At 66.8% G+C, this 461373-nt stretch carries 416 protein-coding genes and 5 pseudogenes (1 of these 421 only partly in view); 190 read left to right on the forward strand and 231 right to left on the reverse strand.

The genetic code is table 11. The annotated features are described in order from the left end of the window. Positions 1-530: 530 nt before the first annotated feature. From LGM71_RS13885 to phnS, 7 genes are read right to left on the reverse strand one after another with little or no spacing between them, the layout of a single operon-like run. The gene (locus LGM71_RS13885; protein ID WP_124624158.1) at positions 531-1082 is read right to left on the reverse strand and encodes a phosphonate degradation HD-domain oxygenase; all 552 of its coding nucleotides are present in this window, start codon (positions 1080-1082) and stop codon (positions 531-533) included. Between the two features lie 4 nt (positions 1083-1086). Beyond that, a complete protein-coding gene (gene phnY, locus LGM71_RS13890; protein ID WP_226115157.1) occupies positions 1087-2541 on the reverse strand; it encodes a phosphonoacetaldehyde dehydrogenase in 1455 nt (484 codons plus the stop codon). Further along, positions 2538-3845 carry a phosphonoacetate hydrolase gene (gene phnA, locus LGM71_RS13895; protein WP_226115158.1) on the reverse strand — a complete coding sequence of 436 codons (1308 nt, stop codon included), beginning with the start codon at positions 3843-3845 and terminating at the stop codon, positions 2538-2540. Before phnA ends, phnY begins: the two co-directional genes overlap by 4 nt. Next, a complete protein-coding gene (gene phnV, locus LGM71_RS13900; protein ID WP_226115159.1) occupies positions 3842-4702 on the reverse strand; it encodes a 2-aminoethylphosphonate ABC transport system, membrane component PhnV in 861 nt (286 codons plus the stop codon). The genes phnA and phnV overlap by 4 nt, the downstream gene beginning before the upstream one ends. Continuing rightward, entirely contained in the window at positions 4692-5612 is a 921-nt protein-coding gene (gene phnU, locus LGM71_RS13905) for a 2-aminoethylphosphonate ABC transporter permease subunit (protein WP_059599125.1), read from the reverse strand. Before phnU ends, phnV begins: the two co-directional genes overlap by 11 nt. Then, on the reverse strand, positions 5590-6693 hold the full coding sequence (gene phnT, locus LGM71_RS13910; RefSeq protein WP_059680396.1) for a 2-aminoethylphosphonate ABC transport system ATP-binding subunit PhnT: 1104 nt from the start codon (positions 6691-6693) through the stop codon (positions 5590-5592). The genes phnU and phnT overlap by 23 nt, the downstream gene beginning before the upstream one ends. Before the next feature lie 34 nt (positions 6694-6727). Next, entirely contained in the window at positions 6728-7819 is a 1092-nt protein-coding gene (phnS, locus tag LGM71_RS13915; RefSeq protein WP_226115160.1) for a 2-aminoethylphosphonate ABC transporter substrate-binding protein, read from the reverse strand. Between the two features lie 256 nt (positions 7820-8075). Here phnS and LGM71_RS13920 point away from each other — a divergent pair, with 256 nt between their 5' ends. Then, positions 8076-9185, forward strand: coding sequence for a 2-aminoethylphosphonate--pyruvate transaminase (locus LGM71_RS13920; RefSeq protein ID WP_226115161.1), 1110 nt, complete (start codon positions 8076-8078; stop codon positions 9183-9185). Positions 9186-9290: 105 nt separating this feature from the next. Here LGM71_RS13920 and LGM71_RS13925 read toward each other — a convergent pair whose 3' ends face one another. The 3 genes from LGM71_RS13925 to aroQ are packed head-to-tail and all read right to left on the reverse strand — an operon-like array spanning position 9291 to position 11978. After that, on the reverse strand, positions 9291-10631 hold the full coding sequence (locus tag LGM71_RS13925; protein WP_124624172.1) for an MFS transporter: 1341 nt from the start codon (positions 10629-10631) through the stop codon (positions 9291-9293). 40 nt (positions 10632-10671) lie between these two features. Continuing rightward, a complete protein-coding gene (locus LGM71_RS13930; RefSeq protein WP_226115162.1) occupies positions 10672-11526 on the reverse strand; it encodes a shikimate dehydrogenase in 855 nt (284 codons plus the stop codon). Further along, a complete protein-coding gene (gene aroQ / locus LGM71_RS13935; protein WP_226115163.1) occupies positions 11523-11978 on the reverse strand; it encodes a type II 3-dehydroquinate dehydratase in 456 nt (151 codons plus the stop codon). Before aroQ ends, LGM71_RS13930 begins: the two co-directional genes overlap by 4 nt. Positions 11979-12235: 257 nt before the next feature. Between aroQ and LGM71_RS13940 the strand changes: the two genes are divergently transcribed. Both LGM71_RS13940 and LGM71_RS13945 read left to right on the forward strand, forming a co-directional pair. Continuing rightward, positions 12236-14128 carry a bifunctional sugar phosphate isomerase/epimerase/4-hydroxyphenylpyruvate dioxygenase family protein gene (locus LGM71_RS13940; protein WP_124624176.1) on the forward strand — a complete coding sequence of 631 codons (1893 nt, stop codon included), beginning with the start codon at positions 12236-12238 and terminating at the stop codon, positions 14126-14128. 297 nt (positions 14129-14425) lie between these two features. Next, positions 14426-14689, forward strand: coding sequence for a hypothetical protein (locus LGM71_RS13945; RefSeq protein WP_059599117.1), 264 nt, complete (start codon positions 14426-14428; stop codon positions 14687-14689). Positions 14690-14759: 70 nt separating this feature from the next. Here LGM71_RS13945 and LGM71_RS13950 read toward each other — a convergent pair whose 3' ends face one another. After that, on the reverse strand, positions 14760-15554 hold the full coding sequence (locus LGM71_RS13950) for an AraC family transcriptional regulator (RefSeq protein ID WP_059528381.1): 795 nt from the start codon (positions 15552-15554) through the stop codon (positions 14760-14762). Between the two features lie 669 nt (positions 15555-16223). Here LGM71_RS13950 and LGM71_RS13955 point away from each other — a divergent pair. Further along, on the forward strand, positions 16224-17360 hold the full coding sequence (locus LGM71_RS13955; protein WP_226115164.1) for a branched-chain amino acid ABC transporter substrate-binding protein: 1137 nt from the start codon (positions 16224-16226) through the stop codon (positions 17358-17360). Positions 17361-17680: 320 nt separating this feature from the next. After that, on the forward strand, positions 17681-18991 hold the full coding sequence (locus tag LGM71_RS13960) for an MFS transporter (RefSeq protein ID WP_226115165.1): 1311 nt from the start codon (positions 17681-17683) through the stop codon (positions 18989-18991). Positions 18992-19120: 129 nt separating this feature from the next. Here the strand turns inward: LGM71_RS13960 and LGM71_RS13965 are convergent, their stop codons facing one another. From LGM71_RS13965 to garD, 4 genes are all read right to left on the reverse strand, one after another. Beyond that, on the reverse strand, positions 19121-19558 hold the full coding sequence (locus tag LGM71_RS13965; RefSeq protein ID WP_124497162.1) for a DoxX family protein: 438 nt from the start codon (positions 19556-19558) through the stop codon (positions 19121-19123). A gap of 226 nt (positions 19559-19784) precedes the next feature. Next, complete coding sequence (locus tag LGM71_RS13970) at positions 19785-20240, reverse strand: RbsD/FucU family protein (protein WP_124624189.1); 456 nt, start codon at positions 20238-20240, stop codon at positions 19785-19787. 78 nt (positions 20241-20318) lie between these two features. Then, positions 20319-20711: a nuclear transport factor 2 family protein gene (locus LGM71_RS13975; RefSeq protein ID WP_124624192.1), complete on the reverse strand. Its 393-nt coding sequence runs from the start codon at positions 20709-20711 to the stop codon at positions 20319-20321. A gap of 181 nt (positions 20712-20892) precedes the next feature. After that, positions 20893-22446, reverse strand: coding sequence for a galactarate dehydratase (gene garD / locus LGM71_RS13980; protein WP_059599109.1), 1554 nt, complete (start codon positions 22444-22446; stop codon positions 20893-20895). 229 nt (positions 22447-22675) lie between these two features. Between garD and kdgD the strand changes: the two genes are divergently transcribed. Further along, complete coding sequence (gene kdgD / locus LGM71_RS13985) at positions 22676-23590, forward strand: 5-dehydro-4-deoxyglucarate dehydratase (RefSeq protein ID WP_059599108.1); 915 nt, start codon at positions 22676-22678, stop codon at positions 23588-23590. 135 nt (positions 23591-23725) lie between these two features. Here the strand turns inward: kdgD and LGM71_RS13990 are convergent, their stop codons facing one another. Together LGM71_RS13990 and LGM71_RS13995 are read right to left on the reverse strand one after the other, a co-directional pair. Further along, the gene (locus LGM71_RS13990; protein WP_124905015.1) at positions 23726-24277 is read right to left on the reverse strand and encodes a hypothetical protein; all 552 of its coding nucleotides are present in this window, start codon (positions 24275-24277) and stop codon (positions 23726-23728) included. A gap of 192 nt (positions 24278-24469) precedes the next feature. Continuing rightward, complete coding sequence (locus tag LGM71_RS13995) at positions 24470-26047, reverse strand: aldehyde dehydrogenase (NADP(+)) (protein ID WP_226115166.1); 1578 nt, start codon at positions 26045-26047, stop codon at positions 24470-24472. Between the two features lie 245 nt (positions 26048-26292). On the opposite strand from LGM71_RS13995, the gene LGM71_RS14000 reads away from it, so the two are divergent. Further along, the gene (locus LGM71_RS14000; RefSeq protein ID WP_124624201.1) at positions 26293-27690 is read left to right on the forward strand and encodes an MFS transporter; all 1398 of its coding nucleotides are present in this window, start codon (positions 26293-26295) and stop codon (positions 27688-27690) included. Positions 27691-27755: 65 nt separating this feature from the next. Here the strand turns inward: LGM71_RS14000 and LGM71_RS14005 are convergent, their stop codons facing one another. Together LGM71_RS14005 and LGM71_RS14010 are read right to left on the reverse strand one after the other, a co-directional pair. Next, positions 27756-28481, reverse strand: coding sequence for a site-2 protease family protein (locus LGM71_RS14005; RefSeq protein WP_226115167.1), 726 nt, complete (start codon positions 28479-28481; stop codon positions 27756-27758). After that, positions 28478-29440, reverse strand: a complete 963-nt coding sequence (locus LGM71_RS14010; protein ID WP_226115168.1) for a DUF2167 domain-containing protein — start codon at positions 29438-29440, stop codon at positions 28478-28480. Before LGM71_RS14010 ends, LGM71_RS14005 begins: the two co-directional genes overlap by 4 nt. A 268-nt stretch (positions 29441-29708) precedes the next feature. Between LGM71_RS14010 and LGM71_RS14015 the strand changes: the two genes are divergently transcribed. Together LGM71_RS14015 and LGM71_RS14020 are read left to right on the forward strand one after the other, a co-directional pair. Further along, positions 29709-30557, forward strand: a complete 849-nt coding sequence (locus tag LGM71_RS14015) for a helix-turn-helix domain-containing protein (RefSeq protein ID WP_226115169.1) — start codon at positions 29709-29711, stop codon at positions 30555-30557. 542 nt (positions 30558-31099) lie between these two features. Further along, positions 31100-32827 carry a YadA family autotransporter adhesin gene (locus LGM71_RS14020; RefSeq protein WP_226115170.1) on the forward strand — a complete coding sequence of 576 codons (1728 nt, stop codon included), beginning with the start codon at positions 31100-31102 and terminating at the stop codon, positions 32825-32827. An 87-nt stretch (positions 32828-32914) separates the two neighbouring features. On the opposite strand, the gene LGM71_RS14025 is transcribed toward LGM71_RS14020, so the two are convergent. The 6 genes from LGM71_RS14025 to LGM71_RS14050 are packed head-to-tail and all read right to left on the reverse strand — an operon-like array spanning position 32915 to position 39152. Beyond that, entirely contained in the window at positions 32915-34126 is a 1212-nt protein-coding gene (locus LGM71_RS14025; protein ID WP_226115171.1) for an acyl-CoA dehydrogenase family protein, read from the reverse strand. Further along, the gene (locus LGM71_RS14030; protein ID WP_226115172.1) at positions 34123-34980 is read right to left on the reverse strand and encodes a hypothetical protein; all 858 of its coding nucleotides are present in this window, start codon (positions 34978-34980) and stop codon (positions 34123-34125) included. The genes LGM71_RS14025 and LGM71_RS14030 overlap by 4 nt, the downstream gene beginning before the upstream one ends. Positions 34981-35034: 54 nt before the next feature. Continuing rightward, positions 35035-35691 carry a methionine ABC transporter permease gene (locus LGM71_RS14035; protein WP_047902352.1) on the reverse strand — a complete coding sequence of 219 codons (657 nt, stop codon included), beginning with the start codon at positions 35689-35691 and terminating at the stop codon, positions 35035-35037. After that, complete coding sequence (locus tag LGM71_RS14040; RefSeq protein ID WP_226115173.1) at positions 35684-36871, reverse strand: methionine ABC transporter ATP-binding protein; 1188 nt, start codon at positions 36869-36871, stop codon at positions 35684-35686. Before LGM71_RS14040 ends, LGM71_RS14035 begins: the two co-directional genes overlap by 8 nt. An 18-nt stretch (positions 36872-36889) precedes the next feature. Further along, positions 36890-38302, reverse strand: coding sequence for an LLM class flavin-dependent oxidoreductase (locus tag LGM71_RS14045; RefSeq protein ID WP_226115174.1), 1413 nt, complete (start codon positions 38300-38302; stop codon positions 36890-36892). Positions 38303-38312: 10 nt separating this feature from the next. Continuing rightward, on the reverse strand, positions 38313-39152 hold the full coding sequence (locus LGM71_RS14050) for a MetQ/NlpA family ABC transporter substrate-binding protein (RefSeq protein ID WP_226115175.1): 840 nt from the start codon (positions 39150-39152) through the stop codon (positions 38313-38315). A 422-nt stretch (positions 39153-39574) separates the two neighbouring features. On the opposite strand from LGM71_RS14050, the gene LGM71_RS14055 reads away from it, so the two are divergent. From LGM71_RS14055 to LGM71_RS14075, 5 genes are all read left to right on the forward strand, one after another. Beyond that, positions 39575-40939, forward strand: coding sequence for a 2-hydroxycarboxylate transporter family protein (locus LGM71_RS14055; protein ID WP_124624225.1), 1365 nt, complete (start codon positions 39575-39577; stop codon positions 40937-40939). A gap of 169 nt (positions 40940-41108) precedes the next feature. Then, positions 41109-43013 carry a sensor histidine kinase gene (locus tag LGM71_RS14060; protein ID WP_175816346.1) on the forward strand — a complete coding sequence of 635 codons (1905 nt, stop codon included), beginning with the start codon at positions 41109-41111 and terminating at the stop codon, positions 43011-43013. Beyond that, positions 43003-44364 (forward strand): sigma-54-dependent transcriptional regulator, encoded by a 1362-nt coding sequence (locus tag LGM71_RS14065; RefSeq protein WP_175816347.1) that lies wholly within the window; start codon positions 43003-43005, stop codon positions 44362-44364. The genes LGM71_RS14060 and LGM71_RS14065 overlap by 11 nt, the downstream gene beginning before the upstream one ends. A 25-nt stretch (positions 44365-44389) precedes the next feature. Continuing rightward, entirely contained in the window at positions 44390-44731 is a 342-nt protein-coding gene (locus LGM71_RS14070; RefSeq protein WP_059599091.1) for a DUF3579 domain-containing protein, read from the forward strand. 258 nt (positions 44732-44989) lie between these two features. Next, positions 44990-45841 carry an alpha/beta fold hydrolase gene (locus LGM71_RS14075; RefSeq protein WP_226115176.1) on the forward strand — a complete coding sequence of 284 codons (852 nt, stop codon included), beginning with the start codon at positions 44990-44992 and terminating at the stop codon, positions 45839-45841. A 99-nt stretch (positions 45842-45940) separates the two neighbouring features. On the opposite strand, the gene LGM71_RS14080 is transcribed toward LGM71_RS14075, so the two are convergent. After that, entirely contained in the window at positions 45941-46381 is a 441-nt protein-coding gene (locus tag LGM71_RS14080) for a PACE efflux transporter (RefSeq protein ID WP_124904989.1), read from the reverse strand. 98 nt (positions 46382-46479) lie between these two features. On the opposite strand from LGM71_RS14080, the gene LGM71_RS14085 reads away from it, so the two are divergent. After that, a complete protein-coding gene (locus LGM71_RS14085; protein WP_226115177.1) occupies positions 46480-47370 on the forward strand; it encodes a LysR family transcriptional regulator in 891 nt (296 codons plus the stop codon). A gap of 184 nt (positions 47371-47554) precedes the next feature. On the opposite strand, the gene opcM is transcribed toward LGM71_RS14085, so the two are convergent. Genes opcM through LGM71_RS14105 form a run of 4 tightly spaced genes read right to left on the reverse strand, consistent with a single transcriptional unit; the run spans position 47555 to position 54457 of the window. Next, complete coding sequence (gene opcM / locus LGM71_RS14090; RefSeq protein WP_226115178.1) at positions 47555-49090, reverse strand: multidrug efflux transporter outer membrane subunit OpcM; 1536 nt, start codon at positions 49088-49090, stop codon at positions 47555-47557. A 10-nt stretch (positions 49091-49100) separates the two neighbouring features. Continuing rightward, positions 49101-52301, reverse strand: coding sequence for a multidrug efflux RND transporter permease subunit CeoB (gene ceoB, locus LGM71_RS14095; protein ID WP_124624247.1), 3201 nt, complete (start codon positions 52299-52301; stop codon positions 49101-49103). Positions 52302-52347: 46 nt separating this feature from the next. Then, entirely contained in the window at positions 52348-53565 is a 1218-nt protein-coding gene (gene ceoA / locus LGM71_RS14100; RefSeq protein WP_059528484.1) for a multidrug efflux RND transporter periplasmic adaptor subunit CeoA, read from the reverse strand. A 31-nt stretch (positions 53566-53596) separates the two neighbouring features. Next, a complete protein-coding gene (locus tag LGM71_RS14105; RefSeq protein WP_059599086.1) occupies positions 53597-54457 on the reverse strand; it encodes an alpha/beta hydrolase in 861 nt (286 codons plus the stop codon). A gap of 173 nt (positions 54458-54630) precedes the next feature. On the opposite strand from LGM71_RS14105, the gene ceoR reads away from it, so the two are divergent. Both ceoR and LGM71_RS14115 read left to right on the forward strand, forming a co-directional pair. Further along, on the forward strand, positions 54631-55635 hold the full coding sequence (ceoR, locus tag LGM71_RS14110; RefSeq protein WP_226115179.1) for a putative multidrug efflux transcriptional regulator CeoR: 1005 nt from the start codon (positions 54631-54633) through the stop codon (positions 55633-55635). A gap of 417 nt (positions 55636-56052) precedes the next feature. Next, positions 56053-56349: a DUF4148 domain-containing protein gene (locus tag LGM71_RS14115; protein ID WP_226115180.1), complete on the forward strand. Its 297-nt coding sequence runs from the start codon at positions 56053-56055 to the stop codon at positions 56347-56349. A 228-nt stretch (positions 56350-56577) separates the two neighbouring features. On the opposite strand, the gene LGM71_RS14120 is transcribed toward LGM71_RS14115, so the two are convergent. The 3 genes from LGM71_RS14120 to selD form a co-directional block, all read right to left on the reverse strand. Continuing rightward, a complete protein-coding gene (locus LGM71_RS14120; RefSeq protein ID WP_059599083.1) occupies positions 56578-57657 on the reverse strand; it encodes a purine-nucleoside phosphorylase in 1080 nt (359 codons plus the stop codon). A gap of 241 nt (positions 57658-57898) precedes the next feature. After that, positions 57899-58489, reverse strand: a complete 591-nt coding sequence (locus LGM71_RS14125; protein WP_226115181.1) for a LysE family translocator — start codon at positions 58487-58489, stop codon at positions 57899-57901. Between the two features lie 70 nt (positions 58490-58559). Beyond that, positions 58560-59624 (reverse strand): selenide, water dikinase SelD, encoded by a 1065-nt coding sequence (gene selD / locus LGM71_RS14130; protein WP_226115182.1) that lies wholly within the window; start codon positions 59622-59624, stop codon positions 58560-58562. A gap of 114 nt (positions 59625-59738) precedes the next feature. On the opposite strand from selD, the gene LGM71_RS14135 reads away from it, so the two are divergent. Further along, entirely contained in the window at positions 59739-60575 is an 837-nt protein-coding gene (locus LGM71_RS14135; RefSeq protein ID WP_226115183.1) for a DMT family transporter, read from the forward strand. 96 nt (positions 60576-60671) lie between these two features. On the opposite strand, the gene LGM71_RS14140 is transcribed toward LGM71_RS14135, so the two are convergent. Then, on the reverse strand, positions 60672-62180 hold the full coding sequence (locus tag LGM71_RS14140; protein WP_059599079.1) for a PLP-dependent aminotransferase family protein: 1509 nt from the start codon (positions 62178-62180) through the stop codon (positions 60672-60674). Between the two features lie 126 nt (positions 62181-62306). Here LGM71_RS14140 and LGM71_RS14145 point away from each other — a divergent pair, with 126 nt between their 5' ends. Together LGM71_RS14145 and gabD are read left to right on the forward strand one after the other, a co-directional pair. Further along, positions 62307-63590, forward strand: coding sequence for a 4-aminobutyrate--2-oxoglutarate transaminase (locus tag LGM71_RS14145; RefSeq protein ID WP_124624267.1), 1284 nt, complete (start codon positions 62307-62309; stop codon positions 63588-63590). 100 nt (positions 63591-63690) lie between these two features. Beyond that, complete coding sequence (gabD, locus tag LGM71_RS14150; protein WP_059449015.1) at positions 63691-65160, forward strand: NADP-dependent succinate-semialdehyde dehydrogenase; 1470 nt, start codon at positions 63691-63693, stop codon at positions 65158-65160. A 117-nt stretch (positions 65161-65277) separates the two neighbouring features. Here gabD and LGM71_RS14155 read toward each other — a convergent pair whose 3' ends face one another. Both LGM71_RS14155 and LGM71_RS14160 read right to left on the reverse strand, forming a co-directional pair. Then, a complete protein-coding gene (locus tag LGM71_RS14155; RefSeq protein WP_226115184.1) occupies positions 65278-66822 on the reverse strand; it encodes a PAS domain-containing methyl-accepting chemotaxis protein in 1545 nt (514 codons plus the stop codon). Positions 66823-67226: 404 nt separating this feature from the next. Further along, positions 67227-68771 (reverse strand): PAS domain-containing methyl-accepting chemotaxis protein, encoded by a 1545-nt coding sequence (locus LGM71_RS14160; protein WP_226115185.1) that lies wholly within the window; start codon positions 68769-68771, stop codon positions 67227-67229. A gap of 536 nt (positions 68772-69307) precedes the next feature. Here LGM71_RS14160 and LGM71_RS14165 point away from each other — a divergent pair. Further along, positions 69308-69787, forward strand: coding sequence for a DUF523 domain-containing protein (locus LGM71_RS14165; protein WP_413226885.1), 480 nt, complete (start codon positions 69308-69310; stop codon positions 69785-69787). A 97-nt stretch (positions 69788-69884) separates the two neighbouring features. On the opposite strand, the gene pcaF is transcribed toward LGM71_RS14165, so the two are convergent. Then, on the reverse strand, positions 69885-71087 hold the full coding sequence (gene pcaF / locus LGM71_RS14170) for a 3-oxoadipyl-CoA thiolase (RefSeq protein WP_059599074.1): 1203 nt from the start codon (positions 71085-71087) through the stop codon (positions 69885-69887). A gap of 227 nt (positions 71088-71314) precedes the next feature. Here pcaF and LGM71_RS14175 point away from each other — a divergent pair, with 227 nt between their 5' ends. Next, positions 71315-72103, forward strand: a complete 789-nt coding sequence (locus tag LGM71_RS14175; RefSeq protein ID WP_059599073.1) for an IclR family transcriptional regulator — start codon at positions 71315-71317, stop codon at positions 72101-72103. A 91-nt stretch (positions 72104-72194) separates the two neighbouring features. Here LGM71_RS14175 and LGM71_RS14180 read toward each other — a convergent pair whose 3' ends face one another. Beyond that, positions 72195-73526 (reverse strand): MFS transporter, encoded by a 1332-nt coding sequence (locus LGM71_RS14180; protein ID WP_226115187.1) that lies wholly within the window; start codon positions 73524-73526, stop codon positions 72195-72197. A gap of 56 nt (positions 73527-73582) precedes the next feature. Next, positions 73583-74773, reverse strand: a complete 1191-nt coding sequence (locus LGM71_RS14185; protein ID WP_057925661.1) for a M20 aminoacylase family protein — start codon at positions 74771-74773, stop codon at positions 73583-73585. Positions 74774-75283: 510 nt separating this feature from the next. Here LGM71_RS14185 and LGM71_RS14190 point away from each other — a divergent pair. Beyond that, positions 75284-75862 (forward strand): peroxidase-related enzyme, encoded by a 579-nt coding sequence (locus LGM71_RS14190; protein ID WP_124624312.1) that lies wholly within the window; start codon positions 75284-75286, stop codon positions 75860-75862. Between the two features lie 128 nt (positions 75863-75990). On the opposite strand, the gene LGM71_RS14195 is transcribed toward LGM71_RS14190, so the two are convergent. Together LGM71_RS14195 and LGM71_RS14200 are read right to left on the reverse strand one after the other, a co-directional pair. After that, positions 75991-76866, reverse strand: a complete 876-nt coding sequence (locus LGM71_RS14195) for an SDR family NAD(P)-dependent oxidoreductase (RefSeq protein ID WP_124901679.1) — start codon at positions 76864-76866, stop codon at positions 75991-75993. A gap of 199 nt (positions 76867-77065) precedes the next feature. Further along, entirely contained in the window at positions 77066-77644 is a 579-nt protein-coding gene (locus LGM71_RS14200) for a TetR/AcrR family transcriptional regulator (protein WP_226115188.1), read from the reverse strand. Positions 77645-77846: 202 nt separating this feature from the next. On the opposite strand from LGM71_RS14200, the gene zwf reads away from it, so the two are divergent. Next, entirely contained in the window at positions 77847-79322 is a 1476-nt protein-coding gene (gene zwf, locus LGM71_RS14205) for a glucose-6-phosphate dehydrogenase (RefSeq protein WP_124624320.1), read from the forward strand. 101 nt (positions 79323-79423) lie between these two features. Here the strand turns inward: zwf and LGM71_RS14210 are convergent, their stop codons facing one another. Further along, entirely contained in the window at positions 79424-80368 is a 945-nt protein-coding gene (locus LGM71_RS14210) for a LysR family transcriptional regulator (RefSeq protein WP_226115189.1), read from the reverse strand. A gap of 101 nt (positions 80369-80469) precedes the next feature. On the opposite strand from LGM71_RS14210, the gene LGM71_RS14215 reads away from it, so the two are divergent. The 7 genes from LGM71_RS14215 (at position 80470) to LGM71_RS14245 (ending at position 86880) form a co-directional block, all read left to right on the forward strand. Further along, positions 80470-81672, forward strand: a complete 1203-nt coding sequence (locus LGM71_RS14215; RefSeq protein WP_059528553.1) for an MFS transporter — start codon at positions 80470-80472, stop codon at positions 81670-81672. A 28-nt stretch (positions 81673-81700) separates the two neighbouring features. Beyond that, complete coding sequence (locus tag LGM71_RS14220; protein ID WP_124624323.1) at positions 81701-82024, forward strand: MoaF-related domain-containing protein; 324 nt, start codon at positions 81701-81703, stop codon at positions 82022-82024. Positions 82025-82040: 16 nt separating this feature from the next. Then, positions 82041-83003, forward strand: coding sequence for an LLM class oxidoreductase (locus tag LGM71_RS14225; protein ID WP_226115190.1), 963 nt, complete (start codon positions 82041-82043; stop codon positions 83001-83003). Between the two features lie 149 nt (positions 83004-83152). Then, entirely contained in the window at positions 83153-83959 is an 807-nt protein-coding gene (dkgB, locus tag LGM71_RS14230; RefSeq protein ID WP_151049003.1) for a 2,5-didehydrogluconate reductase DkgB, read from the forward strand. 90 nt (positions 83960-84049) lie between these two features. Next, complete coding sequence (locus LGM71_RS14235) at positions 84050-85165, forward strand: alkene reductase (protein ID WP_059608111.1); 1116 nt, start codon at positions 84050-84052, stop codon at positions 85163-85165. Between the two features lie 20 nt (positions 85166-85185). Beyond that, positions 85186-86190 (forward strand): aldo/keto reductase, encoded by a 1005-nt coding sequence (locus LGM71_RS14240; RefSeq protein WP_151049005.1) that lies wholly within the window; start codon positions 85186-85188, stop codon positions 86188-86190. A gap of 171 nt (positions 86191-86361) precedes the next feature. Further along, positions 86362-86880, forward strand: coding sequence for a DUF3455 domain-containing protein (locus tag LGM71_RS14245; protein ID WP_226115191.1), 519 nt, complete (start codon positions 86362-86364; stop codon positions 86878-86880). Between the two features lie 137 nt (positions 86881-87017). Here the strand turns inward: LGM71_RS14245 and LGM71_RS14250 are convergent, their stop codons facing one another. Next, positions 87018-87683: an O-methyltransferase gene (locus LGM71_RS14250; protein WP_059608108.1), complete on the reverse strand. Its 666-nt coding sequence runs from the start codon at positions 87681-87683 to the stop codon at positions 87018-87020. Positions 87684-87776: 93 nt separating this feature from the next. Between LGM71_RS14250 and LGM71_RS14255 the strand changes: the two genes are divergently transcribed. From LGM71_RS14255 to LGM71_RS14280, 6 genes are all read left to right on the forward strand, one after another. Further along, a complete protein-coding gene (locus LGM71_RS14255) occupies positions 87777-88409 on the forward strand; it encodes a TetR family transcriptional regulator (RefSeq protein ID WP_226115192.1) in 633 nt (210 codons plus the stop codon). Positions 88410-88952: 543 nt separating this feature from the next. Then, positions 88953-90341: an NCS2 family permease gene (locus tag LGM71_RS14260; protein ID WP_124624344.1), complete on the forward strand. Its 1389-nt coding sequence runs from the start codon at positions 88953-88955 to the stop codon at positions 90339-90341. Between the two features lie 202 nt (positions 90342-90543). Next, the gene (locus LGM71_RS14265; RefSeq protein WP_226115193.1) at positions 90544-91137 is read left to right on the forward strand and encodes a hypothetical protein; all 594 of its coding nucleotides are present in this window, start codon (positions 90544-90546) and stop codon (positions 91135-91137) included. A 237-nt stretch (positions 91138-91374) separates the two neighbouring features. Beyond that, entirely contained in the window at positions 91375-92295 is a 921-nt protein-coding gene (locus LGM71_RS14270; RefSeq protein WP_185715840.1) for a LysR family transcriptional regulator, read from the forward strand. A 225-nt stretch (positions 92296-92520) separates the two neighbouring features. After that, complete coding sequence (locus LGM71_RS14275) at positions 92521-93303, forward strand: ABC transporter substrate-binding protein (protein WP_059528597.1); 783 nt, start codon at positions 92521-92523, stop codon at positions 93301-93303. A 258-nt stretch (positions 93304-93561) separates the two neighbouring features. Then, positions 93562-94677 (forward strand): succinylglutamate desuccinylase/aspartoacylase family protein, encoded by a 1116-nt coding sequence (locus LGM71_RS14280; RefSeq protein ID WP_059608103.1) that lies wholly within the window; start codon positions 93562-93564, stop codon positions 94675-94677. Positions 94678-94819: 142 nt separating this feature from the next. On the opposite strand, the gene LGM71_RS14285 is transcribed toward LGM71_RS14280, so the two are convergent. Next, positions 94820-95626: a MetQ/NlpA family ABC transporter substrate-binding protein gene (locus tag LGM71_RS14285; RefSeq protein ID WP_226115194.1), complete on the reverse strand. Its 807-nt coding sequence runs from the start codon at positions 95624-95626 to the stop codon at positions 94820-94822. A 307-nt stretch (positions 95627-95933) separates the two neighbouring features. Between LGM71_RS14285 and LGM71_RS14290 the strand changes: the two genes are divergently transcribed. The 4 genes from LGM71_RS14290 (at position 95934) to LGM71_RS14305 (ending at position 98382) form a co-directional block, all read left to right on the forward strand. Continuing rightward, positions 95934-97094, forward strand: a complete 1161-nt coding sequence (locus LGM71_RS14290) for a porin (protein WP_059467242.1) — start codon at positions 95934-95936, stop codon at positions 97092-97094. A gap of 221 nt (positions 97095-97315) precedes the next feature. Beyond that, positions 97316-97576 carry a DUF2866 domain-containing protein gene (locus tag LGM71_RS14295; protein WP_059528608.1) on the forward strand — a complete coding sequence of 87 codons (261 nt, stop codon included), beginning with the start codon at positions 97316-97318 and terminating at the stop codon, positions 97574-97576. Between the two features lie 123 nt (positions 97577-97699). Beyond that, the gene (locus LGM71_RS14300; protein ID WP_059680324.1) at positions 97700-98083 is read left to right on the forward strand and encodes a DUF6232 family protein; all 384 of its coding nucleotides are present in this window, start codon (positions 97700-97702) and stop codon (positions 98081-98083) included. Between the two features lie 71 nt (positions 98084-98154). Next, complete coding sequence (locus LGM71_RS14305) at positions 98155-98382, forward strand: hypothetical protein (RefSeq protein ID WP_059608121.1); 228 nt, start codon at positions 98155-98157, stop codon at positions 98380-98382. A 323-nt stretch (positions 98383-98705) separates the two neighbouring features. Here the strand turns inward: LGM71_RS14305 and LGM71_RS14310 are convergent, their stop codons facing one another. After that, positions 98706-99317 (reverse strand): trimeric intracellular cation channel family protein, encoded by a 612-nt coding sequence (locus LGM71_RS14310; protein WP_124901688.1) that lies wholly within the window; start codon positions 99315-99317, stop codon positions 98706-98708. An 8-nt stretch (positions 99318-99325) separates the two neighbouring features. Next, entirely contained in the window at positions 99326-101449 is a 2124-nt protein-coding gene (locus tag LGM71_RS14315; RefSeq protein WP_226115195.1) for a penicillin-binding protein 1A, read from the reverse strand. A 210-nt stretch (positions 101450-101659) separates the two neighbouring features. Here LGM71_RS14315 and LGM71_RS14320 point away from each other — a divergent pair, with 210 nt between their 5' ends. Beyond that, positions 101660-102454: an aminoglycoside phosphotransferase family protein gene (locus LGM71_RS14320; RefSeq protein WP_226115196.1), complete on the forward strand. Its 795-nt coding sequence runs from the start codon at positions 101660-101662 to the stop codon at positions 102452-102454. Between the two features lie 102 nt (positions 102455-102556). On the opposite strand, the gene LGM71_RS14325 is transcribed toward LGM71_RS14320, so the two are convergent. The 5 genes from LGM71_RS14325 to LGM71_RS14345 all read right to left on the reverse strand — a co-directional run bounded on the left by LGM71_RS14325 (position 102557) and on the right by LGM71_RS14345 (position 106584). Continuing rightward, positions 102557-103393, reverse strand: coding sequence for a bifunctional allantoicase/(S)-ureidoglycine aminohydrolase (locus tag LGM71_RS14325; RefSeq protein ID WP_226115197.1), 837 nt, complete (start codon positions 103391-103393; stop codon positions 102557-102559). Positions 103394-104096: 703 nt separating this feature from the next. Then, complete coding sequence (locus LGM71_RS14330) at positions 104097-104534, reverse strand: hypothetical protein (protein WP_059608095.1); 438 nt, start codon at positions 104532-104534, stop codon at positions 104097-104099. A 376-nt stretch (positions 104535-104910) separates the two neighbouring features. Continuing rightward, entirely contained in the window at positions 104911-105570 is a 660-nt protein-coding gene (locus LGM71_RS14335; RefSeq protein ID WP_226115198.1) for a methyltransferase family protein, read from the reverse strand. Positions 105571-105734: 164 nt separating this feature from the next. After that, the gene (locus LGM71_RS14340; RefSeq protein WP_006760791.1) at positions 105735-105899 is read right to left on the reverse strand and encodes a hypothetical protein; all 165 of its coding nucleotides are present in this window, start codon (positions 105897-105899) and stop codon (positions 105735-105737) included. Positions 105900-106164: 265 nt separating this feature from the next. Further along, positions 106165-106584, reverse strand: a complete 420-nt coding sequence (locus tag LGM71_RS14345; RefSeq protein ID WP_059608093.1) for an HIT family protein — start codon at positions 106582-106584, stop codon at positions 106165-106167. Between the two features lie 287 nt (positions 106585-106871). On the opposite strand from LGM71_RS14345, the gene LGM71_RS14350 reads away from it, so the two are divergent. Then, a complete protein-coding gene (locus tag LGM71_RS14350) occupies positions 106872-108038 on the forward strand; it encodes a hypothetical protein (RefSeq protein ID WP_226115199.1) in 1167 nt (388 codons plus the stop codon). Between the two features lie 193 nt (positions 108039-108231). Then, positions 108232-109635 (forward strand): serine hydrolase domain-containing protein, encoded by a 1404-nt coding sequence (locus LGM71_RS14355; RefSeq protein WP_226115200.1) that lies wholly within the window; start codon positions 108232-108234, stop codon positions 109633-109635. A 66-nt stretch (positions 109636-109701) separates the two neighbouring features. Here the strand turns inward: LGM71_RS14355 and LGM71_RS14360 are convergent, their stop codons facing one another. The 4 genes from LGM71_RS14360 to LGM71_RS14375 form a co-directional block, all read right to left on the reverse strand. Continuing rightward, positions 109702-110325: a glutathione S-transferase family protein gene (locus LGM71_RS14360; protein WP_059608091.1), complete on the reverse strand. Its 624-nt coding sequence runs from the start codon at positions 110323-110325 to the stop codon at positions 109702-109704. A 141-nt stretch (positions 110326-110466) separates the two neighbouring features. After that, positions 110467-110937, reverse strand: a complete 471-nt coding sequence (locus LGM71_RS14365) for a DUF2269 family protein (protein WP_226115201.1) — start codon at positions 110935-110937, stop codon at positions 110467-110469. Beyond that, positions 110934-112187 (reverse strand): SDR family oxidoreductase, encoded by a 1254-nt coding sequence (locus LGM71_RS14370; RefSeq protein ID WP_226115202.1) that lies wholly within the window; start codon positions 112185-112187, stop codon positions 110934-110936. Before LGM71_RS14370 ends, LGM71_RS14365 begins: the two co-directional genes overlap by 4 nt. Positions 112188-112331: 144 nt before the next feature. Next, a complete protein-coding gene (locus tag LGM71_RS14375) occupies positions 112332-112865 on the reverse strand; it encodes a GbsR/MarR family transcriptional regulator (RefSeq protein ID WP_006760784.1) in 534 nt (177 codons plus the stop codon). 205 nt (positions 112866-113070) lie between these two features. Here LGM71_RS14375 and fabV point away from each other — a divergent pair, with 205 nt between their 5' ends. Continuing rightward, on the forward strand, positions 113071-114273 hold the full coding sequence (gene fabV / locus LGM71_RS14380) for an enoyl-ACP reductase FabV (protein WP_226115203.1): 1203 nt from the start codon (positions 113071-113073) through the stop codon (positions 114271-114273). Between the two features lie 164 nt (positions 114274-114437). Here fabV and LGM71_RS14385 read toward each other — a convergent pair whose 3' ends face one another. Both LGM71_RS14385 and LGM71_RS14390 read right to left on the reverse strand, forming a co-directional pair. Further along, a complete protein-coding gene (locus LGM71_RS14385; protein ID WP_226115204.1) occupies positions 114438-115016 on the reverse strand; it encodes a hypothetical protein in 579 nt (192 codons plus the stop codon). A 178-nt stretch (positions 115017-115194) separates the two neighbouring features. Beyond that, positions 115195-115725 carry a GNAT family N-acetyltransferase gene (locus LGM71_RS14390; protein WP_226115205.1) on the reverse strand — a complete coding sequence of 177 codons (531 nt, stop codon included), beginning with the start codon at positions 115723-115725 and terminating at the stop codon, positions 115195-115197. A gap of 196 nt (positions 115726-115921) precedes the next feature. On the opposite strand from LGM71_RS14390, the gene LGM71_RS14395 reads away from it, so the two are divergent. The 3 genes from LGM71_RS14395 to LGM71_RS14405 all read left to right on the forward strand — a co-directional run bounded on the left by LGM71_RS14395 (position 115922) and on the right by LGM71_RS14405 (position 117344). Beyond that, positions 115922-116299 (forward strand): ArsR/SmtB family transcription factor, encoded by a 378-nt coding sequence (locus tag LGM71_RS14395; protein WP_124624388.1) that lies wholly within the window; start codon positions 115922-115924, stop codon positions 116297-116299. Next, positions 116262-116747, forward strand: a complete 486-nt coding sequence (locus LGM71_RS14400) for an SRPBCC family protein (RefSeq protein ID WP_226115206.1) — start codon at positions 116262-116264, stop codon at positions 116745-116747. The genes LGM71_RS14395 and LGM71_RS14400 overlap by 38 nt, the downstream gene beginning before the upstream one ends. A gap of 120 nt (positions 116748-116867) precedes the next feature. Next, on the forward strand, positions 116868-117344 hold the full coding sequence (locus tag LGM71_RS14405; RefSeq protein WP_226115207.1) for an SRPBCC family protein: 477 nt from the start codon (positions 116868-116870) through the stop codon (positions 117342-117344). Between the two features lie 25 nt (positions 117345-117369). Here the strand turns inward: LGM71_RS14405 and LGM71_RS14410 are convergent, their stop codons facing one another. The 4 genes from LGM71_RS14410 to LGM71_RS14425 form a co-directional block, all read right to left on the reverse strand. After that, positions 117370-118494 (reverse strand): amidohydrolase family protein, encoded by a 1125-nt coding sequence (locus LGM71_RS14410; protein ID WP_226115208.1) that lies wholly within the window; start codon positions 118492-118494, stop codon positions 117370-117372. A 1-nt stretch (position 118495) separates the two neighbouring features. Then, positions 118496-119800 (reverse strand): MFS transporter, encoded by a 1305-nt coding sequence (locus LGM71_RS14415; protein WP_226115209.1) that lies wholly within the window; start codon positions 119798-119800, stop codon positions 118496-118498. An 85-nt stretch (positions 119801-119885) separates the two neighbouring features. Continuing rightward, entirely contained in the window at positions 119886-121181 is a 1296-nt protein-coding gene (locus LGM71_RS14420) for a CaiB/BaiF CoA transferase family protein (protein WP_226115210.1), read from the reverse strand. Further along, positions 121178-122164, reverse strand: coding sequence for a hydroxymethylglutaryl-CoA lyase (locus LGM71_RS14425; RefSeq protein WP_226115211.1), 987 nt, complete (start codon positions 122162-122164; stop codon positions 121178-121180). Before LGM71_RS14425 ends, LGM71_RS14420 begins: the two co-directional genes overlap by 4 nt. Before the next feature lie 213 nt (positions 122165-122377). Here LGM71_RS14425 and LGM71_RS14430 point away from each other — a divergent pair, with 213 nt between their 5' ends. From LGM71_RS14430 to LGM71_RS14440, 3 genes are all read left to right on the forward strand, one after another. After that, positions 122378-123157: an IclR family transcriptional regulator gene (locus LGM71_RS14430; protein WP_124901804.1), complete on the forward strand. Its 780-nt coding sequence runs from the start codon at positions 122378-122380 to the stop codon at positions 123155-123157. Between the two features lie 133 nt (positions 123158-123290). Continuing rightward, on the forward strand, positions 123291-123929 hold the full coding sequence (locus LGM71_RS14435; protein ID WP_174906842.1) for a 2-hydroxychromene-2-carboxylate isomerase: 639 nt from the start codon (positions 123291-123293) through the stop codon (positions 123927-123929). Positions 123930-124457: 528 nt separating this feature from the next. Then, positions 124458-125153: a phosphatase PAP2 family protein gene (locus tag LGM71_RS14440; protein WP_059608079.1), complete on the forward strand. Its 696-nt coding sequence runs from the start codon at positions 124458-124460 to the stop codon at positions 125151-125153. A 136-nt stretch (positions 125154-125289) separates the two neighbouring features. On the opposite strand, the gene LGM71_RS14445 is transcribed toward LGM71_RS14440, so the two are convergent. From LGM71_RS14445 to LGM71_RS14485, 9 genes and pseudogenes are all read right to left on the reverse strand, one after another. Next, positions 125290-125949 carry a glutathione S-transferase family protein gene (locus LGM71_RS14445; protein ID WP_124624407.1) on the reverse strand — a complete coding sequence of 220 codons (660 nt, stop codon included), beginning with the start codon at positions 125947-125949 and terminating at the stop codon, positions 125290-125292. Positions 125950-126071: 122 nt separating this feature from the next. After that, positions 126072-127142, reverse strand: a complete 1071-nt coding sequence (locus LGM71_RS14450) for an MBL fold metallo-hydrolase (RefSeq protein ID WP_226115212.1) — start codon at positions 127140-127142, stop codon at positions 126072-126074. Positions 127143-127561: 419 nt separating this feature from the next. Beyond that, the gene (locus LGM71_RS14455; protein ID WP_226115213.1) at positions 127562-128407 is read right to left on the reverse strand and encodes a peptidyl-prolyl cis-trans isomerase; all 846 of its coding nucleotides are present in this window, start codon (positions 128405-128407) and stop codon (positions 127562-127564) included. An 81-nt stretch (positions 128408-128488) separates the two neighbouring features. Further along, on the reverse strand, positions 128489-130288 hold the full coding sequence (locus tag LGM71_RS14460; RefSeq protein WP_226115214.1) for a ShlB/FhaC/HecB family hemolysin secretion/activation protein: 1800 nt from the start codon (positions 130286-130288) through the stop codon (positions 128489-128491). Continuing rightward, entirely contained in the window at positions 130285-130425 is a 141-nt protein-coding gene (locus LGM71_RS14465; RefSeq protein ID WP_156429745.1) for a hypothetical protein, read from the reverse strand. Before LGM71_RS14465 ends, LGM71_RS14460 begins: the two co-directional genes overlap by 4 nt. 3 nt (positions 130426-130428) lie before the next feature. Continuing rightward, the gene (locus LGM71_RS14470; RefSeq protein ID WP_413226880.1) at positions 130429-132495 is read right to left on the reverse strand and encodes a filamentous hemagglutinin N-terminal domain-containing protein; all 2067 of its coding nucleotides are present in this window, start codon (positions 132493-132495) and stop codon (positions 130429-130431) included. Positions 132496-132512: 17 nt separating this feature from the next. Then, the gene (locus LGM71_RS14475) at positions 132513-133265 is read right to left on the reverse strand and encodes a hypothetical protein (protein WP_226115215.1); all 753 of its coding nucleotides are present in this window, start codon (positions 133263-133265) and stop codon (positions 132513-132515) included. Between the two features lie 453 nt (positions 133266-133718). Further along, positions 133719-142046 carry a filamentous hemagglutinin N-terminal domain-containing protein gene (locus LGM71_RS14480; protein WP_226115216.1) on the reverse strand — a complete coding sequence of 2776 codons (8328 nt, stop codon included), beginning with the start codon at positions 142044-142046 and terminating at the stop codon, positions 133719-133721. Between the two features lie 223 nt (positions 142047-142269). Next, a pseudogene (locus LGM71_RS14485) lies at positions 142270-142464 on the reverse strand (DNA adenine methylase); the annotation flags it as partial. Positions 142465-142586: 122 nt separating this feature from the next. Here LGM71_RS14485 and LGM71_RS14490 point away from each other — a divergent pair. The 4 genes from LGM71_RS14490 to LGM71_RS14505 all read left to right on the forward strand — a co-directional run bounded on the left by LGM71_RS14490 (position 142587) and on the right by LGM71_RS14505 (position 144710). Continuing rightward, positions 142587-142865, forward strand: coding sequence for a hypothetical protein (locus LGM71_RS14490; RefSeq protein WP_226115218.1), 279 nt, complete (start codon positions 142587-142589; stop codon positions 142863-142865). Beyond that, on the forward strand, positions 142862-143005 hold the full coding sequence (locus LGM71_RS14495) for a hypothetical protein (protein ID WP_226115219.1): 144 nt from the start codon (positions 142862-142864) through the stop codon (positions 143003-143005). The genes LGM71_RS14490 and LGM71_RS14495 overlap by 4 nt, the downstream gene beginning before the upstream one ends. A 480-nt stretch (positions 143006-143485) precedes the next feature. Next, entirely contained in the window at positions 143486-144391 is a 906-nt protein-coding gene (locus tag LGM71_RS14500; protein WP_059598957.1) for an HTH-type transcriptional regulator ArgP, read from the forward strand. A 106-nt stretch (positions 144392-144497) separates the two neighbouring features. Further along, positions 144498-144710 carry a DUF1059 domain-containing protein gene (locus tag LGM71_RS14505; RefSeq protein ID WP_059598956.1) on the forward strand — a complete coding sequence of 71 codons (213 nt, stop codon included), beginning with the start codon at positions 144498-144500 and terminating at the stop codon, positions 144708-144710. A gap of 110 nt (positions 144711-144820) precedes the next feature. Here LGM71_RS14505 and ltaE read toward each other — a convergent pair whose 3' ends face one another. From ltaE to LGM71_RS14520, 3 genes are all read right to left on the reverse strand, one after another. Next, positions 144821-145834 carry a low-specificity L-threonine aldolase gene (ltaE, locus tag LGM71_RS14510; protein ID WP_226115220.1) on the reverse strand — a complete coding sequence of 338 codons (1014 nt, stop codon included), beginning with the start codon at positions 145832-145834 and terminating at the stop codon, positions 144821-144823. 218 nt (positions 145835-146052) lie between these two features. Next, positions 146053-146580, reverse strand: coding sequence for a YMGG-like glycine zipper-containing protein (locus tag LGM71_RS14515; RefSeq protein WP_226115221.1), 528 nt, complete (start codon positions 146578-146580; stop codon positions 146053-146055). Between the two features lie 13 nt (positions 146581-146593). Beyond that, positions 146594-146917: a hypothetical protein gene (locus tag LGM71_RS14520; RefSeq protein WP_124901707.1), complete on the reverse strand. Its 324-nt coding sequence runs from the start codon at positions 146915-146917 to the stop codon at positions 146594-146596. A 491-nt stretch (positions 146918-147408) separates the two neighbouring features. Here LGM71_RS14520 and LGM71_RS14525 point away from each other — a divergent pair, with 491 nt between their 5' ends. From LGM71_RS14525 to LGM71_RS14535, 3 genes are read left to right on the forward strand one after another with little or no spacing between them, the layout of a single operon-like run. Continuing rightward, positions 147409-148830, forward strand: coding sequence for a cytochrome ubiquinol oxidase subunit I (locus LGM71_RS14525; RefSeq protein WP_124624418.1), 1422 nt, complete (start codon positions 147409-147411; stop codon positions 148828-148830). Between the two features lie 29 nt (positions 148831-148859). After that, positions 148860-149867, forward strand: a complete 1008-nt coding sequence (cydB, locus tag LGM71_RS14530) for a cytochrome d ubiquinol oxidase subunit II (protein ID WP_059598951.1) — start codon at positions 148860-148862, stop codon at positions 149865-149867. Further along, complete coding sequence (locus tag LGM71_RS14535; protein WP_059598950.1) at positions 149839-150018, forward strand: hypothetical protein; 180 nt, start codon at positions 149839-149841, stop codon at positions 150016-150018. Before cydB ends, LGM71_RS14535 begins: the two co-directional genes overlap by 29 nt. A gap of 103 nt (positions 150019-150121) precedes the next feature. Here LGM71_RS14535 and LGM71_RS14540 read toward each other — a convergent pair whose 3' ends face one another. From LGM71_RS14540 to LGM71_RS14565, 6 genes are all read right to left on the reverse strand, one after another. Next, positions 150122-150316 carry a YqaE/Pmp3 family membrane protein gene (locus LGM71_RS14540; protein ID WP_044848494.1) on the reverse strand — a complete coding sequence of 65 codons (195 nt, stop codon included), beginning with the start codon at positions 150314-150316 and terminating at the stop codon, positions 150122-150124. Between the two features lie 63 nt (positions 150317-150379). Next, positions 150380-150850, reverse strand: coding sequence for a TIGR00725 family protein (locus tag LGM71_RS14545; protein WP_409360394.1), 471 nt, complete (start codon positions 150848-150850; stop codon positions 150380-150382). Positions 150851-150920: 70 nt separating this feature from the next. Continuing rightward, a complete protein-coding gene (locus LGM71_RS14550; protein WP_226115223.1) occupies positions 150921-151751 on the reverse strand; it encodes an ABC transporter permease in 831 nt (276 codons plus the stop codon). Positions 151752-151761: 10 nt separating this feature from the next. After that, positions 151762-152850, reverse strand: a complete 1089-nt coding sequence (locus tag LGM71_RS14555) for an extracellular solute-binding protein (RefSeq protein WP_124901711.1) — start codon at positions 152848-152850, stop codon at positions 151762-151764. Between the two features lie 35 nt (positions 152851-152885). After that, a complete protein-coding gene (locus LGM71_RS14560) occupies positions 152886-153917 on the reverse strand; it encodes an ABC transporter ATP-binding protein (protein WP_226115224.1) in 1032 nt (343 codons plus the stop codon). 7 nt (positions 153918-153924) lie between these two features. Continuing rightward, positions 153925-154776: an ABC transporter permease gene (locus tag LGM71_RS14565; protein ID WP_059598945.1), complete on the reverse strand. Its 852-nt coding sequence runs from the start codon at positions 154774-154776 to the stop codon at positions 153925-153927. Between the two features lie 162 nt (positions 154777-154938). On the opposite strand from LGM71_RS14565, the gene LGM71_RS14570 reads away from it, so the two are divergent. Beyond that, a complete protein-coding gene (locus LGM71_RS14570) occupies positions 154939-155835 on the forward strand; it encodes a LysR substrate-binding domain-containing protein (protein WP_124901714.1) in 897 nt (298 codons plus the stop codon). A gap of 79 nt (positions 155836-155914) precedes the next feature. Here the strand turns inward: LGM71_RS14570 and LGM71_RS14575 are convergent, their stop codons facing one another. Then, entirely contained in the window at positions 155915-157591 is a 1677-nt protein-coding gene (locus LGM71_RS14575) for an alkaline phosphatase family protein (protein ID WP_226115225.1), read from the reverse strand. Between the two features lie 289 nt (positions 157592-157880). Here LGM71_RS14575 and LGM71_RS14580 point away from each other — a divergent pair, with 289 nt between their 5' ends. Then, complete coding sequence (locus tag LGM71_RS14580) at positions 157881-158102, forward strand: hypothetical protein (protein WP_059448952.1); 222 nt, start codon at positions 157881-157883, stop codon at positions 158100-158102. A gap of 69 nt (positions 158103-158171) precedes the next feature. Here LGM71_RS14580 and LGM71_RS14585 read toward each other — a convergent pair whose 3' ends face one another. Together LGM71_RS14585 and LGM71_RS14590 are read right to left on the reverse strand one after the other, a co-directional pair. Then, positions 158172-161966, reverse strand: a complete 3795-nt coding sequence (locus tag LGM71_RS14585; protein WP_226115226.1) for a DUF748 domain-containing protein — start codon at positions 161964-161966, stop codon at positions 158172-158174. 152 nt (positions 161967-162118) lie between these two features. After that, positions 162119-163558 (reverse strand): DUF1254 domain-containing protein, encoded by a 1440-nt coding sequence (locus tag LGM71_RS14590; protein ID WP_059598940.1) that lies wholly within the window; start codon positions 163556-163558, stop codon positions 162119-162121. A gap of 381 nt (positions 163559-163939) precedes the next feature. On the opposite strand from LGM71_RS14590, the gene LGM71_RS14595 reads away from it, so the two are divergent. After that, positions 163940-166753 (forward strand): heavy metal translocating P-type ATPase, encoded by a 2814-nt coding sequence (locus tag LGM71_RS14595; protein ID WP_226115227.1) that lies wholly within the window; start codon positions 163940-163942, stop codon positions 166751-166753. Positions 166754-166921: 168 nt separating this feature from the next. On the opposite strand, the gene LGM71_RS14600 is transcribed toward LGM71_RS14595, so the two are convergent. The 4 genes from LGM71_RS14600 to LGM71_RS14615 form a co-directional block, all read right to left on the reverse strand. Continuing rightward, a complete protein-coding gene (locus LGM71_RS14600; RefSeq protein ID WP_059598939.1) occupies positions 166922-167401 on the reverse strand; it encodes a GNAT family N-acetyltransferase in 480 nt (159 codons plus the stop codon). Between the two features lie 135 nt (positions 167402-167536). Next, complete coding sequence (locus tag LGM71_RS14605; protein WP_170296432.1) at positions 167537-167692, reverse strand: hypothetical protein; 156 nt, start codon at positions 167690-167692, stop codon at positions 167537-167539. A 175-nt stretch (positions 167693-167867) separates the two neighbouring features. Next, positions 167868-169301, reverse strand: coding sequence for a flagellar hook-length control protein FliK (locus tag LGM71_RS14610; RefSeq protein ID WP_226115228.1), 1434 nt, complete (start codon positions 169299-169301; stop codon positions 167868-167870). A 104-nt stretch (positions 169302-169405) separates the two neighbouring features. Continuing rightward, positions 169406-170104 (reverse strand): MgtC/SapB family protein, encoded by a 699-nt coding sequence (locus tag LGM71_RS14615; protein ID WP_124624448.1) that lies wholly within the window; start codon positions 170102-170104, stop codon positions 169406-169408. 105 nt (positions 170105-170209) lie between these two features. Between LGM71_RS14615 and LGM71_RS14620 the strand changes: the two genes are divergently transcribed. Next, positions 170210-171319, forward strand: a complete 1110-nt coding sequence (locus LGM71_RS14620; protein ID WP_151049288.1) for an AGE family epimerase/isomerase — start codon at positions 170210-170212, stop codon at positions 171317-171319. Here LGM71_RS14620 and LGM71_RS14625 read toward each other — a convergent pair. Next, positions 171292-172920: a methyl-accepting chemotaxis protein gene (locus LGM71_RS14625; protein ID WP_174906859.1), complete on the reverse strand. Its 1629-nt coding sequence runs from the start codon at positions 172918-172920 to the stop codon at positions 171292-171294. The genes LGM71_RS14620 and LGM71_RS14625 overlap by 28 nt on opposite strands. A 271-nt stretch (positions 172921-173191) precedes the next feature. Between LGM71_RS14625 and LGM71_RS14630 the strand changes: the two genes are divergently transcribed. Next, on the forward strand, positions 173192-173635 hold the full coding sequence (locus tag LGM71_RS14630) for a PaaI family thioesterase (RefSeq protein WP_059467287.1): 444 nt from the start codon (positions 173192-173194) through the stop codon (positions 173633-173635). A 274-nt stretch (positions 173636-173909) separates the two neighbouring features. Here the strand turns inward: LGM71_RS14630 and LGM71_RS14635 are convergent, their stop codons facing one another. The 5 genes from LGM71_RS14635 to prpB all read right to left on the reverse strand — a co-directional run bounded on the left by LGM71_RS14635 (position 173910) and on the right by prpB (position 181409). Then, positions 173910-174962 (reverse strand): CaiB/BaiF CoA transferase family protein, encoded by a 1053-nt coding sequence (locus tag LGM71_RS14635; RefSeq protein WP_226115229.1) that lies wholly within the window; start codon positions 174960-174962, stop codon positions 173910-173912. Positions 174963-175333: 371 nt separating this feature from the next. Beyond that, positions 175334-176524 (reverse strand): 2-methylaconitate cis-trans isomerase PrpF, encoded by a 1191-nt coding sequence (prpF, locus tag LGM71_RS14640; protein ID WP_174906861.1) that lies wholly within the window; start codon positions 176522-176524, stop codon positions 175334-175336. Positions 176525-176550: 26 nt separating this feature from the next. Continuing rightward, the gene (gene acnD, locus LGM71_RS14645) at positions 176551-179145 is read right to left on the reverse strand and encodes a Fe/S-dependent 2-methylisocitrate dehydratase AcnD (RefSeq protein ID WP_124624464.1); all 2595 of its coding nucleotides are present in this window, start codon (positions 179143-179145) and stop codon (positions 176551-176553) included. Between the two features lie 82 nt (positions 179146-179227). After that, positions 179228-180400 carry a 2-methylcitrate synthase gene (gene prpC / locus LGM71_RS14650; protein WP_226115230.1) on the reverse strand — a complete coding sequence of 391 codons (1173 nt, stop codon included), beginning with the start codon at positions 180398-180400 and terminating at the stop codon, positions 179228-179230. A 115-nt stretch (positions 180401-180515) separates the two neighbouring features. Beyond that, positions 180516-181409 (reverse strand): methylisocitrate lyase, encoded by an 894-nt coding sequence (prpB, locus tag LGM71_RS14655; RefSeq protein WP_059598930.1) that lies wholly within the window; start codon positions 181407-181409, stop codon positions 180516-180518. Positions 181410-181580: 171 nt separating this feature from the next. On the opposite strand from prpB, the gene prpR reads away from it, so the two are divergent. Further along, a complete protein-coding gene (prpR, locus tag LGM71_RS14660; protein ID WP_059598929.1) occupies positions 181581-183560 on the forward strand; it encodes a propionate catabolism operon regulatory protein PrpR in 1980 nt (659 codons plus the stop codon). Between the two features lie 52 nt (positions 183561-183612). On the opposite strand, the gene LGM71_RS14665 is transcribed toward prpR, so the two are convergent. Then, complete coding sequence (locus LGM71_RS14665) at positions 183613-184260, reverse strand: CGNR zinc finger domain-containing protein (RefSeq protein ID WP_226115231.1); 648 nt, start codon at positions 184258-184260, stop codon at positions 183613-183615. A gap of 100 nt (positions 184261-184360) precedes the next feature. On the opposite strand from LGM71_RS14665, the gene LGM71_RS14670 reads away from it, so the two are divergent. Then, positions 184361-184744, forward strand: coding sequence for a VOC family protein (locus LGM71_RS14670; RefSeq protein WP_059508454.1), 384 nt, complete (start codon positions 184361-184363; stop codon positions 184742-184744). 199 nt (positions 184745-184943) lie between these two features. Here the strand turns inward: LGM71_RS14670 and LGM71_RS14675 are convergent, their stop codons facing one another. Further along, the gene (locus tag LGM71_RS14675) at positions 184944-185792 is read right to left on the reverse strand and encodes an ureidoglycolate lyase (RefSeq protein ID WP_226115232.1); all 849 of its coding nucleotides are present in this window, start codon (positions 185790-185792) and stop codon (positions 184944-184946) included. A gap of 666 nt (positions 185793-186458) precedes the next feature. On the opposite strand from LGM71_RS14675, the gene LGM71_RS14680 reads away from it, so the two are divergent. Both LGM71_RS14680 and LGM71_RS14685 read left to right on the forward strand, forming a co-directional pair. Continuing rightward, positions 186459-187280, forward strand: a complete 822-nt coding sequence (locus tag LGM71_RS14680) for an IclR family transcriptional regulator (RefSeq protein ID WP_059598963.1) — start codon at positions 186459-186461, stop codon at positions 187278-187280. A gap of 252 nt (positions 187281-187532) precedes the next feature. Further along, on the forward strand, positions 187533-188084 hold the full coding sequence (locus LGM71_RS14685; RefSeq protein WP_059598926.1) for a hypothetical protein: 552 nt from the start codon (positions 187533-187535) through the stop codon (positions 188082-188084). A 682-nt stretch (positions 188085-188766) separates the two neighbouring features. On the opposite strand, the gene LGM71_RS14690 is transcribed toward LGM71_RS14685, so the two are convergent. The 5 genes from LGM71_RS14690 to LGM71_RS14710 all read right to left on the reverse strand — a co-directional run bounded on the left by LGM71_RS14690 (position 188767) and on the right by LGM71_RS14710 (position 194522). Continuing rightward, positions 188767-191124: a GNAT family N-acetyltransferase gene (locus LGM71_RS14690; protein ID WP_226115233.1), complete on the reverse strand. Its 2358-nt coding sequence runs from the start codon at positions 191122-191124 to the stop codon at positions 188767-188769. Positions 191125-191694: 570 nt separating this feature from the next. Continuing rightward, positions 191695-191991 (reverse strand): H-NS family nucleoid-associated regulatory protein, encoded by a 297-nt coding sequence (locus tag LGM71_RS14695; protein ID WP_059467298.1) that lies wholly within the window; start codon positions 191989-191991, stop codon positions 191695-191697. A gap of 103 nt (positions 191992-192094) precedes the next feature. Further along, a complete protein-coding gene (locus tag LGM71_RS14700; RefSeq protein ID WP_226115234.1) occupies positions 192095-192379 on the reverse strand; it encodes a hypothetical protein in 285 nt (94 codons plus the stop codon). A 61-nt stretch (positions 192380-192440) separates the two neighbouring features. Continuing rightward, positions 192441-192968: a BON domain-containing protein gene (locus LGM71_RS14705; protein WP_226115235.1), complete on the reverse strand. Its 528-nt coding sequence runs from the start codon at positions 192966-192968 to the stop codon at positions 192441-192443. Positions 192969-193034: 66 nt separating this feature from the next. After that, entirely contained in the window at positions 193035-194522 is a 1488-nt protein-coding gene (locus LGM71_RS14710; protein ID WP_151049304.1) for a sigma-54 interaction domain-containing protein, read from the reverse strand. A gap of 326 nt (positions 194523-194848) precedes the next feature. On the opposite strand from LGM71_RS14710, the gene LGM71_RS14715 reads away from it, so the two are divergent. Together LGM71_RS14715 and LGM71_RS14720 are read left to right on the forward strand one after the other, a co-directional pair. After that, positions 194849-196252 (forward strand): GntP family permease, encoded by a 1404-nt coding sequence (locus LGM71_RS14715; protein WP_059598922.1) that lies wholly within the window; start codon positions 194849-194851, stop codon positions 196250-196252. A 500-nt stretch (positions 196253-196752) separates the two neighbouring features. Further along, on the forward strand, positions 196753-197004 hold the full coding sequence (locus LGM71_RS14720) for a DUF4148 domain-containing protein (RefSeq protein ID WP_175816401.1): 252 nt from the start codon (positions 196753-196755) through the stop codon (positions 197002-197004). A 48-nt stretch (positions 197005-197052) separates the two neighbouring features. On the opposite strand, the gene LGM71_RS14725 is transcribed toward LGM71_RS14720, so the two are convergent. Together LGM71_RS14725 and LGM71_RS14730 are read right to left on the reverse strand one after the other, a co-directional pair. Beyond that, complete coding sequence (locus LGM71_RS14725; RefSeq protein ID WP_226115236.1) at positions 197053-198648, reverse strand: thioredoxin family protein; 1596 nt, start codon at positions 198646-198648, stop codon at positions 197053-197055. A 257-nt stretch (positions 198649-198905) separates the two neighbouring features. Further along, positions 198906-199406 carry a GNAT family N-acetyltransferase gene (locus LGM71_RS14730; RefSeq protein ID WP_226115237.1) on the reverse strand — a complete coding sequence of 167 codons (501 nt, stop codon included), beginning with the start codon at positions 199404-199406 and terminating at the stop codon, positions 198906-198908. A gap of 518 nt (positions 199407-199924) precedes the next feature. On the opposite strand from LGM71_RS14730, the gene LGM71_RS14735 reads away from it, so the two are divergent. The 3 genes from LGM71_RS14735 to LGM71_RS14745 all read left to right on the forward strand — a co-directional run bounded on the left by LGM71_RS14735 (position 199925) and on the right by LGM71_RS14745 (position 203956). Then, positions 199925-202294, forward strand: coding sequence for a phosphocholine-specific phospholipase C (locus LGM71_RS14735; protein WP_226115238.1), 2370 nt, complete (start codon positions 199925-199927; stop codon positions 202292-202294). Between the two features lie 236 nt (positions 202295-202530). Then, positions 202531-202800: a hypothetical protein gene (locus LGM71_RS14740; protein ID WP_226115239.1), complete on the forward strand. Its 270-nt coding sequence runs from the start codon at positions 202531-202533 to the stop codon at positions 202798-202800. A 163-nt stretch (positions 202801-202963) separates the two neighbouring features. After that, the gene (locus tag LGM71_RS14745; RefSeq protein WP_059528794.1) at positions 202964-203956 is read left to right on the forward strand and encodes a DedA family protein/thiosulfate sulfurtransferase GlpE; all 993 of its coding nucleotides are present in this window, start codon (positions 202964-202966) and stop codon (positions 203954-203956) included. A 66-nt stretch (positions 203957-204022) separates the two neighbouring features. On the opposite strand, the gene LGM71_RS14750 is transcribed toward LGM71_RS14745, so the two are convergent. From LGM71_RS14750 to LGM71_RS14780, 7 genes are all read right to left on the reverse strand, one after another. After that, a complete protein-coding gene (locus tag LGM71_RS14750) occupies positions 204023-205495 on the reverse strand; it encodes an OprD family porin (protein WP_124624493.1) in 1473 nt (490 codons plus the stop codon). Between the two features lie 160 nt (positions 205496-205655). Then, entirely contained in the window at positions 205656-206678 is a 1023-nt protein-coding gene (locus LGM71_RS14755; protein ID WP_226115240.1) for an ABC transporter ATP-binding protein, read from the reverse strand. After that, a complete protein-coding gene (locus LGM71_RS14760) occupies positions 206675-207667 on the reverse strand; it encodes an ABC transporter ATP-binding protein (protein WP_124901733.1) in 993 nt (330 codons plus the stop codon). Before LGM71_RS14760 ends, LGM71_RS14755 begins: the two co-directional genes overlap by 4 nt. A 1-nt stretch (position 207668) precedes the next feature. Further along, positions 207669-208571, reverse strand: coding sequence for an ABC transporter permease (locus LGM71_RS14765; RefSeq protein WP_059598914.1), 903 nt, complete (start codon positions 208569-208571; stop codon positions 207669-207671). Positions 208572-208584: 13 nt separating this feature from the next. Continuing rightward, positions 208585-209523, reverse strand: coding sequence for an ABC transporter permease subunit (locus LGM71_RS14770; protein ID WP_059598913.1), 939 nt, complete (start codon positions 209521-209523; stop codon positions 208585-208587). Positions 209524-209534: 11 nt separating this feature from the next. Then, a complete protein-coding gene (locus LGM71_RS14775) occupies positions 209535-211148 on the reverse strand; it encodes a peptide ABC transporter substrate-binding protein (RefSeq protein ID WP_124624504.1) in 1614 nt (537 codons plus the stop codon). Between the two features lie 177 nt (positions 211149-211325). Further along, the gene (locus tag LGM71_RS14780) at positions 211326-211907 is read right to left on the reverse strand and encodes a cupin domain-containing protein (RefSeq protein WP_059448921.1); all 582 of its coding nucleotides are present in this window, start codon (positions 211905-211907) and stop codon (positions 211326-211328) included. 497 nt (positions 211908-212404) lie between these two features. Between LGM71_RS14780 and LGM71_RS14785 the strand changes: the two genes are divergently transcribed. Both LGM71_RS14785 and LGM71_RS14790 read left to right on the forward strand, forming a co-directional pair. Then, positions 212405-213928, forward strand: coding sequence for a peptide MFS transporter (locus LGM71_RS14785; RefSeq protein WP_059680248.1), 1524 nt, complete (start codon positions 212405-212407; stop codon positions 213926-213928). A 120-nt stretch (positions 213929-214048) separates the two neighbouring features. Next, positions 214049-214255: a hypothetical protein gene (locus LGM71_RS14790; protein WP_059598910.1), complete on the forward strand. Its 207-nt coding sequence runs from the start codon at positions 214049-214051 to the stop codon at positions 214253-214255. An 87-nt stretch (positions 214256-214342) separates the two neighbouring features. On the opposite strand, the gene LGM71_RS14795 is transcribed toward LGM71_RS14790, so the two are convergent. The 3 genes from LGM71_RS14795 to LGM71_RS14805 all read right to left on the reverse strand — a co-directional run bounded on the left by LGM71_RS14795 (position 214343) and on the right by LGM71_RS14805 (position 217037). Then, positions 214343-215467, reverse strand: a complete 1125-nt coding sequence (locus LGM71_RS14795) for an OpgC domain-containing protein (protein ID WP_226115241.1) — start codon at positions 215465-215467, stop codon at positions 214343-214345. A 361-nt stretch (positions 215468-215828) separates the two neighbouring features. Next, positions 215829-216728, reverse strand: a complete 900-nt coding sequence (gene rarD, locus LGM71_RS14800; protein WP_059598908.1) for an EamA family transporter RarD — start codon at positions 216726-216728, stop codon at positions 215829-215831. Positions 216729-216740: 12 nt separating this feature from the next. After that, entirely contained in the window at positions 216741-217037 is a 297-nt protein-coding gene (locus LGM71_RS14805; RefSeq protein WP_012367074.1) for an acylphosphatase, read from the reverse strand. Between the two features lie 204 nt (positions 217038-217241). On the opposite strand from LGM71_RS14805, the gene hpnA reads away from it, so the two are divergent. Together hpnA and LGM71_RS14815 are read left to right on the forward strand one after the other, a co-directional pair. Next, complete coding sequence (gene hpnA / locus LGM71_RS14810; protein ID WP_124624515.1) at positions 217242-218249, forward strand: hopanoid-associated sugar epimerase; 1008 nt, start codon at positions 217242-217244, stop codon at positions 218247-218249. Positions 218250-218357: 108 nt separating this feature from the next. Then, positions 218358-219743 carry a phage tail protein gene (locus LGM71_RS14815; protein ID WP_226115242.1) on the forward strand — a complete coding sequence of 462 codons (1386 nt, stop codon included), beginning with the start codon at positions 218358-218360 and terminating at the stop codon, positions 219741-219743. Positions 219744-219848: 105 nt separating this feature from the next. Here the strand turns inward: LGM71_RS14815 and LGM71_RS14820 are convergent, their stop codons facing one another. Then, the gene (locus LGM71_RS14820; RefSeq protein ID WP_059680243.1) at positions 219849-221036 is read right to left on the reverse strand and encodes a glycosyltransferase; all 1188 of its coding nucleotides are present in this window, start codon (positions 221034-221036) and stop codon (positions 219849-219851) included. 418 nt (positions 221037-221454) lie between these two features. Between LGM71_RS14820 and ispH the strand changes: the two genes are divergently transcribed. Both ispH and hpnH read left to right on the forward strand, forming a co-directional pair. Beyond that, positions 221455-222396, forward strand: a complete 942-nt coding sequence (ispH, locus tag LGM71_RS14825) for a 4-hydroxy-3-methylbut-2-enyl diphosphate reductase (protein WP_059598904.1) — start codon at positions 221455-221457, stop codon at positions 222394-222396. A gap of 12 nt (positions 222397-222408) precedes the next feature. Next, positions 222409-223569, forward strand: a complete 1161-nt coding sequence (gene hpnH / locus LGM71_RS14830) for an adenosyl-hopene transferase HpnH (RefSeq protein WP_059528840.1) — start codon at positions 222409-222411, stop codon at positions 223567-223569. Between the two features lie 150 nt (positions 223570-223719). Here the strand turns inward: hpnH and LGM71_RS14835 are convergent, their stop codons facing one another. The 4 genes from LGM71_RS14835 to LGM71_RS14850 all read right to left on the reverse strand — a co-directional run bounded on the left by LGM71_RS14835 (position 223720) and on the right by LGM71_RS14850 (position 225245). Then, positions 223720-223980, reverse strand: a complete 261-nt coding sequence (locus LGM71_RS14835; protein WP_124624528.1) for a hypothetical protein — start codon at positions 223978-223980, stop codon at positions 223720-223722. A 181-nt stretch (positions 223981-224161) separates the two neighbouring features. Further along, a complete protein-coding gene (locus LGM71_RS14840) occupies positions 224162-224641 on the reverse strand; it encodes a hypothetical protein (protein WP_124624531.1) in 480 nt (159 codons plus the stop codon). Continuing rightward, complete coding sequence (locus LGM71_RS14845; protein ID WP_226115243.1) at positions 224638-224853, reverse strand: hypothetical protein; 216 nt, start codon at positions 224851-224853, stop codon at positions 224638-224640. Before LGM71_RS14845 ends, LGM71_RS14840 begins: the two co-directional genes overlap by 4 nt. Before the next feature lie 14 nt (positions 224854-224867). Next, complete coding sequence (locus LGM71_RS14850) at positions 224868-225245, reverse strand: hypothetical protein (protein WP_124624537.1); 378 nt, start codon at positions 225243-225245, stop codon at positions 224868-224870. 492 nt (positions 225246-225737) lie between these two features. Between LGM71_RS14850 and LGM71_RS14855 the strand changes: the two genes are divergently transcribed. Beyond that, positions 225738-226091 carry a DOPA 4,5-dioxygenase family protein gene (locus tag LGM71_RS14855; protein ID WP_059680239.1) on the forward strand — a complete coding sequence of 118 codons (354 nt, stop codon included), beginning with the start codon at positions 225738-225740 and terminating at the stop codon, positions 226089-226091. Positions 226092-226209: 118 nt separating this feature from the next. Beyond that, the gene (locus LGM71_RS14860) at positions 226210-226641 is read left to right on the forward strand and encodes a nuclear transport factor 2 family protein (RefSeq protein WP_226115244.1); all 432 of its coding nucleotides are present in this window, start codon (positions 226210-226212) and stop codon (positions 226639-226641) included. Between the two features lie 33 nt (positions 226642-226674). On the opposite strand, the gene trhA is transcribed toward LGM71_RS14860, so the two are convergent. The 5 genes from trhA to LGM71_RS14885 all read right to left on the reverse strand — a co-directional run bounded on the left by trhA (position 226675) and on the right by LGM71_RS14885 (position 231490). Next, the gene (gene trhA / locus LGM71_RS14865) at positions 226675-227295 is read right to left on the reverse strand and encodes a PAQR family membrane homeostasis protein TrhA (RefSeq protein WP_059448906.1); all 621 of its coding nucleotides are present in this window, start codon (positions 227293-227295) and stop codon (positions 226675-226677) included. 216 nt (positions 227296-227511) lie between these two features. Further along, the gene (locus LGM71_RS14870; protein ID WP_027781714.1) at positions 227512-227718 is read right to left on the reverse strand and encodes a YbdD/YjiX family protein; all 207 of its coding nucleotides are present in this window, start codon (positions 227716-227718) and stop codon (positions 227512-227514) included. 12 nt (positions 227719-227730) lie between these two features. Next, positions 227731-229809, reverse strand: coding sequence for a carbon starvation CstA family protein (locus LGM71_RS14875; protein ID WP_059815227.1), 2079 nt, complete (start codon positions 229807-229809; stop codon positions 227731-227733). A 282-nt stretch (positions 229810-230091) separates the two neighbouring features. Next, on the reverse strand, positions 230092-230520 hold the full coding sequence (locus tag LGM71_RS14880) for a PRC-barrel domain-containing protein (protein WP_059598897.1): 429 nt from the start codon (positions 230518-230520) through the stop codon (positions 230092-230094). 292 nt (positions 230521-230812) lie between these two features. Then, complete coding sequence (locus tag LGM71_RS14885; protein WP_311768934.1) at positions 230813-231490, reverse strand: response regulator transcription factor; 678 nt, start codon at positions 231488-231490, stop codon at positions 230813-230815. A gap of 397 nt (positions 231491-231887) precedes the next feature. On the opposite strand from LGM71_RS14885, the gene LGM71_RS33300 reads away from it, so the two are divergent. After that, positions 231888-232427 carry a transporter substrate-binding domain-containing protein gene (locus LGM71_RS33300; protein ID WP_319000387.1) on the forward strand — a complete coding sequence of 180 codons (540 nt, stop codon included), beginning with the start codon at positions 231888-231890 and terminating at the stop codon, positions 232425-232427. Positions 232428-232714: 287 nt separating this feature from the next. Here LGM71_RS33300 and LGM71_RS14895 read toward each other — a convergent pair whose 3' ends face one another. From LGM71_RS14895 to LGM71_RS14905, 3 genes are all read right to left on the reverse strand, one after another. After that, positions 232715-235093 carry an ATP-binding protein gene (locus LGM71_RS14895; protein ID WP_226115245.1) on the reverse strand — a complete coding sequence of 793 codons (2379 nt, stop codon included), beginning with the start codon at positions 235091-235093 and terminating at the stop codon, positions 232715-232717. Between the two features lie 493 nt (positions 235094-235586). Continuing rightward, positions 235587-236717 carry a 3-deoxy-7-phosphoheptulonate synthase gene (locus LGM71_RS14900; RefSeq protein WP_059528867.1) on the reverse strand — a complete coding sequence of 377 codons (1131 nt, stop codon included), beginning with the start codon at positions 236715-236717 and terminating at the stop codon, positions 235587-235589. A gap of 165 nt (positions 236718-236882) precedes the next feature. After that, positions 236883-238190 carry a lipase family protein gene (locus LGM71_RS14905; protein WP_226115246.1) on the reverse strand — a complete coding sequence of 436 codons (1308 nt, stop codon included), beginning with the start codon at positions 238188-238190 and terminating at the stop codon, positions 236883-236885. A 237-nt stretch (positions 238191-238427) separates the two neighbouring features. Here LGM71_RS14905 and LGM71_RS14910 point away from each other — a divergent pair. Together LGM71_RS14910 and LGM71_RS14915 are read left to right on the forward strand one after the other, a co-directional pair. Continuing rightward, a pseudogene (locus tag LGM71_RS14910) lies at positions 238428-238691 on the forward strand (hypothetical protein); the annotation flags it as partial. A gap of 32 nt (positions 238692-238723) precedes the next feature. Next, positions 238724-239146: a hypothetical protein gene (locus LGM71_RS14915; RefSeq protein WP_124901747.1), complete on the forward strand. Its 423-nt coding sequence runs from the start codon at positions 238724-238726 to the stop codon at positions 239144-239146. 81 nt (positions 239147-239227) lie between these two features. On the opposite strand, the gene LGM71_RS14920 is transcribed toward LGM71_RS14915, so the two are convergent. Continuing rightward, positions 239228-239938 (reverse strand): YceH family protein, encoded by a 711-nt coding sequence (locus LGM71_RS14920; protein WP_151049887.1) that lies wholly within the window; start codon positions 239936-239938, stop codon positions 239228-239230. Positions 239939-240349: 411 nt separating this feature from the next. On the opposite strand from LGM71_RS14920, the gene LGM71_RS14925 reads away from it, so the two are divergent. Together LGM71_RS14925 and hutC are read left to right on the forward strand one after the other, a co-directional pair. Then, positions 240350-241114, forward strand: coding sequence for an SDR family oxidoreductase (locus LGM71_RS14925; protein WP_226115247.1), 765 nt, complete (start codon positions 240350-240352; stop codon positions 241112-241114). Positions 241115-241158: 44 nt separating this feature from the next. Then, positions 241159-241896, forward strand: a complete 738-nt coding sequence (gene hutC / locus LGM71_RS14930) for a histidine utilization repressor (protein ID WP_226115248.1) — start codon at positions 241159-241161, stop codon at positions 241894-241896. 106 nt (positions 241897-242002) lie between these two features. Here the strand turns inward: hutC and LGM71_RS14935 are convergent, their stop codons facing one another. Together LGM71_RS14935 and LGM71_RS14940 are read right to left on the reverse strand one after the other, a co-directional pair. Further along, positions 242003-242851 carry a phytanoyl-CoA dioxygenase family protein gene (locus tag LGM71_RS14935; protein WP_059604797.1) on the reverse strand — a complete coding sequence of 283 codons (849 nt, stop codon included), beginning with the start codon at positions 242849-242851 and terminating at the stop codon, positions 242003-242005. 45 nt (positions 242852-242896) lie between these two features. Then, positions 242897-243682 carry an ABC transporter substrate-binding protein gene (locus tag LGM71_RS14940; RefSeq protein ID WP_124901752.1) on the reverse strand — a complete coding sequence of 262 codons (786 nt, stop codon included), beginning with the start codon at positions 243680-243682 and terminating at the stop codon, positions 242897-242899. Between the two features lie 592 nt (positions 243683-244274). Between LGM71_RS14940 and LGM71_RS14945 the strand changes: the two genes are divergently transcribed. Then, complete coding sequence (locus LGM71_RS14945) at positions 244275-245141, forward strand: LysR family transcriptional regulator (protein WP_226115249.1); 867 nt, start codon at positions 244275-244277, stop codon at positions 245139-245141. Positions 245142-245200: 59 nt separating this feature from the next. Here LGM71_RS14945 and LGM71_RS14950 read toward each other — a convergent pair whose 3' ends face one another. The 3 genes from LGM71_RS14950 to LGM71_RS14960 form a co-directional block, all read right to left on the reverse strand. Continuing rightward, positions 245201-245674: a nuclear transport factor 2 family protein gene (locus LGM71_RS14950; RefSeq protein WP_226115250.1), complete on the reverse strand. Its 474-nt coding sequence runs from the start codon at positions 245672-245674 to the stop codon at positions 245201-245203. Positions 245675-245741: 67 nt separating this feature from the next. Further along, entirely contained in the window at positions 245742-246926 is a 1185-nt protein-coding gene (locus LGM71_RS14955; protein ID WP_226115251.1) for an amidohydrolase family protein, read from the reverse strand. Between the two features lie 68 nt (positions 246927-246994). Then, positions 246995-248194: an amidohydrolase family protein gene (locus tag LGM71_RS14960; protein ID WP_226115252.1), complete on the reverse strand. Its 1200-nt coding sequence runs from the start codon at positions 248192-248194 to the stop codon at positions 246995-246997. A gap of 430 nt (positions 248195-248624) precedes the next feature. Here LGM71_RS14960 and LGM71_RS14965 point away from each other — a divergent pair, with 430 nt between their 5' ends. Continuing rightward, positions 248625-249239, forward strand: coding sequence for a glycine zipper 2TM domain-containing protein (locus LGM71_RS14965; RefSeq protein ID WP_059604781.1), 615 nt, complete (start codon positions 248625-248627; stop codon positions 249237-249239). 479 nt (positions 249240-249718) lie between these two features. Then, complete coding sequence (locus LGM71_RS14970) at positions 249719-250225, forward strand: GNAT family N-acetyltransferase (RefSeq protein WP_124901758.1); 507 nt, start codon at positions 249719-249721, stop codon at positions 250223-250225. 60 nt (positions 250226-250285) lie between these two features. Here the strand turns inward: LGM71_RS14970 and LGM71_RS14975 are convergent, their stop codons facing one another. Continuing rightward, a complete protein-coding gene (locus LGM71_RS14975; RefSeq protein ID WP_264160522.1) occupies positions 250286-250465 on the reverse strand; it encodes a hypothetical protein in 180 nt (59 codons plus the stop codon). Positions 250466-250847: 382 nt separating this feature from the next. Here LGM71_RS14975 and LGM71_RS14980 point away from each other — a divergent pair, with 382 nt between their 5' ends. After that, the gene (locus tag LGM71_RS14980) at positions 250848-252206 is read left to right on the forward strand and encodes an aspartate aminotransferase family protein (protein ID WP_226115253.1); all 1359 of its coding nucleotides are present in this window, start codon (positions 250848-250850) and stop codon (positions 252204-252206) included. Positions 252207-252263: 57 nt separating this feature from the next. On the opposite strand, the gene LGM71_RS14985 is transcribed toward LGM71_RS14980, so the two are convergent. The 5 genes from LGM71_RS14985 to LGM71_RS15005 all read right to left on the reverse strand — a co-directional run bounded on the left by LGM71_RS14985 (position 252264) and on the right by LGM71_RS15005 (position 258319). After that, complete coding sequence (locus LGM71_RS14985) at positions 252264-253481, reverse strand: serine hydrolase domain-containing protein (RefSeq protein ID WP_226115254.1); 1218 nt, start codon at positions 253479-253481, stop codon at positions 252264-252266. Positions 253482-253552: 71 nt separating this feature from the next. Beyond that, a complete protein-coding gene (locus tag LGM71_RS14990; protein ID WP_226115255.1) occupies positions 253553-254749 on the reverse strand; it encodes a serine hydrolase domain-containing protein in 1197 nt (398 codons plus the stop codon). Between the two features lie 65 nt (positions 254750-254814). Continuing rightward, positions 254815-256230 carry a dihydropyrimidinase gene (hydA, locus tag LGM71_RS14995; RefSeq protein WP_226115256.1) on the reverse strand — a complete coding sequence of 472 codons (1416 nt, stop codon included), beginning with the start codon at positions 256228-256230 and terminating at the stop codon, positions 254815-254817. Between the two features lie 10 nt (positions 256231-256240). Further along, the gene (locus LGM71_RS15000) at positions 256241-256969 is read right to left on the reverse strand and encodes an aspartate/glutamate racemase family protein (protein WP_059604763.1); all 729 of its coding nucleotides are present in this window, start codon (positions 256967-256969) and stop codon (positions 256241-256243) included. 51 nt (positions 256970-257020) lie between these two features. Then, entirely contained in the window at positions 257021-258319 is a 1299-nt protein-coding gene (locus tag LGM71_RS15005) for an MFS transporter (protein WP_124624587.1), read from the reverse strand. Between the two features lie 172 nt (positions 258320-258491). On the opposite strand from LGM71_RS15005, the gene LGM71_RS15010 reads away from it, so the two are divergent. Beyond that, positions 258492-259205: a GntR family transcriptional regulator gene (locus LGM71_RS15010; protein WP_151049866.1), complete on the forward strand. Its 714-nt coding sequence runs from the start codon at positions 258492-258494 to the stop codon at positions 259203-259205. 42 nt (positions 259206-259247) lie between these two features. Here the strand turns inward: LGM71_RS15010 and LGM71_RS15015 are convergent, their stop codons facing one another. Continuing rightward, positions 259248-260423 (reverse strand): M20 aminoacylase family protein, encoded by a 1176-nt coding sequence (locus tag LGM71_RS15015; RefSeq protein WP_226115530.1) that lies wholly within the window; start codon positions 260421-260423, stop codon positions 259248-259250. A gap of 38 nt (positions 260424-260461) precedes the next feature. Next, the gene (locus tag LGM71_RS15020; RefSeq protein ID WP_226115257.1) at positions 260462-261697 is read right to left on the reverse strand and encodes a diaminopropionate ammonia-lyase; all 1236 of its coding nucleotides are present in this window, start codon (positions 261695-261697) and stop codon (positions 260462-260464) included. Between the two features lie 180 nt (positions 261698-261877). On the opposite strand from LGM71_RS15020, the gene LGM71_RS15025 reads away from it, so the two are divergent. Further along, positions 261878-262354, forward strand: coding sequence for an Lrp/AsnC family transcriptional regulator (locus LGM71_RS15025; RefSeq protein ID WP_226115258.1), 477 nt, complete (start codon positions 261878-261880; stop codon positions 262352-262354). Positions 262355-262363: 9 nt separating this feature from the next. Here the strand turns inward: LGM71_RS15025 and LGM71_RS15030 are convergent, their stop codons facing one another. The 16 genes from LGM71_RS15030 to LGM71_RS15105 form a co-directional block, all read right to left on the reverse strand. Continuing rightward, on the reverse strand, positions 262364-262981 hold the full coding sequence (locus tag LGM71_RS15030; protein ID WP_059604755.1) for a PolC-type DNA polymerase III: 618 nt from the start codon (positions 262979-262981) through the stop codon (positions 262364-262366). A 227-nt stretch (positions 262982-263208) separates the two neighbouring features. Further along, a complete protein-coding gene (locus LGM71_RS15035) occupies positions 263209-264933 on the reverse strand; it encodes a tannase/feruloyl esterase family alpha/beta hydrolase (RefSeq protein WP_226115259.1) in 1725 nt (574 codons plus the stop codon). A 28-nt stretch (positions 264934-264961) separates the two neighbouring features. Beyond that, positions 264962-266110 (reverse strand): porin, encoded by a 1149-nt coding sequence (locus LGM71_RS15040; RefSeq protein WP_226115260.1) that lies wholly within the window; start codon positions 266108-266110, stop codon positions 264962-264964. Between the two features lie 66 nt (positions 266111-266176). Further along, positions 266177-267382: a 3-(3-hydroxy-phenyl)propionate transporter MhpT gene (mhpT, locus tag LGM71_RS15045; protein WP_226115261.1), complete on the reverse strand. Its 1206-nt coding sequence runs from the start codon at positions 267380-267382 to the stop codon at positions 266177-266179. Positions 267383-267524: 142 nt separating this feature from the next. Next, the gene (locus LGM71_RS15050; protein ID WP_413226881.1) at positions 267525-269432 is read right to left on the reverse strand and encodes a feruloyl-CoA synthase; all 1908 of its coding nucleotides are present in this window, start codon (positions 269430-269432) and stop codon (positions 267525-267527) included. Further along, complete coding sequence (locus LGM71_RS15055) at positions 269429-270877, reverse strand: aldehyde dehydrogenase (RefSeq protein ID WP_226115263.1); 1449 nt, start codon at positions 270875-270877, stop codon at positions 269429-269431. Before LGM71_RS15055 ends, LGM71_RS15050 begins: the two co-directional genes overlap by 4 nt. A gap of 47 nt (positions 270878-270924) precedes the next feature. Next, a complete protein-coding gene (locus LGM71_RS15060; RefSeq protein WP_226115264.1) occupies positions 270925-271755 on the reverse strand; it encodes a p-hydroxycinnamoyl CoA hydratase/lyase in 831 nt (276 codons plus the stop codon). 231 nt (positions 271756-271986) lie between these two features. Beyond that, a complete protein-coding gene (locus tag LGM71_RS15065; protein ID WP_059604738.1) occupies positions 271987-272502 on the reverse strand; it encodes a MarR family winged helix-turn-helix transcriptional regulator in 516 nt (171 codons plus the stop codon). A 171-nt stretch (positions 272503-272673) separates the two neighbouring features. Further along, on the reverse strand, positions 272674-273573 hold the full coding sequence (locus tag LGM71_RS15070) for an SMP-30/gluconolactonase/LRE family protein (RefSeq protein ID WP_226115265.1): 900 nt from the start codon (positions 273571-273573) through the stop codon (positions 272674-272676). A gap of 51 nt (positions 273574-273624) precedes the next feature. Next, entirely contained in the window at positions 273625-274644 is a 1020-nt protein-coding gene (gene araH / locus LGM71_RS15075) for an L-arabinose ABC transporter permease AraH (protein ID WP_124624613.1), read from the reverse strand. 32 nt (positions 274645-274676) lie between these two features. Beyond that, entirely contained in the window at positions 274677-276218 is a 1542-nt protein-coding gene (gene araG / locus LGM71_RS15080; protein WP_124624616.1) for an L-arabinose ABC transporter ATP-binding protein AraG, read from the reverse strand. Positions 276219-276238: 20 nt separating this feature from the next. Next, positions 276239-277252, reverse strand: coding sequence for an arabinose ABC transporter substrate-binding protein (locus tag LGM71_RS15085; protein WP_226115266.1), 1014 nt, complete (start codon positions 277250-277252; stop codon positions 276239-276241). 83 nt (positions 277253-277335) lie between these two features. Beyond that, positions 277336-278265 (reverse strand): Gfo/Idh/MocA family protein, encoded by a 930-nt coding sequence (locus tag LGM71_RS15090; RefSeq protein ID WP_124624621.1) that lies wholly within the window; start codon positions 278263-278265, stop codon positions 277336-277338. A gap of 24 nt (positions 278266-278289) precedes the next feature. Next, positions 278290-279219 (reverse strand): dihydrodipicolinate synthase family protein, encoded by a 930-nt coding sequence (locus tag LGM71_RS15095; RefSeq protein ID WP_226115267.1) that lies wholly within the window; start codon positions 279217-279219, stop codon positions 278290-278292. Positions 279220-279269: 50 nt separating this feature from the next. Then, positions 279270-280628, reverse strand: coding sequence for an MFS transporter (locus tag LGM71_RS15100; protein WP_059604721.1), 1359 nt, complete (start codon positions 280626-280628; stop codon positions 279270-279272). A gap of 184 nt (positions 280629-280812) precedes the next feature. Then, positions 280813-282564 (reverse strand): IlvD/Edd family dehydratase, encoded by a 1752-nt coding sequence (locus tag LGM71_RS15105; protein WP_059604718.1) that lies wholly within the window; start codon positions 282562-282564, stop codon positions 280813-280815. 114 nt (positions 282565-282678) lie between these two features. On the opposite strand from LGM71_RS15105, the gene LGM71_RS15110 reads away from it, so the two are divergent. After that, the gene (locus tag LGM71_RS15110; RefSeq protein WP_226115268.1) at positions 282679-283629 is read left to right on the forward strand and encodes a LysR family transcriptional regulator; all 951 of its coding nucleotides are present in this window, start codon (positions 282679-282681) and stop codon (positions 283627-283629) included. Positions 283630-283746: 117 nt separating this feature from the next. On the opposite strand, the gene LGM71_RS15115 is transcribed toward LGM71_RS15110, so the two are convergent. Beyond that, positions 283747-284223, reverse strand: a complete 477-nt coding sequence (locus LGM71_RS15115) for an OsmC family protein (protein ID WP_226115269.1) — start codon at positions 284221-284223, stop codon at positions 283747-283749. 135 nt (positions 284224-284358) lie between these two features. Here LGM71_RS15115 and LGM71_RS15120 point away from each other — a divergent pair, with 135 nt between their 5' ends. Next, positions 284359-285000, forward strand: coding sequence for a GntR family transcriptional regulator (locus tag LGM71_RS15120; protein WP_226115270.1), 642 nt, complete (start codon positions 284359-284361; stop codon positions 284998-285000). Positions 285001-285105: 105 nt separating this feature from the next. On the opposite strand, the gene LGM71_RS15125 is transcribed toward LGM71_RS15120, so the two are convergent. Beyond that, positions 285106-286140 carry a LacI family DNA-binding transcriptional regulator gene (locus tag LGM71_RS15125; RefSeq protein ID WP_151049209.1) on the reverse strand — a complete coding sequence of 345 codons (1035 nt, stop codon included), beginning with the start codon at positions 286138-286140 and terminating at the stop codon, positions 285106-285108. Between the two features lie 191 nt (positions 286141-286331). Between LGM71_RS15125 and LGM71_RS15130 the strand changes: the two genes are divergently transcribed. The 8 genes from LGM71_RS15130 to LGM71_RS15165 all read left to right on the forward strand — a co-directional run bounded on the left by LGM71_RS15130 (position 286332) and on the right by LGM71_RS15165 (position 295373). Then, positions 286332-287480 (forward strand): ABC transporter ATP-binding protein, encoded by a 1149-nt coding sequence (locus LGM71_RS15130; RefSeq protein WP_226115271.1) that lies wholly within the window; start codon positions 286332-286334, stop codon positions 287478-287480. Between the two features lie 9 nt (positions 287481-287489). Continuing rightward, a complete protein-coding gene (locus LGM71_RS15135) occupies positions 287490-289481 on the forward strand; it encodes a beta-galactosidase (protein ID WP_226115272.1) in 1992 nt (663 codons plus the stop codon). 63 nt (positions 289482-289544) lie between these two features. Continuing rightward, complete coding sequence (locus LGM71_RS15140) at positions 289545-290804, forward strand: ABC transporter substrate-binding protein (protein ID WP_226115273.1); 1260 nt, start codon at positions 289545-289547, stop codon at positions 290802-290804. A gap of 54 nt (positions 290805-290858) precedes the next feature. Next, the gene (locus LGM71_RS15145) at positions 290859-291803 is read left to right on the forward strand and encodes a carbohydrate ABC transporter permease (protein WP_059604694.1); all 945 of its coding nucleotides are present in this window, start codon (positions 290859-290861) and stop codon (positions 291801-291803) included. 17 nt (positions 291804-291820) lie between these two features. Next, on the forward strand, positions 291821-292672 hold the full coding sequence (locus tag LGM71_RS15150) for a carbohydrate ABC transporter permease (protein ID WP_059604691.1): 852 nt from the start codon (positions 291821-291823) through the stop codon (positions 292670-292672). 341 nt (positions 292673-293013) lie between these two features. Then, the gene (locus LGM71_RS15155) at positions 293014-293760 is read left to right on the forward strand and encodes an SDR family oxidoreductase (protein WP_226115274.1); all 747 of its coding nucleotides are present in this window, start codon (positions 293014-293016) and stop codon (positions 293758-293760) included. A gap of 153 nt (positions 293761-293913) precedes the next feature. Then, positions 293914-294768 carry a DJ-1/PfpI family protein gene (locus LGM71_RS15160; RefSeq protein ID WP_059604685.1) on the forward strand — a complete coding sequence of 285 codons (855 nt, stop codon included), beginning with the start codon at positions 293914-293916 and terminating at the stop codon, positions 294766-294768. Positions 294769-294890: 122 nt separating this feature from the next. After that, positions 294891-295373: a YybH family protein gene (locus LGM71_RS15165; protein ID WP_059604682.1), complete on the forward strand. Its 483-nt coding sequence runs from the start codon at positions 294891-294893 to the stop codon at positions 295371-295373. Between the two features lie 92 nt (positions 295374-295465). Here LGM71_RS15165 and LGM71_RS15170 read toward each other — a convergent pair whose 3' ends face one another. The 3 genes from LGM71_RS15170 to glcC form a co-directional block, all read right to left on the reverse strand. Next, positions 295466-296413 (reverse strand): GlxA family transcriptional regulator, encoded by a 948-nt coding sequence (locus LGM71_RS15170; protein ID WP_059604679.1) that lies wholly within the window; start codon positions 296411-296413, stop codon positions 295466-295468. A 144-nt stretch (positions 296414-296557) separates the two neighbouring features. Continuing rightward, complete coding sequence (locus LGM71_RS15175) at positions 296558-298033, reverse strand: nitronate monooxygenase (protein ID WP_226115275.1); 1476 nt, start codon at positions 298031-298033, stop codon at positions 296558-296560. 196 nt (positions 298034-298229) lie between these two features. Beyond that, complete coding sequence (gene glcC, locus LGM71_RS15180) at positions 298230-299000, reverse strand: transcriptional regulator GlcC (RefSeq protein WP_059604673.1); 771 nt, start codon at positions 298998-299000, stop codon at positions 298230-298232. 232 nt (positions 299001-299232) lie between these two features. On the opposite strand from glcC, the gene glcD reads away from it, so the two are divergent. The 8 genes from glcD (at position 299233) to LGM71_RS15220 (ending at position 309982) form a co-directional block, all read left to right on the forward strand. Next, complete coding sequence (glcD, locus tag LGM71_RS15185; RefSeq protein ID WP_226115276.1) at positions 299233-300732, forward strand: glycolate oxidase subunit GlcD; 1500 nt, start codon at positions 299233-299235, stop codon at positions 300730-300732. Next, positions 300732-301814: a glycolate oxidase subunit GlcE gene (glcE, locus tag LGM71_RS15190; protein WP_226115277.1), complete on the forward strand. Its 1083-nt coding sequence runs from the start codon at positions 300732-300734 to the stop codon at positions 301812-301814. Before glcD ends, glcE begins: the two co-directional genes overlap by 1 nt. A gap of 24 nt (positions 301815-301838) precedes the next feature. Continuing rightward, entirely contained in the window at positions 301839-303059 is a 1221-nt protein-coding gene (glcF, locus tag LGM71_RS15195) for a glycolate oxidase subunit GlcF (protein ID WP_226115278.1), read from the forward strand. 22 nt (positions 303060-303081) lie between these two features. Next, the gene (locus tag LGM71_RS15200; protein ID WP_059604661.1) at positions 303082-303486 is read left to right on the forward strand and encodes a GlcG/HbpS family heme-binding protein; all 405 of its coding nucleotides are present in this window, start codon (positions 303082-303084) and stop codon (positions 303484-303486) included. A gap of 36 nt (positions 303487-303522) precedes the next feature. Beyond that, positions 303523-305697 (forward strand): malate synthase G, encoded by a 2175-nt coding sequence (locus tag LGM71_RS15205; protein ID WP_151051586.1) that lies wholly within the window; start codon positions 303523-303525, stop codon positions 305695-305697. Between the two features lie 559 nt (positions 305698-306256). Then, positions 306257-307819 carry a sensor domain-containing diguanylate cyclase gene (locus tag LGM71_RS15210; protein WP_175816316.1) on the forward strand — a complete coding sequence of 521 codons (1563 nt, stop codon included), beginning with the start codon at positions 306257-306259 and terminating at the stop codon, positions 307817-307819. A 107-nt stretch (positions 307820-307926) separates the two neighbouring features. Then, positions 307927-309306 carry a cache domain-containing protein gene (locus LGM71_RS15215; protein WP_124901783.1) on the forward strand — a complete coding sequence of 460 codons (1380 nt, stop codon included), beginning with the start codon at positions 307927-307929 and terminating at the stop codon, positions 309304-309306. Between the two features lie 31 nt (positions 309307-309337). Beyond that, the gene (locus tag LGM71_RS15220; RefSeq protein WP_059604649.1) at positions 309338-309982 is read left to right on the forward strand and encodes a response regulator; all 645 of its coding nucleotides are present in this window, start codon (positions 309338-309340) and stop codon (positions 309980-309982) included. Between the two features lie 124 nt (positions 309983-310106). On the opposite strand, the gene LGM71_RS15225 is transcribed toward LGM71_RS15220, so the two are convergent. Then, positions 310107-310703 (reverse strand): phospholipid-binding protein MlaC, encoded by a 597-nt coding sequence (locus LGM71_RS15225; RefSeq protein WP_059467381.1) that lies wholly within the window; start codon positions 310701-310703, stop codon positions 310107-310109. Positions 310704-311030: 327 nt separating this feature from the next. On the opposite strand from LGM71_RS15225, the gene LGM71_RS15230 reads away from it, so the two are divergent. Further along, positions 311031-313664 carry an MMPL family transporter gene (locus LGM71_RS15230; protein WP_124901784.1) on the forward strand — a complete coding sequence of 878 codons (2634 nt, stop codon included), beginning with the start codon at positions 311031-311033 and terminating at the stop codon, positions 313662-313664. Then, positions 313657-314658, forward strand: coding sequence for a VacJ family lipoprotein (locus LGM71_RS15235; protein WP_226115279.1), 1002 nt, complete (start codon positions 313657-313659; stop codon positions 314656-314658). Before LGM71_RS15230 ends, LGM71_RS15235 begins: the two co-directional genes overlap by 8 nt. 120 nt (positions 314659-314778) lie before the next feature. Here the strand turns inward: LGM71_RS15235 and LGM71_RS15240 are convergent, their stop codons facing one another. The 5 genes from LGM71_RS15240 to LGM71_RS15260 form a co-directional block, all read right to left on the reverse strand. Continuing rightward, on the reverse strand, positions 314779-315435 hold the full coding sequence (locus LGM71_RS15240; RefSeq protein WP_059604817.1) for a phosphorylase: 657 nt from the start codon (positions 315433-315435) through the stop codon (positions 314779-314781). A gap of 54 nt (positions 315436-315489) precedes the next feature. Then, the gene (gene shc / locus LGM71_RS15245; protein WP_059604640.1) at positions 315490-317463 is read right to left on the reverse strand and encodes a squalene--hopene cyclase; all 1974 of its coding nucleotides are present in this window, start codon (positions 317461-317463) and stop codon (positions 315490-315492) included. A gap of 11 nt (positions 317464-317474) precedes the next feature. Next, the gene (gene hpnE / locus LGM71_RS15250) at positions 317475-318728 is read right to left on the reverse strand and encodes a hydroxysqualene dehydroxylase HpnE (protein WP_124629526.1); all 1254 of its coding nucleotides are present in this window, start codon (positions 318726-318728) and stop codon (positions 317475-317477) included. 4 nt (positions 318729-318732) lie between these two features. Beyond that, a complete protein-coding gene (gene hpnD / locus LGM71_RS15255; protein ID WP_059529130.1) occupies positions 318733-319581 on the reverse strand; it encodes a presqualene diphosphate synthase HpnD in 849 nt (282 codons plus the stop codon). A 257-nt stretch (positions 319582-319838) separates the two neighbouring features. Beyond that, positions 319839-320171: a hypothetical protein gene (locus tag LGM71_RS15260; protein ID WP_059604635.1), complete on the reverse strand. Its 333-nt coding sequence runs from the start codon at positions 320169-320171 to the stop codon at positions 319839-319841. Positions 320172-320383: 212 nt separating this feature from the next. Between LGM71_RS15260 and LGM71_RS15265 the strand changes: the two genes are divergently transcribed. After that, complete coding sequence (locus LGM71_RS15265) at positions 320384-321268, forward strand: alpha/beta fold hydrolase (RefSeq protein WP_124901787.1); 885 nt, start codon at positions 320384-320386, stop codon at positions 321266-321268. Between the two features lie 38 nt (positions 321269-321306). Here the strand turns inward: LGM71_RS15265 and LGM71_RS15270 are convergent, their stop codons facing one another. Genes LGM71_RS15270 through LGM71_RS15280 form a run of 3 tightly spaced genes read right to left on the reverse strand, consistent with a single transcriptional unit; the run spans position 321307 to position 323241 of the window. Continuing rightward, on the reverse strand, positions 321307-322257 hold the full coding sequence (locus tag LGM71_RS15270; protein ID WP_059604628.1) for a GGDEF domain-containing protein: 951 nt from the start codon (positions 322255-322257) through the stop codon (positions 321307-321309). Further along, a complete protein-coding gene (locus LGM71_RS15275; protein WP_226115280.1) occupies positions 322254-322880 on the reverse strand; it encodes a chemotaxis protein CheC in 627 nt (208 codons plus the stop codon). The genes LGM71_RS15270 and LGM71_RS15275 overlap by 4 nt, the downstream gene beginning before the upstream one ends. Continuing rightward, positions 322873-323241: a response regulator gene (locus LGM71_RS15280; protein ID WP_040138947.1), complete on the reverse strand. Its 369-nt coding sequence runs from the start codon at positions 323239-323241 to the stop codon at positions 322873-322875. Before LGM71_RS15280 ends, LGM71_RS15275 begins: the two co-directional genes overlap by 8 nt. Before the next feature lie 467 nt (positions 323242-323708). Between LGM71_RS15280 and LGM71_RS15285 the strand changes: the two genes are divergently transcribed. After that, the gene (locus LGM71_RS15285; RefSeq protein ID WP_226115281.1) at positions 323709-325952 is read left to right on the forward strand and encodes a hybrid sensor histidine kinase/response regulator; all 2244 of its coding nucleotides are present in this window, start codon (positions 323709-323711) and stop codon (positions 325950-325952) included. 45 nt (positions 325953-325997) lie between these two features. On the opposite strand, the gene LGM71_RS15290 is transcribed toward LGM71_RS15285, so the two are convergent. Then, on the reverse strand, positions 325998-326552 hold the full coding sequence (locus LGM71_RS15290) for an NADPH-dependent FMN reductase (RefSeq protein ID WP_124629522.1): 555 nt from the start codon (positions 326550-326552) through the stop codon (positions 325998-326000). Positions 326553-326925: 373 nt separating this feature from the next. Here LGM71_RS15290 and LGM71_RS15295 point away from each other — a divergent pair, with 373 nt between their 5' ends. Together LGM71_RS15295 and LGM71_RS15300 are read left to right on the forward strand one after the other, a co-directional pair. Beyond that, entirely contained in the window at positions 326926-327522 is a 597-nt protein-coding gene (locus LGM71_RS15295) for an RNA polymerase factor sigma-70 (protein ID WP_226115282.1), read from the forward strand. Beyond that, positions 327503-327742 carry a zf-HC2 domain-containing protein gene (locus tag LGM71_RS15300; protein WP_082728993.1) on the forward strand — a complete coding sequence of 80 codons (240 nt, stop codon included), beginning with the start codon at positions 327503-327505 and terminating at the stop codon, positions 327740-327742. Before LGM71_RS15295 ends, LGM71_RS15300 begins: the two co-directional genes overlap by 20 nt. A 213-nt stretch (positions 327743-327955) precedes the next feature. Here LGM71_RS15300 and arsC read toward each other — a convergent pair whose 3' ends face one another. Then, on the reverse strand, positions 327956-328312 hold the full coding sequence (arsC, locus tag LGM71_RS15305; protein WP_059604814.1) for an arsenate reductase (glutaredoxin): 357 nt from the start codon (positions 328310-328312) through the stop codon (positions 327956-327958). A gap of 956 nt (positions 328313-329268) precedes the next feature. Here arsC and parA point away from each other — a divergent pair. Continuing rightward, complete coding sequence (parA, locus tag LGM71_RS15310) at positions 329269-329931, forward strand: ParA family partition ATPase (RefSeq protein WP_040138954.1); 663 nt, start codon at positions 329269-329271, stop codon at positions 329929-329931. A gap of 23 nt (positions 329932-329954) precedes the next feature. After that, complete coding sequence (locus LGM71_RS15315) at positions 329955-331016, forward strand: ParB/RepB/Spo0J family partition protein (protein ID WP_059604607.1); 1062 nt, start codon at positions 329955-329957, stop codon at positions 331014-331016. A 90-nt stretch (positions 331017-331106) separates the two neighbouring features. Here the strand turns inward: LGM71_RS15315 and LGM71_RS15320 are convergent, their stop codons facing one another. Next, positions 331107-332471, reverse strand: coding sequence for a replication initiation protein (locus LGM71_RS15320; RefSeq protein ID WP_059604605.1), 1365 nt, complete (start codon positions 332469-332471; stop codon positions 331107-331109). 1821 nt (positions 332472-334292) lie between these two features. Here LGM71_RS15320 and LGM71_RS15325 point away from each other — a divergent pair. Then, positions 334293-335474 carry a DNA-binding protein gene (locus tag LGM71_RS15325; protein WP_226115283.1) on the forward strand — a complete coding sequence of 394 codons (1182 nt, stop codon included), beginning with the start codon at positions 334293-334295 and terminating at the stop codon, positions 335472-335474. Between the two features lie 139 nt (positions 335475-335613). Here the strand turns inward: LGM71_RS15325 and LGM71_RS15330 are convergent, their stop codons facing one another. The 3 genes from LGM71_RS15330 to LGM71_RS15340 form a co-directional block, all read right to left on the reverse strand. Further along, entirely contained in the window at positions 335614-336627 is a 1014-nt protein-coding gene (locus LGM71_RS15330; RefSeq protein ID WP_226115284.1) for a tyrosine-type recombinase/integrase, read from the reverse strand. Positions 336628-336729: 102 nt separating this feature from the next. After that, positions 336730-337107, reverse strand: a complete 378-nt coding sequence (locus LGM71_RS15335) for a DUF2471 family protein (protein ID WP_059604597.1) — start codon at positions 337105-337107, stop codon at positions 336730-336732. A 130-nt stretch (positions 337108-337237) separates the two neighbouring features. Next, positions 337238-337849 (reverse strand): helix-turn-helix domain-containing protein, encoded by a 612-nt coding sequence (locus LGM71_RS15340; protein WP_059680153.1) that lies wholly within the window; start codon positions 337847-337849, stop codon positions 337238-337240. Between the two features lie 161 nt (positions 337850-338010). Here LGM71_RS15340 and LGM71_RS15345 point away from each other — a divergent pair, with 161 nt between their 5' ends. After that, positions 338011-339210: a glycine C-acetyltransferase gene (locus LGM71_RS15345; RefSeq protein WP_226115285.1), complete on the forward strand. Its 1200-nt coding sequence runs from the start codon at positions 338011-338013 to the stop codon at positions 339208-339210. 13 nt (positions 339211-339223) lie between these two features. Further along, positions 339224-340252: an L-threonine 3-dehydrogenase gene (gene tdh, locus LGM71_RS15350; RefSeq protein WP_059529060.1), complete on the forward strand. Its 1029-nt coding sequence runs from the start codon at positions 339224-339226 to the stop codon at positions 340250-340252. A gap of 524 nt (positions 340253-340776) precedes the next feature. Here the strand turns inward: tdh and LGM71_RS15355 are convergent. Continuing rightward, positions 340777-341178 (reverse strand): hypothetical protein, encoded by a 402-nt coding sequence (locus LGM71_RS15355; protein ID WP_226115286.1) that lies wholly within the window; start codon positions 341176-341178, stop codon positions 340777-340779. Next, complete coding sequence (locus LGM71_RS15360; RefSeq protein WP_226115287.1) at positions 341175-341813, reverse strand: GNAT family N-acetyltransferase; 639 nt, start codon at positions 341811-341813, stop codon at positions 341175-341177. The genes LGM71_RS15355 and LGM71_RS15360 overlap by 4 nt, the downstream gene beginning before the upstream one ends. A 191-nt stretch (positions 341814-342004) precedes the next feature. Here LGM71_RS15360 and LGM71_RS15365 point away from each other — a divergent pair, with 191 nt between their 5' ends. Next, positions 342005-342619, forward strand: coding sequence for a TetR/AcrR family transcriptional regulator (locus LGM71_RS15365; protein ID WP_124901797.1), 615 nt, complete (start codon positions 342005-342007; stop codon positions 342617-342619). Positions 342620-342674: 55 nt separating this feature from the next. Next, positions 342675-343154, forward strand: a complete 480-nt coding sequence (locus tag LGM71_RS15370) for a DUF1348 family protein (protein ID WP_012365039.1) — start codon at positions 342675-342677, stop codon at positions 343152-343154. A gap of 443 nt (positions 343155-343597) precedes the next feature. Here LGM71_RS15370 and LGM71_RS15375 read toward each other — a convergent pair whose 3' ends face one another. Further along, positions 343598-344683, reverse strand: coding sequence for a tartrate dehydrogenase (locus LGM71_RS15375; protein ID WP_124901798.1), 1086 nt, complete (start codon positions 344681-344683; stop codon positions 343598-343600). 117 nt (positions 344684-344800) lie between these two features. Here LGM71_RS15375 and LGM71_RS15380 point away from each other — a divergent pair, with 117 nt between their 5' ends. Further along, positions 344801-345724, forward strand: a complete 924-nt coding sequence (locus LGM71_RS15380; protein ID WP_175816307.1) for a LysR substrate-binding domain-containing protein — start codon at positions 344801-344803, stop codon at positions 345722-345724. 176 nt (positions 345725-345900) lie between these two features. Here the strand turns inward: LGM71_RS15380 and argC are convergent, their stop codons facing one another. Then, on the reverse strand, positions 345901-346839 hold the full coding sequence (gene argC / locus LGM71_RS15385; RefSeq protein WP_226115288.1) for an N-acetyl-gamma-glutamyl-phosphate reductase: 939 nt from the start codon (positions 346837-346839) through the stop codon (positions 345901-345903). Between the two features lie 118 nt (positions 346840-346957). On the opposite strand from argC, the gene LGM71_RS15390 reads away from it, so the two are divergent. Next, positions 346958-347842 carry a LysR family transcriptional regulator gene (locus tag LGM71_RS15390; RefSeq protein ID WP_124629510.1) on the forward strand — a complete coding sequence of 295 codons (885 nt, stop codon included), beginning with the start codon at positions 346958-346960 and terminating at the stop codon, positions 347840-347842. A 62-nt stretch (positions 347843-347904) separates the two neighbouring features. On the opposite strand, the gene LGM71_RS15395 is transcribed toward LGM71_RS15390, so the two are convergent. The 4 genes from LGM71_RS15395 to LGM71_RS15410 all read right to left on the reverse strand — a co-directional run bounded on the left by LGM71_RS15395 (position 347905) and on the right by LGM71_RS15410 (position 351364). Continuing rightward, positions 347905-348369 carry a hypothetical protein gene (locus LGM71_RS15395; protein WP_226115289.1) on the reverse strand — a complete coding sequence of 155 codons (465 nt, stop codon included), beginning with the start codon at positions 348367-348369 and terminating at the stop codon, positions 347905-347907. 60 nt (positions 348370-348429) lie between these two features. Further along, a complete protein-coding gene (locus tag LGM71_RS15400; RefSeq protein ID WP_226115290.1) occupies positions 348430-349647 on the reverse strand; it encodes a patatin-like phospholipase family protein in 1218 nt (405 codons plus the stop codon). 129 nt (positions 349648-349776) lie between these two features. Next, on the reverse strand, positions 349777-350562 hold the full coding sequence (locus LGM71_RS15405; RefSeq protein ID WP_108064654.1) for a 3-hydroxybutyrate dehydrogenase: 786 nt from the start codon (positions 350560-350562) through the stop codon (positions 349777-349779). Positions 350563-350623: 61 nt separating this feature from the next. Beyond that, on the reverse strand, positions 350624-351364 hold the full coding sequence (locus LGM71_RS15410; protein ID WP_124627802.1) for an acetoacetate decarboxylase: 741 nt from the start codon (positions 351362-351364) through the stop codon (positions 350624-350626). A gap of 455 nt (positions 351365-351819) precedes the next feature. On the opposite strand from LGM71_RS15410, the gene LGM71_RS15415 reads away from it, so the two are divergent. After that, complete coding sequence (locus tag LGM71_RS15415) at positions 351820-352401, forward strand: phosphatase PAP2 family protein (RefSeq protein ID WP_124627801.1); 582 nt, start codon at positions 351820-351822, stop codon at positions 352399-352401. 26 nt (positions 352402-352427) lie between these two features. Here the strand turns inward: LGM71_RS15415 and LGM71_RS15420 are convergent, their stop codons facing one another. The 5 genes from LGM71_RS15420 to LGM71_RS15440 all read right to left on the reverse strand — a co-directional run bounded on the left by LGM71_RS15420 (position 352428) and on the right by LGM71_RS15440 (position 356650). Further along, positions 352428-352652, reverse strand: coding sequence for a hypothetical protein (locus LGM71_RS15420; RefSeq protein WP_059605810.1), 225 nt, complete (start codon positions 352650-352652; stop codon positions 352428-352430). A 119-nt stretch (positions 352653-352771) separates the two neighbouring features. Then, positions 352772-353593, reverse strand: a complete 822-nt coding sequence (locus LGM71_RS15425; RefSeq protein ID WP_226115291.1) for a siderophore-interacting protein — start codon at positions 353591-353593, stop codon at positions 352772-352774. 37 nt (positions 353594-353630) lie between these two features. Continuing rightward, entirely contained in the window at positions 353631-354341 is a 711-nt protein-coding gene (locus LGM71_RS15430) for a PadR family transcriptional regulator (protein WP_226115292.1), read from the reverse strand. Positions 354342-354723: 382 nt separating this feature from the next. Continuing rightward, positions 354724-355671: an aldo/keto reductase gene (locus tag LGM71_RS15435; RefSeq protein ID WP_226115293.1), complete on the reverse strand. Its 948-nt coding sequence runs from the start codon at positions 355669-355671 to the stop codon at positions 354724-354726. A gap of 358 nt (positions 355672-356029) precedes the next feature. Then, the gene (locus LGM71_RS15440) at positions 356030-356650 is read right to left on the reverse strand and encodes a LysE/ArgO family amino acid transporter (RefSeq protein WP_151048202.1); all 621 of its coding nucleotides are present in this window, start codon (positions 356648-356650) and stop codon (positions 356030-356032) included. A 106-nt stretch (positions 356651-356756) separates the two neighbouring features. Here LGM71_RS15440 and LGM71_RS15445 point away from each other — a divergent pair, with 106 nt between their 5' ends. Then, positions 356757-357650 (forward strand): LysR family transcriptional regulator ArgP, encoded by an 894-nt coding sequence (locus LGM71_RS15445; protein WP_059598694.1) that lies wholly within the window; start codon positions 356757-356759, stop codon positions 357648-357650. A 50-nt stretch (positions 357651-357700) separates the two neighbouring features. Here the strand turns inward: LGM71_RS15445 and fnr are convergent, their stop codons facing one another. From fnr to LGM71_RS15460, 3 genes are all read right to left on the reverse strand, one after another. After that, positions 357701-358447, reverse strand: a complete 747-nt coding sequence (gene fnr, locus LGM71_RS15450) for a fumarate/nitrate reduction transcriptional regulator Fnr (RefSeq protein ID WP_059447453.1) — start codon at positions 358445-358447, stop codon at positions 357701-357703. 216 nt (positions 358448-358663) lie between these two features. Beyond that, positions 358664-359131: a universal stress protein gene (locus LGM71_RS15455; protein ID WP_124627791.1), complete on the reverse strand. Its 468-nt coding sequence runs from the start codon at positions 359129-359131 to the stop codon at positions 358664-358666. A 337-nt stretch (positions 359132-359468) separates the two neighbouring features. Further along, positions 359469-359879 (reverse strand): DUF3005 domain-containing protein, encoded by a 411-nt coding sequence (locus LGM71_RS15460; protein WP_226115294.1) that lies wholly within the window; start codon positions 359877-359879, stop codon positions 359469-359471. A gap of 279 nt (positions 359880-360158) precedes the next feature. On the opposite strand from LGM71_RS15460, the gene LGM71_RS15465 reads away from it, so the two are divergent. Both LGM71_RS15465 and epsC read left to right on the forward strand, forming a co-directional pair. Next, positions 360159-360392: a hypothetical protein gene (locus LGM71_RS15465; protein WP_011659947.1), complete on the forward strand. Its 234-nt coding sequence runs from the start codon at positions 360159-360161 to the stop codon at positions 360390-360392. A gap of 137 nt (positions 360393-360529) precedes the next feature. After that, on the forward strand, positions 360530-361450 hold the full coding sequence (gene epsC, locus LGM71_RS15470; protein ID WP_059533573.1) for a serine O-acetyltransferase EpsC: 921 nt from the start codon (positions 360530-360532) through the stop codon (positions 361448-361450). Positions 361451-361565: 115 nt separating this feature from the next. On the opposite strand, the gene LGM71_RS15475 is transcribed toward epsC, so the two are convergent. From LGM71_RS15475 to LGM71_RS15485, 3 genes are all read right to left on the reverse strand, one after another. After that, a complete protein-coding gene (locus LGM71_RS15475) occupies positions 361566-362369 on the reverse strand; it encodes an SDR family oxidoreductase (protein ID WP_226115295.1) in 804 nt (267 codons plus the stop codon). Then, positions 362369-362998 (reverse strand): GTP cyclohydrolase I FolE, encoded by a 630-nt coding sequence (gene folE, locus LGM71_RS15480; protein WP_048250599.1) that lies wholly within the window; start codon positions 362996-362998, stop codon positions 362369-362371. The genes LGM71_RS15475 and folE overlap by 1 nt, the downstream gene beginning before the upstream one ends. 101 nt (positions 362999-363099) lie before the next feature. Next, on the reverse strand, positions 363100-364026 hold the full coding sequence (locus LGM71_RS15485; protein WP_059598699.1) for a LysR family transcriptional regulator: 927 nt from the start codon (positions 364024-364026) through the stop codon (positions 363100-363102). Positions 364027-364142: 116 nt separating this feature from the next. On the opposite strand from LGM71_RS15485, the gene pobA reads away from it, so the two are divergent. From pobA to LGM71_RS15520, 7 genes are all read left to right on the forward strand, one after another. Next, the gene (gene pobA, locus LGM71_RS15490) at positions 364143-365375 is read left to right on the forward strand and encodes a 4-hydroxybenzoate 3-monooxygenase (RefSeq protein WP_059598700.1); all 1233 of its coding nucleotides are present in this window, start codon (positions 364143-364145) and stop codon (positions 365373-365375) included. Between the two features lie 145 nt (positions 365376-365520). Continuing rightward, positions 365521-366234 carry a 3-oxoacid CoA-transferase subunit A gene (locus LGM71_RS15495; RefSeq protein WP_014900666.1) on the forward strand — a complete coding sequence of 238 codons (714 nt, stop codon included), beginning with the start codon at positions 365521-365523 and terminating at the stop codon, positions 366232-366234. A 19-nt stretch (positions 366235-366253) separates the two neighbouring features. Then, positions 366254-366910, forward strand: a complete 657-nt coding sequence (locus LGM71_RS15500; protein WP_012365076.1) for a CoA transferase subunit B — start codon at positions 366254-366256, stop codon at positions 366908-366910. 88 nt (positions 366911-366998) lie between these two features. Then, positions 366999-368372 (forward strand): 3-carboxy-cis,cis-muconate cycloisomerase, encoded by a 1374-nt coding sequence (locus LGM71_RS15505; protein ID WP_226115296.1) that lies wholly within the window; start codon positions 366999-367001, stop codon positions 368370-368372. Further along, the gene (gene pcaD, locus LGM71_RS15510; protein WP_226115297.1) at positions 368372-369157 is read left to right on the forward strand and encodes a 3-oxoadipate enol-lactonase; all 786 of its coding nucleotides are present in this window, start codon (positions 368372-368374) and stop codon (positions 369155-369157) included. The genes LGM71_RS15505 and pcaD overlap by 1 nt, the downstream gene beginning before the upstream one ends. A gap of 10 nt (positions 369158-369167) precedes the next feature. After that, entirely contained in the window at positions 369168-369554 is a 387-nt protein-coding gene (gene pcaC, locus LGM71_RS15515) for a 4-carboxymuconolactone decarboxylase (RefSeq protein ID WP_059598704.1), read from the forward strand. 163 nt (positions 369555-369717) lie between these two features. Beyond that, positions 369718-371076, forward strand: a complete 1359-nt coding sequence (locus LGM71_RS15520; RefSeq protein ID WP_124627783.1) for an MFS transporter — start codon at positions 369718-369720, stop codon at positions 371074-371076. Between the two features lie 123 nt (positions 371077-371199). Here the strand turns inward: LGM71_RS15520 and LGM71_RS15525 are convergent, their stop codons facing one another. Continuing rightward, positions 371200-371448 (reverse strand): hypothetical protein, encoded by a 249-nt coding sequence (locus LGM71_RS15525; protein WP_124903293.1) that lies wholly within the window; start codon positions 371446-371448, stop codon positions 371200-371202. A 109-nt stretch (positions 371449-371557) separates the two neighbouring features. Continuing rightward, positions 371558-372175 carry a LysE family translocator gene (locus LGM71_RS15530; protein WP_059684979.1) on the reverse strand — a complete coding sequence of 206 codons (618 nt, stop codon included), beginning with the start codon at positions 372173-372175 and terminating at the stop codon, positions 371558-371560. 998 nt (positions 372176-373173) lie between these two features. Here LGM71_RS15530 and thrS point away from each other — a divergent pair. From thrS to LGM71_RS33405, 10 genes and pseudogenes are all read left to right on the forward strand, one after another. Further along, positions 373174-374382 carry a threonine--tRNA ligase gene (thrS, locus tag LGM71_RS15535; RefSeq protein WP_264160523.1) on the forward strand — a complete coding sequence of 403 codons (1209 nt, stop codon included), beginning with the start codon at positions 373174-373176 and terminating at the stop codon, positions 374380-374382. A gap of 177 nt (positions 374383-374559) precedes the next feature. Further along, the gene (locus tag LGM71_RS15540) at positions 374560-375249 is read left to right on the forward strand and encodes a LuxR family transcriptional regulator (RefSeq protein WP_226115299.1); all 690 of its coding nucleotides are present in this window, start codon (positions 374560-374562) and stop codon (positions 375247-375249) included. Between the two features lie 231 nt (positions 375250-375480). After that, positions 375481-376257: a hypothetical protein gene (locus tag LGM71_RS15545; RefSeq protein ID WP_226115300.1), complete on the forward strand. Its 777-nt coding sequence runs from the start codon at positions 375481-375483 to the stop codon at positions 376255-376257. Positions 376258-376259: 2 nt separating this feature from the next. Further along, positions 376260-377183: a fatty acid desaturase family protein gene (locus tag LGM71_RS15550; RefSeq protein ID WP_226115301.1), complete on the forward strand. Its 924-nt coding sequence runs from the start codon at positions 376260-376262 to the stop codon at positions 377181-377183. Beyond that, a complete protein-coding gene (locus tag LGM71_RS15555; protein WP_226115302.1) occupies positions 377176-378549 on the forward strand; it encodes a peptide ligase PGM1-related protein in 1374 nt (457 codons plus the stop codon). The genes LGM71_RS15550 and LGM71_RS15555 overlap by 8 nt, the downstream gene beginning before the upstream one ends. Before the next feature lie 4 nt (positions 378550-378553). Beyond that, a complete protein-coding gene (locus LGM71_RS15560) occupies positions 378554-379765 on the forward strand; it encodes an MFS transporter (protein WP_185715879.1) in 1212 nt (403 codons plus the stop codon). Further along, complete coding sequence (locus LGM71_RS15565) at positions 379762-380916, forward strand: trans-sulfuration enzyme family protein (protein ID WP_226115303.1); 1155 nt, start codon at positions 379762-379764, stop codon at positions 380914-380916. Before LGM71_RS15560 ends, LGM71_RS15565 begins: the two co-directional genes overlap by 4 nt. Before the next feature lie 36 nt (positions 380917-380952). After that, positions 380953-381339 (forward strand): GFA family protein, encoded by a 387-nt coding sequence (locus LGM71_RS15570; RefSeq protein WP_226115304.1) that lies wholly within the window; start codon positions 380953-380955, stop codon positions 381337-381339. A gap of 10 nt (positions 381340-381349) precedes the next feature. Next, positions 381350-382240, forward strand: coding sequence for a gamma-glutamyl-gamma-aminobutyrate hydrolase family protein (locus tag LGM71_RS15575; protein WP_226115305.1), 891 nt, complete (start codon positions 381350-381352; stop codon positions 382238-382240). A 400-nt stretch (positions 382241-382640) separates the two neighbouring features. After that, positions 382641-382886, forward strand: a pseudogene (locus LGM71_RS33405) (hypothetical protein); the annotation flags it as partial. Positions 382887-384399: 1513 nt separating this feature from the next. On the opposite strand, the gene LGM71_RS33170 reads toward LGM71_RS33405, so the two are convergent. From LGM71_RS33170 to LGM71_RS15595, 3 genes are all read right to left on the reverse strand, one after another. Next, on the reverse strand, positions 384400-384645 hold the full coding sequence (locus LGM71_RS33170) for a chromate resistance protein ChrB domain-containing protein (RefSeq protein ID WP_319000390.1): 246 nt from the start codon (positions 384643-384645) through the stop codon (positions 384400-384402). A gap of 71 nt (positions 384646-384716) precedes the next feature. Next, positions 384717-385895 (reverse strand): chromate transporter, encoded by a 1179-nt coding sequence (locus LGM71_RS15590; protein ID WP_226115306.1) that lies wholly within the window; start codon positions 385893-385895, stop codon positions 384717-384719. After that, on the reverse strand, positions 385892-386869 hold the full coding sequence (locus LGM71_RS15595) for a chromate resistance protein ChrB domain-containing protein (protein WP_124627773.1): 978 nt from the start codon (positions 386867-386869) through the stop codon (positions 385892-385894). Before LGM71_RS15595 ends, LGM71_RS15590 begins: the two co-directional genes overlap by 4 nt. A 267-nt stretch (positions 386870-387136) precedes the next feature. On the opposite strand from LGM71_RS15595, the gene LGM71_RS15600 reads away from it, so the two are divergent. The 6 genes from LGM71_RS15600 to LGM71_RS15625 all read left to right on the forward strand — a co-directional run bounded on the left by LGM71_RS15600 (position 387137) and on the right by LGM71_RS15625 (position 394182). Then, the gene (locus tag LGM71_RS15600; RefSeq protein ID WP_124627771.1) at positions 387137-387409 is read left to right on the forward strand and encodes a metal/formaldehyde-sensitive transcriptional repressor; all 273 of its coding nucleotides are present in this window, start codon (positions 387137-387139) and stop codon (positions 387407-387409) included. A gap of 11 nt (positions 387410-387420) precedes the next feature. Then, positions 387421-388734, forward strand: coding sequence for a CDF family Co(II)/Ni(II) efflux transporter DmeF (dmeF, locus tag LGM71_RS15605; RefSeq protein ID WP_226115307.1), 1314 nt, complete (start codon positions 387421-387423; stop codon positions 388732-388734). 3 nt (positions 388735-388737) lie between these two features. Then, complete coding sequence (locus LGM71_RS15610; RefSeq protein ID WP_059508013.1) at positions 388738-388923, forward strand: DUF1289 domain-containing protein; 186 nt, start codon at positions 388738-388740, stop codon at positions 388921-388923. Positions 388924-388930: 7 nt separating this feature from the next. Continuing rightward, positions 388931-390136, forward strand: a complete 1206-nt coding sequence (locus LGM71_RS15615; protein ID WP_226115308.1) for an MFS transporter — start codon at positions 388931-388933, stop codon at positions 390134-390136. A 353-nt stretch (positions 390137-390489) separates the two neighbouring features. Further along, positions 390490-391797 (forward strand): dicarboxylate/amino acid:cation symporter, encoded by a 1308-nt coding sequence (locus tag LGM71_RS15620; protein WP_226115309.1) that lies wholly within the window; start codon positions 390490-390492, stop codon positions 391795-391797. 450 nt (positions 391798-392247) lie between these two features. Then, positions 392248-394182 carry an SMP-30/gluconolactonase/LRE family protein gene (locus LGM71_RS15625; protein WP_226115310.1) on the forward strand — a complete coding sequence of 645 codons (1935 nt, stop codon included), beginning with the start codon at positions 392248-392250 and terminating at the stop codon, positions 394180-394182. A gap of 25 nt (positions 394183-394207) precedes the next feature. Here the strand turns inward: LGM71_RS15625 and LGM71_RS15630 are convergent, their stop codons facing one another. Both LGM71_RS15630 and LGM71_RS15635 read right to left on the reverse strand, forming a co-directional pair. After that, positions 394208-394645: a GNAT family N-acetyltransferase gene (locus LGM71_RS15630; RefSeq protein ID WP_226115311.1), complete on the reverse strand. Its 438-nt coding sequence runs from the start codon at positions 394643-394645 to the stop codon at positions 394208-394210. 534 nt (positions 394646-395179) lie between these two features. Next, complete coding sequence (locus tag LGM71_RS15635; protein WP_011881216.1) at positions 395180-395335, reverse strand: DUF3309 family protein; 156 nt, start codon at positions 395333-395335, stop codon at positions 395180-395182. 208 nt (positions 395336-395543) lie between these two features. Here LGM71_RS15635 and LGM71_RS15640 point away from each other — a divergent pair, with 208 nt between their 5' ends. The 6 genes from LGM71_RS15640 (at position 395544) to LGM71_RS15665 (ending at position 401136) form a co-directional block, all read left to right on the forward strand. Beyond that, positions 395544-396218, forward strand: coding sequence for a histidine phosphatase family protein (locus LGM71_RS15640; protein WP_226115312.1), 675 nt, complete (start codon positions 395544-395546; stop codon positions 396216-396218). A 20-nt stretch (positions 396219-396238) separates the two neighbouring features. Then, entirely contained in the window at positions 396239-397270 is a 1032-nt protein-coding gene (locus LGM71_RS15645) for a phosphotransferase (protein WP_059604855.1), read from the forward strand. A gap of 66 nt (positions 397271-397336) precedes the next feature. After that, positions 397337-398101, forward strand: coding sequence for an SDR family oxidoreductase (locus LGM71_RS15650; RefSeq protein WP_059605181.1), 765 nt, complete (start codon positions 397337-397339; stop codon positions 398099-398101). A 7-nt stretch (positions 398102-398108) separates the two neighbouring features. Beyond that, the gene (locus LGM71_RS15655) at positions 398109-398867 is read left to right on the forward strand and encodes an SDR family NAD(P)-dependent oxidoreductase (RefSeq protein WP_059604859.1); all 759 of its coding nucleotides are present in this window, start codon (positions 398109-398111) and stop codon (positions 398865-398867) included. A gap of 39 nt (positions 398868-398906) precedes the next feature. Continuing rightward, entirely contained in the window at positions 398907-400151 is a 1245-nt protein-coding gene (locus LGM71_RS15660; protein ID WP_124627757.1) for an acyl-CoA dehydrogenase family protein, read from the forward strand. Between the two features lie 79 nt (positions 400152-400230). Continuing rightward, on the forward strand, positions 400231-401136 hold the full coding sequence (locus LGM71_RS15665) for a LysR family transcriptional regulator (RefSeq protein ID WP_059604864.1): 906 nt from the start codon (positions 400231-400233) through the stop codon (positions 401134-401136). 43 nt (positions 401137-401179) lie between these two features. Here LGM71_RS15665 and LGM71_RS15670 read toward each other — a convergent pair whose 3' ends face one another. From LGM71_RS15670 to LGM71_RS15690, 5 genes and pseudogenes are all read right to left on the reverse strand, one after another. Next, on the reverse strand, positions 401180-402307 hold the full coding sequence (locus LGM71_RS15670) for a J domain-containing protein (RefSeq protein ID WP_226115313.1): 1128 nt from the start codon (positions 402305-402307) through the stop codon (positions 401180-401182). 82 nt (positions 402308-402389) lie between these two features. Next, positions 402390-402536, reverse strand: a pseudogene (locus LGM71_RS15675) (GntR family transcriptional regulator); the annotation flags it as partial. A gap of 203 nt (positions 402537-402739) precedes the next feature. Continuing rightward, a complete protein-coding gene (locus tag LGM71_RS15680; RefSeq protein WP_226115314.1) occupies positions 402740-405112 on the reverse strand; it encodes a DNA polymerase II in 2373 nt (790 codons plus the stop codon). A gap of 216 nt (positions 405113-405328) precedes the next feature. Next, entirely contained in the window at positions 405329-406975 is a 1647-nt protein-coding gene (locus LGM71_RS15685) for an EAL domain-containing protein (protein ID WP_226115315.1), read from the reverse strand. A gap of 355 nt (positions 406976-407330) precedes the next feature. Then, positions 407331-407642 carry a hypothetical protein gene (locus LGM71_RS15690; RefSeq protein ID WP_059605184.1) on the reverse strand — a complete coding sequence of 104 codons (312 nt, stop codon included), beginning with the start codon at positions 407640-407642 and terminating at the stop codon, positions 407331-407333. A gap of 368 nt (positions 407643-408010) precedes the next feature. On the opposite strand from LGM71_RS15690, the gene LGM71_RS15695 reads away from it, so the two are divergent. Then, positions 408011-408292 carry a transcriptional regulator gene (locus LGM71_RS15695; protein WP_151047181.1) on the forward strand — a complete coding sequence of 94 codons (282 nt, stop codon included), beginning with the start codon at positions 408011-408013 and terminating at the stop codon, positions 408290-408292. A 69-nt stretch (positions 408293-408361) separates the two neighbouring features. Further along, positions 408362-408604 carry an energy transducer TonB gene (locus tag LGM71_RS15700; RefSeq protein ID WP_226115317.1) on the forward strand — a complete coding sequence of 81 codons (243 nt, stop codon included), beginning with the start codon at positions 408362-408364 and terminating at the stop codon, positions 408602-408604. Between the two features lie 194 nt (positions 408605-408798). Here the strand turns inward: LGM71_RS15700 and LGM71_RS15705 are convergent, their stop codons facing one another. Further along, on the reverse strand, positions 408799-409233 hold the full coding sequence (locus LGM71_RS15705) for a phosphatase (protein WP_059604883.1): 435 nt from the start codon (positions 409231-409233) through the stop codon (positions 408799-408801). Between the two features lie 324 nt (positions 409234-409557). Then, positions 409558-410916, reverse strand: coding sequence for an NAD(P)/FAD-dependent oxidoreductase (locus tag LGM71_RS15710; RefSeq protein WP_226115318.1), 1359 nt, complete (start codon positions 410914-410916; stop codon positions 409558-409560). 100 nt (positions 410917-411016) lie between these two features. Between LGM71_RS15710 and LGM71_RS15715 the strand changes: the two genes are divergently transcribed. Continuing rightward, a complete protein-coding gene (locus tag LGM71_RS15715; RefSeq protein WP_124627743.1) occupies positions 411017-411970 on the forward strand; it encodes a LysR family transcriptional regulator in 954 nt (317 codons plus the stop codon). A gap of 49 nt (positions 411971-412019) precedes the next feature. On the opposite strand, the gene LGM71_RS15720 is transcribed toward LGM71_RS15715, so the two are convergent. After that, a complete protein-coding gene (locus LGM71_RS15720) occupies positions 412020-412217 on the reverse strand; it encodes a hypothetical protein (protein WP_226115319.1) in 198 nt (65 codons plus the stop codon). Positions 412218-412409: 192 nt separating this feature from the next. Here LGM71_RS15720 and LGM71_RS15725 point away from each other — a divergent pair, with 192 nt between their 5' ends. After that, entirely contained in the window at positions 412410-413315 is a 906-nt protein-coding gene (locus LGM71_RS15725; protein ID WP_174910143.1) for an AraC family transcriptional regulator, read from the forward strand. A 197-nt stretch (positions 413316-413512) separates the two neighbouring features. Beyond that, a complete protein-coding gene (locus LGM71_RS15730) occupies positions 413513-414400 on the forward strand; it encodes an NAD(P)H-binding protein (protein WP_226115320.1) in 888 nt (295 codons plus the stop codon). A 34-nt stretch (positions 414401-414434) separates the two neighbouring features. Here the strand turns inward: LGM71_RS15730 and LGM71_RS15735 are convergent, their stop codons facing one another. Together LGM71_RS15735 and LGM71_RS15740 are read right to left on the reverse strand one after the other, a co-directional pair. Further along, a complete protein-coding gene (locus LGM71_RS15735; protein ID WP_226115321.1) occupies positions 414435-415637 on the reverse strand; it encodes a benzoate/H(+) symporter BenE family transporter in 1203 nt (400 codons plus the stop codon). A gap of 229 nt (positions 415638-415866) precedes the next feature. Next, entirely contained in the window at positions 415867-416892 is a 1026-nt protein-coding gene (locus LGM71_RS15740; RefSeq protein WP_226115322.1) for a fatty acid desaturase, read from the reverse strand. A gap of 313 nt (positions 416893-417205) precedes the next feature. Between LGM71_RS15740 and LGM71_RS15745 the strand changes: the two genes are divergently transcribed. Beyond that, positions 417206-418030: a phosphate/phosphite/phosphonate ABC transporter substrate-binding protein gene (locus LGM71_RS15745; protein ID WP_226115323.1), complete on the forward strand. Its 825-nt coding sequence runs from the start codon at positions 417206-417208 to the stop codon at positions 418028-418030. A 23-nt stretch (positions 418031-418053) separates the two neighbouring features. Here LGM71_RS15745 and LGM71_RS15750 read toward each other — a convergent pair whose 3' ends face one another. Beyond that, on the reverse strand, positions 418054-418794 hold the full coding sequence (locus LGM71_RS15750; RefSeq protein ID WP_226115324.1) for a GntR family transcriptional regulator: 741 nt from the start codon (positions 418792-418794) through the stop codon (positions 418054-418056). 1 nt (position 418795) lies between these two features. Then, entirely contained in the window at positions 418796-420481 is a 1686-nt protein-coding gene (locus LGM71_RS15755) for a sigma-54-dependent Fis family transcriptional regulator (RefSeq protein ID WP_124627820.1), read from the reverse strand. Positions 420482-420614: 133 nt separating this feature from the next. On the opposite strand from LGM71_RS15755, the gene LGM71_RS15760 reads away from it, so the two are divergent. From LGM71_RS15760 to LGM71_RS15840, 17 genes are all read left to right on the forward strand, one after another. Further along, positions 420615-421001, forward strand: coding sequence for a phenol hydroxylase subunit (locus tag LGM71_RS15760; RefSeq protein ID WP_226115325.1), 387 nt, complete (start codon positions 420615-420617; stop codon positions 420999-421001). Between the two features lie 16 nt (positions 421002-421017). Next, positions 421018-422013, forward strand: coding sequence for a phenol hydroxylase (locus tag LGM71_RS15765; RefSeq protein WP_226115326.1), 996 nt, complete (start codon positions 421018-421020; stop codon positions 422011-422013). A gap of 36 nt (positions 422014-422049) precedes the next feature. Continuing rightward, positions 422050-422319: an MmoB/DmpM family protein gene (locus LGM71_RS15770; RefSeq protein WP_059604920.1), complete on the forward strand. Its 270-nt coding sequence runs from the start codon at positions 422050-422052 to the stop codon at positions 422317-422319. A gap of 38 nt (positions 422320-422357) precedes the next feature. After that, positions 422358-423908 carry an aromatic/alkene/methane monooxygenase hydroxylase/oxygenase subunit alpha gene (locus tag LGM71_RS15775; protein WP_124627729.1) on the forward strand — a complete coding sequence of 517 codons (1551 nt, stop codon included), beginning with the start codon at positions 422358-422360 and terminating at the stop codon, positions 423906-423908. A 69-nt stretch (positions 423909-423977) separates the two neighbouring features. Then, the gene (locus LGM71_RS15780) at positions 423978-424334 is read left to right on the forward strand and encodes a phenol hydroxylase subunit P4 (protein ID WP_059604926.1); all 357 of its coding nucleotides are present in this window, start codon (positions 423978-423980) and stop codon (positions 424332-424334) included. A 25-nt stretch (positions 424335-424359) separates the two neighbouring features. Further along, positions 424360-425424 carry an NADH:ubiquinone reductase (Na(+)-transporting) subunit F gene (locus LGM71_RS15785; RefSeq protein WP_226115327.1) on the forward strand — a complete coding sequence of 355 codons (1065 nt, stop codon included), beginning with the start codon at positions 424360-424362 and terminating at the stop codon, positions 425422-425424. Position 425425: 1 nt separating this feature from the next. Beyond that, positions 425426-425782, forward strand: a complete 357-nt coding sequence (locus LGM71_RS15790) for a 2Fe-2S iron-sulfur cluster-binding protein (RefSeq protein ID WP_059604931.1) — start codon at positions 425426-425428, stop codon at positions 425780-425782. A 25-nt stretch (positions 425783-425807) separates the two neighbouring features. Then, positions 425808-426752 carry a catechol 2,3-dioxygenase gene (locus LGM71_RS15795; RefSeq protein ID WP_151047157.1) on the forward strand — a complete coding sequence of 315 codons (945 nt, stop codon included), beginning with the start codon at positions 425808-425810 and terminating at the stop codon, positions 426750-426752. 20 nt (positions 426753-426772) lie between these two features. After that, positions 426773-427222 (forward strand): GlcG/HbpS family heme-binding protein, encoded by a 450-nt coding sequence (locus LGM71_RS15800; protein ID WP_124627723.1) that lies wholly within the window; start codon positions 426773-426775, stop codon positions 427220-427222. Positions 427223-427282: 60 nt separating this feature from the next. Next, positions 427283-428794, forward strand: coding sequence for a 2-hydroxymuconic semialdehyde dehydrogenase (locus tag LGM71_RS15805; protein WP_124627816.1), 1512 nt, complete (start codon positions 427283-427285; stop codon positions 428792-428794). Between the two features lie 27 nt (positions 428795-428821). Continuing rightward, positions 428822-429604 carry a 2-oxopent-4-enoate hydratase gene (gene dmpE, locus LGM71_RS15810; RefSeq protein ID WP_059604944.1) on the forward strand — a complete coding sequence of 261 codons (783 nt, stop codon included), beginning with the start codon at positions 428822-428824 and terminating at the stop codon, positions 429602-429604. A 41-nt stretch (positions 429605-429645) separates the two neighbouring features. Further along, entirely contained in the window at positions 429646-430566 is a 921-nt protein-coding gene (locus LGM71_RS15815; protein ID WP_124903227.1) for an acetaldehyde dehydrogenase (acetylating), read from the forward strand. Positions 430567-430611: 45 nt separating this feature from the next. Then, positions 430612-431658, forward strand: a complete 1047-nt coding sequence (gene dmpG / locus LGM71_RS15820; RefSeq protein WP_226115328.1) for a 4-hydroxy-2-oxovalerate aldolase — start codon at positions 430612-430614, stop codon at positions 431656-431658. Further along, complete coding sequence (dmpH, locus tag LGM71_RS15825) at positions 431655-432443, forward strand: 2-oxo-3-hexenedioate decarboxylase (RefSeq protein WP_226115329.1); 789 nt, start codon at positions 431655-431657, stop codon at positions 432441-432443. The genes dmpG and dmpH overlap by 4 nt, the downstream gene beginning before the upstream one ends. A gap of 24 nt (positions 432444-432467) precedes the next feature. Continuing rightward, positions 432468-432662: a 2-hydroxymuconate tautomerase gene (locus LGM71_RS15830; protein WP_257129466.1), complete on the forward strand. Its 195-nt coding sequence runs from the start codon at positions 432468-432470 to the stop codon at positions 432660-432662. A 36-nt stretch (positions 432663-432698) separates the two neighbouring features. After that, positions 432699-433529 (forward strand): alpha/beta fold hydrolase, encoded by an 831-nt coding sequence (locus LGM71_RS15835; protein ID WP_124627715.1) that lies wholly within the window; start codon positions 432699-432701, stop codon positions 433527-433529. A 206-nt stretch (positions 433530-433735) separates the two neighbouring features. After that, a complete protein-coding gene (locus LGM71_RS15840; RefSeq protein WP_151047147.1) occupies positions 433736-435118 on the forward strand; it encodes an OmpP1/FadL family transporter in 1383 nt (460 codons plus the stop codon). A gap of 51 nt (positions 435119-435169) precedes the next feature. On the opposite strand, the gene LGM71_RS15845 is transcribed toward LGM71_RS15840, so the two are convergent. From LGM71_RS15845 to LGM71_RS15875, 7 genes are all read right to left on the reverse strand, one after another. Then, positions 435170-436948 carry a sigma-54-dependent Fis family transcriptional regulator gene (locus LGM71_RS15845; RefSeq protein ID WP_226115330.1) on the reverse strand — a complete coding sequence of 593 codons (1779 nt, stop codon included), beginning with the start codon at positions 436946-436948 and terminating at the stop codon, positions 435170-435172. Positions 436949-437158: 210 nt separating this feature from the next. Next, entirely contained in the window at positions 437159-438160 is a 1002-nt protein-coding gene (locus tag LGM71_RS15850) for a 2Fe-2S iron-sulfur cluster-binding protein (protein WP_226115331.1), read from the reverse strand. A 56-nt stretch (positions 438161-438216) separates the two neighbouring features. Then, entirely contained in the window at positions 438217-439203 is a 987-nt protein-coding gene (locus LGM71_RS15855; RefSeq protein WP_151047145.1) for an aromatic/alkene monooxygenase hydroxylase subunit beta, read from the reverse strand. A gap of 12 nt (positions 439204-439215) precedes the next feature. Further along, complete coding sequence (locus LGM71_RS15860; RefSeq protein ID WP_059604967.1) at positions 439216-439530, reverse strand: MmoB/DmpM family protein; 315 nt, start codon at positions 439528-439530, stop codon at positions 439216-439218. Between the two features lie 18 nt (positions 439531-439548). Continuing rightward, positions 439549-439884, reverse strand: a complete 336-nt coding sequence (locus tag LGM71_RS15865; protein ID WP_059604970.1) for a Rieske 2Fe-2S domain-containing protein — start codon at positions 439882-439884, stop codon at positions 439549-439551. Between the two features lie 7 nt (positions 439885-439891). Further along, positions 439892-440152, reverse strand: a complete 261-nt coding sequence (locus tag LGM71_RS15870) for a toluene-4-monooxygenase system B family protein (RefSeq protein WP_226115332.1) — start codon at positions 440150-440152, stop codon at positions 439892-439894. Between the two features lie 24 nt (positions 440153-440176). After that, a complete protein-coding gene (locus LGM71_RS15875) occupies positions 440177-441682 on the reverse strand; it encodes a toluene monooxygenase (protein WP_059604973.1) in 1506 nt (501 codons plus the stop codon). A gap of 340 nt (positions 441683-442022) precedes the next feature. On the opposite strand from LGM71_RS15875, the gene LGM71_RS15880 reads away from it, so the two are divergent. Further along, positions 442023-442412 (forward strand): LysR substrate-binding domain-containing protein, encoded by a 390-nt coding sequence (locus LGM71_RS15880; protein ID WP_226115333.1) that lies wholly within the window; start codon positions 442023-442025, stop codon positions 442410-442412. A gap of 29 nt (positions 442413-442441) precedes the next feature. On the opposite strand, the gene dbpA is transcribed toward LGM71_RS15880, so the two are convergent. The 5 genes from dbpA to LGM71_RS15905 all read right to left on the reverse strand — a co-directional run bounded on the left by dbpA (position 442442) and on the right by LGM71_RS15905 (position 447463). Beyond that, positions 442442-443839 (reverse strand): ATP-dependent RNA helicase DbpA, encoded by a 1398-nt coding sequence (gene dbpA / locus LGM71_RS15885; protein ID WP_226115334.1) that lies wholly within the window; start codon positions 443837-443839, stop codon positions 442442-442444. Continuing rightward, positions 443836-444033 carry a hypothetical protein gene (locus LGM71_RS15890; protein ID WP_059604979.1) on the reverse strand — a complete coding sequence of 66 codons (198 nt, stop codon included), beginning with the start codon at positions 444031-444033 and terminating at the stop codon, positions 443836-443838. Before LGM71_RS15890 ends, dbpA begins: the two co-directional genes overlap by 4 nt. A 381-nt stretch (positions 444034-444414) precedes the next feature. Continuing rightward, the gene (mqo, locus tag LGM71_RS15895; protein WP_226115335.1) at positions 444415-446097 is read right to left on the reverse strand and encodes a malate dehydrogenase (quinone); all 1683 of its coding nucleotides are present in this window, start codon (positions 446095-446097) and stop codon (positions 444415-444417) included. A 481-nt stretch (positions 446098-446578) separates the two neighbouring features. After that, positions 446579-446908 carry a hypothetical protein gene (locus LGM71_RS15900; protein ID WP_226115336.1) on the reverse strand — a complete coding sequence of 110 codons (330 nt, stop codon included), beginning with the start codon at positions 446906-446908 and terminating at the stop codon, positions 446579-446581. A 66-nt stretch (positions 446909-446974) separates the two neighbouring features. Then, the gene (locus tag LGM71_RS15905; protein ID WP_226115337.1) at positions 446975-447463 is read right to left on the reverse strand and encodes an Lrp/AsnC family transcriptional regulator; all 489 of its coding nucleotides are present in this window, start codon (positions 447461-447463) and stop codon (positions 446975-446977) included. A gap of 126 nt (positions 447464-447589) precedes the next feature. Between LGM71_RS15905 and LGM71_RS15910 the strand changes: the two genes are divergently transcribed. Further along, the gene (locus LGM71_RS15910) at positions 447590-448627 is read left to right on the forward strand and encodes a histone deacetylase family protein (RefSeq protein WP_124627815.1); all 1038 of its coding nucleotides are present in this window, start codon (positions 447590-447592) and stop codon (positions 448625-448627) included. A 70-nt stretch (positions 448628-448697) separates the two neighbouring features. Next, entirely contained in the window at positions 448698-449843 is a 1146-nt protein-coding gene (locus LGM71_RS15915; protein WP_226115338.1) for a branched-chain amino acid ABC transporter substrate-binding protein, read from the forward strand. Positions 449844-449904: 61 nt separating this feature from the next. Here LGM71_RS15915 and LGM71_RS15920 read toward each other — a convergent pair whose 3' ends face one another. From LGM71_RS15920 to LGM71_RS15930, 3 genes are all read right to left on the reverse strand, one after another. After that, a complete protein-coding gene (locus LGM71_RS15920; protein WP_226115339.1) occupies positions 449905-450780 on the reverse strand; it encodes a mechanosensitive ion channel family protein in 876 nt (291 codons plus the stop codon). A gap of 365 nt (positions 450781-451145) precedes the next feature. Further along, a complete protein-coding gene (locus tag LGM71_RS15925) occupies positions 451146-451880 on the reverse strand; it encodes a fucose-binding lectin II (RefSeq protein WP_124903207.1) in 735 nt (244 codons plus the stop codon). A gap of 197 nt (positions 451881-452077) precedes the next feature. After that, entirely contained in the window at positions 452078-452467 is a 390-nt protein-coding gene (locus tag LGM71_RS15930) for a fucose-binding lectin II (protein ID WP_059604998.1), read from the reverse strand. A 453-nt stretch (positions 452468-452920) separates the two neighbouring features. Here LGM71_RS15930 and LGM71_RS15935 point away from each other — a divergent pair, with 453 nt between their 5' ends. Then, on the forward strand, positions 452921-453325 hold the full coding sequence (locus LGM71_RS15935; protein WP_059605000.1) for a hypothetical protein: 405 nt from the start codon (positions 452921-452923) through the stop codon (positions 453323-453325). A gap of 113 nt (positions 453326-453438) precedes the next feature. On the opposite strand, the gene LGM71_RS15940 is transcribed toward LGM71_RS15935, so the two are convergent. Further along, positions 453439-454248: a TlpA family protein disulfide reductase gene (locus tag LGM71_RS15940; RefSeq protein WP_226115340.1), complete on the reverse strand. Its 810-nt coding sequence runs from the start codon at positions 454246-454248 to the stop codon at positions 453439-453441. A gap of 229 nt (positions 454249-454477) precedes the next feature. Continuing rightward, entirely contained in the window at positions 454478-455491 is a 1014-nt protein-coding gene (locus LGM71_RS15945; protein ID WP_226115341.1) for a hypothetical protein, read from the reverse strand. A 144-nt stretch (positions 455492-455635) separates the two neighbouring features. Here LGM71_RS15945 and LGM71_RS15950 point away from each other — a divergent pair. Beyond that, positions 455636-455773 (forward strand): annotated as a pseudogene (locus tag LGM71_RS15950) (class I SAM-dependent methyltransferase); the annotation flags it as partial. A 23-nt stretch (positions 455774-455796) separates the two neighbouring features. Here LGM71_RS15950 and LGM71_RS15955 read toward each other — a convergent pair. Further along, positions 455797-456273, reverse strand: coding sequence for a GNAT family N-acetyltransferase (locus LGM71_RS15955; RefSeq protein ID WP_059605006.1), 477 nt, complete (start codon positions 456271-456273; stop codon positions 455797-455799). A gap of 131 nt (positions 456274-456404) precedes the next feature. Between LGM71_RS15955 and LGM71_RS15960 the strand changes: the two genes are divergently transcribed. The 5 genes from LGM71_RS15960 to LGM71_RS15980 all read left to right on the forward strand — a co-directional run bounded on the left by LGM71_RS15960 (position 456405) and on the right by LGM71_RS15980 (position 461180). Beyond that, positions 456405-457883, forward strand: coding sequence for a PLP-dependent aminotransferase family protein (locus LGM71_RS15960; protein WP_226115342.1), 1479 nt, complete (start codon positions 456405-456407; stop codon positions 457881-457883). Positions 457884-458008: 125 nt separating this feature from the next. Further along, complete coding sequence (locus LGM71_RS15965) at positions 458009-458308, forward strand: ArsR/SmtB family transcription factor (protein ID WP_059464945.1); 300 nt, start codon at positions 458009-458011, stop codon at positions 458306-458308. Positions 458309-458328: 20 nt separating this feature from the next. Next, complete coding sequence (locus LGM71_RS15970) at positions 458329-459681, forward strand: pyridoxal phosphate-dependent decarboxylase family protein (RefSeq protein ID WP_226115343.1); 1353 nt, start codon at positions 458329-458331, stop codon at positions 459679-459681. Positions 459682-459821: 140 nt separating this feature from the next. Continuing rightward, entirely contained in the window at positions 459822-460289 is a 468-nt protein-coding gene (locus tag LGM71_RS15975; RefSeq protein WP_124627681.1) for a cupin domain-containing protein, read from the forward strand. Positions 460290-460358: 69 nt separating this feature from the next. Next, on the forward strand, positions 460359-461180 hold the full coding sequence (locus tag LGM71_RS15980) for an SDR family NAD(P)-dependent oxidoreductase (RefSeq protein ID WP_124903197.1): 822 nt from the start codon (positions 460359-460361) through the stop codon (positions 461178-461180). A 105-nt stretch (positions 461181-461285) separates the two neighbouring features. Here the strand turns inward: LGM71_RS15980 and surE are convergent, their stop codons facing one another. Then, on the reverse strand, positions 461286-461373 hold the 3' portion of the coding sequence (gene surE / locus LGM71_RS15985) for a 5'/3'-nucleotidase SurE (RefSeq protein WP_226115344.1). The gene runs 692 nt beyond the window's last position; 88 of the gene's 780 nt are visible here — the last part of the coding sequence; its start codon lies off the right edge, out of view; the stop codon is at positions 461286-461288.

Below are 461373 nucleotides of genomic sequence, written 5' to 3' on the forward strand. Positions count from 1 at the left end.
GAGCCAGGATCAAACTCTTCAGTTTAAACCTGTTACTGTTTTCGGTTCTTTCGAACCGGTCGCTCACTCAAAGCTGACAGGAATATGAATTGCTTCATAAACCTGACTTACTTTAGTGTGAGACTCTTGATACTTTCGCCATCTGATCCGAAGATCAGCTCGCTTCCATCAAGCGCCCACACTTATCGGCTGTTAATTTTTAAAGAGCATTTCTGAGAGAAACCTGAAGTTTCCCAGCAGCGCTGCGTTTTCAGCAGCAGAGAGACGAGATTATGAACCGTCTTTTTCAGTCAGTCAACAACTTTTTGAACTGCTTCGTTGCGACGACTGGGTTCAACTTCATGTGCGCCGGGGCTCGACAACCGACCCTCCATCGCACCGCTTCCCTTCTTCCCCCGCGCCGCGTTTCCGTTAGCGCGAAAGAGGCGTGATTCTAAGCAGCGCCCGGCAATCGCGCAAGGGGTTTCGTAAAAAATATAAGGCCCCGCACGCTGCCGCGTCCGGGGCCTTATATTGAAGCAGCCGAATCGTCAGGCCACACGCACTTGGCGCGCCACTATCTCCATATAGTGATCGAGACCAGGCGTCACCTTGCCCTCTTCCTTCGCGGTATCGTCCCAGCGGCGCAGACGCAGCGCGTCCTCCGCAAACGGGCGCTGCAGGAATGCCACCGTCTCATCTTCACTGAAGATACCGCCCTGCAGCGCGAGGCTACGCACCGAATCCGGCGACAGGCTCTCGAAGTAGCCGACGTCCGTGCGGCACAGGCAACGCTTCGCGTCGACATGCAGCCGGATCGGTTCCAGCACCGCGTCCGAAAACAGCGGCCGCAGGAACGGCAGCACGAAATACTGATGCAGATCGTCGATACCGCGCGCACTCGGCGTCTCGCCCTGGCGATTCAGCAGATGTCCCAGGTCGTGCAGGAACGCGGCCGCAACCAGCGCTTCGTCCGCGCCCGCCTCTTCCGCCAGCAATCCGCTTTGCAAGGCATGCTCGAGCTGCGTGACAGGTTCACCGCTATAGGCCACATGGCCGTGCTCGCGATACAACCCATGAATCTCTTCCACCGTCAGTGCCATCCGCTCACTCCCAAGGCAGCGAAAACGTCTTCAGGTTCGTGAAGCTCTTCATCGCCTCCTGAACGCCTTCCTTGTAACCGAGCCCCGAATCCTTGATCCCGCCGAACGGAGAAAGCTCGATCCGGTATCCCGGCACTTCCCATACATTCACGGTCCCGACGTTCAGCTCGTTCACGAAGCGCACGACGGCCGCCGTGCTGTCCGTACAGACACCCGACGACAGCCCGAATGCCGTCCCGTTGCTGATCCGGATCGCGTCGTCGATCGTGTCGAACGCGATGACGGGCGATACGGGGCCGAAGGTCTCCTCGCGCACGATCGTCATCGACGGATCGACGTTGTCGAGCACGGTCGGCGAATAGAGCGCCCCCCGACGCACGTTCCCGATCAGCAAGCGCGCACCCTGTGCGACCGCCTCGCGGACCCGCGCCTCGAACAGCCGCGCCGCCGCGCCGTCGATCACCGTGCCCATTTCGTTCGCGGGATCGAATGGATCGCCATATTTCCATGCACGCGTCTTCTCGACGAGCAACTCGGTGAATGCCGGCGCGATCGAGCGCTGTACCAGGATCCGCTTGACGGCCGTGCAGCGCTGCCCCGAATTCCGGTACGAGCCGAGCACGGCCAGCGATGCGGCACGCTCCAGATCGGCATCGTCAAGGACGATCAACGGATCGTTGCCGCCGAGCTCCAGCACGATGCGCCGGTAGCCGGCCCGCGCGGCGATCGCCTTGCCGATCGACACGCCGCCCGTGAAGGTAATCAGCGATGCCTGCGGATGCGTGACGAGCTCGTCCGCGATTTCGCGCGGGTCGCCGGTCAGCACCTGCAGCATCGGCTCGGGCAGGCCGGCCTCGTAGAGCAGGTCCGCCAGATAGAACGCCGACAGCGGCACCTTCTCCGACGGCTTCACGATCACGCGGTTGTTGGTCGCGATCGCCGGCGCAATCTTGTGCGCGACCTGATTCATCGGATGATTGAACGGCGTGATCGCGACGATTACGCCGTCGAGCGGCTGTCGCTGCGAAAACACGCGGCGCGCCTTGCCGTGGGGCGTCAGGTCGCACGAGAAACTTTGCGCGTCGTCGCGCAGCGCCTCGACCGACGCGAACTTCAGCACGTCGGCAACGCGGCCGATCTCGTAGCGCGAATCCTGTTTCGACAGCCCCGATTCGAGCGTGATCAGGTCGGACGCTTCCTCGGTACGTTCGCGCAGCAGCGCCGCCGCGCGTTCGAGAATCTGCGAACGCTCGTAACGCGTGAGCGCAGGCCGGTACGCCATCGCATAGTCGAACGCGGCGCGCACGTCGTCGACGCTCGCCAGCGGCACCGTGCCGACACGCATGCCGGTGTACGGATCGGTAACGTCGAGAACACGATCCCGCGTCGCACGCGTGCCGCACCAGCGCAGCGCCTCGGCGCGAAAGGCGAGGTGATCCTGTCGGGGATGAGCCATCATGACGCGACCCGGTTCAGCACGAAATCGAAGACGTCGAAATTGCGCGGACGACGTGCAGGATCGCCCCGCTCGATCCGACGGTTGAACAGCAACGGCACTTCCTGCTCGGACACGCCGCCATGCGATCGCAGCGGAACGGTCAGGCCGGACAGGTCGTGTTCGCGTTCGCGCGTGCCGAGCGTCATGTCCCGCCGCGCGATCACGACGAGGTCGCCGATCCGATCGGCCGGGAGCTCGAAGCGCGCGGCGGCTTCCGCGTTGTCAAGCACGAGCTCGACGCCGTCGATCCCGCCGACGCGCCACATCGCCTCGGTCCGGTCGACGCCGGGTGCCAGGTAGACGGTCGCGAACGAGCCAAGCGCGCCGTGGTGTACGACGTACGGATCGGTGATCGGCAGGATCACGCGCGCAGCCTGCGCGCCGTACCAGCCGTCGAACGCATCCTGCAGATAGATCACGTTCGGGCGACCGGTTGCGGGATCGTGCTTCGCGTTCATCCCGTGGTCGGCCGTGAGCCCGATTGCCCAGCCAAGCGCGTCGAGCTGCGCGAGATAGCCGTCCATCATTGCGTAGAACGCGTTTGCGCCGGCACTGCCCGGCTCGCACTTGTGCTGCACGTAATCGGTGGTCGACAGGTACATCAGGTCGACCTGCCGCGTCTGCGCAAGCCGCACGCCGGCCGCGAACACGAATTCGGAAAGCGCCGCGCTATAGACATCCGGCGACGGCAGGCCAACCCAGTCGAGTACGTCGACGATGCCGTTTTCCGCGAGATTCGCCTGCGCGGCCTTCTCCGCGGAAAAGCAGATGCCATTCATCTGCCAGCCTAGCAACCGGCGCAGCTTGTCCTTCGCCGTCACGACGGCCACCCGCGCGCCGGCGTCGGACGCCGCCGCGAGCAGCGTGCCGGCACGCAGATAGGCCGGGTCGTTCATCATCACTTCGGCGCCGCGCCCGCCGTCGGCGGCCGGATCCCAGAAATAGTTGCCGCAGATCCCGTGGACCGACGGCGGCGCGCCGCAGACGATCGACAGGTTGTTCGGGTTGGTGAAGGTCGGCACGACGCAATCGGCGCGCCACGCCGTGCCTTCCGCGATCATCCGGCCGATGAACGGCGCAACGCCCGCTTCCACCGCACGTTCGAGATAGTCGTACTCGCAGCCGTCGACACAGACGACCACGGTCGGCTCGACCGGCAGCCGGTAGCGCCGGCCGTTGACGTCGACGGAGCGTCCCGCGAGATTCGGCGATGCGCCGTTCGCCGACGCTTCACCCGGATGGCGCAATGCAAACGCGGCGTTCATGATGCCGCCCGCTTGCCGCGCGGCACACGCGCGGCGATCAGCAGCAGCGCCGCGAGCGACGCGCCGAGCATCAGCAGCGACAGCGCCGATGCCGGAAGGTAATAACCACGCTCGACCTGGCCGATCACGACGATCGGCACGGTCGCGAAACCCGGCGGGTAGACGGTCAGCGTCGCGCCGAGCTCGCCGAGCGACAGCGCGAAGCCGAGCGCGAGGCTCGCACGCAGCGCCGGCACGAGCTGCGGCAGCAGTACGCGGCGCAGCACCATCGCTGGCGGCGCACCGAGGCTCGCCGCGGCTTCGCGCAGCACGGTCAGCTCCGGGCGCAGCGCGGCGGCCGCGCAGCGGTAGCAGTACGGCAGAATCAGCGCGAGCTGCACGAGCACGACGATCGCGGCGGAACTCGACAGGTCGAGCGGCTTCTGGTGATACGCGATCAGCACCGCGAGTCCGAGCACAACGCTCGGCACGCCATTCGGCACCATCACGAGCGCATCGACAATAGCGCCGAGGCCGCGCCGGTCGCGCCCTTCGAGTGCGAGTGCGAGCCACAGCCCGAGGATCGTGCCGATCGCCGACACGCCGAAGCCGATCTCGAGGCTCGTCAGCAGCGCGTCGTATTCCGGCGAACCGAGCCGCTCGAACCAGCGCAGGCTGTAGCCGGCTGGCAGGATCGTGCCCGACCACTGCGTCGACACGCTCGACAGTGCAACGACGATGACCGGCAGCACGAACAGCCAGAAGCAGGCGAACGCGGCCAGCGCGAGCGCCGCGCGCGACGCATGCTTGAGCAGCGTGTCGCCCCAGCCGATCTGATGGCGCGGCACGGCTTGCCCGATACGGAATTCAGCGGACATCGTTTCCTCCCGTCGCACGCCGGTTTACCCGGCGATAAACCGCATAAAGCGCCAGCGACAGCGCGAGCATCACGACCGCGCCGGCCGACGCGGTCGGCAGGTCGAGGTCGACGGTCGCGCTGCTGTAGATCGCGACCGGCAGCGTCACGAGCCGCGCGCTGCCGAGCACGAGCAGAATCCCGAATTCGTTCAGCGTCAGCAGGAAACACAGCACGGTGCCGGCGGCGATGCCCGGCCACGCGATCGGCAGCACGACGCGACGTGCAAGCATCCAGCCCGACGCGCCGAGGCTGCGCGCGGCCTCGATCAGGCGCAGGTCGAGCGTCGCGAACGACGCGAGCGTCGGCCGCACGACGAACGGCGTATAGAACACGGTCTGCGCGAGAATCACGCCGCCGATGCCGAACAGGAAATCGAGCGGCGGGCTCTCGAGATGGAACAGGTGCTGCAGCGCGATGCTGATCGAGCCTTGCGAGCCGTACAGGAAGATCAGCGTGAACGCGACGAGGAACGACGGGAACGCGACGTACAGTTCCAGGAAGCGCGTGACGAGCGACGCGCCCGGAAACGGCTTGAAGAACAGTAGCGCGGCCAGCAGCACGCCGAGCACCGATGCGGTGCCGGCACTCGCGAACAGCACGCCGAGCGTCGTCAGCAGCACGTTGCGCGTATCGGGGTTGCCGAAGAACGTCCGGTACGCGGCAAAGCTCAGCCCGTGATCGCCCGATACGCTCAGCAGCACGAGCCGCACCAGCGGATAGACGACGAGCGGGCCGAGCACGACGATCGCGAGCACGGCGAGGTGCAGGTCGCCCATGCGCTTGCGGCGCCGCGCGGCAGCGGCATGCGCGGCGGCCGACGCGAGCACATGCGGCGGCAGGCCGGCTTCAGGGCTCGATAAGGACGACATCGTCTGCCTCGCAATGCAGGGAAACGCGCGCCCCGCGCTCGGGGGCCGCGCCGCGGCCGCGTTGCATCGTCACGCGCACGGGTTCGTCGGGCGCCGCATCGATCACGACCGCAATCGACAGGTCCGCGCCCTGCCATTCGACGGAAGACACCGTGCCGTGCAGGCCGCCCGCCGCGAGCGGCATCACGGTCAGGCGCTCGGGGCGCACGCACGCGACCTTGTCGCGCACTTCGTGACGCGGATCGCCGAGCGGAAAGATCACGCGCGGCGGCAGCAGGTTCGCCGGGCCGAGATAGCGCGCGACGTAGCCGTCCTGCGGCGCGTCGTACAACTGCTGCGGCGTGCCGAGCTGCGCGATGCGGCCGTCGCGCATCAGCAGCGCGCGGTCGGACAGCACGAGCGCGTCGTCGCGGTCGTGCGTCACGCAGACGACGGTCAGGTTCGGCAGGCGCTCGTGCAGCGCCTTCAGCTCGCTGCGCACCGACGCGCGCAGGTTGGCGTCGAGCGCCGACAGCGGTTCGTCAAGCAGCAGCACGTCCGGCTCGATCACGAGCGCGCGGGCCAGCGCAACGCGCTGCTGCATCCCGCCCGACAGCTGCGCGGGCAGGTGGTGGCCCGCATCGCCGAGTTGCACGAGCTTCAGCGCGTCGGCGACGCGACGCGTCACTTCGGACGAGGCCATCCCGCGGGCGCGCAGCCCGAATGCGACGTTCTCGAACACCGACAGGTGCGGGAACAGCGCGTAATTCTGGAACAACAGACCGAGATTGCGCTTGTGCGGCGGCGCATGGGTCAGGTCGCGTCCGGCCACGGTCAGCGTGCCGGTCAGGCCATCGGCCTTCACGAACCCGGCGATGAAGCGCAGCAGCGTGGTCTTGCCGCAGCCGCTCTTGCCGAGCACGGTCAGAAATTCACCGGCGCCGATCGACAGCGACAGATCTTCCAGCACAGTGCGTGCGCCATAGCGCACGCTCAGGTGTTCGATCTGCACGCCGCCCGGCGCGCCGGACCGCAGCGTGGCGTGCGGTTCGGCGGCGCCGAATGCGCCGGGATGGGTCAGGGTGGTTTCCACCGGGTTCATCCTCTTGCTCGCTAATACAGGCGGCGTGTGCCGATCACTTCGGCTTGACGACGTCGAGCTGCTTGCCCGAGCTGCCGATCACGTCCTTCTTCCAGCGCTCGATCCACACCGGCTTCTTCGCCATCACCTGGGTCCAGTCGACCGGGATCAGCTTCACGCCCGCGATCGCCTTCTTGACCGCTTCGCCGTTCTTGCCGGCCAGCGGCACATCCGTGCGGCCCGGGATGCCGTACATGTCCGGCACCTTCGACTGCACGTCCGTCGACATCAGGTAGTCGATCAGCTTCTTGCCGGCGTCCTGGTTCGGGCCGCTCTTGATCAGGCCGATGCCGTACGGCAGCTGGAACGTGGTCGGCTGGTCGCCGTCCTTCGCGGACAGGAAGATCGGCTTGACGGACAGCGCGCCGTGTTCGGCGTCGTCGAGGTCCATCTGCAGGTCGCCGTTCGCGACGCTGATCTCGTTGCGCGACAGCAGCACGTTCAGGTAGCCCGTGCCCTTCGTGTGGAACTTCACGCTCTGCGACAGCTTCGCCAGGTAGTCGAACGCCTTGTCCTCGCCCATCAGCGAGGTCGTCAGGATCAGCACGGCCATCCCGTCGCCGGCGGTCGCCGGGTTCGAGTACGCGACCTTGCCCGCGTAGGCCGGCGACAGCAGGTCGGCGAACGTCTTCGGCTGGTTCTTCACGACGTCCGGGTTGATCGCGAACGAGAAGTAGTTGTTCACGAACGTCGCCCACGTCCCGTCCTCGGCCTTTGCGATCGCCGGCACGTTCTTGTAGTTCACGCTCTGGTACGGCTGCAGCAGGCCCATCTGGCCGGCTTGCTGAATGAACGGCGGCAGCGTGACGATCACGTCGGCCTTCGGGGAATTCTTCTCGATGTTCGCGCGGTTGACGACCTCGCCGCTGCCCGCCGTCACGATGTTGACCTTGACGCCTTCCTTCTTCTCGAAGGCCGGCAGCACATCGCGATAGAGATTCTCGAGACCGTCCGCCGTATACAGCACGACCGCGTTTGCCGCATGTGCGGGCATCGCGGCGCCTTGCAGCAGACCGGCGGCGCAGGCGGCCAGCGCGAGCTTGCGGAACGCGCCGGCAGCGGCGCGCGAGGAATTCTGCAGTGTCATCTCACTTCTCCGTAGGCGGAACACCAAACGGCCGGGGCACGATCCGGCTCCTTTCAGTCGGACAGACCGACAACCGGCCTGCCTCGCTGCCGCGCTGCGGGTGGTCTCGCGCGGCAACCGAAGGATCACAGCGTTCGATGACAACGCCGTGACGAGTGCCACAATTTCCAAAAAATGACACATTTTGCCAATATCATGCAAGTCACCCGGAAATGCCGCCCCGGCGTTTCGCCCGACCTTTGCTGGAGAAAAAGCCATGCCCGACCCGATTCTGCTCACGCCCGGTCCGCTCACCACGTCCGCCACAACACGCCACGCAATGCAACATGACTGGGGCTCGTGGGACGCCGCTTTCAATCAACTGACGGCCGGTGTCTGCGCGGATCTCGTCGCGATCGCGCGCGGCGGCAACGAATACGTGTGCGTGCCGATGCAAGGCAGCGGCACGTTTTCGGTCGAGGCCGCGCTGGGCACGCTCGTGCCGCGCGACGGCGTCGTGCTGGTGCCGGACAACGGCGCGTATTGCGCGCGCATCCTGAGGATCCTCGGCCGGCTCGGCATCGAGGCGATCGCGCTGCCGTTCGATGAGGACGCCGCGGTCGACCCGGCGGCGATCGAAGCCGCGTTCGCGCGCGAGCCACGCATCACGCACGTCGCGCTGGTGCACCTGGAAACGAGCGCCGGCATCCTGAATCCGCTCGACGCGATCGCGGCCGCGTGCCGACGGCACGGCAAGCGGCTGATCGTCGACGCGATGAGTTCGTTCGGCGCGTTGCCGATCGCGCTGGCGGACAGCGGAATCGACGCGCTGATCTCGGCAAGCGGGAAATGCCTGGAAGGTGTGCCGGGGATGGGGTTCGCGATCGTGCGGCGCGATGTACTCGACGCGAGCGAAGGCAACTCGCCGTCGCTCGCGCTCGACTTGCATGATCAGCACGCATACCTGCGCAAGACGGGCCAGTGGCGCTTCACGCCGCCGACCCACGTGATCGCCGCGCTGCGCGCCGCGCTCGACCAGTACCTGGCCGAAGGCGGCCAGCCGGCGCGCGGTGCGCGCTATGCGGAGAACTGCCGGACCTTGATCGAATCGATGCGCGCGCTCGGCTTCACGCCGTTCCTCGACGCAAGCGTGCAGGCGCCGGTGATCGTCACGTTCCATGCGCCCGACCATCCGGCTTACGATTTCCGCCGCTTCTACGACGCAGTGCGCGACGCGGGCTTCATCCTGTATCCGGGCAAACTGACGCAACTCGAGACGTTCCGCGTCGGCTGCATCGGCGCGATCGGTGCCGGCGACATCCGGCGTGCGGTCGCGGCGATCGCGCAGGCGGTCGAATCGCTCGGGATTGCCGTGCAGCGCGCGTGAGCGCTGACGCATGCCCCGGCCCGCAAGCGGGAACGGCAGAAACAAAAAAGCCCGGCGACCCACGGGTCGCCGGGCGAACGCACCGAGTGTGCGTGGAGCCGGTACTTACAGTTCGATCCGCTTGATGTCGCCGACGACGAAGATATACGACAGCGCACCGATCAGCGCGATCACGCCGATGAACACGAGTGCGCCGACGAACGATCCGGTCGATGCGACGATGAAGCCGACGACGAGCGGCGTGATGATGCCGGCGAGGTTCGCCGCGAAGTTGAAGATGCCGCCGGTCACGCCCAGCAGGCCGTCCGGCGCGATGTCGGACACGAGCGTCCAGCCGAGCGCCGCCATCCCCTGCGCGAAGAATGCGACCGACATGATCGCGATCACGGCTTCGTTGCTCTTCACGTAGTTCGCGAGAATGATCGTCGACGCGAGCAGCAGGCCCGCGATGATCGGCAGCTTGCGCGCGAGGTTCGCGGACTTGCCGCGGCGCAGCAGCCAGTCGGAGAAGATCCCGCCGAACATCACACCGACCGACGCGGCGATGAACGGCATCACCGCGAAGAAGCCGATCTTCAGCCAGCCCATATGGCGCTCGGTCGCGAGATAGGTCGGGAACCAGGTCAGGAAGAACACGAGCGTCGAGTTGCCGGCGAACTGGCCGAGGCAGATACCCGCGAGCTGACGCTTCTTCAGCAGCCGGCCGGCCATCGACCAGCTGAACTTGGCCTGTGCGGGCTTGCCGCTCTTGTCCCCGTCCTTGCGCGCGCCGTGCACGAGACCGCCGCCCGCTTCGATGTACGCGAGTTCTTCCGAATTGGCGGCCGGATGGTTGCGCGGCTCGTGATAGAACTTCCACCAGACCAGACCAAACACGATGCCGATCGTGCCGACGACCCAGAACAGCGAGCGCCAGCCGAACGCACCCATCAGCGCGAACAGCACGGGGCTGAAGAACGCGAGACCGATGTACTCGCCCACGGTGTAGGTGCCGGTCGCCATCGCGCGCTCGTTCTGCGGGAACCACGTCGCGACGACCCGGCTGTTGGTCGGGAAACACGGCGCTTCCGTCACGCCGAGGCCGAGCCGGCATGCGAGCAACGTCCCGACACCGGGCACGAAGCCCTGCAGCAACGTGCACAGCGACCACAGCGTCATGGACCAGTAATAGGTGATCTTGCTGCCGAAGCGGTCGAGGAACAGCCCGCCGGGCACCTGCATCGCGACGTACGTCCACGAGAATGCCGAGAACATGATGCCCATCACCGCCGCGTTGATGCCAAGCTCCTTGGTGAGCTGCGGCGCAGCCACCCCCAGCACGGTACGGTCGAGATAGTTGATCATCGTGCCGATCGCGAGCAGCGCGAGGATCTTGTAGCGCGCCGAGGTCCGCCGGACCGTGCCGGCCGCCGCGGGCGCGGCGTTCGTGTGGGTGGTGTGCTGCATGGTCGTCTCCTGGTCTCTTTTTCAGCTAGTCGGTAAAAGGTCAGCGCGCGACGAGCGACTGAAAGTGTTCGAACATTCGCTCGTCGTCCGGCGTGCGTCCGGTGAAGATCTCGAACGCATCGACGGCCTGGTACACGGCCATCCCGCCACCCGGCAGCGTCGCGCAGCCGGCCGCGCGCGCGGCGCGGATCAGTTCCGTTTCGAGCGGGAAATACACGATGTCGGCAACCCACATTCCCGCGCGGAGCAACTCGGCCGGCAGCGGCAGGCCCGGATGCTTGGTCATGCCGGTCGGCGTGGCGTGGATCAGGCCAGTCGCGACATGCATCGCGGCCGCGAGATCGCTGCCCGGTGTAATCCGGGCGGCCGGGAAGCGCTGCTGCAGTTCGCCCGCGAGCGTGGCAGCACGCGTGCCGTCGACGTCGAAGATCGTCAGTTCGGCGGCGCCCATCTGCAGCGCAGCATGCGCGACGGCCGCACCCGCGCCGCCCGCGCCCAGCTGCACGACACGCTCGAGCGACACGTCGGGCAACCCGCGGCGGAACGACTTCGCGAAACCCGACCAGTCGGTGTTGTGGCCGATCCGCTTGCCGTCCTTGAACAGCACGGTGTTCACCGCGCCGAGCGCGCGCGCGTCGTCCGACAGCGAGTCGAGGTGCTCGATCACGCGCTGCTTGCACGGATGCGTGATGTTGAGCCCGTTGTAGCCCATGCGCTGCGCGGCATCGAGCAGTTCAGGCAGCGCGTCGGCGGTCACGCCGAGCACGTCGAGATCGATGCGCCGGTACACGTAGCCGAAACCCTGGCGGAAGCCTTCTTCCTCATGCATCGCGGGCGACAGCGAACCGCCGATGCCTTGGCCGATCAGGCCGATCAGAAAAGACGGGCGGCTCATCGTGCGGCTCCCTGCGCAAAAAGGGTCGACAGGCGCTGCAGCGCGAATACGTAGCCTTCGGTGCCGCAGCCGCAGATCACGGCTTCGGCCACCGCCGACACATAAGAGTGGTGACGGAATGCCTCGCGACGATGCACGTTCGAGATATGCACCTCGATCACGGGTTTCGCGATCGCGGACAACGCGTCGGCCAGCGCGACCGACGTATGCGTATACGCGGCCAGGTTGATCACGATGCCGTGCGTATCGTGACGCGCGGCATGCAGCCAGTCGATCAGCTGATGCTCGGCGTTCGACTGGCGGAAGTCGATCTCCAGCCCGAGCCCTTCAGCCGCCGTGCGGCAACGCTGCTCGACGTCGGCAAGGGTTTCCGCGCCGTAGATATGGGGCTCGCGGGTCCCCAGCAGATTCAGGTTCGGGCCGTTCAGCACCAGCACCTTGTGCTTGCTCATGGTGTTTCTGCTCCTAAAACAGGGGCGAATCGCTAGCCGACTGCGCCCCTTGACGTCAAGATTTGGCGCTAGTGTGCGCTTGCGCAAGCGCAATGTCTTTTCGGGTTTTCGCTAATTTGTACCATCTAGTTAGTTTGTATAATTCCCCATACTCCCATAGTAAATTCGGGATGTGGCGCCCGCAGGTAATTCAACGACTGGTTCATTCCGGCCCGATCCGGCCGACGCCACGCCCCGCTCATCCGCAGGATTCGCCCATGCAGCGCTCGATCGCCACCGTGTCACTGTCCGGCACGCTCGCCGAGAAGCTCGCCGCCATCCAGGCCGCCGGCTTCGACGGCGTCGAAATCTTCGAGAACGACCTCGTCTACTTCGACGGATCGCCCGCCGACGTGCGGCGCATGGCCGCCGATCTCGGCCTCGACATCGTGCTGTTCCAGCCGTTTCGCGACTTCGAGGGCGTGAGCCCGGCCCAGCTCGCCCGCAATCTCGACCGCATCCGCCGCAAGTTCGACGTGATGCACGCGCTCGGCACCGACCGCATCCTGGTGTGCAGCAACGTGTCGCCCGACACGATCGCGGACGATGCTTTGCTGGTCGACCAGCTCGGCGCGCTCGCCGAAGCCGCGCGGCAGGCCGGCGTGGTTGCCGCGTACGAGGCGCTCGCATGGGGCCGCGTCGTGAACCGGTACAGCCACGCATGGCAGCTCGTGAACGCGGTGAACAGCCCGCATCTCGGCCTCGCGCTCGACAGCTTCCATACGCTGTCGCTCGACGATTCGCCGGACGCGATCGCCGACATCCCCGGCGACCGGATCGCGTTCGTGCAGATCGCCGACGCGCCGAAGCTCGCGATGGACGTGATCGAATGGAGCCGCCACTTCCGCTCGTTCCCCGGCCAGGGCGACTTCGACCTCGCGCGCTTCACGGCCCGCGTGATCGAGTCCGGTTATACGGGGCCGCTTTCGCTCGAGATCTTCAACGACGGCTTCCGCGCCGCGCCGACCGCGATCACGGCCGCCGACGGCCACCGCTCGCTGCTTTATCTGGAAGAGCTGACGCGCGCGCGGCTCGCACAGGACGGCCGCGCGCCCGCCGCCGGCCAGCCACTGTTCGCGCCGCCGGCGCCGCCCGCGCACGTCGGGTTCCAGTTCATTGAATTCGCGGTCGACGCGCAGGCGGCGGCCACCGTCGGCGAATGGCTCGGCCGGATGCGGTTCCGGCTCGCGGGCCGTCATCGATCGAAGGACGTGACGCTGTTCCAGCACGGCGCCGCATCGATCGTGCTGAACGCCGAGCGCGACTCGTTCGCCGACGCGTTCTTCCAGCAGCACGGGTTGTCGCTGTGCGCGTCGGCGTTCCGCGTCGACGATGCGAAAGTGGCATTCGAACGCGCGGCCGGCTTCGGCTACGCGCCGTTTTCCGGGCGCGTCGGCCCGAACGAGCGCGTGCTGCCCGGCGTGCAGGCGCCGGACGGCAGCCTCGAATACTTCGTCGACGAGACGCCGAACGCGCCAACGCTATATGAGTCGGATTTCGTGCTGACCGACATCGACGGCCCGACCGAGGTCGGCCCGCTGACGGGCATCGATCACGTCTGCCTTGCGCTGCCGGCCGACGCGCTCGATACGTGGATCCTGTTCTTCAAGACCGCCTTCGGCTTCGAGGCCGAGCGCAGCTGGCTCGTGCCCGATCCGTACGGCCTGATGCGCAGCCGCGCGGTGCGCAGCGCCGACGGCTCGGTGCGGATCGCGCTGAATGCGTCGGTCGACCGCCATACGGCCGTCGCCGAATCGCTCGAACGCTATCACGGCACGGGGCTGAACCACGTCGCGTTCCGGACCGACGACATCGTGCAGACGGTCGCCACGTTCGCGGCCGACGGCGTGCCGTTCCTGCGGATCCCGCCGAACTATTACGACGACCTCGCCGCGCGCTACGCGCTGCCGGACGAGCTGATCGACACGCTGAGCGCTCACCATCTGCTGTACGACCGCGACGAAAACGGCGGCGAATTCCTGCATGCGTATACGGAACTGGTCGACAACCGCTTCTCGCTCGAAATCGTCGAGCGGCGCGGCGGCTACGACGGCTACGGCGCGGCCAACGCGGCCGTGCGGCTCGCCGCGCAGGCCCAGCGCAGGAAATAAGGAAGCAAGCGAATTTCGTGCAGGGGCGAATTGAACGAGAAAACCACGACGACCCCGCGACGGGCGTCGTGCGGACGCACCGTCGTGGTGAATGCCTCGGCGGTGCCCCGCCCGGCAAGGCAGGCTGCTCGGGGCCGGAAACGGGGCCGGAAGCGGCCGCCCGGCTGGGGTTACATCCCGTAACGCACGCCGCACTGCAGCATCCGCTCGGCCACCGCGGTTTTAAGAATCGCTTAAGTCTTCGACGGCACCATCCGCAACCAGTACCCGATGGTTATCTCGAAAAGGAGGACAGCGATGAGCGCCGTAGAAGCACCCGCGGGCCGCCCGGCCGCGCCCCCTGCAAAGAAGACGATGCTGCGCCGCCTGCTCAGTCATCACGAAATCGCGACGTTGCTCGTGCTGCTGCATGCGCCGATCGGCGCGAACGCCAAAGCCGAATTGCCTGCGCTGCAGGAAGCCGGTCTCGTCGAGATGGTCAGGCTCGACCCCGATACGGCCCCCAGCTTCCGGCTGACCGAAGACGGCACGGCCGTCCTGAAAGGGCTCGGCTACCGCTGAGCCACGGTTTTCACCGCTTCCCCGCATCGCCCCGATCCTTCAGACCCGCCGGCCCGCCCGGCGCGTCACTTCACCCTGCCCGATCCTGCAGCATCAGCCGGTATTCCGTCGGCGTCATGCCGACCGTCGCCTTGAACTGGCGCGTGAACGCGCTGTGATCCGTATAACCGCATAGCGCCGCGACGTCGGTCACCTTGTCGTGCGTGACGAGCAGCGCCGTGGCCGCGTCGAGCCGCGTTTTCAGCAGCACCTGGCGCGGTGTCAGGTGAAACACCTTGTGGAAGTAGCGTTCGAGCTGCGCGACCGACATACCGGCCATCTGCGCAAGCTGCTTCAGGTTCAGCGGCTGCACGTAGTGATCCTGGATGTGCTGCACCACGTCGGCGAGCTTGCTGTAGGCCGGATGCGACCCCTCGTGCGCCTTCAGGTCGCGCGAGATGCCCGCGAGACCGACCACCTTGCCGGCCGCGTCGCGCAGCGGCTCCTTGCAGGTCAGGCACCAGCCCGGCTGGCGGCCCGGATACAGATGCAGCTCGAGCTGGTCCATCAGCTGCTGGCCGGCGGTGATCGTCGCCATGTCCTGCTCGAAATAGGTCCGGCCGAAGCGGCGCGGAAACACTTCGTCGGTCGTCTTGCCGAGCAGGTCGCGCTTGTCCTTGTAGCCGCAGCGCATCGCCAGCGTGCGGTTGACGAGCGCGTAGCGGCCGTTCGCGTCCTTCACGAAGAATGCAACGTCGGGCAGCGCGTCGAACACCGGCTCGAGCAGGCGGAAGTGCGCGAGCATCGCGCCGAGATCGGCGTTGTCGGGCTGGTAGCGCAGCGTGTCGGACAGGCTCATGGGCGGTGCGGCAAGGAAGGTCGTCATCCCGGCATCTGCGAAGGGAGTGGCTGATGGCGTCGATTATAGGAGCGCACCCGAGAACACGTCGTGGCGATCTCGGGCAAGCGATCGGGCGGCTCGGCGAACGGCGGTCCGCGCAACGCGCCGCCGATCGGCGACGATCGGCGACGATCGGGGGGCCGCATGCGTCGGCGCATCGTACGCCGTGCTGTTGTGCGCGCAACCACTGCGCCGCGCGCTTGCCGGGCGGCGTCGAATACGCATCGGCCCGCTGCATGGCGCCGGGCATCGGTCGGCAACGTCGGCGATATCGATGCACCCAACTGACGCCGAGACAACCTGCGCCCGGACCCGCCATCCTAGAAATGCCGGCGCGTCACGTCTTGGCGCGATTGCGCGTTCTACATGACGATTTCAGCATATATCAGGGTTATCGACGATATGCCGAAATCGTCGCCGGTCGCGCACCGAACGCGCAAGACGCGCGCATTTTCGCTACCTAGACTTCAATCAACGGTTACGAGACGACATCCCGCCAACACCACGCACGCCGATTCCGGCATAACCCGCGCGGCGCATGGCACACCCCGCACGGCTGTCGCACAGGCCTGCAGACCGATACGTCTCGCCCGGTTTACCGCACCGGCCCGCTGGCCGGCGGCGGCCCAACCACGCCATCAAGGGGAAGTGAAAGTGAAGCTGAAGGTATCGCACGTCGCGCTGGCCGCTGCCTGCGCACTGTCGGGCGCACACGCCATCGCCGCCGACGTCGTCAAGATCGGTTTCGCCGCACCGCTGACGGGGCCGCAGTCGAACTACGGCACGGACATGCAGAAGGGCGTGCAACTCGCGATCGCCGATTTCAACGCGACGCATCCGACGATCGGTGGACAGCCGGTCACGTTCCAGCTCGACTCGCAGGACGACCAGGCCGACCCGCGCACCGGCACGACGGTCGCGCAGCGGCTGATCGACGACAACGTCCGCGGCGTCATCGGCCACTTCAATTCGGGCACGAGCATTCCCGCGTCCGACCTGTACGATCGCGCGGGGCTGCCGCAAATCTCGATGGCGACGTCGCCGCAATACACGGCGCGCGGCTACAAGACGACCTACCGGTTGCTGACGAGCGACGCGCAGGCCGGCCGCATCGTCGGCTCGTACGCGGTGAAGACGCTGCGCTTCAAGCGCATCGCGATCATCGACGACCGCACGGCCTACGGCCAGGGCATCGCCGACGAATTCGCGAAGGCCGTGCAGGCCGCGGGCGGCACGATCGTCAAGCGCGACTTCACGAACGACAAGGCGCTCGACTTCTCGGCGATCCTGACCAACCTGAAGGGCATCAACCCCGACGCGATCTTCTACGGCGGCGGCGACGCGCAGTCTTCGCCGATGATCCGCAAGATGCGCCAGCTCGGGATGAAGTCCGCCTTCGTGACCGGCGAGATGTCGCGCTCGCCGACGTTCCTGAAGGTCGGCGGCGACGCGGCCGAAGGCGCGATCGTCTACATGGGCGGGCTGCCGAAGGAAAAGATGCCGGGCTTCGCCGGCTACGCATCGCGCTACAAGGCACGCTTCAATGAAGACGTCATCACCTATTCGCCCTACTCGTACGACGGCACGATCGCGCTGCTCACCGCGATGAAGAACGCGAACTCGACCGATCCGAAGGTCTATACGCCGTATCTCGGCAAGGTGTCGATCAAGGGCGTGTCGGCGCCGAGCATCGCATACGACGCGAAGGGCGACCTGAAGGATGCGCCGGTAACGATCTACAAGGTCGAGCACGGCGCGTTCAAGCCGGTCGATACGATCGCCGGCAACTGATCGCGCAGTCCCTGTCACGCGCGGCGCGGCATGCGGTTCACCCGCCTGCCGCGCCGCGTGCGTTTCGGTTCGACGAAGTCCGAAGCATTCCTCGGCGCGGCACCGCGCGCGCGCATTTCGCGCTCCTGTAGAATCCCCCCACCCGCTTTGACGCTTCGTCTGCGTCGTGCCCCATCCCGGTGCGACGGTGCGTGTCGCGTGCCCCATCCGGCGCTCGGCACACGCTCGACGACGCAAGCCGCGCCTTGCCAGTCCATGCCGATAGCGGGTTCTGGAGACGCAGCACCGACAACAACATTCGAAAACCGATCGTCCTGACCATGCAAGCTTCCGAATTGAGCGGCGTGCCTCGCGCCGCCGAACGCGCGCTCACGCGCAGCGACTACAAAACTCTTGGCCTTGCCGCACTCGGCGGCGCCCTCGAGTTCTACGACTTCATCATCTTCGTGTTCTTCGCACCCGCGATCGGACAGCTGTTCTTCCCGCACGACATTCCCGACTGGCTGCGCCAGCTGCAGACGTTCGGCATCTTCGCGGCCGGTTATCTCGCGCGTCCGCTCGGCGGCGTGATCATGGCGCACTTCGGCGACCTGTTCGGCCGCAAGCGGATGTTCACGCTGAGCGTGCTGATGATGTCGGTGCCGACGCTGCTGATGGGCCTGCTGCCGACCTACGACTCGATCGGCATCCTCGCGCCGGTGTTGCTGCTGCTGTTCCGCGTGCTGCAGGGCGCGGCGGTCGGCGGCGAAGTGCCGGGCGCATGGGTATTCGTGTCGGAGCACGTTCCGTCGCGCCACATCGGCTATGCGTGCGGCACGCTGACCGCGGGCCTCACGGCCGGCATCCTGCTCGGCTCGCTGGTCGCCGCCGGCATCAACAGCCGTTACTCGGGCGCCGAAGTCACCGCATTCGCCTGGCGCATTCCGTTCCTGCTCGGCGGCGTGTTCGGCCTGTTCTCCGTCTACCTGCGCCGCTGGCTGCACGAGACGCCGGTGTTCGCCGAGATGAAGGCAAAGAAGGCGCTCGCGGCCGAGATTCCGCTGAAGGCCGTGCTGCGCGACCACGGCCGCGCGGTGATCGTGTCGATGCTGCTCACGTGGATGCTGTCGGCGGCGATCGTCGTCGTGATCCTGATGACACCCGCGCTGCTGCAGAAGCAGTTTCATCTGACGCCCGCGACCACGCTGTTCGCGAACAGCGTCGCGACGCTGTGCCTGACCGCCGGCTGCATCACCGCCGGCTCGCTCGCGGGCTGGATCGGCGCGAAGCGCGTGCTCGGCATCGGCGGCCTCGTGCTGGCCGCGTGCTACTACCTGCTGTTCGCGCAGGTCGCGGCCGACGCGTCGACACTGCCGCTGTACTACGGGATTGCCGGCTTCACGGTCGGCACGATCGGTGCGGTGCCGTTCGTGATGGTCAAGAGCTTCCCCGCGGTCGTGCGCTTCTCGGGCATCTCGTTCTCGTACAACGTCGCGTACGCGATCTTCGGCGGCCTGACGCCGGTGATCGTGTCGCTGATGATGAAGTCGAACCCGCTCGCGCCGGTCGTGTACGTCGCGACGATCTGCGTGCTCGGCGCGATCGCCGTGCAGTTCTCGAAGGATGCGAAGGACCTGAAGGACGCACGCTGAACGCCGGCGCGCACGCGTCGGCCGGATGAACAAAGGGCCGAATCCCGCGGCGTGCGGGATTCGGCCCTTTTGTTTTGGTTCAGCGCGGCGCGCGACGTGCGTGCGTCGCGCCGTTCAGCCCGGTTCGACTCAGCGCAGCGCGCCGTACGACGAACTCGGCCGGCGCAGCGCGTCGATGCTCGCGCCGCCCGCACCGGTCACGAACAGCAGCAGGAACCCGCCGGCGATCGCGACGTTCTTCCAGAAGTGGATCACCATGTCGTGCTGGACCGCGGCGTCCGTCGCATCCCAGAAATTGTGTCCCACCATCGCGGTCGCGATCGTATAGAACGCCATCAGCAACGCGAGCGGCTTCACCTTGTAGCCGACGATCAGCAGCAGGCCGCCGAGTGCCTCGATCGTGACGACGACCGGGCCCATCACCTGCGGATAGGGCACGTTCAGCCCATGCAGATAACCGATGAAATCGCTGTAGCCGAGCAGCTTCATCACGCCGCCCCACAAGAACAACGCCGCCAGCGCCAGGCGCGCGAAAAAAATGACGCCGGAATCGACGGAACGCGTCATGCCTCTCTCCTCGTATGCAGTTCGGCCGTCCGCGCGGGGCGTGCCCGTGCGGTTCGGAGCCGCGCGGCCCTTGTCGGGCCCGCGGCAAATGGGCCAGCATAGAGGGTCTTTTCGCGGTGTCCAAGAAAAAGGTTGTAGCAAATCTTTACGCTGCGGCGGCGACGCAAGCATGACGGCGCCATGAAGAACGACGCCCGGCCGTCGCCGCGAATAAAGGGAACAGGCCCTAACCGGCGTCGCTCAACAGCACGCCTTTCTTGAACAGGAAGCAGCCGTAGCCGCGCAGCTCGCCGGTGACGATCACCGCGTACGCCTGCTGCGCGCGCTCGTAGAACGCGAATCGATCGACGCCCGCGAGCGGCACGGCGCGCCCTTCCGCGCGATCGATTTCGGCCTGCACTTCGCGCTGCACGGGCGGCACCGCGGCGGGGTCGCCGACCACTTCCATCCGCCACGCGGGCGTATCGACGAACGTGTCGAGCGGCAGCACGGACAGCACCGCGCGCGCGACGCGCGCCGAGTCGGCGCCGTCGATGCGCAGCGCGCGGCCGACCACCGTGTGCTCGGCGACGGACTCCGCGGGAAAATTCGCATCGCAAATCGCCACTTCATCTCCGTGGCCCATCGCGCGCAGCGTGTGCAGGATGTCGGCGTGCAGCAGAGGATCGAGATTCTTCAGCATGTGGGCAAATCTCCGGGATCGGGAACGAATTGCATAAGTTACCCGATCCCGGCGACCACCGGGCGTGCATCGCTCACGTCACGATGCCGCGGCCGGCATTTCGTCGATGAAACCCGTGACCGACTTCAGGCGGCCCGACGCATCGACGGTGCCGAAATCCGAACCCTTCACGATCGCCGCGCCGTCGGGCGACACGAGCGCCCACGAGAAGCGCAGGTGCTGGCCGAAGCCGTCGACGTCGGTCGTGCGGCGGAACCGGAACGCGGGGAAGCGCGCCTGCACCGCGGCGATCATCGTGTCGATGCCCGCGTGGCCGTCGCCGGCCATCAGCGGATCGCGATAGGCCGCGTCGCTCGCGTAGGTCGCATCGATCAGCGCGCGCCGGCGTGCGACGTCGGGCTCGTTCCAGGCGTCGAAATAGCGGTCGATCAGGTCGGCGTGAGCGGACTGGACGGTTTGGGCGGTGTTCATGCGAGGCTCCTGGTCTGGATGAAGGAAGGACAGCGCCGCGGACGTTTCGTGTTCGCGTGCCGTCATCGTCACCTGCCTCGCATGGGCGGTCGATTACGTTCGAGGTAAGGAAATCGCGCCGCCGCAATCAAGAACGGGCGCTCGAAGGCGCCCGCATCGTCTGCCATCGCAACCGCGCGTGTCAGGTCACCGGCGCCGGGTTGAACAGCGTCAGCGCATTCGCGAGCTTCCATTGCTCGGCCCAGGTGCGGCGCTTGCCGCTCGCGACATCGAGCATCAGCCGGAACAGCTCCCAGCCCACGTCCTCGATCGAGGCCGCGCCGGTCGCGATCTGCCCCGCGTCGAGATCCATCAGGTCGTGCCAGCGGCGCGCGAGATCGCTGCGCGTCGCGACCTTGATCACCGGCACCTGCGCGAGGCCGTATGGCGTGCCGCGGCCGGTCGTGAACACGTGCAGGTTCATCCCCGCCGCGAGCTGCAGCGTGCCGCAGATGAAATCGCTCGCGGGCGTCGCCGCGTACAGCAGCCCCTTCTGCCGCGCCCGATCGCCGGGCCGCACGACGCCGGCGATCGGCGCGCTGCCCGACTTCACGATCGAACCCATCGCCTTCTCGACGATGTTCGACAGGCCGCCCTTCTTGTTGCCGGGCGTCGTGTTCGCGCTGCGATCGACACGGCCGCGCTGCAGGTAGCGGTCGTACCAGTCCATCTCGCGGATGATCTCGCGGGCGACGTCCTCGTTCGCCGCGCGCGACGTGAGCTGCGCGACCCCGTCGCGCACTTCCGTCACTTCCGAGAACATGATCGTCGCGCCCGCACGCACGAGCAGGTCGGCCGCGAAGCCGACCGCCGGGTTCGCGGTCAGCCCCGAGAATGCATCGCTGCCGCCGCACTGCACGCCGACGACGAGATCGGACGCCGGGCACGTCTCGCGACGGCGGCGGTTCAGCCGCTCGAGGTGCGATTCGGCCATCTTCATGATCGAGTCGATCATCGAGTTGAAGCCGACGTGCGCGGCATCCTGCAGGCACACCACGCCGCCGTTGTCCGTCGCGCCGTCGGCCGCCAGCGGAATCGCGCCGGGTGGCAGCAGGCGCTCGGGCTGCAGCTTCTCGCAGCCGAGGCTCACCGTCATCACCTCACCGCCGAAGTTCGGGTTCAGGCTGATGTTGCGCAGCGTGCGGATCGGGATGTCGGCATCGGGTGCATCGATCGCGACGCCGCAGCCATACGTGTGCTCGAGCCCGACCACGTCGTCGACATTCGGGTAGCGCGGCAGCAGTTCGTCCTTGATCCGCTTCACCGCATGCTCGACGACGCCCGACACGCACTGCACGGTCGTCGTGATCGCGAGGATGTTGCGCGTGCCGACCGAACCGTCCGGATTGCGGAAGCCCTCGAACGTATAGCCTTCGAGCGGCGCCAGCGGCGGCGCGGCACGGGTGGCGAGCGGCAGGTTGTCCAGCCCCGGCGGCTCGGGCATGCGCATCGTGCGCTCGTTGACCCAGCTGCCGCGGCGCAGCTCGGTGAGCGCGTAGCCGATCACGACGTTGTAGCGGACGATCGGGTCGCCGGCCGCAAGGTCGACCAGTGCCACCTTGTGCCCTTGCGGCACGCCTTCGCGCAGGGTCAGGCCGTCGGCGAACGTCGCGCCCTCGGGCAGGCCGCCGTCGTTGACGACGATCGCGACGTTGTCGTCGGGGTGCACGCGGATATAAAGCGGGGAAGCAGTCATCGGAATTCCTGGAAGGCCACCAGTCAAATCGTTAGTCATCATACGACATTCAACACCAACCGGGATGCTGAGTAAACCCTTATCCGGAAAGACCCTAACCCCCGCCCGCCAGCAAATCGCTTGCGTCACCTTTTGCCTCGTTGTACGATGACATACAACGACATCGCCAATATGGCTCGGATGCCGTACCCGACGAACCCAGCACTCGCGCTAGACGGACGACCCAACCATGACTTCACCGCAAGAACTCAAACAGATCATCTCCCACGGCCTGCTGTCGTTTCCGCTGACGGACTTCGACGCGGACGGCAGCTTCCGCCCGACCACCTATGCCGAGCGTCTGGAATGGCTGGCACCGTATGGCGCGACCGCGCTGTTCGCGGCCGGCGGCACCGGTGAATTCTTCTCGCTCACGCAGCGCGAGTATTCGGACGTGATCCGCGTCGCGACGGAAACCTGCAAGGGCAAGGTGCCGATCCTGGCCGGCGCCGGCGGCGCGACGCGCGTCGCGATCGAATACGCGCAGGAAGCCGAGCGCCTCGGCGCGAGCGGCGTGCTGCTGATGCCGCACTACCTGACGGAAGCCAGCCAGGAAGGCATCGCCGAACACGTCGAGCAGGTGTGCCGCGCGCTGAAGATCGGCGTCGTGGTGTACAACCGCGCGAATTCGAAGCTGAACGCCGACATGCTCGAGCGCCTCGCCGATCGCTGCCCGAACCTGATCGGCTTCAAGGACGGCGTCGGCGAAATCGAGAGCATGGTCACGATCCGCCGCCGCCTCGGCGACCGCTTCGCGTATCTCGGCGGCCTGCCGACGGCAGAAGTCTACGCAGCCGCGTACAAAGCGCTCGGCGTGCCGGTGTACTCGTCGGCCGTGTTCAACTTCATCCCCAAGACGGCGATGGCATTCTATGAAGCGATCGCGAAGGACGACCACGCAACGGTCGGCCGCCTGATCGACGAATTCTTCCTGCCGTACCTGCAGATCCGCAACCGTCGCGCGGGCTACGCGGTCAGCATCGTGAAGGCGGGCGCGAAGCTCGTCGGCCATGACGCTGGCCCGGTGCGCGCGCCGCTCGTCGACCTCACCGACGCCGAAATGGCCGAACTGGACGTGCTGATCAAGAAGATGGGCCCGCAGTAAGCGCGTACGGCCGGCGCGGCGTCTTCGACGGCACCGCGACCGGTTTGTTGCCCGTGTTGCATCGCGGCCGGCACCTGCCGGCCGCGGTCGTTTGCAGCGGCGGCCATGCCACGCATCCCGCCGCGATGCGCGCGGTCACATCTGCGCGATGACGCCGATGATCCGGTGACGCACGTTGCCGAGCTTGATCCGGGTCGCCTCGATCTGCCCTTGCGCGCCCGCACGCACGCGTGCGTTCGGCTCGTCACCGAGAATCTGCCCCAGCACGTCGCGATCGACGACCGCATCGAAGAACCGGCCGACCGTGATCGTTGCCGACTGCTTCGCGGTCAGAAGCGCGCTGTTGGCCTGCATCAGCGCTTCGGTGCGCAGGCCCTGGTCGTGTTCGTCGATGCCGCGGCGATGCTCGAGCGCGAACACCAGCGCTTCCATGTCCTGCCGGAAACGGCGCACGGCGAGGCCGAACATGAGCGAATGCGCGTCGGAGCCGGTAACGGGCCGCCCCTGGTTGATGGTCACGTCGAATTCGCTGCCGCCCAGGTCGCGCTGGAATTCCAGCAACGCATTCGCGAGCACGCGCCCTTCGCTGTACTGGCCGATCCGGCTGCGCACCGAATGCGCAACGTCGCCGATCGCCTTCCACAATCCGGCGGCGAACAGGTGGTCGCCGCGCTTGCTGATGTTCATCGGATGGTTCCCGCTTGGAATGTTGTGATCTCTCAGGCCCGCCTGCGGGCCGTGCGGCCCGAGGCCCCGCTACTGTAGGAGAAATTCCGGTGACGCGGAAGCCATCATGAAAAAAGCGGAGGCAGCCAGCCGGCCGCCCCCGCTTTCATTCCTTCAGCATGCGGCCCGGCTTCGCGCCGCGCCGCAGCACCGTCACTCCGCCTTCCCGTCCCGCAGCCGCGGAATGCCGAGCGGATTGCTTTCCTGCAGCCCCTCCGGCAGCAGGTCGTCCGGGAAATCCTGATAGCACACGGGCCGCAGGAAACGCTCGATCGCGGTCGCGCCGACCGACGTGACGGCCGGGTTCGACGTCGCCGGGAACGGCCCGCCGTGCACCATCGCGTCGCACACTTCGACGCCGGTCGGGTAGCCGTTGACGAGCAGGCGCCCGACCTTGCGTTCGAGGATCGGCAGCAGGCGGCGCGCGAGCGGCTTGTCGTCGGCGTCCATCTGCAGCGTGGCCGTCAGCTGGCCCTCGAGTGCATCGAGCACGCGTGCGACTTCGTCGAGATCACGGCAGCGCACGATCAGCGATGCCGGCCCGAACACTTCGTGGCCGAACGCCGGCTCGGCCAGGAACGCCTGCGCGGCGACTTCGTACAGCGCGCCGCCTGCCTGGCATTCGGTCTGCGCCGCCTCGCCCGCGCCGATTTCGCGCACGCCCGGCAGTTCGGCCAGCGTGGCGCTGCCATTGCGATACGCGTCGGCGATGCCGCGCGTCAGCATCACACCGGCAGGCTTCTTCGCGAGCGCCTGCGCGGCGACGGACTCGAAGCGGTCGAGGTCGGGACCGTCGACCGCCAGCACGAGGCCCGGGTTCGTGCAGAACTGGCCGGTGCCGAGCGTCAGCGAATCGACGAAGCCGGTCGCGATCGCGTCGCCGCGGGCGGCCAGCGCGGCCGGGAACAGCACGACCGGGTTGATGCTGCTCATTTCCGCATAAACAGGAATCGGCTGCGGGCGCGCGTTCGCGAGCTGCACGAGCGCCATGCCGCCCTGCCGCGACCCGGTGAAGCCGACGGCCTGCACCGCCGGATGGCTGACGAGCGCCGCGCCGATCACGCGGCCGTGGCCGATCAGCAACGAGAACACGCCGGCCGGCATCCCGCATTGCGCCACCGCGGCGCGAATTGCGCGGCCGACCAGCTCGGACGTGCCGAGGTGCGCCTCATGGGCCTTCACGATCACCGGGCAGCCGGCCGCGAGGGCCGACGCGGTATCGCCGCCGGCCACCGAGAACGCAAGCGGGAAGTTGCTCGCGCCGAACACCGCGACGGGCCCGAGCCCGACCTTCTGCAGCCGCAGGTCCGAACGCGGCAGCGGCGTGCGTGCGGGCTGCGCGGGATCGATCGACGCGGCGAGGAAGCGCCCGTCGCGCACGACGCGCGCGAACAGCCGGAGCTGGCCGACGGTGCGGCCGCGCTCGCCCTGCAGCCGCGCGACGGGCAGCCCCGTTTCGGCGTGTGCGCGCTCGATCAGCGCGTCGCCGAGCGCGACGATCTGGTCGGCGATCGCTTCGAGAAACGCCGCGCGGGCCGCGAGCGGCTGCGCGCTGTACGCATCGAAGGCGTCGCGTGCGAGTTCGCACGCGCGCTCGACGTCGGCCTGCGTCGCGACGCCGAAGGCCGGCGCATCGATCGGTGCGCCCTTCGTCGGGTCGAACGCGTGCAAGGTACCGGCCGAGCCGGCTACCGCTTCGGCGCCGATCAGCATCTCTCCAGTCAGTTGCATGGGGTGTGCTCCGTGTTTCGGGAATGATGGTTCATTGTAGCCCAACAGATACGATGTCTGCTGACAGCATTTCACAAATCGTGCCGCCCGTCGATCTTGCCACACCATGCATGAATCCCTTATTGATTCAGCTTTTGCCCACACTTTGACCAATTTGCATGGCTCCTCAAGGGAAAACCCGAGGTTTCTGAGCGCGACCAACCCTCATAAACTTCGATCCATGTTATACGACGACGTACATTAAAGTGCCCAATCAAACCGCTCCTCGCGATCTTCCGATCGACCTTGCGCGCACCGCGCGCCGCACCGCCGTGCGCTACTGGATCCTGGCGATGCTGTTCGTCGTCACGACGCTCAACTATGCGGACCGCGCGACGCTGTCGATCACCGGCACGCCGATCCGCAAGGCTTTCGGCATCGATCCGGTGACGATGGGCTACATCTTCTCGGCGTTCAGCTGGGCGTACGTGCTCGCGCAATTGCCGAGCGGCTGGCTGCTCGACCGCTTCGGCGCGCGCCGCGTGTATGCGACCAGCATCTTCCTGTGGTCGGCGTTCACGCTGCTGCAAAGCACGATCGGCCTCGGCGGCAGCGCCGCGTTCGCGGTGACCGCGCTGTTCGTGATGCGCTTCGCGGTCGGCATCGCCGAGGCGCCCGCGTTTCCCGCGAACGCGAAGGTCGTCGCGAGCTGGTTCCCGACCGCCGAGCGCGGCACGGCGTCGGCGATCTTCAATGCCGCGCAGTATTTCGCGGCGGTGGTTTTCTCGCCGCTGATGGCGTGGCTCACGCATGCGTACGGCTGGCACCACGTGTACCTGTGGCTCGGCCTCGCCGGCATCGCGCTCGCGTTCCTGTGGCTGCGCGTGATGAAGGATCCGGTCGACCATCCGGCGGTGAACCGCGCGGAACTCGAGCACATCGAGCAAGGCGGCGGCCTCGTGCGCACCACGGACCGATCGACCGGGGCGCGCGGCGCCGGCGCGGGATCGGCATCCGGAGGCCGCCGCGTCGCGGGCTGGTACTACGTGCGCCAGCTGCTGTCGAACCGGATGCTGCTCGGCGTCTATCTCGGCCAGTACTGCGTGAACGTGCTCACGTATTTCTTCCTGACGTGGTTCCCCATCTACCTCGTACAGGCGCGCGGAATGTCGCTGCTGAAGGCCGGCTTCATGACGTCGCTGCCGGCGATCTGCGGGTTCCTCGGCGGCGTGCTCGGCGGGATGCTGTCGGACATGCTGATCCGCCGCGGCGTGTCGCTGACGCTCGCGCGCAAGATCCCGATCGTCGGCGGAATGCTGCTGTCGATGGTGATCATTGGCTGCAATTACGTCGACAGCGAAGCGCTGGTGATCGTGCTGATGGCCGTGTCGTTCTTCGGCAAGGGAATCGGTTCGCTCGGCTGGGCCGTCGTCGCGGACACCGCGCCGAAGGAAGCGATCGGCCTGTCGGGCAGCCTGTTCAACATGTTCGGCAACACGGCCGGCATCGTCGCGCCGATCGCGATCGGCTACCTGGTCGGCGCGAGCGGCTCGTTCAACGGCGCGCTCGTGTTCGTCGGGCTGAACGCGCTCGTCACGGTGCTCAGCTATCTCGTGATCGTGAAGGACATCAAGCGCGTCGAGCTGCGTCATCGCGACGCGTGAGCTTCGGCCGGAATGGCGGGAAAACGACGGCGGCCGCGCATGAGCGGCCGCCGTTCTTACATCGCTCAGGCTGCAGAATGGGCGACGCGCAGCATGTCATGCACGCCGGACGTCATCAGCGCGAGAAACGCGAGCAGGCCGACGTAGAAAAGCGCGTAGGTCGTCTTCGTCTCGACCGACGTCGTGTAGTACGCGCGGTTCTCCGGCGCGTCGGGATCGTAGCGCCAGGCACGCTTCAACTGCGGCAGCGCGAGGATCGCCATCACGATCAGGAGCGGGCTCGGCCGGTACGCGAACAGCGCGATCAGCACGGGCACGCCCGCGAACCAGATGCGTGGCGACAGCACCGCCGTGATGCGCCCGCCGTCGAACGGCGACAGCGGAATCATGTTGAACAGGTTCAGGAAGAAACCCGTATAGGCGAGCGCGAGCAGCAGATTGCTGTCGTAGTGCCGCGCGGCGGCGTAGCAGGCCAGCGCGCCGAGCGTGCCGACGAATGGCCCGGCCAGCCCGACGTACGCTTCGGTTTCGGCGTCGTGCGGCATCTCCTTCAGCTGGATCCACGCGCCGACGAACGGAATGAACGTCGGCAGCCCGACGTCGAGCCCGCGCCGCTGCGCGGCCACGTAGTGACCGGCTTCGTGGACCAGCAGCAGCGCAACGAAACCGGCCGCGAAGCGCCACCCGTAGAACAGCGCGTAGACCGCGATCGACGCCAGCATGGTGCCCGCCGACACGAGCACCTTGCCGAGCTTCAGGCCGCCGAAGATCAGCAGCAGCAGCTTCGTCATTCCTTGCGCTCCGTGCCGGACACGGCGGCTGCGTCGGTTGCATCGGCAACGACCGGCACGGCGGCCGGCTTCGGCTTGCGCCCGAAGAAGCGCTTCAGCGCCGCGCCGCCCGCCAGCAGCGCGACCGCGCCGATCTTGAAGAACTTCACGGCGAACGCGCCGATCAGCGCGAGCAGCCCGAGCTTCTTCGCGCCGACGCCGACGATCAGCGCCGCGAGCCCGTACTCGGCGACGTGGTCGGTCGACTTGTTGAAATCGGCATAGCGCTTGCCGTCGTTGAAGCGGATGTTCGCGAGCAGGCCGTCGGCCGAGGCCTTGTACTTCGGCAGATCGGCGAGCGTCGACGCCATCGTCAGCGACAGGTAGCCGTCGCGGCCGAGCACGAGCGTCCGGTAGTTCACGCCATCGCTCTCCGCGTTCGCGGCCGCGCCCTTGTCGCGGATGATCGCGGACCACACGAGCCGGTGCGTGGCGGCGTCGTACGCGGGCACCTGCGCCCAGCCGACCACCTCGGTCTCGGGCAGCCCGCGCTCCTTGCGTGCCGGATTGTTTTCCTCGGTGCCGGCCTGCAGGCTCTTTAGCAATTCGTCGGGTTTCCAGTCCTTCGCGTCGTCGTCGCGGATGTAGCCGCTCGGCTCGAAGGACACGACCGAGATCCAGTCGGCGTCCGGGTCCTCGGGCAGCACGAGGCCGACCAGCTTCGATTCGTCGATCGAGTTGCCCATCGAGCGCAGGTAGCGGCCGGCTTCGGCGGCCGGCACGAACGATTCGCCTTCCTTCAGCTTCAGCACGGCTTCGTGCTTGACGTCGATATCGGCCGGCCCGTTCACGACGGCCTTGTTGGCGGCCGCGGCGGCGGCCCTCATTTCGACCTGCGCGGCTTCGGTCTGCGCATGGCCGCCGGTTGCGGCGAGCGCGAGCATCGCCATGCAGGCGACGCGGACGGCGAGTTTTTTCATTGTTGGATTCCCCTGGAATGCCTTGTTGTGAATGTGCGCGGCATCCGGCCCGGGGCGTTGTGGTCGCGGGTCCGGTACCGCCTCTCAGGTGGCACGGGGGCTATGGTATCGCAGCGTCGGGGCCGCGCCGGGCACGAAATGCGGGGGCGGAAGGGCGCCTCGGGCGGCCGCGGGCGGAGTCGGCGATGCACACCCGATATACATCGATCCGGAATGCTTACGTCGCAGGTAATGTCCGGGGCGCGCGGGATTGCCTATCATCCTCGTCATGAACTCGACCGCCGCCCTTCAATCGCTCCCCCCGTCAGCCGGCCGCGCGTCCGGCATCGGCTCGCTGCTGCGCACCTGGCGTCAACGCCGGCGCCTTAGCCAGATGGCCCTCGCGCTGGAGGCCGAGGTGTCCGCGCGGCACCTGAGCTTCGTCGAATCGGGGCGGGCACAGCCGAGCCGGGAGATGGTGCTGCATCTCGCCGAGCGCCTCGACGTGCCGCTGCGCGAGCGCAATGCGCTGCTCGTCGCGGCCGGCTATGCGCCGCTGTTTCGCGAGCGGCCCTTCTCCGATCCGCAGCTCGATGCGGCGCGCCACGCGGTCGAAGCCGTGCTGCGCGGCCACGAGCCTTACCCGGCACTCGCGGTGGATCGCCACTGGACGCTGCTCGCCGCGAACCGGATGCTCGGCGCGCTGGTCGGGCAGGCCGATCCGGCGCTCCTGCAGCCGCCCGTCAACGTGCTGCGCCTGAGTCTGCATCCTGACGGCCTCGCGCCGCAGATCGTCAACTGGCACGAATGGCGCGCGCATATCCTGCACCGGCTGCAACGGCAAATCGACGCGAGCGGCGACCGCACGCTGCACGCGCTGCGCGACGAGCTCGCCGCCTATCCGGCTCCGGCAGGCCAGCCCGACGATTTGCACGCGCGCACCGATTTCGCGGATATCGCCGTGCCGCTTCGGCTGCACACGGCGAGCGGCGAGCTGACGTTCTTCAGCACGACGACGGTGTTCGGCACGCCGGTCGACGTGACGCTGTCGGAACTCGCGATCGAGGCATTTTTCCCGGCGAATCCAGCAACAGTGGATGCGATGCGGGCGCTGGCGGACGCGCTGCCGGCGCAGTAACGCCACGACAACACAGACCAGGCGGTTTCGACGCACGGATACCTGCGTCGAGTGGACGGCCTGCAAGCGAAGGTCGATGCCGCCTGTCGCGTGAGCAAATGCGTTCGGGCAGCGCCGCCCTCTCCTCGTCACCGGCCCGCCCGTGATCATCGGGCAACCGGCTGCTCGGCGCGGGGAATCCCTTGCCGTTTCCTCATGCACATCCCCGAACGAATGTCCGCCGAAACATAGCGTTCAGCGGCTGCGGCAAACATGTGCGCCACTCAAACCCATCAAAATGCGTCGTCGCGACCCGAGCTTCGGATTCGCGAAGTTTTTGACGTAGCCGTGACGAAAGCAAGCAAGTAACCGCAATCCGTGCCCGGCTCCCGTCGCGTCGAGACCGACGAATGTTCAATTTTGTTAGTAGACCTTTCATTTTTACAGATCGAAAAATCGATGCCTGTCACGAAAGAGACGCGAACGAATCGATGCGACCGGGATATCGCGAGCGGAGCCATGCAAACCGCAACACGATTTTTACATCGAGCTCAGGAAAACAAATGAACAAGCATCAACGAGGGTTGGGAAATTCCGTACAACGCGCACCGCGCAAGTCGAAGGTCGCGCTTGCCGTCACGGTCAGCGCAGCCATGGCCGCATTCGCCGTTTCCGCGCCCGCGCGAGCCGACTATGTGCAGAACGGCACGTCGACCGAAACGTCGGCGGGCTGCGTCGGCAACATCGCCATTTCGGGCAGCAGCACGTATCCGGCCGCGGCAACCGGCTGCGACAACATCGCGATCGGCACGGCGGCCGTCGCGAATTCGGGCTCGTCGACCGGCGCCTATAGCGAGACCGTCGCGATCGGCCGCATGGCGGCCGCGACCGGGACGTTCGCGACGGCCGTCGGCGGAAACGCCGTGGCAACCGGGGACCAGGCGACGGCGATCGGGACGGCTTCGAGCGCGGTTGGCACCCAGGCCACGGCGGTCGGTAACGGCGCGATCGCGAACGGCGCCACGGCGTCCGCCTTCGGTCAGGGCGCATTCGCCGTCGACCAGTCGACAGCGGTCGGCCAAAGCGCGAGCGCCACCACGACGTTCTCGACCGCCATCGGCAAGGGCAGCATTGCAGCGGGCGGTACGGCCCTCGGCTTCCAGGCAAATGCCGGCGCGGCCGATGCGGTCGCGCTCGGTGTCGACAGCTCGGCATCCGCGACGGGCAGCGTCGCCATTGCCCGTGCGACGGCCTCCGCCGTGAACGCGGTCGCCATCGGCGAAGGGGCGAACGCCGCCGACGCGAATTCCGTCGCACTGGGCTCGAATGCGACGACGCGCGCCTATACGACCGTCAACAGCGTGGCGCTCAACGGCGTGACCTACAGCGGCTTCGCGGGCACGCCGGTGGGCGTGGTCAGCGTCGGCAGCGCGGGCGCCGAGCGTCAGATCGTGAACGTCGCGGCCGGGGCAATCAGCGCGACCAGCACGGATGCGGTGAACGGCTCGCAGCTCTTCTCGATCGCCAATCAGGTGTCGACGCTGACGGCGGACCTGGCCAATCTCACGACGACCGTCGGCAAGATCTCGTCCAGCGTCCCGAGCGGCACGGTGACGGACCCGACGGACACCGCGATCGGCCCGAATACGTCGGTCACCGCGGCGAACGGCACCGCGGTCGGCAACGGCTCGAACGTCTCGGGCGACAACGGTACTGCTGTCGGCGTCAATTCCACGGTCACCGCAACGAACGGAACGGCCATTGGTACGAATTCGAAGGTCACGGCGGCAAACGGAACGGCAATCGGCACGGGCTCGAATGTGTCCGGCACGGACTCGACCGCCATCGGCACGAACAGCCGGGCCACGGCGAACAACGCGGTGGCACTGGGCGCGAATTCGGTTGCCGATCGGGACAACACGGTGTCGATCGGTTCGCCCGGTGCCGAGCGTCAGTTGACCAACGTGGCGGACGGCACCGCGCCGACTGACGGCGTGAACGTGCGCCAATTGAACGGGGCGATCAACTCGGTGCGCGAGGAAATGTCGAAGTACCGCAAGGACGCGAACGCGGGTACGGCGAGCGCGATCGCGATGGCGAACCTGCCGCAAGCCGTGCTGCCTGGCGAGAAGGTCGTCGCGCTCGGCGGCGGCACGTACGGCGGTCAAAGCGCCATGGCGGTCGGCTTGTCCGTCGCGACGACGAAATGGCTCGTCAAAGGCTCGGTCACGACGGCGGTATCGGGTCACGGCTCGTTCGGCGCCGGCGCGGGCGTCGGCTACCGCTGGTAATCGGGCTGCGGCAGCGACGCGTCAGGACGCTGTTCCTGACGCCGGGCGGTCAGCCATCGGCGCCACGGCGCAGATGGCTGACCGTCGTCACGTATACAGCGACGCCTGCGGCAATTCCCCCGTCAACGCGAACCGGCCGACGTCGCGCAGCCGGTAGTCGAGCGGATCGTGCAGCGTATGCGTGCGCGCGTTGCGCCAGAAGCGGTCGAGGCCGAGCGACGCGGCCGTCGCGCGCGCGCCGCACGCATCGAACAGCGCCTCGCCGTTGTCGAGCGCCGCGCGCTGCGCGACGATCTTCGCTTCCGACACCGCGAGCGCCGCTTCGGCACGTTCGTCGGCCGTCAGCGCGTCGCGCCGCGTCCATGCGCGCTGCAACGCGACAGCCGCGCGATCGGCCAGCGACGCCGCCGCAACCGCCTGCACGCGCATGTTGCCGAAGCGCTGCAGCGTATAGGGATCGTCGCCCGCCTGCGCGACGCCCGAGTTGATCCACGGCCGGCCGTGCGCCAGCACGTATTCGCGCGCCTCGGCCAGCGCGCCTTCCGCAAGCCCGACGAACAGGTTCGTCAATACGAGCTGCGACACCAGCGTGCGCAGCGTCGCGCGCGGCGTCGGCGGCGTCTCGGACCGGTGCAGTACGTCGTCCGGCGCGAGCGTCACGCCGTCGAAGCGCACGCTGCCGCTGTCGGTCTGGCGCTGGCCGACCGGATCCCAGTCCTCGTTGACGGTGATCCCGTCGCGATCGGTCGGCACGACGCCGAATACGGCGCGGCCCGTTTCCGGATCGTGCGCGGAGACGGTCATCCGCTGCGAGCCGCGCGTGCCCGAGCAGAATCCCTTCACGCCGTCGAGCCGGTAGCCGCCGTCCGGCGTCGCGGTCGCCACCAGCCGCGTGTCGAGCGGGTTCACCGCATTGCCCCACCACCAGCGATGCTCGACCGTGCCGCGCAGAAAGCGTTCGCGCTGCGCCGCACCGCCCCACACGTCGACGCTCACCACCTGCAGGATCTGGAACCCGACCAGATGCGCGAGCGCGCTGTCGACGCGCGCGATCCGTCGGATCGTGTCGTAGATCGCGGGCCACTCGGCTTCCTGTCCGCCGAATTCGCGCGGCACCGCGAGCGTCAGCAGGCCTGCGTCGGCGAGCCGCTGCTTCTCGTCGGCCGCATGACCACCTGCGCGGTCGCGCGCGACGGCCGTCGCACGCAGCGCGTCGATCGCACGCGCCAGCGCATCGGCGTTGATCGCGCGTGCGTCGGCGTCCGGCGCCAGCTTCGCCAGGCTGCCACGATCGTTCATGCGACGGCTTCCTGTGCAAGCGATGCGTGCGCAACGGCGTCGTTCGACAGCGGCACCAGCGCGCCGAGTCGGCGGCCGGTCAGCCGCGACAGGATCTCGCGCCGCCAGTCGTCATAGATCGCGCGGTATTCGGCGATATCGGCACCGAACACCTGCGCGGTATGCGCGTATTCGTCGTGCAGATAACCGTCGAGCCGTGCCTGCGTTTCCTCGTCGGCCGCGATCACGCGATCGATCAGCACGTCGCGCTCGGCGGCCGGCAGCGTCTTCAACCTGTCGAACCACCACTGGACGATCTGCACGCGATGCCACTCCTCGTCCGGGCGAATCCGGTTTTCGCCATGCTCGCGCATCGCGCCATCCGCGATGCGGCCGGTCTTGCGCTGGATCCACAGCTTCGCGAGGATGTGCAGTTCGTAATGCCATTCGAACGCGAGAAAGCCCGCGACGTCGCGCACCGCGATATCGCCGATGCGTTCCCAGTGCGCGGCGACGAGCCGCTCGACTTCCGGCAGCGGATCGCGGCCGGTCAGTTGGGTCACGCGTTCGCGACCAATCACGGCGTGCGCGCCGTCGTCGCCGAGCTGACGCGACAGGATCAGCTGGAAGTGCGGGTCGTCGCGGAACAGCGTGTCGATCGCCTTCGCGACGACCTGAACGATGAACAGGTCGTGCGACGCCATCTTCGTGTAGTAGTCGGCGACGGCGGCCAGTTCGTCTTCATCGCGCGGCTCGCGCGGCGGTGTCGCCAGCTTGTCCGGGAAGCCGGGACGATGACGTCGCGCGACGTCCAGAAACAGCGCTTCCTCGAATTGTCCGTTCCATTCGCGCGGCGCGCCGGTGGGTAAGGTCATGGGTATCGTTCTCTCAGGGTCTTCAATGAAAAGAGCCGGCGCTCGTGGCGCCGCTCAGGTGCGCCGGGTCACGCGTCGGACCAGGCGGTCGCCCGTGATTTGCACGGCCGAAACGAGTGCGATCAGGATCACGATCACTGTCACCATGACGGTGGTGTCGAAGCGCTGATAGCCATAGCGGATCGCGAGATCGCCGAGCCCGCCCGCGCCGACGGCGCCCGCCATCGCGGTCGAGCCGATCAGCGCGACGACGGTGATCGTGAAGCCGCCGAGCATGCCGGGCAGCGCCTCCGGCAGCAGCACGTGCCACACGATGTGACGGCGTTTCGCGCCCATCGCGAGCGCGGCCTCGATCAGCCCGCGATCGACTTCGCGCAGGCTCACCTCGGCAATCCGCGCGAAGAACGGAATCGCGGCGATCGACAGCGGCACGACGGCCGCCCACACGCCGATGGTCGTGCCGATCAGCACGCGCGTGAACGGCAGCAGCGCGACGAGCAGGATGATGAACGGCGTCGAACGGAACACGTTGACGAGCGCGCCGAGCACCGCGTTCACACCGCGCCGCGCGTAGATGCCGCCGGGCGCGGTCGTCACCAGGATCACCGCGAGCGGGATGCCGATCAGCGCGGCGATCGCGGCCGACGCGGCGACCATCGACAGCGTGTCACGGATCGCGTCGAGCAGTTCGGGCCACCAGAGTTCAAACATAGCCGAGCACCTCCGCGTGGTTCGCGTGGCGGCGCGCGCGTTCGAGCAGTGCCGCGACCGCGCCGCCGCGAGCCGACGACTGGCCGGCGTCATCCGCGCGCGGTGTGGCCGCGATCACGAGCCGCCCCTGCGCATGCCCCTGGATCCGGTCGATCCCGCCGTGCAGGAAGCGCACGGAGCCGCCGAGCGCCGCCGCGAGCGCGCCGACGTCCGGCTCGCCGCCGCTCTCGCCCGTATAGCGGACGTCGAGCACCACCTGCGCGCCGTCGGGCAGCGCGGCCTGCTCGGGCAACGGCCGCACGCGCGCGGCCAGGTCGGCCGGCAGGTCGTGCACGATCGTGCTGAGCAGCGCACGGGTCGCGCCGTGGCGCGGATCGCCGAACACGCGCCACACGGGGCCCGTTTCGACGACCTCACCCTGTTCGATCACCGCGACCGTGTCGCACACCGCGCGGATCACTTCCATCTCGTGCGTGATCAGCACGATCGTCAGCCCGAGGCGGCGGTTGATGTCGGCAAGCAGCGCGAGGATCGACTGCGTCGTCTCCGGATCGAGCGCCGACGTCGCCTCGTCGCACAGCAGCACCTCGGGATCGTGCACGAGCGAACGGGCAATGCCAACGCGCTGCTTCTGCCCGCCCGACAGGCTGGCAGGATATGCATCGCGCTTCGCGGTCAGCCCGACGAGTTCGAGCAGCGCCTCGACCTTGCGCACGCGCTCGGCCTTCGGCACGCCGGCGATCTTCAGCGGCAGCGCGACGTTCTCGAACACCGTCTTCGCGGACAGCAGGTTGAAATGCTGGAACACCATGCCGGTGCAATGCCGCAGCGCGACGAGCCCATCCTCGTCGAGCGCGCCGACGTCGACGCCCTGCACGCACACGCGGCCCGAACTCGGCCGTTCGAGGCCGTTCATGAGCCGCAGCAACGTCGACTTGCCTGCACCGCTGCGGCCGATGATCCCGAACACCTCGCCGCGCCGCACGTCGAGCGTCACGTCGCGCAGCGCGGCGGCCTGGCCGCGCGGCGTCGCGAACACCTTGCCGACGTGCGCGAGCGACACGGCGACTCCGTCAGCACGTACGGCCGCTTCGTCATGCGCCCCATGTGCGTGCGCGCCTGTGCCGGCCCGCACGGCCGACGCCTCGATGAACCCCAGCGTATCGAACAATTGCGTCATCGCTTCGCTCCGTCACGTTCAGGCATGCGCGGGATGCGCGGGTTCGGGCACGGCGGCCGGCCGATGCTGCGCGCCGGTGTGCCACGCCGGCAGGCGCGCACCCGCGCCGAACAGCTTCTCGCGCAGCGTCGGGGCGGGATCGTAGTCTTCCTTGTAGATGCCGCGGCTCTGCAGTTCCGGCACGACCCAGTCGACGAAATCCTCGAACGACTCGGGCATCACGGTGCGCGTCAAATTGAAACCGTCGATGCCCGTCTCGTCGATCCACGACTGCAGTTCATCCGCGACCTGCGATGGCGAACCGACGATCGGCGCATAGCGACCGCCCAGCGACATCTGTTCGAGCATCCGGCGCACGGTCCACGTGCCGGTCGTGCTCTTGCGCGAGATCGCGTCGACGGCCGACTGGATCGAGTCGGTCTTCACGTACGAGATCGGCTCGTCGAGGCCGTACTTCGCGAAGTCGATGCCGGTCGAGCTCGCGAAATGCGCGAGGCCGGCTTCCGGGCTCGCGTAGCGCCGGTATTCGTCGAATTTCTCGCGCGCGAGAAGTTCGGTCTCGGCAGTGACGACGCTCACGCCGGCGAAAATCCTGATCGACGCCGGGTCGCGGCCCTGCCGTGCGGCAGCCGCGCGAATGTCGAGCGCGGCCGCGCGCGCGGCGGCCTTGCTCTGCCCGTTCACGAACACGCATTCCGCATGTCGCCCCGCGAACTCGACGCCGCGCGCGGACGAGCCGGCCTGGTACAGCACCGGCGTGCGCTGCAGCGACGGCTCGCTCAAGTGAATCGCGTCAACCGAATAGAACGGCCCGTCGTGCTTCACGCGCCGCACCTTTCCCGGCTGCGCGAACACGCGCGCGTGCGCATCGCGGATCACCGCGTCGTCGTCCCAGCTCTGTTCCCACAGCTTGTAGACGACATCCATGTAATCGTCCGCGCGTTCGTAGCGGTCGTCGTGGCCGATCTGCTGCGCGAGGCCCATCCCGCGCGCGGCGCTGTCGAGATAGCCGGTCACGATGTTCCAGCCGATGCGCCCCTTCGTCAGGTGGTCGAGCGTCGACATGCGGCGCGCGAACAGGTAAGGCGGCTCATAGGTCAGGTTCGCGGTCACGCCGAAGCCGAGATGTTGCGTGACCTGCGCCATCGCGGGCACGAGCAGCAGCGGATCGTTGACGGGCACCTGCACGGATTCGCGCAGCGCGGCGTCCGGGCCGCCGCCGAACACGTCGTATACGCCGACGATGTCCGCGAGAAAGATCCCGTCGAACTTGCCGCGTTCGAGCGTCCTCGCGAGATCGGCCCAGTAATCGAGATCGGTGTAGTGCGCGGAGCGATCGCGCGGATGCGTCCACAGCCCGTGGTTGATGTGCCCGACGCAGTTCATGTTGAACGCGTTGAGCAGGATCTTCTTGCGGTTCGCCGTCGTCATGTCGCCTCCGTCACCACGCGATCGCGTACAGCGAGCCGAATGCGTTGTCGAGCGCCCGGCGCACCGCCGGCGAGTGCTGGTAGATCGCGATGAACTTGCGGATGCGCGCGTCGTTCACGCTCTCCGGCCGCACGACCCACTGGATCGCGAAGTTCTTGTTCTCGGTGCCGTCGAACAACAGCGCGCTGTTCGGGTCGGTCGTGCCGGCGAGCTTGATGAAGCTCGGGTAGCCCTGCGCGAGGTCGACGTCGTCGAGCGTGCGCGCGAGCTGCGACGCTTCCAGCGGGATGATCTTCAGGTGCTTCGGGTTGGACACGATGTCGTGCGTCGTCGCGCGGTAGTCGGCGCCCGGCTTCAGCGTGATGAGGCCCGCGCGCTGCAGCAGCAACAGCCCGCGCCCGCCGTTCACCGGATCGTTCGCGATCGCGACGCGCGCGCCGTCCTTCAGCTCGTCGAAGCGCTTCACCTTCTTCGAATAGAGGCCGATCTTCATGATCGTGCCGGGCGCGATCGAGATGAAGTTGTAGCCGCCTTGCTTCTTCGCGTTCTCGAGAAACGGGATGTGCTGGAAGTAGTTGACGTCGATGTCCTTGTTCGCGAGCGCCGCGTTCGGCGTATTCCAGTCGGTGAATTCGACGATCTTCACGTCGAGGCCCTGCTCCTTCGCCTCCTTGGCGGCAATCTTCAGCGCCTCGATCTGCGGGCTCGTCGAGATGCCGACCTTCAGCGGCGCGGTGTCGGCGCGCGCGCCGTTCAGCAGCGCGACACCGAGCAGCGCGGCCGCCAGCAGGCGGGCCAGGCTGGCCACGCGGCCGGCGGAAAAGCGGGCGGAAAAAACGGGATGCAGCATGGAAACCACTCTCCTGTCCAAAGACGGTATCGACGGATGAGCGGCGCCGCGGCGAACGCGCGGGCGTTCTCCGGACAGTCGTCGTCGCATCGGAAAAAGATCAGCCGATGATAGAGAGCGGCGGGAGGGCGGTCTACGAAGCGATTGTGCGAAGAAAATCGCGTGCGGCGATATGGCGGGCGGCGGACATGGCCGGCTGCCCGGGCCGCCGCCAGGCCGAAATTTCGGCCTGCCCGCCGCGCCGATTCCGAAATCTCGGCCATCCCGTCTGGCAAACCCTTTCCGCAGACGAAATAAATCCCTTATGAATCAATGCATTGAAAATATTCCGGCAGGCCGGAATCCTGGCACGGGGGTTGCGTAATAGACGGCACACGATGCCGCGAAGCGATGCAGGCATTCCAAACATCAGGAGACACGTCTTGCAGACCTCTATCCATACCCCGTCCCAACCCGAGCCGATTGCCGCAGCCGGTCCCGCCACGCGCGAGCGCTTCTGGCCGGAAGGCTGGTGGAAGCTGATGGAAATCCGTATCGGCATCATCCCGCTGCCGGTCTACGTGATCCTGTTCGGGCTGATCGTCGGCTTCGCGGTGACGGGCAAGGTGCCCGGCGAGATCTCGATGGCGATCGCCGTGCTCGCGTTCTTCGGCTTCACGTGCGCGGAACTCGGCAAGCGCCTGCCGCTCCTGCGCAACATCGGCGCGGCCGCGATCTTCGCGACCTTCGTGCCGTCGGCGCTCACCTACTACCACGTGCTGCCGAAGCCGGTGCTGAACCTCACCGTCGAGTTCACGAAGTCGACGAACTTCCTGTACCTGTTCATCGCGTCGATCATCGTCGGCAGCATCCTGAGCATGGACCGGCGCGTGCTGATCCAGGGCTTCGTGAAGATCTTCATTCCGCTCGCCGCCGGTTCGGTCGCGGCCGCGATCGTCGGCACGGCGGTCGGCACCGCGCTCGGCCTCGGCGCGCGCCACACGCTCCTGTACATCGTCGTGCCGATCATGGCCGGCGGCGTCGGCGAAGGCGCGATTCCGCTGTCGATCGGCTATTCGGAACTGATGCACCTGCCGCAGGGCGAGATGTTCGCGATGGTGCTGCCGCCGGTGATGCTCGGCAGCCTGACCGCGATCATCCTGTCGGGCGCGCTCGACATGCTCGGCAAGCGCCTGCCGCACCTGACCGGCAACGGCCGCCTGCAGGTCGGCGAATCGGGCGACATGACGCCCGAGAACGAGGAAATCCGAGGCCACGTCGACGTCACGCACATCGCGGGCGCCGGCATCACGGCGATCACGCTGTACCTCGTCGGCCTGATGGCGCACAAGCTGTTCGGCCTGCCCGCGCCGGTCGCGATGCTGTTCCTCGCGGTGCTGGTGAAGCTCGCGCGCGCGGTGTCGCCGCCGCTGCAGGAAGGCGCATTCGTCGTCTACAAGTTCTTCTCGACCGCCGTCACGTATCCGCTGCTGTTCGCGATCGGCGTCGCGATGACGCCGTGGGACAAGCTGACCGCCGCCTTCACGATCGTCAACGTCGTCACGATCGTGTCGACCGTCGCGACGCTGATGGGCACGGGTTTCGTGGTCGGCCGCCTGCTGAAGATGTACCCTATCGACACCGCAATCGTGAACGCCTGCCACAGCGGGCAAGGCGGCACCGGCGACGTCGCGATCCTGACCGCCGCGAACCGGATGCAGCTGATGCCGTTCGCGCAGATCGCGACGCGCATCGGCGGCGCGATCGTCGTCACGGTGACGCTGATCCTGGTCGCGCACTTCGGATGACGCGCCGCTGCGCGCACCGTCGCGCAGGCTGCTTCGCACGCGCCGCCGCCGGCCTTGCCGGTGCGCGGCGCGCGTCGTTCGGGGCGTCGTTCGGGGCGTCGCTCCGGGCGGCCGGTCGCGGACGGCCGGTCGCGGACGGCCGGTTGCGGACGACCGGTTGCGGGCTTCGATGAGGGCGAACGTGCAGAAGAGCTTCAAGGGAATCCCGTGGTGGGGCTGGGCGTCGGCCGCCGTGCTGTATGTCGGCGTGGCGGGCGCGGCCGTCGATTTTGCGTGGGAACGCGCGATCGACGCGCTCGAGGAAACCGGCGCGCATCGGCTCGACCTGTATGCGTCGAGCCTGAAGAGCGAACTCGGCCGCTTCGAGATCCTGCCCGGCCTGGTCGCCCGTCAGGACGGCGTGCGCGCGCTGCTGCGGGCCGCGCCGCGAGACCGGCCCGCGCTCACGCACTCCGTGAACACGTATCTCGAAGCCGTGAACCGCGACGCGGGCAGCGGTGCCGTCGACGTGATCGACTTGCAGGGCGAAGTGATCGCCGCCAGCAACTGGAACGAGACGATCAGCTTCGTCGGCACCAACGTGTCGTACCGGCCGTACTTCAAGGATGCGCTGGCACACGGCAGCGGCCGCTTCTTCGGAATCGGCACCAACACCGGCGTGCCTGGCGTCTACTTCGCGAGCGCGGTGCGCGACGACGGCGTGCCGATCGGCGCGACGGCCGTGAAGATCAGCGTCGACCCGCTCGAGTCCGCGTGGCGCGCGCCGGGCGTCGCCGCGATGGTGGTCGACGGCAACGGCGTGGTCGTGATCTCGACCGAGCCGGCGTGGAAATTCACCGCGCTGCGTCCGATCACAGCGCAGCAGCAGCGCGACATCCAGGCGTCGCGGCAATACGCGGGGCGCACGGTCGACGTGCTGCCGTACCGCCACATCGGCGACCGCAGCGCCGCCGCCTGGTTCGGCACGTTCCCCGATCCGCGTCACACCGGCCGCAGCACACGCTATCTCGTGATGTCGCGGCCCGCGCCGCAGGCCGGCGATTCGCTGATGGTGCTGCTCGACATCGCCGGCGCGCGGCGCCAGCAGCAGACCGCGTTCGTTTTCGTCACCGGCGCGTTCCTGATCGCCGCGCTGCTGGTCGGCTACGCGATCCAGCGCCGCCGGGCGATCGTCGCGCGGTTGAACGCGCAGGACGCGTTGCGCCGCGCGAACGACCAGCTCGAACTGACCGTCGCGCAGCGCACGGCCGCGCTGACGGCCGCGAACGAGCGGATGCAGCGCGAGATCGTGGAACGCGAACGCACCGAGCAGCGGCTGCGCGATTCGCAGCAGGAAGTCGTGCACGCGGGCAAGCTCGCGGTGCTCGGGCAGATGGCCGCCGGCCTCACGCACGAGCTGAACCAGCCGCTCGTCGCGATCCGCACGCTGTGCGACAACGCGCGCACGTTCTTCGAGCGCGGCCAGCCGGCACCGGCGTACGCCAATCTCGAACGGGTCGGCAAGCTGGTCGATAGCATGGCCGTGCTCACCGGCGAGCTGAAGACCTTCGCGCGCAAGCCCGACGTCGAGCGTGTCGCCGTGTCGCTGAACGAAGCCGTCGCGCACGCGCGGCTCATCTACGATGCGCGGATCCGCGACGAAGGCGTGCAGCTCGAGGTGAACATCGCGCCTGGCACGACGGTGTCCGCGGAGTCGAGCCAGTTGCAGCAGGTGATCGTGAACCTGCTCGGCAACGCGCTCGACGCGGTGCATGACGCGCCCGTGCGGCGCATCGTGATCGAAGCCGCCAAAGCCGACGATGCGGACGATGCGGACGAAGGCGGCCGCGTGCGCTTCACGGTCGCCGACAGCGGCGCCGGCATCGCGCCCGAGGTGCTGCCGCACCTGTTCGAGCCGTTCGTCACCACCAAGCCGCGCGGCCAGGGCCTCGGCCTCGGCCTCGCGATCACGTCGCGCATCGTCGAGGCGTTCGGCGCGAAGATCGCCGCGACGAACCGCGACGCCGGCGGCGCGCAGTTCACCATCGAATTCGCGGCGGTCACGCCGCAACAAAGGACAGAGCATGGAAGATGAGATTCGCGTGCTGGTCGTCGAGGACGATGAAAACGTCCGGATCGGCGTCGAGCAGGCCGTCGCGCTCGCCGGGTTCCCGGTCGACGCATTCGCGTCGGCGGCCGACGCACTCGCGCACGTCGCGCCCGGCGCACCCGTCGTGATCGTGTCGGACGTGCGGATGCCGGGCATCGACGGGCTGCAGCTGCTCGAACGCGTGATGGCCGTCGATGCGCAGATTCCGGTCGTGCTGATCAGCGGCCACGCCGACATTTCGACGGCCGTCGGCGCAATGCAGGACGGCGCATACGACTTCATCGAGAAGCCGTTCTCGTCGGACGTGATCGCCGGCCGCGTCGCGCGCGCGGTCGAGAAGCGCAGGCTCACGCTCGAGGTGCAGGGGCTGCGCGCGGCGCTCAACAACTGGCAGGGCATCGAGGCATTCGTGCTCGGCAAGTCGCCCGCGATGGCCGACGTGCGCAAGAAGATCCTGCGCCTGGCCGATACGTCGGTGTCGGTGCTGATCACCGGCGAGACAGGCACCGGCAAGGAGCTGATCGCGCGCAGCCTGCACGACTTCGGCGGCCGGCGCGATGCGCATTTCGTTGCGCTGAATTGCGGCGGCCTGCCCGAGCAGGTGTTCGAGAGCGAGCTGTTCGGCCACGAGGCCGGCGCGTTCACCGGCGCGATCAAGAAGCGCATCGGCAAGATCGAATGGGCGCACGGCGGCACGCTGTTCCTCGACGAGATCGAGACGATGCCGATCCCGCTGCAGATCAAGATGCTGCGCGTGCTGCAGGAGCGCGTGGTCGAGCGGCTCGGCGCGAACGAACTGATTCCGGTCGATTGCCGCGTCGTCGCCGCGTCGAAGGCCGATCTCGCCGAACTCGCGGCCGACGGGCGCTTCCGCGCGGACTTGCTGTATCGGCTCAACGTCGCGCAGATCGAGCTGCCGCCGCTGCGCGAGCGGCGCGAGGACGTGCCGCTGCTGTTCGAGCATTTCGTGCTCGCGGCCGCGCGGCGCTTCGGGCAGCCGGCGCCGGTCGTCACCGCTGCGCAGGTGTCCGAACTGATGACGCACGCGTGGCCCGGCAACGTGCGAGAACTGCAGAACGTGGCCGATCGCTTCGTGCTCGGGCTGACCGGCGACAGCCTGCTGTCGTCCGGCGGCGAACCGGCGGCAGGCGGCACGCTTGCCGAGCAGATGGCGTATTTCGAGCGGATGCTGATCGAGGACGCGCTGCAGCGTCACCACGGCAACGTGGCGGACGCAAGCGTCGCGCTCGGCATGCCGAAGAAGACGCTTTATCACAAGCTGCGCAACCTGCGGATTCCCGCGCGCGGCGACGCGGCTGCCGACGGCGGCGAGTGACGCGAACGAGGATACGCACACCGCCATGGATCGCATCGACATCACCGAACACGGCCGCCTCATTGGCCAAACCCGCGGCCACCTGATCCGCGGCGTCACGCGCGCGCAGAAGACCTTCCGCCCGAGCGACTGGCCCGAACGGCTCGCGGGCGTCATCACGCTGTTCGTCGGCGAGCGGCGGCCCGGCTATCCCTGCGCGCTGTCGCGGCTCGCGATGCCGATCGTCGACGGCGGCGTCAAATGCCTGTTCGTGTCGGACGAATTGCGCGACGTATGCGCCGACGCGTTCGACTTCGCGATGCAGTTCGCCGCCGACAACGATCTTCCCGTCGAGCTTCAGACCGCGCCCGCGCTGGCGGTGCGGTAATGCGCGGGCCGCATTCGGCGGCCCTTCCCCCGCTTTTTCCCGTTCCGATGCACGCGTGCGCAGGCGTCGGCATGTGCTTTCAGCCGCGCAACCAATCGTCATACGATTGAAAGGTCCGACACATCCCCAAGCTGCGACAAGGGTTTTCAGCCCTGCCATCAATAAAATTGATCGTGACGATGAAAATTATGCGTTTTCCTTGCAGCTTGCCGTGAGGCATAGTTGCGACGTGATGACGCACCCATTGAGTTTTCAGTCATGAACATGCGAATCGAGCCGTCGGTGCTCGCGAACCCCGACCTGCAATTTGCGACGCTTTCGTCGGGCATCAGCCTGCCGTATGTCGAGCGGGGGAGCGGCGCGCCGATGGTGTTCGTGCACGGATCGTTGTGCGACTACCGTTACTGGGATCCGCAACTCGCGTCGCTGTCGGCCCACTACCGCTGCATCGCGCCGAGCCTCAGCCACTACTGGCCGGCCGTCGAAGCGGGCATCCAGGATGACTTCAACTGGCAGAACCACGTCGACGAACTCGCCGAATTCATCGACGCACTCGACCTCGGCCCCGTGCATCTCGTCGGCCACTCGCGAGGCGGCAGCGTCGCGTTCAACGTCGCCCGCCAGCATCCGCAGCTCGTCGACACACTCACGCTCGCCGATCCGGGCGGCCCGCTGCAGCAGCCGGGCGTGCGCGAAGCCGCGCTGCCGCCCGCCGCGATCGCACTGCGCACGAAGGCCGTGAACCTGATCGGGCAAGGCGAAGTCGAAGCCGGCCTCGAGATGTTCGTCGATTCGGTCAGCCTGCCCGGCGCATGGAAGAAGAGCACGTCGCGCTTTCGCACGATGGCGATCGACAACGCGAGCACGCTGCCGAAGCAGCTTCAGGATCCGCTGCCCGCGTATTCGCAGCACACGGCGTCGGACATCGCGTGCCGCACGCTGCTGATCGACGGCCAGCGCAGCCCGAAGATGTTCCGCAACAACGTCGACACGCTGTCGCAGTGGATCGGCGCTGCGCAACGGCAGACCGTCGCCGGTGCGTCGCACGGGATGAACGCGGCGAGCCCCGCGGTGTTCAACCGTTACGTGCACGAGTTCGTCGCCGCGTAACGCTAGCGGGCGGCATGCGCGCCGCCCGCGGCTCCCCTTTCTCATTCGAAGCGAAGCGATGCGGACTGCCTGCATCGCGTCGCTTCGTCCGCCTCCGCGTCACATGATCGGTTCGGGCTTGCGCGTCACCGCATCAGGCAACCCGAACACGCTGTCGAACGACCAGTTGTACGCGAACGTGAAGATCGGAAAAAACACGATCAGCACCGCGTCGTACAGGAACGCCTGCAGCAGCGACACGTCGAGCCACCACGCGATCAGCGGGATCAGGAACGTCACCAGCGCGACCTGAAAGCCGATCGCATGCACGACGCGCCGCGCAACGGTGCGCGTCGTTTCCGCACGCCGCCGCTCCCACGCCTCGAATCCCAGGTTGTACAGAAAATTGACGATGACGCCCGTCGTCGAGATCATCACGCCGAGCAGGCCGCTCGTCGTCGCGCTCGCGCCGCTCAGCATGCCGAGCACCGACGACGCGACGAGGATGCCGAGCACCTCGAACATCACGACGTAGACTATGCGTCTCTTCCATCCTTGCATGACCCACCACCTTCCTGTCGAACGAGGTGGCGAGACTACAGCGGGCACTTCGCCCGCAAAAGTCAGGTCCTTTCAATTTTTCTGACAGGAGGCCGCCGATGCTGACCAGCGACCATATCGACATGCTGCTGACGGTCATCGACAAAGGCTCGTTCTCGGCGGCCGCGCGCGCGCTCGGCCGCACGCCGTCGGCGGTCAGCATGGCGATCGCGAACCTCGAGGCCGAGCTGGACCTCGTGCTGTTCGACCGCGGCACGCGCGAGCCGACGCCGACGGCCGCGATGGCCGCGCTGCTGCCCGATGCGCGGTCGATCGCCGAACGGTTGCAGGCATTGCGCGCGCATGCGCAGCATCTGTCGGAAGGCGTCGAGGACACGCTGCGGCTCGGCCTCGCGGCGGAACTCGACGGCGCGCCCGTTGCGCGCGCACTGACCGCCGTCGCCGCGAAATATCCGGCGCTCGCGATCAGCATCGTCACCGCGCCGCAGGACGCGATCGTCGACGCATTGCATCGCGGCGCGGTCGATCTCTGCGTCGCGTATGGCGGGCTCGATCTTCATCCGCAGGAACAGATCCACGCGCTGTGGACCGAAACGCTGATCGCCGTCGCCGCGCCCGGTCATCCGACGATCGCCGAAGCCGCGCATCCCGAGGCGATCGAGCGGCTGTCGGGATTCCGGCAGATCGTGATCGCGGACCCGGAACGGCCGCTCACCGACGTGCGCCCCGTGATCGGCAACCGCACGTGGAAGGTGACGGACATGGCCACCGCGATCGCGCTCGTGAAAGCTGGGCACGGCTGGGCGAACCTGCCCGACTCGGTGATCGGCCAGTATGTCGCCGACGGCGAACTGGTACCGCTCGTGTTCGCGAACATCCGCAACGGGCTGCGGCTGCCCGTGTACCTGCGCCGGCCGAAGCACACGGGGCTCGGCAAGGCGGCCAGCGAACTGGTGCGGGCGCTGCGGGCTGAAGACAGTCGCAGCTGAACGGTGCGGCGAATCATCGCCGCACCGCGGGTCAACGCGTGGCGGCTCGACCGTTAGTTGCAGTCAACGTATCGTCGTTGCCCCGTTGATCGACCGATCCGCGTCGCCGCGGATCGGTTGTTTCGATCGTCGACCAAACACCGGTTTTGGTGACGCATGGCGAACCGCCACGCGCACCGACGCCTCAACGCACGGCGACTTCCTGCTTGGCCGTCGCCGTATCGCCGACCGCCGTCGGCGCCGCGCCCCACCCGCCGCCGAGCGCGCGGATCAGGTTGACGGTCGACACGGCCTGCGCACCGGTCAGCTGGTTCGCCTGCAATTGCGACTGCAGCACCGACCGCTCGCTGTCGATCACGTCGAGATACGCGACCTCGCCTTCCTGATACTGCGTACGCGACAGTGTCGCCGCACGACGCGACGCATTGACGGCCGCATCCTGCGCGCGGATCTGGTCGTCGAGCAGACGCAGATCGGCGAGATTGTCCTCGACCTCGCGGAACGCGACGAGCACCTGCTGCCGGTAGTTCGCGACCTGCTCGTCATACTGCGCGCGCGCCTGCTGCACGCCGGCCGCACGGCGCCCGCCGTCGAACAGCGGCAGCGTCAGCGCGGTGCCGGCGAACGGCCCGAGCAGGAACGTGCGGCTCGACCACAGGAACAGGTTGCCGAGCGTCGACGCTTCATAGCCGAACGCGCCCGTGATATCGAGCTTCGGGAAATACGCCGACTTCGCGAGGCCGATCCGCGCGTTCGCGGCCGCCATCGCGCGTTCCGCAGCCGACACGTCCGGGCGGCGTTCGAGCAGCGCGGACGGCAGGCCCGCGGGGACCTTCACCGCGACCGGCACGATCGGCGTCTCCTTGAACGCGAAGTCCGCGGGCGCCTTGCCGAGCAGGATCGCAAGCGCATGCTCGGACGCCGCGCGCCGGCGCGCGACGCCGACCGCATCGGCCTGCGCGCTCGCCAGTTCGTTCTTCGCACGCGACACGTCGAGCTCGCTGATGTCGCCTTCGTTGAAGCGGCGCTGCACGAGCTTCAGCGCCTGGTCGCGCAGTTCGACCGTGCGGCGGTACAGGTCCTGATCCGCGTCGAGCTGGCGCAGTTCGAAGTAGTTCTGCGCGACGTCCGCCTGCAGCGCGAGCTGCACCGAACGGAACAGCGCTTCGCTCTGCGCCTGGTCGGCACGCGACGCCTCGACGTTGCGGCTCACGCGGCCGAACAGGTCGGCCTCGTACGACACCGTGCCCTGCGCGCGCCACAGCGTCGCGTTGGTCGGGCCCGTGCCCTGCGGCTGGAACTGCGACGCCGACGACAGCCCTTCCCGCGTCGGCCCGAACCCGGCGCCGACCTGCGGGAACCACTGCGAGCGCGCGGTGCGGGTCGCCGCGCGCGCTTCCTCGACTCGCGCCGCCGCGGCCTTCAGGTTCTGGTTCGCGGCGAGCGCCTGCGACTCGAGCGAGTCGAGCACCGGATCGCCGAACACCTTCCACCATTCGCCGCGATGCTCGCCGTCCGCCGGTTCGGCGGTCTTCCACGTGCCGGCCTGTTCGCCGGCCGCGAGCGTCGGCGCTTCCTTGAACGCCGCGGGCGTCGACACGTCCGGGCGCTTGTAGTCGGGCCCCACCGCGCACGCGGCGAGCAGCGTCGCGAGCAGGGTGCTCGCGGCCGCCACCTTCGCGAAGCGCATCAGGCCATTCGTGTTGTGCATGTTGTCCATCTTGTTTTCCTCAAGCATCCGATGCCGGCACGCCCGGGGCCGTCACGCCGTAACCGGCCGAGTCCTTGCCCGCGACGTGGATCTTGCCGCCCGCGAGCGTGCGCAGCACGACGTAGAACACCGGCGTCAGCATCAGCCCGAACAGCGTCACGCCGAGCATCCCGAAGAACACCGCGACACCCATCGCATGCCGCATCTCGGAGCCCGCGCCCGTCGACATGACGAGCGGCACGACGCCCATGATGAACGCGATCGACGTCATCAGGATCGGGCGCAGCCGCAGCCGGCTGGCCTCGATCGCGGCCTCGAGCGGCGTCCTGCCGTCATGCTCCAGTTCGCGTGCGAATTCGACGATCAGGATCGCGTTCTTCGCCGACAACCCCACCAGCACCATCAAGCCGATCTGCGTGAAGATGTTGTTGTCGCCCTGCGTGAGCCACACGCCCGTCAGCGCCGACAGAATGCTCATCGGCACGATCAGGATCACCGCGAGCGGCAGCGTCAGGCTTTCATACAGTGCGGCGAGCACGAGGAACACGAGCAGCACGCTGATCGGGAACACATACATCGCCGAATCGCCGGCAAGAATCTGCTGGTACGTGAGGTCGGTCCATTCGAACCGCACGCCACGCGGCAGCGTTTCATGCGCGATGCGCTCGATCGCGGCCTGCGCCTGACCCGACGAGAAGCCCGGCGCCGGGCCGCCGTTGATGTCGGCCGCCGTGTAGCCGTTGTAGCGCACGACCATTTCCGGGCCGAACGTCGGCGTCACCGTGACGAGCGACGACAGCGGCACCATCTCGCCACGGTCGTTGCGCGTCTTCAGCTGCAGGATGTCGTCCGCGCGCTGGCGGAACGGCGCATCGGCCTGCACGCGTACCTGGTACACACGCCCGAAGCGGTTGAAGTCGTTCACGTACAGCGAGCCGAGATACACCTGCATCGTGTTGAACACGTCGGTGACCGGCACGCCGAGCTGCTTCGCCTTCACGCGGTCGAGATCGACGTTGAGCTGCGGCACGTTGATCTGGTAGCTCGTGAACAACGGGCCGAGTTCAGGCGCCTGCTGCGCGCGCTTGATGAAATCGTTGGTCGCATCCGACAGCTTCGCGTAGCCGACCGCGCCGCGATCCTCGATCTGCATCTTGAACCCGCCGAGCGTACCGAGGCCGAGCACCGGCGGCGGCGGGAACACCGCGACGAACGAGTCCTTGATCGCACCGTACTGCTGGTTCAGCGCACCGGCGATCGCACCGGCCGACAGCGCCTTGCCGTGCCGCTCCGAGAACGGCTTCAGCGTGACGAACACGATGCCCGCGCTCGAGCTGTTGGTGAAGCCGTTCACCGACAGCCCCGGGAACGCGACCGCGCTCTCGACGCCAGGCTGCTTCAGCGCGATCGAGCCCATGTCGCGGATCACCTTCTCGGTGCGGTCGAGCGACGCGCCGTTCGGCAGCTGCGCGAACGCGATCAGGTATTCCTTGTCCTGCGCGGGCACGAAGCCGCCCGGCACGATCTTCGACACGAGCACGGTCGCGCCCACCAGCACGAGGTATACGCCGAGCATCAGCGTCTTGCGCGACAGCACGCCGCGCACGCCGCGGCCGTAGTTCTCCGCGCCGCGATGGAACACCTTGTTGAAGCGCTTGAAGAAGCCGCCGAGCACGCGGTTCATCACGCGCGTGAGCCAGTCCTCCTTGTCGCCATGGCCCTTCAGCAGGATCGCGGACAGCGCCGGCGACAGCGTCAGCGAGTTGAACGCCGAGATCACCGTCGAGATCGCGATCGTCATCGCGAACTGCTTGTAGAACTGGCCGGTCAGGCCCGACATGAACGCGAGCGGCACGAACACGGCGACGAGCGTCAGCGCGATCGCGATGATCGGCCCGCTCACTTCCTGCATCGCCTTGTAGGTCGCCTGCCGCGCGTTCATCCCGCTTTCGATGTTGCGCTCGACGTTCTCGACGACCACGATCGCATCGTCGACCACGATACCGATCGCGAGCACCATCCCGAACAGCGACAGCGCGTTGATCGAATAACCGAAACCGAGCAGCAGCGAGAACGTGCCGATGATCGACACCGGCACCGCGATCAGCGGAATGAGCGATGCGCGCCAGGTCTGCAGAAACACGATCACGACGAGCACGACCAGCGCGATCGCTTCGAGCAGCGTGTGCACCACGGCCTTGATCGACGAGCGCACGAACTGCGTCGGGTCATAGACGATCTTGTAGTCGACGCCGGCCGGCATGTCCTGCTTCAGCTCGGCCATCGTCTTGCGCACTTCGTCGGAGATCTGCAGCGAGTTCGCGCCCGGCGACTGGTTGATCGCCATCGCGACGGCCGGCTTGTTGTCGAGCAGCGAGCGAAGCCCGTACTCGGACGCATCCAGTTCGATGCGTGCAATATCGCGCAGGTGCGTGACGCCGCCGTCCGGCGTCGTCTTCACGACGATGTCGCCGAACTCGTCTTCCGTCTGCAGACGGCCGCGCGCGTTCACCGACAGCTGCAGCGGCGTGCCGGGCAGCGACGGCGACGCGCCGATCACGCCAGCCGCGACCTGCACGTTCTGCTCGCGGATCGCCTGCACGACGTCCTCGGCGGACAACCCGCGCTGCGCGACCTTCTGCGGATCGAGCCACACGCGCATCGCATAGTCGCCCGAGCCCCACAGCTGCACCTGACCGACGCCCTGGATCCGCGACAGGCGATCCTTCACGTTGATCAGCGCGTAGTTGCGCAGGTAGGTCATGTCGTAGCGGTTGTCCGGCGAGATCAGGTGGACCACCATCGTCAGCGTCGGCGAGCTCTTCACCGTCGTGATGCCGAGCCGCTGCACGTCTTCCGGCAGGCGCGGCAGCGCCTGGTTCACGCGGTTCTGCACGAGCTGCGTGGCCTTGTCCGGATCGGTGCCCAGCTTGAACGTGACGGTGATCGTCATGTTGCCGTCGCTGTTCGCCTGCGACTGCATGTAGAGCATGTCCTCGACGCCGTTGATCTGCTCCTCGAGCGGCGACGCGACCGTCTCGGCGATCACTTTCGGGTTGGCGCCGGGGTACTGCGCCTTCACGATCACGGAAGGCGGCACGACTTCCGGATATTCCGAAATCGGCAGCAGGAACATCGCGATCACCCCGCCGAGCAGGATGATCACCGATAGGACTCCTGCAAAGATCGGCCGGTCGATAAAGAATTTGGAAATGTTCATGTGTGGCTCTGTCTGGTTGAACGCGGAAACCGTAGCGGCGGGCCGCTTACGATTCCGCCTTCGCCGGTGCGGCCGGCTTCGCGTTATCCGCGAGCGGCGCGGACGGCGCATCGCCGCCCGTCATCGGGACCATGTGCGGTTTCACCTGCTCGCCCGGCCGCACGCGCTGCGTACCGTTCACGATCACGCGGTCGCCGGCGGACAGGCCGCTCACGATCACGCGCCGGTTGCCGTGCTGCAGGCCCTGCTGCACTTCGCGATACGACACGCGCCCCTGCTGGTCGACGACGAACACGAACTTCTTGTCCTGGTCGGTGTTGATCGCCGCGTCGTCGACGAGCAGTGCCTGGTGCGGCGCGCTGCCGCCCACCTTCACGCGTGCGTAGAGGCCCGGGACGAGCGCGCCGTCCGCGTTGTCGAAACGCGCGCGCACGCGGATCGTGCCGGACGACGTATCGAGCCGGTTGTCGACCGAGTCGATCTCGCCGCTGCGCGAGTAGCCGGTTTCATTCGCGAGGCCGAGCTCGACCGGCACCTTGCGGCCGTTACGCGCGCCGTTGATGTATTGCAGGTAGGTCTGCTCGTCCGCGTCGAACGATGCGTAGATCGGCGACACCGACACCAGCGTCGTCAGCGGCGCGGCCGATGCACCGGCCGACACGACGTTGCCGAGCGTGATTTCCGCGCGCGACACGCGGCCCGACACAGGTGCGGTGATGCGCGTATAGCCAAGGTTGATGCGCGCCGTTTCCAGCGCGGCTTCGGCGGCCTTCAGGTTCGCGCTCGCCTCGCGCGCGGCGTTCTGCTTCTCGTCGTAGTCGCGCTTCGCGATCGCGTTGTCGCCGATCAGCCGCTGCGCGCGCTGCCAGTCGCTCTGCGCGTAGCCGTTGCGGGCCTGCGCGGCGGCGAGCTGCGCGGCCGCGCGGTCGGTTTCGGCCTGATACGGGCGCGGGTCGATCACGAACAGCACGTCGCCCTTCTTCACGAGCGCGCCGTCCTTGAAGTTCACCGCGACGATCGTGCCCGACACCTGCGGGCGCACGTCGACTTTCTCGACCGCCTCGAGGCGGCCCGAATAGCTTTGCCAATCAGTGACGGTCTGCGGCACGACGGTCGCGACGTCGACTTCCGGCAGCGGCGCCGCCGCTTTCTCGGGCGCGTTCGCGTTCACGCGCATCGCGCCGAACGTGCCGAGGCCGACGACGGCGAGCGTCACGATCGCCGCTGTCGCGATTCGGGAACGGGAGGTGCGTAGGATGGCCATGTGGATCTCCAATAAGCGTGGATTGGTGTGGTTATTCGGAACGATTCGGCTGGCGCGCCTGGAAGCGGCACTGGAAGAAGCGCACTGCTTCCTCGAGCGCGGCCTCGTGCATCGCGAGCGCCGCGTGCGTGACGTCCGGGTAGCGGATCACCTGCGTGAGCACGCCCGATGAAATCAGGCAGCCCGCATATTTCTCCGCTTCGACGTGCAGCACGTCGTTCTGCGCGGTGACGACGAGCGTGGGCGGCAGGCCCGCGAGGCGCACCGATTCGAGCGGTGCCGCGTACGGGTGCATGCGCTGCGCCGCCTGCGGCAGATAGGCGCGATAACAGGCCGCGCATTCGCGCGCGGTGATGTCCGACGAAAGGCGTTCGGCGTCGCCGATGCGCGTCATGCTCGGGTCGAGCATCGGCCCGAACAGCGCCTGCGCGGCGATCGACACTTCACCGCGATCGCGCGCGATGAACGCGAGACAGTTCGCGAGCTGGCCGCCCGCGTCGTGCCCCGCGACGCCAATCTTCTTCGGATTGCCGCCGAACGCGCGGGCACGCGTTGCGGCCCATACGGCGGCGCGATACGCATCCTCCGGCGCGGCCGGAAAAGGAAAGGCCGGCGCGAGCGAATAATCGACCGACACTACGAGAGCTGGTAAGCGTTCTGCTAAAAAGCGCGCGGCGAAGTCGGCGTCGTCGAGCGTGCCGCGCACGAAACCGCCGCCGTGGAAATAAAGCACTACTGGCAGCCCGGTCTTGTCCGGGCGGCGGTAGAGGCGCAGAACGATGTCCTGCGCGTAGCCGGGGATTTCCACCTCAGCGACCGTCAATGCCGCGCCGGCTCTGGCTTCGGCAGGCAATGCGGCTTTCAGGAATTTGCTGAATTCAGAAGCGTCCATGACGATGCAGCATCCATTTCGAGATGGAACGAATTCTGGGTCCGGCAGACATTGGGATAAATGCCTATAATCCGGCAACACAATTCAACACCCCCGAACAATCCCAGGCTGCTCCGCCTACAAAGCGGCGCAGCCTTGTTGTTCCGGCGGCAAATTAGATTGCGGAGGTTGTGATGGACCGGCTTCAGGCCATGCAGGTGTTTACGCGCGTCGTCGATACGAGCAGCTTCACCAAGGCAGCAGAAACGCTCAGCCTGCCGCGGGCGTCCGTCACGACGATCATCCAGAATCTCGAAGCATTCCTCGGCGTGCGCCTGATGCACCGGACCACGCGCCGGCTGTCGCTGACGCCTGACGGCGCCGCGTACTACGAACGCTGCGTGCGGATCCTCGCCGATGTCGAGGAAACCGAAGCAAGCTTCCAGAACAACAACCGGAAGCCGCACGGAAAGTTGCGTATCGACATGCCGGGCTCGATCGGGCGGCTGCTCGTGATCCCGTCGTTGTGCGAATTCCACACGCGCTATCCGGACATCGACCTGCAGCTCGGCCTGTCCGACCGACCGGTCGACCTGCTGCAGGAAGGCGTCGACTGCGTGATCCGCGTCGGTGCGCTGCAGGACTCGTCGCTCGTCGCGCGCCGCGTCGGCCTGTTCGAATGCGTGTCGGTCGCGTCGCCCGCGTATCTCGAGAAGCACGGCGAGCCGCAAGCGATCGAGGACCTGAGCGACCACAGGGCCGTCAACTACTTCTCGAGCCGCACGGGCCGCACGATCGACTGGACCTTCCTCACGGACGGCAAGGAAGTCGAGGTCAAGATGAACTCGATCGTGTCGGTCAACGACGCCGATGCGTACGTGACCTGCGGGCTCGAAGGCTTCGGCCTGATCCAGCCGCCGTTGTTCATGGTGCTGCCGCACCTGCGCGACGGCCGGCTCAAGGAAGTGCTGCCCGGCCTGAAACCGCTGCCGATGCCGATCTCGGTCGTGTATCCGCACAGCCGGCACCTGTCGCCGAAGGTGCGCGTGTTCGTCGACTGGGTCGCCGAAGTGTTCGACCGCTGCCCGCTGCTGAGCGGCAAGGGCAGCCTCGACGCGACGTGCAGCAAACGCACGTTCGAGGAAGCCGAGCGTGCACCGGCGCTCGACACGCCGGTCATCAACGAGTGGGTCGCGTAATCGCCTGAACCGCGGCGCGCGGGCTGTCCGGCCCGCGCGCCGCCCCGCCTTCGTGCCGCTTCGGTGTCACCTTCGTGCCACCTTCCTTGCCGCGCACCTCGCCTTTTCCGAATCCGCATCAGACCTTTGCGCCGCGTGCGGCAATCGTCCGCGCACGTCATCGCGCGAGCGGCGGCATACCGCCGCGAGGCCCGCTGCAGGCGGCTGCGGGCGATTTCGACGTCACCCTGACGACATTGCGAATCGCGATTGTTCCTCGAACACGACAAATCAATTCGCGTCTGCCGCATTTATCGCGTCCGAACAGATACCTAGAGTAAACCCTGTCGCGCACCCCGATGCGCATCGAACAGCCCCGTTTGACGGGGCCGGAGCGAGCGCTCAGGCGCCAACTCCGACCAACACAGGAGTTACGTCATGAACCGCCGCCATCTTCTCTCCGCCGTTGCCCTCGCACTCGCCGTGTCCGCACCGGCCTTCGCCGATACGAACACCCCGCACGCCGGCGACTACGGCAACACGTCGTGGTACACGCAGCACAACAACGGCCCGCGCACGCGCGCCGAAGTCAGCGCCGAAGTCGTGCAGGCTCGCCGCGACGGCACGCTGGCATGGCTGCGCAAGGCGAATTCGTATCCGCAAGGGCTCGAACTCGCGAAAGGCCCGTATCGCCCGATGCCGGAAAGCAACCAGCTCGCAGGCGGGGGCCGCTAAACGTCGGTCAACGTGCAACGCCGCGCAGCGGATGATCCGCCGCGCGGCGTCGCGATACCGCCGTCGAACACTCGATTAGTCAGTTAGTTGCAGGAGTCTGTGATGAACGACCAACTTCCTTCGCCGCTCGATCATTGGGACGACACCACGCCGGTGTGGACGCCGTTCCGTTCCACGCCGCAATCGCATTGACCGTCGCGCCGACGCCTCGTCGACAGCGTCCGGCCGTCAACGGCGCGGCACACCGTCGCGCCATTCGCCCCAGTGCGTGACGATGTCCTGCACGAGCGGGTTGCCGGCGCGATACAGGTTTTCGGTCGCCGGCGCGAAGCCGCCCTGGTCCGCGTAGTTCAGCAGGTTGTCCGCGCTCGTCTGCCCCGCATACGGCCGGTCGAAATCGGAGCCCGTGCGCAGCACCGCGACGCGCGACAGGTCGACCCGCTTCACGCTCGCCGCGCGCTTCAGCGCCTCATACGTCGCGTTGTCTTCCTGCGCGGTCATGCAGTAGGTGCCCTTGCCGTCGGTGAGGATCTTCGTCCACTGACGCGCGCGCTCGCCGATCAGCGTGCCCGAGAACCACGTATTGCCCGATGAGGTGTCGCACTGGATCACCGTCGGCGGCCGGTTCGCCGGCGCATACGTGAACTTCGCGCGCGCGGCCTGGGCCTGCGCGCTGTCGGCAAGCACGACGTTGCGCGACAGCGCATAGGCGGCGTCCGTCAGCTGCGGGTTGAGCTGGAATACTTCGGTGCGATAGTCGAGCGGCGGCTTGTCGTTCGGGCTCTTGGTATTGATGCCGAGAAAGCCGGTGTTCCAGCCGGCCGGAATCTCGCGCGCATCGAGCTCCCACTGCAGGCTGAAGTCGACCAGATATTTCGACCATGCGGCGGAACCGACCGTGCCTTGCGCGGGGTCGACGCCCGCGATGCCCGACACGAGGAAGTACGTGCGGCGCAGGTCGAAGCGCTGCGAGAACGTGAGCGCCATGATCGTCGCGGAGGCGTTCGCATAGCCCATGCCGGTCGTCACCACGCACACGTCCTGCTTGTTGCAGTGAACGGCCGGATAATCGGGCGACAGGCCGGGCACGGTGATGTCGCGCCACGGGCCGAGCCGGTCGAGCCATGCCTGGCCTTCCGGACCGAACATCGTGATGATCATGACCTTGACCGGGCGGCCCTGTGCACCGGTCTCGGCGAATGCAGCGTTGCCCGCGTCGTTGCCCTGGTTGTCCTGCGCGATCGACGGCGCAGTCGCACAGGCGGCAAGCGAGAATGCAGCGGCGGAAAGGATGGAGCGAGTCAGCATCGGCGTTCCTTGTTTCGGGGATGTTGGGTGAGAACGGCTCTCGGAGACTGCGCGAGGGAGTATAGAACGCGCATGCGCGAGGAGGAACCCGGCTACGAAACGGGCTGCGGTGTTTGGTCACGCGGTTCTTGCGCGCGTGGTTCGAACGATATCCGACAAAAAATCAGGAATGCCATTCGATTGAGCGACGCGACATTGCCGCTACCGATCGTGACGGACGACGGCACCCGATTCGCTAAAGCTAAACGCGCAGCATCCCCGCGACGCCATAACCGAGCACGACCAGCGCCGCCAGCACATGGCTCGCCACGAGCCATCGCGGCGACTTCACGATGCGCCCGATCGCGCTGCCGCCGAACGCGAACACGAGTTGTCCGACGAGACTGCCGGCAAACACGCACATGGCGCCGAGCAGCCAGTGCCGATGCGCGCCGGCCGCGGCAGTGGCATAGCCATAGAACAGCAGGATGGTCAGCGGATTCGCGAGCGTGACGAGGAACATCGACGTGAACGGGCGCGTGCCCGGCGGCGGGGCGGCGCCATCCAGCGTGCGGCGCCGATCCTTCAACGCCTGCCACAGCATGCGTGCGCCCATTGCGAGCAACACGAGCGCGCCGACGACGCGAAACAGCGGCAGGTACGATGCGAGCGTGCTCGCGAGCAACGCCCCGATCGTGAACGCGACGAGCGCATAGCAGCCGTCGGCCGACGCCACGCCGACCGCCGCGCGAACGCCGCTCGCGATGCCGGCGCGCATCCCGTAGTTCGCGATCATCAGCGCGACGGGCCCGACCGACAGCGCGATCGTCAGCCCGAACAGGAACTCGTTCATCGGTCGTCGATGCCTTCGAGGGAAGATCTCGATTCTAGCGACCGAAAGCGATCCGCAGTCAGGAAACGCGTCAGGCGACGTCGACGCGCGCGGGGCCGTCCACCATCTCGCCGATCACCGCCGCGCGGTCGAAACCGTCGGCGCGGAAGCATGCGAGCACGTCGTCGACCGCGTCCGGCGCGCACGCGACCAGCAGGCCGCCGGACGTCTGCGGGTCGGTCAGCAGCGCCTGCGCGACCGGCGGCAGCCCGTCGGCGAGCCGCACGTCGGCGCCATACGCGGCCCAGTTGCGGCCCGATGCCCCGGTGAACACGCCGTCGGCGACGAACGCCTCGACGCCCGCCAGCCACGGCAGCGACGCGTAATGCACGCGCGCGGTGAGGTGCGCGCCGCGCGCCAGTTCGAGTGTGTGGCCGAGCAGCCCGAAGCCCGTGACGTCGGTCAGCGCATGCACGCCCGGCAGCGCGGCGAGTTCGGTGCCCGGCCGGTTCAGCTTGGTGGTCGTCGCAACCATCTGCGCGTAGCCCGCGTCGTCGAGCTGGTTCTTCTTCAGCGCGGCCGACAGCACGCCGACGCCGAGCGGCTTGCCGAGCACGAGCACGTCGCCCGCGCGCGCGGCCGCGTTGCGCTTCACGCGCGACGGATGCACGACACCGATCGCCGCGAGCCCGTAGATCGGCTCGACCGAATCGATCGAGTGGCCGCCCGCGACCGGAATACCGGCATCCGCGCACACCGATTCGCCGCCGCGCAGCACGGCTGCGACCGTCTCGTGCGGCAGCACGTTGATCGGCATCCCGACCAGCGCGAGCGCGAGAATCGGCTTGCCGCCCATCGCGTAGACGTCGGACAGCGCGTTGGTGGCCGCGATGCGGCCGAAGTCGAACGGGTCGTCGACGATCGGCATGAAGAAGTCCGTGGTCGCGACGATCGCCTGTTCGTCGTTCAGCCGGTAGACGGCTGCGTCGTCGGAGGTTTCGGTGCCGACCAGCAGGTCCGGGAACAGCGCTGGCGGCGTGGCCCGCTTCAGCAGTTCGGACAGCACGCCCGGCGCGATCTTGCAGCCGCAGCCGCCGCCGTGGGACAGGCTCGTGAGGCGCGGAACAGCGGGCGGGGTGAGGGTGGCTTCGGTCATCGTCGGCATCCGGTGAATAACAACGCTCCATTATCGACAATTCCGCGCGAGCGCGCCGGATACCCACATAATTGACGGCGCTCGCCGCTCCCCCTCCCGTCCGCACCTTCGTTCATGGATCACCTGTTCATCGGCCTCGTGCTGTGCTCCGCGTTGCTGCACGCGATCTGGAATGCCTTCCTCCACGTCAGCGAAGACCGGCTCGTCCAGCTCGGCACGATGTCGCTGCCGTATCTCGCGTTCGGCATCGCAGGCGCCGTGCTGCTGCCCGCGCCGGCGCCCGCCGCCTGGCCGTATGTCGCGGCGTCGGCGGTGCTCGAGGTCGCGTACTGCTTCACACTGGCGCGTGCGTACCGCAACGGCGAGTTCGGGCAGATCTATCCGATCGCGCGCGGGATCTCGCCGCTGCTCGTGTCGGTGCTGGCGCTCGCGATGCTGCACGAGCGGCCGACGCCGTTCGGCTTCGCGGGCATCGCGCTCGTGTCATTCGGCATCATGTCGCTCGCGCTGCGGCGCGGCTTCCGGTTCTCCGGCGAAGGCGTGCCGTACGCGCTGCTCACGGGTGTGTTCATCGCCGCGTATTCGATCTGCGACGGGATCGGCTCGCGCGTGTCCGGCAGCGCGCTCGGCTACATCGCATGGGTGTACCTGCTGTGGAGCGTGCCGCAGCTCGTGCTCGTCTGCGTGCTGCGCGGCGGCCCGCGCGCGGTGCTCGGCTCGCGCACCGCGCTCAAGCAGGGCGCGATCGCCGGCACGATCTCGCTCGCCGCGTATGCGATCGTGATCCTCGCGTACCGGCACCTGCCGGTCGCGACGGTGTCGGCGCTGCGCGAGACGAGCTCGATCTTCGCGGTCGCGATCGGCTGGTTCGTGATGCGCGAGCGGCCCGGCGCGCAGCGGCTCGCCGCGTGTGTGCTGGTGGTCGCGGGCGCGGCGTTGATTCGGCTTTGACGTGCGGAAACGACGGGCCGGTACGGCGGAGACACTCATTGGCAAACCTGCCGACGCCCTGCCCCGCAACACGCGCATGCCGCCGTCCCGTTCTCGTCAGACCGTCGCGACGACCTGGTCGAACGCCCGCTCGTCGATCGCCTCGGCCAGCGTCGCGAACGCCGTCGCGATCTCGTCCTCCGGCACGCACGCATAACCGAGCAGCAAGCCCGATGCCGCACGTTCGCGCTGCGCGTAATAGCCGGACAACGGCCGCACGACGATGTTGCGTTCGAGCGCGGCCTGCGCGACCGCGCGATCGTCGACACCGTCCGGCAGCCGCGTGACGAGATGCAGCCCCGCGTCGCTGCCGAGCGCCTGAAGCGTGTCGCCGTAGCGGCGCGCGACCGCGTCGAGCAGCACCTCGCGGCGCTGCCCGTACAGCGTGCGCATCTTGCGGATATGCGACACGAAGTGCCCTTCCGCGATGAACTCCGCGAGCACCGCCTGCTGCAGCAGCTGACCTTCGCGATACAGCTCGGCGCTCGCGGTCGCGAAGCTCTCCGCGAGCGGCTCCGGCGCGACCAGGTAGCCGACCCGCAGCCCGGGGAACAGCGTCTTGCCGAAGCTGCCGACGTAGATCACCTGCCCGGCCGTATCGAGCCCCTGCAGCGACGCGAGCGGCCGGCTGCCGTAACGGAATTCGCTGTCGTAGTCGTCCTCGATGATCCAGCAGCCGTGCTGGCGCGCGTATTCGAGCAGCATCCGGCGCCGCGCGAGGCTCATCACCATCCCGAGCGGATACTGGTGCGACGGCGTGACGAGCATCAGCTTCGGCGGCTCGGCGAGATCGGCGGCCGACGGCGCGATCCCTTCGTCGTCGACCGGAATCGGCCGCGTGGTGAGCCCCGACACGTTCAGCACGCTGCGCACGCCCCAGTAGCACGGATCCTCGGTCCAGATCGCGTCGCCCGGATCGGTCAGCAGCCGCACCGCGAGGTCGATCGACTGGTGGATCCCGGTCGTGATCACGATCTGCTCGGGCGTGCAGCGCACCGAGCGCGACGTGCGCAGGTAGTCGGCCAGCGCCTCGCGCAACAGCGCGAGCCCGCCGCCCGGCGCGTAGGTCAGCAGATCCGGGCGCAGGCGCCGCCAATACTTGTTGTGCAGCCGCGTCCACACGCGCGCCGGAAAGCGCGACACATCGGGCACGCCCGGCATGAACGCGCCGCCCTGGCGCTTCGACACGCCCGCGCCTTCGACGAGCCGCGTGCCGCGCGAGGACAGCCGTCGCGCGGAAGAAGGCGCCACCGCCGGCCCGGCACCCGCGTCTGCCGGCGCGCCGACGATCTCGTCCGGCGCGCTGTCGGCGACGAACGTGCCGCGCCCCGTCGCCGAGTTCACATAGCCTTCGAGCGCAAGCTGTTCGTAAACCTGCGTAACCGTGTTGCGGGCGATCCCCAGCTCGGCCGCGAGCAGCCGCGACGACGGCACGCGCGTGCCGGCCGGCAGTTCGCGCGACAGGATCGCCTGCTGCAGCAGCCGGTGCAGCTGCCGGTAGATCGGCTGTTCGCCGCCGCGCACGAGGCGCTGCGCCAGCCAGTCCGACAACACGCTTGCGCGCATGATTGGCTCCTGAATATTTATTGAAATGGCTCTGATTGCCAGAGCCAAATGTGATTATAGTCGCCTCCATGGGCTGCCAACGCGGCCGTTTTTTATCCCACCGGACAGAACATCAAGGAGATGACCGTGAAGAATGCCGACCTGCAGGCCCGCAAGAACGCCGCCACCCCGCGCGGCGTCGGCGTGATGTGCGATTTCTACGCAGCCCGCGCCGAAAACGCGGAGCTGTGGGATGTCGAAGGCCGCCGCTTCATCGATTTCGCCGCCGGCATCGCGGTGCTGAACACGGGCCACCGCCACCCGAAGATCGTCAAGGCGATCGCGGATCAGCTGAACAGCTTCACGCACACCGCTTACCAGATCGTCCCGTACGCGTCGTACGTCGAGCTGGCCGAAAAGATCAACGCGCGCGCACCGGGCGACTTCCCGAAGAAGACCGCGTTCTTCACGACCGGCGCCGAAGCCGTCGAAAACGCGATCAAGATCGCGCGCGCGGCGACCGGCCGTCCGGGCGTCATCGCGTTCTCGGGCGGCTTCCACGGCCGCACGATGATGGGCATGGCGCTGACCGGCAAGGTCGCCCCGTACAAGCTGAACTTCGGTCCGTTCCCGGGCGACGTGTTCCACGCACCGTACCCGAACGCGCTGCACGGCGTGACGACGGCCGACTCGATCAAGGCGATCGAGATGCTGTTCAAGGCCGACATCGATCCGAAGCGCGTCGCCGCGATCATCTTCGAACCGGTCCAGGGCGAAGGCGGCTTCAACCCGGCGCCGGCCGAGTTCGTGCGCGCGCTGCGCAAGATCTGTAACGAGCACGGCATCCTGCTGATCGCCGACGAAGTCCAGACGGGCTTCGCGCGTACCGGCAAGCTGTTCGCGATGCAGCACTACGACGTGCTGGCCGACCTGATCACGATGGCGAAGAGCCTCGCGGGCGGCATGCCGCTGTCGGGCGTCGTCGGCCGTGCCGACGTGATGGACGCGGCAGCCCCCGGCGGCCTCGGCGGCACGTACGCGGGCAACCCGCTGGCCGTCGCCTCGGCGCATGCGGTGCTCGAGATCATCGACGAAGAGAAGCTGTGCGAACGCGCGACGCAGCTCGGCGACGTGCTGAAGGCGAAGCTGAATTCGCTGCAGGCCGACGTGCCGCAGATCGCCGACGTGCGCGGCCCGGGCGCGATGATCGCGGTCGAGTTCCTGAAGCCGGGTTCGGGCGAGCCGGACGCGGAATTCACGAAGCGCGTGCAGGCGCGTGCGCTCGAGCGCGGGCTGCTGCTGCTCGTGTGCGGCGTGTACTCGAACGTCGTGCGCTTCCTGTTCCCGCTGACGATCCCGCAGGCCGTGTTCGACGAAGCGCTCGTGATCCTCGAGGAAGTGCTGAAGGAAACGGTCGGCGTGCCGGCCTGAGTGCCCGTCCGCTTCAACTGAATGGGCCGCCGCCGTCGTGAAGACGGCGGCGGTCGTTTTCATCCGTCCTTATCCGTCCTTTTCAAAGCAGGCGAAGCATATGAGCACTGTTCAGGAAACCCTGGCACTGAAAGACCCGTCGCTGTTCCGTCAGCAGGCGTACGTCAACGGCGAATGGCAAGGCGCGGCGAACGGCGAGTCGTTCGAGGTCCGCAACCCGGCAACCGGCGGCCTGCTCGGCACCGTGCCGGCGATGGGCGCGGCCGAGACGCGCCACGCGATCGAAGCCGCGAACGCCGCATGGCCGGCGTGGCGCAAGAAGACCGCGAAGGAACGCGCGGCGATCCTGCGCAAGTGGCACGACCTGATGATGGAAAACGCCGACGACCTCGCGCTGATCCTGACCACCGAGCAGGGCAAGTCGCTGGCCGAAGCGAAAGGCGAGATCGGCTACGCGGCATCGTTCCTCGAGTGGTTCGCGGAGGAAGGCAAGCGCGTGTACGGCGACACGATCCCGACGCCGGCGAGCGACAAGCGCATCGTCGTGACGAAGGAAGCGATCGGCGTGTGCGCGGCGATCACGCCGTGGAACTTCCCGGCGGCAATGATCACCCGCAAGGTCGGCCCGGCGCTCGCGGCAGGCTGCCCGATCGTCGTGAAGCCGGCGGAAGCCACGCCGTTCTCGGCGCTCGCGATGGCCGTGCTGGCCGAGCGCGCGGGCGTGCCGGCCGGCGTGTTCAGCGTCGTCACGGGCGACCCGAAGGCGATCGGCGGCGAACTGACGTCGAACCCGATCGTGCGCAAGCTGTCGTTTACCGGCTCGACGCCGGTCGGCCGCCTGCTGATGTCGCAATGCGCGGCGACGGTCAAGAAGGTGTCGCTGGAGCTCGGCGGCAACGCACCGTTCATCGTGTTCGACGACGCCGATCTCGATGCGGCCGTGCAGGGCGCGATCGCGTCGAAGTACCGCAACAGCGGCCAGACGTGCGTGTGCACGAACCGCTTCTACGTGCATGAAGCCGTGTACGACCAGTTCGCGCAGAAGCTCGCGGCGGCGGTCGGCCAGCTGAAGGTCGGTCGCGGCACGGAGCCGGGCGTCACGCAAGGCCCGCTGATCAACGAAGCGGCCGTGCTGAAGGTCGAGGCGCACATCGAGGACGCGCTCGCGAAGGGCGCGACCGTCGTGACGGGCGGCAAGCGCCACGCGCTCGGCCACGGCTTCTTCGAGCCGACCGTGCTGACGGGCGTCACGCCGGCGATGAAGGTCGCGAAGGAAGAGACGTTCGGGCCGCTCGCGCCGCTGTTCAAGTTTGGCAGCGACGACGAGGTGATCCGCCTCGCGAACGACACCGAGTTCGGTCTCGCCGCGTATTTCTACAGCCGCGACATCGGCCGCGTGTGGAAGGTCGCCGAGGCGCTCGAATACGGGATGGTCGGCGTCAACACGGGCCTGATCTCGAATGAAGTCGCGCCGTTCGGCGGCGTCAAGCAGTCCGGCCTCGGCCGCGAAGGCTCGCACTACGGCATCGACGATTACGTCGTGATCAAGTACCTCTGTCTCGCCGTCTGACGGTTCGGGGCCGGTCGCGTCCGTGACCGGCCCTGACCGCCCGGCCGGAGCCGGGCGGTCACGACGCGGGCCGGTGCCCCCTCTCCGCCGCGCCCGCGTCACCTCCCTCCGCCGCCTTCAACGAAACACGTTCACCGCATCGACGAGTCGCGTCGCCTGCTGCTTCAGGCTTTCCGACGCCGCCGCGCTCTGCTCGACCAGCGCCGCGTTCTGCTGCGTGATGTTGTCTAGATGCACGACCGCCTGATCGACCTGCGCGACGCCCGTGCTCTGCTCGGCCGTCGACGAGCTGATCTCCGCGATCAGGTCCGACACACGCTTCACCTGCGTGACGATGTCCTCCATCGTCCTGCCCGCGCCGTCGACGATCCGTGCGCCCGATTCGACCCGCTCGACGCTCGCGCCGATCAGCGTCTTGATCTCCTTTGCCGCGTTCGCGCTGCGCTGCGCGAGCGCCCGCACCTCGCCGGCGACCACCGCGAAGCCTCGCCCCTGATCGCCCGCGCGCGCCGCCTCGACCGCCGCGTTCAGTGCGAGGATGTTGGTCTGGAACGCGATGCCGTCGATCACGCCGATGATGTCGGAAATCTTGCGTGAACTGGCCGTGATGTCGTTCATCGTCGTCACGACCTCGCTCACCGCCTGCCCGCCTCGCTCGGCCGCCTCGCTCGCGGAAACCGACAACTGGTTCGCCTGCAGCGCCGTCTCCGCATTGCTCGACACCGTGGCCGTCATCTCGGCCATCGACGCGGCCGTCTGCTGCACGCTGGTCGACGCCTGCTCGGTGCGCGCGCTCAGGTCGTTGTTGCCCTGCGCGATCTCGTTGCTCGCGCGCTGCACGTTGTGCACCTGCTCGCTGACGTCGTCGACGAGCCAGCGGAACATCAGCCCGAGCTGATTGATCGTGCGCAGCGTCATGCCGATCTCGTCGACGCGGTTCATCGCCACGCCGGTACGGCTCTCGCCGGACGCGACGCGCAACGCCTGGTCGCGCAGCTGCATCAGTGGACGCGCGATCTGCGCATCGAGCCACAGGCCAGCGGCCACCGACACGCCGGCCGTCGCGGCGGCAAACGCCGCGAGCCCGCCGCCGGCCAGCCCGCATGCCCAGCCCGCGCCGACGACGGCCGACGCCAGCACGCACAGCGTCGAATGCACGCGTGCGCGCACCGACATCGTCTGGAACAGCGACGCGACGCGCATCAAGCCGGTCCGGACGATCAGCCCCTTGTGGAACCGGCGATTGCCCGCCTTGCCTTCGCGGAACGCGCGATACAGCGCGTCGGCCGCGGCGATCTCGTCACGCGACGCCTTCGTGCGCACCGACATGTAGCCGGTCGGCTGCCCGTTGCGCATCACCGGCACCGTATTCGAACGGACCCAGTAGTGATCGCCGTTCTTACGGCGATTCTTAACAAGCGCGGTCCACGGTTCGCCGTTCTTCAGCGTCGCCCACATGTCGGCGAACGCCTCCTTCGGCATATCCGGGTGCCGCACGACGTTGTGCGGCTGGCCTTCGATCTCCTCGGGGGAAAATCCGCTGACCTGGATGAACGCGGCATTCGCGTATTTGATGTAACTGTCCGCGTCGGTGGTCGACATCAGCGTCGCGTCATCGGGGAATTCGAATTCGCGTTGCGTGACAGGCTGGTTATTGCGCATGGTGTGGAGTTCCCGGTTGCGGATCTTGCGTCCGCTTGTGGATTGGATCGAGACCGTACGCATCGCGGTCGTCCCGCATGCGTTCGATCACACTCCTGCGCTTTCGGCAAATCTGACGAAAACATTATGCCGACCACGGGTAAATATGCATTAATTTCGCACCATCTTGATTCAGCCGAAAATTTTGTTTACAGGTGAATCAAAAAAACCGTCTTATCAAATACTTGGCCGCGAATTGTCTGATTAATGTAAACATATCCTCCGCCCGGATCAGCGAATAAATCCGGGCTCGAAGATGAGAATTCTTCTCGTTCTATATATTCGAATCGAATCGAATCGAATCGGAACGCCGGGATTTAACCAGCTCGCCGCGACGGAACGCGCAGGCGCCCGCCCCCCGCCGATTATCGAAACACGTTCACCGCATCGACGAGCCGCGTCGCCTGCTGCTTCAGGCTTTCCGACGCCGCCGCGCTCTGCTCGACCAGCGCCGCATTCTGCTGCGTGATGTTGTCCAGATGCACGACCGCCTGGTCGACCTGCGCGACGCCCGTGCTCTGCTCGGCCGTCGACGAACTGATCTCCGCGATCAGGTCCGACACACGCTTCACCTGCGTGACGATGTCCTCCATCGTCCTGCCCGCATCGTCGACCCGCCGCGCGCCCGACTCGACCCGCTCGACGCTCGCGCCGATCAGCGTCTTGATCTCCTTCGCCGCGTTCGCGCTGCGCTGCGCGAGCGCCCGCACCTCGCCCGCGACCACCGCGAAGCCGCGCCCCTGTTCGCCCGCGCGCGCTGCCTCGACCGCCGCGTTCAGCGCGAGGATGTTGGTCTGGAACGCGATGCCGTCGATCACGCCGATGATGTCGGAAATCTTGCGCGAACTCGCCGTGATGTCGTGCATCGTCGTCACGACCTCGCTCACCGCCTGCCCGCCTCGCTCGGCCGCTTCGCTCGCGGACACGGCGAGCTGGTTCGCCTGCAGCGCGGTCTCGGCATTGCTGTCGACGGTGGCCGTCATCTCGGCCATCGACGCGGCGGTTTCCTGCACGCTCGACGCGGCCTGCTCGGTGCGCGCGCTCAGGTCGTTGTTGCCCTGCGCGATCTCGTTGCTCGCGCGCTGCACGTTGTGCACCTGCTCGCTGACGTCGTCGACGAGCCAGCGGAACATCAGCCCGAGCTGATTGATCGTGCGCAGCGTCATGCCAATCTCGTCGACGCGGTTCATCCGCACGCCGCGGCGGCTTTCGCCGGTCGCGACGTTCAGCGCCTGGTCGTGCAGCCGTTTCAGCGGACGCACGATCTGCGCATCGAGCCACAGGCCAGCGGCCACCGACACGCCGGCCGTCGCGGCGGCAAACGCCGCGAGCCCGCCGCCGGCCAGCCCGCATGCCCAGCCCGCGCCGACGACGGCCGACGCCAGCACGCACAGCGTCGAATGCACGCGTGCGCGCACCGACATCGTCTGCGGCAGCGACAGGATCCGCATCAACCCGGTCCGGACGATCAGCCCCCTGTGGAACCGGCGATTGCCCGCCTTGCCTTCGCGAAACGCGCGATACAACGCGTCGGCGGCGGCGATCTCGTCGCGCGGCGCCTTGGTGCGCACCGACAGGTAGCCGCGCGGCACGCCGTCGCGCATCACCGGCACCGCGTTCGCGCGCACCCAGTAGTGGTCGCCGTTCCTGCGGCGGTTCTTCACGAGCGCGGTCCACGGTTCGCCGTTTTTCAGCGTCGCCCACATGTCGGCGAACGCCTCCTTCGGCATATCCGGGTGCCGCACGACGTTGTGCGGCTGACCGACGAGTTCGTCGTTCGAGAAGCCGCTCACGTATTCGAACGTCGTGTTCGCATACGTGATGATGCTGTCGGCATCAGTGGTCGACATCAGCGTGACGTCATCGGGAAATTCGAATTCTTGTTGGGTAACAGGTTGGTTGTTGCGCATGCAAGGCTCCGAAAGGCGGATCCGTCTGCGGGATCCGCGCGGCGCGAAAATCACGCTCAGTAGCCGAAAAACGGTTTATCGCTTTACGACGGTCTCGTCCTTACTGTCGGCAACCACCGGGAAATCCTTAGTCCGAAAGCGCATGAAATATCGGATTCCATCATCAACATGATTTCGATCAAGTATTCCAGCGATAATCGCGTCCAGCGCTTCGCGGATACAGCCCGATGCTTGGTGGGATTACGTCGGGCGACGCATCGGTTCAGACAACCATTGCACACAGCGAAACGATTCGGCCTGATCGACTCCATTCAGCCGGCATATGAATTCGACGAAATAATCCGGCGATCAATGGAATCGGTCGTGTCGGAATGCGGTGGCGGACGTGCCGCTCGGCGCGAGATCATCCGTCATCCGTACGCGCGCGAACGCAACCCGTGCGTAGAATTTCCGCTCGCTCACCACCACCGCCCGCTCGGAGAACGACATTGCAGAACGCGTCGCCGCCACCCGCCTCGCCGAAGATCCTCGTCAGCATGTGCGTGCTCGGTCACCCCGTCCGTTACAACGGCTCGGCGAAGACCGCCGCGCACGAAACGCTCGCACGATGGCAGCGCGAAGGGCGCCTGGTGCCCGTGTGTCCGGAACTGGCAGGGGGATTGAGCGTGCCGCGTCCGCCCGCCGAAATCGCCGACGGGGAATCAGGGCAACGCGTTCTGTCGGGTGCCGCACGCATCGTCGACGTGCACGGCACCGACGTGACGGCGCCGTTCGTCGACGGCGCGCGCACCGCGCTCGCGCTGGCACGCGCGCACGACTGCCGCTACGCGATCCTGGCGGACGGAAGTCCGTCGTGCGGAAGCAGTTTCATTTACGACGGGCGTTTTGCGGGCCGGCGGCATGCCGGCGCCGGTGTGACGGCGGCGCTGCTGCGCCAGCATGGCGTCGAGGTGTTCGCGGACACCGAGATCGACGCGCTCGTCGCACGCCTCGCGCAACGATCGCAAGCTGAATGACGATGTGGCCGGCACGTTGATCGCGTGCCAGCCACATCGTTTGGAGAGGGAACCCGGTCAAGCGGCGTGAACCTCGCCGCGTGACCGGATGACGCGATCAGACGCGCTCGATCGCGATCGCGATGCCCTGGCCGACGCCGATGCACATCGTGCACAGCGCGAAGCGGCCGTTGGTGCGATGCAGCTGATACATCGCGGTCGTCACGAGGCGCGCGCCCGACGCGCCGAGCGGATGGCCGAGCGCGATCGCGCCGCCGTTCGGGTTCACGCGAGGATCGTCGTCGGCGACGCCCAGCATGCGCAGCACCGCGAGGCCCTGCGACGCGAACGCTTCGTTCAGCTCGATCACGTCGAACTGGTCGATCGTCATCCCGAGCCGTGCGAGCAGCTTCTGCGTGGCCGGCGCGGGGCCGATACCCATCACGCGCGGCGCGACGCCGGCCGTCGCGATGCCGAGCACGCGTGCGCGCGGCGTCAGGCCGAAGCGCTTCGCAGTGGCTTCGTTCGCGAGCAGCAGCGCGGCGGCGCCGTCGTTGACACCCGACGCGTTGCCGGCCGTCACCGAGCCGTCCGGACGCACGACGCCCTTCAGCTTCGCGAGCGTTTCGAGCGACGTTTCGCGCGGATGCTCGTCACGCGAAAAAACGACCGGATCGCCCTTCTTCTGCGGAATCGTCACCGGGACGATTTCCTCGGCGAGCGTGCCGTCCTGCTGCGCACGCGCGGCCTTCTGCTGGCTGCGCAGCGCGAACAGGTCCTGGTCGGCGCGGCTGATGTTGTAATCGACCGCGACGTTCTCGGCCGTCTCCGGCATCGAATCGACGCCATGCAGTTGTTTCATCAGCGGATTGACGAAGCGCCAGCCGATCGTCGTGTCGTAGATGTCGGCCTGACGCGCAAATGCGCTGGCAGCCTTGCCCATCACGAACGGCGCGCGCGTCATGCTTTCGACGCCGCCGGCCACCATCAGCGCGGCTTCGCCCGATTTGATCGCACGCGCGGCCACACCGACCGCGTCCATCCCGGAACCGCACAGGCGGTTGATCGTCGAACCCGGCACGCCCTCCGGCAGACCCGCGAGCAGCGCGGACATGCGCGCGACGTTGCGGTTGTCCTCACCGGCCTGGTTCGCGCAGCCGTAGATTACGTCGTCGATCGCCGTCCAGTCGACGTCGCGGTTACGCTCGACGAGTGCCTTGAGCGGCACCGCGCCGAGGTCGTCGGCGCGCACGCCGGACAGCGCGCCGCCGTAACGGCCGATCGGGGTACGAATCGCATCACACAGAAAAGCTTCGGTCATCAGTGTCTCCGGTCTCATGCAAGGCTGGGAAGTGAATGAAACGCGCCCCTTGCATTGCCCGCCGGGATGCGCCTAAATGTTCTATATACGAACATAAGATCGTGTATCGAACGTTCAGAGCATCATAGGGAGTGCGGGGACGACCTGTCAAGCGCCCGGTCCGCGGTGCGGTTGGCGTGTCAGGCCCCATGCGCTATCTTCTCGGCTGCACGACAATCCGACCGTTCATGACAACCGAAGACATCCAGACGAAACCGGGCGACTCCTATGTGCAGTCGTTCGCACGCGGCCTCGCGGTGATCCGCGCATTCGACGCCCAGCGCCCGGAGCAGACGCTCACCGAGGTCGCCTCGGCCACCGGGCTCACGCGCGCCGGCGCGCGCCGGATCCTGCTGACGCTGCAGACGCTCGGCTATGTCGAGGCCGACGGCCGGCTGTTCCGGCTCACGCCGAAGATCCTCGAACTCGGCTTCGCGTATCTCACGTCGATGCCGTTCTGGAATCTCGCCGATCCGGTCATGGAGCAGCTGTCCGCGCAGATCCACGAAAGCTGCTCGGCCGCCGTGCTCGACCGCACCGAGATCGTCTACGTGCTGCGCGTGCCGACCCGCAAGATCATGACGATCAACCTGTCGATTGGCAGCCGACTGCCCGCATACTGCACGTCGATGGGCCGTGTGCTGCTGTCCGCGCTCGACGACGCGGCGCTCGACGAAACGCTCGCGCAGAGCGGCATCCGCGCACACACGCCGCGCACGATCACCGACATCGGCGAGCTGAAGGCGACGATCGCACAGGTGCGCCAGCAAGGCTGGGCCGTGGTCGACCAGGAACTCGAAGTGGGCTTGATGTCGATCTCGGCGCCGATCCGCAACCGGCGCGGGCAGGTGATCGCCGCGATGAACATCAGCGGCAACGCGCAGCGGCACACCGCGAAGCAGATGGTGAAGGAGTTTCTCGGGCCGCTGCAGCAGGCCGCGCAAACGGTGTCGGAGCTGGTGGCACGGCGCGGATGAGCGAAGGGGCGCGCGTCGTACCTGAGGGTGGTGCGCGGGCGGTAAGCGCGTATCGCCGCTTGCCGCCCGTCGTGCCGCGCCATGCTTTGCGTCAGTCCATCGAATCCCGCGCCGTCTCGCGCAGCATCGCGACCGCGATCAGCGACAGCACCACGCACGCGGCCACGTAGCCGGCCGGCGCGAGCTTGCTGCCCGTCGTCTTCACGAGCCAGGTCGCGATCAGCTGCGCGGTGCCGCCGAAGATCGTCACCGCGAGTGCATACGCGATCGAGATGCCCGTCGCGCGCACGTGGCGCGGCAGCGATTCGCACATCAGCGCCATTTCGGATGCCGAACCGAGCGAATAGAACAGCAGCATCAGCGCGGTCAGCGGCAGGATCACCGGCAGCGTCGGATGATGGTTCATCAGCCAGAACGCCGGGAACAGCAGCAGGACCAGCACGCCGCGTCCGACGAAGATCGGCAGGCGCCGGCTGCCGAGGCGGTCCGACAGCCAGCCGAACAGCGGACACGTCACCAGCATCACGCAACCCGACGCCACGCCGACGAACATCGACAGCTTCATCGGCAGCCCGAGCGTATGGATCGCATAGGTCGGCATGTAGAACGTCAGGATGTAGGTCGACACCGTTCCGCCCATCACCGTCAGCATCAGCAGCAGCACCGTGCGCGTGTGCTGCGAGAACAGCTCGCGCAGCACACCGCGTTCGATCCCGTGATGGCTGTCGCCGGGCGCATCGTCCGCGAGCCGGCGGCGCAGATACATGCCGACCGGCGCGATCAGCACGCCCACGAGGAACGGCAGGCGCCAGCCCCAGCCCTCGAGCGCGTCCTTCGTCAGCGTGTTCGACAGCAGCGCCGCGAAGCCCGACCCCATCAACGCCGCGCCGCCCTGCGTCGCCAGCTGCCAGCTCGCGCGGAACGCGCGGTGCGACGTGCCGCCCTGCTCGATCAGCGTGGAAGTCGCCGCGCCGAACTCGCCGCCCTGCGAGAAGCCCTGCATCAGCCGCGCGCAGACCACCAGCAGCGGCGCGGCCACGCCGGCCTGCGCGTAGGTCGGCGCGATCGCGATCAGGCCGGTGCCGAGCGCCATCAGCATGATCGTCAGGTTCAGCGCGGCCTTGCGGCCCTTGCGGTCCGCATAGACGCCGAGCACGACGCTGCCGAGCGGCCGCGTGAAGAAGCCGGCGGCGAACGTCGCGACCGACAGCAGCAGCGACGTGGTCGGATCGCTCGACGGGAAGAACAGCTTGCCGATCAGCACCGCGAAAAAGCCGTACACGGTGAAATCGAAGAACTCCAGCCAGTTGCCGATCACGGCCGCCGCGATCGCGCCGCGCTTCGTGACGGCCGGTGCGCCGCGCGCATCGGTTTCGGCAGCCCCCGTCGACGCGGGGTGCAGCGCGAGATGGTCTTTCTGCATCGTTCGTTTCTCCTCTCAATGCGGCCGGAAGCGCCGGCCGCGCGCCGCCGCCGGGGTTACTGCCCGAGGTATCGCTCGACCAGACGCGTCCAGAACGCCGCGCCGATCGGCAGGTTGCGATCGTTGAAGTCGTACTTCGGGTTGTGCACCATGCAGCCGTCCTCGCCTTCGCCGTTGCCGAGCCGCACGAACGAGCCCGGCCGCTGCTGCAGCATGAACGCGAAATCCTCGCTGCCCATCAGCAGGTCGGCCTGCTCGACCACGTGCGCGTCGCCGACCAGCTCGCGCGCGACCTGCGCAGCGAAATCCGTTTCGGCATCCGTATTGACGACGACCGGATAGCCCTCGATGTACTCGACGTGCGCGGTCGCACCGTAACTCGCGGCCTGCGACTCGGCGAGCTCGACGATGCGGCGCTTGAGCAGCGCGCGCACGTCGGGGCTGAACGACCGCACGCTGAGTTCGAGGCGCGCGCCGTTCGGGATCACGTTGTTCGCGGTGCCCGCGTGCATCGAGCCGACCGTGACGACCGCCGGCTGCGACGGGTCGACGTTGCGCGCGACGATCGTCTGCAGCGCCATCACGATGCTCGCCGCGACGACCACCGGGTCGACCGTCAGGTGCGGCCGCGCCGCGTGGCCGCCGACGCCCTCGATCGAGATGATCGCCTTGTCGCCGGCCGACATGAACGGGCCGCGCCGCGTGAGGAACACGCCGGGCGCCGCGCCCGGATGGTTGTGCATGCCGAACACCGCATCGCACGGAAAGCGCTCGAACAGGCCGTCGTCGATCATCTTCTTCGCGCCGCTGTCGACGCCGTGCTCCTCCGCTGGCTGGAAATACAGGTGCACGGTGCCGGAGAAGTTGCGCGTCTTCGCGAGGTGTTGCGCGGCGCCGAGCAGCATCGTCGTGTGGCCGTCGTGGCCGCATGCGTGCATCTTGCCGTGCGTGCCGCTCGCGTACGGCAGGCCGGTCGCCTCCAGGATCGGCAGCGCGTCCATGTCCGCACGGATGCCGATGCTGCGCGTGCCGTCGCCGACGCGCAGCGTGCCGACCACCCCCGTCTTGCCGACCCCGCGCGTCACTTGCCAGCCCCATTGCTCGAGCTTGTCCGCGACGAGCGCGGCCGTCTCGTGCTCCTCGTACGCGAGCTCCGGATGATGGTGAATGTGATGGCGAATCTCGCGCAGCCCGCCGGCGGCGGGCATCAGATCCTCGATTTCGGTGAATCGGACGTCGGTGGTCATCAAGCGGCTCCTGCTGATCGTCAGCGTGTCAGCCGCACGCGAACGGTTGCGTGCGGGAAAGCGAGCCACTATAGCGAGCCGATATCGGTTCAATAAGATGCGGAATTTTTCACCGCGATAAGATTTATTAATCAGGGTTAATACGGGCACGGCGGAGGCCACTTCGCGTCCCGATCTCGTCGACGCTTGCGTGATGACCCTCGCAAACAAGCGCTGCTGGAGATTGCGTCTACCGGCTGCGTGGCCTCGGCACGAAAGGCATGAATTGGCCGAACGATCAAAAGAAAAACGCGGGATGAAAAGAAGTAATTTTCTTTACAATCATGGCCTTGGACCATCACGCAGGGAAGCACGTCATCCCGCGCGCCGACGAACCGATCGGCGACAAGATGCGCAGCCGCATCGTCGTGGACGTCAGCGCACGACGCCGGCAACGGCCATCCGTCGATTCGATTCAGGCCGGCGGCTCGTGCGTCGAGACCGCGCGTACCACTTTATCCAGGAGACCTCATGACCGCTGCAGACAACGCGCCCGTCAGCCGCTTCCCCGTGCCGGCACTCGAAGACCTGCCCGACGACATTCGCGAACGAATCGCGACCGTCCAGGAGAAATCGGGCTTCGTCCCGAACGTATTCCTCACGCTCGCGCATCGCCCGGACGAGTTTCGCGCGTTCATGGCATACCACGATGCGCTGATGGACAAGCCGGGCAACCTCACCAAGGCCGAACGCGAGATGATCGTCGTGGCCACCAGCAGCGTGAACCAGTGTCAGTACTGCGTGATCGCGCACGGCGCGATCCTGCGCATTCGCGCGAAGGATCCGCTGATCGCCGACCAGGTCGCGACCAACTATCGCAAGGCCGACATCACCGCGCGACAGAAGGCGATGCTCGACTTCGCGATGAAGGTTTCGCAGACCGCGCACCAGGTGGGCGAAGCGGACTTCGATACGCTGAAGTCGCATGGCTTCACCGACGAGGACGCCTGGGACATCGCGGCGATCTCGGCGTTCTTCGGGATGTCGAATCGCATCGCGAACGTGACAAACATGCGGCCCAACGCGGAGTTCTACGCGCTAGGGCGCTGAGGGCGGCCGGCAACGGCGATCGTGATCGAAGACCGGCGTGCATGCGACCGGGCGTCATCCGGTCGCCGCGCGTCGGCGAGGCGTCGGCGCGGCGCTCGAGCGAACCCGCGATGCCCCGGCTCCCAGACTCACCCGACCTTCTTCAACGCCTGCAGTCCCTCCGGCAACTTCGCGTCCGGGAACATCGTCGACAGCGTCGTATCGCGCCACCGCGCCGCCTCCTCTGCACGCTGCGCTTCCGCCTGCTCGCACACGAACAGCGCATCGCCGCCGAGCAGCAGACGCATCGGCACGTCGTCGCGACGCGACAACTCGACGATCAGCTTCGCGATCCGCGCCGGATCGCCGACCTCGTGGCCGCCGTACGCGCCGAGCAATTCGAGAATCTTCCCGACCGACGGCTGATAGTCGGGCAGCAGGCCGTCGACCTCGCGCTTCGCCTGCGCGGCCCATTCGGTGCGCATCCCGCCCGGCTCCAGCGTGCAGACGCGCACGCCGAACGGCGCGACTTCCTTCGACAGCACGTCGCTGAACCCGCCGACCGCCCACTTCGCGGCCTGATACGCGGACAGGCCGGGCGTCGACGTGCGCCCGCCGACCGACGACACCTGGAAGATGTGGCCCGCGCGCTGCGCACGCATCGTCGGCAACACCGCGCGCGTCAGGTTGACCACGCCGAACAGGTTCGTTTCGATCTGGTCGCGGAAGTCATCGGCGCCGATCTGCTCGAACGGCGCCGTATGACCGTAGCCCGCGTTGTTCACCAGCACGTCGATGCGGCCGAACGCGTCGCGGGCAGCCGCTACCGCGTGCGCGGCCGCCGCTGCGTCGGTCACGTCGAGTTCAATCGGCAGCAGCCGGTCGCCGTACCGTTCTTCCAGATCCGCGAGCCGCGCGGGATCGCGCGCACCGGCCGCCAGACGATCGCCCGCCGCCAGCACCGCTTCCGCGATCGAGCGCCCCAGGCCGCGTGCGGCCCCTGTTACCAGCCAGACTTTCGACATTTTCCACTCCTCGACAAGGTTGAAATCACAAAATGAATGATTACTCACTCATTAATACAGGCGCTGAAACGGTGACTTTCACCGTGCCGCGCCCTGCCTGAAACCGCCTTCCGCCGCGGCGGATGCGCCCGAACCGAACGCGCCGCCAATCACCCGTCTCCTGCCGTCCGCCAGGCAGCCCGCCCGGCGAGCCGTCCACTCATACTGCGTGCAACACGGCCCACAGCGCACGAAACCCCGCTTCCCGGTATCCGTCGGCCAGCGCCGGAGCGCGCGCGATCGATTCCATCGCCGTTTCCGCGATCGACGTGAACAGCGCCGCGCAGAACGCGTGCGCATCGTCGGCCTTCAGCCCGCCCGCAGCCGCAACCTGCGCGCGCAGCAGCGAGCTGATCGCGCCGAACCCTTCGGCCCCCGCCGCGCGATGCGCGTCGTCGATGCGGCCGCTCACGCCTAGCTGCTGCAGCGCGCGGCGCCCGTCCGGATTCGCGACGCCCCACGACACATAGCCGTTCCACGCATGCCGCATCGCCTGTTCGGCCGGCGCGTGTTCCGGAAACCCGGTCATCATCGCCTCGCGCATGTCGGCCTTCAGGCTCAGGTACAGCGCATTCAGCAGCGCATCCTTGGTCTCGAAATAGGTAAACACCGTGCCTTCCGCGACGCCGGCGAGCCGGGCAATGCGCGCGGTGGTCGCGATCGCGCCGTCCTCCGCGAGCGCGCGGGCGGCGGCGGCGAGGATGGCGTCGTGCTTGTCGGGACTGCGCGGTCGGGCCACGTTCGATTCCTTTAATGAGTGAGCGCTCAATCATAATCGCGGCATGCGTGCCATGCAAGTGCTGTTACGACACGGGAACACATACACAATCGATCAAAAGCGTGCACTATTAGCGTTTTCACGTACTGGCGCGCCAACGCACCGGCGCCCGGCGCTTCGACGTTCGTTCCACGCTCACACCGCTTCAGACCGCGATCCACTCATGACGAATAAGCCCAACCAGACCGAAGCCGACCAGCCCGTCGACATGATCATCTTCGGCGGCGGCGGCGACCTGGCCGCCCGCAAGCTGTTGCCCGCGCTGTACATGGCGCACCTGCACTGCAACCTGCCGCCGGAGACGCGCATCATCGCGGTCGGCCGGCGCGACTGGGGCATCGACGGCTATCGCAAGTTCATGGACGAGCAATCGCGCCCGTTCATCGACGACAAGGCGTTCAACGCCGACGCATGGGCCCGCTTCCTCGACCTGTTCAAGTACGTGCTGATCGACGTGAACGCGCCGGAAGACTATGCGCGCCTCGCCGAAGCGGCGCGCACCGACGCGATCCACGTGTTCTACCTGTCGACGTCGCCGGAGCTGTTCACGACGATCTGCGACAACCTGTCGGCCGCGCACCTCGTCGATGCGCGCTCGCGCGTCGTCCTCGAAAAGCCGCTCGGCCACGATCTCGCGTCGGCGCAGGCGATCAACGATGCGGTCGGCAAGCATTTCGCGGAATCGCAGATCTACCGGATCGACCATTACCTCGGCAAGGAAACCGTGCAGAACCTGATGGTGCTGCGCTTCGGCAACCCGATCTTCGGGCCGCTGTGGCAGGCGCCGAGCATTCGCAGCGTGCAGATCACGGTGGCGGAGACGGTCGGCGTCGGCAGCCGCGCGGGCTTCTACGACCATACCGGCGCGCTGCGCGACATGGTGCAGAATCACCTGCTGCAACTGCTGTGCATCGTCGCGATGGAACCGCCGGTGTCGCTCGACCCGGACGCGGTGCGCGACGAGAAGCTGAAGGTGCTGCGCTCGCTGCGGCCGATGGCGCTGTCGGACGTCGCGCGCGACACGGTGCGCGGCCAGTACACGGCCGGCGCGGTCGACGGACAGCCGGTCAAGGGCTATCTCGAGGAGGACAACGTCCCGGCGGACAGCCACGCGGAAACCTTCGTCGCGCTGCGCGCGCACATCAACAACTGGCGCTGGGCGAACGTGCCGTTCTTCCTGCGCACCGGCAAGCGGCTGCAGCGCCGCCAGTCGGAAATCGTGATCGAGTTCGCGGACATGCCGTTCTCGATCATCCCGAGCGGCCCGCGCCACTACAGCAACCGCCTCGTGATCCAGCTCCAGCCGGAAGAGTCGATCCAGTTGCAGATGCTCGCGAAGGAGCCGGGCAGCGGGATGAAGATGGTGCCCGTGAGCCTGAACCTCGACCTGCAGCAGGCGATTCCGGAGCGGCGCGCGGAAGCGTACGAACGGCTGCTGATCGACGTGATCCGCGGCCGCCTCACGCACTTCATGCGCCGCGACGAGCTCGAAGCCGCATGGTCGTGGGTCGAACCGATCCTCGACGGCTGGAAGCAGCTCGGCGATCGCCCGCGCCTCTACACCGCGGGCACGTTCGGACCAGCGGCATCGTCGGCGCTGCTGGCGCGCGACAACATGTCGTGGTCTGAGGAAGCGTAAGCCTTGCACGACGGCGTGCCCGCGGCGCAAGCGCCGTGCGGCACGCCGGGTGACGCCGGCGCCCGAAGCCGGTCGCCCGCGTCCCTTCCAGCGCGCCGCCGTTACAGCGGCCCCATCCACGCAGCCTTGCGCCGCGTCGCCCCATCGCTGCCGCTGCTCCCGCCGCCCAGCACCTCGATCATGTAATCGACGAACGACGCGATCCGCGATGAGATCGCAGTGTTCCGGTAATACACCGCGTTGATCGGCTGCTCGACCTCGAGCGTCTGCCGCGCGAGCACCTGCACGAGCCGGCCGGCCTCGCGATCCTGCGCGGTCATGAAGTCCGACAGGCACACCACGCCCGCACCCTCCAGCGCGAGCTGCCGCAGCGTCTCGCCGCTCGACGACCAGATGCCGGGCTCGATGCGGCTCGGCTCGCCGTCCGCGCCGAGGATCGGCCACACGTTCAGCGATTCGGGCTGCGTGAAGCCGAGCAGCGTGTGCTTGCCGAGATCCTCCACCTTGCGCGGCTGGCCGTGCGCTTCGATGTACGCGGGGCTCGCGAGGATGCGCAACCGGCTGTTGCCGATCCGCCGGCTGTGCAGCGTCGAATCCTTCAGGCGGCCGATCCGGATCGCGACGTCGGTGCGCCGCTCGAGCAGGTCGATGATCCCCTCGTTGCTGTTCAGCTCCAGCTCGACCTTCGGAAAGCGTTCACGGTAGCCGCGCACGAGCGGCACGATCACATGCAGCATGAACGGCGTCGCGGCGTCGACGCGCAGCCGCCCCGACGGCATCTCGCGCCGCGCGAGCATCTGCTCCTCGGCGTTCTCGACCGATTCGATGATCGCGCGCGCATCCTGCAGGAATGCGCGCCCCTCTTCGGTCAGTTCGAGCCGGCGCGTGGTCCGGCGCAGCAGCGTGGTCTTCAGCTTCTCCTCGAGCCGCGCAAGCGTGCGGCTCGCCGCCGACACGGTGACGTCGAGCTGCTGCGCGGCGGCGGTGATCGAACCGGTGTCGACCACGGCGGCAAAGGCTTGGAGTTCGTCGAGCGTGATTTTCATTGTTGACCTGAAATCAAAACAATTTGGTTTATAGACCAGTTTTTCAGCAAAAGTAAAGGCGGCACACTGCGATCCATTCTTACTGGAACCTGGATCCCGCCATGCCACTCGCCCTGCTTGCGCTGACCATCAGCGCCTTTGCCATCGGCACGACCGAATTCGTGATCGTCGGGCTGATCCCGACGATCGGCGCCGATCTCGGCGTCAGCCTGCCGTCGGCCGGCCTGCTCGTCAGCCTCTACGCGCTGAGCGTCGCGATCGGCGCGCCGCTCCTCACCGCGCTCACCGGCCGCGTGCCACGCAAAACGCTGCTCGCCGCGCTGATGGCGCTGTTCACGATCGGCAACCTCGTCGCCTGGCAGGCGCCGGGCTACGAATCGCTGATCGTCGCGCGCGTGCTCACCGGCCTTGCGCACGGCGTGTTCTTCTCGGTCGGCTCGATCATCGCGACCACGCTCGTGCCGAAGGACAAGGCCGCCAGCGCGATCGCGACGATGTTCAGCGGCATGACCGTCGCGTTCGTCGCCGGCATCCCGCTCGGCACCTTCATCGGTCAGCACTTCGGCTGGCGCGCGACGTTCCTGATCGTCGCGCTGTTCGGCCTCGTCGCGTTCCTCGGCGCCGTGGCCTTCGTGCCGCGCGGCCTTCCGCGGACGCCGCCGGCGCCGCTCGCCCGTCAGTTCCGCGTGCTGGCCCAGCCGCGCCTGCTGCTCGTCTATGCGATGACGGCGGTCGGCTACGGCGGCTCGCTGATCGCGTTCACCTACATGGCACCGCTGCTCGAACAGATTGCCGGCTTCACGCCGTCGCAGGTCAGCCTCGTGCTCGTCGGCTACGGCGTGTCGGTCGCGTTCGGCAACGTGTGGGGCGGCAAGCTCGCCGACCGCGTCGGCCCGGTCAAGGCGCTCAAGCAGATCTTCCTGCTGCTCGCGATCGTGCTGCTCGCACTGACCTTCACGGTGCACGTGAAGTGGCTCGCGGTGCTGACGATGCTCGCGTGGGGCGCGGTCGCATTCGGCAACGTGCCGGGCCTGCAGGTGTACGTCGTCAAGCAGGCGCGCCACTTCGCGCCGGACGCCACCGACGTTGCATCGGGCTTCAACATCGCCGCGTTCAACCTCGGCGTCGCCGGCGGCTCGTCGCTCGGCGGCCTGATCGTCGCGAACGTCGGCCTCGGCCACACGCCGTGGATCGCCGCCGTCGTCACGCTCGGCGCGTTCGCGCTGACCGCGCTGAGCGGCCGCCTCGATCGCGGCCAGGGCCTGCCCGAACGCACGGCCGAACCCGTCGAACTCGCCCATTGAACGTCACTTTCTGCAGGAGCCGCACAGCATGAACGCATCGACCCGACGTCCGCCGTTCGCCGGCAAGACTTTCGAAGTCCGTTACGACGGCCTCACCGCCCTCAACGCGTACGACGAGGACGGCCTCCACATGCGCTACGAGATCACCGAGGGCGCGTACGCCGGCGCGACGGGCGAAGTCGCCTTCACGTGGCAGCACGTCGCCGGCGAGACCTACGCGATCTCGTGGCAGGAAGCCGACCGCGCGACGGTCGTGCACCTCGACGATTTTGCCGCCGGCACGTCGCGCTCGTTCTTCACCGCGTCGTCGCTCGACTTCTACCGGCTCGAAGGCAGCCTGCGCGCGATCTGAACGGAGACGCCCGACCATGTCCACTTCACTCGACAAACTCGCCGAAGGCGGCTTCACCATCGGCATCGAACTGCCGCTCGACAACGACTGGTCGCCGGCCGGCGACGCGAAGCGCCAGCATGACGGCCGCCGCCCCGGCGTGCCCGACCTGGAAATCCACGCGGAGCTCGCGCAACTGGCCGACACGCTCGGCTTCCGCGCGCTCTGGGTGCGCGACGTGCCGGTGTACGACCCGTCGTTCGGCGACGCCGCGCAGGTGTTCGAGACCTTCTCGTATCTCGGCTACCTCGCCGGCATCACGCGCGACATCCTGCTCGGCACGGCGGCCGTCGTACTGCCGCTGCGCGAACCGCTGCTGACGCTGAAATCGGCCGCGACGATCCAGGAACTGAGCGGCGGCCGCCTGCTGCTCGGCGTCGCGAGCGGCGACCGGCCGGTCGAATATCCGCTGTTCGGCCGCGACTTCGCATCGCGCGGCGCCAACTTCCGCGACCAGATCGCGCTGCTGCGCGACGGCGCGCGCGCGCATCTGCCGCCCGGCCTCGACGTGCTGCCCGCCGCGCGCTCGACGGTGCCGCTGCTCGTCGCGGGTCTCGCGCAGCAGACGCCCGCATGGATCGGCGAGCACATGGACGGCTGCCTCGCGTATCCGGGCACGCCGGCCGATCACCTGCAGCGCGTCGCGAACTGGCGCGCGGTGGCCGGCAACAAGCCGTACGTGAGCTTCATCCACCTCGACCTCGCGGAAGATCCGCACGAGCCGCTGCAGCGGCACCGCTTCGGCGCGCGCGCCGGACGCATCGCGCTGACGGAGGAACTCGCAGCGATGCGCGCCGCCGGCGTGCAGCACATCGGCCTGCATTTCCGCCGCAACCGCCGCCCGCTCGACGAGACGCTGGCCGAGATCGCGTCGGACGTGCTGCCGGTGTTCCATGCGAATGCCGCGACCGATGCGAACGCGCTGACGGGCGCCGCCTGAGGCCGCCACGCCGCCAGCCAGCGGGATCCACGACCGATATTTGACTTGAAATCAAATATTTTTGACCTCTAAAGGCGTTTATCTCATCAGTCCAGGACGCCAGAATGATTTCCATACCGCAATCGCTCCACCTCTTCCAGGAACACATGATGAGCAACATTCCCGCATTCGGCCTCGGCACCTTCCGCCTGCAAGGCCAGGTCGTCATCGACTCGGTCCGCAACGGCCTCGAGGTCGGCTACCGCGCGATCGACACCGCGCAGATCTACGGCAACGAAGCCGAAGTCGGCGAAGCGATCGCCGCATCGGGCGTGCGCCGCGAAGACCTGTTCCTCACGACGAAGATCTGGGTCGACAACTACGCGCCGGAAAAGCTGGTCGCCAGCCTCGAGGAAAGCCTGCGCAAGCTGCGCACCGACTACGTCGACCTGACGCTGATCCACTGGCCGGCTCCGGAGAGCGGCGTGTCGGTCCAGGCATTCATGACCGCGCTCGCCGACGCGAAGGTGAAGGGTCTCACGCGCCGGATCGGCATCTCGAACTTCAACATCGAACTGACGAAGGAAGCGATCGCGGTGGTCGGCAAGGATGCGATCGCGACGAACCAGATCGAACTGAGCCCGTACCTGCAGAACCGCAAGCTGGTCGAATTCCTGAACGGCGAAGGCATCCACGTGACGTCGTACATGACGCTCGCATACGGCAAGGTGCTCGGCGACCCGGTGATCGGCGCGATCGCGCAACGTCACGACGCGACGCCGGCGCAGGTCGCGCTGGCCTGGGCCCTGCAGCTCGGCTACTCGGTGATCCCGTCCTCGACGAAGCGCGAAAACCTCGCGAGCAACCTGCTCGCGCAAACGTTGCGCCTGACCGACGAGGACATGGCGCAGATCGCCGCGCTCGAACGCAACGGCCGCGAAGTCGACCCGGTCGGCCTCGCGCCGAAGTGGGACTAAGGCCCGCTCCCGCTGATAACAGGCCCCGGCATCGCCCCCTCAATCGAACCGTCCGCGGCCAGCCGGCCGCGGCACCGACAGGAATCCATCATGACCCAGGACCCGCTTTTCCAACCGCTGCAATTCGGCTCGCTGACACTGCCGAACCGTATCGTGATGCCGCCGATGACGCGTTCGCGCGCCAGCCAGCCCGGCGACGAAGCCAACGAACTGATGGCCGCGTATTACGCGCAGCGCGCGAGCGCGGGCCTGATCGTCAGCGAAGGCACCTACATCGCGCCGCTCGGCAAGGGCTACGCATGGACGCCCGGCATCCACACGCCGTCGCAGGTCGCCGGCTGGCGCAAGGTGACGGACGCCGTCCACGCAGCGCATGGCCGCATCTTCGCGCAGCTCTGGCACGTCGGCCGGCTGAGCCACACGAGCCTGCTCGGCGGCCGGCAACCCGTTTCGTCGTCGCCGCTCCAGGCGAAGGGCGTAAACGTGTTCGTCGCCGGTGAGGACGGCAGCACGCCGGGCTTCGTGCAGGCGTCCGAGCCGCGCGCGTTGTCCGTCGACGAAATCGGCGAGATCGTCGATCAATACCGCGCCGCCGCGCGCAACGCGATCGAAGCCGGTTTCGACGGCGTCGAGCTGCACGGCGCGAACGGCTATCTCGTGAACCAGTTCATCGACTCGAACGCGAACACGCGCACCGACGCGTACGGCGGCTCGCTCGACAACCGGCTGCGCTTCCTGCGCGAAGTCGCGCAGGCGTTGATCGAAGGCACCGGCGACGCGTCGCGCGTCGGCATCCGCCTCGCGCCGCTGACCACGCTGAACGGCTGCGTCGACGACGATCCCGAGACGACCTACCTCGCCGCCGCGAAGCTGCTCGGCGAACTCGGTGTCGGCTACCTGCACATCGCGGAAGCCGACTGGGACGACGCACCACTGATGCCGGTCGAATTCAAGCAGCAGCTGCGTGCCGCGTTTCCTGGCGTGCTGATCTACGCCGGCGCGTACACCGCCGAGCGCGCGCGGGAAGCGATCGCCGCCGGCTGGGCCGACCTCGTCGCCTTCGGCCGACCGTTCGTCGCGAACCCCGACCTGCCCGAGCGCCTGCGCACCGGCGCCGCGCTCACGCCGCACGACCGCAACACGCTGTTCGGCGGCGGCGCACGGGGCCTGACCGACTATCCGACGCTCGCGCAGGCTGCGGCCTGACCGATCGACAGGAGTCCGACATGAGAATCACGTCCCCTTCCCGCCTGGGTTTCGGCACCGCGCCACTGGGCAACATGTATCGGGACATCCCGAACGAAGAAGCACTGGCCACCGTCGACGCGGCATGGGAAAGCGGTATCCGCTACTTCGACGCGGCGCCGCTGTATGGCGCCGGCCTCGCCGAGCTGCGCCTCGGTGAAGCGCTCGCCGGCCGGCCGCGCGATGAATATTCGCTAGGCACCAAGGTCGGCCGCCTCGTGCTCGACGAGCACGAGGATGCGTCGCAGCGCGATCTCGGCGAGAAGGGCGGGCTGTTCCGCCATGGCCTGCCGAACAAGATCGTCTACGACTACACGGAAGACGGCACGCTGCGCTCGATCGAAGCAAGCCTCGAGCGGCTGCGCACCGACCGCCTCGACACCGTGTGGATCCACGATCCGGCGATCGACTTCCACGGCGAGCGCTGGCTCGACGTGTTCGACGTCGCGATGTCGGGTGCGGCCAAGGCACTCACGCGGCTGCGCGACGAGAAAGTCATCAAGGGCTGGGGCCTCGGCGTGAACCGGATCGAGCCGTGCGAGCTCGCGCTCGAGCGCTCGGACCCGGACGGCTTCCTGCTCGCCGGCCGCTACACGCTGCTCGACCATGCCGGCGCGCTCGAACGGCTGATGCCGGAAAGCGCCGTGCGCAGCCTCGGCATCATCGTCGGCGGCCCGTACAACTCTGGCGTGCTCGCGGGCGGCACCCACTTCGAATACCAGCCGGCCACGCAGGAGATGCTCGACCGCGTCGCGCGCATCCGGCAGATCAGCGAGCAGTTCGGCGTCGATGTCCGCGCGGTGGCGCTGCAGTTCTCGCTCGCGCACCCGGCCGTCGCGGCCGTGATCCCCGGCGCGAGCCGGCCCGAGCGCATCGACGAGAACCTGCGGCTCGCGTCGGCGCCGATTCCGGCAAGCCTGTGGGACGCACTGAAGGCCGAGCGCCTGATCGCGGAACACGCGCCGACACCGGCCGGCGCGGCCTGAGCCGCTTGCGCGCGACCGCCGCGACGAGCGGCCGCGCACATCCATTCCCGTGCAATCGCGGCGGCTATCGCCGCGATTGCCATTTCCGAATTGCGGCCTGCGCAATCGCCGTCTAACGTTTACGAAATCGACTTCGCACGACCGTCACCCGACCTGAAAGGACGCTCCGCCATGCCAAGCCGCTTTCCGAAACGCGACATGCTGCGGGCCCTCGCGGCCGGCCTTTCGTTCGCGGCCTGCACCTTGCCGGCCCATGCCGAAGATGCAACCGGTCTCGTGCCGCCCCAGCCGGCGTCGCCCGTGCTGTCGACGACCGCGACCGGCGTGCAGATCTACGCATGCGAATACGACGCCGGGCACCGGCTCGCGTGGGCATTCCAGCGCCCGGAAGCGATGCTGTTCGACGCCACCGGCGCGCTCGTCGTCCGGCACGGCGCGGGGCCGTCGTGGGAATCGCTCGACGGCAGCCGCATCACCGGCAAGAAGCTCGCGGAAACGCCCAGCGCGCACCCGGGCAGCATTGCGCAACTCCTGCTCGCCGCGACGCCGGCAGCAGCCGGCATGCTCGCCGGCGTGCGCTTCGTACAGCGGCTCGATACCGTGGGCGGCACGCCGCCGGAGGCGACGTGTGCGATCGAACATGCGATCGGCCGCTTTCCGTATTTCGCGCGATACGTGTTCCTGAAGTAACGCGCGGCGGCATCCCGAAGCGCGGACGCCGCTACCGTGGTACTCACAAGTCCATTTGATCAGTCATCCTGCATTTACCGATCGTATGTCCGGTGTATTCATCGTCATCGATCGGGCCAGGACATGATGCGCGCGCGTCAGCGCGTGCGCATCGACAGCTCGACGTCGCCGCCAAACGGGACCGACAGATAGCCGTTTTCCGGCGCGCGCACGTAGGCGAGGTAGTCGGGACTGTATTGCGCGTTGTCGGCAATGACGAACGCGCCGGGCCGCAGCCGGCGCTCGACCAGCGCGAGCACCTCGGGATACAGCGCCTTCGCGCCGTCGAGCAGCAGCAGGTCGACCGTTTCGGGCAGATCGGCCGCCAGCGTGCGCAGCGCATCGCCTTCGCGGATCTCGACGAGATCGGCCAACCCGCCGGCCGCCAGGTTCTCGCGCGCCCGCGCGACCTTCGACGCCTCGAACTCGCTGGTGATCAGCCGGCCGCCGCCGTTGTCGCGCAGCGCGGCCGCGAGGTGCAGCGTCGAGATACCGAACGACATGCCGAATTCGACGATGGCGCGCGCGCCGTTACTGCGCGCGAGCATGTACAGCAGCGTGCCCGTCTCGCGCGACACCGCGAGCGGATAGTCCTTCAGGCGTGCATAGAAATCGGCGTAATCGGTCTTGCTGCGCATCAGCCGCGCGTGCTCGTCGTGCGTCAGGTCCGCGAAGTCCGGGCTCGACGCGGGCGACGATGCGTCGGCTTCGTCGAACAGGCGCGCGAGCAGCGACGCCAGCGGGTCGTGAATCAGGGTGGTCATGCGAATCTCCGGTGTCAGGTTGAGTGCGTCAGGGCGCCCGACTAGAATATGACGAACTATTCAGGTTTTACTATTCGCATTGGCAGACCCGTCATGACCGACCGCCGCAACGCCCCGATCGCCTCGCGCAGACTGCCTCGGCAGGCCCGCTCGACCCAGCTCGTCGATGACGTGCTGCAGGCCGCTATTCAGGTTCTGGCAACCGAAGGCGCGCAGCGCTTCACGATGGCGCGCGTCGCCGAGCGCGCCGGTGTGAGCGTCGGTTCGCTATATCAGTACTTCCCGAACAAGGCGGCCGTGCTGTTCCGGCTGCAGCACGACGAGTGGCGCCAGACGTCCGGGATGCTGCGCGGGATGCTGGAAGATCCGCGCAAGACGCCGCCCGAGCGGCTGCGCACGGCCGTCCATGCGTTCATCCGCTCGGAATGCGACGAGGCGCGAATGCGCATCGCGCTCGACGACGCCGCGCCGCTCTATCGCGACACACCCGAGGCGCAGGAAGCGAAGGCCGCCGGCAACCGGATCTTCAGCGCGTTCATGCTCGACGCGCTGCCCGACGCACCGGATGCCACGCGCGCGCTCGCGTGCGAGCTCATCACGAGCACGCTCACGAGTTCCGGCAAGGCGTTTTCGGAAACCGAACGCACGCCGGCGGAAATCGACGCGTACTCGGCCGCGATGGCCGACATGTTCTGCGCGTATCTCGCGCAGCTCGCGCGCGGCTGACGCAACGACGGCGACGACGGCAACGACGCACGCCAGCGCAGCACGCGCGCGGCCCCGGTATGATCCGGACTCACGTTGCGCACGGCGGCGCGGCGCGTCACGCGCGGCCGTATTCACGCACCTGCGCGGCCTCGATGAAAGACATTCGTAATATCCGATGCGTCACCCGCTCCGCTCCTGCCCGCCGATCCAGCATTCGAATAATCGCCTTAACGGATTCGAACTAGGCGTATACACGCGTTCCGCGACGACGAAGCCCCGTTGCACGCCGATATAAGCGCTGCGACATGCGCTGCATGCTCGTCCCCCAATGGGACGTGACGGGCCGTTCGCCTAACCTTCGCTACGGCAAAGCACACGTGACGGGGTCGACTACACCACGCGTCGTACGACGCGACACGCGCGCCCATCGACGCGCGGACGACGACACGAATCGCGCGTGATGCGTCCCCACGACGCTGCCGATAATTTCAACCAGATACGAGACACCCTGACGACGGCCTGCCACGGGCCGTTTCAGCATGCTGATAAAGGAGCAAGCTCATGAGTGATACCCCGGTGCAGCCGACGGTCGGCGTCGGCGCGGAAGAAACGGACTTCGGCACCAAGGGAGTCATCGACCGGTACTTCGGCATTTCGTCGCGCGGCAGCACGCAGCGTCGCGAAATCGTCGCGGGCGTGACCACTTTCCTCGCGATGGTCTATTCCGTGTTCGTCGTGCCCGGCATGTTCGGCAAGGCCGGCTTCGACACGAGCGCGGTATTCGTCGCGGTCTGCCTCACCACCGCCTTCGGTTCGCTGCTGATGGGCCTGTGGGCGAAGCTGCCGATCGCGATCGGCTGCGCGATCTCGCTGACCGCGTTCACGGCGTTCGGCCTCGTGCTCGGCAAGGGCCTGCAGCCGACCGTCGCGCTCGGCGCCGTGTTCCTGATGGGCCTCGTGTTCACGGGCATTTCGGTCACCGGCGTGCGTTCGTGGATCCTGCGCAACCTGCCCGCGGGCGTCGCGCACGGCACCGGCATCGGCATCGGCCTGTTCCTGCTGCTGATCGCGTCGAACGACGTCGGTCTCGTGATCAAGAATCCGGGTGCCGGCCTGCCGGTCTCGCTCGGCCAGATCACCGCGTTCCCGGTCATCATGTCGGTCGTCGGCCTCGCCGCGATCTTCGGGCTCGAGAAGCGTCGCGTGCCCGGCGGCATCCTGCTCGTCGTGGTCGCAATCTCGCTGATCGGCCTCGCGTTCGATCCGGCCGTGAAGTACCGCGGCATCTTCGCGCTGCCGTCGCTGAGCGCACCGGGCCACGCCTCGCTGATCGGCGCGATGGACATCAAGGGCGCGCTGTCGATGGCCGTGCTGCCGAGCGTGCTGGCGCTCGTGATGACCGCCGTGTTCGACGCGACCGGCACGATCCGCGCGGTCGCCGGACAGGCGGGCCAGCTCGACGAGAACGGCCGCATCATCAATGGCGGCCGCGCGCTGACCGCCGATTCGGTCAGCTCGATCTTCTCCGGCTTCCTCGGCGGCGCGCCGGCCGCGGCCTACATCGAGTCGAGCGTCGGCGTGGCCGCCGGTGCGAAGACGGGCCTCGCGGCCGCGGTGGTCGGCGTGCTGTTCCTGGTCGTGATGTTCTTCTCGCCGCTCGCGGGCCTCGTGCCGTCGTACGCAACGGCCCCCGCGCTGATGTACGTCGGCCTGCTGATGCTCGGCAGCGTGAGCAAGCTGCACATGGACGACATGGTCGATGCGATGTCGGGACTCGTGTGCGCGGTATTCATCGTGCTGACCGCGAACATCGTGACCGGCATCATGCTCGGCTTCTCGACGCTCGTGATCGGCCGCATCGCCAGCGGCGAATTCCGCAAGCTCAACGTCGGCACCGTGCTCATCGCGGCCGTGCTCGTCACGTTCTATCTCGGCGGCTGGGCGATCTGACCGCGGATCATGCGCGACGTCGCCGGCACAAGGGCGGCGCGCATCGGGACGACCCCGTCTCCTCCACCATCGTCGTTGATGGTCTCCAGGCCTGGAAACGCATGTTTCCAGGCCTTTTTTGTCGGTGCGGCCGGCGTTGCGGCGCGTCGCGCCGCGAGTGCGCATGCGGTGCTACGATCACGTTTTGTCCCCCGGAACGCCCATGAATCCGTTCGGCATCGTCTCTGAATCAGACACGCGGGCCGCGGCGAGCAAGCCGCCTTTCATCCCGTCGTTCGGCTTCGTCGAAGTTCATGAATCCCGGCCGATCGACGCGCCGCCGTCGCGCATCATCGACGCCGTGGCCGCGCTCGACATGCGCGCCGATCCGGTCATCGATGCGCTGCTTGCCGTGCGCGAATCGCCGGCGGCCATCGCGCGTGCGCTGGCCAACCGCCCCGCCGAAGGCGCACGCGAACGCTTCGGCTTCGATACGTTCACGCTGCTGCATCGCGACGAGACGTCGCTGTCGCTGGGGCTCATCGGACGCTTCTGGCGCCCGACACCCGACGTGCGCACGATCGACGACGCCGAGGCCTTCGTCCGGCACGACGATCCGCGCGATGCGAAGCTGGTGCTGCGGTTCGAGGTCGTCGGACTGTCGTCCGGCACGCGCCTGCTGCGCACCGAAACCTTCGTGCACTGTCCGAGCACGCGCACGCGCCTGCTGTTTCTGCCGTACTGGCTCGCGATCCGGCTCGCGAGCGGCTGGATCCGCCGCCGCACGCTCGCGGCCGTCGAACTGGCGCTTGCCTGACACACCCGGCCGCCACGATATCTTCACGCGGTGCGTCGTAGCGCGGCGCATCGCGACGACGTCACGCCCCGCATGCACCGTCATCTGCAATCCTGATCGGTTCGCCGTCGATCTCGACGAAGAAATGCCGTAGCGTGCCCCGCGGTTTTTGTTTCGCCCGGCGTTCGCCGCCGCGGCGCGCTACCCTATCGATCTTCGCGCCGGCGCCCCGGCCCGCCGCCAGATCCGAACCGATCGATGACCCGCATCCGAAACCACCTGAACATCGCGCAACTCCAGGCGTTCGTCTCCGCCGCGCATCTCAAGAGCCTGCGCGCCGCCGCGCGCGAACTCGGCGTCACGCAGCCCGCGATCACGCATACGATCCGCGAACTCGAGTCGGCGCTGAACGCGGAACTGCTCGCGCGCAGCGTGCGCGGCGTCGAGCTGACCGCGTGCGGCCATGCGCTGCTGCCGCGCGCCGAACAGCTGCTCGGCGACATGCGCCGCACCGTCGAGGCCGTCGAGCAGGTGAAAGGCGAGATGTCCGGACGTGTCGCGGTCGGCACGATGCCGTCGATCGCGCTGACCGCGCTGCCGCACGCGGTCACCGCATTCCGCCAGTCGATGCCGAACGTGAGCCTGCATCTGGTGGAATTGACGGTGCCGGACGCGCTCGCGCAATTGCGCAACGGCACGCTCGACATCGCTGCGATGCACCATGTGCCCGCGCTCGACCGCGATTTCACGCAGGTGCCGCTGCTGTCGACCGAGTTCACCGTCGTGATGCGCGAAGGCCACCCGCTCGCGCACGCGCGCCGGTTAGAGGAACTGCTCGACGCCGAATGGATCGTCACGGTCGGGGCCGAGCAATTCCCGCACAGCGTGATGGTCGGAATGTTCGAGGCGCGCGGGCTGCCGCTGCCGAAGCGCCTGCTGCGCTCGCCGATGTCGTTCGCGGTGACGCTCGGGCTCGTGGCGCGCTCCGACGTGATCGGCTGCTTCACGCGCCCGCTGGCCGCGATGGTGGCGCCGCTCGGGATTCGCACGGCCGACCTCGACGAAAGCATGCCGCGCTTCGACCTGTCGATCATCGCGCGCCGCGACCTGCTGCCGACGCCGGCCGTATCGCAATTCGTCACCTGCCTGCAGCGCGCGGTCAACGAAACGCTCGGTTGAATCGTTCCTACGTCTGAAACGGTCGTGCGCCGCACGCATGGCCGTCGGGTCCGGTATCGGGGCATGTCCTAGGCGCCCTGCCGGTATTTTGTCTTGATAATCTTGCGCACGTCGCGCGCCCGCATCGGGCAGCGAAACGGACAGCTCGACGCGAAGCCGCGCCGGGCCGAAGGCTTACGGCGCGGCACAACCGCGCACCCATCGAACAAAACGAGGAGTCACCGAGTGAAAAAGATTCTTGCGGCTGTGACCGTAGCCCTGCTCGCCGTATCGGCCGGCACTGCATACGCGAAGGACTGGACGACCGTGCGCTTCGGCGTCGACGCAAGCTACCCGCCTTTCGAATCGAAAGGCGCTGACGGCAAGGTGGTCGGGTTCGACGTCGACCTCGGCAACGAAATCTGCCGCCGCATGAACGCGAAGTGCGTGTGGATCGAAAACGACTTCGACGGGATGATCCCGGCGCTGAAGGCACGCAAGTTCGACGGCGTCCTGTCGTCGATGTCGATGACGCCGGCGCGCCAGGAACAGATCGCGTTCTCGTCGAAGCTGTTCAACACGCCGACGCGCCTCGTCGCGAAGAAGGGTGCCGGCCTGATGCCGACGGCCGAATCGCTGAAGGGCAAGTCGGTCGGCGTCGAGCAGGGCACGATCCAGGAAACCTACGCGAAGACGTACTGGGCCCCGAAGGGCGTGAACGTCGTGCCTTACCAGAACCAGGACCAGGTCTATGCCGACCTGATCTCCGGCCGTCTGGACGGCGCGCTGCAGGACGCGGTGCAGGCTGAAATCGGCTTCCTGAAGACGCCGCGCGGCGCGAGCTTCGATTTCGCCGGCAAGGACATCGACGATCCGAAGACGCTCGGCAACGGCGCCGGCATCGGCCTGCGCAAGGAAGACACCGACCTGAAGGCGAAGATCGACGGCGCGATCGCCGGCATGCGCAAGGACGGCACGTACGACAAGATCGCGAAGAAGTACTTCGATTTCGACGTGTACGGCAAGTAACACCGCGCAACGCGCGCTTCGCATCCGCGCAGACGGGCTCCGCAAGGAGCCCGTTTTTTTTGCCCGCGCGCGACGAAAGACTGCGAGGCACGCATGCACGACGGGCCGCGGCACCGTTATTTTTTACGCAACAACCCGATGATTCGTAAAGGAAATCGACTTGCCCGGCGCGCGGTTTGATAGGTTCGCGCAAGGCAACGTACAATCGATCTTCCACGCATACCGGATCACTCGCGGCTGCGCCGCCCTCCCCTCATCATGCAAACGCAGACCCATCCGCTGATTTCCCCCGCCGTCGGCACCGAACGCCAGATCACGAGCTTCCACTACGGCCCGCGCGGCCAGAAGAAGGTCTACATCCAGTCGTCGCTGCACGCGGACGAACTGCCCGGCATGCTGGTCGCCGCGCTGCTGCGCCGCAAGATCGCCGCGCTCGAGACGGCCGGCAAGCTGCGCGGCGAGGTGATCATCGTCCCGGTGCCGAACCCGATCGGCCTGTCGCAGCACGTGTTCGGCGATCACCTCGGCCGCTTCGAGCTCGGCTCGATGCAGAACTTCAACCGCAATTTCTACGATCTCGCGGCGCTCGTGCTGCCGCGCATCGAAGGCCGCCTGACGAACGACGCGCAGCGCAACCTCGCCGCGGTACGCGCCGCGATGCGCGAGGCGCTGGACGAACAGAAGCCGCGCACCGAGCTCGAATCGCAGCGCCTCGCGCTGCAGAAACTGTCGTTCGACGCCGACATCGTGCTCGACCTGCATTGCGACAGCGACGCGGTGATGCACCTGTATACGAACCCCGATCTGTGGGAAGACGTCGAGCCGCTGTCGCGCTATCTGGACGCGCAGGCGTCGCTGCTCGCGCTGAATTCGGTCGGCAATCCGTTCGACGAGATCCACAGCTTCTGCTGGTCGGATCTGCGCAACCGCTTCGGCGATCGCTTCCCGATCCCGAACGGCGCGATCTCCGTCACGGTCGAACTGCGCAGCGAGCGCGACGTGTCGTACGAACTCGCGGAGAAGGACGCGCAAGCGATCGTCGAATACCTGACCGAGCGCGGCGTCATCGACGGCACGCCGGCGCCGCTGCCGCCGCTCGCGCATCCGGCCACGCCGCTCGCGGGCACCGATCCGCTCGTCGCGCCGGTGTCGGGCGTGATCGTGTTCCGCACGCCGGTCGGCGCGTGGATCGAGGCCGGCCAGGACGTGGCCGACATCGTCGATCCGCTGACCGATCGCGTGATCACGCTGAAGAGCAGCGTGTCGGGCGTGCTGTACGCGCGCCAGATCGTGCGCTTCGCGACCGCCGGGATGGAAGTCGCGCGGATCGCCGGCGCGACGCCGATCCGCACCGGGTCGCTGCTGTCGGCCTGAGCCCCTGAACCCCTGCGCCGCCTGAGTAGCGGCCGGCCCGCGCGCCGCAGCACGGCGCGCCAACGAAATCGCCCGCTTGCGCGGGCGATTTGCTTTTCGGTCTGGCGCGATGCCCGCGACGCGGGCTGGCCACGGCCGACGTTCAGAACGCCGGCACGATCGCACCGCCGAACTTCTGGTCGATGAACTTGCGCACGTCGTCCGATTCATAGGCCGCGACGAGTTTCTTCACCCACGGCTTGTCCTTGTCCTGCGCGCGCACCGCGATCAGGTTCGCATACGGCCCGCGCAGATCCTCGATCGCGATCGCATCCTTCACCGGCGTGAGCCCGGCCTTCACCGCGTAGTCGGTGTTGATCGACGCGGCGTCGAGGTCGGGCAGCGCGCGCGGCAACTGCGCGGCGTCGAGCTCGACGATCCTGATCTTCTTCGGATTCTCGGCGACGTCGAGCGGTGTCGCGTTCACGCCGTTCGTGCCGGCGCCCGCCTTCAGCTTGATCACGCCGTATTTCTGCAGCAGCAGCAGCGCGCGGTTGCCGTTCGACGGATCGTTCTGGATCCCGACCTTCGCCCCCGCCGGCAAGTCCTTGAGCGACTTGACCTTCTTCGAATAGAAGCCCATCGGCGCCGTGTAGGTCAGCCCGACGTTGACGATCCTGTAGCCGCGCTGCTTGATCTGGCTGTCGAGAAACGGCTGGTGCTGGAAACCGTTCGCATCGAGGTCGCCCGCGTCGAGCGCCGCGTTCGGCTGCACGTAGTCGTTGAATTCGATGACCTTGATCGCGAGGCCTTCGCGTGCGGCGACTTTCGTCACCTCGGTCCAGATCTGCGCGTCGGGGCCGCTCATCGTGCCGATCTTCAGCGTCTGGGAGTCGGCGTGCGCGCCGGGTGCGGCAAAGACCAGCGCCGCGGCAAGCGCGCCGAGGCCGGTCAGGATCGAACGTCGCATGGTGTCCTCTTGTCCCGTGTCGTTGTTGAAGCGCGCATCGTGGCACGGGGCCGGAACGGCACCAACCAAGCTTATTTCATGTACATATTCCGGATCCCGATCGAATCTCAGGCGGAATCGGTATAACTCCCTGCTGTACAACCGGGCAGAATCCAGTGTCGCTTCGGCACCACAGATTCGTCATATGACAAAGCCTGTCACATTCATTACGTGGCCCGCCGATAAAGTTGCGACCGGTCCGTGAAAGCGCCCATAGAGAGCGCCGGAACCGCAACTGGACACGCAATTTACTCGCTCGGAGAATCCTTTGAACAAGAAACTGTTGACCATCGCCATCCTCGCAGCAACGGCTGGCGCGGCACACGCACAAAGCAGCGTGACCCTGTATGGCGTCATCGATGCCGGTATCAGCTACGTGAACCACAGCAAGACCGCGAACGGCGGCAGCGGCAAGCTGTTCAAGTACGACGACGGCGTGGCCCAGGGCAGCCGTTGGGGCCTGCGCGGCACCGAAGACCTCGGTGGCGGCCTGAAGGCAATCTTCGTGCTCGAAAACGGCTTCAACAGCGGCAACGGCACGATCGGCCAGGGTGGCGCGATCTTCGGCCGTCAAGCCTATGTCGGCCTGAGCCAGTCGCAATACGGCACGGTCACGTTCGGCCGCCAGTACTCGTTCTCGACCGACATCCTCGGTTCGAACTACTCGACGGGCGGCAACACGGTCGCGGGTAACTACGCGTACCACGTGAACGACATCGACCAGCTCACGTCGAGCCGCATCAACAACTCGGTGAAGTTCCAGAGCGCGAACTACGCCGGCTTCACGTTCGGCGCGTTGTACGGCTTCTCGAACTCGACCGACTTCGCCGGCGCCCCGTCGACGACGACGGGCACCACGACGACGGCCGGTTCGTCGCGCGCATACAGCTTCGGCCTGAACTACGCGAACGGCCCGTTCGCACTCGGCGCCGCATACACGGACATCCGATTCCCGAGCCAGTCGACGCCGGCATTCTCGACGTCGATCGCGAACATCGCGCTGACCAACATCCGCGACCTGCGCACGTACGGCGTCGGCGGCCGCTACATCTTCGGCCCGGCAACGGCATGGCTGCTCTGGACGCGTACGCAGTTCACCCCGATCGCGGCTGGCGCATCGGGCACGTTCTACAACGCGTATGAAGCAGGCGTGAAGTACGCGATCACGCCGGCCCTGTCGGCAGCAGCGGGCTACACGTACACGAACGCAACGCAAAGCGGCAACTCGGCGCACTGGAACCAGGGCAACCTGGGCCTCGACTACGCGCTCAGCAAGCGTACCGACGTGTACGGCCTGGTTGTCTACCAGAAGGCGTCGGGCAACGGCGTGCAAGCGCAGATCGGTTCGAGCACGAGCTACTTCAGCACGTCGGGCAACGGTTCGTCGAACCAGCTGGCCGCTCGCGTCGGTATCCGTCACAAGTTCTAAAGCATCCGCTTAACTGTCCGCTCATTTCGCGGACGACGACGGCAAGAAGCGCCCCGCTCCACGCGGGGCGCTTTTTTATGGGCTTTTAAGTTTCGCTTAATTCTGGGCTGAGAGGATGCTCTCACCCCCCCTGTTGGCCGCCTGAGCATCGGCGGCTTTTTTTTTTGAGACCCACTACGGCACCGGCATCAACTGCCCACAAGACAGGATCGGAGCCCAAGATGATCGAAGATACCGTTTTCAGCCATCTGCACGCGATTCTGACGCGCCGGCATTCGCTGCCCGTCCAGAGCTGCCGCGTGTCGGTGGAAATGCAGCGCCCGTGGGGCCGCCCGTACCGGCTCGTCGAATGGACGATGCATCTCGACGCGCCTGCGCGACGCCAGATCGTGCCGGCCGAATCGACCGACGAAGAGATCGCCGAGGTCGTCGCGTCGCACGTGCCGGGCCGACTGTACGGCGACGGCCGGCTGCAGTTCTGACTCCCCCCGTTACCCTCCGTTGCCCGCATCGCGGCCGGCCCGCACGCATCGTGCGGCACTCGGTCTCGTTTGACGCGGCAACGAATTCTGCTACGCTGCGCGTTTTCGTCCACGCAACACACGATGGAAAACGCATTCAACGAACGCGGCGTGATGGTCACGCGCAACGGCCTGTCGGCCGCCGGGCAGGTCTTCCCGCTGCGTGACATCCGCAACGTCGATGTCGTCAAGATCCCGAAGAATCGCCTCGTGCCGTCGCTGATCTCGCTGATCGGCGTGGCCACCGCCGTCGCAGGCGGCATCGGCGCATCGAGCGCCGCGCTGGTCGTCGGCGTGATGCTCGCCGTCGTCGGCTATCTCGCCTGGACCACGCAGGACATCACATACCGGCTGATGGTCGAGATGCCCGACGGCAAGCGCGAAGCGCTGTCCAGCGTCGACGCCGAATTCGTCGAGCGCGTCGCGCAAGTCGTGCGCGATGCACGGACGGCGACGGCCGCCGGCTGATTTCCGCTGCGCGCGCCGACCACCTACTATTGAATGAGCGGCACGCCGCCGCGTCGTTCGAGGAGGTCGGCATGAACGCCCAATCGCTGTCCGGCATGCTGCGCGCGCAGGAACTGCTGCTCGTCTCGATGATCCGCGCGCTGCCGCCCGACACACGCAGCGTGCTCGTCGACCTCTACGCCGAACAGCTCGCGTTCGCCGAACAGGCCGGCTTCGAAGGCCACGGCGATCGCGCGACGCACGACGCGTTCATCGCGCATGCGCGCAACCTGCTGATTCGTATCGAATCGCTGGCCTAGGGCCGGCCCGCTTTCACCGCATGTCTCGCCGCGCGGCCCGCCCGATCCGCGCCGACGGTACGCGTCCGCACGCGCCGCTTTTCGCCCCTTCACAGATAATGATTCTCATTTACATATGTGAAATTATCGATTCCCCTTCAATTCTCCGTTCGCCGCCAGCCGCGCGCGAACGGGCCAGCCAGGTGAACGCGCCCCCCGCCAGCCTTCGGGCTAGTCATCGTCAATGGGAGACCACCTGTGCATTGCTATCCGGCGACGGGCCGCCACCGGTCATGGTGCCGGCGTAGCACGCGCGTATCGTCGCGTCCGCGCGGCTACCTCGCTCAATGCTCGACGTCCGCGACACCGAACGTCCGCATTTTCCATCCCAGCCGCACCGCAAGCATGCGCGTCGTGAAGCCCGCCGCCAGCGCGACCACCGACGCCAACCCGGCATCGATGCCGAGATGCTGGATCCCGACGTACAGCGTGCCCGTGAAGAACGCGACGCTCGCATACAGTTCCTCGCGCAGGATCAGCGGCATCTCGTTGCACAGCAGGTCGCGCAGCATCCCGCCGCAGACACCCGTGATCGCGCCGGCCAGCACGACGATGATCGGCGCGGCGCCCGTCGACGCGCCGATATCGCAGCCGATGATCGTGAACGCTGCGAGACCGATCGCGTCGACGGTGACGAACAGCGTCTTCATCCGCGCGACGTGCCGCGCGGCCCACGACGCGACGGTCGCCGCGGCGAGCGTGATCACGAGGTACTCGGGATGCGCGATCCAGCCGAGCGGATAGTGGCCGAGCAGCACGTCGCGCACCGTGCCGCCACCGAGCGCCGTCACCGCGCCGACGAGCGCGAGCCCGAAGCGGTCCATCCCGCGCCGCATGCCCATCAGCGCGCCCGACATCGCCTCCGCGACGATCGCGATCAGATAAAGCGTATGCATCGCGCGCCTCAGTCCTGCGTACGGAACAGGTCGAGCACGCGTTCGCGCTCGGCCGCATCGACGGCTGCGGGCATCGGCTCGTCGGGCTTGCCCTTCTCGCCCGATGCATCCGGCGCCTCGGAGGCCGGTGCGCCGCCGCACGCGAAGCGGCTGCGGATGAACGGCGGCACGTCCGCCGTGCACGTGCCGCGCGTGTATTCGGCGTACACGAAATCACCGTCGACGAGCGCGACGTCCTGCGGCGGCGTCGCATCGACCGGCGTGCGTCCGTCGACGGCCGTCTTCATGTAGTCGAGCCAGACCGGCAGCGCGAGCGTCGCGCCGGTCGCGCGTCCCATCGGGCGCGGCGTGTCGTAGCCGAGCCACGCGACCGCGACGATCCCCGACGAGTAGCCAGCGAACCAGACGTCCTTCGATCCGTTCGACGTGCCCGTCTTGCCGGCCGCGTCGTCGCGACGCAAGGCGAGCGCGCCACGCGCGGTGCCGGCCTTCACGACGTCGCGCAGCATGCTGTCCATCACGAACGCGTTGCGCGCCGACACGACGCGCGCGCCTTCAGGCGTCGTCGCCTCGTACATCGCGCCGCCGTGACGCTGCTTCACCGACAGGATCAGGCGCGGCTCCATCCGCGTCCCGCCGTTCGCGAACGCGCTGTATGCGCTCGCGAGTTCGAGCGGCGTCACCGCGCCCGCGCCGAGCGCGAGCGGCAGCGACGCCGGATTGCGCTGCGCGTCGAAACCAAAATGCACCGCGTGCTGCTGCACGTAGCGCGCGTCGGCGGCCTGCATCAGGCTGACCGCAACCAGGTTCTTCGAGCGGACGAGCCCGCGCCGCACCGGAATGAAGCCCTCGTAGCGGTTGCCGAAATTGCGTGGGCGCCACGGCCGCGCGCCGGTTTCCTCATGGGTGAGCGTGCGCTGCGTGTCGTCGACCAGCACGCCCGGAAAGTAGCCCTTCTCCAGCGCCGCCGAATAGACGAACGGCTTGAAGCTCGAACCCGGCTGGCGATACGCCTGCAGCGCATGGTCGAACACGTTGCGATTGAAATCCGCGCCGCCGACGAGCGCGAGCATGTCGCCCGTCGCCGCATCCAGCGACACGAGCGCGCCTTCGAGCCCGTTGCGCGCATCGCGCTTCGTGCCCGGCTGCCGGCTCAGCGTGCGCTGGAGCGCGGCTTCGGCCGCGCGCTGGTCGCGCATCGAGATCGTCGTGGTCACGTCGAGGCCGAGCGTATAGGCGTCGTCGCGAAAGCGCTCGACCATCATCCGGCGCGCGCGCTCCGCGACGTACGGCGCCGCGATGATGCCGGGCGGCGGCGTGGTCGCCAGCGCGATCGGCATGTCGGCCGCGGCGCGATACGTCGCGTCGTCGAGCTCGCCGAGCGCATGCATGCGGCCGAGCACGTAGTTGCGCCGCGCGGTCGCGCGCGCCGGATTGACGACCGGATTGAACGCGGACGGCGCCTTCGGCAATCCGGCGAGCACGGCCGCTTCGCCCGCGCTCAGCGCGTCGAGCTGCTTGCCGAAATACACATTCGCGGCCGCCGCGAACCCATACGCGCGCTCGCCGAGATAGATCTGGTTCATGTAAAGCTCGAGCAGCTTGTCCTTGCTGTACTCGCGCTCGAGCTTGATGGCCATCAGGATCTCGGCGAGCTTGCGGCTCAGCACCTTGTCGCGCGTCAGGTAGAAGTTGCGCGCGACCTGCATCGTGATCGTGCTGCCGCCCTGCCCCGGCTGTCCCGTCACGACGTTCGCGAACGTTGCGCGCGCGAGGCCGCCGATATCGATCGCGCCGTGCTGGTAGAACTTCGCGTCCTCGGCCGCGAGCAGCGCGTGCCGCATGAGCGGCGGAATGCGTTCGAGCGGCACGAACTCGCGGCGCTCGACGCCGTACTCGGCCAGCAGCTCGCCGTCGCGCGAAAAAATCCGCAGCGGCAGCGCGGGACGATAGACGGCCAGGTGCTCGACGGATGGCAGCTGCGTCCAGATGCGGTGGATCGTCCATGCGCCGATGCCCGCGCACGCGAGCGTCAGGCCGACCAGCGCACCCGCGAGCATGCGCCATACACGGCGCGGCGACGTAGGAGGCGGTGCCGGTGGCGGCGAAAGATTGGCTGGGTGATCGGTCATGCAGGCTCCTTCTTCAATGCGGCGAACGCGGGCGCGCAACAGGCGCCCGTCGGTCACGGAAGGCGCGCATTGTCGAAGGGATACCGGGATACCGGAACATTCTTTAGCCTAAGTTTTGCTAGCTAAATTTTATTTAGGAAGGGTTGCGCGGGCGGTTGTGCCGGGCGAACCGCGCGGCGCACGAGCCAGTTCGCCTGTACCATCGTCTGCATGTTCGACACGTACCTGCGCCAGTGGGACCTCGTTCCCGACGGCGGCCCGATCCTGACCGCGAGCGGCGGCGTGCTGCCCGTCGTCTGGCACGCGCGGCCCGCGATGCTGAAGGTCGCGACCTGCGACGAGGAACGCCGTGGCAATGCGCTGATGACCTGGTGGAACGGGGATGGCGCCGCGCGCGTGTGGCTGCACGACAGCGACGCGGTGCTGCTCGAACGCGCGCAACCGGCACCCACGCTCATCGGCCTGTCCGTCGCGGGCCACGACGACGATACGATCCGGATCGCATGCCGCGTGGTCGCGCGGCTGCATGCGCATCGCGCACCGGCAACGCCCGAGGTCGTGCCGCTGACCGACTGGTTCCACGCGCTGCTGTCGCACGACACGGGCGATGAAACGCTGCGGCGTTCGGCCGCGACGGCGCACCGGCTGCTGGCCGCGCCGCCCGTCGACGACGTCGTGCTGCACGGCGACATCCATCACGGCAACGTGCTGCACTTCGGCGATCGCGGCTGGCTGGCGATCGACCCGAAGGGTCTGCGCGGCGACCGCGCGTTCGATTACGCGAACCTGTTCTGCAATCCCGCGCACGACATCGCCGTCGATCCCGCCCGCTTCGCGCGGCGCTGCGCGCTCGTCGCCGAGGCCGCGCAACTCGACCGCCGCAGGTTGCTGCAGTGGATCCTCGCCTGGGCCGGCTTGTCCGCGGTCTGGCTGATGGAGGACGACCTGCCGCCCGATACGCGTGTGCAGGTCGCGAGGATGGCTGCCGCAGCGCTCGACGAATAGCGTGCGACAGCCGTCACCACTTCGGCTGCATCGCGTGGCAGCGCCCATGAAAAAACCCGCCGGCATGCACCAGCGGGTTTTCGTGTCCGACGTGCGCGACGCTTAGCGCGCCGGATTCAGCGTCAGGTTCATGTGACGGTTCACATCCTTGTACAGCAGGTAACGGAAGCGGCCGGGGCCGCCCGAATAGCATGCCTGCGGGCAGAACGCGCGCAGCCACATGAAGTCGCCCGCTTCCACCTCGACCCAGTCCTGGTTCAGGCGATAGACGGCCTTGCCTTCGAGCACGTACAGGCCGTGCTCCATCACGTGCGTCTCGGCGAACGGAATCACGCCGCCCGGCTCGAACGTCACGATGTTCACGTGCATGTCGTGACGCATGTCGCTCATGTCGACGAAGCGCGTCGTCACCCATGCGCCGTTGGTGCCCGGCATCGGGATCGGCTCGACGTCCTGCTCGTTGGTCACGAACGCTTCCGGCAGCGCAATGCCGTCGACGACCTGGTAGTGCTTGCGGATCCAGTGGAAACGCACGGCGGCATCGCTGACGTTGTGCAGCGTCCAGTCGGCGCCCGGCGGGATGAAGGCGTAGCCGCCCGGCTTCAGCGTGTACTGCTTGCCTTGCAGCGTCAGCTCGGCCTCGCCTTCGACGACGAACAGCACGGCTTCGGCGTTCTTGTCCTGCTCGGGCTTGTCGCTGCCGCCACCCGGATTCACTTCGACGATGTACTGCGAGAAGGTTTCGGCGAAACCCGACAGCGGACGCGCGATCACCCACAGGCGCGTGTTGGTCCAGAACGGCAGCCAGCTCGTGACGATGTCGCGCATCACACCCTTCGGAATGACCGCGTACGCCTCGGTGAACATCGCACGATCGGTCAGCAGATCGGTCTGCGGCGGATGGCCGCCATGCGGCGCGTAATACGTTGTCTTAGACATAAAGCATCCAGGCAATGGGTTGGTCCGGCCCCGGGTGGCAACGGCAGGCGCGGCACGCGTGTGGGGCACGCATGCGGCGGCGGGACATCGCTGCCGGGGTGGCTTGAAAGCGCGGGCGCCTTCGTTCGGTCGGCCAGGCTTCGCGACGGGCCCGCCCGGTTCAGCGGGCGGGGGCGAGCCATGCTTGCGGGTCCGGCGGCCGGGCCGCGGACACTCGGGGTCATACGGCGGGGCACGGGGGACGGCACGGTTCGATTCCGTACGCGGGCAGCGCTGACGATAGCGAAGTCGATCCCGATCGACCAATTAAATGTTGCGATGACATCCATTCGATTTCGCACTACCCGCCATTGCGCGCGATGGCCCGTGAACGCGTGCCGCGGACACGTCCGCGCATCAGGGAAATCCTGATGACCGGGCGGCAACGCGTCGATCGACGAGTGCGAAATGAGGATGACCGAACCTGCGCGGCTGCATGTCGATGCAACTGGCGATGTCGTCTACAAGCGGGAAAGGTGAAGCGGGAGAGAGCGTGCCAACCCATCGAGCGGGGTCGGGCATGGACTGCCGGAGAGGGTGAAGGGCCGCCGGTCTTGCCGGCGACGGCGGCCCGGCTGAGGCCGCCGGGCCGGCTGTCGGATCGGGTGCCGACGTGCCGGGCGCGCCGGTGCGCAAGCCGCGCACCGTGCCGCGCCCGCGGCGATCAGTCCCAGTCGCGGTGGTGGCGATGCTTGCGGTGACGATAACCGCGATCGCCGTGATCGCGTTCGTACGAGCTGCGCGACATGTTGCCGCCCAGCGCCGCGCCCGCGCCACCGCCGACGGCCGCGCCCAGCAGACCGCCCGTGCGGCCGCCCATTGCGTTGCCGGCTGCAGTGCCTGCGCCGCCGCCGAGGGCGCCGCCGATGATTGCGCCGGTGCGCTCGCGACGGTTCGACGTCACGGCACCACCCGCGCCGCCGCCGATCGCGCCGCCGATGACGGAGCCGGTGCTGCCACCGACCGCGCCACCGACCGCTGCGCCGGCAACCCCGCCGAGCGCGCCGCCAAGCGCATTGTTCAGGTCACCGGCCATTGCCGGCAGTGCGGTCGCGCCGGTCAACGCGGCGACGACGAGAGCGGGGGCGATTTTCTTCCACATTCCCGTATTCTTCCTTGTTCGCAATCTGGTTATCGAAAGTCCGCTCGATACGACGATCTGAATCGATCGACGTCGATGCCGGCATTGTGCCGAATCCCGGACCAATTCATTTCAATGAGCTTGCGGCGAAGAATAGCACCGGTCGAGCCGGCTTGCCGTCGACATTCTGGTAACAAGTTGTTTACCGGAAGAGGACCGGAAAAGGTTGCCGGAAACCGCCGCCAAAGCACGCCGGCAGGGGCTCCGGCCATGGTCAAGCCCCGTTTTTCGGCAATGCCGAACGTGCCCGTCGCGCGGGTTCGGACACACGTGGCAACACATCGGAGGCGCGCCGCGAGCCGGCGGCATCGCCCGGGTCGTTCGGGCCATACGAGGGTCAGTACACACCCGGAATCAGCCGCCAGGTGTGCGCGCAGTACGCGTCGTATTCGGCGCCGAATTGCGCGCGCAGCAGCGCCTCCTCGGAACGGATGCGCGCGACGAGCGGGATCATCGTCAACGCGACGAGCAGCAGCCCGACGCCCGAGCGGAACGCCAACGCCCAGCCGGCCGCATTGACGAGCAGGCCGAGATAGCTCGGGTTGCGGATCCTGCGATAGATGCCGTCCGTCACCAGCGTATGGCCGGGCTGGATCGCGACGAGCCCGCTGAAGCGCTTGCCGAGCACGAACACGGGCCAGATGCGCAGCACGCCGCCCGCGACGTACAGCACGACGCCGATCCAGCGCACCGTGGCGCCGCTGAAGGTCCACACGTCGAGCCGGTCGGTCAGCGCCGGCACATACGCGAGCAGCAACCCGCTGGCGCCGAAGGCCGCGAGCACCCAGCGATTGTCGCGGTTCTCGCGCTCGCCGGCGCTCAGGTTGCCCTCGGTCAACAACGCGACAGCGGCCAGCGCGAGCGTTGCGACGGCGATGACGGTCAGTTGCGGATGCGAGAAGAAGGCGGCAAACCCACCGATGCCGAGCACGGCGAGCCCGAGATAGACGAGCGTGGAGACGCTCGCAGCGATTGCGAACTTGCGCGTAACGGCCATGGCTTGCCTCGCCGGAGGGGGCTTTCCTGTGAAGTATAGGAACCCGGGCGGGCGATGCGCACGCGAGCCGTCATGCGGCGCGCGAGTTTTCCCTGCGAGAGGCGGCGGCGCGTCGAACGACGCGCTCGATCGACGTGCGGGCGGCGCCCGCGGCCGCCGCCCGGTCAGCGAATGCGGAAGTTGCCGCCGATTCCGACGCTGACCGGCGGTGCGTAATAGGCCGGCGCATAGCCGTAGTAGGCCGGCGCGGGCGCGTAGCCGTAAGGCGGCGCGACATAGCAGCCGGACAGGCCGCCGATCAGCGCAAACGTGATGAGAACTTTGTACATGGCTCGATTCCCGGCAAGAAGGACACGTCGCATCGCGCGAAAGCCGTGCCGTCGCAGCCCTTGACGGCCAGCAGGACGACGCAACCGGCGGCAACCGGCCCGTCCTGTCGCTCGATGCAGCAATGCGCGGAGTCTAGCGCCGGAGCCGCCAGGCCGAGTTTCGCGAGCGGTTACACGTGTTACGTGGTGTGACCGCTGAAACAGGTGCGAACGGCGTCGCCGCGCGCGCCCGCTGGCGCCGCCCGAATCACGAGCCGTCCATGCGTTACACGAAACGCGCGCGGATACGCTCGGCGAGCGATTCGAGCGTGGCCGCGTCGGCGATGTCGCGCGCGTGCATCCGCAGGTCGACGCCTTCCCAGCGCGGAATCACGTGGAAATGCACGTGCGGGACCGTCTGGCCCGCCGCCGCACCGTTGAACTGACCGATGAACACGCCGTCCGGCACGAGCGCCGCGCGCACGGCCGCCGCGACGCGCTGCGTCATGCGGATGCCGGCCGCCGCCGCGTCGCCGGACAGCTCGAAGATCTGCGCGGCCGGCTCCTTCGGGATCACGAGCACGTGACCGTCGGCCTGCGGCATGAGATCCATGATCGCGAGCGTTGCGTCGTCTTCGGCGACCTTCACGCACGGCAGTTCGCCGCGCAGGATCCGGGCGAACGGGTTGTTGTTGTCGTAGGACATGGCGTTTTCCGATTTTGCGATTGCGGTTTGACTGGGAACGATGCCGGACGATTATCGGCCGACGGCGGGTCGGATTTCAACTTGTCAGGCCGTGTCGCGATCGCGGTGAACAATGCATGCCGGCTCGCGTGTCGTGTCGCTCGCCGGGTGGAATATCCGGCCGTCGCCATCCGTTTATTCCGAGTGCGGGTTCGCACGGCAAGACCGCGGATCCGCACCGGACATCCGTCAGCTGCGCAGGACGGCAGCCGGGATGACTGCTCGCGATCACCAACCGGAGTCATGCCATGGATCCTCTCCCCTCCTGTCGTTCGCCCGCCCTCGCCATTCACCCGCCGCTCCTCGCCCACGCCTGTCGCACGATGACGCGCACGCTATGCCGCGCGGCTTGCGGCGCCGGGCTGGTCGCATTGTCGTCGGCTTTCGCGTGGGCCGGCGGTAACGATGCGATCCTGCCGGTCTCGTCGGTCACCGCGTCGACCGTGCCCGCCAACGGCGACGTCAATCCGTACGGCATCGCCTTCGTGCCGCGCGGCGTGCCGAACTGGAGCACGCTCAAACCGGGCGACGTCGTCGTGTCCAACTTCAACGCGGCGTCGAACGCGCAAGGCACCGGCACGACGGTCGTGAAGCTGTCGCCCGGCCAGACGCCGACGACATTCTTCCAGGGCAGCAATCTCGGCCTGACGACCGCGCTCGCGGTGCTGCGCAGCGGCTTCGTGCTGGTCGGCAACGTCCCCGCGCCGGACGGCAAGACCGTCGTGCCTCCGGGCTCGCTGCTCGTCATCGGTCCGCAAGGCAATCTCGTCACGCAACTGTCGAGCAGCACGCTGCTCGACGGACCGTGGGACATGACCGTGATCGACCGCGGCCAGCGCGTGACCGCGTTCGTGTCGAACGTGCTGAACGGGACGGTCGCGCGGATCGAACTGGTGATCGGCAGCGATGGCGTCAGGATGCTGCAAAGCTCGCGCATCATCGCGTCGGGCTACGTGAACCGGACCGATCCCAACGCGCTGGTGGTCGGCCCGACCGGCCTCGCGTACGACCCGAACATCGACGTGCTGTATGTCGCGTCCACCGGCGACAACGCGGTGTTCGCGATCCAGAACGCCGCGTCGACGAATCGCAACGCCGGCGTCGGACGGATGATCTACGCCGACGCAGCGCACCTGCACGGACCGCTCGCACTGGCGCTCGCCCCGAACGGCCATCTCGTGACCGCCAACGGCGACGCGGTCAACCCCGACCCGCAGCAACCGAGCGAGATCGTCGAATTCACGGTGACCGGACGCTTCGTCGCGCAGATGCAGGTCGATACCGTGCCGGGAGCGGCATTCGGCCTCGCGTTCGGGCACGGCAGCAAAGGCCAGCCGGAATTCGCGGCCGTCGACGACAACACGAATACCGCGACGATCTGGACACTGCGTTCGGACGACAACAACGCACAATGACGCACCGCGTGGACGGGCCGAATGCGGCCCGTTCGAACCTGCTCGATCGACACATGCGATTCGCACACGCCGGGCACCATGCCGCCTGATCGACGCCGCCCGGCGTCGCCACTCCCGCGATTGCCACCGCTTGCCCGAACCTGCGACACTGCCGGATCGTTGCCGGCCGGCACGCCACCGAGGACGCTCGCGCATGACGATCCCCTTCAAATCGCTGATCCTGCGCGGCGTCGCCGTCGCGCTCGTCGCCGCGCTCGGCTATACCGGCTACATGCTGTCGCGGCTCGCCCCGATCGCGACGGGTTATGCCGCGAAGGCGCTGTGTTCCGGCGTGTTCGTGTCGGGCCGTCCGGCCGCGTCGGTGATCGATGTCGACATCATGGCCGGCGTGCACCCGCTGCTGAAACTGGTGCGCCCGTCGATCGATCCCGAGCATCATCGTGCCGTCGCAACGTTCGCGGGATTCGCGCAACGCGAGGCGGACTTCCGGCCCGGGCTCGGCTGCACGCTCGCGCTCGGGCCGTCGCCCGGCGTGCTGCCGGCGGCGCTGCCGCCCGTCCCCGATCCGCCGCCCGCGCAGGAAGCGGCGCCGGCCGCACCGCCCGCCGGCATCGACGCACGCAAGCTGCAGGCCGCGCTCGACCGCGCGTTCGATGAACCCGATCCGGCGCGGCCGCGGCGCACCCGCGCGGTCGTCGTGATGTGGCGCGGCCAGGTCATCGCCGAGCGCTATGCGCCCGGCTTCACGGCCGACACGCCGCTACCCGGCTGGTCGATGACGAAGACCGTCACGGCCGCGCTGGCCGGCATGCTCGTCGCGCAGCACAAGCTCTCGCCGGACGCGTCGGCGCTGCTGCCGGAATGGCGCGACAGCGGCGACCCGCGCGCGGCGATCACGCTCGATGAGCTGCTCCGGATGACGAGCGGCCTGCAATTCAACGAGGACTACGACGACCCGCTGTCCGACGTTGCCGTGATGCTGTTCACGCAGCCGGACACCGCGCGCTTCGCGTCGACCAAGCCGCTCGCCGCCCGGCCCGGCACGCAGTGGTACTACTCGAGCGGCACGAGCGCGATCGTCGCGCGTGTGATGCGCGAGGCGATGGGCGGCACCGAGCGCGACTACCTCGCGTTTCCGCGCCGCGCGTTGTTCGCGCCGCTCGGGATGCGCAGCGCCGTGTTCGAACCCGATGCGGCCGGCACGCTCGGCAGCGCGTCGTTCATGTATGCGAGCGCGCGCGACTGGGCGCGCTTCGGGCAGCTTCTGCTGCAGGACGGGGTGTGGGACGGGCAGCGGCGGCTCCCGGAAGGCTGGGTGCGCTACCTGACGCGCGCAACGCCGCTGTCGACGCGCGGAGAATTCGGCGCGCATCTATGGGTCAAGGTGCCGGAGCCGTTCAACGATCGCGATCCGCAGGCGCGCCCACTGCCCGCCGATGCGTTTCATGCGGTCGGCCATGAAGGCCAGTTCGTGAGCGTGGTGCCGAGCCGCGAGCTGGTGGTCGTGCGGCTCGGGCTGTCGCGGCCGGAATCCGCGTGGAATCACGAGGCGTTTCTCGCGCGCGTGCTCGAGGCCGTACCGGCATCCGGCACGTGACGTGCCGCGGGGAGGCAGCGTTGCAGCGGAAGTCACGCCGCCGCGACGCGCGTGAGATGCAATGCGTTACGGGTTCGCGCTGCCCGCGTACTGCTTGAAGCCCTCGCGCGTCGCCAGACGCTCGATGTAGCGCTTCACCGCCGGGAATTCCGGGTGCTCGAACGGCGTGCCGAACCAGCGGTTCACCGACAGGCCGATCGGAATGTCGGCGAGCGTGAAGTGGTCGCCGGCCACGAACGCGCCGGTCGCCTCGAGCTGCGCGTTCAGTATCTGCATGTGCTTCGTCCAGCCCGCGATCGACTGCGCGATCGCCGCCGGGTCCTGGTGATCGGGCGACTTGCGCACGAGGCCGAGGAACGCACCCACCCACGAACGGTTCAGGTCCGTGCCCTGCCAGTCGATCCACTGGTCGACGCGTGCGCGCGCCCGCGGCTCGGCCGGATAGAGCGCGTCGCCGCCATAGCGGTTCGCGAGATAGCGGATGATCGTGTTCGACTCCCACAGCACGAAGTCGTCGTCCTTGATGACCGGCACGAGGCCGTTCGGGTTCAGCGCGAGGTAGGTCGGATCGTTGGTCGTGCGAAAGCCCGCGCCCCAGTCTTCCTGTTCGAACGGCAGGTTGAGTTCGGTGCACAGCCACAGCACCTTGCGAACGTTGATGGACGGGATCTTGCCGAGGATGTGCAGCATGCAGGCTCCTTGTGAGGTCGAATGCGAAGCGTTCGGACCGCGCGAAACGGCCCGAACGCGCTCCTGCCGAAGTTATACACGAGCGCACGGGAATCGACAGGCCGTCAGGCGAAACCGCTGCGCGCGGCCCCGCTGCTTCGCTTACATAGGCTTGACCACCATCAGAAAATACACGCTCAGCATCGCGAAGAACGCCGGATAGCCCAGCAGCTCCCAGCGCTTCGCATAACGCCAGTAGCGCGCCGGCAGCTCGGCATCGCCATTCGCATGCGCGAGCTTCGCCATCGCGGCCAGCTCGATCTGGAGCCACACGACCGGCAGCCAGCACGCGCCCGCGACCGCATACAGCACGATCGACGCGATCAGCCACGGCGTCGCCCACGGCCAGCCGGCCGTATGCGCGAGCCACAGCCCGGACGCGGGCTGGAACAGCACGGCCGGCGTCGTGAACCACCAGTCCGCGCGCACCACGAGGCGCGACACGGCGGCGATCGCCGGCACGGAGCACGTGCGGTTCGCGAAGAACAGGTAGAACGCGGTGCCGAAGCCCGTACCGACCATCAGCACCGAGGACAGGATATGCAGCGTCTTGATCACGAGATAGGTGCTCATGCGTGTTCTTCTTCTGAAAAGAGGATCAACAGGATCGCGAGAATCGGCACGTTCTTCAGCACGGGGCCGAACGGCTCGGCGAGCAGGCCAGGCATCGTGGCCGCGATGACGGCCGAATACGCGACGATCAGCGCGCCTTGCGCGGCCCACAGACGGCGGGACGGCGCGGCGACGGTCGCCACGCCGAACGCGAAGTCCAGCGCGCATGCGCCGTAGAGCGCGATCAGCGCGGGCAGTCCGCTCAGGTGGGCGCGGGCGAGCATAGCGAGGCTGTCGTGCCGCGGATGAATGAACGCGCTGGCGATGGCCGTCCAGATCCAGACGATCGCGAGCGCGCCGAGCAGCAGCGGCCGCCGCCACATCGCGAGCGCATCGCAGCGCAGCGCGGCCGCGTTCGCGCCGATGAAATCGCGCAGCCCGCGCGGCGGCCGGCCAAGCACGGCCGCGAGCGCGGCGGGATCTCCGGTATTGCCGCCGCGCAGCATCGTCCACGTGTCGCGGGTCAGCATCGCGCCCGGCATCGTGCCGAGCAGCGCGGCCGCCGTGCCGACCAGCGGGCTCGGCAGCGCGACGCGCGCCGCCGGCGGGAAACCCAGCGCGGCGCGATAGACGCTCAGCATCTCGCGATACTCGACTTCGTCGGCACCGACCGCGTCGATGACCGGACGGCCGGCCGCCGGCGCATCGACGAGCCGCGCGACGAGCTCGGCGAGATCGTCGACGTGCACGGGGCGCAGCCGCTGATGGCCGCCCGCAGGCAACACGTGCACGGGGAGGCTCGCGAGCATCCGAAAGAACCGGGCGGACGTGCCGGCGGTTCCGTAGACGAGCGCCGGACGCACGATCCGGTAATCGAGCGGCAGCGTCTGCAGGAAGGTGTCGGCCGCGTGCTTGCTGGCGAAATACGGCGTGTCGCCGCGCTCGACGCCCAGCGCCGAGATCTGGATCACGCGTCGCACGCGGGCACGGCAGCATGCGGTGAAGAGCGCGCAGGGCGCCGCGCGATGCACGGTGTCGAACGTCGCATCACGCCGGTCGGCGATGATCCCGACCGCATTGATCACCACGTCGACGCCATCCAGCCGGGCGAGCCACGCGTCGGGATCGACATCCTTCGCGAAGTCGATCGCGACGTCGTGCGCGCCGACCGCATGCCGCACGCCGCGCAGCACGCGATGGCCGCCGGCCTCGAGCCGCGCGCTCAGCGCCCGCCCGATGAAGCCGTTCGCGCCGCAGACGAGGATGTTCATGTCGCACTCCGCGATGCGGAATGCCGGCGGATCGACAGCATGATCTCGTTCATTTTTTCATCCTCTCTGTACAGTTATTTCTGTAACGACAGAAATATTGAATCCAAAAAAAAGCGGGCTGCGTGCCCGCACGTCCGGTGCCGCCTACTTCGACGACTTGCGCCTGACCGTCTGGCTGATCTTCGCGCCGATCCCGAGCGCCTTCATCAGCGTGTCGGGCTTGAGCCGCAGCATCTCGTCCGACCAGGTCGTGAGCGTCTCGACGAACTGCAGCGTGTCGCGAATGCGCTGTTCGGTTTCGCGGCTCTCGTCGGCGATCTCGGGGCTCGTCAGACAATCGCGCAGCACCGTGAGCGTCGGTTCGATCTCGCGTTGCCGCCGCCCTTCGACGATCAGCTTGAACAGTTCCCAGATGTCGGTCGACGTCTCGAAGTGATCGCGGCGATCACCCAGCACGTGCACGACCTTCGCGAGCCGCCACGCCTGCAACTCCTTCAGGCTCGTGCTGACGTTGGAGCGCGCGACGTTGAGCGTCTCGGCGATCTCGTCGGCCGCGACCGGCCTTCCGGCCAGGTACAGCAGCGCATGAATCTGCGAGACAGTGCGGTTGACGCCCCACCGCGAGCCCATTTCGCCCCAGTGGAGGATGAATCGTTCGGCAATCGGTGTGAGTTCCATGTCGGGAAATTTAGTTTTTTCAGTTATTTCTGTCAAGAGAGAAATATCTGGCCGCTACGCAAATCGCCGCGTCGATGGTCCGACCCCGCGCAACTGCGAATGCCGCCACCGCCCGCGTTTCCCGCCCTGCCCGCCCGCTTCCATTACAATGCGCGGGATTTTTCCGATTTCAGGCCGTCCCCCGCCTTTCTGAATAGAGGTTTCCATGATCATCAAACCGCGCGTGCGTGGCTTCATCTGCGTGACGACTCATCCGGTCGGCTGCGAAGCCAACGTCAAGGAACAGATCGACTACGTGACTTCGCACGGCCCGATCGCCAACGGCCCGAAGAAGGTGCTCGTGATCGGCGCGTCGACGGGCTATGGCCTCGCCGCCCGGATCTCGGCCGCGTTCGGCTCGGGCGCGGACACGCTGGGCGTGTTCTTCGAGCGCGCCGGCAGCGAAACGAAGCCGGGCACCGCCGGCTGGTACAACAGCGCCGCGTTCGAGAAGTTCGCCGCGCAAAAGGGGCTCTATGCGCGCAGCATCAACGGCGACGCATTCTCCGACAAGGTCAAGCAGATCACGATCGACACCATCAAGCAGGATCTCGGCAAGGTCGACCTGGTCGTCTACAGCCTCGCGGCACCGCGCCGCACGCATCCGAAGACGGGCGAAACGATCAGCTCGACGCTGAAGCCGGTCGGCAAGTCGGTCACGTTCCGCGGCCTCGACACCGACAAGGAAGTGATCCGCGAAGTCTCGCTCGAGCCGGCGACGCAGGAAGAGATCGACGGCACCGTCGCCGTGATGGGCGGCGAGGACTGGCAGATGTGGATCGACGCGCTCGCTGAAGCCGGCGTGCTGGCCGACGGCGCGAAGACGACCGCGTTCACGTATCTCGGCGAGCAGATCACGCACGACATCTACTGGAACGGCTCGATCGGCGAAGCGAAGAAGGATCTCGACAAGAAGGTGCTGTCGATCCGCGACAAGCTGGCCGCGCACGGCGGCGATGCCCGCGTGTCGGTGCTCAAGGCCGTCGTCACGCAGGCGAGCTCGGCGATCCCGATGATGCCGCTCTACCTGTCGCTGCTGTTCAAGGTGATGAAGGAAAAGGGCACGCACGAAGGCTGCATCGAGCAGGTGTACGGGCTCCTGAAGGACAGCATGTACGGCGCGACGCCGCACATCGACGACGAAGGCCGCCTGCGCGCGGACTACAAGGAACTCGATCCGCAAGTGCAGGCCGAGGTCGTCGCCATGTGGGACAAGGTGACGAACGAGAATCTGTACGAGATGACCGACTTCGCCGGCTACAAGACCGAGTTCCTGCGCCTGTTCGGCTTCGAGATCGCCGGCGTCGACTACGACGCGGACGTGAACCCGGACGTGAAGATCCCGGGCATCATCGACACCACGGTCTGACGACCGGGCCCGCCGCGCACGACGCGTGGCGGCGGGCCGACTCTCCAGCAGCAAAGCCCGAACGGCGTCACCCCGTGCGGACACGTCCGCCGACAGCGCGGTTCGCACTTGCCGTGCGAGCACGTCGGCGGCGCCATCCGCGGATCGGGCGATCGCGACCCGCGTTATTCCACCGCCCTTGCGGCATCCCACAGCGGCTGTCCGCCCAGCGCCGCATGCCACGCGCCGAAACGCGCGCGCCACGACTCGAACGGCTCCTTCAGCGGATGACGCGGATCGTCGCTGAGCGCATAGGCCATCCCCTCGATCAGCCAGCGCGGCTTGGTCGCCACCGCGAAGTTGCCGAGCACTTCGGCCTGACGATGATGGATCAGCTCGTGCGCAAGAAAGTAGGTCTGCCAGCCGCGCGGCGCGACGATCACGCCGAAATCCCCGAGCGTCAATGCCGCGCGTTCGCCCAGACCGAACATGTCGGCACACTCGCGCGTCGAGCAGAATACGACGCGCGGTGCCTCGCGAAACGGGCCCACGGCCGCCGCCGCGCGCGCATAACCGTCGCGATAGAGCTGCTGCGCGGCGCCGAACTTCGCGGCATCGTCCGTGCAGATGTCCGCGCTGGGGCACGACACGCCGGGAAGCAGCGCGGGCGCGACGATGCGTAGCGGCTTGACGAGCGCATAGGCGGCAATCGGCACCGCGACGAGCAGGCCCGTGAGGGCGAAGGCGACATGGGAGCGTTTCATCGAGGCGGCGATTCCGTTGGCATGGCGGTGGCGTGTTCCAGCACGAATATATCGGAGCGGCGCAGTCGCCGTCCGACATTTTTCCGCTCGGCGTCCAGCGTCCGGCGTCCGGCCCACGGCCCCGCTCCGCCGCACTGCGCGCCGATCGCGAACCGGAGTGCGATCGCATCCAGCCCGGTTACACGAGCTGCTTGTGAAAATACGTCGTCGCGCACAATGCGCCGTCGGGCATCAGCGCGAAGTTCGGCACGACGCCGACGCGCTGCCAGCCGGCCCGCTCGTACAGGCGCTCGGCATCGCCGCCCGTCACGGTGTCGAGCACGAGCACGGTCTTGCCGGCATCGCGCGCGGCTTCGTCGGCAGCCGTCAGCAGCCGCGCCGCGATCCCCTGCCGGCGTGCATGGCGCGACACGAGCATCTTCGCGATGTCCGCGCGATGCGGCTGGTTCTCCGGCTGCGCGGTCACGACCTGAACGGTGCCGACGATCCGGCCGGCGACGTCCTCGGCGATGAGCAGGATGCGCTCGCCGCCCGCGACGCCATCGGCGACGCGCGTCCAGAACGCAACGGCGGTTGAACGCTCGATCGGCAACATGAAACTGACGGACGCGCCGCCCTCGACGCAATCGATCAGCACGTCGGCCAGCGCGTCGATGCGCGCATGCGCTTCGCTCGCATCGAGGCGGCGCACGGTCACGGGTTCGGTCATACCCTCTCCGGTATATCAGGTGGGGCACGCGTTCGGTCGGCGCGCGCCCGGATCGAATGGAACGCCGGCGTGCGGTCGATGCATGCACAACGGCGGCCGGTGCACGGCAACACGGCACCCGGCCCGATTGGCGCGTGTTACCGCCCCATCATGCTACGCGATGAAAAATCCGGCTGAATCGCCTATGCTTAGCCACATGGCTAACTTTCAACCCGGCATCAGCGACGTATTCCACGCACTCGCCGATCCGACACGCTGCGCGATCGTCGGCGCGCTCGGCAATGGCGGGCGGACCGTTTCGGCACTGGCCGCGCCGTTCGACATGGCGCTGCCATCGTTCATGAAGCATCTCGCGGTGCTCGAGCGCAGCGGCCTCGTCACGACCCGGAAGACTGGCCGCTCGCGCACCTGCGAGCTGGTCGCCGGCCGGCTGGCGGAGGCGGAGCAGTGGCTCGCCGCGCAGCGCGCGCACTGGGAAGCGCGCTCCGATCGTCTCGTGGAATTCGTCGAACGCCGTCACCAGGAGGAGCAAGCGCATGTCAGCCAGCCACGTCGACCCCGCCGAAGCCCATGACCTCGTCATCACGCGCACGCTGCGCGCGCCGCGCCACGCACTCTGGCGCGCATGGACCGACCCGGAATTGCTGAAGCAATGGTGGTGCCCGAAACCGTGGACCACCGAAGTGCACGCGTTCGACCTGCGCCCGGGCGGCGCCTTCCACACGTTCATGCGCGGCCCCGACGGCGGCACGAGCGACAATCCCGGCTGCTTCCTCGACATCGTGCCGGAAGCGCGAATCGCATTCACGTCGATGCTCACGGGCGGCTGGCGGCCGCAGGTGCCGTGGCTGGGCTTCACGGCCGTCATCACGATGGCCGACGACGACGCCGGCTGCCGCTACGAGGCGCGCGTGATGCACCCTGATGCCGCCACGCGCGAGCGGCACGAGGCCCTCGGCTTTTTCGATGGCTGGAACATCTGCATCACGCAGCTCGACGAATTCGCGGCCGCGTTGCGCTGAATGCGGCCGCATGCGCGGGCCATTGCATGCGGCCGCGCGCGCGCCTAGGATTCCTGAAGGGCGCATGACCAGACGCCGGCATCCGGCGTGCGCCGTCGTGCGCGTTCCGCGGGAGGCCATATGCTGCACATGCACACGCATTCGACCCGGGTCAGCCGGCACCTGAACGCGCCGCGCGGGTGCGTCTACCGCGCGCTGCTCGATCCGCGCGCCGTCGAACAATGGAAAGTGCCTGACGGCATGACGTGCCGCGTGCACGCATACGACGCGCGCGAAGGCGGCGCGCTGCGCGTGTCGCTGAGCTACGACGCACCTTCGGACGGCACCGGCAAGACCACCGCGCACACCGACACCTATCACGGCCGCTTCGTGACGCTCGTGCCGGACCAGAAGATCGTCGAAATCGACGTGTTCGAAACCGACGATCCGATGCTGCGCGGCGCGATGACGGTCACGATCATGCTGTCCGACGAAGCAGGCGGCACACGCATCGATGCGGTACATGACGGTGTGCCGCCCGGCGTGCCGGCCGCCGACAACGAAGCCGGCTGGCAAATGGCGCTCGCCCGGCTGGCCGCGTTGGTCGAGACGGGCTAGCGCGAGGCGACGGGCGCAGGACGCATCAGCCGAGCCGGTACGCGCGCGTGACGGTCCCGCGGAACAGCGCATCGCGCTCGCTCGGGCCCGCATGCGCGGTCAACCGCTTGAACGCGTTCCAGCCGTTCACGTACGAATACGAACCCTTGTCGACCGGGAAATTGCTCTCGAACATGCAGCGCTCGGCGCCGAACGCCTCGATGCACGTGAGCATCCACGGCTTCCATGCGTCGGCGAGCTGTTCGGACGACGGCGGCCGCGCGCCCTTCTCAAAATCGAAGCCGTTGATCCGCATGCCGAGGCCACCGACCTTCACGAATACGTTCGGCAGCCGGGCAAGTTCGCGCATCGATGTCCGCCAGCGCTCGAAGACTTCCGGCCGCTTGTCCGCATAGCTCGCGATCCGCACGACGCCGCCACAGTGATTGACGACGATCCGCGTATCGGGGTTCGCCTTCGCGAGATCGAACAACTCCGGCAACTGAGGAAAGAACAGCCACGCGTCGTACGACAACCCGAGCGGCGCGAGCTGCGCGACGCCGGCCCGGTACGCGGGATCGAGCAGCAGCCCGCGCGGCACCGCCGACAACGGGTTGGCGAGCGACGGGTCGGCATCCCACGTGCTCAGGTGCCGCACGCCGCGAAAGCGTCCGCGCCCCGCATCGAGATGCGCTTCGAGCACGTCGCGCACGCGTGCGCCGAGCCGCAGGTCCGCATGCCCGACGATGCCTTTCGCGACGGCCGGACCGCTTCGCTGCAGCGGCTCCGTCGCGCCGGCCACGTATGCCGTCTCGCCGACAGGCTTCAGTTCGACCGGCCCGGCATCGCGATAGCGCGTCAGCGCCTGCATGTAGACGGAGGCCTGGATGTTGTGTCCGGCGCGCGCATCCTGAAGATAGTCGTCGAGCATGTAGATCCAGCCCGGCCGCTCGTAGAAGTGATGGTGCGCATCGACGATCGGCAGATCCGGTTCGAGCGCGGGCTCGAGCGCCGAGGCAAGCCAGTCGTTGCGCACCGCGAGATAGTTGCTTTGCGTCGTCATGCGGGAAGCTCCGTTTTCAGCCGGCGCGCGCATCTCGGCACATGCGGGCAGTGCGAGCGATGCGGCGGCCGCACCGAGCAAGCGGCGTCGTTTGATCGAGATGGCCATGTCATTCGCTCCGGTCGAACGCGTACAGCGACAGCGTCAGCAGCGTCGTGAGCGCCAGCACGATCGCGAGGCCGAGCATCCCGGCCGTGAAGGTGCCGAAGCTGTCCTTCAGGTAGCCGACCAGATACGGGCCCGCGAATCCGCCGAGCGCGCCGATCGAATTGATCAGCGCGAGTCCGCCGGCCGCGGCCTCGCCGGACAGGAAGCGCGAAGGCAGCGTATAGAAGATCGTGCGTCCGGCAATCGTGCCGACCAGCGCGAGCGTGATGCCGACGAGCGCCGGCCCGAGCGTCAGGAAATGGGTCGACACGCCGAGCGCCACCGCGCCGATGGCGAGACCGATCGCGAGGTTCGCGATCGGGCCGCCGCGCCGGTCCACCCGCTTCGCCCACCACAGCAGCGCGATCGTCGCGAAGAAGTAAGGCACCGCGGACAGCCAGCCGGTCTGCATCGTCGACATCCCGTGCGCCTTCAGCATCTGCGGCAGCCAGATGCCGATGCCGTACGAGCCCATCGTGAAGCCGAACGAGATCAGCGCGAGCAGGTACACGCGCACGTCGCGCAACGCGACGCCGAAACGCTTCTTGCGGCCGGCGGCGCCTTCGCGCTCGAACGCGCTCTGCAGTGCGGCGCGCTCGTCGTCCGACAGCCAGGCGGCCGTGGCCGGGGAATCGGACAGCAGCTTCAGGACGAGAAAGCCGAGCGCGCACGCGGGCAGCCCTTCGACGATGAACATCCACTTCCAGCCCGCGAGACCGAGCGCGCCGTCCAGCTGCAGCAGCCACGTCGACAGCGGACCGCCGATCAGCGACGACAGCGGCGTCGACACGGTGAACCACGCGAGCACGCGCGTGCGGTAACTCGCCGGAAACCACACGGCGAGGAAAAAGATCACGCCCGGGAAAAAACCGGCCTCGCCGATGCCGAGCAGCAGCCGGATCACATAGAAACTGGCCGGGCCCGCCGCGAGCGCGGTCGCCGCCGCGATCAATCCCCACGTGATCATGATGCGAGCCAGCCAGCGCCGCGCACCGAAGCGGTACAGCGCGAGATTGCTCGGTACTTCGAACAGGCAATAGCCGGCGAACATGATCCCCGCGCCCCAGCCGAACTGCGTGGCGGTCAAGCCGAGATCGCGGTTCATCGTCAGCGCCGCGAACCCGACGCTCGTGCGGTCGAGATAGTTGAAGAAATACGCGAGCGCGAGCAGCGGAATGAAGCGCCATGCGGCCTTGCGCACGGCCCGTTGCTCGATCGTCGCGTCGGTCTCGCGATCGGCGGCCAGCGCCGGGGAAGCGGATGTCATGGTTGTCTCCGTGGATGCGGCGGTCCGCGCCCGCACGATCGCGCGGCCGGGATGCCCTTTGTTCGTTCGATGGATCGCGGCGGCGCTACGCGCTCGCCACTTCGTTCGGCGACGGCACATCGCCCGGCATGGCCGGCGGTTGATCGTGCGCGCCGTGCGCGTGCCGCCCCGCGACGACGCCGGCTTCGATCAGCGCCCGCGCGTCGTCCGGCGTATAGCCGAGCTCGCCGAGCAGCGCACTGGTGTCCTGGCCGAGCGCGGGCGGCGCCGAGCGCAGCCGCAGGCGCTCGCCCGCGAGCGTGAGCGGCAGCATCGCGGTGCGCGTGGCGACCGGGCGGCCGGCGCTGCTCGCATCGGCCGGCAGCGTCACGGCTTCGAGGCCGCCCGTCGCCAGCAGATGCGGATCGTCGAACAAGTCCTGCGGCTTCGTGATCGGCGCATACGGCAGGCCGATCGATTCGAAGATCGCGCCGATCTCCGCAGCCGAATGCGCGGCGAGCCGCGCACGCAGTTCGGGCAGCAGCCAGTCGCGGGCCTGCACGCGAAGGTTGTTCGTTGCGAGGCGCGCATCGTCCTTCAGCGCGGCGAAACCGAACGCGTCGCAGAACAGCGCCCACTGCGTGTCCGACACCACCGCAAGAAAGATCTGTTCGTTATCCTTGACGGAGAACACGTCATAGACCGCCCATGCGGAGATCCGGCTCGGCATCGGCGACGCGGCCTGCCCCGTCACCGCGAACTGCATCATGTGCTGCGCGACGAGGAACACGTTGTTCTCGAACAGCGAGCTCTGCACCTGCTGCCCGCGGCCGGTGCGTTCGCGCTGCGCGAGCGCGGCCATCGCGCCGATCGCGCCGAACATCCCGCCCATGATGTCGTTCACGCTCGACCCCGCACGCAGCGGCCGTCCTTCGGGGCCCGTCATGTACGCGAGGCCGCCCATCATCTGCACGACTTCGTCGAGCGCGGTGCGATGTTCGTACGGGCCCGGCAGGAAGCCCTTGTGCGACACGTACACCAGGCGCGGATTCAGCGAGGACAGCGCGGGATAACCGAGGCCGAGCCGGTCCATCGTGCCGCTCTTGAAGTTCTCGCTGAACACGTCCGCCGTCGCGACGAGCCGCCGCACGATCTCGAGCCCGCGCGGATCCTTCACGTCGACCGCCATGCTCTTCTTGTTGCGGTTGAACATTCCGAAGAAACCCGCGCCGGAACCGCGCAACGCACGCGTGCTGTCGCCCGCGATCGGTTCGATCTTGATGACTTCCGCACCGAGATCCGCGAGCAGCATGCCGCAGGTCGGGCCCATCACCATGTGCGTCATCTCGATCACGCGCACGCCTTCGTACGGCAGCGGCGAAGCCGGTTGGCGATCGTTCATTGCGCGACTCCGGTCAGGCAGCCTTCCGGCTGGGCCGCGGTCGGCGCACGGCCGTCCGCATAATGAAAACCCTTCGGCAACCCCGCGTCCGGCACGTGGCCGTACAGCGCCTCGGCCGGCAGCGCCGCCTGCAGGATCGCGCGCGCGGCGAGCAGCGCGTCGACGTCGATGCCCGTGTCGTACCCCATCGACTCCAGCAGGAACACCAGGTCCTCGGTCACGACGTTGCCGGTCGCGCCGGGCGCATACGGGCAACCGCCCAGGCCGCCGAGGCTCGCGTCGAGCGTCGTCACGCCTGCGTCGAGCGCCGCGACGACGTTGGCGAGCCCCTGCCCGCGCGTGTTGTGGAAGTGCGCGCCGCCGGCCTTGCCGCCGACTTCGCGCCGCAGGCGCATGAACAGCCGGCGCACCTGAGCCGGGTTCGCGTAGCCGCTCGTATCGGACAGGCCGATCTCGTCGACGCCGCATTCGGCCATCGCGACGGCCATCGCGATCGTCTCGTCGTCGGCGACCGCGCCGGCGATCGTGCAGCCGAACGCCACCGACACGCCCGCCTCGATCTGCACCGACGGAAAACGCGCATCGCGCAGCGCGACGATCGCGCGCACTTCGTCGATCATCTGCGCCGGCGTCTTGCGGATGTTCGCGAGCGAGTGCGCTTCGGTCACCGATACCGGCAACGTCAGCTTGTGAACCCCCGCGTCGAACGCGCTTTCGGCGCCCCGCAGGTTCGGCGCGAGCGCGGCGACGTGCAGCCCCGGAATCGAGAGCGCATGGGCAACGACTTCCCGCACGTCGGCCATCTGCGGCAACAGCCGCGCGGGCACGAACGACCCGACCTCGATCTCGCGCAGCCCGGCTTCGGCGAGCGCGGTGATCCAACGCAACTTGTCGGCCGTCGGCATCACGGCCTTGATGCTCTGCAGGCCGTCACGCGGACCGACCTCGCTGACCAGCACCTTCGGACTTTCGGAAACACGCATTCGACACCTCAAAGTTCTATCTGAAAGAACATCGTTCTGTTTGACGGAACTTTAGAGGCGTGTCGAATCGCCTGTAAGCGGGGTATACCCGTGAAATTGCGATTTTTTGGAACTTGAGTTCTGTCAGGCAGAACGATATAGTCGATCAACCGCCACCGAAAGGAACAACGCGCCGTGCCCCCGACCTCGATTCCCGCAGATCACACCGACGAAATGCCCGACTCGTCGGCCGAAGCCTCCAGCGGCGTCGCCGTCCTCGATCGCGCGTTCGCGATCCTCCACGCTTTCGGGCAAACCGACGACCGGCTGTCGCTCGCGGAACTGTCGCGCCGCACCGGGCTGTACAAGAGCACGATCCTGCGCCTGCTCGCCGCGCTGGAGCACGGCGGCTTCATGCGCAAGCTCGACGACGGCCAGTACGCGGTCGGACACGAGCCGTTGCGGCTTGCCGCGCTGTATCAGCGCTCGTTCCGGGTCGGCCCGGTCGTCGAACCGTTGCTCGAGACGCTCAGCCGCGAACTCGGCGAGACGGCATCGTTCTACGTGCGCCATGGCGACATGCGCTCGGTGCTCTACCGCGTCGAACCCACGCGCACGGTGCGCGTGTCGATCCGGGTCGGCGAGGAGTTTCCGGTTCACCAAGGGGCGTCGGGGAAGGTGCTGCTCGCGTTCACCGAGCCGCACGATGCGCGCTGGAACGACGTGCGCGAACAGTTGTGGGCAGCGTCCTACGGCGAGCGCGACCCGGAAACCGCGTCGGCGTCCGTGCCGGTGTTCGGCGCGGCCGGCGACTGCGTCGGCGCATTGACGGTATCCGGTCCGCAATCGCGGCTTGCCGCCGCGCCGGCGATGGCCGCGGCGCTCGCGATGCTGTTGCCGCTCGCGCAGAAGGCGACCGTCGCGCTCGGCGGCGCAGGCGCGCGCTACGATGCACAAGCCGTGCGCGACAGTCTCGCCCGATTCGCGGTACCGGACGGCCCCGCCCAGCCCTAACCGGCCGCGCGCATGCGGCGATGAGGCAGCGCAAAAGGCGGCCGCATGCGACACTGGCCGTCGACGCATGCAGCACGCCGTCGAACGGCGCCGCACATGCAACCGCCGTCCGGACACGCAAGGGAACCCCACGATGAACGCCGCGCGCACCGCCACCTGGTATTTCGATTTCGTTTCGCCGTTCGCGTATCTGCAGCAGGAACGGTTCGACCAATTACCGCCTGCCGCCGCATACGAGCCGAAGCCGATCGTGCTCGGCGCGCTGCTCGCACACTGGGGCCAGAAGGCGCCGGCCGAGATCGCGGCGAAGCGCATCTTCACGTATCGCCACGCGCAATACCGCGCGGACAAGCTCGGCATTCCGTTCCGGATGCCGCCCGCCCATCCGTTCAACCCGATCCGGCCGCTGCGTCTCGCGATCGCGATGGGCGGCTCGCCCGAGGCGATCCGGCGGATCTTCCGCCACATCTGGCGCGACGGCCAGGACGTATCGACGCCGGACGGCTTCGCCGCGCTGTGCGAGGCGGTCGGCTTTCCGGAAGGCGTGACGGCCGTCGAAGCCCAACCGGTGAAGGACGCGCTGCGTGCGAATACCGATCAGGCGATCGCGCACGGCGTGTTCGGCGTGCCGACCTTCGAACTCGACGGCGACCTGTTCTGGGGCGACGACGCGACCGACATGTTCGTCGACTGCGCGACGTCGCGCGCGTGGCTCGACTCGCCCGAAGTGCGCCGCATCAGCGCGTTGCCCGAAGGTATCCGGCGCGGTTGACGACACGCGCGACGACGCTTGCGTGTCGCGCCCTTCGACGAGCAGCGGCACGGCTTCGCGCATCATCGCGACGAAGTCCACGAGCAGCGCTTGGGGCGCGAGCGCTGCAGGCAAATGCGGAGCGGGCAGCCCAACACGGCTTGCACACCTTTTCTTTTTATTTTCGTTCGGTGCTTCGCGGCGCGGCGCAGCGCGGCAGATCCGCGCGGGATGCGACGCGCATTCGGTCATCCGATGCAAGTGCGCGATCGCTCACCGGATTATCCAGTTCAACACATTATTTTTCGACGATGCGCAGTGAACGCGCGCGCAACCGTCAGATGATTCGACATGACCGCGCCGCACGGTCATTCGCAATCCGGCCCCATCGGAAAATCGCGTTTTCTAAGGGGAATCCCGGTATTTTTTCCCATTTTCTTCGAAATTACCGGTGACATACTTGCCCCCCATTGCGCTCCCGTGCGAGCGCGCTTCCTGATCCCTGCCGGTCGCGTGTCATGTGCTGCGTGTCCGCCGGGGTCGCAGAACATGAACAATTTCGACACCGCGATCCAGACCTTCCTCACCCACATCACGTTCGGACCGCTGATGAATCACGCGATCCGTGTGATCGCCGGCCTCTATACGTTCAAGGGCTTCATCCTCATCCCCGTGCTGTGCTGGCTGTGGTTCCAGCCGGGACCGGAACGCGAACGGCAACGCGAGCTGGTCATCGCAACGGTCGCGAGCGGGCTCGTCGCGCTCGCGTTCGGCCGGCTGCTCGCGAAAGTCCTGCCGTTCCGCGTGCGGCCGATCTACAACCCCGATCTGCACCTGCACTTCCCGTCCGAGGAACTGCGCGCGGCCACGCTGCAGGCGTGGAGTTCGTTTCCGAGCGATCACGCGATGCTGTGGATGGCGATCGCGACAGGCATCTTCATCATCGCGCGCCGGGCCGGCGTGCTCGCGCTGCTGTATGCGGTCGTGTTCATCTGCGTGCCGCGCGCGTATCTCGGCTATCACTATCCCACCGACCTGATCGCCGGTGCCGCGATCGGCATCGCAATCGCGTGGCTGCTGACGCGCGATGCGATTCGATCGCGCTTCGCGCCGCAGGTGCTGGAGGCGATCCGGCGCTTCCCCGCGCCGGCCTATACGCTCGCGTTCCTGCTGTGTTTCGAGCTGATCACGCAGTTCGACGAACTGCTGACGCTCGCGCAGTCGGTCAAGCATACGGCGATGTGACGGGACGGCGCCGCCATGCATCCGCTGCTGTCGTCACGACGCCCAGGCACGCGCTGCCGGCCCTGCGCGGCGGCATCACGCCATGCGCACGCCGCCGGTCAGGTCGCCGCTGCGTCGGCACCCGCGGCCGCGCATGTCAGTCGCGATCGGGCGCGCCGAGCGGGAAGAACGCACGATACGGCCGCGCTTCGTCGACCGCCCGCGCGAACGACGGCCGCGCAAGCAGCCGCTTGCGATACGCGATCACGTTCGCGAACGACGGGTCGATCCGGTGCGTCCAGTCCGCGTAGAACAGGAACGGCGCCGCGCCGCAGTCGGCGAGGCTGAAGCGGTCGCCGCCCGCCCACTCGCGATCGGCCATCGTGCGATCCAGCCACGCATACGACGTTTCGAGCATCGCGCGCGCGTCGGCGACACCCCGCGCATCGCGCTCGTGCGCCGGACGCAGCGCATCGAACACGACCTTCTGCTGCGGCGTCGATACATAGTTGTCGAAGAAGCGATCCATCGTCCGCACTTCCAGCGCCGCGCGCCGGTCGTCGGGCACGAGTCGCACGGGGCCCGGATGGTAGAGGTCGAGGTATTCGACGATGATCGTCGCCTCGATCACGGTACGGCCCGCGTCGACGAGCACCGGGAAACGCTTCATCGGCCATAGCGCGGCCAGTTCCTGCATCGGCTTCGGATCGTCGTGCGCGAGCACGCGATACGCGAACGGCGTGCCGTTCTCGTACAGCGCGGTCAGCACCTTCTGGCAGTAGGACGAAAAGGGATGGGCGTATAGCGTCGGCGTCATCGCGGGGCTCTCGGGTTTCGGCTGCGTCATGCAGCGCCATGTGATCGGATACCTTGACGACGAACGGCGCCTCGCCGATTCGACAGCGGCCCGAACATTTTTTCGTATGCGGTATCGCGCCGTTACGACCGGCCGTCCATCACGACGCGGCCTTCGCCGCGCCAGCGCAGCATCCCCCCGCCGAGGTTCGCGACCGCATCGAAACCGGCCTTCAGGAGGATCACCGTCGCCTGCGCGGAGCGGCCGCCGGCACGACACACGGTCACGATCGGCCGGTCGCGCGCGAGCTCGCCGGTGCGCGAGGCCAGTTCGCCGAGCGGAATCGGCGTCGCGCCGGGCAGATGGCCGAGCGGGCCCGAGAATTCGTCAGGCTCGCGCACGTCGACGACCTGCACCTCCGGCAGGTGATCTTCGAGCCACTGCGGATCGATTTCCCAGAACCCGGCGAACGTGTAGACGAGCGGCGCCCAGTCGGCCACCGCGTGCGCGTCGGGTGCGTTCGCAGCCACGCCGCACTGCAGGTTCGCCGGCACCGCGACGTCGATCTGGCGCGGATGCGCGAGCCCGAGATTGCGCATGTAGCCCGCGAAATCGTCCTCGCTGAGATCGCCGCCGAGGCGCGGGTTGAAGCGCCGCTCCTCGCCGACGCTCGTCACCGTCAGCCCGCGATAGTCGTGCGCGGGATACAGCAGGCAGGCGGCCGGCAGCGTGAACAGCCGGCCGTGCACCGCGCGATACAGCGCGCGCGGGTCGCCCTGCTGGAAATCCGTGCGGCCGGTGCCGCGTATCAGCAGGCAGTCGCCGGTGAACGCCATCGATTCGTCGTCGAGCACGAGGCTGATGCAGCCGCTCGTGTGGCCCGGTGTCGCGCGAACGGTCAGGTAGCGCGTGCCGAATGCGCAGCGATCGCCGTCGTTCAGGTAACGGTCGGCGCCCTGCGCGCCGCTCGCGGCCGAAATCGCGATCGCGCTGCCGGTGCGCTGCTTCAGCAGCCACGCACCCGTCACGTGATCGGCGTGCACGTGCGTGTCGACGGTCGCGACGAGCCGTAGCCCGAGTTCGTCGAGCAGTGCCGCGTCGCGGCGCACCTGCTCGAACACGGGATCGATCAGCAGCGCTTCGCGCGATGCGCCGTCGGCAAGGAGGTACGTGTAGGTCGACGATTGCGGGTCGAAGAGTTGCCGGAAGATCATGGCGAAGTCGCTCCGTCGGCTGGGCGTGCGGGTTGTGCGGATAGTGCGAAGGGTGCCGGTTGCGACACCCGCCGCGCGGGGCGCGCGTTCATACAGGGTAGTGCAAAACGCGCACGCCACCCGCATCGTTGCATGCAGTGAGGTGTCATGCCGCGCCCCGGCCATCGCGCGCGCGGTCTTACGCTACCGCCTGTTCTCGTCTTACGAACGGTGGCGGGTGGAGTGAGCGGCCCCCAGTAAACAGTGCCATGATGTAAGCGAGTTTTCGGCGGACTTTTTCAGTATGAAAGGAGCCGTACGATGAAACGCAAGCGCTTCAGTGTCGAGCAGATTGTGGCGGTGTTGAAACAGGCCGAAGCAGTTCTGCCTTCGTTCTAACCCGGCGCGCGGAGCGTTGATGCGACATACCGATCGATTGCCTACTGCTGAATCGTTGCGGTCTTCAACAGGCCACCGACGAACTGCGCACTTGCCTTTTCCAGTGCAAGCGCCTCGAGTTGCTGGCGGATCGTGGCCTGCGCCTGGTTGAATGCCGGCACCTGCGTCGGTCGCTTGGCGTCGAGTTTCACGATGGCGCGCGCGCCGTCGACCGGGATCGAATCGGGCGTGACGGCGCCGACCGGCAGTTTCTCGAGCGCCTGCGCGATCGCGACCGGCAATCCGGACGTCTTGCCTTCCGTCGCCGGCGTCTTGAAGCTCACCCAAGGCAACTCCCCACCGCTATCGCGGCTCGGCGCGATGCTGTACTGGCGAGCCAGACCTTCAAACGACTTGCCTGCCTTCAGTTCGCTCACGACGGTCGCCGCCGTCGCGGCATCCCTGACGACGATCAGGCGCGGTTTGTACTCGTCCTTGCCGAGCGACGCGACAATTTCGTCGTAGCGCGACTTCACCTGCGCATCCGTGACCGGCTCCGGCTTCACGTTGTCCTTCAGATACAACTGCGTCTCGGCATTCGCTTTCGCCACCTGCATGGCCGTCTGCACTTCGGGTTTGCTGCCGTAGTTTGCCTTCTCCGCTGCCTGCTGGATCAGCACGCGTGCGATCAGCTGATTCTTGATCACCTGGCGCACCTGCGGCGTATCCGGTTGCCGCGACGCCCGCAGCACGGCATCGACTTCCGCCTGCGTGATTGCCGTGCCGTTCACCGTCGCTACGGTGTTCGTTGCCGCGGACGCGGCCGGCGTTTGGGCGTGGGCAGACCCGGCAAGTGCGCCGGTGAGCGCGGTTACCATCAACGCATAATTCAGTGTCGCTTTCATCATCGTCTATTCGTCGAACAAGAAGCCGCGAAGCAGACGCTTCGCACAAATGCACCCATTCCTTGGAATGACAGGTGCGACCGGTCAGTAATTCCAGTTCATCGTGGCCAGCACCAGCGTTGCTTTCGGACCGAGTGCGGCCGGTTGCGTCAGTGCCCGGCCGATCAGGACCTCGCCCGACAGAAACTGTTTGCGCCACTGCCATTGCGCGCGCAGTCCCGCGCCCGCCCCTGCCAGCGTCGGGAAACCCGGCACCGCGACGAGGCTGGCCTTGCCAGCGTCGACGAACACGTACGGTTCGATTCGACCGTCTTTCCAGGCCGGCGCGTTCACCCACGCGAGCTCGTTGCGCGAGTAGAAACCGCGATCGCCGGCGATTTCTCCCGACCGAAAGCCGCGGACGGTATCCATCCCGCCGAGGTACAGTTGCTCCGAACCGAACAGCGCCATGTTCGTATATTGCCCGCTCAACACGCCCCGATAGGCGAGCAATGCGCGTCCGATCTTCGGCAGCGGCAGCGTGAAGGCGGCCGTCGCATCCACCTTGGTGAACTGGCTGTGCGCTTCATCGCGCGAGATGCCATGCGGATCGTGGTTCGCGCCGAACCACGGCAGCCCCTGCGACAACCCGCCGTTGATCGTGAAGTTGCCCTGCGCATCGTTCATCACGAACTTGTGCAGCCAGTTGCCGGCCAGACGCAACACGGCGACGCGCTGCGGATCGAGGTCGATGCCGTTGACCTCGCGGTCGGTGCGGCGCCAGGACACTGTGGCGTCGACACTGGTGATGTCGCTCACGCTGCGGCTGACCAGATAGTTCCAGCCGAAGATGTGCGACAGCGTGCGGCCATATTCGAGCGCGGTCGTGCCGATCAGTTGCTGATACTCCGAATCGGAGATCGTGTAGCTGAACGTATGGCGGCCGAACGGCACGGCGAACGAGCCGACGATCGCGTTGCTGTCGAGGCTGTCGAGGAAATTCACGCTCAGCGATTCCTGCAGGCCGAGCAGGTTGTCGGCCTCGACGCCCGCACGGTAGCGCGTCACGCCCGTGGCCGAACTGCCGTAGTTGTCGACGCCCAACGTGTAATACAGGCGATCGCCCGGATTGTTGCCGATATCGACGATCGATTCGCCCGGATTCTGACCCGGCAGAATCTGGACCGTCGCCTGATTGCGGCGCAGGCGATTGATCTGCGCCACGCCCTGATCGATGTCGGACAGGCGCAGCGGATCGCCGGACGCCGTCGGGAATGCGTTCTCGTAGCCGGCGTCCGTGAACCAGCCGCCGCCCGACGATGACTCGCCCGGCTTGAGCCGGTGAACCGGTTTGCCGTTGATCGTGAACGCTTCGATCACGCCGACCTGAATCGTGATCTTGAGCGTGCCGGACGCGAGATTCTGCGGGCCGAGTAGTGCGCGCGTCGTCACGAGGCCGCGTTCGACGAATACGTCAGTGATCCGCTTCAGCATCACGTTGATACGGTGCGAACCGAGATCGTGGCCGATGAACGGCGCCACGACCGCGTCGAGCTGCTGGGTCGTGATGCCGCCGGGTGGTTCGACCGGCTTCCCGTCGGCGGTTTGCAGCACGATTCGTTGCACCGGAAAGGTCGGGCCGGTTTCGACGATGGAATCGACCGGCGTGCCGGGCGGGATATCGAGCGTCGTCTCGGACGTCGGCGCAATCGTGATCGATGCGGGCGGCTGCTCGAGCTGCCGCTGGCGCGCCTGCTCGCGCTGCTGTTCGATGATCAGTTGCGCCGGATCCTGCACGGGGCGGGCCGCCGGAGGCGGGGTTTGCGCATGTGCCGATACATGCAGCGCGGCCAGGCTCGCGACCAACAGCGGCAGTTTCAATCGAGGGAAAACGCGTGGTTTCATCGTTGTTGTGCGTGCGGATGCCCGAGCGTCAATGTGGCCTTACCGAAAACACCGCTTTGCGAGGCGGCAATGACGATCACCATTGCGAGGAAAACGACGACGGTCAGCCCGAGACGATTTTTGCTTTGATAGTTCATGGGTTAGCGCCACCACCACGTCGTCAGGCCCAGGTGCTGGTCGATTTGCACCGGCGTGCGAGACGGCGCGCGCACGGTCGTGATACCACCGGCCGCCGTCACACCCTTCCCGCCGCTGAAAGAACCGCCGTCGATCACGCCGTCGCCGGTCAGCGTCACGCTGCCGTTCGCGGTGAAGCCGCCACCGATATCCATCGCGATGATCTGCGCCCACGTGCTGCCGAAGAACGCCTTGAAGCCCCGGTGCTGGTTGATCGCCGAATAGCCCGTGACGCCTTGCGCATACGTGACGGGGGCATCGACCTTGATGTCGCCCGTCGCGAATACGTTGCCGCCGACGTTGCGGGCGACCGTACCCGCCTTGATGCCGATGTTGCCGCCCGCCTGGATCGTGCCGCCGTATGGCGTGACGTTGCTCGACGCGTCGGCGTGGCAGAAGATCCAGCAACTGCGCGTGTAGCTCGCCTGGCCCGTGAAGACGGCGGCGTTGGTGAAGGCGTTCTGGGCGGTGATGTTGACGTCGCTATCGTTCGATTGAACGATACCGCCCGAATTGCTGAAATTGCGTGCGTTGATCGTCACCGGACCGTGGACCGCCGCGATATATGCGAGCTGGTCGGGGTTGCTGACGGTGCCGTAGTCGACGTTGAAGCCGCTCGTGGTGTGCGTGAAGAACAGGAAGCTGCCGCCGCGATCGGAATACGCGGTCGGCTGGCCGCCGTTCGTGCCGCCCGTATGGTCGATGATGTTCTGCACGTCGCCGGCCGCGGTGAGGCTCACTGCGTCGTTCGACAGGATGCGAGCGTTGTCGTTGATGATGTTGCCGCCGGCCGTCAGCTTCGTCTGGCCGTTGGCGGCAAAGACGATCCCGAGGTTGGTCGCGCTCGAACGGTTCGTGATGTCGCCGGCGGCGGTAAGGATCACGTCGCCGCCGGTTGTAGTACCGTCGCTCGCCGTCGCGCCTGCCTGAATCAGACTGCCGGTGTTGCTGATCGCGCCGCTGCTCGTCAGGTTGACCGTGTTGCCTGCGCTTAAGGTGGTTTGGCCGGTTGTATCGTCAGACAGCGCGATGTTGCCCGCCTGAACAGTCGCATTGTTCGCCGCCGTTACCTGTGCGCCCTGCAGCGAGACGGTACCCGGCGTCGTGAGCACGACATCGCGCTCCGCCTTCAGTGAACCATCGGCGACCGTGATGTCGCCGCTCGCCGAGACGACAACGTCGCCGGCATTCGCATAGATCTTGCCGAGGCTGCGTACGCCCGCGCCTTGATCGGTGACGATCAGTTGTACGCGACCGGCGGTGAGGCCGCCGGCGGCGGTAATGTCGACCGCAACGGCATTACTCTTCGTGGCCGGAGACGCGGTGCCGATCAGCCAATCATGGCCGTTGTCGGATGGGGAGAAGCTGGTGTCATAGGTTGTCGTGCTGTCCCCAACGATCGCGCGAATGCCGCTCGTCGAGCTGGTGAAATCGTTCGCGATCGGCCCGTTGATACTCAGCTGTTTAGCGATCAGATCGAGGTTGACCAGCGTGCCGGACAGACCGCCGGGACCGATCGCAATCGTCCCGCGATCAGTGGTGAGTACGACGTTACGCTGTACGACACCGGGCGCGAGCGTGAGGTCGCTGAAGCTCACCTGTCCGGTCGACAAGACAACGTGGCCCGTGTTTGTGAAGCTGCCACCGTCAATCGTGATCCCGTTCGGATTTGCCAAGATCACGTTCGCGCGCGGTCCGAGCACGTTGATGTTGCCCTGAATCAGCGACGGGTTGGTGCTCGTGACTTGGTTGACGATCGTGCGCGCGTTGATGCCGACGTTGTTCAGGTCGGCACCCGCCTTCGAGACGTTGAACGACGAGTAGGTGTTGTTCGAAACGCCACCGACCGAAGGGGCAATATTGACTGTTTGGCGACCGCCCGCGCCCGTCGAAACCGACGTTGAGGAACCACCGTCCGGCACGATGGCCCCGGCGAATACCGCGCTCTGCCAAACCGAACATGATAGCAGTATCAGTATTGAAAGATTCTTGGCGCGCACGAATCGCCGGACTTCGTTGATATTCTTCATCTCATTCCAGCGATTTCTTACTTCTGAGCTGCACTGGCTGATTGAGATATTCCACGACCGTTCAGTAGCGCGGTGTGGAACTGTGGCACGAAGCTCATGAGTGCCTCGTCAATCCCCTTGATGGCGTTGGGCAAGTCCTTCATCAGATCGGCATAGAAAGGATAGACATAAGGGCCATTGTCCTTGGCATCTGAAGCGAAAGTAGAACCTGTATTTTTATTAACACCGCCTCCTCCGGAGGTGGGATTCAAGTGACTAGGGATGGGATAAAAGAGATTTTGCGAAAAAATTGGTTCAAACGTCTTCGCCGAAAAAATTCGAATTTGGCTATTAACGGACCTGACGTATGGCCAGCCCAGCCCCTGTGCTCCATAGCCCGTATTGGTCGGCGCAATCAAAATTGCGTCCGCTCCTGTGTACGCATCGCCTTTCAAAGTCGGATGCAACCAATCACCCGCAACTTTGGGCGTGTCGGCCTGACCAAGGTTGACTTCCTTCACCTGGTAGCCTTGCGCTCGCAGTTCTGCCTCCAGTGCCTCAATGTACTTCCGATTCAGTCCCGTATCGCCAAGCTCGCTCTTGACGACGTCGTTGAAATCCTTGTTGGTGCGGGTCGATACGGCCGTCGTTCCGCCTGCGATCGCCCCGCCGACAGCAGCAGCCAGCAGACCGACTCCAGGAATCGGAACGAATACTGGCCCGCCTGCGGTAACGGCGAAATACGCAGTCGGCCTCGACACATCAACCGCAATCGTCTTGACCGATGACATTTTTTGGGCATCGTAGTCGTATTGTGGCTTCGATGCGCATGCGCTCATCAAAGCGGCAAAACAAACGATCGCAATTCCACTAATTTTCCGCATACCACCCCGATATAAAAGCTAAAAATTATGTGCCTTTCGACTGCTCTCCAGTCGAACCGGCACTTCAACATCGCCGAAGATCAACACCAAATTTAATAATACAAAATTAAAATCCTTATAAACTCTTACTTCGCTAGCGTCCCCGCTTAATCACACGCCACTCCTTGACTAGCTGGTATGTAATTCCACCAAATATTGTTACATAGAGTGGCATCCCCGCCAGAGCGGGCCGCCACCCGGAGCCGTGCACGACCGAAATCGCCACTGCGAGGATCACAATTCCAATTGCTCCCAAATAGGCTATCAATGCCCGCTTGAGCAACCGCGTCACGGCTGCCGATCGATCTTCAGACGAAATTTTCACTTTCCACTCCCCCCTTGCGTCACTGCAGTCTGCAACGGCCCTGCCGCACCCTGAATTGCCTGATTCAGGAAGTTCCCAATAGCACCAGGGAACAATAGTTTTACAGCGCTACCCAAAGCCGTAGCCCCTGCCCCAAAGGTGCCCGCAATATCGAGATTATCTTGATGCGTCACGCCTGCCGCTCCAAACGCGGCCGTCCCCGCCACCGCTGCATTGTAGCCAGTGGCTGCTACTTTACCGAGCTTACTCATCCCCGCGATCGCAGCATCTGCAATCGTAAATAGTGTAGACAAACCACCAAACACGCCGACGATGTAGGATTTCGCGAAACTCGGCTTATCGGCCGACAAGCCCGTCCGATAACTGTATAAGTCACCCATATAGTCGTATGCCCCTGCAGTCACTGCAGCCGTAATCGCCTCCGGACCGAACAGGGATACGCCCAATGCAGATCCAACATAAGGAGCAGCTGTGGTCATAACATTGTCGACTACCTCGCTATTGCGCAATTGCGCGTTGTTCAATGTCTGTATCATCTGATCGCTGCAGGCCGGATTCGTCGCCGCACACACCTTCGCGAGTATGTCGTTCTTGGGGCCGATATGCGGCCCGGTATTATTCAGCGCTTCATTCTGCGCAGCCGATGCCCCGGCCATTGCATTTTGCCCTGCAAGGCCTGCGAGACCGCCCCCCGTCCACGCCAAAATCGCGGCCAGTGCCGCCATCTGACCTTGGTCCAAGGGTGCTCCGGTTGGATCAAGCATGCCCACGATTTGCTGCGACAACACGGCACTCGTGGCAGCCCCGATCGCACCACCTCCGCACCCCTGTCCTGTCGCCGCACCGGCAGCGCAACCAAGGGCAGCGTGCGCGAGCCAATATCCCGGTGTTCCAACCTGAATCGGCGAGCCTTGAATATTGGCTGCATTGCCGATCGAATAGGCAGCAGCCGCAGCAACGTCAGCTACAGCACTGTTGCGCAGATTCGTCAGGAACGAGCCGCCCTGAATCGCCGTCTGTACGGTTGCCTGAAGCACCGACTCACCGGCAATTGCAGCGACTGCCGTCGGCAACGAACCCGTCGCTGCGCCCGCCTGGGGTACAAGCGTGTTCCCCACCGACTGTACGCCAGCCAGCGCCGCAAGACTGTTCTGCGAGGCATTCCACGACCAGCCCAGAGAGCCATTGTCAAACGTAATGCCGTTCGTCAGGCCGGCCGTGAGCGCCGCCACACCACCTGTTTCCAGCATCTTCCCAACACTGAACGAGCCGCCGGAATTCAACTGGCTCATTGTGCTGTTCATCATGCCGGCAAACCCGGCCGACAGCGCGACGTTCGCCGTCCCCGCACCGATTGCCGCCGTCGTCGTGGTCGCCGGCACCGCCGCTGCGAAGGTCGTTCCCGCTGTTGCCGATGCCATCGCCCCAATCGCGGCCGATGCAGCCATCCCGGACATGATCGACAGGCCCGTTATAACCGCCGTCATGAACAGCTGGTCATACCACGCGTCACCGTCGACGACATCCGTATGCAGGTTGTCGCTAACCGACTGCTGCGCGAAGTTCCCGCCAAGCTTCGTCTTCAGGTCCGACAGCATCTGCTGCGTCGCGGCCTGATCCACACTGCCGTCAGTATTGACCCGCTGCAGCGCCCCACCGATCTGCGCAATCGACTGTGCGTTGAGTTGATAGTTGGCAGCCGACACGAAGCCGCCTTGCTGCACCACAGTGCCCGTGGTTTTCAACAGCACGCCGTCCTGCCCGGTCTGATAGATCGTCCCGACGTTGGTCGAGCGCTGCTCGTTAGTCAGCGAGTTCGTGTTGACCGTCAGGCTCTGCGCCGTGACGGTACCGGTATTCAGGATGCTGTTCGCGTAGTTGAGCGTGACGTTGGTACCCGTGATCTCGCCATCGGCATTGACGACCGCATAGTTCTTCGGCAACAGCACTTCGGGCATCAATGCCTGCACCGTCGGGCACGTAGCACCACCGGTCGTGCTGCACCCCGGTTCCGGCACCGACTGCTCGACATACCAGAGCATCGGGTGATCGACCATCGCCAATTGCGCGTCCGACAGCTGCGTTCCGAGCGCGATATTGTGATCCTTCGCGTACTCCAGTGCCGCACCGTAAAGCGCTGCCTTATCCTGATTGGCAATCGACGCCTGACTCGTGCTATCCGTCGCGCTCGTTGTGCTATAGAAACTGCTCTTGCCGGTTGCCTGCAGCGCGGCCTGCTCGATCTGTTGATTCTCGGTGTACGGGTCGTAGTAGAACGGGACATTGCCCGGCTGCAGATTCGCCGGCAGGTTGGCAATCAACGACGCCGACGAAACCGTGTCGACCACCTGCGCGGCCGGATTGTTCGTCAGGTAGGTGACCGTGGTCGTTTGCCCCGAGATCGTCTTGACCGGCACGCTCAGCGGCGTGTTCGCCTGCTTGACGACCGGTGCCACCGGCTTGCCGAAGGTTTGCGTACCGATCGGCGTGTTCGGCGGCAAGCCGGCCGAACCCGTAACCGACGTGAGCTGACCGTTCGCATCGACCACCCGGCCGAACGCGTTAATGGTGGTCGACACGCCCGAGGGTGCCGACACCGGTCCAAGCGAAATCACCTGCCCCGACACGACCGGCGGCGGCGTAAAGACATTCGGATTCGTGATCCCGTTGACGAGTTGCGAACCCGTCAGCGCAATAGACTGGCCGATCACGTTGCCCGTGTTGGTCAACGTCGGCGAGTTCACAGCGAGCGAGTTACCCGCCTGAATCGTGGCCGGCACAAAGTCCGGCATGCCGACGTTCGACGGCAAGCCGGGCGCTGCCTGCGCATCGCCGAGACTGAACGCTCCGCCGTACAGGTTCTGGCAGGTTGTCCCCGCCCCTTGGCAACCCCATGTGCGAATGCCTGCGGGGTCACCCGTCCAATAGGCATGCAGGTATTGGTTATCGCTCAATGCGCTCGAGCTGGCGTTGATCGTCGCGCTGTTCAGCGCCGTGACGAGACTGCCCGTGTTGCTGAACACGCCAGCCGTGATCGACAGGTTGTTGTTCGCGGTAATCGTCGACGGCGGGCCCGACTGCACCTCGATATACGCTTCGCAGTTCTGTCCGCACCCCGTGTACGGCGACGCCGACCCGTAGTTCTGGTGGACCGTCACAGGCGCGGCGATCGTGTTCGTCACCGTGCCTGCGTTGACCTGCACATTGTTTCCAGCTTCGATCGCGGCCGAGGTGTTCGTGACGCTCGATGCCTGCGTCGGGTTGCCCGCGGTTGTGCCTGCACCGCCGATCACGACATCGTGCGCCGCGACCAGATTGCCATAGGTGTTGTTGACCTGATTCGCGGCGATGACGATGTCATGGCCGGCAGTAACGTTGCTGTTGGTCTGCTGGTAGTTGTAAGTTTCCGAATTCGGATTGGTGGTTCTCAATGACGAGCAGCCCGCATTGGACACGCCCGATGCACACCCGACCGTCACGGTTTTTGAACCGACGTTTGTCCCCTGATTCGTGAAGCTGGCCGCGTGCACGTTCACGTCATTACCGGCCGACAACGTGCCGGCGTTGATCAGGTCACCGCCAGAAAGATTCACATTGTTCCCGGCAAGGATCTGCCCGACCGCACCTTGCGTCGTAGCGGTCGAGGAGACCGTTTTCAGCGGCACCGTGCCCGGCGCACTGATCGTGTATGTGGCCGGTGGTGTCGGCGTACCAACGAGACACGATCCGCCAGTGCACTGATACGTGCCATCCGGATTTGCGGTGCCCGCCACGCCAATCGGGCCGGACTTCTGCAGCGCCTGCAACGAGGTGAGGAACGCATTCAGCGACGCGGCGTCGACCGTATCCGTCACGGTCGACGTGAAACTCGACCCACCGTTCTGGAGCTGCTGGACGTTCACATTGGCATCGTGACCTGCGCTGACGGTACCGCTCTGGTTGTTGAGCGTGTTGGCCGTCAGATTGAGGTCGTGGCCGGCCGCAATGATCGATGACGTAACGGTCGCGCCGGTTGTGGTGGTGGTCTCGGTGACTGTCGGCAGAGTCAGCGTTTGGACCGTCGTGGCACCGGAAACTGGCGTCGAGGGCGGCACGACGACCCAGATGGCGCCGTGGGGTGCATTGCTCGTGGGCACCAGCGCAAACTGCACCGTGCCCGAGGTCGCAACCGGCGACGACGGATCGCCCCATCCCTGATAGGTCAAGCGGTTGACCTGCGTCGACCAGACAGTCGTGTTGGTGGGCTGTTCACCGCCAGGGGACAGGAGGCCGCCGAGCGTTGCCGGCAGCGTTGCCTGCGAAAGCGTCAGCGTGCCGCCGTCCTTGCCCAGGTTATAGATCGCATAGATTGTTTCAGTGCCGATCGGCGTAGCCGTCAGCAGCCCCGCATTATCGACTGTCCTCGTGGTCGTGGTCGTGGTGACAGCCGCTGCAGCGGAGTTGTTGACGTTGTTTGCGGTGATCGACAGATCGTTGGTCGCCGTCACCGTGCCGCCTGCGTTTCCGAGATCGCCACTCAGGTTGATCGTTGCGTTGCCGCTGCCTGCCGGGCTATTGCTGTTGCCCGCCTTCGTGGTGCCACCCGCGTTGTCATAGCTCGATCCAGTGATCGTCAGCGTGTTGGCGGCCTGCACCGTGCCGGCGTTCGTGCCCGAACCGTTCAGCGTGAACGCATCGTTGGCCGTGACCGTGCCGCTCGCTGCGTTCGCGAGCGAGCCGTTGATCGTCAGGTCGTTACCGTTGACGGTTCCGGAATTCCCGATCGCCCCGTTCAGGGTCAGCGAACCCGTACCCTGATTGATCGTGCCGGCGTTGTTGATGCCTTGCGTTGCAGAGACCGTGACCGCCGTTCCCGGCAGCGTCCACGTTCCGGAGTTGCTCACCGACTGCGCGGACAGGTTCAAGCCATTGCCGCCGTTGACCGTCCCATAACTGGCTACAGACGGATCGAGCGTCTGGTTCGGCAGGTTCAGCGTCGCGATGTTTTGCCCGAGAATCCGGCCGTTGGTGTTGTCGAAGGATCCATTGCCGCCCGAGACCGTCACCGTCGTGTTGCCAATTGCAGCGGTCGGATTATTGACGTCGCCCGAGTAGATGAGACCGTTCGCGTTACTCAGGCTGCCCGTCGTCAGGTTCAGCGCGTTGGTCGCGAGCAAACCACCCGAGTTCGTCGTCGCGCCCGAGATGTTGAAATTCGCCGTCGGCCCGTAGATCGTCCCTGAGTTATTGAGGCTCGTCGCGGTGACGTTCGCGGTTTGCAGCGACGACAGGCTGCCCGAATTCGAGACGGTCGACCCCGACACGTTCAGGTTGCCGGCCGCCATCTGCGTACCGACGTTATTGATCGTGCCGCCGGCGAGCGTCGCATCGCCCTTGAAGGCAGCGGTGCCGCCCGTCGTGACGCTCTGCGTGCCCGTGATCTTCGTCGTGCCACCCACCACCGCGTTCGCGGTCGTGACGTTTGATCCCGACAACGTCGCATTGCCGCCCACCGACAACGCAGGTGCGGTGGCGCTGAACGGCTGATTGAGCTGGCCCGCCGAGGTGTCGAGGTTGTTCGTCGCCGTCGCGGTGAGGTTGCCGCCGACCGCCACGCCCTGCGTCGTGATGTTGGTCGCTGTGAGATTCGCATCCTTCGATGCGGTCGTCTGGCCATTCAGCGTCAGGCCTTGAGCGGCGTTCAGGTTCGCGTTGCCAGCCGTCGAAACAGCACCGGCCACCGTCAGATTGCCCGCCTTCGAATTGGCACTCAGATCGCCCAGGCTCTTGACGCTGCCTTGTGCTGTCACGTCGGTGCCGACGGTGATCGTGGTCGCTCCGCCCGACAGCGCATCGCCTGCGAGCGTCGCACTACCGTTGGTCGCCGTCAGCGTACTGCTGCCGACCGCCGTCGTCGCGCCGACCGACAGGTTTTGACCGGCCGTCGCGCTCAGGTTGTTGCCGGTCTGAATTCCACCGGAGACGGCAACATTGTTTCCGGCATTGAGCGTCGTATCGTTCGCGACGCTGATCGCGCCCGTGCCGTTGATGTCGCGTCCGGCCGTCACGTTCGCGTTGCCGGTGTTGTTGACGGCAAGACCGCCGTTCAGGCTCACATCACGTGCAGCTGCGATCGTCGTGGTCTGGCCGCTCTGGACCGTACCGGCAATCGTCGCATCCTGCCCGGCGTTGATGTTCACCGCGCCCGGCGTCGACACGGCCCCCGCGATCGACACGCTGCCCGCACTCGATCCGATCGATGCGTTGCCTCCGCTGTAGACCGTTCCGCCCAGGTTGACGCCCTGCTTGCCGCTCGCGTTCAGCGCACCGAGCGCGGCCAAGTTGCCGGTCGTCGAGAGCGACCCGCCGTTGGCTGCGAGCGTCATATCACCGACCGACGCGGCCACGCCCTGCACGCTCGTGCTACCGCCCGACGTTACGTTCAGGTTCCCGCCGCTCGTGACGTTCCCGCCGAGCGTCGTGTCCTGCCCCGCCTGAATCGTCACCGCGCCCGGTGCCGACACCGTGCCACCGAAACTTGCGTTCGAGCCGGCCGTCGCGTTGACCGTGCTGCCGCTCTGTACCGCGCCATTGAGCGCGATCGCCTGGCCTGCGTTCAGGTTGACCGCGCCCTGCGAGGACGAGACATTGCCTTGGCCCGTAATCGAGCCGGCTTGTGCCGCAATCGATACCGGCCCCTGTGCCTGCACGGTGCCACCGATCGTTGCATTCTGGCCGGCCGTCACCGACAACGCGCCATTCGACAGCGCGTTGCCGTTCACGGTCGTCGAGCCAGTCTGTGCGGCAATCGTGGTGTCGCCGACGCCTGACACCTGTCCGTTGATCGTTGCGTTGCGCGCGCCTGCGAGCGCCACCGTGCTACCGCCCTGCACCGCGCCGTTGACCGTCAGATCCCGCCCAGCCTTGGCCGACACCGTGCCGGGCGCGCTCAAGCCGCTAACCGTGAGATCGCCGTTCGTCGTCTGCAGCGCGATGTCGTGCGCCGACAGCGCCCCGATCGTCATCGATTGGCCGGCCGTCAGGCTGGCCGCACCGTTCGCGGCAACGGACGCGGCATTCAAATTGCCGCCCGCCGTCATCGTGACGTTCTGCCCGGCCGACACTGCACCCGGCGCGTTGATGTCGCCGTTCGCATTGACCGTGTAGTTCTGGTTCGCGAGACCCGTACCCGCGATCGTCGTGTTGCCCGTGCTGGTCAGATTGACGTTCTGATTGGCAAACGTTTGACCGACCGACACGTCGCCGTTCGCATTGACGACTACGTTGCCCGCCGTCGCCGACAGTGGGCCTTGCGTGTTCACGCCCATACCGGCCGCCGTGGACACGATATACACCGTGCCGCTCGTCACCGAACCATATTGGCTCGCATCGACCGCGACGCTCTTGCCGATCGCCGCGGCCGTGTTGGCCGTGCCGTTTGCAGCCGTCCCATACGTGATGCCGGTCGCGTTCGACGACGCTGGCGTCACGAGCTGGTTGCCCGTGACGATGTTCACGCGCTGGTCGGCTCTCAGGGGTGCGTTGACGGTGACACTTTGGCCGATGAGGTCCAAATTCCCGACGGTGCCTTCCACTCCGGCCCCCGGCGTGCCGTCGTTACCGGCGAGCCCGCTGATCGAAATGTTGCCTGAGCGAACGTCGTACGCCACCGCACCCGCATGCGCAAAATCGGTTGCCGTGCCGCCGACACCCGTCAGAAACTGCGGCGTGCCGGTCGTGAGCGTCAAATTCGTGACGTTCGTCACGCTCAAACCATTGACGCTGACGCCATTCGGAGACGCCACGACGACGGCCGCGGGTGAGCCGAATACCTCGAGCGGACCGAACAATGAGGCCGCTGGGCCAGTCGAGCTGACCTGATTGACGATCGTCGTCGCCGGCCGACCATTCAGATTCGGATTCGCGCCCAGCGTACCGCCGAGCAATGGAGTGCCCGCCACCGTGCTGTTGTTCAGCACGAGACCTTCCGGCCCTACGTTAAACGACTGGTACTGACCAACGCTGATCCCATTGGCATTGGGCGTTGGAATGTTGATGGCCGGCACACCAGCGCTGGTCTGCGTGATCGTCGGCTGGAAGGGAATCGGCGCGCGAGGATCGATAATCGGTGCCGCGTGCGCGACTTCATCGGCAAGAAACACGGCCGGCGCGAAATACATCACGATCGCCATCATGGCCGCAACGCCACGCATCCATAACGGACGCGCGGTCTCATCACATGCCGGTCCTGCAAAGCGATAATTCGTGCACGCCGATTCGCGTGCCAGCTGCTGCTGCGCGACGCGTACGCCCCCGGCACGTTGCGCTTTCTTGTTGCTCGTCATCTACGCCTCTACAAAGGCTTGTTGTTAGGTCGTGTCGGAGAAATGCCGGCACGACATGTCACGACTTGCTAGATTTATCGCGCGGATCGTATCACATGCAACTTTTGGCAAGCGTCAACAATCGTCAAGCGAATCAATAGCTTACAAATCAATTTCGCCACTCATTCGGCCGACCTTCACCTCCGCAACAGGCCACCGCACAGTTCCGTACGGCGGCCTGCGGTCAGAACAACCCGGCCGGTTGCGCCGCGTCGTCCCGGCTGAAAATGTTCAGTTCGCTTCGTTTGGCTGCCCGTCCACCACCGCCCAAGGTGTACTGGATCGGCACGGCCTCGATATGAAACCCGTCGAATACACGCCGCATGTCCGGATGGTCGTTCAGGCTGACGATCGCGCGTCCCTTGATCGTGCGCAGCTTCCCCGAAGAAGGCACGGATTTGCCCCGTAACGGCACCGGATGAAGACGGCCGCAGCGTTCCTGCCGATACCCTTCGCTCACCCATCAGCAAGCGGACGAAAAAAGCGATCGCGGAAATAAACGTGGCCCGACCGAAACCCGATCAGTGGATCCACGCGGCGATGTACAACTTCGGGGACAGCTTCGTATCGACGCCACTGAAGATCGGCGCAGGCACCACAACCTACCCGACGCGAATGCAAGCGGCACAGGAAGGCGCTCGACGGTTGAGAAAGACGCCCGGCCACGAGAACATCAAGCACCAGAAAGACCTTCCACTCGTCTTGCCATGGCTCGATGACATCCTGCAGTCACCCGATCCCGACCGGACGCCGGATATGGCGCAGGAGGCAGCGAAATGACCTCGCGCCCGGCTATCGCACTGGCGAGCGTCAACGGCAATTCGATGCAGTCGAACAAAGGTGGGCTGACGCCAGCAACCGCGATCCAGATAGACGAAGCGCCGCTCACGCGGCGCACACCGAACGTACGCACGCTCTAAAAACGCGAATGCAATGACTACAACCATGGAACGAGCACTAACCCTCAAAGAAGCTGCAGATTTGCTCGCTGTTTCGTATTCGACAATCTATGCAAATCAGCGAGCCTTGGGTTTCTTCAAAGTCGGAGGGGTTTGGCGAATCTGGCCTGAAATTCTGAAATCGAAATCGAAATCGTGCGGTTACAATGCCGATCGACTGACGCGGGCGGAAGCAAAGGGGAGTTTTCAATGTCCCCCGAAAGCGCGACGGCGTCTATTACCTCGATCTCCATACGCCAAGCGGAGAAAAAATACGCCGCTTTTGTGTAACTTCCGACCGGAAGGAAGCCAACGAGCATCACGACAAGCCGAGAGCCGAACTGCGGCGCGTGCATAAGCTCGGAAAACGACGCCGCTACGCTTACGAAGAAGCCGCGGTGAGATACCCCAAAGAGCAGCTCGCGATTTGAACAACACAACCTGTCTCGGGCAATCTGATACATGTCGATGACGATCGATCCGAAGCAGGCCGCCGCGCTGCTGGCCGTCGCCGACACCGGCAGCTTCGAGCAGGCCGCCGTGCGCCTGCACGTGACCGCATCCGCCGTCACGCAGCGGGTGCGCGCGCTGGAGGCGAGCCTCGGCACGCCGCTCGTGCTGCGCACGCGACCGTGCCGGCCGACGGTGGCCGGGCAACGCGTGCTGCAGCACCTGCGCCGCGTCGCGCTGCTGCAGGCCGACCTGCAGAGCACGCTCGCGGCCGAGCGCGAATCGCCGATCTCGGTCACGATCGCGCTGAACTCCGACAGCCTCGGCACCTGGTTCCTGCCCGCACTGACGTCGGTGCTCGCGGGCGAGCGCATCCTGTTCGAACTGATCGTCGAGGATCAGGATCACACGTTCGCGCTGCTCGAAAGCGGGATGGCCGTCGGTTGCGTGACGACCGAGCCGAAGCCGATGCGCGGCTGCGTCGCGACGCCGCTGGGCACGATGCGCTACCGGCTGCTCGCGGCCGCCGCGTTCGCCGGGCGCTGGTTTCCGCGCGGCCTGAGCCGCACGAGCGCGCGCGTCGCACCGGTCGTCGCGTATTCGCGGCGCGACACGCTGCAGTCCACGTTCCTCAAGGAGAAATTCGGGTTGCCCGAAGGCGCGTATCCGTGCCATTACGTGCCGGGCACGCACGCGCATTTCGCGGCGGTGCGGCACGGGCTCGGCTACGCGATGGTGCCGGAGCCGCTGATCGGCGGCGCGCCGCTCGACGCGCAGGGGCTCGTCGATCTCGCGCCCATGCATCCGACCGATATCGCGCTGTACTGGCACGCATGGACCGTGCAGTCGCCGACGATGGCATCGCTGTCCACGCGGGTGGTCGAAGCGGCGCGCCGGCTGCTCGCGCCGCTGTCGTGACGAGCATCGCCGGCGCGTCGCCTATACTTTTTTCATCGGCCTCGCGAACGCGCCGCGCGGCCGATCACGCACATCCAGCCGTTCCCTTTCCCGTGAGGAGAACATCATGTCCCGCCGCTATATCGATTGCCGCGAGTTTCCCAGCGCGATGCATTGCTCGGTCGCGATTTCCGCCGACTCCGACAACGAACTCCTGGAGGCCGCCGTGCAGCATGCGGTCTCGGTGCACCAGCACACCGACAGCGCCGAACTTCGCACGCAGCTGAAAGCACTGTTCCGCGACGGCACGCCGCCCGCCGACATGCCCCGGCACGCGTAGTCCACCGGCACGCCAGATATCGACAGACGGGCCACAGCACCGCCCCGTCGCCTCCCCACTCCCGCTTCGCGCCGCGCCTGCGCCCCCGGCGCCGGCCGGCGCATTCCACCTTACGCGCGCCGCTGCGCGAAATACGCGCCGACCGCGTCGATGAAGGTATCGATATCCGCGCGCGACACGTCGCAGTGCGTGACGAAGCGCGACGCGTACAGCATCTGCGTGAGGATCCCGCGTTCCTTCAGCCACGCCTCGAGCGGCGCGCAATCGGCTTCGGGGAATTGCGCGAACACCATGTTCGTCGCATGCGACAGCACCTTCACCGGCTCGATGCGCGCGAGGCCGGCGGCGAGATGCGCGGCGTTCGCGTGATCGTCGGCGAGCCGCTCGACGTTGTGGTCGAGCGCATACAGGCAGGCCGCCGCGAGTATGCCGGACTGCCGCATCCCGCCGCCGAGCACCTTGCGCCAGCGCTGCGCGCGCTCGACCAGCGCGCGATTGCCGACCAGTACCGAACCGACCGGCGCGCCGAGCCCTTTCGAGAAGCAGATCGACACGGTATCGAACGGCGCGCACAGCTCGGCGATCGGGCGGCCCGACGCGACGGCCGCATTGCACACGCGCGCGCCGTCGAGGTGGGTCGCCAGCCCGCGGCTGCGCGCGAGCGCGACGGCTTCCTGCACATAGCCGTCCGGCAATACCTGGCCGCCGATCGTATTTTCGAGCGCGAGCAGGCGCGTGCGGGCGAAGTGGTTGTCGAGCGGCTTGATCGCCGCGGCGATCTTCGCGAGCGGCAACGTGCCGTCCGGCGCATTCTCGATCGGCTGCGGCTGGATGCTGCCGAGCACGGCCGCGCCGCCGCCTTCGTACTTGTAGGTGTGGGCGAGCTGGCCGACGATGTATTCGTCGCCGCGTTCGCAATGCGCCATCAGCGCAGCCAGGTTGCTTTGCGTGCCGCTCGGGAAGAACAGGCCGGCCTCCTTGCCGGCCCGCTCGGCCGCGACCGCCTGCAGGCTCAGCACGGTCGGGTCGTCGCCCCATACGTCGTCGCCGACTTCGGCGGCAGTCATTGCGGCCAGCATCGCCTGGCTCGGACGTGTGACGGTATCGCTGCGTAAATCGATCATCTTCGTGCCCTGAGTGAACGCGGACCGGAACCGATGCGCCCGGCCCTGCCGAAACGAGACTCAGAGTGTACGCAATTCGCGCAGCGCCTGCCGATGCATCGCGCCGCACAAGGAAGCGGCGCTCGATCGTGCGCCACCGACGCACGATCCCCCCGCGACCGGCACGAAGCGACGCGCCCCGCGCCGGGGCGGGGCGGCCGGCATTCGGGGCGGCATCGTCAATAACGCGGCGGCGGCGGCTGAACACCCGGCGGCGGCATCGGCGGCGCCGCGCGCTGCGCGCCTCCGACATATCCGCCGCTCATCCCTCCCGGCACCGGCACGCGGTTGCCGGTTGCGTACATGCATTGCAGATACGCGTAGTCGTAGCGGCGCTGGACGTCGTAGGCCGAGCCCTGCGCGGCGCCCGCGCCCACGACGCTACCCGCGAGCAGCCCGGCACCCGCGCCGACGGCCGCGCCGGAGCCGCCGTTGAACGCGGCACCCGCGGCCGCGCCGAGCGCGGTGCCGACGGCCGCGCTGCCGACCGCGCTCGCGGTCGACGCCTGCCCGGCGCTCACGCCGCCCGATTGCTGGAACGCGTACTGGCGGCAGTTCGCATCGTCGACGCGGAACTGGTCGAACGACTTGCCGGTGCCCGGCAGCGACATCACGCTGGGCCCGGTCGGCATGTACGCGCACGCGCCGAGCAGGCCGGCCAGCGCCAGCACGGCCGGCACACGCAGCGATCGAATCATGGGGTTCATCGTCGGGCCTCCCTCATTGCGGCCGCGCCGGCACCGATCGCCAGCCCGACTTGCAGGTCTTCACATACGGGTAGTAATGCTTCGACGCGTCGCAGTAGTACCAGACGTCCGCGCCGCCTTGCTGCGGCTGGTCCTTCTCGACGTACTCCGGCGGCGGACCGGGATCGACGGGCACCACGACGACGGGCGGCGGGTAGTAGTACGGCGCCGGAACGACCGGGTAGTAATACGGGTAACCGGGGCCGACGTACACGCCGACCCGGGCGGCATGCGCGACGCCGCCCGTCGCGACGGCCACCGCGGCGACCGCGCCCAGCGCGAGCTTCAATCCATTCACGTCACGTTCTCCGGCAGGACGGTTCGTCGATACGAACCGGACATATCGAACGCTACGCCGTGCGCGATTCGCCAGCCATTACAGGCGCGGGTGCCAATGTTGCGCGACGTTACCCATGTAACCGGCCCCGTCAGCCAGGGCCCGCCAGCGGGACTGCACGCGTTACGCGTCAACGCGCCGAAACGGACTGGCCGCAAGCGGCGGCGCCACGCAGCACGCCGGTTCGCAACGCGCCGTTCCGATGACGCGACGCGCCATATTGACGCATGTGCGACAGACCGCCACGTCACGATCGCGCACGTGACGACCGGTGTTGTTGATACGAATCAACGATTTATCCCGAAAACGCGCGCGGCGGACTGGACATCTGCGACGAGTTGGCGCATTTCGCGGCGCAATATCGCGGCACATACTCCAGCCAACCCCGCTGCCCCGTCGGCCGGGGTCCGCCGGCACCCGCCGGCGGGTATCGTCAGCCTCGGTCAACTGGTATGGACACCGCTTTTTCGGCCCTCGATCTGGCCCGCCTGCAATTCGCGTTCACCGTCTCCTTTCACATCGTCTTCCCGGCGCTGAGCATCGGCCTCGCCAGCTTCATCGCCGTGCTCGAATATCGCTGGCTGAAGACCGGCAAGCAGTACTACAAAACCCTCTGCCTGTTCTGGTCGAAGATCTTCGCGGTCGCGTTCGGGATGGGCGTCGTCTCCGGCGTGGTGATGAGCTATCAGTTCGGCACGAACTGGTCGGGCTTCTCGAGCTTCGCTGGCGCCGTCACCGGCCCGCTGCTGATGTACGAGGTGATGACCGCGTTCTTCCTCGAAGCCGGCTTCCTCGGCATCATGCTGTTCGGCTGGAATCGCGTGAGCCCGCGCGCGCACTTCGGCGCGACGCTGATGGTCGCGATCGGCACGCTGATCTCGACGTTCTGGATCCTCGCGTCGAACAGCTGGATGCAGACGCCGCAAGGCTTCGAGATCGTCGACGGCCGCATCGTGCCGACCGACTGGTTCGCGATCATCTTCAACCCGTCGTTCCCGTACCGCCTGTTCCACATGGCGATCGCCGCGTTCATCGTCGCCGCGCTCGTCGTGGCCGCGACGGGCGCCTGGCACCTGCTGAAGGGGCGCCGCGACAAGGGCGTGAAGAAGATGTTCTCGATGGCGCTGTGGCTGCTGCTGGTGCTCGCGCCGCTGCAGGCCGTGATCGGCGACCAGCACGGCATCAACACGCTGAAGCACCAGCCCGCGAAGATCGCCGCGATCGAAGGGCTGTGGGAAACCGAAAAGGGCGGCACTGCGCTCAACCTGTTCGGCATTCCGGACATGCAGGCGGAGACCACCCGCTACGCGGTGAAGGTGCCGCATCTCGGCAGCCTGATCCTCACGCACAGCTGGGACGGCGAGATCCGCGGGCTCAAGGACTTCCCGCCCGAGGACCGCCCGAACTCGACGGTCGTGTTCTGGAGCTTCCGGATCATGGTCGGCCTCGGCTTCGCGATGATCGGCCTCGCCGCGCTCGCGTGGCTGCTGCGCCGCCGCGGCACGCTGTATGAATCGAAGTGGTTCCAGCGCTTCGCGCTCGTGATGGGTCCGACCGGCTTCGTGTCGTTGCTCGCGGGCTGGGTGACGACCGAAGCGGGCCGCCAGCCGTGGGTCGTGTATGGCGTGATGCGCACCGCGCAGGCCGTGTCGCCGCTTTCGGTGCAGCAGGTCAGCCTGTCGATGATGACGTTCGTGATCGTGTACTTCCTCGTGTTCGGCACCGGCGTGTACTACATGCTGAAGCTGATGAAGGCCGGCCCCGCGCTGCCCGACGTCAAGCACGACCCGAAACACGACATGCCCGACACGCGCCCCGATCACACCGCGCGCCGCCCGATGTCGGCCGTCGACGAGCTGATCGAGACCGTCTGAGCCCACCCCATTCGCAAACGAGAAAACCTATGGACGTCACCGTAATCTGGGCCGCGATCATCGCATTGGGGCTCTTCATGTACGTCGTGCTCGACGGCTTCGACCTCGGCATCGGCATCGTCTTCCCGTTCTTCCCGGACGAGAAGGAACGCGACCTGATGATGAACACCGTCGCGCCCGTGTGGGACGGCAACGAGACGTGGCTCGTGCTCGGCGGCGCCGGGCTGTTCGCGGTGTTCCCGGTCGTCTATTCGACGGTGCTGTCGGCGCTATACCTGCCGCTGATCTTCATGCTGGTGTGCCTCATCTTCCGCGGCGTGTCGTTCGAGATCCGCGCGAAGGCGCGGCGCACGAAGCAGCTGTGGGATCTCGCGTTCATCGGCGGCTCGGCCGGCGCGACGCTGTTCCAGGGGATCGCGCTCGGCGCGTTCCTGCAGGGCATCGACGTGAAGGACGGCGTGTACGCCGGCGGCGCGTTCGACTGGCTCACGCCGTTCAGCCTGCTGACGGGCCTCGGCCTGATCGTCACGTATGCGCTGCTCGGCTGCTGCTGGCTCGTCGCGAAGACGGAAGGCGACCTGCAACGGCGCCTGCATCGCGTCGTGTGGCCGCTGACCGTCGTGCTGCTCGGCTTCATCGCGGTCGTCAGCCTGTGGACGCCGCTGCAGGATCCGGCCATCGCGCAGCGCTGGTTCGATTCGGGGCTGTTCTGGCGCCTGCTGCCGGTGCCGTTCCTGGTCGCCGGGTGCGCGGTGTGGATGCGTCGCGCGGTGCGCGACCGGCACGACATGACGCCGTTCGTGCTCGCGCTGGCGCTCGTGCTGCTCGGCTACGTCGGCCTGCTCGTCACGCTGTTCCCGTATGCGATTCCCCAGACGATGACGATCTGGGAAGCGGCGGCACCGCGTTCGAGCCAGACCTTCACGCTGGTCGGCGCAGCGGTTATCCTCCCGATCATCATCGCCTACACGACGATGGGTTACTGGGTATTCCGAGGCAAGGTGCGCCATGAAGACCAGCATTACTACCACCACTGATTCCGCCGCTCGCCAGCCCGACGCGCCGCGGCCACGGATGCGCGGCTGGATGTGGTTCGTCGTGCTGTGGGCGGGCGGCGTGCTCGGCGCCGTCACGCTCGGCTATGCGTTCAAGATCTTCATGAACCTGACGCTGTTCGCGGTGAAGTAAGCTGCGCGGCCGCGTCGATCGAACGACGATCGGAGCGGCCGTTTTCATATCGCCGGCCGATGTTTCCGATTCGCCGGCCTCGCCGGCGCCGCGCGCCTCTCCCCTACCGCCGCTCGCGCAGCGCCGCCTCGATCTTGCGATCGGTCTTGTACTGGCTCAGCGCATACACCGACCAGATCGCGGCCGGCAGCCAGCCGATGATCGTGAGCTGCAGGATCAGGCAGATCACACCGGCGATCGGGCGGCCGATCGTGAAGAACTGGAACCACGGCAGCAAGAGGGCAAGCAGCAGACGCATCGGATTTCCTTTTTCTCATCAATGAGGAACAACGTACGCGGCCAATATGGCGCGTCATGCCCCTCATTTCAAGCCGACCTGCTCCGAACCGGACAGCCATCGCGCAACGCGCGCGACGAGCAGGCCCGCTTCGTCGAAACGCTCGACGCCCGCCACCTGCGGCGCGTCGCAGATGCCGAACACCGGCTTGCCCCATTGCAGCCCCAGCGCGATTTCCGACAGCGTGCCGAGACCGCCACCGACCGCGATCAGGCACACTGATGCGCGCGCGATCAGCGCGTTGCGCGTAATGCCGAGCCCGGTCGGCAGCGCAACGGTCAGATACGGATTCGCGTCCCGCGCATCATCCTCGGGCAGCAGCCCGATCGCGCATCCACCCGCGGCCCGCGCGCCGCGCGCGGCGGCCTCCATCACGCCCTGCTTGCCGCCGCCGACGATCGCGATGCCCGTCGCCGCGATCCCGTGCGCGATCCGCTCGGCGACGGCGAGCTGCGTGTCCGTCGCGTCGCGCGGCCCGATCACGCCGACCGGCATCCGGTGCGGTTGCGCGCCGCGCTGTCGCTGCGCGAGTTGCGCCAGCGCGGCGCGCGTGTCGTCCGACCATTCAATGACGTCGTTGCCGTGCAAGTCCTTCCCCCAGTGCAAGAACGCAGGTGCAAAGCGCCGTCAGCACGATCGACAGCACGGCGGCCTGCGAGAAATCGGTCTGCCCGTCGGACAGCTTCAGATACATCAGCAGCGGCAGGATGTTGACCTGCGTGCCGGCCAGCGCGAGCGCCGTGCCGTACGTGCCGAGCGCGATCGCACCCACGAGGCACCACGCGGCCGCGATCGACGGCCACAGCTCGCGCCACGCGACGTCGAACCACGCGCGCCACGGCCGCGCGCCGAGCGTCAGCGCCGCCTCGAGCGGCCGCCGGTCGAGATTCGCGAGCGCCGGGTAGAGCATCAGCGCGACGCGCGGGATCAGGTAATACGCATAGGCGAACGCGAGCCCCGGCATCGAGTAGATCGCGCCGCCGACCACGGTCGGGTCCGCGCCGAGCGACGCCAGCAGCATCGTCACGAAACCGGCGCGGCCGAACACGAGGATGAAGCCGTACGCGATCACGAGGCCGGAGAAGGCGAGCGGCACGCCGAGCAGCGCGAGCGACCAGCGGCGGCGCGCCGGCGACTGCCCGGCCAGCACGAACGCGACCGGCACGCCAGCGGCGACGGACAGCGTGCCGGCGCCGATCGCGAGCGCCAGCGAACGCACGATCGCGTCGGCGACGAGCGGATCGCCGAACACCGCGGCGAAGGCGCGACCGCCGCCTTCGAATGCGGCGCCGACGAGCGCGGCGAGCGGCAGCGCGAAGCACACCGCGAACAGCGCGGCCGCCGGCACCGCGCCGTAGCGGCGCAGGACGCCATGCCGCATGGACGAAACCCGCATCGCGCGCCCCTTACTTGCCGAGCGTGGCCTGCGACCAGAGCTGGTCGACTTCGGCCTTGTGCGTCGCGGCCTTCGCGACGTCGAGCGGACGCACCTGCGGCGCGTTCGGCAGCTTCGCGGCAACCTCTTGCACGACCGGCGTGCCGGGCACGGCCGGGCGCACGTAGCCCTGCGCGAACAGCGCCTGGCCGACGTCGCTCATCACGAGGTTGAGCCACAATTGCGCGGCGGCCGGATTCGGTCCGTTCTTCACGAGACTCATGGCATACGGCGCCGATACGCTGCCGTCCTGCGGGATCACGACTTCGGCCGCATCGCCCATGCCGTCCGTGTACTTGGCCTTGAGCCCGTCGTTCTCGTAGCCGATCAGGATCGGAATCTCGCCCTTGACGAATTTCGCGTACGGCGTCGTCCCCTCGACGCGCAGCACGTTGCCCGCCTGCTTCAGCTTGCCGAAGAACTCCGCACCAGGCTTCGGGTTGTCGACGCTGCCGCCGTTCGCATAGGCGGCGGCGAACACGGCGACCTGCCCCTGCCCGGTCGAGCGCGGGTCGAGATAGACGACCGCATTGCGATATTCGGGCTTCAGCAGGTCGGACCAGCGCTGCGGCACGTTCTTCACGAGCTTCTTGTTGACGAGCAACGCGATGTTCAGCGAGTGCACCGCGAACCACCGGCCGTCGGCCGCGCGAAACACCGTGGGCAGCTTGTCGAAATTGACCGGCTTGAACGGCGCGACGACGTCCTTGGCCGTCGCATCGAGCGCCGACGCCGCGAAGTAGTACGCCGTGTCGGCCTGCGGGCGGCGTCGCGACTTGTCGAGCGCGACGACCGTGGCCGCCGAGCCGATGTCGTTGTACGTGATCTCGACCTTCGGGTAACGCTTGCGGAATTCGGCGAACAGCGACTTCCAGTTCGCCCATTCCGGGCCCGTGTCGAACGACACGACGAGCCCTTCGTCGGCGGCCTTCTCGTACAGCGCGTCCTCCCCGGGATACAGCGACGCGGCATGGGCCAGCGCCGGCGCGAAGGTCGCGAACGCGCAGAGCGCCAGCAGGCGGCGGCGCGTCGCATGAAGAAAGTGGCGGCGTGCAGACATCGTGATTCTCCGTTGAATGAATAGGTCGCCCGCGCTCACGCGGCGGGCAGCACGAGCAGATGGCGCGGCTCGATCGACACGCAGCGCGCGGGCAGTTCGCGCCCTTCGCCGAGCAGTGCGTCGGTCGCGCCGGCCGGCACGAAGTCGAAGCGCTGTGTCGCGCCGAAGTAGCGCACCTCGCCGATGCGGCCATCGATGCGGTTCGCGACGTCCCCGGGTGGATCGGGTTGCAGGTGTTCCGGCCGGATCAGCACGTCGACCGGGTCGCCCGGCCGGTGCGCCCCCGTCTCCGCGCACAGCGTCGTGAACCGCACGTCGACCGCGCCATGTGCGAGCACACGGCCGCGCAGCAGCGTCGAATGGCCGACGAAACGCGCGACCTGTGCGGTCGCAGGACGCTCGTACAGGTCGCGCGGGGTGCCGGCCTGCAGCATGCGTCCGCCGTCGACGATCGCCACGCGATCGGCCATGCTGAGCGCTTCATCCTGGTCGTGCGTGACGAGCAGCGTCGTCGCGCCGCAGGCGCGCTGCAGCGCGCGGATCTCGTCGCGCAACTGGTGACGAATGCCGGCGTCGAGCGCTGCGAGCGGCTCGTCGAGCAGCAGCAGCTTCGGTTGGATCACGAGCGCGCGGGCCAGCGCGACGCGCTGCTGCTGCCCCCCGGACAGCAGCGCCGTGCTGCGATCGGCCTGCGCGGCGAGGCCGACACGTTCGAGCATCTCGAGCGCGCGGCGGCGGCGCGGCGCCGCGGCCATGCCGCGCATCTTCAGGCCATAGGCGACGTTGTCGACGACCGACAGGTTCGGAAACAGCGCGTAGTGCTGAAACACCATCCCGACCTCGCGCTGCCACACCGGCACGCCGGCCATGTCGCGGCCGCCGATCGCGATGCGGCCGCGGTAGCCGTCGAGCAGGCCGGCGGCGAGGCGCAGCAGCGTCGATTTGCCGGAGCCGCTGCGGCCCATCACGGCGAGCAGCTCGCCCTGGGCCGCGGACAGCGTGACCGCGTCGACGCCTTGACGGGCGCCCGGATACTGGAAGCTGACGTTTTCGAAATCGAGACTCATGACGGTTTCACTTCAGGCGTTGCACGGTGAAGACGGAGGCGAGTGTCGCGAGCACGGCGAGGACGAGCAGCACGACGGTCGCCGCGCAGGCCATCCCGGACGCGCCGTAGAACGCCTGCAGCAGCACGATCGGATAGTTGCGGTAACGGAAGCCCGCGATGAGGTTCGAGATCTGGAATTCGCCGATCGACAGCGCGGCGACCATCACCAGGCCGGAGAACAGGCTGTGCCGCAGGTTCGGCAGCACGATCGTGAAGAACTGGCGCAGCGGCGTCGCGCCGAGCGTGGCCGCGCATGCCTCGAGATGCGCGAGGCCAAGGTGGCGCAAGTCGCTCAGCAGCGTCTGCAGCAGGTACGGCAGCGTCAGCACGGCGTGCGCGGCGATCATCAGCGGCAGCGTGCCGAGCCACGGCAGCGCATCGCCGCTGAAGATCGCGATGTAGCCGAACCCGAGCGTCAGCGCCGGCACCGCGATCGGCATCAGCATCACGATGCGCGCCGCGAAGCCACGGCCGGCCAGTGCGCGGTGATGCAGCGCATAGGCGAGCGGCAACGCCAGCACGGCATTGATCGCGCAGCAGGCGAGCGCGACCACGAGGCTCGTGCCGAATGCGCGGGTAAAGCTGCGATTCGCGGCCAGATCGACGAACCAGTGCGACGTGATGCCGGTCGGCAGCAGCGTGTTCGTCCACGACTGGCCGACCGAGCCGATCAGCAGCAGCACGATCGGCAGCGCGAGATACAGCCCGAACACCGCGACGAACGCCCGCAGCAGCAGGCGTCCCGCCATCGCGCGCGGCCGTTTGTTACGACGAATCGGAATAGCTTCGGCAAGGGCCGGAGCGGATGGCGGATGCATGGCGAATCTCGCTGACGGACACGGAACGGGTCACGCAACGCCCGCCGGGCCGGGCCGGAACGCGTTGTCATGACGGACGCAGTGTGCGGATCCGACATGGCATCGTCATGAAAAAAACGTACAACGCCCGCATCGATCTGTGCGCGCAAGGAATAGTTCGCCGTGAAGCACCTGTTTCCCAACGTCGCGGAGCTGCACGCGTTCGCGAGTTCCGTGAAGTACCTGAACTTCTCGTATGCGGCGCGCGAGCTCGGCCTGACGCCGAGCGCGGTCAGCCGGCAGATCGCGAATCTCGAGACGCTGTTCGGCGTGAAGCTGTTCGTGCGCGAGGGGCGCAATCTCGCGCTCACGCGCGCCGGGCAGCTTTATCACGCGCGCGTGATCGGCCCGCTGCGCGAGATCGGCAACGCATCGATCGAATTGCTGAGCGCGCGCGAGGACAGCGACCTGCTGACGATCGCAAGCGTGCCGACCTTCACGACGAAGTGGCTGGTGCCGCGCCTCGCGCGCTTTCTGGCCGGCGCACCGGAGGTCACGCTGAGTTTTCGCCGCCATCTCGCGCACGGCGACGTGTTTCCGTTCGGACTCGACGCAGCAATACGCTATGGCGACGGCGCATGGGAAGGCGTCCGATGCGATTACCTGGACGGCCGCACCTTCGTGCCGGTCTGTTCCGGCGAATTCGCGGCGCGACATGCGCTGCGCACGCCCGCCGACACGGCCGCCGCGCCGCGGCTCGTGCACGAGCAGGCGGAGATCGCGTGGTCCCTCTGGGCGGAGCGCCACCGCGTCGCCGGGATGAACGCGCTCGCGGGGCCGCGCTTCGAACAGTATTCGGTGCTGATCCAGGCCGCGCAAGCCGGGCTCGGGCTCGCGCTCGTGCCGCGCTTCCTGATCGCCGACACGCTCGCGAGCGGCGCGCTCGTCGAACCGTTCGACGCGCCCGTCGACGTCGACGCGCAGGGGCACTACCTGTGCTACGCGCCGGAGCGCCTGGAGACGAGCGCCGCGTTGCGGCGCTTCAGGGAATGGATGCTCGACGAATGCGCGGACCGATGAGCGCGCCCGACATGGCCGGGCACGCCTGGGCGGCACGGCGGCGCCCGTAGCACGTCGCCGTACCGCCCCTCACGTTGCGTCAGTGGTCGATGCCGAGCCCCGGCAGCACGTGCGTGTTCTCGGCCACGACCGCGTGCAGCAGCTTCGGATCGGCGCCGAGCAGCCCGAGGATCGTCGGCGCGACCTGCTTCGTGCCGACGAGATCGCTCACGATGCGCGCGCGGTGAAGCCCCGGATACGACACGAGCAGGCCGAGGTGGCTGTCGTCCGGCGCATTGCCGCCGTGCTCCTCGTCCTTCTTCGTGCTCGACGTGTAGATCACGCCCGGATTCGGCTGCACGATGATGTCCGGCGTGCGGCCGTTGGCCGGATCGCCGAACCGATCGGCCAGCGCCGCGCCGTACAGGATGTACGCCTGCGAGCCGTCCGCGCAGATCCCGGGCGCGTTGCAGCCGAGGTTCGCCTTCAGCGTCTGCACCACGGCCGCGCGCTGGCCGCGGTCGCGCAGCCAGATCAGGCCGACGTCGTCGGTCTGCACGAAGCCCGTGCCGACCAGGCCCGAGCCGTCGTTCAGGTTGCCCGTCGTCGTGTTGTTCTGGCCGAAGTTGCCGTTCGGGTCGAGATAGTTGTTCGCTTCGAGCAGCTTCGTCAGCGTGTCGCCATTCTTCACGAGCTTGGTGTGATCAGTCGGCGACTGGCCGTGCTTCGCCGTGACGATCACCGCCGTCGACGTGTACAGGTTGCGCTGCTTCAACTCGTTGACGATGCGGCCGATCGAGTTGTCGACGTACGTGATCGCGTTCGCGACCTGGCCGTTCGGCGTGAAGTTCGCGTCGAGATAGCCGCCGCCCTTCGCGACCGGCGCCTTCTGCGCGACGCTGAGCGTCTGGAAGTTGGCGCCGAACAGCGTCGGCACCGGCGCGTTCTTCGTGCCGGTCGAGTCGCGGCCGTCGATCTGGTTGACCAGCGCCTGCACGTGCAGGTTGTCGAAGCGCGCGGTGTGTGAATAGACGTCGGTGTATGCGGTGTTCGTCGCCGGGTCGATCGAGTTGATCTCGGTGCGCATCAGATCGTCGACGCCCGTGCCCGACGGGCCGTTCAGCCAGTCGTAGCCCCACGCGTGCTTGTCGGCCCACGCGGTGTATGCGTTCGGCACGCCGGCCTTGACGGCCTCGAACACCGTGTTGGTCTTCACGTAGTTGTGCGGATAGACGGGCACGCACTGGCCATTGACCTTCGCATGCGGGATCGCCTGCGGGTTGAACGCGCCGCCGCCGTCGAGGTGCACGAGCGCGCCGCCATTGAACGCATCGATGCCGGTCGTCTCGTCGAACACGACGTTCCAGCCCTGGTTGCCCGAGCAGGTCGTGTCGCTCGGCGCATACAGGTTGCGGTCATACGACACGTCGTAGAACAGGCCGGCCGTCTTGGGCGAGCCGCCCGTCACGAGCGCCGCGAGGCCCGGGAACGAATCCGACAGGCCCGGCGTATAGGCGTTCGCGTACGTGACGCCGTTTTGCGCGAGCACCGCAATGTTCGGACACGTGTTCGCGCCGATGCAGCGCGCGAGGTCCTGTTCGTGCAGGCCGTCGACGCTGATCAGCAGCACGTGCTTCACGACACGCCGGCCGCGGCCGGCGTCATTACCCTGACCGTTGCCATCCTGCTGCGCCGCGTAGACACCCGCGCTTGCGAGCGCCAGCGCGCCCGCCATCATCGCCGCCACCTTCCGCTGCTTACCAAGGAAAGACATCATCACCCCACCTCATCGATTGACGTTGAACTGCGTGACCTGCCAACAGGCGAGCAGAATATGGCGGGATCGTGCGGCGGTCCGATGAAGCGGGGCTTTCTGTTTTCTGTCAAACGTAACCAATCGCAAATGACACGACGCCGTCGCAAAGCAAGGCGAGCGGGCGCACGCGGCGCCGTGCGCACCGGGCCGGTGCATCGTGCGCGCCATCGCCCGCCGCGGCATTTTTTTCGCACTTGGCGCATGACTATTGGTGTGTGATAAAGGGTTTTCCCTGACCCGGAGCACGAGTATGTCGACCCTGGAAGCTCTCCGGTTCGTGCTGGACGATGCACGTACCCCCGAAATCATTCGCCACCACGTCGTCGACGCGTTGCAATACGCGCTGCGCAACTACGGACAAGTGTTTACCGCGAAGGAGGTCGAGTGGCTGACGCAGTGGGACGATGCCCGCCTGCCGCTGGCCGCGAGGAAGGAACTGGACAAGCGCGAACCGGCGATCGCCGAGCGCTGAAAGGAAGGCGCGCCGCCGCGCCCGATTGCCGGTCGGGCGCGGCGGCGGCGGATGATGGCGTGACGCGGCTTACTGCAGGCCGAAGTCGACGCGGGTCGTCGCGCCCTTGTCCTCGATGCCCTTCGCATCGAGCTTCGGCGCCACGACGAACATGCGGCTCGAATCGATCTTGCCGTCGAGGTACTGGCGCACGGCCTGCGCGCGCTGCTGCGCGAGCGCGCGCAGCGCGTTGTCGTCTGCCGGCGCGTGATCGGCGAGCGCCTTCTTCATGTCCGCATCGGGCAGCGTCTTCTGCAGGCCGATCAGGTTGCGCGGCTTCTTGAAGTCGGCGGCCTTGTATGCACGCGTCAGGTACTTGGTGTACTCGGCCGGTTCGACCTTCACCGACATCGGATCGATGCTCTCTCCTTGGCCGACCACGTCCTTCAGCTTCTGCTGACGCACCAGCCGCTCGACGTACGCGTCGCGCAGCCCCGGCGTGTCCTTCGCCGGATCGACGCGGCCGATCAGGTCCAGCCGGATCGACGGCTTCTCGGTCAGCATCTTCACGACGGTGTCGAGCTTCTTCTGCTGCGCGTCGGTCAGCGCGTACGAGCCCGGCGCGAACTCGACGTACCCGAGATCCTCGCCGCCGCTGCCGCCGAAAGCGTTCGCGAGCAGCGTGAACGGCGACGTCACGGCCTTCGCGATCAGGTTCAGCACCGCGCGCCAGATCAGCCCGCCGATACTGAACTCCGGATTCGACAGCGAGCCCGACACCGGCAGGTTCACGTCGATCTCGCCGCGCGTGTTCTTCAGGAGCGAGATCGCGAGCTTCACGGGCAGCTTCGTCGCCGTGTCGTTCTCGACGTGATCGCCGAACGTGAGCTGGTCGATGAAGATGTGGTTGTTCGCCTTCAACTGGTCGTTCGCGAGCTCGTAATGCAGGTCGACGTTGAGCTTGCCCTTCGTGATCGGGTAGCCGGCGTACTTCGCCGAGTACGGCGTCAGGTTGGTCAGCTCGATGTCATGCGCGGTCGCCGTGAGGTCCAGCGCCGGCTTGTCGATCAGCGGGTTCACCGAGCCCTTGATCGAGATCGGCCCGTTGCCCGCGAGATTCGCGGCGACGTCGACCGGCGCGGACGTCGTCGAGTCCGTGCCGAACGCGCCGACCGTCCCCTTGATCGCGACCAGGTTCGCCGTGTAGTTCGGCTTGATGAAGTTGTCGGTGTAGGTCACGCGGCCGTTCTGCAGCACGAGCTGGCCGAAATGCATGCGCACCGGATTCTGCGGCGGCGGCGGGGCCTTCACGGCGACCGTCGCCGATGCGGCGGCCGGCGCGGACGCCTGCTGCACGGCCGCGGCCGGCGGCGTCATGCCCGGCGACAGCGGCACAGGTTCGTTCTTGCTCGCGTCGCGCGTGAGCGACTGCGCGGGGCCCGTCTCCTTCGCGACGACGTCCTTCAGGTTCAGCCGCCCCTGCGCATCGAGCAGCACACGGCCGTAGAAGTTCGAGAAGGTCACGCGCGCGGCGTCGACGTCGGTGCCCTTCTCGTCGTAGTTCACCTTCAGGTTCGACAGCGCGAGCGAGCGCCAGCCCGCGAACGGGTCGGACGTCGCCTTGTCGAGCATCCGCACGTCGACCAGCGCGACATCGCCGCGATAGGTCGCGCGCGGCACGTCCTTCACCTGCGCGAACGTCAGGTTGCCCTGCGCGTTGAGCAGCGCGCTCGCGATGGTCGCGTTCAGCGCGCTGCCGAAGTACGGCTCGAACGCAGCCGCGTCGAGGCGGTTGCCGTTGATCTTCAGGCCTAGCTTCAGCGGCTGCGCGGTCACATCGCCCGACACGTTCACCGAGCCCTTGCGGTTCAGCGTCGCCTTCAGCTGAACCGGCAGCGGCTTCGTCATGTCATCGCTGATCTTCTGCACCGACAGGTCGAGCGGCTTGATCGCGAGCTTCACAGGGCGCGGCGTCGACAGGTCCGTGAAGTTCGCGGACGACTCCTTCACGTTCAGCGCGTCGATCCGGTAATGCCACGACGGCGCGGCCGCCTCGGCCTTGCGCGCGACCGTGCGCTTGGGCACCGCCTTCTGCGCGGGTTCGGCCAGCGCAGCCAGGTCGATCTTGCCGTCCTTCAGGCGCTTCACGTCGAGCGCGAGCCCGGTCGCATCGACGCTCGCGATTTCCGCCGTGCGCGCGGCGACGTCGACCTTCGCGATCTTCGCGCTCGCGTCGGGCAGCACGATCGCGGGCGCCTTCGCGTCCGGCGTCGCGAGCTTGAGCGACTTCAGGCTCACCGTGCTGTCGGCGACCTGCGCGTCGAGCGGCGTCTTGCCCCAGTCGGCCTTCGCGTTGACGCTCGCGCCGAGCGTGCCGTCGAGCACGCGCGCACGGGTCGCCTCGCCGAGATACGGCTGCAGCGTCGGCAACGCGAGCGCGTCGACCGTCAGCTTCGTGTCGGCCTGCTTCGCCGCCAGGCTGAACGCGCCTTCGGCCTTCACGTCGCCGCCGCGCGACAGCGACGTCGACAGCGTGTATTTCGCGGGCGTCTTGCCCTGCAGCGTGAAGCCGTCGAGCGTCGCGGCGAGCTTCGTCAGCGACATCGCGGTCGGCGTCGCAGGCACGCGGTCGTCGACGTTGATCGTGCCGCCGTCGATCGCGAAATGACGGATCGTCAGGTCGAGCGGCGGCGCTTCCTTCGCGGCGGCTTCGACCTTCGCGCCGCTGGCGGCGTTGGCGGCGGCGGTCGATACGGCGGCGCCCGATGCGGCGGCGCCCGACGCGGCCGGCTTGCCCGCGTCGGCCTTCGGCTCGGCGGCCGGCGGGCCGACGAGCTTCTCGACGTTCAGCACGCCCTGCTTGTCGCGCGCCAGGTCGACGACCGGCTGGTCGAGCCGGATCTCGTCGAAATGCAGCACGTTGCGCAGCGGCTCGAGGCCGGCGGCCGCGACGTGCACGCCGCGCGCGGCGAACAGCGGCGCCGACGCGCGGTCGGTCACCTTCGCGTCGTTGAGATCCACGGTGCCCGACACGCGCAGCGACGGCGTGTCGCCGCTCATCACGAAATTCAGCGTGAGGTCGCTGCTCAGCAGGCCGCTCGTGACGATCACCGGCAGCTTCGCCGGCGCGTACGAAATCAGCTTCGGCACGTCGAGCCGGTCGAACTTCAGCGCGACTTCCGACTCACGCGACAGCGCGAACGGCTTCGTCTTGCCGTCGATCGCGATCGGGCTGCCGTCGAATCGCGCGCGCAGCTTCGGCTGCACGAAGATGTCGGTCTTCGACGGCAGCGTCGCGATGAACGGAATGCCGAGCGTCCAGTTGTCGACCACGTGCTTTTCGTTCAGCAGGCGGTCGTCGAAGTCGATCCGCCCGTCGTTGACCTGAATGTTCGATACCGAGAAATGGGTCGGCTTGCTTTCGGGTTTGGACGGCGTCGAGAACTTCTCGATCAGATCGGTGAAGTTGAAGCGCTGCGCGTCGTATCGGACGACATGGAAGCGCGGCGAGTCGACGCGCACTTCGTTGACGATCGGCGCGCCGCGGAACAGCGACGACCACGACGGCCGCACGACGAGCTTGCCGATGTCGATGAAGTCGCCCTGGCCGCCGCGCTCGCCGACGTGCACGCCGTCGGCTTCGAGGTTCAGCGTGTAAGGGTTCAGCGCGATGCGCCGGATGGTGGACGGCCGGCCGAGCTGCTGGCTCAGTTGCTGTTCAGCAATGTGACGAATCAGCGGCGGCGCCGCGAAGAATCCGAGCAGTCCGAATAAAACGAGGAAGATCAGTACGCCGAGGCCGATGCGCCGGGTCCGGCGCGAGCGTGCCACGCCGCCGAGGGCATGAAGGGTCGAGGATTTGGTTTCTTTGTCTGCGCTTGACATGCTTGGATGCCTCGGGAATGGATGCCGGGCCGCGCCGGAAAACCGGCACGGCCGCGCACGCTATCCCGAAAGTATAGGCTCAGGTGGTGACGGAACGACGTTCGGGCGAGGCCGCCGCGCCCGCGCATCGGACAGTGGCGGCGCCCATCGGTTCATTTTCGGACGACGACGGGCGGCATCCACGAGCCGTCGCTCGCCTGCGGCTTCGGTGCGTAGAGTCGCAGCGCGAGCGCGAAATCGGCGCGCGGCGCCGGCAGCCAGTTGGCCGCATGCGTGCCGCCCGGCGACGCCGACACGACCACGTCGATCGAGCCGTCGTGGTTGCGGCGCAAGCGGTCGCGGTCGCCGAGCGAGCGGCGCGCCGAGCCGACGTCGGGCAGCGCGCCATTCGTCGCGTACGGCGTGAGCGTCCAGAACCCGCGCACCGGCGGCAGCGCGCCCGGCGCGAAATGCAGCACGTAGCGGTTCGCGCCGTTCAGCGAGTGGCCGTCGCTGTCGACGCGCACGAGCGCGAGCGTCTCGTCGTCGCGCGTCGCGGTGCCGAACTGCGTGTAGGCCGCGTACGCGCGCAGCGCGTAGTCCTGGCCGTACTTGCCGGCCGTGTCGCCGATCCAGCTCCAGCCGTTCGCGCTCAGCAGGTTCGACGGCGGCGTCGCGAGCCGCGCGCGCGCCTCGGCGACGCCGGCCGTGGCAGCGCTCAGGCGATCACCCGTCCACAGCACCGGATAGCCGGCCGTCACGCCGATGTCGCCGAGCAATTCGTTCGCGTGCGCGTCGTCGGCCGGTGCCGGGTTGTCTTGCAGCGCCTGCGCGAAGCGCGTGAAGAACGCCTTCGGGTCGAGCGCGGCCACCTGCTCGGCCGGCGTGCCGCCGCTCGCCGCTTCCAACGGCGCGCTGCCCGCATGGACCGCGACCGACGCGCCACGCGTGCTGCCCGTATAGACGGACAGCGGCACCACGCGGATCGCCCGCTGCAGTTTCTTCACATTCGTGAGGTCGCGCCCGCCGCTCGTCTGCAGCCGCACTTCGAGCCACGCGTTGGCCGACGGCACGTCGATACGCAATGCGCCCTTCGGCAGGGTGCCCTGCCAGTCCTTCGCGGCGAAGGCAATCGTTTGCGATCGCGCGGCGCCGCGAGCGCCACGCGCCGCCACGCTCGACGACGACCACAGCACGTTCGTCCACATGTCGAGCGCGCGGGCATCCCAGTAGCGGCCGCGGGTATCCGGCAGCGTCACGATCACCGGCTCGGCACCGACGTCGAGCCAGCCGGTCGAGTCAAGCGTGTCGACGCCCGGCAGCGGCGGGTTGAGCGCGCCGACGGGCGGCAGCGCCTGCGCGTGACGCAGCGTGTTGAGCGGCGCCTGGCCCGGCTGCGCGCTGTCGCCGCCCGTCGCGGCTTCCTTCGCGACGTCCATCAGCACGAGCGGATACGCGTATATGTAGGAGTCGGCCACTTCGGCGCGCATCCAGCCGGTTTTCCGCTGGATCGCGTCCGGTTGCGACGCGCATCCGGACAGCAGCGCCGCGAGGGCCAGCGACGCGCCTGCAGCGCGACGCAGAGAAATTGATTCTCGTAGGTTTTCAATCATTGATTACTGGCCGAATATCGTTCTTGTCAGTCAACGCCTTGTTCGACTCACGATCGGCGAAAGCAAGGCACCCCAGCGTGCCCGGTCGCCGCTTCGCCGGGCGGGCGCTGATGTCAGGCCGGTATCATAGCGCCTAAGGGCATCCCCCAATATGCCGAATATCGGGTGCAGCGGTAGCCGGGCTGTCGTCAGCCAGGACTTCCATTGATCCGGCCCTCGTCCGGAGCCGCCCGACGCCTGCGCGCGGCAGCATGACGGGCGAGAATGGGTCGGCCGTCGGCACGATGCCGTATTGCATCGCCCCCCCCTTGACCTTCCCATCATGGGAATGTTGATACTGGAGTCAGTCGCGGCACGAACCGCGCTTTTGGGGAATCCAACATGACTGAATCACTCGCCTCCGCCGACATGCAAACGATCGAACTGACCATCGACGGCATGCATTGCGGCGGCTGCACGGGCCGCGTGCAGCGTGCGCTGGCCACCGTGCCGGGCGTCGTCGATGCCGCGGTCGATCTCGACGCGCATGCGGCGACGGTGACCGCGCAGGACACGGTCGAGCCTGCGCAGCTCATCGCCGCGGTCGATGCCGCCGGCTATCGCGCGGCCGTGCGCGAAGCGGCGGTCGAAGCCGTTGCGTCCGTGCACGTCGAGCACGCGACGCACGCGAACGCCCGGCCCGCAACGGCGGCGACGGTACTGCCCGCGCCCGCCGCCAGCATCGAACTCGACATCGACGGCATGACCTGCGCGTCGTGCGTGTCGCGCGTCGAAAAGGCACTGGCGAAGGTGCCCGGCGTCACGCGCGCGTCCGTCAACCTCGCCACCGAGCGCGCGACCGTCGACGCGGCACCGGACGTTTCCGCGTCGCAACTGGCCGAAGCCGTGCGGCAAGCCGGCTACGACGCGACATGGGTCGCCGCGCCGCCGCCGGCCGCTTCCCGCGATCTCGAACTCGACATCGGCGGCATGACGTGCGCATCCTGCGCCGGCCGCGTCGAAAAGGCGCTGGCCGCCGTGCCTGGCGTCACGCGCGCGTCGGTCAATCTCGCGACCGAACGCGCGTCGGTGCATGGCACCGGCGCGCTCGACGCCACCACGCTGATCGCGGCGGTCACGACGGCCGGTTATCGGGCGTCGCTCGCCGCTGCGCCGGACCCGAGCGCCTCGACCGACGCCGACGCCCGCGCCGGCGAAGCCGCACAAGCCCCCGACGCCCGCAAGCGCCGCGAAGCGATCCGCGAACGCAATCTCGTGATCGGCTCGGCCGTGCTGAGCGTGCCGCTCGTCGTGCCGATGCTCGTCGCGCCGTTCGGCATCGACGCGATGCTGCCCGGCTGGCTGCAGCTCGTGCTCGCGTCGATCGTCCAGTTCGGCTTCGGCGCGCGCTTCTACCGCGCCGCCTGGCATGCGGTGAAGGCACGCACCGGCAACATGGACCTGCTCGTCGCGCTCGGCACGTCGGCCGCGTTCGGCCTGAGCCTGTGGATGCTGCTGCGCGACTCCGCGCACCCCGGCCATCTGTATTTCGAGGCATCGGCCGTCATCATCACGCTGGTGCGCTTCGGCAAATGGCTCGAAGCGCGCGCGAAACGCCAGACGACCGAGGCGATCCGCGCGCTGAACGCGCTGCGTCCCGACCGCGCGCGCGTCGTCGAGCACGGCGTCGAACGCGACGTGCCGCTGGCGCAGGTGCGCGTCGGCACGACCGTCAGCATCCGTCCGGGCGAGCGTGTGCCCGTCGACGGCCGGATCGTGTCGGGCCGCTCGCACGTCGACGAATCGCTGATCACCGGCGAAAGCCTGCCGGTGCCGAAGGACGACGGCGATCCGGTCACGGCCGGCTCGATCAACGGCGAAGGCGCGCTCGTCGTGGAAACCACCGCAATCGGCGCGGAAACGACGCTCGCGCGCATCATCCGCCTCGTCGAATCCGCGCAGGCGGAAAAGGCGCCGATCCAGCGGCTCGTCGATCGTGTCAGCGAAGTGTTCGTGCCGGCGATCCTCGGCATCGCCGTGCTGACGCTGGTCGGCTGGCTGATCGCCGGCGCCGGCATCGAAACAGCGATCCTCAACGCGGTCGCGGTGCTCGTCATCGCGTGCCCGTGCGCGCTCGGCCTCGCGACGCCCGCCGCGATCATGGCGGGCACCGGCGTCGCGGCCCGCCATGGCGTCCTGATCAAGGACGCCGAGGCGCTCGAACTCGCGCAGCGCACCACGGTGATCGCGTTCGACAAGACCGGCACGCTGACCGAAGGCAAACCGTCCGTGACGGCATTCGAGGCCGTCGACATCCCACGTGAGCAAGCGCTCGCTCTCGCGGCCGCGGTCCAGCGGCAAAGCGACCACCCGCTCGCTCGCGCCGTCGTCGCCGCGCACGATGCGGACGTCGTGGCCCGCGGCGGCGGCGCGGGTTCGGCCGAGGTCGTCGCGGCCGATGCGCGCGCGGTGGCCGGACGTGGCGTCGAGGCGCGCGTTGGCGGTCAGCTTCTCGCACTCGGCAGCACCCGCTGGCGCGACGAACTCGGCATCGTCGTGCCGCCCGCACTCGACGCGCGTGCCGCGGAACTCGAGCGCGCGGGCAATACGATTTCGTGGCTGATGCGTGCCGACGCGCCGCGCGCGCTGCTCGCGCTGATCGCATTCGGCGACACCGTGAAGCCGGGCGCGCGCGAGGCGGTCGCGGCACTGTCGGCGCGTGGCGTCGCGAGCGTACTCGTCACGGGCGACAACCGCGGCAGTGCGGCCGCCGTCGCGGCGGCACTCGGGATCAGCGAAGTGCATGCGCAGGTGCTGCCCGACGACAAGGCGCGCGTGGTGGCCGAACTGAAGCGCACGCACGGCGGAATCGTCGCGATGGTCGGCGACGGGATCAACGACGCGCCCGCGCTCGCCGCGGCCGACGTCGGCATCGCGATGGCGACCGGCACCGACGTCGCGATGCATACGGCCGGCGTGACGCTGATGCGCGGCGACCCGGCGCTCGTCGCCGATGCGATCGACATCTCGAAGCGGACGTATCGGAAGATCCAGCAGAACCTGTTCTGGGCGTTCGTCTACAACCTGATCGGCGTGCCGCTCGCGGCGCTCGGCTGGCTGAATCCGGTGATCGCGGGTGCGGCGATGGCGTTCTCCAGCGTCAGCGTCGTGACGAACGCGCTGCTGCTGAGGAGATGGAAAGGCCGCGCACGCTGATGCGGGCCACGACGAGCGCCGGGTCATCCGACGGAGGTCCGGCGCTTGTCTTATTGGAAATGGCTTGCCGACCGGCGGGGCGCACATTGCATGCGCTGCGTCGGGACAGATCACCGGAAGAAGGCCGGGAAAACGGCAGCGCGCGTCACCGACGCGTGCGCACTGGCCTCAGCTCTGGACGACCGGCTTGATCAGCGTCGTCGTGATCGGCACGAAGCCGCACGCCCGATACAGCGCACGGGCAGCCGTGTTGTGATTGAACACCGACAGCCCGATTTCGGTGACGCCATGACGGCGCGCCTCGGCCTCCAGTGCATCGAGCGCGCGCATGGCCCAGCCCTGGCGGCGCCGGGTCGGGACGATGTCGAGATCGTAGATGAACAGCGTACGGTTCGGCCCTTCGGGCACGATCGCGTACCAGAGGTCGCCGACCGTGTCGCCGCTGGCGGCGTCGATCAGCTGGACGAGCGTCTGGCCGGAGGTGAGCAGGCCGTCGGGCAGCAGCGTATCGAAGCAGGCCCGGGCGCGGTTCGCCGCGTCGTCGGTCGCGTTCTGCCCGGATGACACGAGATCGCGCGCGTAGCCGTCGATGGCGCGCGTGCGGTATGCGTGGAATTCACCGGCCGTCATCGGCCGCATCTGCAGCATGGCCCGGGGGTCGCGAGGGAAGTCGGACTTCCAGTGTAGCGGGACGATCGCACCGGCGCGCGATGCGGCGGTGGAAAACGGGCAGGCAGTGGCGACGAGCGCCGCGCTGAATCAGCGAATCAGCGAATCAGCGAATCAGCGACGGTACAGGACGATCGGCACGAGGCTCGCACGACGCACGCGCTCGGCTTCGGCGTGACGCGCAGCGTACGAATATTCCGCGTCGAGCGGCAGGTGCGGGGAGACGAACAGGTCGTCGATCTTTTGCAGCAGGGCAAGAATGAAGCTCATGTGAGACTCCTGACAGATGGATCTAGGGTTTTCCCGTAGATGGATGCCATTCTAAGGGTTTTCCCTGAACTCTGCCAGCTCACCGCATCAGTTTGCCGCACCCGCGCCACCGCCGATAGACGGTCCGCCCCGACGCGCCTTGTCGTGCCGGGGTTTGCAGGTAGGGTCGGACGATTTAATGCGCTCGACGCACACGCTTCGCGGCCGCCGCCTCGCGGTTCGCATTGCGCTGCAGCCGGTCGACCTGCGACAGCATCGCTTCGTGGTGTTCCGCGAGCGTCATCAGCGTTGCCTGCTGCGTCGACAGGTCGGCAGCCAGCCGGTCGATCCGCTGCTGCCGGGCGTCAACTTCCTGTTTCAGGTGCGCGATCTGCCGCGTTTGCAGCATCAGTGCGACGAGCCCCACGAACACGACGACCGTCAGCGCCAGCAGCAGCCGGTTGACGCGCCGCATCTCGCGATCGGCCGCCTGCTTCATGCCGGCCGTCTCGGCCTGCAGCGCGGCGAGCCGATCCGACAGCGGGCGCAGTTGCGTGTCGGGGTCGATAGCCGACGCGCTCGACGTGGCAGGTTGCGCACGATCCGCCGACGGCTTCGTCACGAACGACGCCGCGGATGCAACGGGCTGCACGAATGGCGAGACCGGCGCGGCGGCTGCCCGCGCGGCGTCACGGGCACTCGCGGCAACTGCGGTAATCGTGGGCTGCGCCGGTTCGGCGGTCGCCGACGGCTCGCTTGATGGCGCAGGATGCTGCGCCGAGGTCACTTCCGACTGTGCGTCGACGGCCACCGCTTCCGGCGCGCCGCGCGCCGCTGCCGCTTCGCGTGCGCCTGCGGCCACACGGCGCTTGCCACCGGAAGCTGCGCGACGCCCCTTCGTGGGCTCGCCGGGCGTCCGCGCTACTTCGTCGCGTGTGGCCGGCACGGCGGCGCCTTCGGGCTCACCGCCCGCTTTCGCCGGTCGGTCGCCGATGACCGCATCGGCCGCACCTTCCGCCGCCCCTGCATTCGCCGTCGAACGATCGGCGCGCGTTCCGGCCGTGTCGCCGGCTTCCGCCACACTGCCCGTCTTTATCTGGCTGCCGTCGGTTGCCGGCTCGCCGGCTGCAGTCGCGGCGATACCGTCGGACAGCCGCGCCGCGCCGAGCTTCGTTGCATCGGCATCGGCATCGGCATCGGCAGCGGACACGCGCACGACATCGGCATCGGCCACATCGCCGTTTGCACGCGTCGGCGCAGACTCCGTCGTTTTCGCAATGTCTGGCGCCGGCTCGACCGCCCCGCCGTCGGCGCCCGACGTACCGAACCCAGCCAGCGTCGCCTGCCGGCCGGCGTCATCGCCGTCCGCGACGGCGGCCACCGTGTCGGCACCCGCCGCCCCGTCATCGTGCGAGGCCACCGGCCCGCGCGCAGCCGGCTCGAGCACCGGATCGCCGAACAGGTCGAGCGTGCGTTCGTCCCGCGGCGCATCGCCGCCCGTCGCGTTGCCGGAGCGCGCGGTGGCCCTGGCGGCGGTGTCTGCCGCGGCCGCGATGGAACGCGGACGCGAACGGGCCGACGAGCGGTCGGAGCGGGAACGGGAGCGAGGCAGGGAAACGGATTCGGTCATGGAGTCGGATTACAGGCCCGCGAACGCGGAACCGGATGTCGAACGGAATCAGTGACCGGCCATTGTCGCATGACCGATCGCCGATCCGGCCGATCGGATGCCGTCTATTCGTCGCCCGACAACCCGTTGCCTTCCTCGAATCGCGTGACGCACGACAGCCCGCGCAGCTTGTCGCAGATCGCGCGGTATTCGAGATCCGACACGCGCCCGAGCGCGATGCGCACCTCGTCATGCTCGCCCGTGTCGTCGGCGCGCTGCACGATGAATTGCTTCACGCGCGCGCTGTCGGGGCCGAGGGCCGCGTGCAGCGAATCGAACGTCAGCGCGCCGCCCACCACCGTCAGCGCGAGCTGACGCCGCTGCCGCACCGTGAAGTAGCGCCGCTCGAGCGGCTTGATGCCGGCCAGGATGATCAGGATGATGATCGTCGCGGAAATCGACGCGACGTACAGTCCGCCGCCCACCGCGAGGCCGATCGCGGCGACCGACCACAGGCTCGCGGCGGTCGTCAGCCCGCGCACGATCTCGCCGCGCAGCAGGATCGAGCCCGCGCCGAGGAAACCGATGCCCGATACCACCTGCGCGGCGATCCGCGACGGATCGAGCACGATGTGGTCGCTGCTGCCCAGCACATCGGCGAAACCGAACGCCGACACGATCATGATGAGCGTCGAGCCGACACAGACCAGCATGTGCGTGCGCAGGCCGGCCGCCCACGAGAGGCGCTCCCGCTCGAAGCCGATGACACTGCCGAGCGCGGCCGCGAGAACCAGCCGCATCACGAGTTCCAGGTTGCCGAGCATCCGATTTCTCTCCTGTTTTGAGGACGGCCGCGCGGAATGGTTTATCCTTGGCCCCGGCCGCGCCGCTCCGCGCCGACTCAATTCGATCCAAGCGCTCAACCCGCCATGTCCGTTCCCGATTCCGCTTCCGCCCAGGCCGCCCGATTGCGCGACCATTTTGCGCACGTCATCCTGCCGATCTGGCAGGGTTCAGGGTTCGACCAGACGCTGCGGCTACCGTTCGAGGCCGTCGATCCGGCCACCCATGCACCGCTGCCCGTCACCCGTTATCGCGCAATGGCATGCGCGCGACAACTGTTCGTGTTCGCGCAGGCCGGCCACACCGCGCACGCGGCCACGCTGTTCGACTCGCTGTGCAGCCGCTTTCGCGACCCGCGCCACGGCGGCTGGTTCTACAGCGTCGATGCACAAGGCGCGCCGCTCGACACGACCAAGGACCTTTATACGCATGCGTTCGTCGTGTTCGCGTGCGCCGCATGGCATGCGGCGTCGGGCGACACCGCGGCGCGCACGGTCGCCGAGGACACCGCCGCGCTGATCCAGGACCGCTTCGCGCCGCAGCCGGGCGACGCGCTGCTCGACGCCGCGCGTCACGCCGATTTCTCGTCATCGGGCAGCGGCGCGCTGCAGAACCCGTTGATGCACTTGACCGAAGCATGGCTTGCGGCCGCCGATGCATTCGGCGATGCGGCGTTCGACGATGCGCTCCTGCGCACCGCGCAGGCCGTCGAGCGCACGTTCGTCGATACGGCGACCGGCTGCATCGCCGAACTGCCGCTCGGGGCGACCGACAACCGCTTCGAGCCCGGCCATCAGTTCGAATGGTTTTATCTGGTCGATGCGGCCGGCGCGCGTCTCGCGCAAACCGGGCTCCCCGACGCACTCGCGCGCGCGTTCGCATTCGCCGAGCAGCACGGGATCGATCCGCGCACGGGCGCCGTGTGTGCGGCAGTCGACGCGCAAGGCGCATGCATCGACGGCACGCAACGGATCTGGGCGCAGACCGAATACCTGCGCGCGCTCGCCATGCACGGCGGCACGCCGGCCTCCGCGCCGCTCGCACAGCAGATCGAGCGCTTCGCCGCGCGCTTCCTGCATCCGCGCGGCTGGTTCGAGTGCAAGACGGCCGACGGGCAGGTGTCGCGCGCCGACATGCCGTCGACGACGCCCTACCACCTCGCGACAGCTTACGCGGCGCTGCCCGCCGTTTCGTAACCGGCGTCGGCAAACGACGACGACGCGCGCTCGTCGCGAAGACCGCGAGCCGCGCGCGCGTCGCCCAGTTCGAACACCGACACCGCCTGCATCAGGTGCGCGGTCTGGTCGTTCAGCGACGCGGCCGCCGCCGCGACTTCCTCCACCAGCGCCGCGTTCTGCTGCGTCAACTGGTCCATCTGCGTGACCGCCTGGTTGACCTGCTCGATGCCGACGCTCTGCTCGACCGACGCGGCCGTGATCTCCGACATGGTCTGCACGACCCGCGTGATCGACGCCGATACCGTCCGCATCGCGTCGCCCGCCCGTTCGACGAGTTCCGAGCCGCCGTCGATCTGCGTGACCGACTCCTCGATCAGCGCCTTGATCTCCTTCGCCGATTGCGCGCTGCGCTGCGCGAGCGAGCGCACTTCGCCCGCGACCACCGCGAAGCCGCGCCCCTGCTCGCCGGCCCGCGCGGCCTCGACCGCCGCGTTCAGCGCGAGGATGTTGGTCTGGAATGCGATGCCGTCGATCACCGAGATGATCTCCGCGATGCGCCCGGAGCTTTGGGCGATGGCCCGCATCCGGTCGATCACGCTGTCGACCACGCCGCCGCCGTGACGCGTCGCGTCGAGCGCAGCGTCGGCCAGCGCGCTGGCCGCACGCGCGCTGTCGGTGTTCTGGCGGACGGTCGCGGTCAGCTCCTCCATGCTCGCGGCGGTTTGCTCGAGCGACGCGGCCTGGGTGCCCGTGCGCGCGGACAGGTCCGCGTTGCCGCCGGCGATCTCGCCCGCGCCGAGGTGGATCGCGTCGGACGCGTGACGCACGGTGCGCACGGTGTTAGCGATGCTCGCCTGCATCGCGGCAAGGCCGCGCAACATCCGGTCGATCTCGAACACGCCGCCTGCCCGCACGGCTTCGTCGAGCCGGCCCTGCGCGATGCGCTCGAAATGGCGGCCGGCTTCGTCCAGCGGCGCGACCACCGCGCGCCGCGCGGCAGCGTAAATCGCCGCGCTCGCCGCGAGCATCGCCGCCAGCAGCACGATGCCGACCCACTTGAACCACTGAATCCCGCTATCGATCGTGGCGAGCGCGTCGCGGCTCGACGCGGCGCCGTAGTCGGCGAAGCGGTGCAGCTCGGCGAGGTACGCGTCCTGGAAACCCTGTGTCGGCTGGTCGAGGAACGCCTGGATGTTGTCGGCGTCGAGGAACTGCACGAGTTCGCCCAGCGCGCCGCGCAGCGCGCGATAGCGCTCGGCGAGCGCCGCCACGCGCGCGCGGTTCGTCGCGTCGACGGCCTGCGCGGCCGTCAGCGCGGAGAACGCCTTGTCCGCTTCGGCGAGCGACGCGCTGGCATGGCGGATGATCTCGTCGGGCTTCGGGCCGCCGCGTACCATCCGCGTGCCCGCGCGCGACAGGTTCACGCGTGCGTCGAGCAGGCGCTCGGTCGCCTGGCTGGCCGCGTCGACCTGCCCGATCGCGACGTTCGACAGATCGTCGACGCCGCTGCGCGTCGATGCGAGCGCCCAGAAGCCGAGTGCCTCGATCGCGAACAGAAAGAGGCAAAACACGGTCAACACGCCGAGCAGACCCGACGCGAGCTTGATTTTTCCGAACATGGGGGAGATTCCTGGAAAGGCGACGATGGAGCAATGCCCCGGCATTAGCGGCATTTCTTCGTCGGACTTTAGGAATGCGGGTGAGAAGCGGCCGGCCGAGCCCCGCCATTGCCGCCGAATCGCCAGCAAACGAGAACAATGTGCGCGTTCGACGCAATAATCGCGTCGCATCGCGCCGGCCATTGTGCGAAATGCGGACGAATTTCCTTGCTTATCCGCAGCCCCCTTCCTAGAGTTCAGCGCAAGCGGACACGCATTGCGAGGGCAGTCGATGACGGACATCACGGACCACGCGCGCGGCGCATTGCGCGCGCAACCGTTCAGCATGCTGCTGGGCACGGAGCTGATGCATATCGGCGACAACGAGGTGTCGCTGTGCCTGCCCGTGCGGGAAGAGCTGCGGCAGCAGCACGGCTTCGTGCACGGCGGCGTGATCGGCTACCTCGCCGACAACGCGCTGACGTTCGCAGGTGCGCTCGTGCTCGGCCCGCGCGTCATCACCGCCGAATACAAGATCAACTACCTGCGGCCCGCCGTGAACGGCACGCTCGTCGCGCGCGCGAAGGTCGTCTACGCGGGGCGGCACCAGGCGACCTGCCAGTGTCACGTGTTCGTCATCGACGGCGATCACGAGCGGCTCGTCGCGATCGCGCAAGGCACGATCAATCGCGTCGGCGACGGCAAGATGCCGGATGCGCCGGAGGAAACGGCGTGAATTGTCGCGGACGCAAAGGCCATCGGATTACCTGCCGGCGTCGTCCTGACGATCGCGCCCCGTGCCTGTGATGCAACATCGCAACCACCAGCCGCAGCACGCGCGAAGCGCACCGTCCGGTTCCATCGCTTCATCGCGGCAGCGATAGACGGCGTCGCGATCACGGCGACCGACTGCGACGTCCAGCACGATCACTTCCGCTCGATCCGCCCGGCAAGCCGGGATTCGAACGGGTCGTGTCGAACCGAATCCGCGGATCGACGCTTCGGCCGACCTATTCCGCAGTGCCCGCTTTCAACGGCAGAAACCGCGGCGCCACGCGCACCCGAACGTTACCGCTCGCGTCGGTGCGGTAAATCCCGCGCGCCGCATTGTGCGGATGCTCGACCGCGTCGGCCACGCTCAGCACCGGCGCGAAACACACGTCGGTGCCTTCGAGCAGCGCGCGCCAGTGCGCGGACGGCTGCTGCGCGAACACGTCGGCAAAACGCGCCTTCAGCGCCGGCCAGCGTGCGCGATCGTACTGCGACGCCGGATCGACGTCGATCAACCCGAGCCGCTCGACCAGCAGCGCGTAGAACGGCGGCTCCAGCGCACCGATCGTCACGCATTCGCCGTCCGCGCAGCGATACACGTCGTAAAACGGCGCATCGTGGAAGAGGCTCGGCTGCGTGCCATCGAGCTGCCCGTTCGCGCGCGCCCACAGCGCGAGCGAGCCGAGCATCGACACGATGTCGACGATCGCGCCGTCGACCACGCGCCCCGGGCCGCCGCCGCGCACGTCGAACAGCGCGCAGATGATCCCGAATGCGAGCCCGAGCGCGCCGCCGGCATCGCCGACGACGGTCGGCGGCACGCCCGGCCGGCCGTCGCGCGGCGCGGACAGCGACAGCAGCCCCGTCAGCGCGACGTAGTTCAGGTCGTGCCCGGCGGCCGTCGCGAGCGGTCCGTCCTGGCCCCAGCCCGTCATCCGTCCGTACACGAGCTTCGGATTGTCGCGTGCGCAATCGTCCGGGCCGAGACCGAGGCGCTCCATCACACCGGGCCGCAGCCCCTCGATCAGCGCGTCGGCCTGCGCGATCAGCGCGAGCGCCGCGTCGCGGCCGGCCGGCGTCTTCAGATCGAGTTCGACGATCGTCTTGCCTTCGCGCAGCAGGTCGCCGTCGCGGCCCTGCAGCGCGTCCGGCGCGCTGGTGCGGCCCGCGGGACGCGCGATCAGCGTGATGCGCGCCCCCATCCCGGCGAGCATCCAGCCCGCGAGCGGGCCGGGGCCGATGCCTTCGAATTCGACGATGTGGACGCCGGAAAGCGGGACACCAAGCGACATACGATTCTCCTGTCGACCAGCGTTAGCGCTCTAGCGCTTACGCTGGTCCCATGCTTCGCGGTCGACCAGCGTTCGTGCTTTGACACTTACGCTGGTCCCATGCTTCGCGGTCAACCAGCGTTAGCGCCTTAGCGCCTACGCTGGCCCCATCCGTTGCGGTCGATCCGCGATGACTCAAGCCAGCGCGCCCCCCGTGCATCATGACCGCAATGCGCTTCAACGCACCGGCACGGTCACCGATGCGACGCGTTGCGTCGCGAATTGCCTTCATCACACGCGCGCCAAACGAAAAATCCCTGCGCAGCAGGTCCGCTTCGCAGGGATCGGTCCGTTTCAGCACTGCAGGGTTGCGCGCGCGAACCGCGACACACTCAGAACGCATCCCCCGGCACCCGCACCCAGCCTTCCATCAGCACGCGCGCGCTGCGGCTCATGATCGCCTTCGTGACGGTCCATTCGCCCTTTTCGAGCCGGGCTTCCGCGCCGACGCGCAGCGTGCCCGATGGATGGCCGAAGCGCACCGCGTTGCGTTCACCGCCGCCCGCCGCCAGGTTGACGAGCGTGCCGGGAATCGCCGCGGCCGTGCCGATCGCGACCGCCGCCGTGCCCATCATCGCGTGGTGCAGCTTGCCCATCGACATCGCCCGCACCAGCAGGTCGACGTCGCCCGCATTCACGCGCTTGCCGCTCGACGCGACGTAATCGGCCGGCTTCGCGACGAACGCGACCTTGGGCGTGTGCTGACGCGTCGCGATCTCGTCGAGCGTGTCGATCAGGCCCATGCGCAGCGCGCCATGCGCGCGGATCGTCTCGAACTTCTCGAGCGCCTTCGCGTCGCCGTTGATCGCGTCCTGCAACTCCGTGCCCGTATAGCCGATCGCCTCGGCCTCGACGAAGATGGTCGGAATCCCCGCGTTGATCATGGTCGCCTTCAGCGTGCCGATGCCCGGCACGACGAGGTCGTCGACGAGGTTGCCGGTCGGGAACATCGAGCCGCCCGAGCCTTCTTCCTCGGCGGCCGGGTCCATGAACTCGAGCTGCACTTCGGCGGCCGGAAACGTGACGCCGTCCAGCTCGAAATCGCCCGTCTCCTGCACCGCGCCGTTCGTGATCGGTACGTGCGCGACGATCGTCTTGCCGATGTTCGCCTGCCAGATACGCACGGTCGCGATGCCGTCGCGCGGCACGCGCGACGCATCGACGAGGCCACCGCTGATCGCGAACGGGCCGACGGCCGCCGACAGGTTGCCGCAGTTGCCGGTCCAGTCGACGAACGCGCGATCGATCGAGACCTGCCCGAACAGGTAGTCGACGTCGTGACCGGGCCGCGTGCTCTTCGACACGATCACCGTCTTGCTGGTCGACGACGTCGCGCCACCCATCCCGTCGATCTGCTTGCCGTACGGATCTGGGCTGCCGATCACGCGCAGCAGCAGCGCGTCGCGTGCGGCGCCCGGCGCCTGCGCGGCGTCCGGCAGATCCTGCAACCGGAAGAACACGCCCTTGCTGGTGCCGCCGCGGATGTACGTCGCCGGAATCCTGATTTGAGGAATGTGAGCCATGTTTGCGTTGTCCCTGTGTGACCCGGTCAGGCAGCCTGCGACGATTCGAGGAAGTCCTGCGCGAAACGCTGCAGCACGCCACCCGCGTCGTAGATCGACACTTCCTCGGCCGTATCGAGCCGGCACGTCACCGGCACCGCGATGCGCTCGCCGTTCTTGCGGTGAATCACGAGCGTGAGATCGGCGCGCGGCGTGCGCTCGCCGATCACGTCGAAGGTCTCGGTGCCATCGATGCCGAGCGTCGCGCGGTTCGTGCCCGGCTTGAACTCGAGCGGCAGCACGCCCATCCCGATCAGGTTCGTGCGGTGGATCCGCTCGAAGCCCTCGGCGACGATCGCCTCGACGCCCGCGAGACGCACACCCTTCGCGGCCCAGTCGCGCGACGAGCCCTGGCCGTAGTCGGCGCCGGCGACGACGATCAGCGGCTGCTTGCGATTCATGTACGTCTCGATCGCTTCCCACATCCGCATGACCTTGCCTTCCGGCTCCACACGCGCGAGCGAGCCCTTCTTCACCACACCGTCGACCACCGCCATCTCGTTGACGAGCGTCGGATTCGCGAAGGTCGCGCGCTGTGCGGTCAGGTGGTCTCCCCGGTGCGTCGCGTACGAGTTGAAGTCTTCTTCCGGCAGGCCCATCTTCGCGAGGTATTCGCCGGCCGCGCTGTTCGCCATGATCGCGTTCGACGGCGACAGGTGGTCGGTCGTGATGTTGTCGCCGAGCACCGCGAGCGGGCGCATGCCCTTGAGCGTGCGCTCGCCGGCCAGCGCGCCTTCCCAGTACGGCGGACGGCGGATGTACGTGCTTTGCGGACGCCAGTCGTACAGCGGCGCCGCACGCTCGCCCGCATCCGCGCTGCGCGCGAACATCGGTTCGTAGACCTTGCGGAACTGCTCGGGCTTCACGCTCGATGCGACGATCGCGTCGATCTCCTCGTCGGTCGGCCAGATGTCCTTCAGCGTGACGGGCTTGCCGTCCTGATCGTGGCCGAGCGCGTCCTTCTCGATGTCGAAGCGAATCGTGCCGGCGATGGCATACGCGACGACGAGCGGCGGCGACGCGAGAAACGCCTGCTTCGCATACGGATGGATGCGGCCGTCGAAGTTGCGGTTGCCGGACAGCACGGCCGTCGCGTACAGGTCGCGATCGACGATCTCCTGCTGGATCTTCGGATCGAGCGCGCCCGACATCCCGTTGCAGGTCGTGCACGCGAACGCGACGATGCCGAAGCCGAGCTTCTCGAGTTCCGGCAGCAGGTTCGCTTCTTCCAGATACAGCTCGACCGCCTTCGAGCCCGGCGCGAGCGAGCTCTTCACCCACGGCTTGCGCGTGAGGCCCTTCGCGTTCGCGTTGCGTGCGAGCAGGGCTGCGGCGATCACGTTGCGCGGGTTGCTGGTGTTCGTGCAGCTCGTGATCGCGGCGATGATCACCGCGCCGTCGGGCATCTCGCCCGGCTTCTCTTCCCACTGGCCGGCGATGCCGCGCGCGGCGAGGTCGGATGTCGGCAGCCGCTTGTGCGGGTTCGACGGGCCGGCCATGTTGCGCACCACGCTCGACAGGTCGAACGTCAGCGTGCGCTCGTACTGCGCGCCGTTCAGCGTGTCGGCCCACAGGCCCGCTGCCTTCGCGTAGGTCTCGACGAGCTTAACCTGCTCGTCGCTGCGGCCGGTGAGGCGCAGATAGTCGGTCGTCTGGCCGTCGATGAAGAACATCGCGGCCGTCGCGCCGTATTCGGGCGCCATGTTCGAGATCGTCGCGCGGTCGCCGAGCGTGAGGCTCGCCGCGCCCGCACCGCGGAATTCCAGGTACGCGCCGACCACCTTTTCCTTGCGCAGGAATTCGGTCAGCGCGAGCACAATGTCGGTCGCGGTGATGCCGGGCTGGCGCTTGCCGGTCAGTTCGACGCCGACGATGTCGGGCAGGCGCATCCACGATGCGCGGCCGAGCATCACGTTCTCCGCCTCCAGCCCGCCCACGCCGATCGCGATCACGCCGAGCGCGTCGACGTGCGGCGTGTGGCTGTCGGTGCCGACGCAGGTGTCCGGATACGCCACGCCATCCTGCGCCTGGATCACCGGCGACATCTTCTCCAGGTTGATCTGGTGCATGATGCCGTTGCCCGGCGGGATCACGTCGACGTTCTCGAACGACTGCTTGGTCCATTCGATGAAGTGGAAACGATCCTCGTTGCGGCGATCCTCGATCGCGCGGTTCTTCGCGAACGCGTCCGGATCGAAGCCGCCGCACTCGACGGCGAGCGAGTGGTCGACGATCAGTTGCACGGGCACGACCGGGTTCACCTTCGCCGGGTCGCCGCCGCGCTCGGCGATCGCGTCGCGCAGGCCGGCGAGGTCGACGAGGGCCGTCTGGCCCAGGATGTCGTGGCACACCACGCGCGCCGGGAACCACGGGAAGTCGCGTTCGCGCTTGCGCTCGATGATCTGCTTCAGCGAATCGGCGAGGATTGCCGGATCGCAGCGACGCACGAGGTTTTCGGCGAGCACGCGCGACGTGTACGGCAGCGTATCGTACGCGCCGGGGGCGATCGCTTCGACCGCGGCACGCGCGTCGAAGAAGTCCAGCGACGTGCCGGGCAGGGGTTTGCGGTAGGCGGTATTCATGATGTGGGGCGGAAATCGGGGTAAGACGTTCCGCGCGCGCCGGCAACCCGCATCACGGGCGCCGGCGCGAGCGGCAGGCGTTTCAGCGCTTCTCGATCGGCACGAACTGCAGGTCTTCCGGACCCGTGTAGTTCGCGCTCGGGCGGATGATCTTGTTGTCGATGCGCTGCTCGATGATGTGCGCGCTCCAGCCGGACGTGCGCGAGATCACGAACAGCGGCGTGAACATCGCGGTCGGCACGCCCATCATGTGATACGACACGGCGCTGAACCAGTCGAGGTTCGGGAACATCTTCTTCGCTTCCCACATCACCGACTCGAGGCGCTCGGCGATGCCGTACAGCTTCAGGTCGCCCGCTTCCTTCGACAGCTTGTGCGCGACGCCCTTGATCACCTTGTTGCGCGGATCGGAGATCGTGTAGACCGGATGGCCGAAGCCGATCACGACTTCCTTGTTCTCGACGCGGCGGCGGATATCGGCTTCGGCGTCGTCCGGCGAGCTGTAGCGGCTCTGGATTTCATACGCGACTTCGTTCGCGCCGCCATGCTTCGGCCCGCGCAGCGCACCGATCGCGCCGGTGATCGCCGAATAGATGTCCGAGCCCGTGCCCGCGATCACGCGGCCGGTGAACGTCGATGCGTTGAACTCGTGCTCCGCGTACAGGATCAGCGACGTGTGCATCGCGTCGACCCACGACTTCGACGGCGTCTTGCCGTGCAGCAGGTGCAGGAAGTGGCCGCCGATCGAGTCGTCGTCGGTTTCCGTCTCGATGCGCTTGCCGTTGTGCGAGAAGTGATACCAGTACAGCAGCATCGAGCCGAGCGACGCCATCAGGCGGTCGGCGATGTCGCGCGCGCCCGGCAGGTTGTGATCGTCCTTCTCGGGCAGCACGGTGCCGAGCACCGACACGCCGGTGCGCATCACGTCCATCGGGTGGGCCGATGCCGGGATCTGCTCGAGCGCGGCCTTCAGCGCGCTCGGCAGGCCGCGCAGCGCGCGCAGCTTGGTCTTGTACGCGGCCAGTTCGGTCAGGTTCGGCAGCGTGCCGTGCACGAGCAGGTGCGCGATTTCCTCGAACTCGCACGATTCGGCGACGTCGAGAATGTCGTAGCCGCGATAGTGGAGGTCGTTGCCGGTCTTGCCGACCGTGCACAGCGCCGTGTTGCCGGCCGTCACGCCCGACAGCGCCACCGACTTCTTCGGCTTGAATGCGCCTGCGGCGGCCGGTGCTGCTGCGTCTTTCGTCTCGCTCATGTTTCGATTCTCCAATGGGTATCGGGGTGTCATGTCGGCCGGGCGCGGCGCGGGTGCGCGCGTTCCGGCTTCATGCAAAGCATTCCGGGAACCGTGTCCCGGCGCGCGGGCCGCGTTACTTCTTGCCCTGCGCGAACAGTTCGTCGAGCTTGCGCTCGTATTCGTGATAGCCGAGGAAGTCGTACAGCTCGGCGCGGGTCTGCATGGTCGGCACCGCAGCCTTCTGCGTGCCGTCGCGACGCAACGTCTCGTAGAAATTCAGCGCGGCCTTGTTCATCGCGCGATAGGCGCCGCAGCAGTACAGCGCGATGTCGACGTTCGCCTCGCGCAACTCGTCGAGCGTGAACAGCGGCGTCGAGCCGAATTCGGTCAGGTTCGCGAGGATCGGCACCTTCACGGCGGCCTTGAAGCGGCGGTAGTCGTCGAGCGTCTTCATCGCTTCCGGGAAGATCATGTCGGCGCCGGCTTCCACGTATGCGATCGCGCGCTCGATCGCGGCGTCGATCCCTTCGGCGGCAGCCGCGTCGGTGCGGGCCATGATCACGAACTGGTCGTCGGTGCGCGCATCGACCGCGGCCTTCACGCGATCGACCATTTCGTCGGTCGGCACGACTTCCTTGCCCGGACGGTGGCCGCAGCGCTTCTGGCCGACCTGGTCCTCGAGGTGGACGGCCGCGACGCCGGCCTTGATGAACGAACGGACCGTGCGCGCGATGTTGAACGCGCCGCCCCAGCCCGTGTCGATGTCGACCAGCAGCGGCAGGTCGGTCGCGTTGGTGATCCGGTTCGCGTCGATCAGCACGTCTTCCATCGTGCTGATGCCGAGATCGGGGATGCCGAGCGAATTCGCGGCGACGCCGCCACCCGACAGGTAGACGGCCTTGAAGCCGACGGCCTGCGCCATCTTGGCTGCATACGCGGTAATCGCGCCGACCACCTGCAGCGGCTGCTCGGCCGCGACTGCCGCGCGGAATTTCGCGCCGGCGCTCTGAAGATGCGTGTTGCTCATGAACGGCCTCCTGAAGGAATGCCCATCAAACAGCAAGGACCGGGCCAGCTCGCGAAACACCGCTAACCCACTGATTCTTAAGCAACCGGAACGTGCGATGAATCGTCCGGTGATTTCAATTCGGCAATTTCATGTTTCAGAAATGAAATCCCGCGCGCATAATCGGTCGCCATGGACCTCTCCTCGACCAAGCCCGTCGGCCCGGCCGACCGCACCGTTCGCCCGCGCATCTGGGCGATGGGCATCAGCCGCCTGCGCGACCTGTTTCGCGAGATCGCCGGCGAATTCGACGAACGTGCCGACGTGCGCATCGTCACGCGCGCGTACGAAGATGCATTGAGCGCGATCGCGGAGGCCGGCACCGCGCGGCCCGACGTGATCGTCGCGGCCGGCTCGAACGGCGGCTTCCTGAAAACGCGTGCGCAGGTGCCGGTCGTGGTCGTGTCGCCGACCGGCTTCGACGTGATGCAGGCGCTCGCGCGCGCACGGCGCGATGCCACGCGGATCGCGCTCGTCAGCGCCGGCGAGACGCCGCCCGAAGTGCGTCGCTTCGTCGCCGCTTACGGCCTCGACGTGCAGTTTGCGTCATATCAGTCCGCGCAGGAAGCGGAAGCCTGCGTGCACGACCTGCACGACCGCGGCATCGAGACGATCGTCGGCCCCGGCCTCGTCACCGATCTCGCGGCGAGCGCCGGCATGGGCGCCGTGTTCCTGTATTCGCACGCGTCGGTGCGCCAGGCGGTCGAGACGGCGCTCGAAGTCGCGTACGCGACACACGCCGAGGCGTTTCGCCGCCAGCGGCTCGACAACCTGTTGCAGCATCTGCGCGATGGCGTGGTCGCGCTCGATGCGCGCGGTCGCGTCGAAGCCATCAACGAACGGCTCGCGTCGGCGCTCGGGGTCGAACCCGCGGCGGCCGTCGGCCGCGCGCTGGTCGACCTGCGCCCGGAGTTGCGCACGCTGCGCGGCGAGGACGGCGACGCGCTTGCGACCGTGCGCGGCGTGCGCTACGTCGTGCATCGCGGGCCGCTCGTCGATCGCGGCGTGACGTCGGGCAGCGTGCTGACGTTCCAGGAATCGCGCGCGGTCGAACGGCTCGACCGCGCGCTGCGCTCGCAGCCGAACACGCAGCAGTTCGCGGCGCGCTACACGCTCGACGACGTGATCGGCGCGTCCGCGCCGATGGCGCGCGTGCGCGATCTCGTGCGGCGCTACGCGAAATCCGACGCGACCGTCCTCGTGCTCGGCGAAAGCGGCACCGGCAAGGAGATGATCGCGCAGAGCCTGCACGCGCTGTCAGTGCGGCACAGCTATCCGTTCGTCGCGATCAACTGCGGCGCGTTTCCGGAGGCGCTGCTCGAGAGCGAGCTGTTCGGTTACGAGGAAGGCGCGTTCACCGGCGCGCGGCGCGGCGGCAAGACCGGCCTGTTCGAAGCCGCGCACCGCGGCACGCTGTTTCTCGACGAGATCGGCGAAATGCCGCCGTCGCTGCAGAGCCGGCTGCTGCGCGTGCTGCAGGAGCGCGAGGTGATCCGCCTCGGCTCGACCGAGCCGATCCGCATCGACGTGCGCGTGATCGCCGCGACGCACCGCCCGCTGCTCGCGGCCGTCGAGGACGGCACGTTCCGCGCGGACCTGTATTACCGGCTCAACATCCTGAACATCGGCCTGCCGCCGCTGCGCGAGCGCGCCACCGACATTCCGGCGCTCGCGGCCACGCTGCTCGTGCAGGCTGCGCGGCGCGAACCGCGGCTGGCCGAACGCGTGCGCGAGGTCGGCGATGCGGTGCGCGTGCTCGACGCGACGCAGGCGACGCTCGCTCGCTACCGATGGCCCGGCAACGTGCGGGAACTGCAGAACGTGGTCGAGCGGATCGCGGTGGAACTGGCCGAGGAAGTCGACGCGCATCCGGGCGCCTCATGCGCGGCGCTCACCCCCGATGCGCTGCAGGCGATCGCGCCCGAGTTGTTCGCCGCGCCGCCGGACTCGACCGACACCGACGACGCGCAGACACTCCACGCGCGCCGCCGCCGCGCCGAAGCCGACGAGATCCGCGCGGTGCTCGACGCGTGCGGCGGCGATCGCGATCGCGCGTGCGCGATGCTCGGCATCAGCAAGACGACGCTGTGGCGGAAGTTGTCGGCGAAATAGGTTCGGGCGAGACAGGTGCGGCAGGTAATGACGCGCCGGACGCGCGCCGCCGTCAATCGGCCTTGTGATAGTGGCGGTAAGCCTTCGCGCGATTCCCGCACGAAGACATCGAGCACCAGCGACGGCTGCCGTTCTTGCTGTCGTCGATGAACAGCCACTGGCATGCGTCGTTCGCGCAGCGCTTGACCTTCGCGAGCCGCGCGCCGCCCAGCAGGTCCGTCGCCGACCACAGCACCGGGCTCAGCAACCTCGCGAGCGTCGCATCCGCTGGCCCGATCCGCCACGCGTAGCCGCCGTCGATCCGCGCGAGCGCGACGCGCGGCGCCGCTTCCGCCAGAAAACCGCCCAGCAGCGCGAGATCGTCGGCTTGCGGCTCGCGCCGCTCGGCCTGCGCGTGAAAGAGCCGATACAGCGCCTCGCGTAACGCGAGCGCGCGCGCCAGCATCGCCGGCTCGCTCTCCTTCTCCTTCACTTGTGCACGACATACGTCGGCCAGGCCGGCCGGCATGCCCGCCTGCTCGCGGCACCATGTGAACAGGTCATCCAGCGTGCCGAAGGTTTCGGTCGGTGCGTCCGTGCCGCGCCAGTACAGCGTGTTCGCGAAATCGATGCTCAGCGTTTCGGACGGTGCCGGAACCAGGCAGTCCGTCGCGACGGAAGGTTGCGTTTTGCTCATGACGCGATCGTATCTAACCACCATGCCGGTTGACAAGCGGCCGGACGCTTTCTAACATAACCAGCATGGTGGTTAAAAAAGGTTTGCTGCACTGACGTCCCCCCTTCAGTTCAAGGAGCCACAGATGATCGATCACCTTTCGTTCGGCGTTGCCCACATCGACCGCAGCCGCGCGTTCTACGACAACACGCTTGGCGCGCTCGGCTACAAGCGGCTGTACAGCGACGACGGATCCCTCGGCTACGGCACCAGCGAACCGGTGCTGTGGTTGCAGCACGCGGCGCGTCCGGTCGTCGCCGATCCCGATTCAGGGTTGCACGTGTCGTTTCGCGCCTCGTCGCCCGTGGAAGTCGATGCGTTCTATCGCGCCGCGCTGCAGCACGGCGGACAGGACAATGGCGGGCCGGGCAAGCGCGAGCACTACGGCCCCGGCTATTACGCGGCATTCGTCGTCGATCCCGACGGGTATCGGCTCGAAGCCCATTGCGAGCTGGACAACGTCGTCTGATCCGGTTCGCACCGACACGGGTGAACGACAAGGGCCCGATTCCGCATCGCGCGGAATCGGGCCCTTGTCTTTGCTGCATCGATGGCCGGTTCGCGACGGCCACCGCGAGCAATCACGCCAGTGGCCGAGCGGACGGTCGGACGGCACGGCCGGGTTGCGGTCGATTGCGCCCGCGATCCGGCCCGCGCCGCACACTGGCCTACTGCGCGTTGCGCGTGCCCTGCCGTTGCTCGCCCAGCCCCTCGACCCCGAGGCGCACGGTCTGGCCGGCCTTCAGGAACACCGGCGATGGCTTGATGCCCATCCCGACGCCCGGCGGCGTACCAGTCGTGATCACGTCGCCCGGTTGCAGCGTCATGCAGGTCGACAGGTAGGCGATCAGTTGCGCGACGGTGAACACCATCGTGCGCGTGTTGCCGTTCTGGTAGCGGTGGCCGTCGATCTCGAGCCACAGGTCGAGGCGCTGCGGATCGGGCACCTCGTCGCGCGTCACGAGCCACGGGCCGATCGGGCCGAACGTATCGAAGCCCTTGCCCTTGTCCCACTGGCCGCCGCGTTCGATCTGCCACTCGCGCTCGGAGACGTCGTTGACGACGCAATAGCCGGCGACGTAATCCAGCGCGCGCGCCTCGTCGACGTCCTTGCACGTCGCGCCGATCACGACGCCCAGCTCGACTTCCCAGTCCGTCTTCACCGAGCCCTTCGGGATGTCGATGCCGTCGTTCGGGCCGCAGATCGAACTCGTCCATTTGCCGAATACCACCGGCTCCTTCGGTACCGGCATGCCGGCTTCGGCCGCGTGATCGGCATAATTCAGACCAATGCCGATGAACTTGCCGACGCGCCCGACGCACGGGCCAATGCGCGGCTCGCCAGGGACGAGCGGCAGCGTGGCCGGGTCGATCGCGCGCAGGCGCGCGAGCGCGGCGTCGGACAGCGCGTCGCCAGCAAGATCCGGCACGTGCGCGGACAGGTCGCGAATCCGGCCGTCCGCGTCGAGAATACCGGGCTTTTCCTGGCCCGGCAGGCCATAGCGAAGCAGTTTCATCGTGCTCAACCTCTGTTGTCGAATGTGACAGGATACCGGCCGACGCAGCCGTTGACGGCCACTCGCCGGACTGAATGTCGATCGTCGATGACGCGCGTCGGCGCCGCATCCGGCAGGCCAATCGACACGCGAGGCTCGCGCAGGCGCAGCGATCGCGGCGCCGCACCTGAGTGCGGCGCGCATCGAACGGGCGGCCGCCGGTCTGCGCATCGGCGACGACGGCCCGGCATTCGCGACACGTGCCGGCCTGTGCTGTGCCGGCCGGCTTCACGCGCGGCCGCGCCGTCGCTGGCCCGCCGCTCTTTGTACCACCGGCGGCCCGCCGTGAAATGGCGCGCGACGGATACCGACTATTGGTGCGCCCATGGAGGTTGCACCGCAGCATCGGGCCTGCCAAACCGTTCGGCTTTACGCCAAATGCCGCCGTCCGTCGACACCAAAAGATAAATTGCGAATATTTCTTATGAACCTGTCATCGGGAACGATATGTAATCCGTTCTTGCTGGGTAACGATCGGTAAAAAGACGCTGCATTGCACACTGAACGTTTGTTGTTAAGCTCGCGCGGATGGCAGTCACATCCGCATGCGGCTTCACGAATTCGCGTGCAAAGCCGGCCGGCGTGCGTCGCCACCCGATTGGCAATCCCCGGACTTCCTACCCCATGATGCAAACGACCAATAACCCGCTCCCCGGCAGCGACGCACGGGAGTCGATGGGCACAGCCGACCGCTATCGCGCGCCCGCGCTCGACAAGGGTCTCGACATTCTCGAACTCCTGTCGGAACAGAAGGAAGGACTCACCCGCACCGAAATCACGAAGGAACTCGGCCGCAACGCGAGCGAGATCTACCGGATGCTCGAGCGTCTCGTCGCACGCCGCTACGTGATGCGCTCGAGTGGCGGCGACCGTTACACGCTCAGCCTGAAACTGTTCGCGCTCGCGCATCGGCATCCGCCAATGAACCGGCTGATCGCCGAGGCCTTACCGCTGATGCAGCGCTTTGCCGACGCGGCGGAACAGTCGTGCCACTTGACCGTCTACGATCGCGGCAACCTGCTCGTGATTGCGCAGGTGGACGGCCCCGGCCCATGGGGTGTGTCGGTGCGGCTCGGCTCGCGCGTCGGGCTCGCCGATACGGCGTCGGGGCGCGTGATGCTGTCGTTCCAGGGTGCCGAGCAGCGTGCGCACATGCTGGCCGAGCATCGCAAGGTCAAGGGCGAAACCCCGATGAACGAGCAGGAACTCGCGCATGCGTGCCAGTCCATCCGCCAGTCCGGTTACGTGCGCCAGGACAGCCGCCAGGCATACGGCGTGACCGACCTGAGCGCGCCGATCCTCGGCCCGGCCGGCCATGCGATCGCGGTGCTGACCTGCCCGTACATGCGCCGGATCGACGCGCATATGGCGCCGTCGGTCGAGGTGGTCGTCGTGGGACTGCGCGATACGGCAGGCCAGTTGTCGATGTACCGCGCGGAGACTTGCTGAGCGTTGCGGAACGGTCGACCGCGCTGAAGGTGGCAGACCGTTCGGGTGCGGCGGTCGTTCGGTCACACGGCCAGCGGATCGGGCAGGCGGGCGGGCTCGACATCGCGCACGCAGTGTGCGATGCGTACCGGCCACGCGGGCTCTCGTACCGGCATCCGGCAGACCGTTTCCGGATGCGCGGATGCCGCGCTACGCTAGAATAGCGGCCCTCTCAAACACGACGACGGCCGGCTGTCGCGGCCGTCGTATCCGATGGATGTCATGGCCAAACTTCTGAACGATCAAGAATTCCAGCGTTTCTCCGAACTTCAGCAGAAGCAGGCGAGCTTCACGATCACGCCCGAGGAAGCGGACGAGCTGCGCGACATCGTCGCGCGCGCGCAGAAGAAGCGCGACGACCGTGCCGAAGCGATGCGCGCGATCGAGAACTACATCGAGCAGTTCGACATCACGCCCGACGAACTCTTCTCGCCCGAGCAGATCGGCGACGCCGCGCGCACCTACGGCCTGATCACGGCCACCAAGAAGGAGCGCACGCTGCCGCCGTCGATCACGTTCAACGGCAAGCCGTACCAATGGACCAAGACGCTTCCGGACGACGTGCGCGGCGCGCTGTTCGATGCATTTACGTCCGGCGAATCGGTCAAGCGCTTCATCGCGATGCCGAAGGACACCGCGCGTTGCGCCCTGACGATCGCCCGCCTCGAGCGCGAAACCGGCGGCGTTTATGCCGACGCGCACCTCGAAGAACTCGCGATTTCGCGTGACCAGGTGAACGACGCAGCGTCGAAACTTGCTGCATAAATGCCATCGCGGGCACGGTTCATGCGTGCCCGCACCGGCGCGGACGCCGGCCGAAACCCGCGCCGCGCCAGACGGAGCACTGCGTCCGTGGGCTCCCGAAAAGTCTCACCAAAGCATCCCGTAAGCGCTCACCAGAGCATCCCGTAAAAGCTCACTGAAGTTTCCGGAGACGCTCACCAGCCCCTCCCGAACGTCCTCACCGACGCATCCCGCAGACGCTCACCCCCCCTTCCCGGAAAGGCTCACCGGGGCCTCCCGCAAGGGCTCACCGGCAGCTCCCGCGAAGGCTCACCGGGTGCTTCCGTATCGACTCACCCGATTGCTCCCGGAAAAGCTCACTTTCGGCTCCTGAAAAATCTCACCTTTGGTCCGCTTTCAATGCTGGCGGTGCGCAAGGCGGGCGTCAGTGCGCTCGAATATTGCGCCGGAACCGGCGATACGCCGAGGTCACCAGCATACGCAACCGCCCGCCGAGGACGCGGTAACTCGACGAGATCGCCCTTTCCCGCCGGTCGCGAAGCGAGCGTCGTACCGATCCGCACAGTGAGGCGAAAGAGTCGAACGATCTGCATGCCGAACTACAACCGATTCGCTCGGTCGCGGCTGCGCATCACCGACATCGCGCGTTCCGTAGCGGCTGCGCACGACACCGCCGAACGTTCAGGCACACTCGCCGGCGCGATTACGGTTGCAGCTTCATCCTGAACCCCACCACGCTGGGCTCCTCCGTCGTCGACACCTCGAAACCGCAGGATTTCGCCAGCGAGATCATCGCGGTGTTCTCGCGCAGCGCCTCGCCGACCATCCACGCGGTGCCGCGCGACCGCGCGTAGTCGATGATACGCGCCATCATCAGCCGCCCGAGCCCCTTGCCCTTCTGATCGGGCCGGACAGCAATCGCGAACTCGGCCGTCTCGTTGTCGGGATCGGCAACCGCGCGCGCCACCGCGAGCGTGTGCGACCGGCCCGATACGTCGGTGAACGACACGATGAAGGCCATCTCACGGTCGTAGTCGATCTGAGTCATGCGCGCGACTTGCGAATGATCGAAGCTGCGCACGGCACCGAAGAAACGCATCCGCAGATCGTCCGGCGTCATCGCGCCAAGCAGCTCGTTGTGCGCTTCTTCGTCTTCCGGACGGATCGGCCGGATCGTCACGGTCTCGCCGCGCCATTCGAGCGTCTGCTCGAGATGGCGCGGATACGGCATGATCGCGAGCCGGCTGCGCCCGGACGCAAGCGTGATGCGCGGCGCGACCACGTATGCCCGGTCGGACAGCACGCGCAGCGTGACCGACATCGCGACGACCTCGCGCACGTCGCAAACAACTTGCGACAGCGCCGTCAGCGCATCGAGCGTGGGTTCGACAGGCGTGCGGCGCGCATAGGGTGAACGCTCCATCACCGCGCGGGCGAGCACCGTATTCAGCGGTGGCAGCCCGTACACGACGAAAGGTGCCGATACGCCGTCGGTCGGCGGCACGGCATAACGAAACACCGGGCCGAAGTTCGAATCGTCGTACATGTCGACTGTGACGTCGACGACTCTGGTGCCCACCGGCGCATCGGCCGGCTCGCCGTGCACGCCGAAGTGCGACAACCAGCGCAACGCTGCTTCGCCGGCCAGCTCATGCTCGCCGGCCTCGACCATCCGTCTGGCCTCGGCCTGCGCGGACGCAACGCACTCGGCCGGCTGCAGCGGCGTGCCCTCGGGCGTCTGCATCAGCAACTGCCGCCCGAGGTTGTAGTCGACGAGCCGTGCGTATGCGCGCGCAAGCCGCTGCGGTGTGGTGTGCACCGGAATGCCGTTCGCGTGCAGTGCGTCGCGCGTCGCCGCGTCGACCGCACCGAAGAAACACGCGAGGATGCCGCGGTGCGCGTACTGCCGCGATTCGATCAGCGTGCGCGCGACCGCGTCGGCCGGCGCGCTGTGGGACGTCGAATGCACGACGAACAGCGTGCCCGTTTGCGGAAACGGCGCGAGCGCCTTGATGGCGGCGCCGAAATGCTCGGGGCGCGCATCGTCGCCGAGCGTCAGCGGATTGCCGGGCCCGCGGAGATGCGGCAGCGCGGCCGCGACCGCCGACGTTGCCTCGGCCGGCCAGTCGACCAGCACGTCGCGCACCTCCGCGACCGCATCGACCGCGAGTTTCGCGACGCCTGCGTCGCTCGTCACGAGTGTGGCCGCGCCGCGCGCAGTGACGCGCCCGACGCCGAGCGTCTCGATCTCGTCGAGCAGATCGTCGAGTGCATCGACACGCACCATCCCCGCACGCTGGAACGCCGCCGTGTAAAGCGCATCACCGGAATCGGCGCGCCCGGTGCGCAGCGCGAGCACCGGTTTGTTGCGCGCCGCCGCACGCGCTGCCGACATGAACTTGCGCGCGGCACACACGGTGTCGAGCTCGAGCAAGATCGCGCGCGTGCCGGGATCGCTCGCGAGGTAGTCGAGCACATCGCCTGCATCGACGTCGGCCTCGCTACCCAACGCGACGACATGTGAAAAGCCGAGGCCTCGTGCATCGGCCCAGCCGAGTACCGCATTCGTCAGCGCGTTCGATTGCGACACCCAGGCGACGCCACCCGATCGCACCGTATAGGCTGGCGCGCCGAAATGCGCATGCCGCGCGGGCGACAGCACGCCGAGACTGCCGGGCCCGACGATACGGAGCACGAACGGCTTCGCGGCCTTGAGCGTGCGATCGAGCGCGGCGCGGTCGGCGTCGGTGCGCGCCTCACCGACAATCACCGCGACACGCGTGCCGATCTCGCCGAGCTTGCGCACGATGCCGGCCCATGTGGCAGGCGGCGTGCAGATCACGGCGACCGAGGGCGGGGCGGGCAGCCGTTCGACATCGGCCACGACCGAGTACCCGTTCAGCTCGCGATACTTCGGATTGACGGGCCACACCGGCCCCTCGAACGCGCCATCGAGCACACGCGCCCACACCATCGCACCAATACTGCCCGCGCGCGACGATGCACCGACGACCGCAACGGACCTGGGCTGAAACAACGCATCGAGATGGCGGACGGTCACATCGGCTCCACACGGTAATGAAAAACGACCCGGCCGGCACACGAGCCGAATGGCCGTGCGCCGGTCGACGCGAACTCCAAGCATAGGCGAACCCGATGCGGCTGCCTATATGCCAAACGGCCGACTGTGCGACGCGCATCAATGCCCGCAACATGAGCCGGTCACCGCGTCTTTGCACGACGCAACGGGCGAAGGCGACACGATGCGCCCATCCGGTCGCCGTTTCAAAGGTGAGGATTTACAGGAGGCATGGTGAGCAAGTTCGGGAATTGCAGGGCACGCAGTGCAAGTACGCGAGAGGTGATCGCAATCGGCGATACGTCTGCACCGCGAAGATCGAGCATGCCAATGCACGCATGCCGCGAAATTACGGGGTTGTTTACGGGAATTCACGGCAATACCCGGCCGAATCGCGGCGAATTCGCAAAACGATATCCGTTAATCGCGCGGCATCGGTGTTCAATTCGCGGTTTCGAGTCCTGCTGCGACTGCCCAAAAACAAAACGGTGCGACGGCCACATGGCCGTTCGCACCGTCAGTCAGCGCACGAAAGGTGAGGATTTTCGGGAGTCAGTCCTTGATCAGGAAACGCGCGCGGTTCTTGCCGAGCCATGCCGGCGCCCGCCCGCGACCACTCCACGTTTCGCCCGTCTTCGGGTTCAGGTACTTCGGCGGCAACGGACGCTTCGGCTTCGCGGCAGCAGCGGCGCCGATCGGTCGAAAACCGAGTTCTTCCGCGGTGATGTCGAATTCCTCGATTTTTGCCCGAATGGCGGCAATCGCATCGGCAATCGCCTTTTCGCGTTCCTTGTCGATCTTTTGCTGAAGTCTTTCGAGCTGCGCTGTCAGTTGCCTGTAGGTCGCCATATGGATGGGACTCCGTGAGTGTTATTCATGAAAAATAGCCGACTCCAAGCGAATAGAAAAGCGTCTCACCCGATTACGGTCTCTTTATCCGATCATGTCGGGATCAATAACCGCTTTTCTTCTTGCATGCGAAGAGAAGATTTCGCATTGCGTCATCGGTCGATTGCTGAAGGACGTCGAATTCACCGTTGCAGATGGCTCGGGCATTGTCCGTGCAATTGCTCCAGTCGCTACCGGTGCACTGCACCTGCGTGGTCGGGCGCCCATCCGAAGTGAACAGTGGCGCCCCGCCGCCGCACCCGCCGAGCCCCGCAACGAGGGCCAACAATCCGGCCCGACGCCAATGCATTCGAGGCCACCGACAGACCGACGCAAGCATGTGTTTCATTGTTCTTTCCGTCAACCGATTTTTTAATGCCGCGAGTATGCCATGCACCGCCGTCAGTCGTTCAGTCAGGCGCCCGGTCCGGCCGTCCGCGCGTCTTGTACGGCACGGCCCGGTGCGGATCGTCGGTGATGCGAACGAACACCTGCTCGACGTCGGGAAGCGCGCCGAGTTCGCGCTCCAGCGCCTGCCGATCGAATGCCGGATCGGCACACCCTTCGACATAGATGAAGCGCCGCTGCACGGTGATCCACAGGCTCGTGCCCTGCAGACGATCGGTGCCCGCGAAATGCGCTTTCGCCGCCTCGGCGATCGGCGCGTCATACATATACGAATTCGGTTTCGTGCAGCGGTGGGCGAGCCAGCAGGTGGTCCCGCGCTCGACGCGGTAATGCGCGTCGTCTTCCATCTCGGCGCGCGTCATCCACGGGCCGAGCGGCAGCGGGCATTCGGCGAAGCCTCGCGACAGCGCGACGAACGGATCGTTGTACCAGTTGCGTCGCACCGCGGGTGTGTCCGCGTCACCCGCCTGTGCGAGCGAGGACATCACTACCAGTACGGCCAGCCATCCGGCAATTGCGATTCGCTTCATCGTCGTCTCCTGTCGGGCACTTCACCGGTGCCGTTCCTCATGTCGGGGCGCATCCACCGCCGCTTGCTACCGGGCGATCCCGAGCGCCGTCAGTTTCTTGTACAGCGTCGCCCGGCCGATGCCGATGCGCGCGGCCGCTTCGACCACCTTCCCGTCGCATGCCGCAAGGGCGTCGATCAGGAACTGACGCTCCCACGCGGCCAATGCATCGGTATACGAAACGACCGGCGCACCAGGCGCCCCCGCTGCATCGCCCGCATCCCGGCCGACCGGCGACGGAGCAGCCCGCGTGCCCGCCGGCACGCTATCCGGCACCACGCGCACCGGCCCGAGGAACGGCGCGAGCGCACCCGCATCGATCACCGAGCGATCCGACAGCATCAGCGCACGCTCAAGCGTGTTGCGCAGCTCGCGTACGTTGCCCGGCCACGGGTACGCGCACAGCATCCGCAGCGCATCGTCGGTCAGTTCGCAGTGCGCAGCGCGACCGTGCTGCGCGGCCAGCTCCTCGAGCGTCGCGTAGACGAGCGCCGCGATGTCGGACGCGCGCTCGCGCAAGGGCGGCGCATGAATCGTCAGCACATTGAGCCGGTAATAGAGATCCGCGCGAAAACGGCCGGCCTCGACCAGCGCGGGCAGGTCAGCCGACGTCGCGGCGATGATCCGCACATCGGCACGCACGATCCGGTTCGAGCCGACCGGTTCGAACTCCTTGTCCTGCAATACGCGCAGCAGCTTGCCCTGCAGCGGCAGCGGCATGTCGCCGATCTCGTCGAGAAACAGCGTGCCGCGATCGGCCAGCTCGAACTTGCCGACGCGTCCCTTGCGATCGGCACCGGTATACGCGCCCGGCGCCGCGCCGAAGAATTCGGTTTCGAGCAGCGTGTCGGGAATCGCGGCCACGTTGACGGTCACGAGCGGCTGGAGCGCGCGCGCCGACGCCGCGTGAATCGCATGCGCGAGCAGTTCCTTGCCGGTGCCCGTCTCGCCGAGCAGCAGCACCGGCGAATCGACCTGTGCGGCGCGCCGCGCCTGCCGCTTGGTTTCGAGGCTTGCGGCGCTCGTGCCGACGAAACTCGCGAACGTGTATTTCGCACGGCGTGCCTGCGCGAGCGAACGCTGCGTCGCGATCAGCTGCTGCTGAAGCTGCGCGTAGCGGGAAAAGATCGGCGTGAGCGTCTTCAGCTGGTCGAACAGTGCGAAGCCGATCGCGCCGACCGTCTCGCCCGCCTCGTTCTTCAACGGCAGGCGTGTGACGACGAGCGGCTCGCGGCCCGTCTCCATGATGTCGAGCAGGATCGGCTGTCCGGTCGACACGACCTCACGCATCAGGCTGTTCGGAATCACCGCCTCGCAGTCGAGGCCGACCGCCTGCTGCGGATCGGCGAACCCGAAGCGCGCCGCATAACGCTCGTTCATCCACACCACGCGCGCGTCGCGATCGACGACCACCGTGCCCGCGCTCGAATCCTCGAAAGTCCGAAACAGCGACTCGGCGGCGCGCCGCAGCACATCGCCGTAATTGACGGGCAGGCGGACCCAGTCGTTCATCATCGTGTCGTTGTCTCCGCGTATGCTTGGCCGGATATCTCCGGAACGAGACGCAGTATCTCATTTCGGAGACATCCCGGAATCCCTTGTCCGGGAAAGCCCTGCCCGATTCAGAGGGCAGTCTTGGCGGCCGAATCGTCTCCCGATGGAGACGATTTATGTAGAATCTTCAGACATTGGCCGGCGCGGGCCCGCCGGCCAGCGCCGGATCCACGTCCGGCGGCGCAATCCGGCCGATGGCACGAAACCTGCACGAACCTGAGCCGGTTCGCGGCGCGTCCCGCGATCGAACAACAACCAAAGCCATTCCAAGCTATTAGGAGACTCCCTTGTCTTTCGTGATCGTCCTTGCCGCGCTGGCGTTCCTGATGTTCGCCGCGTATCGCGGCTACAGCGTGATCCTGTTCGCGCCGATCGCCGCGCTCGGCGCGGTCCTGCTGATCGAACCCGCCGCCGTCGCACCGGTCTTCTCCGGCATCTTCATGGAGAAAATGGTCGGCTTCGTCAAACTGTATTTCCCGGTCTTCATGCTCGGCGCCGTGTTCGGCAAGGTGATCGAACTGTCCGGATTCTCCGAGTCGATCGTCCATGCCGCGATCCGCTACATCGGCCGTTCGCGTGCGAATGCGGTGATCGTCGCGGTGTGCGCGCTGCTCACCTATGGCGGCGTGTCGCTGTTCGTCGTGGTGTTCGCCGTGTATCCGTTCGCGGCCGAACTCTATCGCCAGAGCAATATTCCGAAGCGGCTGATGCCCGGCGCGATCGCGCTCGGTGCGTTCTCGTTCACGATGGATTCGCTGCCCGGCACGCCGCAGATCCAGAACATCATCCCGACCACGTTCTTCAAGACGACCGCCTGGGCCGCACCCGCGCTCGGCACGATCGGCTCGCTGTTCATCATCATCGTCGGCCTCTCGTATCTGGAATGGCGCCGCCGTTCGGCGATGGCGAAGGGCGAAGGCTACGGCACGTCGCTCGTCAACGAGCCGGAGCGCGTCGAAGCGACGGCACTGCCGCATCCGGCGCTGGCGATCCTGCCGCTGATCCTCGTCGGCGCATCGAACTTCACGTTCACGAAACTGATTCCGCAGTGGTACGGCGCCGCGTCGTACACGGTCGCGCCGGACGTGCTGCCCGGCGTGCACACGCCGGTCACGACGTCGATCAAGACCGTCGTCGCGATCTGGTCGGTCGAGGCCGCGCTGCTGCTCGGCATCGTGCTGGTCGTGCTGACCGCGTTCAAGCGCGTCAGCGACCGCTTCGCGGCCGGTTCGAAGGCCGCCGTCGGCGGCGCGCTGCTCGCCGCGATGAACACGGCGTCGGAATACGGTTTCGGTGGCGTGATCGCCGCGCTGCCGGGCTTCCTCGTCGTCAGCGACGCGCTGAAGAGCATTCCGAACCCGCTGGTGAACGCGGCTGTGTCGGTCAGCTCGCTCGCCGGCATCACCGGTTCGGCGTCGGGCGGCATGAGCATCGCGCTCGCCGCGATGTCGGACCTGTTCATCAAGGGCGCGCAGGCAGCCAACATTCCGATGGACGTGCTGCACCGGGTCGTCGCGATGGCCAGCGGCGGCATGGACACGCTGCCGCACAACGGCGCGGTCATCACGCTGCTCGCGGTCACGGGCCTCACGCACCGCGAGTCGTATCGCGACATCTTCGCGGTCACCGTGATCAAGACGCTCGCGGTGTTCTTCGTGATCGCCGTCTACTACACGACGGGCCTCGTGTAAGCCCCGCATCGGGCGGCGTTCCGAACGCCGCCGCACCTCGTCCGGCCGCATCGCCGCGGCCGGCGCATCTTCCTTCCTCTGCACGCCCGGGCTGGGCGACCGGACCGGCATTGTCGAAGCAGGCAGCGCAACGCGGGTCGCGACGCGCCGCACCTTCCCGACACCTCCGCGCGCAAACCGGGGCGGATCGCCGAGGTTCTCATCCGCCGGTTCGTCCCCCGCCCGACCGGAGCCGCTCGGCGCTACCTCGCCGCACGGCCCGGACGGCCCGACGCCCGTCACGCACCGCCATCCGGCACCGTCAGCGTCCACGTCCACGTCCACGTCCACGTCCACGTCCACGTCCACGTCCACGTCCGCCATCCATTGTTACCGGCGGCAGAACACTGAGTTGGGCGCGACCGCATTTTTCGCGCGCGTGGCCGGGCCTACACTGCTTTCAACCGCCGCCGCTCCGTCGAAAGGCCGGCCGCACAGCTGGAAACATGGAGGTCACGATCATGAAGCGCCTGATTCACGCAGTTGCCGTTGCCCTGGCCGTATCCGCGCCGCTCGCCGCGCAAGCGCAGTCGAACCCGCCGCTCACGCGCGCGCAGGTTCACGCCGAAGTGAAGGCGCTCAAGCAGGCCGGCTTCCAGCCGAGCGATTGGTTCTACCCGGCCAGCATCGTTTCCGCCGAAGCGAAGATCGCCCGTGGGCAGAGTGCCGGGTATGGCAGCGACCAAGGTGCATCGTCGGAGTCGAGCCACTAATCGCCGTCACGACGCGGCCGTCCCGTCCGGCCGCTTCCGCGCAAGCCATCACGCCTTCACCGGCTCGATCAGTTTCGCGCATGCCGCTGCCTGTGGATCGCCCGCGGGCAACTTCGCGCACACCCCGTCGAACTGCTTCACGACCGACCTGACCGACGCATCGTGCGCGCCGCCGCCGCGCCAGCGATTCAGTTGCGTGACGACCTTGGTCAGCGCGCGCAGGTTCGCCCCATAAAACGCATCCTTGGTCTTGCCGGCCTGCGCGAGCACGCTCGCGGCGATCGCTTCGATCCGCGCCGAATCGTCCGGCGCCAGCGCGACCGCATTCGCGAAATAGGTCGCGCCCCAGCGCAGCTTCGTCGCCGGGCCGCTCGCCGAGTCGTACGCCTTCCGGTACCAGTCAAGCGCCGCGGCCTTGTCGCCGCGCGCCTTCGCATTCGCCGCCAGTCCCGACATGAAGTAGTACGGCGTCGCCGAACGCGGCAACTCGGCCTTCAGCAAGACGTCGGATTCGTCGTACAGCCCGGCGTCGGTCAGCGTGTCCGCCGCTTCGCTGACGAGCGCCTGCCGCTCGTACGCGTTCGCGGCGCCCTGCACCGATGCCGCGATCTGCTTGCGTGCGGTATCGACCAGCGCCGGCGCGGCGAGCGGCGCGCCGTCGTGCGCGTCGCCGCGCGCGAGCAGCACGCGGCCGTGCAGCGCCATCAGACGGTCGATCGACGACAGCGTCGCATCGGTCGACAGGCGCGCGAGCGCCGTGTCGTACGCGCCGCGCAGCTTCGTGCGCTGCGCGGCGTCGGCGCCGAGGTACGCGACCACGCGCGCGGGCGCTGCGACGAGCACGTCCGAATCGGCGCGCACCAGCGCCGGCTCGCGCAGCACCGCACGCAGCGCGTCGACGAGCGCCGCCTTGTCGAGCGCGCCGGCCTGCGCGGGATCGTCCGATGCCGCCACCACCGCCGACTTCAGCGCAAACCGCGCGGCGTCCGCCTTCGCGCCAGCCGCACGCGCACGTTGCGACAGCGTCTGCAGCGTCACCGCGACACGATCGGACGGCACCGGTAGCGCGCCGTCGGTGTCCCAGGAATAGTCGGCCAGCAGATGCCATTCGGCCGGCGTCAGCGCCGCGCCGTTGTTCAGCGCGGTCGCGAGCGTCTGCCGCACCGGATGCGCGGCCGTCATCCCGAGCGACAGCACCTGCATGTAGCGTTCGAGATCGGCCTCGCCCGGCAGCCGCGTCACTTCGGTGCCGTCCGGGCGGAACAGGATCATCGTCGGATAGCCGTGCACCTTGAAGCGCTCGCCGAGCTTCTGCGCGCTTTCGGTGTCGCCGTCGAGATATACGGGCACGAAGAACGACGAGCGGGTCTTGAACGCCTGCTGGCTGAAGATCGTCGACTTCACCTGGTTGCACGACGGACACCACACGGCGCCCCAGTACAGCAGCAGCGGCTTGCCGGTGCGCTTCGCGAGCGCGAACGCGGCATCGACGTCGCCCTGCTGCCAGGCGATGCCGGGCGGCAGATGCGCGCCGTCGGGCGATGCGTTCGCCGCCGGGGCGCCCGCGGGCGCGGCAGCGGCAAGCGCCGCACTGGCGGCAGCGAACAGGCAGGCGGCGGTGAGATTGCGAAGAGCGGTTTTCATCGAAGCGGGTTCCGTTGAACAAGACGGTTTCAGGGAGATGCCGCGCACGCAACGAGGGCCGTGAAGCGATGACGATGAGGCCGGCCGACATGCAGCGCCGCGCATGTATCGATACGGAAAAGCGAAGCCGGCCGCAGCGACCGGCACATCGTTCGACGATACGACGGGTACAACCGAAGGAAAACGAACGAATTCTCGATTGAATATGACGCGCGGCGTCGCGGCCGCGTGCCGTCACGTCCGCGACGGCCGGTCCTTCACTGCGGCGCCTTGATCCGGGCCATGTGATACACGGACGCATGCACGCCGTCGCGCAACGCGTAATCCGGCGATTCGCCCTCGATGCGGAAACCGTGTTTCTCGTAGAGCGCGATCGCCGCGTGGTTGTCGGTGAACACGGTCAGCTCGAGACGCGTGATGTTCAGCCAGTTCTCCGCGAGATCGATCGCGGCCGCGAGCAGCCGGCCGCCGACGCCGCGCCCGTGACGGGCCGCGTCGACCATCATGCCGAGCGCCGCCGCGTGGCGCCGGCGCGGATTCAGCTCGGGATGCAGGCCGAGATGGCCGACCACCGTGCCATCGATTTCGGCAACGAGACTCACGCCGTGCTCGCGCACGTTGTCGAGCCGCTTCTGCCATTTTTCGAGCGACGGAAACGGCTGCTGCAACGTATTCATGTACACCGCGGGATGCGCGGCAATCTGTCGGATCGCGTCGACGTCGTGCGTCTCGCTGTGCCGGATCGTGATATCGGTCATGGGTGGGCCGGTTCCGAAATGTCGCGCCGAAGGCGCGGACTGCGCAGGCGCGCAGCAACGCATCGAGCTTAGCCGATTTCACGCATTTGAAACACGGGTGTCACGCCGTTGCACGTCAGGTTGTATCCGCAACGAAGCGTGCTCGCGCGACCCCCGCCAATCCGGAAAATTCCGACCGGTCACGCGTGCGGCGATCGGTAATTTCTTACCATTTTCAACCTCGCATCGCGCTCGAACTAATCGTTGCGCACGCAACGTCATGTGCGCGACATGCGATGTCATTTCTTCATCACGTCGACGTCATGTCGCCTCCCTAGACTGGGCGCCGCCCCAGCCCGGCACGCGCCGGTCCGGTGTGTGCCGACACCTGCCCCGCGCATCACGAGCACGCGGCGCGCAGGATCGCGACGGCGGCCGCGCCATCCGCGCGACGTCGCGCATCGCGCATCGCACATCGCCGCGATACGCGTCCGATGCCCCGAACGCGCACGCATCGCCGATCGTCCCGGGGCGCGACGATGCCCGGTCACCGCCAGACGAACTCGCGAACGCTCCCACCCTCACAGGATCCAAACACCACGACGTCACGCCGCAAATTCCTCCAGCAGACCGCCGGTTCCGGCCTCGCCGCCGCCGCGCTGTCCGCGTTTCCGCCGAGCATCCGCCGCGCGCTCGCCATTCCCGCCTTCCACGAAACGGGGACCATCAAGGACGTCAAGCACGTCGTGTTGCTGATGATGGAGAACCGCGCGTTCGACGGCTACTTCGGCACGTTCAAGGGCGTGCGCGGTTACGGCGACCGCTTCGCGGTGCCGTCGCCGAACGGCCTCGACGTGTTCTACCAGACCTACACGAAAACGACGCCCGCGACGACCTTCACGCCGTACCACCTCGATGCGAGCCAGGGCAACGCGCAGCGCGCGGGCGGCACGCCGCATACGTGGGCCGACGCGCAGGCCGCGTGGGACCACGGCCGGATGAACCGCTGGCCCGACGCGAAGACGCCGCTGTCGATGGGCTATTACGACGCGGCCGAGGTGCCGTTCCAGCGCGCGCTCGCCGACGCGTTCACGCTCTGCGACCACTATCACTGCGGGATGCACACGGGCACCATCGCGAACCGGCTGTTCTTCTGGAGCGGCACCAACGGCCCGAACGGTATCAGCCCGGCCGACGGCAGCCGCGTGAAGGTCGCCGCGCTGAACAACCAGTTCAACGGCGGCAACGACATCGGCCCGTCGAGCCAGGGCTGGACGTGGACGACCTACGCCGACCGGCTGCAGCAGGCCGGCGTGAACTGGAAGGTCTACCAGAGCCTGATCGACAACTTCGGCTGCAACGAGATGATGAGCTTCCGCCACTGGCGCGCGGCCATCGAGCAGATGCCGGCCGCACGCCGGCCCGCGTACGTCGCGTCGACGGACATCACGCAGCCGGTGACGGCGGCCGGCGCGTTCTACGATCCGGCGATCGACGATCCGTTGAGCCCGCTCGCGAAGGGCTTCGGCAACACGATGCCGTACGGCTTTCTCGAAACGTTCCGCGACGACATCCGCAACGGCAAGCTCCCCGAGGTGTCGTGGATCATCCCGCCGTCCGCCTACAGCGAACATCCGGGGCCGTCGAGCCCCGCTCAGGGCGCGTGGTACGTGCAGGCGGTGCTCGACGCACTGACCGCGAATCCGGACGTGTGGAGCAAGACCGTCCTGCTGATCAACTACGACGAGAACGACGGCTTCTTCGACCACATGCCGTCGCCGGCCGTGCCGTCGCGCAACGCGGACGGCTCGCTCGCGGGCGGCCATACGCTGGCGGCTGCCGACGTCGCCGTCGAGTACCACGACTTCGCGCCGGCCACGTCGAGCCAGCCGGCGGCCGACGGCCGGCCGTACGGGCCGGGCCCGCGCGTGCCGATGTGGGTCGTGTCGCCGTGGAGCCGCGGCGGCTGGGTCAACTCGCAGGTGTTCGACCATACGTCGACGCTGCTTTTCCTCGAGAAGCGCTTCGGCGTCGTCGAGCCGCAGATCAGCGCATATCGCCGCGCGGTGTGCGGCGACCTGACGAGCGCGTTCAACTTCCGCGCGCCGAACGACGAACCGCTGCCGACGCTCGCGGGCCGCACGACGAAAAGCCAGGTCGACGCGCTGAGCACCGCGCAGCAGGCCGCGCCGAAGATCACGCCGCCGGCCACGCCGTCGCCGCCTGCACAGGCCACCGGCGTGCGCCCGTCGCGCGCGTTGCCGTACGAGCTGCATGCGAGCGCGCAGGTCGATCCCGGCAAGGGCACCGTCACGCTGAAGTTCGCGAACACGGGCCGCGCGGCCGCGGTGTTCCACGTCTACGACAAGCTGCATCTCGACCGCGTGCCGCGCCGCTACGTCGTCGAACCAGGCAAGGCGCTGCGCGGCGACTGGGCGGCGCTGGCCGACGACGGCGGCAAATATGACCTGTGGGTGCTCGGCCCGAACGGCTATCACCGCCGCTTCACCGGCGATCTGGCCCGGCTGACCGGCGCACGCACGCCGCATCCGGAAATCCGGGTCGGCTATGCGGGCGCGAGCGGCAACCTGCATCTGCGGCTGCGCAACGACGGCGGCAGCACGGTGCGCTTCACGGTGAAGTCGAACAAGGTGTACGGCCAGTTGTCCGGCCGCGGCGCGACCGACGATCGCGGGCACGGCAACGACACGGGCACGACGTGGACCGTCGCGGTACACGCCGGCGGCCAGTCGGAACTGCACTGGAACCTCGACTCGACCGGCCACTGGTACGACTTCGTCGTCACCGCCGACAGCGACGCGAGCTTCTCGCGCCGCGTGGCCGGCCGCGTCGAAACGGGTCGCCACTCGGTCAGCGACCCGGCGATGGGGTTCGCCGACCGCTTCTGACGGCACCTGCGCCCGCCCGGCCCGAGCACCGGCCGGGCGCCTGGCGCGGCGCGGTCCGATCCGGCTGAAACGCCCGCCCGGCGCGGCTCAAACATCAGAAGGATAGGTGGTGCAGCCCTCATTTCATGTCCACGAAAATGCTCCGTGTTGCGGCCCGTTCGCGTTAAACTTCGTCAAGCTGCATTCAACAACGACATCTTCGCCAATCTGGCACACACGACACGAGGATAGGTTCGATGCGCACTACCGGCTCATCCGGGGCAATGACCCTGCTCACCGAACACGACCCGGCCGACGGCCGCGAACTGCGCTCGCTCAGGCTCGAATCGACCGCCGACGGCAAGAGCGTGCTGCTGATCGAGATCGACGAACGCAAGCCCGGCATTCACCGCGAGGTCCGCTACGAGATCACGCCGGCCGAGCTGATCGCCGCGATCCGCTCGCACGGCGCCGAGCTGCCCGGAGAAAACCACGGCGCCACCTCGCTCGCCCGCTCGTCTTCCTGATGTCCGACGGTGAGCCACGTGCAACGCACTGGCTCACCGTTCTGTCCGCATTTCCCTGCCGCCGTCAGGCGCTTTCCGTCATTCCCCTCCGCCCGGTTGAAAATGGCCGATAATCGGCCAATCCGCGCATCTTCCTCACGCGCTTCCTTTTCGGCCAGCCGTCATGCTCCGTGACCTCGTCGCCCAATACGGGCCGCTTCTCGTCTTCGCCAATGTACTCGCGGCGGCCATCGGCCTGCCCGTACCGGCGATGCCGACGCTCGTGCTGTTCGGTGCGATGGCCGCGATGCATCCGGCGATGATCGGCTCGCAGCTCTTGACGGTGCTGGCGCTGTCGGTCCTCGGCGCGCTGATCGGCGACACGGTGTGGTACGTCGCCGGGCGGCGCTACGGCGGCACGACGCTCAAGACGATCTGCCGGCTGTCGCTGTCGCGCGATACCTGCGTGAGGAAAACCGAACGCTTCTTCGGCCGCTACGGCGTGCGCGTGCTCGCGGTCGCCCGCTTCATTCCGGGGCTGTCGCTCGTGTCGGTGCCGATGGCCGGCGCGCTCGGCACGCGCTATCGCACGTTCGCCGGCTACGATGCGCTCGGCGCCGCGCTGTGGACGACCGTCGGGCTCGTCGCGGGGCTCGTGTTCTACCGGCAGATCGACTGGCTGTTCGCCGGCGCGAGCCGGCTCGGCCGCGCGGTGCTGCTGGTGATCGTCGCGCTGCTGGCCGTCTATGCTGCCGTGCGCTGGATGCGCCGCCGCGCGCTGATCCGCCAGCTCGCGAGCGCGCGGATCGGCGTCGACGAGCTCGACCTGCTGCTGCGCGACGCGGCCGCGCCGGTGGTGCTCGACGTGCGTTCGCCCGAGCACCGCAAGCTCGACCCGTTCACGATTCCCGGTGCGCAATTCGCGGACGAGCGCCACATCGAGGACATCGTCGCGCGCTACCCGTTCTCGCAGAAGTTCGTCGTGTATTGCTCGTGCCCGAACGAAGTGACGGCCGCGCTGATGGCAAAGCGCCTGCTCGATGCAGGCTTCACCGATGCGCTGCCGCTGCGCGGCGGCCTCGACGCCTGGCGCGACACGGGCCGGCAGCTCACGTCGCTGGTGGAAGACATCCCCGCCGCGAACGATCCGGTGGCGGGGTTGCACAAGCCGGCCTGATCGAGCTGATCGCAGGCCGGCCGCGCGAGAGGAACAGTTTCGAGGGGGGCGTTGCGCCCCCTTCGATCAGAACGCGTGCAGCGGCACGTTCACGACCAGGCGGTATTCCTTGTTGGTCGCGTCCGAGTAGTGCGCGGAACCGTTGTGCCACATCGCGATGAACGTGACCTTCGTGTCCTTCAGCTTGCCGCTCTGGAACGTGTACGACGGGATGAAGCCGAACTCGTGGTGACGGCCCTGCACCGGTGCGCCGTTGCTCCAGTAGATGCTCGACTTGCTCGGATCCGCCGCCGCGCCCGCGCTCGCATCCGCGCCCCAGCCCGTCACGCCCCAGACCATCGCCTTGAAGCCCGGCAGGCCCGCCTCCTTGCCGTAGAACGTGTAACGCAGCTGCAGCGACTTTTCGTGCGGCGCGTTGTAGTCGACGTCCATCGAGTTGGTCAGGAAGATGCCGTTGGTTTCATTGAGGTAGTCGAAGAACTGGTCGCCGAGCACTTGCTGATAACCGAGCAGCAGTTCGTGCGGACCGTGTTGCGCGGCCAGCGACAGGCTGTACGCGTTGTTGTTGATCTTGCCCTGCAGCGCGTCGCCCGTATCGTGCGTCGAGTAAACGTTACCAAAGCCGGTCCACTTGATCGACTTCACATCGCCGATGCTGTGCTTCACCGACGCGTAATACTGGTGCCACACGTCATCGGCCTGGTTCGCGTACAGCGCGACTTCGCCGTTCTCCGAATAGTCCCACGTGCCGCCGACGTAGGTCAGGCGATTGATGCGCGTGCCGCCATACTGCGTCGTGAGGTTGGTGAGCGTCGTGTGGCCGCGCGCATCCGTCTTCGTGAAGCTGCCGGCCTCGAGCATCACGTTCTTGAATTCATTGCTGACGATCGTCGCGCCGAGAAACGTCGGCGGCAACGCGCGGTTGTCATGCTGCTCCATGAACGGGTTGTCGACGGCCTGCAGACCGTACTTGACCACCGTGTTCGAGATGCGCGCCTTCACGTCGTAGATGCCCGGATAGGCCCACGCGAGCTGGTTCGAACCGCCGCCACCCTTCGCGATGTGCACCATGCTGCCGGCGCCGGCGCCGCCGTCGAGCTTCAGCGCCGCATACAGCGACGCGTCGAAACCGATGCCGATCAGGCCGGTCGTATAGCCCGACTCGAAGTTCGCCATCGCGCCCTGGACCCACGCGTGACGATGCGGTCCGCCCTTGTTGTCCAGCGTGTCCGCATAGTTGCGGAACAGGAAGTTCAGGTGGCTGTCGGCAATGAAGCCGTTCGACTTCGACTGCGCCGAAGGCTCATCGGGCGGCGTGACGGCCTGGTTCGCCTCGGCGTTGATAATGGCGTTCGGGGTCGTTGCCTGCGCAACCGACGTGCTCGCACCGGCGGACGGCGCGGCCTGCGCGACCGTCAGCGGTGCGGGGGCCGCGTCGTCGGCGTGCGCGACACCGCTCAGCGATACGCCGGCAAGCGCAGGCAAGCCCCATGCAAGCAGCATCTTCGATGCCGTCCCGATCGTCTTTTGCTTTTTCATCGTCATTCTCGTCTTGTGTTGATGTCGTCCACGCCGGTTGCGATCCGCTTCCAGCCCCCCGGCGAGCCCGGTTAAGGACGCGCCTTTACCCGCGACGCGAAGATCGTTCGCGCCGCACCCTACCCCTGTTGACCTGCCTGGTTATGTTTGCTGCGTCACTTCACGCCGCCACGCCCGCCCGGATGCACGCGACACGCGCCGCCGAGCCGTGCCGCACTTCCGGCAGCGGCACGTCCTGCGCACACGCGTCGATCGCGACCGGGCAGCGCGTGCGAAACGCGCAGCCGGACGGCGGGTTGAGCGGCGACGGCATCTCGCCCGCCAGCAGCATCGGACGGCGAGCACGCTCGCGCGCCGGCTCCGGCGTCGGCGCCGCATCGAGCAGCGCCTTCGTGTACGGGTGCTGCGGCACGCCGTACACGTCATGCCGCGTGCCGAACTCCATCACGCGGCCGAGATACATCACGAGCACGCGCTGGCTGATGGCCTTCACCACCGCCAGGTCGTGCGCGACGAACAGATAGGACAACGACAGTTCGCGTTGCAGATCGCGCAGCAGGTTCACGATCTGCGCCTGGATCGACACGTCGAGTGCCGATACGGGCTCGTCGCAGATCACGAGCTTCGGCTCGCCGATCAACGCGCGCGCGATACCGACGCGCTGGCACTGTCCGCCCGAAAATTCGTGGGGGTAGCGCAGCAGGTGATGCGCGTTCAGGCCGACACGCTCGAGCATCGTGACCACGCGGCGCCGCACTTCGGCGCGGCCAAGGCCGGCGTGGTGCGTGACGAGCGGCTCCGCAACGATCTGTTCGATCGTCATGCGCGGATCGAGCGACGCGAGCGGATCCTGGAAGATCATCTGCACTTCGCGGCGCATCGCGGTGCCGCGCAGGTGATCGGGCGCGACGGCTTCGCCGCGCCATTTCACGGTGCCGGCCGTCATCGGCACGAGGCCGATCAGCGCACGCGCGAGCGTAGACTTCCCGCAGCCCGACTCGCCGACGAGCCCGACCGTCTCGCCGCGCTTCACGTCGAACGACACGCCGTCGACCGCGCGCAGCGTGCCCTTGGGCGACCACGGATAGCCGCCGAGCGGCACGCGGAAATGCACCTTCAGATCCTCGACGGACAGCAGCGTGTCGCCCGTCGCGCCGGCATTGCGGCGTTCATCGACGCTCATCGCAGACCTCCCGTCAGATCGGCCAGCGGCCGGTGGCACGCGCGCACCGCGCCCGCGACGCCATAGGTTTCGAGCGCGGGGCGCGCGGCACCGCAGCGCGCCTCCGCATACGTGCAGCGTTTCGCGAACGCGCAGCCGGCCGGTGCGGTGCCGGGCATCGGCGGATTGCCGGGAATCGCGACGAGCGGCGCATCGTCGGCGTCGGTCAGGCGCGGCAGCGCGTTGAGCAGACCGATCGTGTACGGATGCGACGGCGCCGCGAAGATCGATTCGGCCGGCGCGTATTCGACGGTTCGGCCCGCATACATGACCATCACGTCGTCCGCGAGGCCTGCGACCACGCCCATGTCGTGCGTGATCAGCACGATCGCGGTGCCGCGCTCGCGGTTCAGCTCGCGCAGCAGATCGATGATCTGCGCCTGCACGGTCACGTCGAGCGCGGTGGTCGGCTCGTCGGCGATCAGGATTTCCGGCTCGGACAGGAGCGCCATCGCGATCATCACGCGCTGGCGCATGCCGCCGGAGAATTCGTGCGGATACATGCGGATGCGGCGCGCCGCATCCGGAATGCGCACCGACTCGAGCGCCTCGATCGCGCGCCTGGTCGCCTCCTTGCGCGACAGCTTGCGATGCAGTTGCAGCGTCTCGGTCATCTGCCGCTCGATCGTCAGGAACGGATTGAGCGACGTCATCGGATCCTGGAAGATCATCGCGATCCGGTCGCCGCGCACCGCGTTCAGCGCGCGCGTATCCATCTCGAGCAGGTTGTCGCCGCGATAGCGCGCGGCGCCCGTCGTCGTGCCGTTGCCGGCCAGGAGGCCGAGCAGCGCCATCACGGTCTGGCTCTTGCCCGAGCCCGATTCGCCGACGATGCCGAGCGTCTTGCCGGCTTCGAGCGAGAACGACACGCCGCTCACGGCGTCGATCGGCGGCGCGTCCTTGCGCGTGAAGCGCACGCCGAGGTTGTCGACTTCGAGTAATGCAGTCATCTCAGCGATCCTTCGGGTCGAGCGCGTCACGCAGGCCGTCGCCAACGAAGTTCACGCAGTAGAGCGTCACGCACAGCATGACGGCCGGGGCCAGCAGCAGCCACGGCATCGATTCGAGTTTCTGCGCGCCGTCCTGGATCAGCACGCCCCAGCTCGTCATGGGTTCCTGCACGCCGAGGCCGAGGAACGACAGCACCGATTCGGTCAGCACGATGTTCGGCACCGAAACAGTTGCATACACAACGACCACGCCAAGCAGGTTCGGCACGACATGGCGCACCACGATCGATGCCGGCGACACGCCGATCGCGCGCGCCGCGTCGACGAACTCGCGGTTGCGCAGCGACAGCGTCTGGCCGCGCACGACGCGCGCCATGTCGATCCACGAGAACGCGCTGATGGTCAGCACGACCAGCATAAACGAGCGGCCGAACAAGGTCATCATCAGGATCGCGATCAGCAGGTACGGGATCGCGTACATCATGTCGACGACGCGCATCATCGCGGAGTCGACACGGCCGCCCGCGAAACCGGCGGTCGCGCCCCATGCGACGCCGAACAGGCCGGACACCAGCGTGCCGAGCAGGCCGACCTCGATCGACACGCGGCCGCCGATCAGCGTGCGCACGAGCAGGTCGCGGCCGAGTTCGTCGGTGCCGAACCAGTGCTGGTTCGCGAGCGTCGGCGGGAGGCTGATCGCGCCCCAGTCGCTCGCGGCGGGATCGGCGGCGAGCAGCCACGGGCCGACGAAACACGCGAGCGTGATGAGCGCGAGCAGCACGAGGCTGAACACGGCCGCGCGGTTGTGAAGGAAGCGCGCGAACGCGAGCGCGAGCGGCGAGCGCGAACGCGGCGGCGAATCGGTCTGCACGGGCAGGCCGACGACGGGAGTAGTCGGAGTCATCGCGGTGCCTCGCTCAATAACGGATGCGCGGATCGAGCCACGCATACGCGAGGTCGACCAGCAGGTTGAACAGCACGGCGCAGACGGTGGTCAGCACGACGAGGCCGAGTACCAGCGTGTAGTCGCGGTTGATCGCGCCGTTCACGACGAGCTGCCCGAGCCCCGGCAGCGCGAACACCGATTCGGTGACGACGGCCGCCGTGATCGACGTGATGCAGACCGTGCCGAACAGCGACACGACCGGCATCAGCGCGGGCTTGAGCGCGTGGCGCAGCACGATCGTCGAGCCCGGCAGGCCCTTCGCGCGCGCGGTGCGGATGTAGTTGCTCGACAGCGTCTCGATCATCGAGCCGCGCATCACGCGTGCGAGCAGCGACACGTTGATGAAGGTCAGCAGCACGATCGGCAGCAGGCGGTACTGCCAGCCGCCGTCGCCCCAGCCGCCGGCCGGCAGCCAGCCGTTGCCGGCCGACGTCTTCAAGAGGATTGCGAAGATCCACACCAGCACCGGCCCGAGCACGAAAGGCGGCACGACGTTGCCGAAGTTGCCGATCAGCATCACGAAGCGATCGATCACGCTGTCGCGGCGCACGGCCGCGACGGTACCCAGCAGCACGCCGAACACGATCGAGATCGGGATCGACACCCCGCCCACGCCGAGACTCACGGGCAGCGCCTTCTTCACGAGATCGTTCACCGACCAGTCGACGTAACGGAACGACGGGCCGAGATCGCCTTGCAGCAGCGAACCGAGATACAGCAGGTACTGCTTCCACAGCGGCTCGTCGAGGTGGTACTTCGCGTTCAGGTTCGCGAGCGTCGCCGCGGACAGCTGCTTCTCCGTATCGAACGGACCGCCGGGCGTGAAGTGCAGCAGCAGGTAGCAGACGGTGATGACGGCGAGAATCGTCGGCACCGCCCACAACGTGCGTCTCAATGCGTAGGCCAGCATGATCGCTCCGCTCAGTGCTTGATCAGGTACATGTCCTGCGAAGCACGCATGTCGATCACGTTCTTCAGCGAGTAGCCGCCCACGTAGGGCTTCACGAGACGGTCCGCCGAGTACTGGAACAGCGGCACCATCGGCGTGTCGTTCATTGCCGTGTCATGCGCCTGCGTGAGCTGCGCGGCGCGCGCCTTGTCGTCGAGCTTCTGGTTGCCGTCGTCGACGAGCGTGTCGACCTGCTTGTTGCAGTAGCCGACGGTGTTCTGCGAGCTGCCGCAGCGGATCAGGTCGAAGAAGGTCATCGCGTCGTTGTAGTCGGCGAACCAGCCGTCGCGCGCGATCTGCACCTTGCCGTCATGCCGTTCCTTCATCAGCACCTTGAACTCGACGTTCTCGAGCTTCGTGTTGATGCCGAGCTTCGTCCGCCATTCCGATGCGGTGAACAGCGCGACCTTCTTGTGCAGGTCGTTGGTGTTGTACGTGAGCGTGAACGACAGCGGCTTCGCGTCCGAGTAGCCGGCCTGCTTCAGCAGGTCCTTCGCGGTCGAGATGCGCTTGGCCATCGGCCACGACGCCCACTCCGGCGTGAACGGCTGCACGCCCTTCGTGCCGTTCGGCATCAGGCCGTACATCGGCTTCTCGCCCGCCTGCGTGAGCTTCGACGTCAGCACGTCGCGATCGATCACCATCGACAGCGCCTGGCGCACGCGCTTGTCCTTGAGCGCCGCATCGCTGTTGTTCAGGTAGTAGTAATAGGTCGCGAGCTGCAGGCCCGGGCGCAGCTCGCCGCCGAACTGCTTGCTGACCTGCTGGAAGATGCCCGACGGGATCGAGTAGCTGTAGTCGATCTGGCCGGCCTGGTACATGCGCATCGCCGTTTCGTCGCTTTCGATCGGCAGGTACGTGACCTTGTTGATCACGACCTTCGGCGCGTTCCAGTACTTCGCGTCCTTCGAGATCACGATGCGGTTGTTCGGCTGCCAGTCGACGAGCTGGTACGCGCCGTTGCTGACGATGTTGCCCGGGCGCGTCCATGCGTCGCCGAACTTCGCGACGGTGTCCTTGTTCACCGGCGCGAGCGGCACCATCGCGGTCAGTTCGGGGAAGAACGCGACGGGCACGTCGGTCGTCACTTCCAGTGTGTACGGGTCGACCGCGCGCACGCCGAGCGTCGTCGGCGCAGCCTTGCCGGCGATGATGTCCTTCGAGTTCTTCACGAACTCGACGAGGATCGTGTACTTCGAGCCCGTCTTCGGATCGACGAGGCGCTGCCACGCATAGACGAAATCGGCGGCCGTCACCGGCTGGCCGTTGCTCCACTTCGCATCGTGGCGCAGCTTGAAGATCCACGTCTGCGGCGACTTGCGCTCCCACGACTGCGCGACGCCCGGCACGACCTGGCCGGCTGCATCGATGCGGGCGAGGCCTTCGAACAGGTCGAGGCCGATCGTGTTGCCGGTCCACGACTCGATGTGCGCCGGATCGAGCGACTCGACTTCGGCGGGCACCTGGCGCGTCAGGTCCTGTTGAGGAGCGAGCGCGACGTTCGACGGAACGGTCACGGCGTGAGCGGCGGGCGTCGTCAGGGCGAGCGCGGCCAGCACGGCCGACATGGCATGCAAGGATTTCATCGTGGCGGTCTTGAGAAGGTTGTTCGGTGAGCGATGCGCGGCGAACGCCGCGGTTACGCTTGAGACGCTGACGGGTACAGCGGTTGAGGAGGCCCGTGATTCTCGTATTGCATCTTAGTATTCCTTACGTTTCTTTCGACAGGTATTCCGTCTCCGAAACGAAGGAATACCTGTGCGTTAGAACAGCCGCGGCGTACCGACCCAGACCACCACCGACTCGATCTTCGCGGTGTTGACCCAGCTGTGCGGGACCGTCGACTGATAATGCGAACTGTCGCCGGCCTGCAGGACGAACGTCTTGCCTTCCAGCGTCAGCGACACTTCCCCTTCAATCACGTACAGGAACTCCTCTCCTGCATGTGTCGTCACTTCCGACCGCTTCTGCCCCGGCGGCATCCGCACGAGGATCGCCTCGAGCTGACGCCCTTCGGTCACGTTGGTCAGCCTCGCGAACAGGTTCGCCGAATCGGCGAATCCGAAGAAGCGCAACTGATCGCCTCTGCAGACCGAGCGTTCCTCGCTCGGCGTATCCACGAAGTACTGCACCGTCACGCCGAGCGCCTGTGCGATACCGGCCAGCGACGTCAGCGACGGCGACGCCAGCCCGCGTTCGACTTGAGACAGAAACGGCTTCGAAATCCCCGCGGCGGTAGCGGTGTCGTCGAGCGTGCGCTTGAGTCGTTGGCGCAACGCGCGGATCTTGCTGCCCAGTGCTGCGGCAGCGTCTGCCGACTGCGAGTTTTCAGTGGGGGGAACCATAGCAGGCCGAAAAGTGGTCGTCAAAAAATGTTTGATGGAAAGTAACTAAGTTAGATCGATTTGGCTTAGTCTTCGGGTTCGCACACGTCTTCGGTGTTGAGCCCGGTGCACTAAACAGGGCACGAGGCGAGCGAAACGACGCGCTATCTTGCCAGACTCGCCCGCTTCACAGGCAAGCTGCAAGCGGCTCTCCGGGAATTTGCGGAGAACGGGCGCGATTCTTACAAATAGATGATGAGACAAATATTCCTGAAAGCTGCTGCCATATCGGGAGTTTCCCTGAGTGGCGCGGACCTGACGCACCGGACCGGCAAACGTTACCATTCGCGCGCCGGTCGGGGTCGTGCACCGCCTTGCCTGGCGGCGTCCGACCCCGGCCCGGGCTAACCGCCCGACTGCTCCATCGCCGACGCAAAGCCTACCCGGCCACAGTGCTCCGGCGCCAGTTCGACCCCAAGGCGACGCGCGATCCGCGCCGTCCGTTTCAAACGAGATTGATGATGCACGCACCTGTTTCACAGACCCGATCGTTTACGACGGTCTTCCTTATCGAAATGTGGGAGCGCTTCGGCTACTACGGCATGGCCGCGCTCCTGGTCCTCTTCATGGTCGACCGGCTCGGTTTCACCGACAGCCATGCGAACCTGACCTGGGGCGCGTTCACCGCGCTCGTCTACGCGTCCCCGTCGATCGGCGGCTGGATCGGCGACAAGGTGCTCGGCGCCCGTCGCACGATGATCATCGGCGCGGCCGTGCTGTGCGCCGGCTACCTGATGCTGGCGGTGCCGAACGACGCGCTGGCATACATGTATGCGTCGCTCGGCGTGATCGTCGTCGGCAACGGCCTGTTCAAGGCCAACGCGGCGAACCTCGTGCGCCGCATCTACGAAGGCGACGATGCGCGCATCGACAGCGCGTTCACGATCTACTACATGGCGGTCAACATCGGCTCGACCGTGTCGATGCTCGCGACGCCATGGATCAAGGATCACTGGGGCTGGCACACCGCGTTCGCGGTCTGCTGCGCCGGGATGCTGCTCGCGATCCTGAACTTCATGCTGATGCACCGCACGCTCGCGCACATCGGCTCGCAGCCCGACGACGAGCCGATCCGCTGGAAGCGCCTCGGCGGCGTGGCGGCAGGCGGCGTCGCGCTCGCGCTGATTACGCTGTACGTGCTGCAACACAAGCAGCTCGCGGTCGCGAGCGTGTGGACGGCCGCATTCGCGATCCTCGCGATCTTCGCGTACATGATCGCGAAGTCGGAGCGTTCGGAGCGCGCGGGCCTGATCGCGGCGCTCGTGCTGATCGGCCAGGTGATCCTGTTCTTCATCTTCTACGTGCAGATGTCGACATCGCTGACGCTGTTCGCGCTGCGCAACGTCGATCCGCGCTTCATCCTGTTCGGCACGACGCTGTTCACGTGGAGCGCCGCGCAGTTCCAGGCGCTGAACCCGATCTGGATCATGATGCTGAGCCCGGTGCTCGTGTGGATCTACAACGCGGTGTCGAAGAGCGGCCGTGACCTGCCGGTCGCGGCGAAGTATGCACTCGGCTTCGGCGCCGTGGCTGCCGGCTACCTGGTGTTCACGATCAGCGGCCGCTACGCGGTGGACGGTCGCGTGTCGTCGTGGTTCATGGTGTGGGGCTACGGCCTCTACTCGCTCGGCGAACTGCTGGTGAGCGGGCTCGGCCTCGCGATGATCGCCCGCTACGTGCCGGCGCGCATGAGCGGCTTCATGATGGGCGCGTATTTCGTCGCGACGGGTGTGTCGCAGTATCTGGGCAGCGTCGTCGCGAACTTCGCGCAGATGCCGTCGCACGACCTGCCGGCCACCGAATCGCTGCCGCTCTACCTGTCGCTGTTCGAGAAGCTCGGCTGGCTCGCCGCGATCGGCATGCTGCTCGCACTTCTGCTGCTGCCGATGATGAACCGCCTGTCGCGTCAGCATCAGCGCTGCGCGGAAGAGCGCCGCGAGGAAGAAGCGGTTCAGGCGCAGGCGATGGCCTCGGCGCAGTAAGTACTATCCCTCGGCGTGCGGCCTGCACGCCACATTCTCCCGCCAGCGCGGCCAGCACGTCCTACACTGGTTGCAACGGCGCATCCGCTCCGTCGCGATGCGCACTGGCGGGAGAAGATCATGAAAAGCAAAACGACTCGGCTCTTGAGGATACTGTCGGACATCCGGCACGCGCAGCGCTGCACCGCATTGCGCGCCGCCCGGGCCGCGGCCGAAGCCGACGCGGTGCTCGCGGAGCAGGACGATCCGACGTCCGACGAACGCGACGACGCTGAATCCGACGACGCGACCGCCGTCCCCCGCTCCCGCATCGGCTCACCTCACTGACCGCACCGACGCCGCGCGGCGCGCTGCTTGCCGCCTCCGTGCTTCCGCGTTGCCCGCGCTTTCGCGTTACCCGTGCTTTCGCGCCGCTCATGCGGCCGCGCCGCGCCAGCGCGCGAACCACCTTCCCGAACCCGCCACGGCCATCATCAGCCCGATCGCGCATGCGTCGGCCGCGAGACCCACGCCGATATGCCGCAGCTCGGCGCCGTTCGCGACCGGATGCAGCAGCGAATCGATGACGAGCGAGATCGCCGCACCCGCGACGAAGCAGATCAGGCCGCGCCGGCCGACCGCGACGACGGGCTGCACGGCCTGCGCGATGCGCGCGATCCAGCCGCGGCGCACGCAATCGGCCATCAGCCACGCGATCGCGGCGAAGCTCACGATACGCGGCAGCGCGAGATCGCGCTTGAGCACGCCTTCCGGCACCGGCAGCCCCGAGAACAGCTTGTAGCTCGCGCAACCGAGTACGATCGCGCACGCGACGCCGGTCGCCGCGGCACCCCAGCGACCGAGCGCGACACGCCGGTAGAACGGCTGGCAGCGCGCGAGCACGCCGGCGACGAACATCAGTTGCCATGCAAACGGGTTGAAGCTCCAGCGGAACCCATCGGTATCCAGCAGCTCGGGGCCGAGCCAGCCGGCCGCGACCCACGACGTCGCGCTGAACGCGACGAGCAGCCACGGATGCCGACGCGCGAACGGCACGATCACCGGCGACGCCAGCGCGAACAGCACGTACATCGGCAGCACCGACGCGAGATACGGCTGGCGCTGGAACGTGAGCAGCTCGGCCGCGCCCGTGAGCGGCGACGCGAGCATCACGCTGACGTCGTCGAGCGCGAGGTTGGGCGCGTCGATCCCGTAATGGTCGAGCACGGCGGACACGACGAGCATCAGCGTCGACGTCGCGAGAAACGCGCGATAGATCTGCATCGCGCGCCGCACGAACCGCTGCTGCGCGGCGCGCGCGCCGTGCCGGTCGGCGATTGCGCCGTACGCGCTCGCGGTAGCGAAGCCGCCGAGGAACACGAACACCTCGGCTGCGTCGCACAGCGCGAATGCGTGGAGTGTCACGCGCGACAGCATGCTCGCGCCAATGTGGTCGACGACGATCATCAGCAGCACGATGCCGCGGAAGAAATCGACTTCGATCAAGCGGCCGCCGCGCGCCGGCGGCACCGAGACGGTGGGCGGCAGGCTCAACGACATGGCCGCACCGGCGGAGGATTCGGAAGGGAGAAGGCGAACGCGATCAGCGGCGATGCGCGTATGCTCGCATCGCGCCAACCCGGCCGGCCCGGCACGGAGATGACCGTTCATGGAAAAGCCGCATACGAAGAGAAGACGGTCAGGTCAGTCTAGCGGCCGGTCGGGGGATACCCTAAGTAACAAAGTGCAACGGAATCTTCTGTTCGATTACAGGCGTGACGTCGGCGATGCAAAGCTGGCAAGGCCGCCAGCCGGACGTCAGCGCGATGCCAGTTCGACGCCAGCATCGCGAGACTCGACGCAACGAACACACGATGCGCGGCACGTTCGTTGCCGCGGTCGCGCCGCCGAGCGACGGCGCTCAGCCGCGCATGGGCAAGCGCCGCATCAGCATCGCGCTGTGCCACGCGGTCAGCGCGACGGCGGCCCAGATCGGCCCGTACGTCGCGAGCTGCGCGACGCTCAGTGTCTCGCCGAGCAGCAGCAGCGACACCGCGACGAGCAGCACCGGCTCGACGTAGCCGAGGATCCCGAACAGCGCCATCGGCAGCATCCGGCTCGCCTTCAGGTAGCTCGCGAGCGCGAGCGTGCTGAGCACGCCGAGCCCCGGCAGCAGCATGGCCCACAGCAGCGGGTGGCTGGCGACCGGCGTCGCACTTGCCGACACCATCGCGAGCGCGACCGGGCACAGTAGCGCGATCTCGAGCGCGAACGCGGCGAGCGAATCGGCGTTGATCCGGCGACGCAGCACGAAATACGGCGGATAGCCGAGCGCGACGACGAGCGTCGGCCACGCGAACGCGCGCGTCGCCCACACCTCGTGCGCGACGCCGAGCGCCGCGCACGCGACCGCTGCCCATTGCAGCGGATCGAGGCGTTCGTGATAGTAGAAGCGGCCGACGAGCACCATCGTCAGCGGCAGCAGGAAATAGCCGAGCGACACTTCGAGCATGCGCCCGTGCAGCGGCGCCCACAGGAACAACCACAGCTGCAGCCCGAGCAGCGCCGCGCTCGCCGGCAGCGCGATCAGCAGGCGCCAGTCGCGCACGCTGCGCCGCACGAGTTCGACGAGCGCCGGCCAGCGGCCGCGCAGCGCGATCAGCGCGAGCGCGCCCGGTGCGGTCCACAATATGCGCCACGCGAAGATGTCGAGCCCCGTGAGCGGCGCGAGCAGTTTCGCGTAGGCGGACATCAGCGCGAACAGCGTCGACGCCAGCACCGACAGCATGATGCCGCGCCCGGCCTCCGGATACCCCGTCATGTTGTTTTCGCCTTACTGCTGCTGGAAGCGCTCGAAACGCTTTTCGATCGGACGCTCCTCGAACGTGACCTCGGTCACGCGTGCGGACGGCGGCCCGTGGCGCAGCCACGCGAGCATCCGGTCGATCTGCGCGCCGGGGCCCTGGATCATCGCCTCGACGCTGCCGTCCTCGAGATTCGCGACCCAGCCGCGCAGCTTCAGCGCGTGCGCCTCGCGCACCGTCGCGTGACGGAAGCCAACGCCCTGCACGACGCCGCGTACCCGCACGTAGTAGGTCTCGATCCGTTCGTCCAGTTCATTACGGCTCATCGCGTCGCCCTCCCGTAGCATTCAAGCCCGGCATTGTAGTCGCGTCGGCCGCTTCGCACACGTGCCCGGCAAGCCGGCCGCACGCGGCGGCCGTCGCCCGCTGCGGCCGCCGTGCGGCGCTCGCGTCGCCGGGCGCGCCGACCACGTACAATCTCGCCGACGCACAACCGCCGCGCCGCCCGCGCGCGGCCCTGAAGGAAACGCATGACTGATACCTCCCGCGATCTCGTTCTCGTCACCGGCGCGTCCGGTTTCGTCGGCTCGGCCGTCGCACGCATCGCGCAGCAGAAGGGCTATGCGGTGCGCGTGCTGGTGCGCCCGACCAGCCCGCGCACGAACGTCGCGGATCTCGACGCCGAGATCGTCACCGGCGACATGCGCGACGAGACGTCGATGCGCGCCGCGCTGCGCGGCGTGCGCTACCTGCTGCACGTGGCGGCCGACTACCGGCTGTGGGCGCCGGATCCGGACGAGATCGAGCGCGCGAACCTCGAGGGCGCGGTCGCGACGATGCGCGCCGCGCGTGCCGAAGGCGTCGAGCGGATCGTCTACACGAGCAGTGTCGCGACGCTGAAGGTCACGAGCGCAGGCGATCCGTCCGACGAAAACCGCCCGCTGACCGCCGAGCAGGCGATCGGCGTGTACAAGCGCAGCAAGGTGCTGGCCGAGCGCGCGGTCGAGCGGATGATCGCCGACGAAGGGCTGCCGGCCGTGATCGTCAACCCGTCGACGCCGATCGGCCCGCGCGACGTGAAGCCGACGCCGACCGGCCGCATCATCGTCGAGGCCGCGCTCGGCAAGATTCCCGCGTTCGTCGATACCGGGCTGAACCTCGTGCACGTCGACGACGTCGCGCACGGCCACTTCCTCGCGCTCGAGCGCGGCCGCATCGGCGAGCGCTACATCCTCGGCGGCGAGAATCTGCCGCTGCAGCAGATGCTGACCGACATCGCGCAGATGACGAACCGCAAGGCGCCGACGATCGCGCTGCCGCGCTGGCCGCTCTATCCGCTCGCGGTCGGTGCGGAGGCCGTCGCGAAGTTCACGAAGAAGGAGCCGTTCGTGACCGTCGACGGCCTGCGGATGTCGAAGAACAAGATGTATTTCACGTCCGCGAAGGCCGAACGCGAGCTCGGCTACCGCGCACGCCCGTACCGCGAAGGACTGCGCGATGCACTGGACTGGTTCGCCTCGGCGGGCTACCTGAAGTAACACAAAGCGGCGTGCGTCACGCCGCTTTGCGCACTTTGTTACACGTCGCTGACGGACCGGCACCGGCGCAGCGGTTAAAATCGCGGGTCTTACGCAGAGAAGACACGCATGAACCTGAACGAACAGATCGATTCGCTCAACGCGGGCGTCGATCGGCTCCTCCACGATCACCATGCCGCGCAGCAGGCGGCACGCAGCGCGGAAGCGTTCGCGCGCGCCGCCGCCGCGGAAGCCCAGGCCGCAGCCGAACGTCACGCCGCCGCCGAGACCGAAGCACTGGCCGCCGCGCAGCGCCACACGGCCGCAGCCGCCGACGCCGAGGCCGCGCAGCTGCGCCACGCCGACGCCACCGCCGAGGCCGAAGCCGCCGCCCAACGCCACATCGAAGCCGCCGCACAGGCCGAGGCCGCTGCCCAGCGGCACGCCGAGGCGACCGCGCTGACCGAAGCGCTCGCGCAGCGTCATGCGGATGCCGAAGCCGCGTCGCAGCGTCATGCGGCCGCGATCGCCGAAGCCGAGGCCGCCGCGCAGCGTCATCACGCCGCCGCGACCGAAGCGGATGCAGCCGCGCAACGTCATGCAGCGGCCACCACGGAAGCGGAAGCCGCCGCGAAGCGCCACGCAGCCGCGATCGCCGAGGCCGAGGCACTCGCGCAACGTCACACGCAGGCGATCGCCGAGGCCGAGGCGCTCGCGCAACGTCACATGCAGGCGATCGCCGAAGCGGAAGCCGCAGCGCAGCGCCATGTCGAGGCAACCGCCGAAGCACAAGCCGTCACGCTGCGTCACACCGAAGCGATCGCGCAAGCCGACGCGGCCGCGCAACGCCACGCGGCGGCGACTGCCGAGGCCGAGGCCGTCGCGCAACGCCACGCCGAAGCGATCGCACAGGCCGAAGCGGCCGCCGAGCGTCACGCGAAGGCGATCGCCGACGCGGAAGCGCTGGTCGAAGCCGTCGTGAAGGACGCCGCGACGAACGCGGCGGTTGTGGCAGCCACACCGGCCGTCGCGGCTGAAGTCGCCGAACCGGTTGTCGAATCCGCTGCCGAGCCGGTGGCGGACGCAGCCGCGGCACCGTCCGCCGAGGCCGGCACCGCCGTCGTCGCGCCGGCCGCCGGCACCGCAATCGAAGTCGCCCCCGCTGCCGAAACAGCGGACGCCGCCGCGGACAAGCCGACGTTGCACGTCGCTCGCCCGTCGCAGAACGAACTGACGCTGACCGTCAACGGCCAGTCGATCACGCTGCATCCGGAGCAGCTCGGCCAACTGATCGAGGAACTCGCGCATGCGCGCGCGTCGATGCAGCCGGAACCGCCGCCGGGCATCCCGGCCGGCTGGCGCTTCGTGACGACGAAGAACCCGATGATGGCCGTGCAGAAGCAATCGAACGGCGACCGCCTGCTGGTCGCGCGCCACACCGGCTACGGCTGGGTGCCGTTCACGTTCTCGCCGGACGTCGTGATCCAGATGTACATGATGCTGACGCAGCGATAAGCACGCGTGGCGACGCCGTAAACGACAAAGCCCGATCGACTCACAACCGATCGGGCTTTTTGCATTCCGGAATCCGGCCGAACGACCGGCATCCGCCGGCGCGTGTCAGCGCTCCACCGGCGCCTGCACGCGCGCCTTCCACTGGCCGCCCTTGCCGCGCCAGTAGCGCCACGCCGACGCGAACGTCGCGCCGACGTAGAACAGCGCGACGAGCGGCAGCGCTGGCGCCCACAGAGGCGAGCGGCGGTAGTAGCGCAGCATCGGCGCATAGGCGGTGCACATCGACGCCCATGCGAGCCACGCCGGCCAGGCGCGCGCGCCATACGCAAGCGCGGCGACGGGCGGCACGAGGTAGATGATCGTCATGCCGAGCAGCGTGCCGGCGAGCAGGAGCGGTGAATAGTGGAGCTGCGTGAACGCGGTGCGCGCGATCATGTTCCAGATGTCGCGCCAGCTGTCGTACGGACGCAGCGACACGCTGCGATCGGCCAGATCGAGCCGGATCGGATGCCGGCCGCTGCCGCGATGCTTGATCTGCGCGGCAAGGCTGCAGTCGTCGATCAGCGCGCCGCGGATCGATTCGATGCCGCCCGCCTCCTCGAGCGCGCTGCGCTTGACCAGCATGCAGCCGCCCGCGGCGCCGGCCGTCCGGTTGCGCGGATTGTTGATCCACGAGAACGGATAGAGCTTCGCGAAGAAGAACACGAACGCCGGAATCAGCGCCTTTTCCCAGAAAGAGTCGCAGCGCAGCCGTACCATCAGCGATACCAGATCGCGCTGTTCGGCCTGCGCGCGCGTGACGAGCTGGGCGACGGCGTCTGGCGGATGGCCGATGTCGGCATCGGTCAGCAGCAGATAGTCGGCCGGCAACCCGAGCGTGCGCACCGCGGCGATGCCCTGCGACTGCGCCCACACCTTGCCCGACCAGCCAGCCGGCAGCGGCTTCGCGGCCAGCACCGTCAGGCGATCGGCGCGGTTGATCGCGAGCGCGGCCGCGCGCGCCGCGTCGGCGGTGCCGTCGTCGCTGTGGTCGTCGACGATGATCAGATGAAAGTCGCCCGGATAATCCTGCTCGAGCAGCGACGTCGCCGCGCGGGCGATCACGTCTGCCTCGTTGCGCGCCGGCACGACCGCGACCACGGCCGGCCAGCCGGCCTCGGCCGCGGCGCCGCGCGCCTCGGGCGGCAGCGCCCGCGCGGGGCGCGCGCGCCAGAAGCCCCCACGCGCAACGAGCAGCACGATCCAGATCAGCAGTGACAGGCCGGACACCAGGAACGTAATTGCCAGCATCATCGGCACGCCTCCTGCCGGATGCCGGCGCGAGCGGCACCGGATCGTCCGGCCATAATCAGGGTCGGAGTAAAAACACCCATGACCGCATCGGCGGCAGGGCAATATGCGTAAGAATCGACGGTCATCGAATGGCCTTGAAATGAGCGCGACGCCGGGCAGCCGGACAGGCTGCCCGCGAAACCGCGCAGTTTACCGGGTTCCGCGACCGCGAGCGCCGACGCGGCTCTGCGGCGAATGCAACACGGCCGATACGGCACCAGAGCAAGGACGGCGCGATAGGGTTAAAATGCGCGATTAATTCGGGGTTCCGGGGCCTGGCCTGGCCGGTTCGTTTCCTGCCTTCATAACATCAAGCCGGGGCGAGCGAGCAGTGCCAGCTCCTCGAACCCCGGCGTCTGTCGTCGGAGTTCGCTCACTTATGCGAGTCATCCTTGCCCAGCCCCGCGGCTTTTGTGCGGGGGTTGTCCGTGCGATCGAGATCGTCGATCGCGCGCTGCAACAGCACGGCGCGCCGGTCTATGTGCGTCATGAGATCGTGCATAACCGGCATGTCGTCGAAAACCTGCGTAATAAAGGGGCACGATTCGTTGAGGAGCTCGACGAGGTGCCGCATGGCGCCGTGGCGATCTTCAGCGCGCACGGTGTCGCCCAGACGGTCGAACGCGACGCCGAAACGCGCGGGCTCGACGTGCTGGACGCCACCTGCCCGCTCGTCACGAAAGTGCACGTGCAGGGCCGCCAGTACGTCGCGGCGGGCCGCCGGCTGATCCTGATCGGCCATGCGGGCCATCCGGAAGTCGAGGGCACGATCGGCCAGATTCCGGCCGAGGTGATCCTCGTGCAGAGCGAGGCAGAAGTCGCTACGCTGACGCTGCCGATCGATACGCCGGTCGCGTACGTCACGCAGACGACGCTGTCGGTCGACGACACGCGCGGCATCATCGAAGCGCTGCAGCGCCGGTTCACCGACATCGTCGGCCCGGACACGCGCGACATCTGCTACGCAACGCAGAACCGCCAGGCCGCCGTGCGCGAGTTGAGCAGCCAGGTCGACGTGCTGCTGGTCGTCGGTGCGACGAACAGCTCGAACTCGAACCGCCTGCGCGAGATCGGCACCGAAAGCGGTGTGCCGAGCTATCTCGTCGCCGACGGCTCGGAAGTGAAGCCCGAATGGTTCGCGGGCGTGCAGACGGTCGGCCTGACCGCCGGCGCGTCGGCGCCCGAGGAAATGGTTGAGGATGTAATCGGCGCGCTGCGCGCGCTGGGGCCCGTCGATGTCACGACGATGACGGGCCGTGAGGAAAAAGTCGAATTCAAGTTGCCGGCGAAGCTTACGCAAGCTGTCGCCCGCGAAGTTTAAGGAGGACAACTCTTGTCTATTCCGCTGCTCCAGCAAGTCCGCGTCGGCGCATACATCATGCGCCAACACCTGTCCGGCAACAAACGCTATCCGCTCGCGCTGATGCTCGAGCCGCTGTTCCGCTGCAACCTCGCCTGTAACGGCTGCGGCAAGATCGACTATCCGGACCCGATCCTGAACCAGCGCCTGTCCGTCGAGGAATGCCTGGAAGCCGTCGACGAATGCGGCGCGCCCATCGTGTCGATCGCCGGCGGCGAGCCGCTGCTCCACAAGGAGATGCCGGAGATCGTCAAGGGCATCATGAAGCGCAAGAAATTCGTGTACCTGTGCACGAACGCGCTGCTGATGGAAAAGAAGATGGACGACTACCAGCCGAATCCGTATTTCGTCTGGTCGGTCCACCTCGACGGCGACAAGGACATGCACGACCATTCCGTGTCGCAGGAAGGCGTGTACGACAAGGCCGTCGCGGCGATCAAGGAAGCGAAGCGTCGCGGCTTCCGCGTGAACATCAACTGCACGCTGTTCAACGATGCGATCCCCGAGCGCGTCGCGAAGTTCTTCGACACGCTGGGTCCGATCGGCGTCGACGGCATCACCGTGTCGCCGGGCTATGCGTATGAGCGCGCGCCGGATCAGCAGCACTTCCTGAACCGCGACAAGACGAAGAACCTGTTCCGCGAAATCCTGAAGCGCGGCGAAGGCGGCAAGCGCTGGTCGTTCAGCCAGTCGTCGCTGTTCCTCGACTTCCTGGCCGGCAACCAGACGTACAAGTGCACGCCGTGGGGCAACCCGGCGCGTACGGTGTTCGGCTGGCAGAAGCCGTGCTATCTGGTCGGCGAAGGTTACGTGAAGACCTTCAAGGAACTGATGGAAGACACGAACTGGGACAACTACGGCGTCGGCAACTACGAGAAGTGCGCGGACTGCATGGTCCACTGCGGCTTCGAAGCCACCGCCGTGATGGACACGATCGCGCATCCGCTGAAGGCGTTCGCCGTGAGCCGCAAGGGCATCAAGACCGAAGGCGCGTTCGCGCCGGACATCTCGATCGCGAAGCAGCGCCCGGCCGAGTACGTGTTCTCGCGCCACGTCGAGATCAAGCTCGAGGAAATCCAGCGCGCCGGCAAGGGCAAGCTGCAGAAGCCGGCGAAGCCGGCAACGGCGGCTTAAGCGCGTATCGCCGCACGGAGGTTCGCGCCTCCGCTGCGGCCCGCATCGAAGAAGCGCCACGGAGTTCGCTCCGTGGCGCTTTTGTTTGTCGGGCGTCGTCGCAAGGCCGCGCGCATTCGTGCGCGCATGAGCCTGCGAACGCCCGCACGCCTAGTGTCTCGACTCCGCCGCCGCGATCAGTTGCCACGCGGTCGGCCCGCGATCGAGCAGCGGGTCGGACGGCGGATCGAGATCGTGCCGATGCGCGTCGTCGGACGGCAGCGCCTGCGACTTCGCGATGCCGATCTCGTCGCCGCATACGGTGCATCGATAGATGCCCGCAACCGGCGTCTCGCTTCCCGGCGGCAGGTTCTCGCTGAATGCGCGGCCGCTTCCGCACGTGAAGTAGCCACCGATCCTGTATAGCGCCATCGCGCCTCCTGACTGAAACGAATGCATTCGCGGCGACACGCACGATCGCCGCGAACGCGCGGATGGATCGTCATCGACCGAACCCGTTCGGCTCGTGTCGTGACATTGGGCGGCGAGCGTCAGCCCCGGGGACCGGAACACGCATGAAACGCAGCCAGGGTGCCGGCCGCGTTGCCACCGCTCAATGCAGGACGGCCGGTTCCCGCATTCGGGCCGCCGCCTGCGCGACCAGCCCCGGCTGCTCGCTGGATGCGAACGCGCACACGTGGCGCCACAGCTCGGCGAGCCGGTGCCGCGTGAGCGTCGCGACGCACGCGTCGTTCGCCGCGAGCACACGCTCGAGCACCGCGCACTCGTCGTCGTGCAGCATCCATGCGCCGCTTTGCACGGCGCGCGCCATGCTCGCGTCGAGCACGCGCTCCGCGTCGACGCACAGGTCGATGCTCGCATCCGGGGATACCGCGTCGTCGAGCGCGAGGAACACCAGGTAGACGCTCGTGCGCAGCCGCATCAGCAACGTTTCGCTGCCGTGCTCGCCGCGCAGCGCGACGAGCGCCATGTGGCATTTCAGCGAGATGTCGCGCACATGCGCGGGCGGCAGCGGCAGCAGCCACTCGCGCGTCAACGGCGGGTGGCGACGGCCTTTTCGAGCGGCCTTCATGAGCCGCCCTCGCCTGCCGCGTCGTCGTCCACGTCGAATGCCGGCCACGCGGTGCGGCACGCGACGGCGCCGCGGCTCGCGTCGCGATGGCCGTTCGCGCGGCGTCGCGCGCCGCCGCACACGTCGCCCCGCCGCCGCGTCGCGCACGCCTGGGGCAGCCGGCGCATCGCGGATGCGCGCAACACGTCGGGGAGTCGGTCAAGGCATGCCATGCTCTGCTCCTGCATCAGAACGTGTTCTCGCCCTTCAGGTAGTACGCGGTCTTCACGAAGAACGCCTTCACCGGATGGCCGCTCTGCGCTGCGCTGGCCGCGCGCGCTTCCATCGCGGCCTTCTCCTCGCGCGAGCGGTCGGGCACCGGGTACCTCACGCGTTCGAGCGCACGCTGCATCGCGAGCGGATAGTTCTGGTTGCCGGCTGTCGTCGCACGATAGCCGGCGCGCGTCATCTGCCTCAGTTGCACATCGGTTTCGGCACGCGCCGCCGACCAGGTCAAAGGCGCGACGTTCGACTGCCACTCGGTATCGACGGACTGCGCGAAGCTCGCGGCGGGCAGCACGGCAAGCGCGCCGGACAGGACAGCAAGGGAAACAACGGATCGCATCATGGCCTCCAGATGGTTGTTTCCGCATCGATCGTCGTCGATGCGGTGCAATCATCGTATGTCGCGTGACCACGCGCTTGAATAGCCGATTCCGCAATGGATATTTTCAGCACCGACGGACGGGGTGCGATCCACGCGATTCGCCAATGCTGCCTGAGCGGAATTTCTTTATTTCATTCAACTACCTGATCGCGTTTTTGCAGACGAATCGACGAGGCACGTCAATCGCTTTTGCAGTTTTTGAAATGACGTATTGCAGATGCGATTTCGGCGCAAGCCCTGCCAGGCGCGGCTTTCGGCACGATGCCGCACACGCCGGCACAACCGGGAAACGATTCGACCAATGCACAGGATTCCCTGACACACGACAAATCCACCACGCCGATTGACCGCTTCGCGACGAGACGTGTCCCGCGAGGACGCGAGATAATTGCGCATCGCGCCGTCAGGCGCGGCTCTTATCCGTTCCCTATTCTTCTCTCGAGTTCCACCATGGCTGCCATCGACACCACCGCCATCGACAGTTGGCACGCACACGTCTACTTCGACGCCGCGAGCCGCGACGCAGCATGGGCGTTCCGCCTCGTCGTCGAAGAACGATTCGGCGCGATCATCGAGCTCGGCCGCTTTCACGAGCGTCTCGTCGGCCCGCATCCGGCCTGGTCCTACCAGATCGCGTTCGATGCCGCGCAGTTCGACACCATCGTGCCGTGGCTCGTGCTGAATCACGGTGCGCTCGACGTCTTCCTGCATCCGAATACCGGCGACGATCTGCGCGACCACCGCGACAGCGCGGTGTGGATCGGCAAGTCACATGATCTGAATCTCGGCGCGCTGGCCGGCTGACGGGCGGCACGCGGTCGCGTCCGGCATACGCGACATCCACGTTTCGGCCTGGGCTGAAACGTCCGGCGGCACGGCGTCGATACAGTGGCTCCATTACCCACGTTTGCCGGAAGCCGCCATGACACAAGCCGACACCGATGCGCAACGCGTCCATCAAGACTGGCACGCCGCCGTCGTCGCGCGCGACCTCGACGCACTGATGTCGCTGTACGCGGACGACGCGATACTCGAAACGCCGCTGATCGTCGTCACGCTGCCCGATCACGGCTCCGGCGTGCTGCACGGCAAGGCCGCGATCGGCGCGTTCTTCGCGGCGGGCCTGCGCAATTCCGGGAACAAGCTCGGACGCTGGTATCGAACCGGGCTGTTCTTCTCGAACGGCCGGCAACTCACGTGGGAATATCCGCGCGAAACGCCGGAAGGCGATCAGGTCGATCTCGTCGAGGTGATGGATCTGCGCGACGGGCTGATCGCGCATCACCGCGTCTACTGGGGCTGGGTCGGGTTCATGGCGCTGCGCGGCGCGGCACAGGCGGCCGAGCACGCATGACACGCGGCGTGCCGCCCGCGTTCACGCTCACGCTCACGCGACATACATCGCGACGCTGACGAACTGGCACAGGCTGCCGGCCAGCACGAAAAGATGCCAGATCCCGTGCCCGTGGCGGATGCGTTCGTCGTTGATGAAGAAGTAGATCCCCGCGCTGTAGATGACGCCGCCGGCCACAAGCCATGCGGCACCCACCGGCGGCAGCGCATGAATCAGCGGGCGGATCGCGACGAGCGCGAGCCAGCCCATCAGCACGTACAGCACCATCGACACGATGCGCGTACGCCGTCCGAGCGTGAGTTCCTGCGCGATCCCGAATGCGGCGAGCCCCCAGCTGACACCGAACAGCGACCAGCCCCACGGGCCGCGCAGCGTGACGAGCGTGAACGGCGTGTAGCTGCCCGCAATCAGCAAATAGATGGCCGAATGGTCGCACTTCTGCAGGATCGCCTTCAGGCGCGGGTTGCGCACGCTGTGATACGCCGTCGAAATCCCGTAGAGCAGGATCAGCATCGCACCGTACACGCTGAAGCTCACGATCTTGTAGGGATCGCGGTCGAGCGCGCCCATCGTCACCAGCGCGACCAGCCCTGCCACCGACAACACCGCGCCGACGAGATGGGAAATGCTGTTGAAACGCTCACCGACATGCACGACGGGTTCTCCTGCGCGGATTCTTCTGGGAAAAAATGATGCCTCATATGATACCGGCGCCCGGACTTTGCCGCGCTGAACGACGTCAAACGCCACCGTGACGGGCGCCTCGCGCGTACCGCACCGGCCCGCCAAAGAAAAAGCGCCGCGAATGCCTTCGCGGCGCTTCCCGGTCCGTCACCGGACCGCCTCACGGGCCGGCTGCGCCGGCTCAATTCAGCAACACTTCCCTGCCCCCGACCCGTACCGCGCATTCTGGCGCTCGCGGAAAAACTCCTCGTACGTCATCGGCTCGCGGTCCGGATGGGTTTCGCGCATGTGCGCGACATAGGTGTCGTAGTCGGGCAGGCCGACCATCAGCCGCAACGCCTGCCCGAGGTAACGCCCCGCACTGCGCAGGTCGCTGCCGAGATCGGTGAACATCGCGGCCTCCCGTTATCGTCCGCTGCCGAGCGCCTGCGCGGCCGGCATCGCTTCGTACGGCGTCTCGCGCACGGTCGGCTTCGACTCGCGACGCGCGCGCAGCACGGCGAGCAGGCCGTACCCCGCGATCGCCACGACGACGAAGATGAACAGGCCGGCCAGCGCCGCATCGATGTAGTCGTTGAAGATGATCCGCTGCATCTGCGCGATCGACTTCGCCGGCGCGAGCACCTTGCCTTCGTCCACCGCGGCCTGCAGCTTCGCCGCGTGCGCGAGGAAGCTGACCTTCGGATTCGAATCGAAGATCTTCTGCCAGCCGGCCGTCAGCGTGCAGATCAAGAGCCATGCGGTCGGCACGATCGTCACCCATGCGTAGCGCTCGCGCTTCATCTTGAACAGCACGACGGTGCCGAGCACCAGCGCGATCGCGGCGAGCATCTGGTTCGAGATCCCGAACAACGGCCACAGCGTGTTGATGCCGCCGAGCGGATCGACCACGCCCTGATACAGGAAATAGCCCCACGCGGCCACGCACAGCGCGGTGGCGACAAGGTTTGCCGGCAGCGACTCGGTGCGCTTGAGCGCCGGGTGGAACGTGCCGAGCAGGTCCTGCAGCATGAAGCGGCCCGCGCGCGTGCCGGCGTCGACGGCCGTCAGGATGAACAGCGCCTCGAACAGGATCGCGAAGTGATACCAGAACGCCATCATCGCTTCGCCGCCGATCACCTGGTGCAGGATGTGCGCCATGCCGACGGCCAGCGTCGGTGCGCCGCCCGCGCGCGCGATGATCGTCGTTTCGCCGACGGCCTTCGCGGTCTGCGTCAGCATGTCGGGCGTCAGCACGAAGCCCCATTGCGTGACCGTGTTCGCGACAGCTTCAGGCGTCGAGCCGAGCACGGCGGCCGGCGCGTTCATCGCGAAGTAGATGCCCGGCTCGATCACGCACGCGGCCACCAGCGCCATGATCGCGACGAACGATTCCATCAACATCGCGCCGTAACCGATGAAGCGCGCGTTGGTTTCGTTGTCGATCAGCTTCGGCGTCGTGCCCGACGAGATCAGCGCGTGGAAGCCCGACACCGCGCCGCATGCGATCGTGATGAACAGGAACGGGAACAGGTTGCCCGACCACACGGGGCCCGTGCCGTCGACGAACTTCGTCAGCGCGGGCATCTTCAGTTCCGGCGCGACGACCAGGATACCGATCGCGAGGCCGAGGATCGTGCCGATCTTCAGGAACGTCGACAGGTAGTCGCGCGGCGCGAGCAGCAGCCACACCGGCAGCACCGATGCGACGAAGCCGTAGCCGATCAGGATCCACGTAAGCTGCGTGCCGCTGAACGTGAACCATGCGGCGAGCGCCGGCGAATCGTGCACGGTCTGGCCGAACGCGATCGACGCCATCAGCAGCACGAAGCCGATGATCGACACTTCGCCGATGCGGCCCGGACGGATGTAGCGCGTGTAGACGCCCATGAACAGCGCAATCGGAATCGTCGCGGCGACGGTGAACGTGCCCCACGGCGAATTCGTCAGCGCCTTCACGACGATCAGCGCGAGCACCGCGAGGATGATCACCATGATCAGGAATGCGCCGAACAGCGCGATCACGCCGGGCACCGTGCCGAGCTCCATCTTGACGAGGTCGCCGAGCGAGCGACCGTCGCGGCGCGTCGAGATGAACAGCACGATGAAGTCCTGCACCGCGCCGGCGAACACGACACCGGCCAGGATCCACAGCATGCCGGGCGTGTAGCCCATCTGCGCGGCGAGCACCGGTCCGACGAGCGGCCCGGCGCCGGCGATCGCGGCGAAGTGATGGCCGAACAGCACGTACTTGTTGGTCGGCACGTAGTCGAGGCCGTCGTTGTGCCGGACGGCCGGCGTCATCCGCAGCCCGTCGAGTTGCATGACCTTGCTGGCGATGAAACGGCTGTAGAAGCGATATGCGATCAGATATACGCAGACTGCGGCGATCACGATCCAGAGCGCGCTGACGCGTTCGCCGTGCGCAAGTGCGATCGTCCCGAACGCGAACGCGCCGAGCAGCGCGACCGCAATCCAGAGCAGGGTACTGGAAGCCCGATTCATGGCGTCTCCTGGTCTCCAATGTGTTTTTGAGTGGATCCGGCGAGGCGCCGGAACCGCGTGACGTCGATGCGTCGTGCCGCGTCTCGCGGAAGACACGGCGGTGGGCCGTAGTATTCCGCGCGACGGGGGAGGCTTACAAGCGCACAACTACGTATGCGTGGCTACGTAGAATTACGTAGCCGTGGGGTGAGAACTCAGGTTGAGGCCGTGATTGACCGACGCGCGACCGAACACGCCCCTCGGTTGGCCATGCCCGGCGCATTGCGCGCCGGGCCGCATGCATCAGTGCTTGTCGTCGAGCTTCTTCGGCTTCGGCGGCGACGGCACCTTCGCGTACTGGAACGCCGGCGTCGCCTTCAGCGCGGCCTTCGTCGCGCCCGGCAGGTAGATGTTGCCATTGCGCACGTCGAGCGATGCGATCGGCACCGCGACGTCATGCGCCGCGACGCCCAGGAAACCGCCAGCCGACACGATCGCGGCCGACACCGAGCCGTCAGGCGCGACGATCAGGTCGCGCACCGTGCCGACTTTCTGGTTCTGGTCGTTGTACACGGCCTTGCCGAGCACGCTCTTCTTCACGCTCCAGCCTTCGAGCAGCGCCTGCGATTGCTCGACGGTGACGCTGAGTGGCTGGGCGCCCGCGATCTGCGCATGAACGTTGATGCTCGATACGAGAACGGCGGCTGCGACGATTGTCTTGGTGAAAGCCATGCTGATTGCACTCCGGTTAGGTTGTAGTTGGTGCCGGGAGCGAAGCGGCGCAGGTGCGGTGGTGAATCGGTGAGCACCCCGCGCTTCGTCGATGCAGCAGCGGCCGGCCGCGCCGCCGCTGCGTGTGCGCGCAACGGGCCCGGACGGGCGCGTCGGGTAACGCAACACGGGTCATGGTAGCGCCAGTCGAGAAGTGCTGCCATCAGGCTGCATTACACAGCGGCGTGCGGAAATGAACGAAGATCAATGTCGGCGTAGAAAATGCCGAGCGAGATTCGGAATCAGACGACGTTCACTGCTTCTCGAGCAGCTTGCGGGACGCGAACAATTCGGCATCGCTGCGGATGCCGAGCTTGCGATAAGCCGATTGCTTTTGCGCGCTGATCGTCTTGCGGCTGCGGGAAAATTTCAATGCGATATCGGATACCGACATGCCCGCCAGATAACAGCGCAGCACCTCGTGCTCGCGCGGGCTCAGGCGCAGGTCGGCGGATGATTCCGATTCGGCTGCCGGTGCGTCTTCGCTGACCGCCGGTTTCGGTGCCGCCACACTCTGGACAGGCGTCGCACTCGCCATCACCCTGCCTGCCAATTCGGTGCTGATATACGAGCGTCCCTCTGCGACCACACGGATTGCATGTACCAGTTCGCGAAGATTTTCGCTCTTGCCGAAGAAACCGAGCGCGCCTGCGCGCATGGTCATGTTGACGGTTGCGGGCGTATCGCTGCTCGACGTCATCAGGATCCTGCAATCCGGGAAGCGCGTACTCACCAGCTTGACGAGATTGAGGCCGTCGATTTCGTCTGGGCCCAGCGTGTAGTCGAGCAGCACGACGTCCGCGTGATTCGACTCGAGCCAGCTGATCAGGTCGCGCGACCTCGCAAAGCTCGCCGCCACTTCGATGCCGGTCCTCTCCGTCAAATAACTGGCGATCCCGTGCTGAACGACGGCATGGTCGTCCAGGATCACGACGCGGATCGGTTGGAGCTCTGGTCTCATTGCTACCCCTTTTCTTTCTGGCGATACGGCCATCAACGGTTGGCGCATTCTTGCCATCGCAAACCGGAGCGGATTATTCGAATTAGCTTACCGGCTTTCTGGATAATTTTTAACCCCGCCAGCTAAACAGCCTATGTGCGAGCAGTCGTGGCGGACACCATCCAATCTGATTCGGCATTCGCGGTAGCGACAGCATGGGGAATGGCCCGCACGCCCCGTCTCAGCCGCCAGAACGGCGTATGTCGCCGGGCGCTGGCCCGACCCGCAACGAGTCGCCGAGACCTTGGCGCTCGCGTCGTCGAAAGGCACTGTTGACGCCGTTGCTCTCGTCCGCACCGCGTTGCGTCGACGCAACAGACCATCTGTGATGACGCCCTCGCTCTGCGCATTTCTCACGCCACTGCAGCGCCTGATACAGATCATCCCACGTGCAAAGTTGACGCCTGAGGAGAAAGCATGGATCGCCGCGCATCCGGTCGTGCACACCTATGCCGACACGCATTGGCGTCCGTTCGAATTTCGCAAACGCGGGAAGGTCGTTGGCGTCGTGCCGCCATGTCTCGATGCGATTTCGCGAATCAGCGGACTGCGCTTCGAGTATGTCGACAACGTATCATGGGCCAATTCATACCAGGCTCTCATGTCGGCGAAGAGCGACATGGCGCCGGGCGCGTCAAGAAGCGCCGACATCTCGCAATACCGCAGCGGCACCATTTGCCAGCCTGCCGTACTTCGTCGACTCATTGGTCGTGGCCACACCGGAACGCTTGACTCCCTTTCCAGCAACGCGATCCGCACGCTGATCGTACGATCCGGTCGCCGCTCGAGCTGCTGCAGCGCTCGCAATTGCCACCGAAACAGGCTGGCCGTGCGGATGCGGCGGTTGCTGCTTCGGAATCGCTGCTGATGCTGCTCGACGACGTCCTCGAATATTCACGTCTCGAGTCTCGAAACGTGACGCTCGCGCCCGAGTCTGACGGCACATCCACGCATGGACGTAGCGCAGCGCCGACATAGTGCGCTGGCGCGTCGACGAGAAAAACCTGAGCCTGGCGCTCCAACTCGCGTGCCAGACCGAGCTGCGCGTGCTGATCGATCCGGTGCGCACGCGGCAGATCGTGCTGAACCTGCTTGTCAACGCCATCAAGTCCACGTCCGCCGGCTCGCCACCGCGTGAACGGCAGTGGACTGGGTCTATTGATCTGTCGCGAACGGGTCGACTTGATGAACGCCGTGGAGTTCGCGAAGCCGCGTTTCGGCTTGCAACGCGACATCCGCGATATCGCCCAGTTTGGTCAGATGCGATGCCCCCGCAATCCGGTGCGCGGCCCGTGCGGCTGCGGCGAAATCGCGCGATAGCAATCCGTTGACAAGGGCATCGAGATCCTTCGCCACTTCGCGGTCATAGACCGCACTGAGATCGGCGGCATGCGGCGCCGCCGGTTTCGTCTCGGCATACGCTGGGCACCACATTGCGATCAACTCCCGCAACGTTTCGAGCCGCAGCGGCTTGCCCAGCACGCCGTCCATGCCGCTGTCGAAGCAGCGCTCGCGATGCGCGTCGCCGGACACCGCCGAAATCGCGATGATCGGAACATGTCTGGCTTCGCGTGCCGACTCATCCTGACGGATCATCTTCGCGAGCGCATAACCGTCGAAGTCCGGCAGATCGCCATCGAGCAGCACGAGGTCGACACGGCCGTGCGCCAGTTGACGCAGCGCGTCCTCGCCGGTGCCGGCGACGATGCCGACGCAGCCGAGCTCGTCGCATTGCTGCTGCAGCGCCAACTGCACGGTTTCGTGATCGTCGACAATCAGGATGCGCGGCGAGTCGGGATGAGCGTGTCCAGGCTGTGCGTCGACCGGCAGGGGCATCGATGCGGCAGGCCGCACCGGCAACGGCTCGTCCACTGCCGTGACGGGCAATCGCACCGTCATCGTCGTTTCGACGTGCGGCAGGCTTTGGACGGTGATCGTGCCATGCATCAAAGCGACCAGTTCACGGCAGATCGCGAGGCCAAGCCCGCTGCCGTTGACGTCCTGGTGAAGCGAGGCAGGCCCCTGCCAGTATGCGTCGAAGATGTGTTCGAGCCGCTCGGGCGCAATGCCGATGCCGGTATCGCGCACTTCGAGGGTCAGCGTGCCATTTTGCCCGTGGCGGCTCGACACATACTCGACGCGCAGCGTCACCGAGCCTGCGGATGTGAACTTGATGGCGTTGACGAGCAGATTCAGCACGATCTGGCGCACACGGACCGGATCGATTGAAACACGCACCGCCGGCGGACAAGCAAAGTCGAGCACCAGCTCCACCATCTTCTCGTCGGCGCGCCAGCGCACCATGTCGACCGTATGTCGCGCCCACGACTCAAGCTCGACTGCCTGCGTGACAAGCTGGACCTTGCGCGATTCGAGACGAGAATATTCGAGGATATCGTCGAGCAGCGTCAGAAGCGTCTCGGATGCCGAAATCGCCGCGTCCGCGCGATTCGCCTGTTGCTCGGTCAACCGCGAGCGCTGCAGCAATTCCAGTGACGACAGGATCGTGTGCATCGGCGTGCGGATTTCGTGACTGACGAACGCGAGAAACGTCGCCTTGTCGCGCTCGCTGCGGATCGCGGCCAGGCGCGACTTCCACGACAGGAATGCGAGCATCGCGAACGCCAGCAGCGCGGCGACAATCGCGACCACCTGGGGCGCCCGGTAATGCAGGATCGAACGGATCGTCGGCTTGCCGTAATCGGCCATCTCGACCCAGTCGCGGGTGAGCTCCGCCGTCTTGCTCACGGGAATGGCTGCGAGAGACTTGTCGATGATCGATGCGAGGATCGGCAGGTCTGCCCGCGTGAGCATCGCCAGCGATACGGGGCGGTCTGCAAGCATCCCCGACATGTAAAGCTGCCCGGGAAACTGCCGCTGCACGATCGGCAGAACCGTGACGTCGACGCCGAGCGCGGCATCGGCCTCGCCGTTGGCAACCGCGGCGAGCGCGAGTTCCTCGGTGTCGAACGTAAGCACGTCGAGCATCACGCCGCTGTTGCGCGTGAAATACTCGACCGCGCCTCGCCCCTTGATCGCGACGCGCCGGCCTTCGAGCCGCTTCAGGTTGAAGATCATCGCGGAGTCGTTGCGCGTGACGGCGGTCAGCCGCCCGACCAGGTAGGGCGCACTGACGAGAGCACCGGTGCCGGCGCGGTCCGGCACCAGTTCGCGCCACACGCCCGGCAGCAGATCGACCTTGTGCGCTGCAAGCGCAGCGTACGCGTGACCCCATTCCGTGCCCGGCACTGTCTCGAACGTCAGCCCGGTCATTTTCGAGATTGCGTTCAGGTACCCCGCGACAAGGCCGGCATGGTTGCCGTTGCGCATGTATTCGATCGGATGCCAGTTCGCCTCGACTGCGATATTGACAACCGGGTGCGCGCGCATCCACTGCAGCTCCTCGTCAGTGAAAGTGGGCTTCCAGCAGGCGGTCGCGCCGTTCGCAGGGAGCGACGAGGCAACGAGCAAAAGGAACATTGCGCGCAGGAGCAGGCGCGGTGCGGTGCGATACGCGATAGGACGTCCTTCCATGTACGATGGGGCGGCCGGAGCAGGTGCATCGGAGACCATGCACGGCATGCGCCGTCGGTTGAGGTTTGCAGATGTGTCGACTCTATCCGACGATTCGCAAATCAACCGTCCATCCAATCCTATTTCAGACAGATGCCTTAAGAATTGGCCTAAATTTTGCCGGCGGCAATCGGGTTCGTATCAGCAGGATCGCCCACAGCGCGGCCGCACGCGGCACGGCGGCTCGGGCACACGCGCGTGGCAATTTGCACCGCGCCGGTGAGCGGTCGGCGCAACGGTCACGGCACGACTGGACGTATGTCTCGCCAGCGTCGCCGCGATTCAAGTAGTTCGGATGGATACCGCCGATATGCGACGTGCCGCGGGCAGAACACGCGCGCGCGAGGTTTCCGCGTGGCGCGGCACACGGGAAAAATGAAACAACTTGCTCGGCACCCGTCTTCGTCGATGGGCCAACTATGACGGCGGCAGGCATCAACCCGCCGCCGTGACCTCACGCATTGCGCGAGTACACGCGCCGATGCCGCACCGCTTCCGCCAGCACGTCCAGCACCGGCTCCGTCTGCGTCCAGCTCAAACATGCATCCGTAATCGACACGCCATACTGCAACGGCACGCCGGGCTTCAGATCCTGACGCCCGGCCTCGAGATGACTCTCCACCATCACGCCGACGATCCGGTGCTCGCCCTGCGACAGTTGCCGCGCAAGATCCTGCGCGACTTCGATCTGCCGCTCATGCGACTTGTTCGAGTTCGCGTGCGAGCAATCGACCATCACCTGCTCGCGCAACCCGCTCTTGCGCAGCACCGCGCAGCTCGCCTCGACGTGCTCCGCATCGTAGTTCGGCCCGTTCTTGCCACCGCGCAGGATCACGTGCGCGTCGTCGTTGCCGCGCGTCTCGAAGATCGCGGCCATGCCCATCTTCGTCATCCCCATGAACGCGTGGCTCGCGCGCGCGGCGACGATCGCGTCCGACGCGACCTGCACGCCGCCGTCGGTGCCGTTCTTGAAGCCGATCGGGCAGCTGAGCCCCGACGCGAGCTGGCGATGACTCTGGCTCTCGGTCGTGCGCGCGCCGATCGCGCCCCACGCGATCAGGTCGGCGATGTACTGCGGGCTCAGCAGGTCGAGGAATTCGGTCGACGCGGGGAGGCCGAGCGCGTTGATGTCGAGCAGCAGTTGCCGCGCCGCGCGCAGCCCTTCGTTGATGCGGAAGCTGCCGTCCAGGCGCGGATCGTTGATGTAGCCCTTCCAGCCGACGGTCGTGCGCGGCTTCTCGAAGTACACGCGCATCGTGATCAGCAGGTCGTCCTTCAGCGCATCGGCGGCGGCCTTCAGGCGACGTGCGTAGTCGAGCGCCTGGTCGTGGTCGTGGATCGAGCACGGGCCGACGACGAGCAGCAGCCGGTCGTCGCGGCCGTGCAGGATGTCGCCGATCGCGCGGCGCGTGTCCTCGACGAGCGTCTGCGTGGCGGCCGGCACCGGCAGTTCATCCTGCAGCAGCGCGGGCGAGATCAGCGGGCGCACGGCGCCGATGCGGACGTCGTCGATGCGCGTGGTGTCCTGCGTCGCGTCGGCGCTGCCTACCTCGCGATCGTGGGAAGGATTGTCGAGGTTCTGCATGGGGATTCTCCGGGGACGTCTGGAATGATGTGCAGGCTCGATTATGGCACTCGCGCGTGGCGGCAGCGAGGCGCGGCGGGGGACGGCGACCGGCGTCAAGGCGCCGGATGAAAAAAGGCGATCCGCGAAGGATCGCCCGGCGATCGATGTCGATGCGCGTGGCGGCTAGTGCAGCGTCTCGGGCGCAAGCGAATTGCTCGGCAACAATGCCGTCAGCGCGCAATTGCTCGGCGCGGCCTTGCCGCCGAAGCGGTCGTAGAGCCAGGGCAGCATCCCGGCCACCCAAGGCGCGATCGCGCCCGCATGTTCGAGCGGATATTCGGTGTACACGACCGGTACGCCGCTGGCACAGAATTTCTGCGCCAGCGCGCGCACATCGTACGCAAGCATCACGCCGTCGCCCACCTGGCTGCCGAAGGTGCCGTCGAGCACGCCGGCCGTGCCCTGACCGATATACATCGGAATCGTCGGCGACGCGGCCAGCCCGGCATTCACCTTGTTCGCGTAGGTCACGTACGCCGGAATGCTGTTGATGTCGTTCGCGTATCGCGGCTTGAACAGCGTCGCCCAATGCAGCCCCGTATACTTCGGCAGGATATAGGCGAGCGACTGGTTCTGGATGTCGCTGAACACGGCGATGCCGCTGTCGCTCAGATACGGCGTCAGATCGAAGCCGAAGCCGCGCGACAGCCCGGCGAGCGCAGCCGCCGCGACGCCGCCCCAGACGATGCTGCCGTCGACGTAGCGCAGGTTGTGCGCGGGATCGACCAGCACGCCGCCCTCGGCCGCGCCGACGAGTTGCTTGTTGATGTCCGGCGCATAGCTCGGCGCGAGTTGCGCGGCCCAGTTCGTCGCAATCGCACCGCCGGAATAGCCGATCATCGCGACCTTGCTGGTCGGCGCGAGGCCCGTCGACGGTGTGTTGAGCGCCGCGCGGATCGAATCGAGCGTCGTCATCCCGTATTCGGGGCCGGCGGCGAAGTCCGCCGTCTGGCCTTCCGTATCGGGCACGATCACGTTGTAGCCGAGCAGCAGCAGCGTCGACAGCGGGATCGATTCCGCGCTGTAGAGCAAGGTGCCGACGTTGATGATCTTCGTGACGTCGCGATCGCCGGCGATCACCTGCGACGGTTCGTCGTAAGGATTCAGCGAGTCGTAGGCCGACTGGTACGAGATCGCCCGGCCGTTGCTGACCGGGCTCCGGATCACCGACGTCACGTTGACGACCGGCCGGTTCTGCGCGTCGCTGGTGCGATACAGCAGCTGCTGGGCGGTCAACGCCGTCGGCATTCCGGCCACGTGATAGGTGATGGTTCGCGTGTTGAGCACCGTGCCGGGTGCAATCGATTTCAACGGCGTGGCGCCCGTATACGTGTAGAACGGGTCCGTCACGGTGGCCGCGCCGGCGTGAACCGACGACGTGGTGACGGCCAGCACGGCGGCCGCGATCGTCATCAAACGTTTGGAGAACATCGAAGTTGCTCCTGGGGATAACCTGCTTTTCATCGAGGAAGTTCGCGGTGTTGCGACTTGTCCGGATTGCGGCGTCAAGACGGGTTTCTGGCCATCGTCTGTCTCCTTTGAGTGAACTGTCCGTTCTGTTTTCGATATGTAATTTAGTAGGACTGCGAACCGGATGAATTGAAGCACAGCGAGAACGGAATTGATGCGGATTTCCCTTTGTTTGAAGGTAAACGCCTAAACTCCATCGCGACGATCGAAGCCGGCGGTCCCGACGAAGTCGCGGTCACCAACGCGTTCAAGACATGGTTCTTCGCGCGGTTCGACGCCGACGACGAAGGCGTGCCGGCGGAAGACGGTTTGCACGGTATCGTTCACTATCTGTCCGAACCGGCGCGCACGGAGCAGGGATGCCGCGTGAACGCGGATCTCGGTCCGGCGCCGGAGGCGGCCGTCGAGGATCTGCTGTTCCGGCTCGTCGACGCGGGCGCGACGCGGATCACCGTCGGCTGAATCGCCGTTCCATCCACGACTCACACGCAAACATGAAAAAGACACTTGCCGCGTTGCTGCTGTGCATCGCATTGCCTGCGTCGGCCGAAGTCAGCATCGAGGTGCTGTGCTTCAGGACGACCGGCGACAAACCCGTGCGCTTCGAGTTGCGCACGTATTACGACGACGTGGCGAAGTGGCAAGGTGGTGTCGTCCGCTACGCGAAATCGAAGGCGGCGATTCCGCTGCTGTTCAAGCACGTGGATCAGGAAGAACTCGCGGAAGGCCGCCCGTACCAGTTCACGACGACGTGGTGGGAAATGGTCGACGGCAAGATCAACGGTGAATACGAAATGATGAGCCAGGGTGCGATCGTCTATTCGATGACGTACACCAATGCGCGCACCGGCAAGAAGACCGACTTCGCGTGGGCGCAGGACGTCGATGCGTCCGAGAAGACGGGGTGCCGCTGGTAGCGCGGATTCGAGCGATGCCGGGAGGCGCGTTCGTCACCCGGCGCGCCCTCGGCCGCGCCGGTGTCGAGTTGGCTCGGGCGGTCAGCCGGCGTCGCCTGGGGTGTCGACGTCGATCCCGAGTTCGGTCGCCATGCGCTGAACGAGCGCGTTCAGCCGCGCCACCTCATCCGCAAGCCGCTTCTGTTCGGCCTTCAGCGCCTCGAACTCGGACGGCGGAACGGAGTCCGCGCCGGCGCCCGCATCCGAACCGGCGAATTCGGCGATGTTCACCTCGCCGCACATCAGGTGCATCCAGCGATTCTCGCGCGCACCGGGCGCGCGCGGCAGCCGGATGACGAGCGGCTGCGCACGCGCCGCGAGTTCGTCGAGAAACGCCTCCACCGACGAGATATCCGCGAAGCCGTGCAGGCGTGCGCTGTTCAGGCGCAGTTCGGCGGCCGTCTGCGGGCCGCGCAGCAGCAGGATCGTCAGCAGCGCGATCGCCTGGCTCGGAATCCCGAGCACACGGTTCATGTTGTGCTCGAAACGCGGCACGCGGCTGCTGCTCCCTTCCATCACGAGGCTCAGATGCTTGAGCCCGTCGAGCGCGCTCGTGACTTCGTCCTCGCTGACGTTCATCACCGGCGAGCGCGCGGTTTTCTGGTTGCAGCCCGAGGTCAGCGCATTCAGCGAGAGCGGATAGGTGTCGGGCACGGTGTGCTGCTTCTCGACGAGCACCCCGAGAATGCGGGCCTCGAGAGGCGTAAGTTCGCGCAGGGCGCGTGGCGTGGGCATGTCCGGCGTGGTGTTCATGGATGCGTCGCAGCGTGCAGCAAGTGAAGGGAAACGGTCGCGCCCCGTCCGGCGTCGCGAACGGGCGAGCCATATGATAGCTCGCGACGTGGGGCTCGGCGCCACTCGCGGCCATGGCGTGCGGACTTGCCGCAGCCCGCTTTCGTCCAACGTATCGGCCACGCGGCGGTGCGCGGCGGCGCATGCGTTCGACGTCCCGAATTCACGCACCGCGCCTGCGCGCGGCGTCGCCCCGCGTTTGCGCGTCGCGCGGGCCGGCGGTACGATACGCGTTCACTTGGGGATGCGGTGCCGCACGCGGCAGACCTCGCGCGCCACACCAGCACCGCGCATCGCCCGTCCCGCACGCCGTGCGCGCCACGCATGTGCGCCACGCGTCAACACGGTTCATCCGTTCACTCGTTCACCGCCATGACTGCATCCATCTCAGCGCCGCCCGTGCGCGCCATCGTCACCGGACACACGCGCGGCCTCGGCGCGTCGCTCGCCGAACAATTGCTGCAGGAAGGCATTGCCGTGCTCGGTGTGTCGCGCAGCCGTCATCCGTCGCTCGCCGCGCAGGCCGGCGGCCGTTTCGCCGAAATCGAGCTCGACCTGTCGGACACGTCGGCCATCGCGACGTGGCTCGCCGGTGACACGCTGCGCCGCTTCGTCGACGGCGCGTCGATCGTGCTGCTCTTCAACAACGCGGGCATCGTCGATCCGATCGGCCCGCTCGACGCGCAGGACCCGGCGCTCGTCGCGCGCGCGGTCGGCGTGAACGTCGCGGCGCCGCTGATGCTGTCGGCCGCGCTCGTGCAGGCGGCAGCGGCTCCGACCGAATGCCGGATCCTGCACGTGTCGAGCGGCGCCGCGCGCAACGCGTATGCGGGCTGGAGCGTCTACTGCGCGACCAAGGCGGCGCTCGATCATCACGCGCGCGCCGTCACGCTCGACGCGAACCGCGCGCTGCGGATCTGCAGCGTCGCGCCGGGTGTCGTCGATACGGCCATGCAGGCGACGATCCGCTCGACCAGCGAAGCGAACTTCCCGATGCGCGAGAAATTCGACCAGTTGAAGTCGAGCGGCGCGCTGTCGACGCCCGAAGCGGCCGCGCGGCAATTGATCTGCCATGCACTGAGCGACGCGTTCGGTTCGGCGCCGACGGCGGACGTTCGCGAACTGTCCGCGACCTGATCCGGGATAGAATTTCGCGGTTGCCTTTCCCCGAGGATCCCCCGATGGTCACGAAGACCACCGCACCGTTCCAGCAGATCAAGACGCTCGTCCGCCAGCATGTCGATGCGGGCGACTGGCGCCCGGGGGACCGCATTCCGTCCGAACTCGATCTTGCCGCGCGGTTCGGCGTCGCGCGCATGACGGTCAACCGCGCGCTGCGCGAGCTGACCGAGGAAGGCGTGCTGAAGCGCATCGCGGGCGTCGGCACCTTCGTCGCCGAGGTGAAGCCGCAGTCGAACTTGCTGATGATCGCGCATATCCGCGACGAGATCCGCGCGCGCGGCCACGAGTACCGCTGCCGCGTGCTCAGCCAGTCGCGCGAGCCTGCATCATTCGACGTCGCGGCCGCGTTCGGGCTCGCGGTCAACACGCCGGTCTTTCACGTGGTGTGCGTGCACGAGGAAAACGGCCGCCCGATCCAGCTCGAGGATCGCTACGTGAACCCGGCCGCCGCGCCCGAATTCATCGACCAGGATTTCCAGGCCGAGCCGCCGTCCGAATACCTGTTCAACAACGTGTCGCACTACGAACTGGAGATCGAGCACGTGGTCGACGCGTCGCTGCCGACCGGCGAACAGGCGCGGCTGCTCGACATGCGCGCCGACGAGCCGTGCCTCACGCTCACGCGCCGCACCTGGACGAACGGACTGCCAGTCACGTTCGTGCACTTCCTGCATCCGGGCAACCGCTACCGGCTCGGCTCGCGCTTCAAGCCGGGCGCCGGGCGGCACCAGACCTGAACCTTCCCCGACACTCGAAAACGACCACGCGCGGCGGCCGCTTCATCGCAAAACGGACGCCGCACGCGTGATCTCACCCGATGGCGTCGCTCTGCGTCGCTCACGCTCAGATCGCCCCGACCTGCCCCGCGCCACGCGACCACACGACCGGAAACAGCGCATGCTCGAGCGGCGCGCCGTCCGGCAGTTCGTCCGCGAGCCCCGGGAAATCGGGCGACGTCTTCCAGCGGCGCGGCGCGTGACGGATGTCGTCGCCGACGAAGCGGATCGAGAACGCGCGCCGGCGATTCTGCGTGCCGCCCGACGCATGCAGCGTGAGCATCCGGAAGCACACCATGTCGCCCGGCTCGAGCGCCCAGTGGCGGATCGGGAACGCCGCGCGGTCGGCTTCGATGTCGGGCAGGTCGGCGAGGCTGCCTTCCGGGAACCACTTCGCCTCTTTGTCCATGAACGTGCGCGGCATCAGCCACGGCCCCTGGTGCGAACCCGCGACGAATTCCAGCGTCGATTCGAGCGGCACCGGATCGACCGGAATCCACATGCTGACGTTGTCGTCGCCTTCGATGTTGTAGTACGGCTGGTCCTGGTGCCACGGCGTGCGCTGCCGCGTGCCGGGTTCCTTCACGAGCAGGTGGTCGTGATGCAGCCGCACCGTCTGCGTGCCCATCAGCGCGGCGGCCACCGACGGCGCGGGCGAGCGCACGATGAAGTCGCGGTACGCGTCGTTGTGCTGCCAGTTGCAGAAGTCCTCGAAGAACCAGCCCGGGTCGTCGGGCCGGCTCGCGACCTTCGCGCGCGCGCTGGGCTGCGCGAGGTTCGCGTCGATGCCGGCACGCAGCGCGGCCACTTCGTCGGGCGAGAAGATGCCCTTGATGCAGACCGCGCCTTCCTCACGGAAGGCGGCGATCAGCTCGGGCGTCACGGCTTGCGCGACGCGCTCCTGGATACTCGTCATGGTTTGCCTGTCGATGGAATGAATCACGGAGTCACGGTGCGACGCTCACTGCTTCGCGCCGTAGATGTCGAAGTCGAAGTATTTCGCGGCGATCTTCTGGTACGTGCCGTTCGCGCGGATCGCGACGATCGCGTCGTTCAGCCGCTTCTTCATCTCGGCGTCGCCCTTGCGCACGCCCATCGCGACGCCGTAGCCGGTGATGCGCACGTCGGTCACGTCGGGGCCCGCGAACGCATAGCCCTTGCCGCGCGGCGTCTTCAGGAACGAGTAGCCGGCCTGCGTCTTGTCCTGGAAGGTCGCGTCGAGGCGGCCGTTCACCAGATCCTGATACACCTGGTCCTGGTTCTGGTACGACACGATCGTCACGCCCTTGGTCGCCCATTCGGCCTTCGCGTACGCCTCCTGCGTCGTGCCCTGGTCGATCCCGATGCGCTTGCCGGCGAGCGACGCGGCGGTCGGCAGCAGCTTCGAACCGGCCGGCGCGACGAGCGCACCCGGCGACGCGTACAGCTTGTTCGAGAAGTCGATTTGCTTGAGTCGCTCGTCGGTGGCCGTCATCGCGGACATGATCACGTCGAACTTGCGCGCGCGCAGCGCCGGAATCATCCCGTCGAAGCCCTGCTCGACCCACACGCATTTCGCGCGCAACTGCTCGCAGATCGCGTTGCGCAGGTCGATGTCGAAACCGGCGAGCGAGCCGTCGGGCTGCTTCGCCTCGAACGGCGGATAGGTGGGATCGATGCCCCAGCGGATCGTCGCCGTGTCCTGCGCGAACGCGACGAGCGGCGCGAACGCCAGCGCGGAAACGACGAGCTTTGCAGTGCGGTTCATGGTGTGTCCTTGTGGTCTCGACGCGGCGGGCGAGCGCCGGGCGTCCGTTGGGGAGCGTCGTGCCGGCAGGCCCGGCGCGGTGCGCGAAAGACTGGGACTTCGATGAAACTGCGACGCAGTCTAGACCGCACGATATTCGAGCGCAAGCCGAGCGAATGAACGTGGAGCCCACGGGCGGGAATTGCATGGAGAATTCGCGCCGAAAGAGCGATGTAACATGCACAATATAAAAATTTACCGGAAATTCACGGGCGTTCACGCGTTTACCCGGTAATGCGCACAGTCGGCGGAGAGTGTATTTGATTGAATATCCACAAGCCGGGACGATCGGGAATCACCCCTCGCGATTTACCCGGACCGGGTTCTGACCTATACCGCGTTGATGTTACGGTCGAACCGATTCATGTGATCGGCGCTCATGTCCGCGCGCGCCGCCTCCACATGATTGCCGTGCACCGCGATCGGCCGCGCCGCGCGGCAGCGCCTCCGGCGCCGGGTCCGGCGAAACCGCGATTGCCCACGGGCTCGGGCCATGTTAAAAGTCGTCGCATGTATTTGTAAATGAAATGCTCGACGCCGGAAAAGTGCAGAAATGAATAGACCTTTGTTCGACCTCGACCTGTTGCGCGCGCTCGTGATGGTCGCCGACTGCGGCAGCTTCACGACCGCGTCCGCGCGCCTGCATTCAACGCAGTCGACGGTCAGCCAGAAGGTGCGGCGCCTGGAGGAGATCGCCGGGCATCGCCTGCTCGACCGCGGCACGCGCGACGTGCGGCCGACTGACGCCGGCGTGACGGTGCTCAGCTACGCACGGCGCATGATCGCGCTGAACGACGAGATGCTGGAAGCGCTGTCGGGCGCGACCGTCGCGCTGACGATCCGGCTCGGCGTGCCCGACGATTTCGCGGCGGGCCGCACGACCCATGCGCTCGCTGCCTTCAAGCGCGATCATCCGCAGGTGAAGCTTGAGGTGATGTGCGGGTTGAGCCGCGACATCTGCGCGGCCTACGATCGCGGCGAGCTCGATCTGGTGCTGATCAAGCAACGGCGCGACAGTCGCGAGGCGGTGGTGCGCTGGCCGGAGAAGCTGCGCTGGATCGACAGCGCACAACATCCGACGATCGAGCTCGATCCGGTGCCGATCGTCGTGTTCCCGCCGCGCGGGCTCTATCGCGACGACATGATCAAGGCGATCGAGGAACGCGGCCGCCGCTGGCGGATCAGCTTCACGACGTCGAGCCTGAGCGGCATCCAGGCGGCCGTCGCGGACGGGCTCGGCATCAGCGTGCTGCCCGCGCGCGTGGTGACCGACGACCACGTGGTGCTGACCGAGGAACACGGCGGCTTCGCGCCGATCGAGAACATGGACATCGCGATCCTGCATCGGCCGACGGCCGATCCGATGGTCAGCGAACTGACGAAGGCGCTCGCGGCGATGCTGGAGCAGGAGGAGGAATGAACGCGGCGATGCCGGTCGGCATCAGCCGAGCAACCGCGTGACCGGGGAAGGCACGCGCGTCAGAACATCGTGTTCCCGTTCGCCGCCTGCTCCGGCACCGGCTGGTTCACGTCCCAGTGCTCGACGATCTTGCCGTTCTCGAGCTTGAAGATGTCCATGATCGCGCTGCCGCGTGTGCCGGGTTCGCGCACCGCATGCACGTGCAGGATCACGTAATCGCCGTCGACGAACGAGCGCTTGATCTCGCTGTGCGACTGCGGATACTTGTCCCGCAGGAACGCGACGAACTTGCGAAAGCCGTCGCGGCCGTCGGCCGCGTTCGGGTTGTGCTGCACGTAACGATCGCCGACGTACGCGAGCGCGGCGTCCGCATCCTTTTCATTCAGGCCTTTTTCGTAGAACGCGAGCACCGCCCGCCGGTTGGCTTCCTGCTGCGCGTCGGTCGGGCCGGCCGCCACCGCATGCGCGGCGCTCGCGGCGACCAGGGCCGCCGTCATCCATCGTGCGGCCCGTGCCGCTGTCGTGCGTCGCATCGTCGTCTCCCGGGAAATCCGGCTGAAAACCGGATCATACCGGGGCGACGCTGCGCTCACGCTTCACTCAGACCAGCACGCCGTTGCGCGCGACGATCTTCCCCGACGACACGACAAGCCGCCGCGTCGGCCGCGCGACGACGGCCTCGGCGAACGTCAGCGCATCGACGAGCACGACGTCCGCACGCTTGCCCACCTCCAGACCGTAGTCGGCGAAGCCGCAACCGCGTGCCGCGCCGTGCGTCACGCAATCGAGCGCGACTTCGAGTGCGTCGTCACGGCGGAAATCGTTGCGCATGCCGATCAGCATCGCGCGTTCGAGCATGTCGGGCGACCCGTACGGCGTCCACGTATCGCGCACGCCGTCGTTGCCGCCGATCACGGTCACGCCGGCCGCACGGCACGCGGCGACCGGCGGCACCGGCACCGCGGCCGGCGCGGTCGTGACGATCGCGACGCCGAGTTCGGCCATCCGCGCGAGCAGCGCGTCGCGCTCGCGTTCGGTGATATCGCCGAGACAGAACCCGTGACTGATCGTGACCTTGCACTGCATGCCAAGCGCGGCAGTGCGCTGCAGGATGAGGTCGAGCGAGTACGCGCCCATCGACCCGCGCTCGTGCAGGTGCAGGTCGAGCCCGCGACCGTGACGCTCGGCGATCCCGAACAGCACGTCCACCGCCTCGACCGGATCGCCTTCGATCGCGCACGGATCGAGGCCGCCGAGCAGATCGGCACCGGCGGCGAGGGCTTCGGACAACAGCGCATCGGTGCCCGGCCGCTTCAGCACGCCCGACTGCGGAAACGCGACGATCTGGATCTCCACCTGGCCGCGCAGCGTCTCGCGCGTCGCGAGCACGCCGTGCAGATGCCGCAGCCCGGCTTCGGTATCGATGTCGACGTGCGTTCGGATGCGCGTCGTGCCGGCCGCGAGGAACGCGCGCGACAGCGCGAGCGACGCGGCGCCTGCATCGTGGCCGCTCGTCGCGCGGTAGTTGCGTTCGTTCTCGATGCGGTCGACCAGGCGCGGTCCCACCGCGTTGCGATACCACGGCATTCCCCAGCGGGTCTTGTCGAGGTGCGTGTGGCCTTCGACGAGGCCGGGCAGCGCGAGCGCGCGCGCACCGTCCTCGATCGCGCAGCCGGCGGGTGCGTCGAGCGACGGGCCGACGCGCGCGATGCGCTCGCCTTCGATCAGGATGTCGAGTGCTTCGTCTGCATGCGTGCGGACGTTGCGGATCAGCAGGTTCGTCATGTCGGTTCCTGTGTGGTCGGTCAGTGCAGGGCCTTCACGATGCACGCACCGCGACGGCGGTCAGGTCGTTATCGCGTGAAACGTTGTGCCGGCGCGAACGGCGCACCGGTATCGCTTTCGCCGCGGCGGAACACCCAGCGTTCGGCCGGCACGCCGGCGACGGCGGCGGCCGTATTCGGCGCGCGCACCGCGACGAAGCTCGCTTCGCAGCCAACCGCGACGCCGTAGTCGGCCTTGCCGATCGCGCGCGCGCCGGCATGCGTCGCCATGTCGAGCGCGATGGCGAGCGCTTCGTCGGTGTAGAAACCCGAGCGGTAGCCGACCATCATCGCGCGCTGCAGCATGTCGCCGTTGCCGTACGGCCACCAGGCATCGCGAATGTTGTCGTTGCCGGCGAACACGTGCACGCCCGCGTCGCGCAGCTGCCGCACCGGCGGGAATGCGCAGTCGCCCGGCGCATTGGTCAGGATCGACACGCCGGCGCCGGCGAGTGCCGCGGCCGCACGCGCGACCTCGCCATGATCGACCTGGCCGAGCGCATACGCGTGGCTCACGTTCACGCGGCCACCGAGGCCCGCCGCGCGCGTGCGCGCCGCGATCCGCAACAGTTGCGCGATGCCGGTCTCGCCCGGTTCGTGCAGGTGGATGTCGATCTTCGCGCCGCGCTTCTCGGCGATGCCGAACACGATGTCGAGTTGGCCGTCCGCGTCGCCGTCGAGCGTCGTCGGGTCGATCCCGCCGACCACGTCGGCGCCTTCGCGCACGGCCGCATCGAGGATCTCGGCGGTGCCCGGGCACGTCACCACGCCGGCCTGCGGGAACGCGACCAGTTCGATGTCGACGACCCCGCGCCATTGTTCGCGCGCGGCCATCACGGCCTGCAGGTTCGACAGGCCGGTCGTCGCGTCGACGTCGACATGGCTGCGCATCGCGATCGTGCCGAACGCGGCGGCCTGCGCGATCAGCGCATTCGCGCGCTCGACGATCGGCGGAGCGGCCGCGAGCTGGCGCTTCTCGACCGCGAGCCGCTCGCGCAGCGAGCCGACCGGTTCGTGCGGCACCCAGCGGTCGCCGACGAAGCTCTTGTCGAGATGGATGTGGCCGTCGACGAAGCCGGGCAGCACGACGCGCCCGCCGAGGTCGATCGTTTCCGCACCGGGCGTGGCGGTGCAATCGGCCCCGATCGCGACGAAGCGGCCGTCATGGACGGCAAGGTTGACGGGCTGGCCGCCGGCATCGACGGCGTTGGTGAAGAAGCGATCGGTCATGACTCGGAACGTGTGGGGCGGTCGCTGCGCGACGCCGGCTCGGATGGCCGAAAGAACCGCGGCCGGCACGGCCCGGCGGTTGGCAGGGAATGCGGTCACGATATCGGACGCGATGGCCAGTGGCCAATTAAATGTCGCGATGCCGCGCATTCGATTTCGCGATATACGGACGGGCCGCCCCGTCGGGCCTGGCGCGGCGATCGGGTGCGATCGCCGGGACGGTGCCCGCATTGCCGACAAGCGTGCCTCGGCACGGTCGCGGCCTGGCGGAGCGCGCCGCCTCGCCCGGCCGCGATTTGCGCGGCAACAGACTTTACACGTTGTTACCCGGCCGCACCGGACGCGCATCCGCCCTTTCCTTATACTCACGCCGAGTTCGCCACCCGTCCGGGAATTCGTCGGCGAACACGTTGCCGATGCAGGAAACATCATGATGCGCATGCCTTCCACGAAGACCGTTCTGTTCGCCTCGCTCGTCGCCGTGGCGGCGCTTCCGCTGACCGCCTGTGTCGCGCCGGGATACTACGGCGCGCAACCGGGCTATCCGCAGCAACAGTACGCGACGCCCGGTTACGCGCAGCCCGCGTATTCGCAACCCGGCTACGTGCAGTCGCAGCAGCCGGCATATCCGAGCCAGGCCCCGCAGTACGACCAATACGGCAATCCGCAGCCTTATGCCGGCCAATATGGCAACGGCTACGGCACGCAATACGGCACCGTCACGAACATCCAGCCGGTCAGCGGCTCGATCGGCACGTCGGGCGTCGCCGGCACCGTCGTCGGTGCGCTGGTCGGCGGCCTGGTGGGCAACCAGTTCGGCCGTGGCCACGGCCGCGATGCTGCCACCGTGATCGGCGCGCTCGGCGGCGCCGTCGCCGGCAACCAGATCGGCCAGCAGATGGGCGCGGCCCAACCGCCGAGCAGCTACCGGATCGACGTGCAGGTCAGCGACGGCTCGACGCGCTCGTTCGACGTGCAGTCGCCAGGCAACCTGCGCCCGGGCGATCGCGTCCAGATCAACGGCAATCAGCTGTCGCGTTATTGATTTGGGTCGCGTGCACCTGAGCTGATCGGGTGCATCGCGGACACCTCACGTCGCGTCCGCATTTCGCGCGTCCGACGCCGTGCGCCGCTTCGGCGCAACGCACGGGCGCGCATTGCTTCATCCCCGCTCCTTCCATCAGCGCGGCACGCTTGTCGCGTACGGCACTGCACCGTCACGCGCCTCACGTCGCGCACCGGCCGCGGTCGGGCTCGCATCGAACGCTGCGGCCGACATGTCCGCATCCGGTTCGTTGCCGCTCGCGTCCCTTCGACGCCGAGTGCGCGATTGCCCGCAGACATCGCGAACGCTCATCCATTCTCCACGCGTCATCTCCATCGCCCTTCGCGCATCGGCGCCCTTCATCACGCGTGCCGATCGGGCAAACGAGTGCGTGCGTTTCCGCTTAGCATTGTCGATGCCCTGCCGCGCATTGCGCCGCAGATTCCGATATCACGGCACACCAACGACAATCCCGACCGATGATCACGATCCGCCTGCTCGATGCCGCCGACGCGGCGCAATTCCAGTCCGTCCGCCTCCGCGCGGTCGACACGTCGCCGACCTCGTTCCTGCCGACCCGCGACGAAGAAGCACGCGTCCCGCTCGATGAATTCGCGACGCGCATCACCCCAACCCACGAGCGCGCCGTGTTCGGCGCGTTCGACGACGCAACGCTCGTCGGCATCACGGGCGTGCGCCGCGATGCGCGTGCCAAGGTCGCGCACAAGGCGACGATCTGGGGCGTGTTCGTCGACCCCGCGTATCGCGGGCGCGGCATCGCGCAATCGCTGCTCGACAACGCGACCGCGCACGCAGCGCAAGCGTGGCAGTGCATGCAACTGGTCCTGTGCGTGAATGAAATCAACGGCGCCGCGGAACGGGTGTACGCGTCGCGGGGGTTCGTCCGGTTCGGCACGGAACCGCGTTCGCTGTTCGTCGACGGCCGCTTCTACGACGAACACCACATGGTCAAAACGCTGGCATGACGCGTCGCGTTCGCGCGCCCTTGGCCGGTCCGCACGCGAATGCCTCTCCACGCCGTTACGTCATCGCTTGTCGGTGAACGTCGTGTTGACAGCCTGCCCGGCGATCGTCACGTTCGTCAGGTCAACCGCCGCGTTGGGCACGGTGCCGGCAGCAAATGCTCGTGTGGCTGCGAGCGGTCCGCCGAGCACCGCACCGCCTGCGGGTGTGCCGGTCCAGCCGATGAAATCGCGGCGCGACACCTCTGCTGCGGCGAAGGCGATCGGACGGACGGAGGCGATCGGCAGCGGTTTGCGGCCATGGGCATTCCTTCAATGGTTGGGGTATCGACACGCCAGGCGGCGGACCTCCATTCATACGTCGTCGCACCACAAGGCAAAGCCTCGCCTGATCGAAATCGAGGATGCATCTGTCGCTTACCTCCTTTCAAAGCCGCTTTCATCGAAATGTGTGCGCACACTCACTTCTCAGTGACAGAGAAAAGACATATGTCGTCGTATCTTTATGCGCAGAAACTCGATGTCTGATGGATACGCGGTCAGGCCCGAATCGACCGCGCGCATGGAATATGACAAGCTCTCGGAGGCATCACCCGTCCATGCAAACCCGTCACAGGAGCCTCAATTGCAGACCCGCCACGGAGTCGACCTCATCCGCGCCCGCGCGCTGTTCGATCGCGAGCGCCGTGCATTCACCGAAGCCATGCCGATCTCCCGCGCGTTGTCCGCGGAAGCGTCCGAGCATTTGCTGTTCGGCGTGCCGTTGCACTGGATGCAGGACTGGTCGACGCCGTTCTCGCTGGTCGTGAAGGAGGCGCGCGGCGCGACGCTCACCGACGTCGACGGTCATCGCTACGCGGACTTCTGTCTCGGCGACACCGGCGCGATGTTCGGCCATGCGCCCGAGCCGGTCGCGCGCGCACTTGCCGAACAGGCGACGCGCGGCTACACGACGATGCTGCCGAGCGAGGACGCCGCGTGGGTCTCGCGCGAACTCGCGCGCCGCTTCAAGCTACCCGTCTGGCAATTCGCGTTGAGCGCGAGCGACGCGAACCGCTTCGTGCTGCGCTGGGCGCGCGCGGCCACCCGCCGCAACACGATCGTCGTGTTCAACGGCTGCTATCACGGCACGGTCGACGACGTGTTCGTCGACCTCGTGGACGGCCGCCCGGTGCAGCGCGACAGCCTGCTCGGGCAGTCCTACGATCTGCTCGCGAACACGCGCGTCGTCGAGTTCAACGATCTCGACGCGCTCGAGGCGGCGCTGAAGGACGGCGACGTCGCGTGCGTGCTCGCCGAGCCGGCGATGACAAACATCGGGATGGTGCTGCCCGATCCGGGCTTCTGGGAAGCCGCACGCGCACTGACGCGCCGCTACGGCACGCTGCTCGTGATCGACGAAACGCACACGATCAGCAGCGGCCCCGGCGGCTACGCGGCCGCGCACGGCCTCGAACCGGACGCGCTGGTAGTCGGCAAGCCGATCGCGGGCGGCGTGCCGTGCGCGGTCTACGGGTTCAGCGCCGAATTCGCGGAGCGCGCGAAAGAGGCGAAGCTGAACGCGCCGCCCGGCCATTCCGGGATCGGCACGACGCTCACCGCGAATATGCTGGCCATGCACGCGATGCGCGCGACGCTCGCCGAAGTCGCGACCGATGCCGCGTATACGCACATGTTCGAACTGGCCGCGCGGCTCGCGACCGGGCTCGAACGGGCAATCGCGAAACACGGGCTGCCATGGTGCGTGACGCGCATCGGCGCGCGCACCGAGTTCCAGTTCACGCCCGTGCCGCCGCGCAACGGCACGATTGCGGGCGAACAGCTCGACAGCGAGCTCGAGCACATCGTGCATCTGTACCTGCTGAACCGCGGCGTGCTGATCACGCCGTTCCACAACATGATGCTCGTGTGCCCGCAGACGACGACCGACGACGTCGATACGCTCGTCGCGCGGTTCGACGCGTGCCTGGGCGAACTGGCGTGACGTGATGCGGCGGCCGTTCGGCTCGCCCGCAGCGGCAAACCGAACGCGCGCCCGGCGCTACTTCGGCAAATCCGTCGGATCGACCTGCGTGCCGGGCACGCCTGCGGTGCGCGCGCTCGCTGCAAGCTCGTCGCGCAGCGCCGCACGCGGATCGCCGCCGCCGACACGCTGCCCCGACGCGGCGGCGCCATCGAGCGCCGGCAGGATGTAGCCGTTCACCATCCGCCGGAACAGCTTCACGTTCTCCGCGTCGCGCAGGCCGCCGTCCACCGGCAGCACGCCGGTCATCACGATCACCGTGTTGCGCTTCGGCAGCACCGTGATGAATTGCCCCTTGAAGCCCATCGCGTCGAATTCGGGCTCGCGCTCGACGATGTTGTTAATCCACCAGTAGTAGCCGAAATGCGGCGACACGCGCGGCGACGTCATCTGCGCGATCCACGCCTGCGGCACGACCTGGCGCCCCTGCCAGCGCCCGCCGTCGAGCACGAGCATGCCGATCTTCGCCATGTCGACCGCGCGCAGCCGCAGCCCCCAGCCGGCCGATACGAGCCCCGTGCGGTCCGCGCGCTCCCATGCTGCGCGCTTCATGTCGAGCGGGCCGAACAGGTGCGCCTGCGCATAGCGCTCGACGGGCTCGCCGGCCGCCGCGCTCAACATCGCCGATGCGAGGATCGGATTCACGTCGGTGTACTCGAACGCGGCGCCGGGCGCTACCTTCGGCGCGGCCGACGCGGCGAGCTTCAGCCGGTCCGGCGCGGTGTAGTAGATCGGATCGTCCTTCGGGCTGAAGTCGTAATGCAGGCCGCTCGACATCGACAGCACGTGCTTCAGCTCGATGTCGCGCTTGTCCGCGAGCGCGTCGCCGAGATCGGGGCGCCACGCGGTGAGCCGCGCGGCCACCGGCTCGTCGAGATGCACGGCACCGCGATCGACCAGGATGCCCGCGACGAGCGACGTCACGGCCTTCGTCACCGAATACAGCTCGTAGGTCGAATCGCGCGACGCGTTCGCACCGTAGCGCTCGAAGATCAGCTTGCCGTCCTTCACGACGAGCAGGCTGTACACGTCGAGCTTCTGCTCGCGGATCCAGCGCGACAGCTCGACGAGCTTGCGCGAATCCACGCCGACGTCTTCCGGCGCAGCCGCCGCGATGCCGGTTTCATGCAGCGGCGGCAGCGCATCGGCCGCGTGCGCCACGGATAGCACCGGCGCCGACGCCAGCGCGCCGCCGCCGATCAGCAGCGCCGCAACCCGCGCGAGCAGCCGTCGCATGAAAGGCGCCGCCGGGCGCCGCCCATCGCGACGCCACATGGACAAACGGTCAATGAAATTTGCAATCCTCATCAAATCTCCGGCGCATCGTTGAACGCTGCGGCGGTCCCGGGCACGCCTTTCGTGCGACGGCTGCGCGCGAGTTCGTCGCGCAGCGCCTGCGTGGTTTCCGCGCGCTCGACCGGCGGCTGCGCGGGCGCAAGCGCCGGCAGGATGTAGTCGCCGACCATCCGCCGATACAGGTTCAGATAGGTCGCGTCGCGCAAGCCGCCGTCGGTCGGCAGCAGGCTCGTCATCACGATGACCGCACGCTGCGCGGGCAGCACCGTGATGAACTGCCCCTTGAAGCCCATCGCGCCGAATTCCGGCGTGCCGTGTTCGACGACGTGGCTGATCCAGCAGTAATAGCCGTAGTCGGCCGCGGCCGGCGACGGCGTGGTCATCTGCCGGACCCAGCCGGCCGGCACGACCTGCTTGCCGTTCCAGCGGCCGTTGTCGAGCAGCAGCATGCCGATCTTCGCCATGTCGACGGCGCGCAGCCGCAGGCCCCAGCCGCCCGCCACCGCGCCGGTGCCGTCGGCGCCGCTCCAGCGGTAATGCGCGAAGCCGAGCGGCTCGAACAGCCGCTTGCGCGCGAAGTCGTCCTCGCGCTCCCGCGCGGCGATCGACACGGCGGTGCCGACCAGCACCGGGTTCACGTCGATGTAGTCGAAATGCGTGCCGGGCGGCTGCGTGGCCCGGCTCGTCACCGCGACGCGCAACCGGTCGGGCGCGTCGTAATACAGCGGATCGGTGCCTTCGCGCGTCGTGTAGCGCAAGCCGCTCGACATCGACATCAGATGCCGCAGCTCGATGTCCTGCTTGTCCGCGAGTTCGCTCGCGAGATCGGGCCGCGCGGCCGCGATCAGCGGCGCGACCTTGGTCGACGGGTCGAGCTTGCCCTCGCCGTCGAGGATGCCGGCGAGCAGCGCGGTGATCGTCTTCGTCACCGAATACAGCTCGTAGTTGTTGTCGCGCGTGAGGCCGTCGCCGTAGCGCTCGAATACGATCTTGCCGTCCTTCACGACGACGAGGCTGCGCACGTCCATCCGGTCGCGGCGCAGCCATTCGGACATCCGCACGAGCGGCGCGGAATCGACGCCGGCCGCTTCGGGCACGACGCTCGGCAGGTCCTGCGGCCCGCCGCCCGCGGCCAGCGCCGGGCCGCCGCACGACCCGGCGACGATCGCGGCGGCCGCGATGCCGCGCATTGCGTGGGAAATGCTCATGCTTGCTCCTGTGGAAATGCGCATCCGCCGTTGCCGGCGGAGCGGCACATCAAATTGCCGTGAAGTCAGTCGAGACACGGTTTGCCGGCCGGCAGGAACTGCCCGCGCCCCGGCTCTGCGGCGAGCAGCCGGCCATCCTCGACGAGCAGTTCGCCGCGCGACAGGCAATGACGCGGCCAGCCCGTCACCTCGATCCCTTCATAAGGCGTGTAGTCGACAGCATGATGCAGCGACGCATTCGCGATCCGCACGCGCTTGTCCGGGTCCCACACGACGATATCCGCATCGGCGCCGACCGCGATCGCCCCCTTGCGCGGATACAGCCCGTACAGCTTCGCGGGCCGCAGCGACGTCAGCTCGACGAACTGGTGCAGCGACAGGTGACCCTTGCGCACGCCGTCGAACAGCAGCGGCAAGCGCGTCTCGAGCCCCGGAATTCCGTTCGGGATATGGTCGAACGACACGGCATGCCCGCCCGGATGCTTGCCGCACGGATCGTCGTAGTTGAACGGCGCGTGATCGGACGAGAATACCGAGAACACGCCCTGCTTCAACGCCTTCCACACGGCCTGCTGGTTCGCCGGATCGCGCGGCGGCGGGCTGCACACGCACTTCGCGCCTTCGTACCCGTCGTGACCGCCATGGCCGAGATCGGCTGCCGTCAGGTACAGGTACTGCGGGCAGGTTTCGGCCAGGATCGGCAATCCGCGCGATTGCCCCCAGCGGATCTGCTCGATCGCCTCGGCACCCGACACATGCACGATCAGGATCGGCACGTCGACGAGTTCCGCGAACGCGATCGCACGATGCGTCGCCTCGCGCTCGACCACCGCCGGCCGCGCATGCGCGTGGAAATGCGGCGCGACGTGGCCGTCGCCGAGCAGCCGCTCGGTCAGCCAGCCGATGCAGTCCGAGTTCTCCGCATGCACCATCACGAGCGCGCCGTGCTCGCGCGCGACCGACAACACGTCGAGCATCTGCCGGTCGTTCAGCTTCAGGTCGTCGTAGGTCATGTACACCTTGAACGACGTGTAGCCGTTCGCGATCAGCCGCGGCAGTTCCTCGGCCAGCACGTGCGGCGTCGGATCGGCGACGATCAGGTGAAAGCCGTAGTCGATCAGCGCGCGCCCTTGCGCGCGCCGGTGATAGTCGTCGACGGCCGCCTGCAGCGACTGCCCCTTCGCCTGCGCGGCGAACGGCACCACGGTGGTCGTGCCGCCGCACAGCGCGGAGCGCGTGCCGGACAGGAAGTCGTCGGCCATCTTCAGCCCGTCGGGCATCGGCTGGTCGAGATGGCAATGCGCATCGACGCCGCCCGGCATCACCAGCATCCCGGTCGCGTCGAGCTCGCGCGGCGCGCGCGGGAGCCCGTGGCCGAGCATGGCCACGCGCCCCGCGCGGATGCCGATGTCGCACGAGAACCGGTCCGCCGCCGTCACGACGTCCGCGTGACGGATCACGAAATCGAGATCGTTCGACATGGCGCGCGCCTCAGATCACGTCGCTGAAGAGACGCCCCCAGCCCTTCACCTGCCGCGTGTCGTAGTCGGCGAGCTGCAGCGACTTCCACACGACGGTCGAGATCGTGTCGTAGATCGGAATGCCCGTCTCTTCCTCGAGCGCCGGCACCAGGTGCGCGGCGTTCAGGTTCGTGCAGAAGATCGAGATCGCGCGCGGGCCGGCCTTCGCGACTTCGCGCACCATCCCGCCGATCTGGTCGCCCGTCACTTCGGAGAACGAGAAATTGACCTTGAGATTCAGGTGGCGCTCGGCGATGCAGTTCAGCCCCGAGCGGCGGTAGTTGTCGACGATCTTCGTCTGCACGTCGTCGAGGTACGGCGTAACGAGGCCGAACTCGTGCGCGTGGGTCTTCTTCAGTATCTCGTTGAGCGCGAGCACGGAGGTCGTGGCGGGAATCCCCGTCGCCTCGGTGATGCGCTGGCACAGCCGCTCGTCGGCCTCGAAGCCGAGCCAGCCGGACGACGTGCCGTTCCACGCGATCACGTCGACCTTCGCGTCGGCGAGCAGCATCGCGGCCTGGATGATCTTGTCGTCGTCGAACTGGCCGAGCGCCTGGCCCGTCAGCGAGATCTCGGTGACGGGGAAGCGCGCGAAGTGCGCGGACACGCCCGGCAGGCCGGCGACCATCGCGCTCGTCAGCGGTTCGAGCGACGTGTTGGACGACGGGGTGAGCATGCCGAGCAGGGTACGTTTCTTCATGATGGGTTTCTCTCTACCAGTGAATGCAGTCGATGCAGTGAAGGCGGTCAGTCAGACCGGGAGCTTGTTTTCGTAGTCGATCGCGCTGGAGCACACGAGCAGGCCGACGCCGGCCGCCGCGAACACCATCAGCGCAAGGAAATAGGAACCGGTGAACTGCACGATCGTGCCGACGACGATCGGCACGGTGATGCCGCCGATGTTGCCGCCGAGGTTCATGAAGCCGCCGAGGAAGCCGATCTTGTTGCGCGTGCCGAGCGACGACGGAATGCACCAGTACAGCCCGCACCACCGCAGGAAGAACAGGGTCGACGACAGCAGCGCGACGCACACGACCGGGCTCTTCACGTAGGCGACGGAAAAGATCGACACGGTCGCGATCACGGCCGCGATGCCGAACAGCGTGCGCATCACGACGTTCGGACGGCCGCCCGCGGCCTTCCACTTGTCGGCGATCCAGCCGCCGAGCAGCTCGCCGACGAAGCCGCAGAAAAAGATGATGAAGGTCGAGCCGCCCATCTGCTTGATGTCGAAGCCGTGCACCTTGTGCAGGTAGTTCGGCATCCACGTGAGCAGCCCGTAGAACACGCTGTTGAAGCACATCCAGCCGAAGAACATGCACCACACCGAGCGGTACTTGAAGAAGTCGCGCGAGCGGCCCGACGCATTGGCCGGCTCGGCCGCGAGATCACTCGCGTGCGACGCCTCGATGTAGTCGGCTTCGAGATCGTTGACGCCCGGATGCTCGCGCGGCGTATTGCGGATGTAGTACCACGCGAGGAAACCGGCCAGCACGGTGCCGACACCGGCGACCGCAAACGCGAGCCGCCACGAGCCGAGCAGCGCGATCAGCCCGGCGATCAGCACCGCGCCCAGGGCCGCGCCGAGCGGCGCGCCGCCGTCGAGCAGCGTGGCGCCGCGACCGCGCTCGGTCTGCGTCATCCAGATCGCGTTGAGCTTGCCGCCGGCCGGATAGATCGGCGCTTCGGACGCGCCGAGGCCGAGGCGCGTGAGCAACAGCGACGGCGCGTTCGTGCACAGCGCGGCGATCGCCTGGAAGAAGCCCCAGAACACGGTTGCCGTCGCGATCACGATGCGCGGCTTGAACCGGTCGGCCAGCATCCCGCCCGGGATCTGCATCACCGCATAGGTCCAGAAGAACGAACTGAGGATCAGACCCTCCATCGCCGGCCCGATGTTGAACTCTTGCGAGATGTAAGGCATGGCGACGGACAGCGACGCGCGATCGACGTAGTTGATCGCGATGAGGCTCAGCATGACGACGAATATCTTCCAGCGGACAGCGGATTTGCCGACCGTCATGGCGGCGACACCGGAGGTTGAAGACATGGACGGACTCCAGGAGTGAACGAGGATGGTCAGGACGTCGCGCAACGTGGAGCCGAGTATAGGATTAGAAATTTATAATTACCGTTAGCGTAAACACTTGGTTTCATTGAATTTGTTGTATCACTAAGATGGTGCGGGGTAAGCCCCGATATCGTGATAAGCTTGCCCCATCATGAGCCAGACACCCCGCAATCCCCTGCTTCTGCGCACCCGCGGCATGGCCGCGGAGATCGCCGCGCGCCTGCGCGTGATGATCGACGAAGGCGAATTGCCGCCCGGCGCGCGGATCGACGAAAAGGAACTGAGCCTCGCGTTCGACGTGTCGAAGACACCGCTGCGCGAAGCGCTGAAGGTCCTCGTCGCGGAAGGCGCCGTCACGCATCGCCAGTACATCGGCTATCGCGTCGCACCGATCGACGTCGACGATCTCGTGTCGACGTTCGAGCTGCTGCACGGGCTCGAGGCGATGGCGGGAGAGTTGCTGCGCAAGCGCATCGCCGCGTCGACGCTCACCGCGTTGCAGGCGAAGCACCGGCGGATGGTGGAGTGCCACGAGGCCGGCAAGCGCGTCGAATATTTCCGGCTGAACCAGCAGATTCATCAGATGATCGTCGACGCGGCGGGCAACCCGGTGATGTCGGGCATCTATGCGTCGCTGATGTCGAAGGTGCACCGCGCACGCGGCGCCGCGAACGCGGACACGCTGCGCTGGGCCGAATCGCTGCACGAGCACGAAGCCATCATGGCCGCGCTCGCCGATCCCGACCACACGCAGCTGCCGCAGGTGCTGCGCAGCCATTCGGAAAACACCGCGCGCGAAGTGCTGGCGATCCTCGATCGCACGAGCACGTCCGACGCGCCGGGCAAGCGGGCGGCCGAAGCGTAACCGCTTCGTGACAGCCGCCCTGCTCCGGCGGCCTGACGCCCGTTACACCGCCTTCAACGCGCGCCGCGCCACTTCCGCGAAATAGCGCGCACCGACCGGCAGGATCTCGTCGTTGAAATCGTACGTCGCGTTGTGCAGCGGCACGCCGCCGCACCCGGCCGCATCGCCGTTGCCGATGAACACGAAGTTGCCCGGCACCGCCTGCAGGAACGCGCCGAAGTCTTCCGAGATCATCATCGGCTGCACGTCGGCGTCCACCGCGTCGGCGCCCGCGACCTGCGCGGCGGCCTGCACCGCCGTGTCGACCCATTCCGGAGAATTCACCGTCGGCGCGAACTCGTGCGTGTACTCGAACGCACAGGTCGCGCCGTGCGTGCGGCAGATCCCTTCGCTGATCTCGCGCATCCGCGTTTCCAGCAGCGCCTGCACGTCGCGCGAATAGCTGCGCGTGTCGCCCTTGATCGTCACCGTCGACGGCAGCACGTTGCGCAGCCCGTCGGTGATGAACTCCGTGCACGAGATCACGGCCTGCAGGCCCGGATCGAGATTGCGCGACACGATCGTCTGCAGCGCGAGCACGATCTGCGCACCGATCACGATCGGATCGATGCCCATGTGCGGGCGCGCCGCATGCGTGCCGCGCCCGTCGATCCGGATCACGAAATTGTCCTCGCTCGCCATGATGCCGCCCGCGCGCGTCGAAAACGTGCCGGCGCGCATGCCCGGCATGTTGTGCGCGCCGAAGATCGCATCGACCGGAAAGCGCTCGAACAGGCCGTCGGCCATCATCGCCTTCGCACCGCGGCCATGCTCTTCGGCCGGCTGGAAGATGAAGCGCACCGTGCCGTCGAAGTCCTTGCGCTCGGCCAGCAGCTGCGCGGCGCCGAGCACCATCGACATGTGGCCGTCGTGTCCGCACGCGTGCATCTTGCCCGGCGTGCGCGACGCATGCTCGCGACCCGGCGCGTGCTCGGCGATGTTCAGCGCGTCCATGTCCGCGCGGATGCCGATCGCGCGCGTGCCGGTGCCAGCCGTCAGGTTCGCGACGAGTCCGGTGCCGCCGATCCCGCGATGCACGTCGAGCCCGAGCGCCGTCAGGATCCGCGCGACATAGTTCGACGTGTTCACTTCGTCGAAACCCGTCTCCGGGTGCTGGTGCAGATGTCGGCGCCAGGTTTTCAACTGCCCTTGCAGCGTGCTTTCTTCCGTTGCGTCCATCATGCTTGCCTCGTCGGTCGTCAAGTCGTTCGGTTCGCTCAGGCCATCGCCGTGGCGCGGTTCAGCCAGTCGCGCTGGCGCGCGAGCACCGCGTCGGCCGTGGCGCCGACGCACTGCCGGTAGACCGACGGCGCGGTCGCACCTTCCGTGTTGATCGCGAGCACGCGCGCGTTCGCGTCGAGCCCCGTCTGCCGCGCCAGCGCCGGGTCGCGCATCAGCACGGTCAGCCCCGCGATGCCTGCGGCGCCCGACTCGCCGGACACGAATGGCAGATCGCGTTCGCTGCCGGCGGCAAGCCCGCGCATCGCCTGCACCGCGTCGTCGTCGTCGATCAGCATGAAGTGGTCGATGCACGGCTCGAGGAAATCCCACGCGAGCGGCGACGCCTCGCCGCACGCCAGCCCGGCCATCACCGAGTCGACGCTGCCGGTTGCCTTCGACGCGCGCCCGGCGAGCGCGCTCTGGTACAGGCAATCGGCCTGGCGCGGCTCGACGACGATGAAATGCGGCCGCCGTGCGCCAGTGTGCTCCCACAGATAGCTCGCGACACCGGCCGCGAGGCCGCCCACGCCGCCCTGCAGGAACACGTGCGTGAACGGCCCGCCGTCATCGCCCGCGGGCTGCTGCGCGAGCGCCTCGGCCGCGATCACGCCGTAGCCCTGCATCACGTCGCGCGGAATCGCCTCGTAGCCGTCGTACGACGTATCCGACACCACGTGCCAGCCGTTCGCGTCCGCGAGCTGCGCGGCATGCACGACCGATTCGTCGTAGTTGCCGGCGATCCGCTCGATCCGCGCGCCGTGCGCGGCGATCGCGTGCTCGCGCTCCGCGTCGACGTGCGCATGCAGCACGATCACGCAGCGGCAGCCGATCGCGCGCGCGGCGGCGGCCAGCGCGCGGCCGTGATTGCCGTCGGTCGCGCTGATCACCGTGAGGTCAGCCAGCGACGCCGCGTAGCGGCCGGTGACGAGCCCGCGCGGATCGAGTTCCGCGTTGCGCCGCAGCCGCTTCACGAGCCGCATCAGCGCGATCGGCGCGCCCAGCGCCTTGAAGCTGCCGAGCGGCGAACGGCACGCTTCGTCCTTCACTCCGACGCTCGCGACGCCGAGCCGCGCGGCCAGGTCGGGCAGCGCGTGCAACGGCGTGCGCGCCGTGCCGACGAGCGGCCAGTGCGACAGCCACGTGCCGCTCTCGTCGGCTGCGGCGATGTTCATGACACGGCGCAGCGCGTCGGGATAGTCGGTGCGCGACGCGCGGGGATTGGCGATCAGCATGGCGGGAACGGCTCCGGGAAGGGGCCGCGCGAGCGGCCCGTCGGTAGATGCGGTGCGGGCGCATGCGGGTTGCGCTCGCCTTCGGTCCGGAAAATAATATTGCGCATGCCGGTCAATAAAATCGCCAAATCGGCTGGCCGGACGCAAAAAATTCTCATTCTTCGAGGCTGCCACGCCATCATGCCCACTCCACTCGATGCGTTCGATCGCAAGCTGCTGATGGAAGTCCAGCGCGACGCGCACACGCCGCAGAACGAACTCGGCGCCCGCGTGAACCTGTCGACCGCCGCCGTGAACCGCCGCCTGCGGCGGCTCGCGGAAAACGGCGTGATCGAGCGCTATACGGCCGTCGTCGCGCCGGAGAAGGTCGATCATCCGCTGACAATCGTCGTGAACGTCGAGGTCGAGAGCGAGCAGATCGACCAGCTCGACGCGATGAAGCGGACCTTCGCGCGCTGCCCGCAGATCCAGCAGTGCTACTACGTGACCGGGGAATGGGATTTCGTGCTGATCCTGGCCGTGCGCAACATGGATCAGTACAACGCGCTCACGCGCGAGCTGTTCTTCGCGAACAACAACGTGAAGCGGTTCAAGACGCTGGTGAGCATGAGCCGCGTGAAGGTCGGGCTCGAGGTGCCGGTGGAGATCGGCGAGTGACGATCGACGTCAGCGCCGGTCGGCGGCCAATGAACCGAAAAACGTCGCGACCTTGGCCTTGCTCGTCGCCTGCAATCGCGACATGAGCCCGTGATCGACTTGCCGCAGCCCGTAAGTCTCGCCGATGTCGCGCTGCATCCGGCACCACAGATGGCTCGCGATCTCCGCGTCGACCATCGCACGGTGAGCACGGCCTGCCTTCGGCAGCCGCAGCATGTCGGCGAGGCTCGACAGCCGGTGACTTTGCGCGTGCGGGTAGATGCGCCGCGCGACGAGCATCGTGCACGCGAACGCATGCTCGGCCGCCATGCCGAGCATGCCGAGCTCGGCCTGCCAGAATCGCTTGTCGAAGCCGGCGTTGTGCGCGACGACGGGGTGGCTTCCGACGAATGCGGCGGCTTCCTTCATGACCTTCGACACCGGCGGCGCCGACGCAATCATCTCATTCGTGATTCCGGTGAGCGCCACGACGTCGGACGGAATGCGGCGCCCCGCGTTCATCAGGCTCTGGTAGCGGTCGACGATCTCGCCGTCGCGCAGAAGAATCACGGCGATCTCGGTCGCCCTGTCTCCCATGTTCGGGGAAAGCCCGGTTGTTTCGAAGTCGAGTACCGCAACGGTTTGCATGGTCGAATCAGAGGAAGGATACCTGGCGGGCAACGTCGATCAGGACGCGTCGCGCCGATGGAAAAGCGCCATAGTATCCCCGGATGCGGCGTCCGGCGGCAAACGCCATCGTCGTGCGCGGCGCATCGCCGCTTCCGTTCAGGCCGGCACGATCGCCACTTCCCCTGCAAAACGACGGTGAATGCACCGATGCACCCGTGCATCGGTACATTCACACGCCCGCTACGTCAGCGACAACTGAAGCTCGCCGCCGAATTCACGTCGCCCGACCCGTTGTGGCGCGCGACCTGCGGATACGGACACAGCGGACGCGTGCGCCCCGTTCCCCACGACGTCGGCACGTCCGCATTCGGCACCGCGTTCGTCGTGTCGCGCGCCGCGGCGACGATCGCCTTGGGCGCCTGCCCCTGCTCGACCCACGCGACGAGCGGCGTCAGCATGTCGAACTGGTCGGCTGCCGGCCCGCCCGAGCAGTGGTTCATGCCCGGCACGGGATAGAAGCGCGCGAAGTCCGACGCGTCGCCGCCGTTCACCTGCGCGAGCCGCCCGTACCAGTCGCTCGTGTCGTTGTACGAGAACACCGGGTCGCCGGTGCCGTGATAGACCAGCAGCTTCGCGCCGCGCGACTTCAGCGCGGACAGGTTGGTCTCGTCGGGCGGCGTCATGAACGACCACGCGGATTGCGTGTATGGGCCGTTCGTCGCGAAGATCGCCGGCGCGTCGTTGTCCATGTCGAAGCCGAGCGCGAAGCCGGCGAGGTTCGCGAGCGTCGCGGCGGTTTTCGGCGGCGTCATGAACGTGAACGCCATCGCGGCCGGGTCGAGCGTGATCGAATTCGACTGCTTCCACGCGGCCCAGCCGCCGCCGGCAATGCCCGGATCGTACGGAAAGCTCGCATAGAGCGCCGTGCCCGCGCTGTTGCGCGCGCCCGCGAACACGTTCTCGAGCGCGCTCTTCTGCGCGACCGTCAGGCAGGTGCCGGTACGCGTGCCGTTCGCGCAGGTCGGGATGTCCGTCTCGACGCTGAAATGCGCCTGGCATGCGGCGACGTCCTGCACCATCCCGTCGGCCACGCCGTCGAGCGCATCGCACTTGTCGAGAATCGTCGCGCCGACGAACCGGCGCTCCGCGTCGTTGAAGCCGCTACGGATGTCCGGCAGCCCGTTCGAGCCGGTCGCCGACGCGATCTTCGCGAACTGCTGCGCGCCGTACATCTCGCCGATCGCCGCCTTCGGCAGATGGAAGCCCGGGTCGCCCGCGATGATGCCGTCGTAGTCGGCCGGGTTGCGCACCGCCGTGACCATCGCATGACGGCCGCCGTTCGAGCAGCCGCCGAAATAGCTGCGGTCGGGCGCCTTGCCGTATGCAAGCCGAATCACCTGCTTCGCCATCGGCGTAAGCGCGTCGACCGCGCCGTAGCCGTAGTCGATGCGCGCCTGCGGATCGACGCCGAACAGCGGGTTCTGCGCGGCGCTGTGCCCGGAATCCGAGCTGATCACCGCGAAGCCCATGTTCAGCGCATCGGTCAGCGGCCCGCCGCCGCCGATCTCGCCGGTCGCGGTCACGACGTTGCCGTCGAGCCCGCCGTTCGCCTGGTAGAAGAAGCGGCCGTTCCACGCTTTCGGCAAGCGCATCTCGAAACCGATCGCATAGGTCTTGCCGTCGACCGCGCTCACGCGCTCGTTCATCTTCCCGTCGATCACGCAGTGCTCGGCGATCGGCTTGCCGGCCACCGTCAGCGCGCCGGCAGCCGCGGTCGTCACCGACGTGAACGACGCGTTCGCATACGACAGCTTCGCGGCAAGCGCGTCGCAGGTCTGCGTCATCGCGGCCGGCGTCGCGGCGCTCAGGTGCGTCGGCGTGACGCTGACCGAATCGTCGCCGCCGCACCCGGCGAGCATGGCCGCCGCCGACAGCGGTGCAATGCAAAGGAATGCAGATTTTCTGCTCAAGATAGCTCCCGTTCGTCAGGCTGCCGGATCAGAACATGTGCCGCACGCCGACCATCGCGCCGAGCTGCCCCATCCCTGCGCCGGGCGTCGTGCCGGGCCCGCCGCCGCTGACCGCGTAGCGTGCATGCGCGCTGTTCCACAGATACGACGATTGCGCGTAGACAGCCGTGCGCTTGGTCAGCAGATAGGTCGCGCGCAGCGTGGCCATCGTCGCGCGCGTGTCGTGCGCGCTGTTGACGATCCGGTAACCCTCGCCATCGACGACGAAGTCGGGCTTGATCGCATACGACGCACCGACGAAGAACAGGTCCGAATGCGCGCCGGGCGCGGCCGGCGAACCGGTCGACACGCGCCGCCCGATCCAGCCGGCGCCGATCCGCGCGCCGGCCGCCTGCGCATAGGCGCTCACGTGCGTGCGCGCGTCCTTGCCGCCGCTGCTGGTGAAGGGGACGGGCGCCACGCCGTCGAAGAAATTCGCGGCCGCGCCGGTGCCGCCGCGCTGCTCCTCGTACGACGCCGCCGCACCGAAATACGCGCTGTCGTACTTGAGCATCACCGACCAGTTGCGGCACTGGACGGCATCGCCCGGCACCTGCCCCGCGCACGTGCCCTGCCCCGGCGAGTTGCCGGTGCCGGCGCCGTCGCGGCCGAACGAATACGCGGCGCCGAGCGTCACGCCGCGATACGTGCCGACGTAGGTCACCGCGTTGTCGGCGCGGCCGTTCGGCACGTATGCGTCGAACGAGCCGAGCCCGTAGATGTCGGGGCCGATGATGTCCGCGCCCTGCAGCGCGAGATAAGTCATCGTGTACTGGCGGCCGAACGCGAGCGTGCCGAAGCCGCTCTTCAGCCCGACGAACGCCTGCCGCCCGAACAGCCGGCCGCCCTGCCCGAGATCGCCGCCGCGCACGTTGAAGCCGCTTTCGAGCGTGAATACCGCCTGGTAGCCGCCGCCGAGATCCTCGGTGCCGCGCAGGCCCCAGCGCGACGGCAGCTCGCCCGTCACGCCCGGCATGCGCACGACGTGGTCGCCGGCGGCGTTCGCGTGCGACACGAACTCGACGCCGGTGTCGATGATCCCGTACAGCGTCACGCTCGACTGCGCGTGCGCAACCGGCGCGGCCAGCGCGCAGCACGCGCCGGCGGCCAGCAGGCCGTTCCTTGTCTTCGTCTTCATTTCGTTGCGTCTCCAGACCTTGATGAATTGCGCGCTCTGACGGCGCGCATGGATAAAAACGAAACGTCAGTCGCTCGCTTGCGGGCGGCGAATCAGCACCAGCGCGGCGATGGCCGCGACGAGCGTGACGGGGATGCTCGCGCCGATCACGACGGGCGCGCTGCGGCCTGCGGCCAGCAGCGTCGCGGCCGCGAGCGGCCCGACGACGGAACCGAGCCGGCCGACTGCCACCGCCGCGCCGACGCCGGTGCCGCGCATCGCGGTCGGGTAATAGATCGCCGCGAGCGCATACAGCACCGACTGCCCGCCGACCACGAACATCCCCGCCGCGAACGCGGCCGCCGCGAGCGACGCGAAACCGGGCGCGGCCGCGAGCGCGGCGAGCGACAGCACGATCCCGACATACATGCCGCCGACCACGCGCGACGCGCGCATCCGGTCGAGCGCCGCGCCGATGCCGAGCGCGCCGAGCCCCGCGCCGACGTTGAACGCGATCTGCACGAGGCCGACGTGCGCGCGATCGAGCCCGCGCGAGGCCATCAGCGACGGCAGCCAGTTCAACAGGAAGTAGAGGACGATCAGCGTGCAGAAGTAGCTGACCCACAGCGCGATCGTCGATGTCGTACGGCCGTCGCCGAACAGCGTGCGCGCGACGCTGGTGCGCGCGGCCGGCGTGCCGGCGACGTCGAGATACGCGCGCGATTCCGGCAGGAACAACGCCAGCAGCGGCACGAGCAGCAGCGGCCCCACGCCGCCGACGTAGAAGATGTGCCGCCATTCGGTATCGCCGGCGAGCAGCACGCCGATCAGCGACGCGATCACGCCGCCGAACGGGATGCCGCAGTACATCGTCGCCACCGCGCTGCTGCGCGAGCGCGGCTCGACCGCCTCGGACGACAACGCGATCAGGTTCGGCATCGCGCCGCCAAGGCCGATGCCGGTCAGCACGCGCACGACGACGAGCATCGCGAAGGTCGATACCTGTGCGGTGGCGATCGACAGCAGTCCGAACAGCACGGTCGACGCGATCAGCACGCGCTTGCGTCCGATCCGGTCGGCGAGCCACCCGCCGAGCATCGCGCCCGGCAGCAGCCCGAAGGTGCCCGCGCTGAACGCGATGCCCATCTCCGACACGGAAAGCCCGAATTCGCGCGCCATGCGCGGCGCGGCGACGCCGACCGACTGCAGGTCGAGCCCTTCGAGGAGTGCGATCGCGAAACACAGCGCGAGCGTGGTCGCGACCGTGGGTTTTTCGGCAACGTAAGTGTTCATCGTGTCTCCAGTCCCATGTCTTGTAGTCGGTCGGCCCGTACCGGCCGACATTATCAGGCAGCCTGATTCACTGGCCGCAAGAATGCCTGCCGGTATCGTGGCCGGCAGGTCGTTGTTCCTGCTTGCTTCGGTTTGCTTCTGCTTACGCGTAGATCACGTCGGGATCGCGTCGCGCCGGGTCGTACAGCGCGTCGATCGTCGCCGCGCGATGCTTCTGCACGGCCGCCTGGTTCAGCGACCCCTTGTCGGTCAGTTCACCGAGATCGAGCGACGGCGGCGTGTCGATCAGCCGGATGCGCGCGACGAACGTCGAACCGCCGCTTGCATGCCGGTTCAGCCCGGCGAGCCATGCTGCGAACGCCGCGCGCACGGCCGGCGCGCGCAGCACGTCGGAAACCGATGCATCGGCTGCGAGCCCCGCCAGCGCACGGCACGCGTCGATGCGCGGAAACACAAGCAGCCCGATGTCGTCGCGATTGATCCCGGTGACGACCACGTCCTGCACGTACGGCGCGCCGCTCGACACCGCGTTCGCCCGCAACGGCCCGACGCTGACGAACGTGCCGCTGCTCAGCTTGAAATCCTCGGTCAGCCGGCCGTCGAACAGCAGCCCGAGTTCCGGCCGCGCCGGATCGGCGAAGACCCCCGCGTCGCCGCTGCGGTAATAACCCTCTTCGTCGAACACGTCGCGCGGATCGACGTCGGCATGCCAGTAGCCGCGCATCACGTTCGGCCCCTTGAAGCGCAGTTCGAGCTTGCCGCCGCACGGCACGAGCTTCGCGTCGCAGCCGGGCGCGGGCAGGCCGATATAGCCGGCGCGCATCAGCGGCCCGGTCGTGAACAGGCACGACGGCGACGCCTCCGTCATCCCGAGGCCGGCCATGATCCGGATGCGCTCGCCGCAATGCGCGTCGGTCACGCGGTCGAGCCGGTCCCACGCGGCCTGCGACAGCCCCGCGCCGCCGAAGAAATACAGCTTCACGCGCGAGAAAAACGTGTCGCGCAGCACGGCATCGCGCTCGAGCGCGGCCGTCAGCTCTTCCCAGCCCTTCGGCACGTTGAAGTAGATCGTCGGCGCGATCTCGCGCAGGTTGCGCACGGTTTCGTCGAAGCGGCCCGGCATCGGGCGGCCGTCGTCGATGTACAGCGTGCCGCCGTTGTACAGCGCGATGCCGAGGTTGTGACTGCCGCCGAACGTGTGATTCCACGGCAGCCAGTCGACCAGCACCGGCGGTTCGCGCGTCAGCTCCGGCATCGTCTGGCGCAGCATCTGCTGGTTGCTGCACAGCATCCGGTGCGTGGTCGGCACCGCCTTCGGCAGCTTCGTCGAACCCGACGTGAACAGGATCTTCGCGAGATGATCGGGGCCGATCGCTTCATGGATCGCGTCGATCGTACGCGGGACGGTCGCGAGCAGGCGCGACAGCGGCACGACGCTGCCGGCCGCGCCGGTTTCCGCATCCGTATCGTTCGCGACGATCAGCGCCGCATCGGCCGGCAGCGTCGCGTCGAGGGCACGCGCAAACGGCGCGCGTTCGGCGACGAACACCGCGCCCGGCCGCAGCACGCCGAGCGTGTGACGCAGCTTGCCGTAGTCGGTCGACACCAGCGAATACGCGGGCGAGATCGGCGCATAGGGCACGCCGGCCAGCATCGCCGCGAACATCAGCTGCAGATGCTCGAGATCGTTGCCGGACAGCACCGCGAGCGGCCGCTCGACCGACAGCCCGAGATCGACGAGGCCCTGGCCGAGCGCGCGGGCGCGTTCGAGCATCTGCGCGTAAGTGATCTCGATCCAGCGGCCGTCGGCGCCGCGCCGCGCGGCGAGCACGCGGTCGGGATGCGCGTGCGCGCCGCGTACGAGGCAGTCGGTCAGGCGCGTCGGGTAGTCGCCGAGTGTTTCGCGCGAGCGCAGGTACCACGTGCCGTTCTCCGCGCGACGAATTTCGGCCGAGCCGACCGCGACGGCCGCCGCGCGATAGCGCACGCCGCCCGTGTCGTTCGCCGGCCCGCTCGCGGGCGTCGCAACATTCATCGTCGGCTCGCTCATATCGGGTAGTGACGCGGTGTGGTCTGCACGGTGATCCAGCGCAGCTCGGTGAATTCGGCGATCGACGCGCGGCTGCCGAAGCGGCCGTAGCCGCTCGCCTTCGTGCCGCCGAACGGCATCTGCGCCTCGTCGTGCACGGTCGGCCCGTTGACGTGGCAGATCCCCGATTCGATCCGGCGCGCGACCGTCATCGCGCGTGCGATATCGCGGCTGAACACGCTCGCCGACAGCCCGAACTCGCTGTCGTTCGCGAGCGCGACCGCTTCGTCGTCGCTGTCCGCGCGCAGGATCGCCACCACCGGCGCGAACGATTCCTCGCGATAAAGCCGCATGTCGCGCGTGACGCCGTCGACGATCACGGGCTGCATCGTCGCGCCCTCGATCCGGCAGCCGAGCGGCAGGCGCGCGCCGTGCGCACGCGCATCCTCGACGAGCGACGCGGCACGCGCGGCCGCGGCCGCATCGACCATCGTGCCGAGCGCATGGCCCGCCAGCGGATCGCCGGCGACCAGCGTGCGCGCCTTGTCGGTCAGCCGTTCGACGAGCGCATCGGCGACCGGCCGCACGGCGATCACGCGTTCGGTCGACATGCAGATCTGCCCCTGGTTGAAGAACGCGCCGAACGCGATCGCGTCGACGGCCGCATCGAGATCGGCATCGTCGAGCACGAGCACCGGCGCCTTGCCGCCGAGTTCGAGCAGCACGGGTTTCAGGTGCGCGGCCGCATGGCGCGCGATGATGCGCCCGACGTGCGTGGACCCGGTGAAGTTGATCCGCTTCACGTGCGGATGCGCGATCAGCCGCTCGACGAGTTCGGGTGCGTCGGCCGCCGCGTGCGTGATCACGTTGACCACACCCGCGCCGAGCCCGGCGTCATCCAGCACCGCGCCGATCAGCGCGTGCACGCCCGGGCACGCTTCGGACGCCTTCAGCACGACCGTATTGCCGCACGCGAGCGGCATCGCCAGCGCGCGTGTGCCGAGGATCACCGGCGCGTTCCACGGCGCGATGCCGAGCACGACGCCGCACGGCACGCGCATCGCGAGCGCGAGATTGCCGGGCACGTCGGACGGGATCACGTCGCCGTCGATCTGCGTCGTCATCGACGCGGCCTCGCGCAGCATGTTCGCCGCGAGCGTCACGTTGAAGCCGAGCCAGCCGGGTGTCGCGCCGGTTTCGGCCACGCCGGTCGCGATGAACGCGTCGATGCGCGCGTCCATCAGGTCGGCCGCCTTCAGCAGCCGGCGGCGCCGCTCGGTCGGCGCGAGCGCCGCCCATGCGGGGAACGCGCGGTGCGCGGCATCGATCGCCGCGTCGGCGTCGGCCAGGCCGGCCGCCGGCGCGCGCGACGCGAGCGCGCCCGTCGCGGGGTTGAATCGGTCGAAGGTTCGGCCGTCGCGGGCGGTACACCACTCGCCGGCGATCAGCATCCGTCTGTCGGTCATGTCGTCTCCTGCCTTGCCTGTCTCTGTCGATTGCGTCGGCGCTTGTATCAGCGCTTGTATGCCTGCAGGCCCGGCTTGATCGTCTTGTCGTCGAGGAACTGCTTCAGCCCCTGCTCGCGGCCGCGCTCCGGATCGCGCAGCTGCGCCTGGTCGAGCTTCGCATACAGGTAATCCTCGCACTGCTCCCACGTGAGTTCGCGCGAACGCTTGAAGCCGTGCTTCGCCGCGCGCAGCACGACCGGGTTCTTGTCCATCAGCCGCGCGGCGAGCGCGATCGTCGCGTCGCGCAGGCCGGCCAGCGGCACGCTGCTGTTCACGAGGCCCATTTCAGCGGCCTCCGCACCGGTGAACGTGTCGCCGGTCATGATGTAGTGCAGCGCGCGGCGATGCCCGACCGTGTCCGCCATCGCCTTGCTGACGAGGTTGCCCGGCGGGATGCCCCAGTTGATTTCCGACAGGCCGAACACCGCTTCGTCCGCCGCGATCGCAAGGTCGCACGCGACGAGCGGCGAGAATCCGCCGCCGAAGCACCAGCCGTTCACCATCGCGATCGTCGGCTTGTTGTACATCCGCAGGCGGCGCCATTGCCACTCCGACGCGTCGCGCCGCACCTTTTCCTGCAGCGCGTCGGAGCCGCCGTCGATCTCGCGGAAATATTCCTTCAGATCCATGCCGGCCGTCCACGCGGCGCCCGCGCCGGTCAGCACCAGCACCTTTGCCCCGTCGTCGAATTCGACCGCGTCGAGGACTTCCAGCATCTCCCGGTTCAGCGTCGGGCTCATTGCGTTGCGCTTCTCGGGGCGGTTCAGCGTGACCCACGCGATGCCGGCCTCCACCTTCACTTCAACGGTCTGCCAGCGGTTGTCGTACTTGCTCATGTCGGTTCCTGTCGTTCGTTCCTGTGCGATTCGGTGCGCAGCATTCCTGCTGCGGACGGCTTCATTTAATATCAGGCTACCTGATATTGCAAGCGGCACGAGCGCCGGTGTAAACCCGGAGCGGAACGCGGCGGCAACGATGGAATCGGGGAACGGTCAGGCGACCGGCGAGCAGGCGGGAAAGCGAACACGGGCCGCACGGGCCCGTGTCGTGGAAGTTCGGGGAAAGGGTCAGCCGCGCAGGTTGCGTGCGAACAGTTCGAGCGCGCGCTGCACGTGCGTCGCGTCGTCGATGGAGACGTCGCCGAGCATTCGCGTCTCGAGCGGACGCAGCACGGCTTCGCATTCGCGCAGCATCGCCGCGCCTTCGTCGGTCAGCGTCAGCAGGATGATGCGGCCATGCGACGGGTCGGCTTCGCGCGTGACGAAACCGCGGGCGGCCATCACGCTCATGACCTCGTTCGCCGATTGCGGCGTGATGAACGAGCGCTCCGCCAGCTGCGCGTTCGACGACGCGCCGCGCGCCTCGAGCACCGACAGCGCCGTGTATTGCGCGAGCGTGATGCCGAGCGGCGCGAGCGCGTCGGTCATGTGGCGGCGCAGCAGCCGTTCGAGACTGCCGACCACGTAGGTCAGGCGCTGCGGCACGCGGGCCTTCGGCTTGTCGCCCGTCGCACGGGCGGCGTTCTTCGCGGCGTTCTTCGCGGCGTTTTTCGGGTTCGCGGGCTTGGTCGGTGCGGAACTCATGGTGCGGGCGGGATGGAATTGCGGGCCATCTTACCAGCACGTCGGGGCGCGAACGGCGTGCTCCGGCAAGCCGGACTGCCACCGTGCGCTCGCGCATGCGCGGCAGACCGCGCGCCTGATCGCCTGGCGCGCCGCGTCAGACGCATCCCATGAACGGGATCCGATACGCGGTCAGCCGCGCGGCGCCCCCGCGAATCGCGCCGTCGGCAGCCCCATGTAGCGCGTCCGGGCGACGAATACGCCGCCGGCGTGCGCATCGCTCGCCAGCGCGTCGTCGCTCAACCCGACACGGGCGCTCGTCACATAAAGCCGGCCTTCGCCGTCGAGCGTCACGCAGCTCGGCTGCGCAGTCGGCACGGTAACGCGGTCCGTCTCGACGCCGTCCGGCCCGTAGCGCACCACCCGCCGGCCGCCCCACTGCGCGTTCCACAGGCCGCCGTCGCGATCCATCGTCGAGCCGTCCGGGTCGCCGTCCGCATCGGTCAGTCGCGCGAACGGCCGCACATTGGCCACGTCGCCGCCCGCGCCGTAATCGCAGACGCGAATCTCGCGCACCATCGAATCGCAGAAGGTCATCTTCGTGCCGTCCGGCGAGAACGCGATGCTGTTCGCGATCGCCGCCGCCGGCAACGCAAGCCGGTCGAGCGTGAGGTCCGGATTGAGCCGGTAGAAGCCGCCGACCGCGCGCGGCGGGTCGCCGCCTTCGTCCTTCATCCCGAACACGAACGCGCCGAACGGATCGCAGCGGCCGTCGTTCAGGCGCGTCGGCAGATCGGGTTCGACGTCGACGATCCGCGTGAATTCGCCGCTGCGCAGATCGAAGAACGCAAGATGCGTCGCGAGCCCGACGAGCAGCACATTCGGCTCGTTCGTCAGCGCGAAGCACGCGAGCCGTTCAGGCATCGGCCACTGCGCGAGGTCCGAGCCGTCCGCGCGGCAGCGCCACAGCCGCGCGCCTTCGATGTCCGTCCAGTACAGCGCGTGCGTCGCGTCGCACCACGTCGCGCCTTCGCCGAGCGTATTGCGGCTGTCGACCAGCAGCGCCGCCGCGCCCGGATGAATCTGTTGCATGCCGTCTCCCGATGTCTGTCGCCTTCGCGGGCGGCCGCGCGTTCGTCAGGGTCAGATCTTCATCGCGCGCCGCTGGTTGCGACGATACTGGTCGAACAGCACCGCGAGCAACAGAATTCCGCCGCGTATCAGATATTGGTAAAAGGTCGGCACGTTCAGCAGGCTCATCGCGTCCTGCACGGAACCCATGATCAGCACGCCGACCAGCACGCCGGAAATCGTCGCGACGCCGCCCGTCAGCGACACGCCGCCGAGCACGCACGCGGAGATCACGCCGAGCTCGAGGCCGACGGACGTTTTCGGATCGCCGAGGCTCATCCGCGACGCAAGCATCACGCCGGCGAAGCCGGTCACGAGCCCCTGCAGCACGAACACCGCGATCTTGATGCGCATCACCGGCAGCCCCGCGAGCAGCGCGGCCTCGCCGTTGCCGCCGACGGCCAGCACGTTCTTGCCGAACACCGTCTTGCGCAAGAGGAAGCCGAACACGACGAAGCCGACGATATTGCTCCAGATCGGATACGAGATGCCGAGGAACGACCCGCCGCCGAGCTCGAAGAAGCGCTCCTCCGAAATCATCACCGCGTCGCCGTTCGACGTGATGAACGCGAGCCCGCGCACGACTTCCATCATCGCGAGCGTGACGATCAGGGAATTGATCCGCCAGCGCGCGATCAGCACGCCGTTGACGAGCCCGACCGCACCGCCCGCGAGCACGCCGGCCGCGATGCCGAGCACGACGCTGTGCGTCGCGGTGATCAGCGTCGACGCGACGACGCCCGAGAACGCGACGATGGACGCGACCGACAGGTCGACCTCGCCGAGCGCGAGCACGAACATCATCGTCACCGCGATCGAGCCGATCAGCGTGACCGACAGCAGCAGGCCCTGGATGTTGCGGGGCGTGAGGAAGTCCGGCACGGTCAGCGACAGCGTCGCGAACAGCACGAGAAACACCATCACGATGCCGGAACGGTTGATCAATTGCCACACGCCGCCGCGCGCGCGTGCGGGCACGGCGGCGGCATCGGGGGACGGGGAAGTGCGTTGGGGTTGCATTGCCTGGCTCATTTCATTTGCATCCGGTTGATCATTGCGGGGCGCTAGCGCGGCAGCGCGAGCTTGATCAGCGCGTCGGGCGTCGCCTGCGCCTTCGCGACCTCGCCCGCGATCCGTCCTTCCTTCATCACGACGATCCGGTCCGACACGCCGATCACCTCGGCCAGGTCGCTCGACACGATGATCACCGTGCGGCCCGCTTCCGCGAGCTCGTAGAACAGGTTGTAGATTTCCGCGCGCGCGCCGACATCGATGCCGCGCGTCGGCTCGTCCATCAGGAACACGTCGATGCGCTCGGCCAGCCAGCGCGCGAGGACGACTTTCTGCTGGTTGCCGCCCGACAGCGCGCCGATCGGCGTCTCGCCGTCGCGGGTCTTGATCGCCAGCCGCTCGATGTAGCGTTGCGCGAGCTCGCGTTCACGCCGTGCGTCGAGCAGCACGCGCGCCGGGCTGAAATGCCGGCGCGCGCTGATGTTCAGGTTGTCGGCCACCGACGCGATCGCGACGATGCCCTCCTGCTTGCGGTCTTCCGGGCACAGCGCGATGCCGGCACGCACCGCGTCGCGCGGGCTCCCGAACGCGACGCGACGCCCGTTCAGCTCGACGTGCCCCGCACTCGGGCGCGCGGCGCCGTACAGCAGCTTCATCAGCTCCGAACGGCCCGCGCCGACGAGCCCGAAGAAGCCGACGATCTCGCCGCGCCGCGCGGCGAACGACACGGGCTCGGATAACCCGGGCCCCGCCAGCCCTTTCGCCTCGATCAGCACGTCGCCGGCCGTGCGCGGCCGGTAGCCGTACACGTCCTCGATCGAGCGGCCGACCATGCAGCCGATCAGCCGGTCGCGATCGAGATCGGCGACGGATTCGAACGTGTCGATGCGGCGGCCGTCGCGAAACACGGTCACGCGGTCGCACAGTTCATACACTTCCTCCATCCGGTGCGTGACGTAGATGATCGCGCGGCCTTCCGCGCGCAGCGCGCGGATGATGCGGAACAGCTGCTTGGTTTCGCGCGCGGACAGCGAGCTGGTCGGTTCGTCGAACGCGATCACGCGCGCGTCGCGCATCAGCGCCTTGCCGATTTCGATCATCTGGCGCTGGCCGATCGACAGATACTTCACCGGAATGCCCGGATCGATGTGCTCGCCGAGCCGCTCCAGCGCATCGAGCGCGCGTACGGCAAGCGCACGTTCGTCGACCACGCCGAGCCGGCTCGGCAACTGGCCGAGCATCAGGTTCTCCGCGACCGTCAGCTCGGGCACCAGATGCAGCTCCTGGTAGATGATCGCGATGCCGGCCTCGAGCGCCGCGCGCGTCGACGCGAAGCGCTGCACGGTGCCGTTCAGCGTCAGCGTGCCGGCCTGCGGCTGGTTCACGCCGGACAGCACCTTCAGCAGCGTCGACTTGCCCGCGCCGTTCTCGCCCATCAGCCCGTGCACTTCGCCCGCGCGCACCGACAGCGACACGCCATCGAGCGCGCGCACGCCCGGGAACGTCACCGTGATGCCGTCGAGCGCGAGCAGCGCGCCGCCGGAGGTGGCCGCGTCGTCGTTGTCGGACACGGCCGTCATCGTCTGCATCGTCATCGCGTCGTCGCCCCGCACGCTCAGATGCCGAGCTCGGTGCGCACGGCCTGCCAGTTCGCGCGCGTCATCAGCTTGCCGCTCGTCTGCGTGTCGGCGGGCGGCGTCTTGCCGTTACGGATCCAGTCGACGAGGTTCTGCGTGCTGTCCTTGCCGTGGTTCGTCGAGCTGACTGCGATCGTCCCGTAGAAGCCGGTCGGTTCCTTCTTCTGGAATTCGGCGAACGCCTCGCCGGCGCCGTTGATGCCGACGCCGATCACGTCGGCCGCCGGGATGTGCAGCTGTTCGGTCGCGCGCACCGCGCCGAGCACGGTTTCCTCGTTCAGCGCGAAGACCACCCATTTCTTCACGTTCGGATGGCGTGAGAGCACCGGGAAGGCCGCCTCGAGGCCGCCGCTGTCGTCGGTCGTCTTCTGCGGCGCGTCGAAGATGTTCTCCTTGCGGAAGCCGTTCGCGAGCAACGCCTGCGTCGCGCCGTCGGTACGCAACTTCGCCGTCGGCAGCTCGTAGTTGGTGATGCGCAACGCGCCGACTTCCTCAGGCTTCCAGCCGCGTCGCTTCATCTCGTCGGCGATCGCCTGGCCGACCTGGTTGCCGATCTTGGTCGCCGACATCCCGAGGTGCGGCACGTTCGTGAGCGGCTTGCCGGTCGAGTCGACGAGCTGGTCGTCAACCGTCACGAACTTCATGTTGTAGCGCTTCGCGCGCGCGGCGATCGCCGGCCCGAGGCGCACGTCGGGTGCGCAGATCACGAAACCCTGCGCGCCTTGCGAGTTGAGGTTGTCGATCGCGGCCAGCACCTTCTCGCCATCCGGCGTGCCGATCTTCACGACCGAGAAGTTTTCCTTCTGGCCCAGCGCGGACGCCGCGTTCTGCTCGTTGATGAACCATGCCTGCTCGGGCATCTTCACCAGGAAGCCGATCTTCAGCGGCGCGTCGGCATGCGCGGCGCCGTGCATGCCGAGCGGCGCGATGCAAAGCGCGGCCAGCAGCGCGCGCAGGGTGTGCCGGCGAATCGTTCGGTTGGTTCGTTTCATGCGGTGTCTCCTTGTCTATTGGCTGGGGTCTTCAATACTCATCGCGCCGGGTCGCGCTCGCTGTGGCGTGCGCCGGCACGGTGTCAGCGGCCGAACGCGTCGGTCCCGACGCGCCGCCCGAACAGAAACGCGTCGGCGACGAGCCGCAACGGCCGTACGTCGACGTCGCTTTCGCCGCGCGCGATCAGCGCGCGGAAATGCGCATACAGCGCCGGATACTCGCGCTCCGGCCCGATCTCGACCGGCGCGCCGTCGATCGACAACTGCGCGCCGCCGCGGCTGATCGCGAGCACGCCGTCCGACGTGTCGACCGCGATCTCCCACTGCTCGACCGGGCCGTGGCGCCAGTCGAATTCCGCACGCACCGGCACGCCGTCCGTATCCGCGCAATCGAGTTCGGCCGCGATCGGCATCTGCGCGTCGCTCGGCACATAGAGCGTCGCTTCGCGCAGCACGAGTTCGCGCGGCAGGATCCGCGTGACGATCGACAGCGCGTTGATGCCTGGATCGAACACACCGAGGCCGCCCGGCTCCCAGATCCATTGCTGCCCCGGATGCCAGCGTCGCACGTCTTCCTTCCAGCGCACCTGCACCGCGCGGATCGTGCGCGTCGCGAGCCATGCCCGCGCCGGCTCGACCGCGCTCGCGCAGCGCGAATGCCAGGTCGCGAACAGCGTGAGGCCGCGTTCGCGCGCGAGCGCGTCCAGCGCAGCCACTTCGCCGAGCGTCGCGCCCGGCGGCTTCTCGAGCATCACGTGCTTGCCGGCTTCGAGCGCGGCGCGTGCCTGCGCGTAGCGCACCTGTGGCGGCGCGCACAGCGACACGGCGTCGAGCTCGCGCTCGGCGGCCAGCAGCGCGGTCAGATCCGGATAATTGCGTACCCCGTTGACCTCCGCGTGACGGCTCGCGCAGGCGGTCAACATGAAGCCCGGCTCGGCGGCGATCGCCGGCAGATGCTGGTCGCGCGCGATCTTGCCGATCCCGATCACGCCCAGCGAAATCACCTTGCTCATTTGCGTTTCTCCTTCGCCATTCGCTCAGCGCGCCCAGCGCAGCACGAGCGGATCGAGCCGGCGTGCGATCGCGATCAGCTCCGCACGCGTATCAGGGTGCAGTTCCGGCATCGGATGCCGCGGCCGCTCGCACGCGATCACGCCGCCTTCGCGCATCAGCGCCTTCGCAGTCAGAATCCCGGACTGGCGGTTCTCGTGATTGATCAGCGGCAGCCACGCCTGATAGCGCGCGAACGCATCGTCGTGCCGCCCTTCGCGGAACGCTTCGAGGATCGGCCGGATGCCGTCCGGAAACCCGCCGCCCGTCATCGCGCCGGTCGCGCCCGCATGCAGGTCGGCGAGCAGCGTGATCGCTTCCTCGCCGTCCCACGGCCCTTCGATCGCGTCGCCGCCGAGCCGGATCAGCTCGCGCAGCTTGTTCGCCGCACCGGGCGTCTCGATCTTGAAGTACGCGACCTGCTCGATCTCGCGCGCCATCCGCGCAAGGAACGGCGCGGACAGCGCGGTGCCGCTCGCGGGCGCGTCCTGGATCATGATCGGGATGTCGATCGCATCCGACACGCGCGCATAGAAATCGAAGATCTGCGCTTCGGGCACGCGGAACGTCGCGCCGTGGTACGGCGGCATCGCCATCACCATCGCCGCGCCGAGCTGCTGCGCGCGCAGGCTGCGCGTCGCGCAGACCTGCGTGCTGTAGTGCGATGTCGTGACGATCACCGGCACGCGGCCGGCGACGTGCTCGAGGATCGTGCGCGTGAGCACGTCGCGCTCGTCGTCGGTGACAGCGAATTGCTCGGAGAAGTTCGCGAGGATGCACAGGCCGTCCGAGCCGGCGTCGATCATGAAATCGACCGCGCGCTTCTGGCTCGCGAGGTCGAGCTCGCCGGTGTCGGTAAACGTCGTCGGGACGACGGGGAAGATGCCGCGATAGCGCGGTGTGCAGCTCGATGTCATGGTTCGGTCCTGCGTCAGTCGAAGCGGCGTTCAGCCGGAAAACAATGCGTTCAGGATTCGCCGGCGAATGCGCCCGCGGCCGGCTCGGGCGTGCGCAGCGCGGCGCGGACCACGAACGTCATCAGCACCGCGAACAGCAGCGTGGCCGCGAGAAAATACAGGCCGGCCGCGAGGCTGCCGGTCGATGCCTTGATCAGCCCGATCCCGTACGGCCCGAAGTAGCCGCCGAGATTCGCGAGCGAATTGATCGCCGCGATACCGACCGCCGCGCTCGTGCCGGTCAGGAATTCGCCGGGCAGCGCCCACACGACGGCCTGGATCGAATAGAGCGAGAACGCGGTCAGGCAGATGAACATGAACTGCAGCGCCGGTTGCCGCACCCACGCGCTCGCGGCCATCGTCACCGCGGCCGCCGCCGACACGACGACGATGTGCCAGTAGCGCTCGCGCTTGCGATCCGAATGGCGCGGCACGACGAGCAGGCCGACCACCGCGAACAGGTACGGCACCGCGGACAGCAGCCCGGTCGCCGCATCGCCGGTGCCGAATGCGTGGATGATCGTCGGCAGCCACAGCGAGAGCCCGTAGATGCACAGCGGAAACGGCAGGAACAGCGCGGCGAGCAGCAGCACGCGGCGGTCGCGCAATGCGGCGAGCGGATTGCCGTGCGAATCGGGGCGATACGTGTCGCGGTCGGCGGCGAGCTGCCGTGCGATCCAGCGGCGTTCGTCGTCGTTCAGCCAGCGCGCATGCGCGGGCGACTCCGGAAGCAGCCGCAGCGTGGGCCATGCGAGCAGCACGGCCGGCAGGCCGCTCACGACGAACAGCGTCTGCCAGTCCGACAGGCCGAACAGCCCGTGCGTGGACAGCAGCCAGCCGGCGAGCGGGCCCGTCACGATGCCGGCGAGCGGCTGCGCGAGCACGAGCAGGCCGATCACGCGGGCACGGTCGCGCATCGGGAACCATTGCGTGAGGAAGTACAGGATGCCGGGATAGAGGCCGGCTTCGGCAGCGCCAAGCAGAAAGCGCAGCACGTAGAAGCTGGTCGGCCCCTGCACGAGCGCCATCGCCATCGTGATCACGCCCCACGTCGCGAGGATGCGCGCGAACCACACGCGCGCGCCGAAGCGTCCGAGCGCGAGGTTGCTCGGCACCTCGCACAGGAAGTAGCCGATGAAGAACAGGCCGGCGCCGAGTCCGTACGCGGCATCGCCGAGGCCGATCGCCGCGTTCATGTGCAGCTTCGCGAAGCCGACGACGGTACGGTCGACGTAGGCGACCACGTAGATCAGCGCGAGGAACGGCACCAGCTTGCGCGTAAGCAGGCGGGTCAGTTGCCGTTCGTCGACGGCTGCCGGCGAATCGGACTGTTCCGCCGCGATGTGCGCGGGCGTGTACTGCGTCGTCATCTTGTCTCCTGTCGGTCTGCGTTAGCGCTTTGGCGCTTGCGTACGTCCCATGCTTCGCGGTCGGTCTGCGTTTGCGCCTTAGCCCTTACGCTACGCCTTCCTGAGCGCTCGACCACATCCAGCGCATCACCCTGCTTCCCTCAGGCCCCGCCGCCGTCCGTGTCGGTATGCACCTGCCCGCCGCTCAATGCGAATGGCTCGGCACGTCCGCGCCGCGCGTGCCGACCAGGAAGTCGAGGTCGCACCCCTCGTCGGCCTGCAGCACGTGATCGATATACAGCCGTGCGTAACCGCCCTTGCCGAGCTGCCCGGCCACGCCCGGTGCCGCGGTCGGATCGACGTCCGACAGGCGGCGCTGCAGTTCGTCATCCGTAATATCCAGGTGCAGCGTGCCGGCCTCGCAATCGAGCTCGATCCAGTCGCCGTTGCGCACGGCGGCGAGCGGCCCGCCGGCAGCCGCTTCCGGCGCCACGTGCAGCACGACCGTGCCGTACGCGGTCCCGCTCATCCGCGCATCCGAGATCCGCACCATGTCCTTCACGCCCTGGCGCAGCAGCTTCGGCGGCAGCCCCATGTTGCCGACCTCGGCCATCCCCGGATACCCGCGCGGCCCGCAGTTCTTCAGCACCATCACCGAGCTCGCATCGATGTCGAGCGCTTCGTCGTTGATCGTCGCCTTGTAGTGCTCGAGGTTCTCGAACACCACCGCGCGGCCGCGATGCTTCAGCAGCTCGGGGCTCGCCGCCGACGGCTTCAGCACCGCACCGCGCGGCGCGAGATTGCCGCGCAGGATGCAGATTCCGCCGTCCGCGATCAGCGGCCGGTCGAGCGGGCGGATCACTTCGTCGTCGTAGTTCGGCGCTTCGCGCACGTTGTCCCACAGCGACTTGCCGTTGACCGTCAGCGCGTCCGGATGCGGCAGCAGCCCGCCTTCGCCGAGCCGGCGCAGCACGGCCGGCAGCCCGCCCGCGTAATAGAACTCCTCCATCAGGAAGCGTCCCGACGGCATCAGGTCGACGATCGTCGGCGTGCCGCGGCCGATGCGCATCCAGTCTTCCAGTTCCAGCGGCACGCCGATGCGGCCCGCGATCGCCTTCAGGTGGATCACCGCGTTGGTCGAGCCGCCGATCGCCGCGTTCGCGCGGATCGCGTTCTCGAACGCGGCGCGCGTCAGGACCTTCGACAGCACGAGCCCTTCGAGGGCCATCTCGACGATGCGAATGCCGGACATGTGCGCGAGCACGTAGCGGCGCGAATCGACGGCCGGAATCGCCGCGTTGTGCGGCAGCGCGACGCCGAGCGCCTCGGCCATGCACGCCATCGTCGACGCGGTGCCCATCGTGTTGCAGGTGCCGGCCGAGCGCGACATGCCGGCTTCGGCCGACAGGAAGTGATGCAGGTCGATCTCGCCGGCCTTCAGCGCTTCATGCAGCTGCCACACGGCCGTGCCCGAGCCGATGTTCTTGCCTTCGAGCTTGCCGTTCAGCATCGGGCCGCCCGATACGACGATCGCCGGCACGTCGCAGCTCGCCGCGCCCATCAGCAGCGCCGGTGTCGTCTTGTCGCAGCCGGCGAGCAGCACGACTGCGTCGATCGGGTTGCCGCGGATCGCTTCCTCGACGTCCATCGAGGCAAGATTGCGCGTGAGCATCGCGGACGGCCGCAGGTTCGATTCGCCGTTCGAGAACACCGGGAACTCGACCGGGAAGCCACCGGCTTCCGAGATCCCGCGCTTCACGTGCTCGGCGAGCTTGCGAAAGTGTGCGTTGCACGGCGTCAGTTCGGACCACGTGTTGCAGATGCCGATGATCGGCCGGCCGTCGAATTCGTGATCGGGAATGCCCTGGTTCTTCATCCAGCTCCGGTACATGAAGCCGTTCTTGTCGTTCGTGCCGAACCATTGGGTGGAGCGCAGCCTGGGTTTTGTTGCCGACATCGTCAGTCCTGTGGTGACGGGATACCGGCGCAGTCTAGGCAGAATTTTGATAACTCGCTAATGACGTTTTAGGCGATTACGATATCGATTCCGATATCGATATAAACCCGTACGATGACCGAAGCCAGCCCGTGGGGAAACCGCAATCGCCTGAAGACGCGCCAGTTGCTGCTGGTCGTCGCGCTCGCCGACGAAGGCAGCATTCACCGCGCGGCGGCCGCGCTGAATATGACGCAGCCGGCCGCGTCGAAGCTGCTGCGCGAGCTCGAGGAATCGATCGGCGCCGTGCTGTTCGAGCGGCTGCCGCGCGGGATGCGGCCGACGCTGTACGGCGAAGCGCTGATCCGCCACGCGCGCGCGGCGCTCGGCAGCCTCGATCAGGCGCGCGAGGAACTGGCCGCGCTGAAGGCCGGCCATCTCGGGCACGTGGCGGTGGGCGCGATCACGTCGCCGGGATTGCGGCTCGTGCCGCCGGCCGTCGCGGCCGTGAAGGGGACACATGCGAACGTGCGCGTGTCCGTCGCGATCGACACGAGCAACGCGCTGCTCGAACACCTCGCGCAGGACAAGCTCGACATCGTGCTCGGCCGGCTGTCCGCCGAGCACGACAAGCTGCACCTGCGCTACGAGCCGCTGACCGGCGAGCCGGTCGCCGCGGTCGTGCGGCCCGGCCATCCGCTGCTCGCGCAGGCGCCGCTGTCGCTCGCCGACGTGCAGCGCGCCGCGTGGGTGATGCCGCCGGCCGGCAGCGTGCTGCGCCATCGGTTCGAGCTCGTGTTCCAGCGCGCGAGCCTCGCGCCGCCGGCGAACGTCGTCGAGACGGCCGCGCTGCTGTTCATCACGCAATTGATCGAGCAGAGCGACATGATCGCGGTGCTCGCGGAGGATGTCGCGCGGTACTACGCGCGACACGGGATCGTCACGGTGCTGCCGCTGGAGATGGACTGCCGGATGGACGATTTCGGAATCATCACGCGCACCGACCGGCTGCATTCGCCGGCCGTCGAGGTGATGGCCGACGCGATTCGGGCGGCTGCGCGGGAGATTTACGGCGTCGCGCTGTGACGCGGCGACGGGGGGTGTGGCCCGCCAACGTTGACTTGTTCGAACACGAAGCGCTGCGCCATGCGTTCATTGCTTGAGTCGTAGAAAAGCTTCATCGTGCTTTCAATCGCCAACGCGTCACGCGGCTGCAAACTCGATCACCGGTTCGCAGCGGATCGGGAAGTTGACCGAATTCGCGACATAGCACTTCGCGTGCGCATCGTGATGCAGGTGTTCCGCCCGCTCGCGATCGTCACCGGCCTGGATGGTCACGTGCGGGCGCAGCACGATTTCGGTGAAGCGCCCCTGCTCGGGGCTATCGAGCATCGTCCCTTCGGCGTCGTCGACATACGCGAGCACGCGGATGCCGGCCTCGGCGCACAGATGCAGATACCAGAGCTTGTGGCACGCCGATGCCGACGCCAGCAGCAGGTCTTCCGGGTTCCAGCGCGACGCGTCGCCGCGGAAGGCTGCATCCGACGAACCGGGAATGTCGGGCTTCGAACCGGCGCGGATCACATGATCGCGGCCATATTCGCGATACCCCGACGTGCCGGTGCCGCGATTGCCGGTCCACTGCACTGCAACTCGATACTTGTGTTCGCCAGACGCCATCTCGCTCTCCAGTGATGTCGGTTGTTTGGACCAGGCCCGATTTCATTTCATGAAGCCCGCCAATGGCCGCCATTTTGGCACCGGAATTCCATTTGGTATACCATTATTCCAAAATGAAATGAGGAACACGCAGGCATGGAAGCCAAACTCGACTCCACGGCGGACGCGGTGGCCGCATCGCTGCGGGACATGATCGTCAACGGCGAGCTGGAAGCCGGCGAACGGCTCGTCGAACGCGACCTGGCCGACCGGTTCGGCATCAGCCGGATTCCGATGCGCGAGGCCATCCAGCGTCTGGAACGCGAAGGATTGCTGGATATCTTCAGGAATCGCGGCGCCGTCGTGCGCATGCTGAGCCCGTCGGACGTGCAGGAAATCTACGATCTGCGCGCGCTGCTCGAAGGCGATGCGATCTACCGGAGCGTAAAACGGCTCGACGACGAGACGCTCGCGCGCGCCGAACTCGTTCATCGCCTGCTCGGCGACGCGACCGTGCCGCGCCGGCAGGGAGAACTGAACCGCGAATTCCACGCGTTGCTGTATTCGTGCTGCGGCAACGCGCGGCAGTTGAAGTCGATCGGGGAGCTGCGCAGCCAGGTCGAACGCTACGAGCGCTTGCAGGCCACGCTGCTCGCGGATACGCCGTCGTTCCAGGTCGAGCACGAGGAGATCCTGCAGGCGTGCCGCGCGCGCAATGCGCGCGCCGCCCGTTCGATGACGGTCGCGCACCTCGAATCGGCCAGAAGCATCGTGATGCGGCTCGTCGAAGGCGGTTGAGGCCGGCGCCGCGTCTGCCGTGTTCCACACCGCACGCGGCTGCGCGGCGGGCCGCGCCGGTTGCGGCGGGAACCTCGAAGTGCTCCGCGCCGCCCCGCGCGATATCTACCGCGTCGCGCTCTCACTCGATACACGGCCTGTCGTACCGCGCACCACCAGCCGCGGGGCCGACGCCGTTCGCACGCGCGACGCATCGTCGATCTGCCCGCCCGCCTCGCGCAATGCATTGAGCAGCTCGACCGCGAGCCCCGCCGCCTCGCCGGTCGGGATCGCGACCGTCGTCAACGTAGGCCGCGTATCGCTCGCCAGATGAATATCGGTAATGCCGACGATCGACAGGTCGTCGGGCACGCGCCTGCCGCGATCGGCCGCTGCGTGCAGCGCGCCGATCGCGGGCAGATCGTTGGTCGCGACCAGCGCGGTCAGCCCGGGATGCACGTCCAGCAACTGCCCCGCCGCGTGCACGCCGCCTTCGATCGAATCGTGCCCGGCGCCGACGCGTGACGCGTCCAGCCCGGCTTCGCGCATCACATCGACGAAGCCGTCGTAGCGCGCGGCCTGCACGCCGTTTGCCGACCCGCCGACGATCACGCCGATCTCGCGATGCCCGAGTTCGACCAGATGCCGCGTCGCGATCCGCCCCGCCTCGCGGAAATCCACCGCGACGCACGGCAACCCTTCCGGCGGCGCATCGGGCCGCTCCCACAGACACAGCACGACCGGCACGCCGCGCCGCGCAACGTCGGCGAGATCCGGCAGGTGCAGGTTCGCGTTCGTCACGAGGATGCCTTCGGAGATCGTACCGGCGATCTGGTCGAGATACGCGCGCCCCTGCAGCGGGTCTTCATTCGTATTGCAGACGATCAGGAACTGCCCGTTGCGGCGCACCGCGCGCTCGACCGCGAGCGCGAACTCCGGATAAAACGGGTTCGCGATGCTCGACACCATCAGCGCGACCGTCGGCGCGCGCCCTTCCGCCAGCGCCCGCGCGGCCAGATGCGGCCGATAGCCGAGCGCCTGCACCGCTTCGAGCACCCGCGCGCGGGTCTCATCGCCAACCCGCCCGCGATTGCGCAGCACGTTCGACACCGTCGCGGCCGTTACGCCGGCGCGGCGGGCCACTTCATCGAGTGTCGCCATCCATTGCTCACTATATGAGACGTTGATCCAGTATTTGCTTCGCTCATCGAAGCGGCGCATCATCGCCGCACACCTTGCCGCCCCCCTGACGGGCGCGACTCGGCCGCGATCGCTATCGGCTCTTTTTTTTGATCGCGATGATTAAGCGCTTAAGCATTGATGAAAGCGCATTAAAACATGGAGCGGAGACAATGGCGAGCATCTCGATGCGGCGCGTGCAGAAAGCCTATGGCGAGCACGCGCCGGTCATTCGCGACGTCGATCTGGAGATCGGCGCGCACGAGTTCTGCGTGTTCCTCGGTCCGTCTGGCTGCGGCAAGTCGACCCTGCTGCGGATGATCGCGGGCCTCGAGGACCTGAGCGGCGGCGAGCTCTCGATCGGCGGCCGCCGCGTCGACGACGTGCCGGCCGCCGAACGCGGCGTCGCGATGGTGTTCCAGAGCTACGCGCTGTTTCCGCACATGACGGTCTACGAGAACATGGCGTTCGGGCTGAAGCTCGCGCGCGTGCCGAAGGCCGAAATCGACCGGAAGGTGCGCGACGCCGCGCGGATCCTGCAGCTCGATACGCTGCTCGAGCGCAAGCCGAAGGCGCTGTCGGGCGGCCAGCGGCAGCGCGTCGCGATCGGCCGTGCAATCGTGCGCGAGCCCGGCGTGTTCCTGTTCGACGAGCCGCTGTCGAACCTCGACGCGGCGCTGCGCGGTCAGACCCGCGTCGAGATCGCGAAACTGCACCGGCAGTTCGAACGCGCGAGCGTCGTGTACGTGACGCACGACCAGACCGAAGCGATGACGCTCGCCGACAAGATCGTGCTGCTGCACGCCGGCGCGGACACCGCGCAGCACGGCAGCATCGCCCAGGTCGGCGCGCCGCTCGAGCTCTATCACCATCCGGTGAGCCGCTTCGTCGCCGGCTTCATCGGCTCGCCGCGAATGAACTTCCTGCCGGCCGTCGTCGCCGCATGCGACGCGCAGCGCACGACCGTCACCGTCGTGCCGTCCGGCGAAACCTTCACGCTGCCGCGCGACGGCTCCGCGCTCGCGCCCGGTGCCGCCGTCACGCTCGGCATCCGCCCCGAACACCTGACGCTCGGTGCCGCGCTCGACGCGACGACGCTCGCGCGCGACGTCGTGCTCGTCGAACGCCTCGGCGAGCAGACCTACGTGCACCTCGATCAGCCCGGCGGCACGCCGCTGATCGCGAAAGTGCCCGGCGACGCGGCCGTGCGCAGCGGCGAGCGCGTGCACGCGCATGCGCCGGCCGCGGCCTGCCATCTCTTCACCGAAGACGGCCGCGCGGTGCCCGCGTGCGCCGAACTTCCCGTCCACCACTACGCATAAGGATCGGGCATGCGCCTCGGAGTCTGTTACTACCCGGAACACTGGCCGGAATCGATGTGGGACGGCGACGCCCGCCGGATGAAGGCACTCGGCATCGCGCAGGTGCGGATCGCCGAATTCGCGTGGAGCCGCATCGAGCCGTCGCCCGGCGAATACGACTGGGGCTGGCTCGATCGCGCGGTCGACGTGCTCGGCGCGGCCGGGCTCGAGATCGTAATGTGCACGCCCACCGCGACGCCGCCGAAGTGGCTCGTCGACCGTCATCCCGAGATCCTCGCGATCGGCGCGGACGGCCTGCCGCGCAAGTTCGGCTCGCGCCGCCATTACGACTTCTCGTCGCCGACCTATCTGGAAGCGTCGCGCCGGATCTGCACCGCGGTGGCCGAACGCTACGGCCGCCATCCGGCCGTGCGCTACTGGCAGACCGACAACGAGCTCGGCTGCCACCAGACGGTCGTCAGCTACTCGCCGGCCGCGCTCCTGCGCTTCCGCGAATGGCTGAAGGCGCGCTACGGGACGATCGACGCGCTGAACCGCGCGTGGGGCACCGTGTTCTGGAGCATGGAATACAGGCATTTCGACGAAGTCGACGCGCCGGTCGGCACCGTGACCGAAGCGCATCCGTCGCACCGCCTCGACTACCGGCGCTTCGCGTCGGACGAAGTCGGGCGCTATCACCGGATGCAGGTCGACGTGATCCGCGCGCATTCGCCGGGCCGCGCCGTCGCGCACAACTTCATGCAGCTCTTCACCGAGTTCGACCACTACGAAGTCGCGCGCGACCTCGACGTCGCGACGTGGGACAGCTACCCGCTCGGCGCGCTCGAGGAGCAATGGTTCGCGCCCGACGTGAAGGCGCGCTGGCTGCGCACCGGCCACCCGGATTTCGCGTCGTTCAATCACGACCTCTATCGCGGCATGTCGAAGCTGCCGTTCTGGGTGATGGAGCAGCAACCGGGGCCCGTGAACTGGGCGCATTGGAACCCCGCGCCGCTGCCGGGCATGGTGCGCCTGTGGAGCTGGGAGGCGTTCGCGCACGGCGCCGGCTGCGTGTCGTACTTCCGCTGGCGCCAGGCGCCGTTCGCGCAGGAGCAGATGCATGCGGGCCTGCACACGCCCGACGACAAGCTCGACGAAGGCGGCCGCGAGGCGCAACGGGTCGCGCATGAAATCGCCGCGGTGCTCGGCGCCGGCGCGGATGCCGATGCGAACGGGGCCGTGCGTGCGCCCGTCGCGCTCGTGTTCGACTACGAAGCGAAGTGGCTGCTCGAAGTGCAGCCGCAAGGCGCCGATTTCCACTACCCGCGTTTCGCATTCGAGTACTACTCGGCGCTGCGCTCGCTCGGCCTCGATGTCGACATCGTGTCGGCGCACGCGCCGCTCGACGGCTACCGGCTTGTCGTCGTGCCGCCGCTGCCGATCGTGCCGGACGACTTCGCGGCGCGGCTCGCCGCGTCGGGCGCGCATGCGGTGTTCGGCCCGCGCACCGGTTCGAAGACCGTCGACCTGCAGATTCCGCCGGCGCTGCCGCCCGGCCCGCTCGCCTCGATCCTGCCAATGCGCGTATGGCGCGTCGAATCGCTGCGGCCGAACGTGACCGAGCGGATCGACGGCACGCTGCGCGACGGCTCGCCGCTCGCTGGCGAGGCACGCCACTGGCGTGACTTCGTCGAGCTTCACGACAACACGCGCAGCGTCGTGCGTGCGCGCTTCGCCGACGGCCATCCGGCCTGCGTGTCGCACGGCACGCTGCACTACTGGGCCACGCTGTTCGACGATGCGACCACCGTCCGGCTGTTCGCCGATGTCGCGGCCGAAGCCGGCCTGACACCGACGCCGCTCGGCGACGGCGTACGCGTGAGCCGGCGCGGTGGCCTGACCTACGTTTTCAACTATGGCGACGCGCCGCACACGATCAACGCGGTGCCGCCGTCCGCGTTCGTGCTCGGCACCGCGCAAGTCGGGCCGCAAGACGTGGCCGCGTATCGAAGCCGTTCGTAACCACCGTCACCGGCGTCACGATGCGCCGGTGACGTACAACGACACCCAGAACAGGAGACACGTATGACACATCGCCCCCTTCGCGTCGCCACCCGGCTCGCCACGGCCGCCGCTGTCGCACTGGCATCGCTCGGCATGACGGCGCCCGCCGATGCCGGCACGCTGACGATCAACATCGCGTTCAAGGGCGCCAGCCAGCGCGCGGTCTGGCAGTCGACGCTCGAGGCATTCCACAAGGCCCATCCCGACATCGACGTGAAGCCCACCTTCGTCGACGAGGAAGCGTACAAGGTGCAGCTTCCCGCGTGGCTCACGACCGTCGCACCCGACGTCGTGAACTGGCACGCGGGCGAGCGGATGGCGTACTACGCGAAGCGCGGGCTGTTCGAGGACCTGAGCGGCGACTGGGCGAAGAACGGCTGGGGCGCGATGTACGCGTCAACGCGCGACGCATCGTCGTACAACGGCAAGCAGTACGCTGCGCCGACCGTCTATTACTCGTGGGGGCTGTTCTACCGCAAGGACCTGTTCCGCAAGGTCGGCATCGCCGACGAGCCGAAGACGTGGGACCAGTTTCTCGATGCGTGCAAGAAGCTGAAGGCGGCCGGCATCACGCCGATCGCGGTCGGCGGCCGCGACGCATGGACCCTCGCCGGCTGGTTCGACTATCTCGACCTGCGCCTGAACGGCAATGCGTTCCACCAGCAGTTGATGGCCGGCGACGTGCCGTACACCGACCCGCGCGTGAAGAAGGTCTACACGACGTGGAAATCGCTGATCGATTCGGGTTATTTCATCGACAACGCGCTGTCCTACGATCTCGACGGCGCGCAGCCGTTCCTGTTCCAGGGCAAGGCCGCGATGATGCTGATGGGCACCTTCATCGCCGCGGGCTTTCCGCCGAACGTGAAGCAGGAAATGGGCTATTACCGCTTCCCGATCATCGACCCGAAGGTGCCGACCGCCGAGGATGGCCCGGTCGAATCGCTGCACATCCCGACCAAGGCGAAGAACAAGGCCGACGCGCACACGTTCCTCGCGTTCGTCGAAACGCCTGAAATGGGCGCGAAGCTCGCGGAAGGGCTCGGCTCGCTGTCGGCCAACAGCAAGTCGCCGGAGCCGGCCGATCCGATCTCGCGGATCGGCTTCCGGATCCTCGCCGACACCCGGGGCGGCGTCGCGCAGTTCTACGACCGCGACATGACGAAGGAAATGGCCGACGAAGGGATGAAGGGGATGCAGCAGTTCCTGGCCAATCCCGCGCAGCTCGATACCGTGCTCGCGCAGCTCGAGCAGACCCGCAAGCGGATCTACAAGAAGTAACCGCGTGACCCCTGCGGCGGCCCCGTGCCGCCGCGTCCGCCCAGGAGGCTTGCCGTGTCCAGTCCGATCACGTCCAGACCCGTCGAAACGCCTGCCGCGCCGCCGGCCGGCAGGTCGCCCGCCGCACTGCGCGCGCGCCGGCCGTCGCCAACCGCGCGGCGGCAACGGCGCGCCGCGTGGCTCTTTCTGGCGCCCGCGTGCGCAATGGTTGCCGTCTATGTGGTCTGGCCGATCCTGTCCACGCTGTGGCTGAGCCTCTGCAACTGGGACGGGATGACCGAGCGCACGTTCGTTGGTCTCGCGAACTACGCCGAGCTGCTGCACGCGCCGACGTTCTACACCGCGCTGCGCAACAACGTCATCTGGCTCGCGCTGTTCATGCTCGCGCCGCCGCTCGGCCTCGCGCTCGCGCTGTACCTGAACCAGGCGGTCGCGGGCATCCGGCTCGTGAAGTCGCTGTTCTTCGCACCGTTCGTGTTGTCCGGCGTGGTCGTCGGACTGATCTTCTCGTGGTTCTACGATCCGACCTTCGGGCTGCTCGCGCTGATCGCCGGACACGGCATCCCGGTGCTCGGCGACGCGCGCTATGCGACGTTCGGCATCGTGTTCGCCGCGCTGTGGCCGCAAACCGCGTACTGCATGATCCTGTACCTCACCGGCCTCACGTCGGTGAACCCGGAGCAGATCGAAGCCGCACGGATGGAAGGCGCGCGCGGCTTCGCGTTGTTGTGGCACGTCGTGCTGCCGCAGTTGCGGCCGACCACGTTCATGGCGATCGTCGTCACGGTGATCGGCGCGCTGCGCAGCTTCGACCTGATCTCGGTGATGACGAGCGGCGGCCCGTTCGAGAGCTCGACCGTGCTCGCGTATTACATGTACGACCAGGCGATCAAGTACTACCGGCTCGGCTATTCCGCGGCGATCGCGGTCGTGCTGTTCGCGATCATGCTCGTCTACATCGTGTTCCAGTTGCGCCGCATGCTGCGCAACGAGCAATAACCTGACCGGTGGCCATCATGTTTCCGACTCCCGTTGCTCAATGGAAGCCTGTCTCGCGCAGGCTGTACAAGTTGTCGCTGCCCGTTGCGCTGCTGATCTGGCTGCTGCCGATGATCGCGGTGTTCGTCACGTCGGTGCGCTCGACCGAGGAACTGGTCGAAGGTCACTACTGGGGCTGGCCGCGGCACTTCTCGATGATCGAGAACTATCGCGACGCGCTGACCACGTCGCCGATGCTGCATTACTTCTGGAACAGCGTGCAGATCACGGTGCCGTCGGTGCTCGGGTCGATCGCGCTTGCCGCGATGGCCGGGTTCGCGCTGGCGACTTACCGGTTTCGCGGGAATACCGCGTTGTTCGGGACGTTCGTCGCGGGGAATTTCGTGCCCGTGCAGGTGTTGATGATTCCCGTGCGTGATTTGTCGCTCAGGCTCGGGGTATTCAATACGGTCGAGGCGTTGATTCTCTTTCACGTCGCGTTTCAGACGGGGTTCTGCACGCTGTTTCTGCGAAATTTCATCAAGCAGTTGCCGTTCGAGCTGATCGAGGCGGCACGGATCGAAGGGGCCGGCGAGTGGACGGTGTTCTGGCGGATCGTGTTGCCGTTGATCCGGCCGGCGTTGGCCGCGCTTGCGATTCTCGTGTTCACGTTCGTGTGGAACGATTACTTCTGGGCGCTGTGTCTCACGCAAGGCGACGAGGCCGCACCGATCACGGCGGGGGTAGCGGCGCTGAAGGGGCAATGGACGACGTCGTGGAACCTTGTCTCGGCCGGCTCGATTCTCGCTGCGTTGCCGTCGGTCGCGATGTTCTTCGCGATGCAGAAGCATTTCGTCGCGGGGCTGACGTTCGGGGCGACCAAAGGGTGAACGCGCCCTGACCGCCGATCGCCGATTCGGATCTCCCCCTCTTCATCGAGAGGATTGCCCGCTTCGGCGGGCTTTTTTATTGTTGGCGGAGCCGAGCGGAATATCGGTTATCGACTCGCTTCAGTCCAGCTGTGTCTGCCTGACACTGGCGTGACTGAACGCCGGATACGTTTTCATCAGTTCGGATGCGGTGGCGCTTTTTGAGGGTTATACGACCTTTGCGCCATTGACATCACGTTCCATACTTCCCTCGGACGATCAAGCCGGGAAAGGCGCACGAACGCGATTGCGTTTCGCGCTTGCGGCCTGATCAATCACACGACCATGGAAAGGAATGGAAGATGAGGCTCAAGAACAAGTCAGCTCTGATCACCGGTGGAACCAGTGGCATCGGTCTTGCAACCGCGAAGCTGTTCATTGCTGAAGGCGCCCGAGTCGCGGTTACGGGTCGCGATGACGCCGTGTTCGAGCGTGTGCAGGCTGAGCTTGGCGAGAATGCGATCGTTCTCAAGGGTGACGTGCGCTCGATCAAGGACATGCGCGCGATTGCCGCCGAGGTAAAAGAGCAGTTCGGCGGTCTCGATATCGTGTTCGCCAATGCTGGCTGGGCTTTCCCGTCAGCAGTCGACGACATCGACGACAAACTCTACAACGAGATCATGGACGTCAACGTCAAGGGTGTGGTGTTCACGCTTCAAGCGGTGCTTCCTGACTTGCGGGAAGGTTCCTCAGTGATCCTCAATACGTCGTTCGTGGCGCAGACCGGTAAGCACGGCATCTCGCTGACTGCGGCGGCGAAAGCCGCGGTGCGATCGCTTGCCCGCAGCTGGTCCTATGAGTTTCTCGAACGGAGGATCCGCTTCAACGCGATCGCGCCCGGCGCAATGAACACGCCGCTGATCACAAAGTGGGGCATGTCCGACGAATGGGTTCGCGACCGTCGGGCCGAGTTCGCTGCAGCGATTCCGGTGGGCCACCTGGGCAAGGCCGAGGACATCGCCTACGCGGCGCTCTATCTCGCGAGCGACGAGTCCGCCTACGTCGTTGGCGCCGAACTGGTCGTCGATGGCGGTGCCTCGCAGCTTTGAGCCTGCGGTTCACGATTCCGGAGCCAGACGCGCAACGCCGGCTCATCCACATCCCGATCTCGCGTCCGCCACACCTTTCGTCGTGGCGGTCATTCAATCCGGCCCAGCCTGGTAGCGTTCGCAGAGGGGGCCGCAGTGCAAGGAGAAGTCATCTTGACCGACAGTAGCGAAAACAATGCTTCCGTAACGCAACTCACCCGAGCAGGCAGTTCGCGCCGCAATATGCTCAAGCTTGGCAGCGCCGCCACGCTCGGCGCCGTCCTGGGTGGTGGCGCCTTGCTCGGGCACGTCACGCCTGCTCTCGCACAGGCGGGCAGCGAAGGGCGACTTGCGCCGAATGCACCCCTCGATATTCTGATCGTCAACTACGACGGCGGTACGCTGCTCGATTTTGCCGGCCCCAGCGAGATTTTCCACCGGTTACCCAATACGAACGTTCGCTACGCGAGCCTCAATGGCGGCAACGTGACGCTCGAATTCGGCGTCGTATATGGCAAGACCGAACGACTGGCCGACATCGAGAAGACCGATGTGATCCTGGTCCCCGGCGGGTCCGATCTGACGGCCCCGATGCGACCGGAGTATCAGGCGCAGATCCGGCGTCTGGCGGAAAGCGCCAAACACGTGACGTCGGTTTGCAACGGATCGCTCGTGCTCGCCGCAACAGGCATTCTCAACGGCAAGCGAAGCGCATGCCACTGGGCCTTCGTCAACAAGCTGTCCGAGTATGGCGCCATTCCCGTTCCCGATCGCTTCGTGGAAGACGACAACGGCAGGTTCATGAGCGGCGGCGGCGTGACGGCAGGCATCGACTTCGCACTTCGCGTGGCAGCGAAGCTGCGCGGCCGACAGGCCGCCGAATTCACGCAGCTCGTGATCGAATACGACCCCGCTCCGCCGTTCCACTCCGGTCATCCGAGGGACGCGCGGCCGGAAGTCATCGCGATGGTCGACAAGGAACTGCCCGGCGCATCCAGGGGGCTCGCACGAATCCCCGGTGTGCGCTGAAACGCCTGCCTGCAATGCGTGCATGGCCGCCGCCTGGCGCGCTGGAGGCCGAGGCCGACGTTGCCGGCCCGCCCGCCCACGTGGCGCCGCCCTTTCAACTCAAGTCAGTTCGACATCACTCGATGAAACAGATACGTTCTTGCACCGCTGCGCTTGCAGCCTGCGCTTCCTTTTTTGCATTCACCGCGCCCGCCATCGCCGACGGTTCGCAACGCCCGCCCGAAGCGGCCATCAAGGCCGAGAACGCGCGATGGGCGGATGCCTTTGCGCGAGGAGACTACGAGGCGATTGGCCGCCTTTATACCGATGACGGCACGCTCCTGCCCCCCGGAGGCGACAAGGTCACGGGAAGCCGTGCGATCACCGAGTACTTCGCCAAGGGGTACGCCGGATCGAAACCCGGCACCGTATCGTTCAGTCATGACGAGTTCTACGGTGACGACCGGACCGTGACGGAAGTTTCGGATGCGGAAGTCCGCGACCACGACGGCAAGCTCCGGATCCGCGCCAAGCAGATTCTCGTCTTCGTGAAACAGGCCGGCGTGTGGAAGCTGCACCGCGACATGTGGAATGACTACGGTCCGGTCAGAAGCGCCGCACAGTGAGCGCCCGTCGAACTGGTGCGTCACGTTCCCACGCGTCGATAGAACGCCAGCGGGACATTGACCACGCAGCACGCTGATCGGCCGGCAGTCGATCAGCGCGCACCGTTCGATCTGCTCTCGCGCCGAATCGCCTGCGGTGGGTGCCCATGCAGCTTGATGAAGGCCCGCCGCATCCGTTCCGGATCGGTGAATCCCACAGCCAGGGCAATCTGTTCGATCGGTTCGCTGCCTCCCTGCAGGCGCAGCCGCGCAGCTTCGACTCGCAAGCGCTCGACCGCCCTGGCAGGCGTTTCACCGGTTTCCCGGCGAAAAGCGCGTCCGAACTGCCGCAAACTCAATCTTGCGGCATCAGCGAGCCGCTCGACAGGCAAGGCTTCAGCGAGATGTTCCCGCGCAAAATTCAGTGCGATGCGGATGCGATCCGATTCCGGCTCCATCCGCGACATGGCGGAGAATTGGGACTGCCCTCCTGGTCGACGATACGGAACCACCAGAAGCCTGGACACGGCGCGCGCAATCTCCGCGCCCATGTCGCGTTCAATGATGCCGAGCGCCAGGTCTATCCCGGAGGCGATGCCCGCCGACGTCCAGACGCGGCCATCCTCGATATAGATGCTGTCGCCGTCGACCCGGATGCGAGGGAAGCGCGACTGCAATTGCGTAGCGTATCGCCAGTGGGTCGCCGCTCTCAAGCCGTCCAGCAAGCCGGTTTCCGCAAGCAGAAAGGCGCCCGTACACACGCTCGCCACGCGCGAGGCCTTGGCGGCCAATTTCCCGGCCGCGGCAATATTCTCCGATGTCTGCATCGGATCGATATCACCACCCACGAAAATGACGGTATCGAACGCGCGCCTTCCGATCGGCATCGTCTCGATCGAAAGGCCGGTATTGCCATGAACCAGGCCTCCGGATCGCGAGATGACATGAAGCTCGTATGGCGTATGGCCGGCAGCTGTGGCCACCTGATTGAAAGCCGACAACGGCCCGCCAAGATCAAGCGCATCGTAGCCACGGCAAACGAAGAATCCGATTCTATGCATGACGAAGCAATGACTGAAATACCGGAAGGCGCATTTTACCGGGAACCCTCGAATAGCGTCATCTGGCCTGAAACGAGGGAAAACCGTCGTTGACGCCGGCATCGATTGCCCACGGAGGCGCTCGTCAGCGCGATGCGGGCCGATTCATTGCCCCTCCCCCTTCTCCCTCAACCGCGCATCCACCGCGCCGATATTCTTCTCGTGCGCGACCAGCATCAACGACAGCGCATGATGAATATCCGGATCCGCCAGCGTCGGCAGCAGCGTCTGCAGTTTGCGCACGACCCAGCGTTGCCCGCGGTTCAGAAACGCCATCCGCTCGGCCAGATCATCGATCGCCATCGCCTTTTCATAGAATGAACCGGTCGCACGCGTCGGCATTGCACCGAGCGTCCGAATCGCGTCGACCAGCACGCTGCACCAGTGCGCCTCGTCCTGCCGAATATGCGCGATCAGCCGGTGGAGTTCGGCATCCTCAGTAACCGCTGCCGCAGTCTCGGATGCAACGCGCGCCCCCGCCCGCTCCGCCTCCAGCAATTCATCGAGCGCCGTGAGCAACGCCGCACGCGCCTCATCCACTTCACCAGCCGATGAAGCCGCGCTTGTCTCGACGATCGCCGCCGCATCACACACGATCCGGCGCAGCACCTCGCCGGCCGACTCGATCGCTCGAATTCGCGCGGCCCCCGTGCCCGCATACAACGCCATCGCCTCGAAATCACCAGTCATCGTACGCAACGGCGAGTCGGTGCTGAACAGATAGATGGGCCGCCCTTCCTCGTCGCCGATCACCACGCGCGCATCACTGAACGGATCACCGCGCTCGCCACGCGTGACACTCGACGGCAGCACGCGCACCCGCGCGCCGCGCGGCCAGTTGATGTGAAAGATATCGGTCAACAGCGTGTCGCCTTCACGCGCATCGACGATCCGCTGCTGGTGATACGCATGCGCGAACGATTCGTGCGTCGCGATGAACGCCGTACCCATCACCGCCCCCTGCGCACCGAGCGCCATCGCGGCGGCCACGTCGGGGCCGTCGACGATCCCGCCGGCCGCGAGCACCGGCAACCGCGTCGCGCGAATCACTTCAGGCAACAACTCGGCCAACGGCCGATCACCACGCACGTGGCCGCCAGCCTCGCGCCCCTGAGCGATCAGCGCCTGCGCCCCCGCCGCCTCGGCCGCGCGCGCATCGTCGAGCGAGCCCACCTGATGAACCACCCGCACGCCCGCATCGCGCAGACGCTGCACGACGCCCGGCATCACATCCCAGAACAACGCAACCACGGGCACACGCAACTCGATACACGCATCGATCTGCGCATTGAGCAATTCGGTCGGCGTCGACGCGGGAATCAGGTTGACGCCGAATGGCCGCTCGGTGGCCGCGCGCACCCGTTCGACCTCGCGCCGGATCAGCGCGACCGGCTCGCGCACCATCCCGAGAAAACCGAACCCGCCGGCGGCGCTCACCGCACTCGCGAGCTCCGCCCGCGCGACGCCGCCCATGCCCGCGAGCACGATCGGCCATGCACAGCCGAGCAGGTCGCAGACGGGGCGATGCAGGATCTGGACGGCGCGGGCCTCCGGCCCGTCGCCACGCGTCGGAATCGACATGCAGCGTCCTCCTTCAAGGATTGGCGGCGCGTCACGGTCAACCGCGAAGGCGCGTGTCGCGCAAGGGCGAAACGGGTCGTGTCGGGCCACGCATCAAATAGATCACATTGTGACATATTGATCCATGAGACCGCGCGACCAGCTCAATATGCCTGATGCACGTCACGGCGCCAACGGCCACGCCGGTTCAAGCGGCTCAGGTCCATCCTTCGAGGCGCAGCGTCGAGCGCACGAGCCGCTGCTCCTCCGCTTCGATCTCGCGCAGATAATCGACGCACTGCCGGATATGCTCGCTTGCGGCCTTGCGCGCCTGGTCGGGCAACCGCCCGGTCACCGCGTTGTAGAGCCGCGCGTGCTGACGGTCGATCTGCTTCTTCAGCGGCTCGCGGTGATAGAGGTTGTTCACCGACGCGAACACGGAACTGAGCAGCAGATCCGTCAGCGACTGCAGCGTGTTGACGAGCACCGGATTGTGCGATGCCTCGCAGATCGCGAGATGGAACGCATGGTCGAGCTTCGCGCGCGCGGCCGGATCGAGATCCTGCGCGTCGGCCGCGGTCATTTCCTCGTATCGGCGCTTGATCAGGATGAAGTCGGCGGGCGTGCCGCGCAGCGCGGCGAGCCGCGCGGCTTCGGTCTCGAGCATCCCGCGCACTTCGAACAGGTCGTACAGCGTGCGCGGCTGCGAGCCGAGCAGATGCATCATCGGCGAAACCTCGCGCTGCGGGGTCAGGCTCGCGACGAACGAGCCCTTGCCGTGCGTCGTGTCGATGATCCCGCGCGCGCGCAGCAGCTTCATCCCTTCGCGCACGGCCGTGCGCGACACGCCGAGCTTCTCGGTGAGCCGCCGCTCGGACGGCAGCGCCTGCCCGGCCTTGAGCACGCCGTCGACGATCAGTTGCTCGATCCGCTCGGCGACGACGTCGGCGACATTGCGCGCCGGCGCTTGTCGATCCTGCTTTTCCATACTGGTATGACCACTTTGGGCGAATGTCGTCGATTTTCTCACAATCCCTTGTTTGGATTGGGTTTTCCCCCTCGATTGCCCCCTCTCGACAGGCACGCTTCAAAAAACTGGTATGACCACGCTGGCGACGTCTGGACATGCCCCCTCCGCCCGCCAAGAATGCCGTCCATCTGGTACGCCGCGCATGCCGCGGCCGCCTGCATGATGAAGAGGGTGGAGACGGAGACACACGATGAGTTTCACCTACGACGAACGGATCGACGGCCCGCTGGCGACCGTCGACCGCGACACACTCGTTGCCGCACTGCACGCGGCGGCGCCGGGCCTCGACGTGCTGCACGAGCGCGAGGCGCTCAAGCCGTTCGAATGCGACGGCCTCGCCGCATACCGCACGGTGCCGCTCGCGGTCGTGCTGCCCGACACGGTCGAGCAGGTGCGCGCGGTGCTGCGCGTCGCGGCCGCGCACGGCGTGCCGGTGGTCGCGCGCGGCGCGGGAACGGGCCTGTCGGGCGGCGCGATGCCGCTCGAAAAGGGCCTCCTGCTCGTCATGTCGAAGTTCAACAAGATTCTCGACATCGACCCCGATGCCGGCATCGCGCGCGTGCAGCCCGGCGTGCGCAACCTCGCGATCTCGCAAGCGGCCGCGCCGCACGGCCTCTACTACGCGCCCGATCCGTCGTCGCAGATCGCGTGCTCGATCGGCGGCAACGTCGCCGAAAACGCGGGCGGCGTGCATTGCCTCAAATACGGGCTGACGGTGCACAACATCCTGAAGGTCGAGATCCTGACGATCGACGGCGACACGCTGACGCTCGGCGCCGACGCGCTCGACGCCCCCGGCTTCGACCTGCTCGCGCTGTTCACCGGCTCGGAGGGGATGCTGGGCATCGTCACCGAGGTGACGGCGAAGCTGCTGCCGAAGCCGCCGAGCGTGAAGGTGTTGATGGCGAGCTTCGACGACGTCGCCGAAGCCGGCGCGGCGGTCGCGCGGATCATCGGCGCGGGCGTGATCCCCGGCGGGCTCGAGATGATGGACAACCTCGCGATCCGTGCGGCCGAAGACTTCATCCACGCGGGCTATCCGGTCGACGCGCAGGCGATCCTGCTGTGCGAACTCGACGGCGCGGCGACCGATGTCGACGAAGACGCCGAACGCGTCGCCGCGCTGCTGCGTGAGGCCGGCGCGTCGGAAATCCGCGTCGCGCGCGACGAGGCGGAGCGTCAGCGTTTCTGGGCCGGCCGCAAGAACGCGTTCCCGGCGGTCGGCCGCATGTCGCCCGACTACTACTGCATGGACGGCACGATCCCGCGCCGCGAACTGCCGCGCGTGCTCGAAGGGATCGCCGCGCTCTCGGCCGAATACGCGCTGCCGGTCGCGAACGTGTTCCATGCGGGCGACGGCAACATGCATCCGCTGATCCTGTTCGACGCGAACCGTCCCGGCGAGCTCGACCGCGCGGAGGCGCTCGGCGGCAAGATCCTCGAGCTGTGCGTCGCCGTGGGCGGCAGCATCACCGGCGAACACGGCGTCGGGCGCGAGAAGATCAACCAGATGTGCGTGCAGTTCAACGCCGACGAAATCACGTTCTTCCACGCGGTGAAGGCCGCGTTCGATCCGCAGCGCCTGCTCAATCCCGGCAAGAACATCCCGACGCTGCATCGCTGCGCCGAGTTCGGCGCGATGCACGTCCATCACGGCAAGCTGCCGTTTCCCGAACTGGAGCGCTTCTGATGCGACGCGAACGCGAACCCGAATCGATCGACGACAGCGCGGCGCTCGTCGCACAGGTCGACGCCGCGATCCACGATCGCCAGCCGCTGCACATTCGCGGCGCGGGCACCAAGGCGTTCGTCGGCCGCGCCGTCGAAGGCCGCACGCTCGACGTGCGTGCGCATCGCGGCATCGTCGCGTACGACCCGACCGAACTCGTCATCACCGCGCGCGCGGGCACGCCGCTCGCCGAACTCGACGCGATGCTCGACGCGGCGGGCCAGATGCTGCCGTGCGAGCCGCCGACGTTCGGCGGCACGGCCACCGTCGGCGGGATGTTCGCGGCCGCGCTGTCGGGGCCGCGCCGCCCGTGGGCCGGCGCGGTGCGCGACTTTGTGCTCGGCTGCCGCGTGATCACCGGCCACGCGAAACATCTGCGTTTCGGCGGCGAGGTGATGAAGAACGTCGCGGGCTACGACGTGTCGCGGCTGCTCGCGGGCAGCTTCGGCTGCCTCGGCGTCGTGACGGAGGTGTCGCTGAAGGTGCTGCCGAAGCCGCGCGCGACCGGCGATCTCGCGTTGCCGCTCACTGCGGGCGAAGCCGTTCAACGCGTCGCCGGGTGGCGGCGCGCGGGGCTGCCGCTCGCGGGCGCCTGCCACGCGGACGGCGTGCTGCGCGTGCGCCTCGAAGGCGGCGAGGGCTCGGTGAAGGCCGCGCGCGACACGATCGGCGGCGAGCGCATGGACGATCGCGACGACGGGTTCTGGGCGCGGCTGCGCGACCTGTCGCTGCCGTTCTTCGACGATCCCCGCCCGCTGTGGCGCGTGTCGGTGCCGGCCGCCGCGCCGCTCGACCCGCTCGCCGGCGCGGTGCTCGTCGACTGGGGCGGCGCGCAGCGCTGGCTGAAAACCGACGCCGCACCGGCCGACGTGCAGCGGTTCGCCGCGCAGTGGGGCGGCCACGCGACCTGCTTCACGGCCGGCACGACGTCCGAGCCGTTCCAGCCGTTGCCGCCCGCGCTGCTGCGCGTGCATCGCCAGCTGAAGGCGCAGCTCGATCCGCATGCGATTTTCAATCCCGGCCGCCTGTACGCGGACGTCTGACGCCAACCCGACTTCGAACCGCCGATGCAAACCAATCTCAGCGAAGCCAGCAAGGCCCTCGACCGGGCCGACGAAGCGGAAGCGATCCTGCGCGCGTGCGTGCACTGCGGCTTCTGCAATGCGACCTGCCCGACCTACCAGGTGCTCGGCAACGAGCTCGACGGGCCGCGCGGACGCATCTACCTGATCAAGCAAATGCTCGAAGGCGAACCGTGCGGCGAGCGCACGCAGCAGCATCTCGACCGCTGCCTGACCTGCCGCAACTGCGAAACGACCTGTCCGTCCGGCGTGCGCTATCACACGCTGCTCGACATCGGCCGCGCGGAAGCCGAGAAACGCGCGCGGCGTCCGGCGCGCGAGCGCCTGCTGCGCGCCGGCCTGCGTCACGTCGTGCCGCGGCCGGCGACCTTCGCCGCGCTGCTGAAGGCCGGCCGCGCGCTGCGCCCGCTGCTGCCCGACGCGCTGCAGGACAAGATCCCGGCCACCGTGCCCGCCGCCATGCCGCGCCCGCCCGTGCGCCACGCCCGGCGCGTGCTGATGCTGGAAGGCTGCGTGCAGCCTTCGCTGTCGCCGAACACGAACGCGGCCGCCGCGCGCGTGCTCGACCGGCTCGGCATCAGCGTGACGCCCGCGCGCGAGGCCGGCTGCTGCGGCGCGACCGAATATCACCTGAACGCGCAGGATGCCGGGCTCGCACGCGCACGCCGCAACATCGATGCATGGTGGCCCGCGATTGCGGCCGGCGCGGAAGCGATCGTGCTGACGGCGAGCGGCTGCGGCGCGTTCGTGAAGGAATACGGCGACCTGCTGCGCTCCGACCCCGTCTATGCGGACAAGGCGCGGCGCGTCAGTGCGCTGGCGCGCGACCTCGCGGAAGTGATCGCGGCCGAGCCGCTCGACGCGCTGGCCGATGCGACGCAGCGCCGCGTCGCGGTTCATTGCCCGTGCACGCTGCAGCACGCGCAGCGGCTCGGCGGCGCGGTGGAGAGCATCCTGACGCGGCTCGGCTTCGATCTGACGAATGTCGCCGACGGCCACCTGTGCTGCGGCTCCGCCGGCACCTATGCGCTGACGCAGCCCGAACTCGCCACCAAACTGCGCGACAACAAGCTCGACGCGCTCGAAGCCGCACGGCCGGACCTGATTGTCACGGCCAACATCGGCTGCCAGACTCACCTGAACGGCGCGGGCCGCACGCGCGTGCGCCACTGGATCGAGCTCGTCGACAACCGACTCGTCAACTGACCGCTGATTCCGGAGGAACGCCATGAAAACGAAGCCCGAACTCGAACTCGCCGACGTAGACCGCATGCTCGCCGCCGCCCGCGCGGAAGCCGAACGTCACGGCTGGGCCGTGTCGATCGCCATCGTCGACGACGGCGGGCACCTGCTCGCGTTCGCACGCCTCGACGGTGCATCGGCGGCCAGCGCCTGCATCGCGCAGGACAAGGCGCGCGCGGCGGCGCTCGGCCGTCGCGAGACGAAGGCGTATGAGGATATGATCAACGGTGGCCGCACGGCGTTTCTGAGCGTGCCGCTGACGGGGTTGCTCGAAGGCGGCGTGCCGGTGACGGTGGATGGCCGCATTGCGGGCGCGATCGGTGTGTCTGGCGTAAAGTCCGAACAGGATGCGCAGATCGCCCGCGCCGGCACACAAAGCGTCGCGGCCTGATCCGCGCGCGTTTTTCATTCCCCGGGAGGAATCACGATGATCGACCAAGCAGGACTGCAAGTCGCGCCAGCGCTGAGCCAGTTCATTGAAAACGAAGCACTGCCGGGCACCGGTATCGACAAGACCGCATTCTGGAGCGGTTTCTCGGCCCTGGTGCACGACCTCGCGCCGCGCAACCGCGAACTGCTCGCGGAACGCGACCGCCTGCAGCAGGAACTCGACGCGTGGCATCGCGCGCACCCCGGCCCGGTGCGCGACCATGCCGCGTATCGCGCGTTCCTCGAACAGATCGGCTACCTCGTGCCGGTCCCGTCGAACGTCGCGGCAGCCACCGCGCACGTCGACAGCGAGATCGCGACGCAGGCCGGCCCGCAGCTCGTCGTGCCGCTGTCGAACGCGCGCTATGCGCTGAACGCCGCGAACGCACGCTGGGGCAGCCTGTACGACGCGCTGTACGGCACCGACGCGCTGCCGGAGGACGGCGGCGCCGAACGCACCACGGCCTACAACCCGACGCGCGGCCAGCGCGTGATCGACTACGCGCGTGAAGTGCTCGACAACGCGGCGCCGCTCGCGAGCGGCTCGCACCGCGACGCACTGCGCTATCGCGTGGAGGACGGCCAGCTCGCCGTCGAAACCGGCAAGGGCGTCGTGCATCTCGCGCAGCCGGCGCAGTTCGTCGGCTATCAAGGCGCGGCAGGCGCACCGTCCGCGATCCTGCTGAAGCACAACGGCCTGCACCTCGAGATCCAGATCGATGCGTCGACCCCCATCGGCCGCGCCGATCTCGCGAACGTGAAGGACGTCGTGCTCGAAGCCGCGGTCAGCACGATCATCGACTGCGAGGATTCGGTCGCGGCGGTCGACGCCGACGACAAGGTCCAGCTGTATCGCAACTGGCTCGGCCTGATGCAGGGCACGCTGGTCGAGGAAGTCGCGAAGGGCGGCAAGACCTTCACGCGCCGCCTGAACGCCGATCGCGAATACACGACGCCGGCCGGCGGCACGCTGACGCTGCACGGCCGCTCGCTGCTGTTCGTGCGCAACGTGGGCCACCTGATGACCAACGGCGCGGTGCTCGACCGCGACGGCAACGAGATTCCGGAAGGCATCCTCGACGGCGTCGTCACGGTGCTGTGCTCGCTGCATGACCTGAAGGCGAAGCGCAACTCGCGCACGGGCTCGATCTACATCGTGAAGCCGAAGATGCACGGCCCGGTCGAAGTCGCGTTCGCCGACACGCTGTTCGCGCGCATCGAGGACCTGTACGGCCTGCCGCGCAACACGCTGAAGATGGGCATCATGGACGAGGAGCGCCGCACCAGCGTGAACCTCGCCGCCTGTATCGCGGCCGCCGCCGCGCGCGTCGCGTTCATCAACACCGGCTTCCTCGATCGCACCGGCGACGAGATGCACACCGCGATGGAAGCAGGCCCGATGATCCGCAAGGGCGACATGAAGTCGTCGGCATGGATCCAGTCGTACGAGCGCAACAACGTGCTCGCGGGCCTGTCGGCCGGCCTGCGCGGCCGCGCGCAGATCGGCAAGGGCATGTGGGCGATGCCGGACCTGATGCATGCGATGCTCGAGCAGAAGATCGCGCATCCGCGCGCCGGCGCGAACACCGCGTGGGTGCCGTCCCCGACCGCCGCGACGCTGCACGCGCTGCACTACCACCTCGTCGACGTACAGGCCGTCCAGCAGGAACTCGAGAAGACGCCGTACGCGAGCGAACGCGACGCGCTGCTCGAAGGCCTGCTGACCGTGCCGGTCGTCGAACGCGCCGAGTGGAGCGAGGCCGAGATCCTGAGCGAAGTCGAGAACAACGCGCAGGGCATCCTCGGCTACGTCGTGCGCTGGGTCGAACAGGGCGTCGGTTGCTCGAAGGTACCGGACATCCACGACGTCGGCCTGATGGAAGACCGCGCGACGCTGCGCATCTCGAGCCAGCACATCGCGAACTGGCTGCGCCACGGCGTGATCACCGAGGCGTTCGTACTCGACGTGTTCAAGCGGATGGCGCGCGTCGTCGATCAGCAGAATGCCGGCGACCCGAACTATCGCCCGATGGCGCCCGGCTATGACCAGTCGACGGCATTCAAGGCCGCGTGCGCGCTGGCGCTGCAGGGCACGTCGCAGCCGAGCGGCTATACCGAGCCGCTGCTGCATCGGTTCCGGCTCGCGTACAAGGCGCAGCAGCACGGCGCGTAAACCCTTGGCATGCGGGCTTTCCCGCATGCGGTTTCGCGAAACGGGCGGCCATCGTGGCCGCCCGTTTTTCATCTGCGAATTCATGCGGATACCGAAATGGATAATCGGTCCGTATCGCATGACCTCAAGTTCCTGCTTCACCGGCCGTTAAAGCAGTAAAACCGGCCAGCGTGGAATTCGCGCCGCTCCTGCCCCTGGCGCAAAGCCTTGCGCCGCAACGCTCCACGCGCGATTGGCAAGTGTCGGCCACGGCGATAAGTTGATCCGGATCAACGGTCCGCAACATTCTCCGCGCATACGAATACGCGCGTTATACTCGGATCAATCCGCGCCGCCCGATTCGTCGGATCGTCGGATCGTCGGATCGCGGCCAATCCTCCCGGTGAACGGAGTGATTTTTGCGGTTTATCTGGCCGCAATCATCGATGATCGGCTCCCGTTCTCCGGTCGATCGGGCGGCATGCGCATCGGAGACCGCATACCGGATCGCCGCCGGCAAATCATACGAACAATCGCATCGGCCCGCCGCCTGGCGCAGATGCCCATCGATCCACGAACCATGGCAGAAACCGACTACGCAATGCCCAGCGAATCCGGCCTGACGGGCCGCATCGCCGCGCAATTTCGCCGGTTCCTGCTGCCGCACCTGATCTTCTATTCAGGGCTGCTGATCGCGCTGCTCCTGTTGCTGCTGTGCGCCATCGTGCTGTACGAAGGCCGTATCGACGCACGCGATATCGCGCGCACCACCCAGCAGAACATCGCGCTGATGGCGTCGTGGGACATCGAGCGCAACATCGAGATCTATTCGCTGTCGCTGCAGGCGGTCGTCGACGGCTCGAACGATCCCGAAGTCGCCAGGCTGCCGATGTCGCTGCGCCGCCAGGTGCTGTTCGACCGCGCGACGACGGCCAAATATCTCGGCGGCATCTACGTGCTCGACGCGAACGGCGACATCGCGGTCGACGGCATGAGCGATGTGCCGCGCAAGGCCAACTTCGCCAACGAACCGTATTTCACGGTGCACCGCGACCACCCGGACGTCGGCCTGTACATCAGCGATCCGTACCATTCCCGACTGCGCGGCGGCTCGCTGAGCATCGCGCTCAGCCGGCGTATCACGCGGCCCGACGGGTCATTCGGCGGCGTCGCCGTGATGTCGATCCGGCTCGAATATTTCCAGAACCTGTTCTCGCGCCTGGCGCTCGGCGATCGCGGCTCCGTCGCGCTGATCAACACCGACGGCCGGATGGTCGCGCGCAAGCCGTACGATCCGGCGATCGTCGGCCGCGACATCAGCAAGGCCAGCACGTTCCGGCACTTCATGACCGCGAACGAGGGCAGCTTCGCCGATACCGCGTCGATCGACGGCGTGCGGCGCCTGTACGTGTTCCGGCATCTCGAAAACGTGCCGCTGATCATCATGGTCGCGCGCTCGGAAGCCGACACCTACGCAGCGTGGTACGACCGTGCGATCCCGATCGGTTCGGCGATGGTCATGCTCGCGCTCGGCTTCGCCAGCTTGTCGCTGCTGCTCGACGTGCAGCTGCGCAAGCGGCACCGTGCGGAAACCGAACTGCAGGCGCTCGCGCGCACCGACGGCCTCACCGGCCTCGACAACCGCCGGATGCTCGACGTCACGCTCGCACGCGAATGGCGCCGCGCGGCACGCTCGCAACACGCGCTGTCGCTGCTGTTCGTCGACGTCGATCACTTCAAGCGCTACAACGATACGCAAGGCCACCAGGCCGGCGACGACGCGCTCGCCGCGGTCGGCCGCTGCATTGCGGGCTGCCTGCGGCGCCCGGCCGACTATGCGGCCCGCTACGGCGGCGAGGAATTCGTCGTCGTGCTGCCCGACGTCGACACGCCCGGCGCCGTGACGATCGCCGAAGCGATCCGCACCGGCATCCTCGATCTCGGCATCCGGCACGCCACGGGCTCGTCCGACCGCCTGACCGCGAGCATCGGCGTGACGACCTGCTACCCGGAACGCGACGACAGCATCCAGGCCGCGCTGAAGCTCGCCGACGACGCGCTGTACCGCGCGAAGGAACGCGGGCGCAACCGGGTCGTCGTGCAGACGGCCGAGAGCCTGGATCGCACGCCGCGGCGCGCCTGAGCCACGGCGGGCCGCCGCCCCGCCGACCCCGGGCGAAATCGCCGACAATGTCGGCTCGCCGCCGCGCGACACATGTGCCGGCCGGCCCGCGCCCGCTTCACACCACCATGAGACTCAAGGCAAAGATTTTCCTCCTGGCCATCGTGCCATTCCTGCTCGCGATCGCCGGCATCGGCTTCGGCGTGCGCCAGCAGGCGACGTCGCTCGCGCGCACGCAGCATGCGACGATCCAGACCGCCTACCTGTCGAGCAAGGAAGTCGAGCTGAAGCATTACGTCGAGCTCGCGACGAGCGCGATCATGCCGCTGTACGACGCGAGCGGCCGCAATGCGCGCGACGACGCGCTGCTGCGCACCCAGGCGCTCGCGATGCTGCAGAAGATGGATTTCGGCCCCGACGGCTATTTCTTCGTATATGACCTGCACGGCAATGCGCTGATGCATCCGCGCGAGCCCGAGCGCGTCGGCCACAACTACTGGTCGATGCGCGACCCGCAGGGCGCGCTGACGATCCAGCAGCTGATCGGCGCCGCGTCGCACGGCGGCGGCTACGTGCGCTACACGTGGCAGCGGCCGTCGACGGGCAAGCTCGCGCCGAAGCTCGGCTACGTCGTCGCGCTCGAACGCTGGGGCTGGATGGTCGGCACCGGCATCTATCTCGACGACGTCGACAACGCGTTGCAACGCATCGACGCGCGCGCGTCCGCGAACATCGAGCGGACGATGAGCTGGCTCACCGCGATCGCGCTGACCGGCGCGGCGGCGATCGCCGTCTGCGCGCTGGTGCTGAACGTCAGCGAGTCGCGCAGCGCCGACGCGAAGCTCAAGCAGCTCGCGCAGCGTGTCGTCGAATCGCAGGAACAGGAGCGCGAGCGGCTGTCGCGCGAACTGCATGACGGGATCAGCCAGATGATGGTGTCCGCGAAGCTGATGCTCGAATCCGCGCTCGCGCGCTTCGAGCGCGGTGCGACGCGCATGCCCGAAGCCGAGCAGGCGCTCGCGTCGGGCGTCGGACGTCTCGGCGAGACGCTGCGCGAAGTGCGGCGCATCTCGCATGCGCTGCGCCCGGCGATGCTCGACGATCTCGGCCTTGCGGCCGCGCTCGAGCAGCTCGTGCGCGAACTCGGCACGGAAAGCGGCATCGACATCGGCTATACGCAGGTGGCGCACAGCGGCGCGCGACCGTTGCCCGCGCCGGTCAATACGGCGCTGTTCCGGATCGCGCAGGAAGCGCTCAGCAACATCGTGCATCATGCGCAGGCGTCGCGCGCGGCCGTCACGCTCGACGTTGGCGCGCATTCCGCCACGCTGACCATCGCCGACAACGGCTGCGGCTTCGATGCCGAGCGGTCGCAGACCGATGCGCGCCGCGGCATCGGGCTGCGCAACATGCGCGAGCGCCTCGACGCGCTCGGCGGCACATTGACGATCACGTCGCAGGTCGGCCACACCGTCGTGGCCGCGCGCGTGCCGCTGCGCGCCGCATGACCACGCGCCCCATAACCGGAGACCTTTGCCCATGAGCGCCCCCGACATCGCCCGGCCCGCCGCCCGACTGCTGCTTGTCGACGATCACCCGCTGGTGCGCGACGGCCTGCGGATGCGGCTCGAGGCGGCCGACCTGTCCGTGGTCGGCGAAGCCGGCAACGCGGACGAGGCGCTCGCGCTCGCCGCGTCGCTCGAGCCCGATCTCGCGCTGATGGACGTCGGCATGAACGGGATGAACGGCATCACGCTCGCCGGCGTCTTTCACGAGCGCTTTCCGGGGATTCGCGTGCTGATGCTGTCGATGCACGACAACGTCGAATATGTGACGCAGGCCGTGCGCGCCGGCGCGAGCGGCTATCTGCTGAAGGATTCACCCGCGAGCGAGATCGTGCGCGCGATCGGCGCGGTGCTCACGGGGCAGACGTTCTTCAGCGAAGGGCTCGCCGCCCGGATGATCCAGGCGAGCGCGACCGCGTCGCCGCTCGACCGCCTGACGCCGCGCGAACGCGACATCCTCGATGCGCTGGCCGAGGGGCTGTCGAGCAAGCAGATCGCGCAGCAGACGGGGCTCTCGGTGCGCACGGTGGAAACGCACCGGCTCAATCTGAAGCGCAAGCTCGAGATCGAGGGGCAGGCGGAGCTGATCAAGTTCGCGGTCGAGCATCGGCGGCGGTAGCCCCGACACCGGCGTTGCGTCGTGCCGAACATGACGCCGCCACCGCGAACCCGCAACGAAAAGGGCGCCCGAGGGCGCCCTTGATGCATGCCGACATGCTGAACAGCCGGCCGACTGGCGGCGATCAGTTCGTCCGCGAGTTGTGCTTCTGCAGATACGCGATCAGGCCGTCGATGCCGCCCGACGCGAGCTGGCTCTTGAACTGGCCCTGGTAGACCTGGATCAGCCACGCGCCCGACATGTCGATGTCGTAGATTTTCCAGTCGCTACCGACCTTGCCGAGGCGGTAGCCGACCGACTGGCTGTCGCCCGGCGTCGTGACCGTCGACTGCACCAGCGCATCGGCGCCCGACGCGCCGCCGGCCTTGAACGAGAACTTCGCGTCCTGGCCGCCGAGCTGCGCGAGCGACGCGGCATAGGTGCGCGTCATCAGCAGCTTGAACTGCTTGTACAGCTCCTGCTGCTGTTGCGGCGTCGCCTGCTTCCAGGCATCGCCGACCGCGATGCGGGTCGTGCGTTCGAAGTTCGTCGCGGGCAGGAAGCGCTGCTCGACGACTTGCGTGACTTTCGCCATGTCGCCGCCGCGCGCGCCCGGATCGGCCTTCATCGCGTTGACGGTGCCTTCGACCGCATTACGGACGATGTCGACGGGCGCGCTCTGCGCGAAAGCGGAAACCGACACGGCGGCCGCCGCGACGAAAGCAAAGAGATGACGTTTCATACGGATATCGCACTCGATGAGAAAAAACGGCCGGCGAATTGCATCGGTGGCATTGGCCGGTGGGTCGAAGTATAGCGGCCTGGCGGCCGGCCTGCCGCGCGGTGACCGACTGTTACCTTTCAACCCCTTTTGTCACAGGCCCCGTCGCGGCGCGACGCCAGTCGATTATGTAAGCATCCCCATACAAATCGCCGGGCCCCGCGCGCCGATTCCTGCGCTGCGGAGCAAATATCCTTCCCGCCCCTTTACGCTCCAACGTCGCGACCGACGCCACGTTGCGCCGGTATACTCGTTGTTTTGTCCTTGCCAGCCCCTCCCCGCCGCCACATGGTGACATCTCTCATCGTCCGACTCGTCGCATGGTCGGTACGCCGCCCCGTCTGGGTCGTCGTGCTGTCGCTCGTCGTCGCCGTCTTCAGCGGCGTCTACGTCGCGCAGCACTTCAAGATCAACACGGACATCAGCAAGCTCGTCGATGCCGAACCCCAGTGGGCCGCGCTCGGCCAGGCCGTCGACAAGGCCTTCCCGCAACGCAACGGCACGATCCTCGCGGTGGTCGAGGCCCCGGCACCCGAATTCGCAACCGCCGCCGCGCATACGCTCACCGAAGCCCTGCAGAAGCAGGCCGACGCCGGCCGCATCGGCCAGGTCGCCGAACCCGGTGGCGGCCCGTTCTTCGAGCACAACGGGCTGCTGTTCCTGTCGCCGCAGGAAGTGTCGGACACGACGACACAGCTCGCGAGCGCGCGGCCGCTCGTCAACGAACTCGCGAAGAACCCGAGCCTGACCGGGCTCGCGACCACGCTGTCCACCACGCTCGGCCAGCCGCTCCTGACCGGCCAGGTGAAGCTGCCCGCGATGGCGAAGCTGCTCGCGCGCAGCGCCGCGACGGTCGACGACGTGCTGGCCGGCAAGCCCGCCGCGTTCTCGTGGCGCGGGCTGGTCGACAGCGATGCCGCGCGCCAGCCGGCCCGCGCGTTCGTCACGGTGCAGCCGGTCGTCAACTACGGTGCGCTGAAGGCCGGTGCCGAGACGACCCAGGTGATCCGCGACACGGCGAAAGCGCTCGGCCTCGAGCAACGCTACGGCGCGGTCGTGCGGCTGACCGGCGAACAACCGCTCGCCGACGACGAGTTCGCGTCGGTCGAAGACGGCGCCGCGCTCAACGGCGCGCTCACGCTCCTCGCCGTGCTCGTGATCCTGTGGCTCGCGCTGCGCTCGAAGCGGATGATCGGCTCGGTGCTCGTCACGCTGTTCGTCGGCCTCGTCGTGACCGCGGCGCTCGGCCTCGCGATGGTCGGTTCGCTGAACATGATCTCGGTCGCGTTCATGGTGCTGTTCGTCGGCCTCGGCGTCGATTTCTCGATCCAGTACGGTGTGAAGTACCGCGAGGAACGCTTCCGCGATCCGCGCATCGATCACGCGCTGATCGGCGCCGCGCACTCGATGGGCATGCCGCTCGCGCTGGCCACCGCGGCCGTCGCGGCGAGCTTCTTCTCGTTCATCCCCACCGCCTATCGCGGCGTGTCCGAACTCGGCCTGATCGCAGGCGTCGGGATGTTCGTCGCGCTGCTCACCACGCTCACGCTGCTGCCGGCGCTGCTGCGCCTGTTCGCGCCGCCGGGCGAATCGAAGACGCCGGGCTTCCCGTGGCTCGCGCCGGTCGACGACTACCTCGATCGCCATCGCAAGCCGATCCTGATCGGCACGCTCGTGGTCGTGATCGGCGCGCTGCCGCTGCTCGCGTTCCTGCACTTCGACTTCAATCCGCTGCATCTGAAGGATCCGAACAGCGAATCGATGGCGACATTGCTCGCGCTGAAGGATTCGCCGGAAGCGGCCGTCAACGACGTCACGCTGCTCGCGCCGTCGCTCGCCGAGGCCGACGCGGCCGCGAAGCGCCTCGACGCGCTGCCTGAAGTCGGCCGCACGACGACGCTGTCGACCTTCGTGCCGGCCGACCAGCCGGCCAAGCGTGCGGCGATCGCCGCCGCCGCGAGCGACCTGCTGCCCGCGCTGACGCAGCCGCCCGCGCCGCCCGCGACCGACGCGCAGCGCGTCGCCGCGCTCAAGCGCGTGTCGGACCTGCTGAGCTACGCGGCCGAAGATCACCCGGGCCCGGGCGCGGCCGCCGCGCAGCATCTGTCGGCATCGCTCGCGAAGCTCGCCGCCGCGGATGCGGCGACGCGCGACCGCGCCGAACGCGCGTTCTCCGACACGCTGCGCATCGCGCTCAATCAGCTCGCGACGCTGCTGCAACCGCAGGACATCACGCGCGAATCGCTGCCGCCGCAGCTCGTGCGCGACTGGATCGCGCCGGACGGCCACGCGCTCGTGCAGATTTCGCCGAAGGTGCCGACGGGCGTCGATCCGAACGACGACACGATGCTGCGCCGCTTCGCGAAGGCGGTGAAGGCCGCCGAGCCGGGCGCGATCGGCGGCCCGATCTCGATCCTGCATTCGGCCGACACGATCATCAACGCGTTCCTGCATGCGGCGCTGTGGTCGATCCTGTCGATCACGATCCTGCTGTGGATCACGCTGCGACGCTTCGGCGACGTGCTGCGCACGCTGGTGCCGCTGCTCGTGTCGGGGCTCGTCACGCTCGAGATGTGCGTCGTGCTCGGCATGTCGCTGAACTTCGCGAACATCATCGCGCTGCCGCTGATGCTCGGCGTCGGCGTCGCGTTCAAGGTGTACTTCGTGATGGCATGGCGCGGGGGCCAGACGGGCCTGCTGCATTCGAGCCTCACGCACGCGGTGCTGTTCAGCGCCGCGACGACGGCAACCGCCTTTGGCAGCCTGTGGCTGTCGCATCATCCGGGCACGTCGAGCATGGGCAAGCTGCTCGCGCTGGCGTTGACCTGCACGCTGATCGGCGCCGTGGTGTTCCAGCCCGTCCTGATGGGCAAACCTCGCGTCAAACGCGCCAAGAACCAATCGCAAGGAATCAATGAATAAGGTGCGAATCATTGCGGCGACCGTTGCCGCCACCGCAGTGCTGTCCGGCTGCGCGACGGGACCGAACCGCAACCCCAATGACCCGCTCGAGCCGATGAACCGGGCGATGTACAAGTTCAACGACACCGTCGACACGAACATCGCCCAGCCGATCGCGAAGGGGTACCAGAAGGTCACGCCGACGCCCGTGCGCACCGCGATCAGCAACTTCTTCTCGAACCTCGGCGATCTCGGCAACATCGCGAACAACCTGCTGCAGCTCCGCATCACCGATGCAACCGAGGATCTGATGCGCGTGGCGATGAACTCGGTGTTCGGCGTCGGCGGCCTGATCGACATCGCGACACCGGCCGGGCTGCCGAAGCATCATCAGGATTTCGGGCTGACGATGGCGCGCTGGGGCGTGCCGTCCGGCCCGTACCTCGTGCTGCCCGTGTTCGGGCCGAGCACGATCCGCGATGGCGTCGGCCGCGCGGTGGACGTTCGCTTCAACCTGCTCAACTACATCGAGCCGGCCGTGCGCAATCCGATGTACATCGCGCAGTTCATCAGCGCGCGTTCGGACCTGCTCGGCGCAACCGACCTGCTGAAGCAGGCCGCGCTCGATCCGTATTCGTTCGTGCGCGACGCATACCTGCAGCAGCGCAAGTCGCTGACGTATCGCAGCCAGTCGGCATCGGCCGCGCCGCCGACCTACACCGAGCCGGGTGAATCGGGCGCGGTGCCGGCGGCCACGCCGGCCGTGCCGGGCCTGCCGAACTACGAGGATCCGGGCGAGGGTGCCGCACCGAACAACGCGCCGGCTGCGCCGGGGTTGCCGAAGTATGACGATCCGGGTGCGGACGGCGCGACGCCTGCGAGTACGCCTGCGAGCGCGCCTGCAGCGGCGCCGGCGGCTGCGTCGGTCGGGGCGACGACCGCGCCGGCCGCCAACGGCGCGCCGATCGCGCCGGCGATGCCGACGGTGCCCGCGAGCGGTCCGGCCGCGCAGTAACGCGCACGGCATCCGCCCGCAAGCCGAAGAGCGCTGCATCATGCAGCGCTCTTTTTTTTGCGTGTCCGGAAAACGAAAAAGGGAAGGGGGAGAGGAGAAGCCGAACGCGGCGAGCGCCGCTCAGACGATCCGCATCGCGCCCGCACGTTCGAACGCGTGCCGCGCCTGGATGAGCGTCGTGCGCGCCGCGCGCGCATCGCCCGCGACCTGCAGCAACGGGCCAAGCTGCGACGGCTGCTTCAGCAGCTCGCGCAGGATCGGCAGAATGGCCGTGCTGCCGTCGTCGCGCAGGCCGGCCGTCGCCGCGCGCGGCAGCGTGCGCCACGCAGGGTCGACGATCGCGCGGCACACCGCGAACGGCACGCCGCGCGACGCCGCGAAGGCCGCGGCGATATGCGATTCCATGTCGACGGCAAGCGCGCCCTTCGTGCGATGCAGCGACGCCTTTTCCTGCTCGCTGACCACCGGCGCGCCGACTGCCGCCATCGTGCCGCGCGTGACGCGCGCCCACACCGGCGTGTCGTGCAGCGCGGCGACGAGCCGCGCGCTCCAGCCCGGATCGGTCTGCACGCGGCCGAACGGCCCGTCGATCGCGTCCGCGATCACGAGCGCGCCCGGCGCGAGATCGGGTGCGAGCCCGCCCGCCGTGCCGAAGCTCACGATGCCCGCGCAACCGCGCGCGGTCGCCTCTGCCAGCGCGCGCTCGAGCCGGTCGGCCCGCGCCGCGAACACGGCCTCGACGCCGTGACCGCGCGCGATGCGTGCCTCGAATGCCATCCCCGTGACGGCGATGACGGGCAACGTGCCGTTGTGCTGCGCCGGTGCCACGCGTTACATCCCGACCGTCACGCGCGTCGCATTGGCGCGCTTCAGGTTGCGATAGCGCGCGAGCGCCCACAGCGGGAAGAACTTGCGATAGCCGTGATAGCGCAGGTAGAACACGCGCGGGAAGCCGGTCGCCGTGAAGCGCGTCTCGTCCCACAGGCCTTCTTCGTTCTGCTGCGCGATCAGGTAGTCGACGCCGCGTGCAACGGCAGGGTTGTTCACCTCGCCGGCCGCCATCAGGCCGAGCAGCGCCCAGGCCGTCTGCGACGCGGTGCTCGGCGCCTGCTCGAAGCCGCGGTAATTCAGCTTGTAGCTGTCGCCGTCCTCGCCCCAGCCGCCGTCCTTGTTCTGGATCGACAGCAGCCACTGCGCGCCGCGCTTCACCCGCGGATCGTCCGGCGTCAGGCCGGCCGCGTTCAGCGAACACAGGGCCGTCCACGTGCCGTACACGTAGTTCATCCCCCAGCGGCCGTACCAGCTGCCGTCCGGTTCCTGCTCCTTCAGCATGTAGTCGAGCGCGCGACGGGCCGGCTCGCTGTTCAGCGCACTCTCGCCAAGTTGCGACAGCATCGACAGGCAGCGGCCCGATACGTCCGAGGTCGGCGGATCGAGCAGCGCGCCGTGATCCGAGAACGGGATGTTGTTCAGGTAGTACTGCGTGTTTTCCGGTTCGAACGCGCCCCAGCCGCCGTCGCTGCTCTGCATGCCGACGACCCATTCGCGCGCGCGCGCCATCGATTCGCGATACGTATCCGTCTGCTTGAGCTTCTGCGCACGGTCCATCGCCATCACGACCACCGCCGTGTCGTCGACGTCCGGATAGTGCGCGTTCGCATACTGGAACGCCCAGCCGCCCGGCCGCACGTTCGGGCGGCGCGAGATCCAGTCGCCGCGCACGTCGAGGATCTGCAGCGGGCGCAGCCAGTCGAGGCCGCGCAGCACGGCTTCCTCGGCACGCGCGTCACCGGTTTCGAGCAGCGCATGCGCGACAAGCGACGTGTCCCACACCGGCGACAGGCACGGCTGGCAATACGCTTCGTCCTCGTGCACGACGAGCAGCTTCTCGATCGACTTGCGCGCGATCGCGCGGTTCGGATGATCTTCCGCATAGCCGAGCACGTCGTACATCATCACCGCGTTGGCCATCGCCGGATAGATCGCGCCAAGGCCGTCCTCGCCGTTCAGGCGCTCGTCGACGAACGACACGGCCTGGCGGATCGCGCGTTCGCGCGTGTAGCTCGGGAACAGGCCGTCGACCGCGCGCAGCGCGTGGTCGACCACGCGGAAGAACGCGAACCAGCCAGGGCTCTGGTGGCCCTGGCGCGGCAGCAGGCCGGCGTTGACGGGCGGGTCGATGAACAACTCGTCGATGCGCACGCCGCGCGGGTTCTTCGCGATCGGACGCTTCGCGTTCAGCACCAGCAGCGGCACGATCACGGTCCGCGCCCAGTACGACACCTTCGACAGGTGGAACGGGAACCACTGCGGCAGCAGCATGATCTCGACCGGCATCATCGGCACCGCGCGCCACGGAATCGCACCGTACAGCGCGAGCTGGATCCGCGTGAACACGTTCGACATCTCGGCGCCGCCCATCGCGTGGATCGCGCGGCGCGCGCGCTGCATGTGCTCGGCGTTCTCGTCGTCGCCAATCACCTTCAGCGCGAAATACGCCTTCACGCTCGCGCTGATGTTCGGCGCGCCGTCGGTGAACAGCGGCCAGCCGCCGTCGGCCTGCTGGATGCGACGCAGATAGCGGCCGATCTTCTGTTCGAGCTCGAGGTTCGGCGTCTCGCCGAGATAGTGGACGAGCAGTATGTATTCGGCGGGAATCGTCGAATCGGCTTCGAGTTCGTAGACCCAGTGTCCGTCCGCGTTCTGCGCGGCCAGCAGCGCGTCGGTCGCGCTGGCGACAGCCGCGTCGAGTCCGGCCGGCACGGTGCCGGCGGACAGGTTAGCCATATCGGTGAGATCGTTCATCGGTCCCTCTCTTATTGTGTCTGGAGCACGTCCGCGGCCAGTTGGCCGGAACGGATCGCGCCCTCGATCGTGGCGGGCAAGCCGGTGGCAATCCAGTCGCCCGCCAGCACGAGATTGGTCCAGCGCGTACGCACGGCCGGACGTTTCATTTCCTGCGACGGCACCGCCGCAAACCCCGCGCGCGGCTCGACGACGAGCTGCCACGCGGGGAGGGTTTCCGGGTTCGCGCCGGTCACGCGCGCGACGTCTTCCCAGATGCGCCGCGCGAGCACATCGCGCGGCATGTCGAGCCAGCGGCCCGCGTCGCGGATCGTCGCCGCGAGCGGACCATCGCCTGCGCGCACCGCGTCGACGATGCCGTTGACGACGGCCGTCTGCAGCGGGCTGCCCGCCGGTGTATCGACCGCGAAATACGCGGTCACGACCGCGCTGAACGTGTCGGGCGCGGTGAGATCCGGGACGAGCGGCTGCGCGACCTCGGGCGGCACAGCCAGCACGACCGCGTCGCCCGGCGCGAGATCGACACGCTCGCCGCCGATCGCGACCGCATCGACCGCGTTGCCGTGCGCGCCGAATTCGAACGCATCGAGCCGCGAGTTCAGGCGGATCTGCGCGCCGCCGTGCTGCAGCATCCGCAGCGCCGGTTCGACGAATGCGCTGCCGAGGCCGTGGCGCGCGACGAGCGGGCGCCAACCGGGGCCGCCCGCGGCAAACATGCCGCACAGTGCCGCGCGCGCGAGCTCGGCGCTCGCGTGGCGCGGTTCGACGTTCAGCACCCCGAGAAAATACGGCCGCAGCCAACGATCCCACAGCACGCCGTCGCATCGCATCGTCTGTGCGAGTGAGCGCCCGGTGCGCGCGAACGCGAGCGACGCCAGCGCGAGGTAGTCGAGCGGCGTGGTGCCTGGCGCACGCGACGCGGCATCGAACAGCCACGACGGCCAGCGCCCGTTGCCGAAGCGCAGCGTCCAGCGCTGCTGCGACGCGACGTCGATCACCGGATATTCAGGCAGTGCGGGCCCCGTGAGCTGATCGGCCGCGCCGATCGCGCGCAGGTAGCGCTGCGTCGCGGACTGCCCCGCGAAGACCTGGTGCAGCCCGCCGTCGAGCGTCGTGTTCAGCGTCTCGTCGAACCACGAGCGGCAGCGGCCGCCAGCATGCGCATGCGCGTCGTGCAGCACGATGCGCCGCCCGCGGCGTTGCAGCTCGACGGCAGCCGACAGGCCCGCGAGTCCTGCACCGATCACGTGGACGGTTCTGGGCATTGGCTCAGAACAGCGCGTAGCGCGCGGCGATCATCAGCATGCGCGCCTTCGGCTTGCGCAGCGGCACGCGCGGGGCGGCGAAGCCACGCGCGATCGCGGCTTCCAGAATGCAGCGGTACGCGCCTGACATGATGCGCGGCGCCTTGACCTGCGCGCGCGTGCAGCGATCCATCACGGCGTCCGCCGCGCGGAAATGCTCGAGCGCACGCTCGACGAGCGTTGCGCACACGCGCGGCAGCGCCGGGTCGCGCACGATCGTCGCCGGATCGGTGATCGCGATGCCTTCGCGCGCGAGCAGCTCGCGCGGCAGGTAGCAGCGGTTGATCGCCGCGTCGTCGTCGATGTCGCGCAGGATGTTCGTCAGCTGCAGCGCGCGGCCGAGGTGGTGCGACAGCTCGATGCCTTCCGCCTCCGGGATCCCGAAAATCCTCACCGACAGACGGCCGGCCGCGCTCGCCACGCGATCGCAGAACAGGTCGAGCGTCGGTTCGTCCGGCGCGCAGATGTCCTCGGCGGCGTCCATCGCCATCCCGTCGATCATCGCGTGGAAGTCCTCGCGCTTCAGGTCGAATGCGCGGATCTCGCGCTCGAGCGCGACCAGATGGCGCGGCGGCTGGCCGGCGAAGCACGCGTCGATGTCCGCGCGCCAGCGATCGAGGCCCGCGTTGCGCTCGGCGCGCGGCAAGTCGCTGTCGGCGATGTCGTCGACCGCGCGGCAGAACGCGTAGACCTGGAACATCGCGTCGCGCTGCACCGCCGGCAGGATGCGCATCGCCAGATAGAAAGAACTGCCCGATGTGACGGCAGCGGCGTCGGTTTCTTGTTCGTCCACGACGAGATTGGAAACGGCCAAGACGAGCTCCACGGAGACACCCACGCGGGGCGATTGAAGAAGCCATGCCCGGCTGGGTTGGTCAGGGCGTCAAATGCGTGCGAGATATGCGAACGATCGACGCAGACAGGCACAAATTACCGGCCGGATGCCGGAATTGGGCGAAAGTATAGCAATCTTTGAAGTTCGAAGGGCGGAGACGCGCCGCGCCCGGCAGGCCGTCAGGGGGCTCGGGCCTGCGTGGCCGGGCGCGCCCGAGAGCGGCGTCGCGCCGCTCGTCAGCCGTAGACGATGTCGCGCTGCAGATCGAGCGCAATGAGCCCCATTTCACGGGTCAGCTGCAGCATCGAGCGGCGTTCGAGGCGCGAGCCCATGAAGCTCGTCACGCGCCCGTCGGGGTCCGCCGTAAACTGGAACGACGGGCCGCCGGTGCCGAACCACGCGCCCGGCACGTCGGGCGACTCCTGCCAGTCGATCTGCTCGAACACGCGCGCGATCCCCGCGCGCACGACGTCGCCAGGGCCGATCGGCGGCGCGATCTCGCCCAGGTCGTCGAGCGAATAGGGGCCAGGCTTGTCCGGCCGCCGGTAGAAGAGGTAGTCGACGTTCATGGGGCGCAATCGGAAGCAAAGCGTCAAATTAGCGCGCTTCGGCGCAAATTCAAATCAGATCAGGACGAATTGTGGCCTGAACGAGACAAAAGGGCCTCATCGCGGCAGCCGATCCGGGCACGCGCACGCGCGCGGTCGGGCCGCGCGTTCATGCTTGGACGCGCGCGGCTTCGTCTAAGATGGACACCTCTCTCGAAAAAGACACGGACACCATGGAGACGAATGTAACCGCTGCCGCGCAATCCGGCCATCCCGTTTTCGTGCTTGTGCACGGCGCGTGGCATGGTGCGTGGTGCTACGCGCACGTCGCGGCCGCGCTGGCCGCGCGCGGCTACCTGTCGATCGCGCGCGACCTGCCCGCGCACGGCATCAACGCCCGCTTTCCCGCGTCGTATCTCGAACGGCCGCTCGACGAGGACGCATTCGGCGCCGAGCCGTCGCCGGTGGCCAATACCACGCTCGACGATTACGCGACACAGGTGATGCAGGCGGTCGACGACGCATACGCGCTCGGGCACGGCAAGGTCGTGCTCGTCGGCCACAGCATGGGCGGCCTCGCGATCACGGCCGCGGCGGAGCGCGCGCCGGAGAAAATCGCGAAGATCGTCTATCTCGCGGCGTTCATGCCCGCGTCGGGCGTGCCGGGCCTCGACTACGTGCGTGCGCCCGAAAACAAGGGCGAAATGCTGGGCCCGCTGATGCTCGCGAGCCCACGCGTCGCGGGCGCGCTGCGGATCGATCCGCGCAGCGGCGATGCCGCGTATCGCGCGCTCGCGAAGCGCGCGCTGTACGACGACGTCCCGCAGGCCGACTTCGAGGCGGTGGCGAACCTGATGACCTGCGACGTGCCGGCCGCGCCGTTCGCGACCGCGATCCCGACGACCACCGCGCGCTGGGGCGCGATCGATCGTCATTACATCAAGTGCCTGGCGGATCGCGTGATCCTGCCCGCGCTGCAGCAGCGCTTCATCGACGAAGCCGACGCGTTCGTGCCCGGTAATCCGACGCACGTGCACCAGCTCGACAGCAGCCATTCGCCGTTCATGTCGCAGCCGGCCGTGCTGGCCGGCGTGCTCGTGGATATCGCGAAAAGCTGAACGGCGCGGATCGCACGCGTGAAGCGGCGGCGCGGCGGTTACGCGTAGGCGACCGACCGATCGCGCCCGAGCCGCTTCGCGCGATAGAGCGCGGTGTCGGCCTCGTTGACGAGCGTGTCGAACGCCAACGCGCCCGCCGTCGCGCACGCGCAGCCGACGCTCGCCGTCACCGGCACGCTGACGCCTTCCGCGTCGACCGGCGTGCTGCCGATCGCGTCGCGCACCTTGTCGGCCACCCGCATCGCCTCGTCGAGATTCGTGCACGGCAGCAGCAGCGCGAATTCCTCGCCGCCGAAGCGGCCGAACGTATCCTGCGCGCGCACGATCGAAGCGACGCGGCGCGCCGTCTCGCGCAATACCGCGTCGCCGGCCGCATGCCCGAACCGGTCGTTGATCGTCTTGAAGTGGTCGAGATCGAATAGCAGCACCGACAGGTCACCGCCGTAGCGCTGCCAGCGCGCGAACTCGTCGCCGAGCCGCGCCTCGAAGAAACGACGGTTCGCGATGCCGGTAAGACCGTCGCGATTCGCATGCTCGCGCAGCTTCGCGACCGCCTCCTCGCGCTCGCGCTGCATCACGCTCACGTGCGTGACGTCCGAGATCGTCACGCACACGGCCTCGACTTCGCGGCCACGCGTGAGCGGCATGAACGTGCAGTCCTGCTGCATGTAGTCGACGCCGCCGGTGATCGGCCGGTCGTGTTCGAAGCGAAACAGGTAGGGCCGCTGCTCCCACGAGCTGAATGCGAAACTGCCGAGCTGGAACACGCTCTCGAGCTTGCGTTCGAGCCATGCGCGCGGCAGTTCCGGAAAGCGGTCGAACAGGTTGCGGCCGATCACGTCGGCAGCCGGGATACCGCTGTGGTCCTGCATGAAGCGATTCCACATCAGCACGTTCATCGTGCGGTCGAGCACGAACAGGCCGAAGCCGACCCGTTCGATCACGAGGTCGCTCAGCGACGCGGCGGTGGTGATCGGGGTAGCGGTCATAGCGCGGACAGCAACGCGTCGAGCGCGTCGCCCATCAGCCGGATCGAATCCTCGGCCATCAGCATCACGAAATGTGCGCGGAATGCGTGATCCTCGAGGCCGAAGTTCACTTCGAGCAGCAGCGCGACGCTCCATGCGAGCGCGGTGGGCTGGAACACGTCGTCGAACGACACGTTCGCGCCGAGCAGCCCCGGCGGGAAGAACACGGGCTTGCGGCCGAGTTCGTCGAGAATCGACGCGACGCACGCGCTCATCAGCACGTTCGCGACATCGAACACGAGTTCGTCCTGCGTGGCCATGCCGGCGTACACGCCGTCGCCGAACGTGCGGTCCATCAGCGACATGAGCCGCGCGACGCCCGCGCTGCGGCACAGCACGATCGCCTCGCCCTTGATGTCGGAACGGAATCCCTGGCGCACGGCTGTCACGTTCTCGTGGATGCCCGTCATCTCGCGCAGCGCGTCGCACGCATCGGCGGCCTTCACGACGCGCACGCGCGGTACCGAGAGCTCGATGAAATGCCCGAGCAGGAGCGCGAGCCGTGCGGCGGCTCGGCCCATCGCGAGGTTGGCGATCTCCTGCAACGCGTCGCGTTGCTCCGCCGTGAACACCGATTCAGGCATACAACCCATACTCCTTGAGAATGGGCAGCAACGCCTCCGACGTCACGGGCTTGGCAACGAATGCGATCGCGCCCAGCTCGCGCACGCGTGCTTGCGCCTGCGGCTGAATATCGGCGGATACCACGATCACGAACGTGTTCAGATCTTCGTGGCGCAGTGTCTCGAGCACCTGATAGCCGTTCATGTCGGGCATCGTCAGGTCCAGAAACATCACGGAAGCTTTGCCGTCACGATAGAGCGCCAGAGCCTCGCGACCATTCGCCGCATACGCGACGTCGACGTCCCAGTCTCCCGGCAGTGCCTTTGTCAGAAGTTTGCGAGCGAGCAAGGAGTCGTCGGCGATCACGATCGGCAAAGGCATGGCGGCGAAGCGGTATACGGAATGGTCTCTCTCGCGTTAACGACTGCGCGGCGCACTTCTTGAGGCGCCATGCAATCAAGCGTGGGCCCCACCGTGCGGCCGCGCGTGGGCGTCGCGGCGCGAGGCACGCGACACACCGCGCCGCGAACGCCGGCGGGCGCATATATCTGTCATAGGGAAAGCAAGGCGCGATTCTCTGAGTAAACCGAGGGCAGTGCAACTCGCCATTTTCACCATTTCGAACAGAATCGGTTCGATCGCGCGGCATTCCGAAAACAGTCGCGGCCATTTTCAAGATAAGCACGCAAAATTTTTCCTTGTGTACGTTTGCGCTGCCGGATTCATAGCGTTTTCAAACTTTCATTTCGCACCTGTCGGAATCATCAGGTTGCACATCCGTGCGCCGGTACGGCGAGCAAGCGCAACTCGTTTATGATTGAACATCTCAGCCTGGCCCGCATTCCTCAATGACGTCCGAACGTCCCGCCGACTCCCGCACACCCGCCTCCCCGCCCGCCGACGACTGGCAGGACGACGGCAGCTATGCGTCCGGCGCACCCGAGCACGATTTCGCTGTCCGGCGCGTGACGCTGATCGTGCTGCTGGTCGCGGCGATCGTGCTGCCGTGCATCTACGTGTCGGTCATGGCGTACAACGACCTGACGGCACGCGAGGCCGCGGCGAGCGACGTGACGATGCGCACCGTGCGCGTCGCCGAGGAGCATGCGCTCAAGGTGTTCGACCTGAGCGAGACGCTCGATGCGCGCATCGTCGACCTCGTGCAGGACATGGACGACGCCACCGTGCGCCGCCACGAATCCGACATCCACGAAGCGCTGAACACGATCGGCGGCGGCTATCCGCAGGTGGCCGCGGTGTCGATCTTCGGTGCAAGCGGGATGCTGCTCGCGAACAGCCTCTACTATCCGGCGCCCTATGCGTCGATCGCATACCGCGACGACTTCGCCGGCATCCGCGACGGCAAGGTGATCGAGCACATCTCGAAGCTGATGATGGGGCCGCTCAAGCTCGAGAACATCCCCGTGTTCAACACGGGCGTCGCGCGACGCCACAGCGACGGTTCGTTCGCCGGGATGGTGTCGATCGCGCTGAAGTCTTCGTATTTCAATGCGTTCTACCGCGACCTGCTCGGCGGCGCGGCCACGCCGATGACGATGGCGCTCGCGCGCTCCGACGGCGCGGTGATCGCGTCGTATCCACCGCCGCCATCGCTCGCGCATACCGATCTCACGGCCACGTTCGGCAACGCGCGCAACGATCCGCGCGCGGGCGTCGTGCGCGTGCGCCACGACGGCGCCAGCAGCGAGATCGTCGCGTACCGCCAGGTCGGCAGCTACCCCGTGTACGTGACGTGTGCGTACCGCACCTCCGCGATCTGGCATGAATGGTACGAACACCTGAGCGTGCTGTTCATCTCGATGTTCGCGCCGTCGATCGCGCTGTGGTCGGTGATCTGGCTGTCGCTGAAGCGGTTGAAGGCGGAAGAGGAAGCCTGGGACCGCTGGCAGGCCGAAGCGTCGATGCGGCGCTCGATCGAATCGGCATACCGGCAGTCGCGCAAGATGCAGGCGCTCGGCAACCTGGTCGGCAGCGTCGCGCATGACTTCAACAACCTGCTGATGATCATCTCGAGCAACGTGCAGATCGCGCGGCGACGCGGCGTCCAGCACCTCGACAAGGAACTCGGCGCGATCGAACGCGCGCTGAAGAACGGCCAGTCGCTCACGCGCCAGTTGCTCGGCGTCGCGCGCAAGCAGCCGCTGCACAACGAAACGATCGACGTCGGCCAGTGGCTCGGCACGTGCCGCGAACTGCTGAAGACGTCGCTCGGTTCGAAGTCGTCGCTGGTCGTCGCGATCGAGCCCGGCATCTGGCCGATCCGGGTCGATGTCGCGGAGCTCGAGCTCGCGGTGATCAATCTCGCCGTCAACGCGCGCGATGCGATGACGGTTGGCGGCCGCTTCACGGTCGGCGCGCGCAACGTGACGCTGCGCCGCGAGGACGGCTTTCCGCTGATCGGCGACTTCGTTCAGATCTCGCTCGACGATACGGGCTCGGGCATGGCGCCCGACGTGCTCGCGCGCGCGTTCGAGCCGCTGTTCACGACGAAGGCGCAGGGAATGGGAACGGGGCTCGGGCTGCCGCAAGTGTTCGCGTTCTGCGAGCGCTCGGGCGGCCTCGCGACGATCGACAGCGCAGTCGGCGCCGGGACGTCGGTGCGCCTTTACCTGCCGCGCGCACGCGTCGAGGACATCGTCCCGCGGTCACAGCCCGTCTCGCACGACGCCGGCACGCTGGCGGGCCTGCATGTGCTGCTGGTGGAGGACAACAGTGAAGTCGCAGCCGGCACCGAAGCGCTGCTGACGCTACTCGGGCACCGCGTCACCTACGCACCCACCGCCGACGACGCGTTGCGCCTGATCGAGGGCGCGGCCGCGAACGACGCATTCGATCTGGTGATCTCGGATATCCACATGCCGGGCCGCCTGAACGGCATCGATCTCGCCGAAGCGATCGACAAGCGGCCGGGGAAGCTGCCCGTGATCCTGGTCACGGGATACGCGGAGGAACTCGACCGCACGCGTACCGTCAACGTGCGCGTGCTGTCGAAGCCGTTCGACATCGCGCTGCTCGACGAGATCCTGCTCGGCATTCGCGAAGCGCGCGATGCGCGGCACGCCGGCGCCTGACCCGCGGCATGCGGGCCGGCGCCGGCCGCGGGAAGGGGACGGCGATCAGGCCGCCTTCAGCACGCGCACCCAGTCGACGTAGCGATCGACGAAACCCTGCAGGAACTTGCGGGTGTCCTCGCTGACGATCTGCCCCTCGTCGTCGATGCGCGCCGGGTCATGCTTGATGAACATTTCCGGCTGCCCGAGCATCTTCACGTCGAGATACGCGAGCACGTTGCGCAGGTGCTGCTGCGCGAGCGCGGTACCGACCGCGCCCGGCGACGTGCCCAGCACGGCGCCCGGCTTGCCGGACCACGAGTTGTGCCCCCACGGGCGCGAGCCCCAGTCGAGCGCGTTCTTCAGCACGCCCGGGATCGAACGGTTGTATTCGGGCGTGACGAACAGCAGTGCGTCTGCCGCTTCGATCGACTGCTTGAAGCGCTTCGCGACTTCCGGAAAATCCGTGTCGTAGTCCTGGCTGTACAGCGGCAGTTCGCCGATCTCGACGAATTCGAAAGAGAAATCGGCGGGGGCGAGCGAGATTGCGGCATGCGCGAGCGCGCGGTTCCAGGAACCGCGACGCAGGCTGCCGACGACGACTGCAACACGATAGGACATGGCTTTCTCCTTCCGGTGAGTGAGGAATCGGATCGATTGATTCCGAACAGGCAAAAAAGGTCTGTTTATAGGCAAGCCAGCCCGCGAGCCGTCCCACGGGGCAAACCAGCCGACTTTCCACAAGGTTTTCCACAGAAATTGTGGATAACTTGACCGTTATGATCTGATGTTACAGAACGCCCGCGTCGCAATTTCGCAACGCGCGACGCGGGGCTCCGGAAAGCATAGCGCAGCGCGCCGACCGGCTTCATGAATTCGTGACGGAACATCCGTTGCAGCGCGGCGTCTCGCCCAGTAAACTGCTCGCACCGCGATGCGCCCGCCCGGTGGCGCGCACACGATCGCCTCCGCTTCGTAAGGCTCCCGATCCGCCATGCCGTCCGCATACGACGACCCTGCCTATCTCGCGCAACTGCGCCGCGACCTGTTGCGCTTTGCACGACTCCAGCTACGCGATGCCGATGCGGCCGAGGATGCCGTGCAGGAAGCGCTGACCGCTGCGTGGACGCATGCGGGCGAGTTCGCGGGACGGTCGGCCCACAAGACCTGGGTATTCGGCATCCTGCGCAACAAGCTGATCGACATTCTGCGTGTACGGCAGCGGACGGTGAGTCTGTCCGCACTCGATGCGGAGCTCGACGGCGAATCCGTGCTCGATCGCGAGTTGTTCAAGGAAAACGGGCACTGGGCCGCGCACACGAAGCCGCAACCGTGGGCGGGCCCCGAGACGCTGTTGCGGCAACAGCAGTTCTGGACGCTGTTCCAGGCCTGCCTCGACCAACTGCCGGAACACATCGGACGCGTGTTCATGATGCGCGAATTCCTCGACGTCGAGATTGCCGACATCTGCAGCGAACTTACGTTGACGACGAATCATTGCAGCGTGCTGCTGTATCGGGCGCGCACGCGCCTGCGCACCTGCCTGAGCGAAAAAGGACTGACGACCGAAGATGCTGCTAGGGAAATGTAAAGACGTGACGCGACTGCTCTCGGATGCGCTCGACCGAGCGTTGACGCTCCATGAGCGCATGCAGGTGCACGTGCATCTGCCGGCTTGCAGTGGATGCCGCGCATATCGCGAGCAGATCGCGCTGCTGCGAACGGCGGCGCATGCGGCGGCGGGGCGGGGGACTGGGGATGAAGCGGGGGGTGATCGGGATGAATCGTCGGGCGACGGGCGAGAGGGCTAGGTTGCCGATGTCGGTCTGAGGTTGCGCTTTGCAGTTGGCGATGTCGTTGTTGACGTCGTAGGTCGACGCTCGAGGCAGCTCGCGGGGCGCGCGCGCCGATACGGGCTGTCGGCTGCGCGGCGTCAGATGTGGTTGGCGGTTGCGAATGCTGTCGGTCGATCCCGGCGCAGTCGCGCCGGGATGATTCGATAAGAAAAATACGTCGAACTAAAATTATTCGAACAGCGCCCGCACCGACTCGGGCGGGCGGCCGATGGCTGCCTTGCCTCGATACACGACGATCGGACGCTGCAGCAAAATCGGATGCGCCGCAATCGCTTCGTAGGCCTCCGCGTCCGTCAGATTCGCACGGGCCAGATCCAGCGTCTTGTACGGCTCCTCGCCTTCGCGAAGCATGTCGCGCACCGGGCGCCCAAGCTGACGATGCAGCGCTTCTAGTTCCTCGACCGTCGGCGGCGTCTTCAGGTACTCGACGACATTCACCGGCGTGCCAGTGGTGTTCAGCGTCTCGATCAGTGCAAGTGTCTCGCGGGACTTCGAGCAGCGGGGGTTGTGGTAGATCGTGATCATCGTTCGGGCCTGCATGAGAAAGGCCAGTATTGTAGCCAGTCTGGTTGCGGGTGTTTCGGCGGGGTGTCGGCACACGGGAGGAAGGGGATTGGAGTCTCGGTGTGGCGTGCAGAAAGCGTGCGTTGCGCCGACGAGCGCGCAGCCCGCTTGACGCGTTTATGCGCATAAAGTGCGTTGCCTCGGAAATTTCCGAGGCCTTCTTCGTCGGCGAATAGCCCGGGGGATAAGCTCATCGTCATGCCGTGGTGCCGGCGCCGACACAGAGCCCCCGCATGTTTCCGTCGCGGGGTTTATGCGCATAAAGCTATCGCGTCCCTGGGTGGAGACGACCGCTGATATCGCGGTCGGCCCGGACACTTCGATGGCCCCGAACGATCATCAGCGCAATATGCGATGGCGTCCGGGGCATCGCCGTACGGTTGTCTTTATGCATGTCTGCCGACCGTGCGACCGTTGATATCGGCCGAGCCGCTCGATCGTTTATGCGCATAAACACAGCGGGGGACGGCCAGCACGCTTCGTCACTGAACATGGCACGTATGCACGGCATCGGCCTGAGCCGCGCGGCGTTCGTCATCGGAGTGGGGCGCGCGCGCGAGGACTCAGACTCGCCGATGCTCTCCAATACCGCCGAAGTTTATGCGCACAAACTCCCGACACCAAGGCAGCAGCCCCCTTCAATGATCGAAAGGGCAGCACCGATACATTGCGCCGATACATTGCGCCGATCAGCGTGCCGAACGTGAGACCGAAGCCGCCTGTCGTCACGACTATCTCCGTTCATCCTCCAACGCAGCAACCTTGCGTCCACCGGTGCCAGCCATCCGGCATCACCCGCTCGTTTATGCGCATAAACCAATAGCCCGAATGGCTAACGCGTAGTTGGCGAACGACAATTTCATTGAAATATAAATATCGTCCTGTAGAATTCCAACGACCAAAAACAGGAGTGAAAATTGGCCGCGGAAATCATTGCAGTCACTCAACAAAAAGGTGGCGTCGGCAAAAGCACGATTGCCATGCACCTCGGCGCGGCATTCCATGAGAAAGGGAAGCGCGTCCTCGTCATCGACGCAGACGGTCAAAACACTTTGGTTCACTGGTCGAGCGCATCCGGTGATAGCGACGCCGGCATCCCGTTCCCGGTCGTCAACCTCGCCGAAGCCGGCGGCCAGATCCATCGCGAAATCAAGAAGTTCATCAACGACTACGACATCATCGTCGTCGATTGCCCGCCGTCGATCACCGAGAAGGTCTCCGGCGTGGTGCTGCTGGCCGCATCGATCGCCGTGATCCCGACTTCGTCGTCGCCGGCCGATTACTGGTCGAGCGTTGGGCTGGTCAAGCTGATCCAGCAGGCGCAGGTGATGAACGAGGACCTCCGCGCCGTCTTCCTGCTGAACAAGACGGAAGAGAAGCGCATGCTGACCCGCGAGCTCAAGCGCGCACTCGAGGAACTCGGCTTCCCGTTGCTGAAGACGCAAATCCCGACCCGGGAAGCGTACAAGCAGGCGATGGCGCTCGGTCAGACCGTGCTGCAGATGAACGATCGCGGCGCCAAGCTGGCCGCTGCGGAAATCCGCGCATGTGCCGACGAAATCGTCGCCATGCTGCCCTGACTTTATGCGCATAAAGGAGTCGCATGAAACCCTCCCAATTTGCAAAAGGATTCCAGGCGCGCCCGGATATCACGACGAGCGAGAAGCGCACGGCGCTTGATCGGCTGAATGCCATCGATGGCATCGTCAAATCCGAGACGGCCACGCCGGCGCCGACGAAGTCCGCCAAGAAGGACATCGCGCCGCCGCCGGCACCGGACGTCCTGCTCGATCCGCCGACCGACGAGTCACCGCAATATCGCGCGTGGCGCCTCGAGAACCGCTATGCGCCCGGCCAGGTGATCGAGCTGTCGCTGAAGGCGATCAAGCACAGCCCATTCAACCCGCGGCACTTCTATCTGAAGTCGTCGATCGCCGAACTCGCGGTCAACCTCGCGAAGCAAGGGCAGCAGCAGGCGATCCATGTGATTCCGGACTACGACAATCCGGGTTCGTATTTCGTCAGCGACGGCGGCCGTCGTGTGCGTGCGTTGAAGGAAGCGAACAAGGAGTCGGTGAAGGCGATCGTGATCGACGTGCCGATCGGAATCCAGAGCTACAAGCTCGGCTACGACCTGAACGTGCAACGCGATTCGCAGACGGTGTTCGACAACGCCGTCGTTTGGCGCCGCTTCCTCGACGACAAACATTTCCAGAGTCAGAAGGAACTGTCCGAGCATCTCGGCCTCGACGAATCGACGGTCGCGGTTGCGCTGTCGATCGGCAAGCTGCCGGAAAGCGTGATGCAGGAGATGGTCGCACGCCCCGATCGCTTCGGTTCGAACATGGCGTATCAGGTCGGCCGTTATCACAATGCGCGCGGCACCGAGGCGACGCTGCGGCTGATCAACAAGATCGTGTCCGACGATCTCAGCACGCGCCAGGTGTCGGACATCGTCAAGGGCCGCGTCGCGGCACAGGAAACGCCGAAGCCGGCGGGCCGCCAGCGCTATGCGCAGCGTCTCGAGATCAAGCTCGGCGGCAAGTCGGTCGGCGACCTGAAGTCGTATGGCGAAGACCGCATCGAACTGCGCCTGCGCGGCCTCCCGAAGGACAAGCGCGACGCGATCCTCGAGCAGCTCGAGCGGATGCTGCTGTCGGACTGATGCAAATGGCCGCCAGGGCCTGGCGAGGCGCCGGGCCCGCCGGACGGGCGGGCGGCCGGCGACAGCCCGTCAGAGGGGCCTGAACGGGCCTCAGGCGGCCCGGGATTGATTCAGCGTGAACGACAGCAGGTCGCCGTCGGTCGGCTCGCCCCAGGTTTTCTGGGCAAGCCAGTCGAAAAAGGCCGTCTCAGCCAGCTTCGAATCGAGACCGCGCTTGCGCCAGTCGTCGCGCAGGTGCGAGCCCATCGTCGGCAACACCTCCGATTCGAACGACTCGCGCGCCACTTCGCGCTCCGCGTCGCCCTGCTCCTCGTACAACACCTTCGCTTCCTTGCGGCGGAACGCCGCGAATTCGCTCAACAGACGTGCCTTCAGATCGTCCGGCTGCGCCGAGACGGCCTTCGCGGCAGGCGCGCCGGAAGGCAGCGCGTCGACGGACTCGACCGGCGGTGCATAGCCCTTCTTCAACGCGTCCTTGAACAACGCGGGCGCACTGCGCACCGGCGGCAGCGTCGTGCTGCGCATCCGCTGCTCGGTCATCTGCAGCGCGGCGCGAATCCGGTTTTCCTCGCTGTCCGCGTAGAGCGTCTGCGCTTCCTTGAGCGGAATCCCGAGCTTCACCATCCGGTCGACCAGCGTGCTGTCGAACACGTTCGGATGCTCGTCGAGCGCGAGCATCGGCTGCTTGCGCTCGGTCACGCGGAACTGGATCTCCGCGACCCGCCGCCCTTCCCGATGCTCGATCAGCTCGACGAAAATGTTGGTGACCGCATTGACCTCGGCGATCGCCGGACGCAGGTAGTCCCGCTTGAAGTACTTATACTCGCGCTTCGCCTCGTCGCCGGCTTCCGTATCGGGCGTGCCCGACAGGATCGGACGCCACCATTCCCACGGCTCGCGCATCGTCAGATGGCTCGGGTTCGTCAGGTAACGCACGCAGATTTCGTAGAGCGCAAGACCAGCGCTGCTGCGCAGCTGGCTCTGGAACTGCAGGCTCAGACGCGCGTACTGGACCGGGTCGAGCAGCTTCTTCTTGATCTTCGGTGCAAATGAAAATTCGACCCACACGCGGCGCGTGGCCGGATCCTCAAGAATTTCGGCATCGGCGATCAGTGTCGAGATCCCCCACTTGCGGCCCGGCTTCTGGCTCGACGTCCCCGAGCTCCATTCGACCTGGACGGACACCATACGGCGCAGGTGTTCCTTCACCAGCGCGGTGTCGTTCGAATCGAAGGCGGAGTTGGCGACGATGTCCGACAGCAGCGCGCGATAGGTATCGCCCGAGTCGTCGGCCTGCTGCGCGACGGCGAGCAGGACGTTGAACAGCTTGCGGGTCAGGAGCGTGATCTTGCCGCTCTTCGGCTGAATTGCGATCGCCTCGACGGCCTTACGCAATTCGGCTGAACTGGCACTCACCACATCCACATCGGTTTTCTTGGCGCGCTTCGTGGCCATGCGTCAGGTCGGAGGAGAAGTTTCACGGAAGGATAGCGCCTGTGGTGATATGCGTCCAGAACGACATGCTCACCATAGCCGGTGAAGCGCACGTGCAAAACGGCACTCACCCCAACCCTCTCCCGAAAACCCTCACCGGTCCGGATTTAAAGCGTTTCGGACTCGTCCAGACGTGTCGCGGGATGCGCGGATTCACAGATTTTTGCCTGTGCTCGATACGTGCGAAATTTGCTCCCGTATCGGCTCACCTTTCGATTTGTCGTAATTTTACGACTGCACTTCCGGGTCCTCGTCACAGGGTCGCCACTGGCTGTCACGGCATCGAGCGGACAGGCCCGCAACGCCCTGTATGCATGTACAGGCTCGTCTGCCGGGGCGACCGCGACCGCGATCGGTGTCCGGAAACCCGCGCCGAAGAGGGACTCCGCGACGTCGATCGAAACGTTTCAATGGCCCGGGCGCGCATTGTACAGCGCACAGAAACCATTCAGTCCCGAAAATTCTCACCTTATCGGCTCGAAATTCTGTGACCCTGATATCGACGAATCCCCGACCCACGCGGGATCAGCAGCCAGAGGCTCCCGAAAAACCTCACCTTGACGACAAAAGCGGCATTCCAACGGACGCGGAAGCGACTCCCGAAAAATCTCACCGTAACCGCCGCGGTATCAAAAATGTCAATGACATCCGATACTTATGTGCGTCAGGCGTTCCGCTGTGTCCGGCGACCATCTCCCGAAAAACCTCACCTTTACGGTGTTCGGGCGGACGCGACAGCCGTGTGCCGATTCCCGAAAAATCTCACCTGTGCCAAAAAGTGGCACAGGGAAAATCAGATTTCCGCCTGTCCCGGTGGGCTTTTCAGCGAATTCGCCCCGCTCCGGATCCCGGAAAGCCTCACCTTTGACCAATTCTTGAGCAAATTGCGCTCCTGAAAAACCTCACCTGTAAGACATCCGACGGCCTGTGATCCATGCCCCGAAAAAGCTCACCTTATCGGCATCCGGGCAGGAAAACCCGCATTTCGCTCCCGAAAAGCCTCACCTTTTGGGCCTCACAGGCTCCACAGGGCACTTTTGCTGTGCAAAATGACGGTCGATTCCCGGAAATCCTCACAGCAAATCCCTGTGGAGTCCCGTGAAACCTCACCTTTCCCGAAAACTGCCCAAAAGATGGGCAGAATGGGGGCGCGAAGAAGGTCCCGCAAATGCTCACCTATGTCTGCACAGGCAGAAAACTGTGCGTTCAGGCACAGCATGGGTTCCGTGGCTGTGTGGCCCCGAAAAACCTCACCTTTGGGAAATCTCGTGTTTCACTGTGATCCCGAATCCGCTCACGACCTTTCCTGCATCGGCTCACGCAGATCCCTGAATCCCATCACTTCAGCTCCCGCAGAAGATCACCTTGGTTCCCGTAAAACTTCACCTTGTCGGCCGGAAAGCCTTGCTACATAAGGCTGTGCCGTGGCGTTAACGTTTTTAACTAAGGGTTCAAGGGTGTTTACTTCTAATACTCTCAAGACATCCGTCATCGAGTTTTCCACAGAGACCCCAACCCCAGAACACCGGCCGGCTACGATGACGCCTGGCATGTGAAACAAATGCACTTTTTCGGGGCCTACCCGAAAACGCTTCCAGAACAAAGACTTGCCTTGTTTTCTTCGCTTTGTTTCACGGAATCGAAGTGCTGGTTCGTCCGGATTGGCTCACATCCCCGATTTCTGTGCGCAGCGATGTAAATTCACCACTCTGCGCGAAAACAAGTATCAAAAAATACGTATTTCGTTATGATCGCAACATGTCAATGTCTGTGAGTCCTCCCATGACGCTGGATGAAATGCGTGGAGTCATCCGAGAAGAACTGGAATCGCTCCGTGCGAGCGGCGCGCGCCGCCAGGAGTTGTCGCTGCATGCGTGCAAGCGGTTGTTCTTCGATCTCGGTATCCGACCATCGGCTGCCAACGTTCGCGACCTGACCCAGACCGGCAGCGCCAGCGACATTCCGAAGGACATCGATCATTTCTGGGAACGAATCCGTTCCGCCTCGAAAATCCGGCTCGACGGTGCGGCGATCCCGAAAGCGGTCGAGGAAAAGGCAGGCTCATTGCTTGGCGCGCTATATGAAGAGGCGTTGAAAGCGGCCAGGGAAAGCCTCGATGTCGATCGCGAACAGGTTCGCGCCGGCATGGCCGATGCGGAACAGCGGCTGCGCGACGCCACGGTTCGCCAGGAAACCCTAGAGGGCGCACTGACGCGCAGCGAAACCCGCAATGAGCAACTGCAGGCGCGTGTGACCGAGCTCGAGGTGCAGCTGGCCTCGCAATCGACGCACGGTTCGGCAAACGAGGCGACGCTGCTCACCACAGTCGCTCGACTTGAAAAGGAACTGGCTGTCATGGCTGCCCGCGTCGATGCGGAGCAGACGCAGAATGCGACGCTGCGCGACCGCATCGACACGCTCCAGGCCGAATTGCAGCAGCGTACCGAACACTATGCGCAGCAGATCAAGGATGCCGTGGCCGAAGCCGAGCGCCGCGTCAAACCGATGCTGGTCGAGCTGGACTCGCTGCGCAGCATGGCGTCGAGTTACCAGAGCGGCCTGCGCGACGTGCAGCGCAAGGAATTCGATTTTCTTCAGCAACTGAGTTCGGCCAAGGCCCGCGCGGACCGGCTCGAGGAACAGCTGCGCACCCAGAGCGACGAATTGGACCGTGCGACACGCGACGTGAATACGCTGCGCGCGAGCCGTGGGATGAATCCGGAGATTTCCGCGCTGATCCGGCGCTTGGCCGATGCAGGTCAGCTCGATGCGGATGCGTTTTCCGCGATCGGGACGTCACTGGACCACGAGATTCCGGTGCCGACCCAGTGCCCGCACTGCGACGGCGAACCGGAATTGTCGCAGGGCGACGACGGGTTCGAAGTGTCTTGCCCCGAATGCGAACATGCGTCGGGGCCCTGGCCTTCCCGATTCGAAGCGGTCGCGCGCTTTACGCGCGACTGACGTGTCGCCCGGCACAGGGATCGCACAGGTGAGGAGATTCGGGACGCGTGAGGTGAGGTTTTACGGGAGCTGTGAAACGGTGAGGCTACGCCGCACAAGGCTGCTCACGGATCATGCCGCGTGAGCAGCCGGCTCGGCATCAGTGAGTTCCGTCCTGCTCGGACGCGTCACCATTCGCGAGATCATCGCGCCAGTTTTTCCATGCGCGATGAAGGCGGTTCGACGAGATCGGCCGCATGAAGCCGAGCCATTTGCCGACCCGCTCGGGTGGCACGTCGTGCTCGAACAGTTCGGCAGCGTAAGTGTTGCGCAGCGTTTGCGGGCTCGCGCGCGCGGTGCGTGACGACGTGAGCCCCGCGGATTCAACGATTGCATCGATCGCGCGCAGCATCGTCGCCTTGTGCATCGGCCGCCCGGCGTGCGATGCCGGAAACACGAGCTCGCCCGGAATCTCCTGGCGCTTGCGTTCCACGAGCCATGCTTCGAGCAACGCGATCGCGAACGAGGCCAGATGGGTTTCGCGCGCGAAATCGGGATGTGTCGACGGGATCTGCAGCGACGTTCCGCTTGCATTGATGCAACTAATCGTAAGCGCGCGTGCTTCGCCGGTTTTCACGCCGGCCCCGAGAAATGCGGCGACGAGCGCGCGGTCACGCCGCTCCTTCCAGTATGCGGAGCCAGATACGCCAATCGGCGAAAACAGGTAGGCCAGCAACTTCGCGCGTTCGGCCGGTGTCAGGAAACCGGTCGGCTCGTTGTCGTGTGCCTGACGCCAATCCGCTTCGCCATCCTGAGCAATGAAGCGGGCCGGGTTGGTGGACGCGAGCTCGGTGCGCCGGATGTGGTCGAGCACGCGTTCGATCAGCCTCAAATAGCGCATTCGCTGCGTTTTCCGTATGGGAAGCTCGCTGACGAAATTCGCGATCGTTGCGGTATCGACCGTGGCCAGGTTTTTCTGATGTGCACGTAGCCACGCGAGAAAGGCGCCCCATTGTGCGCGGTAGACGTCAGCCGACGAACGACGGTAGTCTTGCATGGCAAGCCATGCGTCGAACGCGGCTTCGGGCGAGATGATCCAGTCGGACGCACCACGGTCGAACAGATCCTTTTCTTCCGGGCGTGCGGGCGTGTCGGAGGGTGTGGGAAGGGACATGTTGTTTATTCCGTTAGTTGCGTATATGGTAGCCCTATCCGCAACGTGGCGGGCAGCAGAATGCGGGAGCCGGCCGCCGTGCCGAACGGCCAGGGCCTGATGTCAGTCACCCCACGCCTTGGATGGGCGATGAATGCGCTCGCTGGGTGCCGCTTCCTGCGATCTGGCCGCCGCTTCATACGCGAGAACCGCGAACGAGAAGACAGCGGGTAGCGCATTCGATCGTCCGAAATCGATCGGATCATCCGTTTCGGGAAAAGTCATGTCCGACGGCCGTTCGAACAGCTGGCGCATGCCGGCTTCGTGCCGACTGGCAAACCCGAGATCCGCGAGTGCCTCGGCTTCGATGGCGTGCAGCAGGCGCCACGACAGCGGGACGCGCTGATGGATGTAGCGCCCGGCTATATGGCGCACAATCAACTCGAGGTCGTGCGCGGCAGCCTTGAAGCTGAGCGCGGCCAAATCTTGTTCTTCTGTCATCGCAGGCTCCTGTCGACCGGAGCGGGCGCCTCGGTGCGGCGGCCCCGGCCAATGCATGGCGGAATGTCCGTATACTGTACAAACATACAGTGTTTTCCGCAACTGGCCTTTCGGCCAGCTATTCGCATCGTCAGCGATGAATCACGATCAGTAGTGCGCGCGCTTCCGCCTTGCCGGGATTGCGGATGGCGTGAGGCGTGTCGGCCGGGTAGCGCGCGGTATCGCCCGCTTTCAGGCGTCGGCTCGCCGCCGCGGCTTCGATTTCCATCGCGCCCTGGAGCACGGTGAGGTGCTCGCGCGTGCCGGGTTCGTGCGCGTTCGACACGAGCGCGCCGCCGCCCGGCAGCGTCAGTTCATACCACTCGAACTTGCCGGCCAGGTCGATCGGGCCCCATACGCGCAATTGATAGCGGCCGTCGTGGCCGGCGAGCGTCGGGATGTCGTGTGGGCCATCCACGCGGATCGTCTCCGGCGCTTTCGGCTGCGAGAACAGCTCGTCGAGCGTGATGCCGAGCGCATTCGTGAGCCGCCATGCGACCGCGATCGTCGGATTGGCCTTGTCGCGCTCGATCTCGGAGAGCATCGACTTCGATACGCCGGCTGCGCGCGACAGGTCGTCGAGGGTCAGCTTGCGCTCGTTGCGCAGTCGCTGGATTTGCTCGCCGACGCGCGGCGGCGTCACGCCCGGCGGCTGCGGTGCGGCGCTGGCAGGCGTGCGCCGCGACGCGGAGGAACTTGCCATTTGGTTTCCGTTCGCTTAGAGTTGTTCGGTATTTCGAATTCTAGTTCGGAATATCGGATAAATGCGGTCAACCGAACGACCGACTATAACAGTAGCAGGCCGTTGCGCAGCCGCCACGAGCGGCGCGCGGCGGATTGCGAATCCCTGTCAGGAGCTTTGCGATGCGTGATGCCTTTCTCGCCCAGGTGCGCGGGACGCTCGACCAGATCCGCGCGGACGGTTTTTACAAGACCGAGCGCGAGATCGCGAGTCCCCAAGCGGCGGCCGTGCGGCTCGCCAGCGGTGCCGGCGTGCTGAATTTCTGCGCGAACAATTATCTCGGTCTGGCGAACGATCGGCGCCTGATCGCCGCGGCGCAGGCCGGTCTCGACCAGGACGGCTTCGGCATGGCGTCAGTGCGCTTCATCTGCGGCACGCAAACCGTGCACAAGCAACTCGAAAGCGCGTTGGCGTCGTTTCTCGGCACGGAAGACAGCATCCTCTATTCGAGCTGCTTCGATGCGAACGGCGGCCTGTTCGAGACGCTGCTCGACGAGAACGACGCAGTGATCAGCGACGAGCTGAACCACGCGAGCATCATCGACGGCATCCGCCTCTGCAAGGCGAAGCGTTTCCGTTACACGAACAACGATCTCTCCGATCTCGAGGCGAAGCTGAAGGAAGCCGACGCAGCGGGCGCGCGCCACAAGCTGATCGCGACCGACGGCGTGTTCTCGATGGACGGCATCATCGCCGACCTGAAAGGCATCTGTGACCTCGCCGATCGTTACGGCGCGCTCGTGATGGTCGACGATTCGCACGCGGTCGGCTTCATCGGCGCGCATGGCCGCGGCACGCCCGAGCACTGCGGCGTCGATGGTCGCATCGACATCATTACCGGCACGCTCGGCAAGGCGTTGGGCGGCGCATCGGGCGGCTATGTCGCGGCCCGCCGCGAGGTCGTCGAGTTGCTGCGCCAGCGTTCGCGTCCGTACCTGTTCTCGAACACGCTGACGCCGAGCATTGCCGCGGCGTCGCTGAAGGTGCTGGAACTGCTCGGCAGCGAAGAAGGGGCGAAGCTGCGCGAACGCGTGCGCGAGAACGGCGTGCGTTTCCGCGAGCAGATGACCGCCGCGGGTTTCACGCTCGTGCCCGGTGCGCATCCGATCATCCCGGTGATGCTCGGCGACGCACAGCTTGCGACCAACATGGCCGACAAGTTGCTCGAAGAAGGCGTCTACGTGATCGGCTTCTCGTTCCCGGTCGTGCCGCGCGGTCGCGCACGCATCCGCACGCAGATGAGCGCCGCGCATACGCCTGAACAGATCGATCAGACGGTCGCCGCGTTCGTGCGCGTCGGCAAGTCGCTCGGCATCGTCTGACGGAGGCGCGACCATGAAAGCACTGGCAAAGCTCGAGCGCGGCCCGGGTCTCACGCTCACGCGCGTGAAGCGCCCCGAGGTCGGACACAACGACGTGCTGATCAAGATTCGCCGCACGGCGATCTGCGGCACCGACATCCATATCTGGAAGTGGGACGACTGGGCGCAGAAGACGATTCCCGTACCCATGCACGTCGGCCACGAATACGTCGGGGAGATCGTCGAGATGGGGCAGGAAGTGCGCGGCTTCGCGATCGGCGACCGCGTGTCCGGCGAAGGCCACATCACATGCGGCTTCTGTCGCAACTGTCGTGCCGGCCGCCGGCATCTGTGCCGCAACACGGTCGGCGTCGGCGTGAATCGAGAGGGCGCGTTCGCCGAGTATCTGGCGATTCCCGCGTTCAACGCGTTCAAGATTCCGCCCGAGATCTCCGACGATCTCGCGTCGATCTTCGATCCGTTCGGCAACGCGACGCACACGGCGCTGTCGTTCAATCTCGTCGGCGAGGACGTGCTGATCACGGGCGCGGGCCCGATCGGCATCATGGCCGTCGCGATCGCGAAGCACGTCGGCGCGCGCAACGTCGTGATCACCGATATCAACGACTACCGGCTCGAACTCGCGCGCAAGATGGGCGCGACGCGCGCGGTCAACGTCGCACGCGAGTCGCTGCGCGACGTGATGGCCGACCTGCACATGACGGAAGGCTTCGACGTCGGCCTCGAGATGTCGGGCGTGCCGAGCGCGTTCACCAGCATGCTCGAGGCGATGAATCACGGCGGCAAGGTTGCGCTGCTCGGCATTCCGCCCGCGCAGACGGCGATCGACTGGAACCAGGTGATCTTCAAGGGGCTCGAGATCAAGGGCATCTACGGGCGCGAGATGTTCGAGACCTGGTACAAGATGGTCGCGATGCTGCAAAGCGGCCTCGATCTGTCGCCGATCATCACGCATCGTTTTGCAGCCGACGATTACGAACAAGGCTTCGCCGCGATGCTGTCCGGTGAAAGCGGCAAGGTGATCCTCGACTGGACGGTCTGAGCGCCGGCGGGGCGGCTCGGCGCGTTTGCCGAGTGCCCCGTTCGTGTCGGCATGAGCGTTTGTCGAGGCAGGGCGGCTTCGACGAACGCGTGAGGTGAGATTATTCGGGAGCTGTTTGCGTGCCGAATGATGGCTCGATCGTGCCGTCGTGTGACGCGCAGGCGAGGAATTCAACGACGGCACGGCGTTTCTTCTTGACGATATGACGGCGATCGCGCTTCGCTGCCGCAGCACGTATCGATGACACGCAATCACGCATGCATCTCACCCGTCAGCGTCGCGCTCCCGTCCGCACTATCGCGCCGCTCGGTGCGTGTGTTTCTTCCTGCCCTTCCGTTTCGTTTGCCGCGCCTGAATAGCGACGCCCTGTCGCATCGCCCGCCTGGGCCACGGTCTTGCCGTGCTTTCGTGACAGCACGTCACCACGCAACGCCGTCACGGCGCCTTCTTGATGCGTGAGCCGATCAACGACGTGCGAACTCACCTGTCCGCCTGCCAGGCCGCATTGATTGGTGCGCTTCCCGCTACCTGATGCGCTCACCGTTCAACCATCGCGGTTCGAGTTGCAGACTCAACACGACTAGCCAGCGTTTCGGGCATTGCGGTGCGATCTCGATCAGTTCGCCATGCTTACCGGACACCGTCACGAGCCCGCGCTTGGACGCATGCCGATACGCGCGGGATGCGTCCGCCTGAAGCCAGAAGCTGACGAGCGCGCAAGTGACGAAGCGGAACAGCAGCAACGTCGCGGCTTCCGGCGCGTAGCCGATCGCGACGAGCAGGGCGTCGAACACGAGCGTCAGAGTTTGCGTGACCGCGATCGTGACGACCGTCAGCTTCACCAGCCCGCGCATGCGCAGCGCTGCCCGCGTGCGGGCATGCCTCAGTGCGAGCCGCGCACGATCGTCGTCGGCTTTGTGTTTCATGACGCCGCTCCGGCACGCCGCTCGACGTGGATCGACGTCATGTCGGATGCAGGTATCCTCCCGTCCGACACGCCAACGGCCTTGCATAGGATCGCGCTGTCATAGCTGTGTCCTGCAAACCGCATCACGTCGATCAACTGAAACCCTTCGCGTCGATAGAAGTCGACGAGCCGGACAGCCGCATGCGGCGCATCAAGCGCGAGGTGCGTCGCGCCACGCGCGGCCGCCCGCCGTTGCGCGAACGCGAGCAGCGCACGGCCGATGCCGCGATCCTGCCAGACCGGATCGACGGCCAACTGGCCGAGCGTCGCGACGCGTCGGCTGCGGTACGGATCGCACCGCGAATCGGGATCGTGCGGCTGCATCGTGATCGTCGCGACCAGATGCCCGTTACCGAGCGCGACGAAACACTCGCCGGTGAGCATGCGTTCGCGCGTCTCCGACGCCGGCTGGTCGACACCGGGACAGTTGAAGCCTGCGGCGCCGAGCGGCGCGTACGCGCGATGCAGCAACGCGGTCAGCGATTCATACGAATCGCTGCACGGATCGAAACGCCGTACGACGACGCGGCCATCGAGCCGCTTCGCATAAGCCGCATAGGCACGCTTGGCGCGTGCGGATTCCGGTCGCTGCATGATGTCCTTTCGGCCAGACGGGGTGACCGAAGTGTAGTGAGCACCCTGCGCCAGCTTCAAGAAAAAATGTCGTAAACGCCGCCTGCGATGCGCTACCGGCCACCGAAACCATGCGGCGTTCGGCCCTTCCGACGGCAGGGCCTTTTCACATGGGTGTTGACGATGGAGAACGATCGTTCTACCGTAAACCCATGAACACACATGATGACTTCTCCGGCGAACCGGCCGTTCGCGACCGACTGCTCGACGCGGCCGAAGCGCTGATCTACTCGGGCGGCATCCACGCCACGGGTGTCGATGCGATCGTGAAGCGATCCGGTGCCGCGCGAAAGAGCTTTTATTCGCAGTTCGAATCGAAGGAGGCGCTGGTTGTCGCCGCCCTCGAGCGACGCGACGAGCGCTGGATGCGCTGGTTCGTCGACGCGACGCTGGCGCGCGGCAAGTCGCCGCGTGCGCACTTGCTCGGCATGTTCGATGTGCTGCGCGACTGGTTCTCGCAACCCGATTTTCACGGCTGCGCGTTCCTGAACGCGTCCGGCGAGATTGCCGACGCCGACGATCCGATACGCGTCGTCGCGCGTATGCACAAGGCGCGCTTGCTCGCGTTCGTGCGCGAGCGGCTCGACGCGTATGCCGACGACGCCGGCATCGAGCGCCGCGGCCTGGCCCGCATCGCGCGCCAATGGCTGGTGCTGATCGACGGCGCGATCGGCGTCGCGCTCGTCAGCGGCGAAGCGACCGCGGCGCGCGATGCGCGCGCAACCGCCGAGCTCTTGCTCGAAACGGTGTCTCGAGCGTCGAAGTAACGCGTCCCAACCGGCTGCGTTCGTGCGCAGCCCCAACCTTGAACAGGAGCATCCCATGTCCGCTTCCCCGGAAGTTCGTCCGCCCGTTCCGCCCTTCACGCTCGATACGGCGCGCCAGAAAGTGCGTGCCGCGGAGGATGCGTGGAACACGCGCGACCCGCAGCGCGTCTCGCTTGCCTATACGCCGCAGAGCCGGTGGCGCAATCGCGCGGAGTTCGTGACGGGCCGCGACGAGATCGTCGGACTGCTGCAGCGGAAATGGACGCGCGAGCTCGACTACCGGCTGATCAAGGAGCTGTGGGCGTTCGGCGGCAATCGCATCGCGGTGCGATTCGCATACGAATGGCATGACGACGCCGGCAACTGGTTCCGCTCATACGGGAACGAAAACTGGGAGTTCGACGAAAACGGCTTGATGGCGCATCGCCACGCGAGCATCAACGACCTGCCGATTCGCGAAGCGGATCGCCTGTACCACTGGCCTCTCGGTCGCCGTCCGGACGATCATCCCGGTCTGTCCGATCTTGGGCTGTGACCTATCACGATGGCGTCGCGTGGACGCGCTCAATTGTGCATCGAGCGTGACGCCTGTGCTCAACGGTGAGGGAATACGGGAGCCGCGGGTTGAGGTGAGCGTTTACGGGAGAGGAGGCATTTCGTGCGGGACGGTGTGATTCTTCACGCCCTGCATCTCACCGATCAATCTTCGCAGGAAACGGTGCGGTTGCACTGAGCGAAGCGTTGCTCGCATGCGGATCGAATGCGACATCGGCGGCGCACTTGCTGCATACACGCATGTTGGTGAGATTCAATCGGTGTGTATCGATGCGCGATCCAACTCACCGTTCGTCATCGACATGCACGCATCCAGGCGTGCGCGTCGAAATCGGCGAAGGTGCGCGGCAGTCAGTCGTGCTGCTCACCCTTGAGCATGACATCGATCGAACACTTCCGAGCCGCGCGCCTTCGGACGTTCCGTCAGCCGGCGATCCGCGCCGCGATCGCCTCACCTACTTCCTGCGTCCCCACCTGACCGCCAAGATCGCGCGTGCGCGGTCCGGTGCGCAGCACGTCCTCGATCGCCGCGACGATCGCATCGTGCGCCTCGCGTTCGCGACCCGCGCCGTTGCCGAGGAAGTCGAGCATCATCGCCGCCGACCAGATCATCGCGATCGGGTTCGCGACGTACTGGCCCGCGATGTCCGGCGCGGAGCCGTGCACCGGTTCGAACAGCGACGGAAACGTGCGATCCGGGTTCAGGTTCGCCGACGGCGCGATGCCGATCGTGCCCGTGCAGGCCGGCCCGAGATCGGACAGGATGTCGCCGAACAGGTTCGACGCGACGACGACGTCGAAGCGGTCAGGCTGCAGCACGAAGCGCGCGCACAGGATGTCGATGTGCTGCTTGTCGACGGCGATCTCGGGATAGCGTTCGCCCATCTCGGCCGCGCGTGCGTCCCACCACGGCATGCTGATCGCGATGCCGTTGCTCTTCGTCGCGACGGTCAGGCGCTTCGCGCGACGCTGCGCGAGCTCGAACGCGAACTTCAGCACGCGCTCCGTGCCGTGGCGCGTGAAGATCGACTGCTGCATCACCACTTCGCGCTCGGTGCCTTCGAACATCGTGCCGCCGACCGACGAATATTCGCCTTCGGTGTTCTCGCGCACGATCATGAAGTCGATGTCGCCTGCTTTGCGGCCGGCGAGCGGCGACGGCACGCCGTCGAACAGGCGCGCGGGCCGCAGGTTGATGTACTGGTCGAATTCGCGGCGGAATTTCAGCAGCGAACCCCACAGCGAAATGTGATCGGGCACCGTCGCGGGCCAGCCGACCGCACCGAACAGGATCGCATCCATGCCCGAGAGCCGGGCCTTCCAGTCGTCCGGCATCATCTTGCCGTGCTGGGCGTAGTAGTCGCAGCTCGCCCAGTCGATCTGCTCGAACTGGAAACGGATGCCGAAGCGCGCCGTCACGGCGTCGAGCACGCGCAGGCCCTCGGGCATCACTTCACGGCCGATGCCGTCACCGGGGATGACGGCAATCTTGTACGTCTTGTCGCTCATGCAAGCCTCCTTGGCTGATCGGGCCGCCGGCAGCGTGCGCAGCGGTACACGATGCCATTTTATTTATTTCCATTCAGATTAAAATCGTGCGAAAGGTTAATCGACTTTCCACGAATCGTGAACAAATCGCCGAATCTCGACGACCTGCGCGTCTTCAGCCTGGTCGTCCGCCTGACGAGCTTCAGCGCGGCGGCCGAGCAGCTCGCGGTATCGCCCGCATATGTGAGCAAGCGCATCGCGCTGCTCGAGGCGCAGCTCGGCACGCGGCTGCTGCATCGCTCGACGCGCCGCGTGACGGTCACGGAGGCCGGCGAACGCGTGTTCGCGCGTGCCGAGAAGATTCTCGATGATGTCGACCATCTCGTCGAGGACGTGTCGACCACGCGCACGGTGCCGCGCGGCACGCTGCGCATCTCGAGCAGCTTCGGCTTCGGCCGTCATGTCGTCGCGCCGGCGTTGCTCGACTTCTCCGCGCGTTATCCGCAGCTGAACGTGCGGCTCGATCTGTTCGACCGGCTCGTCGACGTCGCGGGCGAAGGCTACGACCTCGACGTGCGCATCGGCGACGAGATCGCCGATCACCTGATCGCTCGCCGCCTTGCCGCGAACTATCGCGTGCTGTGCGCGTCGCCCGACTATCTCGCACGGCGCGGCACGCCGCGCACGCTCGCGGATCTCGCATCGCACGACTGCCTCGCGATCAAGGAGCGCGACCATCCGTTCGGCGTCTGGCGGCTGAACCTGCGCGGAGAAACGGCAACGGTGAAGGTCGGCGGCGCGCTGTCGACGAACCACGGCGAGGTGGCCGTGCAATGGGCGCTGGCCGGGCGCGGGATCGTGCTGCGCTCGATCTGGGAAGCGGGGCCGCTGATCGAACGCGGCGCGCTGCGTCGCGTGCTGTCGGACGTGATTCAGCCGGCGAACATCTGGGCTGTGTATCCGGAACGCGTCGCGGCTTCGGCGAAAGTGCGCGTGTGCGTCGATTTTCTCGCGGAGGCGCTTGCCGGGTTGAATGCCGCGGCGGGTGACGATGCGGCCTGAAATCGGCCAAAGGTGAGCTTTTACGGGGGCATGTAAGAAGCGTCGGCCAAGGCCCGTTGACGGCTCGCAACCGCGTCGCGAGCCGGTAGCGTGCCGCAGGCACCGACGCACCGACGCACCGACGCACCGGCGGCCGCGATGCGCCGAGCCGGCCGATGATGTTGGCCGCCTGGGGCTTACGTCGCTTTCGCCGCACCGAGCATCAGATCGAGGTTCTGCACGGCCGCGCCGGATGCCCCTTTGCCGAGATTGTCGAACACGGCGGACAGCAGCACCTGGCCGTGCTCGGCATTCACGAACACGCCAAGCCGCAGGTCGTTCGTACCGTTCAGCGCTTGCGGATCGAGATGCGTGATCGTGCGCGTATCCGCGAGCGGCGTGACCTCGACGTGGCGCGCGTCGGCGTAATGGTGCGCGAGACACGCATGCAGCAACTCACCGGTCACGCCGGCCGGGAGAAGGCGCAGCTCGATCGGCACGGTCAGCACGATGCCTTGCCGGTAGGCGCCGTAAGCCGGCACGAACAGCGGACGATGCGCGAGCCCGGCGTGCAGCTGGATCTCGGGCACGTGCTTGTGCGCGAGCGCGAGGCCGTAGACCTGCAGCGGTTTCGTGCGTGCGGCCCCGTTCGATTCGAATTCGTCGACGGCGGTCCGTCCGCCGCCCGAGTAACCGGACACGGCATGGATGCTCGCCGGGTAGTCGCGTGGCAGCAGGCCAGCTTGTTGCAGCGGCCTGAGCAGGCCGATCGCGCCCGTCGGATAGCAGCCCGGATTGGTGACGCGCCGCGCGTGCGCGATCGTCTGCGCATGTCCGTGGACCATCTCGGGAAAACCGTAGACCCATTCCGGATCGGTGCGATGGGCCGAGCTCGCGTCGATCACGCGTACCGCCGGATTCCGGATGAAGCCAACTGCTTCGCGCGCGGCGGCGTCGGGCAGGCACAGAATCGCGATATCGGATGCGTTGATCGCTTCGCTGCGCCGCGCGGGGTTCTTGCGCTCGGCATCCGGCAGCGTGACGAGCCGCAGATCGGTGCGATCCCGCAGGCGCTCGTGGATCAGCAGTCCGGTCGTACCTTGGTCGCCGTCGATGTAGACAGTGGAGAGGCTCATGATGGTCGCGTTTCTCGCTTCGGACGTCGGGAAAGCCGTATCGTCCATCGAACGCCTAGAATAGGAAAAGTTGAATTTCCTGATTGCGAGATTCAGATTTCCTGAACGAGAGGTGGGAATGCGCGAGATCAGTCTGGATCGACTGCGTACGCTGGTCGCGATCGCCGACCAGGGATCCTTCGTGGCCGCCGCGCAACTGCTTCATCTTGCGCCGCCGACGGTCAGCCTTCATGTCGCCGAACTCGAAAGCCGCATCGGTGCGCCGTTGCTGTCGCGCACGCGCGGCAACGTGCAGCCGTCGACCATCGGTGCGGTGCTGGTGGAGCGGGCGCGCCGTCTGCTGGCCGAGGTCGAGTCGACTCTCGACGACGTGGAGCGACAAGTGCAGGGGCTGACCGGGCGCGTGCGTCTCGGCGCATCGACCGGGGCGATCGCCCATCTGTTGCCGCAGGCGGTGGCCCGGCTGCGCGAGCGCCATCCGGACATCGATGTTCAGATCGCCGTGCTCACGTCGCACGACACACTGGCGCGCATTGCGCAGGGCACGCTCGACGTCGGACTGGTGGCGTTGCCGCAGCCGGCGGTCGCGGGGCTCTCGATCCGCGCGTGGCGGCGCGATCCGGTGCTGGCCTTTCTGCCTGCGGGCTGGCGGCTTCCGGCGCGTGTGACGCCGGCCTATCTGGCCGCGCGTCCGCTGATTCTTAACGATGCGACTACCCGCCTGTCGCGGCTCACCGCGGAATGGTTCGCGCTCGGTGGCCACCGCCCCGAGCCGCGCATCGAACTCAACTACAACGATGCGATCAAGAGTCTGGTCGCTGCAGGCTACGGCGCGACGCTGCTGCCGCACGAGGCGGGCGCCCCGTTGCCGGATGCACGCATCGTCATGCGGCCGCTGCGTCCGGCGTTGTGGCGCGAACTGGGCATCGCCCATCGGGCCGGCCCGGTCGAGCGGTCGACCCAGCACGTGCTCGACGCGTTATGGGCGCTCGGCGCGCGCTAGAAAGCAGCGGGCGTCATGCGTCGTGCGCGGCCGTGCCGGCGTCGGCACGCGGCAGTGGCCTGTTACAGTCGGCTATCCCTCGCGAGCATCAGCACGCGCACCCAGCGCCGCGCATCGTGCTTGTCCATCATCGGCAGCTTCCATTCGCCGCGTGCGGCGTCACGCACACGCACGACCAGATGCCAGCGGCCGTCGATCGGCTCGGCTTCGCAGCCGTCGAGCTGCGACAACGTATAGCGGCCGTCCGCACCGTCGTGCGACAGCCACAGCAGCCCCTGCGTCGCTGACACGCGCACGTCGCCCCACTCGCGATGCACGACGTGGGTCCAGCCTTGTTCCTTCGCGTTCGGTGCGATGTCGCGACGGCGCTTGATCCACCACGCGATCAGCGCGATCAGGATCGCGGCGGCGAGCAAGGCGGCCGCGATCGCGACCGGCTGGCCGAACTGCGCGGCGATGACGTGAAACAGATGAACCGCGCCCCATCCCACGGCGATGAGCGCGAACAGCGCAATGAAAATCGGCATGTCGAATCGGAAAGGAGGACGGACCGGCGCAGGCAGCGCGCCGGTCCGTCGCACGCGGCATTACCGGCGGCGGTGAATGTCGTGCGTGACGAAGCCTGCGTCGTTGGCGGGCAGCGCGAGGCCGTCCTTGACCGCGAGCGTCTTGCGGATGTCGTCGAGACCCGCGCTCCAGTGGTCGCGCATCGTCGACAGACCGAACTGATAGTCCTTGTAGTGGTGCTCGTACGCCTTCTGCTGATAGATCAGGTGCTGGATGTTGTACTTCTTCCCGCTCGACATCGCTTCAGCCTCTACGCACCACGGGTCGCTCTTGCGCTGCGCTTCCGGCACCTGCTCGAGCACGTGGCGCAGCACGTTGCGGTAGCGCTGTTCGCGCTGCAGCGTGTCGGTGACGAAACGCGTGCGGCTCGAATACTGCACGTCTTTCGTGCGTTCCGCGACGTCGGCCATCGTGCGGGGCAGCGGCCCGCGTGCGCTCCACAGGTCGACCTGGAACGCGAGCGTGTCGCGTCGCGGACGCGCGCTCAGCACTTCCATCAGCGGCGTGTTCGATACGACGCCGCCGTCCCAGTAGTATTCGCCGTCGATCTCGACCGGCGGGAACGCGGGCGGCAGCGCGCCGGACGCCATGAAGTGCTCGGGCGCGAGGCGGATGCGCGAGTTGTCGAAGTACACGAAGTTGCCGGTGCCGACGTTGACCGCGCCGACCGACACGCGCGTCTCGCCCGAGTTGATCCGGTCGAAATCGCACAGCTTGAGCAGCGTCGCGCGCAGCTGCGACGTGTCGTACCAGCTGATCTTTTCCGGATGATCGGACACGCCCGGCAGCGGCGGCGGCAAGCGCGGCACGAAGAAGCCCTGCTGGCCCTGCATCATCGCGCTCGCGGCCTGCGACGCGGTGAAGAACGTGCGGATCTGGTCGATGCTGTTGAACAGCGCGAACTCGAACGCGGCCGGAATTGCGGGAAAGAATGCCGGCTGGCAGATCGTTTCCCAGAATTCGCGCAGCCGCTCGACGCGATGTTCGGGCGCATTGCCGGCGATCAGCGCGGTGTTGAGCGCGCCGATCGAGATGCCGGCGATCCAGTCGAGCGGAACGCCGGCTTCGTGCAGCCCTTCGAACACGCCGGCCTGATACGCGCCGAGCGCGCCGCCGCCCTGCAGGACGAGCGCGATCGTTTCGTATGGCAGCGACCGCGCAGCGGCCGGCGCGCCGGCTTCGTGATGCAGGTCCGCCGCATCGACGGCCTGCTTTTCTGTACGCGCGTGCGGTTTCATCAGTTGCTCCGAGAAATCCCGCCGTAGATGGCGGAGACGGATGGCATACCGTCGAGCGACGGTACGCCATCGTGAGTCGTGAGAATGGATGTGGTGCGGGAATCGCCCCCCGTCAGGGAGGCGAGGACGTTACTGCATGAACCAGCCGTGGCTGACGACGAACGACTGGCCCGTGAGCGCGGCGCTCGGGAACGCCGACAGGAACAGCACCGTCTGCGCGACGTCCTGCACCGTCGTGAACACGCCGTCGACCGTGTTGCCGAGCATCACCTTCTTCACCACTTCCTCTTCGCTGATCCCGAGCTCCTTCGCCTGCTCCGGAATCTGCTTGTCGACCAGCGGTGTGCGCACGAAGCCCGGACACACGACGTGCGAGCGCACGTTGTGCTTCGCGCCTTCCTTCGCCAGCACGCGCGCGAGACCGAGCAGCCCGTGCTTGGCCGTCACGTACGCCGACTTCAGCGGCGACGCTTCGTGCGAGTGCACCGAGCCCATGTAGATCACCACGCCGCCGCGATCGTCCTTGTACATGTGCTTGAGCGCGGCCTTGGTCGTCAGGAACGCGCCGTCGACGTGGATCGCCTGCATCTTCTTCCAGTCGGCGAACGAATAGTTTTCGATCGGGTTGACGATCTGGATGCCCGCGTTCGACACGAGGATGTCGACCGAGCCGAACGTTTCGGCCACCTTGTCGATACCGCTGTTGACCGCTTCCTCGCTGGTCACGTCCATCGCGACGCCGATCGCCTTGCCGCCTGCCTTGTTGATCTCGTCGGCGACCGCATTTGCGCCGTCCTGGTTCAGGTCGGCGATCGCGACCGCTGCGCCCGCCTTCGCGAGCTCCAGTGCGATTTCCTTGCCGATGCCGCTTGCGGCGCCCGTGACGACTGCGGTCTTGCCATTCAGGTTGCTCATTTCGAATTTCCCGTGGTGAAAGGATTGACAGGGAGAAAGGACTGCGGACGTGTTACCGAGGTTACTGAGCGAGGTAATCGTAGACGACTTCGCCGAGGCCGAGTGTCAAATCCGCGACGAGGTGGCGCGCTTCGACGATCTCGAGTACCGGCAGGTCGGCCACCGGCGCGAGTGCGTGCGGTGCCAGTTCGAGCGAGGCGGGGCCCGTCCACGCACCCTTCATCTTGATGTCCTGCATGTAGTAGCGCACCAGTTCGCATACGCGTGCGGTGCCGTCGACGTGCGGGATGATCTTGAGCAGGAAGTTCGGGCCGGCGAGACGCTTCGTCTGCTCGTCGATGTCGAGTTCCTTGTGCTTGTAGCCCATCGTGCCGGTCGCGACGCGCACCTTGCCGTAGTCGAGCGTGCCCAGGATGTGATCGGTGTTCACGTGCAGCGTGGGCGACGCGAGTTTCTTCGGGAAACCCCACAGCTCGCGGCCGCCGGCGATCGGCGGGTGATCGTCGAGATACATCGCGAGCGTGTAGCCGCCGGCCTGGCCGTTGTACTCGACGGGGATCACCTGGCCGCTTTCCGTGTAGTCGCCGAAGCCGGTCGAATCGGCCATGCGAATGAATTCGTAATGGACGAGCGGCTCGATGACCTGCAGTGGCTCGGGCACGATTTCACGCAGACGATCCGGATCGGTGCGATACGTGATGATCAGAAACTCACGATCGACGAAACGGTACGGGCCCATCGGAAAGGCGGGGCTGGTCAACGGCATCGCAAACGCTTTCGATCGGACATCGCTGGGTTTCATGCGGACTCCTTGTTGTTGATCGCTTCGTGGATGAGTGCTCGTAAGCTCGTAATCCTATGCCTGTGCGTTGCCGTTGTGCGATGCCGCATCTGGAATTAATTGTTGCCGATTTCGAATGATTTGCAACGCAAATATTGAGGCGAACGGTGCGAACGGCATGGAGCGCATGGGGCGCTCCGATATTCTCAGGCGTCGATGACGCCACGATGTGAAAAAGGTGAGCCTTTACGGGATGGTGGGTGAGCTTTTACGGGAGACGGTCGCGCGGAAATGTGACAATTGTGTGAACTTGTGTTGCAGTGCGGGCTCTAAGCGCGTTCGCGCGCGACGTGCACGCCCGGTCCTGATCATCGGCCGTCCGACGCATTAAGCGTTACTTAAGCGAGTGAGCACTAGCATCGTTCCACCCGGCCGGCACGCCCGGTCCAATCGTTACGCCCCAGGCAACCGCATTCATGCAGAACCTCAATCTCACCCTGTTTTCCGCCGTCAATGCCGGCGCCGTGCCGCCCCCCGGTGTTGCTCGCGTCGCGATCTTCGCCGCCGACTGGCTGGTCTATGCGCTGCCCGCGATGCTGCTGCTGACCTGGATCTTCGGCGAGCGCCCGACGCGCCGCCAGGCGATCGAAGCCGGCGTCGGCACGTGCGTGGCGCTGGCGCTCGCGCAGGTGATCGGGCATTTCTGGTTTTCGCCGCGGCCGTTCATGGCCGGTGTCGGCACGCAACTGATTCCGCATGCGCCGGACAGCTCGTTTCCGAGCGATCACATGACGTTCGCGTGGAGTCTCGCGGTCGGCATGATGCTCGCCGGCAGCACGCGGCTGAGCGGGTTCGTGATGGCCGCGATGGCCGTGGTGATTGCTTGGGGGCGCGTGTATGCGGGCGTGCACTGGCCGTTCGACATGGCCGGCGGCGTGCTGGTCGGCACCGCCGGCGCGCTGGCTGCGCATCTGTACGGACAACGCATCGTCGAGCTGCTCGAACGGATCGGCGACGTCGTGCACGCGGTGATGATGGGGCGCGAGCGAGCGCCCTGAGCGGGAGAAGTACGGGCCGGACGCCGTCAACCGGGCGTCTTGGCCGCTTCAGCCGAAGCGGACGGGCCGCCGCCCGCTTCGTGCAGTTCGGGCGTCTCGCCCGGGTGCTGTGCGGCGTCACGTTCGAGTGCGCTTTCCTTCAGGATCGCGCACATCGCAACGAACAGCGCGAGGACGACGACCGCCAGGCCGCAATAGCCGGCGATCTTCAGGTTATGACGGAAAGGCGAAGCGTGGCTTTCTTTTGTCATGAACGGGCGCTCCTGGGCGGGCTGCGGCGGCTGTCGCCCGACAGCGGCGTCGCAGACATAGATATATACCAGCCGCCCCGCCGATGCCAAGCCCGCCGATGTTCGGGCTCCCGTTCGCGTCAGTCTTCCAGCGTTTCGTGCACCGCCGCTGCGCCGCGTTTCCAGTATGCCGCCGCGCGGATGCGCGACTTGTCGACGCCACGCTCGCCAGTCAGGTGCTGCCGCACCGCACGCATCGACTGCGCTTCGCCGGCCGCCCACACGTAACCGTCGCCGGAGGATGGCAGCGGCAATTCGCGCACCGCATTCAGCAGCACGTCGCCGTCCGCCGCGTCGGCTTCGGCGCGAAAGCGCCAGATCTCATGCACGTCGGCTCGCGTATCGAACGCGATCTGCGCGGTGCGATCCGCGACTTCCAGCACGACTGCCGCACGCGAGCCGGCCGGCAATTGCTCGAGGCGGCGCGCGATGGCCGGCAGCGCCGTATCGTCGCCGATCAGCAGATGCCAGTCGAAATCGATCGGGACGACGAACGAACCGCGCGGGCCGCCGATACCGAGCCATTGGCCGACGCGTGCCTGCGCCGCCCACTGCGATGCGGGGCCGGGATGGTTCAGCACGAATTCCAGGTCGAGTTCGCACGCGGCGCGATCGAAGCGGCGCGGCGTGAAATCGCGTGCGACCGGCTTCGGTTGGCCTTCGGGAAACTCCGGGCCATTCGCACCGAGCGTCGGCATCGCGGGCCGGTCGGCGCCGGGCGGCGGGAAAAACACCTTCACGTGATCGTCGAACGAAGACGATTCGAAGTCCGCGAGGTCGGCGCCGCCGAGGGTGACACGCAGCAGGTGCGGCGTCACCGCATGCACGCGCACGACCTGCAGCAGGCGGAACTTCAGCGTATGGCGCACGCGGGTAACGGCGCGTTCGGATAGGTTCTGCATCGATCCGTTCTCCTTGGGTGTGGACGGGCGGCGCGGGTCACGCGCCGGTGCCGCTTTCGATTTCGGCCGTCGCGCGGCGCATGATCGCCGCGATACGCCGCTGTTCGTCGGCGTTGGCGGCGCTCTTGTGGAGCAGTGCGCGCTTCAGCGCGAGACGGGCCTCGACGAACTCCGGCAGCCAGCCGGGCTGCGTTTCGTCCTGCGTTTCGCCGCCTGCCGATTCACCGGCGAACGCGCGGCGCATGAATTCCATCTTGCGTGCGAGATGCGTGAGGCGAGCGAACAGGGTGTCGACGCGCTCGCGCTGCGCATCGAGGTGCGCGCGGCCGGCGTCGGTCAGCGCGTAGCGCTTGCGGTTGCCTTCCGCCTGCGACACGACGAAGCCGACTTCCTCGAGATACGTGAGCGCCGGATACACCATGCCGGGGCTCGGGCTGTAGAAACCGTTCGAGCGCGTGTCGAGCGCCTTGATCAGTTCGTAACCGTGGCTCGGTTGCTCGGCGACCAGCGCGAGCAGCAGCAGCTGGAGATCGTCGGAGCTGAACTGGCGGCCGCGCGGCATGCCGTCGTCGCCGAAATCGCCAAAGCCGCCGCGTCCGCCGCGGCCACCAAACGGGCCGCCGCCGAATGGGTCGTGACCGCGCCGATGGCGGCCGATTGCTTGCCAGACGCTGGCGTACCAGTCAGGGCCCGCATGCGCACCATGACCGTCGCATCGGGCATGGCCGCGGGAGGGGTTGTGTCGCATGATCGTGTCCTATGTGTCGTAAAACATATCGAAAGATATATATCGAAAGATAGGGTGTCAAGGAGGATTATTGGGGAAGGATGGTTGGCGGGGCGCGGCGGGATGTCCGTATCAGTCAACGGATACGGCCGCGTCAGGCAAAACGCGGGCGCGCATTCAGGCAATATTGCTCGGTTCAGCGCGGACGTCGTATCGCTGAAGTTGTTTCGTATTACTGAATTCGAACCGTGTGTCGCCGGATCGTTTCTTCGACACCGCGCACTTCGCTCTCGCGCTACCTGCGCGGTGCAGACATGCGTGCTTGCGTGTCGAATGCGATTCAGGCCGGCGGCAGGAACCGCAAAACGCGGCGATTCGAGCCGCCGGCCTGTTGCCCATGACTTCAGACCGCGCTGGCTGCGTCGATCTTGCGGATATCTTCATCGTCGAGCCGCACGCGGATCGCTTCTCCGAGCAATGCCAGCTGCGCGAGCGACGTCGCGCTCGCAATCGGTGCGGTGATCGTCGGCCGCGCGATCTGCCACGCGAGCGCGATCGCGGCCGGTTGCGTGCCGTGCTTCGCCGACACGTCGTCGAGCGCCGCGAGAATGCGCAGGCCGCGCGCATCGAGATAACCGGCGACGCGATCGCCGCGCACGCTCTTCTTCAGGTCGGCCTCGCTGCGGTACTTGCCCGACAGGAAGCCGCTCGCGAGCGCGTAGTAGTTGACGACGCCGAGCCTCAGGTCGCGCACGACCGGCTCGAGATCGCGCTCGTACTCGGTGCGGTCGATCAGGTTGTATTCCGGCTGGATCACCTGATACGCGGGCAGCCCGTTGCGCTTGCTGACCTCGGCGGCTTCGCGCAGGCGTGCCCCGCTGTAGTTCGATGCGCCGATGATGCGCACCTTGCCCGCGTCGATCAGCGTCTGGTAAGCGGAGAGCGTTTCTTCGAGCGAGGCCGTGTCGGCGAGATCGCGGTGCGAGAAATACAGGTCGATGTAGTCGGTCTGCAGGCGGCGCAGTGAATCGTCGGCGGCCTTCAGGATGTTGTCCTTCGTCAGGCCGGCGCGCGCCGCGAGCATGCCGACCTTGGTCGCGAGCACGACCTGGTCGCGCTTGCCGGAACGCTTGAGCCACTTGCCGATGATCGTTTCCGATTCGCCGCCGCTGTTGCCGGGCGCCCAGGCCGAATAGACGTCGGCCGTGTCGATGAAGTTGATGCCGGTATCGGCGAGCGCGTCGAGCAGCTCGAACGATGCGTTTTCGTCGACGGTCCAGCCGAAGACGTTGCCGCCGAAGGCGAGCGGGGAAACCTGGATGTCCGACGTGCCGAGGGTACGTAGTGCCATTTTGCTCTCCGGAATCTGGGGGTGACGGGATGGGACGACAGGATTGGCCGGGATGAATGCGACGTGAAGGCGAACGGGCGAAGCGCTTGCGCCGTTGTCGCGGACGCCGGAACATTCTCGCCGATCGAGCGGAATCGCGCAGCGGGCGCGCGGTCATGAAGACGGAGGAATTGCAGCGGACAGCGGATGTGCCGTCCGCCAGGTGGATGATCGGTGCGGCTGCGTTCGATCGGGAACTGAATCTTGCGGCGTCTGGGGGAGAGGCCGGCGGAGACCGGCATATCGCACCACTTCGACGGAGCGGAACGAAAAACGGGCGGCAAAGTTGCCACCCGCGATCGATCGGTGCTCCGATCCGTTACCGCAACTGCACGGCCGCCAGAAACAGCACCATGCTGCCGATCGCGCCATCGAGTACACGCCACGCAACAGCCTTGCGGAACCACGGCGCAAGCAGCCGCGCGCCATATCCAAGCCCGAGGAACCACACGACGCTGACCGACATCGCGCCGATCGCGAACGCCAGCCGCGATCCTTCCGGCTCGCGCGCGCCGGCGGTGCCGATCAGCAGGAACGTATCGAGATACACATGCGGGTTGAGCCACGTGAATGCGAGCGTCATCAGCACGATCGCGACCGCGCTCTGCGGCGGCGGCGCGACGGCGTCGCCGCGCACGTCGAGCGTTTCGTGTCCCGGCTTGAACGCGCGGCGCAGCGCGTTGATGCCGAACCACGCGAGATACGCGAGGCCGATGTACAGCACGACGTGGACGAAGGTCGGATAGCGTTCGACGAGGACTGACGCACCGCCGACGCCCGCGCCGATCAGGATCATGTCGGACAGCGCGCACAGCAGCACGATCTTGCCGACATGCGAGCGCATGATGCCTTGCCGGAGCACGAACGCGTTCTGCGCGCCGATGGTGACGATGAGCGACCCGCACAGGGCGGCGCCGTGGGAAAAAGCGATCCAGTTCATGATGGGGAGCGGTGAAGCAGTAGACGGGTGAATCGGTTGGCGCTAGTCTGCGGTCAGCCAGAACATAAGAGAAGCTAATTCACCTAATGCCGATTAAGGAAATCTAATGCTCGACTACGCATTGCTCGACGCTCTCGCGGCGGTGATCCGGCACGGTTCGTTCGAACGGGCGGCCAGGGAGCTGAACGTCACGCCGTCGGCGGTATCGCAGCGCGTGAAACTGTTGGAGGAGCGCGTCGGCAGCGTGCTCGTCAAGCGCGGGCAGCCGTGCGTCGCGACGACGTCGGGCGCGTTGCTCTGCCGGCATACGGAGCGCGTGCAGTTGCTCGAGGCCGAACTGGGCGGCCGGATGCCTGCACTGCCGGGCCAGATCGCGAGCGCATGGCCGATGCTGCGCGTGGCCGTCAACGACGACAGCGTCGCGACCTGGTTCATCGATGCGGTCGGGCCGTTCTGCACCGAGCGCGAGACCTTGCTCGACCTCGTGATAGACGACCAGGACTACACGGCCGCGCGCATTCGCGACGGCAGCGTGCAGGGCGCGGTGACCGCGCAGGCTGAACCGATCCAGGGGTGCCGGTCGACGCGGCTGGGGCGCATCCGCTATCGCGCGGTGTGTTCGCCGGCGTTTTACGACCGCTATTTCGGCGCGGGCATCACGCGCGATGCGCTGCGCCGTGCGCCGTGCGTCATGTTCAATCCGAAGGACGGTTTGCAGGCGCGCTTCATCCGGCGCGTGACGCGCGCGGATCTCGATCCGCCGCAACACTGGATCCCGCACGTCGCGGGTTACCTGCGTGCATGCGAAACGGGGCTGGGATGGGGGATGTGCCCGGACCGGATGGTCGATCGCCAGCTGGCGGCGGGCGAACTGGTCGACATGTCGCGCGGGCGGACCGTCGACATCGACCTGTACTGGCAGAGCTGGCGCCTGTCGATCGGCTGGCTCGACGATTTCAGCGCGGCGCTGAAGGCGCGCGCCGCGCTGTTTCTCGACTGATCGAAGCGGGCGCGGCGGGCGGCGGCGCGCAGGCTACGCGCCGCGCGGGGTCAGACGTGGTGCAGGCCGTCGAAGTCGACGATCTGTACGAGGCGGCCGTGCATTTCGATCAGGCCGCGCTTCTGGAACTTCGACAGCGTGCGGCTGACCGTTTCGAGCGTCATGCCGAGGTAGCTGCCGATGTCTTCGCGCGTCATCCGCAGGTTGAATTCCGACGGCGAGTAGCCGCGCTTCAGGTAGCGCGACGACACGTCGAGCAGGAACGCGGCGACGCGCTCTTCGGCGTTCAGCGAGCCGAGCAGCATGGTTTGTGACGTTTCGCGCACGATCTGCTCGCTCATCAGCTTGTGCATGCGCAACTGCATCGTGCCGGCTTCCGAGCACAGCGACTTGAGCGCGCTGTACGGAATCACGCAGACCGAGCTGTCTTCCAGCGCAACCGCGGTGCGCGGGTGCGTGTCGTCGCAGATGCCGTCGAGGCCGAGCGCTTCGCCCGCGAGGTGCAGACCGGTGACCTGCTCGCGGCCGTCGTGGCGCGTGGCGACGGTTTTCAGCGAGCCCGAGCGCACGGCGTACAGGTTGTCGAAGGTGTCGCCTTCGCGGAACAGCGCTTCGCCGCGCTTGACCGGGCGCGCCGCGCAGATGACCGATTCGAGGCGGCTGAGCGCTTCGGGTGCGAGGCCCTGCGGCATGCACAGGTGCCGCATTGCGCACGACGAGCAGTGCGGGGCCTGACGGGGAGCCCAGTTGCCTGCATGGGACGAGGCGGCGGGACGTGTGGCGACGGGCGTCAACATGATCGTTTGCTCCAGCGTTGAATCGACCGAATCATTGTCCCACCGCAAGTTGCCGCTGTCGGGTGACAAAACGTCGCGACCGCGCGCACATGTCGCGGGCATCGTAGCGGCATGCAAGCATGCCGTTGCGTATGCGCGCCGCGACGCGCACGCTTATGCTGGTGCTGGTGCTGGTGCTGGTGCTGGTGCTGGTGCTGGTGCTGGTGCTGGTGCCGCTCAACCTTCCTGATCGTCCGCATGCGCGGCGGCCGGGATCAGCAGCACGGGCAGCGTCGCATGCCGCACGCACTGTTCGGCGATGCTGCCGAGCACGAGGCGGCGGAACCCGCGGCGGCCGTGCGTGCCGAGCACGAGGAGGTCGGCGCCGAACGCTTTCGCACCGTCGAGGATCAGCGTCGACACGTCGGTGAGCGACGACGCCTCGCTCGTCAGCGTCTCGCCCTTCACGCCTGCCGCCTGCATCAGCTTCTTGAACTCCGCCGCGAGCGCATTGCCTTGCGCGATGAGCTGGTCGCGCAGCACGGACGGATCGTAGCCCGGCACGTTGTAATAGATCGCGGCGTTCTCGACGACGTAGAGCGGTTGCAGTTCGGCACCGTGCTCCTTCGCGAGCGCGAGGGCGGCATCGAACGCGTGGCGGGCCGTGTCGCTGCCGTCGATGGCAACCAGAATGCGCTTGTACATGGTGTCTCCAAGTGGCGGGTTGAACGGAAGTCGGCCGAACGGCCGAGCAGGCCGTGCGTCGCTGCGAGGCAGGGTAAACCAACGGCCGGGACTCTGCAGCGACGTGCCGGTCGTCGCGAGTGTGCATTGAATATCATCCGTATCGCGACGACGTGACTTCGATCAACGCCGATGCATCGACGTCGCGAAACCCGACTGTCGACCCGAACCCGGCGCCGATATCGATTCCACCGCCGATTCGGAGGACCGGCGCGCGAACCCGCACGTCGCTCCGCCGCCATCGGCCGTCGGCCTCGCCTCGACCCGCCAAACGAACGATCGATTCAAACGCCGCGCGTCACTGCGGCACGGCCGTGATTTCGATCACCCGTTCCGGCCGGCGTCCATGACCGGGCCAGTACGCGCTGCCGTACATCCGGTGAACCGGGCCGTACAGTGCGTCGCCCGCGTGCGACGGCGCGTCGAACCCCTTCTCGATCACCATGTAGCCGTCACGCAGCGCGAACGCCGGATGGTTGCCGCCCGGCCGGCTGTCGAAGCCGGCGAAGCCGTCGCCGGCCTCGGGCATCGCGTTGACGAGCGACGCGTTGCTGCCCGTGATCTGGTCGGGCGAGAAGGCGCGGCCGCTCGCGAGACGCGCGGCCTCGCGATTCTTGCCGTCGGTGTCGACGGTGCTGTCGTGCGTGTCGTCGTTGTCGAGTTCGATGCTGCGCGGATGCGCGGTGTGCGCTTGAGCTGACGTTCCCATCACGGCTCTCCTGGCGGCGAAGCGCTCCGGATCGAAGCAAATCCCGTTCCGGGCAAGACGGGAAAACGGCGCGCGAGCGATCGCCGCGGTGGTGTGGCGCGCGCTGATTTGTCATGATTTATTTCGGCTAGAACACCCGTTTTCTACAGAGTATGATTCATTTCCTGCGAAGCGGCGACAGGGGATGAGGTCTTGCCGCCTCTGCCCGCACCGGGGGCACCGCAGCACCCTTAAGACGGGTAGTGAACAACAAATCAAGGGACTAGAGGTGGCGGATTCATGCAAGCGACTACTGCTTTCACGCACCGCGGTTATCTGTTGAATTGCGCGCCCGCGCGCGCCAGCGACGGGTCGTTCAAACCCTACGTCGTGATCTCCAGATCGAGCGACGGGGAACTCGTCGCGAACCGTTTTTTCCCGACCGAGCTCCAGTTCAACGACGAAGGCGACGCGATCGCACACGCGCGCGACTGGGCCGTGCGCTGGATCGACGCGAGCAGTATTACGATCTGACGCCGTCGCGCGGCGGCGGCATCGTCCGTCCGGCCGATCCCCCGACGTGCCGCTGCCGATCGAAAACGCGGTAATCTTCTGGAACCCGTCACTTTATTTGCGGCCGTGCGATCGAGCGCGGCCGCCTGCATTGGCATATGTCGACATCACCCGCCCGTCAGTGGGGCCTCGAAGAAATCGTTGCCGGCTTGCGCGAATCGCGCGAGGAACTTCATCGCACGCGTCATCCGCGCGGCATCCGCGAGCTGCCGTCGCGCGACGCGATCTGCAAGATCGTCACCGGCCTGCGCGCGTCGATGTTTCCGACGCACTACGGCGCGCCGGATCTGACCGATGAAAGCGTCGACTACTACGTCGGCCACACGCTCGAAAGCACGCTGCGGATCCTGTCGGAACAGATCCGCCGCGCGCTGCCGTTCCTGCCCGAGCATGCGGACACGCCGTTCGCCGAACTCGACGAGCGCGCGTTCGAGATCGCGCGCGAGTTCGGCCGGCAGTTGCCGGCGGTTCGCGCGCTGCTGGTCAGCGACATCCAGGCTGCCTACGCGGGCGATCCGGCCGCGCAGCACATCACCGAGATCCTGCTGTGCTACCCCGGCGTGCTCGCGATGATGCACCATCGGCTCGCGCACGCGCTGCACCAACTCGGTGTGCCGCTGCTCGCGCGCTTCATCAATGAAATCGCGCACTCGGCCACCGGCATCGACATTCACCCGGGCGCGCAGATCGGCCCGAGCTTCTTCATCGACCACGGCACCGGCGTCGTGATCGGCGAAACCGCGATCATCGGCGAGCGCGTGCGCGTGTACCAGGCCGTCACGCTCGGCGCAAAGAGCTTCCCGGCCGATGGTGACGGCGCGCTGGTGAAGGGCAACGCGCGGCATCCGATCGTCGAGGACGACGTGGTGATCTACGCGGGCGCGACGATTCTCGGCCGCGTGACGATCGGGCGCGGCTCGGTGATCGGCGGCAACGTGTGGCTTACGCACAGCGTGCCGCCCGGCACGAGCGTCGCGCAGGGCAAGGTCCGCGAAGGCGGTAGCGCCGAGAAGCCGTGACGCGGCGCGCGAACGGCGCAATGGTCGTTCGCGCAGCGCAGGTGAAGGCGTGCGCCAATGTCCGCACACAAAGTGTGCGAAGGGCACACACGACTACCGCCGAACATACCGTTCGTCAGTGTTTGCCGGCCGGTGAGCGATGCTTGTACAGCACGTCCTGGTCGACGCGGATCAGGTTCTGCCCCGCATCGACGACGAAATCCACACCGTTGTACGCGTTGCCCGTCAGCAGCAGGATCGCGCCCGCGACGTCGTCGGGGCCGGCGATGCGCGCGAGCGGCGTCGAAGCGCGGCTCGCGTGTTCGAAGTCGGCCTGCGTCTGGTCGTCGCTCGGCAGCATCAGCCCGGGGAACACCGCGTTCACGCGCAGCACCGGCGACGACGACAGCGCGAGCATCTGCGTGAGGTTGCCGAGCGCGGCCTTCGCGACCGTGTAGCTGAAATGGTCGCGGTGGAAGTTTTCCTTGATCTTCTGGTCGACCACGTTGACGACGACGCCCTGCGTGCCGGCCGCGCGGGCCCGTTCGTAGAATGCACGCGTGAGCAGGATCGGCGCGCGGCAGTTGACGGCCCACGCCTGGTCGAATGCCGCGAGGTCGAAGCTCGGGAAATGGTCCTGCCAGAACACTGACGCGTTGTTGACCAGCACGTCGAGGCGGCCGAAGCGCGCATACACCTGGTCGATCAGCGCGGTGATCTGCCCGGCATCCGACAGGTCGGCCTGCAGGGCGACCGATTCGTACCCGCTCTCGGCGATCGCGCGGGCCGCCGCCTGCGCGGCATCGGCCGAACGGTCGTAGTGCACGGCGGTGCGATAGCCGTGCGCGGCGAAATACTCGGCGAACGCGCGCCCGGCCCGGCGCGCGGCGCCGGTCACGAGCACGACCGGCGCGTCTGCCGCTTGCTTCGTGGACTGCATTACGTATTCGTCAGGTTGACTGAAGAAGGATTCGCGACGATCGACAGGAATTCGCGTCGCGTGGACGGATCGGTGCGGAACGTGCCGAGCATGCGCGACGTGACCATCTCGACGCCCGGCTTGTGCACGCCGCGCGTCGAGATGCACTGATGCGCGGCTTCGAGGATCACGCCGACGCCCTTCGGCTGCAGCACGTCGAACAGCGTGTCGGCGATCTGCACGGTCATCTTTTCCTGGATCTGCAGGCGCTTCGCGAACGCGTCGACGAGGCGCGCGAGCTTGGAGATGCCGACGACGCGATGGTTCGGCAGATACGCGACGTGCGCGCGGCCGATGATCGGCACCATGTGGTGCTCGCAGTAGCTCTCGAAGCGGATGTCCTTCAGCACGATCATTTCGTCGTAGCCGTCGACTTCGCTGAACGTGCGCGCGAGGATGTCGCGCGGCTCCAGCGCATAGCCGGCGAAGAACTGTTCATATGCGCGCACGACGCGTGCCGGCGTGTCGAGCAGGCCTTCGCGGGCGGGATCGTCGCCGGCCCAGCGCAGCAGCACGCGAACGGCATCCTCGGCTTCTTCCCGACTCGGCCGGGATGCGGCCGGCTCGGGCCGCGCGGATTTTTTACCCATCTAGTCACTCCATCGAATGCGGCCGCCTGCGGCGGCGCGGATATCCGGGCATTGTTTCATGCTTTCGCGGGTCGTGCGTGCGGCCTGCCGCACACCCTGCATCACTTCGGCCATTCGTCCTGCTCGTCGTTGAACAACGACGCGACGACGCCGCGCAGCCACGCCGTGCGCGGATCGTTGTGGAACTTGCGGTGCCAGTGCTGCTTCAGGTCGAAGCGCGGCAGCGGCAACGGCGGCTCGACCGGCACGATGAACGCATGCTCGGCCGCATAGGCATAGCCGATCGCGTGCGGCACTGTCGCGATCAGGTCGGTGCGGCTCAGGATGAACGGCAGGCTCATGAAGTGCGGCGTCTCGAGCACGGCACGGCGGTGCATGCGCTGCTTCGCGAGGTATTTCTCGAGCACCTCCTGGCTGCGCCCCTCGGCGCGCACCACCGCATGCCCGCACGCGAGGAACTGCTCGGCCGTGAACGGGCGCGCCTGTTCGAGCGGATGGCCGCGCCGCATCAGGCAGACGAACCGGTGCGTGAACAGACGCTGCTGGAAGAAGTTGTTGCCGTCGAGATCGGGGAAGTAGCCCACCGCGAGATCGATCGAGCCGGCTTCGAGGCCGCGGCCGACTTCGTCGTGCGCGAGCGAGACCGAGCGCAGGTTCGCGTGCGGCGCGCGCGTCGCGAACGCCTGCAGCAGCTTCGGCAGGAATACGATCTCGCCGACGTCCGACAGCGCGATCGAGAACGTATGCGTGCTCGCCGCCGGATCGAAGTCATGCGGCGCGACGAGGCCGCGCTCGATCTGCGCGAGCGCATCGCGTGCGGCCGGCAGCAGCGCGAGCGCGCGCGGCGTCGGCTCCATGCCGCGCGACGTGCGCACGAACAACGGATCGCCGAAATACTCGCGCAGGCGGCCGAGCGCGGTGCTCACGCGCGGCTGGCTCACGCCGAGCAGGTCGCCGGCGCGGCTGACGTTGCGCGTGTCGTCGAGCGCGACGAGGTAGGGAATCAGGTTCAGATCGAGCGCATCCATCGTGAGGCCGGTATCCGGGAAACGTATACAACTTATCTCCAAAATCGCGTTGCCGCATAGTCGGGAAAGCGCTCAAATGGGTTCAATTATTCGAACCAATGTTCAGGAGACGAACAATGCGCACCCAGGTCGCCATCATCGGCGCCGGTCCGTCCGGCCTTTTGCTTTCCCATCTGCTGCGCCTGCAAGGCGTCGATTCCATCCTCGTCGAAGCGCGTTCGCGCGAATACTGCGAGAACCGCATCCGCGCCGGCGTGCTGGAGCAGGGCACCGTCGACACGCTGAACGAAGCCGGCCTCGGCGAGCGGATGCGCCGCGAAGGGCTCGAACATCACGGCATCGAGCTGCTGTTCTCCGGTCAGCGCCATCGCATCGACCTGAGCGCGCTCACCGGCGGGCGCGCGATCACCGTCTATAGCCAGCATGAAGTCGTGCGCGACCTGATCGCGGCCGGCGACGCGCATGGGCACCAGATGCATTTCGAAGTCAGCGAAGTCGCGCTGCACGATATCGAAAGCGAGCACCCGTTCGTCACGTTCAAGCATGCGGACGGCCGCGCGGACCGCATCGACTGCGACTACATCGCCGGCTGCGACGGCTTCCACGGCATCGCACGGCAGACGATTCCCGCCGAGCGGCTGAACACGTTCGAGCGCGTCTATCCGTTCGCGTGGCTCGGCATCCTCGCCGACGCGGCGCCGTCGCTCGACGAGCTCGTCTACGCCCATCACGACAACGGCTTCGCACTGTTCTCGATGCGTTCGCCGACGGTCACGCGCCTCTACCTGCAGTGCAAGCCCGACGAAGACCTCGCGGAATGGTCCGACGCGCGGATCTGGGATGAACTGCACACGCGCTTTTCGAACGATACCGGCTGGACGCCGACCGAGGGCCGGATCACGCAGAAGAGCGTGACGCCGATGCGCAGTTTCGTGTCGGAGACGATGCAGCACGGCCGCCTGTTCCTCGCGGGCGATGCCGCGCACATCGTGCCGCCGACCGGCGCGAAGGGGATGAACCTCGCGGTGGCCGACGTCCGCGCGCTGTCCCGCGCGCTCGGCGCGCGCTATCGCAGCGGCGACGCGACGCCGCTCGAGCGCTATTCGGCGACCTGTCTCGAACGCGTGTGGCGCGCCGAGCATTTCTCGTACTTCATGACGAACATGCTGCACTCGTCGCCGGAGGACTCGCCGTTCGTCAATCGCCTGAAGTTTGCCGAACTGAAGTACGTGACGCGCTCGCGGGCCGCTGCGCAATCGCTCGCCGAAAACTACGTCGGCCTGCCGTTCGACGACCAGACACCCCCCGAGGGATCCCGCCTTGACAACGCGCTGTGCGCGACTCTATGATCGGCCCATCGTTCGCTAATCGAATATGGGTTCGAATAGCGAACAAATGCCGAAGGTCGACGACGGCCTTCGACGCGGCACGCGACACGCGCGTGTCCCCTCGACAGGCCGCGCATCGTGCCGCGGGTTCGTATCAGGAAGAGACATGGTCAACAAGATTTTCGAATCGCTTCAATCGGCGGTCGCGGACGTCCACGACGGCGCGACCATCATGATCGGCGGTTTCGGTACGGCAGGCATGCCGTCCGAGCTGATCGACGCGCTGATCGAGCAGGGCGCGCGCGGCCTGACGATCGTCAACAACAACGCGGGCAACGGCGAGACGGGTCTCGCGGCGCTGCTCAAGGCGAAGCGGGTGCGCAAGATCATCTGCTCGTTCCCGCGCCAGAGCGACTCGCAGGTGTTCGACGCGCTGTACCGTGCGGGCGAAATCGAGCTGGAGCTCGTGCCGCAGGGCAACCTCGCGGAGCGGATCCGCGCGGCGGGCGCCGGCATCGGCGGCTTCTTCACGCCGACGGGCTTCGGCACGAAGCTCGCGGAAGGCAAGGAAACGCGCGTGATCGACGGCAAGTCGTACGTGTTCGAGACGCCGATCCACGCCGATTTCGCGCTGGTGAAGGCGTACAAGGGCGATCGCTGGGGCAACCTCGTGTATCGCAAGACCGCGCGCAACTTCGGGCCGATCATGGCCAGCGCCGCGAAGGTCGCGATCGTGCAGGTGTCGGAAGTCGTGCCGCTCGGCGGGCTGAACCCGGAACACATCGTGACGCCGGGCATTTTCGTGCAGCGCGTCGTCGAAGTGCCGCAGGCCGCGCATGCGGCCGAGCTGGCCGCCGAACGTGCATCGCAAGCCGCCTGACAGCCTGAGGAGACCCGAAATGAAACGACTGACCCGCGATGAAATGGCCAAGCGCGTCGCCCAGGACATCCCCGAAGGCGCTTACGTGAACCTCGGCATCGGCGTGCCGACGCTGGTGGCGAACCACCTCGATCCGAGCAAGGAGATCTTCCTGCACAGCGAGAACGGCCTGCTCGGCATGGGCCCGGCGCCCGCGCCCGGCGAGGAAGACGACGAGCTGATCAACGCCGGCAAGCAGCACGTGACGCTGCTCACCGGCGGCGCCTATTTCCACCACTCGGATTCGTTCGCGATGATGCGCGGTGGGCACCTCGACTACTGCGTGCTCGGCGCGTTCCAGGTGTCGGCGAACGGCGACCTCGCGAACTGGCATACGGGTGCGCCCGATGCGATTCCGGCCGTCGGCGGCGCGATGGACCTCGCGATCGGCGCGAAGCAGGTGTTCGTGATGATGGAGCACCTGACGAAGCAGGGCGAGAGCAAGATCGTCGCGCAGTGCTCGTACCCGGTCACCGGCGTGCAATGCGTGAGCCGTATCTATACGGATCTCGCCGTGCTCGACGTGACGGCGGACGGCCTCGCGGTGAGCGAGATCTTCACCGACCTGTCGTTCGACGAACTGCAGAAGCTGACCGGCGTGCCGCTGATCGACGCGACGCGCAAGGCCGCGGCCTGAACGGCAAGCGTGCCGGCGCGCGCGATCGCGCGCACGCCGGCACGCTTGGGTAGACAATAGGCGCACGCCGTTTCCCCAATCTGATGCCATGCTCGAAGACAGCGCCCGCCTGACCTCCCTCATTTGCGGCACCGAGCCGCTCAACCGGATCTGGTCGCCGCGCGCGACGATCCAGCGGATGCTCGACGTCGAAGCCGCGCTTGCGCGTGCGCTCGCCGCGCGGCAGGTGATTCCCGCCGCCGCGGTCGCGCCGATCGAACGCGCGTGCGACGCCGGCCGGCTCGACGCCGACGCGCTCGCGCACGGTGCGGCGCTCGGTGGCAATCTCGCCATTCCGCTCGTCAAGCAGCTCACCGCCCAGGTGAAGGCCGACGACCCCGAGGCCGCGAAGTTCGTGCACTGGGGCGCGACGAGCCAGGACATCATCGATACCGCGACGGTGCTGCAGCTGCGCGACACGCTCGACGTGCTCGAGCCGCTGCTCGACGAAGCGTGCGCGTCGCTCGCGATGCTCGCGCGCGCGCATCGCGCGACGCCGATGATCGGCCGCACGTGGCTGCAGCAGGCGCTGCCGATCACGCTCGGCCTGAAATTCGCGCAATGGCTCGACGCGTTGCTGCGCCATCGCGCGCGCTTCGCCGAATTGCGCGAGCGCGCGCTGGTGCTGCAGTTCGGCGGCGCCGCCGGCACGCTGGCGAGCTTGCGTGAGCAGGCGGCCGGCGTGAGCGCCGCGCTCGCGGCCGACCTGAAGCTGGCACTGCCGGCCGTGCCGTGGCACACGCAGCGCGACCGCGTCGCGGAAGCCGCGTCGTGCTTCGGGATGCTGACCGGCACGCTCGGCAAGATCGCGCGCGACGTGTCGCTGCAGATGCAGACCGAAGTCGGCGAGCTCGGCGAACCGGCAGCCGCCGGCAAGGGCGGCTCGTCGACGATGCCGCACAAACGCAACCCCGTCGGCTGTGCGGCCGTGCTGACCGCCGCGGTGCGCGCGCCGAACCTCGTCGCGACCGTGTTTGCCGGGATGGTCCAGGAGCACGAGCGCGCGCTCGGCGGCTGGCAGGCCGAATGGGATGCGCTGCCCGACCTCGCGCGCCTGACCGGCGGCGCGCTCGCGCAGATCGCGCAGATCGTCGCGGGCCTCGACGTGAACACCGAACGCCTCGCCGCGAACCTCGACCTGACGCACGGGCTGATCCTCGGCGAAGCCGTGATGCTCGCACTCGGCGACCGGATCGGGCGCCTCGATGCGCATCATGTCGTCGAGCATGCGTCGAAGGAAGCCGTACGCACCGGCGCGACGCTGTTCGACGTGCTCGCCGCCGATCCGACCGTATCCGCCCATCTGTCGCGCGACGCGCTCGCGCGGCTGCTCGATCCCGCACATTATGTCGGCGAGGCGCAGGCCTACGTCGACGCTGTGCTCGCGCTGCACGCGGGCACGACACAACCAGGAGAACACTGATGCCTTTCGCCACTGTCAACGGCGTGAAACTGCATTACCGGATCGACCGTGCCGCGCGCGACGACGCGCCGTGGCTCGTCTTCTCGAACTCGCTCGGCGCCGACCTGCAGATGTGGGCACCGCAGATTCGCCCGCTCACGCAGCACTTCAACATCCTGCGCTACGACACGCGCGGCCACGGCCATTCCGAAGCACCGGCCGGCTCGTACACGATCGACCAGCTCGCGGGCGACGTGATCGGCCTGCTCGACCACGTCGGCATCGATCGCGCGTACTTCTGCGGGATTTCGATGGGCGGCCTGACCGGTGCCGCGCTCGCCGCGCGCTTCCCGTCGCGCATCGCGCGCGCCGTGCTGTCGAACACCGCCGCGAAGATCGGCTCGCCGGAAGTGTGGGCGCCGCGCGCGCAGAAGGCGCGTGCGGAAGGGATGGCCGCGCTGGCCGACGCCGTGCTGCCGCGCTGGTTCACCGACGCGTTCGTCGATCGTGAACCGCGCCTGTTCGACGCGATCCGCGACACCTTCGTGCATACCGACAAGGACGGTTACGCGGCGAACTGCGACGCGTTGAACGCGGCCGACCTGCGCGAGGAAGTGAAGGGCATCGCGCTGCCGGTGCTCGTCGTGACCGGCGCGAAGGACATGTCGACGCCGCCCGACCAGGGCCGTGCGCTGGCCGCCGCGATTCCCGGCGCGCGTCACGTCGAATTCGACGCCGCGCACATTTCGAACATCGAGTGCACCGACGGCTTCAACCGCGCGCTGCTCGACTTCCTGACCGCGTGAGGCACCGACGATGGACGACCAGCAACGTTACGAAGCGGGGATGAAGGTGCGTCGCGCGGTGCTCGGCGACGCGCACGTCGACCGTTCGATCCAGAACCGTACCGAAGTGACCGACGAATTCCAGAACCTGATCACGCGCTATGCATGGGGCGAGATCTGGACGCGCGAGGGCCTGCCGCGCCATACGCGCAGCCTGCTGACCATCGCGATGATGGTCGCGCTGAACCGCGGCGAGGAACTCGCGCTGCACCTGCGTGCCGCGCGCAACAACGGCGTGACGCGCGACGAGATCAAGGAAGTGCTGCTGCAGACCGCGATCTACTGCGGTGTGCCGGCCGCGAATTCCGCGTTCCATCTCGCCGACAAGATCTTCAAGGAACAGGATGGGGCCGCCTAGGTGCGGCTGAATAACACGGCCGGCTTGCGCCGGACGTGACCCGATCGCGACACCTGCCGCTGCCGGCAGGTGTCGACGACGCATGACGCGCCGGCGGCGAATCGGCGCGCAAACAAGGAAAGACGCGGCCATCAGGCCGCGTTGTTTAAACAGGAGACTCGCGATGAATCGCGCACCCGTGGTCGATGTCCAGACCTTCATCAATGAGCAGCCGTTCGGCGGCTTCCAGTGGCTCGTATTCCTGATGTGTTTCGTGATCGTGCTGCTCGACGGCTTCGATACGGCCGCGATCGGCTTCATCGCGCCCTCGCTGCTCGGCGAATGGAACCTCACCAAACCCGATCTCGCACCCGTGCTGAGTGCCGCGCTGTTCGGCCTTGCGTGCGGCGCGCTCGTGTCGGGCCCGCTGTCCGACCGCGTCGGGCGCCGTTCGCTGCTGCTCGGCTCGGTGTTCCTGTTCGGCGTCGCATGTTTCGTGTCGGCGTTCTCCAACACCATCGGGCACCTGACGGTGCTGCGCTTCGTCACCGGAGTCGGCCTCGGTGCCGCGATGCCGAACGCGGTCACGATGATGGGCGAGTTCTGCCCGGACAAGCGCCGCGCGACCGTGATCAACCTGATGTTCTGCGGCTTCCCGCTCGGCGCCGCGTTCGGCGGCTTTCTCGCCGCGTGGATGATCCCGCATTTCGGCTGGCGCAGCGTGCTGATGCTCGGCGGCGTGACGCCGCTGCTGCTCGGCGTGCTGTTGCTGCTGAAGATGCCCGAATCGGTGCGTTTCATGGTCGCGCAAGGTCAGAGCATCGACCGGATCCGCGCGACGCTTTCGCGGATCTCGCGCGATGCGCTGAACGCCGGCTCGTTCGCGATGACCGAATCCGCGCCGCAGACGGGCGGCAAGGGGATAGGCGTCGTGCTGTCGCGCTCGTATGTCGTCGGCTCGGTGATGCTGTGGCTCGCGTACTTCATGGGCCTCGTGATCTTCTACGCGTCGATCAACTGGATGCCGATCCTGCTGAAGGATGCCGGTCTCACGCCGAAGAGCGCGACGCTGATTTCCGCGCTGTTCCCGCTCGGCGGTGTCGGCGCGGTGCTGTGCGGCGTGCTGATGGACCGCTTCAACGCGAATCGCGTGATCGCCGTGTGCTACGCGCTGACCGCGATCAGCGTGTATGCGATCGGGCAGGCGGCCGGAAACGTGGGGCTGCTCGTGCTGGTCGTGTTCATCGCCGGCGTGCTGATGAACACCGCGCAATCGTCGATGCCGGCGCTTGCCGCCGCGTTCTATCCGACCGAAGGGCGCGGCACGGGCGTGGCGTGGATGCTCGGTGTCGGCCGCTTCGGCGGGATCGCCGGGTCGTTCCTCGTTGCCGAACTGACGCGCCGGCACTTCTCGTTCGCCGGCGTGTTCGCGACGATCGCGGTCGCGGGCTTGCTTGCGTGCCTTGCGTTGCTGATCAAGCAGATGGCCCAGCCGCACGGCGTCGCGCAGTCGAGCGGCAAGATCGAGTCGCTCGGGCATTGAGCGGGATCGAGGCCGGGGCGATGCGCCGGCCTTTTGCTGGTTGCGAAAGGTCGTGAGCCGGCCGACACGCAACGACAGACCGGGCCGCGTCGGCGGCCCGTCCACTTTACGGCCGTCGCGCCGCTACTCCTCCGCGTCGTGTTCCTTGACGAAGTTGCGCAGATACGCGCGCAGCGCGGCCTCCTGGCTGCGGTGATCGGCAAGGTTCGCGGCGCCCATCTCTTCCTCGTCGCCGAACAGCGTGGACGGCGCGCAGTACGTACCCACTTCGATGTTTTCGCGCAGCACGCGGATCTCGTGCGTGAGCGGGTGGTACTCGGCGATCCAGTGCATGCCCTCGATGTGCTCGCCGGCTTTCAGCATCGGCTTCATCGGCATCTCCATGCAGAACAGCGGTGCAACCGGCGAAGCGGCTGCACGCGCCCGTACCGAAAGGGTACGCCTGCATGGCGTGAAGCTCAACGGCGGCGCTTGTGAGCGCTTACTGCGGGAGCAGATGCGCGACGAGCGGGTATAGCGACAGGATCAGCAGCACGGCCATCGTCACGTTGAAGATGCGCAGCGCGCGGCGGTTCGACAGAAAGCGGCGCAGGCCCTGGCCGAACGCGGCCCACAGGCTGATGCACGGAAAGCCGATCAGGATGAACACGACGGCCATCCACGCGGCGTTCATCCCGTAGTCGGCGGACAGGCGGATCGTTGTCGCGGCGGTCAGCACCATCATCCATGCCTTCGGATTGACCCACTGGAACGCGGCGGCTTCGAGGAACGTCATTGGCCGCGGCTTGGCGCCCTGCGCCTTCACTTCGCCGGACGTGCCGATGCGCCATGCGAGGTACAGCAGGTACGCGACGCTCGCGATTTCGAGGATCGTGTACAGGACCGGCACGCGCCGGAACGCCTCGCCGAGACCGAAGCCGACGCACAGCATCAGGATCGCGACGCCGATGCTGATGCCGAACAGGTGCGGCATCGTGCGGCGGAAACCGAAATTGACGCCGGAGGCGAGCAGCATCGTGTTGTTCGGGCCGGGCGTGATCGACGTGACGAGCGCGAACAGCATGCCGGCGGGCAATGCGCTGAGGGTGAGGAAGTCCATCGCGGATTCTCCATTCGTGTTCGAGACTGGGATGGAGCCAGTGTAGCGACGGTTTTCTGTACAGTACCGGTACAGTTTGATTGACGATTGCCGGTACGGGGAGGGGGATGGGGGCCGGGACGGAATCATCGGTTGTTGTTGTTTCTCGGAAAAGATGTTCGCGGTCTAAATATTTTGTTTTTGAATAAAGGGCGGAAACTTATGGTTTTGCGCGATTAAAAACATGCCATCGAGAAAAATGTGCGATGAAATTCCAATGAATTCAAATTTCGCACAATTTTTGTCGGCGACTTCGTTTCTTTTCCGGCGCTCTCGGACTATAGAGCGACGCCAGCACAAACGCGAGATCTGCGCTATTTCGGGATTCACACACCCGCGGCGGTTGTGCAGTCCGAGGTTCGTGGCGTATCCCGAACCAACACCCAACAAGTCTACGGATGTGGCCGGAGCAAAGAGACGATCCTACTCACGCAGGCGCTTTGGCGTTGTTGACAACGCAGTTCGAACTCGCACGCTTCGTGCAACTTTCGCGGAGCAGTGATCCGGTGGCTGAGTGGTGTGGATCCGTGCCGGACGCGATGCAATGCAAGCCAAATGTTGAGGGACTGGCGCCAACGAGTATCTATTTGCTGCTGTCACACGCTATCTGATTCATGAACAAAGCTTCCCTGTATTTACTTCGGCGAATTTTTATTTACTCTTACTTGGTCTTTCATTGTCTTTACGGTTTTGTGGTTCTTGATGAATCAAGAGGTATCGAAAAATGAAATTAGATTTGAATGCCACATTGACAGACGTTAGCCGGTTGACTAGATTAGTCGCATGAACGCACTTTTCGTCACGACTACCACGACCACCACCACGACCGCCAATGGCGGGCCTGGGGGAGGTTGCACGTCGTAGGTCAGTGCCTCAAGCGATCCCCAAGCCCCGCCGGAAACGGACGGGGCTTTTTTAATGCTCCGTTCGACCGGTACCAAATGTCAACGGAGAACATGATGGACGATTTCGACCACCGAGTGCTTGGTAACAAACTGGATCTGTTTCATCAGCAGGATGAAAGTCCAGGCTCCATTTTCTGGCATCCGCGTGGAATGGTTCTATATCGGGTCGTCGAGGAATATATTCGCGCCCGCATGCGCCAGGCCGGCTTTTCCGAAGTGCGGACCCCTCAGATTGTCTCGCGCAGTCTTTGGGAACAGAGCGGTCATTGGGAGAAGTTCGGGCGAAACATGTTTTCTCTCGAGAGCGATAACAACCCATACTGTCTCAAACCGATGAGCTGCCCGTGCCACGTGCAGATCTTTAAAAAAGGCTCTCGCTCGTACCGCGATCTCCCAATTCGATATTCGGAATTCGGGGCGGTCCATCGAGCCGAACCGTCCGGGGCGCTGCATGGTCTTATGCGCGCCCGTGCGTTCACTCAGGACGATGCACATGTTCTTTGCATGCCGGATCAGGTCGAAGTTGAGGTCGCACGATTCTGCGTGTTGCTGAAGACGATCTATGCGGACTTCGGGTTTGGAGAATTCGATGTAGCTTTGTCGACGAGGCCGGCGGTCCGGGCCGGCGACGATGCAGTGTGGGATCGTGCCGAAGCGATGCTGGCGTCCGCTGCGCGAGCGGCAGGCCTGGATTTCGCGATCCTGCCCGCGGAAGGGGCATTCTACGGCCCCAAACTCGAATTTCATCTGCTCGACCGCCAAGGACGGAAGTGGCAGTGCGGAACGATCCAGCTCGACTTCGTCTTGCCCGAGCGGCTTGGTGCTGCATATGTCGCAGAGGACGGCGCGAAAGCGACGCCCGTCATGTTGCACCACGCTGTACTGGGGAGCCTCGAACGGTTCATCGGCATCCTCCTGGAACACTACGAGGGGTGGCTCCCGACGTGGCTGGCACCCGATCAAATCGTCGTTGCGAACATCGGGCAGGATGAACGTGCATTTGCCGACAACACGGCGTTTGCCTTCGAAGACCTCGGCTGTCGGGTTCTGAGGGATTTCCGTTCCGAGCGCCTGCCGCGCAAGATCTTTGACGCGCGGGAACTGGCGGCGCCGATCGTTGCGGTGGCCGGACGGAAGGAGATGCTGGCCGGCGAGGTGTCGTTGCGAATGAGGGGCGGGGAGCAGCACGTGCTGACCATCAATGATGCGATCGCCTACCTGAAACAGCATGTGTGCCCCCCGTCTGCGACGCGGGTGTTCTGACCTGCCGGCAGGTATCGGCGGATAGCAAGTGCCTTGAGGATCAATCGAATCGATTCATAACCTTAAATCAATAAGTAATTCTAAAAAATTATGAGAGAAGCCAGAGATCGCGTCATTCAACGGGCCGAAGAGTGTCGCGAGTCTGCATCGTGTCGGTGCAGCGAACGAATGCTCGAGATGGTGTTCGAGATTGGCAGTTGCACTTGCGTGGATGAACTGCGCCGGATGTTAATCGACATCGGGCATCTCGCGGGATTTGACCATGTCTGTTACCAGGATTGTCGAATGACTGGCGGGACACTGAAGATTGGCCGCATATTGTCGAACTATCCGGAGGCGTGGCTATCCCGTTATCGGGAGCGGGCTTATCTGATGATTGATCCGATCGCGCTGCACGCGATGTCGTCGTTGACGCCGATTATCTGGTGCGACCGCATCTTCGCGACAACCGAACAGCGCGAACTTCGAATCGGAAGTCGCATGTACGGGTTAAGCGACGGGGTGTCGTTTCCAGCTCATAACAGGCATGGCGACGTGGCATGCGTGAGCTTCGTCCGACAGGCGCGGGTGTCGGACGACGGCGATGCACCCTTCGACGTTCCGTCGTGGGGTGCACTTGCCGCGAATCTGATGCTCGACACCTGTCGCAGACTGGAGGCAATGCAATCCGATGCACCTTGTCTCAGTGCGCGCGAACTCGAGATCCTGAAATGGGTTGCCGAGGGAAAGTCTAGTTGGGATATCTCGCGGATTGTGTCGCTGACCGAACATGGCGTGCTTCATCACATCCGGAACATCATGAAGAAGTTCGACGTGCCGACTCGCCGGCAAGCCGTGCTGATGGCATCCAAATTCGGATTGCTGTAACGCCGGGTGGCGCGAGGCGGATCGAGAGCCTATTCGTACCGTGCATGCACCGATTCGTCATGCCATGTCGGAACGGGTACTACAAACCTTTGTAGTGTGAGACGGCATCGAAAATCGGCAAAGTGATACCGACGCAAGCGACCAGATCAAATTCTGATCGTCACACTCGGCGGTCGGCACTGGCGTGTGGTGCCGGCCCATCACAATCTCGACGATAGATGAGGTGAACGCATGGCTGATGTTTGTGAGGAAATTCTGAACCCGGTCGTCGAGGGAGAAATCGATTCGCTGTTGGTCGGTCTGCGCACCAGACTCGACGATCATCCGTTCCGGCACGTGTCGTCGTGTGCTGCACTGGAAAAAATATATCCGCATTACCTCGCGATGTCGCAGGCGTTTCCGTATCTGCAGGCGGGTGCACAAGTCCACGCCGTTCTAGATGCCATTCAATCGAATCGACCGGTGGCGCGGGACGTTGAAATCACGAGCGTGGTGGGAAATTTCCTCTGTTGGGATGAGACGGGTGGCGCATACGTCATCGAACGATATGGCAAGCAGGGTTTGCAACGCATTCTGGATACTGGCAAATGGTTTCACGCGAGCCTCTTCAAAAACGACATCGAGAGGCTGACCGGACGTCTCGCGGTTCCGGATTTCAGCGCACCGACGGGGCCTTATCTGAAGAAACTGCTTGCTGGACTGGGTGCGAAGTCGGCGCTTGAGCGGTGCGCGAACATGGTGGCGTTCGAACTGCACGCGAATGCGATGATCGACGCGCTTTGGGCGTCGACGAGCCGTTGTTATGGTGTCGACCGACAAGGGCTCATCTATTTTCAATGTCATGTTGGCGGTGACGATCCCGCCGAGGCGTATCACGTCGAAATGACGAGACGAATGATTCAGCTCCTTGTCAGCGATGACGAAATTCCGGGATTCGCCGTACGGGTTGCGCAGGCCGTTTCCGACAACGTGTCGTGGTGTGCGGCGCTTGTCTCGCTGGCTGAATGAACGTGAGCGCCGAATTTGGTCCGGACCCGGTGTTGCTCGAGATCGACGCTTATCGCGCGCAGCGACGGGGACTCCGCGATGCAGTTGCGATCGCGAAGGTCGTTGGCGCGATCGGGGTCGTCGTTCTGTTGGCATGGTTGGCGTGCCGATCCGGAAACGCGATTGGCCGGATCGTCCTGATGCTTGCCGAAGGTTTTGTGTTGAGCGGGTTTCTGAACCTCGCCCACGAATGTCTGCATCGAAGCCTTGTGAGTGCGAAAGTCGTCAACGCGATCATCGGCAATCTGGCTGCGAATGTCCTGTTCGTCAACTACACAGCCTACACCGACAAGCATCTGAAACATCACCGGTGTGTGGCGACAGAAGAGGACACCGAGTCGGCCTCCCGATTCGAAACCTTGCGTGCTTATGTGAGTGCGATGACCGGTGTTGGCTTTCTCGTTTCGAATCTGCGCCTGAATGTACATCTGATCGCCGGAGGCGCACCGCCCTATCTCGCAACCGTGAGACGGAAAGTGCGAGCGCGCAACGAAGCGCGGTGCATTGCAGCATGGTTGCTCGTCATCGCAGCGGCAACCGGTGCCTGGCCGTCGGCATTGTTTACGGTCTATGTCGGTCCGGTGTTTTTTGCCTACTTCTGGTTGATGTTCTTCGGACTACCGGAGCATTACGGCTGCGAACCGGTGCAGCCGCGTTACCTGGCATCGAGAACGACGACGACTAACGGGATCGTCCGGTTTTTCATGTGGAACGCCAATTTTCATACCGAGCATCATCGCTATCCGGGCGCTCCGTCACCGTTGCTCGCCCGAATCGGGGCGCGCCCGAATGTTGGTATTCATCGTGAATCGTCTTATCTGAAATGGCACTGGCGCGTTTGCCGGGAACTTATCCAACGTCGGGAGCACGGGGCAACTCATGGCTAAACTCATTGTGGGCAACGTCGATAACGAGGCAATGATCGGAGATACGAAGCGCGCCTCGCTTCCGCTTCGTCAGGTGTCAGCGATTGCGGCAAGGCGCCTCGTCTGGCAGATGACGAGCGACGATGTAGCGATTCTGCCGTCGCCGGTATCGGCCTCTATGATCGAGTATGTATCGGTCGTGATGAGGCGTCATCTTTCCACTACGCAGATCGTGTCACCGTCTTCCGATATCTCCGATCCGGTGGTATTGACTTCCGACCGCCTGCTCGACGAAGCGACGCTCGCTGCATTGCGGAACCGTCGCGTCGGTGGGGCCGGGTGGACGGTCTACCCGTATTTTCATACGTCGTCGGTCGGGCTGCTTTGCGATCAGCTCGACATCGCGCAGCCCGTGTCGAACGGATCGCAATTCATGGAGCAGGCCGGCGCCGAACTGTTGAACAGAAAGGCAGTATTTCGCGCTCTCGCGTCGGGTCGGGTCGGATGTGCGGACGGGCGAGTTTGCCGATCATTCGGTGAGTTCTACTTGACGCTGCGTGACATGCTTGCGAAATATGCAAGCGTGATTGTCAAGCAGGACGTCAATGCTGGCGGTGACGGAAACATCGCAGTCACACTCGAGCGTCGGACCAGTTATCCCGGTGTCCGCAAGGTGTATGCGCTGACGCACCTGTCGGACGTCGATACCATATTCGCGCGTGACTTGTGGTCGAGACAGACCGACACGGCGGGCAACTGCCAGGTGATCGTCGAGCGGTTCCACGAAGGTTCGGATGTCCTGTATGCGGAGTATGAGATCAACGCGGACGCCTTTCGGCTGGTGAGCTATGGCGATCTGCGGATGGATGCTTCGGGCGACAAGCGGGGTAACGGCATGATCATGTGGACCGGATTTCAAATCCCCAGCCAGCTGCCTCCGGGCGTGATCGACCCGTTTCTCGCGCAAGGCGACGTGCTTGCGTCGATCTCCCAGCGTCTCGGATTCGTCGGGCGCGCGAACTTCGATGCCATCGTGACCGACGACGGCGAAGTCGTCTTTACGGAGATCAATGGGCGTATCGGCGGTTGCAGCCATCTTGATGCGATCCTGTGCGAACTGGTGGGGCCGGACTATCTGTCGACGCACGCAGTCGTGACGCGCAACAGGGTGCCCGTTCGCGACCTGCGCGCAGCGCTGACTGTATCGCATCGACTTACGCAGCAGCGCGGCGAAGCCGGTGTCGTCGTACTCACGGAAGATATTGCGGGTACAGGCACGATCGAATACATGGTGTATGCGCGCAATTTGTCAGGTGCGCTTGCGCTTGAGCGCACGTTCCAGCGCGAGTTCGAGATGGCTCAAGAGTCAGTCGCTCTACCGGGGTGAAACGATGGATGCAATCAAGTTCACACGGCCCTCGGCATGGCTCACCGGCATGGCCGACGGCGTGCCGGTTTCGACGCGGATCCTGCTGAGCTTTCAGTTCCTCGTGAATTTGTCCGTGTTCGGGTCGCTTCCGCTGCTTGCAGCGTTCCTTGACCTGGAGCGTCATCTGGACGCGGGCAGCGTTGCCAGCGTACTGACGGTGAATTTGCTGGCGAGCCGGTTGTTGCCTCTGGTGCTGGGTGCGTCGACGGATCGATTCAGCAGCCGCGTGTTGGCCACACTCGGTCTGATCTGCCGAGCCGCAGGATTTGTCGGACTGGCGCTTACGCCGTCGTTTACCGGACTGCTGATGTGGGCATTTTTGTCCGGGCTCGGCGCTGCGCTTTACGAGACGACCGCGTATTCGATCTTCGGTTCGCTCGACGTAGCGGTACGTCCAAAGGTATTCGCGCTGAATAACCTGGCGCTCAATCTCGGGGCGCTGATCGGTCCGGCGGTATTGATCGTCGTGCCGAACACCGACCGGACGTTACCGTTCCTGGTAAGCGGCATGATTTTCGCCGTGCTTGCGCTCGTGGCGCCTTGGATCTCGGGACGGAGAGCGAGCAACCCAGCCGCAGTACATCCGCTGCGTGGTTTGATGATCGCGTTTGGAGACAGACGGTTCCGCCGACTGTGCTGGGCGCTTGTTCCGTTTTGGACGGTGTATACGCAAATCTACGTCTTCGTCCCGCTGACGTTTTCGAACGGCGCGAGCGGCTATAACGGCGTCAGGCCGTTCTACATAACGAATGCGCTGGTTGGAATTGCTACAGCTTCGCTTGGCATGGGCTGGTTTCAGCGCACGACCTGGCGATCCATGATGACCATCGGGCACGCTGCGATGTGTTGCTGCTTCGCGATTGCCGCACTGCTTTTCGATCACGGTTGGGGCGCCGGTGCGTCGCTGGTCATTCTGATTGCCGTCGCGGTCGTCTTCACGTTTGGCGAAAGCCTGATTCTTCCTGCATCGAATATCGCGCTCGCCGATCTGACGACCGACGGCAACGCCGGCAGCTATTTCGGCGCATCAGCAATCTCGTGGGCGATTGGCGGGATGCTCGGCAACTTCATCGGCAGTGCTGCGGCAGGCTGGACCGTTCATACACTCGGGTGGGTCGTGTTCATGGGCATCTCCGTGATTGGTCTACTTGCATTCTGGAGATGGCAAAAATGAATCTCGAACCTGCCGCCGGGAAGGGCGCGACGGGCACTGCCCTGACCACGGTGAGCCGCGCGCCTGCTACACATTTCGGCTTCGTCAATCCACCGGTATATCGAGGGTCGACAGTCCTTTTCGAATCATTCGATGAAATGGCACCTGGCGCGGCCCCGTATCACTACGGGCGCTGGGGGACACCGACGACGGATGCGTTGTGCGACGCGATGGCGGAAATCGAACATGGCGTTGCCGCGCTCGTGATGTGTTCAGGACTGGCCGCTATCGCGACGGTGTTGCAGACGCTGGCTGTTCCTGAAGGGCGAGTGTTGATATCGCGTTCGTCGTATCCGGCGGCACGTAAATTCTGCGACGAGGTCCTTTATCGACAGGGTGTATCGATCGACGAATTCTCGCTGGACGATCCGGATGAACTGGCGGCGAAACTCGATGAACGGACGTGTGTGGTTTACCTCGACCTGCCGGGCTCGTCGCATTTCGATATGTGCGTGCTACGAGACGTCGTCGAGATTGCCGGACCCGTTCCGGTCGTAGTCGACAACACCTGGGGCACGCCGTATTTCTTCAATCCGCTTGATCACGGTGCGAGCATCGCCATTCACAGCATGTCGAAGTACATCGGCGGCCATGCCGATTCGATGGTCGGTGCGGCGGTGTTTGCGAGCTTCGATATGTACGAGCGCGTGAAGAGTGTGAGCCGTCTGACGGGGCAGGCCGTCGGCGCAGACGACGCGAATCTGGCTTTGCGAGGATTGCGGACGCTGGCAGTCCGGATGGATCGGCATTTTCAGTCCGCATGCGATGTTGCGTCCTGGTTGCGGGATCATCCGCTGATCGAAAGCGTTCACTACCCGCCGCTGGTCGGCGACAGCGGTCACGCCGCATGGCGGACACAGTATTCGGGTGCGGGCGGTGTGTTTGCATGCGTACTCAAGGATGGCGGCGAGGGGGCGGTCAGAAACGCCATCGACGGTCTCTCGCTTATCGGGCGAGGCTGGGGCTGGGGCGGTTACGAGTCCGTAGCCTGTCCGATCATGGTGCCCCGAGACAATGCGAAGCGGATTGGTATCCGGTTGAGCATCGGGCTCGAAGATCCCGACACGCTTCGACACGATCTGGATACCGCGCTGCGTACAGGGCACCGATGAAAGGCAATGTGTATTTTCTGAAACGAGGGGCGATCAATGACGGAAGCAACGCAATATATCTACGGAAAATGCCATTGTGGTGCGATACGCTTTCGCATTCGATCGGCAGCGTCGCGCAAGGTGATCGATTGCAATTGCTCGATCTGTTTTGCATCGGGCTTCCTGCACGTTCCCGTCGAGCACGACGATTTCGAGTTGCTCGAGGGTGGCGAGCACTTGACGCTATACCGCTTCAATACTGGGATTGCGGAGCACACGTTCTGCCGAGTGTGCGGCGTGAAGCCATTCTATCGCCCTCGTTCTCATCCCCACGACTACAGCATCAATCTGCGCTGTCTGGATCTTGCAGGGGCCAACGCTTTCGATGTTGTTCCGTTTGACGGCAGGAACTGGGAAGAAAACATTCCGTCCTTTCCACAATGACTCGGCCGCGATGCGACAACTTCCGGAAATAAAGCCCGTCGTCGGCGTGCTGTGTTCGGCAGAGGATATCGAGATACCGGGGTGGGGGTGCCTTTCTCATCAAGCCGTATTCGACCGATATCTGCAGGCTGCAACGGAGTTTGGCGGCGTCTTGCCCCTCCTGATCGGTTCGACGGACGATCTCGTATCTGACCGAAGTTTCGATACGCTGCTCGATCGTCTTGACGGAATCGTGCTGCCGGGCGGCGCGAGCAACATCGACGTGGCGTTTTACGGTGGCACGCATCCACACGTGGGATCCCTAGATCGACTGCGTGACAGGACGGCGATTCGTGTCGTCCGGGAGGCAGTGACATCGGGGCGTCCGGTGTTCGGGATATGCCGCGGCATGCAAGAGATCAATGTCGCGTTGGGCGGTACCCTTTACGCGACACTTCACGACGAACCGGGGAGAATGGATCACCGGGCGAATCGCGCTCTGGCTTTCGAGGAACGCTACCGGGACGCTCATGCGGTCGAGTTGGTGAGCGGCGGCTGGCTTGACGAGATGCTTCGGACAATACCGCCGGAGTGTCGGCAGGCTCATGTGAACTCGTTGCATGGGCAGGGCATTGCCGCCCTGGCGAACGGACTGAGTGTCGATGCATATGCCGACGACGGCACCATTGAAGCGGTGTCGCATATTAGGGCGCCAATCTTCGGAGTGCAGTGGCATCCTGAGTGGTATGTGCGGGATAGTGTGTTGAACCGTGCAGTCTGGGCACGGTTCGGTCGCGAATGTGCAGCTTATTTGCGGCGTCGATTCGACGACCAGTCCTGCCGTGATACGTCGACGGGGGCGGGCAACATTCCCAAAGACGGCTTTTCTGAGATTTTCCGGAGCCATGGACATCTTTTCTGAGGCGAGGCGCATACGGATTTCGCAAAAAAAGATGTCCAAGATCCTTGATCTGTCCAGGGGGCCAAAGATACCTTTTCTGAGAGCCCACATCGGTGTCGGTTCTCAGAAAAGATGTCCGCAGTCGCAATATGTTGTCTTTGAATAATTGACTGCGTTCCGTAAGTGAAGGGTTCGAGCCGCCTTCACTTACGGGAAATGCTCGGAGAATATTTTCTCACACAGGCCTCCGGCACAATGCTTGATCAAGCCTGTTGTTGTCGTATTGGAGACGCTTGCCTGCTCGTTTACGTTTGAAGCTCGTCCGCGTGAACTCGGTGCTTTGCGCTGCACGCTGAACCCCGAACCCGGTGCAGCACGCACTTGCACCCAAAGCGCTTCGCTTGGCGTCGGCATCCATATAAACGGGATGGCTGAGAGCTTCGTGAAAACGATGAAGCGCGACTCCGTCGCCTTCATGCCGAAGCCGGATGCAGCGACTGCTGCACGCAACTTGGCCATCGCGTTCGAGCATTGCAACGAGAAGCATCAGAGGTGGCCTCGCTCGTTCGGACCGTTTTCTGAGATTTCTAAGTGGAGCATCCAAGGCAATCATACTGCCGAATTGGTCGCAGGCAACGTCGCGACGTATGCCTCATTCGGCGTCTGATCCGCCAGGCTCGAATGGGGCCGTTTCCGGTCGTACAAGTTGATGAACTCATCCTCGGAGCACTCGCATACGATCAATTCGACATTTGCGCGCGTTCCACTCTAGCGATCTAGCCTCCCTTCCGAATCAATGCTGGAGAAATGTCGTCGGAATCGGTAGTGGTACGAGCGAGTTTCTCGCTACCGGTGAGAAGCGCAAGCAGGAGAAGAGATTTTATGATTCGATCGAGACTCTGAAAGCAATGCTTAGCGATGCATGGAGGGGGACCTAGGCGGTCACATCCAATATGGTGAGTGCAGGAAAGGCCACTTCCGGCTTCTTCCTGTGCTCAAGCCGAACAATGGAGAATCGGCACGTGGCCAATCGGCGTTCTTGGATGGGATGTTGCCGATGTGAAGGTAAGCGGATACAACTCCATGGAGCTTTGATGCGAGCGGATTGGGCTACCGGTTCCGCGCATCCAGTGCACGTTCTTTCCGTTTCGCATATTGTGCGGATCAGCATTCCCATAGACGTCAGGAAGCGGTCGTGCGCGCTCCTCGCGCCAATGACCATAGATGCGCCGATACCTGCCGGATACAGGCGCAGGGGCACGACGCTGTCGTATTGCGCGCTACAGCTGATATGAAGGTCCACGAACTACGCTCGTAGTGCGCTGGTCCGAGACACACAATTTCCGAGTAGACCGACTGTTAAGTGTGCGCGAAAAAGAAAGTGGCCACTCGTCAAGCGGGCATCGCGGAGGTGGGGCACGAGCATACCGCGGGATCACGCCCAATCCGGTAAGTCCCGCTCGCTGTTTTCTAATGCCACGTAGCCGTGAATTTGCAGATCTGCAAAGTGTGCATCGACCCTATCCAGCCGGACCGGCCTCGAGCGACGTGACGTAACACAGCAGGTCCTTAGTGCGTCCCTCCGATATCAACTGCTCGGCAGTCTTGTAGCCAAAGGTCGGCAGCGGTTCATTGCGATATCAAAGCAACTTGCTTCGTACGTCTCCGGAAATATCGGTTGCAGCTCGGATGACCTGGAGTGCGTCTCTAAGGTACTTTTGCACGCTTTCGGAACCAGCCAAGCGGCTCACCGTATTGCGATGTACACGGGCCAGCCGTGCGACTGTTTGCATATCGATATGCAGGGCGGACGCGAAGCGTCGCGCCGAGACGATCGGCGCGACACTATCTGAGTTTCTCAAAGACGCCATGAACTGGTCGAAATTGAGGGCGGCGTTGAATTTGGGAACAGGTCATGTTTCATGGCAGAGTACCCGCCGCACACTACTGCACATTTATTGCACAAAGAGTACCGACTGCACTGGCCGCCGAAACCCTTATTCACGGCGCTGCTGGTCGCCAAGCTCCGTCGAGACACCTAGGCAGGGCCGTGACATTCCCAAGGACGACTTTTCCGAAAATTCCCGAGGCCGCGGACATCTTTTCTGAGACGAGAGGCGTGCAGATTTCTCAAAAAAGATGTCCAAGTCCTTGATTTGTCTAGGGTGCCTAAGACACCTTTACTGAGAGTCCACACGTGCTGGCGGCAATCGGCTCGCGTTGACGCTCGACGGCCGTGCCGCGAGCCGACACAGTCCGTAGCCGGATCGATTTCGACGAACTCGACGAGCGTGGACGCGCGCCGGTTGCCAGGTGTGTGCATCACGCCGGCACCACGCGTAAAGCGCATCGTCGATGAATCGCGCAATCAGCCACGGGCATGCGATGCGGTCGACCTTCGGCCGTTCGCGCGTAATCCACTTGATGCATGGCGCGCCTCCTGTATGCCGGAAGAATGTCGTCCAATGCGTCACGGCCGTCTCCTCCGCAGTGCGGCTCAATGATGGAGCAGCGGGTAGGTCACCAGCCCGACGAGCGCGGCAGCCATGACGATGACCGGCTCCTGCAGCTTCTTGAAACGCCACAGCAGCAGCACGGTAGCGACGGCGAGCAGTGCGGTCGGCACGTCGACGATCGAGCGTTTCGCGATGACGAGGACGGAGCCCGTGATCGCCCCGACGGCTGCGGCGGTGATTCCGTCCACGAACGCCCTGACGCCCGGGCGGTGCCCGTACTTCTTCACGTACGGCGCGGGAATCACGGTGAACAGATAGCAGGGCAGGAACGTGCCGAGCGCCGCGACGCACGCGCCGGGCAAGCCCGCCACGAGATACCCGATGAAGCCGACGGTGATCACGACGGGGCCGGGCGTAATCATCGCGACCGCGACCGCATCGACGAACTGCTTGTCGTTGAGCCAGTGATGTTCGGTGACGACGCCGCCGTAGAGGAACGGCACGATCGCAAGCCCGGAGCCGAACACGAACGTGCCTGCCTTCATGAAGAACGCGCCGATCTGAACGAGCTGCGGCAGATCGATGCCGCTCAGCATGCCGCTGGCCGCCGGCAGGTTGGCGGCGGCAACCGCATTCAGCCCGCCCCGGTGCAGCCACTTGGGCGGAGCGCGCCACAGCCAGCCGACCAGGCCCGCGACGAGGAACAGCCACGCGATTTCCGATTCCGTGATGAAGGTCACGGCGGCGAGCGTCACGAAGATTGCCCAGAGCAGCTTGTCGTGGCCGACCGTTTTCGTCGTGAGCTTGTACGCGCTCATCGCGATGATGCCGACCACCGCGGCGCCGACGCCGTAGAAGACGGCCTGCATCCAGGACAGCCCGCCGAAATGCGCGTACGCGAACCCGAGCGCGAGCACCATGAGGAACGACGGCAGCACGAATGCGAAGCCGACGAGTGTCGCACCGAGGATGCGGTAGTGAACGAAACCGAGATAGATCGCGAGCTGGGCCGCCATCGGCCCCGGCGCGAGCTGGGCCAGCGTGAGTCCTTCCTTGTAGTCGGCTTCCGTGATCCAGCCGCGGCGCTCGACCAGGTCGCGACGCATGTAGCCCGCAAGCGCAACCGGCCCGCCGAAGCCGAACGTGCCGAGGCGCAACATGTAGGCGACCAGCTCGCCGAGCGAATAGGTCGGTTCGGTTGTGGCGATGGCAGTGGTCATGACCTGGCTCCGGTCTCGTTCTTTCCGCTCGACGAGAAATGCGCGTGCAGGGCGTCGAGCACGGCGCTCATCTGCTCGAGCAATTGATCGTCGTTCTCCGTGCGCTGGCGCGTGCCGGCCATCACGGCCTCGAAGCCGATCGCCTCGGGCGCTGCGGGGCCGCCGACGTCGAGCGCGTGCACGATCTCGGCGAGCCGCGCGAGCGCAGGGTCGTTGTCGAGTCCGAAACTGGCCAGCAGCACCTCGAACGTTACGCGCTTGCCGACGTGCGTGAACGTCGCACCGTCGAAATCGAAGCCCAGCGCGTCAGCCGGACAATCGGCAGGCGATGCGAGCCAGATGAAGCGGGCGCGTGCGTCGATGAAGCGCTGGATCAGCCACGCGCTGGCGACGCGATCGACCCACATCCGCTGTCGCGTCGCCCAGGTGCGGCCCTGATATTCGTCGATCGCCAGCGGGCGGATCGCGCGGTCCGCGGCGTGCGGCTCCCCCGGCGACAGCACGGTGTCGATCAGTGCGACGAAATCCTGCAGGGCGACTTCGGCACGGGTGGCCGAGTCGCCCGGGAAATAGTCGATCGCGCGGATGGCGTCGAAATCCTTGCGCACGCGCCGCAGCAAACGTGTCAATTCCGTGGCCGACTTACCGGCGAGGGTCTTGCGGGCATCCGCAAGGGTCTGGATGAAGGCGGCGTCATCCTCCCCGCGATCGAAGAGCGCGCGGAATTCCAGTTCCTGCGATGCGTCCAGGCTCGGCGCCCGTAACAGATGAGCCGTGCCGCCACTTTCGGCAATCGCCCCCGCGAGGTCGCGCAGTGTCTCCTCATGCTCTTCGCTGTACGGCAGCAGGTAGATACCGTCGCGCAACACCGCACAGCCCTTTGCCTTCAGCGCGCGCCAGAAGCGCATGCGGGCCGTCGCGTTTTCGGTCGGAAGGGTCAGCACGAGGAGCGACCACGTAGAAATAGTGTTCATGTAGTGAACTCTATCCAATTGTTATTCACTCTACAAATTTTTTTCGGCGCAGTCGCTGTGTCGCGTCGCACCCATGCCCGCTTCATCGTGGCCAGGCTTGTTGCAGATCCGCGCGCAGTGGGCCGAAGCGAGCACGGTGCAGGTCCGTTCGAGCACCGGGGCGCCGCTTTCCGGCATAGACCTTTCGTTAGCCCGATATATACCCCTCCCCCCTATATGGAAATGCGATTTCAGATATAGTCCCCCCCGGTATATAGGGGAACCACCATGAGCCACACCATCAAGGACAAGCAGAAGCTGCTGAACCGTGTCCGCCGCATCAAGGGACAGGTTGAAGCGCTCGAACGCGCGCTGGAGGACGAGCGCGGTTGCAACGAAATCCTCCGCCTCATCACGAGCGGCCGCGGCGCGATGAACGGCCTGCTCGCGGTCGTGCTCGAGGATCACATCCGCAGCCATCTGGTCGATGCCGAGGGGCACGACGACGAAGGCAGCGCGACCGAGCAGCTGATCGAAGTCGTACACAGCTACTTCAAGTAAACGGAGGCGGAATGAGCAATTTCAGCGATGACGCCTTCGGCGCAGGGCACGACCACATTTTTCTTGGCGCGGCGCACGAGCAGAACGAACGCAGGACCTGGATGGTCATCGCGCTGTGCGCGGCGATGATGGTGGCCGAGATCGTCGGCGGGTCGCTTTTCGGCTCGCTGGCGCTGATCGCGGACGGCCTGCACATGTCGACGCACGCGGGCGCGATGCTGATCGCCGCGTTCGCCTATACGTATGCGCGCAAGCATGCGAACGATCCGCGCTTCGTGTTCGGCACGGGCAAGCTCGGCGACCTCGCGGGTTTCACGAGCGCGATCGTGCTCGCGATGATCGCGCTGCTGATCGGGTACGAAGCGGTCGCGCGTTTGCTGGCGCCCGTTCCGATCCATTTCGACGAGGCGATTCCGATCGCGGTTGCCGGCTTGCTCGTCAACATTGCGAGCGTCTGGCTGCTGAGCGGCGATCATCATGGCCATAGCCACGGTCATGGCCACGGCCACGGCCACGGCCACGGCCATCATCACGGGCATGGTCATGGCGATCACGACGATCATGCGCACGACCACGAAGAGGAAGCGCACCGGATCTTCGACCAGCAGGGCATATTCGTCGTGTCGGTGTTCGAGGAGGGCGTCCCGCCGGTTTTCCGCGTCGCGCCGGCGACACACGAGACGAAGCGCGTCGATGCGAGCGCCGTGTCGGTGACGACGATCCGCCCGGACGGCACACGCCAGACGTTCGCGATGCAAAGCCGCGATGGTTATCTGGAGTCGACCGAAGCCATTCCCGAACCGCACGAATTCAAGGCGATCGTCCGCTTGAACGGTCGCGAACGCGAACTGGCGTTCGAGGAGCACGATCATGGCGCGTCCGCGGCGGCGGCGCGCGATCACAACATCCGCTCCGCCTACATCCACGTGATCGCCGATGCCGCGGTTTCCGTGCTGACGATCGTCGGGTTGCTGCTCGCGCGTACTTTCGGCTGGGTCTGGATGGATCCGCTGGCCGGCATCATCGGCGCGATGGTGATCGCGAACTGGTCGTACGGCCTGATGCGCGACACGGGCGGCATCCTGCTCGACATGAATTCCGATCGCCGTCTGACGGACAAGGTGCGTGGCGCTATCGAAGGCACCGGAGACCGCGTCGCCGACCTGCATGTGTGGCGGCTCGGGCCGGGGCACATGAGTGCGGTGGTGTCGGTGACGACCACCGATCCGGATCGGGATGCGCGCTTCTATCACGGCGTGCTGCAGCGATTCAGGAACCTGTCGCACGTCACCGTCGAAGTCGTGCCCGCGACGCGAGGACGATAAAGCATGGCGGTCAAGTCCCCTTGTGTCGACGTGTGTTCGTTCGACGGTCGCACCGGCTACTGCGTGGCATGCCTGCGGACGCGCGACGAAGCGCGCGGCTGGAAGAAGATGACGGATCACCGGCGTCATCAAATCGTGAACGACCGCGCGCGGCGGCATGCGAAACTGACGCGGGAAACGACCGACTGAACACATCATGAGCGCCCCGTCACCGATTGCCGGCAAACCTGCGATTCCGCGGACCGTCTGGGCCCTGGGTCTCGTGAGCCTCTTCATGGACCTGTCGTCCGAGCTGATCCATGCGCTGTTGCCGATCTACCTGGTGTCGACGATGGGCATGAGCGTCGCCGCGCTCGGCGTCCTCGAGGGGGCGGCCGAAGCGACGGCGATGATCGTCAAGGTGTTCTCCGGTGCGATCAGCGACTGGCTCGGGCGCCGCAAGGGGCTGCTGCTGGTCGGCTACGGGCTCGCGGCGTTGACCAAGCCGTTGTTTCCGCTGGCGTCCACGCCGGCCGTCGTCGTGACGGCCCGTCTGCTCGACCGCGTCGGCAAGGGGATTCGCGGCGCGCCGCGCGACGCGTTGGTGGCCGACATCGCGCCGCCCGAAATTCGCGGCGCGTGCTTCGGCCTGCGTCAGTCGATGGATACCGTCGGCGCGATTCTCGGCCCGATGCTCGCGATCGCGCTGATGCTGTGGTTCGGCGATCGCATCCGGACCGTGCTCTGGTTTGCCGTGGTGCCGGCCTTCGTCGCGATCGCATTGATCGTCTTCGGCGTACAGGAGCCCGAGCAGTCGAAACCGGACCGGCGCTTTCGCTCGCCGCTGCGCTGGAACGCCCTGCGCGAGTTTCCCCGCAGCTACTGGTTCGTCGTCGCGGCCGGCGCGACGTTTACGCTCGCGCGATTCAGCGAGGCGTTCCTGGTGCTGCGTGCGCAGCAGACGGGGCTCGACGCGGCATGGATTCCGGCCGTGATGGTCGCGATGAGCGTCACCTATGCGCTGTCGGCCTGGCCGGTCGGCATCCTGTCGGACCGGCTCGATCGCCGCGTGCTGCTCGCGGCCGGCATGGTGTTGCTGATCGCGGCCGACCTGCTGCTCGGCATCGGCACGTCGACGATCTCGATGTTCGCCGGCGTGGCCGTGTGGGGGCTGCACATGGGCTTCACGCAGGGCATCCTCGCCGCGATGGTGTCGGAAACCTCGCCGGCCACGCTGCGCGGCACCGCGTTCGGCGTGTTCAACCTGGTGAGCGGCGTCTGCATGCTGCTCGCGAGCAGCATCGCCGGCGCACTGTGGACGCGTTTCGGCTCATCGACCACGTTTCTCGCGGGCGCGGCGCTGGTCGTGCTGCCGCTGTGCCTGTGCCGGTTCATGCCGCGACCCGGCGCGTCGCACGCGTGACGCGGCGCCGGCCGGGTCTGCCGACGTTCGGCGCAAGGCTGAGCTGACGGCCGGGCACGACGGTGCCCGAAGACCAGACCCGCCGTCGCGGTCCGCCCGTCCCCGGCCCCGGCCCCGGCCGGCGAAGGCCGGCCTCGCCTCCTTTCCCGCGCCGCGCATCGCTTGTCGCTTTCAGATTTGAAAGATTGTCCGGCGTTTGCGATAGAATGCCCCCCCTGTTCGCCGTGGCCATGCCCACGGACGGGCACCGGCACTCGAAGCGGCGCGCGCCGCGCTCGCGGTCCACCGTTCCCATGTCGATGCCGGCGATCTCCCTGCCGTTGGAAACACAAGTTCTGTAATTTGGATTGCTAATGAAGAAGAAGCACAACATCACCAAGTACATCGTCATCGCGATGGTGCTTGGCATTGCCGTGGGCTACGCCTGTCATAGCGCGTTTCCCGACCCGAAAATGGCCAAGGAAGTCGCCGGCTACGTGTCGCTGCTGTCCGACGTGTTCCTGCGGCTGATCAAGATGATCATCGCGCCGCTGGTGTTCGCGACGCTGACGGTCGGCATCGCGCAGATGGGCGACAGCGGGTCGGTCGGCCGAGTGGGCGTGAAGGCGTTCGGCTGGTTCGTCATCGCGTCGTTCACGTCGCTGGTGCTCGGCCTCGTGACCGCGACGATCCTGAAGCCGGGCAGCCACCTGAGCCTGCCGTTGCCTGCCGCCGACGCGGCGCTGAACCTGAAGACGGGCGCATTCACGCTGAAGGACTTCGTCGTCCACCTGGTGCCGAAATCGATCGCCGAGGCGATGGCGAACAACGAAATCCTGCAGATCGTCGTGTTCTCGATCTTCTTCGGTACCGCGCTGTCCGCGCTTGGTGACGCCGGGAAGCGCCTGACCGGCGTGATCGACGATCTCGCGCAGGTCATGCTGAAGGTGACGGGCGCGGTGATGTGGTTCGCGCCGGTCGCCGTGTTTGCCGCGCTGGCGTCGACGATCACGACGGAAGGGCTCGGCATCCTGCTCACGTTCGCGAAGTTCATGGCGAGCTTCTATCTGGCGCTTGCGCTGCTGTGGGGCGTGCTGACGCTCGCCGGCGTGGCGTTCCTCGGCAAGCGCGCGTTCACGCTGATTCGCCTGATTCGCGAGCCGTTCCTGCTGTCGTTCGCGACGGCGAGTTCCGAAGCCGCGTATCCGAAGCTGCTCGACGCGCTTGACCGGTTCGGCGTGAATCGCAGGATCTCGAGCTTCGTGCTGCCGATCGGGTATTCGTTCAACCTCGACGGCTCGATGATGTACTGCACGTTCGCGGTGCTGTTCATCTCGCAGGTGTACGGGATCGACCTGCCGCTCGGTACGCAGATCACGATGCTGCTGATGCTGATGGTGACGTCGAAGGGGATGGCGGGCGTGCCGCGCGCGTCGCTCGTCGTGATCGCGGCGACGCTCAACCAGTTCCATCTGCCGGAAGCCGGGCTGCTGCTGATCATGGGCGTCGACATGTTCCTCGACATGGGGCGCTCGGCGACCAACGCCGTCGGCAATTCGATCGCGGCTGCGGTCGTCGCGAAGTGGGAAGGCCAGCTCGGCGAACCGCGCGCCGACTCGGATTCGGACGGCGGTGGCGAAATCGAGCAGGTGAAGGTACGGGAGACGGCGACGTCCGCGTGATTTCCCTGTTGTAAATGATATGCGCCGGCCCGGATTCGACACGGACTCGGGCCGGCGCAATACCCGCCAGCGGTCATTCCTTTACCCGTCTTTACCCGTATCCGGCGATTTTCCCGATTCGCCGAAAAACCTTCCGCCATTTCCGATACGCCGCATTCGAAACCGCGGCGATAATCCCGCCATCGAAAGCCGTACTGCCCCGATAGCACACGCGAACGCTTAAGTGGTCGTTCACTCTCGCGCAGTCGTACGCCCGGCCGGCGCGAGCAGCGCGCAATTTTTTTCGATTTATATGACGCTATTCTCGGCGTTGCCGATTATCGAGCGCACGCGCGATGTAATACCGACTGCACCGGGTGATTTAGCGGAAGTATTTACGCATTGCCGATTTTCAAACCACCCGGCTGCCCCCTCACGTGAATGACTCCACCATTCAGGAGAGCATCAGCCATGGTCGCCAGAAAATCGATTCAGGCCGTGCTGCTCGCCGCCGCGATCGCCGCGATCGCGCCGGCCGCAAACGCGGGTAACACCACCGACTGGATCGCGAATACCTACGGCACGCTCGCCGCGCACGTCGGCAACGTCGCGCGCTCGATGTGGGTCGCGCCTGAAGGCGTGATCTACACGGCGTCAATGTGGGACGAGGACGAGGGCGGTGTCGCGATCTACCAGAACGGCAAGAGCGTCGGTTCGATCGGCACGCATTCCGAGTTCCAGGGCAGTGCGATCACGGGCAATGCGGCGTCGCTGTTCGTCGCGCTGCAGCCCGGCAGCGGATACGGCAGCGGCGCGGTCGGGCGCTACAACCGTGCCACGCGGTTTCGCGACAAGCTGATTCAGGTCACCGCGGCGACCAACCAGCCGCGCATCGACGTCGTCACCGGGCTCGCCACGGCCGGCTCGCTGCTCTATGCGAGCGATTTCTACGGCAATCGCGTGCGGGTGTTCACGACCGACGGCGTGTGGCAGCGTGACATCGGCGTGTCGGCACCCGGCGCGCTCGCGGTCGACGGTGCGGGGAACATCTGGGTCGCGCAGAAGAGCGCAGGCTCGGTCGTCGAATTCAGTCCGGCCGGCGCGCTGCTGAACACGATCCGGCTGGCCGCCGGGTCGCAGCCGTCGGCGCTCTATTTCGATGCGGCGGCGGGGCAGCTGATGATCGGCGACGAAGGCCCCGACATGAACATCAAGCGCTATTCCGTCTCGGGCCGACCCGCGCTGGCCGGCACGTTCGGCGTGCCCGGCGGCTATCTCGACACGACGACGGGTATCAAGGGGCAGGTCGGCGCGAAGCGCTTCACCCGCATCGCCGGCATCGGCAAGGACACGGCCGGCAACCTGTATGTGCTCAACAACCCGTGGGGCGGCAGCTGGGATCTCGGCCGCAACGGCGCGACCGACATTCACGCGTACAGCAGCGCCGGCAGCCTGCGGTGGACGCTGCAGTCGCTCAACTTCGAGGGCATCGCCGCACCGGATCCGGTCACCGACGGCGCGCTGTTCTACAGCGGCACGCACGTCTACAGCGGCACCGCGGGCGGCACCTTCGTCGCGAACACCGTCGATCCGTTCACGTATCCGTCGGACCCGCGCATCAACATGAGCGATACCCAGCGCGACGAGCACTTCGGGCTGCTGACGTCCGTTGGCGCGAATCGGATCCTCGTTGCAGCGGGGCAGAATCCGCCGGTCTACTACTTCTTCCACTTCAACGCGGCCAACGGCTACGTCGCGATTCCGGACGGATCGATCCCCGGGCCCGCGTTCAACACGACCCGGCGCGTGTCGGCCGGCTTCAGCCTCGACAGCAAGGGCGGCGTCTGGGCCGGCCTCGACAAGACCGGCGCCATTTATCACTATCCGCTGAACGGTTTCGACGCGAGCGGCAAGCCTTCGTGGGGGGCGGGCGTACCCACGCCCGTGCCAGCCAGCATCCAGCCGCTGACGCGCATCGTCTATCTCGCCGACAGCGACACGATGGTGCTCGCGCAGGGTGTGGTCGGGAGCACCGACTGGACGTCGATCGGCACGCGCATCGAGGTGTATCACGGCTGGAGCGCCGGCAACACGACGAAGCCGAATCCGGTCATCACGCTGCCGCACAGCGGCGCGAAGTCGATCGACGCGGCCGGCAACCATCTGTTCGTCGGCTACTGGTTCAGCAGCAGTGGGCCGCTGTGGCCGAACATCGACGCATTCAACCTCGACACCGGCAATCTCGACACGACGCTCGTCAACGCGAGCCCCGCGACCGTGGATACCAGCAGCGCGATCGACGCGATGTACAGCGTGCGCGCGTATCGCCGCTCGAACGGGGAATACGTGGTGACGAAGAACAACGTGAAGGGGAACAGCATCACCGTTTATCGGTGGACGCCTTGATGGGCGAGGCGCGGCATGCCACGGTTCAGGCGCGCCAGATCAGGCTCGCGCTCGTCTCCGTTTCCGACGCGAGGGTGAAGCCGAGCCGCTCGTAGAGGCGCCGCGCCGGGTTGCCGCGCAGCACGCCGAGCGATACGGGCACGTGCTCGCGTGCGGCTTCGATCAGCAGCTCGCGCAGCACGGCTTCGCCGATGCCTTGTCGCTGTCGCGACGGGAGGATCTGGATCTGGTGAACGTGCCATTCGTCGGCGGAGCGCGTGACCTTCAGCAAACCGATTGCATCGGCGCCGTGGCAGACGATCATCGCGTCCTCGAAGTTCGAGCGGATGCGCTGATCGTGCGATTTGTCGTCGGTGGGGGCGCCGACGCGTCGCAGATGCTCGGTCATCGTGAGTCGGCGGAGCCTCAGCAGGAACGGCAGGTCGGCGGCGGTCGCCGGGCGCAGGCAAATGGCAGGGGGCATGGTCGAGGAGCGTGGGCGGATGGATTCCATGGCTCGAAGCGAATGATCCACGAACGCGGTATGGCGGTCAAAGGCCGGGCAGCCGGCATTGTCACGACGGTCGACCGAAAGCCTGCATCAACCGACGGCGGCCGGGTCGACGCGCTCGGGTGAACGGCCTGACTGCCCGGTAGCCCGCCGACATTCGCGCCGGCGCGACGAGGCCGTGCGGCTCGTGGAACCGCAGCGCCTCGACCGCTACGCCGAGCCGCGCGGCTGCCGCCGAAGCGCTCGGGCGCAGGGTGGGCGTGCTCATTCGGCGCCTCAGTTTGCTGTCGATTCGTGAAGCAAGTGTTCGCTGGATAACCCGAAGAACACCCCGCGCATGCGCGTCATTGTGCGGCGTGCGCGCGCCGCCGAGATACGGCAGGAACGACGGCGCCCGGGCGGGTTCGCGCCGTTGCCGGGTTGGCATTCATCGCCGGCTTTTGTAAAGAAGCCACGGCAGCGCGATCGAACGATGCGTGCCTGCGCAACAGGCACGCGTCGTCACACTCAAATGCGACCCAGCAGCACCAGTATCACGACGATGACGACGATCAGCCCGACCGAGCCCGATGGCCAGTAGCCCCAGCTTCGGCTGTGCGGCCACGCCGGAAATGCTCCGATGAGCAGCAGAATCAGAACGATGATAAGGATCGTACCGAGCATCGCACCCCTCCTGAACGTGATGACACGACGGTGGCTCCTGCCGCAATTCGCGTGCCGCGGCGGGGAGTCGGGCGAAAGCCGGCACAAGCGCGCTGTATGAATACGTGGAATTCATGCGATGAATAGCGGGCGATTCAGAAAATAAATTTCAAAAATGTGCCCCCGGTCGCTATGCTGGGCCTTCGGTTTCCCCTCAGGCGGGCACGCAATGGCTGAACTTTTTCTGGTGCGGCACGGGCAGGCGTCGTTCGGCACGGACGATTACGACCGGCTGTCCGCGGCCGGTGAGCAGCAGGGCGTCTGGCTCGGCGAATACTTCGCGCAGCAGGGCCTGACGTTCGACCGGGTGATCTGCGGCACGATGAACCGGCATGCGCAGACTGTCGCTGCGATCCTGCGCGGGATGGGCGGCGAAGGCGCGCAGGTCGACCGCCATCCCGGCCTGAACGAATACGACTTCCACGGGCTGTTCGCGGCCGCGGCGAGCGACTATCCGGAGATCGCGCGGCTCGCGGCCGGCTCGATGAAGGAGCACTTTCGCGCGCTGCGGCAGGTGCTGCACCTGTGGTCCGACGACAAGCTGGGCGACACCGCGCCCGAAACCTGGGCGCATTTCCAGCAACGCGTCGCCGACGCCCGCGCCGCGATCCGCGAGGGCGGCAGCCAGCGCGTGCTCGCGGTGAGTTCCGGCGGCCCGATCGCAGTGACCGTGCAGCAGGTGCTCGCCGCACCGCCGTCGAGCGCGATCGCGCTGAACCTGCAGATCCGCAACAGCAGTCTTTCGCAGTTTTTCTTCAACGCCGACGCGTTCCACCTGGCGTCGTTCAACGGCATACCACATCTCGAGGATACCGAACGACATGTGTGGCGCACCTACGGCTGACCCTACGAACGATCGCGACGATGACGAACCCTTCCCAGCCCCTCGACGTAGCTCGCCTCACGCGCTATCTGGAAGCGCACGTGCCGGGTTTCGAAGGCCCGCTCGACATGGAGAAGTTTGCCGGCGGCCAGTCGAACCCGACCTTCCTGCTGCATGCGAAGAGCGGTCGCTACGTGCTGCGCCGCCAGCCGCCCGGCGAGTTGTTGAAATCCGCGCATGCGGTCGATCGCGAATTCCGCGTGCTGAGCGCGCTGTCGGGCACCGCCGTGCCGGTCGCGCGCCCGTATCACCTCTGCGAAGACCGCGACGTGATCGGCAGCCTGTTCTACGTGATGAGCTTCGAGGACGGCCGGATCTTCTGGGATCCGGCACTGCCGGAGTTGCCGAAGGCCGATCGTGCGATCTGCTACGACGCGCTGCTGCGCACGCTGGCCGCCCTGCACGACGTGGACGTCGACGCGGTGGGCCTCGCCGACTTCGGGCGCCCCGGCAACTACTTCGAGCGCCAGATCGGCGTGTGGACGAAGCAGTATCGCGCGGCGGAAACGGAGCGCCTCGACGCGATGGAGACGCTGATCGACTGGCTGCCGAAGGCCTGCCCTGAGGACACCGGCCGGCCCGCGCTGGTGCACGGTGATTTCCGGATCGACAACCTGATGTTCGCGCGCGACGACTATCGCGTGCAGGCCGTGCTCGACTGGGAGCTGTCGACGCTCGGCAATCCGCTCGCCGATCTCGCGTATTTCTGCATGTGCCTGCGGCTGCCGCCGGGCGACCAGGTGCGCGGGCTCGCGGGCCAGGATCGTGCCGAACTCGGCATTCCCGACGAAGCGGCGATCGTCGCGCGCTACTGCGAACTGCGCGGGATCGAGCCGATCCGCGACTGGCATTTCTATCTCGCGTTCAGTTTCTTCCGGCTCGCGTCGATCGCGCAGGGCGTGAAGGCGCGCGCGCTGCAGGGCAACGCGTCGAGCGAGCAGGCGCTGCGCGTGGGCGCGATGGCTGGCCGGCTGGCCGAAATGGCGGTCGACGTGATCGGCGCGCATCGCTGACATAGCTGACATCGCGGATATCGCCACGCGGCGGCACGAAAAACATCAATGGAGGAGCACAGCAACATGGCAACGAATCTGTTCGATCTGACGGGCAAGATCGCGCTGGTGACGGGCGCGAGCCGCGGCATCGGCGAGGAAATCGCGAAGCTGCTCGCCGAGCAGGGCGCGCACGTGATCGTGTCGAGCCGCAAGCTCGACGACTGCCAGGCGGTCGCGGACGCGATCGTCGCGGCGGGCGGCCGCGCCGAAGCGCTGGCCTGTCACGTCGGGCGGCTGGAGGACATCGCCGCGACGTTCGAATCGATCCGCGGCAAGCATGGCCGGCTCGACATCCTCGTGAACAACGCGGCCGCGAATCCGTATTTCGGGCACATCCTCGATACCGATCTCGCCGCGTATGAAAAGACCGTCGACGTGAACATCCGCGGCTACTTCTTCATGTCGGTCGAGGCCGGCAAGATGATGAAGGCGCAGGGCGGCGGCGCGATCGTCAACACCGCGTCGGTGAACGCGCTGCAGCCGGGCGACCGTCAGGGCATCTACTCGATCACGAAGGCCGCGGTCGTCAACATGACGAAGGCGTTCGCGAAGGAATGCGGGCCGTTCGGCATCCGCGTGAACGCGCTGCTGCCGGGCCTCACGAAGACGAAGTTCGCGGGCGCGCTGTTCGCCGACAAGGACATCTACGACACCTGGATGGCGAAGATTCCGCTGCGCCGCCACGCGGAGCCTCGCGAGATGGCTGGCACCGTGCTGTATCTCGTGTCGGACGCGGCGAGCTACACGAACGGCGAGTGCATCGTCGTCGACGGCGGCCTGACGATCTGAGCGCGCGATGAAACTCGACAGCTACGCCGGGCAGGCCGTGATGATCACCGGCGCCGCGAGCGGCTTCGGCGCGCTGCTCGCGAGCGAGCTGGCCGCGATGGGCGCGCGGCTCGCGCTCGGCGACCTGAACGAGGCGGCGCTCGAACGCGTGGCCGCGCCGCTACTGGCGGCCGGCGCCGACGTGATCGCGCAGCGCTGCGACGTGCGCATCGAAGCAGAGGTCGCTGCGTTGGTGAAGGCGGCGGTCGAGCGCTTCGGCCGGCTCGACGTCGGCATCAACAACGCGGGCATCGCGCCGCCGCTGAAGGCGCTGATCGATACCGAGGAAGCGGATCTCGATCTGAGCTTCGCGGTGAACGCGAAGGGCGTGTTCTTCGGGATGAAGCACCAGATTCGCCAGATGCTCGCGCAGCGCGAAGGCGTGATCCTGAACGTCGCGTCGATGGCCGGGCTCGGCGGCGCACCGAAGCTGGCCGCGTACGCGGCGTCGAAACACGCCGTGGTCGGGCTCACGAAGACGGCCGCGCTCGAATACGCGCGGCATGGCATTCGTGTGAACGCGGTGTGCCCGTTCTACAGCACGACGCCGATGGTGACCGACAGCGACATCGGCGATCGCCAGGATTTTCTCGCACAGGGCTCGCCGATGAAACGGCTCGGCCGTCCCGAGGAAATCGTCGCGACGATGCTCACCCTGTGCGCGAAGGAAAACACCTATCTGACCGGACAGGCCGTCGCCGTCGACGGCGGTGTCTCGGCCTTCTAAGCGAAACGAACGGAACAACGGAATCTCGAGGAGTCGATCATGGACTTTGGCTACACCCCGAAAGTGGAAGAACTGCGCGAACGCGTGCGTGCATTCATGGACGCGCACATCGTGCCGCGCATTCGTCAGTGGAACGAGGAAGTGCATGCGGGGCAGTATCCCGTGTCGTTCATGGAGGCGCTGAAGGAGCGCGCGAAGGCCGAAGGGCTGTGGAACCTGTTCCTGCCGCACCTGAAGGAGGACGAGCCGGGCACCGGGCTGACGAACCTCGAATACGCGCCGCTCGCCGAGATCATGGGGCGCGTGGGCTGGGCGTCGGAGGTGTTCAACTGCAACGCGCCGGACACCGGCAACATGGAGCTGCTGCACATGTTCGCGACGCCCGAGCAGCGCGAACAGTGGCTGCTGCCGCTCTTGCGCGGCGAGATCCGTTCGGCGTTCGCGATGACGGAGCCCGACGTCGCGTCGTCGGACGCGACCAACATCACGACCCGCATCGAGCGCGTGGGCGACGAATACGTGATCAACGGCCGCAAGTGGTTCATCACGAACGCCGCGCATCCGAACTGCCGGATCTTCATCGTGATGGGCAAGACCGATCCCGACGCGGAATCGCACCAGCAGCAGAGCATGATCCTGGTGCCGCGCGACACGCCGGGCGTGACGGTCGTGCGCAACATCACGGTGGTCAATCACTACGCGCCCGAAGGGCACTGCGAGATCACGTTCGACAACGTGCGCGTGCCGGCGCGCAACCTCCTCGGCGAGGAAGGCAGCGGTTTCGCGCTCGCACAGGCGCGCCTCGGGCCGGGCCGGATTCACCACTGCATGCGTTCGATCGGCGCGGCCGAGCTCGCGCTGGAACTGATGATCGACCGCGCGCAGTCGCGCGAGGCGTTCGGCAAGCCGCTGAACCGGCACGGCACGATCGGCGAATGGATCGCGCGCTCGCGCATCGAGATCGACCAGGCGCGCCTCCTGGTGCTGAAGGCTGCATGGATGATCGACAAGGTCGGCGCGAAGGCGGCGCGCAAGGAAATCTCGATGATCAAGGCGCTCGTGCCGACCGTATACACGGACGTGTGCGACCGCGCGATGCAGGTGTTCGGCGCGATGGGCCTGAGCCCCGACACGCCGCTCGCCGATCTGTGGACCTGGGGCCGCGCGCTGCGCTTCGCGGACGGCCCGGACGAGGTGCACCTGCAGGCGATCGCGCGCATGGAGATCAAGGACGCCGTGCGCGGTTCGACCGAGCCGTACCTGACGCGGCCGCCGCGCGGCTGAGCCGCGCGCCGCGCGGGGACGCGACGTGGAGGAGCGGGAGACGCACGCCGTATTAAGATGCCGGCAAGGAGATCCGGCGATGCGTCTTTCGAAGATTGATCTGAACCTGTTCGTCGTATTCGAGGCGATCTACAACAAGCGCAACCTGACGCGCGCGGCCGAGGTGCTGAACCTCACGCAGCCGGCCGTCAGCAACGCGCTGGCGCGGCTGCGCAAGACGCTGAACGACCCGCTGTTCGTCAGCACGCCGGCCGGGATGATGCCGACGCCGATGGCCGAGAACATCGTCGGCCGCGTGCGCGAGGCGCTGCAGCTGCTCGATTCGAGCGCGCACGAAGGCGACGTTTTCGATCCCGCTTCGTCCGAGCGCGTGTTCCGGCTCAGCATGAGCGACCTGACCGAGGCGCTGCTGCTGCCCGCGCTCGGTGAACTGCTGCAGACGCATGCGCCCGGCATGCACGTGCGCAGCTACACGATGGACCGCCGCGAAGTGGCGACCGCGCTCGCGAACGGCTCCGTCGACATCGCGATCGACGCGCCGCTGATCGGCGACCCGCACCTGCATCAGGCGCTGCTCGTGCGCGACCGCTACGCATGCATGATCCGCGACGATCACCCGTTCAAGGGCGACGCGCTGACCATGGACGACTACCTGTCGATGGGGCACATCCACGTGTCGAGCCGCCGCAAGGGCAGCGGGCACGTCGATGCGGAGCTGACGCGGCTCGGGCTGCGCCGCAACATCCAGATGCGGGTGCAGCACTACATGGTCGCGCCGCTGATCGCGATGCGCGGCGATCTCGCGCTGACGGCGCCGCTCAGGCTGCTGCAGCGTTACCCGGCGCGGATTCTCGAGCTGCCGTTCGAGATGCCGGGGCTCGAATACTTCTGCTACTGGCACCGCAGCGCCGATCAGGATCAGGGCAGTCGGTGGCTGCGTGAGCAGTTGATGATGCTGATGGGCGGGATCGGCGAGCCGCAGTGAAGGGCGCGGCGTGTGCATCGCGCGTTTGCCCGCGCTTGCCGGCTCAATACGAATCCTCGTCGAAGCGCGACGATGCGCTCCGGCGCTTCATGTCCTTCAGCCAGCTCCTGACCTGATCCGGATCCTCGAACTCGCGCAGCGCGACGGCCAGGTCCTGGTTGCTGCGCTGAATGCCGGCGATGTCGCGCGCGAGCATGCGCAGGACCGTATCGGGCGCGACCTTGTTCGACGACGCGATGCCGTAGGTCCGCCGGAAATCGTTCTCGACGTGCTGGATCTCCTGATCGAGTTCGCGCAGTTGCTCCTCCAGGATGCCGTTGTAGCGCGTGAGCCGCGCTTCGCTGAGGCCGTCGATCGCACGGCGGTCGATCTGTTCGATCTCCAGCTGCAGTTCCAGCAGCTGCAGCAGGTTGCCCTTCTCGTAAGCGCGGTTGACCCGCTGCATCAGCACGGTCTTGCGTTGTTGTTCCAGCGGATCGGTTTCGCGATCGGGATGCAGCGCGCTGGCTAGTTTGCGATAGATCTCGCGGATCGACTTGCTCGATTCGGCCTGCTCGGCTTCGACGCGGGCCTGCGCGGCCGATTGCTTCGGCGCTTTCTTGCGCTTCGCGCGCTGGGCCTCGCGGGCCGCGTGAGCGGCCATGTCGCGCTCGAACTGTGCGTCGAGTTCGGCTTGCATCCGTTCGGCCAGCTCGTCCGGCGATAGTGAGTCCAGATCGTCAGCAGGTTGCGATTGCGGTTGGGGCTCCCGCTCCGGTTCCGTTGGCTCGGGCCCGGCCGCTGCGTTGCCGACCTGCCCGGATTCGGCGTGCCGGTTGTAAATGATCTTCAGCGCCGCGTCGTCGCTCATATTCAGCAAATCGCGCGCCATGTCGGCGATCAGGTCGGACAGCGTGCGCTGTTCGGCCTTGCTCAAGCCTTTCTGCAGAAACGTGTCGTCGAGCAGATGAATCAGCCGGATCCGCAGCGCCGTCGCTTCCTGTTCGAGCGGCAACAGCGCGTCGACGAACTTCTTCTGGAACGCCGGCATCACGGCTTCCCACGCGCCGAGCCGCTCGCGCCGCTTTTCGATGTGCTTGACGAGCGTATTGAACGTTTTCTGGGCTTTCGACAGGCTGGCTGTCTCGTGACCGGGCGCGATGGCGACCGCGGCACCGCGACGTGCGGTCATGATGAATGTCCTCCGGCCGCGGCAGGGGGCGCGGCAGGCCGGTATTTTAGCCGGACGGACGCACTCCTTCCGGCGTGCGGCGTTACAGCACGGCCATCGATTCCGTCATGTTCTGCTTCATGTAGTCGAGGAAGCGCTTCTGGAACAGCATCGTGTGCTCGTGCGCGGCGCGTTCGGCGGCGTCGGCATCGCGTCGCGCGATCGCGTCGATCAGTTCGTCGTGGTCGCGCCCGAGTTTCGCAGCCGTCGGCGAACTTACGGTGAAGTCGCACGCTGCCGTCGCGGCGAGCGCCTACGGTATCGCGGTGTCGGCCGGCGAGCGGGCCGGCCTGAATGCCGATCGAGGCGTGCGCAACCCGAGGCCCAACAGGATGCGAAGCGGTTGCAAACGCAACCGTATGAAGATATTGGCGAGCGCAGTACCGCGTGTCGTCAGTCGCCGAACAACTGCCCCTGCCCGGAAATCACGCGTTCGAAATCGTCGCGCAGGAACGGCAGGATCGCATCGGCGACCGGCTGCAACTGACGGCTCACGTAGAACGCGTAGTCGATCGGCGAGCGCATCGTCTCGAGCGGCTCCGGGCCGGCCGTCGTCATCACGTAGCTGATCCAGCCGCCGCGCTGGTACTGCAGCGGCCGGCCGCGCGCCTGGTTGAATTCGTCGGCGATCCGCGCGGCGCGCACGTGCGGCGGCACGTTGCGCTGGTATTCGCTCAGCGGCCGGCGCACGCGCTTGCGATAGATGAGTTGCGCGTCGTATTCGCCGGCGAGCGTGCGGCGCACGTAGTCGCGAATGAAGTCCTGATACGGTTCGCGCTTGAACACGCGCCGGTAGAGCTCGCGCTGGAATGCCTGCGCGAGCGGCGTCCAGTCGGTGCGCACCGTTTCGAGCCCCTTGAACACGAGGTCCTCGCCGCCGTTCGCCGCGAGCGCGAGGCCCGCATAGCGCTTCTTGCTGCCTTCTTCTGCACCGCGCACGGTCGGCATCAGGAAGCGCCGGTAATGCCGCTCGTACTGCAGTTCGAGCGCGCTCTCCAGCCTGAAGCGGTCGCGCAGGTGCGCTTGCCACCAGCGGTTCACGTGCTCGACGAGCGCGCGGCCCTTGGCGGCGGCTGCGTCGTCGTCGTGCTCGCGCCCGAGCCAGACGAAGGTCGAATCGGTATCGCCGTAGATGACTTCGTAGCCCTGCGCCTCGATCAGCTCGCGCGTGCGATGCATGATCTCGTGGCCGCGCATCGTGATCGACGACGCGAGGCGGGGATCGAAGAACCGGCAGCCGGTCGAGCCGAGCACGCCGTAGAACGAATTCATGATGATCTTCAGCGCCTGCGACAGCGGCGCGTTGCGTTGGCGTTTCGCTTCGTCGCGGCCTTCGGACACGCGCCGCACGATGTCGGGCAGGCAATGCGCGGTGCGCGAGAAGCGCGCGCCGAGAAAGCCCGGCACCGACGTGTCGTCGCCCGGATGCGCGAGCCCCTCGATCAACCCGGCCGGATCGATCAGGAACGTGCGGATGATCGACGGATAAAGGCTCTTGTAGTCGAACACGAGCACCGAGTCGTACAGGCCGGGCCGCGAATCCATCACGAAGCCGCCGGGACTGTTCTGGCCCGTCACGTCACCGAGGTTCGGCGCGACGTAGCCGAGCCGGTGCATGCGCGGCAGGTAAAGGTGCGTGAACGCGGCGACCGAGCCGCCGGTGCGATCGGCCGCGAGGCCCGTGACGGTCGCGCGTTCGAGCGCGAAGGACAGCAGGTCGGCCTTGTCGAAGATGCGCGTGACGAGTTCGCAATCCTTCAGGTTGTAGCGCGCGAGCGCGGGCCTGTCGTGATCGAAGCGGCGCTGGATCTCGTCCATCCGCTGATACGGATTGTCGATCGACTTGCCTTCGCCGAGCAGCGACTGCGACACGTATTCGAGGCTGAACGACGGGAACGTCCACGTCGCCGATTTCAGCATGTCGATGCCGTCGAGCATCAGGCGGCCGGCCGCGCCCGCGAAGAAATGGTCGGGCTGCTGGCCGTGCGCGCGCCACTCGAGCACGCTGCCGCCGCGGCCGAGCGTCAGCGGCACGCCGTATTGTTCCGCGTGCGCATGCAGGATGCGCAGGTCGAACTGCACGAGGTTCCAGCCGATCACCGCATCGGGATCGTATTCATCGAACCATTCGTTGAGGCGTGTGAGGATCTCGGCCCGGCTGTCACAGTAGTCGAGACGGAAGTCGACGGCCGACGCGTCGCCGTTCGGCGGGCCGAGCATGTAGACCTGCCGTTGTCCGCAGCCCTCGAGTGCGATCGAATAGAGCTCGCCGTGGACGCTCGTCTCGATGTCGAGCGACACGCAGCGCAGTGTCGGCCGATAGCCGGTCGCGGGTTTCAGTTCGGCGTCGGTCAGCGTGCCGTCGTGGCCGGCCGTGCCGCGAAACAGCACCGGTGCGGTAATGAAGCGCTCCATCGCGTAGCGGTCGGGCGGCTGCACGTCGGCTTCGTAGACGTCGACACCGGCCGCGGCGAGGCGTTTCTGGAGTCCGGACAGGTGGCGGTAGCGGCGGCAATAGAGGCCGGCCACCGCGCGCTGGCGGAAGTCGCGCAGCGCGAGCGGGCGCAGTTCGGCATCGCGTTCGCCGGCGAGCGTGCGTTCGGCGAGCGCCTGCTGCTCGACCGGCACGAACGCGACGGCTTCCTGCGGGCGCAGCCGCACGCGGCGCGGACCGTGTTCGGTTGCCAGCCAGAACTCGATCTCGATGCCGGATGCGGTGTCCCGCCAGTGGCGGGTGAGGATGAAACCTTGCTCGAACTCCGTCAAAACGCTTGCTCGTCGTGGATGCCCAGGCGGCGGATTTTAGCGCCTCTCGCGCGGTTCCCGCCGAAGGGCGGATCGATGGCATCAGGTGGCAGGAAGCCGCCGCGCGACCCGCCACGCAGCGCATCGACCACGTGCGGCAGCCGGCGTCGCGTGCGGACCGGACGACGCGTGTGCGTCACGTATTCGCCGACCGGGCGTTTAGCGCCGATGCGGCATTCAAGCCGGCATCGGCGCGAAATTCCGCTTCAGGTGTTCCGCTCGCCGTGGCCGCTGATACAGATAGCCCTGCGCGTACTGAATCCCGACCGCATGCAGCGCGCGATGCTGCTCTTCCGTCTCCACGCCCTCGGCAATGATCTTCAGGCCGTAGTGGTGGGCGACCGCCGCGATTCCTTCGATCAGTTTCGCGTTGCCCGTCGTGAGCTGCGAGATGAACTGTCGGTCGATCTTCACGTAGTCGAAGGGAAAGCGCGACAGCATGTCGAGGTTGCTGTGATGCGTGCCGAAGTCGTCGATCGCGAACTTCGCGCCTTTCGCGCGCAGTGTGGCGAATATCTCGGTGGTGCGCGGATTCTTCTCGAGCAGGATGCGCTCGGTCACTTCGAGGACCAGCGTGCTGCCCTGTGGAAGCCTGCCGATCGTGTCTTCGACGACGGACACGAAGCGCGCGCGTTCAAGATCCTTCGGCGCGACGTTGATCGCGATGCGTAGCGGTACCGACGGCGCGAGTGCGGTCAGTTCCGATACGGCCCTCCGAAGCACGAACTCGGTCACCTTCGGCAGGACCGCACTTGATTCGACCTGCGGCACGAACACGGCCGGACTGATGGCTCCCCATTTCGGATGGTGCCAGCGCAGCAGCGCCTCGACGCCGACAGTCCTGCGCGTTTCGACTTCGACGATCGGCTGGTAGACGACATGAAATTCGTTGCGCTTCAGCGCATTGCGAACGGCCTTCAGCAACAGCCGGCGCGGCGCCATCGCGAGCAGGTACGTGGCCGCGACGAGGCCGTTGACCAGCAGCGCGATCGTCAGGCAGATGAGTCGGTAGCGCCGCTGCACCTGCGAAACGTAGGGTTCCGCCGAGCTGACGGAGACTGTGAATGGCCACGCGTTCGACGCAATCTTGCTGCCCGTGGCCGGCGCCGCGCTGAGTGACGGGACGAACGCACCATGCTGATCGATGCTTCCCGCGCCCTCGATTGACAGGGTGGCCGTTTCCGCCCCGAAGCGGGTTCCGTGCGCGAGCACGTCTGCCACATAGTCGCCTTCGACCAGATAAAGGACGCCGGAGTCGGGCGCGGTCGCGCGAAACGCCACCAGCACCGGAACGTCACGCTGAAACGGCGTTTGCCGAAGCAGCGTGATGGCCGTCATCCCCGGCGCTGGCGCGTGAATGTAGGCGTCGAGCGGGACGTTGATCGCGCCCAGCGCCGACGAGCAGGTGACGCGACCGTTGTTCGCCAGCCCGACGGCCCGAAGATAGCGCAGGTGAGTGCCCACTTCGGCGAGCGTCCTGAAGATCGTCGTGCAGGGCCGCCCGACCAGCGCGTTCAACTCATCCGGATGCCGCGTGCGAATCCCGTCGAGGATGCGGTCGACCGATATCACGATGTCGTTCGCGACGTCGCTTTCGTGCCGTGCAATCGAGTCTCGCGCCAGACGCCCTGCAACGACGAGCGCCAGCACGAACACGACGATGCAGACGATCAGGGCAACCGGGAAGACGATGTGCGACCACGCGCCGCTGCGCTGGAACGCGGGTTTCGGGCGCGGTGCGAGCGCGGATGGTCCTCGGGTCGTACTTGTTGTTGTGCGCATGTGAATGCAGGTCGAACCGGTCGATGAATTGGCGCGAGGCATTCGCCGTGCCTGGCCGGGGCACCGCGGCTCGCGCCCATATCGGGACGCAAATCGATTCTACGCTCGCGAAACGCACGAAGCGGCATCGCGGCGGGAGCACAGGATTCGAGGCGCTCTTTCGTAACATACATCGACAACGGATGTATGTCGGTATCGCACACCCAAAAAAAACCCGGCCGCATCGATGTGCAGCCGGGACAGAAGACACCGTCTCTTGGCACGAGGATGGTGCGCGGCAAGTATAAGGCGTGTTACGCGCGATTACGAAATATTGTTATTCAAAAAATAGCGCAATATCGAGATTGATGCTTGGCGAGAAATATTTGCATCGCGCGTCACATCCGGCGACCGCGCTTCAGAAGTCGTTGCGCATCTTGTGGAGCAGGTCGCGAGGCGATTGATGCGTGTCCATGGCGGTGAGGACGTCGGTCAGGAACCACGGCAGGTTCAGTTGCGTATCGGAATCGCCGACGCAGATGCGGATCGGTGGCGCCTTCGACGCCGCGCGGGAGCCGGGCGCTGCGCCGGCGGAGGTCGAGGACGGCACGCAGTTTCTCGCTTGCTGCGCAACCGGCGCGGTGGCATTGTCCGTGGCGGTGCCGGCGACCGCCGGCAAGCTGACGGCGGCAAGCAGGGTCAGGATGGCGAAAGGGGCGGCGCGTTTCATGCGATTCTCCGGCGATGCACGTTCGACACCGTCGGCGGGCCCGAGTTCGGCAGGTTGCCGATGCCGCACGCGTGACAACATCGGCATGTCCGACGCGGTCGAACGCGGTGCGTGAGTGGTCTCGCGCACAGGATCGATCATTCAAACGTCAAGAATCGTTTGGATCCCCCTCAGACGCTTGCGATGCTGAATGCGCTCATTTATCGTGCCGCCACGACGGCGCCGATAGAGGGCGTCGAGCCAGTTCGCAAGGAGCATTCGTCATTACCGCATTCAATCGTCGCACGCATGTTCGTGCCTTTCTCGTCGCATCGGTCGCGTATCTCAACCTGTCACAGCCCGCGTCGGCGGCCTATACGGAATCGTGGATGAGCGACCACGACGTCAAGGAATACGCACACCAGGTCAAGCATTCACCCGTGGCAGCAAGCGGTGCGGCGGCCGTGAAGCCGGGGCGGCAACCCGGTTCTTCGCGGTCGAATGCGCCGGTCGCGGCGCATGCCGACGCGAAACCCGTGTCGAAGGCGCACGCGGCACCCGCGAAGACCCGCAAGGTCGAGCATGCGGTCGGCATCGATCCGAAGGCGCCCGTCGTTGCGAAGCCGAAGGCCGTGCGGGCGACGCACAAAAGCGTGGCCATTCAGCACTGACGTTGCACGCAGACCGGCACGTATCGATAACCGAAGCGTTCGAGCATCACGGAGAAACTCATGCCGCTGATGGACCGCCTGCTGTCACGCGGCGTGCAGAACGGCGCGTCGAGAAGGCGCGTGATCGTGCGTGTCTGGCTCGACGAGCACGGGCGTGTCCGCGATCTCAAGGTCAGGCGCAGTTGCGGCGACGCCGCGCTCGACGAGAAAGCGCTTCACGCGATTGCGGTCATGCGCTTCCCCGGCGGTCATCTTGGATCGGGCGGGAAATCGGCGAAGCGCTGGCACGATCTCGATTACCCGGTGGACTGACGACGCGTCGAGGCTATCCGTCACAGCGCTTCAATCCCGTGTAATCGTAGAAGCGGCTTCCGGCGGCGAGCTTCTCGCCGTCGCACGCCGCCCTGGAAATCCGTTGCGCGCTTGTTTAACAGCATCTTCAGGATGACCCGCGCGCCGTTGCGATACACGTCCCGCGCGAGCCGGCCCGTATGCAGGTGCTCACGTCAGTGCAGGCCTGCCGATGCGATCGAGCGCATCGTGTCGGTGATGCGCACGCAACGCGACAGGCCGAACGTCTCGGCTTCGCGGCGTTCCGGTTCGCTGCTCGCGACGGCCACCGCGCGCTCGGGCGGCACGCCCAGCGCCTGCAGCGCGATGTCGAACGGATGCTGGCTTGATACGGAGTCCTGCTGATGAGCGTCGGTCACGACGACCGAGAAGCGGTCGAGGTTCGCGCGGCCGAACTGGCCTTCGAACATGTCGCTGAGCCGGGCGGCAGGCAGCGTCGTGACGAGACCGAGTCGATATCCTTGCTCCGACGCGCTGTCGAGCCACTGGATGATCGCATCGCGCTGGTTGCGAGATTCGTGCGAATCCGGTGTCGCTTCGATCTGCGCGAATGCGGCGTCGAGACGGGTGACGATGGCTTCGATGACCACGGTGATTCCTCTCCTGAGACGTGACGATCCGTTCGCGGACGGGAATGCCCCACACCTTAGCGTCGATCCTGAAATTGCAACCAATTAATATTTATAGTCGACTCATACGATTCGACTAATGAATGGGGCGGTGAGCCAACACCGGCGCGGGATGCGCCCGATCCCATGTTTTGCGGATGATTTGCATCGTATCGACGGGCTTCCATGTGATGCACCAAACGTGCGCACGCAACGAATGCACCGGATCCGTGCAGACAAGAAAACGGCGTATCGGGCGAGGTGCGCCCGATACGCCGTCTTGCGATGCCGTGTGGCAGTCTGCGGTCAGTGCAGCTTGATCGACGGCTGGTTGAGGCTTTGCAGCCAGTGGCTCAGCGACTGAAACAGCGCGCGCTTCAGTCCGTACACGCTGAACAGATGCTTGCGGTACAGGAACTTGTACAGCCCGATCGCGGCGAGCCCGTCGACGATCAGCGAGCGCGAACGCACGCCGAGGTCGGCCTGATACACGGCTCCCGCCCGGCCGAGCGACACGACGGTGCCCGCGTCGCGGAACGTGAAGCCCGGCGTCGGCTTGCCGGCGAGGCGCCGCGCGAGCGCATCGCCGAGGTACACGGCCTGCTGGTGCGCAACCTGTGCGCGAGGCGGCAGGAAACCGCTCGCATCGGCCGACGGGCACGCGGCACAATCGCCGAACGCATACACGTGCGGATCGTCGGGCGTCTGCAGCGTGTCGGTCACGATCACCTGGTTCGACCGGTTAAGCGCGATGTCGCCGAGTTCCCGCAGCATCGCGGGGCCCGCGACGCCGGCCGCCCAGATCGTGATGTCGCTCGCAAGCCGCTCGCCGGACGCGGTCATGACCGCGTCCGCGCCGACTTCCGCGACGCGCGTATCCGTCAGCACGTCGACGTTCATCGTGCGCAGTTGCGCCTGCATCCTGGCCGACAGCCTTTCGTCGAGCGCCGGCAGGATGCGCGGGCCGCCTTCGATCAGCCGGATGTGTACGTCGCGCGCCGACACCAGTGCCTTGAAGCGATACGTCGTCAGCTGCTGGATCGCATGACGCAGCGCCGCGGCCAGTTCGACACCCGTCGCGCCCGCGCCGATCACGTTGATGCAGATCGGTGCCGCGCGCCGCGCCGGCTGCTGCTCGGCCAGGTGGTTCGCCTTCGTGCAGGCGGCGAGGAACTTGCGGCGGAAATCCTCGGCCTGGTCGAGGTTTTCGAGCGGCAGCGCGTGACGCGCGGCGCCCGGCACGTTGAAGAAGTTCGTCACGCTGCCGACGGCCAGCACCAGATCGTCGTAGCCGAGCTCGCGTTGCGGCAGGATCTCCGTGCCGTCCGCGTCCTGCACCGGCGCGATGGTCGCCGTGCGTGCCGCGCGGTCGACCCGCTGCAGCGCGCCTTGCACGAAGCGGAAGCCGTGGCGCTTCGCCTGCGCCGCGTATTCGATCGAGTGCGAGGCCGGATCGCGATGGCCGGATGCGGCTTCGTGCAGCAGCGGCTTCCAGAAGTGCGTCGGGTAGCGGTCGACGAGCACGACGTCGGCTTGCCCGCGGCGGCCGACCGCGTCGCCGAGGCGCGTGGCGAGCTGCAGGCCGCCGGCGCCGCCGCCGACGATCACGATGCGCGGCACGCGGGGTGCGCGGTCCGTTGCAAGGGTAGGCGTGATGTGGTCCATGTTGTGGCTCCCGCTGATGACGATTCGGATGACATTGCTCAAGAACCGACGATATAGTTTTGAACCTACGCGAACAATTTAATGTTTATAAGCAACTCATATGTATTCACTTATAGGAAAGGCCGCGACGTTCCGGCAGCTGAAGGCGCTGGACATGATTGCGCGGCTCGGCAGCGTGTCGCGCGCGGCCGAGGAGCTGAACCTGACGCAGCCGGCCGTGTCGCTGCAGGTTCGCCTGCTCGAGGAGGCGGTGGGCGCTGCGCTGCTGCAGCGGGTGGGGCGCGGCGTGCAGCTGACCGCGGCCGGTGAAATCGTGGCGCGCTACGCGCGCGAGATCCTGTATTTGTGGAGCGAGGCCGGCGACGAAGTGGCCGCGCTGACGGGCGACCTCGGCGGCACGCTGCGGATCGGCGCGATTACGACGGCCGAGTATCTGATTCCGCCGCTGCTGGTGAAATTCACCGCGACGCGCCCGCACGTGAAGACCTATTTCAAGGTCGGCAATCGCGACGACATCATCCGCATGCTCGCGACGCATGAAATCGATCTCGCGGTGATGGGCAGCGCGCCGAGGGAGCTGCGCACGCACGCGGTCGAGTTCGCGAAGCATCCGATGGTGTTCGTCGCGGCGCCCGGCCATCCGCTGATGCAGCGCAAGCGCGTCGCGCTGAAGGATCTCGAATCCGCGCACCTGCTCGTGCGCGAGCGCGGTGCGGGCACGCGCTCGACCGTCGAGAGCCTGTTCAAGACGGCAGGCCATCGCTTCCATGTGGGCTCCGAACTGTCGAGCAACGAGGCGATCAAGCAGATGGCCGAAGCAGGGCTCGGCGTCGCGTTCCTGTCGTTGCACGCGTGTGCACTCGAGTTGCGCACCGGGCTGCTCGGGCAACTGCCGTTTCCGGGCAACCCGATCGAGCGCGAATGGTATGTGGTCACGCTCGCCGACCGGCGGATCTCGCAGGTGACGGGGCTGTTTCGCGACTTCCTGATCAAGCAGGGCGCCCCGGTGATCGACGGCGCGACGGTGGCGCCGCACGAGCGGCGGCGCAAGTAGGCGCACGCCGGGGACGCGGGCGGCGTGTGCGAGCCGTGCGTTCCGCCGGTCAGACGATCCCGAAGTCGTCGTTGCTGTCGGGAATCGATGCGAGCAGCCGTTCGAGGCGGTACCAGCCGATCATGCGCAGGCACCGCGCGGCGAAGGCGGTCCGGTTGTTGCGGGGAGCGGGGCCGGCAGGGCGGCGAGCCGCACGGGACGGCGAAGCGAGGATGAACGCCGCGCGTCGTTGGCAGGAATGGGGCATGACGGTCTCCGTAGGTGTCGGATGAGGCCATCGTAATCGTCGCGGCGTCCGTCCGCGCGCAGGCAAGGATGCGGCGGAGCAGGAACGGATGATCTTTTTCTGCCCGGCGCGGGAATGGCGGTGCGCGCCCGGCAAGCGGCCCGGAAAAGCGTCACAATGCGCGTTCGACACCCGATCTGGTGGAGGGGAACCATGAGCGATCCGATTCTCGCCGCGCCGACTGACAACGGCGTGCCGGTCAGCCTGCGCTCCAGCCGCGGGCTCGGCTGGCGCGGCTTCGGCGCGTCGCTGCTGGAGATTCGCGCCGGTACGTACCGGATTCCGGCCACGGATCATCACCGCATCGGCGTGCATATCGGCTCGCCCGTGCGCGCGGATTGCGTGTGCGACGGCGAACGCGTGTCGCGCATCCAGGCCCACGGCGACATCGACGTGATTCCCGCCGGCCTGCCGGGCCAGTGGACCGACAGTGCCGACTGCCGGATCCTGCACGTCGCACTCAGCGACACGTTCGTGCGGCGCACGTTCGAGCAACTCGAGCTGAAGCCGTCGCAGGCGCAGATCCGCCGGCGGCTGCAGGTGCGCGATCCGCGCCTGCAGCACATCGCGTGGGCGATGGCCGCCGAACTCGAAGCGGAAGACGCGTCGGATCCGCTCTATGCGGAGAGCCTGTGCACGGCGCTCGTCGCGCGGCTGGCCGACAGCCAGCCGGTGTTTCGCGAGCGCCGGCGTACGCTTGCGCCGAAAGCGGCGGCGCGCGTGATCGACTATGTCGAGGCCAACCTCGAACGCCGCATGACGCTGGCCGAGCTCGCGGCGCTCGTGTCGATCAGCGTGCCGCATTTCAAGGTGCTGTTTCGCGAGACGCTCGGGATGCCGGTGCATCAGTACGTGGTGCGGCGCCGGGTCGAGCGTGCGAAGGCGTTGCTGCTCGAAGGCCGGCTCAGCATCAGCCAGATCGCGCTCGAAGCCGGGTTCGCGCATCAGAGCCACATGGCGAACTGGATGAATCGCGTGCTGGGCGTGACGCCGACGGAGGTCGCGCGTTCCGGGGCGCGTGGCGGGCTGCGGCTCGCTTATGACGGCGAGGACCGTTGATCGACCGCTGTGCCGGATTGGACCGCGCGGGGGCCGACGATCCGCGAGCCCATGATCTGCCGGAGCAGGCGACGCGGCGGACACACTCGGCAACCGTGTAATTCGACATCCGTTCCTGTTCCGATCATCCGTCCGTGCGCGTCACGTTGGCTGTGAGCGCCGAGAATCACTGCACCATCTTCCCCCGGGAGCGGATCGTGTTCGTGATCTTCGGAGCATCAGGCAACGTCGGACTGTCGACTGTAACGACCTTGCGCCAGGCAGGTCATCCCGTGCGCGCGGTGCTGCGCGACGCACGCCGGCGCGAACGCTTCGCGCAACTCGGCTGCGACGTCGCGATCGCCGATCTGGCGGACGCCCGCGCGGTCGCCGCGGCGATCGATGGCGCGCAAGCCGTGCAGATGTTGTGCCCGGTGCCGATCGCCGACAGCGACCCGGCGGCAACGATGGAGCGGACGATCGACCTCGTGACCGGCGCGCTCGTCGCGAATCCGCCGCCCGCGCTGCTCGCGCTGTCGGACTATGGCGCCGAGCGCGACGGCAACACGGGCATCACGCGGCTCTTTCATTGTCTCGAGGAAAGGCTGAGGACGGTTCCGACGCGGCTCACGCTGCTGCGCTCGGCCGAACACCTGCAGAACTGGACCCGCGTGCTGCCCGTCGCACTCGCAACCGGCGTGCTGCCGAGCTTTCACCATCCGGTCGACAAGGTGTTTCCGACGGTCTGGGCGCCCGATGTCGGTGTCGCGGCGGCGCGGCTGCTGCTCGATTCCGCCGAAACCGGCAACCGGCCGCGTATCGTCAGCATCGAAGGGCCGCAGCGGGTGAGCGTGCGGGGCATCGCGGATACGCTCGGCGCGGTCGCGGACCACGAGATCGTCGCGCGCGAACTGCCGCGCGACGCATGGACCGCGACGCTGTTGCGCGCCGGGCTCAGCGAGCGCCATGCACAACTGATCGTCGATCTCTATGACGCGCACAACGCGGGGCAGATCGATGTCGAGGCCGGCGTGTCGGAGCGGGTGCATGGCGCGACGACACCGGCGGAGGCATTCGCCAAGCTGGTGCGCGAGCATGCGCGGTGAGCGACGCGGCGGCTGAAAGGGCGCGCGCCGCGCGTTACGCCTGCCGCCGCGCCCAGCTCGTCACCCCATACGCGACCGACCCGATCACGATCCCCCAGAACGCGGACCCGAGCCCGAGCCACGTCATCCCCGATGCGGTCGCGAGGAACGTGATCACCGATGCCTCGCGATGCGCCTCGTCCTCGAAGATCCCGTGCACGTTCGCGCCGATCGCACCGATCAGCGCGAGCCCCGCGAGGATCGCGACGAACGCCTTCGGCAGTGCAAAGAACAGCGTGACGATCGTCCCCGCGAAGAGCCCGCCGATCAGGTAGATCACGCCGTTCGCGATGCCCGCGATGTAGCGCCGGTCCGGATCCTCGTGCGAATCCTTGCCGGTGCACAGCGCCGCGGTGATCGCCGCGACGACGATCGTGATCCCGCCAAAGCACGCGACGACGAGCGACATCACGCTGGTTGCGGTGATGATCGGCCGCGCCGGCGTGTGATAGCCCGAGACGCGCAGGATCGTCATCCCCGGCAGGAACTGGCCGGTGAGACTGACGACGACGAGCGGCAGCGCGAGGCTGAGCGTGGTGCCGAGCGTCCATTCGGGCGCGATGAAGATCGGCCGCGCGATGCTCGGCGACACGTTGCCGAGATGCGCCATCCCGAGCAGCGTCGCGAGCGCGGCGCCCGTCAGCAGCACGAGCACGATGCTGTAGCGCGGCAGCAGGCGCTTGAAGATCACGTATGCCGCGATCATCCCGAACCCGAGCACCGGCTGCACGGTCGCGGCGGAGAACGCATGCATGCCGAACGGCAGCAGGATCCCCGCCATCATCCCGCACGCGATGCCGCGCGGAATGTGGCGCACGAGCCGGTCGAAATAGCCGGTGATGCCGATCACGAGGATGATCAGCGCGGCCGTGATGTACGCGCCGACGGCCTGGTTCAGCGTCAGCTGCGGAAAGAGGCCGACGAGCAGCGCGGTGCCGGGCGCCGACCATGCGGTCACGATCGGCACCTTCAGTTTCCAGCTCGCGAAGAGGCCCGACACGCCCGCGCCGATCGAGATCGCCCAGACCCACGACGCCACCATCTCGTTGGAGACATGCGCGGCTTGCGACGCCTGAAAGAAGATCGCGAGCGGGCCTGCGTAGGAAATCAGCACCGCGAGAAAGCCCGCGGTCACCGCGGAGACGGACCAGTCGTTGCCGATCGAGCGGATCGCGCCGGGCGAGGTGTTCGGTTGCATCGTCGTAGGGGAGTGCGGCGCGCGGCCGGGCGGCTGAGCCGGGGCGAATGATTGTCGGAGGCCCCGGACGATCCGTCATTCTGGGCATTGCCGCCGAAATTGGCAATTTGCCGATGAAGATCGATGCTGTCGGCTTTTCGTAAGAAATGCGCATCGGGGCGGCCGCGCGGCATTGCGCGGGCGTCGTCGCGTCGGGCGCCTTCACGGCGAAGCGCGACTCACTCAAGCACTACGTACTGATCTGAAGATACCCGTCGACGGCGGCGACCTTCGCACCACCGCCCGTCGACAGCGACGCCGTGCCCTGGTCGAACGGATGCACGGGCGTGTCGGTCGGCGTCCATGCATGGCGCGCCAGCAGTTCGCGATAGCCGCCGCGGATCACGAAGCCGCCGCATTTCTCCGCATACGCATCGCGCCGCATCCGGTACGCGCGCGGCAGGTCGTACCACGGCAGCGTCGGCAGGTCGTGATGCACGAGGTGATAGTTGTTGTTCAGGTACAGCAGCCGCATCGCGAAGCCGGCTTCGTTGATCGCGATGCGCGCCTTCGGGTGCCGCGCGGCGCGATGCTCGTACAGCGAACGGATCATCGCGAGCGACAGCGCGGGCCACGTGATGGCCACCAGGTAGTACCACCACGACACGCCGATTGCCCACTGCAGCCATGCGAGCAGCGCGACCACGCAGGCGGCGTGCGTGATCCACATCCGCAGATGGCGGAAGTCGCCGCGCCGGAACGCGGCGAACGCGTCGGCGAACATCGCGGCGACGCTCGTCGGCGGCCCGAACACGAGGCGTCCGGCGAAGGTGGTGCGCGCAACCGTCAGCGCGCGACGCCAGCGCGGTAGCCGCGCCCACCGCTCGCGCGACACGTAGTTCGTTTCCGGGTCGACGCCCGGCACGGTCAGGTCCTCGTCGCGGTGATGGTCGAGGTGCGTGTCGCGATAGAGCGTGTACGGATACCAGATCGTCAACGGCGGGTAGCCGAGCAGCCGGTTCATGAACGCGGAACGCGTCGGATGGCCGTGCAGCAGCTCGTGCTGCAGCGACAGGTGCCATGCGCCGAGCAGGATCAGCGGCGGCGTCGCGGCCGCGAGCGACAGGCGCTCGGCGCGTACGAGCAGCAGCACGGCGAGCCACCCGCCGTAGATCGCGACGACCAGCAGCCACGTCGGCCACTCGGTGCGGGCAGTGAAGCGGGCGTTGAGTGCGGCGATCGCGCGCGCGTGGTCGACGTCGAAGTATTCGGCCATGGTGCTGGGGCGGGATGAAGCGGGTGATTCGGGTGCTATACGGGTAACGGGTAGCGGACGATCGCGCCGGCGTGGGCCGCGATGCTGTTGACAGAAACGGGGCGCGGCTCGCGGTCGGCCGCTACGGCGGCTTGCGACGGTGTCGCGACACTGGAACGCTAACCGGCTCGCGTAGTCAGGCCAACCAAGCAATTCGCATTTGCTTATCGTTGCGCGGCAGATAAGCATTGACCGCCCCTGCGCGTGCCGGACCGGCGCGAAACCCAGGCGAACGGGCTTTCTCCAACGCATCGCCGGTGCGTAGAATGCGCGAATGAGCCCATGGATCGCCGGACTGCCGATGTACAACGTGACGCCGCGCCACGCCGCACTGTGGCGCGCGTTGCTGCGTGACGCGCTCGATGCGTTCGCGCGTGCCGGCGGGCCTGCCGGCGTCGCGCTGCTCGACGAGCCGTTCGGGGATCTGCACGCGCTGTGGCACCGCAACGACTTGCTGTTGTCGCAGACATGCGGTTATCCGTACCGGATGCTCGGATTGCGCGATGCCGTGCACCTGATCGCGACACCGGCATTCGATGCGCCCGGCTGCGACGGCGCGCGCTACAGCAGTGTGATGGTGGTGTCGGCGCGCGTGTACGCGGGCGGCGCGACGACGCTGACTGCCTGTCGCGGATTGCGGGCAGCATTCAACGGCGCGGATTCGCACAGCGGGATGAACGCGTTCCGGCATGCGGTCGCGCCGCATGCGCATGACGGGCGTTTCTTCAGTTCGGTCGTGTCGTTCGGCTCGCACCTGAACGTGCTGCGCGCGCTGGCGGCAGGCGTTGCCGATTGCGCGGCGATCGACTGCGTGACGTTCGCGTATGTGCGTGACGCACTGCCCGAGTTGTTGAACGACGTCCGGATCATCGGCATGACGGCGTCGGCGCCGGGCTTGCCGTTGATTGCGTCGAAGGCGCTGGACGCAACGCTGGCAGGCGCGTTGCAGGATGCGCTCGATGGTGCGGTCTCGGTCGATCCGGCGCGGGCGAACGCACTGCGGCTGAAGGGTTTCGAGCGTCTGCCGCCGAGTGCCTACGACACGATTGCCCGGCTCGCGCAGGACGCGGCCGCGCACGGGTATCCCGAGCTGGCGTGAGCGCAGCGTCCGCGCAACGGTGGCTAGAACGGCAAGGTGCCGGGCGGTGCGTTGCGTACCACGGCGAGCGTCGTGCCGATATGATCCTCGAGCGCGAGTGCCGCGCGCGCATCGGCGCGGCGCATCGCGGCTTCGAACAGGCATGTGTGCTCCGCATGCACGTCGCGCTTCGAATCGCCGAGCCCGATGCACACGCGCCGATAGCGTTCGCTTTGCTGCGACAGCATGCGCAGGATCAGGTACGTCCAGGGCGTCGCGGCCGCCGAAATCAGCGCTTCGTGAAAGCGCCGGTTGCACGCTTCCCATGCGGCGCGGTTTTCGATGGACACCGGCTGCTCCCAGGCCGACAGCATGTCGAAACTCTGCCGCACGCGTTGCGCCCATGCGTCGTCGCCGCGCCGCACGGAGTCGCGCAGCGCATCGACCTCGATATGAATGCGCAGCCGCGTGATGGCTTCGAGATCGTCGACCGACATCGGCGTCACGCGAAACCCGCGCTGCCCTTCGGCGACGACCAGCGCATCGCTGACGAGCCGCGTGAGTGCCTCGCGCAGCGTGCCCGCGCCGACGCCGTACACGTCCTTCAGATGCTCGACGCGCAGCTTCGCGCCGGGCGGGTAATGCCCCTCGATGATGTGTTGCCGGAGCTGGTGATACGCATGCTCGCTGAGCGTGCGGGCATGCGGCTCGGCGGCGTCGGCGTCGGCCGGCTCGTGCGCCGGCGGAGGGTCGTCGAACGGATGGGCGGGCAGGATGGTGTTCATGTCACGCGTCCTCCTGATCCTGTTTGCGGTTGAGCCGATAGCTGAGTTGCGCGCGCGTCAGGCCGAGCAGGCGCGCGGCGGCCGACAGGTTGCCGTTCGCGCGGTCGACGGCCTCGTGCAGCAGCGCCCGCTCGAGGCCGTCGAGTCCGCCGCCGCCCTGCAACTGGTCGAGGATGGCGCCGCAGTCGATCGACATCGCGGCCGCCGGCCGGATCTGCCCGGCCCGATCGACCGTCGCGCCACCGGGCGCGCCGACGCCGGGGAACAGGTCCTTCGCGTCGACCGGACGGTTCGGGCGCGACAGGATCACCGCGCGCTCGATCAGGTTCTCGAGCTCGCGCACGTTGCCGGGCCAGCGGTAGCCGCGCAGCGTGTCGTAGGCGTAGTCGGTCAGCGTCGGCGTCGGCTTGCCGTGCACGGCCGCGAAGCGTTCGAGCATTGCGTCGGCGAGCGGCGCGATGTCGTCCTGCCGGTCGCGCAGCGGCGGAATCAGCACGGGGTAGACGTTGATCCGGTAATAGAGATCGGCGCGAAAGGTGCCGTCGCGCACGGCCTGCTCGAGATCGCGGTTGGTCGCCGCGACGACGCGGACGTCCACCTTCCGGCCCTCGGTCGCGCCGAGCCGCTCGACCTCGCCCTCCTGAAGCACGCGCAGCAGCTTTGCCTGTACGTCGAGCGGCAGCTCGCCGATCTCGTCGAGAAACAGCGTGCCGCCGTCCGCGCGCTCGAAGCGGCCGGCGCGCGCGGCTTGCGAGCCCGTGAACGCGCCTTTCTCCGCGCCGAACAGTTCGGACTCGATCAGCGCATGCGGAATGGCCGCGCAGTTGATCGCGACGAACGGCTTCTGCGCGCGCGGGCTGAGGCCGTGCAGCGCACGCGCGAAGCGTTCCTTGCCGACGCCCGTTTCGCCGGTGAGCAGCACGGCGACCTTGGTCGGCGCGGCCGTTTCGAGCAGCGCATAGGCTGCACGAAATGCGTCGGAACGCCCGACGAGCCGGGTCCGGCTGTCGTCCGGCGCGATCTCGAGGCGCAGCGATTCGACTTCGGTCTGCAGGTCGCGGATCGTGTTGATCAGCGAGTCGGCCTTGAACCACGACGAGATCTCGTCGGCATCCGGCCATTCCTCGGCTGGCTTGCCGACGATCGTGCAGTGCGGGTCGTGCATGCCGACGCAGGTCGTTTCCTTGAACAGGATCGTCCGGCCGATGAACGCGCTGGTGTAGCCGGTCGCATAGCCGATCAGCATCCAGCAGACGGGTTCGGGCTGCGGCCCGAACGTGCGGCGGTGCACGTCGGCCTCCCATGAATGTTCCCAGCGGTACTCGCAATAGAACGCGCCCGTCGCGGGATCGGCCTCGAAGCGCACCGGCGTGACCTGAACGGCGCCTTCGAGCATGTGCAGTTGCGGGCCGACATGGAACATGTCGAACAACGACGCGCCGCTGCGAATTTCGCGGGCGAGCGCGGCGTCCCGTTCTCCGGCGGCGAAGCCGACCCGCGTGAAGAAGCGTCGCGTCTGTGCCGGTCCGACGCTTTCCATCAGTTCCTGGCGCAGCGTTGCCAGCGCGCCGGCATGCAGGAGCACCATCCGCTGACCGGCCAGCCAGATGCGACCGTCGCTCGCCGAAAAATGGATCAGCTTGCGCAGGTCGGTGTCCGGCGGCAATGGGGGCAGGCTGGGCCGCATCGTGTCTCCTCCGTCGAGATTTCTCGTGATTTTCAAGATTTTCGCCAGCGGCGCCGCGGCGCGCGGATCGATTTGATCATTTCGTCAAATGCGTTCGACGGTGTTGCTCAAATGATGAAAGGCGCCACCGGATATGGGTTCAGGCGCGGTCGCCGACGAGCGATTTCCGTTCTGGTTAACCGCCATTGTGGATCGCGAATTTGAACTTCGCGTCAGGGCTTTCCCTCAATTATCGAGATTTTTTGAGCGCGTGCCCGCACGTGGCACGGATGCTGCATTGAAGTGCGGCATGGAGGCGACACCGATCATGAATCAGCACCCGACCGATCTTTCCCCGCTCGACCATGGCCGCAAGTGCGCGCGCGTGACCGGCACGAACGTGCGCGGCTTCGTCGAATTCGAGTTTTCGCTCGGCGGCGCGCCGGATCTGTTCGTCGAGCTGACGTTGTCTCCTGCCGCCTTCGACGCGTTCTGCCGCGAACAGCAGGTGACGCGGCTCGACGTCGAAGCGAACCCATGACCTTGAGGAGCAAGAAGTGACCATCGAGCTGAAGACAGTCGACATCAAGCCGCTCCGGCACACCTTCGCGCATGTCGCGCAGAACATCGGCGGCGACAAGACGGCGACGCGCTACCAGGAAGGCATGATGGGCGCACAGCCCCAGGCGAACTTCCATTACCGGCCGACCTGGGACCCGGACCACGAGATCTTCGATCCGTCGCGTTCGGCGATACGGATGGCGAACTGGTACGCATTGAAGGATCCGCGCCAGTTCTACTACGCGTCGTGGGCGACGACGCGCGCGCGCCAGCAGGACGCGATGGAGTCGAACTTCGAGTTCGTCGAATCGCGCCGGATGATTGGCCTGATGCGCGACGACGTGGCCGCGCAGGCGCTCGACGTGCTGGTGCCGCTGCGCCATGCCGCGTGGGGCGCGAACATGAACAACGCGCAGATCTGTGCGCTCGGCTACGGTACCGCGTTCACCGCGCCCGCGATGTTCCATGCGATGGACAACCTCGGCGTCGCGCAGTACCTGACGCGCCTCGCGCTCGCGATGGCCGAGCCCGACGTGCTCGATGCGGCCAAGGCCAGCTGGACGAACGACGCCGCATGGCAGCCGCTGCGCCGCTATGTGGAGGACACGCTGGTCGTGGCCGACCCGGTCGAGCTTTTCGTTGCGCAGAACCTCGCGCTCGACGGCCTGCTGTATCCGCTCGTCTACGACCGCTTCATCGACGAACGGATCGCGCTCGCGGGCGGCTCGGCGGTCGCGATGCTCACCGCGTTCATGCCGGAATGGCACGCCGAATCGAATCGCTGGATCGACGCGGTGGTGAAGGCCATGGCCGCCGAATCCGACGACAACCGCGCGCTGCTCGCCCGCTGGACCCGAGACTGGTCCGCACGGGCCGACGCGGCGCTCGCACCGGTCGCGGCGCGCGCGTTGCAGGATGCCGGCCGGGCAGCGCTCGACGAAGTGCGCGAGCAGTTCCATGCACGCGTCGCAAAACTCGGCCTCGCGCTCTGACGCCGCGCATATCCCCTCAATCCAAGGAAAGCCAGCATGTCGAACGTATTCATCGCCTTTCAGACAAATGAGGACTCCAGACCAATCGTCGACGCGATCGTCGCCGACAACCCGCACGCGGTGGTGGTCGAGTCGCCCGGGATGGTCAAGATCGATGCGCCGGACCGGCTGACGATCCGCCGCGAAACGATCGAGGAACTGACCGGCACGCGCTTCGACCTGCAGCAGCTGCAGGTGAACCTGATCACGCTGTCCGGCCACATCGACGAAGACGACGACCAGTTCACGCTGAGCTGGTCGCACTGAACGCCGCGCAACACGCACCGACAACACCGGAGACACGAATGGACACGCCAACGCTCAAGAAAAAGCTCGGCCTGAAGGACCGCTACGCGGCGATGACGCGCGGCCTCGGCTGGGAGACGACTTACCAGCCGATGGACAAGGTCTTCCCGTACGACCGTTACGAAGGCATCAAGATCCACGACTGGGACAAGTGGGTCGACCCGTTCCGCCTGACGATGGATGCGTACTGGAAATACCAGGGCGAGAAGGAGAAGAAGCTGTACGCGGTGCTCGATGCGTTCACGCAGAACAACGCGTTCCTCGGCGTGACCGACGCGCGCTACATCAACGCGCTGAAGCTGTTCATCCAGGGCGTGACGCCGCTTGAATATCTCGCGCATCGCGGTTTCGCGCACGTCGGCCGGCACTTCACCGGCGAGGGTGCGCGCATCGCGTGCCAGATGCAGTCGATCGACGAGTTGCGGCACTACCAGACCGAAACGCACGCGATGTCGACGTACAACAAGTTCTTCAACGGCTTCCATCATTCGAACCACTGGTTCGACCGCGTCTGGTACCTGTCGGTGCCGAAGTCGTTCTTCGAGGACGCGTATTCGTCGGGGCCGTTCGAGTTCCTGACGGCGGTCAGCTTCTCGTTCGAATACGTGCTGACGAACCTGCTGTTCGTGCCGTTCATGTCGGGCGCCGCGTACAACGGCGACATGTCGACCGTCACGTTCGGCTTTTCCGCGCAGTCGGACGAATCGCGTCACATGACGCTCGGCATCGAGTGCATCAAGTTCCTGCTCGAGCAGGACCCGGACAACGTGCCGATCGTGCAGCGCTGGATCGACAAGTGGTTCTGGCGCGGCTACCGGCTGCTCACGCTGGTCGCGATGATGATGGACTACATGCAGCCGAAGCGCGTGATGAGCTGGCGCGAGTCGTGGGAGATGTACGCGGAGCAGAACGGCGGCGCGCTGTTCAAGGATCTCGCGCGCTACGGCATTCGCGAGCCGAAGGGCTGGCAGGACGCCTGCGAAGGCAAGGACCACATCAGCCACCAGGCATGGTCGACATTCTACGGCTTCAACGCGGCGTCGGCGTTCCACACGTGGGTGCCGACCGAGGACGAGATGGCGTGGCTGTCAGCGAAGTATCCCGACTCGTTCGACCGCTATTACCGCCCGCGCTTCGACTACTGGGGAGAGCAGGCGAAGGCCGGCAACCGCTTCTACATGAAGACGCTGCCGATGCTGTGCCAGACCTGCCAGATCCCGATGCTGTTCACCGAGCCCGGCAACCCGACGAAGATCGGCGCGCGCGAGTCGAACTACCTCGGCAACAAGTTCCATTTCTGCAGCGATCACTGCAAGGAAATCTTCGACCACGAGCCGCAGAAGTACGTGCAGGCATGGTTGCCCGTGCACCAGATCTATCAGGGCAACTGCTTCCCGCCCGATGCGGACCCGAGCGCGGAAGGCTTCGATCCGCTCGCCGCGGTGCTCGATTACTACGAAGTGCAGATGGGCCGCGACAACCTCGATTTCGACGGCTCGGAAGACCAGAAGAACTTCGCGGCCTGGCGCGGCCAGGCCACGAGCAACTGATCGATACACAACCTTGAACGAGACCGGCGTACGCGCGAATGCGCAAACGCCGGCCGACAGGAGACAAGCATGACCGTCATCGCGCTCAAACCCTACGACTTCCCGGTGAAGGACGCGGTCGAGAAGTTCCCGGCGCCGCTGCTCTACGTGTGCTGGGAAGACCACCTGATGTTCCCGGCGCCGTTCTGCCTGCCGCTGCCGCCCGACATGCCGTTCGGCGCGCTCGCGCGCGACGTGCTGCCGCCCATCTACGGCTATCACCCCGACTTCGCGAAGATCGACTGGGGCCGCGTCGAGTGGTTTCGCTCCGGTGAGCCGTGGACGCCCGACGCAGCGAAGAGCCTGGCCGACAACGGCCTCGGGCACAAGGACCTGATCAGCTTCCGCACGCCGGGCCTGGACGGCCTCGGCGGCGCGAGCTTCTGACCGCGACGCGGACGAGCGAACCATCATGAGCCACCAACTTACCATCGAGCCGCTGGGCGTCACGATCGAGGTCGAGGAAGGACAGACGATGCTCGATGCCGCGCTGCGCCAGGGCATCTACATTCCGCATGCGTGCTGTCACGGCCTGTGCGGCACCTGCAAGGTCGCGGTGCTCGACGGCGAGACCGATCTCGGCGACGCGAACCCGTTCGCGCTGATGGATTTCGAGCGCGAGGAAGGCAAGGCGCTCGCGTGCTGCGCGACGCTGCAGGCCGACACCGTGATCGAGGCCGACGTCGACGAGGAACCGGACGCGGAAATCATTCCGGTCAAGGATTTCGCGGCTGAAGTGACGCGCATCGAGCAGCTCACGCCGACCATCAAGTCGATCCGACTGAAGCTGTCGCAGCCGATGCATTTCCAGGCGGGCCAGTACGTCCAGCTGGAGATTCCCGGTCTCGGGCAGAGCCGCGCGTTCTCGATCGCGAACGCGCCGGCCGACGTCGCGGCCACCGGAGAGATCGAGCTGAACGTGCGGCAGGTGCCGGGCGGGCTCGGCACCGGCTACCTGCACGAGCAGTTGGCCACCGGCGACCGCATGCGGCTGTCGGGCCCGTACGGGCGCTTCTTCGTGCGTCGCTCGGCCGCGCGGCCGATGATCTTCATGGCTGGCGGATCGGGGCTGTCGAGCCCGCGCTCGATGATCGCGGACCTGCTCGCCAGCGGCGTCAAAGCGCCGATCACGCTGGTCTACGGCCAGCGCAACGCGAAGGAGCTGTACTACCACGACGAATTCCGCGCGCTCGCCGAACGCCACCCGAACTTCACGTACGTGCCGGCGCTGTCCGAAGGCGCGCCGGATGCCGGCGGCGACGTCGCGCAAGGGTTCGTGCACGACGTCGCGAAGGCGCATTTCGACGGCGACTTCTCGGGGCACCAGGCATACCTGTGCGGCCCGCCCGCGATGATCGACGCGTGCATCACGACGCTGATGCAGGGGCGCCTGTTCGAGCGCGACATCTATCACGAGAAGTTCATCTCGGCGGCCGACGCGCAACAGACGCGCAGCCCGCTGTTCCGGCGGGTGTGACATGGATGCGGGCCGCGTATGCGGGACGGTCAGGATCGCGCAGACCGACGAGCGCTATGCGTGCGTGTCGGGCGAGTCGTTGCTGGCCGGCATGGCGAAGCTCGGCCGCCGCGGCATTCCGGTCGGCTGCCTGAACGGCGGGTGCGGCGTGTGCAAGGTGCGCGTGCTGCGCGGCGCGGTGCGCAAGCTCGGGCCGGTCAGCCGCGCACACGTCAGCGCCGAAGAGGAGAACGACGGCTACGCGCTCGCGTGCCGTGTGGTGCCGGACGGCGACGTGGAACTGGAGGTGGCCGGCCGGCTGAAAAAGCCGTTCTTCTGCGGCGCGGCCCGTGCCGGCGCGCCGACGATCGACAAGTAACCAGGAAACCAGGAGGAGACACATCATGGGTGTGATGCGTATTGGTCATGTCAGTCTGAAGGTGATGGACATGGAAGCGGCGCTGCGTCATTACGTGCGCGTGCTCGGCATGCAGGAGACGATGCGCGACGCGGCGGGCAACGTCTATCTGAAATGCTGGGACGAATGGGACAAGTATTCGCTGATTCTGTCGCCGTCCGACCAGGCGGGGCTCAAGCACGCCGCGTACAAGGTCGAGCACGACGCCGACCTGGACGCGTTCCAGCAGCGTATCGAGGCATACGGGATCGCGACCGAGATGCTGCCCGAAGGCGCGCTGCCGGCGGTCGGCCGTCAATTGCGGTTCCTGCTGCCGAGCGGGCACGAACTGCGGCTGTTCGCGAAGAAGGAGCTGGTGGGCACCGCGGTCGGCTCGCTGAACCCCGATCCGTGGCCCGACGATGTTCCGGGCTCGGCCGTGCACTGGCTCGACCACTGCCTGCTGATGTGCGAACTGAACCCCGAAACCGGCGTGAACCGTGTCGAGGAGAACACGCGCTTCATGGCCGAGTGTCTCGACTTCCATCTGGCGGAACAGGTGATGGTCGGCCCAGGCAATACGATCCGGGCCGCGACGTGGATGTTCCGCAGCACGACGCCGCATGACATCGCGTTCGTCGGCGGCCCGAGCAACGGCCTACATCACATCGCGTTCTTCCTCGACGACTGGGCCGACGTGCTGAAGTCGGCCGACGTCATGGCGAAGAACAAGGTGAAGATCGACGTCGCGCCGACGCGGCACGGCATCACGCGCGGCACCACCATCTATTTCTTCGATCCGAGCGGCAACCGCAACGAGACGTTCGCGGGGCTGGGTTATCTCGCGCAACCCGATCGCCCGGTCACGACGTGGACCGAGGAGGAGCTCGGGCGCGGGATCTTCTTCCACTCCGGCGAGCTGAACGAAGCGTTCACGACCGTCTACACCTGAGCCGCAAGGAGCCCAGCGTCATGGATCGAAACGACACGAACCGCAGCATCGACACGCGCGCGATCGACTGGCCCGCCGCGGCGCGCGCGGCGCAGGCGGCGGCCGAGGCCGCCGAACGGCTCGGCGTGCGCGTCAACGTCGCGGTCGTCGATGCGGCCGGACTGCTCGCGGCATTCGTCCGCATGCCCGGCGCACCGTTGCATTCGATCGATATCGCGATCGACAAGGCGTACACGGCCGCGAGCTTCGGTCTGCCCACCGGCGCGTGGCACGCCGCATTGGCGTCGCACTCGGACGCGGTGCGGCAAGGCCTCGTGCTGCGGCCGCGCTTCGTCGCATTCGGCGGCGGGTTGCCGATCGTCGAAGACGGCGCGTTGATCGGCGGCATCGGCGTATCGGGCGGCAGCGAGGCGCAGGACGAGCAATGCGCGAACGCGGGGCTCGATGCGGCCGGCTTCGGCGGCCCATGACGCACGGCACGCAAACGCGCTCCACGAACCCACGGATTGACGACTATCGGCACACACATCATGTACGACACCGAACCCATTGCCGCGACACGCGGCCCCGCCGGCGGGCAGCCGGAACCGCGGCTCGTCCGCAACTTCATCGACGGCGACTATCGCGCGGGCGAACGCTGGTTCGACAAGCGCTCGCCGCTCGACAACGCGGTGATCGCGCGCGTCGCCGAAGCGAGCCGCGCGGATGTCGACGCGGCGGTACAGGCCGCACGCGCGGCGCTGGCCGGCCCGTGGGGCGGCCTGACCGTCGCGCAGCGCGTCGAGCTCCTGTATGCGGTGGCCGACGGCATCACGCGCCGCTTCGACGATTTCCTCGAAGCCGAAGTGGCCGACACCGGCAAGCCGGTGAGCCTCGCCAGCCATATCGACATCCCGCGCGGCGCCGCGAACTTCAAGGTGTTCGCCGACGTGGTGAAGAACGTGCCCGGCGAAACCTTCGAGATGGCGACGCCGGACGGCGCGGGCGCGCTCAACTACGCGATCCGCCGGCCGGTCGGCGTGGTCGGCGTGATCTGCCCGTGGAATCTGCCGCTGCTGCTGATGACGTGGAAGGTCGGGCCCGCGCTCGCGTGCGGCAATACGGTGGTCGTGAAACCGTCGGAGGAGACGCCGCAGACGGCCGCGCTGCTCGGCGAGGTGATGAACGCGGCCGGCGTGCCACGCGGCGTCTACAACGTCGTGCACGGCTTCGGGCCCGGCTCGGCCGGCGAATTCCTGACGACCCACCCGGGTGTGAACGCGATCACGTTCACCGGCGAGACGCGCACCGGCGCGGCGATCATGAAGGCCGCGGCCGACGGCGCGCGGCCCGTCAGCCTCGAGATGGGCGGCAAGAACGCGGCGATCGTGTTCGCCGATTGCGATTTCGATGCGGCCGTCGAGGGCACGTTGCGCTCGTGCTTCGCGAACGCGGGGCAGGTGTGCCTCGGCACCGAGCGTGTGTATGTCGAGCGTCCGCTGTTCGAGCGTTTCGTCGCCGCGCTGAAGGCCGGTGCCGAACGGCTGCGGCCCGGCCGCCCGGAAGCGGAGTCGACCGGCCTCGGCCCGCTCATCAGCCAGGAGCATCGCGACAAGGTGCTGTCGTATTACCGCAAGGCGGCCGAACTCGGCGCGACGGTCGTGACGGGTGGCGGCGTGCCCGACATGCCGGAGGACCTGCGCGGCGGCGCGTGGGTGCAGCCGACGATCTGGACCGGCCTCGGCGACGATTCGCCGATCGCGCGCGACGAGATCTTCGGGCCGTGCACGCTCGTGATGCCGTTCGATTCCGAAGCCGAGGTGATCGGCCGCGCGAACGCGAATGCGTATGGGCTGTCGACCGCGATCTGGACGACCAACCTGTCGCGCGCGCACCGCGTCGCGGCGTCGATCGACGTCGGCATCGCGTGGGTCAATTCATGGTTCCTGCGTGACCTGCGTACCGCGTTCGGCGGCGCGAAGCAATCGGGCATCGGCCGCGAGGGCGGCGTGCATTCGCTCGAGTTCTACACGGAGCTCCGCAACGTCTGCATCAAGCTCTGACCCTCTGTTAATGACCGGAAAACTCTTATGGACTCCACGTTGATTACCACGCTGGGCGACCGGCTGTACGACGCGATGACGTCGCGCGAGCCCATCGCGCCGCTGACGTCGCAGCACGAGGACCTGTCGGTCGACGACGCGTACCGGATCCAGCAGCGCTTCGTGCAGCGCCGCCTGGATGCCGGCGAGACCGTCATCGGCAAGAAGATCGGCGTCACGTCGAAGGCGGTGATGGACATGCTCGGCGTCTACCAGCCCGACTTCGGCTACCTGCTGTCGGGCATGGTGTACGGCGAGGGCGAATGCATCGCGCTCGACACGCTGATCCAGCCGAAGGCCGAAGGCGAGATCGCGTTCGTGCTGAAGCGCGACCTGCTCGGCCCGGGCGTGACGAACGCGATGGTGCTCGCCGCGACCGAGTGCGTGATGCCGTGCTTCGAGATCGTCGACTCGCGCATCCGCGACTGGAAGATCCGCATCGGCGACACGGTGGCCGACAACGCGTCGTGCGGCGTGTTCGTGCTCGGCGACCGGGCGGTGAGCACGCGCAGCGTCGATCTGTCGACCTGCGGCATGGTGCTCGAGAAGAACGGCGACGTGATCGGCACCGGCGCCGGCGCGGCCGCGCTCGGCTCGCCGGTCAATGCCGTCGCATGGCTCGCCAACACGCTCGGCCGCCTCGGCATCCCGCTGAAGGCCGGCGAAGTGATTCTGTCCGGCGCGCTCGCAGCGATGGCGCCGGTCGGGCGCGGCGACAACTTCCGCGTGTCGATCGGCGGGATCGGCGCGTGTTCGGTGCGGTTCGCGTGAGCGCCGCCCGTTCCCCTTTCCACGCAAACGAGGAATTCCCCATGACCCGAAAGATCCGTTGCGCGCTGATCGGCCCCGGCAACATCGGCACCGACCTGCTCGCCAAACTGATGCGCAGCCCCGTGCTCGAACCCGTGTGGATGGTCGGCATCGATCCCGATTCCGATGGCCTGAAGCGCGCGCGCGAACTCGGCCTCAAGACCACCTCGGACGGCGTCGACGGCCTGCTGCCGCATGTGCAGGCCGACGGCGTGCAGATCGCGTTCGACGCGACGAGCGCATACGTCCACGCGGAAAACAGCCGCAAGCTGAACGCGCTCGGCGTGCTGATGATCGACCTGACGCCGGCCGCGATCGGCCCGTACTGCGTGCCGCCCGTCAACCTGAAGGATCACATCGGCTCCGGCGAGATGAACGTGAACATGGTCACGTGCGGCGGCCAGGCGACGATTCCGATGGTGCGCGCGATCTCCCGCGTGCAGCCGGTCGCGTACGGCGAGATCGTCGCGACCGTGTCGTCGCGCTCGGTCGGCCCCGGCACGCGCAAGAACATCGACGAATTCACGCGCACCACGGCCGCGGCCGTCGCGCAGGTCGGCGGCGCGAACGAGGGCAAGGCGATCATCGTGATCAACCCGGCCGACCCGCCGCTCATCATGCGCGACACCGTGCACTGCCTGACCGAAACCGCGCCCGACGAAGCGCGCATCGTCGAATCGGTGCACGCGATGATCGCGGATGTGCAGCGCTACGTGCCCGGCTACCGGCTCGTCAACGGGCCGGTGTTCGACGGCAACCGCGTGTCGGTCTATCTCGAGGTCGAAGGTCTCGGCGACTACCTGCCGAAATACGCGGGCAACCTCGACATCATGACGGCCGCCGCCGCTCGCACCGCCGAGATGTTCGCCGAGGAACTGCTGGCCGGCCGCCTCACGCTGGCATCGGCCGCTCAGGCGGCCTGACGCCGGCAGACGCGACTTCCACGACCGGACAAGAAAGGAACGGCAATGAATCTCAAAGGCAAACGAATCACCGTCCACGACATGACGCTGCGTGACGGCATGCACCCGAAGCGTCACCAGATGACGCTCGACCAGATGCGCTCGATCGCGAGCGGGCTCGACGCGGCCGGCGTGCCGTTGATCGAAGTCACGCACGGCGACGGCCTCGGCGGCTCGTCGGTCAACTACGGCTTTCCCGCGCATACCGACGCGGAATACCTCGGCGCGGTGATCCCGCTGCTCAAGCGCGCGAAGGTGTCGGCGCTGCTGCTGCCGGGCATCGGCACCGTCGACCACCTGAAGGAGGCGCACGCGCTCGGCGTGCATACGATTCGCGTCGCGACGCACTGCACCGAGGCGGACGTCTCCGAGCAGCACATCGCGATGGCGCGCGAGCTCGACATGGATACCGTCGGCTTCCTGATGATGAGCCACATGAACAGCCCCGACGGGCTGGTGAAGCAGGCGAAGCTGATGGAGTCGTACGGCGCGAACTGCATCTACATCACCGATTCGGCCGGCTACATGCTGCCCGACGACGTGAAGGCCCGCCTGGCAGCCGTGCGCGACGCGCTGCTGCCTGAAACGGAACTGGGCTTCCACGGCCACCACAACCTCGCGATGGGCGTCGCGAACTCGATCGCCGCGATCGAGGCCGGTGCGAACCGGATCGACGGCGCGGCGGCGGGGCTCGGCGCCGGCGCGGGCAACACGCCGCTGGAAGTGTTCGTCGCCGTCTGCGAGCGGATGGGCATCGAGACCGGCATCGACGTGTGGAAGATCCAGGACGTCGCCGAGGATCTCGTCGTGCCGATGATGGACTTCCCGATCCGCATCGACCGCGACGCGCTGACGCTCGGCTATGCGGGCGTGTACGGCTCGTTCCTGCTGTTCGCGAAGCGCGCGGGCGAGAAGTACGGGATTCCGGCGCGCGACATCCTCGTCGAGCTCGGCCGGCGCGGCATGGTCGGCGGGCAGGAGGACATGATCGAGGACACCGCGCTGACGCTCGCGAAGGCGCGCGCGGCGCAACCGAAGCGGGAGGCCGCATGAATCTGACGACCGACACGATCGAGTCGCTGGCCGCGCATCTCGACGACTGCATGCGCGAGGCGCGCGACACGCCGAAGATCACCGACCGTCATCCGGAGATGGACTGGGACGACGCGTACGCGGTGCAGGATGCGATCCGCCGCCGGCAGCTTGCGCGCGGCGCGCGGATCGTCGGCTACAAGGCCGGCCTGACGTCGCACGCGAAGATGCGGCAGATGGGGGTGGACACGCCCGTGTTCGGCTTCCTGACCGACGTCCATGACCTGCCCGACGGCGGCGAGTGCGATACGTCCGCGCTGATTCATCCGAAAGTGGAGCCGGAGATCGCATTCGTGACGAAGGCCGAACTGAAGGGGCCCGGCTGCCATGTCGGCGCGGTACTCGCCGCGACGGACTTCGTCGTCGCCGGGATCGAGGTGATCGACAGCCGCTACCGCGACTTCAAGTTCGACCTGAAGAGCGTGGTGGCCGACAACACGTCGGCCGCGCGCTTTGTCGCGGGCGGCCGGCCGCTGGCTGTGGACGGCGTCGACCTGCGCACGCTCGGCATCGTGCTCGAGAAGAACGGGCTGCCGGTCGCGTTCGGCGCCGGTGCGGCCGTGCTCGGGCATCCGGCCGCCGCGATCGCGATGCTCGCGAATCACCTGGGCGCGCGCGGCGAAGCGATTCCGGCGGGCAGCCTGATCCTGTCGGGCGGCATCACGGAGGCGGTGGCCGTCGCGGCCGGCGACAACGTGACGCTGCGCGCGCAGGACATCGGGTCGGTCGGCCTGCGATTCATCTGAACGTTCCGAACGCAAAGGGAGGCCATCGTGCCGGTAGCACATCTGTACATCCTGGAAGGCCGCGACGACGACAAGAAGGAACGCCTGATCGCCGAAGTCACGGAAGCCATCCATCGCTCGCTCGACGCACCGCTCGAATCGGTGCGCGTGATCATCACCGAGATGCCGAAGGCGCACTTCGGGATCGGCGGGCAGAGCGCGAAGAAGCGCGGGCGCTGACGCGCCGCGCACCATCGAAATCGACTGGAGGACGTCATGTCAACCAATCCCGAACTGGGCCGCCGGATCGTCGCGGGCGGCCTCGACACCAACTATCACGACGTCGGCGACGGGCCGCCCGTGCTGCTGATCCACGGTTCGGGGCCGGGTGTCACGGCCTACGCGAACTGGCGGCTCACGATGCCCGCGCTCGCCGAGCAGTTTCGCGTGATCGCACCGGACATGGCCGGATTCGGCGAAACCGAGCGGCCGCGCGATTACGTGTATTCGATGGATCACTGGGTCGACCACGCACTCGGCCTGCTCGATGCGCTCGGCGTCGAGCGCGCGCACGTGATCGGCAATTCGTTCGGCGGCGCGCTGGCGCTCGCGCTGGCGATCCGGGCGCCGGAGCGCGTCGGCCGGCTCGTGCTGATGGGCGCGGCCGGCACGCGCTTCACGCTGACCGAAGGGCTCGACGCGGTGTGGGGCTACACGCCGTCGATCGCGAACATGCGCGGCCTGCTTGACATCTTCGCGTTCGATCGCACGCTCGTGAACGACGAGCTCGCGAAGCTGCGCTACGACGCGAGCGTGCGGCCCGGCTACCAGGAGGCATTCGCGAACATGTTTCCGGCCCCGCGCCAGCGCTGGGTCGATGCGCTCGCGAGCGACGAGGTGAAACTGCGCGCGCTGCCGCACGACACACTGATCGTCCATGGCCGCGAGGATCGCGTGATTCCGCTCGACAGCTCGATGAGGCTGCTGGAACTGCTGCCGAACGCGCAACTGCACGTGTTCGGCAACTGCGGACACTGGACGCAGATCGAGCATGCGGCGCGGTTCAACCGGCTGGTGATCGATCATTTCAGCGAGTCGACGGACTGATCGATCCGCGCCGACGACGGTATGCCGCGCGACGGCGCGCGGCAGGTTGGGTGGGGCACGAGGAATCGCATGTCGTGATCGTGCGGATTGCCGGACGGAGGCCGGCGAGATCCCGCTGATCGCGAGCCGGGCGCAATTTCAAGCGATGGATAGCAGCTTTCTAAACGATTAGCACTATTTAATTATAAATGGGTAAGGAGACGTCCGTGAAAGGCATGTATGTTCGATTGGCAGTCGTGGCATGCGCCGCGGCATGGGGCACGCATGCGCGTGCGACCGACGTGTTCAATCTCGAAGGCTACGGTCCGGTCTCGCGCGCGATGGGCGGGACCGGCGTGGCCTACGACGTCGGCGGGGCGGCGATGATGCTGAACCCGGCCACGCTCGGCCTGATGACCGAGGGGCGCTATGTGGACCTCGGGCTCGACGTGGTCACGACCAACATTCACGTGAAGAACGCGTCGACCGGCGAGGGCGCCACGTCGGGCAATCACGGCAACAACAACGGGCCGTATTTCGCGCCGCAGCTGGCCGTCGTCTATCGCCGCGCGAACTATGCGTTCGGCATCGGCGCGTTCGCCGAAGGCGGGCTCGGTACGCAATTCGGCGGCAGCAGTTTCCTGTCGCGGACGGCGACCAACAACGTCGATACCGGGCTCGACCAGTTTTCGCGGCTGCTGGTGCTGCGCGTCCCGCTGTCCGCGGCGTACAACGTGAACGACCGGTTGACGGTCGGGGCGTCGCTGGACGTCGTCTGGACTTCGCTCAACCTGGGATCGCTGCTCGACGTGTCCCAGATCGGCACGCTGGCCGCGCAGCGCCGCGTGTCCGGGTCGCTGGTGCCGGCGCTGCTGAGCGTGCCCGGCCTGTCGGGCGGCTACGTCGGGTTTTCGCACAGCGGCATCGTCGGCGGCGGAGCCGACGCCTGGGGTGTCGGCGGCAAGCTGGGCCTCACGTATCTGCTGACGCCCGACACACGGGTCGGCATGGCGTACAGCTTCAAGACCGCCGTGGGCGATCTGCGCGCCGGACATGCGAATCTGACCGCCGTCAGTTCGGTCGCGGGCAACATTCCGCTGAGCGGCGACATCGTCGTGAAGGATTTCCAGATGCCGGCCCAGTTCACGATAGGTATCAGCCACCGCTTCAACGACCAGTGGTCGGTTTCGGCCGACTACCAGCGCGTGTTCTGGTCGAGCGTGATGAAGGACCTGAACATGAGCTTCACGCAGGCCGGAACCGGCGCGAACCTGAACCTGTCGATCCCGCAGAATTATCGCGACATCAACGTCTTCGCGGTCGGCGCGGAATATCGCTACAACGCGAAGCTGACGCTGCGTGCGGGGTTCCAGTACGCGCAGGAGGCCGTACCGAACGACACGTTGCTGGCCGTCGTTCCGGCGATTCCGACGACGCACCTGAGCGCGGGCGCGTCCTACGCGTTCGACAAGGACGATCTCGTCAGCTTCGCACTATCGGTCGGCCTGCAAAAGACGTTGTCGAACGGCAGCCAGCCGAACACCGCGGTGCCCATCGTCGCAACGCACTCGCAAATCAACGCGGTCGTCGGATATCAGAAGCGCTTCTGACCGGACGCCGGGCGACGCGCATCGATGCCGCGTCGCCCGGCGCTTGTCGGGTCATTCGGCGGCGATGCCGTACTTGCGCAACCGGTAGGCCAGTGTCGGCCGGCTGATGCCGAGCACACGCGCTGCCAGCGAGAGGTTGCCGTTTGCCTCGGCGATCGCGGCGCGCAGCATCGCCACCTCGGTTTCGGCGAGCCCGGGGCGGGCGCCGGGGCCGGTCGAGGCCGGGGCCAGGGCCGTCTCGACCGGCTCGTCCATCAAGGCGATGTTGCCACTGCGTTTCAGAATGAACGACGACACGTCGATTTCCTCGCCGGTCGTGAACAGGTGGCAGAGGTCGAGCGCACCGCCGTCCTCGGCGAGAATCACCGCGCGTTCGATCATGTTCTCCAGTTCGCGCACGTTGCCGGGCCAGTCGTAGTTGAACATCGCGTCGACCGCGCGCTCGCGAAAGCCCGTGATGTGCTTGTCGTGCTTCTTGGCGAGCCGCTGAAGGAACCAGTTCATCATCAGCGGGATGTCGTCGCGCCGTTCGCGTAGCGGCGGCACCTGGATCGGAAACACGTTGAGGCGGAAAAAGAGATCCTCGCGGAATTGCCCGGCCTTGACGGCTTCCCGCAGGTTGACGTTCGTTGCGGCGATCACGCGCACGTCGATCTTGCGCGTCCGTGTGTCGCCGACGCGCTCCAGCTCGCCCTGCTGAAGCGCGCGCAACAGCTTGCCCTGCGCGGTGAAGCTGAGCGTGCCGATTTCATCGAGAAAGAGCGTGCCGCCATCGGCCCGCTCGAACCGGCCGGGCCGCGACGAGGTCGCGCCGGTATAGCCGCCGCGTTCGACGCCGAACAGTTCGGATTCCATCAGGTGTTCCGGAATCGACGCGCAGTTGACGGCCACGAACGGCTTCTCGGCCCGCTTGCTGAGCCGATGCAGGTTGTTCGCGAACACCTCCTTGCCAACCCCGCTTTCGCCGAGAAACAGCACGGTGGCCTCCGTGGGTGCCACCTTGTTGACCATGTGGCACACGGTGTTGAAGCCGGCCGAGATGCCGACGACGCCGAAACTGTTTTCGGGCGCGCGCGCGATCCGCTCGGCGATCCGGCTGGTGGCCGGCGGCATGGTCTGCGGCTCGAGCGACCATTTGACGAAATCGCCGATCTGCAGGAAGCGCAGATCGTCCTGCGGATCGTCCCATTCCTCGACCGGCTTGCCGACGACGCGGCATTTTGCATGCCCCATCCCGCGGCATTCGATTTCCCGCCACAGGATCGGCCGGCCCATGAACGAGCTGGTATAGCCGCACGCATAGCCGATCAGCATCCAGCAGACGGCGTCGTTGCCGATTCCGTAACTCGCGATGTGCGCCTCCGCCTCCGACGAGTCGATCAGATAGAAGTCGCCGAAATAGTGGCCGCGCTCGACATCGATGTCGAGCGCGATCGGTTCGCAGTGGACGATCCCTTCGAGCGAGACGAGCTGCGGGCCGGCCAGGAAGTCGTCGTAGGTGTTGAAGCCGGCTCGCACCTTGCGCGCCATGGCGGCATCGTGCGTGCCGGCCTGGTAGCCGATGCGGGTAATGAGGCCGCGTGCGGTTTCCTTGCCGAGGCTCTCGATCAGCTCCTGGCGCAGCGCGCCGAACGAACTGATGTGCATCAGCATCATGCGCTGGTCGTCGAGCCAGATCCTGCCTTGCTGGGGCGCGAATCGCAGACGCTTTGCGAGGTCGTGGATGGCGGGTACGCGAATCTCCGGATGCCCGGCATCGCGCGGAGAATGTCCCGCGCGATGCCGGGGCGCGGAACCCGGTTTGCCGTCGTGCATTTCGCTCCTTGACATGCTTGCCTCGCTTGCGGCCGGTTCGGCCGGTGCTCCCCTGTGCTGGTGATGCATGTGGCGCACGGGAACATGCATGCCGGCACGCATTGCGACCGAATCGCCCGGGTCAGCTTAGCGGGTGCGTGTCGTCGTGGCGATTGGTGAAACTACGCGCGGGAAATTCGCAGAGGAATGCACGCGGCCCGCCCGGGCGGGCCACGTGCAACGGGGTCAGACGAATCGATCGAAGTGGAGCTGCGCGAAGGGGACTTTGTGCCGGAGCATCAGCAGGTCCTGCACGGCCTCGATCATGGGCGGCGGGCCCGCGAAGTAGAAGCGGTAGCGGTCGAGCGGTTGCGCGAGCCCGCGCTCTGCCTCGTCATGGACGAAGCCCGTCGCACCGTGCCATGGCTGCGACGCATCCGGGGCGGACAGCACGACGGAAACCGACAGTCGTTCGTGCGCCAGCGCATCGAGTTCCGCCGCGGCGCCGAGATCCGCCTGCGAGCGCGCGCCGTAGAAGAAGTGGACACGCGGGGATCCCGGTTGCGCCAGCGCGCCGCGTGCGATCGACAGCATCGGTGCGAGCCCCGAGCCGCCGGCGATGCAGACGATGTCGCGGGCGTCGTCGTCGCGCAGGTAGGCGTGCCCGTAAGGCCCGTCGAGCAGCACGCGCTCGCCGATGGCGATACGGTCGAACAGCGCGTTGCTGCCCGCGCCGCCGGGCAGGCGCCGGATGACGAACTGCCAGAGGCCGTTGCCGTTCGGCAGATTCGACATCGAATAGGCGCGCGCGCCTTGTGCCGAAGGCGGATAGAGGAGTGCATACTGGCCGGCGCGGAACGCCGCCTCGCCCGGGGCGCGGAACGTGAATTCGCTCATGTCCGGCGTCACGCTGCGACGCGCGACCAGTTCCGCCTCCCGGCGCGACGGGGTGACGACGGGCAGGTAACTGTCGTCGCAGCGCACGCGGATCGTGCAATCGCCGGTCGGGCGCGACTGGCATGCGAGCCGCTTGCCGCGCTTGCGATCGCGTTCGGAGAGGCCCGGTGCGCCCGGCCACAGCGTGTCCATCGCGCCGGACACGAGCTCGAAGCGGCAGGCGCCACAGCCGCCCACGCTGCATTCGTGCGGCAGTCCGACGCCGGCACGCAATGCGCCGCGCAGCAGCGCGTCTTCCGACGCGTCGACGGCGAATGTCGCGCCGCCTTCAATCGTGATCTGATGTTCCATCTTCAGGTTCCGCGTTACGGGGGCCGGCACGGGCCGGCCCCGGGTTCATCCAGCGGTCACAGGCCGATGCCGCGCCGGAATTCGCCGACCGCCGCGCGCGCACGCGCTGCCGCATCCTGCGCGTCGGGCAGTGCATCGCAATACGCGTCGATGGCGGCATCCGCGAGCGGCGCCCACTTGTCGATCCAGGCAGCGAGCACCGCGCGGTTGCCGTCCTGTTCCAGCGCCATGCGCACGAGCTCGCCTGCCCAGCGGCGATGCCGTTGCGCGTCGGCCAGTTGTGCATCGGTCAGCAGGCCGAGCAGCGTATCGCCGTTGTGGCGGGCCGTCTGGCCGAGCGTGCGCAGCACGGTCTCGTCGATGGCGGGCCGTGCGACCAGGTTCAGCGCGACGAAGCTCTCGGCCCAGTCCCATGCGACGAGCGCTTCCTCGACGAGCCGCCGCCAGCCCTGCCATGCGGGGCTCTGTTCCCAGATGCGACGTTCGTCGCTCGCGAAGCCGAGATCGGGAAAGGCCTGCGACAGCTCCCTGGTCCGATACGCGGTATGCGTGAGCCAGCGCAGGGAGTCGGCCGTCTGGTAGGCGGCGCAGTTGGAGATCGTCGACGCGGGCGCGAGCTGCGTCAGATAGGCGGAGCCCATCTGCAGCGCGTGGAACAGGTAGCGCGCGGGGGTATACAGATGCGCGAGGTGTTCCGCCCAGTCGCGCCCGAGCATCGTGTCATGGCCGCGCGACGAGAACTGGTCGAGCAGACCGAAGACGTATGTCTCCTGGCCGTCCTGCAGCATGTTGTAGGTGCGATAGACCAGCTCGTCGGGATCGCGGAACGCGTTCCAGTCGGCGTGTTGCAGCGGCGACGCGTTGCGGTATCGCTTGAACCACTGCGCCATCCCGAAGTTGGGGTCCAGTTCGAACGGCGCGTCGGGGTTGTCGGTCGTGTAATGGAGGTTGGTCGAGACGATCTCGTATTCGCTCGGCTTGCGCCGCCGCGCGGCCAGATGGCTCCACGTCTTGAGCGGCTTCAGGATTTCGGGTTGCGTCATGCTGGTCTCCGGTCAGAGCGTCTTTTCGTAATAGAAGCGGACGTAGTCGTCCGTCGTCTCGATGCGGCCCGCGAACGAGCTGAGGTTGATTTCCAGTTCCGACATCTTGAATGGCCGGCCGAGCGCGGCCTCCAGGGTCGCGCGGCGCAGGACCAGTTCGCCGTCGGTGTCGATGCGCACGTAGGCGAGCTTGTCGTCGATGCGGATCTCCTTGTCCGGGTTGTCTTCCTGGGCGGCTTCGATGACGCCGGCCGTGATGCTGCTCGCGCGCAGGATGGGGCCGACGCGGTTGTTGCGATAGGCGTCCGCCGTGTTGTCGTGACTCATGGTGTGTCCTACGTCAGGTCAGGAATGGGCGAAGAGCGGTTCGACGCCCTCCACGGCAACGAGGATGTCGTCCCCGTCGAGTTTCACGGCATATTCCGCGAGCCGGCAGTCGCCGGGATTGATGCCCTTGCCCGTATTCGCATCGAAGGTCCATTGATGTGCGCGGCACATCAGTACGCGGCCGTCGAACTTGCCTTCCGCGAGCGGAATGTCCTGGTGCGGACAGATGCCCTGGAACGCGCGCGGCTCGCCCCCTTCGGGGCGGACCAGCACGATCACGTGGCCTTCGACCTCGACTTCGGTCATGTCGCCTTCCCACAGCTCGTCGAGCGTGCATGCTTTGTGAAATGTCATGTCGGCCTCACGCGTCGCAGAAAATGAACTCGAGCGCTTCCATCGGCCGGATGTCCGTCTCGCCGAGCCGCGCGTCGCGCGGGAAGAACGTCTCGCTGCCCTGGCGCCGCACCCTCACGACCTTGTCCGGCCGCGGCGCGACGCGCCGGCCGACCGAGTGATGCGCGGCCGCGGCCGCGATCTCGTCCATGGTGTTGTCGGTATCGACCGCCACGAGCTGCAGCAGGAAGTCGTACTGGAAATTGGAAATCACCGGAAAAAGTGCCATGTCGTCCTCCATTGATCGGCCGTCTTACGCGGCTTTCTGTTGATTGCCGCGATTGCGGTAGGCCTCGACCCACGCGTATCGATGTGCGTCGTCGCCGCTCTCGCCGGGGGCGAGGCTCATGTACTTGAGCGCGCCCATCAGGTCGGGCGGCTGGATATGCCCGGCGAGGAAGCGATCGACGAGCGTCATGTGATCGCGATAGCGCAGCGGATCCTGCTGGAAGACCCAGCGGTCGATTTCCGAGTTGAAGTGATAGGTGCGGCCGTTGTAGTCGAGCGGGTAGTCCTTCACGTTCCAGCCGTTGCCGGGAATCGCGCAGATCGGCAACTGGCTCATGTTGCAGACGATCGGCAGGGTTTCCGGCATCGTCAGGTGCGTCCGGCCCGCGACCAGGTTGTCGATGATGACGTCCCAGGCCTTGCCGAACGTGTCGTTCCAGCCGGGATACTTCTCTTCGAGCCAGTCGCGGCAATCCGGCGTCATGCCGGCGGCGGGGTTCCACCAGATGGTCGGCCGCCAGAACCAGATGCCCATCTGGTACGCGTGATGCTGGTAGTCGAACTCGTTGATCATCTGATCCCAGTACCACGGCAGGTCGAGGCCGAGATCGATCAGCGTGCGTTCGAACTGGCCGACGATCCACTCGCGCATGAACTCCTTGAACGATTGCTTGCGGTGATGCAGCGGCGTCGCGTAGTCCATCGAGGTGCCGGTCAGCAGGCAGAAGAGACGCCATGCGCGGGCGATGGCGACGTCGACGAGCTTCTGCGCCTCTTCCTTGCGGCCGTTCGCGATCAGGATCTGCAGCGCGGGGCCGCCGATCTGCGCATGGCGCGATTCGTCGGTCTGGATGCTCGAGATCAGGCTCGCGAACGTGAAATCGCCGGCTTCGGCGGCGTCCGCGGCGAGGCCCAGGAACTGCATGTTGGTGAAGCCGGTTTCGAACGCGAACGTCAGCATCACGGCGATCTCGAGCGCACTGCGCGACATGAACAGGTCGTCGAACGTGCTGCGCGCGGCGATCGCACCCCACTCGTTCGTGTGGTAGGCCTTGTGGGCCCAGTCGAACTGACGGTCCTTGTGGCAGTAATCGTGCGGGAAATACAGCTGCAGTTGCCCGTGGCGGTTCTCGTCCAGCATGCCGAACGTCGCCATGTTGCGCATGCCGGGGGCGCGGCCGAAGCGGGCCATGCGCGCTTCCGCGCTCATGGCGGCGTATTCGCCGAGCGCGATGGCGCCGTAGTGCGACTTCAGGATCGACAGCCAGCCGGGATCGGCCTCCTCGAACATGCGGCTGCGCTCCAGCGCGGCCTTCACGGAATAGGCGCCGGCATCCTTTTCGCGCTGAATGCGGACGTATTCGGAATAGGAAGTCTTGTACGGCTCGTCGTAGGCTTCCCACGTTTCCATCGGAATGCCTTGCGCGCCAGTCATGATCTCGGGGAAAAGGTCGGACTCCGTAACATATCGGGGGGTCCAGTTCGTCGAGCGGGCAATGTCGTACCACGCCGACCGTTCCAGTAACGCCATGGTCATGTCTCCTTGATTGGGATCGTTCGAACCGGTTGTCTGCGCACGGAGGGTGTCGCGCAAGGGGCCGGTGTGAATGACTGAGCAAGGGCAGTGCCAGGAACGGGCTGCAACGGGAATGTGTGCGCTGCAAAAATCCCGACATTCCTGGTTTGGCGGTATGAAGGGCGCGGCAGGTATTTGGTATGGTGCGACGCACAAGCAACCTGGAATCAGGCCGATTTGATGATTTGGTCAAGCGAGTCCGGCCTGCGCGCGACGAACCCTGCTGATCTTTTGATAAAAATCTCGATATTCGTGCGTCGACAGTCGGCGATGCGCGCTCGCTTCACGGCCCGGCGTGGCTGTTTTCGATACGAAGCTGGCGCGGCGGACGGCACGCAACCGAGCTGGGAAGGAGGCGCGACCGGCAGCCGCTCGCGAAGCGGCGTTGGCGGACGAACCGTTCATTTTCTATGCGGCCGACGGTGACGACGAAGGGCGGCTGGCGATCCTCCGGCGGGTGCTCGGCCGGGCGCCGCGCATCGTGCACAAGGTGAGCAGCACGCTGTCCGTGCTGGCGGTGGCGGGGGCCGGCCTCGGCGTGGCGCTGGTGCCGGCGCCGAACATCGTATACCGGAAACTCGCGGGCAACGTGCCGGGCGCCGAACTCGTCGTGCTCTGCCGGATCGGCGGGGAATGGGGAGCGGTGCAGCAGTATCTGGCGATGCTGGGCGGGCGCGCCGCGTAAGCGTTGCGGCCCGCGCCGGCATCACGTCGTCATTCCTCGTCCATCAACCGGACCTTGACGCGCTTGCCCTTGATCTTCCCTGCATTGAGCTTGCGCAGCGCGTCGTGCGCGACGCCACGCTCGATCGCGACGTAGGTCGAGAACTCGGTCACGTTGATCTTGCCGATCTGCTTGCCGTCGAACCCCGCGTCGCCGGTCAGCGCGCCGAGCACGTCGCCCGGCCGGATCTTGTCCTTGCGGCCCCCGAGGATCTGCAGCGTTTCCATCGGCGGCAGCAGCGTGTCGTTGCCGGCCGGCTTCAGTTCCGCGAGCGGATGCCATTCGACTTCGCGCTTCTGCGCCTGCTCGATCGCGCCGACGCGCCCCATCTCGTCCATGCTGGCGAGGCTCAGCGCCCAGCCTGCCTGGTCCGCGCGGCCGGTGCGGCCGATGCGGTGCACGTGCACTTCGGGGTCGGGCGTCACGTCGACGTTGATCACCGCCTCGAGCTGCGCGATGTCGAGCCCGCGCGCGGCGACGTCGGTCGCGACCAGCACCGAGCAGCTGCGGTTCGCGAACTGGATCAGCACCTGGTCGCGTTCGCGCTGTTCGAGCTCGCCGTGCAGCGCGAGCGCGTGGAAGCCCTGTGCGTGCAGCACGTCGAGCAGGTCGCGGCATTGCTGCTTGGTGTTGCAGAACGCGATCGTGCTCACCGGCCGGTAGTGATTCAGCAACTGGCCGACCGCGTGCAGCCGCTCGTTCTCGGTCACTTCATAGAAGCGCTGGCGGATCTTGCTGTCGTCGTGGCGCTCCTCGAGCTTCACTTCCTTCGGATTGCGCAGGAACTGCTGGCTCAGCTTCGCGATGCCGTCCGGATAGGTCGCCGAGAACAGCAGCGTCTGGCGCGTCGTCGGGCACATCCGCGCGACCTTCGCGATGTCGTCGAAGAAGCCCATGTCGAGCATCCGGTCGGCTTCGTCGAGCACGAGCGTGTTCAGCGCGTCGAGCTTCAGGTTGCCGCGGTCGAGGTGATCCATGATGCGGCCCGGCGTGCCGACGACGATATGCGCGCCATGCTCGAGGCTCTGCGCCTGCGGCCGCATCGGCGTGCCGCCGCACAGCGTCAGCACTTTCACGTTTTCTTCGGCGCGCGCGAGGCGGCGCACTTCCTGCGCGACCTGGTCGGCGAGCTCGCGCGTCGGGCACAGGATCATCGCCTGCACGTCGAAGCGGCGCGCGTCGAGGCGCGCCAGCAGCGCGAGCGAGAACGCGGCGGTCTTGCCGCTGCCCGTCTTCGCCTGCGCGATGAGGTCCTGGCCGGCCAGCGCGATCGGCAGGCTCGCGGCCTGGATCGGCGTCATGTCGACATAGCCGAGCTGCGCGAGGTTCGCGAGCGAGGCGGGCGTCAGCGGCAGTGCGCTGAACGGCGTGGCGGTCGGCTGGGTCATTCCACGTCTCCGAGGTAGGGGCGGCCTTCCATCTGTTCGTAGACGACGTTGCCTTCGTCATCTTCGAAACGTTCGAGGTAGTTGCGCGCGCCGCACAGCGGGCAGCGGAACAGCAGCCCCTGGCCTTCGTCCTTGATGACGACGTCGGACTGTTCCCACTGCGTGCCGCAGCTCTGGTTTCGGCAGGTAAACAAGGTCTTTCTCCAACTGAATTCGGTTGATGTGGCGCCCGGGCGGGCGCGGCAACGGCGGGCGGCGCTCGCGCGGCTCGGGCGCGGGCCGCATCGGGCGTCGCTTAGATTGCGTCGATGCGGATGATGGATCGGGCGGCGACGGGGTCGCGCGTGCCGCAATTCTAGCGGAAGCGAGGAGGCGAATGCGGACGATCGGCTGCGAGGGGCCGGCTGCGGGCGACCGGCTGCGGGCGATGCCTGCAAGGACAGTGCGCATTCAGCGCCCGTTGTTTCCGGAAAACAGGCCCCGATCGCCGCCATGACGAAAAACGGCCGCCCCGGAGGGCGGCCGTGTCGTGCGGCGCAACGGTGCCCCGCGGTGCCGCGCGGCACCCGGACGCGTTACAGCGCCATGTCGGCCGCAGCCTTTGCGGGGCGCGCCGGGGCCCCGCCCGTCGCCTGCGACGGCGCCGTCAGGTCGATCTTCGGCGGCGGCGAGAGCTGCAGCACGTCGCTCGTGTACGTCCATTCCTCGACGACCTTCGCCGGGCTGTCGTTCAGCTTCGTGCCGTAGCTCGGCACGATCTGGCGGATCTTCTGCTGCCATTCGGGCGTCGCGACCTTGTCCTTGAACACCTTCTGCATCAGGTGCAGCATGATCGGCGCGGCTGTCGACGCGCCCGGCGATGCGCCGAGCAGGCCCGCGATGCTGCCGTCCTGCGAGCTGACGATCTCGGTGCCGAGCTTCAGCACGCCGCCCTTCTTCGGGTCGCGCTTGATGATCTGCACGCGCTGGCCGGCCTGCCACAGGCGCCAGTCTTCCTTCTTCGCGTCCGGGAAATATTCCTTCAGCGCGTTGAAGCGGTCGTCGTCGGACAGCATCAACTGGCCCGCGAGGTACTGGACGAGCGGGAATTCGTCGACGCCCACGCGCATCATCGGTGCGACGTTGTGCAGGTTGGTGCTCTTCGCGAGGTCGAAGTACGAGCCGTTCTTCAGGAACTTGGTCGAGAACGTCGCGAACGGCCCGAACAGGATGATCTTCTTGCCGTCGATGATGCGCGTGTCGAGGTGCGGCACCGACATCGGCGGCGAGCCGACCGACGCCTTGCCGTACGCCTTCGCGAGGTGGCGCTTCACGACCTCGGGGTTGTCGGTCACGAGGAACGAGCCGCCGACCGGGAACGCGCCGTAGTCCTTCGCCTCGGGGATGCCCGACGCCTGCAGCAGGTGCAGCGCACCGCCGCCCGCGCCGATGAACACGAACTTCGCGTCGACGGCCTGCGGCGGTTCATCCGAATGCAGCTTCACCCACGACACGTGCCACGTGCCGTCGGCGTTGCGCGTGATCTCGCGCACTTCGCTCGACAGCGACAGCGTGAAGTTCGGCTGCGTCTTCAGGTAGCCGACGAACTGGCGGGTGATCTCGCCGAAGTTCACGTCGGTGCCGATCGGCGTCCACGTCGCGGCGACCTTCTGCTTGCGGTCGCGGCCTTCCATCATCAGCGGCACCCACTGCTTGATCTGGTCGTAGTCTTCCGAATACTGCATGCCGCGGAACAGCGGGCTCGCCTGCAGCGCGTCGTAGCGCTTCTTCAGGAAGCGGACGTTGTCGTCGCCCCACACGAAGCTCATGTGCGGCGTCGAGTTGATGAACGAGTGCGGATTCTTCAGCACGCCCTGCTTGACCTGCCACGCCCAGAACTGGCGCGAGATCTGGAACGACTCGTTGATCTCGATGGCCTTGGAGATGTCGATCTTGCCGTCCGCCTTTTCCGGCGTGTAGTTCAGCTCCGCAAGCGCCGAGTGGCCGGTGCCCGCGTTGTTCCAGCCGTTCGAGCTTTCCAGCGCGACGCCGTCGAGGCGTTCGACCATCGTCATCGACCAGTCGGGCTGAAGCTCGTGCAGCCACACGCCGAGCGTCGAGCTCATGATGCCGCCGCCCACCAGCAGGACGTCGACCTTCTTCGTATCGGCCGCGTGCGCGGACGACGCGGCGACGCACAGCGCGAGCGCCGACAGTATTACCCGTAACGTTTTGATCACAGCAGATCCCTTTTCAACTTGAATGCATCGGTTTGCCATGCCGCCCGGCCGATGCGGATTCGCGTTCGGCCCGCGCATCCGGATATCCGGACCGCGAATCCGGAACTCCGGACCGGCCGCGTTCGCCGTTGCATTTGCGCACGCGAAGCCGTTGCGAAGGACACCTTCGGATCGGCTTCATGCGCTCACGCAATCGCATGCTTCACGTTCGCGCCACGCGTGCGCAAGCCCGTGCTGCAGGCCTCGCCGGACGGCGCTTCAGGCTGCGTCGAAAGAGGCCGCGCACCATGCGTTCCGAGGGGGCGGGATGGCAAGGGGCGCGTAATATAACCGAACTCGATTCCCGTGTCGCACGCGCGGAATATCCTTGTTTTCGTGGGGTTTCTTGCGTGTCCGGGTTTCCGGAATGACGGTGCGCGGAACCGGAAAAACGGCGGGGACGGACGAGGCGCGACGCGCGCGATATCGATACTGCATCCGGACCGCGGCGTTGCACCGCGATCCGGTTCCGATCACTTCATCATTTGGACGAACCGCCCCGGCAGAACTGGTCGTACCCCAGCGCCGAATTCGCGAAGCCTTGCGCCTTCGCGAGTTCCCACGGACGCTCGCATTGCTGCGTTCGCTCGCACCATGCGTAGCCGGCCGAGCCGATGCAGCCGTGCGCGTCGCGATCGCCGCCGACGACCGGCGGCGCGGCCTGGGCTGTTTGCGCCGTTTGCGAGGCCTGTGTGTCGTGGCCGGCGACATCGGGCGGGAGAGGATAAACCGGCTCATTCGCGCACGCGGCCAATGCAAACGCGCAGGCGATCATGGCGGCGATCGACGCGGAAGAAATGAAATGCTTCATACGGTAGCGCTCCATGGGATGAGGTTCGACGGTGGATGCCCGCGAACGGGCGCTTGAACGATTCGATCACGCATCCGGCACCGGCACGCGCGACGAGAACTTGACCTCGCGCAGCGCGAGGCTCGACTGGATCGACGACACGCCGGCCTGCTTCCTCAGCACGCGTTCGACGAATTCCGCATACGCGTCCAGATCGGCGGCGACGACCTGCAGGATGTAGTCGGCCGCGCCGGTGATCTTGTGGCACGACGTCACTTCGTCGTGACGCCGCATCACGTCCTCGAAGTGGTCCGAATCCTGGTCCGAATGCATGTTGAACGTGACCTGCACGAACGCGAACACGTTCATCCCGAGCGCGCGGCGGTCCAGGTTCGCCTGGTAGCCGGTGATCACGCCTTCGTCCTCGAGCCGCTTGCGCCGCCGCCAGCACGGCGTGACGCTCAGCGACAGCCGTTCGCCGAGCGTCGCGTTGGAGAGCGCGCCGTCTTCCTGCAGCAGGCGGAGCATCGCGCGGTCGACGCCGTCCAGTTCCATCGAAGCGCGATTTTTGCTCATTCCAGGGTCTCCGTAGGCGGTTTTCTCAAAATTGTATGAAACGGTGAGGCGAAAAGCAAAGTTATTGCCGGCCGGCGTCAATAGACTGTTGCCATCCCCTTGAAGCGTTCAATGCAACGGTCAACCATGCTCACGGTCTACAGCAGCGATCACCATCTGCATCGCGGCGTCGAACTGAAGGACGGCGCGATCACCGATTCGTTCGAGAACCCCCTTCGCGCCGAGACGGTGCTCGCGCAGGTCCGCGCGTCCGGTCTCGGTGACGTGATCGCGCCGCGCGCGTTCGACCGCGCGTGCTATGCCGGCGCGCACAGCGCGCGCTATGTCGACTTCCTCGCCGGCGCATGGGACGAATGGACCGCGACCGGCCGCACCTGCCAGGCGCTGCCGCTCGTATGGCCGGTGCGCGCGATGCCGTCGGCCGCGACGCTGCCCGACTTCATCGACGGCAAGCTCGGCTTCTTCGCGATGGATGCCGGGGCACCGATCAACGCCGGCACGTGGGACGCGGTGAGCGCGAGCGCGAACTCGGCGCTCACCGGCACCGACCTGCTGTCGAACGGCGGTGCGCGCGCGGCGTTCGCGCTGTGCCGCCCGCCCGGCCACCATGCGGGCCGCGAGTACATGGGCGGCTACTGCTACCTGAACAACGCGGCGATCGCCGCGCAGCACGGCATCGCGAGCGGTGCCGCGCGCGTCGCCGTGCTCGACGTCGACTTCCACCACGGCAACGGCACGCAGGACATCTTCTACGCGCGTTCGGACGTGCTGTTCGCGTCGCTGCACGGCGAGCCGGCCGTGTCGTACCCGTACTTCTCCGGCTACGCGGACGAGCGCGGCGCGGGCGCGGGCGAAGGCTTCAACCTGAACCTGCCGCTGTCGAAGGGCACGCAGTGGGACACCTATGCGACGGCGCTCGGCCAGGCCGCCGCCGCAATCGCGAAGCACGCACCCGACCTGCTCGTCGTGTCGCTCGGCGTCGATACGTTCGAGCACGATCCGATCAGCCATTTCAAGCTGCGCTCGCCCGACTACCTGCGGATCGGCGAAGCGCTCGCGCGCCTGAACCTGCCGACGCTGTTCGTGATGGAGGGCGGCTACATGGTCGAGGAAATCGGTATCAACGCGGTGAACGTGCTGCTCGGCTTCGAAGGGCGCGCGTGACCGCATCGCTTCGCCTGCAATCAACGACGGTCCTGATCACGAACCAAGAGCGACAAGGAAGGAGACGAACATGAATCGACATCGGAAGAAAACGGCATGCGCGACCGCGGCCGCGCTGGCGTGCGCATTGCCTGCGTTGTCCGCGCACGCGGACGACGTCGTGCGCATCGGGCACGTCGCGCCGCTGACCGGCGCGATCGCGCACCTCGGCAAGGACAGCGAGAACGGTGCGCGGCTCGCGGTCGAGGAGATCAACGCGAAGGGGCTCGTGATCGGCGGCAGGAAGGTCACGCTGCAGCTCGACGCGCAGGACGACGCAGGCGACCCGCGCACCGCGACGCAGGTCGCGCAGCGGCTCGTCGACGACAAGGTGGTCGGCGTCGTCGGCCATCACAACTCGGGCACGTCGATCCCGGCGTCGCGCGTCTATCGCGATGGCGGCGTCGTGCAGATCTCGCAGGCCGCTACCAACCCGACGTACACGCAGCAGGGCTTCAAGACGACCTATCGCGTGGTCGCGACCGATGCGCAGCAGGGGCCCGCGCTGGCGATGTATGCGGCGAAGAACATGGGCATCAGGACGGTGGCCGTGGTCGACGATTCGACCGCGTACGGGCAGGGCCTGGCGACCGAGTTCGAGAAGGCGGCGAAGTCTGCCGGGATCAAGGTCATCTCGCGCGACGCGACCAACGACAAGGCGATCGACTTCCGCGCGATCCTCACGAAGATCAAGGGCGAGAACCCCGACGCGATCATGTACGGCGGGATGGATGCGACCGGCGGCCCGCTCGCGAAGCAGGCGCGCCAGCTCGGCATTCGCGCCAGGATCCTCGCCGGCGATGGCGTGTGCTCGACCGACCTGCCGAAGCTCGCGGGCCCGGCATCGGACAACGTCGTGTGCTCGGAAGCCGGCATCGCGCTCGAGAAGATGCCGGGCGGCGCGGCGTTCGTGAAGCGTTACGACGCGCGCTATCACCAGCCGATGCAGGTGTATGCGCCGTTCTCGTACGACGCGGTGTACATCATCGTCGACGCGATGAAGCGCGCGAACTCGACGGATCCGGCGAAGGTGCTCGCCGCCATGCCGGCGACCGATTATCGTGGCGTGATCGGCGAAACGAGCTTCACGCCGCAAGGCGATTTGAAGCATGGCGCGATCTCGGTGTTCACGTACAAGAGCGGCAAGAAGGCGCTGCTCGATATCGTCCGGATGTGACGCAGGCGGGGCGCACGGCGCGGCTTGCGCCGTCGTGCGCCCGGTTGCGTCGCGACGCGCGTCACGATGCCTGCACGCGGCGCGGGTCGGCCCGGCGCTGCTGTTCGGCGTCGTGCACGATGTGCAGCTCGCGCGTGCGGATGGGCAGTACGCAGTCCGCATCGGCAAGCGTCTTGCGCACCTGGCGCGCGAGGCGCCAGCGCAGCGCCCAGAACGTGTCGGTGTGCGTCCACACGCGCATGTTCGCGATCGCCGTGCTGTCGTCGAAACGCATCACCATCACGTCCGGTGCGGGATCCTGCAGGACGTCTGGGTCGGCCTCGGCCAGCGCACGCAGCGCGTCGAGTGCACGATCGATGTCGTCGTGCACGGACACTTCCACTTCGAGATCGAGACGGCGCGTCGGATTGCGCGTGTAGTTGCGGATCGCGCTGCCCCACAGCGCGCTGTTCGGCACGTATTCGCAGATGCCGTCCGGCTTCGTCAGCCGCGTCATGAAGAGTCCGACCTCGTCCACCGTCCCGGCGACGCTCGAGCCGCCGTCGATGAAGTCGCCCACCTTGAATGGCCGCAGCAGCAACAGCATGATGCCGGCCGCGATGTTCTGCATCGTGCCCTGCAACGCGAGCCCGATCGCGAGGCCGGCCGCGCCGAGCACCGCGACGACGCTCGCGGTTTCGATGCCGAGCTGCGACAGCGCGCCGACGATCGCGACGATGCGGATGCCCCACACGGCGACGTCGCAGAGGATCGGCCGCAGCGTGTCGTCGACGCGCTCCTTGTTCGCGAGCAGCCGGTTCAGCCAGCGGCCGATGCGTTTCGACAGCCACCAGCCCGCGACGAGCAGCGCGAGGGCGGCGCAGAGCCTGAGCGAGAGTGTGGACAACGCGTTCCACAGGAACGTCCAGCGTTCGGGATGAAGATGATCGAGAAACATGACGGGATTCCGGGTTGAGCGGGCAAGCGCGCGACGGGCGCCGGCGTCCGTCATGGTCGGACGGGCATGCGCTCGCGCGTCGGCAGCCCTCGACTGTACACGCCATGCGGGTTTTCGCGCGAACGCATGGGTGACGGCACGCGATCTCCGGTTTCGCGGCCAGCGCGTTGCGGCGGTGTGGTTTCCCGCGGAAACGGGCTCGTGGGATGCCCGTGCTACGACCTCGACCGTGCGCCGCTCGCAGACGCACGGTTCGCGATGCCGGCCGCAGGCGGCGAATGCGGTCGTGCTGCCCGCGCCGTCGGGCAGCGTCGATGCAGTCGCCACGCCGGACGGCGTGGCGAAGATCGACAGGATCGCGCTGCTTAGCCCAGCGGCCAGTTCAGGATCGCGATGCCGTCGTTGTAGTCGCCGTCCGTGCCGTCTTCCGAGCCGACCAGCCCGAAGTAGGTTTTCTTGAAGATGTCGACCTGGCGCGAGCCGATCTTCGACGGCTTGCCGTTCGCCGTCACGACCACGCGCACCTTCCCCTTGCCCGAGTTCACGATCTGCGTGTTCAGGTTCGCGTCCTGCGTGCCGGCGCCCTGGAACGTCGCGGCCGGCTTCGGGTTGTCGTCGACATAGACTTCGATCGTCTGCTGCGCGGCCGAATTGACCAGCGCCGTCACGCCGAACGCGATGTTCGGCGGCAGGTTGAAGATGCCGTCGCGCTCGCCGCCGCCGGTCGTCGTGGGTTCCGGCTGCGCGGGTTGCGGCGTCGCCTTCGAGAAGTAATTGACGACCGCGCCGACGCCGAATTTCGCCGCCGCGCCGGGCAGTACACCGGGCGCGCCGGCCCACGTCACCGTGCACGCGATCACCTGGCCCGCCGCGTCGGCCTTCACCTTGTTCTGCCAGCTGCCGACGTCGAAGCTGTACGGGATGGTCGCGATGTCGACGAACACGTCGTATTGCGGCAATTTTTCCACGAGCTGCGCGGTCATGAACTGACGCATCCGGTCGAGCACCGCCTGGTCGCCGTTCGCCTGTACGGCGGTTGCGTCGTTGCCGGCGAGCTGCAGAAGCGCATACAGGTCGTCGTGGGTAAAGGGTTGTGTCATGTCGTCCTCGTTTTGATGGATTGTCCTGCGTGACGCGGCCGGCGATCGGATTTCGCCGTGTCGCGCGTGGCGCAGCGCGCGGGCAGCCGATGGTGGCCCGCACGGATCGCAATGCGCGGTGGGCTCCGCCGTCATTGCAATCCGGAAAGCGGCGCGCCGGACATGCCGCGCCGCGAATCTTCGTCAGCGTTGGTCCGTCAGCCGATCGGCCATTGCAGCACGACGATGCCGTCGTTGTAGTCGCTGTCGTGACCGTCTTCCGACACGACGATTCCGAAGTTGACCGTGAACGGCGAGCCGTCCGATTTCTTGCCGTTGATCGGCGCGAGGCGGGCGTCGGTGGCCGACGGCTTGCCGTTCACCGTCACTTCGAAGCGGAGCTTGCCGTTGCCGGAATTCAGCGTGGCTTCGCGCGGGCCGTCGCGCGTGGTCAGCTTGTGATAGGCGGCGGGTTCCTTGCTGTCACCGATGAACAGCTTGATGTGCTGCTGCTCGGCGGCATTCGCGAAGAAAATCGCGCGGAAGTCGGTGTTCGGCGGAATCGAAAACTCGCCGGCGCGATTCGAGGACGTTTGAGAGTCGGCCATGCTTGCCTCCTGAAGGTCGGTGGATAAGGCGTTTTGTGCGTCGCGCAAACGTTTGCCGTTTCAAACGCGACGCGGCCAGCATGGCGAAAAATAAATAAAAAAATATTCGGCCGGGAATGGAAATTGTCCAGAAAATCGGAGATCGAAACAGTTTGATTTAATGGTGAACATTTAATCGAATGCGATTTTGAATATCCGCGAAATGATATCGCTGCGCGTCACGCTTATTTGAACAATGAATGGGTGCGCGGGCGGGAATGGCCGGAGGATCAGGCTTCGGTGCCCGTCGGGGCGGGCTGATTCATTCCTTCGATGTTGCGATGCGCTCGCCTGATACACCTGACAGGCGATTAATTTCGAGATTAGAGGTATCGTGCACGGAGCGCGCGCGCTCGATATTCGGCGGCTTTTATTCAATTGGCCCGCTTGCCGGGCCCTTAAGAGGACAGTGCGATGACGAAACCCGATATTCTGAAAGGCGAGATCAAGGGGCAGGCTCAGGACGCAGACCGTCACAACCTGGCGCGGCCCGCGGTGAATGGCGCGTTGTGGGCGCGCGGCCTGACGACGCAGCGCGTGGCGGATCTGTTCAGAACCCTGCCGGGCCTTCCGGGGCACTGGATGCAACTGCAGAACGAGGTCAACGCAGGGAATCGCTATTTCTACGGCGTCCAGAACGGTCACCAGACGACCGACGAAGGAAAGGAACTGATCCGCTGGATCGCCGACGCGGTGGTCAGCGCTGCGCAGAGGGCGGGATTCGATTTTCCGTTGCAGCAGCTTCGGTTCACGGCCGATACGGGCTGGTTGAAGCTTCAGCGAGTGTCGGGGCGCGTGATGGTCTTGTCGAGGCCGTAAGCGTGACGGGCGGCTGTCGGCGTATCGACATGTCGTGGGGCGGGTCAGCCGCGGCAGCGGGAACGCGCTGCCATCGACGGTCGATCATGGCCTCGCGCAGGCTGCCGACGGGATCACTGACCGAAGCGTTGCGCCACGGCGTCCTTCAACCGCGCGGCGGTGATCTCACCCATGTGCGATTCGACGAGTTCGCCCTTCGCATCGAAGAACAGCGTCGTGGGCAGCCCGTGCGACCCGTACGCATGCATCGCATGCAACGGCGGATCGAGCAGCACGTTGTCGAAGCGTAGCCCCTGCTGTTCGAGGAACACGCGCACCGCCTGCGCGTTTTCCCCCTGGTTGAGCATCAGCACCGTGATGCCGGGATGCTCGCGCTGCGCTTGTTCGAGGATCGGCATCTCGCGCCGGCAAGGCGCGCACCACGTTGCCCACAGGTTCACGACGACCGGCTTGCCGGCAAAGCGTTGCGGCAGCACGGGCGTCGAATCGAGCGCTTCGAGCTGCATCGCGGCTAACGGCGGCGCGGTGCGCTGCAGCGTCGCGAGCGTGCCTTGCGCGATACCCCATGCGGCGAGACCCGCGACGATGCCGGCTGCCACCGGGCGGCGAAGGGCGGGCAGGCGACGCAGCCGCCACATGGCGAACACGAGCGCGGCGGCGATGCCGATGCGCCAGTCGAAGCCGCCGTCGCCGAGCGCGATGATGGACCGTGGCGCCGCTGCATATTCGCGCCACCATTGCACGACGTAGCCGATGCGCGCGGCGACCAGCCCGAGCAGCAGCACGTCGAGGATCAGGCTCGACGCGGTCTTGTGCTGGCCGTCGGGCGGGCGGCGCTGGATGAAGCGGGCGACGAGCCACGCCAGCAGCGCGGCGGCGGCTACCGCGACGACGCGGATCGAGAAGGGACCGATGCTCAACATGGGAAGAAAAGGGGTGCGGGGATCGTGGATCGACCGGTGAAGGCGACACCGTTGCCGGTCATGTGGCGTTTCGACCCTGTGCGACGCACGCGGGTTCCCGTTAGCGCTCGCGACATGCGTCGCTCTGCGCCCGCGAATTGCATGCCGAGTACCTGCATTCAGGATGACGTTGCTTTCGTCGAAGCGTCTCGAAGCATCAGGTCGACTGACGATCGCGCGGCACCGGCAATTACTGCCTGTTTCCGCCGGAGACAGGCGCCGCGCCGCCGAGCCGGTACGCGGTGAAGAACTCGTACCACGGCGAACCCTGACCGACCGGCACGCCGAGTGTCGACGTCCGCTGCTTCAACGCCGCGAACACGTCGTTGATACGCGCGGCCTGCGCGGCATCGCTGAACGGACGCGGCTTCGCCCTGCCGGCCGCGAACGCGCCGTAGGCGATCGCGAGCAGGCGCGCGCTGTCGTCGATCGAGAAGATCGACCCGCTGATCGCTTCGACGAAGCGCGGCCGGTCCGCTTCGCGCGATGCGGCGATGCACTGGAACACGATCGCCGACACTTCGTGCAGGTCGTTCGCGCGCAGCAATGCCGGCAGGCGTGCGGCGATCCGGTCGGCCGGTTCCTCATGCAGCGCGGCGCCGAAGTCGAGCACGGCGGCCATCGGGTTGTCGTCCTGCTTCACGCGATCGAGCGCCGATGTGGACGCGGCGACTGCTGCTTGTGCGACGGCGCTGGGCGCGCCGCGCAGCACGTCCGCCACCTGCTCCTGCCACTCCGGAAAGATCATCCGCACGCTGCCAAATTGCTCGCCGCCTTGCGCGGCCGGATTCCACCGGTAGACGATCGTGCCGCCGTGAATGAACGGCGAATACAGATGCTCGGGCGTTTGCGGCAGCGGCCGCCGGTTGATCGGCAGCCATGCGAGCGTCAGCCAGTCGTAGCGGCCGGTGGCGGGTATCGACGGGCTCGAACTCGCGACGACCTGCCAGGTGCCGCGGTTCGCATAACGCCGGCGCGCGTCGGGCACCGCGACGGTTCGCTGTTTCGCGGTATCGAAGTAGGTCGTGCCGGTCACGTTTTCGCCGCTGTCCGGGGCCGGCGTGAGGGTGGCGATGACCCACGATGCACCGTCGGCCGAACGATAGTCCGACGGTTGCAGCGTGGCGATGTCGTGCACCATGCGCGTTTCGGCGGCGACGGGGCTCGGCGGAAGATGGGCGGGACCGGCGACGATACTCGGCATGGACATTCCTCGGATTCGGGTGCGTATCGGCGCACGCGAACCGAACGAGAAAGTGGGCGGCGCCGCGTGTCGTCTCTCGTAACTGTAGAACGCCGCCGCCGGAAACGGAAACCGAACGCGGCGGCGGCCACGCTCTGGAAATCGGTTGCGGCGCGCGACGGGTTGTCGAAGCATTTCGCGGGCTGATCGCTGCCGCCGCCTGACCGCGTCGACCCGGACACGCTGAAGCAGTGGTCGCGCGTGCCGCTGTTCCTGTGGATCAAGGCGCGGCCGCTGGCGTGAAGCCGCCGCCGCGTGCGGCATGATCAACGTGGCAAGACCTTCCGGTAGATCACGAATCCGGTTTTTTCCGCGACGGTGTCGTAGAGCCGCATCGCGGTGTGATTCGTCTCGTGCGTTTGCCAGTACACGCGTTCGGCGCGTTGCGCCTGCGCGGCGTCGTACACGGCTTCGATCAACGCGCGGCCCACGCCCTTGCCGCGTTCGCTCTCGAGCGTGAAAAGATCCTGCAGATAGCAGGTTGGCCCGATCAGCGTCGTGCTCCGGTGATACAGGAAATGCACGAGCCCGACGAGCCGGCCGTCGCGTTCCGCGACACGCGCATGCACGGGCTCGTAGCCGTCGAAGAAGCGCGACCACGTGAGCTGTGTGATCTCGCGTGGCAGCGCGGTGTCGCCGAAGCGGCCGTAGAAGCGGTTGTAGCCGTCCCACAGCGGCAGCCAGTTGTCGAGATCGTCTTCGCGCACGGGGCGGACGGTCAGGCCGGTGTTGGTAGCGTTCATGGTCGCGAACCTTTCGAGGATGGATGAAATGAAGCGTTGCCGGCGCGGCCGGAAACGAGAACGGACATCCACGATAGAAAGTTCGTGGCACCATGTGTAGACCCATGACATTCCCACATTCTGGAGCCACGATGGATTACGCGGTGCTGCTGTCGACCTTCGAGCGCGAGGCGGGGCCGCACGCTGCCGCGCGGATGTCGCAGCAGCAGCGGCTGTACGCGTGTCTGCGCGACGCGATCCTGAGCGGCCGGATCGCCGAAGGCGCGCGGCTTGCCGCGTCGCGCACGCTGGCCGACGAACTCGGCATCGCGCGCAACTCGGTGCTATACGCGTACGAGCGGCTCGCATCGGAAGGGTTCGTGACCGGCACGCGGCAGGGCACGGTAGTCGCCCGGATGGGTTTGTGCGGGTCGCAGATCGCCGCTGCGGCGCCCGCCGGCGATGCGGCGATGCTGTCGCGGCGCGTCGCGCAGGCCGAGCGCGCGACGAGCGGCCTCGACGAATCGCTGCCGTTCATGCCGGGCGTGCCGGCCGTCGACGAATTCCCGCTCGCGCAGTGGCGGCGCTGCGTCGAACGCGCATGGCGCACGGCGGGGCCGGCGCAGCTCGGCTATCAGTCCGTGGAAGGCGACGCGGTGCTGCGCGACGCGATCGCCGGTTATTTGCGCGCATCGCGCGGCGTGCGTTGCGACGCCGCGCAGGTGATCGTCACCGACGGCACGCAGGGCGCGCTCGACCTGTGCGCCCGCGCGCTGGCGGACGCGGGCGACGTCGCATGGATCGAGAACCCCGGCTACCACGGTGCGCGCAACGCGTTTCTCGCGGCCGACCTGCGCGTCGAGCCGATCGGCGTCGATGCGCAGGGGCTGGCGCCGCATCCGGACGACTGGCGCGATCGTTCGCCGAAGCTCGTCTACATCACGCCGTCGCACCAGTATCCGCTCGGCGCGGTGATGAGTCTCGAACGGCGGCTCGCGCTCGTCGCGCAGGCGCGCGCGGCCGGCGCATGGATCGTCGAGGACGACTACGACAGCGAGTTTCGCCACCACGGCACGCCGCACGCGGCCGTGCAGGGGCTCGCGGACGATGCGCCGGTGATCTACCTCGGCACGTTCAGCAAGGTGATGTTTCCCGCGTTGCGGCTCGGCTTCATGGTCGTGCCGCCCGCGCTTGCGCAGCCGCTGCGCGACGCGGCGGGCGCGCTGATGTTGCAGGGCCGCGCGGTCGAGCAGCGCGCGCTCGCGGATTTCATCGAGGCCGGGCATTTCACGCGGCATCTGCGGCGCATGCGCCGCGTGTATGCCGAGCGGCGCGACGCGCTGCACGACGCCCTGGCGCGGCGATTGAGCACACAGCTGACGGTGTCGGGCGGCGCGGGCGGCATGCATCTGTCGGCGCGGCTCGACGTGCCGGTGGCGGACACGGCGCTGAGCCGCGTCGCGCAGGCGCACGGGCTGATCCTGCGGCCGCTGTCGTCGTTCTGCCTGCCGGGCACGGCGCACGGCTACAACGGGCTCGTGCTCGGCTACGGCGGCGTGCCGGCCGAGCGGATGGACGCGCTCGCGCGGCGGATCGGCGAGATGATCGACCGCGCGCTTGCCGGGCGGTGACGTCGGATGCGGCGCGGTAGCGGGCGACCCGGCTTCGAGCGCGACAGCGAACGCGGAAATCCCGGAAGCAGTTGCCCACGTTTCGTCATTTAGCTAATATTCGAAACGTTAAACGAGGCCGAACCATGGACGACGTCACCCGCATCAGCGCACTGGCCAACGAAAGCCGTCTGGCCGTGATGCGCTGGCTCAAGCAGCCGCGCAAGCATTTCCCGCCGCAGCCGCATGGCGACTTCGACGAGCTCGGCGTGTGCTGCACGTACATCACCGAGAAGCTCGGCATCGCGCCGGCGACGACCACGCGCCACATGCGCATCCTCGCGGATGCCGGGCTCGTGCAGGCGACGCGCGTCGGCAAGTTCACGTACTACAAGCGGATCGACGATGCGCTGCATCAGTTGGGCCGCGATCTCCTGCAACTCTGATCTTCACAGAGGCAAACGACATGGATGAACCCGCCCTGCTGGCCGACGCCGACCGGCGCGCGCACGCGTATCTCGCCGCGACCGGCGAACGGCGCGCCTATCCCGATGCGGCCGCGCTCGCCGGACTGGCGGCCTTCGACGAACCGCTGCCCGATACGGGCTACCCGGCCGACGACGTGCTGCGCCTGCTCGACGAGCGCGGCACGCCTGCGACCGTCGCATCGAACGGCCCGAACTACTTCGGCTTCGTGATCGGCGCGACGCTGCCGGCCGCGGCGGCGGCCGAGCGACTGATGCTTGCGTGGGACCAGTGCGCGTCGTCGTTCGCGAATTCGCCGGTGGCCGCGACGATCGAGCGGCAGGCCGCGCGCTGGGTCGTCGACGTGCTCGGGCTGCCCGAAGACAGCGCGGTCGGCTTCGGCACGAGCGCGACGGCCTGCACGCTGGTTGCGCTGGTTGCCGCGCGGCGTGCGCTGCTCGCGCGCAAGGGCTGGGACGTCGACGAAGAAGGCCTGATCGGCGCGCCCGAGGTGAAGGTCGTGCTTTCCGAGCTTGCGCACATCACGGTGAAGAAGGCGCTGCGGGTGCTCGGTTTCGGGATGAAGCGCCTGATCGTCGCGCCGGTCGACGCGCACGGCCGCATCGATCCCGCGCAATTGCCGCCGCTCGACGACATGACGATCCTCTGCGTGCAGGCCGGCGAAGTGAACACCGGCGAGTTCGATCCGTTTGCGGCGCTGATTCCGCGCGCGAAGGCCGCCGGCGCGTGGGTGCACGTGGATGGTGCGTTCGGGCTGTGGGCGCGCGCGTCGTCGAAGCGCGCGCTGACCAACGGCATCGACGGCGCGGACAGCTGGACCACTGACGGCCACAAGTGGCTCAACACGCCGTACGACGGCGCGATGGTCATCTGTCGCGACGCGGCCGCGCTCGCGACCGCGATGAACAGCGATGCCGTTTACCTGAGCGGCGCGCAGGACGCGCAGAAGAACCTCAACCTCGAGTTCTCGCGGCGGGCGCGCGGCATTCCGGTGTGGGCCGCGCTGCGCGCGCTCGGCCGCGCCGGCGTGGCGACGCTGGTCGAACGGCATTGCGCGCAAGCGCAGCGCGTCGCCGACGGTCTGCGCGCGGCCGGCTACGACGTGCTGAACCGCGTCGTGCTGAATCAGGTGCTCGTGCGCGCCGGCACCGACGACGAGACGATCGCGATCCTGCGGGCCGCGCAGGATTCGGGCGACGTATGGTTCGGGCAGACGGTGTGGCAGGGGCGGCCGGCGTTCCGGATCAGCGTGTCGTCGTGGCGCACGGAGGACGAACACATCGATCGCCTCATCGCGTTGCTGACGAAGCTGCGCGGCGTGCACGCGGGCTGATCGGCGTCGCCAGGTCGCGGTAGACGACGCGCATGCCGGTGATCTCGTCCGCGTAAAAATGTCGGACAATAGCGCGGCATGCTCGCCGCGCCCGCCCGGGCGGCGCGTTCAACCGCTGCATTGACGCTGACGAGATCCCCATGTCCACGACACCTCCCCGGGAACTGCTGAAAGCCGCCGACATCGCGAAAATGGAACCGACCCGCGCGGTGCATTCGCTCAATCCCAACGCCGTTCGCCTCAAACGACAGCTCAGCGACCTGACCGGCCTCACGCAAATCGGCGCGCACCTGCTCACGCTGATGCCCGGCCACGAATCGGCCGAGTATCACCGCCACCTGTACGAGGAAGAATGCGTGTACGTGCTGTCCGGCACCGGCACGGTCACGATCGGCGAACGCACGTGCGAAATCGGGCCGGGCGACTTTCTCGGCTTTCCGCGCGGCGGCGATGCACACGCGTTGCAGAACACCGGTGACGTGCCGCTGGAACTGTTCATCCTCGGCCAGCGCCTCGAACACGACGTCTGCGAATACCCGAGAATCGGCAAGCGGCTTTACATCGCCGGCGAGCTCGAGGATTTCGTCGAGCTGCCGAAACGGCCGTAGACGCCACGCATCCGCATCGGCCGTCGTCATGCTTATGATGCGGAAACGCCACTGACAGGATTCCACGCCATGGACGCGCCGCATCCGCCGATGAATGCCCCCATCTCCGAAACGGAACCTGAAACCGAAACCGTCACCGAGCCGCGCGGGTCGCGCGTGCAGCGGCCCGTCGCGCTCGTCACCGGATCGACGTCGGGCATCGGCGCGGCCATCGCGCGACGGCTGGCGGCGGACGGTTATGCGGTGATCCTGCATTCGCGCAATTCCGCTGCAACCGGTCGCGCGATGGCGCGCGAACTCGGCGCGGCCTACGTGCAGGCGGATCTCGCCGACGATGCGCAGCGCGTGCGGCTGATCCGCGACGCGGTGGCGGTGCACGGCCGCCTCGACGTGCTGGTCAACAACGCGGGCGTCAGCCGCGTGATTCCGCACGACGATCTCGCCGCCGCGACGCCCGACGTGTGGCACGAGATGCACGAAATCAACGTGATCGCGCCGTTCCGGCTCGTCGCCGAAGCGCAGCCCGCGCTGCTCGAAGCGGCGTCGAGCGGGCGCGCCGGGTGCGTGATCAACGTCAGCTCGCATGCGGGCGTGCGGCCGAAGGGCGCGTCGATTCCGTACGCGGCGGCGAAGGCCGCGCTCAATCACACGACGCGCTTGCTGGCGCGCACGCTCGCGCCGGCGATTCGCGTCAATGCGGTGGCGCCGGGGCTCGTCGATACGCCGCTGACCGCCGACTGGACCGCCGCGCAGCAGCTCTGGCGCGAGCACGCGCCGATGCGCCGCGCGGCGACGCCGGACGACGTCGCGCAGACGGTCGCGATGCTCGTCGCGTCCGATTACGTGACGGGCGAGATCGTGATGCTCGACGGGGGATTGAACCTGACGTGACCCGGAGATCGGTGATGCGGTCGGTGCGGTGAAGCGGCGGGGGCGGCTTTGTGCCGGGGTGCTGCGCGCCGGCGGCGAAGCCGCCAGCCGGTATCACCGCCGAGGTCAGCCGAGGCTCGACCGCAGCCGCGCGAGCGCCTGGTCGTGCGTGCGTTCGAATTTCAGCGGCGTGACCGCGATATAGCCTTCGTCG

This window comes from Burkholderia sp. AU33545, assembly GCF_020419685.1.
GTDB classification, from domain to species: Bacteria; Pseudomonadota; Gammaproteobacteria; order Burkholderiales; family Burkholderiaceae; genus Burkholderia; species Burkholderia diffusa.

Bases quoted from the DNA above. Each gene is read 5' to 3' on its own strand.
- LGM71_RS14260 (WP_124624344.1), top strand. From the start codon at position 88,953: ATGAGTGATACCCCGGTGCAGCCGACGGTCGGCGTCGGCGCGGAAGAA.
- LGM71_RS14065 (WP_175816347.1), top strand. From the start codon at position 43,003: ATGGAAGATGAGATTCGCGTGCTGGTCGTCGAGGACGATGAAAACGTC.
- LGM71_RS15415 (WP_124627801.1), top strand. From the start codon at position 351,820: ATGCAGAACCTCAATCTCACCCTGTTTTCCGCCGTCAATGCCGGCGCC.
- LGM71_RS15465 (WP_011659947.1), top strand. From the start codon at position 360,159: ATGCAAGCGACTACTGCTTTCACGCACCGCGGTTATCTGTTGAATTGC.
- LGM71_RS15295 (WP_226115282.1), top strand. From the start codon at position 326,926: ATGCCGTCCGCATACGACGACCCTGCCTATCTCGCGCAACTGCGCCGC.
- opcM (WP_226115178.1), bottom strand. From the start codon at position 49,090: ATGGACAACATGCACAACACGAATGGCCTGATGCGCTTCGCGAAGGTG.
- pcaC (WP_059598704.1), top strand. From the start codon at position 369,168: ATGGACGACCAGCAACGTTACGAAGCGGGGATGAAGGTGCGTCGCGCG.
- LGM71_RS15375 (WP_124901798.1), bottom strand. From the start codon at position 344,683: ATGAGCGACAAGACGTACAAGATTGCCGTCATCCCCGGTGACGGCATC.
- LGM71_RS15925 (WP_124903207.1), bottom strand. From the start codon at position 451,880: ATGACACAACCCTTTACCCACGACGACCTGTATGCGCTTCTGCAGCTC.
- LGM71_RS33300 (WP_319000387.1), top strand. From the start codon at position 231,888: ATGACGCCCTCGCTCTGCGCATTTCTCACGCCACTGCAGCGCCTGATA.
- LGM71_RS15240 (WP_059604817.1), bottom strand. From the start codon at position 315,435: ATGGCATTCGAGGCACGCATCGCGCGCGGTCACGGCGTCGAGGCCGTG.
- LGM71_RS15970 (WP_226115343.1), top strand. From the start codon at position 458,329: ATGGATGAACCCGCCCTGCTGGCCGACGCCGACCGGCGCGCGCACGCG.
- LGM71_RS14855 (WP_059680239.1), top strand. From the start codon at position 225,738: ATGGCTGCCATCGACACCACCGCCATCGACAGTTGGCACGCACACGTC.
- LGM71_RS15440 (WP_151048202.1), bottom strand. From the start codon at position 356,650: ATGAACTGGATCGCTTTTTCCCACGGCGCCGCCCTGTGCGGGTCGCTC.
- LGM71_RS15905 (WP_226115337.1), bottom strand. From the start codon at position 447,463: ATGAGCAAAAATCGCGCTTCGATGGAACTGGACGGCGTCGACCGCGCG.
- LGM71_RS15340 (WP_059680153.1), bottom strand. From the start codon at position 337,849: ATGGCAAGTTCCTCCGCGTCGCGGCGCACGCCTGCCAGCGCCGCACCG.
- LGM71_RS14985 (WP_226115254.1), bottom strand. From the start codon at position 253,481: ATGCGACGGCTGCTCGCGCGGGTTGCGGCGCTGCTGATCGGCGGCGGC.
- aroQ (WP_226115163.1), bottom strand. From the start codon at position 11,978: ATGAGCAAGCACAAGGTGCTGGTGCTGAACGGCCCGAACCTGAATCTG.
- LGM71_RS15965 (WP_059464945.1), top strand. From the start codon at position 458,009: ATGGACGACGTCACCCGCATCAGCGCACTGGCCAACGAAAGCCGTCTG.
- LGM71_RS14755 (WP_226115240.1), bottom strand. From the start codon at position 206,678: ATGAGCGTCGATGAACGCCGCAATGCCGGCGCGACGGGCGACACGCTG.
- LGM71_RS15630 (WP_226115311.1), bottom strand. From the start codon at position 394,645: ATGCCCCCTGCCATTTGCCTGCGCCCGGCGACCGCCGCCGACCTGCCG.
- LGM71_RS14915 (WP_124901747.1), top strand. From the start codon at position 238,724: ATGAAAAAGACACTTGCCGCGTTGCTGCTGTGCATCGCATTGCCTGCG.
- LGM71_RS15065 (WP_059604738.1), bottom strand. From the start codon at position 272,502: ATGAGTTCCGCACCGACCAAGCCCGCGAACCCGAAAAACGCCGCGAAG.
- LGM71_RS15685 (WP_226115315.1), bottom strand. From the start codon at position 406,975: ATGCCTCGCGCCAATTCATCGACCGGTTCGACCTGCATTCACATGCGC.
- LGM71_RS15540 (WP_226115299.1), top strand. From the start codon at position 374,560: ATGGTGTTCGAGATTGGCAGTTGCACTTGCGTGGATGAACTGCGCCGG.
- phnU (WP_059599125.1), bottom strand. From the start codon at position 5,612: ATGTCGTCCTTATCGAGCCCTGAAGCCGGCCTGCCGCCGCATGTGCTC.
- LGM71_RS15330 (WP_226115284.1), bottom strand. From the start codon at position 336,627: ATGTCCCTTCCCACACCCTCCGACACGCCCGCACGCCCGGAAGAAAAG.
- phnA (WP_226115158.1), bottom strand. From the start codon at position 3,845: ATGAACGCCGCGTTTGCATTGCGCCATCCGGGTGAAGCGTCGGCGAAC.
- LGM71_RS15055 (WP_226115263.1), bottom strand. From the start codon at position 270,877: ATGACCGACAGACGGATGCTGATCGCCGGCGAGTGGTGTACCGCCCGC.
- LGM71_RS13965 (WP_124497162.1), bottom strand. From the start codon at position 19,558: ATGACGCGTTCCGTCGATTCCGGCGTCATTTTTTTCGCGCGCCTGGCG.
- LGM71_RS14965 (WP_059604781.1), top strand. From the start codon at position 248,625: ATGATGCGCATGCCTTCCACGAAGACCGTTCTGTTCGCCTCGCTCGTC.
- LGM71_RS14355 (WP_226115200.1), top strand. From the start codon at position 108,232: ATGACGATCCCCTTCAAATCGCTGATCCTGCGCGGCGTCGCCGTCGCG.
- LGM71_RS15570 (WP_226115304.1), top strand. From the start codon at position 380,953: ATGACGGAAGCAACGCAATATATCTACGGAAAATGCCATTGTGGTGCG.
- phnT (WP_059680396.1), bottom strand. From the start codon at position 6,693: ATGAACCCGGTGGAAACCACCCTGACCCATCCCGGCGCATTCGGCGCC.
- rarD (WP_059598908.1), bottom strand. From the start codon at position 216,728: ATGACGGGGTATCCGGAGGCCGGGCGCGGCATCATGCTGTCGGTGCTG.
- LGM71_RS14465 (WP_156429745.1), bottom strand. From the start codon at position 130,425: ATGAACTATCAAAGCAAAAATCGTCTCGGGCTGACCGTCGTCGTTTTC.
- LGM71_RS15720 (WP_226115319.1), bottom strand. From the start codon at position 412,217: ATGCCCCATTCCTGCCAACGACGCGCGGCGTTCATCCTCGCTTCGCCG.
- LGM71_RS14250 (WP_059608108.1), bottom strand. From the start codon at position 87,683: ATGACCACCCTGATTCACGACCCGCTGGCGTCGCTGCTCGCGCGCCTG.
- LGM71_RS15760 (WP_226115325.1), top strand. From the start codon at position 420,615: ATGGGTTCAGGCGCGGTCGCCGACGAGCGATTTCCGTTCTGGTTAACC.
- LGM71_RS15940 (WP_226115340.1), bottom strand. From the start codon at position 454,248: ATGTTGAGCATCGGTCCCTTCTCGATCCGCGTCGTCGCGGTAGCCGCC.
- LGM71_RS15665 (WP_059604864.1), top strand. From the start codon at position 400,231: ATGCGTCTTTCGAAGATTGATCTGAACCTGTTCGTCGTATTCGAGGCG.
- pobA (WP_059598700.1), top strand. From the start codon at position 364,143: ATGCGCACCCAGGTCGCCATCATCGGCGCCGGTCCGTCCGGCCTTTTG.
- LGM71_RS15625 (WP_226115310.1), top strand. From the start codon at position 392,248: ATGGTCGCCAGAAAATCGATTCAGGCCGTGCTGCTCGCCGCCGCGATC.
- argC (WP_226115288.1), bottom strand. From the start codon at position 346,839: ATGAGCCTCTCCACTGTCTACATCGACGGCGACCAAGGTACGACCGGA.
- LGM71_RS15280 (WP_040138947.1), bottom strand. From the start codon at position 323,241: ATGCCTTTGCCGATCGTGATCGCCGACGACTCCTTGCTCGCTCGCAAA.
- LGM71_RS15200 (WP_059604661.1), top strand. From the start codon at position 303,082: ATGAAAACGAAGCCCGAACTCGAACTCGCCGACGTAGACCGCATGCTC.
- LGM71_RS15235 (WP_226115279.1), top strand. From the start codon at position 313,657: ATGAATAAGGTGCGAATCATTGCGGCGACCGTTGCCGCCACCGCAGTG.
- LGM71_RS14685 (WP_059598926.1), top strand. From the start codon at position 187,533: ATGGATGTCATGGCCAAACTTCTGAACGATCAAGAATTCCAGCGTTTC.
- LGM71_RS15815 (WP_124903227.1), top strand. From the start codon at position 429,646: ATGACCCGAAAGATCCGTTGCGCGCTGATCGGCCCCGGCAACATCGGC.
- LGM71_RS14415 (WP_226115209.1), bottom strand. From the start codon at position 119,800: ATGACATCCGCTTCCCCGGCGCTGGCCGCCGATCGCGAGACCGACGCG.
- LGM71_RS14220 (WP_124624323.1), top strand. From the start codon at position 81,701: ATGAACGCATCGACCCGACGTCCGCCGTTCGCCGGCAAGACTTTCGAA.
- LGM71_RS14495 (WP_226115219.1), top strand. From the start codon at position 142,862: ATGACCTCGCGCCCGGCTATCGCACTGGCGAGCGTCAACGGCAATTCG.
- LGM71_RS15275 (WP_226115280.1), bottom strand. From the start codon at position 322,880: ATGCCTGAATCGGTGTTCACGGCGGAGCAACGCGACGCGTTGCAGGAG.
- LGM71_RS15285 (WP_226115281.1), top strand. From the start codon at position 323,709: ATGACGTCCGAACGTCCCGCCGACTCCCGCACACCCGCCTCCCCGCCC.
- LGM71_RS15975 (WP_124627681.1), top strand. From the start codon at position 459,822: ATGTCCACGACACCTCCCCGGGAACTGCTGAAAGCCGCCGACATCGCG.
- LGM71_RS14560 (WP_226115224.1), bottom strand. From the start codon at position 153,917: ATGAGTCTCGATTTCGAAAACGTCAGCTTCCAGTATCCGGGCGCCCGT.
- dbpA (WP_226115334.1), bottom strand. From the start codon at position 443,839: ATGACCCAGCCGACCGCCACGCCGTTCAGCGCACTGCCGCTGACGCCC.
- LGM71_RS15545 (WP_226115300.1), top strand. From the start codon at position 375,481: ATGGCTGATGTTTGTGAGGAAATTCTGAACCCGGTCGTCGAGGGAGAA.
- LGM71_RS15325 (WP_226115283.1), top strand. From the start codon at position 334,293: ATGACGCTGGATGAAATGCGTGGAGTCATCCGAGAAGAACTGGAATCG.
- LGM71_RS15930 (WP_059604998.1), bottom strand. From the start codon at position 452,467: ATGGCCGACTCTCAAACGTCCTCGAATCGCGCCGGCGAGTTTTCGATT.
- LGM71_RS15430 (WP_226115292.1), bottom strand. From the start codon at position 354,341: ATGCGACACAACCCCTCCCGCGGCCATGCCCGATGCGACGGTCATGGT.
- LGM71_RS14835 (WP_124624528.1), bottom strand. From the start codon at position 223,980: ATGGCGCTATACAGGATCGGTGGCTACTTCACGTGCGGAAGCGGCCGC.
- LGM71_RS13995 (WP_226115166.1), bottom strand. From the start codon at position 26,047: ATGCAACTGACTGGAGAGATGCTGATCGGCGCCGAAGCGGTAGCCGGC.
- LGM71_RS15335 (WP_059604597.1), bottom strand. From the start codon at position 337,107: ATGACAGAAGAACAAGATTTGGCCGCGCTCAGCTTCAAGGCTGCCGCG.
- LGM71_RS15650 (WP_059605181.1), top strand. From the start codon at position 397,337: ATGGCAACGAATCTGTTCGATCTGACGGGCAAGATCGCGCTGGTGACG.
- selD (WP_226115182.1), bottom strand. From the start codon at position 59,624: ATGACCGAAGCCACCCTCACCCCGCCCGCTGTTCCGCGCCTCACGAGC.
- LGM71_RS13975 (WP_124624192.1), bottom strand. From the start codon at position 20,711: ATGAACACCGCCCAAACCGTCCAGTCCGCTCACGCCGACCTGATCGAC.
- ceoB (WP_124624247.1), bottom strand. From the start codon at position 52,301: ATGAACATTTCCAAATTCTTTATCGACCGGCCGATCTTTGCAGGAGTC.
- LGM71_RS14265 (WP_226115193.1), top strand. From the start codon at position 90,544: ATGAATCCGTTCGGCATCGTCTCTGAATCAGACACGCGGGCCGCGGCG.
- LGM71_RS14945 (WP_226115249.1), top strand. From the start codon at position 244,275: ATGAATAGACCTTTGTTCGACCTCGACCTGTTGCGCGCGCTCGTGATG.
- glcE (WP_226115277.1), top strand. From the start codon at position 300,732: ATGCGACGCGAACGCGAACCCGAATCGATCGACGACAGCGCGGCGCTC.
- LGM71_RS14500 (WP_059598957.1), top strand. From the start codon at position 143,486: ATGTCGATGACGATCGATCCGAAGCAGGCCGCCGCGCTGCTGGCCGTC.
- LGM71_RS15735 (WP_226115321.1), bottom strand. From the start codon at position 415,637: ATGCAACCGAACACCTCGCCCGGCGCGATCCGCTCGATCGGCAACGAC.
- LGM71_RS15620 (WP_226115309.1), top strand. From the start codon at position 390,490: ATGAAGAAGAAGCACAACATCACCAAGTACATCGTCATCGCGATGGTG.
- LGM71_RS15405 (WP_108064654.1), bottom strand. From the start codon at position 350,562: ATGAGCAACCTGAATGGCAAGACCGCAGTCGTCACGGGCGCCGCAAGC.
- LGM71_RS15225 (WP_059467381.1), bottom strand. From the start codon at position 310,703: ATGAAACGTCATCTCTTTGCTTTCGTCGCGGCGGCCGCCGTGTCGGTT.
- LGM71_RS13945 (WP_059599117.1), top strand. From the start codon at position 14,426: ATGAGCGCCGTAGAAGCACCCGCGGGCCGCCCGGCCGCGCCCCCTGCA.
- LGM71_RS14405 (WP_226115207.1), top strand. From the start codon at position 116,868: ATGCTGCACATGCACACGCATTCGACCCGGGTCAGCCGGCACCTGAAC.
- LGM71_RS15100 (WP_059604721.1), bottom strand. From the start codon at position 280,628: ATGACGACGCAGTACACGCCCGCGCACATCGCGGCGGAACAGTCCGAT.
- hpnA (WP_124624515.1), top strand. From the start codon at position 217,242: ATGACTGATACCTCCCGCGATCTCGTTCTCGTCACCGGCGCGTCCGGT.
- LGM71_RS15870 (WP_226115332.1), bottom strand. From the start codon at position 440,152: ATGGCACTTTTTCCGGTGATTTCCAATTTCCAGTACGACTTCCTGCTG.
- LGM71_RS15740 (WP_226115322.1), bottom strand. From the start codon at position 416,892: ATGGCCGAATACTTCGACGTCGACCACGCGCGCGCGATCGCCGCACTC.
- cydB (WP_059598951.1), top strand. From the start codon at position 148,860: ATGGACGTCACCGTAATCTGGGCCGCGATCATCGCATTGGGGCTCTTC.
- LGM71_RS15725 (WP_174910143.1), top strand. From the start codon at position 412,410: ATGAGCGATCCGATTCTCGCCGCGCCGACTGACAACGGCGTGCCGGTC.
- dmeF (WP_226115307.1), top strand. From the start codon at position 387,421: ATGAGCAATTTCAGCGATGACGCCTTCGGCGCAGGGCACGACCACATT.
- LGM71_RS15635 (WP_011881216.1), bottom strand. From the start codon at position 395,335: ATGCTCGGTACGATCCTTATCATCGTTCTGATTCTGCTGCTCATCGGA.
- LGM71_RS14390 (WP_226115205.1), bottom strand. From the start codon at position 115,725: ATGACCGAACCCGTGACCGTGCGCCGCCTCGATGCGAGCGAAGCGCAT.
- LGM71_RS15345 (WP_226115285.1), top strand. From the start codon at position 338,011: ATGCGTGATGCCTTTCTCGCCCAGGTGCGCGGGACGCTCGACCAGATC.
- LGM71_RS15700 (WP_226115317.1), top strand. From the start codon at position 408,362: ATGGACCGCCTGCTGTCACGCGGCGTGCAGAACGGCGCGTCGAGAAGG.
- LGM71_RS14365 (WP_226115201.1), bottom strand. From the start codon at position 110,937: ATGAGCACCTATCTCGTGATCAAGACGCTGCATATCCTGTCCTCGGTG.
- LGM71_RS15135 (WP_226115272.1), top strand. From the start codon at position 287,490: ATGCGCCTCGGAGTCTGTTACTACCCGGAACACTGGCCGGAATCGATG.
- LGM71_RS15690 (WP_059605184.1), bottom strand. From the start codon at position 407,642: ATGAAACGCGCCGCCCCTTTCGCCATCCTGACCCTGCTTGCCGCCGTC.
- araH (WP_124624613.1), bottom strand. From the start codon at position 274,644: ATGAGCCAGGCAATGCAACCCCAACGCACTTCCCCGTCCCCCGATGCC.
- LGM71_RS15360 (WP_226115287.1), bottom strand. From the start codon at position 341,813: ATGCAGCGACCGGAATCCGCACGCGCCAAGCGTGCCTATGCGGCTTAT.
- LGM71_RS15795 (WP_151047157.1), top strand. From the start codon at position 425,808: ATGGGTGTGATGCGTATTGGTCATGTCAGTCTGAAGGTGATGGACATG.
- LGM71_RS14935 (WP_059604797.1), bottom strand. From the start codon at position 242,851: ATGACGAGTATCCAGGAGCGCGTCGCGCAAGCCGTGACGCCCGAGCTG.
- LGM71_RS14745 (WP_059528794.1), top strand. From the start codon at position 202,964: ATGCTCCGTGACCTCGTCGCCCAATACGGGCCGCTTCTCGTCTTCGCC.
- LGM71_RS14320 (WP_226115196.1), top strand. From the start codon at position 101,660: ATGTTCGACACGTACCTGCGCCAGTGGGACCTCGTTCCCGACGGCGGC.
- LGM71_RS14680 (WP_059598963.1), top strand. From the start codon at position 186,459: ATGCAAACGACCAATAACCCGCTCCCCGGCAGCGACGCACGGGAGTCG.
- LGM71_RS15320 (WP_059604605.1), bottom strand. From the start codon at position 332,471: ATGGCCACGAAGCGCGCCAAGAAAACCGATGTGGATGTGGTGAGTGCC.
- LGM71_RS15660 (WP_124627757.1), top strand. From the start codon at position 398,907: ATGGACTTTGGCTACACCCCGAAAGTGGAAGAACTGCGCGAACGCGTG.
- LGM71_RS13970 (WP_124624189.1), bottom strand. From the start codon at position 20,240: ATGCTGAAGAATCTCGATCCTCTGCTGCACGCCGACATCCTGCACACG.
- LGM71_RS14120 (WP_059599083.1), bottom strand. From the start codon at position 57,657: ATGCTGACTCGCTCCATCCTTTCCGCCGCTGCATTCTCGCTTGCCGCC.
- LGM71_RS15010 (WP_151049866.1), top strand. From the start codon at position 258,492: ATGAGCCAGACACCCCGCAATCCCCTGCTTCTGCGCACCCGCGGCATG.
- fabV (WP_226115203.1), top strand. From the start codon at position 113,071: ATGATCATCAAACCGCGCGTGCGTGGCTTCATCTGCGTGACGACTCAT.
- LGM71_RS15790 (WP_059604931.1), top strand. From the start codon at position 425,426: ATGGATGCGGGCCGCGTATGCGGGACGGTCAGGATCGCGCAGACCGAC.
- dmpG (WP_226115328.1), top strand. From the start codon at position 430,612: ATGAATCTCAAAGGCAAACGAATCACCGTCCACGACATGACGCTGCGT.
- LGM71_RS14335 (WP_226115198.1), bottom strand. From the start codon at position 105,570: ATGGCCGTTACGCGCAAGTTCGCAATCGCTGCGAGCGTCTCCACGCTC.
- folE (WP_048250599.1), bottom strand. From the start codon at position 362,998: ATGGGTAAAAAATCCGCGCGGCCCGAGCCGGCCGCATCCCGGCCGAGT.
- LGM71_RS15420 (WP_059605810.1), bottom strand. From the start codon at position 352,652: ATGACAAAAGAAAGCCACGCTTCGCCTTTCCGTCATAACCTGAAGATC.
- kdgD (WP_059599108.1), top strand. From the start codon at position 22,676: ATGACTTCACCGCAAGAACTCAAACAGATCATCTCCCACGGCCTGCTG.
- LGM71_RS14480 (WP_226115216.1), bottom strand. From the start codon at position 142,046: ATGACGAGCAACAAGAAAGCGCAACGTGCCGGGGGCGTACGCGTCGCG.
- LGM71_RS15150 (WP_059604691.1), top strand. From the start codon at position 291,821: ATGTTTCCGACTCCCGTTGCTCAATGGAAGCCTGTCTCGCGCAGGCTG.
- LGM71_RS14060 (WP_175816346.1), top strand. From the start codon at position 41,109: ATGAGGGCGAACGTGCAGAAGAGCTTCAAGGGAATCCCGTGGTGGGGC.
- LGM71_RS13950 (WP_059528381.1), bottom strand. From the start codon at position 15,554: ATGACGACCTTCCTTGCCGCACCGCCCATGAGCCTGTCCGACACGCTG.
- LGM71_RS15290 (WP_124629522.1), bottom strand. From the start codon at position 326,552: ATGTCCTATCGTGTTGCAGTCGTCGTCGGCAGCCTGCGTCGCGGTTCC.
- LGM71_RS14775 (WP_124624504.1), bottom strand. From the start codon at position 211,148: ATGAAATCCTTGCATGCCATGTCGGCCGTGCTGGCCGCGCTCGCCCTG.
- pcaD (WP_226115297.1), top strand. From the start codon at position 368,372: ATGCCTTTCGCCACTGTCAACGGCGTGAAACTGCATTACCGGATCGAC.
- LGM71_RS14125 (WP_226115181.1), bottom strand. From the start codon at position 58,489: ATGAACGAGTTCCTGTTCGGGCTGACGATCGCGCTGTCGGTCGGGCCC.
- LGM71_RS14720 (WP_175816401.1), top strand. From the start codon at position 196,753: ATGAAGCGCCTGATTCACGCAGTTGCCGTTGCCCTGGCCGTATCCGCG.
- LGM71_RS14555 (WP_124901711.1), bottom strand. From the start codon at position 152,850: ATGTCTGCACGCCGCCACTTTCTTCATGCGACGCGCCGCCGCCTGCTG.
- LGM71_RS14955 (WP_226115251.1), bottom strand. From the start codon at position 246,926: ATGACGAACCTGCTGATCCGCAACGTCCGCACGCATGCAGACGAAGCA.
- LGM71_RS14155 (WP_226115184.1), bottom strand. From the start codon at position 66,822: ATGCGCAATAACCAGCCTGTCACGCAACGCGAATTCGAATTCCCCGAT.
- prpB (WP_059598930.1), bottom strand. From the start codon at position 181,409: ATGAGCAACACGCATCTTCAGAGCGCCGGCGCGAAATTCCGCGCGGCA.
- LGM71_RS14305 (WP_059608121.1), top strand. From the start codon at position 98,155: ATGAACGCCCAATCGCTGTCCGGCATGCTGCGCGCGCAGGAACTGCTG.
- LGM71_RS14850 (WP_124624537.1), bottom strand. From the start codon at position 225,245: ATGCGATCCGTTGTTTCCCTTGCTGTCCTGTCCGGCGCGCTTGCCGTG.
- LGM71_RS15575 (WP_226115305.1), top strand. From the start codon at position 381,350: ATGCGACAACTTCCGGAAATAAAGCCCGTCGTCGGCGTGCTGTGTTCG.
- LGM71_RS14625 (WP_174906859.1), bottom strand. From the start codon at position 172,920: ATGTTCGGAAAAATCAAGCTCGCGTCGGGTCTGCTCGGCGTGTTGACC.
- LGM71_RS13940 (WP_124624176.1), top strand. From the start codon at position 12,236: ATGCAGCGCTCGATCGCCACCGTGTCACTGTCCGGCACGCTCGCCGAG.
- glcC (WP_059604673.1), bottom strand. From the start codon at position 299,000: ATGGAAAAGCAGGATCGACAAGCGCCGGCGCGCAATGTCGCCGACGTC.
- LGM71_RS15435 (WP_226115293.1), bottom strand. From the start codon at position 355,671: ATGGCACTACGTACCCTCGGCACGTCGGACATCCAGGTTTCCCCGCTC.
- gabD (WP_059449015.1), top strand. From the start codon at position 63,691: ATGAGCACTGTTCAGGAAACCCTGGCACTGAAAGACCCGTCGCTGTTC.
- LGM71_RS14960 (WP_226115252.1), bottom strand. From the start codon at position 248,194: ATGACCGATCGCTTCTTCACCAACGCCGTCGATGCCGGCGGCCAGCCC.
- LGM71_RS15230 (WP_124901784.1), top strand. From the start codon at position 311,031: ATGGTGACATCTCTCATCGTCCGACTCGTCGCATGGTCGGTACGCCGC.
- LGM71_RS14840 (WP_124624531.1), bottom strand. From the start codon at position 224,641: ATGAAGGCCGCTCGAAAAGGCCGTCGCCACCCGCCGTTGACGCGCGAG.
- LGM71_RS14585 (WP_226115226.1), bottom strand. From the start codon at position 161,966: ATGTCAAGCGCAGACAAAGAAACCAAATCCTCGACCCTTCATGCCCTC.
- hutC (WP_226115248.1), top strand. From the start codon at position 241,159: ATGGTCACGAAGACCACCGCACCGTTCCAGCAGATCAAGACGCTCGTC.
- LGM71_RS15780 (WP_059604926.1), top strand. From the start codon at position 423,978: ATGACCGTCATCGCGCTCAAACCCTACGACTTCCCGGTGAAGGACGCG.
- LGM71_RS15095 (WP_226115267.1), bottom strand. From the start codon at position 279,219: ATGACATCGAGCTGCACACCGCGCTATCGCGGCATCTTCCCCGTCGTC.
- LGM71_RS14770 (WP_059598913.1), bottom strand. From the start codon at position 209,523: ATGCTGGCCTACGCATTGAGACGCACGTTGTGGGCGGTGCCGACGATT.
- LGM71_RS14895 (WP_226115245.1), bottom strand. From the start codon at position 235,093: ATGGAAGGACGTCCTATCGCGTATCGCACCGCACCGCGCCTGCTCCTG.
- LGM71_RS15920 (WP_226115339.1), bottom strand. From the start codon at position 450,780: ATGTTTCTCGATCATCTTCATCCCGAACGCTGGACGTTCCTGTGGAAC.
- LGM71_RS14940 (WP_124901752.1), bottom strand. From the start codon at position 243,682: ATGAACCGCACTGCAAAGCTCGTCGTTTCCGCGCTGGCGTTCGCGCCG.
- LGM71_RS14635 (WP_226115229.1), bottom strand. From the start codon at position 174,962: ATGTCGCTTGGTGTCCCGCTTTCCGGCGTCCACATCGTCGAATTCGAA.
- LGM71_RS14345 (WP_059608093.1), bottom strand. From the start codon at position 106,584: ATGTCCTACGACAACAACAACCCGTTCGCCCGGATCCTGCGCGGCGAA.
- tdh (WP_059529060.1), top strand. From the start codon at position 339,224: ATGAAAGCACTGGCAAAGCTCGAGCGCGGCCCGGGTCTCACGCTCACG.
- LGM71_RS14665 (WP_226115231.1), bottom strand. From the start codon at position 184,260: ATGGTGGTTAGATACGATCGCGTCATGAGCAAAACGCAACCTTCCGTC.
- LGM71_RS14750 (WP_124624493.1), bottom strand. From the start codon at position 205,495: ATGAAAAAGCAAAAGACGATCGGGACGGCATCGAAGATGCTGCTTGCA.
- LGM71_RS14375 (WP_006760784.1), bottom strand. From the start codon at position 112,865: ATGGAACTCACACCGATTGCCGAACGATTCATCCTCCACTGGGGCGAA.
- LGM71_RS14550 (WP_226115223.1), bottom strand. From the start codon at position 151,751: ATGCGGGTTTCGTCCATGCGGCATGGCGTCCTGCGCCGCTACGGCGCG.
- LGM71_RS14760 (WP_124901733.1), bottom strand. From the start codon at position 207,667: ATGACTGCATTACTCGAAGTCGACAACCTCGGCGTGCGCTTCACGCGC.
- LGM71_RS15085 (WP_226115266.1), bottom strand. From the start codon at position 277,252: ATGAAACGAACCAACCGAACGATTCGCCGGCACACCCTGCGCGCGCTG.
- LGM71_RS15060 (WP_226115264.1), bottom strand. From the start codon at position 271,755: ATGAGCAAGTACGACAACCGCTGGCAGACCGTTGAAGTGAAGGTGGAG.
- LGM71_RS13885 (WP_124624158.1), bottom strand. From the start codon at position 1,082: ATGGCACTGACGGTGGAAGAGATTCATGGGTTGTATCGCGAGCACGGC.
- glcF (WP_226115278.1), top strand. From the start codon at position 301,839: ATGCAAACCAATCTCAGCGAAGCCAGCAAGGCCCTCGACCGGGCCGAC.
- LGM71_RS14455 (WP_226115213.1), bottom strand. From the start codon at position 128,407: ATGATGAAAGCGACACTGAATTATGCGTTGATGGTAACCGCGCTCACC.
- LGM71_RS15210 (WP_175816316.1), top strand. From the start codon at position 306,257: ATGGCAGAAACCGACTACGCAATGCCCAGCGAATCCGGCCTGACGGGC.
- LGM71_RS14845 (WP_226115243.1), bottom strand. From the start codon at position 224,853: ATGGCATGCCTTGACCGACTCCCCGACGTGTTGCGCGCATCCGCGATG.
- LGM71_RS14340 (WP_006760791.1), bottom strand. From the start codon at position 105,899: ATGTACAAAGTTCTCATCACGTTTGCGCTGATCGGCGGCCTGTCCGGC.
- prpF (WP_174906861.1), bottom strand. From the start codon at position 176,524: ATGGCTCACATTCCTCAAATCAGGATTCCGGCGACGTACATCCGCGGC.
- pcaF (WP_059599074.1), bottom strand. From the start codon at position 71,087: ATGACCGAAGCTTTTCTGTGTGATGCGATTCGTACCCCGATCGGCCGT.
- LGM71_RS14575 (WP_226115225.1), bottom strand. From the start codon at position 157,591: ATGATGTCTTTCCTTGGTAAGCAGCGGAAGGTGGCGGCGATGATGGCG.
- LGM71_RS15955 (WP_059605006.1), bottom strand. From the start codon at position 456,273: ATGAACGCTACCAACACCGGCCTGACCGTCCGCCCCGTGCGCGAAGAC.
- LGM71_RS14035 (WP_047902352.1), bottom strand. From the start codon at position 35,691: ATGTTTGAACTCTGGTGGCCCGAACTGCTCGACGCGATCCGTGACACG.
- LGM71_RS15260 (WP_059604635.1), bottom strand. From the start codon at position 320,171: ATGAACGTCGACTACCTCTTCTACCGGCGGCCGGACAAGCCTGGCCCC.
- LGM71_RS14595 (WP_226115227.1), top strand. From the start codon at position 163,940: ATGACTGAATCACTCGCCTCCGCCGACATGCAAACGATCGAACTGACC.
- LGM71_RS14670 (WP_059508454.1), top strand. From the start codon at position 184,361: ATGATCGATCACCTTTCGTTCGGCGTTGCCCACATCGACCGCAGCCGC.
- LGM71_RS14780 (WP_059448921.1), bottom strand. From the start codon at position 211,907: ATGGTTCCCCCCACTGAAAACTCGCAGTCGGCAGACGCTGCCGCAGCA.
- LGM71_RS14240 (WP_151049005.1), top strand. From the start codon at position 85,186: ATGAGAATCACGTCCCCTTCCCGCCTGGGTTTCGGCACCGCGCCACTG.
- LGM71_RS15485 (WP_059598699.1), bottom strand. From the start codon at position 364,026: ATGGATGCGCTCGATCTGAACCTGATTCCCTACCTCGTCGCGCTCGAC.
- LGM71_RS14190 (WP_124624312.1), top strand. From the start codon at position 75,284: ATGACCGCTGCAGACAACGCGCCCGTCAGCCGCTTCCCCGTGCCGGCA.
- LGM71_RS14160 (WP_226115185.1), bottom strand. From the start codon at position 68,771: ATGCGCAACAACCAACCTGTTACCCAACAAGAATTCGAATTTCCCGAT.
- LGM71_RS15775 (WP_124627729.1), top strand. From the start codon at position 422,358: ATGGACACGCCAACGCTCAAGAAAAAGCTCGGCCTGAAGGACCGCTAC.
- LGM71_RS15845 (WP_226115330.1), bottom strand. From the start codon at position 436,948: ATGTCAAGGAGCGAAATGCACGACGGCAAACCGGGTTCCGCGCCCCGG.
- LGM71_RS15960 (WP_226115342.1), top strand. From the start codon at position 456,405: ATGGATTACGCGGTGCTGCTGTCGACCTTCGAGCGCGAGGCGGGGCCG.
- LGM71_RS15655 (WP_059604859.1), top strand. From the start codon at position 398,109: ATGAAACTCGACAGCTACGCCGGGCAGGCCGTGATGATCACCGGCGCC.
- LGM71_RS14070 (WP_059599091.1), top strand. From the start codon at position 44,390: ATGGATCGCATCGACATCACCGAACACGGCCGCCTCATTGGCCAAACC.
- LGM71_RS14925 (WP_226115247.1), top strand. From the start codon at position 240,350: ATGACTGCATCCATCTCAGCGCCGCCCGTGCGCGCCATCGTCACCGGA.
- LGM71_RS14165 (WP_413226885.1), top strand. From the start codon at position 69,308: ATGTGCGTGCTCGGTCACCCCGTCCGTTACAACGGCTCGGCGAAGACC.
- LGM71_RS14445 (WP_124624407.1), bottom strand. From the start codon at position 125,949: ATGACGCCGACGCTATACGCCCATCCCTTTTCGTCCTACTGCCAGAAG.
- LGM71_RS15530 (WP_059684979.1), bottom strand. From the start codon at position 372,175: ATGGACTTCCTCACCCTCAGCGCATTGCCCGCCGGCATGCTGTTCGCG.
- LGM71_RS15805 (WP_124627816.1), top strand. From the start codon at position 427,283: ATGTACGACACCGAACCCATTGCCGCGACACGCGGCCCCGCCGGCGGG.
- ispH (WP_059598904.1), top strand. From the start codon at position 221,455: ATGCGAGTCATCCTTGCCCAGCCCCGCGGCTTTTGTGCGGGGGTTGTC.
- LGM71_RS14180 (WP_226115187.1), bottom strand. From the start codon at position 73,526: ATGCAGAAAGACCATCTCGCGCTGCACCCCGCGTCGACGGGGGCTGCC.
- LGM71_RS15265 (WP_124901787.1), top strand. From the start codon at position 320,384: ATGGAGACGAATGTAACCGCTGCCGCGCAATCCGGCCATCCCGTTTTC.
- LGM71_RS14280 (WP_059608103.1), top strand. From the start codon at position 93,562: ATGCAAACGCAGACCCATCCGCTGATTTCCCCCGCCGTCGGCACCGAA.
- LGM71_RS15015 (WP_226115530.1), bottom strand. From the start codon at position 260,423: ATGGACGCAACGGAAGAAAGCACGCTGCAAGGGCAGTTGAAAACCTGG.
- LGM71_RS15875 (WP_059604973.1), bottom strand. From the start codon at position 441,682: ATGGCGTTACTGGAACGGTCGGCGTGGTACGACATTGCCCGCTCGACG.
- LGM71_RS14740 (WP_226115239.1), top strand. From the start codon at position 202,531: ATGCGCACTACCGGCTCATCCGGGGCAATGACCCTGCTCACCGAACAC.
- LGM71_RS15900 (WP_226115336.1), bottom strand. From the start codon at position 446,908: ATGAAGCATTTCATTTCTTCCGCGTCGATCGCCGCCATGATCGCCTGC.
- LGM71_RS14235 (WP_059608111.1), top strand. From the start codon at position 84,050: ATGACCCAGGACCCGCTTTTCCAACCGCTGCAATTCGGCTCGCTGACA.
- LGM71_RS14795 (WP_226115241.1), bottom strand. From the start codon at position 215,467: ATGTCGTTGAGCCTGCCGCCCACCGTCTCGGTGCCGCCGGCGCGCGGC.
- LGM71_RS14195 (WP_124901679.1), bottom strand. From the start codon at position 76,866: ATGTCGAAAGTCTGGCTGGTAACAGGGGCCGCACGCGGCCTGGGGCGC.
- zwf (WP_124624320.1), top strand. From the start codon at position 77,847: ATGACGAATAAGCCCAACCAGACCGAAGCCGACCAGCCCGTCGACATG.
- mhpT (WP_226115261.1), bottom strand. From the start codon at position 267,382: ATGAACACTTACGTTGCCGAAAAACCCACGGTCGCGACCACGCTCGCG.
- LGM71_RS15205 (WP_151051586.1), top strand. From the start codon at position 303,523: ATGATCGACCAAGCAGGACTGCAAGTCGCGCCAGCGCTGAGCCAGTTC.
- LGM71_RS15590 (WP_226115306.1), bottom strand. From the start codon at position 385,895: ATGACCACTGCCATCGCCACAACCGAACCGACCTATTCGCTCGGCGAG.
- LGM71_RS14820 (WP_059680243.1), bottom strand. From the start codon at position 221,036: ATGATGCTGGCAATTACGTTCCTGGTGTCCGGCCTGTCACTGCTGATC.
- LGM71_RS14590 (WP_059598940.1), bottom strand. From the start codon at position 163,558: ATGATTGAAAACCTACGAGAATCAATTTCTCTGCGTCGCGCTGCAGGC.
- LGM71_RS14785 (WP_059680248.1), top strand. From the start codon at position 212,405: ATGATGCACGCACCTGTTTCACAGACCCGATCGTTTACGACGGTCTTC.
- LGM71_RS14020 (WP_226115170.1), top strand. From the start codon at position 31,100: ATGAACAAGCATCAACGAGGGTTGGGAAATTCCGTACAACGCGCACCG.
- LGM71_RS15390 (WP_124629510.1), top strand. From the start codon at position 346,958: ATGCGCGAGATCAGTCTGGATCGACTGCGTACGCTGGTCGCGATCGCC.
- LGM71_RS14025 (WP_226115171.1), bottom strand. From the start codon at position 34,126: ATGAACGATCGTGGCAGCCTGGCGAAGCTGGCGCCGGACGCCGACGCA.
- LGM71_RS15025 (WP_226115258.1), top strand. From the start codon at position 261,878: ATGCCCACTCCACTCGATGCGTTCGATCGCAAGCTGCTGATGGAAGTC.
- LGM71_RS14900 (WP_059528867.1), bottom strand. From the start codon at position 236,717: ATGCAGAACCTCGACAATCCTTCCCACGATCGCGAGGTAGGCAGCGCC.
- LGM71_RS15315 (WP_059604607.1), top strand. From the start codon at position 329,955: ATGAAACCCTCCCAATTTGCAAAAGGATTCCAGGCGCGCCCGGATATC.
- glcD (WP_226115276.1), top strand. From the start codon at position 299,233: ATGAGTTTCACCTACGACGAACGGATCGACGGCCCGCTGGCGACCGTC.
- LGM71_RS14330 (WP_059608095.1), bottom strand. From the start codon at position 104,534: ATGTGGAAGAAAATCGCCCCCGCTCTCGTCGTCGCCGCGTTGACCGGC.
- LGM71_RS14710 (WP_151049304.1), bottom strand. From the start codon at position 194,522: ATGATGAACGACTGGGTCCGCCTGCCCGTCAATTACGGCGATGTGCTG.
- LGM71_RS15005 (WP_124624587.1), bottom strand. From the start codon at position 258,319: ATGTCTTCAACCTCCGGTGTCGCCGCCATGACGGTCGGCAAATCCGCT.
- LGM71_RS14515 (WP_226115221.1), bottom strand. From the start codon at position 146,580: ATGAACCCCATGATTCGATCGCTGCGTGTGCCGGCCGTGCTGGCGCTG.
- LGM71_RS15600 (WP_124627771.1), top strand. From the start codon at position 387,137: ATGAGCCACACCATCAAGGACAAGCAGAAGCTGCTGAACCGTGTCCGC.
- phnY (WP_226115157.1), bottom strand. From the start codon at position 2,541: ATGATGGCTCATCCCCGACAGGATCACCTCGCCTTTCGCGCCGAGGCG.
- LGM71_RS15755 (WP_124627820.1), bottom strand. From the start codon at position 420,481: ATGCGGCCCAGCCTGCCCCCATTGCCGCCGGACACCGACCTGCGCAAG.
- LGM71_RS15040 (WP_226115260.1), bottom strand. From the start codon at position 266,110: ATGAAGACGAAGACAAGGAACGGCCTGCTGGCCGCCGGCGCGTGCTGC.
- LGM71_RS14535 (WP_059598950.1), top strand. From the start codon at position 149,839: ATGAAGACCAGCATTACTACCACCACTGATTCCGCCGCTCGCCAGCCC.
- LGM71_RS14815 (WP_226115242.1), top strand. From the start codon at position 218,358: ATGAACCTGAACGAACAGATCGATTCGCTCAACGCGGGCGTCGATCGG.
- LGM71_RS15610 (WP_059508013.1), top strand. From the start codon at position 388,738: ATGGCGGTCAAGTCCCCTTGTGTCGACGTGTGTTCGTTCGACGGTCGC.
- LGM71_RS14620 (WP_151049288.1), top strand. From the start codon at position 170,210: ATGTCCGTTCCCGATTCCGCTTCCGCCCAGGCCGCCCGATTGCGCGAC.
- LGM71_RS15050 (WP_413226881.1), bottom strand. From the start codon at position 269,432: ATGAGCGAGCCGACGATGAATGTTGCGACGCCCGCGAGCGGGCCGGCG.
- hydA (WP_226115256.1), bottom strand. From the start codon at position 256,230: ATGTCGAACGATCTCGATTTCGTGATCCGTCACGCGGACGTCGTGACG.
- dmpH (WP_226115329.1), top strand. From the start codon at position 431,655: ATGAATCTGACGACCGACACGATCGAGTCGCTGGCCGCGCATCTCGAC.
- LGM71_RS15595 (WP_124627773.1), bottom strand. From the start codon at position 386,869: ATGAACACTATTTCTACGTGGTCGCTCCTCGTGCTGACCCTTCCGACC.
- LGM71_RS15000 (WP_059604763.1), bottom strand. From the start codon at position 256,969: ATGAAGAAACGTACCCTGCTCGGCATGCTCACCCCGTCGTCCAACACG.
- LGM71_RS14735 (WP_226115238.1), top strand. From the start codon at position 199,925: ATGCCCGGTCACCGCCAGACGAACTCGCGAACGCTCCCACCCTCACAG.
- shc (WP_059604640.1), bottom strand. From the start codon at position 317,463: ATGAACGATCTCACCGATATGGCTAACCTGTCCGCCGGCACCGTGCCG.
- LGM71_RS15370 (WP_012365039.1), top strand. From the start codon at position 342,675: ATGTCCGCTTCCCCGGAAGTTCGTCCGCCCGTTCCGCCCTTCACGCTC.
- LGM71_RS14085 (WP_226115177.1), top strand. From the start codon at position 46,480: ATGCTGACCAGCGACCATATCGACATGCTGCTGACGGTCATCGACAAA.
- LGM71_RS15980 (WP_124903197.1), top strand. From the start codon at position 460,359: ATGGACGCGCCGCATCCGCCGATGAATGCCCCCATCTCCGAAACGGAA.
- LGM71_RS14970 (WP_124901758.1), top strand. From the start codon at position 249,719: ATGATCACGATCCGCCTGCTCGATGCCGCCGACGCGGCGCAATTCCAG.
- LGM71_RS14695 (WP_059467298.1), bottom strand. From the start codon at position 191,991: ATGGCGACCTACAGGCAACTGACAGCGCAGCTCGAAAGACTTCAGCAA.
- LGM71_RS14580 (WP_059448952.1), top strand. From the start codon at position 157,881: ATGTCGACCCTGGAAGCTCTCCGGTTCGTGCTGGACGATGCACGTACC.
- LGM71_RS14470 (WP_413226880.1), bottom strand. From the start codon at position 132,495: ATGAAGAATATCAACGAAGTCCGGCGATTCGTGCGCGCCAAGAATCTT.
- LGM71_RS14350 (WP_226115199.1), top strand. From the start codon at position 106,872: ATGGATCCTCTCCCCTCCTGTCGTTCGCCCGCCCTCGCCATTCACCCG.
- prpR (WP_059598929.1), top strand. From the start codon at position 181,581: ATGGACCTCTCCTCGACCAAGCCCGTCGGCCCGGCCGACCGCACCGTT.
- LGM71_RS14540 (WP_044848494.1), bottom strand. From the start codon at position 150,316: ATGCGTCTGCTGCTTGCCCTCTTGCTGCCGTGGTTCCAGTTCTTCACG.
- prpC (WP_226115230.1), bottom strand. From the start codon at position 180,400: ATGAGCGAGACGAAAGACGCAGCAGCACCGGCCGCCGCAGGCGCATTC.
- LGM71_RS15455 (WP_124627791.1), bottom strand. From the start codon at position 359,131: ATGTACAAGCGCATTCTGGTTGCCATCGACGGCAGCGACACGGCCCGC.
- LGM71_RS15475 (WP_226115295.1), bottom strand. From the start codon at position 362,369: ATGCAGTCCACGAAGCAAGCGGCAGACGCGCCGGTCGTGCTCGTGACC.
- LGM71_RS14010 (WP_226115168.1), bottom strand. From the start codon at position 29,440: ATGAAAAAACTCGCCGTCCGCGTCGCCTGCATGGCGATGCTCGCGCTC.
- LGM71_RS15355 (WP_226115286.1), bottom strand. From the start codon at position 341,178: ATGAAACACAAAGCCGACGACGATCGTGCGCGGCTCGCACTGAGGCAT.
- LGM71_RS14270 (WP_185715840.1), top strand. From the start codon at position 91,375: ATGACCCGCATCCGAAACCACCTGAACATCGCGCAACTCCAGGCGTTC.
- LGM71_RS14310 (WP_124901688.1), bottom strand. From the start codon at position 99,317: ATGCATACGCTTTATCTGATCGCGATCGTCGCGGAGGCGATGTCGGGC.
- LGM71_RS13960 (WP_226115165.1), top strand. From the start codon at position 17,681: ATGCAAGCTTCCGAATTGAGCGGCGTGCCTCGCGCCGCCGAACGCGCG.
- LGM71_RS14435 (WP_174906842.1), top strand. From the start codon at position 123,291: ATGAACGCCGCGCGCACCGCCACCTGGTATTTCGATTTCGTTTCGCCG.
- dmpE (WP_059604944.1), top strand. From the start codon at position 428,822: ATGGACTCCACGTTGATTACCACGCTGGGCGACCGGCTGTACGACGCG.
- LGM71_RS15935 (WP_059605000.1), top strand. From the start codon at position 452,921: ATGACGAAACCCGATATTCTGAAAGGCGAGATCAAGGGGCAGGCTCAG.
- LGM71_RS14905 (WP_226115246.1), bottom strand. From the start codon at position 238,190: ATGTTCTCCAAACGTTTGATGACGATCGCGGCCGCCGTGCTGGCCGTC.
- LGM71_RS15175 (WP_226115275.1), bottom strand. From the start codon at position 298,033: ATGTCGATTCCGACGCGTGGCGACGGGCCGGAGGCCCGCGCCGTCCAG.
- LGM71_RS15425 (WP_226115291.1), bottom strand. From the start codon at position 353,593: ATGCAGAACCTATCCGAACGCGCCGTTACCCGCGTGCGCCATACGCTG.
- LGM71_RS15855 (WP_151047145.1), bottom strand. From the start codon at position 439,203: ATGACGCAACCCGAAATCCTGAAGCCGCTCAAGACGTGGAGCCATCTG.
- LGM71_RS15365 (WP_124901797.1), top strand. From the start codon at position 342,005: ATGAACACACATGATGACTTCTCCGGCGAACCGGCCGTTCGCGACCGA.
- LGM71_RS15525 (WP_124903293.1), bottom strand. From the start codon at position 371,448: ATGAAGCCGATGCTGAAAGCCGGCGAGCACATCGAGGGCATGCACTGG.
- LGM71_RS14315 (WP_226115195.1), bottom strand. From the start codon at position 101,449: ATGACCGATCACCCAGCCAATCTTTCGCCGCCACCGGCACCGCCTCCT.
- LGM71_RS14135 (WP_226115183.1), top strand. From the start codon at position 59,739: ATGGATCACCTGTTCATCGGCCTCGTGCTGTGCTCCGCGTTGCTGCAC.
- LGM71_RS14115 (WP_226115180.1), top strand. From the start codon at position 56,053: ATGAACCGCCGCCATCTTCTCTCCGCCGTTGCCCTCGCACTCGCCGTG.
- LGM71_RS15030 (WP_059604755.1), bottom strand. From the start codon at position 262,981: ATGCAAACCGTTGCGGTACTCGACTTCGAAACAACCGGGCTTTCCCCG.
- garD (WP_059599109.1), bottom strand. From the start codon at position 22,446: ATGACTGCTTCCCCGCTTTATATCCGCGTGCACCCCGACGACAACGTC.
- LGM71_RS15745 (WP_226115323.1), top strand. From the start codon at position 417,206: ATGAGCCCATGGATCGCCGGACTGCCGATGTACAACGTGACGCCGCGC.
- LGM71_RS15505 (WP_226115296.1), top strand. From the start codon at position 366,999: ATGCTCGAAGACAGCGCCCGCCTGACCTCCCTCATTTGCGGCACCGAG.
- LGM71_RS14990 (WP_226115255.1), bottom strand. From the start codon at position 254,749: ATGAGCATTTCCCACGCAATGCGCGGCATCGCGGCCGCCGCGATCGTC.
- LGM71_RS14040 (WP_226115173.1), bottom strand. From the start codon at position 36,871: ATGACGCAATTGTTCGATACGCTGGGGTTCATCGAGGCGTCGGCCGTG.
- LGM71_RS15460 (WP_226115294.1), bottom strand. From the start codon at position 359,879: ATGGGAACGTCAGCTCAAGCGCACACCGCGCATCCGCGCAGCATCGAA.
- phnS (WP_226115160.1), bottom strand. From the start codon at position 7,819: ATGACACTGCAGAATTCCTCGCGCGCCGCTGCCGGCGCGTTCCGCAAG.
- LGM71_RS15850 (WP_226115331.1), bottom strand. From the start codon at position 438,160: ATGGAACATCAGATCACGATTGAAGGCGGCGCGACATTCGCCGTCGAC.
- LGM71_RS14385 (WP_226115204.1), bottom strand. From the start codon at position 115,016: ATGAAACGCTCCCATGTCGCCTTCGCCCTCACGGGCCTGCTCGTCGCG.
- LGM71_RS14425 (WP_226115211.1), bottom strand. From the start codon at position 122,164: ATGCGTGTTTCCGAAAGTCCGAAGGTGCTGGTCAGCGAGGTCGGTCCG.
- LGM71_RS15270 (WP_059604628.1), bottom strand. From the start codon at position 322,257: ATGACCGCTACCCCGATCACCACCGCCGCGTCGCTGAGCGACCTCGTG.
- LGM71_RS14700 (WP_226115234.1), bottom strand. From the start codon at position 192,379: ATGAAACACATGCTTGCGTCGGTCTGTCGGTGGCCTCGAATGCATTGG.
- LGM71_RS14325 (WP_226115197.1), bottom strand. From the start codon at position 103,393: ATGTCTAAGACAACGTATTACGCGCCGCATGGCGGCCATCCGCCGCAG.
- LGM71_RS15865 (WP_059604970.1), bottom strand. From the start codon at position 439,884: ATGACATTTCACAAAGCATGCACGCTCGACGAGCTGTGGGAAGGCGAC.
- LGM71_RS14605 (WP_170296432.1), bottom strand. From the start codon at position 167,692: ATGAGCTTCATTCTTGCCCTGCTGCAAAAGATCGACGACCTGTTCGTC.
- LGM71_RS14295 (WP_059528608.1), top strand. From the start codon at position 97,316: ATGATCGAAGATACCGTTTTCAGCCATCTGCACGCGATTCTGACGCGC.
- acnD (WP_124624464.1), bottom strand. From the start codon at position 179,145: ATGAATACCGCCTACCGCAAACCCCTGCCCGGCACGTCGCTGGACTTC.
- LGM71_RS14600 (WP_059598939.1), bottom strand. From the start codon at position 167,401: ATGCTGCAGATGCGGCCGATGACGGCCGGTGAATTCCACGCATACCGC.
- LGM71_RS14725 (WP_226115236.1), bottom strand. From the start codon at position 198,648: ATGAAAACCGCTCTTCGCAATCTCACCGCCGCCTGCCTGTTCGCTGCC.
- LGM71_RS15125 (WP_151049209.1), bottom strand. From the start codon at position 286,140: ATGGCGACACTCGATGAAGTGGCCCGCCGCGCCGGCGTAACGGCCGCG.
- LGM71_RS15785 (WP_226115327.1), top strand. From the start codon at position 424,360: ATGAGCCACCAACTTACCATCGAGCCGCTGGGCGTCACGATCGAGGTC.
- LGM71_RS14790 (WP_059598910.1), top strand. From the start codon at position 214,049: ATGAAAAGCAAAACGACTCGGCTCTTGAGGATACTGTCGGACATCCGG.
- LGM71_RS14920 (WP_151049887.1), bottom strand. From the start codon at position 239,938: ATGAACACCACGCCGGACATGCCCACGCCACGCGCCCTGCGCGAACTT.
- LGM71_RS14430 (WP_124901804.1), top strand. From the start codon at position 122,378: ATGCCCGACTCGTCGGCCGAAGCCTCCAGCGGCGTCGCCGTCCTCGAT.
- LGM71_RS15800 (WP_124627723.1), top strand. From the start codon at position 426,773: ATGGATCGAAACGACACGAACCGCAGCATCGACACGCGCGCGATCGAC.
- LGM71_RS15750 (WP_226115324.1), bottom strand. From the start codon at position 418,794: ATGAACACCATCCTGCCCGCCCATCCGTTCGACGACCCTCCGCCGGCG.
- LGM71_RS14300 (WP_059680324.1), top strand. From the start codon at position 97,700: ATGGAAAACGCATTCAACGAACGCGGCGTGATGGTCACGCGCAACGGC.
- LGM71_RS14420 (WP_226115210.1), bottom strand. From the start codon at position 121,181: ATGAACGATCGCCAACCGGCTTCGCCGCTGCCGTACGAAGGCGTGCGC.
- LGM71_RS14410 (WP_226115208.1), bottom strand. From the start codon at position 118,494: ATGGCCATCTCGATCAAACGACGCCGCTTGCTCGGTGCGGCCGCCGCA.
- LGM71_RS15140 (WP_226115273.1), top strand. From the start codon at position 289,545: ATGACACATCGCCCCCTTCGCGTCGCCACCCGGCTCGCCACGGCCGCC.
- LGM71_RS15300 (WP_082728993.1), top strand. From the start codon at position 327,503: ATGCTGCTAGGGAAATGTAAAGACGTGACGCGACTGCTCTCGGATGCG.
- LGM71_RS15565 (WP_226115303.1), top strand. From the start codon at position 379,762: ATGAATCTCGAACCTGCCGCCGGGAAGGGCGCGACGGGCACTGCCCTG.
- LGM71_RS14525 (WP_124624418.1), top strand. From the start codon at position 147,409: ATGGACACCGCTTTTTCGGCCCTCGATCTGGCCCGCCTGCAATTCGCG.
- LGM71_RS15105 (WP_059604718.1), bottom strand. From the start codon at position 282,564: ATGTCGGCAACAAAACCCAGGCTGCGCTCCACCCAATGGTTCGGCACG.
- LGM71_RS15915 (WP_226115338.1), top strand. From the start codon at position 448,698: ATGAATCGACATCGGAAGAAAACGGCATGCGCGACCGCGGCCGCGCTG.
- LGM71_RS14460 (WP_226115214.1), bottom strand. From the start codon at position 130,288: ATGAAACCACGCGTTTTCCCTCGATTGAAACTGCCGCTGTTGGTCGCG.
- LGM71_RS14860 (WP_226115244.1), top strand. From the start codon at position 226,210: ATGACACAAGCCGACACCGATGCGCAACGCGTCCATCAAGACTGGCAC.
- LGM71_RS15500 (WP_012365076.1), top strand. From the start codon at position 366,254: ATGAAACGACTGACCCGCGATGAAATGGCCAAGCGCGTCGCCCAGGAC.
- LGM71_RS15555 (WP_226115302.1), top strand. From the start codon at position 377,176: ATGGCTAAACTCATTGTGGGCAACGTCGATAACGAGGCAATGATCGGA.
- LGM71_RS15695 (WP_151047181.1), top strand. From the start codon at position 408,011: ATGAGCGACCACGACGTCAAGGAATACGCACACCAGGTCAAGCATTCA.
- LGM71_RS14870 (WP_027781714.1), bottom strand. From the start codon at position 227,718: ATGTTCACCGATCTCGGCAGCGACCTGCGCAGTGCGGGGCGTTACCTC.
- LGM71_RS14400 (WP_226115206.1), top strand. From the start codon at position 116,262: ATGTCAGCCAGCCACGTCGACCCCGCCGAAGCCCATGACCTCGTCATC.
- LGM71_RS14395 (WP_124624388.1), top strand. From the start codon at position 115,922: ATGGCTAACTTTCAACCCGGCATCAGCGACGTATTCCACGCACTCGCC.
- LGM71_RS15155 (WP_226115274.1), top strand. From the start codon at position 293,014: ATGAGGCTCAAGAACAAGTCAGCTCTGATCACCGGTGGAACCAGTGGC.
- LGM71_RS15445 (WP_059598694.1), top strand. From the start codon at position 356,757: ATGCTCGACTACGCATTGCTCGACGCTCTCGCGGCGGTGATCCGGCAC.
- LGM71_RS14175 (WP_059599073.1), top strand. From the start codon at position 71,315: ATGACAACCGAAGACATCCAGACGAAACCGGGCGACTCCTATGTGCAG.
- LGM71_RS15070 (WP_226115265.1), bottom strand. From the start codon at position 273,573: ATGCAACAGATTCATCCGGGCGCGGCGGCGCTGCTGGTCGACAGCCGC.
- LGM71_RS14545 (WP_409360394.1), bottom strand. From the start codon at position 150,850: ATGCCGGTCGGCGTGATCGGGCCGCGCGACGCGACGGACACGCAGCTC.
- LGM71_RS14880 (WP_059598897.1), bottom strand. From the start codon at position 230,520: ATGGCTTTCACCAAGACAATCGTCGCAGCCGCCGTTCTCGTATCGAGC.
- LGM71_RS14210 (WP_226115189.1), bottom strand. From the start codon at position 80,368: ATGAAAATCACGCTCGACGAACTCCAAGCCTTTGCCGCCGTGGTCGAC.
- LGM71_RS13925 (WP_124624172.1), bottom strand. From the start codon at position 10,631: ATGCAGCACACCACCCACACGAACGCCGCGCCCGCGGCGGCCGGCACG.
- LGM71_RS14565 (WP_059598945.1), bottom strand. From the start codon at position 154,776: ATGCATCCGCCATCCGCTCCGGCCCTTGCCGAAGCTATTCCGATTCGT.
- LGM71_RS14730 (WP_226115237.1), bottom strand. From the start codon at position 199,406: ATGACCGATATCACGATCCGGCACAGCGAGACGCACGACGTCGACGCG.
- LGM71_RS15110 (WP_226115268.1), top strand. From the start codon at position 282,679: ATGACCGAAGCCAGCCCGTGGGGAAACCGCAATCGCCTGAAGACGCGC.
- LGM71_RS14215 (WP_059528553.1), top strand. From the start codon at position 80,470: ATGCCACTCGCCCTGCTTGCGCTGACCATCAGCGCCTTTGCCATCGGC.
- LGM71_RS14630 (WP_059467287.1), top strand. From the start codon at position 173,192: ATGACGGACATCACGGACCACGCGCGCGGCGCATTGCGCGCGCAACCG.
- LGM71_RS15910 (WP_124627815.1), top strand. From the start codon at position 447,590: ATGCTCACGGTCTACAGCAGCGATCACCATCTGCATCGCGGCGTCGAA.
- LGM71_RS15395 (WP_226115289.1), bottom strand. From the start codon at position 348,369: ATGCCGATTTTCATTGCGCTGTTCGCGCTCATCGCCGTGGGATGGGGC.
- LGM71_RS14475 (WP_226115215.1), bottom strand. From the start codon at position 133,265: ATGTCATCGGTCAAGACGATTGCGGTTGATGTGTCGAGGCCGACTGCG.
- LGM71_RS15945 (WP_226115341.1), bottom strand. From the start codon at position 455,491: ATGCCGAGTATCGTCGCCGGTCCCGCCCATCTTCCGCCGAGCCCCGTC.
- LGM71_RS14050 (WP_226115175.1), bottom strand. From the start codon at position 39,152: ATGCTGCATCCCGTTTTTTCCGCCCGCTTTTCCGCCGGCCGCGTGGCC.
- LGM71_RS14075 (WP_226115176.1), top strand. From the start codon at position 44,990: ATGAACATGCGAATCGAGCCGTCGGTGCTCGCGAACCCCGACCTGCAA.
- arsC (WP_059604814.1), bottom strand. From the start codon at position 328,312: ATGATCACGATCTACCACAACCCCCGCTGCTCGAAGTCCCGCGAGACA.
- LGM71_RS15400 (WP_226115290.1), bottom strand. From the start codon at position 349,647: ATGAAACCGCACGCGCGTACAGAAAAGCAGGCCGTCGATGCGGCGGAC.
- LGM71_RS14675 (WP_226115232.1), bottom strand. From the start codon at position 185,792: ATGAAACTGCTTCGCTATGGCCTGCCGGGCCAGGAAAAGCCCGGTATT.
- LGM71_RS14370 (WP_226115202.1), bottom strand. From the start codon at position 112,187: ATGAACATCCTCGTCTGCGGCGCGAACGGCTTCATCGGGCGGGCGCTG.
- LGM71_RS14015 (WP_226115169.1), top strand. From the start codon at position 29,709: ATGAACTCGACCGCCGCCCTTCAATCGCTCCCCCCGTCAGCCGGCCGC.
- epsC (WP_059533573.1), top strand. From the start codon at position 360,530: ATGTCGACATCACCCGCCCGTCAGTGGGGCCTCGAAGAAATCGTTGCC.
- LGM71_RS15165 (WP_059604682.1), top strand. From the start codon at position 294,891: ATGAAACAGATACGTTCTTGCACCGCTGCGCTTGCAGCCTGCGCTTCC.
- LGM71_RS15645 (WP_059604855.1), top strand. From the start codon at position 396,239: ATGACGAACCCTTCCCAGCCCCTCGACGTAGCTCGCCTCACGCGCTAT.
- mqo (WP_226115335.1), bottom strand. From the start codon at position 446,097: ATGGCAAACCGATGCATTCAAGTTGAAAAGGGATCTGCTGTGATCAAA.
- LGM71_RS14140 (WP_059599079.1), bottom strand. From the start codon at position 62,180: ATGCGCGCAAGCGTGTTGTCGGACTGGCTGGCGCAGCGCCTCGTGCGC.
- LGM71_RS14005 (WP_226115167.1), bottom strand. From the start codon at position 28,481: ATGACGAAGCTGCTGCTGCTGATCTTCGGCGGCCTGAAGCTCGGCAAG.
- LGM71_RS15715 (WP_124627743.1), top strand. From the start codon at position 411,017: ATGTATTCACTTATAGGAAAGGCCGCGACGTTCCGGCAGCTGAAGGCG.
- LGM71_RS14360 (WP_059608091.1), bottom strand. From the start codon at position 110,325: ATGCTGCACATCCTCGGCAAGATCCCGTCCATCAACGTTCGCAAGGTG.
- LGM71_RS15120 (WP_226115270.1), top strand. From the start codon at position 284,359: ATGGAAGCCAAACTCGACTCCACGGCGGACGCGGTGGCCGCATCGCTG.
- LGM71_RS14440 (WP_059608079.1), top strand. From the start codon at position 124,458: ATGAACAATTTCGACACCGCGATCCAGACCTTCCTCACCCACATCACG.
- LGM71_RS15860 (WP_059604967.1), bottom strand. From the start codon at position 439,530: ATGAGTCACGACAACACGGCGGACGCCTATCGCAACAACCGCGTCGGC.
- LGM71_RS15835 (WP_124627715.1), top strand. From the start codon at position 432,699: ATGTCAACCAATCCCGAACTGGGCCGCCGGATCGTCGCGGGCGGCCTC.
- LGM71_RS14245 (WP_226115191.1), top strand. From the start codon at position 86,362: ATGCCAAGCCGCTTTCCGAAACGCGACATGCTGCGGGCCCTCGCGGCC.
- LGM71_RS14225 (WP_226115190.1), top strand. From the start codon at position 82,041: ATGTCCACTTCACTCGACAAACTCGCCGAAGGCGGCTTCACCATCGGC.
- LGM71_RS15215 (WP_124901783.1), top strand. From the start codon at position 307,927: ATGAGACTCAAGGCAAAGATTTTCCTCCTGGCCATCGTGCCATTCCTG.
- LGM71_RS15020 (WP_226115257.1), bottom strand. From the start codon at position 261,697: ATGCTGATCGCCAATCCCCGCGCGTCGCGCACCGACTATCCCGACGCG.
- LGM71_RS15615 (WP_226115308.1), top strand. From the start codon at position 388,931: ATGAGCGCCCCGTCACCGATTGCCGGCAAACCTGCGATTCCGCGGACC.
- LGM71_RS13920 (WP_226115161.1), top strand. From the start codon at position 8,076: ATGCCCGACCCGATTCTGCTCACGCCCGGTCCGCTCACCACGTCCGCC.
- LGM71_RS14875 (WP_059815227.1), bottom strand. From the start codon at position 229,809: ATGAATCGGGCTTCCAGTACCCTGCTCTGGATTGCGGTCGCGCTGCTC.
- LGM71_RS14255 (WP_226115192.1), top strand. From the start codon at position 87,777: ATGACCGACCGCCGCAACGCCCCGATCGCCTCGCGCAGACTGCCTCGG.
- LGM71_RS13930 (WP_226115162.1), bottom strand. From the start codon at position 11,526: ATGAGCCGCCCGTCTTTTCTGATCGGCCTGATCGGCCAAGGCATCGGC.
- LGM71_RS15770 (WP_059604920.1), top strand. From the start codon at position 422,050: ATGTCGAACGTATTCATCGCCTTTCAGACAAATGAGGACTCCAGACCA.
- LGM71_RS13990 (WP_124905015.1), bottom strand. From the start codon at position 24,277: ATGAACATCAGCAAGCGCGGCGACCACCTGTTCGCCGCCGGATTGTGG.
- LGM71_RS14705 (WP_226115235.1), bottom strand. From the start codon at position 192,968: ATGAAGCGAATCGCAATTGCCGGATGGCTGGCCGTACTGGTAGTGATG.
- LGM71_RS14615 (WP_124624448.1), bottom strand. From the start codon at position 170,104: ATGCTCGGCAACCTGGAACTCGTGATGCGGCTGGTTCTCGCGGCCGCG.
- dkgB (WP_151049003.1), top strand. From the start codon at position 83,153: ATGAGCAACATTCCCGCATTCGGCCTCGGCACCTTCCGCCTGCAAGGC.
- fnr (WP_059447453.1), bottom strand. From the start codon at position 358,447: ATGTTGACGCCCGTCGCCACACGTCCCGCCGCCTCGTCCCATGCAGGC.
- LGM71_RS14805 (WP_012367074.1), bottom strand. From the start codon at position 217,037: ATGAGCCGTAATGAACTGGACGAACGGATCGAGACCTACTACGTGCGG.
- LGM71_RS14045 (WP_226115174.1), bottom strand. From the start codon at position 38,302: ATGACGACGGCGAACCGCAAGAAGATCCTGCTCAACGCGTTCAACATG.
- LGM71_RS14505 (WP_059598956.1), top strand. From the start codon at position 144,498: ATGTCCCGCCGCTATATCGATTGCCGCGAGTTTCCCAGCGCGATGCAT.
- LGM71_RS15410 (WP_124627802.1), bottom strand. From the start codon at position 351,364: ATGAAACCCAGCGATGTCCGATCGAAAGCGTTTGCGATGCCGTTGACC.
- araG (WP_124624616.1), bottom strand. From the start codon at position 276,218: ATGACGATGCAGACGATGACGGCCGTGTCCGACAACGACGACGCGGCC.
- LGM71_RS14765 (WP_059598914.1), bottom strand. From the start codon at position 208,571: ATGACTCCGACTACTCCCGTCGTCGGCCTGCCCGTGCAGACCGATTCG.
- LGM71_RS15495 (WP_014900666.1), top strand. From the start codon at position 365,521: ATGGTCAACAAGATTTTCGAATCGCTTCAATCGGCGGTCGCGGACGTC.
- LGM71_RS15130 (WP_226115271.1), top strand. From the start codon at position 286,332: ATGGCGAGCATCTCGATGCGGCGCGTGCAGAAAGCCTATGGCGAGCAC.
- ceoR (WP_226115179.1), top strand. From the start codon at position 54,631: ATGGACCGGCTTCAGGCCATGCAGGTGTTTACGCGCGTCGTCGATACG.
- LGM71_RS14105 (WP_059599086.1), bottom strand. From the start codon at position 54,457: ATGGACGCTTCTGAATTCAGCAAATTCCTGAAAGCCGCATTGCCTGCC.
- LGM71_RS14185 (WP_057925661.1), bottom strand. From the start codon at position 74,773: ATGACCACCGACGTCCGATTCACCGAAATCGAGGATCTGATGCCCGCC.
- LGM71_RS15710 (WP_226115318.1), bottom strand. From the start codon at position 410,916: ATGGACCACATCACGCCTACCCTTGCAACGGACCGCGCACCCCGCGTG.
- LGM71_RS15560 (WP_185715879.1), top strand. From the start codon at position 378,554: ATGGATGCAATCAAGTTCACACGGCCCTCGGCATGGCTCACCGGCATG.
- ltaE (WP_226115220.1), bottom strand. From the start codon at position 145,834: ATGATCGATTTACGCAGCGATACCGTCACACGTCCGAGCCAGGCGATG.
- LGM71_RS14610 (WP_226115228.1), bottom strand. From the start codon at position 169,301: ATGACCGAATCCGTTTCCCTGCCTCGCTCCCGTTCCCGCTCCGACCGC.
- LGM71_RS15170 (WP_059604679.1), bottom strand. From the start codon at position 296,413: ATGCATAGAATCGGATTCTTCGTTTGCCGTGGCTACGATGCGCTTGAT.
- LGM71_RS14950 (WP_226115250.1), bottom strand. From the start codon at position 245,674: ATGCGACGCACGACAGCGGCACGGGCCGCACGATGGATGACGGCGGCC.
- LGM71_RS14450 (WP_226115212.1), bottom strand. From the start codon at position 127,142: ATGATCTTCCGGCAACTCTTCGACCCGCAATCGTCGACCTACACGTAC.
- LGM71_RS15220 (WP_059604649.1), top strand. From the start codon at position 309,338: ATGAGCGCCCCCGACATCGCCCGGCCCGCCGCCCGACTGCTGCTTGTC.
- LGM71_RS15090 (WP_124624621.1), bottom strand. From the start codon at position 278,265: ATGAGCAAGGTGATTTCGCTGGGCGTGATCGGGATCGGCAAGATCGCG.
- LGM71_RS15115 (WP_226115269.1), bottom strand. From the start codon at position 284,223: ATGGCGTCTGGCGAACACAAGTATCGAGTTGCAGTGCAGTGGACCGGC.
- ceoA (WP_059528484.1), bottom strand. From the start codon at position 53,565: ATGGCCATCCTACGCACCTCCCGTTCCCGAATCGCGACAGCGGCGATC.
- thrS (WP_264160523.1), top strand. From the start codon at position 373,174: ATGGACGATTTCGACCACCGAGTGCTTGGTAACAAACTGGATCTGTTT.
- LGM71_RS14080 (WP_124904989.1), bottom strand. From the start codon at position 46,381: ATGCAAGGATGGAAGAGACGCATAGTCTACGTCGTGATGTTCGAGGTG.
- LGM71_RS14030 (WP_226115172.1), bottom strand. From the start codon at position 34,980: ATGACCTTACCCACCGGCGCGCCGCGCGAATGGAACGGACAATTCGAG.
- LGM71_RS15670 (WP_226115313.1), bottom strand. From the start codon at position 402,307: ATGACCGCACGTCGCGGTGCCGCGGTCGCCATCGCGCCCGGTCACGAG.
- LGM71_RS14285 (WP_226115194.1), bottom strand. From the start codon at position 95,626: ATGCGACGTTCGATCCTGACCGGCCTCGGCGCGCTTGCCGCGGCGCTG.
- hpnE (WP_124629526.1), bottom strand. From the start codon at position 318,728: ATGCCCAGAACCGTCCACGTGATCGGTGCAGGACTCGCGGGCCTGTCG.
- phnV (WP_226115159.1), bottom strand. From the start codon at position 4,702: ATGTCCGCTGAATTCCGTATCGGGCAAGCCGTGCCGCGCCATCAGATC.
- LGM71_RS15640 (WP_226115312.1), top strand. From the start codon at position 395,544: ATGGCTGAACTTTTTCTGGTGCGGCACGGGCAGGCGTCGTTCGGCACG.
- LGM71_RS15520 (WP_124627783.1), top strand. From the start codon at position 369,718: ATGAATCGCGCACCCGTGGTCGATGTCCAGACCTTCATCAATGAGCAG.